The organism is Arcanobacterium phocae (assembly GCF_018913465.1).
GTDB lineage: Bacteria > Actinomycetota > Actinomycetes > Actinomycetales > Actinomycetaceae > Arcanobacterium > Arcanobacterium phocae_A.
Genome location: NZ_JABAPM010000001.1, coordinates 1 through 461,373, shown reverse-complemented (window position 1 = coordinate 461,373; position 461,373 = coordinate 1). Strand labels below are relative to the sequence as shown.

Genomic DNA, 461,373 nt, shown 5'->3' with positions numbered 1-461,373 from the left:
GCAAGGCAAGCTGAGTCAGCTCCTCAGCTGGAATTGCGTGTTGACGACGAACTTTAACTGAGTACCCGGCACGGCGCGGTGCGCTCAACGCACGGCGCACATCAGGAAGATCTTTGAGATGGAAATCTGCCACATCAATAATGGTTTCGTCGCCCAACGGGAAAGCGTTTAAACTGGCTACTTTATACGCTTTAGCACCGGCTTCAGACACAGAAACTGCAGCCACAACCCACGAATGTTTGCGGGCATAGTCACGCCAAGTTGTGACTGCTGCTTTCCATGATTGTGGATCACCGATAGGGTCGCCGGCAGCCAAACACACACCGTTTACTACACGGTAGGTTACGGCTGCTCGCCCGTCAGGCGAGAGTACCATATTCCGATCATAGCGGGTAGCGAAATAACCCAACGAGTCAGTTGATGGTGGGTCAAGTAGCAGTCGCCGAATCGTCATATGCTCTGTTGCACTAACAGATGGGACTTTCGCTGATTTCAAGAGCACCATGAGTCCAATAAATAGACCCATTGCCGAGATGACACCAGAGACAATTCGGATCGCATGCGGGATACGATAATGCGCTAGTTCTGCAGGATCATTTGGTGATATACCGAAAGCAATGTCAACTGCAGTAGAAAGTGGGCCCTCTGCGGTTGGAACATGCTGATAGGTCAACATAGCCCAGGCTATTAATGTGGATAGTGCAAGTCCAGTAACAAGAATGAGGAGCGAAAGTGCCCATCGCCCGCGAACTCGCATGGGGAATTCTTTGATTGACCAGATACCTATGCATATATATAGCAACGCAAAAAGCATATTAGTTGTTACTGCTACTATTGCAGCTGGCGATAACGAAAAAAGCTCATCCGAGAAGAAGAGATATTCTTCGATACCGCCAATGAGGTTTGGTAACTGGACGACAACAAGGTAGAACACCAAAGCCGCGCGTTGTCCACGAAGCATCCCTGAAGTCAAAATAACCATCAGCAAGGTAATAAAAAGACTTGGATAACCAGGCAATGCGACGAAGGAGAACGCGTAATCAACAAACCGCACAAACCCTGGCACTATATAGCGCAAAACGAGACCAGCTACCAGCCACAAGGCGCTGACCTGAGTTGTGATAAGAATTAGTGAAGAACGCGGAATGCGATAAGTTTCAGCCATGATCTCAATTTTAAACGAGAATCATGGCTGAAACTATTACAGATTAGGTGCGATATAGTCACAGTAAACACATTGCCGCGTATCTGGATACAACCGCAGGACTATGTCACGCTCAAAATGGGTAATGCACCGCGAGTTTGGGCATATTGTGGTTTCTGTCGGAATCGAGTGTACAAACTCTTCCCGTTGCTCGCGTTCTTGGTTAGTGTCAGCCGCTTGAAGCAGATGGTGGATGAGTGCCATCCGCATCATTTTTCCATTGTACGTTTGCTCAAAATATTTCGCTCTCGGATCGCTATCGACTTCGGGCGATATTTCACCGACTCGCGGCAATGGATGCATAACGATACAATCCGGCGACGCATTCTCCATCATGCTAGCAGTTAAAATGTAAGCTCCCTTGAGACGCTCATACTCGTCTCGGTTAGCAAAGCGTTCTTGCTGGACGCGCGTCATGTAGACAACGTCGGCCTGCGGCAATGCATCAGCCAACGATGTTGTTTCCCGGATGTCCACTCCTTGGCTACGCACATGAGCAAGGAAGTCAGCAGGAAGCTTTAGCTCAGGCGGGCTGACCATAATAAATGTATTGTTTGGGTAACGCATCATGGCATGGAGTAACGAATGAACCGTACGGCCGTAGAGCAAATCCCCCACTGCTACGATAGTTAATCCTTCTAATCGGCCAAAGGAGCGTTCGATCGTCAACAGGTCAGCTAATGTTTGCGTGGGATGGAAATGACCACCGTCGCCCGCATTGATCACGGGTCTGCTCGCTGCGTTCGACGCTACCAAAGCAGCTCCGTCATGCGGATGACGCATCGCAACAATATCTGCATAATTCGATATCACAGATAATGTATCTGAGATTGTTTCGCCCTTGGATGCTGAGGAATGGCTGGCGGAGGGAACAGAGAGCACATGTCCCCCTAAACCGTACATGGCTGCTTCAAAGCTGAGCCGGGTGCGCGTTGACGGCTCATAAAACAGTGTTGCAAGGATCTTCCCGGCTGCCGCATGAGCGTATGTTTGGGGATGTTCAATCATGTCATGGGCAGTGGCAAGTAGCTCGTCGATCTCAGAAACCGTCAGGTCATTTATGTCGATAACGCTTCGCATGATTTATTCTGCCTTCGTCAGCCACGAATCATCACGTGGGTTATCTCGAAAAGCTCGCAAGCGTGGCAGATCCGCACTGGAAATTAGTCCGGTTTTTTCGGCTAATTCAATCGCATTGTCGAAGTTTGTCAAGGTGGTCAGCTCGATATTGGCTTCCTGCATCGCTGCTTGTGCTACCTGCATTCCATAGCTAAAGATAGCGACGATCCCGAGCACATTCGCACCAGCGTCTTGTAACGCACGAACCGTTTCGATCACGGAACCGCCGGTTGAGATCAGATCTTCAACGACGACGACGTTGGCCCCCGGTTCTAATCGTCCTTCAATCCGGTTAGTGCGTCCATGGTCTTTTGCCGAAGAACGCACGTACCCCATCGGAATACCTAGCCGATCTGCCGCGAGCGCAGCATGCGCGATACCGGCGGTGGCGGTACCCATGAGGACTTCGGTATCGGGGAATGCTTCGCGGATTCGTTGTGCGAGCGCATCTTCTACGATGTTTCGTTGTTGTGGAGCGGTAAGAATCAATCGGTTATCGGTGTAGATAGGACTTTTAATTCCGGAAGCCCAAGTGAATGGATCATCTGGACGCAAGAAGACTGCTTGAATGTCAAGTAACGCTTGAGCGACGGTTTGGGCGGTATTCATCGAGTAAACTCCTTAACGCAACGGGTGTATGCAGCTACTGGGTCAGTAGCTTGGGTTATTGGGCGGCCAACAACAATCATGTCGGCTCCTAGTTCATAGGCTTGGTGTGGGGTGGTGATTCGCCGTTGGTCATCCGCGGCGCTGTCCGCAAACCGAATACCCGGGGTGACTGTGAGGAATGACTTCCCCAGTTTCTCGTGTACTGGCTGGGCTTCTAATGGTGAACATACGACGCCGTCGAGACCACTGTGTTGTGCGTTGGCTGCGTAGCTAGCAACAACGTCAGGCATAGGTTGCGAGATGAGGAGTTCATCTTCAAGCATCTCTTGGCTGGTCGATGTTAGTTGAGTTACGCCGATGAGGAGTGGACGGGTTCCATCTGATCGGGTGAGGCCCTCGATGGCTGCTTTCATCATGGTGCTTCCGCCAGCGCAATGGAGGTTTGTCATATCGACGTCGAGTTGGGACAGCACCCGCATTGTTTTGCGAACAGTTTGTGGAATGTCGTGCAGTTTGAGGTCGAGGAATATTTTATGTCCGCGTTTTTTCACTTCCCGAACGATCTCTGGTCCACCGGCATAGAACATCTCCATGCCAATTTTGACGAATGGTTTGTCATCTTCAAACAGGTCCAAGAACGTAGTGAGAGTGTGGGCGGAATCGAAGTCACAGGCTACGATAACGTCTCGTGTCATGTTATGAGTCCTTTCGGTGTGGGGTAAGGGAGGCTAAGGTTTGTATCCCGTATCGGTCCATTTCAGCTGGTAGCTGTTGAATAATTTCTAAGCAGGCGTAGGGATTGACGAGATTAGCGGTGCCTACTTGGACGGCAGTGGCACCAGCATGCATCATTTCGATGACGTCGCGAGCGCTGGTAATTCCACCGATTCCAATCACAGGGATATCGACGGCATGGGTCACGTCCCACACCATTCTTAAAGCCATCGGGAATACTCCCGGGCCTGATACCCCGCCGGTACGGTTAGCAAGAATAGGCTGTCCAGTGCGTAGGTTCAGCCGCATACCGACGAAGGTGTTAATCAAGCTGAGCGCATCAGCACCGGCATCCTGGCAGGCCTGAGCAGTATCGACTACTGCCCCGCTATTTGGCGATAGCTTCATAATGACAGGTTTTGTTGTTACCTCTTTGATTGCTTGACACACCTGAGCCGCCGATTCGGGCGAGTCCGCAAATGTCTTGCCACCATCGTGAACGTTAGGGCAGGAAATATTGACTTCTAACCAGCCAACGTTTTCTTGTGCATCCAGCGCCGCTGCGACCTGCTCGTATTCCGCGAGCGAAAATCCAGCGACGTTTGCCATCACTGGTTTATGGAAATACGTTCGCATCTGCGGCAGTTCATGGGAAATAACTGCATCCGCGCCAGGATTTGCTAGCCCGATAGCGTTGAGCATCCCGCCTGGTGCTTCCGCCACCCGCGGTTGAGCGTTTCCCGGGCGCGGCTGCGCCGTCGTCCCCTTAAACGAGAACGTCCCCAACTGGTTAATGTCCCACAGGCGAGCAAACTCGGCACCAAATCCGAACGTGCCCGAAGCACCAATGATGGGGTTGTCGATAGTAATTCCACATAAATCAACTGCGAGTCGATTCGTCATCGCACTACCTCCCCACCAAAAATCACGTCCGTACTGTCAAAGACTGGACCTTCCACGCATACGCGTTCCAACCCTCGGACGGTCTGTACAGTGCAGCCTAAGCAGGCACCAAAGCCGCATCCCATATGTGCTTCCAGACTGACCTGGACATCTCCACGCGAGCGCGCGACGACGGAACGTAACATCCCCTCTGGTCCGCAGGCTAAGACGTGCGACGCATCATCGGGCATAGCGGCAGTCACAAAACCTGCTACCCCATACGATCCGTCTTCAGTAGCTACCGAAACGTCACAGCCAAGTTCGCGAAAATCTTGTTCGGCATACACGTCATGTGCAGTACGGAACCCCAGCAGAACGTGCGGCCTGTATCCACGTGCAACTGCATACTTCGCGGCGAAATAGAGCGGCGGTATTCCAGATCCACCACCAACAAGAACCGGGGTTGGTCCCGCCCCGTCCACGTCAAAACCGTGTCCGAGCGGGCCGAGAACGTCGATCTTTGTGCCGGGTGTGACGCTGGCAAGTGTCTGAGTTCCAGCACCTACCTGGGCAACTATCAGCGTTAAGGTGGCGCCGCCGTCGTGCTCATATACCACGTCAGCAATGGCTAACGGTCGGCGCAAGAAGAATCCCGGAATTGTGACATTCACGAATTGTCCCGGCTGCGCAGGCGCGAACGACTCGCATCGCAGCCGCAACCGATAAATTGTTTCTGTCAGCGCAGTATTCTCAACCACGCATGCGTGAACCTTGATGTTTGTCATTAATCAGGCTCCTTGGCGGCGCGGTGCATCGATCGTCGAAACGTTCAAGGTAATTTCTTCGAGCACATCAAGCAACACATTCACCGTGTCGAGTGATGTCAATAAGGTAACCGAAAACTCGGATGCCTTCGCTCGAATCTGTGCCCCATCGGACTTTTGGGATGATTCTTCAACGCCTTGCGTATTAATAATGTAGGACAGATGCTGCGCTTCGATCGCATCGATGATCTCGGTTGAACCTTCCGAAATCTTACTCATCGCATGGGTACGAATACCGTTTTCTTTCAAGTATCGGGCAGTGCCCGCAGTAGCCGCAATATTGAAGCCGAGATTGTAGAATCTACGGATAAGACCGAGCGCACGCTCCTTATCTTTATCGTCAATAGTCGCCAGCACAGTTCCGTAGTTGAGAAGATTCATTCCAGCAGCTTGCAGGGCCTTATAGAGAGCACGGTTCAGATCGTCGTCGTACCCGATCGCTTCGCCGGTCGACTTCATTTCTGGGGAAAGGTAGGCATCCAAGCCTTTGATCTTGTTAAACGAGAAAACTGGAGCCTTGACGAAGAACCGATCGCGTTCTTCCGGATAGAGGTCGAAGATTCCTTGTTCTTTAAGTGATTCGTCCATAATCGCTCGAGTAGCGATAGCTGGCAATGCAAACCCGGTGACTTTCGACAAGAACGGGACGGTACGCGAGGAGCGTGGATTAACCTCAATAATGTAGACCTTTTCGTTTTCGTCCACGATGAATTGGACGTTGAACAATCCGGTGATCCCGATCGCCAATCCCAGTGCCTTCGTATACTTTAAGATCTGTCCTTTGACCTTGCCGGAGACCGAGAACGTTGGATAGACCGAGATTGAATCCCCCGAGTGGACACCGGTGTGCTCCACCAGCTCCATGATTCCGGCAACAAACACATCACGCCCATCACAAATCGCGTCGACTTCGAGTTCTTTTCCGGAGATATATTTATCAACCAGTACCGGTCGATCCACGTCGATATCCAATCCTTGTGATAGGTAGTGACGCAGTTGCTGGTCCGAGCCAACAATCCGCATCGCGCGCCCACCCAGGACGAACGACGGACGAACTAACACTGGGTAGCCAACCTGATGAGCCACTGCAAGACCATCGTCAACATTCGTCACAGCTTTGCCGGGTGCCTGCGGAATGTTTAGTTCCGACAGCAATCGTTCAAACTCATCGCGGTCCTCGGCCCGGTTAATAGCTGCCAAGGACGTACCCAACAGGTTTACTCCGCGCTCAGCCAACGGACCGGCGAGGTTAATCGCAGTTTGTCCACCCAAAGACGTAATCACGCCGATAGGCTGTTCAAACTCCACAATGTTCATCACGTCTTCTGGCGTTAGTGGTTCGAAGTAAAGCTTATCAGCCGTCGTGTAATCGGTAGAGACAGTTTCGGGATTGTCGTTGATGATGATCGCTTCGTATCCGGCTTCTCGAATCGTTTTAATCGCATGTACCGAGGAATAGTCAAATTCCACTCCTTGACCGATTCGGATTGGTCCAGCTCCCAGCACAATAACCTTTTTACGATCGGTCAGTTGCGATTCGTTGTGGCCTGAGAAGGATGAGTAGAAGTATGGCACATACGCGCCAGACTTCAGCGTATCAACCATGCGGAATGCCGGAACAATTCCCGCATCATGCCGGCGCGAGCTCACCTCATGCTCGGTGGTGTCCCACAGCCGAGCAATCACTGTGTCCGCAAATCCCATCTGTTTTGCTTCGCGCAAAACGTCGTCGTCTAACACGTGATCTAGTAGTTTGTTTTCCATCGCAACGATCGATGCGAATGATTCGAGGAACAGCGGGGTGACCATCGTGACCCGATGAAGCTCGTCAATACTTGCGCCGCGGCGCAGTAATTCAACGATCGCAAACATCGTATCGGAACGGAACTGCGTCACGTAGGCCCACAAGTCGTCGTCGGACATCTGGGCAAACGTTGGCATAAAGAAATGGTCGACGCCGATCTCTAAAGACCGTACCGACTTAAGCAAACATTCTTCTAGGTTCGAACCAATTCCCATCACCTCGCCAGTAGCTTTCATCTGTGTGCCTAAGAGGTTAGGTGCATCAGTGAACTTATCGAACGGGAAGCGCGGGAACTTTGCCACTAAATAATCGAGGACTGGATCTTTGCTAGCAAATGTTCCAGCCACCGGAATCTCGTCAAGAGTCAGACCGAGTGCGACTTTCGCTGTCACTCGCGCAATCGGATACCCCGAAGCCTTGGATGCCAAGGCGGACGATCGTGACACTCGTGGATTAACTTCAATGAGGAAGTATTCGCTCGAGGTCGGATTGACTGCGAATTGGACGTTGCAGCCACCTTCGATTTTCAAGGCACGAATCAGTTTGAACGCAGATTCTTTAAGCATCGTTAAATCGGCGTCGCTCAGGGAGAGCGCCGGGGCGACGACGACGGAATCCCCAGTATGCACGCCCACCGGATCAATATTTTCCATCGAGCAGATGCAGATTGTGTTATCCGCACAGTCACGCATCACTTCAAATTCGATTTCCTTATAGCCCAAGATAGACTTTTCGATCAGAACCTGGCGAACTGGGGAAAGCTGCAAGGCATTCTGCATCATATCGATCAGCTCAGGCTCATTATGAGCAAAACCGCCGCCGGTACCACCAAGGGTAAATGCTGGACGCAAAACGACCGGGTAACCGATGCGTTTAGCTGCGACCTTCGCTTCATCGATTGAATAAGCGATCTCGGAAGCAATCACCGGCTCACCGATGGATTCACACAGCTCTTTAAACTGCTCACGGTCTTCGGCACGTTCGATTGACTCAGATGGAGTTCCCAAAAGCTGAACTCCACATTCAGCCAGAATCCCCTTCTTTTCCAACTGCATGGCAAGGTTCAAACCAGTCTGGCCACCGATTCCTGGAACAATAGCATCTGGGCGTTCCTTGCGAATAATCTTGGCGACGTATTCGAGAGTTAACGGTTCCATGTACACACGATCCGCGATTTCCGAATCAGTCATGATTGTTGCTGGATTAGAATTAACCAGAATAACTCGGTAGCCTTCTTCTTTCAAAGCTAAGCAAGCTTGGGTTCCAGCATAATCAAATTCCGCAGCCTGACCGATCACAATCGGGCCAGATCCAATAATAAGTACAGTTTTGACGGTGTTGTTCTTTGGCATTGTTGTTCTCCGTTGTCGTTGTCGTTAATCGTTTTACAGCTCGTGGGTGGTGTAGACAATCGCGTTGTCATAGATAGTCGCTAGGCAGCGTCCCGAAACTTCCCAGCCCGTAAACGGCGTGGCCTTGCCGAGCGAAATAAAGTCGTGTGGGTCAATGGTGTAGGTTGCATCCAAATCCCAGATAGTGAAATCGCTGGAGCGCTGAGCAACATTGAAGCGCTCCCGGCCAGCCGAAGTGAATAGTTCGATAGCCCGTTCCAAGGTCACGTGGCCAGTTTTAACAAAGTGGCTATAAAAAAGCGGGAATGAAATCTCAATCCCGACAACCCCAAATGCTGAATGCGCCAAACCACGGCCTTTCTCTTCAGCCGAATGCGGCGCGTGATCTGTCGCAATCAGATCAACTGTGCCATCGGTTAACGCATCGATTAACGCGGCTCGATCGGCTGGCTGACGCAACGGTGGATTCATTTTGAACCGGCCATCGTCGATCAGCATTGATTCGTCTGCCAGCAGATAATGCATGGCAGTTTCGCAGGTAACATTCAAGCCTTCAGCTTTAGCTTGGCGGATCAAATCCGCTGATTCGCCGCACGAAATATGGCAAACATGGTAAGCCGGTAAGTAACCTTCTTCTTTTAGCTCGCGTAACATTTTAATATCTCGTGCAATTTGCAGATATTCCGCTGTTTTAGGAATGCCGATCAGATTATGCTCCGCAGCGTATGGGCCGTCGTTGATACAAGAATTCGCTGGCCGCAGTTCGCCATCTTCGGCATGAACAGCGACGATGCTGCCCGCTTGTGCTAACAAGCGCAACGCATCTTTCATAAGATCTGAATTGTCGACACCGTGACCGTCGTCGGAAAACCCAATTACGTGTGGTGCAAGATCACTTATGTCGGCTAACTCAGTGCCAGCTTCTCCCTTTGTGACTGACGCATAGGGAAGAGTTTCAATAACGGCGTCACGGTTAATGAGCTCCTGCTCAAGTGCTAATGTCGTCAAGCTATCTGGCACCGGATCAAGGTTTGGCATAGCACCAACGGTAGTAAAGCCGCCACGTGCCGATGCCCTAGTTCCGGTAGCAATTGTTTCTTTATAGCTTTGGCCGGGCTCTCGCAGATGGACATGAACATCGCAGAAGCCTGGGAACACTGCAACATTAGCGGAAATTTCGCCACTATCTTGTGCTCGATGAATTGCGTCAACGAGGCGAAGCAACTCGGGACAATTATTATCGCGTGCATACCGCTCAAATTGAGTAAGCGTCGCAATAGTGTTTGCCATAACTATGCCTTTCACTAGTTCCCTAGGGTAATAAAAAAGCCTTGGTAAAAAACCAAGGCTTCAATAGCAATAAATAACGAATAACGGGAAAAATAATTCCCGGTTTCCACGAAGAAGTTGGGATCCACGAAGAATCACATAACCAACAGAAAGAGCGACGTAGGCGGGTATTGCGTGCTGCCACTTCTCCTCCTTCCAGCGGTTCTTCTTTTTGGGCTGAGGTAACTGTAGCAAGCAGACATCCGCAGAGCAAAACTCATTCCCACACTGTGGTGCTCAATACACCACAATGTGAGATTAAAAGATGTGTGCCCGGTGGCTAGCACCGGGCACACATCTGAATGAGACTGCTCAGAAGCTCCGCATAATGAGCACATTCAAAATAAACGAGATGATCAACGCAGCGGTAGTCAGGCTGGCATATGGAACTGCCGGCGATTTAGCCATCCGGCCTTCACGGTTGATGCCAACGTAAAGCAACAGTTCACCAACGATAGAAGCGATAATAATCATGATCGCAACAACCAGGGTTAAGAATGCAGTAAAGCCGGATGCCGGCAGAAGAACAATAATGAACACGATTGGCAGGAACATCAACGCTGGAATGCATGCGACTGTGTAGAGCGTTAGTGCACGCATAAACTGGACAGTCAATCCGCGTACTTTCAGTGTCAGCATAATAGCAATGGCGCGCATGGAAATAGCCAAGACACTAGTTACTAAGAACAAGATCAATGCATAGAACCACTGACCGAAATTGAGTGAAAAGTAGCTATAGTGATGATCCAAGATACCCATCATTGTCCCGTAGTAATCACCTTCAGCGAACGGTCCAAAATTGGATCTTGCCAGCGAAGTAGCGCCCAAGATTCCAGCAGTAAGAATATAAATGCCGAAGGTCACTAGAGCGAATAAGCGCTGCTGGAAAATAGTTGCGAATGTATCGCTAGTCCGGCCGTGCCAGATGTGTCCAAAGACCCGAGGAATATCTTTGAGTGCAAGAATAACTGGGCTTGGCTGGGCTGGCTGTTGTGCATAGCCTTGCGGATAAGCCTGCGGCGGAACATATCCCTGCTGCGGAACAGCTGGTTGTCCCATGTTCGGCTGCGGCGGAACATATCCCTGCTGCGGAACAGCTGGTTGTCCCATGTTCGGCTGCGGGGCTGCCGGCTGCTCCGGCTCTTGCGGAGCTACCGGCCGATCCGGCTCTTGCGGAACTACCGGCCGATCCGGCTCGGTTGGGTTAAGATTCTCATTGTTCTCTGACATTAGAACTCTTCCTATATTCGATAAAACCTAGTAAGCAACTTTCACTATACCGGCAATTGCTACCTAGCATGCGGACTAAACGGTCGCTTTCTCAGTATCAAGTGGTAGATAAAGGCGAATACAGGTTACACATGCTGAAAGTACAAGCAATGTGACGAACAAACCGATAATACCTGAACCAGTAATAGCCAATCCAATGTAGCCGAGGAAAGCAGATATCGCCCCAAGCAATGCGTATGGTAGCTGTGTAGTTACATGCACAATATGGTTACAACCAGCACCGGTGGACGATAGGATCGTCGTATCTGAAATCGGTGAACAGTGATCCCCCCATACTGCACCAGCAAGTACCGCGCCAAAGGCTGCTAACAGTGCTCCAGAACCACCTGGAACTGAATTCAAAATATCACCGGCAATTGGTAGGAGAATACCGAATGATCCCCATGATGTTCCAGTCGCAAAAGCTATTGCTCCAGCTATAATGAAGATGATTGGAATCAGCCACAACGCTGGCAGGTGGACAGACTTAACTAAAGTCCCCAAATATTCGCCAGTGCCTAAAACCGAGATGACACCGCCCAACACCCATGCACAGAGCAATATTTCAATCGCTGGGAGCATTGATTTGGCGCCCTCCCCAACACCTGTTACGAAGGTGCGCGCAGTAAATTCGGCATCTCGATGCGTGTACCGAAAATAATAATAGATCGCAGCTACCAGGCCACTGAAACCGCCGATATTGAGGGATAAAGCTACGTTTGTATTGGCCAAGATACTGAGCAATCCCCACGAGCCACCTGCCAGATATCCGGTGTAGCCGATGCCTCCAAGCACACCCATAACAAGAAAAACAAATGGAACTATAAGAGCTCTACGTGCGCCAGGCTCGCACTGCGGAAGATTATCAGCTAGCTGCCCAGGAACTGGAGAAGCCGGATCGTACACTTCACCAGTGCTACGTGCACGGCGTTCTTCTTTTCGCATGGAACCAATGTTGAGGTCTAATCCGACGGTCAACCACAACAGTACTATCGCCGCGATTGCATAATAGTTCATTCCAGCAGAACGAATAAAGGCTCCCGCTTCCGACACATCAACGCCTACAGCTACAACGATAGGAGCCATAATTCCAATAATGGATGCTCCCCAGGAAGAAAAAGGTGCTAAGACTGCAACCGGTGCTGAGGACGAATCAATGAGGTATGCCAGCTTGGCACGCGAAATTCGGTGTTGATCGGTAACTGGCCGAGCAACTTGCCCAACTGCCAACGCGTTGAAATAGTCATCAACAAATATCGCGGTTCCCAATCCAGCAGCGAGAGTCTGAGCACCTCGCCCAGTCCGGATTCGTTGTGCCGTCCAGGTGGAAAAGGCATATGTGCCACCAGCCATCAAAACCAGAGAAGTAATGATACCAAGGACAATGAGGAAAAGGAGGATCAATAGGTAGTAGGCGTTTAGTTCGCCTCGATCGGCATTCCAAAAAAGGCCTGAAAAAGTTGACCACAATAGTCGGACAGTGGCAAGTGGCATACCGTCCGAAGCAAAGAATGCCGCCGTGATAATTCCAGCCAGTAAGGAGACGATAACTTTCTTCGTCCAGATCACCAGTATAATCGCAATAAGTGGCGGAACTAAGGTTAAAAACGGATATACCTCAATCATGGACGTCTCCTTTCGTGGTCAAGTTTTAACTAACGCTAAGTTTTGATTACATCACAGTACTAGAGTTCTGTGTTAATAACACCTGTCACATTCCATTAAATGAGACACTTATAATTGAGAAAGGTTATCGATAAGGGTAAAGTGTCATCGTTACAATCTTTAAGGAGGATTTCATGAAGAAGGGTATTCACCCCGATTATCACCCGGTAGTATTCCGCGATCGTTCTGCTAACTATACGTTCCTTACACGTTCTACGCTGACGTCAGAAAATACAATTGAGTGGGAAGACGGCAATACGTATCCAGTCATTGATATCGAAGTTTCTAACGCTTCGCATCCGTTCTACACCGGTCAACGTCGTATTCTTGACACCGCGGGCCAGGTTGAGAAGTTCAACCGTCGTTACGGTCGCAAGTAGTTTTTACTTCTCATGTGGCGTGTTGGCATTAAGCCAATGCGCCACATTTTTTATAACTTCATCTACCTGGGGAAGCATTCGTCCATACTGCATAAATTCGTGTTCTACTCCCGGAATTTCGTCGTAAACGACGTTGCCGGAAGTCCTATCAATCTTGTCAGCCAGAGCACGCGAATCGTCACGCAACGGATCAAATTCTGCCGCCACAAGATAGCTTGGTGGATAGCTTTGCGCTGGAATATCCAATAGGTTCAGGACGTTTCGATTGCCATCTTCAGAAAGTATCGCCTGCTCATAGCTACGCAAATCAGCACGAGACATCCCTTCCATACTCACAAACTGGCGCAAAGAAGCGGAATCTGTTAGTCCGTAGGCACCGTAGAATAGGGCTAGTCCAGCTATTTTAGACCTGCTTGCAAGGTTCGGTTCGAGATTATCGACGACGACGTCGCCGCTGAGCGCATGACATGTCTGCATCATCAGTGTTGCTCCACAGCTGTCCCCCATCAGGAAAATATGTGGCATGCACATTGCTACATGGTTTATGACCGCTGCGGTTTCTTGTATTTGCACTGGATATTTTGATTCTGGCGCAAGGGAGTAATTCACTGAATATATCGGACAGCGACATTCGTGGCTCAGGGCACGTAAGAGACGATCGTGACTTTGACTATGGCCGACTATCCAGCCACCGCCATGCGCATACACAATGGCGTGAGTTGACGAATAGTTAGCTCCATACAAACTGACGTCTACATCATCTGGCCCAACGTCTATGGATATCCGCGAAACGTGCGGTCCGCCGTTGTTCCACCACAAACGTTTTCGAAGGTAACCGTATCGTATTTCTTCAAGCGTGGTTTTCGGTAACGCAAGTTCCTCACGTATTTCTGATTTTCGCCGGCGAACCTGCTCCATTGCTTCATGCATCGAAACCACTATCGACGAGAAATTCGATACAACGCAATGGAACAGAACAATCCAATAACGAGGAATACTCCGCATGAGCCCATGGCTACTGCCTGACCAACGGTGTACCCATCGTGAAGCACAGATAGTAGCTGCGGGTTCCCATCAGACAAACCACTCATGGCTCCACCGACCGATGAGGCCGTTGCATCGGAGAACTTTACAGCTAGCTCATGCGGCAGACCAGCATCGACAAGCCGGGTCGGCATATCAGTGTTGATAGCGACTGCCAGAGCGGAGCCCGCTAGAGCCACTCCCGTTGCTGAACCAACCTGACGGAATGTCGATTGAATAGCTGATCCCATGCCAGAAATTTTCACTGGAACATGCGCGAGAACAACAGATGTAAGTTGCGCGGACGCTAACCCCATGCCACAACCGTACATAGCTAGCAAAGCTACTAGCATCCACATATGTATTGCTGGGTCAAGCAAAACGACGACGCCGACGATCCCTAACACTTCGAGGGCTAAACCTACGATAACGGTTCGTTCTGGGCCAATACGTTGCGAAATAAAACGTGCTAGACCACCAGAAATAATTCCACCACAGGCCAGCGCAGCGAGTACCCATCCGGTTTCCATCGTTGAGAGTCCACGGACGTTTACTAAGAACAGAGGTAGCCCAAATAGCACGCCGAATTCGCCGGCAGCTACTGCAGCCGCAGTGATATTACCTAGCGCAAACGACGGGATGGTAAATAGCCGCGGATCTACAAGGACATCTCGAGACTTTCGCACCTTGTAAAGTTCACGCCCAACGAAAGTAACAAGGAGCAGCATGCCAAAGATCAAGACAAGAGTGGAAACAGAAATAGGTGGATTCAGTTCCCAGCTTCCTAGTGAAAGTCCTTGCTTTGGAGTCCACCAACCGTAAGTAGTTCCTTCGATAAGACCAAAAACAATCGCCGCAAATGAAAGCGCGGACATGACGGTAGAAAGTAGTGGTAGGCGTTGCCGAGAAGGCTTATCGGCGCGGGGTAATATACGTAACGCAATTGGCACTGCGCATAGGACAAGAGGCACATTCACCAAGAAAACCCAAGGCCATGAAAATTCGGAGGTAATCCAGCCGCCCACGAGAGGCCCGAGGGCAGCCATTGTCGCCATAGCAGCTCCCCAAATTCCGAAGGCCGCTGCTCGATTATTCTTTCGGAATGTTTCATTAATGATAGACAAGGTCGCTGGCAGAACGAATGCGCCGCCAAGTCCTTGCAGAGCGCGTGCCATAAGCAGTACCGGTGCCCCGGTAGCGAATGACGCAATGGCGGAAGCTGCGCCGAAGATTGCTAAGCCGGAAATGAACATACGCCGATGACTATAACGATCACCCAACACACCAGACGGCAGTAAAAGCGCAGCAAAAACAACTGTGTACAGTGAGGACACCCATTGTGCCTGCGTCAAGGACAGTCCTAGATCTGAAATAATAACCGGAAGCGAAACGGCAACAATCGTACCGTCTAAAACTATAAGTGAGACGCCAAAGATAAGAATGGCGAGGATGAGTTTATGTGTTTTATCCACGGTGTCATGTCTCCTTCAGAGGCCGAAATTATTTGTTGCCATAAGCTCAAATGAGTGAGTGACCGCTTCTTGGGCGGCTTCGTGTGGATCCTTATTATCGTTTTCTCGCACCGCTACCAGAGCAAGCCGAAGTACTTGGTCACCAATTCCACTAAGCAATTCCACTGCAATCGGATCATCTTGGTTGAGCCGTTGTTGGAGATTCATCCGCAAGGCATTGCTGTGGGCTTCATAGGCAGACCGATGCGGAATATCTGCCGGCGCCGATGAAGAGTGAACCAATCGAGTAAGAATCCATTCGGAGCGCGCTACCAAATCAAGGTCATCGCAGTCCGCAATTGTCTTAGCTACTGCTTGAGCAACTGCTTGCCATGCAGTAATGCTCATCGACGCATTGAGGACATGAGCAATATAGCGCGAGCGGTAGACAAATAAGGGCTCGAGCAGCACTGTTATTTTCGTAGGAAAATGATTGAAGAATGTACGCCGCGATATACCTGCTTCTTGCGCGATATCGTCAATAGAAACCGAATCAATGGATTCAGCTTTAGTTACCAAAGCGATAGCAGATCGAACGATGTTATCTGCGGTTTCTTGGCGTTTTGATTCACGTCGGGTACATTCACTCATAACTGCACTCTAGTGCACAATTGCATTCGAGTGCAAAATTAACGGAACAGATTCCCTAAAAGTGTTCCTAAAAATACACCGCAAACACTTAAGACACACACGGTTGCCATGTATACGACCGCGTATCCTGCTCGCCTATCAAGCAGTAACCGCCCTGTTTCCACACTCGCGGTACTAAAAGTTGTAAATCCACCGCAAAATCCAGCACCGAGGACGGCTGATATCAGTGCTCCAAAGCCACCAGAAATAATCGCGCCAAGGAAAACCGCGCCAATAACATTGATCACTGCAGTTGACCACAACCCGCTAAACCCCATTCGCTTGAGCCAGGTATCAGTCCAGTAACGCGCTACTGCACCCAACCCACCAGCAATAGCAATAAGAACGATCATACGTGCCGCCTCCGGCTTCCCAGCCGCAGCCCAAGTAGCGCTAAGCCGGCACCTAGGAGCAACTGGCTACTAGCAAAAATAAGGCCGGCTATCGCGGCCGTTTCACCTATCTGGACAACGTCTACCGCAAATGTAGAATACGTCGTAAACCCACCTAGCAGGCCGGTACCAAAGAAAAGCCGACCTTCTGCCGTCGTCAACCACGCCCCGGTATGCTGCTCACTGTATCCGTAAAGACATCCAAGCAAAAAACTACCAAAGACGTTAATCAGATAGACAGCCCACGATCCTGGCATCGGAAAAACCTGAATAAGAGACCAGCGCAAGAACACCCCAGCCAAACCGCCGCAGAAAACTAAAGCCGAGGTACGAACAGCGGTCATTCTTGTACCCCTGGCACTAATCGAGCAAGCGTCACGGCACTAGGAATGTTCTTAATATCCACGGCGTCGCTTTCATAAATCAGCCCATCAATGTTCCACAGCAGGGACTCACCGTCGATCCGCTCCACATGCAGATCGACAATCTCATCCATATGTGCAACCGGGCTCTCGGTATGCGACCCATCCCGATATTTAGCTAAAAGACGCCCAATTCCAAGTAATGACAAACTGTCGGAATACAAGAAATCAGCGTGTGCATCGTCTAAAAGCGCATCTGGCAACGGCTGATAGCCACCCCCATACATGCGCCCGTTGCCTACCACAAAAACGGTACATGCTTGTTCGATTTGATGGTGTTCACCGGCTATATCATGGTACGAAAACGCCAATGGCACTGACTTTTCGCGCCACAACGTACGCGCTACGCCAAGCCCATATGCTGAGCTTCCTAAAGCCCGGAAACGTCGCTGCACACGCATCGCCTCACGAAGAACTTCGGTATCGTATCCGAGCGAAAACACGTTTGCACAGTACAGATCATTGACCTGCAACACGTCAATCGGGGAAAACTCCACGTTCTTCGTTGCCGAAATAAGAGACAATGCGTCACGATAACCAACATCTTCGCCGTACAAACTACGAGCAAAATCGTTTCCGGTCCCCATCGGGATCACACCGAACGCGCAATCTTTACCGGCCAGCGCCTGAACAACTTCGTTCACGGATCCATCGCCACCCGCTACGTAGCAAACTCCTTTGTCGCCCCAAAACTCGTTCCATTCGGCAGCAAGTCTTTGGACATGGTCCGGTCCGCGGGTCAACGAGATTGTCACCCTGCCAGCTTGGCGCCAATCCCCACCCAGTTCGGAGTGAGTTGCGTGCGGGTAGCACGAACGAATTTCTTGAGCCAAGGCATGCGCATTACCCTTCCCAGCCCCTCTGCTGAGAATAAAACGAATGTACGGACGCTGGCTCGCATCTTGCGTTGCAGATAACAAAAACGGTGAGTGATCCATAGAACTAAGTCTATCCGTCTATGAGCTCCATTTCCGCAGAACACAAAATCCGTGGAAATAAGATAGTCAAAAGACCTCGCACGAGACCACGATAGCGCCCGCTAAGACGTTATCGATCGCATACCGTCCATCCTTAATCACCACAATGCAGGAGTTCTTTTTCTTTGACAACACGGTAATAGACTCACCCACATAGCATCCCAGCCGGAGTAGAAAGCTATCCATCTCGGAATCTCCGGTATGTAGCTCCTGCACAGTGTAGGTACGCCCAACTTCAGCTTCTAACAGTGTATGCCCACACTGACCGGACGCAGCCTCGCTGTCGGGCCAGTGCTCGACAGTAGGTTGAGCTCGTTTACTACGAAATAACATTGTCCTCACTTCGTTGTCTGAGAAGAAACTGGGGCAATCGGCAAGTGTGTGCGTCCGCCGTCGTTAACATTCATCATCGGTGAGCATAGATCCTTTTTAGAACAGCTGCCAGTTACCGGGCAACCAATACACACTGTGCCTTTTCGCTTTTGCTTCACTACATAGCTAATAGCGCTGACCACGATTGCCAGCAAAACGAGGGTTGCAATTATTGACGGAAAGTCCATAATATTCCTTCCTGGTCTTGGTCCATCGTCGGTGAGGAAACCGATTTAACTGACAGTTGAAACGTCGACTTGAAGTGCGTACTGACGAGCAATAGTTGACCGAATGCGTATCCCAATAAGAATAACGATCCCAACCATGCCGCACACTGCGATAAGACCCGGCACAAAACCATGTCCTAACTGTCCGTCGATTATCAAAGAGCCAACCTGATAGGTCAGGAATGCAACGATGTAACCAGTGCACACTTGTAGGCCTACTGCGCTGAGTAGCCAACCTGTGTGGCGCATCTCCGAATTCATCGCGCCAATCGCAGCGAAGCACGGCGGAGTATAAAGATTAAAGAACAGATACGACAGCGCAGAAACTGACGTCAAGCCCATCACTGTTGCGACTTCGTTTGCGCCGCCAACCATCACGAGTTCATCGGTATCAATAAACGATGTCAGACTGAAAACGACGGCGATCGTACCAACCACATTCTCTTTGGCAATAAATCCGGTGACGGCTGCAGCAGCTAATTGCCATGTTCCAAAGCCCAGCGGAATAAAGAGGAATGCTACCGGCGAAGCAATAGACGCCAAAATAGATGTGTCTTGCATATCTTCTGCAACAACCTCAAAACTCCAATTGAAAGTCTGCATAACTTGGACAACTAAGTTGCACAGTAAAATAATGGTAGCCGCTTTAATAATGTAGGCTTTTGCTCGCTCAAACATGGAGATCGTTGCGTGTTTGACGCTTGGAACGCGGAAACGCGGAAACTCCATGATGAAGAATGAATGCCGATATTTAAAGCCAGTGACTGCTTTAACTACCAGCGCGCCGAAGAAAATCAAAAGTAAACCAAGGAAGTAACTCACCCAGCTCACCCACGCTGCACCGTTGAAGAATGCGCCAGCAAATAATGCAATGACAGGTATCTTTGCTCCACATGGGATGAATGAGGCAAGCATCGCAGTTGCCCGCCGCTCACGATCGTCACGGATAGTTCGTGCGCTCATAATCCCCGGTACTGCACATCCCGAGGAAATAACGATCGGAATCACCGATTTACCAGAAAGACCAACGTGTTTGAATATCGGATCTAGCACCGCACTGACCCGAGCCATATATCCAGATTCCTCAAGTAGCGCAATCAAGAAGTACATGACCATAACAAGTGGCAAGAAACCAATCACCGCACCAACGCCACCGATGATACCGTCAGCTAAAACGGTCGACAATAATGCCGGGCTATCTTCAAGTTGACCAGCAACCCACCCCTGGAGAGCTTCAATCCAACCTACTAGCCAATCGGCGATATACGGGCCGACATATGTTTGCGAAATCGAAAAAACACCAAACATCACGGCGGCGAATAATGAGATGCCAATAAACTTATTCGCCAATAACGCATCAACAGAATCTTGGAATGTACTTTCGGCGGAATGTACATGGCGCACTTCAACGTCTGCAACGACGTCGTTAACAAAAGCAAAACGCCGGTGATCCGCTGCATCTACTGCTTGTTTATCAGTTAAATCAATATCGCCCTGACGGTAGGGCGGAATCTGCTGGGCCCCGCGAAGGGACGCCACAGCAGCGATGACCTGTTCCAAACCGTTGTCTGCATGCTGGGTAGAAACAGTTTTAATCACTGGACAGCCAAGCCGTTGCGACAGTAACCCAGCGTCGATAGTAATATCTTCTTCCGCCGCAATATCCGATTTATTCAAGGCTACAACGACGGGAATACCGAGTTCTAACAGCTGAGTGGTAAAGAAAAGGCTACGCCCGATCGTGGTGGCATCAATAATGTTGATGATAACGTCAGACTGAGTGTTACGAATGTGCTCAGAAGTTACCGATTCTTCCGGCGAGAACGGGGACATAGAATATGCACCCGGCAAATCAACGATGGTCGCGCCGGATAAGGAAGCATACTGTCCTTTGAGAGGTGCTTTTCTTTCACCTACAGTTACTCCTCCCCAGTTACCAACTTTCGCTTTCTGACTAGTGAAAGCATTAAACATCGTTGTTTTTCCACTGTTGGGATTACCGGCTAAAAGAATCCTCATGGCACGCCCTTGCTTGTAGTGCTGTGAACTCTCTCAGCATACACTGATTAACTAAGGGGTTCCTATCCTAAGTAAAACTTGCTGTGCTATTTTTTGCAGACTTGACATGTTTGTTATATGAGCGCTACCGCCATACCGATTAGGACCGAAAAATTACCATTTACCCCGATCAGTATTAATGGTGGACCGAATTGCGTTTTAATATGACTAGATGAAAGCACTGTATAACTGCAGGAAACGAGAGGTCATGAAGTTTTCCCTCACTATTGATCGGAGTCTAGACGAAGGCTGTGTTGATGTCGCAACCCCAGTTATTGACGATACAGTACGAGCCATTAAGCACTTGGCAGCGAGTTCAGTTGCGCAGGGGCGCCATATCTTGGCGTGGGAGAACAATGAGGTGCACTTGCTCGATACTTCTGATTGTTTGGCGTTCTACACCAAAAATAAGGCGGTGTGGGTGCATACTCTCACCTCTGATTTCGTGGTGAAGATGCGTTTATATGAACTGGAGAATACCCTGCCAACAACTGAGTTTACTCGCATCTCTCACTCTGAAATCGTCAATATTTCAACCATCGCTAAACTCGATCTTTCATTGAACGGCACGCTGAGCGTTGTGTTGAAAGATGGTATGCGTTTATATGTTTCGCGCCGGCAGTTATCCGCTTTCAAACGAAAGATAGGTATGTGAAAATGTCCGTCAAAAATCAGGTGTCACATGTATTGATCGGCAGCCTTTGCGCGATAGGAATCGGCGCACTAGGTGAGCTTGGGTTCGCGTTGGTCTTCGGCCAGCCTTATACCCCTGGAGTTTCTAGCTTTTTACAACAATTTGACGACGACGTTACGGCGCTGCTCGTAGAACGATTCGGGTATGCCGGACTGGGCGCTATCGGTGTTGCCAGCTATCTGGCAGTAGCTAATCGGCCATGGTCCTTGCTACGTGTTACCGCGGTGCATGCGTTGATGATGATGGCTGCTGGCGCTATCGTTGGATGGATTTTGCACTGGTGGACAACGTGGTCTGCTGTGCTCGGTTTTCTGGTTCTGCTCGCTTCTGCCTACGTATTGGCGTGGATCGGGTATCTCATGGTGATGAACCTAAAGGTATCGCGAGCTAACACTCGTCTGAGTACGTTGTTCTCGCTTCCGCGTACGCTACTGTTTTTCGAACCGAACCATCCGATTATGTCGGCGACGGATTTCACGAATGAGCTCATTGCCTATAAGCAACGTGAACAACCAGATTTGTTTATCCTCAGTGGCGGTATGGAACCACTGGTTGAGTTTGGCGGCCAGCGTTATCGAGCTATGCTCGAACATCCGCAAATGGTTTCGACGACGTGGCCGATCTTCACAGCCTTAACGTTTATCACCTGGGGTTCCATTGGCGGATACAAATTCGTGTATTTCCACCCGGTTGACGATAGTAATTCGACGACGGTGTAGCTCACCCACAGCATAACTCGCCTGTGGCGTAACTTGTCCACGGCCTCATGGTCTTTTCCGATAGGGTTGACGTACGTCGTATATCAGAAGGGAACGACATCATGAAACTATCAACACTACTATCAGGTCCAACCACTCGACATAACAGCCCATGGGTAAGAAGATCGCAAACTGCAACGCGCATTGCCCTTGGCTCGTTCATGTCCTTCGCTGGAATCTCTCATATGACTTTTGCTCGGGAGGAATTTCAAGCTCAAGTACCGTCTTGGGTCCCCGTCGACGACGATCTCGTGGTTCTAGGCTCAGGCGTCGCAGAGATCGGACTCGGGTTGTCGCTCCTTCTCTTACCTAAGCATCGGCAAGTTACCGGAGTTGCGTTAGCAGCATTTTATGCAGCAATTTTCCCGGGAAATATTGGTCAGTACGTCGAAGGTGTCGACGCATTCGGGCTAGATACTGACGGCAAGCGGTTAGCACGGTTGTTCTTCCAACCAGCATTGATCGGTATGGCATTGTGGGGCGGCGAAATTTTGCCTAGAAAGAAGAAGTAGTCGCAGGATGCGGTTATTGACTAACCGATGTATTGCCTTCGTCAGGTGCATCAGCAATCGGTAGAAAAGAGAACGCTAGTGCGTGTTCATTGGTGAAAACCACGACCAAAAGAACAAACTAGCACATAGCATAAGCACAAGATACTCTGTCGAAAGTAGTTTGTTGGTTTTTCTCAGAAAGGACCGATACCATTATCCGGGCGTTTCTCACTCTCCCCATTGGTATGACTAACTAAAGAATTTTCACGATATCCGCCGCGCACAAACAGATTCACAGTGCCAATATCACTATCTTGCTAATTGAGTTTTTCAATATTTTTTTGGATAATGAAAGTGATTAAAGGCGTACGCAGTGGTCGTATCTTTCTCAGTGTTTCCACATTATTTTATGTAGCTTCGTCGCGCCTTGAAACACCCGTGTCATTCACTCCCAAAGGTCGTGATCTTTCGTTGCGTTTTTCTACCGTCATTCGACATTTACATTCTCTGCTACCTACGAAAGATGACTACCTCCACGCGAATATCAAACAAGATATTGTCGCCGGATTAACCGTTGGCATTGTTGCACTCCCTCTCGCCCTCGCATTCGGAGTTTCCTCTGGAGTAGGAGCAGCCGCCGGACTAGTCACCGCAATCGTCGCTGGTCTGATCGCTGCTATCTTCGGCGGCTCACATGTTCAAGTCTCTGGACCAACCGGCGCGATGGTTGTCATTTTGGCTCCAATCGTTGCCGAACATGGCGCAAATTCCATTATGCTTCTGTCACTTTTGGCTGGCGGGATAGTTTTAGCTCTGGGTGTATTAGGGCTCGGTCGCGCTATTTCACTGATTCCTTGGTCAGTGGTAGAGGGCTTCACCTTAGGCATTGCTACGCTTATCGCATTACAACAAGTACCTTTGGCGATGGGCACAAAAATTCCAGCTGGCGTCAAATCACTGCGTGGCGCTCTTCTCGCCGTCGTCGAGGCCGACTGGACAGTATCGTTGTTTACCCTCGGAATTGTTGGGATAACAATACTGATCATTATCGGTTCTTCGCGAATCTCTCCGACGTTCCCGGCCTCTTTAGTAGCAGTCATAGTCGTCTCTATGATTGTTTATATCGGACAATTTAACGTACCAACGATCGGCATCCTTCCTGATTCATTACCTGCACCGCAATTACCCCTGGTTCGTTTGGACCTATTAATAGAGCTTGCACCAGCCGCGTGTGCAGTTGCTCTATTGGCTGCAATTGAATCATTACTTTCGGCCCGTGTGGCTGCTGGAATGCCAGGTCAAGGTTCTTATGCTCCTGACCGCGAACTCGTGGGCCAAGGATTAGCCTCTATTGGATCTGGTATGTTTGGCGGTATGCCGGCAACCGGAGCCATTGCACGTACCGCTGTTAATGTGAAATCTGGAGCAACTAGCCGGTTATCTGCAATCACTCACTCAATTCTACTCACCGGAATTGTTTACTTCGCAGCTGGCTTAGTCAGCCATATCCCGTTATCTGCATTAGCTGGAGTGTTGTTTGTTACCGCAGTACGTATGGTATCTTTCTCAACGATTCGCCAAGTTACTGGTTCAACTCGAGGAGATCGGCTTGTTTTCTGGGCAACGGCATTCGTCACTATAGTTTTCGATCTCGTTGCGGCTATCGCGTTCGGCGTCGTGATCGCAATTCTGTGGGCGATGTACCAGCTATCGCGGTTATCGGGCGTTGTTCAATTGACGTTACCAGGTGAGAAAATGAAGAACGACGAACGAATCGTCTATTTCCGTCTTGATGGTTCGATGTTCTTTGGCGCTGCCGAGCGCATTGTCACTGAGTTATCTAAGGTTCCGCAATCTGTTGAGGTGGTTATTTTATCCATGTCTCACGTTGGTATTTTGGATGCTTCTGGCGCTAAGCACCTTGCCGAAGTACTTATCGAGCTTAACGAACGCGGTATCACAACGATGATCAAGGGCTTACGCCCTGAGCACGTCCGGGCTGCACAAAATGTGGGTGTGATTGCTTCGCTCACGTCTCCGGGCTATTTGTTTGACTCGATCGACGACGCGACGAACGCTGCACGCGAGCTTATCGCACAACACGTTGCTCAGGAACTAGGCAATGACTCTGAGACGTTTAATCTCAGCCCTCTTCCGCATTGCTAGAAGCCTGGTTTTGAAAAGAAATACCTCTGGACTATTAATTGCAGTAGCCGTCATTATTCTTGAACTGATCGGCGGGATGCAGGCTTACTTGAATCAGCTGATTTTGCCTATTATGGCTAAGGATCTTCATGCTCAATGCTTTTAATGGGCGCAACCGTATTTGTCATTCTTGGAACAATTACTAGCGCTCTTGCTCCGAATATCTTGTTTTGTATCAGCGGATCAATACTTCGTGGCCTAGCTGGTTCTATCCTTGCAATGACGTCGATTGACGCAGTAGCACTCGGGCTGTCCTCGGAGTACTTTGTGGGATGAAACCAGCAGTAGCTCAACGCGCTTATCGAGTAAGGTCAACTATTGGCCTTGGGCGACTCATTGCATCTTCGATGTCTATCGGTGTTTTGACTTTCAGCAACTGGCAACTTTCCCACCCCGCAATAGTCTTCATTGTTTTATGGTCAATTGCTGGTGTTAGCATGGGGCTAATCTACTTTGACCGCTCAATATTTTCTTTGAAGATCCAGCCGTCGCAGACGGCATCACATTTGAGGAGATGGCGAGCTCGTCAGTTAACCTCGGATCTTTATCGTGTGCAGCATTCTACTAATTTATGCGCGATTAATTGTGCTTGGCAGCTTATCCCAACTGCCTACAAATAGTTGACAGTCATACCCTCTAATTCTAAAGTCTGAATCGAGAAGTTATTGATAACGAAAGGACAAACGATGTCTAAATGGTTCAGTCAGGCACGAGAAATAGAACGCCTACGTCACGAAAACCAACGCCTTTTAGCACTCGTAGCCCAGTTGAAAAATCGTCTTGGCGATAACGCAAGCAGTGTTGATATTTTCGGCGTATCTGCTGAAGAGCGGCGCCTGGCTTTATCGGGACGCAAGATAGAAGCAATTAAAACATACCGTGAACGCACTGGGGCTGACCTCTTGACTGCGAAGAAAGCTATTGACTCTGTGTCTTGATACAATCCGAATTTTAGTTACGTTTTGTGTTCCGTCGCTCATGCCTAACAAATCGCACGAGATCTAAATCCCGCAAGCTGTCGCGGAAAACCCTTTATTCTCAGTGGCTCTCCAGCACTACTGCTCCTAGTCTAAGATCGGAAGAATGCGGTAACCCGGTGTATCCTAAACATGATTAAACCCCGTCTTTTAACAGCACCGGAAAGCTTACCTGACAGCATGAAGTCTTTTACGAAAATCCTGGGTTCCCATCGTTCAACGCTAGCTATCATCGCGGCGGTAATCGGCGCCGTCGTCGGCTTAGCCTCGGTAGTATTCCACTACTGTATCGAGGGCTGGACCTATCTCATGACCGGCTACTCAGACTATTCCGCACATGCGGGTGCTGGCCACGGCTATTTAGGTTGGGGTGCATGGTTCGTTATCCTCGCTCCCGTTATCTCCGGATTCATATATGGCCCGATGATCACGAAATGGGCTCCTTCAGCACGTGGCCATGGCATTCCTGAGGTCATGCTCGCGGTGAAACGCAAGGGCGGAAAAATTCCGGGCGTTGTTGCCGTAGTAAAAATTATTGCGTCGGCATTAACTTTAGGCGGCGGTGGCTCAGTTGGCCGTGAAGGCCCAATCGTCCAAGTCGGGGCTGCTTTGGGATCCTCGATCGCCAATAAGCTACATCTGACCACCCGCCAGGTTATCCTCTTCGTCGGTTGCGGGTCAGCCGCTGGTATTGCGGCAACATTCAACGCTCCCCTAGCCGGCGCAGTGTTTGCACTCGAACTCATTCTTATCAATTTCACTGCCGAGACATTCGGTATGTGCGTGATCTCAGCTGTTGCTTCCTCACTGGTCGGACACATTTTCTTAGAAGACGTACCAGTAGTAGCAATCCCCTACGTTTTGCGGGTAGGAAATAGCATCGACTTTATCTTGATTATTCTGGTCGGATTCATTGCCGCACTAGCTGGGCTAGGTTTTTCGAAAATTCTCTATGCGGTAGAAGACTTAATCGACGCGGTCTACCACCTACCAGAATGGGCTCGCCCCGGAATTGGCGGTATCGCAATCGGACTCATGCTCTATTTCTTGCCAGAAATGTATGGCTCAGGATACCCCATCCAACTAGACGCTCTCGAAGGCAAATACGCGATCGGATTCTTGCTACTATTAGCGCTCATGCGTGCAATATTTACTGCCACAACCATTGGCATCGGCGGTTCCGGCGGAGTCTTCGCGCCAACACTCTTCATTGGCGCGATGGTAGGTTCTGCATTCGGTCAGGCGATTGCGCCACTGACCAGCACATCACCATCCGTTTTCGGCGTGATCGGAATGGGAGCCGCGTTTGCTGGCGCTGCCCGCGCCCCCATGACCGGAGTGCTCATCATCATTGAAATGACCGGACAGTATTCGCTGATTATGCCGATGATGCTTGCGGTAGTAGTTGCTACTGCTACCAGCCGTTTCCTGACGCGCAAGACTATCTACACAACCAAACTTATCCGCCGCGGAGACATTCTCGACGATCCTGTTGACCATACTCTAGTCGGGCGCGTTCCGGCGGCAAAGCTCATGACACCCGTTCCAGCTACGGTGACGACGGATACCACAATCCGCGAAGCAAACCGCGTCTTAGTCCGTACCCACGGAACTCGCATACCAGTCACCGATGAGAACGGAAAATACGCAGGTTGTTTCACCTCGTTAATCTGGGCACAAGTCTCAACCGAGGGCGTTTTCCCAGATACTCCGCTTTCGGCGATCGATTTGGATCATACGTATATCACACCCGAGATGTTTCCGAGCCAAGTACTTTCATCGCTCTTAGATAACAACGCCTCAGCCGTTGTTGTGGTGAACGACGACGAAACACTTGCTGGGTGGGTTACCCAACGCGATTTAGTGCGCCTGATCCATAAGCAACAGCGTGCCGCGCTGTCCGCCGTCGAAAACGAATCATCGTTCGGGTCTCGCTGGTTGATGAAACATCCAGACGGATTACACCCGCGGCGGATTAAGCGTAATCGCCACTAGAGCTGGGAAATGACTTAGGCAGGCTGATGGTTGATCAGCCTACGTACGTATTCAGTGGCCCCGTGATTGGCTACCTGGTCCGGGGTGTCATACTGCTCGATAGCACCATCCTTGAGCACCAAGACTTTAGAACCGAGCTTGAGAGCCTCGCTGGTATCATGGGTGACGAATAAGCAGGTCAGGCCTTCTCGTTCGACGATGTCTACGATCTCGTCTTGCAATGACCGTCGCGTAATCTCATCCACTGCCCCAAACGGCTCATCCATCAGCAGAATTTGCGGGCATCCAGCAATCGACCGCGCAATCCCTACCCGCTGAGCTTGACCACCAGAAAGTTGGGCAGGCATTCGATCTAATAACTCTGGATCGAGACCAGCAATTTTAATGGCGCGCTCAACGGCAGCTTTAATCTCTTCTTTTGATGCCCCAGAAATTTTTGGCACGTATCCAATATTTTGAGCGACATTCAGATGCGGAAAGAGCACTGAGCCTTGGACTGCATATCCAATGCTCCGGCGCAATTTAACCAATTCGTGAGTAGACGGAGCCGGAGTTGCGACCTTGGTGCCAGCAACCGTAATAGTTCCGCTATCTGGGGTCACGAGTCCATTAATCATTTTCAAAAGAGTCGACTTACCGCTACCAGATTCACCCAAAATGGTGAGAAACTCTCCCTTTTCTACAGATAACGAAAGTGACTCGATGATGGTTTTATCCCCGTATGATTTCTTCACATTGTCAAAGTCAATCATGATTTCTCTACCTTCACTGGGCTGCTGAAACATCATTTTGTGGCCTCTTTCGTCTGGTCTAACGTGGCAAGGAAGTCGTGAGCTACCTCAGCTGGCGTAGCGCCATCGTTCTCAACTCGTGAGTTCATGGAAATCATGGTTTCTTCATCAATCGTTCCCGCTAGGGTTTCCAAGATCCCTTGTAGTTGTGGATACTGGCGTAAGATGTCGCCACGAACAACATTCATGCAGTCATAGGCCGGATAGAACCCGAGATTATCTTTCAGCACTGTTAGCCCGGAATTAGCCAATTCACCATCGGTCGTGAAGATTGGCATCGCCTGAATCTGCCCACCACGGATAGCTTCATATTTCAAGCTAACATCGATATCTTTGGTACCGGCAAATTTGATTCGATATGCCGCAGTCAGCCCTTTGTAGCCATCAAGCCTTTCAAAGAAATCAGGTTCCGCTCCAATAACTAACTGGTCTGCAATCGGGGCAAGATCGGAGATATTTTTTAGATTGTACTTTTTAGCTAGTTCATCAGGGACCGCTATACCGTAGGTATTTTGGAACCCGTATGCAGTAATCCACTCCATGTCATAATCGCTTTGGTACTGCTGGCTTAACTTCGGGAAATCAGTTTGTGCATAGTTACTATCATTCTTTAGCACGGCAGCCCATCCGGTTCCGGTGTATTCAGGGTAGATATCGAAATCTCCCTTTTCCATTCCTGGTTGAATATTGGACGTACCGCCGCCGACACCTTGGGTCAACTGTACCGTCAGATCACTGTCCGCTTCGATCTTCTGCTTCAGGATTTCACCAATGATGTACTGTTCAGTCATAGGTTTAGTAGCGATGTGAATAGTGGCCCCACTTGCTTGAGAAAACACGACCACGATTGGCACAAGAAGAGCAGCTACGAAAGCAGTTCCCAGTGCGGAAACAGCGACGCGGTTGCGTTGAGCACCGGGTTTAATAAGTTTTGCAAACAAACCAATCAAGGCATCTGAGACAAGCGCTAAAATTGCAATAAGTAAACTGCCCGCCACCGTCATCGCAGTATTATTCAACGTAATTCCACGGTAGATCGCAACACCAAGACCGCCAGCAGCGACGAATGATGCGATACCTGCGAGCGCGATTGTCATGACCACCATATTCCGTAAACCGGAGATGATCACTGGCAGGGCTAACGGCATCTTGATCTTCCACAGCAATTGCCGATCAGTAGACCCCATTCCACGGGCAGCTTCAATGAGCAACGGATCCACGTTCGTTAACCCGGTATAAGTTGACCGAACCATTGGGAGTAAACCATAGATAGTCAGTGCGATGATCGCAGTTGTATTGCCGATACCAGTGACTGGAATCAAGAAACCAAGCATCGAAATTGATGGAATCGTATAGACAAAATTCGCTGTGTTCATCACGACGCCGCGGGCTTGTTTGCGCTCTGTAGCAGCAATGCCAAGGCTGATTCCAATGACACAAGCCATCACAATCGCGATAGAACAAATCAGGAGATGCTGAAGAAATAGCTCAACGAAAAACGATTGCCTATCCCATAACAATTCAAAAATTTCACTCACGGAGTGACCGCACTTTCTACCGATAATACAAATGCTTCGTCCCCCATAAGGTTAAAACATGTTCGAAGAAAATACTACGTCCTACATCGGAAAATAGAGTTCGCTACTAGTAAAACCGACAATCCTTGAGCTTAGGAATCGCAAGATTCAACCCCTCCGTCACGCCAATAACCAACCGCAAAGCTATCTCCGACAAAACGGGGAAATGATTAATCTTAAGTGTGCTATCGAGTACTTCTTCGCATCTTCGCATGACTTCCCAGTGTTTACTCAAAACACCCAAAAATACACTGTAAAATCGGGATTTCTGCGGTAAACCGGTAGTTAGCAATAATAGCGCTACCTTAGGGAGGGGTTATCTGTTGAGCAACCAGATTCCACATCCGAAGATTGTGACCGCAATGAGCATGAACTCTGATCGTGCTCTGGGATCTGTCCTTGGTCTTGCCACTGGGGACGCTTTGGGTGTCGGTTATGAGTTCAGTAAGCCGCTCCCGACTGCTTTGCCGATTAGTATGATTGGACGACAGGAGTTTGAGCCAGGTGAATGGTCGGATGACACTGCAATGTCGATCCCGATCATAGATGCTGGGATCTCGAGTTGCGGCTACTTTGGCAACCAAGAGCTTGAACTGATTGCCGATGGCTGGTTTTCTTGGTTTGAGAACGAGGGCAAGGGAATTGGTCAGCAGATCTTTTCAGTCATTAATGCTTCTCGTTATGAACGCACAGCGGAGGCTTTAGCGAGGGCATCAGAACAACGTTACATACAGATGCCTAACCGTTCGGCTGGCAATGGTTCACTTATGCGTACAGCGCCTGTTGTCCTGCCAAATCTTGATCGAGAGGTGATTGCTGATGCCGCTACTCGGATTTCTTTGCTCACTCATGGCGATCCAGTTGCTTCCGAAGCTTGTGTGATCTGGTCTTTGGGGATTGCTCACGCTATCGAATATGGTTCTTTTGCTGGGATTTATGAAGGTCTTGAGCTACTTCCCTACCATAGACAATCTTTTTGGCATAAAGCTTTAAAAGAGGCACAACAGCGCACACCTGATTCTTTCCATCGAAATGGTTGGGTTGTGGAGGCTCTCCAGGGCGCATGGTCAGCAATTACTACCACCAAAATTCCTTCAGATGAACCGTCGCGTCACTTTCAGCTTGCGATAGAAACGGCAATCCGAGGAGGAGGAGACACTGACACGGTGGCAGCAATAGCTGGAAGCCTCCTCGGAGCTAGATGGGGCTTGTCCGCAATACCCACAAGCTGGATTGAGAAGGTTCACGGATACCCTGCGCTATCCGGTTATGGGCTGATCGAGCGGGTGCGATCCGGCTATGCTAGCAAGAGACTCCCCTACTAGTCAGCGACGAATAAGCACCAGATGTCTTTATTCACGTTGCCTAGGTTTGCTCCCACCCCTATTTTGCGTTACACGGTTGGTAATGAGACGCAACACGCGTCGTCGTCATTGTCAAAGAAGAAGCCGGCATACAGTAGATCAGCACTTTCTCCAATATCATCGTTAAGCAATCAACTATGCCTATCTCCCTCCTCAAATAAGAAAACCACGTACGGAGTATGTCCCCATGCTCTTGCTTTTGCTCTACGTCAGCCCTAAAAGGGTCCAGCCACTGCGCACTACATTAAAATAACGGATGATCAATATACATAATTAGGATTTAGGGAGGCGTAGGATGCTATGGAATGTTAGTAAGATGGATCAAAAAGATGCAATGGAAATTGCAAATTTATGGAAATATCCTGATCAATATTCCTTCTACGATATGACTGAGGATGTTGACGACTATAACGAAATTGTTGATCCTAAACAAAGAGAAAACTATTTTTCTATAAAGGAAAATGGCAGTTTAATAGGATACTTTGTGGTTGATTCAAATGACGACTCAGTTACATTAGGCTTAGGAATGAGACCAGAGTTAACCGGGCAAGGAAAAGGTGAATCGTTCCTCAATTATATAATCAGCTTTATAGTTAAAAAATATAAACCAACTAAAATCAAACTGTCAGTAGTAGATTTCAACAAAAGAGCAATGAAAGTCTACAAGAAGTGTGGATTCAAGGAAACCGGTACGAGCATGCTGCCATCTAATGGGAGTGTTTTTAATTTTGTCCATATGGAAAGAAAACTATAGATATTAGTTTGGAGCACTAACAATCCTCCAGAATATGAGGAAACTTGGTGAAAATAGATGGCGAGAAAGAATAAGGATTTGCCTAAACCGCTCGCTCTCGTCTTTACGATTACGGTCATTCTTGCTATCCCGTTACCTTTTGCACTATATCTTGGCGGCATCGACTGGATTATCAGCGGAAGTTCGGCAGGCTTGAAAGAGTTTGCCGTTTCCTGCCTCTTTGGACTTTTGACGCTATGCGGCGGCCTCGCCGTCGTCATCTATAAAGACCACCGAGCAAAAAGTAAAAGAAATCCCTCTAAACCTACAAAGAATGATGCGAGCTTATAAGTTTACATGCAAGGGTCTTCATCGAGCGCGCTCTGCCTCATGCAACCGATGCCGGGAAACATAGGCACCGCGTTTCTTTTTCCATCGCGCCCCATAATGCTTGTTAATTTTCGGTTCACTTTGGTAGCGCTGGTAACGCTTGTCCTCAGTCTTTACATGGGTGTCGCAGTAGCTCTTGTCAGATAATTTAAGACAAACCGGCTACGCTTAGCTCCAGGTGCAAGAGGTTTTGCAAACAACACAACCTAGGAAAAAGAAAAACCCCAGAAAGTCACGTATTTCCAAAGAAATACACAACCTTCAAGGGATCAATCCAGATTGGTTCTTTATACTCAACTTTTGATACAAAACTTTCGGTGGGTGCAAATGCCGAGGTAGGTGGGTGCAAATATCAAGTAGCTGGGTGCAAAATTTTGTCTCGTGAGAACGTGTTAATTTCCCATGAATTCGAAACAATATGCGAAGATGAAATAGTCTAAAGCCTATCTCGCTTAGGAGATGCCATGCTTAATGTCAACAGTACTCAACGTAGCGTACTCGAGTGGCTTAATACTGATCAAAGCACAGACCCGCCGTCGTCCGAATGGAAAACCTCAGCACGTGCACTCGAACGCCGTGGGCTCGCCAAAGTGACACGGCCCAAGGGGAAATTTACAGCTCGAATAACAAACGCTGGTATAGAATTCCTGAAAACCGAACCAGCACCTGTTTCCGAAGAAAAGGTTGATCACGCAACGATAACCGCTTCGATTGTCTCAACGATGTTGCCACCTATTCCCGACACCTTTAGCAAACTCCATCCGGCTGTACGTTCTTTGAAACGACACCCACGTGTCCTTCCGACTAATCCTGAAGCCCGCGAACGTGCGCTAACTGCAGCCCAATATTTAATTCTTGCTGCTAAATCATTAGGTATAGAAGTTGAAGGACACGAACAGCCAACAGAGCTATCTCGTTCCTTGAGCTATCCAAACGTAGGTACCCCCTTATTAACTCTGAAAATGGGCAACATTTCAGCTCTAGTGAGAATAGGTGAAAATACCTCACGAGTAAAGCATCAGTTAACGGAGGAAGAACAACGCGAAAAAGAACGCAATGGATACTATTGGGGCCGCTCATACGACTATATTGAATCGGGTAAGAATTTCTTTCGTATCAATGAGGATTTCAGCGAAAGTAAGAAGCTAGTGGAGACTGATCGTAAACCACTTATTGACTATGTTCCGAATGTTATTGCTTTTGTTTTACGTCAGTGCGAAAAAGAACGAATTCGTGCAGAAGAAGCAAAAATTGAGGCCGCCCAGCGAGCGGCTGCAGAAAAGGCTCGTCAATTGCTCCTCAACCGGCGTAGAGAATATAACCAGTGGGAAACAGCGTTGACAAAGGGCTATAAAGAATGGGACAGGCTCCAACGTCTGCGTGCCTTCGTCAACGCTCTAGCAGATCATGATGACTCTGACGAGGCGCACACTTTTATTCAATGGGCACGTGAGCATATTGATGCTCTCGACCCTATCGAGAACTTCACTCTCCCAACGGCTAACACGCCTGATCTATCCCATGAAGAACGGGTTGAATACGGAAAATTAGAAGAACCAAAAAACGTTTATAGATATGGTTGGTAATTAAACAGATGGTTCCATTGTTCTAGCCTTCAGATGCGATTACTTATTGTTCTTGGTCTTTAAACACGATGTGGATACTGCCGTGTTCGTCGACTACTGCATGGTTGACGAGTAGGTTCCATGCGTCGTCGGAGTATTCTAGGGGTGGTTGGGTGGCGTGGTAGTCGTGTATTGCTTTAGCTTGTGCGAGACGGTTTTGGCGGTTGGTGATTTCGTCAACGGTACGTGCGTATTCCTTGGTGGCTTTCTTACGTCGGGTTTCGAGCATATCGTATTGGGCATCGTAATCGCCTGCGTCCATTGCTACTTCCAATCAATCAAGGTTCAATTCCTCTACATCTTTTGTCACAGCATCCACGCCTCACTCTTCCATCATCACCCGTTTAGCGGCCTCTGCGGTACCTCGCCATGCTTCACGTATTTCTTCATCATTCATCCCCGGTTCCCAAACCCTCAGCAAGATGACAGATACCAGCTCCACAGCTATTGCGAGCACTACCATGATTCCTGCCGACGCCAGAGAGCTAATTAGCACGTACGACGCTGCGAAATAGGTAATTGCTAACAGAAAAAGCTTGACAAATATGGGTCGCCAACCACCTGGAGAATTATGTTTCTTTTTTCTTGCGTAAAACTGATCAAACATGGTCGATAGTGTTTCGCAAACAACCACGCTTAATCCCACAATAATTACCAATAGACGCACAGGCATCTTGTAGGGTATTAGCCAAAACACAATGCCAGAGACTATGAAAACACATAAACCAATAATAAATCCGGTGATTATATGCCCCCACCAGGCGTAAGAAAACGGGACAGGCTTCCACGAAGTATCCATATCACTTCTCCATTCTCACCCGAAGCAAGCGGAAATTACCCCATCAAATCCGAGGATCATCTCGAGAGCTTGAGCACCTTCCTCGCCAATCTCAGCAAAGGCTGCTCCGCTTTTAATGGCTCTCCAAATGCCGCTTACACCACCCCAAATTTTCCGTGCCTCTTTCAACCATTTGAGTACTTTGCCCACAGGAAGGCCATACTGAAAAATTATACTTGCTACCTCACCACCACACTGCCACCACGATGCTCGAGTAGCTATCCCTCCAACACTCATTCCGTTCAGCGTTCGAGAAAGCTGCCCCTCATAATTCGGCGTTGTCCTCGGGTTCGCATTCCTTAAGTTTTCTGGAACTCTTTCTAACGCCAGAATAAGACGGTCAAGTTCTGCGTCACTCAGCGAAGGCGAAGTCGAATTTAAGTTAACCGATGTCGAGACTACTGGAATCGAAATACCGCTCCCCTCACTCACGCTAGCAGCAGCTACACCGGTACCTGCCAATCCGAGTGCCAAACTTACAGAGGCCCCAATAACCATATTGCGGATTTTCATTTTTCGCCCCTTCATATTTATCTCATCTCGTTGTCGACATCATGTCGGCAACCTCTCTTCCGCAGTAAGCGCCAGTGCTCACTGCAGTGAAACAGTATTTGCGCAACAACTTTTGTTGCTTAAATACCGTTATTAATATAGTAATATATCTCACATTGTGCTGTCAACGGAAATTCTCCTTATCCTCACAAAACCAATAATCCGCGCTGATCGTAGATGCTGCCGTTTGTGGTTCCTTGGCCGCATCTGATTGCACGGTCCAGGGCCATGATGGTGGCAACGACACCGTCGATCTTCTCGGTGGATTTTTGTTTGTCGGGTTTGATGTTGCCTGCTGGGTCGGTTCGCACGTGAATATTGTCGACCATCCATGACAAGACTGGATGCCCACCGTGTGCGAGCTTGCCCTCCAACGCCAGTTTCATGAGTTCTTTCGATGGTGGGGACATGTCTTTGAACCCTTGCCCGAAAGGAACAACGGTAAAACCGAGCCCTTCGAGGTTTTGGCTCATTTGGACTGCTCCCCACCGGTCGAAGGCGATCTCCCTAATATCGAACCGTGTGCCCAGTTCTTCGATGAAGGCTTCGATCGCCCCGTAATGAACGACGTTACCCTCCGTGGTCTGTAAGAAGCCTTGCTGTTGCCACAGGTCGTAGGGAACATGGTCACGGGCAACACGGAGTTTGAGGTTGTCTTCGGGTATCCAAAACCATGGTGCAATCACATATGCTTCGTCACCTGTTTGGGGTGGGAAGACGAGCACGAACGCCGTAATATCCGTTGTCGAGGCAAGATCGAGCCCACCGTAGCAAACACGGCCTTCCAAATCAGACAGGTCAACAGGTGCACTGTTTTGGTTCCATACATGCATGGGCATCCACCGCACGGATTGTTTGACCCATTGGTTAAGTCGTAACTGTCTGAAGGTGTTTTCTTCGGCAGGGTTTTCCTTAGCAGAGTTACAAGCTGCTTGTACTTTTTCTACTGGGATAGTGACCCCAAGGCTCGGGTTAGCTTTATACCAAACTTCCTCATCAGTCCAGTCGTCTTCACGATCAGCACCGTAAACTACCGGGTAGAAGGTAGGATCATGCTTTTTACCTGCAAGAATATCTAGGGCTTTTTCATGCTGCTCGTAACAAATCGAGTGCGTGTCAGTTCCAGCAGTGGTGATCAGGAAGTACAACGGTTGGGTACGTGCATCTCCTGATCCTTTAGTCATCACATCAAATAAGGCCCGGTTGGGTTGAGCGTGTAGCTCGTCGAAGACGACACCAGAAATGTTAAACCCGTGTTTAGAATACGCCTCGGCACTAAGTACCTGGTAGAAGGAGTTGGTGCGCTTGTAGACGACGCGCTTTTGAGAGCGCAGGATTTTCACCCTTTTAGACAGGGCTGGTAACATGGCAACCATGTCTGCGGCCACCTGGAACACGATCGAGGCTTGCTGACGGTCAGCCGCACACCCGTAAACTTCGGCGCGTTCTTCACCATCAGCACATGTTAAGAGCAAAGCTATGGCCGCGGCGAGCTCGCTCTTTCCATTTTTTAGGGATCTCTACATACGCGGTTGTGAACTGGCGATACCCATCAGCCTTAACCGTGCCAAACAAATCCCGAATGATTTGTTCTTGCCAATCAATGAGCTTGAACGCTTTACCAGACCAGCGGCCCTTCGTATGTTTGAGCGCTTGAATAAAAGCTACCGCATAATCAGCTTTACGCTTGTCATAACAACAACCATCTGCCATGAATCTCGTTGGTGTGTAATCAGTTAATTGACGCATTGTCTCCCACCCCCTTTATTTTACAAACATAAGTCCTACACCCCTCTTGCGGGGATAGGACAAAAACACATCCTCAAGCATCATGCTTAGGTATCACATAACAGTCTTGGTCACTTGGCTTGTTGACCAAGGTTATAGGCATCTTCAAGCATTGCTTTTAAACCCCACACGCTAACTTCAATGAAATCTTCACTATCACTCATGCGTTGTTCTAAATCGCCTCGGTGAGCGATCTCAAAACTATGGTTTTTGCAATCTTGACAAGCTGTGCTGTTAGTACCTGATCCATAACTCGCTCTTTTCTATCCATACATTCATGCTTAGGATACTTATCCGCTCATGTACATATAGCCATAAGTATCAAGTTATATCCAGTCCATTTCCCGCCTATTTTCAACGAAAACCACGCATTATTCCTCAACGCGTTCAACATCTTTTACCAAATCTAAATACGAATACTGCTTGTCCTCACGCACACATGTAATACCAGCACTATCACCCGTATGCTCAGCATAACGACGTAAAATCACACTCGCATATTTCTCATCTAGCTCCATCGCGTAACAGATACGATCAGTTGCCTCGCACGCCATCAATGTCGAACCAGACCCTGCGAAGGTATCAAGCACGATCGCATTGCCCTGGGTCGAGTTCCCGATCGGATATGCGAGCAGATCCAACGGCTTCGATGTCGGATGATCACTGTTTTTGCGGGGTTTGGCAAAGTTCCAGATCGTGGTCTGTTTCCGGTCAGCATACCAACGGTGTTTACCCGTCTTGACCCACCCAAACAAAACCGGTTCATGCTGCCACTGATAAGGCGAACGTCCAAGAACAAGGGAATCTTTAACCCAAATGCAACACCCAGAGAGGTAAAACCCGGCATCGTTAAAAGCACGTCGGAAGTTCAGTCCTTCAGTGTCAGCATGGAAGACATACGCGCTCGCCCCCTTCTCACACGCGCTCGCCATGTTGGTAAACGCAGCAAGCAGAAACTCGTAGAAGGCATCTGCATCCATCTTGTCATTCTTAATCGACAAGCCGTCGGATGATTCGAAGGCGACGTTATATGGCGGATCGGTCAGAATCAGGTTAGCTTTCTTCTCCCCCATCAAGATCGCAACATCCTTGGCGTTGGTAGCATCCGCGCACACGAGCCGATGACGGCCCACCGTCCACACATCCCCACGCTTAACGAAGGCAGCAGCCTCGAGTGCTGCGGTCAGGTCGAAGTCATCATCTTCCACTTCGCCTTCGTCCAAGGAGCCGATGAGTTGGGCGATCTCGGCGTCGTCAAAACCAGTCAGTTCTGCATCGAAATCACTCGCTTCAAGGTCAGCAATAAGGAGCGCGAGTTTGTCGTTGTCCCATTCGCCGCTGATCTTGTTCAACGCGATATTAAGGGCTTTCTCCCGTGTCTCGTCATACTCGACAACAATCACGTCAACGTCCTTATGTCCAAGGTCTTCGAGGACCTTAAGACGTTGATGACCACCGACGACATGGCCAGTCGTCTGGTTCCAAATGACCGGTTCAACATAGCCGAACTCGGTCAAGGAACGCTTCAACTTGTCATATTCGGTATCGCCAGGTTGGAGGTCTTTACGCGGATTATAGTCAGCGGGTGTGAGTTCACTGATGGGCATTGATTTCATGAGCATGGGAAGTCACCGCCTTGCGCAACGCATCGACATAAGCAAACGAGTTCTCCCAACGCACACCAACATGACCAAAATGCCCATAAGTCGAATAACGCGTGTAACCGGGAGCTCGCAGACCTAGAGCATCAATAATCCCACCAGGACGTAGCGTGAACACCTCGGATGCAGCCTGAGTCAAAATCTCATCACAGTGCTCACCCGTGCCAAGCGTGTCGATCGTAAACGCCACCGGGTCAGCCTTCCCAATCGCATAACTGATCGCCACCTGGCACTCGCGTGCAAGTCGGGCATCAACAATGGTCTTAGCAATCAGGCGCGCCATATAAGCACCCGACCGGTCAACCTTAGACGCATCCTTACCACTAAACGCACCACCACCATGCGGGCCAAGACCACCATAGGTATCAACCATGAGCTTACGCCCCGTCAAACCAGTATCAGCCTTCGGACCACCCACGGTAAACATGCCCGACGGGTTAATAAGAATCTCGGTATCAGCACCGATCGGCAAATACGGCTTACACACCGGGGCAACAATCAAGCTTTTCACCTCAGCATCCAACTCATCCAGATCTTTCTTCGGATCGTGTTGGATAGAGACCACCACCGTCTCAACCTCTACTGGTCGCCCGGCCTGGTCATAACGAACCGTCACCTGAGCCTTACCATCGGACTTAATACCAGTAATAGTTCCCTGCTTGCGAGCATCATCAAGACGACCACAGATCTCATGTGAAAGCACGAGCGGCAACGGCAAACGCTGAAGCGTCTCAGCCGTGGCGTAACCGTAAACTGTGCCCTGATCGCCAGCGCCCTGCAAAGCAAAATCCGTGTCATCACCAAAGCGCGCCTCTAAAGACTTGGAGACTCCTGCGTTAATATCTGGAGACTGACGGCGCGTCCATACAAAAACTAAGAAGCGCCACGGTGAATACCCTGCCGTGATCAGTGCGTTGCGCACCGATTCACGAATACGCGGCCGCACCTTCGAAGTGATCTCACCAGTGACAATAATCCGACGCCCCGCAGCCATCACCTCCACAGCAACCCGCGCACTAGGATCATCATAAAGAATGTCATCCAAAATCGTGTCAGCAATCAAATCACACAACTTATCCGGATGACCAACACACACAGCCTCAGCAGTCTTGATAAACATACACACTCACTTTCCAAAGAATCAGGACACGAAAAAGTGCCCACCCATGCCGGGCAGGCACACAAAAATCAAAGATTATTAAGAGCGGGTCTTCAACAGCTTCTCCATCACATCATCCCCCGGAGTACCGCCCGAATAATCACTCGTGCACGTAGCACGCACAATCTCGTAAATCTCATACCAATACACGTTCGCTTGCTTTCCAAACGACTGAGACATAGCAACGAACGGAGAAGCGATCGCAGCACCCGTCGTCGGATGCTTACCGAGCAGACCAAACTTCGAAATCGCCTGCTCACACTGCACATACCTAGCGAAAGCCTGCGCATACGATTCAATCAACCTTGGTGCAACAAACTGTGAACACCCACGCGCGTCCAACCACTGCCACGTCTCCCGATACACCAAGTCAGCACCAAGCGGTTTGCCATCACGCTGAACCTCAGAGAGATAATCTGACGGTTCAGGCATCGGCTCACCCGCCAACACCGCACCATCACCAATATCTGATCCCTCAAAATCAAACGGCTCATTAAGCGGATCTTCCAGCCGAGTAGTTAAACGCCCAGCAGCAAGCTTCTCATTCAACGGATCAGGCTTCGCGCCAGCCCGCACGCGGCGGCCACCACGATTCGTACCGTCTTTAGCCATAATGTGCCTCCTTCCTTAAGCCATTGTGGCCTTGGATTGGAGGCCGAAAATACGCTTCGCAAACTCAAAAGAATATAACAGCGGTTAATACCCTGTTTGAATTGGGGACTTTGTGCGCGATTGGCCCCGCCCGCTGACCTCTGACCTGCGGTTAGAGATTCAAGACCCCCTAGGCTATATAGTTTGAGGGATAGGGCAAGTCGCAATGTCAAGGAATGTTCAAAGGTATTCAGATGCACGCAGAAATGGAGATGGGTTGGGAGAACAAATAAATGTTCTCCCAACCCATCGGAACATGTAGCTACTATATAGTAGCTATTTATTTAGCTTTCTCTATCCGACTCGGAACGCAACTTCTGAATCATCATTACAAGACTACCAAGGATAAAGGCTGGAATCGTGATAGATAGAACCAACTTTATTTCAAAAAATAGAGACGTTAGCACAGTAACAATGGTGATAACTGCTAAAAACGTAACGAAACCCGTCAGCAGTTCCCGCCAAGATATGTGATTTAACCAATCCACCAGTCCCACGCTTCCTTTCCTGCGCAACCTACTGCATATACTCCCAGCCAAGCTGCGAAGCCAGCTGGCGTGGACTTGATGATTTGCTTAAGGAGAACGCTACCAGCCTTCTTCTTAATCTCTTTCTTTGCATACTTTTGCAAAAGGTCAGCTACCTTATTCCAAGCTTTTTCTTTGATGTACTTACCGAGCAGGTTGTAATCGATTTGGAATGGTGAGAAGCCTAATACTCCGGTCACAACACACTTTCCAAAAGAACTCAAACTACGTTCAGTGTAGACATTGGCGTAACGGTTATTCGCCCCGTTATTTAATGAATCAACAAGCTCTTTGATCAAATCTGCCTCGTTAGAGAATCCCATGGCAGACAACACGTCGTCATTGCTCCTGAAACTACTTCCATCGTAGAAGATGCCATCTCGCATGAGAATAACAAACTTATCAGCAACTTCCTGAGAAAAGGCATCAATCTCAGCCTCAGTAATCACATTATCGACAACGGTAGTTTGCGGCTCAAGTGGCGCAGTCTCGGTTTCTTGAGCACTAGCGACACCCGCCGTTGAGAAGGCTAGTGCCAGTGAGATTCCAGTGGCGACCAGCGGTTTGGCGAAGGCTTTAGCTTTCATCACGAACTCCTTTGTTCGTTTTGTTAAATACTAGGTCAGTCTACCGCACAATTCGAAACGTTATCTACGCATTTTACCCAGATGTGACAAACGTGCGGGCTCGTCAATACGTGTAAACCCGCGGTGCTTGCCTCCAGCGGTCATCATCGAGCGCGCTCTGGCGTGAGTGGCAGGGCTTGCACAAGCTCCGGAGGTTATCGAAATTGTGGGTGCCGCCGTGTTCAAGCGGGAGTACGTGGTGTACTTCGGCCACTGGTGTATGACGCCCAGCTTCAAGGCAGTCCTCACAGAGCGGGTGTTGTGCGATGTAGGCGGCGCGGATTTTGCGCCAACGTGAGCCGTAGCGTCGGTTGATCTTCGGGTCACGCTGGTACTTGCGATAGCGTGCGTCTTCCGCCGTGGCATGGGCCTTGCAGAAGCGTTCATGTGTCAATTCAGGGCAACCCGGGTGGGAGCACGGGGACGCTGGTTTAACTGGCATCGCTTTTGCTCCTTTCCTAAGCATGGTGAAGCCCCAAGCTCCCGATGCTGGGTTCTTGGGGCTTGTCCTACTTTTCAACCACCTACATCGTCTCATAGGAAAAGGTGCATATGCATCCGCCGTTCCTGACACCTTTTAACGCACTGGGTGCACACCTATAGTCGTCCATACAGTGCGGTCGCAAGACGAGCCAAGGCGCGCGACTTCTTTTGGTAGGCGGTGGTGCGTTCGACGTAGAAACGGTTGCAGATCTGCTGAACCGCATCCTCTTGGGTTCCTTCGCCGAGGAAGAACGCTTCCAACACCAAACGGTCGTCCTCGGAGATGATTTCCCATGCTGGGAGGAACCAGTCCATGTATTGACGCCTCCACATATCGTGCCTTGTAGGTATCGATGCGTTCGATCGTGGCCATGATCCTGTTCTCGCTCGCGTGGAGGCCGCCTAAGGGTGGCGATGGCAGTTTTCTTCGTGTCGAGGTATTTGGCCATCATATGCATGCGAGTTCTTTTCGAGAAGACGTCGCAGTTGTACGAATTTCGTGTGTGACCGCATTGACTTAGACCCCCAGATCACTGACACCTCCAACGCCTCAGATGTCCCCAACCCCGTCCTTGCCGCCAAAACACACCGCAACCAAGAAGGCGACCTGGCCAGCCAGATGCGCGCAGCAATCCCGATCGCGTTCTAGCTAATCCCGAAGGAGACAGAGAAGTCCGCAGGTCCCGCGCGGCATCCTCTGGGCCCGCTCTGTACCCATCCAGAACACGAAAAGCCCTCGGGTTACGCGCCTGACTACATCAGACGCACGCCCCGAGGGCTTCTCAATGTACTCGCGCTTTTGTATCAAAAGTTGAGTACTAATGGTGGAGCATAGGGGATTCGAACCCCTGACCTTTTCATTGCGAACGAAACGCGCTACCAACTGCGCCAATGCCCCGCATCAAATATCGTAGCAGTTTTTCGCAGATAACTGCTAATCACTACTCCAGTGGATGGGTGTATCCCCTATCACGTCAGGATCACCGCACGACGACACCGAAACGATCCACACTTACCCATAGCGGCTAAGACTGCGCATCACTGCTATTATTCGCTTGCGGCAACAGGACGCTTTCCACACCTTCGAGGACACTAGCGATTGTCAAATCATAGTATTTCTGTGAGAGTTCCTCTTCGCGCTCCGGATCCGAAAGTGGACCGAGATAGTTAGCTACCAGCATGCTCAGCCCCACAGAATCTTTCATCATCGGTTTGAGACGTTCCAACATTGCATCTAGGTCATGGCGCTCCCCCGTCTGATGCACGGAACGCAGGTTGCGAGCCCCAATTGTGTGGATAACTGAGTTTGTAATGATCACATACGCCAGCTCGGCTTTATCGCCAAAACCGGCCTCAATGAGTTTTTCGTATGCGATGTCTATGACAGGTAAGAACAGTGTCGTGAACTTTCCGCGCGCAAACCGATCAGTAATGCCATAGTAACGCAACAGCACGGGGCGAATAACTTGGGCAACTGCTTTAAACCACGCCTTCCAATCAAGATCCTCAGCGGGAAGTTCAATATCGGCGCACACACGATCCACAACCGAATCACATAGCGCTTCCTTATGTGGATAGTAATGGTAGATAACCGAGGGCACCACATCTAACTCTCTAGCAATATCGCGTATTGACCAGCCTTCAATGCCTTTGGATTGTGATAAATCAATAGCTTTCTCAAGGATGATTTCCTTGTTTAGACCTACTCTGCGCGCGGTTGTTTTCCCCATATCTACACCGTACCTCACTATTGACAGCGTTACAGCCCGTCATTAAACTTGCCAATGTAGAACAGTGTTCTAGATGGAAGTGAGAAATATGAAAACCCCAAGCAAATCCCGTAATAAAACCGAGACTATTCCTTCCTCTGCACAAGCCAAACTGGTAACAACAACAGTATTCTTGGCATTTTTGGGGCAGATGTTACTCAATCCCATCATTGCACCACTGTCGCGCGAAATGGGCTTACAAGAATGGCACATTGGCCTAACTATCTCATTTGCAGCCATAGTTTTAGCCGTCATGAGTTCTTATTGGGGCCGCACCTCTCAACGCCTAGGTGTCAAACGAGTCATCGTGACTGGAATGTTGATCGCTATCACTTCATTGACAGTCTTCGGAATACTCTCTTATCTAGGCATGAACAAAATTCTTGCAGGGCCCGGCCTTGTTATCGGCGTCATGGTAACGCGTGGCTTAATATACGGCGCTGGAATTTCTGCCGTGTCCCCTACCGCCCAAACTCATCTTGTCACGCATACTGCCTCGGAAGCGGGACGAGTAAAAGCAACCGGAATGATTGGAGCAGCATACGGCATGGCTTCCATCGTTGGCGGTATCATGGGAGGCCTGTTAGCAGCAATTGGTGGCCTCATGCTCCCATTAGTTGTCATGCCGGTAGTTATGCTGAGCTCCGTCGTCGTATTGATTGTTAAATTCAAACCGCAAGCTGCGGCAAAGCTCATCGAAAAACCCAAACATATTCAATTTCGCGACCCTCGGGTACGCCCATGGCTCATTGGCGGGCTACTACTATTCATTGTATTTTCCTCAATAGCAACAATCTTCGGGTTCACAGTTCAAGATAGGTTCCTGCTTGCATCCGATACTACCGCAGCAGTCACCGCTGTCTATCTAACAATTATGGGCGTAACAATGATCGTTACCCAAGCTGTCATCGCTCCAAAAACACGATGGGGTGCCGCCAAACTATTTCGAACGGGATTGATAGTACTACTACTTGGAGTTGCATGCATGTGGCCTACCACCTCACACCTATTATTGGGGATAGCGTGCGTCTTGGTCGGTCTAGGAATGGGATTCGCGATGCCCGGATATAATACCGGCCCAACTTTGCAAACAAACACAAGCGAGCAAGGCGCTGTTGCGGGACTCATTAATGCAAATAATGGGATCGCTTATGCGATTGCCCCAGCAGTTTCCACCGCACTCTACGGTTGGAATCCACTCATACCTTTTATTATTTCGATCTCTATCGTTGTAATTATTGTAATTTACGCATATGTTCAGCCAACTTTGCGAAAATAACGATCTAGGACCTATCCGCACACCCCTCCCCTGGCACTGCTTTAACTGTGCGGTGTGCCCTATGCTGTGTTGATAGCACAATTGCTAAATGCTCGATATAGATTCTCCCTTGCCCACGAAAATTCTAACCGTAAGGTCTATCAGCTCACCACGGCCGGAGAGGAACGTTTGGCCGCATTCCACTACTCATGGACACTTCTTGTTCCATTAACCAACGAGTTACTTACTTAGTGAGCAGACGACGTCGAGAATCACTACCGTTGTGGAAAACCACCCCCTTGTGGATAAGAAAAAATCAGCTATCGTCAACTATGCAATTATAAAAATATGAACCGCCACCGCCTTGATAAAACCCTCTATGCCCTATCCGCTATTCTCTGCGCTTGGCTGACACTACCTGGTCTAGGACCAGACATAGCAGGTTTAGAACAGCGGTTCGGCTGGAAGATAGGACCAGACGATTGGCGCGGCCCACTGTCCACTCCGCCGTCGTACCCCATACCGAACCCGGAAAATCAGCAGCTCCTATCTTCCTTAACCATTCGAACTGAACACGCTTCAACTCCTGCATACCGCCGGAGCGAATTTGGCCAGCCGTGGGCAGATATTGACCATAACGGTTGCGATACTCGAAACGACATCTTAGCCCGCGACATCACAGATCCCATTTTTAAATCAGGCACCCACAACTGCGTCGTCGTCGAAGGGAAACTCGCTGAACCATATACCGGACACACGATAAATTTTATCCGCGGAAAAGAAACGTCAGCACTGGTCCAAATAGATCACGTCGTCGCGCTCGGCGATGCGTGGCGATCGGGAGCCTGGACCTGGCCGCCACACCAACGGGAACTCTTCGCCAACGATCCCACAAATCTCCTAGCTGTAGACGGGCAACAAAATCAAGATAAGGGCGCCGCAAACGCCGCACAGTGGCTACCAGCCGATACCAGCTTTCACTGCTCCTACATCCAGCAACAGCTACGGGTAAAAGCTAACTGGCATCTTTCTGTAACACCACAGGAATACCGCACTATGCAACGGATACTCAGCCAGTGCTATCCAGTGCCTAACGCACACTGAGGCCCTTCTGAACATCTCATCCAGAAGGGCCTCAGCAGCTATCGCCATAGAGCTCGGGGTTTACTCATGAACAATATTCTTGAACCATGGGTTCAATGTCGTGCCACGAAGAACAATCTCTCTATCCTTGACGATCGGAATATTCTTCTCGTCGATGATGGTCCACCATGGATCCCACGCTAAGCCAGTTGCTTCACCAGCAATGAGGTGGACGTTGCGGGCGTTTGGTGGAATTTGGATGCGCTCGCGGAATCCACGAGTGCGTGCCTTCCAAGTCCCATGCCACTTGAATGGCTTGACATGTTCTACGCCTTTATCGTCGTAGCTGATCTCATCCCAGGTCAGGTCAACTTTCGCGACATAGCCTCCCTTGTGACGCAAGGTAATGAAGCCAGAGTTGTAGGTGGTAGCGGTGGTTTCAATGTAGTCCCCCGTATTCTGCACTACTGCTCGCTGGTTATCCTTAAGGAAGTTCACCGTGTAAGAAACTGGAACTGCCGGAACGTTTGTGGAGTAGGTGCTTTCTTCCTTGATGATTCGCTTCAAATCATCGATGTTTCCAGTTGCTACTTCCACCCCGCTCTTGGCGCTACCGCCAAGGATGTAAACCGTTGCTCGAGTCTGATTCAAGATCTTCTTGTACTTTGCTTCAGCATCAGCTTTGCCGTTGCCGAAGCTTCCCTTGAACACTGCATTGAACGCTGCCTTGACTTCATTATCGGTCGAGTCAGTTTCCAGCTTGACAAAAATCTGCCGGCCGTAGCTGACATTCGATACGTAGCCAAGCGGATTCTTACCGTCAATTCCCCGATCAATAAGGTCCTGCTTGGTTACATCTTTGCCGAATAAATCGTGCGGATCGTTCGGCGTATCGGTAGAAACAGTAAAGAAGATTTGCTTGAACGAAGCGATAGCTGCTTGATGTTCATGCTTATGAATTGCTTCAAAATTGACATCGAGCTTATTCGCTACCTTTTCGAATCCTAGACCAAACTTTGCTTCCAGTTGCTCTTTCGAGTTCACCATGGATTCGTCGTAAGAAATTTTGGCTGCATGATTTGGATAGGTAGCATGTAGGTTTGTCCATCCCTGCAGTAATTCATTGACTCCTTGTTCAACAGTACTTTTGTTTGGCTGGTCGATTGTCTTTCGGTTCTTTCCGTCAACTAAGCCCGGAAGATCAACGCTGATGACCTGTGGTGCTCGTTCGATGCCGACGGCGGTTGGACTTCCCTTAGACAGATTCTCGTTGGCTTTAACCAACGCACCTGGATAAATCGCGGCATTGTTTGCTTCAATGACGGACAAGTCGCCACGAAGATTATTGAACGACTTCTTTTCATGCTTGAAAACTGTGTACGTTCCATTCTTGTAGGATTCGCTCGTCACCGGGACGTTTTCTACATGCTCTCCTTGAACGGCAAGCACTCCGACGGGATCATACTGCAGCGAACGAACATACTTATCGATCTCACGCGTGTTAGAAGCCTGAGTAGTCGCACCGTCAGTCTGCGTAGCCACTGACTTCTTTAACGGTGTTTCCTGCTTTGCTTTTTCTCCAGTTGCGTCTGTAGCTACTGGCGCTGGTGCATCTTTTTCGTTATTCACCGACGACGACGGTTTCGCGTCATCTACAGTCAGATTTGCGACGACTGGTGTTTTCAGCGACTCCGGTGTCGCTGGATTCTCTAGCCCAAAAGCCGAGATTGGCATAAGCGTACCCGCAAGTATTGCCGTGCCTGCCACTGTTGCAAGAATTCTCCGTGTCATGGTCTTGCCCCTGTCTTCATTGATCTATTACTTTATGACGTGACCCACATTTGCTGGCCACAAGAAGATTGTGCACCCAACGATTAGTTGACAAAAAATCGACTAGTGCCAAAATGGCAGTGTGAGACAGATCAAAATAACGATGTCGCCTTCTCAGGAAACAATTTAATAACAATAGAAATTAGACATTATCTATCTTTGCGTCACTTTTATCACAAAGGTTTTTAACATTTCACACTAACTTCACCTTAAACGCTTTACGGAGAATTCGGATAAATGATTATATAAAGTGTTCGAATGTCACAAGTTGACAACACTTTTCAGCACATAAATAAATGCCCGATATGTGAAATTTACGGTAACGCATAGGCGCGTTCCAGACCACATAAAAACCGGCCGAGAACTCCCGACCGGTTGATGGTGGAGCATAGGGGATTCGAACCCCTGACCTCTTCCATGCCATGGAAGCGCGCTACCAACTGCGCCAATGCCCCGTAAGACCTCATTAATATTACATATTTGAAGATGGAAAAGCAAAACAACAAAGCCTCAAAACCTAGTGAAACAACTCACTCCACTCGGTTATGTGCTGGTTTCAACAAGGAATCGATTCCAAGACTTTACCCGCCAAGGCGGAGTGGCACCATGTCTTGGTAGTAACTCTGCCCAATGGCAGTTATCTAAACCTTGAAGCATATTCCAAATAGATGGATCTTGCCCCATAAGTACCATAACGCCGTTGACCAACGCAGATCCGTGGCTAGTAAAAAGCAACGTGTGCTCATTCGGATCGTCAGCCAATGCCAAAATGTGATCGTTAATTGCCTGCGCCACTTGTTCACCGTTATCGCGCCGAGTTTGGACGCCAGCAACACCGGGCTCTTCACCAGCACGCCAGCGTTTCCAGTCAACCGGATAACTAGCTTGTATTTCTGCGGAAGTTCTCCCTTCCCAATCACCATACCCACGTTCGCGCAAACGGCTATCGACTTGGACAGGTAAACCTATACGCTTACCCACTGCCAACGCAGTGTCATAGGCGCGCTCAAGATCAGAAGCGATGATGCGCGTGATGCCAAGTTCTGACAACTGCTGTGCAACAGCCACTGCTTGCGCACGCCCAACAGAATTCAATGGCGTGTTTTGAGTACCTTGTATGCGAGCCTCAGAATTATTTTTAGTCTGTCCGTGCCGCAGAAGAATGATTCGTTTGACTGGCATGAATTCAACTATCAGTCAGATTCCGACGACGTAGCAATCACTCCAGTGGCGTTTTCAATACCGCCAGAGAAATAAGCAGCGAGTGTAGATTCTTGCGCTGCTTCAGAACCCTGAATATCATTTGGCAATTCGATGGCCGGGCAGTCTGCCCAGAGTTTTTCAAGCGCATAGAACTCGCGGTCTTCATCTTGCTGAACATGGACCATAATAATGCCGAAGTCCAGTAAGACCCAGTGAGCCTCACCTTCCATGCCTTCTCGGCGTTGGCGCTTACATCCAGCTTTATGCAGAGCTTCTTCTACAGAATCAACAATAGCGCGCACCTGACGTTCTGTTGACCCAGACACCACTAAAAAAGTATCTGTAAGTGCGAGACGATCAGCTACGTCAATAGCAGTAATGGAAGTCGCCTTAACATCAGCAGCAGCTCGAGCGGCTACGATCGTTAGGTCAATTGCTTCTTGTGTTGCGGTCACGAAAATCCTTTATAAATTGTTTGAACGAAATAAATTACAACAAGAACTGCTGTAGAAGGGTAGCCTCTTGCTCGAAAGCTGGAGAAGCACTGAAGAAGACCGAATTTATGACTAGTCCTACAAGAATTCCAACTAAAGTTGCAATCAATATAAGAAGGATGTAATTAAGAATGGTTCTTCTTGGACTAACACTATCGTCATCGTCCTCATAATAAGACATAGCTTCATCAGAATCTGAAACCAAATCTGAGCTATTCTTTTCCAAAGGCTCATCGTCGACTTTTTCCGGAGCAACAAGCTGACTGAGTTCGTCGTCGTCCAGGTCCGCCCCTTCAGGCATCACAGAAGTTCTCGAAATATCGCCATTTGCGACTTCTTGATTCTCCTCCGTGTGCTTACGACGAGTCATCGACAATAAACGTTCGCGCATCGTAGTTTCATCTGAGTCCTCGATCGAATCATCAGTATCAGATTCCAGATCCTCAGGCGCAACTTCCTCTAGCGATACTTCCGGCTTTTCTTCAGGTTCGACTGTCTCGTCACGAACTACTTTCGTAGTAGATTCAGCCTCATCTTGCTTAGCGACTTCGAACCTATCAAAAACCGATAGACGCTCTGGTTGAGAATTCTTTTCCTCAGCATCAGAAACTGCTGGGAGCATCCCCGTCTCACCTTTTCGAGCTTCACGAAGCTCTTTGCGGGAAGGTCGACGTAGACGGAGTTCAGTCGTTTCACTGACGTCAATTCCGTCAGCAGGGCGAACGGCTAACTTACCCTGCTCTCTCATTTGCCGGCGACTCATGCGCGGAGTATCACTCATGCCTATCCGCTCCTTCCCTACAGTAGCTTCGAGCCCCTGATCCATCTTGGCAATCCCCTGCAATCGAAGCAATGGAAATTGTCTGCGCTTCTTCTGGTCTATATAAATGATACTTGTAGATGTACTGAACTACCCCATCGGGAACCAAATACCACGCCGGTATGCCGGCTTTTACACGATTTCTGATGTCAGTTGACGATATTGCCATAGCAGGAATTTCAAGCAACGACACTCCATCTTCCGGCAGACCAGACATATCCAACTGATGTCCTGGTCGACTAACTCCTACAAAATGGGCCAGTTTCCATAGCTCATCGGAATCTTTCCACTGCAAAATTTGTGGCAGCACATCTGCCCCAGTAATGAAAAAGAGCTCATCGTGAGGATATGCCCGACGGATGTCACGCAACGTATCAATTGTGTATGTTTTCCCGCCGCGATCAATATCGACACGAGAAACCGAAAACCGAGGGTTAGACGCCGTGGCAATCACCGTCATTAGGTACCGATGTTCTCCCAGCGAAATATGCCGATCTGTTTTGAATGGATTATCTGCCGCCGGGACAAATACCACCTCGTCAAGATCAAAAACATGTTGAGCTTCTGAGGCAGCAACCAAGTGACCATGATGAATGGGATCAAACGTTCCACCCATAATGCCAATCCGGCGAGGTTGGTACGATGCTTGACCGCTCTGGCCGTTCCTCATCTGGGTATCAGTTCTCGTCATACCAATCATTTTATCGGAGATTGTTCTTATGAGATATCCACTAGAGCAACGTCACCATGAGACAAATCAGCTGAAAACGAAAAGACTCATGCCATGGAATAACTGGAAGCTATATGCGTTATTCTTGGTGTCAAACAATCAGGTTAGATAAACCGAAGAGAAAGGCCTCTAGATGGCTACCGTTGAAATTACTGCAGACAACTTTAAAGACCATGTGAATAGTGGAATTACCGTACTTGATTTCTGGGCAGAGTGGTGTGGACCATGCCGCATGTTCGGACCGACCTTCGAAGCTGTTTCTGAGCAACATCCTGAGATCACATTTGGAAAGGTCAATACCGAGGAACAAACTGAGCTTGCTCAAGCTTTCCAGGTTATGTCCATTCCAACCGTGATGGTTTTCCGCGATGGTATCCGCCTATATGAAGGCGCTGGTGCTCTGTCGCGCGATCAGCTTCAAGCGCTTCTCAAGCAAGCCGGGGAGCTTGACATGGACGAAGTTCGTGCGAAGATTAACGAGGCAACATCTGAAGAAGCTAAGTAAATTTCACATGGCATAAGTTAAGCGGACACGAAGTTTAATCTTTCGTGTCCGCTTAACTATAGGCCTTTAACAACTAGACCAAAGACTGTTGTTTCACTTCTACTCCTGCACGGCCGCTCAATAACGGAACTACTCCTCGAATAAGAGAAGCTAAGTCAGTAGGCAACGATGCCGGATGGACTACCACACCATCAGCTGCACCTAGCCCCACCCATCGTTCAATTGCGTCAGCTACATCGTAGACAGTCCCACATATCTTGGGAATATCACTAAAAAGTTCTTCACCGTTAATAGCTGAGACTAAGAGTGCTCGTTCATTTGCTGCGCTCGAGGTAGCCGATATTACTACCCCCAGATCCACAACTATGGGAACATCTCTGCCAACACTGTTAGCCATCGCGCGGATCTTGTACCGCAAACCACGCGCTACATGCGGATCTGGCACTTGAAGACGCACCATGTTCGCATACTTTGCAACCACTCGAACAATATCTGACGTTAAATCAGTTGACCTCACATTAACAACTAGCCCGATGCCGGCTAGCTCAATTTCGCGAAATGCCGCTATCAATTGCGCTGAATCAATTACAGGTGGAATGCGCACTGCAAGCGAGGCCCAGCCCGCTCCATCAACAGCAAAAGTATCGATAGCTTGACGAATGAGAGTAGGCTCGGCCAATACTTCAGCAATAATCCCAGCTCCTTCGACTCCCCGCAATTGGGCCGCTACATTCACTGCATCCAAAGTTGCATGCGGTCTCATGCCATCTGCACAAAACTCCGCCGAAAGAGCCACAAAATCAAGACCCCCATTAGCAGCAGCACGAGTGGCAGCCATCATTTTCGGATAGTGGAAAGGTTCTTTCTCGGGCACAAGTGGATTAACAAAACTCTGTACCCCTAGCATAGACAGATCTATACCCAGCCAAGCAGAGGTCATATGCTTACCATGCACCACATCGGAACTTCGGACAGACACGTGTTGAATAGCTTGTTGGCTCACGTCTATATCGATTGTCATGGCACGTCCTAGTAAAATCCACGCAGCTCCGCAGAGCTACTTATATCACATCAAGCGAACGTATAGTGTTCCCTCGGATATTGATTAGGAATTTACCCTTTATTGACTATCTAAGCAAGGGACTATGACGATAACCATTCAATACCTATATACCTTTGCCGGTCTCTAAGACACTAAACACTGATATTACAGCTAAAAATCAACAAGCTACGCCACCGCGTGAATTGACACACATAACATATGAGGGTGCCTTACTTAGTCAAGTGGCTTACAAAATCGTTCTCTATTCGTCAGCAACTGTTACGCTGTCTGGATCAGTCCACACCCCGGCCTGACGCTCCATCCACAACTCACGACGTGCAGCTTCTTTCGCGTCCATCATCTCATGGTACTGACTCTTACGTTCCCGGCGAGTTGGACGTGCCGACTCACCAAGACGGATATCTGTACCACGTGGACTAAGAAGTTCAGCGCCGGTCGCCATAGTTGGTTCCCAATCAAAGATCATTCCGTCTTCTTCCGAACCAATAACGACCATATCACCAGCCCGGGCGCCCTCTTTCATTAGTTGCTTTTCAACACCAAGGTTATTTAACCGGTCGGCAAGGTATCCAACAGCTTCGTCGTTAGAGAAATCAGTCTGACGCACCCATCGTTCGGGTTTGTTACCGCGAATCTGATAAAAGACTTGATCCCCACGTTTCCTAGGAGTGATCGTAAACGTCGAGTCTTCTTTCTTATCCAACGGACGAATAACTGGTCGAGTATCCTCCACTGTCGACTCTTGCGACCGCAAATGCTCGACAATCGTGCCCAGGGCAAACCCTAGTTCACGCAGTCCTAAACGAGTGGCTGCAGAAACCTGGAATACCGCAAAGCCCCTGCTCTTGAGCTCTTCAGTTACGAAATCTGCAAGCTCATAAGCATCTGGTACATCGATTTTGTTTAAAACGACGATACGAGGACGTTCCATCAATGGGACGCGCCCTTCAATAGGCGGAATAGAATCGGCATATGCAGAAAGTTCAGCTTCGATTGTTTCCAAGTCGCTGATTGGATCACGGCCAGGCTCAAGAGTTGCGCAATCTACAACGTGCACGATAGCAGCGCAGCGTTCGATATGGCGCAAAAATTCGTGTCCCAAGCCCTTGCCTTCAGACGCCCCTGGGATCAGGCCAGGAACATCTGCCATAGTGAAACGCATATCGCCAGCTTCGACTACTCCCAGATTAGGAACAAGTGTAGTGAAGGGGTAATCTGCGATCTTTGGCCGTGCAGCCGACATTGCTGCGATCAATGAAGATTTACCAGCAGATGGAAATCCTACCAGCGCTACATCCGCAACCGATTTTAACTCGAGAACAACGTCTCGCGCTTCACCTTCTTCGCCGAGGAGCGCAAAACCAGGAGCTTTACGTTTCGGAGACGCAAGCGCAGCATTTCCGAGCCCACCTTGTCCACCTTCTGCGATGATAACCTCGACATCAGCGCCAGTCATATCAGCTAAAATGTTGCCGTCTAAATCCTTAACGACTGTGCCGTTTGGAACCAGAACAACAAGGTCATCTCCCCGCTTACCATGCCGAAGATCCCCAGCACCAGGCTTTCCATTAGTCGCCTTCAAGTGCGGGGTGTGGTGAAGAGCTAACAGAGTGGTCTCTTGTGGATCAACTTTAAAAATAATGTCACCACCATGGCCGCCGTTCGCTCCGTCTGGCCCGCCAAGAGGCTTGAATTTTTCACGGCGTACAGATGCCGCACCGTTGCCGCCTTTACCGGCTTCCAGATGGAGGACGACTCGATCAATAAAGCTTGCCATGTGGTTTCCTTAGAATAATTGAAATAATGCACGAGAGGGTGGAGAGCTTACGCCCTCCACCCTCTCGAGTATGTCGTATAGGACTCGTGCCAATCAGGCCTGAGCCGCGACGATGTTCACGACCTTGCGATCACGGCGAGTACCAAACTCAACGTGACCAGTCTCAAGTGCGAACAGCGTGTCATCCTTACCGCGGCCAACGTTGGCACCCGGGTGGAAGTGAGTGCCGCGCTGACGCACGAGGATCTCGCCTGCGTTAACAAACTCGCCACCGAAACGCTTAACGCCGAGGCGCTTCGCGTTAGAGTCGCGACCGTTACTAGTAGAGCTAGCGCCCTTCTTATGTGCCATGTCTAGACCTTCTTCTTTATAACAGCTCGTTGGACGGTAAGTTAATCAATCACTTAATATCGGTGATCTTAACACGGGTAAGCTTTTGGCGATGGCCTTGACGCTTCCGGTAACCTGTCTTGTTCTTGTACTTGATGATTGAGATCTTTGGACCCTTCTCATCGCGAACAATTTCGGCGCTGACCTTGGCCTTGATGCCATCCGCTGCTGAGGTGATCTTGTCACCGTCGACGAGCATGATCGGCTCGAGCTCGACCTTGTCGCCAGCTTCGCCTGCAATCTTGTCCACAACGACGACGGAACCGACAGACACCTTTTCCTGGCGGCCGCCTACCTTGACAATCGCGTAAACCACGTTCTGCTCATCTCTGTCGAAACTGATGCATCCGGGATCGGATGCCCTGAAAATGTTTAGCGCAATAAAGTGCGCCAGCAATTAACAATACTGAACCACGCGGTTAGACACAAGTTTAACTCGAGCGATTCAGACCACAATTGCAATTTTTCTCCAGCTTATTTTTTCACTGGGAAACTCATGATAGCAGATGAACCACTACTATTTGGCGTTATTGTGCCTGATGAAGTGACACGCTTTTTCGCCTTTTTGACTTCAGCTTTCGCCTCAGCTTTGGGTTCAGTGGGTTGATCTACTGTTGCTATACTGCTGGTTCCAGCTTTTGCTGTATCGGCTTTTTTCTTACTCCGATTATTTGAGTTAGTCTTCTTAGACTTCTTACTATCCGCGTTCTTACGCGGACGTCCCCGTTTCACTGGTGACTGTTCCGAATCGCTTTCTCCGTTATCGGTTCCGTCATCCTCATGCTTCGTTGTTGCCGCTGCTGCAATTGTTGCCAGCGCCGCCTTTACTTCTTCGTGTTTCGGATCGGCTTCAACCGGCGCAGCGACGTCGTTCTTCTTTTCCTTCTTTCCAGGACGTTGCGAAACGTGAATTTCTTCATCTTTTTCGACCGGGTGGTCGTGGCTGATATATCCACGTCCCTCACAACACTCACAAGTAGTAGAGAATGCTTCAACCAAGCCCTGCCCGACACGCTTACGAGTCATCTGCACCAGACCTAACGAGGTCACTTTTGCCACCTGATGGCGTGTACGATCCCGTCCGAGACACTCAATTAAACGGCGTAGCACAAGGTCTCGATTTGCTTCCAAAACCATATCAATAAAATCAACCACGATAATGCCGCCGATATCACGCAGTCGCAATTGGCGAACTATTTCTTCAGCAGCCTCTAAATTATTGCGTGTGACGGTTTCTTCTAGCGAGCCACCTGTTCCAGTAAATTTGCCGGTGTTAACGTCAATAACCGTCATTGCCTCGGTACGATCAATAACGAGCGAACCGCCAGAAGGTAAAAATACTTTGCGATCAAATGCTTTCTGCAGCTGCTCATCAACGCGATTTTCTTGGAATATATCTTGGTCAGACTCCCACTTATCCAAACGATCAACGAGTTCCGGTGACAGCTCTTGCACATAATGGGAAATAGTCTCCCACGCGTTATCACCAGAAATCCGCAACGACCGGAAATCTTCGTTGAAGATATCTCGGACAACGCGAACAGCGAGTTCTGGCTCACCTTTCAGCAATGATGGAGCATTCTTTGACGACTTCGACCTAGCTTCGATATCTGCCCATGACTTCATGAGGCGTTCAACGTCTTGCTTAAGTTGTTCTTCTGTTGCGCCTTCGGCAGCGGTGCGCACGATAACGCCGTGTTCTTCAGGCACAACTTCTTTAAGAATCTTCTTAAGCCGTGTGCGCTCCCGTTCCGGCAGTTTCCGCGAAATACCAGTCATCGCTCCACCAGGAACCAAAACCAGGTGGCGGCCAGCCAAGGTGATCTGGGCAGTTAAACGTGCACCTTTATGCCCGATCGGATCTTTAGTGACCTGAACGAGTACTGGGTCACCAGATTTTAGAGCTTGCTCAATCTTGCGAGGCTTACCATCAAGCCCGGTAGCATCCCAATTAACTTCGCCAGCATAAAGCACCGCATTACGGCCTTTACCGATGTCAACGAAGGCAGCTTCCATGGACGGCAACACGTTTTGCACCCGACCAAGATATACGTTACCAACCATCGATGACTGGGTGTGGCGAGCGACATAATGCTCAACCAAAACGCCATCTTCAATAACCGCGATTTGGTTCAGTCCGTCACGTTCACGGATAAGCATTTCCCGATCGACAGATTCCCGGCGTGCCAGATACTCGGATTCAGTGATCGTTTGTCGACGACGTCCACCGTCACGACCTTCTTTACGGCGTTGACGTTTGGCTTCCAGACGAGTTGAACCTTTCGGCGCAGTAACTTCGTCAACTACCGTTTCAGTAGAACGGCGCCGACGCCGACGTCGAACAGTCGGTTCATCCGATCCGCTTACTTCTTCAGGCTCAACTGCTGGCTTACTCTTCTTAGTTTTCCGTTGCCCGGCACTTTCAGATCCAGACACGTTTTCCTCTGTTTCGGAAACAGACTTTTGACGTTCTTCATCACCATCGGCAGAGCGCCGACCACCCCTAGTACCACGGCGTCGCTTACGCGTCGATTCACTTAGAGTATTCTCATTCTCGTCTTCAGAAGACTGCGAATTCTCCGATACTTTTACGTCTATATCAGATGTCTCTGATTGCTCTTCTTTGCGCTTGCGACGAGCACGCACGGCTCGAGTCACATCTGGCTCTTGGAACAAAAGTGACGTCATCGGCGTCGAAACAACAATATCAGGAACAGTCACAGCTGACTCCGATTGTCCCGCAGAAAAAACAATCGACGTCGGATCAGCGACTTTTACCGCTTTTTTACGCGGTTTTTGCGATAACTCTGCAAGCGATTGAGCAACCGACTCATTGATCTCTTCTTTGTCGTGAGTCTTTTTTTCTGATGTTTTGCGCGCACGTGTGCGCTTAGTCTTTTTACCCTCAGGTACGACAACATCCATGGCTTCATCGGCCATCGGATACCCCCTATTTCACACTCGTGCATCGCGAGCATGCTTAGCATTGTTCACAGCTTCACCTGTGTAAGTCTCTATGGTCAGCTATCCCGGCAGCAACGCTTAAGCGGCGCACTTGAATAACTTCGGTTGCTAGATGCACAACAACCTAGGTACAGTCTACACGGTTCCTCCCATAGAAACACCCTCGATAACACGAACGGGACTTAAGTAAGGGTCCTATTGCCTAATTCTGTTGGCAAGTCCAACAAACCTGCACAGATGTGCAGTAGGACAGAATTCCTAAAATTACTCTACTAACTTTCCCAAATGAACTGGCATATTGTCGCCAAATGAGACATGATTACATTAAGGAACTGATGTGTCTCTATCACATTGCTGTCAGCTACAGTATGCACGGACATATCAGATTGGGCTTAAAGGCCTATCCGGAAAATATCAAAATCTAGGTCGCACGGAAGGTGAAAAAGGTGGATGTCCTCGACCTTGCGCGGTGGCAGTTCGGCATTACAACGGTATATCACTTCATACTGGTCCCGTTGACGATCGGCCTATCTCCACTAGTCGCATACTTACAAACTAAATGGCTTCGGTCAGGAGACACTAAGTGGCTCAAGCTGTCCGAATTCTTTGGAAAAATACTTCTAATTAACTTCGCACTAGGTGTCGCTACTGGTATCGTTCAAGAGTTCCAGTTCGGAATGACATGGTCTGAGTACTCTCGATATGTTGGCGATATCTTCGGTGCCCCACTAGCATTCGAAGCGCTCTTAGCGTTCTTCCTTGAGTCGGTATTCCTCGGAGTATGGATCTTTGGACGCGGACGAGTTTCCCCGAAGGCCCACACTGTCTCGATTTGGCTTGTTGCTTTGGGAACGAACATTTCTGCACTCTTCATCTTGGCAGCAAATTCGTTCATGCAGAATCCAGTTGGCGCAGTTGTCAATCCGGAGAGCGGTCGCGCTGAACTTGACGGTATCGGCGGATTCCTTGAAGTCGTCTTCTCAACTACTACTCTCTACGCGTTTGCTCACACTATCAGCGCATCTTTGATGGTTGCAGGTGCTTTGGTGACCGGCGTTTCCATCTGGTGGATGGTTCGTAACGTTAAGAACAAGAATGAGCAAGAAGCTATCGAACTGTGGAAGCCAGCTGCACGGTTCGGCCTGAAAGTCCTTGCTGTTGCAGGGATCCTCGCAGTAACGACTGGCCACTTTATGGGTCAGCATATTTACGAAGCACAGCCCACTAAGATGATTGCGGCTATGGGTATTGCTGAGAATGAGGAAAACGCACCACTAGCGTTGCTGATGACCGGCACTGAGCTTAAATCAGACAACATCGTCACCCTTCCCATTCCAGGTCTCGAATCATTCATGGTCACCAACCACTTCTCCGGCCCAGAGTCGCAACTAACTGGGGCCAAAGAAATCCAAGAACAGTTTGCCCAAGCATTCGGTAACGAATTCGGTGACGACGTGAACTATCTTCCAAACCCGTTTATTGCCTTTTATTCGTTCCGAATCATGATGGCACTTGGATTCGCTTCTATCTTATTGGCAGTTATTGGCCTTTGGATGTTACGTGGCGATCGGGTTATCCGTTCAGGTGGCGCAGCCAAACTCTTCCTCTGGACGATTCCGTTCCCATTCCTCGCATCTATCTTCGGATGGATTCTTACCGAAATGGGCCGCCAACCATGGGTTGTCTATCCAAACATGCAGCTCGCAGATCAGCTAGCACCAAGCGAAATGGTCAAGCAGCTCACTGACTTCGGCGTTTCTCAGAGCGTCGTACCAGCTGAAGTACTTATCTCATTGACCATCTTCACTCTGCTCTATGCTGCTCTTGGCGTTGTTTGGTACGTGTTGATCAAGCGCTACGTTCGTGAAGGTATCAATACAACTAAGAACATCGCACAACAATTCGATCACACTAATTCGGAAACCAAGCTCAGCTTCGGTTACTGAGGAAAGGACACATACTCATGGATCTTTCATTCCTACAAATTCTGTGGTTCATCCTCATCATCGTTTTGTGGATCGGCTACGTTACTCTCGAAGGCTTCGGATTCGGTACTGGTATGCTACTGCGCATTTTGCCACGCAACGAAAAAGAACGACGTCTTCAGCTCAATACTATTGGCCCACACTGGGACGGTAACGAGGTATTCCTACTCACTGCAGGCGGAGCTACCTTTGCGGCGTTCCCAGAATGGTATGCAACCATGTTCTCCGGCATGTACATTGCCCTCGTTTTGGTCTTGGTACTTCTTATCCTGCGTATTTCAGCTATTGAATGGCGCGGAAAGATTAACTCTGACGCATGGCGCACCGCATGGGACTACATCCACTTTGGCTCAGCGTGGCTAGTCGCCCTTGTTTGGGGAGTCGCTTTCGGTAACCTAGTCCAAGGTATGGCAATTCAAGTTGGTACCTACGGGGTTGCTGGCGACCCTTCCACTTTCGTACCAGCAGATCCAACCCAAATTGATGCGGCCCTAGCTCAAGGCAACCAGCACTTCTTGACTGGTGGTTTCTTCTCGCTATTCACGCCATTTACAATCGCAGCTGGCCTCGTGGTCGTCTCATTGTTCTTGACTCATGGCGCGCTTTGGTTAGCACTCAAGACTTCTGGTGATTTCTCTAATCGTGCGAAGGCATTGGCAAAGAAGACCTCACTGGTATCTACCGGTCTTACCGCAGTATGGGCATTGTGGGCATTCTTTGCGTACTCCACTACCGGGTACGCGATTATCCCACTAGTACTCGCTGCTGTTGGTTTGTTGGCCTCCACATTCTTCACCCTTAAAGGTCAAGAAAAAGCTGGATTCTTTGCCAACATGGCTGGAGTCGCATTCGCGGTTGTATTTATCTTCACCACGACTGTTCCATTCGCACTCAAGTCATATATTGACGATGCTTATGGGTTGACATTGGTTCAGGCTTCTGCCACGTCAGCTACCCAAACAGTCATGACCATCGCAGCAGCTATTTTCGTTCCCATTGTTGCCGTCTATACCATCTGGTCATATATTTCGTTCTCACGCCGCCTAAGCGTCGATTCGATTTCAGATGAGCCAGCAGGTCTACACCCGACGAAGATTCGCGAATTTGATTCTGCGATGTAATAATCGCGTCTCTTAACTAATTGCGGGGAACAGCAATATTGCTGTTCCCCGCAATTCTGTACCTAGCGCACGTACATCAGCTATTCCTTGGACACTGGCAACACAAAAACATAGCCTGGCAGAGCGAAGCCTACTAATAGGTAATAGCCGGCGACTGCGCCCCACTGTGTTGGCACAGCAAAAAGTAAAAGCACAGGTGCCAATGCAATCGCAACAGCAACGATACTCTTAGCTGGGCAGTGAGCAATCTTAATCAAAGCCTGCGTCAGCATATCGATTAGCCCAATTTTTTCATTAGCTGGCAATGGGAGCGAATATATACTCAACGTTAAGGAGCATAAAATAAGAACTCCGCATAAGAGCCCTGCTTTCATTATGAATAATACAGCTGCCGAAAGCTGATCAGATTGCAATAAAACGCCTTGCTCTAGCACAGACCATTCGTACGCGGATAGAACGATGGCAAATACCAAAATGATGCCCCACGTCGTCGTAACGTCCCAACGATGACGGAGCCGAGCAACAAAAGTACGTACGATCCGAGCATCACTGCCATTACTGATGTCAGCTATGCCCTGATAACCTGCACGTAACGCAAACCCAACGGTGATTAAAGGCAAACTGCAGATAATGATCAAAAGATTGATGATAATCAAATTTGCCAACGCATCCAGTACACGGTAGGTAGCAGAATTAGGGTTCACGTCTTTCTCCCCTTATACACAAAACGGCACTAGATACTAGTGTACCCAGTGCCGTTTAGGAGTGTCTGTTTAGCCTTTTACAGCTCCAGCAGCAACGCCCTCAATGATGTATTTCTGTGCGAACACATAGAAAATAACGATTGGGACAATAGCTAGAACGAGCATAGCCATCAATGCGCCCATATCTCGATTGCCATTAGACCCAACAAGGAACTGAACAACGATCGGAATGGTCCGGTATTCACTAGACGGGCCTAGAACTAGGGAAGGTAAAAGGAAGTCATTCCATACCCACATAGCATTGAGAATTGCAACTGTGATGGAGGTCGGCTTTAACATTGGAAGCACGATCTTGAAGTAGACCTGCAGCGGGTTACAGCCATCAATCGATGCAGCCTCCTCTATCTCCATCGGAATTGCTTTAATAAAGCCAACGAACATAAATACACTCAGCCCAGCACCAAATCCTAAGTACAGGACAACCATTCCTGCTGGATTAGCTAACGATAGCGAATCAGCAATTTTTACCGTCGGAAACATGACCATCTGAAATGGAATCACCATTGAAAAAACAAAGATGAAATACAGCGCGGTGGTCCACCATGCTTTAACTCGAACAATGTAGTAAGCAGTCATCGAAGAGAAGAAAACGATCACTGCCACAGACGAAATAGTGATAATAAAGGACCATAGTATCGCCGAAGCTGTGCCAGACAACGCAAGACCAGTTGAATAGTTAGCCAAGCCGACAAAGTCAGCTCCAGTAGGAATCGAGAACGGATCTCCAGAAATAGCAAACTTTGCTTTAAACGAGTTAATGACGATGAAGAGCAATGGGCCAATGAAGACAATCGTCAAGAAAATTAGAACAGCATATATGAGGATTTTCCCCAAAAGTGAGCTTCTCATGCCTCTACCTCCCGGCGACGAGTCGTCCGAAGTTGTGCCATAGCAAGTACGACGACAACTACAACAAAAATGACTGCTTTAGCTTGGGCAACGCCTTCTTCTCCAACACGGTAGAACATCGAATTAACGATGTTGAGCGCGACCATTTCAGTTTTGCTTTGTGGAGCACCTGCAGTTAATGCTAAGTTTTGGTCATACATTTTGAATGTATTAGCTAGGGTCAAGAACAAGCAGATAGTGATCGCAGGCATCACCATAGGGATAGTGACATGACGCAACGTAGCCCAACGCCCTGCTCCATCAAGCTCTGCTGATTCGATGAGTTCTGGCGGAACATTTTGTAGACCAGCGATATAGATGATCATCATGTATCCAATGAGCTGCCAGTTGAGCAAAATGATGAGACCCCAGTAGCCATACGTCCAATTCGTGACAATTGTTGTACCGTATTTAGCCAAAATAGAGTTGATTAGTACCTGCCAGGTGTATCCGAGAACAATACCGCCTATCAGATTAGGCATAAAAAACATTGTTCGGAAAAAATTGGTTCCGCGTAGCTTACGCGTCAGAAGCCATGCTACCCAGAAAGCTATGATATTGACCGTCAAGATAGACACCGCCGCAACCATGATAGTGAATATAAAGGCTGAGGTGAAACCACTTCGCTCGTCAAAAACATCTATATAGTTCTGTATTCCGTTAAATTCCCAATCAGTCAGCGTCGTGAAATCAGTGAACGACAAGCCGAATCCAAGGATAAAGGGAACAAAGAAAGCGATCGAAAAGGCGATTAAGGTTGGAAGAACAAATATTGGAAAATACTTTTTAAGTGAGCGCATCATATCCTCTCTTCCTTGTGGGAGGAACCAAAGTTCCTCCCACAAGCGCATAGATCAGTCAGCTATTACTTCTTTTCTGCCTTCCAGCCCTCAGTAAAGGTCTTAACTACGTCATCCCAGCTTTGATTACCTGTTGCGTATTGAGCCAACGCCTGACCGAAATCATCCTTGAACTTCTGCGATGGGTAAGTGGTGAATACCCATGGCACTGCGTACAGGTCTTCATTGGCGGTGTACTGTGCGATCTGCTTTGCTAGCGGATCATTTGGAACTTCAGTCTCGGTAAATGACGTGAATGGGGCATTGAATCCGAGATCTTCAACAACGAATTTCTTTCCGGTCTCCGATGTGAAGAGCCAGTTAACGAAATCAATCGTTGCTTTCTTATCTGCATCAGAAGCCTTCGCATTAATTGCCATAAATGCCTCAGTACCAACAGCAAGTCCTTGCTTGTCTTCACCTTCATGGCCGGTGTAGATAGGCAGGAACTTAATATTTTCTTCCTTTACCGTGTTGCCTGCTACGTCCTTGATCTGACTCCAAGCCCAGTTACCGTTTTGAACCATGGCAGCTTTACCCTCAGCGAACTCAGCCATGGAGTCTGTGACGGTCTTAGTAGGAGTTAGTTCCTTGTTCACAGTTGAGTTGTTAAGGTACAGGTCGAAGATGTTCTTAAATTCCTTGTTGAAAGTGAATTTAGCAGCGTCGGTATCGGTTGTCTTATCTTTCTGGTACTCGTAGAACATCGGGATGTTTGACAAATGCGTTTGCCAGCGCCAATCTTCGCCCTGTGCAAGAGACGTAGATGCGAAGACACCATCAATACCTAGTTCACCGCGGCGCGCTTGCATGTCTTCTACGACGTCCTTAAGAACAGCAAAATTCTTAATTTCATCCATGTTCATGGCTTTCGAATCACTCAATGCGAAATACTTATCCATGATTTCCTGGTTATAGATGATGCCGTAACCTTCAATGGCTAGCGGAACTCCATACGTCTTGCCGTCATCGCCTTTGAGTGCAAGGTTTTCATCCTTGAGCATCTTAGTGAACGGAGCATCCGAAATATCCTCGGTGTATTTCGACCACGTCTTGAGCCCAACAGGACCATTGACCTGGAACAATGTTGGCGCATCGGACTTGGTGATCTCAGTCTTTAAAGTTTGCTCGTAACCGCCAGAAGCCGAGGTTGCAACCTTGACCTTCACACCGGTTTCCTTCTCATACTCTTTGGCAATCTTTTGGTATGTCTGCTCCGCTTCCGGCTTCCAATTTAAGAAGTACACAGAGCCCTTTGCATCCGCGTCATCACTGCTTGACGAACAACTTGCCAAACTCGTAACAAGCAAAGCTCCAACTGTAACTGATGCAAATAACTTCTTCGTTTGCATAAATATCTCCTCATAAGCAAGAGTCACACATCGTCGTTATGACCTATTCCACAATACATGAATTATGAACGCTAAACACACTCAGCGAACATATCCGAGCTTTGGCACGGTAGACTAAAGTCATAGGTTATTCTCGTAGGATTAGGATATTGTGAAACCTTTTGATCCCCGCCTCATGCGTTATGCCCGGGCGACCCGAAGCTATCTTGTGTTACTCGTAGCCCTCGGCCTTGGCATGACCCTCCTTATTGGCGCTCAAACATACCTGATTGCAGCTATTATTTCGCCACTTTTTTACCACCAGGCAGGCCTTCCTGAATTATCCAAGCTAGTGATACTTCTTGCCATGGTATTTATAGCCCGGGCAATCGTTGTTTACGTCCAGGGAGCTATCGGCCATCGTTCAGCAGTACGTGTTATTAGCCAGCTGCGGTTACGAGTTTTACGCCACGCAGGAGATCTCGGTGACCGTTGGCTTGCCCGAGGAAATACTAACGAAGTCGTCACGCTGACAACTCGCGGTTTAGACGACTTAGAAGATTATTTTGTGCATTTCCTCCCAGAACTTTTTCTAACCGCCACTGCCACCCCGCTACTACTCGTCGTCGTTGCTTACGTGGATTTCCTCAGCGCACTGATGATCGTGCTATGCCTGCCCCTCATTCCGCTATTCATGATCCTCATCGGCAAGATGACAGCATCGTACTCGGCTAAACGACTCCGATCGATGGAGCGCCTAGGCAGTCAGCTTCTCGATCTACTGGGTGGCTTAGCTACCTTAAAAGGCGTGGGCCGGGAACAAGGTCCTACTAAGCGAGTCGACGATCTCGGGTTATCTTTTGCCCAGCGCACAATGAATACCTTGTATGTTGCATTTTTATCCGGAGCCGCACTCGAATTTATCACAACACTTACGACTGCGCTTGTTGCTGTCTCGGTTGGATTGCGTATGGTCACCGGAAATGTGTTGTTGTTCGAGGGACTCCTCGTCATTATGCTCACTCCAGAAGTCCTGCGTCCGTTACGCGAAGTTGGCACTCAATTCCACGCCTCTGCTAACGGCGTAGCAGCTGCCGAACGAGCTTTTAAAATCCTTGAAAATGAACCTTATACTCACCCTGGGCAACAGCCAGTACCGCCCATGTCCACTACTCCGATTCGTTTCGACGACGTTTCCGTCCTTGCTCCTAAACGCGCAACCGTTGCGCCGTCGTCGTTAACGGCTACTATCGAGCCGGGGACAGTCACCGTTATTCGAGGAGCGTCCGGATCTGGAAAGACGACGACGATCAACGTCCTCCTTGGCCTTATCCCTCCCTCATCTGGCCGCGTCCTTATAGGTGATATTCCGCTGTCTGATATTGACCGGCAACAATGGTGGTCTCACGTTACATGGGTTCCACAACGGCCAGCCTTAGTCCCTGGGACAATCGCCGATAACTTAGGAGCAGACCCCCAGCTACCAGCAGTGCAATATGCGGCAAGTAAGACCGGATTTCTCGACGTCATCAACGCTCTTCCCGCAGGCTGGAACACTCATATCGGCCAAGGCGGGACCGGTTTATCCGTCGGACAACGCCAACGACTAGCACTAACCAAGGCTCTGATATCAGCATCCCAGATAGTTATTCTCGATGAGCCATCGGCACATTTGGATGCTATCTCGGAAGAAAATGTTTCTGCTGTTATTCACGAGCTTCGCGACCGAGGCCATACCATCATTGTTATTGCCCATCGCGCTGCAATGAGCGAGTTAGCAGACAATCTGATCGACGTCACCTCACGTAGCCAGATCACTCGGGAGGCATTGTGATACATCCTTTTCCACGGCACGAACGTCAAGCTCTCAAACGCGCAATAGCGCTACTTGACGTTGACAAAAAGCGCTTCACGTGGTCCGTTTTAGCAGGCTCTGGCGCGATCGGCTCATCGGTTGGTTTGGGCGCAACTGCCGCCTGGATGATTGCCCGCGCTGCTCAGCTACCACCTGTTTTAGATTTGAGCGTCGCTTCGGTAGGCGTGCGCGCATTCGGAATCGGCAAAGCGATTTTCCGCTATTTGGAACGTATTGCCTCCCACTGGGTAGCTTTGCATGGCATGGCGAAACTACGTACCCATATTTACCGTCAACTAGCTAACTCCTCCACTGATGTTGTCACCTCGCTCAACCGCGGCGATCTACTCACCCGAACCAATGCTGACGTCGATGAAGTGGGCTTAGTAGTTGTGCAATCGTTGCTCCCTGTTGCAGTTGCTGGCCTCATCTCGCTATTGACGCTGGGGATTCTCGGTTTCCTCTCCCCACTGATCGCATTGATCGTTGCGATCGCACTATTTTTCAGCGGCTTCGTTGGTCCACTGTGTGCAATGATAGGCGCCAAAATAGCTGAACAAGCTAATATTGATACTCGCGCTAAGCTCAACGAACAAGCTCTTTTCTTGCTGGAAAATGCTTCAACATTGCGCGTATCTGGCATGCTCAACGCTACTGCGGCTAGCCAGCAAAGTATCGAAGAAAACATGTGGCGCAACCGCGATTCGGCGGCTCGCTTTACAGCCCTTGCCTCTGTCATAGACATGCTGGCTTTGGCAGTAGCAGTTCTTGGCGCATTACTTGTTGGCGGAATACAAATCAGCAATGGTACCTTGAGCGAGGTGAATGCCGTGGTTTGTGTTCTCACTCCGCTCTCCGCTTTTGAGGCAACTGCACGACTGCCGCGTGCCTTCATTCAGCTTACGCGATCGGGCGCAGCAGCTGAACGAATCATGGCGATCATTGATCGAGCTGATGAGTCTCCAGCAGCAACGCTCACACCAGAGTTATCTGCACACGCACCGCTAATCGCGACTGACTTGGTCGCTGGCTGGCCTGGCGGACCAGATGTAACTACTCCGATATCGTTGCGCATTTATCCTGGACAAACGCTGGCGATCGTTGGGCCATCCGGTATTGGTAAATCAACTTTGTTGTCTTCGCTAGCAGGCCTTATTGCCCCGCATAGCGGAAGTGTCACCTTAGATTCCTACGCAGTGTCCGATATTGCGCGCACGAGTTTATCGCAGCACATTAGCTTTACTGCCGAAGATGCACACATTTTCGATACGAGTATTGTGGAAAATCTACGTGTGTCTCGAGCTGATGTTTCCGCAGATGAGACACTGGAACTTCTAAAACGTGCCGGTCTAAGCTCGTGGCTGCAAGACCTGCCGGATGGAGTAGATACTGAGCTCGGTGCTAACGCGACAACCATTTCGGGCGGTGAACGCCGGCGTCTGTTATTGGCACGCGCGTTAGCTTCACCGGCATCGATTCTGTTGCTCGACGAGCCCGGAGAACACCTAGATCCGGCCACGGCAGACGCATTGATTCGAGATATTCTTTGCACCGCAGATAGCGAAAAGACAATTGTTTTAGTCACCCATCGTCTGTCCCCCTTGGACGCTGCCGACCATGTGATTATGTTGGACGACGACGGCGCTGGGCGGGCAACCATCGTTGATGAGGGAACACATGCCGAATTATTAGCTCGAAACCCACAGTATGCGTGGTCAGTTAGCCAAGAAGGATAAAAGATGGATTCAAATCGACTCACTGCTGTTGTCTCACACGCTTTACAGTTAACTGGTCAATTGGAGCGCGAGGCAGCTTATCAGCACTTCGTTGACTCAGCGCGTCAGCTAACCGGGGCCCACTATGCTGCCTTAGCTGTGTTGGACTCGCATGGCGAAACCATGGAATTTATCCAATCAGGAATGGATCCGCAAACTGCACAGCAGGTTGGTCGGCCACCGCGCGGACATGGCGTTTTTGCCGAAACCCCCGTCAAAGGATGGCTGATTGTTAACGATCTGGCATCTTATTTGCACCGCTACGGATATCCCGAGGGACACCCGGTGATGGAAAACTACTTGGGAGTCGCTGTTTCAGTTAAAGAACAGGTATGGGGACGGCTCTATTTGGCTGACAAGCCCGGCGGTTTTACCGACGACGACGGTGCGCAAATGGAGATTTTGGCACAAGCTGCCGCGATCGCAGCACAAAATTCTCAAATGTTTGCACGATCGCAAAACCGGGCACGTTGGCTTACTGCATCGCAAAATATTGTGGCTTCTTTGCTTGAAGGGTCTGGCGAAGATGAAGCTTTGCAGGTAATCGTGCATGAAATGCGAATAGCTGCTCAAGCTGATGCCGCTATCATGGTCCTGCCATCAATCCAGGACACCTGGGTATCCGAAATTGTTGATGGAGACGGAGCAGAAGAACTCCTCGGTATTGCTTTCCCGCCGGCAGGCCGGGCTATGACCGTTGTCAATGAGCAGGCTGGACTTGTCGTTGATTCGATGCAGCGCCTGCGGACAGTTCGTGTTTCACAATTGCGTAACTACGGTCCTGCTTTATATGCTCCGCTAGCCTCAAAATCCGCCGGAACTGGAGTTATTCTTCTGCTGCGCTCAGTTGGCGGAGTGGAGTTCAATCTTCATGATCTGGCTATGGCAGAAAATGCTGCCAAACAGGCTGCTATTGCACTGGAGCTCGCCGAAGCACGCCTCAATGAAGAACTCGCCTCAGAGCTTGACGAACGCTCCCGGATTGGTCGTGATCTCCACGATCTTGCCATTCAGCAACTTTTTGCATCCGGAATGCATATAACCGCAGTAAAAGAAGACCTCATAAGTAAAGGGTACGCCGACGAAGTAAGCACCGCGCTAGATCAGGCAATCTCCTCTATTGACGAATCAGTTCGGCAGATACGTGTTATCGTTCAATCCTTGCGCGATGATTCCGCCTCAGTAGCTTTAGTGGAGCGGCTACAACAAGAAACGAAGGCTGCCCTTCAGACTCTTGATTTTGCGCCTTCTCTTATTATCAGTTGGAATGGTGAGGTGACATCTGACGAGCACACGTTTACGTTGATTGACGATGCGGTGGGTTCAGATATTGCCGACGACGTCGTCGCCGTTGTACGCGAAGGCTTATCTAATGCTGCACGCCATGCACATGCATCATCCGTCACAGTGCAACTATCAGTCACTCCGCAACAGGTCCGAATCGAAGTAATTGACGACGGGCGTGGTGTCACCCAATCTTTAGGTCGACGTTCTGGTTTATCCAACCTTGCGGCCCGAGCTCGACGCCATCACGGCACCTTTACAATTTCTAATCGAGAGAGTGCTCTTGGCACTCATGTTGCTTGGGAAGCTCCCCTCGTCTAAAGCTTAAGTGGGCTAGCACAGATAGCTAGTGCTAGCCCACTCAATAAAAATTGTGGTCAGTTACTTGCGTTGCGCCACCCGGCTGCTCGCTGTCCGGCAACCCACGCAGCTACCTGGGTACGACGTTGCATTCCCATCTTCGACAGCAGTGATGTGATGTGGTTCTTGACAGTCTTTTCAGCAACACCGAGTTTCTCGCCAATTTCCCGGTTTGATAAGCCATCTCCGATTAATTGAAGGACCTTACGCTCTGACGGGGTCAGATCTGCAGTTGGGTCATCGTGATCTGCACGTCGCCGAGTCACGGTACGTTCATCTAGTAGCACGCGACCGTCAGCAACTGCTTTAATAACATCAGTAATTTCAGCTCCGCGCACTGACTTAAGCAAATAAGCTTTAGCACCTGCATCGAGGGCTTCAGCAAGAGCGTCGTCGTCATCAAATGACGTTAAAACAACGCATTTAACTTGCGGCACACGCTCACGCAATTCGCGGATAATATCAATCCCGGTACCGTCTGGCAGACGCAAATCAACCAACGCCACCTGTGGAATCATAAGTTCAGCACGGCGGATAGCTTCCGCTACGGAACCCGCCTCAGCAATAACCTGTAGACCGTTTGCCCGATCCACAACTTCGGCAATACCACGACGCACCACTTCGTGATCGTCGATAATCATGACACTAACTGGGGTATTTTCTTCACTCACGGTATCTAGTTTACCTTGAACGACGCTGACATGCCGGGCATAAATGCGAAGAACGGTTCATAAAAACGATGCGTTGGATACTCGTTCCGCACCGTCGGCACGGCACCCCTGTTTTTCCATACGCATTCAACGAACGATCGAAATATCCTGATTCGCCATTGACATTGACGTAAAGCGCATCAAATGATGTTCCACCAACGGCTAGTGCGCGTTCCATAACTTCACGGGCCCGAGCATAAACGTATTCGATATTTCGTTGCGTCATCGCCGATGTTTTCTTCTGCGGATGTGTTTTTGCTTCCCATAGGGCTTCATCGGCATAAATATTCCCAATACCCGAGGCAATGCTTTGGTTCAGGAGCGCACGTTTGATTTCAGTTCGTCCAGATTTAACGCGCTTAGCAACAGCCCTCAGATCGCATAAGGGATCTAAGAGATCTCGGGCAATGTGAGCTACACTCGCGGGAATCATCGCCAGCTTACTGCCGTGTCCGCCGGGACCGCCATCAGAAGTAGGCAGTAATGTATCTGGATACAGATGCCCGAATGTACGTTGATCGACAAAATCAATACTTGTCCCATCAGTAAAATCAAGTCTTGCCCGCACGTGCGGAGATGGACTATTGATCCGGAACTGACCCGACATTCCTAAGTGCGCAACCAGTGCCCCGTCTTCGGTATTAAGCCATAGGTACTTGCCGCGTCTGGCAACAGACACAAATGTTTGCCCTACTAACGGGTCTAGACCAACCGGAGACACCCGTGCCACTCGCGGGTGCAAAACATGAACTGACTTCACCGTTTTATCGATCACGTAAGGCAAGAGGCCTTGCCTTATTGTCTCAACCTCTGGTAGCTCTGGCATAGGTCACCTAATATGCAGTGTTAGCAACCAGACGGTGGTAGGCATCTTCACAGGCAACGAGTTTGGCGGCCTTTCGAGATGTTGCTTGACCGCGTCCCCATTCAGTATCAGCAATATAGGCTCTCGCAGTATAGACCTTTGCATGGTCAGGCCCTTCTCCTGTGATCTGGTAGGAAAGATCACCTACGAATCCCAGTTCACGTGCCTTTTCTTCCATCGCAGTACGCCAGTCCAATGCCGGGCCCATGCGAGTAGCCTGCAAAATTTTCTCTTTTAGATGTTGCCGAACTACCGGAATAACAACGTCTAGTCCGCACGCTTCATATGTAGCAGCGATCAGAGCTTCCACCGTGTCAGAAAGGATTGAATCCTTGTTGCGTCCACCGGATTGTTCTTCGCCTTTGCCGAGCCGAATATAAGCCCCGATGTTCAGCTCTCGAGCTATATCCGCGAGCGCACGTTCAGAGACAGCAGCTGATTTGATTTTAGACAGCTCTCCTTCGGACTTATCTGGGTAGTCATGGAAGATTTGTTCCGAAACGACGGCACCCAAAATAGAATCGCCAAGGAACTCGAGGCGTTCGTTATGGCCACTATCATGTTCATATGCCCAAGACCGATGTGTTAAAGCCAAGGTCAACAGATCTGAGGGAATCGATGCGCCCCACGACTCTATCAGGCGACTGCGATCGTGTTCATGCATCAGTTGTTCCTCATCTGCTCTGCTAACGCATCAAGGGCAGAAAATGCCGGGTTCAGGAATTCGTGACGGTGATCTGCTGGCAGGTCCTTCCATGGTTCGCCACACTCTTGGCACAGACCCTCGCAATCGGGAGCACATAGCGGCGTGAATGGGAGCGCAAGAACAATGGCGTCCCTAATTATTGGCTCTAGATCGATATGCATATCTTCAATTACTGGCATATCTTCGATTTCGTCATCGCCTTCACTGGCGAGCGCTTCGCGGCGTTCTGGCCAAAAAACGAGTTCAGCCATTGGCTCATTCATATGCTTGGTGAATTCGGTAGCACAGCGCGCGCAGTTACCGACCGCGGTAGCAGAAATCTGTCCTTGGACGAAAACACCCTCCGAAACAGACTGCATAGAGACTGTGACGTCGATGTCTGAGCCTGATGGTATTCCGATAAGCCCGACGCCGCACTCTTCCGGCACCGGCAAGCGTAGTTCTAGCTGTTTAGGTGATCCGGAAACCACATCGGACACTGAAACCACGTATGGGGACCGTAAATCTATCGAATTTTCTTTCTTTTTCACGTATTAACGCCTACTGTTCTTGAGCTCGACGCTGGGCTAAAACGCCCTGCCCCGCCGCAATCTGGTTTTGTAAATGGGCAAGCTGATTTGCTAACTCGCCCAAAGTCTGTTCGGAGTACTCATTAGCGCCTTGGATTAGTTGGCTTGCCTTTTGATGAGCCTCATCAACTATCCGGGTAGCTTGAGATTTAGCCGCGATGGTGATCTGATCCTGGGCGACTAAACGGGATGCTTGTTCCCGCGCCTCTGCCAAAATAGAATCAGCTTCTTCTTGGGCGTGACGCAACACAATATCCGCATCTTCTCGGGCTTGGTCAGAAACCCGACCAGCTTGAGACAGCACCGAATCTGCCTGCTTAATCTGATCCGGCACAATATCACGCGCAGTGTCGAGAAGATCAATAGCTTCAGCACGATTGATAAGAACTGAAGCAGAGAGCGGCATATTCTTTGCGTTGACGACGATATCGTAAAGCTCGTCTAAAATTTCGAGTAAGGACTCTCCCTGATCACTCATGATTCCACCTTTTCTTTTAATGCTTGAGCAACATTGGCCGGTACCAAATCTTCATATGGTCCACCATACCGTGCTAATTCTTTCACGAACGAGGACGCAATATGTGCAAGACTCGGCTCGCCCATAACAAAAACTGTTTCAACGCCAGATAAATGTCGATTCAGTAGGGACATCGGAAGTTCTGAATCGTAATCGGCTGACCCACGAACTCCTTTGACTATTGCGTTTGCATGGATCTTTTTCGCATAGTCGGCAATCAGACCATCAACTAGTTCAACACGAACATGCGGTATATGCTTGACTGCTTCTTGTGCAAGTTGCAGACGTTCCTCATCAGAAAACAAGTACGACTTAGCCGAATTTCGGGCAACCACTACCACAACCTCATCAAACATACGATGAGCTCTTTCGATGACATCGACATGTCCCCGAGTAATTGGGTCAAATGATCCTGGGCAAATTGCACAACTCATGATGCTACTCTACGTCCTCAACACCCATTTGCGCTGTCCATACTCGGGTATCGCCCCACGTTCGTTCGCGCTCAGCGTGCAACTGGGCCGGCCAGACTGGCTCATTATTACGTTTCGCACGTTCGACGACGACGAGACCGTCCGATTTCAGATGCCGCGGCAGTTCTTTAATGACGGCAGCTAACTGATCGTCGGAAAACGCATACGGCGGATCAAGGAAAATAACATCGAACGGACCGTCGGTTCCTGATTGGCTGACATACGTGAGCACATTGGATTTAATGGCTTGCAACGGCAATCCAGTATTTCGCGCATTAGTGTTCATTATCCGGATCGCTTCTTCTGAGTTATCGACTCCCAGCGCCCGGCAAGCGCCACGAGAGAGCGCTTCTAATGCCAGTGCCCCAGAACCTGCGAACAAGTCAAGCACATCACACTCGTTGATGAAATCACGATGCTCAAGATGGGAAAATAATGCTTCACGAACTAATGATGACGTAGGTCTAGTGCCAGACTTCGGCACTTTAAGGGCACGCCCGCCGGCACTGCCGGCAACAATTTTGCTCACGGTTCTTCTCCCTTAACTTTTTTCCAAGTATTCTCTGCTTCGTGCATTGATATCAGAGATTGCTACTGCTAGTGCTCGATGTTCTGCCAAAGATGAATCATTACTTATCACGTCACGCGCACCTTGCCTTGCTTGTTCGATAATCAGTTTATCCTTGACCACCGACACAAAACGAAGCGAACTACGTGAGCCTGATTGGCTCGCACCTAACACATCTCCAACTGAGCGCAACGCAACATCAGCCTCAGCCAGCTCGAACCCATCCGTCGTCGAAGCAAAGGCGTCAACCCGTGATGCAGCAAGAGAACCGTCCGCGGCCCCAGTAACTGCCAAACACAATCCGGGTTTATCACCACGCCCTACCCGGCCTCTGAGCTGATGAAGCTGAGATAGACCAAAACGATCGGCATCCATAATAATCATTAGCGTCGCATCGGCAACATCCACACCAACTTCGATAACAGTTGTCGAAACCAGCAATTGAATTCGTCCCGCAATAAAGTCATCCATAGCAGCTGTTTTCTCTGCTGGCGTCAGCTGACCATGTAACACACCTATGTTGACTTCACGTAGCGTAGGCAAAGCCCGAAGCCGTGCGCTCAAAGTTTCAACATCAGACATCGCTGGCCGTTCCATCATGTCGAGCTGCTGATCAACAAGGTCAGAGTCTTCTTCTGATTCGTTCGCGGAAATGCGAGGGCAAACCACGAAAACGCGTCCGCCTGCCGCGACTTCTTCGCCAGCGCGTTGCCACACGCGTGCCATCCAGCGGTCGTTATACGCCGGAACAACATTAGTAGTAACCGCATTGCGTTCCCGATTGGCTAGCACCATAACGTCAAGATCACCAAAAACCGTCATCGCGATAGTTCGCGGAATAGGTGTGGCAGTCATAACCAGCAGGTGTGCCCCATGCGCTAATCTATCACGCTGATCTACCCCAAAACGATGTTGCTCATCAACAACTACTAAACCACGACGCGGTATTTGCACGCTCTCACTCAATAATGCATGCGTCCCTACAATCACTCCGGGCTGGCCAGAAGCTAATCGAGCAAGAGTCCGACGTCGTTGCGCACTGCTTAACGATCCAGTCAAGATATCTACGGTAATAGCCTTATTAGCTGCTCCTAATTGGCCCGCAGTTCCTAGGTCTCCAAGCATGGACGTTATCGTGTCCCAATGCTGCTGAGCCAGCACCTCCGTAGGCGCAATCAGCACTGCTTGGTAGCCCGCATCAACGACCTGTAGCATCGCTCGCAACGCCACAATTGTTTTCCCGGAACCAACATCGCCCTGAAGAAGCCTGCGCATCGGGAGTGCAGATCCCAGCGCCTGACTGATTTCATGACCAACATCAACCTGCGAATCAGTAAGTGAAAACGGGAGCCGAGTATCGAACGCAGCTGCCACGCCGTCGTCACGCCATACGCATACTGGAGCGGACGTCTTGCCAACTTCTGCAGCGTGCTGTGCCAAAGCAGCCTGCAAAACAAACGCTTCTTCATGCGCTAGTCTGCGCTTTGCTTCGAGCCATTCGTCCACTGAATCCGGTTGGTGAATGGCTTTCAATGCGGCATAACGCGAAGATAACTTATGTTGCTCCCGATATTGACGAGGTAACGGATCAGGAATATCTTGCTCAGACAAGGTTCCAAAGATTGTGTCGACGGCGCGTTCAATCTGCCAAGAAGGAATTTTTGCAGCCGAATGATAAATCGGGATTGGGCGTGCCACTCGCTTTTCGTCAACGCCTTCTTCGTCGTCGACTATTTCGTACTCAGGATGCGCCAATTGCAACCGCCCGCGATAAGACGAAATAGTTCCGGAAAACGTTGCTAGCGTTCCCGGCAACAACCGGGACTTATGAAAAGCCAATGGGCGCTTGCTCTTTGCAAAGAACGTCAAATCGAGGTCGTGTTCGCCGTCGGAAATAGTGACGTTGAGAATAAAACCATGGCGGTTGTTCATTGGCCGCTCGGAAACCTCAGTAACTCGGGCAACAACCGTAACCGATTCACCTTCTGAAACTTGCTCAATCGGCAAAAGCTCACCGCGTTTAGCCACACGAAAAGGCACATAGTTCAAAAGGTCTTCAACCGTTTCAAGACCAAGCTTTTCCAACGCATGCGCACTGCGCGCACCGACGATACGGTTCAAAGGGCGCGATAAAGCTGTCCAGGCGTCAGCAGCTAGTGCAACCGCCCGGGGAGATTCACAATGTGACTGTGACCCAGTATCCACGTTTTATTCTCTTCCCTCGGCTCGATATCCTGCACTGCTACTCAAAAGTTTAGTAGAATTAGAAGAACTAAGTGAATCTGCACGTCAGCAGGGTTCAGTTACAGCACAAAGCGTGGCGAACAGCACGCTTAGCTCCGTGTTTACGACTTGGAATCTGCGCCGATAATTAGATATACTTTTGAAGTTGCCAATTTTGGTAGAGGCGCGAAAGCGTCTATTCGTCTTTTAATGAAGGAGAGAACCGTGGCGTCTGTATGTGAAGTCTGCGGCAAGGGCCCGAGCTTCGGTAAGAGTGTTTCGCACTCCCACGTGCGTACTTCCCGCCGTTGGAACCCGAACATTCAGCGTGTTCGTGCTCTCGTTAAGGGTGCCCCTAAGCGTCTGAACGTGTGCACCTCGTGCCTGAAGGCCGGCAAGGTCACTCGTAACGTGTGATCGAACCAAGCTTAAATATCCCTCGATTCGTCGAGGGATATTTTTATGCCATAAACCGTATATCGTGTAAGGCCAAAGGTTACTAGACTATGCAGAACGGAAATGGTCCCAGCCGATCCGATCCGGATCGAGCGAAACGTGATCGAGTGTCATTCGACCATGCTCATCAGGTCCGATAACCTGCCCAATAACGCTAAAGCCATCCGGAATAACAGCGGCTGAGTCGATAGTAGCGACAAAACCGTGGTCTTCTCCCCCGGCCAACGCCCACAAGCGTCGGTTAGCTCCAAGTTTCCCGGCAGCCCGCCCTAAGGGACCAAGAAGTTTATCAAGCTGTGCACCTTCAAGATTGATCCAGACCCGACTAGCCCGCGCCACCCGCCCGATGTCTTTTACCAGCCCGTCTGAAACATCTATCCCAGCGCATAAAGTATGAGTATTAACCGCTGTCATTGCTGCCTTGATCGGCGGCTTCGGCCGTAAAAAATCATCGATTAAGCTTGCCACATGCTCGTCTGAATCTGTGCGCGTGTAACCATGTTTGAGCAACTCATATCCAGCTGCAGCATGGCCAAGATTCCCGGTAAAGATAACTTTTTGACCAGGTAGCGCACTATCCCGGCGCAGTGGCTTGCGTCCTTGGAGATCACCAATAACGGTGACTCCGATAGTTATCTCCGACGCCGAAACAAGATCGCCACCGTCAACGCCTATTCCCCAAGGCTGGCAGGCTTGAGCAAAACCGCGAGCGAGGTCTTCGACCCAGGTCACCTCAGTGGTAGGTGGTATTCCAAGCCCAACAACAAGTGATACTGGCGTGGCTCCCATTGCAAGAGCATCGGCGATATTTTGTTGCGCCGCTCGATAACCTACATCAAATCCCGTGGACCAATCACACCGAAAATGTCTATTTTCTACGAGCATATCGGTGGAGACAGTTGTATCCCCGCCGATATGCAACACCGCAGAATCATCACCGTTGCCTACTACAGCGCAAGTCGCCCGTGGCAATAGCGGAACGAACCGAGCAAGCAGCTCATTTTCGTTGAGGTCTTTAACAAGCACGCTTGCCTTAACGGAGCCCTGTTGGGCGTTCCAATGCTAAGCCAATCAATTCATCAAGTAACTGAGAATATGGGAGCCCCGTGTGCTCCCATAGAACTGGATACATCGAGAACGGCGTGAAACCTGGAATCGTATTGATTTCGATGACGTAGGTTTTACCTTCAGGAGTTAAGAAGAAATCGACGCGAGACATTCCTTCACAGCCAAACGCATCGAAGGTTTTAACCGCCTGATCACGGATTTTATCTGAAATTTCTGGCGGGACTTGAGCCGGAATAGATAGCTTCAAATTGGCTGTCTCTAAGTATTTATGCTCAAAGTCGTAGAAGCCGTCGTCTGGAAGGTCCACCAGGACTTCACCAACAACGGAAGCGCGCGGGGTCGAATCATTACGTCCGCCTAGGACGGCACATTCGATCTCGCGTCCGTCAACGCCCTGCTCAATCAGTACCTTGGGGTCATGTATTTGGGCTTGCGCCACGGCTTCCGGAACTTCCTCAAGCGTGTTAACACGTGTAATACCCAGCGAAGATCCAGCTCGTGCGGGCTTGACATAGACCGGGAACTGTAATTGAGCAACCTTGGCAAGAACTGCCTCACGTTCATCACGCCACTGACGAGCTGTGGCAACAACGTAAGGTGCTACCGGGAGTCCGGCAGACTCCAAGACTACCTTCATGTAATGCTTGTCCATTCCGGCTGCAGATGCAAACACACCACATCCAACGTACGGAATACCAGCTAGTTCAAGGAGCCCCTGGATTGTTCCGTCTTCTCCAAAGGGACCGTGCAGTAGCGGAAAGACAACATCCACGTTGCCGAGAAGCTCAAGATTACTGGCGTGTTCACGATTGTAGGCAACTAGCGATTGTGCCCCGTCTCCGGCAGGAATCGCAACAGTTTCTGGAACTTTCTCAACTTCAAGGAGGCCCGCATCAAGCGTCAGCTTCGATGGATCAGTTGCCCCTGGAACCCACGTACCATCGCGGGTAATAGCTATCGGTAATACCTCATAACGTTCCGGATCTAAGGCCCGCATGACAGCGCCTGCAGTAGCAATAGAAATGGAATGCTCACCTGATGCGCCACCGTAGATGATTGCGACGCGGATCTTTGAATTCGACATGAGAATAATGTTACCTCAGGGCTTTGCTCAGATAGGAGTGCTTGTCAGCGTGCCGTTATTTTTCTCCACCTACTCCGACGACGATTTTTCCGTGCCTGACGCAAGGCCCGGTTAAGCTCATACTCATCGTTCAATGGGTCACCATCAACTCGACAATCCCAGCGTCGTTCGCGTGGCTCTACTGTGAAATCTAACGGGTTTGCTTGGCGCAATGGCACCAGCATATGCTCCAAATGATCAATTATTTTTCCAGTAACTGCCGTAAGTTCAGCGTAATCGGGATCTTCACTGACAGATAGGTTTAGTGCGGGACCGAAAACGACGTGGGTACGCGTATGCCGTCCCATATGTTTCCAGTTGATAGCATAATTCCACGGGTTCAATAGGCGTTCATTTCCCCAATGTGCACAAGGAATAATTGGAACGTCTGGATGCGTTGCCATTAACCTCGCAAGTCCCGTTTTTCCGCGCATTGGCCACAGCTGCGGATCGTGAGTAAGACCGCCTTCGGGAAAGAGCAGAACGATTCCACCGGCATCGAGAATATCTCGGATTCCATCAAGCGAATCTTTAGCGGCAGAAGTTCCTCGTGTTACCTTAATTGCGTTGACTCCGCGAAGTATGAAAGCCACTCCAGGAACTGCGAAAAAATCTGATCCAGCAACAAAATGCGGTGCTCTACCTGATTTAATGATTGCTTCACCGAGAATAAGCGAGTCTGCATGGACTGTATGATTTGCAATCACTATCGCGGGACCATCGTGCGGAATATGGTGCAGTCCAGTGATCGTCAGATTCTGCACGACGTTATTTAACTTGATGATGATAGGAGCGATAAAGCGCAAGAACGGTTGTGCTTCGGGAACTTTCACGGTGGTTTTGCCTATATGCTTTACGAAACTCGTTCTACGTTTGCGTGCAGGGTACGCAACTTGGTCATGAAGTGTTCGTAGCCTCGATTAATTAGGTCAATCCCTTGAACGTGCGAGGTTCCTTCAGCTGCTAAAGCTGCAATAAGATGGGAGAACCCACCGCGCAAATCAGGAACGGTGATGTCTGCAGCTGTCAACGGAGTTGGCCCCATGATCACAGCGGAATGGTAATAGTTTTCAGTACCAAACCGGCACTGTTTTCCACCCAGGCACTCTCGATAAACTTGGATATGAGCACCCATTTTGTTTAGTGCTTTCACAAAGCCAAATCGATTTTCATAAACGGTTTCGTGGACGATTGATACTCCGTTTGCCTGGGTCAGGGCGACGACGAGGGGCTGTTGCCAGTCAGTCATAAAACCTGGGTGGACATCTGTTTCAATAGGGATCGAGTTTAGTTCCCCGCCAGGGTGCCAAAAACGAATACCCTCATCGGTCACGTCGAATTGTCCACCAACTTTGCGGTATACGTTGAGGAAGCTCATCATCGGCTCTTGTTGTGCCCCGTTGATCATGATGTCCCCGCCGGTCGCTAGCGCAGCACAGGCCCAAGATCCAGCTTCGATTCGATCTGCGATAGCAAAATGGTTGTAGCCGTGGAGTTGGCGTACTCCTTCGATCACAATCGTACGGTCGGTCGAGACTGTGATGAGCGCACCCATCTTTTGTAATACGGAAATCAAGTCCATGATTTCTGGTTCGACGGCAGCACCACGCAACTCGGTGATTCCTTCGGCCCGCACGGCCGCTAACAACGTTTGTTCAGTAGCTCCGACTGACGGATACGGCAATGTCACTTTGCGGGCTTTAAGTCCACGAGGAGCTGTTAAGTGGAGACCAAACTCCTGTTCGTCACGAATTGCACCGAAGTCTTCTAATACTTGTAGGTGGAAATCAACTGGCCGGTCTCCAATATGACAGCCGCCGAGATCTGGAATGAATGCTTCACCAAGTGAATGTAGTAACGGTCCACAGAAAAGAATGGGGATGCGAGATGAGCCAGCTAGAAGGTCCATCTGCGCCGGGTCATCTGGCAAGTGGATCTTGCCCGGAGTAATGGTGACTATCCCAGCGTCTTGATCGTAATCAACATCGGCACCGTGTAACCGAAGAAGATCAGAAACAACATCAACGTCACGGATCAATGGAACGTTGCGCAGGACAGAGGTCTCTTCAGTAAGTAGAGCCGCCACCATCGCTTTAGAGACAAAGTTTTTTGCTCCGCGCACCGCAATAGTACCGTGAAGTGGCTGACCACCAGTGACTTTCAAAACGCCTGACATGTGTTCTCTTCTCCGGACGTGTTGTACGAGTTCGGTAATGTGGAGTGAAGTCTATTCATTGTTCCGACTAATCCACGAAACAAGAATACCCCGAATTGTCATTCTATTCGACTAGGCATACAAGGCACCGTATAAGATGTCTTTCTTCGTAGACCAAGAACCCCAGACAGGTTGCGTCTCACAATATGGAATGGCAAGATGAACTTATGGACAATTCTCAGGGTAGCGGGGTCGGCGTACTCGACAAAGCCGCATCAGTTCTTCAAGCGCTTGAACAAGGCCCACTCACACTCGCGCAACTAGTATCAGCAACGCATCTAGCACGCCCTACCGCACACCGGCTCGCAGTCGCTCTCGAATTCCATCGTTTCGTTGGTCGAGATACTCAGGGCCGGTTCATTCTAGGACCTCGGCTAGCTGAATTGTCCTCGCGCGCTGGCGATGATCGTCTGCTTACGGCCGCGAATCCGATATTAATTGCCTTACGCGACCACACCGGTGAATCAGCTCAGCTCTATCGTCGCCAAGGTGATCAAAACGTGTGTGTTGCTTCAGCGGAGCGTACTACTGGTCTTCGCGATTCCATTCCAGTAGGTTCAGCATTCTCTATGCAAGCAGGATCAGTCGCACAGGTACTATTGGCATGGGATGAACCTGACCGATTGCACCGTGGACTGTACGGTGCACAATTCACCGCTACTGTGTTATCCGCTGTCCGACGTCGTGGCTGGGCCCAATCGTTGGGGGAACACGAACCCGGTGTCGCCTCAATTTCGGCTCCAGTACGAGGTGCAAACGGACATGTCGTTGCGGCTATTTCTATCTCTGGCCCTGTCGAACGTATGGGACGTCAGCCAGGTCGCCACTATGCGGCCGCCGTCGTCGCGGCTGCTAATCGACTAACCGACCTTATCAAACGTTCCGAACCAACGACCTAGGGCGAAACGATGCGCAAAACACTTCTTGTCACCAACGATTTCCCACCACGAGCTGGTGGCATTCAAACGTTCCTTGAAGGTTTCGTTTCGCAACTTGATCCAGCTCAACTCGTTGTTTACGCCTCCACTCCGCCAACAGGGATGCAGTCCGCGCTGGACTACGACGAACAACAGCCTTACACAGTCGTGCGCTATCCTGGGACAACTATGCTTCCTTCGCCGGACGTTAGTCGTACCATGACTAGTCTTATCCACCAGTACGACGTTAAAAATGTTTGGTTTGGCGCAGCCGCTCCGCTCGGATTGCTTGCTAATGCAGCACATGCAGCCGGAGCTGACAAGGTTATTGCCACCACCCATGGGCATGAGATCGGCTGGTCTATGCTCCCTGGTTCACGTCACATGCTTCGGAAAGTTTTTGCAGATGCCGACGTTGTCACCTACCTGACTAACGCAACGCTACGCCGGCTAGCTCCATTCATCGGGGACACCGATATTATGCAACTTCATGGGGCTATCGATCCGGAGATGTTTGCCTTTGACCGGCAAGCCCGGGCAGATTTACGACGCCGCTATGGAATCGGCCAACATGCCCCCGTCGTCGTCTGTATTTCTCGGCTCGTACCACGAAAAGGACAAGACATTCTCATCAAGGGATGGCATCAGGTGACAAGCCGATTTCCAGGAACAAAGCTTGTGATCGTGGGTAAAGGACCTTACGAGAAAAAGTTACGGCAACTTGCCAGCCAATCGCCTGCACAAACTGACATCGTTTTCACTGGTGAAGTACCATACGCAGAACTTCCTGCTCATTATTCACTGGGAGATATTTTCGCTATGCCGTGCCGTACCCGCGGCGGTGGCCTAGATATCGAAGGACTCGGGATTGTCTATCTCGAAGCATATGCTGCTGGACTACCGGTAGTTGCCGGAGATTCCGGCGGCGCGCCCGAGGCAGTAATAGATAAAGAGACCGGCCTGGTAGTCAACGGTAATTCTGTCAATGCAGTTGTTTCGGCAGTTAGCTATTTCCTTGAGAACCCCGACGAAGCGCGCCGAATGGGTGATGCCGGTAGGGACTGGGTCGATCATAAGTGGCGATGGAGCGACGTTGCGAAGCCACTGATTAGTCTGCTCAGCTAGAGACCGTGGTTTACCGGTACGCGAAAGAGAACGCACTCTTTAACGCAAGCACGGTAAACTACAACTATGACAGAAAACCCATTACTCGAAAAATCATCATTACCATATCAATTGCCACGCTGGGCTGATATTAAGCCAGAGCACATCATGCCCGCCGTCGAACAGGTTATGGCACGCCAACGTGCGGCGTGGGAAAAGATCGCTACCGATCCAAACCCGCCAACGGTCGAAAACACGGTTGAAGCCATCGAGCATGCTGGCGAAGAATTTGATCGCGTTTTGTCCGTCGCCTTTACCTTGTTTTCTTCGCTAGGAACGGACGAACTCAACGATATTGAGGCACAGATCGGTCCAAAGCTTTCCGAACATGAGAACGCTTACTCACTGAATAAGCGGATTTATCAGCGTATTCAAGCGCTTGATGTATCCGATGCTGATGCCGAAACCCAATATTGGGTTGAAAAAGAGTTGAAGGCATTCCGTTCGGGTGGAATCGAACTTTCCGACGACGACGCCGATCGGTTACGCGCGATTGATGCGGAGCTTTCTGGGCTACAGATCGAATATGTCAAGCGTGCTACACGCGCGATGTCTGACGCGGCTTATATAACAGATGATCCTACTAAATTAGCGGGATTAAGCGAGGAAAAAATAGCTGGTCTGCGCACTGACGAAGGCTCTTATCGTATTGAGCTAGCGAATTTTTCAAACCAGCCGATTCAAACTGAGATACGTGTTCCCCAAACTCGTCGCGATATCCTCGCTGCGTCGCTGGCCCGAGGTTTTGGAGAGCATGCAGAATCGGATACTCGTGAGCTCGTATTAAAGATTGCGAAGCTACGCGCAGAACGGGCTGCATTGCTTGGCTTCGAGAGCCATGCACAAGTTGTTGCAGCGCGCGAAATGGCTGGAGATTCAGATGCGGTTCTCAACCTGTTAACATCCGTTGCACATAAGGCTGTCGCAGCAGTTGACCGTGACTACAAAAACCTGGTTGAGTTGGCTGAAAAAGATCCAGATGCAGATGGCGTTGAAGCCGGCGACTGGACTTTCTATGAAGAGCAGTTACGCGCTCAACAAGGCGTTGAAGAAGCCAAAATTATGCCGTATCTTGAGCTAACGAATGTGGTTGAAAACGGCATATTCTTCGCCGCAAACCGACTCTATGGTATCTCGTTTGAGCCTCGGCCAGACCTTGCCGGCTACGTTCCGTCAATGAAAACTTGGGAAGTAAAAGATGAGGACGGCACCACGCTTGGTCTTTTCCAGGCAGATTATTACCGTCGCCCAGGTAAAAAGGGCGGCGCATGGATGCACTCGGTGATTACCGGATGCGAGATTGATGGAACCAAACCTATCATTCTCAACAACTGCAATTTCCCGGAACCTGCCGAGGGCGAGTTATGTTTATTAACCTGGGACAACGTTGAAACTGTTTTCCACGAATTTGGCCACGCTCTTCATGGATTGCTCACGCATACCCGATACCGTTCCTCAGCAGGCACGAATGTTCCGCGTGATTTTGTGGAGTTTCCTTCGCAGTTGAATGAGATGTGGGCCTACCATCCAGAAGTCTTGGCTAACTATGCACGCCATCATAAGACTGGTGAAATCATGCCGTCCGAACTTGTGGAGGCATTGTCAGCTTCCAAGACGTTTGGTCAAGCTTTTGCAACTACTGAGTTCACAAAGGCAGCACTGGTAGATCAGGCTTGGCATTTGCTGCACGCCGATGAGGACCCATGTGATGTGGCAGCGTTTGAAGAATCAGCGTTAGAAAAGTTTGGTGTTTCTTGTCCATTAGTTCCTCCGCGGTATCGTTCAACCTACTTCACGCACACGTTTGGCGGCGGGTACGATGCCGGCTATTACTCATATATGTGGGCCGAGGTATTGGTCGCGGATATTGAACAATGGTTCCGGGAACAGGCCAATGGTGGTTTCACCCGCGAAGCTGGTATGGAGTTACGTGAGAAACTTTTGTCACGTGGTTCGTCTCGTCCACCAATGGAGTCATTTAAGGAAATCCGTGAGCGCGAGCCTCGTCCAGAAGCTCTCCTCGAACGACGCGGCTTAGCTGAGTAAACATCATGAGGGCTCCGGCAGATTTTCTGCCGGAGCCCTCATTTAATTTTAATTAATGCCTACCATGGACGGTCTGCATTAGTTGCCATGTGATGAGTAGCAGAGTGCTTATCTACCCAGTTCTTGATGGAATTAAAGGCGTTAATGGTATTCGGATGACGATAGAAGTACGTTGCCTTGAACCCGAATATTAAGCCGTCTACGTGAGCTGTACCGAGGAGTGCATCCACGTTCCAGTCCTGACCAGTAGCAATTGTCCAACCAAATGTCTTACCTAGTGCGCCACGAGCGCGGGCTTCGCTTGATTTCCGAAGCTGATCACACGTTGTATTGGCGTAAGATTCGCACGTACCAAATCCTTGGTTGATATTGTAGTATCCGTAATCCGCAATCTTTTGCTTAGTAAGGATCTTGTCTCCGGCTTTGGAGAAGTCACTCAGCACGTTGTCCGTTGGACCAGACAACGCAACAGCTTCACTATCGTGCAAGTCGTTGATGATTGTGTTCCAACCTACACCGCCTACAGTCTTGTAGAATCCATAAAGAGCGCGCACACCCGCAGGTTCAAGGTACTTCCGCGACAAGTCCCGTAATGCGGTAATTGAGCAGACGCTGCTTTGATTTGGGCAATGATCTGGATTCTTGATATCGAACCAGACGAATGAAATATTCGCGCCTTCTTTGCGCTTATCAGCGATGTGCTTCAAAATAGTTTCTGCACGGTCACCGGCACTTGTTGGTAGCCCGTCATGATCGGCCCACCAGCCTCGCCGCCACGCGGTGAAATCGATTTCCATAGCGTTGGCTCCAACAGCAATTGCATCATCTACACTTTGTGTAGTTAAAACTCGATGTGCAATAGCGTAAATAGCTCGACTATTCGATGGCGGCATATCTGGGGTACTAGGTGCCGCAATCGCGTTTGATACTGGTGTCAAAAAGCCAAGGAGAAGAACTAAGAATGCAATCATTTTCTTTTTCATCGTTCTACCTTTCCGTCCTAAGAGATACACGAAAGCACAGGCCTCAAGTGCATCAATGTGTCTATGAGTCTCTGGGCGGATCAGCGATTCTTCATACCTTCCGAATCTGTGACTCGCGCCATGACTCAATAATGACCCCAAAATGTTGACAACACAAGCTGTATTGTCAACATAAATAAAGTTGAAAATATTCAGGATCCTTTAAGGTTTAGCTCTTAGTATTAAATTTCTACGCCCAAATAGGGGAATGAATCGCCTTACAATCACTATTTACGACAAATCATACAGTTTATTATGGACATAACAAACTTATCGGCATATGAAAATCGTACGTTGAAAATTTTTATCCGCAGTTTCATGCAAGAAATGGCAAATACTCACTAGGCCAGAGCGAGGTGCCGAAATACAAAAAATCCGAGCAGCCACGCTGTTCGGATAGATAAATTGTACCCCGTACCGGATTTGAACCGGTGTTACCGCCGTGAGAGGGCGACGTCCTAGGCCGCTAGACGAACGGGGCCTACCTGATGTTTCCACCAGACGCTGCTAACCCACAGCACCACTGACAAAGACCAGTTGTACGTAAGTTATGGTACCCCGTACCGGATTTGAACCGGTGTTACCGCCGTGAGAGGGCGACGTCCTAGGCCGCTAGACGAACGGGGCAAGGACACATCAACGTGTTGATGTTTCGCTGGGGTACCAGGACTCGAACCTAGACTAAATGAACCAGAATCACTCGTGCTGCCAATTACACCATACCCCAAAGTTTGGTGTGCAACCTTTCGGTCTGCAACGAATATTTAGTTTACGCACCTGAGCTGAGATTCGCAAATTACGAAGTCGTGAGCGTTATCACGATCGAATAGGTGAAGCCCGTAGGAACGCACACAAGCGCGTTACCCACGGGCTTCATCCTACGAAACTCTGATATAAATCTCAGAATGTCGCGTAAAAACGACGCAAGCGAGCTAAGGTCTCGTCCTTACCAAGCAGAGCCATTGAGTCCACGACCGGCAATGACACGTTCGTACCAGTAATAGCTACGAACAGCGGCGCGAATGCAAATCGTGGCTTGATACCCATCTCTGCAACGATCTTTTCGTCGACTGCAGCTTTGACTGACTCAACAGTAAAAGAGTCAGCATCAATTGTGCTAAACGCCTCAATAGCCGCTTCAAGAACTGCTGGTGCAGTGTCACGCAACTTACCTACAGCTTTTTCGTTGTACTCGATTTCATCGGCACCACGGAACAAGAAGCCCATCAACGCAGCCGCTTCACCCAGCAGCTGGATACGGGTCTGAGCTAGTGGAGCTGCCCCATCGAGGAGGCGCTGAGTTTCAGCATCGGCATCCTCGAATCGTGCCACATCCAAAACTCCAGCCTTATGCAAGTAAGGAACCAACCGATTACGCAAATCCGCCGGGTCTAGGCGGCGAATATGTTCAGCGTTAATTGCTACACACTTCTTGTCATCAAAACGAGCTGGATTTGGATTGACATCTTCGATATCAAAGGCTTTAACCAATTCGTCCTTGGTAAATAAATCGTTATCTGGAGCAATTGACCAGCCGAGCAGACCGAGATAGTTCAACAGTCCTTCTGGGATCATGCCCCGCTCACGATGGAGCAACAAGTTCGATTCTGGATCGCGCTTAGACAGCTTCTTGTTCCCTTCGCCCATAACGTATGGCAAGTGTCCAAAAAGCGGAATATACTTCGCGATTCCAAGCTCTACAAGGGCCCGGTATAAAATAACCTGACGCGGAGTTGACGATAGCAGATCTTCACCGCGCAACACGTGCGTAATCTCCATCAGAGCATCGTCAACTGGATTAGTCAATGTGTACAGTGGTTGACCGTTGCCACGCATGATGACGTAATCCGGAACCGAACCTGCTTTAAACGTAATCTCACCACGGACCAGATCTGTAAACGTAATATCCTCATCTGGCATGCGGATACGCAATACTGGCTGCCGACCTTCTGCCCGATAAACGGCCTTCTGCTCTTCGGTCAGATCGCGATCGAAACCGTCATAGCCAAGCTTAGGATCTTCGCCCTTAGCCTTATGCCGTTCTTCTACTTCTTCTGGGGTAGAGAACGACTCATAGGCATATCCAGCTTCCAAAAGCTTCTTAGCAACATCGGCGTAGATATCCATACGCTGAGACTGACGATATGGCGGGTGCGGGCCACCAACTTCGATTCCCTCATCCCAGTCCAAACCAAGCCAGTTAAGAGAATCAAGAATCTGCTGATACGACTCTTCCGAGTCACGTGCCGCATCCGTATCTTCGATACGGAAAACGAATGTGCCACCAACATGACGCGCATAAGCCCAGTTAAACAGGCAAGTACGCACCATACCAACGTGTGGGGTGCCGGTGGGAGAAGGACAAAAACGTACGCGGATCTTTTCCGCAGGAATTGATGTAGTCATGATATGTAAAGTTTACCGCCGCTTAGCTCTAGTCCGCCACAACCGGGTTGCGTAGTGTTCCAATTCCCTCAACATAGGCTTCTACTTCTGAGCCTGGTCCGCCGGGGATTCCGGGAGCTACTGCACCGGTAAGGATAATGTCCCCGGGCAGTAACGTGAAACAAGATGAGACGTAGGAGACGATTTGTGGGATGGAGTATGCCATTTTTGCTGTTGTTCCTTCTTGAACAACCTTGCCATCAATCGTGAGCCGGATCGTGAGATCTGAGGTATCCAGATCAGTTACGATAACCGGTCCGATTGGACACGAGGTATCAAAGCCTTTCGCGCGCGCCCACTGTGGATCAGTTTTCGCGGTAGAAACATCAGTCACATCGTTAGCAACAGTGTAACCAAAGATAACTTCAGCGACGCGATCTTCTGGGACATCTTTACACAAGCGCGAAATAATGATGGCCAGTTCTGCCTCGTGGTGAAGGTCTGTCGCAAAGCTCGGTTCTGCAATAGGCACATTTGGTCCGACGACGGCGGTGTTGGGCTTCAAGAATGTTACCGGGGCCTTCGTAATATCTGGTTCGGGCTGGCCTTCTTGATAGTAGGTAGCACCCAAACCGACGACTTTCGATCGTGGGATAATTGGCGAAACGAGATTTGCCTCTTCCGCAGCAACGATTTCCCCGGTTGGCTCGATGCCCGAGTACATCGGGTCACCTGCGATAATTTGATAGTTGCCGGTTTCTTCATCGACGACGGCGAAACGTGGGCCTTGTGACATTGATAAACGTGCAATTTTCATACCTTAAGACTATGCCAAAATAGACCTATGCATGTTCTTTCTTCAGACATTTGGTGGCCCCGTGCGCTAGATCACTTTTATGCTGCTCAGAAGCGTTCTCAGGGACGTGTTCGGCGCCGCCAACTTGGTGAGAAAAATCCGTTAGAAGATTTCCTCTGGGAGTACTATCCGTTGCGTCCCGGACGCTTAGCAGTATGGCATCCAGGGTTCACCACAGATGGCGAACCCTATGGGCTTGCCAAGCCAGATGAAGACGTTGATTCGGTGCGTGCATGGAACCCAACCGATTCACAGGCGCCTAGCCCGCTATCGTGGTGGAAGCATCATGCTTCGTTACCGTGGCAGAAAAACGTGCATAGTGAAATGGGCGAGGCGATCGTCGTCGACGACGAATACCTACAACATCGCAGTCACGGGATACAGCATCTGACCGCACTTAATCGGATCCTCTCCACGCGCGAGGCGACATTTGGTTGTTTGGGCTGGCACGAATGGGCAATGGTCTACCAAGCTGACGAAACTCGACATCCTCTCCCCTTGCGTCTCGGCGTGGAACAAACAAATCATCTGGTCGAGCAAGCTCATATTCGATGCACACATTTCGATGCGTTTAGGTTCTTTATGCCGGAGGCAGTTGGCTTCAATCGAGTCCAGCCTACTTATGAGACGGTGTTCGAACATGAGCAACCAGGGTGTATCCATGTATCCATGGATCTCTTGCGCACATGCATCCAGCTCGGACCGATTATTCCGGGTGAATTAACGATCCAAGCGTTCGATCTAGCTATGGAAGCTCGCACCATCGATATGGCCGCCTCGCCATATGACTGTTCATCTTTAGGTCTGACAGCAATTCCGATAGAAACGGCCAATGGCAAGGCTGAATATATAGAACGCCAACGCGAATTGGCAACGAAGGCACGGCCACTACGCCAAGAACTGTTAGCAATCATCACGCCATTGCACGATAAACTACAAGCATCTGCCCAGTTCTAACGAAAGATCACCATGATTGTTGCATTTTCAGTGGCGCCATCTGGCACTGGTCGCTCAGACGGCTCAGTGCACGACGCAGTAGCCGCTGCGGTTAAAGTTGTCCGCGATTCGGGTTTACCCAATCACACCTCGAGCATGTTTACTGAGATCGAGGGCGAATGGGATGAGGTATTCGACGTCGTCAAACGAGCAACTGCAGCGGTCATGCCATTCGGTTCACGAGTTTCTCTAGTTATCAAAGCGGATATTCGGCCGGGATACTCGGACGAACTAACCGGAAAACTTGACCGGTTGGAAAAAGCACTCGACGAAGTCTGATAGTGAGTTTTACCTAGGCCGGTAGCGCGTTGCTGATTCTCGGTATACCAACGTACCGGGAACTGAAATCGTATGGCTGGGAGCGTCAGGCTCGCGCAATCGACGCAAAAGAGCTTTTACCGCTTCCCGCCCTGCCTGCGCAAAATTCTGGCGCATCGTGGTGATTCCGGGCTTCCAGATTTGGGCAAGCATATGGTCATCGAAGCCAACAACTGACACGTCTTCTGGCACGCGAACACCATGATCAGTAAGTCCCCGGATAACCCCCATGGCAATTTCATCGTTACCCGCAAAAATAGCAGAAACAGACTTGTCTGCCGCCAATTTTCCCCCGATAGCTCTTGCATCTTGTGGACGCCACGTCGTTTCTAGCATCTGTGGAACAGGAACTCCGCGTGCTTTGAGCGCTGCTTCCCAACCATCAGTACGACTATTACCTTCGGAACGAATCGGAATACGTAAATGATGGACTGTGGGATGGCCCAGGCCTAGCAAATATTCAGTGATTTCTCGGCCACCTTCATATTCGTTTAATGAGACTTGATCGATCATCGTTTCTGGTGTGCCACCGATAACAACAAGCGGAACATTTTCTGGAATAAGACGACGCGCGATCTCGGCTTTATCGTCGTACTTAAGTAAAACAATTCCGCTTGGGTTGAGGTCTAGAACCAAGTCTACAGAACGTTTCAAATCTTCCGGGGTATCGCCGTCGAGACGCGTGATCATCACAGAATAGTCTTGAGAACGTGCTTCGTCTTCAATACCTTCAATTGCCAATGCAGAGCCAAGCAACGTTGTGTTCGTCGATAAAATCGCAATCGTTTTTATTCGTGAATTAACCAACCCCCGCGCAATACTGCTGGGTCGGTATCCCAACAATTCTATTGCACGCGCAATCTTCTCCTTGCTCTCTTCACTCAGCCGTGGCGAATTGTTGAGAAAACGGGAGACGGTCGAGACCGACACTCCTGCGCAAGCAGCAACATCTTTAATAACAGGATGAGAATTTTTGCCAGCCACACCTGCCTCCTTCAATTACTTAACCGCGCCTCCGGTAATACCGGAAATGATCTTGCGTTGACCCACAATGAAAATAATCAACAGCGGAATGGACATTAGAATAATGTAGGCAAATATGTAATGCCAGTTATTCAGGTACAAACCTGCGCTCGCAACGTTGTACAGGTTAAGCGGTAGAGTGTCAAGCTTGCCAGAGAGAATGAACAGAGCGTAGAACACATCGTTCCAGATGTAGAGCACAACCAAAATTGTTGCTGACGCTAACGTAGGCATGAGCAATGGGAAGATAACTTTGAAGAAGATCTGCGTTGGTCCTGCCCCGTCGATTCGAGCAGCTTCCTCCAGCGAGTACGGGATAGTGCGGACAAAACCAGTGATAAAGAAAATCACTATGGATAGATAGATTCCGGTATAGACCCCGATCATACCGACCGCAGTACCTGCTAAACCTAGGATTTTAAGCAGTAGCATCATCGTCACTACCGACGGCGGCAATATCAGACCCGAAATGAATATCGTGTACAAGATAGCGTTTGCACGTGAAGTTTTACGAGCAAAAATCCAGGCGGCCATCGACCCAAATAATAATGCGATAACAACTGATGGAACCGTAACAATAACGGATCCGAGGAAAGCTTTGAGCATCTTTCCTTCAGTCATAACAGCTGCGAAATTTTCGAATAACTGCCAACTAGATGGTAAAGATAAATTCGGAGTAACTGCCTCTGCCTGGCTTTTTCCTGCAGTTACTAAAGCAACCCAAAATGGGATTGCTAGAAGGACAGCAATGACGACGAAAACAAGGACAGCATGTCGGATACGTTGCGCCCAGCTTCGCTTGTGAATGATTGACGACGTGTTCACAGTACCTTATCCTCTCGTTTACGCAAGTATGTAATAACCGGAATAGCAATCAGAGTAACTAAGACAAACAAAACGAAACTCATCGTAGTTGACTGTGCATAGAGACCTTTTCCGAATGTTCGCCAGATAAACAGGTTAAGAACTTCGGTAGAGCCACCGGGCCCACCGGCAGTCATTGCCTGGACAATATCGAACGAGTTCATTGATCCAAGAAGAGCTGTAGCAATATTGAAAGTTAAGGCCGGAGCAAGTAACGGGAACTTAATTTTCCAGAAAATTTGGGTGCGCGAGGCGCCGTCGATAGTAGCGGCCTCAATAACTTGAGAATCAATGGTTTTCAATCCGGCTAAGTAGGTGAGCATCGAAAAGCCCATCCATTTCCACGCGTGAACAGCAGCAACTAAAACGATTGTCCAGCGCGGAGATCCTAGCCACTGAATTGCGACGTCGTGTCCGAGGAAGAACGACAAAATCTGGTTAAACACACCATCTGTTTTCAATAGCGCCTGCCAAATGTATCCGGCAGCTAACGCAGACATAATCACTGGGATGAAGAACAAGGTACGGCCGAAGCGGTTGAGCCGGGTATCGTCTTCGAATAATACTGCCAGTCCAAGGCCAAAAATATTTTGGAAAATCGCAACAAGAACCGCGTAAACAATCGTTACGCGTATATCAGCAAGCAGGGTACCTGATGCAAAAAGCTCGTAAATATTATCAAGGCCGTTGAATTCAATTGTCTTGTTAAAAGCCGACCAATTAGTAAATGCGTATGCAAAATTCATTATCGTTGGCACGATAAAAAACATAGTCAGAATGATTCCGGCAGGAACCAGATAATACAGCGGGTAACTGCGTTTGTGCCGATTCATAGCAACCTCGATGTGGTCAATTAAAAGTATCTCTAAATTTAGTGCGGGGACAGCGCTAGGGCACTGTCCCCGCACATGGGTTTCCAATGGAGAGGAGAATTATTTATTAGAAGCCCTTAACTCCTTGAGCCTTAGCTAACTGAGCAAACTGATCCTGAGTTGCTTTAGCTGCTTCCTCGGCTGTTACAGTTCCATTGACCATGTTGGCCAAGTTGAGGTACAGATCCGGATTTGCAACTGCCAGCGACTGCATCGATCCTTGAGCATTCTCAAGGGACTTTGCCGAATCGATCAAAGCCTGTGGGACCGAATCTGGAGTCTCTACCGTGGAAAGTACTGAGACAATGTTTTGATCCTTGACAAAAGCCTCATATCCATCTGACATCCAGAAATTGAGGAATTGACGAGCTGCAGCTTCGCGCTTGTCATCTCCAGTCTTGAATGCAACCACGCCACCAGTTTGTTGCGGAATGGATGTACCCATGGTGCTTTCTTTGGAAATCGGGAAGAAACCGATCTTCTGATCTAGAGCCTGCTTATCATTACCTGCAAGGGCTTGGATTGCTCCAAAAGCACCGTTAGCTTGGATGATCATTGCGGTCTTGCCTTCCCACAAGGCCGATGTTTGCTCGTCAAACTTTGCCGATCCAGCATCCTTGTTGTACAAGCCATCGTCAAACATGCGTTGATATTCCTTGATAGCTCCGAGAATGTCAGGACCTTCGAACGAATCCTTGTTCTCATTGATCCGATCCCATAGACCGTCCTTAGCAGCATCAGCAAGTTGGACGTTTACCGCCCACTGAGTGCCCCACTGGTCACCAGCCATCTCAAACAATGGAGACTCGACTCCTGGAATGTTAGCATCGCGAATCTTTTCCGCATCAGCAATGAATTCTTTCCAGTTCTGTGGCATCTCAGTGATGCCAGCCTTTTCAAAGACTTCCTTGTTGTAGTAGATACCTTCTACGTCCGGCGAAGAGATGAGAACAGCATACCGCTTTCCATCGATTTCCCCGCCAGCTTCCGGAATCCCTTTATTATAGTTAGAAAGGAAAGGCGCATTGTCGAGTACCTGCAATTTATCTTGCGCAACAAATCCAGCCAAAGCTGACGATGTTGGCTGCCAGAGCAACAGATCCGGAGTGTCCCCTGTTGTTACTTTCGTTTGGACATTGGACTCGTAATTATCTGGGATAGTTTCAATCTTGACTTTGGCACCAGTGGCCTTTTCAAATTCTTCGGCTACTTTAGCCGGAATCTTGTTCGATGTTTGAGCAGCCCAGATAGTAAGTTCTGTCCCATCGAGCTTATTCGTTGCTGCTGGCCAGTAATCGGTAGCGGTTGTATCGGCCGCATCAGAACTAGTTGCTGTTGGATTATTTGCGCAACCTGCGAGAGATAACGCCGCAACCATAGCTACTACTGCGGTACTTTTCCACATCTTCTTGCGATTCATGCCTTCCTCCTTGAAGGGTATGATCTTAAACCTTATGGAACGGTACGAAGATTTCGCGTCCATAGAAACATGATACATGGTATCGGTTCCATAGCAAGTGGTTTTAATAGAATTACCGTTAAATCAGGGCTTATACCCAACTCTATTTATCCATTAATAAAAATGGTGGTAGCCTTTTCATATCTATCATACGTAACTTATGGTCCTGACGTGAGATGTGCATAAGTACTGCAGTCCTCCCCTCAGGCAACACGGCAATAGCTACTTGGAGTGATGACGATGAATGCCACTAGTAATGACATTGTGCTACACCAGCCACTGCCAACCGGAACCGAAGCGCCTATCGAGGCACCTCGCACCGCCGTCGTCATATCCCAAACTCCCACGTTGCCCACAATCACATACTGGGGACGCGACTTCGATGCACAAGCGCATTCATCCCTTTTCTTCTCGCAAGCCGCCCAACTGATTAACGCCGGCATCGATCAAGCAGAATATGCATCGCTGATGCCATTGCAGTCCCAAGGCTGGTCCGGCACCCCCATGCTTACCCTCACCCGAGACAGCAAAGTCCTCTTTCCTGACTTTCGAGTAACAAACCATGAGTCCACGGACTCCTCATACACTTTTACCGCAGAGGGCGACGACGTCGAACTAAGCGTCACGCTAAGCATTAATAGCAGTGGCCTTCTGGTTCAACAAGCAACAATCACCAACGTAGGAAACAGCACACTCGGAGTCAACCGCCTACGGCTGGCGTTCCCAGTTCCGCCCACAGCACGCGAACTATTAACTTTTACCGGACATCATCTACGTGAGCGTGCTCCGCAACGGCACAACTTCGAGCAAGGCTTTTTCTCGCAAGAATCCTGGATCGGCCGGCCAGGTTTCTCCTCCGGCTTCCTTTTCTGCGCCGGGGCTCCCGGATTCGATTTCACCCACGGCACTGTGTATGGCGTACATACTGCATGGAGCGGCAACACCGGACACTTTGCCGAACGAACCGCTTATACGCATGGGCTACTTGGTGGCGAAGAGCTACTTTATCCGGGAGAGATCAAGCTCAACCCTGGCGAAAGCTACACCTCTCCCCGGCTCATTGGTTCCTGGGGAGAAGGCTTAACTGAGCTATCATCACGATTTCATCACCACCTGCGCCGTGTTCACGCGAATTTTCGCACGGGCACCCGCCGGCCAATCACGCTAAACACCTGGGAAGCAGTTTATTTCCAGCAAAAGCCACAAACCCTAACTAACCTTGCCAGCATGGCAGCGGATATGGGGATAGAGCGCTTTGTTGTTGACGACGGCTGGTTCCGAGGCCGTCACGATGACTTTGCTGCCCTCGGCGATTGGGAAGTCGACTATGACGTGTGGCCAGATGGTCTTGCTCCGCTAGCGGATCACGTCCACGCTAACGGAATGGAATTTGGCCTCTGGTTTGAGCCGGAGATGATATCCCTCAATTCTGATCTAGCGCGCGCACACGCCGATTGGGTCCTCCGACCAAACAACGATCGTCTACCGTTGCCCGGACGCCACGAATACGTTCTCGATTTAGCTAATCCGCAAGCCTTCGCCTACATTCTTGATCATATTTCCGCGCTCATTGAGCAGGTGGGGATCGATTACATCAAATGGGATCACAATCGTTTCATTACAGAGGCTATTTCGCCTTACACTGGACGTCCAGCCGTCCATGATCAAACTTTGGCGTATTACCAGCTGGTTCGCCAGCTACATGAAAAGTTCCCTGAGCTAGCAATCGAAAATTGTGCTTCTGGCGGTGGTCGTGTTGACTTGCAGATTAGTGAACTCACGCATTCGGTGTGGACATCCGATTGTACGGATCCAATCGAACGCGCCGATATTCAACGTTACACATCGTTGCTCCTGCCACCGGAGATGCTGGGTGCTCATATCTCAGCCTCTCCATCACACCAAACTGGCCGGACAACAACGCTGACCACCCGTGCAGCCGTTGCTTTCCCCTACGGTTTTGGCTTTGAACTAGATTTAACTCAATTAAGTGATTTAGATCGGTGGCTCAGTGGCGAATGGGTTACGTTACACAAGGAAGCGATTACTGAGCCGATGCAGAGCGTCCACGGCGACGCACTAGATCCAGCCGTCCGCGTTGACGGCGTGGTATCTCAAGACAGAACCTTTGGCTTATTTACTATCTGCCAGCTTGCAAGCTCAGCAGACTACCCTATTCGCCCAGTAGTGTTACCTGGTTTGCGCTCAGATTTAATGTACCGCGTTCGACCATTTGGTGGCGCGGGGAGATACGGGGATTCCGACGTCACCGGTCGGCCAGCGCCACAGTGGTGGAACGACGAAGGCACGCTAGTTCCAGGACAAGTTTTAGCGACATGGGGAATACGGTCCAAGCATATTTTCCCGAACAATGCTGTCATGGTCGAAGTCACTGCAGTTAGCAACGACCAATAGTTTAGCGGCGGAAGATAGATGACGGTTTATCTTCCGCCGCTAAACATCAACTACTGCGGACAACGTCGTAGGACAACACCCACGACTGTTAAGACTCCCGTCACCATCGAAAGTAGAACGATACTCAAACCAGTCCGAGCAAGCCTAGTGGCTGGAGTTACTAGCTTGATTTGATTTTCTGGCACCATCCCATTTTTGTCTCTGACTATTGGGGCAGTCTCGGGAATCGCCCACTTTCTTGCTGACACAGCCCCCTCTTTATCCTCGACCACTGGCGCATTCTCGGGAATCGCCCACTTTCTTGCTGGCACAACCCCCTCTTTGTCCTCAACTACTGGCGCATTCTCTGGAATGGCCCAGTTTGCAGCAGCGGCTGGGCCAGCTAAGAAAGTTACCTTAGCTAACTGTATGTCTGTGGGAGCTATACCCGGTGCCTGAACATGCGGAAAATGGATCCTTACAAAACGAGTTCCCTTCGGCAAATTCAAACCGTCGAACGTAGTGCGGGCGTAACTTGGATTCGGCTCCACAAAATTCTCCACAACGCGTGGATGAATGGTCTGCCATTGCCTGCCGTCTAACGAACTTTCCATTATAAAATCAAGAGAACCATCTGTATAATTCTCACGAATAGAATGTCCATGCGGCGCTTGCCAGCCACCAATTGGAAGAACATCATTCGCATCTGCGAGTGTCCGATAATACGTCGTCAAATGTACGTCACGAATATCCGGTATTTGGTAAGTGAGCGATTGACTTTCGTTCTTTTCATCAGCGACTAAGCGACTAGTTTCATACCTAGGTTGTCCGCCGTAGAAAAAATTATTTTTATTCTCAAAATCGGCTTCGCCATCACTGAGAAAACGCATCCCGGATGTCACGGCCTGTGGTTGAACGAGGTATCCAGTACTACCACCATGTGTCATCTGTGTGTCATCTGATCGGGCCCACTCTAGATCGTCGAAACGAACTACGTTATGGCTAGGCTCTTGGTAGACACGAATCCAATCGATTAAAAACTCACTTTCCTGTTTCGTATTTTGTTTTTCTGAATCTACTGGTCCCACCCAGCCATCACCGACTTGGGTTTCCAGAATTGGAAACATTGGTCGCGAATGCATTCCGTCTAATGGTTCACCTCGTCCGCGGTCTGTCGAGAACGCGTAACTTCCATCGATGTACCAAACTATTTTTTCGGGGCTCCACTCCACTTCAAATACATGGAATGCTTGGCTCCAAGCCTCATAAGAAACGCTAGCATGGCCTATCTGATCTTTATTTTTCCCTAAAATTCCGAAGTGATTAGTTGTCCATGCTTCCCACGGATTCTGACCTAGGTACTCCAATACATCTATTTCATCGTGCCCAGTTTCATCCTGCGCCAGCATCCAAATCGCAGGCCAAATACCTTGTGAATCATTCGGCTTAGCACGTACAGCCATTCGACCATATTGGAACGAGTACTTATTCTTCGATTCCACCCGACCAGACGACCATGTCACTTTTGGTTCAAGATTCTGATCTGCACTATATTTATCCCAACCTACATCAGCAATGAGTGCTGCGGTATCAGGATAGTTCTTCGACGTTAGTGCAAGATACGATCCTTCACCGTCTTTCTTAATTGAAACAGCTTTGCGGTTATAGATCGCCGCATGGTTTGCCATGCCATCGATGATATTCCACTTGGTTTCATCCACGCTATCGTTATCAAATTCATCTGACCAAACTAACTCGGTATAGGGCGATTTTGGCGTTTGGTATTTAGGGCGGTTTTCATTAAAGTTCTTTCCGCCAGCCCAAATCTCTACTTCACGGTAGTTCACCGGTGATTTTTCATCTTTTTCAATAGTGAAACGTATCGTTCTGCCACTGACCGATGCGGATGGTGTTATTTCTAAAGGAGCATTTTCGACGTTCACATTGCTATGCCGATAAACACTGTGTCCGTGTTTATCGGAGGCATTTCCCAACACCTCAACATCAATAAATTTATAGTTCCCAGGAGCTAAATCCAGAACAATGCGAGAAATTGAATAGGTATTGCGGTACTCAAATTGGAGCCATCTACGGCCACGACTATTGTGGGTAGCATAGCCACTGTCTCTGGAACCGTCACTAATTTTCTCAATATTACTAGGAGCCAATCCGTAAACATACGGACTTTTATGTAGCGCGATATTGCGGACATCAGGAGTATCTGGACTACTGGGCTCTTCCCCCGGTTGGGCTGGTGAAAGTACCTCGATTTCCCTGAAACCTACTCCATTAGAAAAGCCGCTCCAGTTACCGTTAAAATTCTCAATATAATGCCCCTTCTGCCAGATTCGGATATACCGTCCTTTTGTCGTCTGCGATGGAACAAGGACTTGTGGCATATACTGGGTATCCTTGGTTTCCTGATAATCCCCATCTGTCAGCGTTATTGCATGTGTAAACTCGCGATTATCAGCTACTTCAACTTTGACGTTTTTGAAAGTAGATGAGGCCGCTGGATATCCGTTATGAAACAGTTTTACAGTACTAATATCGCGAACCTGTTCAAGATCGTAGACGAGATACACATCGTCCCAAGTATCAAAACCATTGTTATGGAAGCTACTATTTTCCTCGCCAGCAAGAATCTTCGTAACATTCGAATCATTAGGCTGAAAGCCACTGTCTCCATCTGTTGCACTTGCCGGGTTTAAAATCGCAACTTGCGGGATAGTGCTGTCTGCACTTGGATGCAACGTAGTTGCATTAGTTTCAATAGGCTGTTTGCCTAGAAGCGCATTAACAAGTACCGGGTCGTCTTTAGCGGGTAAAGCATTGACATATGATGTCCCAGTCAGCACCAGAGCCAAGGCACAAACACCACTAATTACACTGTTTTTCACCAAGTTCATAGAGAATCCTTCCGGATGTGGAAATGAGCGTCATTGCTAATTTCCTATAAAAGGAGATGTAAAACACACTTAAAGAGTGTATGGTAACGATACCACGAATCAACTGTTACAACATATAAACAGCTAAATTCATGACCAATCAGGAATGAAAACGCTTTCACGCTCGAAATTCTCCAGCGGGGCTGATATTTAGCCTTGCTATATATCTATTTGGGAACCGCTCAACCTAAGACCACAATGCCAGTTAGAAACAAAAAATATAATTTCTGTGTCCGTGGCTGAGTACTAGCGTTAAAATAAAAGTCGACTATCGTTGATACATCAACGTTTTAAAAGTGCGCGAGGAGGGACTTGAACCCTCACACCCGAAGGCACCAGAACCTAAATCTGGCGCGTCTGCCAATTCCGCCACTCGCGCGTGATGTAACCATAAAGATCGTTACCAGTCTAGCATACATAACTGAGGTGCTGGACTCAAAATTGTATCAGCAATGCTGACGTAGATCACATCACAGGTTTCTGACGTCACTCGTCAATTCCCAGTTCCCGGCGGACACGTGCAACGTGACCCGTTGCCTTCACATTGTAAAAAGCGTGTAAGACTGTACCGTCTTTGGCAACCACAACAGTAGAGCGAATTACACCGCGGAGAATACGGCCATAATTTTTCTTTTCGCCATAGGCTCCCCAAGCTTCGAGAACTTCCTTCGATGGATCTGAAGCTAACGGAAAATTCAAGTTCTTCTTAGTTGTGAACTTTTCTAGCGACTCAACTTTGTCTGGCGACACCCCGATCACCGAATAGCCTGCGCTCTTCAACGAGTTCTCTGAATCCCGGAAGTCACAAGCTTGGGTGGTACAACCGGGTGTCATAGCCCGCGGATAGAAGTAGACGATCACGCCTTTATCTGCCTTGGAGAGTTCTTCCGACAGTGATACTTTTCCACCGCCAAGTGTATCGAGAGTAAAATCTGGAGCCTTCTGCCCTACCTCTAAACGTGCCATGATGTTCTCCTTAAAACGTACCTAGCTTCACTTCTACCCTACTCGCCCGAGAACGTAGCAAGCAGGTCCAGTGAGACTATGAGCGTAAAAAGGATGAAGCCGAAGATCATTGGAATGAGGCCAAAGGGCGTAGGAAAAAGTAAACCAGCACCTAGCGCTGCGGTTGCACACAAGTTCATCGAATCGCGACGCCACCCCCAAGCGCCCACTCCGACCATAATCGAAGCTAAAGCTCCGATAAGAAGACCAGTGGTATTGCCGTGAGCAGCAATGATCGTGTACCACCCAAGAACTGCCATAACTCCGATAAAGGTTAATGACACAATCATCATGGGACGTTCAAACGCACGCATACATACCTCCAAAAGCAGAGCAACGCGGCACGTTCGCCGTCGTCGAAAAATCTCTGTTCCTTATCCTACCGTGTTCACCAGCGGCACAACATCAGCCACCGTCCGCTATCAAACTGGCACAATCGAAGTATGAGTGAAATTGCTTCTGAAGATATGGAACCATGGCTTTCGCCGGAAGAACTCGAGTTTGTCCGAAACAAAGTGCCGATGCTTTACGTAGACATTATTCCAGTACGCATCGATGACGCCGGACGTATCGAAGCAATCGGCCTACTTCTCTCTGCTAAAGACGTTGGCATCACTCGATCAATCATCTCTGGCAGGGTGTTGTTCCATGAGTCTATCCGGGACGCCATTATTCGTCATATTGACAAAGATCTTGGACTTATGGCGTTGCCACAGCTACCTGCATGCTTAACGCCGTTCACCATCGGTGAGTACTTCCCTACACCAGGCGAAGGCTGGCACGATCCACGCCAACACGCAGTTTCACTTGCGTATATCATTCCGATGGCTGGGGATTGTTCTGCCAGCGCCGACGCGTTGGAGATCACCTGGTTTCCGCCACGTGATCTCCTCACCACATCACTACAGTCAGAAATCGTCTCTACTCATTTGCCACTGATCAAACGAGCACTCGCCCATCTTGGAATCGAATAGGATTACTGAAAAACGTGATGTGCGATGATCGGGCCAAGCTCTGCGAATGCCCGGCCGCGATGCGAAATCGCGTTCTTTTCTTCGGGCGTTAGTTCAGCCGCGGTGACGTAATAGCCGTCTGGCTGGAAGATCGGATCGTATCCGAAACCGCCCGCACCTACAGCCTCATAGCGTAGCGTTCCGACCATGCGACCCTCGCGAACAAATTCTTGACCGTCTGGCATTACCAGCGCAGCAGCACACGCAAAATGAGCAGACCGATATTCGGGCAACACATCGCTTAACTGAGCGAGTAACAAATCCAAGTTGGCCTGATCGTTACCGTGTTGACCGCTCCAGCGTGCCGAGAAAATTCCTGGCGCACCGCCGAGAACGTCCACGCAGATTCCGGAATCGTCGGCGACTGCCGGGATGCCGGTTGCTTGGGCAATTTGCCGAGCTTTAATCAGCGCATTGCCAGCAAATGTTACAGCATCTTCTACCGGTTCGGGCACATCGAGATCAGCAGCGGAATGGATTGCAGTTAAATCGATCCCGGGTAAAAACGGCGCCAAAATTTCCCGCAATTCACCAACTTTATGGGCGTTTCGGGTAGCAAGGATTAGACGCGGTTGAGTTCCCATCGTCGTTATTTCTCCGCCAGAACCGCAGTTTGCTTGGCAGTGAGCTCCTGACAACCCTTTGTTGCTAAATCAAGCAAGACTCCCAGTTCAGTGCGATCAAATGGTTCACCCTCGGCAGTACCTTGGACTTCAACGAATTTTCCAGAGCCAGTCATCACAACGTTCATATCTGTCTCTGCACGTACGTCTTCTTCGTAAGGCAAGTCAAGACATGGCACGCCGTCGATAATGCCGACCGAAATTGCTGCCACCGAGTCCTTCAGCACCGGCTTACCGGCACGTGGCTTAATGTGCCCCTGTGCAATCCCCCAAGCAACTGCGTCTGCGAGTGCAACGTACGCGCCCGTAATAGATGCGGTACGGGTTCCGCCGTCGGCCTGCAGAACGTCACAGTCAAGCACGATCGTGTTCTCTCCCAGTGCACTCATATCGACGACGGCACGCAAGGCGCGTCCGACTAGGCGGGAAATTTCTTGAGTACGGCCCGAGACTTTACCTTTGACTGATTCACGCTGGTTACGGGTGGAGGTTGCACGAGGCAACATGGCATATTCTCCAGTTACCCAACCCTCTCCAGAATCTTTGCGCCACCGCGGAACACCTTCAGTAAAGGACGCAACACACAGCACTTTGGTGTTGCCAAATTCGACGAGGACAGAGCCTTCGCCAGCATCAAGGAAATTACGGGTAATTTTTACTGGGCGAAGTTCATCGGTTGAGCGACCGTCGGCGCGAGAAAAAGTAGTCATAGAATTAGTCTACCCGGGTACGTATCGGTCCGCAGACTACCGCAGGCCGAGCCGAGATATACCCTCGTCAGACAGCCTCATCGTGACGAGCCACTGAGACACCACTTCTACCCATCCTTCTTCTACAAGATGCTTAATGTGGCGGCTGATCGTAGGAGCCGATTTCTTTACGTGGCGTTCTAATTCTCGACGTTCCATCGCAGTCCCACCGGAAAACAATTCTGCTTGGGCAAGAACCCATAAAATCGTGGAACAATCATTATCCACCTCGATGAACTGTTTGCAGTACGGGGTCTCTTTGACCAATATGAGCAATAACTACGGCGATAACAGGTGCCCCAGACAAGTGCGTTAATTCCTGCAACATCGTTTCTAGACCTGCCATTATTTTCTGCTCCTATCGAAAACCCGTATGGATGACTTTCTGAGATATGGTCATCACTTGCACTAGTTGATCACAGAATAGCTTCCCATCTGGAACATCAGCTTTATCGTCTCCGTCTTCAGTTACCGCATAATAAAAAGCTCGGATGTCTGCCGGAGCTCGAAGTGCTAATTTTTCAGGATTATCAGCCAAACCCGCTGCCGCATATCAAAGTATTTCACATCCAATTCCACAAATCCGGCAATATTACCTAGTTGACTTTAAGGAAGTGTGATACATTTAGTGTGACTTACTTAACTTTATGGGATGAAAAATGAAGTCTATACATCGCGAAAAATCAAGCATTGTCCGTAGCAAAATTGTTGTAATTATCCTCTTAGGCTTGAGTACAAGCTTCTCATATCTCGCTACGATGGAAAAGTTCCATAGATATGCAGCTTCCTTCAGCATTATCGCACTGATCTTTATGATACTTGCCCTCACCTACGCTGTAGCGAAAATATCTCATAGTATGTCCCGCGCTAAAATCTATAGTATTGTCACCGCGGCCATCTTAGCTGGTATCTTAGCGTCCTATCTTATCTTCCCACTAACTAAAATCTGATAGTCCCTTACAAGCTCAAACGCGCAGTTTCACAACAAACATTCAAGAAGGAAGTTTAAGTATAAAAACTAGTGCAGTAACGCCTAAAACTAATATTAATGCTGAGAGCTCCAAGCTCATCGAAACGTTACCAATGGTGAATCTCGATAGTCCACTTTCTTCGATATCCGCAGGATATGAAGCAGTGTCGATAGCACCTGGCCTCCGCAGACTTCCAGAAGACGAATCATCCTCCCTCACAGTCCAGGCAAAATGTTAAACCACACGCCAAACTCCATAGAATCACTACTCTGGGATAGAGTGGACGCTTTTAGCTACAAGAACACTCGACTGATCTCAGTTCCATTAAATGGACCAGAAGAGCTTCTCGCGGTTAATCGTGTAGTTTTTTATTCCGAACAAGATGAGGTCCACACTACTGAAATATATACAGCAATCAAGGACGCCCATAATGCCAATGTGAAATCTTGGGCTGGCAACAAACTAATCCACGATAAAAATATCGAATTACCATCCGAACCTGAAGCTCAAAATACAACTGGGTTCACTTTAGATGACCTTGATCGGAATAAGCTGAATGACTGTTTGGGCAGGCTAAACATCGACAGGTGGGTAGCTGACATGATCGCTGTTGTATGGCAGTACAGCATGCGCCACCACACTTGGTGGAGGATGTGTATTTTGTTAATGGACTTGCAACCGGAATCCGGTCCGCAGATCTTGTCACATGTACCTCTCGCTCATGGACATAAAAACTACTCAAAAACTCGACATACGTTTCTGACGCTAGTGAGCCTAGCTTTACTGGCTAGGCGCTCACTAGCTACTCAACTACTTGGCTTACCTTAGGCTAGAGCGTGTAAACATCGCCAGCGCTAGCCACGTGAACATCGCCGTCGAAAACACTGCGCGCATCTGCCGCATTCTTCCGCGGATTAGTCCATGGTTGCAGATGCGTGAGTACCAAACGTTTTGCACCGGCTTCAGCTGCCATCTGTCCAGCTCGCACACCCGTTAGGTGCACTCCGCGAACCGTATCACGCCCTTCTTCAAACGCCGCTTCAGAAAGAACAAGATCGGCGTCGCGTTCGGCGTCGATAACGCTGTCGCAGGTATCGGTGTCTCCAGTAAAGGTGAGAACGGCCGGTCGGCCCAAGTCCGGGTCTTCAGAAGGTCCGGTAATCCGTAACGATAAGGCTGGTACCGTGTGATAGGCGGCGAAGAATTCAACGCTGAACGGACCAACATGAACAATATTTCCCGGCCCAACGGCGTGAAAATCGAATTCAGTTTCATAGGTTTCAGCCGGATCATCAGCTGACAGTCCCCGAACTCGCGCGGCCCCATCGCCAGGAGAATATACTGGTATCTGTGGCAATGCGCCCTCGGGATACCAGCGTCGGTATACCTGCATACCTACCATGTCTGCACAATGATCAGCATGAAGATGTGAAAAGAACATTGCATCTATCATCGCGGGATCAACATAGCGCAACAACCGTCCCATCGCTCCTGGCCCAAAATCAAGCACGATCGAGAACGTTCGTTGCAGTCCTGACTCATCTTTGCCTTCGGCTTGGAGTAAATACGACGACGCCGGCGAATCTTTACCAGACATCGAACCAGAGCAACCAATAATTGTGAGTTTCACTTAAAGCGTCTCCTCAAGAGGCGGGATTAGGGTGAGCAGATGGAACGTCAACATGCGAAACATGAGATACCTTTGGGCCTAAGAACCTGCGAGCCAAGACCCGGAATGAATCATCAGCACCTGTGACATTAAACTGATAAATCGGCTTTTCTGAACTTGGGGCACGTAACAGATCTGATTCAGTCAGTCCACGATAGACATCTTTCGCAGTCTCATCAGCAGATGAAACCAGCAGAACATCCTCGCCCATCACGTAACCGATAGCACCAGAGAGGAATGGATAGTGCGTACATCCAAGAACCAATGTGTCCACGCCGGCTACTTTGATTGGTGCTAAATAGTCTCTGGCCGTATTCATCAGATCAGCGCCGGTAGTTATACCTGCTTCTGCAAATTCTACGAATCGTGGGGCCACAGCGGAGGTTATCTGCAGATCAGGAACAGCCGCAAACGCATCCTCATAAGCCCCAGATCGGATCGTCGCTTGGGTAGCAATCACGCCAACTTTTCCATTACGGGTTGCGCGGACTGCTGCTCGTGCCGCGGGACGGATCACTTCAACAACTGGGATTCCCTGTTGAACGGTGTACCGTTCCCGGGCGTCATGCAAAACTGCTGACGATGCCGTATTACATGCAATCACCAGCATTTTTACGCCGGTTGCAACCAGATGATCCATCACATTCAACGCTAGTTCACGCACTTGCGCAATTGGGCGCGGTCCATACGGGCAATTAGCTGTATCACCAATATAGGTCACTGATTCGTTCGGGAGCTGATCAATAATGGCGCGCGCAACAGTCAGGCCCCCGACCCCGGAATCGAAGACCCCAATCGGGGCGTCATTGCGTGCACTATTCATACTGTCAATTTTACCCGCGAAGCGACTTATGGCGAACTGCGCTTATCAGTGACTCTTGCCACCAGGTCACCATGGCATAAAGCACAGCCATCATATCTTCTTGAGTTTCTATCGGCGGTAAGCCAGATGTGTCACGCGAACTCGTCCCGGTGAATATGCCAGCACGCTCATAGATACGTGCCGCATCGTCGTCGTCAGCGATCTCTAACCGCATAGACAACACCAACCGAATATCGTTCATTGCCGCCAACCACGCAGGTGCCGCATCATTCGTAATCGTGACGTCCATAATCCCTTCTGGAATCGTAGACAACGTCTCATACATTGACACTAGATGATCGATCTTCGTTGCAGCCACGCTTTCTTCGGTAATAGCCCGAAGCTCAGCGGCCAGTTCGGGGTCTTCGCTCATATCCGGCAGTAGCCGTTCTAACGCATCATCCATCGGCAAATCAGGAACCGTAAACAGGTTTTCATCGCCGTCGTCTTCTACCCGTTTTTCGATAGCTGTGAACTGATCTTCGAAAGCCGCAAATGGATCCTCGGCAATTCGTTGCCGGCGATCCAGTTCGCGATCAACGTGCGACCCAAGAATCACCACAACGTCTGATGCCAGCCCCATCATCATGGCGCGTTCTTCGTCATCTAGTTGGGCCTCGTATCCACCGCGTACCGCCAAAAATGCGCGCATCAGTCCTCCTGCTCTAAGGTTGCTCGCAGGCCATATCCGTGGAGCGCCTGAACATGGCGTTCCATCGATTCACGTCCGCCACTAGCAACCACTGCCCGTCCCTCTCGATGAATCGTTAGCATCCGAGCACGCGCTACAGTTGGTGTCATCCCAAAATAAGTTTCGAAAACCCACTGAACGTAGGTCATCAGGTTAACGGGATCATTATGGACAACAGTGCGCCACTGAGCTTCAGTCAAACCATGCTCAGCGGGTGCACTATGAGTTTCAGGAACAGAATTAGTCACGTTTCTAGTCTACGCGATTAGTCCAGAGGGCGAAAACACAGCTTGTTTGGTAGATTTTTTGTCCATTCCCGCCTACGGTTAAACCATGAAACATTCTTTGAGTACCGCTCTGCTAACGGATATGTACGAGCTGACAATGATCGAGTCAGCTTTCGAAACTGGGCGCGCTGAATTACCGTGCGTCTTCGAAGTCTTTGGCCGCCGTCTCCCCGGTTCACGGCGTTACGGTGTAGTCGCGGGCACGGGACGTATTTTAGAAGCTCTGCAAGATTTCACGTTTGACGACGACGAAATTGCCTACTTGCGTGATGCCCATGTTGTTGGCGAGCGCACCTTGGAGTTTTTGAAGAACTGGCGTTTTACTGGAGACATTTATGGGTATGCCGAGGGTGAATGTTACTTCCCGTACTCGCCGTTACTTACGGTAGTCGGCACTTTTGCAGAGTGCGTTGTACTGGAGACTCTCGTTTTGTCGATCTTGAATTATGATTCAGCGGTGGCGACGGCGGCCTCGCGAGTGACGATTGCGGCACACGATCGCCCATGCTTAGAGATGGGGGCACGCCGGACGCATGAATACAGCGCAGTTGCGGCAGCCCGTGCAGCGGTTATTGGTGGTTTTGTGGGAACTTCTGATCTGGAGGCCGGACGCCGGTACGGTATTTCGACGATTGGCACTGCAGCGCACTCGTTTACTCTACTTCATGGTTCTGAAGACGAAGCTTTTGCGGCTCAGATCCGCACTCTTGGTCCGAGCACTACATTGCTTGTGGACACGTACAACATTCACGACGGCGTAGAGAAGGCAGTTGCAGCAGCACGCGCGGCTGGCGGCGAGCTCGGCGCGGTTCGTATCGATTCTGGTGATTTGGTTGCTCAAGCGTTCCAAGTTCGTGCTCAACTAGACGAATTAGGTGCGACGACGACGAAGATTACCGTCACCTCAGATTTGGACGAGTACGCTATTGCGGCGTTGAACGCTGCTCCGGTGGACTCCTACGGCGTCGGCACAAAGCTTGTGACGGGGTCTGGTCATCCCACAGCGCAACTCGTGTATAAGTTAGTGGCGCGCAAGGATGAAGAAACCGATACCTGGGTTGGAGTCAGTAAGCGGTCTGAGTCTAAGGCCTCTCGTGGTGGACTAAAGGTTGCTGGCCGAAAGTACGATGTCACTGGCCGAGCCACTGCAGAATTAATCGTCACTGTCGATGATTTCGAAGACGGAATTGCTTACCTTAAGGAACAAGGTGCTCGCCCACTTCAAGTTATCTTGGTGTCTGGCGGCGAGATTCAAGATGAGTATATGAACGCTACTGCGTTGGGCCGAGCCGCCGAACGTCATCGTTCTTCTCGCGCTGCACTGCCATACAACGCATGGCGTCTGTCCGAAGGTGAGCCTGGTATTCCGACCGAATTCGTCGATATTCGATAATTTACACATACCAAATAATTGGGTGGGTAGTATCAGCTACCCACCCAATTATTTATTTACGCCCAACAAACCAGCGCTGCAACTGAGCGATACGTGCCTCGATCTGTTCCAGCGAGGCACGAGCTACTTCTGGCCCACCACACGCATTGCGCAGATCGGTGTGGATAAGAGCGTGTGCTCTCCCAGTTTTCGCCGAATATGCTGACACGATTTTTGATAATTCTTGCCGTTTTTCCCGACGACGACGCGAATTCATCACCGGAGCCGTACCAGAGGCGGGACGCTTAGCGGCTTTACTTTGTTGATCATGCTGATGTTGGCGCAACAAGGTGGCAACGTCGTCGGGCTCCAGCAACCCCGGAATGCCCAAGAAATCAGCTTCCTCATCCGAGCCGACTTCTGCCCACGAGCCGAAATCGTCGCCGTCAAAGACGACCTTATCGAAGGTAGCTGCCGCCGAAAGTGCCCGATACCCGGGGCCTTCCAAATCATCAGAAGCTTTCTCTTCACGGTTAGCTTCTGCCAAGGATTCGTCATCCCAGCCTTGTTGCTCTTCGTCAGATGACGGTTTATTCAGCGCATGGTCTCGTTGGGCTTCCAGCTCCCCGGCAAGCCCCAGTAGCCGAGGCACCGATGGTAAAAATACCGACGCTGTCTCGCCACGCTTGCGAGAACGCACGAAACGGCCAATTGCCTGGGCGAAAAAGAGTGGCGTCGAAGCAGACGTTGCATATACTCCTACGCACAAGCGTGGAACGTCCACTCCCTCAGATACCATGCGTACCGCCACCATCCATCGGCTGGTACCGGCAGAAAACTGGGCGATTTTATCTGAGGCAGTGTTGTCATCCGAGAGCACCACAGTAGTTTTTTCGCCAGTGATTTTATCTAGAAGTCCAGCGTATGCTTTCGCGGTTTTGTGATCGGTCGCGATTACTAGGCCACCAGCGTCGGGAACGCTTCGCCGAACGACGTTTAACCGTTCATCGGCTGCTTTAAGCACAGCTTGAATCCATTCACCGCTCGGGTCCAGAGCCGTGCGCCAAGCTTGTGCGATCAGATCCTTGGTAAGCGGTTCGCCAAGCGTTGCTTCCATCACTTCGCCATGCTTGGTTTGCCACTGCATATTGCCGGTATAAGACATAAACATGACTGGACGGACCACGAAATCACGTAAGGCTTCAGCATAGCCATAGGTGTAATCCGCCTTCGAACGATAAACGCCGTCACCATCAGGCTCATAGGTCACGAATGGGATAGCCGACGTATCCGAACGGAACGGTGTTCCAGTAAGGCTTAGCCGATGCTTCGCTACCGAAAATGCCACCCGGATAGCGTCACCCCATGAAAGATTATCGCCACCGTGGTGCACCTCGTCCAAAATAACTAGCGTTTTTCGCGAGGCAATACGCTGGCGATGGAACATCGGCGCACGGGCCACCTGTGCGTACGTCACGCAGGCACCGTTAAACGACGAACCTAAACCGATATTCGAGTTCGAAAAATCCGGGTCTAGCTGTAAACCTACTCGGGCGCCAGCTTCCGCCCACTGGTATTTCAAATGCTCAGTTGGTGCGACCACAACGATTTCATTGACCTCGCGGCGGGCCATCAGCTCCGTGGCAACGCGAAGAGCGAAGGTCGTTTTTCCAGCACCTGGAGTAGCCACGGCCAGAAAATCCTGTGGCATAGTTGCCATAAACTGCTCTAGCGCTGCCGCCTGCCAGGCACGCAGAGATCCGGCAGTACCCCACGCCGCACGACGCGGGAATACCGGAGGAAGATTTTCAGCTGCCGAAACAGACGCAGATTGTGGCGTATGTGCTGAGCCTTTCAGCTCAGAACTCATTGTTCACCTCCAGCGCCGTTGTCTGATCCTCCCTTACCTGGAACATTGGGTCCGAACGGCCAACTATTGCCCATATTCCCCATCTGCTCATAGATTGCTTTGCATGTAGGACACAGCGGGTACTTATCTGGGTTACGCACAGGTGTCCATACTTTTCCACACAAGGCCACCACTGGACCACCTTCAACAGCTGATTGCACAATACGATCTTTGCGAACGTAATGAGCGAACCGTTCATCATCGCCCGGTGCTTTTTGTTCCTCGGTATGTTCAAGAACAGCAGTAGTTGATGATGGATTCAAGCTTGGCGCTTGTGGCTGACCAGGCTCAGAAGGACGAGCATTCGGATCTGAAATAGACATACATCTAGTTTAACGTAGGCACCGGGTAACATTATTGGCCTAGCATGTGACGTCATACGCCGAGCATAAATTCAGGGCAGTATCAATTCGATACTGCCCTGAATTTACGTCTAGAACGACTAGATCACTTAGCAACAGCCTTCTTCAAGGTTGAACCAGCAGAGATCTTGACGCCGTAGCCGGCTGGGATCTTGATTTCTTCGCCGGTACGTGGGTTGCGGCCCTTGCGCTCTGCGCGCTCGGTACGCTCAACGGACATAAGACCGGTGATCTTCACCGCTTCGCCCTTAGCAAGGGAATCAACGAGAACGGACTGTAGTGCAGACATAGCCTTATCAGCGTCAGTCTTGGTGATGCCAGCTTCTTCAGCAATCTTGGCAATAAGCTCTGTACGGTTGAGGGACATAATTCTTCCTCCAAATCGAAGTTGTTCGAACGGGCTTTTTAGCCGCTACCTAGAAATCTAGCGGAAAATCAGCTAAAAACTCGAATTTCTAGGCGTGTTTCGCTAAAAACATAGACTAAGTCACTAACTTTTGACTCCAAATATCACATCTGTCACATCTGTCACGATAAATTGGCGCCCTCAGACCACAGTCAGAATAAGAGAATGAGCGAAACAAAAATAATCTTCGCAATCATTCCCAGTGCAAAAATCGCCGCATAGCCGCTTTCGATTCGTTCGTCATGAACCTTCGATGACGCGAACGCCAAAATAGCAGGCTGCCCGAGGATACCGGCCATAGCACCGGCGGTACGAGGTGCCGACAGCCCCAGCAATCGACCCGCAATGGCTGTCATCCCCACCACTACTATGGCAATACCAGCACCAAGCAAACCAGCTTTAACACCTTGAGCCGTAAATGCTGTATCCGCAAATGCCGGACCTGATGCGATTCCTACTGCTGCTAAGAAAAGTAGCAAACCGAGCTGACGTATCGTTAGATTAGCTGACAACGGCAACTGCCACACCAACGGGCCCGTCCGTTGCAAATTACCCAAGACCATACCGACCAACAATGGACCAGCGGCTGCACCCAAGCTGAACGTTGTTCCGCCCGGCAATGAAATGGCAACCATTCCAACCAGCAAACCAACAGCAAGACCAAGTCCCATTCCGATAGCGTCAACCTCGGAAATCTTACGTTGAGAATTACCAAAATACTTTTCGATAGCCTTTTCTTCCGAACGCGGATAAACAACAGCTATACGATCACCAAGTTCTAACCGCAGATCATCCGAAGCTAGCAATTCAACATCGCCGCGGTGCACTCGAGTGATCATTGCACCAAACTGAGCAGGCAAATTCAGCGAAGCAATTGATCGGCCAGCAAGCGCCTTATGCGAGACAACGAAACTACGGAATCCAACAATAGAGCGGTCATCAGCCAAATGTTCATCAACTACAGAGCCGATGACGCCAACGGCGCATTCGACGTCGTCAGGCAAACCAACGACAACTACACGATCCCCTGGTAATAAAACTTCGCCCGGACTAACAACTCGCTGATCGTCACCACGACGCAAGTAAGACATCCGGATACGCTCTTCTTGCCAACCCGGAACTCGACGAATTTCCAGTTTCTGTTCAACGTTCGCAGTGACAGCTGACAAATGTTTTCCTGCTAACGATTCAGTGTCGTTTTTACCGGTCCAGTTCCGTCCAACGATTAAAGCAACAAAAACAATTCCGAAAATAACGCCCATCGGATATGCCAACGAGTATCCAACTGCTGGTGCCTCAGTACCAGTAGCTGCTGAAGCCGCAGCAAGAGCAGGAGTATTCGTCGTCGCACCAGCAAAAATACCGACCGAGAAATCCGAGTCAAAGCCCAAAAGTATTCCACCAATCACGGTCACAGCAGCCCCCACGAGAAGTACTCCGATCGACGCAATCATCAGCTTAGACTGCCGTACAAGATCAGCGAAGAACGTTTGTCCTGCGCTCAAACCTACCGTGTACACAAAAAGTGCCAATCCGAGACTCTGAATCATCCCCATCGAATCAGCGATGTCCGGAACCGCATTTCCAATCGCCAGTCCGACGAAAAGCGCACCGGCTGCACCGAGACGTAACGGGCCAAACGGTATAGCCCCAACTATTGTGCCTAGGGCGACAACAACAAAAATGGTTAATAATGGGGATTCAAGCAACAGAGCAGTCACAGCTGGACCTTTCAAAAAGCGCTAAGCGCCACAGTAATTTTTGCGTGGTACTATTCAATTTTATCAATAAACTTTGAGATGATTCGACTATGGACTTTCTTGATCGCCTGGTGCTCATTGGCACAGTTCCAGCAATAATCATTTACGTTATGACAGTTTTATTTATTATTGCCGTGTGCCTTCTCACGCTCAAAAAGACGAGCAATGGCTCACGTTTAGGTGGATTAGTGGCACTTGTCGCGGGTCTAGTCATAGCTGGCGCAAGTTGGTTCTACTTTATCGTTTGGCCTGCTCCGTTCCCAGGGCTGGTACCGTGGGAAATATTTATTGCTCTTTTCGCTGCGGTCACGGCGTTGATCGGCATGTTCACGGTACGCGGACGCCGTTTCCTTTTAGCTATTATTACTATCCTCGCCAGCGCCAACACATACCTCGTCGCTAACTTAACCTACGAAGAATACGCCTCAATAGGGTCGTTTTTTCCGCGTAACATCACCGTAGAGATGTCGTATAAAGACTTCCTATCCCGCACCAAACCACCACAAAATCGCTTTCGAGATGTTGGAGCGCTAGTCACTATTCCGTTAAAAGGAACAGATTCAGGGCTTAATGCCCGTGACGCATGGGCATATATTCCCCCAGCCTACTGGACACATCCAGAGCTAGACCTTCCCGTCGTCGTCCTCCTCCATGGAAATCCCGGCTCGCCACAACGCTGGTTCGCAGTTGGAGACGCAGCTATTCCCGCCGATCATTATCAACGCGATCACGACGGCATTTCTCCTATTCTTGTTTCTGTTGATGCCACCGGGTCATGGTCAGGGGATCCAGCCTGCGTTGATGGACCCGAAATCAAAATGCAGACATACCTGGGCCACGATGTTCCACAGCTCATAAAAGAGCGACTACGAGTAGATCCAGATCAATCGCATTGGACTCTAGCTGGCCTCAGCTACGGCGGTACGTGTTCGCTCCAAGTCGTGGCCAATGCGCCTACATCATATGGAGCATTCATTAATCTCTCCGGCTACGAAGAGCCTATGCTCACCACGCATGAAGAAACCGTCAACACCCTTTTTCATGGCGATGAAGACGCCTTCCAAAAGATCAACCCTAAGGATATTTTTGAGCGTGCTATCGCAGACAACGACTCACGATTTTCCGGTATTACTGCTGTCTTTTTAAGCGGCGATGCCGACGTTCGGGCACGCACTGCCCAGCGTCTACTATCTGGTCTCGCCAAAAAAGTTGGGATGGACGTTGACTCACGTATCATTCCTGGTAACCACGGGTATGGTACGTGGCGCAGGGGATTTCAGCAAACCTTTGAGATAGCCGTCAATCAAGGAGGCTTGCCGAGGGAGAGCAATAGGGACGACGACGCTAGTCGTTAGCGCCGTCGTCCCCATTTATCTAGTCTTCACCAAAGCCAGATTCGATCAGCTCGGTGAGCGCAACTAGTGCCTCCGATGCTTGGCGACCACTGGCTTGAAGTTCAATAAAATCTCCTGCTTGTGTCCCTAATCCAGCTAATGCCATCGCAGATGTGGCTGCAGCGTGTTCACCTTGATAAATAACAGTTATCTCCGCATCATATTGGCTCGCAAGGTGAGCGACGCGAGCAGCTGGACGGGCGTGTAAGCCAGCCGCGTTGACAACCCGAAGCTGATGAAAAATAGTATCAGCGGAAGGCTGTTGGGGAGCGACGCCGATTTCACTGGCAGGTTCGCCGTCGATATGACGTCGTTTAGCGTCTAGCGCTGTTCGTGCTTGTTGAGCAACGTCAGCTAAAGCACCACCATTAGACGCCGTTATTGTTGCAGCAAGTGCGCCTTCTACAAACGGCGCGCCTACCATCACAACGTCATCTGGATAACCAAGGAATTCCAACGCCATATCTGCGGACAAAATTGCGGATCCCAAATCAGTTAACACAACAACGCCACTACCCGATTGTGCTTCTTCGATGGCGTTCATAATAGCCATTGCATCCGTGCCGAATCCGCCGTCAGCGCTACCGGCCGCAATAGCCACGGTTGCAGGCTTATCTGACTGCATTTGACCAATCAGCTCAACGGTCGCTTGCGCCAGTTGAACCGAGTGCGATACCAGAACTATGCCTACGCTCATCGGTGCTCCTCTACTGCCGAGGCAAGGGCATCAACGATCAGCGCTGCTGACGCTGCACCCGGATCCATATGCCCTATCGATCGCTCGCCTAGGTAAGATGCTCGCCCTTTCTTCGCTACCATATCCACAGTTTCGTCTCTGCCAGTAAATGCTGCCTGACGGGCAGCGCTGATCGCATCTTGCAATTGAGCGTCCGAATATGCTTCGAGGACGTCCGCTACTGGCATAAGAACATCGAGCATAGTTTTCTCGCCGGCCTCGGCTTTTCCGCGAGCGCGAACCCCGTCAACACCGGCCCGGAATGCAGCTGCTAACGTAGGCACATCAAGTTCTTCTATATCTACGGTTTCTTGCCCGAAACGGAGGAAGAATGTGCCATAAAGTGGACCAGAGGCTCCGCCCACGCTCGAGACCAATGACATCCCAACTGTCTTACCAATCTCTGTAAAAGAGTCAGGCTGAGATTTTTCAAGTGTCGCATATGCTTGCGTCATTCCGCGCGAAATATTTGCGCCATGGTCAGCGTCACCAATAGCCGCATCAAGTTCGGTGAGCTGCTCTTGGTTATCATCGATAATCTCGGCTGCGATGCCAATCCAGCGTTTCATCATCCCAATACTGATCCCGTTGCCAGATGCATGCTCGGCTTGACGAGCCTCATCCTTCACAAACACTTCCGGCTTATCCTTCATCGTTGACGGAGTCTTAGGACGCTCAAACGACGACGTTGCAGCAGTAGCTTCTCCACGTGTCAAAGCTGGAGTTGCCACGGGTGCATCCCAAAGGCGAAGCAGTTCGTCGTCGGCGCGAAGCAAAGTTAATGAGCATCCAGCCATGTCCAGTGACGTGATGTAATTGCCGACGAGGTTGCGAACTACCCGTACCCCACGTTCGGCCAGCAACCGCTCCACTTCCCCGTACACAACATAGAGTTCGATCAGCGGAGTAGCGCCCATGCCGTTGAGCATGGCTATCACTGGCGAATCCGTAAAATCAAGGTCCGCGAGGATTGCCTCAACTAGATCGGATGCGATCCCATGAGCGTCTTTCATTCCGATGCGGTGGCGTCCTGGTTCGCCATGGATGCCCACTCCCATTTCGATTTCGTCATCGGGTAGTTCAAAAGATGGTTTTCCTACGGCGGGTAGCGTAACTGATGACAGTGCAACTCCCATTGAGCGACCATTATCAATAACCTGCTGCGCTATCTGGGTAACCTGTTGCAGATCTTGTCCTTCTTCGGCAGCAGCTCCCGCGATCTTTTCGAGTAAAACGGTGAGGCCAACACCGCGTCGTCCTGCAGTAAAGGAAGAATCTTCTACTGCAACGTCATCGTTGACGACGACGCTCTCCACTTGCACTCCATCAGCCTAGGCAAGTTCCGCAGCCATCTGAAAATTCAGGACGTCTCCAGTGTAGTTTTTAATGATAAGCAGGACGCCTTGACCACCATCGACGCCCTCAATAGCCGCACTAACTTGGTCTGGGGTGGGAGATGTAAAAATCTCTCCCGCCACAGCAGCGTCTAGCATTCCCGTCCCGACAAACCCACCATGCAATGGCTCATGCCCGGAACCGCCACCAGATACTAGCGCGACTTTCTTCTGCGGCGCACTCGCACGAAATATGATGCGTTTATCATGATCTATGCGTAGCTGTGGATGAGCAGCCGACATTCCTTGTAAGGCATCTGCGACGACGTTCCGTGGGTCATTGATCAACTTTTTCATGGGGCACCTGCTTCATTGCTGATTTGTGATCTGCCTTTCATTCTCCTCTACTGTGAGGTGAAGAGCAAGTACCTGTGGTCTGTCCTAAAGTTTCATGCAGACATTCGCTATAGTCTTATTAGATGAGCGTTCGTATGTCAGCTCAGTATTTAGGAGTAGCTAATGAGGAAACGGACAGAAGCGCATTCTCAACCTCAACTGCCGGTAGAAAAGCAAACGTGGAGTACCATCGTTGGTCAGCCCGCTCCCCGCTCCTCCGGTATTCCACATTCATTGGTTAAATACGGTCTTGGGGCCTGGTCACTGATCGGAATCGGGCTCGTTATTGCCGCAGTTGTGTATCTGCTAGGAATGGTCTATCAAGTCTTCCTCGGCGTCTTTCTTGCTTGCGTTTTAACTGCTGTATTACTCCCAATCGTTAATTGGTTGGAAAAATTCATACCACGTGCACTGGCAACAGCAGTCGCGGTCATTAGCGGATTCGCAGTAATTGGTGGCCTAGTAACATATATTGTTTTTTCAGTCATCAATCAGTGGAACGCCCTCGCCCGGCAGTTCACAAATGGCGTCGATAATATCGTCACCATGCTCACCGATGGATCGCTACCATTCAAGGTTCATCGATCGCAACTGCTCGACGTCGTCTCTGATGCGCTTCAACAAGGCACGCGTTACGCGCAAGATCACGCTGGTTCGATCGCTCAAACTGTTTTGTCTAATGCTAGTCAGCTAGCAATTATTGTCACAGTGATCGCGCTAGCAATTTTTATTACGGTATTTCTGCTGGCATCAGGAGAATCCATGTGGCAGTGGTTCCTAGATTTAGTTCCGCAGCAAAAACGCGAGCGCATCAATAAAGGCGCCCTTGCCGGCTGGTCAGCGTTCTCTGGATATGCCGCTGGCACAGTGATTATTGCCGTCACTAACGGCGGTCTTTCGTTCATTTTCTTGTGGATATTAGATCTTCCGCTTGCTGCTCCGTTAGCAGTACTTGTCATGCTCGGAACCTTTATTCCACTCGTCGGAGCGCCTACCGCAATGCTGGTAGCAATGTTTGTTGGCTTAGCTACTGACGGTTTAACAATGTTCATCATTGTCGGTGTTGGTATCGCTGCTATTGGCCAAATTGAAGGTCACCTTTTGCAACCACTTATCATGGGAAAGAAGGTCTCTGTACACCCTGTTGGAGTAGCTATCGGCGTGGCAGCGGGCGGATTTGCTGGCGGGCTTATGGGCGCAGTTATCGCAATTCCACTAATCGCTATTATTTGGTCAGTTTATAAGACATTGCGCACCCCACAATTGGAGCACGCAATGTCTGAGCAATAGTCAAAAAAGAGAATTTAGTTCTCTCGCCACCATGTATCACTTGGCTGTACCGGCATAACTCGTTTGTGCTGAGCTCGCACCCAGCGTTGTTCAAGCTTGTCAGCGATCGGCGTCGGTATCTCTTTACCTTCGAGATAGTCGTCAATATGCTCGTAACTCATACCAAGTTCATCTTCATCAGTGCGTCCAGGATTACCATCAAGCAGATCTGCTGTTGGAGTTTTACGCCATAGGCACTCTGGTGCTCCCAGATACTGAGCAAGTGAGCGAACTTGCCGTTTGTTCAAACCAGCAAGTGGCAGAATATCTGCTGCGCCATCGCCGAATTTTGTAAAGAATCCAGTGATATTCTCAGCCGCGTGATCAGTGCCAATAACCAATAGGCGTTCGTCGCCAGCGATAGCGAATTGCGCAATCATCCGCATTCGAGCTTTAACATTGCCTTTATTAAAATCGGTAATTGTTGCAGTCATTCCATCGTTATAGGCAGCTACCATCGCGTCGGTAGCCGGTTGAACATTAATCGTGATGGCTTGGTCTGGATTGATCCATTCCACTGCACCGGTTGCGTCTTTTTCATCAGCCTGTACTCCGTACGGCAAACGTACCGCGATGAACCGAGCTTCATAACCTTCATCACGGAGCTTCTCCGCGGCTAGTTGAGCGAGTCGCCCGCCCAAAGTAGAGTCCACACCACCGGAGATTCCCAGAACGAATCCACTAGTATGTGTGGCTCGAACATAGTCACAAAGAAAATTGACTCGAGTTCGGACTTCCTCAGCAGGGTCGATCGTGGGTTTAACTCCCAAGGACGTGATAATTGTGCGCTGTAATTCTGTAGACATAACTGCCAGTCTACCGTGCATTGTGCAATACGCGATAACACATCTTAACTACTTGAGAATAGTTATCATTCCCAATAGAGTTGTAGTCGATAAGGCAGTATCTATAACTAGCACTATCCCATAGGTACTGTGTACACGCATTCGAGAAGAAAGCTACGAATGAAATTTCGAAAAATGAAGGCTCTGACGACGGCTGTCGTTGGTGCTTTGGCCTTGACCGCTCTGTCGCCAACGGCGTACGCCGATAGCGCGACCACCACTTTCCAAGATTATGCTACGTTAGCTCTCACTACCACAGAAGCTAACGGGGTTAAAGCAGAGATTAGAACCACAAACATCACGGCTGATCCTGATCAATCTGAGCTATTTATTTCACGGACAACCCACCCAGAAGACACCCGGGTGCCGAGCGAAACAATTGGCACCGAACTTGGGGAAACCGTTGAGCGGACAGACATTTGGAAGTCAACCGAGCTTGGTTGGTCGGTTAGTGACGAAACCGCAAAAGAAGATGACTCACACAGTGCAACTCTATTTTTCAAGCAAAAAGCTGGTGATGGGAAAGTTGCTCTGTTACTTGATGAGACAGAAGATGACAAGTACCTACCTGCGCTCAAAAATGAGGTAGGCGAAAGCCGGTTTACTCTAGACGATTCTTACGGTTTTACGTTCGAAGATTTGTCAGATACTATCTGGCTAACTACCAAACCAGGCACGTATAAAATCGACGTGACCGGTTATATTGGCGAAGTCAAAACTGAAAGCACAGCTATCAAGCCTTTCACGATCACACTACGTACAGGGACCCCAGCTCCTAAAGTAGACGAGCCAGAGGCAACCCCTGGTCAGGATAGTTCAGATAAGAACGATCAAGAGAACGAGGCCCTTCTTTTCAGGAACGGCCATCTTGACATGTTCTACGTCAACACCAATAAAGATGGATCTCTTAATCTTCAAATGAAAGAAGATATCACCGGACGTTCAGTTCTTCGACCCGCTGATTCAGCGATTTTAGTAATGGGGCGAGATTGGTTTACCGAAAAACTCAAGTGGACCAATTTACCCGCTGAGCTCAAGCATGGGTACATTTCTCCTAATACTGGAGCCCGGAAGATGCTCTACCCTGGTTGGGCCAGCAACGATTACTCTAAAGCCGGTTACTCAGATCTAGCTTTGCAATTTACTGATATTCAAGCTCCAGAAAATGGGAGTGTTGCTGCATTCCATTCTGCTATTGAGCCAGGAATCGCTACATCTGATCTTAAAGACGGATCATTCATCCTTCGTCCAGGCTCTGAAATTGAGCTTGAGCCACTCGGACACAAGCATTTCACTTGGCTTTTCACCGAGCCAGGGCAATATAAAATGATGGTCAAAGTTGTGGGGAAAAAGGATGGACAACCATTTGAATCACGTATTGCTACGTATACCTGGTATGCACAACGCGACGAAAATGACCAGCCAAAAGATAATGTCGCCCCAGCACCAGCTCCTGGCAACGATTCAGAATCTGCTGGCGAGACTTCACCAGATAACTCGAATGAGTCTGCCCCTTCTGAAGACGGTTTAGTGACCTTAGATCACGGTCACATTGACCTTTTCAATGTTTCAAACAAAGAGGGTTCATTAGTTCTAGAAGCCAAAGAAGACATCACAGGGTCTGGGATCTTACGTAAGGCAGAGAGCTTCGTCCTGCGTGTACAGGATCAAACACTCATGGACATTCCTACGAAACTCCAAGGATCACTTCCGAAGAATGGGTATTTCTTAGCTGAAAGTGGCGAAAACCAAAGTAAAGTTCTCTTTCCTGGTTGGGATACAATGGGTGTCGCGCCAGCATTTAACGATATCGATATCGAATTTGTTGACGTGCAAGGTCCCGGAAATGTTTTCCTATTCCGCAATGGAGAATTAGGTGGCGGCATCCAACCAGCACTCACCTCAAACGAACTCAAATTGACTGCCGGTTCTGTGATTCATCAACCATTCCCCGCACACACGCACGCCAACTGGTTATTTGAAAAGCCTGGCAAGTACACCATGACAGTGCGGGCTTCTGGCAAGCCAGAAACTGGTGGCGAAAAGGTTGTCTCTAACACTGCAACTTACACCTGGATCGTCGGAACGGAAGAAAAGAAACAAGAAGTTCCTAATAACACCGAATCGACAAAGACTGAAGATGATTCCAATGTCAGCAACAGTTCCGCTAATGGCGGTATCAATACACTTCAAGATCCTGCAGCAAATCGCGGAGCTATTAAGACCCCACCTGTCGCCAAATGTTTCCCTAAGGAAATCGGTGGCAATGGAGCTAAGACAGTATTGCCACGTGTTAAAGACGACCGCACAGCCCCAGCTACGTGGCTAGATCCGACGACAGTCCAATTCGCAATTGGCAACGCTGGAAAGTCGACTATTCCAGTGCAAGTTGGTAATGTGCCAGCCGGAAGCTCTGTGTGGATGATTTCTTCCTCTCAGATCCACGGGGTTCCGTGGCTTGGTCTTAACACCCAGCATCCTTCGCTCTCCGCGAATAAAGTCACGAAGACAACCTTCTCGCTCTCTTCATTCTCCGGTCCTGGTGCCATGGAAGTTTTCACTTCTGGTAACTTCGGCGCACTCGGTCAAAAGTGGTTCTCAGCTCAAGGCGGTAGCGGACATGGGACAGTAACACTGAACACTGGTACTCACGTTCATCCAAATTGGGTATTCACTCAGCCAGGACACTATACGGTTGGTTTAACCATGACCTCAACTACTGCAAGTGGGCAAACGTTTACCGGTAATACTACGCTGAATATCAATGTTGGCTCTGGCTCAGGCATTACTGATGGACACTTTGACCTCGGCCCAACCATTGGCGCTGCTGGCTCGAAAACAGTGTGGCTCGATGCCAATGGCAAGCCATGTACCCCAGATGCAAACGATTTGGCAGCAGCCGGCCTTGCAACCACAGGTACTGAAGGCACTCTGCCAGTCTCGTTGATTTCGCTGATGCTTGTTCTTAGCGGTATCGGTGCAGTGACGTACCGCCGCAAGTACTCTGCTCGCTAATCGTCCAGATTAAACCCGAGTAAGGATGTGGCCCCGGTTTTCCGGGGCCACATCCTTATCACTGCACGAATAATTCTCAGAAGGTTTTCATAACAACTTGTTGATCATCCACTGTGGCACCGCGCCACTTTAGGCCATCACCGTGCTTTGCGACCCAATGACGTACCATCGGGCACATCGCCACGATCGTTTTACCAGCCGCATCTGTTTCGTGGAGCGCAACATCAACTAAAGCTCCAGCTAAACCGCGTCCTTCGAGTTCTGGACGAACTTCGGTATGGACAAAGATCCGGTCATCATCGTTATCAACATATTGGGTAAAGCCCGCTACATCAGAATTGCCGTAACGAATCACGTAACGGTTATTTTCTTCCAGGATCTGTACCGGGGTTTCGTTTTTATCAGTTCGTTGTTCAGCCATTGAAGTTCCTTCCTGTAGTGTTCTTTTAGCCGTCGTTGCGTTAGCTTAAATTCTTGTGCTTGGACGCGCATATGGTTCCGGATTGATGCGCGGGCGAATCACGACATCCGGTAATACCGGTGCTGATATACGTACTGACCCGTTTGGATCATGCCCGATATAGCCCATTGTTTTTCCGAAGCGTTCGCTCTCGTTCTCCCAGGCTTGTCGCATTTCGCCTAGCTCGACTGAATCTCGCGCCAAAAAATTCCACCACATAACTACCTGCTCCATGAACGGCTCCCCACCAATGAGCAGCATCCGTCCCGGTGTATCTGCAGAGTTGCGGATATGCAAGCGAGAATTGCCAATTCCGGTATAAGCAAGTTCAGTACGTGCCACCGCAGTCCCGTCCAAGTCAATATCTCCACTATCAACCAGCAAACCATGCTCGAAAGCTGGATTAACGTCCAGGGTGAGTGTTGCATGAGGTTCGACTACAACCTCTGCCCCGACCAGCGGCGTAAACGTTGGAACTGGTGAATCAGAGCCCGCAAGTGCTCCTACGAAGACGCGAACTTGCCCGCCATAGAGTTTGACTACCGGTGGCACATAATGATCAAATCTGCGTTCACCGTGGCGTGCTTCTTCTGGTAGCGCCACCCATAATTGAACGCCGTGTAAAACAGTGGTGTCTTGAGTGGAAACTTCCGAGTGGCAGATACCGTAACCGGCGGTCATAAAGTTTGCTTCACCAGGCAAGATAACCGCATGATTTCCGCCAGAATCATGGTGAGTGATAGTGCCTTCAAACAACCATGACACTGTTTGTAATCCGGTATGCGGATGCGGCGCAACGTCCATACCGCCAGTATCTGTAACATTATCTGGCCCATACTGATCGATGAAACACCATGCCCCTATCAACGATCGTTGGCGTTGTGGCAATGTCCGATAAACAGTCATGGCACGTAGTCCGCCTAAAGGGACCTCTCGCGAAGTGATTATTTCTACTGCGACACCATTGTCGCTTGGATTATATGTTTGTGGCATGACGCCATTGTGCCACGTTTTATAATTTTATTTTAATTTTTTAGTATTTCGTTCAGTATCAGCGAACGCCCACGCATATGTGACGACGACGTTGCAGCGCTCACCAACACGCCAAGCTTGCTGTGTCCACACTACCAACGTGCCGATCTCAGTCTCGACCTGCACCACATAGTGCGAACGCGCAAACACACACCCAATAATCTGCCCGACTGAGTTCACCACATTCTTATCATTGGTGTCATCGAGAGCAATTTGCGTTGGTGCAACGGAAACAAAATCACCCTGTCCAGCAATAACATCTGCTGGTATTATTACGCCGGTTTGCTGCGCAGACAAAACATTGGCCACTCCCATAAGCCTTGCTACCTCACGGGTTTGTGGACGCAAGAATAACTCACCCGGAGTGCCTTGTTGAACTACCCGGCCTTCATCCAGCACTATGATCCGATCCGCGACCAAACATGCATCGGTAATATCATGGGTGACATACAGAAGCGATAACCCTAAGCGGTGAACTTGGCTTATAAGCTCACGATGGATATCTTCCCTAATAGCAGATTCGATATGAGCTAGCGGTTCATCGAGAAGCAAGACCCGTGGTCGACGCACCAGCGTACGAGCCAGGGCTACCCGCTGAGCTTGCCCACCCGAAAGTGTTTCCGGATGCCGCTGCGCCAGTCCAGAAATATTCAAAGATGACATCACGATAGACACCAAATCGTGGCGTTGTTTCTCACTCTGGTGCGCATCATCGAGTGCAAACTCAATATTTTGTTCAACCGTCATATCAAACAATGTTGGCCGCTCAAACATGACACCAGTAGAGCGTTGTTGAACCGGACGAGACGTGATGTCGTCGTCGTCAATGCGCACAGTTCCGCCACTGCTCGTAACAAAACCTGCAATCGTGTGGAGCAAAGTTGTTTTCCCAGAACCAGATGGGCCAATAATCGCGACGATTTCGCCGTCGGTAACTGAGAAAGACACCCGGTCTAAGGCTCCGGGAACAGTTAAACAATCAATGTCTAAGCTCATTGTTTTTCCTTATTTCTCGACGACGAGACGCAGTCAGTACCCAGCCACCGCTTATGATAAGTAGGGCGCCGATACCACCGGTCACTAACGATGTTGCAAACACTTCGCCGAGCTCTCCCCGCTCAGCCAAATTAACTAGATTTGTTGATGACACAACTAAATAAGCTGGCTGAACAAACGCTAGCGTTGCAGTTTGTGTCAACGTCAGGCCGAACACAATAACAACCAAGGCTACCAAGCGCCCCTTCAGCTGCCACAGGACTAACGCCAATATTCGCAACCGCACTGCTCCAATGTCACGGGCAATACGCGCGACCGCAGTCATGCGCTTTGTCATCATCACAGCGAAGAAATACGCTAGTGGAACCGCGAGTGCCAAATACGCAATCATCACTGCGATGGTTCCATTGCCGAACGAGTATCCTCCCACCAATGCCGGGAATACCGTAGCTCCATCAATGCGGAAAGAGCGCCGGAACAGCAATGTGAGGAGTAGTCCGATGGCTATCGGCGCGCTCAGCAAAAGACATACCAACAAGCCACGAACTAACGCTAAGTTTTTCCATTCGTGGATAGCTAATGCTACCCCGATTAACACGGCAACAAGGGTCACGGTAAAACTCATCCATAGTTTCATTCCAATACGAGACAAAACGTCTCCTGGAACAGTGGCAAAATCTGACGATAACAACATAACAATCACGATGTAGCACACGATGGCAAGCCAACCGGCACCTACCGGATATAGCCAGCGACGCTGGCTTCTAAAATAACGATCGACAAATGCACCAGCCCACTCCGAATACTCACCGCCATTTTGTCCACGTTCTACAGATTGATTCCGCTTGCCCACATACCAAGCTGCGATGCCACCGCTGATCGCAATGAGAAGGCATATCGCCAAGGTCGTATAAACATAAATGTTTGAACTCACCGCACCAAGTACCATGTCGATAAAGAGATGGTCGCGTCCTCCGTAAACTGCACCAGCAGAATTATCCGATATGAGCCACAAAGAAGTCGCCACAACGCTGATGCAACCGCCGATAACTAACCGCGGTAGATAAAGCGAGCGGAGAGTAGAACGAGGATCAGCACCAGTATTAGCTGCAGCCATAACATGCTCAGTGCCAAGATCTGAGGTAAAAACAACACACACAAGAAATGCTACCGGCGTGGCATACAAAGCAAATGTCAGTATCAAGATGAGCGATCCATATGGATCAATCGGCATCGGACCAACAGTTAATGCAGATGCAATCGCAAGAGAAGGAAACAAAATAGGTATGCTCACACCGGAAATAACCGCTAACCGGTATCGGCTACTTATGCGGTATAGCAAGGCAAGCAATGCTCCAACTATTGCGGCACACACTGAGCTAACGAGGCTTATCCATGTGGATCTGATAAGCGGACCAACAACGCCATGGGGATACATAACGTTTTCGGCAAAACTGCTCACTTGCGAGTGCCTGATATTAGCACTGTGCTCGAGATCTGTAGTAAACACCGGCACGTCGAGTTTTGCTAGTCGGGCATAAAGGTTATTATCCAGCTCAGCAGAGATCGGATTTTGTTGTTCTGAATGTACTAAAACTTTCTGCCCACGAACGGAAATAATGTAGCGCAGAAAATCCCGCCCGGCTGCGGTGCGTCCGTTTGCCAGCACAGCTCCAGCTCCTACCTCATATCCGGTTCCATCTGCTGGAATGATCAGTTGTGGAGCGTGCAGATTCCCTGGGTCTGCAGGACAGTAGGCTTCAAATGTTACCGCGACATCAGCGCGTCCCAGACCGACGAGGTGTGCCGGAAAAGTTCCGGAAGCAGTGTACGTCGTCGTCCTCGAATGCAACTGAGACAAATAGGTACTATCTGCCCCACGACCTTCTTGAACACTGAGCATAGTGGCTGCTGTGCCAGACGAAAACGGCAACGGCAAAGCGATACGGCCCGGAAAGTGCGCGAGCTCATCCCACGTGTGCGGAGCAATCACATTTGCTGCAGCGCAAAATGCGAGAACTCCCCCATACGTTCCTACCCAAGTATCAGTTGACATCGCTGGCGGGATCATACGGGTATCAAGCTGATGCGGTTCGAGCAAGCCATCCCGATCAGCCAAAATATAAGCTTCGGCAGGTCCTCCGATCCACACATCAAATTCTGACTTTTGGCCTCCCGAACGAACATATGCTAGGGCCTCAGACGTTGGCATCCGAACCATTTGCGCATCTAACCCGCTGGACTTGGCATAGTCGTTAACCAGATTCTCACAGGTTTTTTCATTATTCGAGCACAGTACCATTACGTCCGGATCGAAATTATGCACAAGAGTTATGCCGATGATCCCCATCACGAAAACAATGACCCCAGCGATGATCCGTGGCGTCATTCTTCTCATCCATAACGATCTCATAATAATCAGTATAAGAAACTAGGGGCCTGCGCGGATGGCAGACCCCTAGTTATTGAGAGAAAAGTGATCAGTTGTTTCGTGCGTCTTCACGAGCTTGATGTTCTGCCATCAAACGACGCTCGTCTTTACCGACGATCCACATAAGAATCAAGGACAATACGACAACACCTAGCAGTACTGCGAAAGTGACATCCCAACCAAAGTAGTGGATGAGGATACCAACACCAGATGAGGCAAGTGTTGCACCGAGAAGGTAACCAAAGAGCCCAGTGAATCCGGCGGCAGTTCCGGCCACATTACGTGGCGAAAGGTCAATTGCTTGCAGACCAATAAGCATGACCGGTCCATAGATCAAGCCACCGATAACACCGATGAGGATGTAGAAGATCCATAGCGGAGCAGTGTTTGGAATCAACCAGTAAAGAGCAATAGCAATGCCAACGCCGGCTAAGAACAATAAGCCTGCTCCGGCGCGCCAGCCCTTAAACACCTTGTCCGAAACCCAACCACACAAAACGGTTCCAATGATGCCAGCGCCCTCGTAGATGGCAAATCCGATGATGCCTTCCTTAATATTCACACCATGAATTTCTTGGGTTAAGTAAACTGGAATCCAGTTCAATACACCGTACCGTAGGGTGTAGACAAACACGTTTGTGATCGCAAGCAGGACAATAACGCGGTTGGTGAGAACATGCTTGAAGAGCATGTCTTTCCATGTCAGACCTTCGGTGTCAACGATCTCAACCTTGGCTGGATCGTCGCGGTATTCTTCAATGGTTGGCAAGCCAACTGCTTCTGGACGATCATAGATCAATACGAATGCGATTGCGGCAATGACTAGAGCAACAATTGCTGGCGCCCAGAATGCAGGTGTCCAGTCAGCCTTGGAAGATGCGAAATGCCCAAGGGCCCATGCTGCGATGAGACCTACGCCAGCGCCACCGACGTTGTGCGCACAGTTCCAGATCGAGGTCTTCCAGCCACGCTCTTTGGTGGAGAACCAGTGCACGAGAACGCGACCTGATGGAGGCCAGCCCATGCCTTGGAACCAGCCGTTAATAAACATAACTGTCGCAAACAGGGTGACTGAAGCGGATAGAACTGGCACGAAAGCAATCAAGAGATTCATGACTGCGGACAATGCTAGACCGAGTGGAAGGAAGTATTTCGCGTTCGACCGGTCCGATAGCATCGCCATGAAGAACTTTGATAGTCCATAGGAGAAGAGCACTGCGTTAGAAACAATTCCGATGCCAACGGTGTTCATCAGATCGTTTTCTTGCAGAATCGCAGCTACTAGCGAGACGTTGTTTCGAATGAGGTAAAAACCGGCGTAACCCAGGAAAATACCCATGAATACTTGTAGTCGCATCCGGGTATAAACGGATTTAACTTTTTCTGGTGGGAGAGGTTTTGCTTTAGGTGGCGCTGCTAAAAAGCTAAGCGGTCCCGATTGCATGGACATGGTTGACCTCCGAGGATCTTCATTGATGACTCTGATAAGCCCATCGTAGAGACAACGAAGTAACGCCGAGGGTCGCGAGGGTTACACATGGTAACACGCTGTTACCAATTAGATTGTGAGCGAATATCCTAGCCCACGATGACTACGGATGCAGCCGGGATCGATCCCCACTGCCTCGAGGTGTTTACGAAGCCGGTAAATAGTTGTTTTCACCATTTCTCGGCCCCCTGCCCCAGTGTTCGGACCCCACGTTGCTGTGACTAAATCCCGGGTGGTAACGACGTCGTTCGCATGTTTCGCCAACGCCCCTAAGAGCGCAACTTCAGCTTGGCTTTCCGTTACCAAAAAACCGTTAAACCACGCACGATTCGTGCGATTGTCAACACGAACTGGCCCATATAGTTGTTCATCATTGTCACTATGTTGTACCAGCCGGCGGACGATGGCTTGCGCACGCAAAGCCAGTTCGCGAGGGCTGAAGGGTTTCGTTACGTAGTCGTCTGCACCTGCTTCTAAGCCGGCAATACGGTCAGATTCTTGTCCGAGCGCAGTCAGTAAAATGATCGGAGTCATCATTCCAGCGGCGCGCATTCGCCGGGTAATATCGATTCCGGATCCTCGAGGCATCAGTACATCAAGTACGACTAGATCATAGTGATTGTGTTGTAATAGCTCCCAAGCCGCAACCGGCGTCGTCGCGCTGTCACAAACAAAATCCTGCGTTTCTAGCGCAAACGTTACGATTGAAACCATTTGCGTTTCATCGTCGACGACGAGCGCACGTGGTTTCATTGTTCCCCCTTAATCCCCGATGGCAGTATGACATGAATTGCGGTGCCATGCATCGATAGCGAATCCACCATGATCGTTCCATTATGAGCTTGAACGATATGTTGAGCTACCATCATACCGATTCCGGTACCAGGACGGCGGGAAGACCCGGTGCGGAATGCGTCAAACATATGTTCTTGATCTTCCACTGAGATTCCCTCGCCGTCGTCAGAAACAATCAGTAACGCTCCGCCACCCTCGGCGTTTCGGACCCGAACGGTAACGGTAGCATTCGGCCCGGCATGACGGGTGGCATTATTGACTAGATTCCACACGAGTTGCCGAATGAGCCCGGGATCTGCCCATATCGGAAGTAACCCACCAGCGGCATCCACGTGGATCGGAACGCTGGTGATTCGCCGCATGTGACGCGCTGTCTGTGCGACTATTGCACGCACGTCTACGTTTTCGCGCTCTAGTGGCAGTGCAGAGTTGAGCCGAGCATCGATGAGGAAATTCTCCGAAATATTGATAACCTGAGTCGTATTTTCGGTAATTGTGGTGACGAACGTTCGCTGCTGATCAGTTAATGGGCCAGCTAGGCCTTCAGCTAGCAGTTCTGCCGCCCCGTTAATCAGTGCCAGCGGCGTGCGAATTTCATGAGAAATAATTGCGGGACGTTCTTGGCGCGAAGTAATGTCAGCACGGAGCTGAGCATTCACCTGTTTGCATCGACGCCAGCTGATAGCTAAAAAAGTTATGACCGCGAGCGCAAGAAGCAATGCGAGTGCAAGGACGATCGTCAGCCGCGGGATATTCATAGGTTTCAGTGTAGGAGATTTTGCTCGACCGTGGCGTGGTAGACGCTAGCTAATATTTTTCCGCCAGCTTTCTCAGAATTTGGCGGCGGGATCAGAGTGAATTCCGTGCCGCCAGCATCGATATAGGTTTGCCGATTAAGCACGTCAATTTCGTCCAAAGTTTCAATACAGGAAGCAAAAAATCCAGGAGTAACAACAAGAATGCGGTGCATCCCTTCACTCGGCAACTGTGCCATACGATCAATAGTTGCTGGTTGTAGCCAGGCGCCTGGACCGAATTTCGATTGATAGGTTATTTCCCAATCCACCCCGGCTATGTGATTCATGATCGCTGCGGTGGTTTGTTCGCACTGTTGGCGGTATTGATCTGGCTCGTGAACAACGCGTTGTGGTACGCCATGATAGGAAAAGATAATCTTATCGAACGACTGATGCGAGTGCTGGATATGATGCTGGATTTGGCGTGCGTACCAGCGAATATATTCAGTATTGAGATTCCACGGATCAGCCCGAAGAATACGAGGCGCCCAGTCTTGCTGTTCGATGCGGTCAAGTTGGCGCCATATTTCGGCAACTGTTGACGGAGCATATTGCGGGTATAGGGGTATAACGACGAGTTCATCAACTGCGAGCGTCCGAATTGCGGTTTCAATATCTGGTGTCATATAAGTGGTCGCATACCCCACTTTGATGTCTGGTAGCTGTTGCACAGTATGACGAGCCTGGGCTTGAGTATGCACAATGAGGGGTGAGCCCTGTGGCATCCATACACTGCGATATACTGGCTCGATTTTTCTTGGACGTACCCGCAGCACAATATTGTTCAAGATTGGCTTCCACAGCCATCGTGGCATATCAACTACTGATGGATCAGATAAGAATCGGCGTAAAAACTCTTTAATATCTTCTGGATTCGGCGAAGCCGGCGTTCCAAGAGTGACGATGAGGCATCCACGATTCATAAAACTAACAATAGCGTCTCTATCTCCTACGCGCACGTTTATTGGCACAGCCATCTTTTCAAGACGTGAGAATACACGCAACCATCTACATGTCGCATAAATTTTACACTACCCGCCTTGTGGCAAATGATTGACACAAGATGAGTGATGAACATACAATTCTTGTATCAATCACATATAACAAGGAAGTGCTGCCACTATGAATGTTCCACACACTGGATCGGCCGTATCTCTGCTGCTGTTAGGCGCAATTGTGCAAGTCTGCCTGATAGCTATTCCGCTCATCACCCTTGGAGCATGGTACATTCATACTCCACATCGCAAGCTTTTTCTCAACCGTCTTCCCTATGCACCCAAGCTACAGGTAACAATCCGCGGACTTGCTATCGGACGCATCGCAGGTCTAGTTGTGGGCATTCCAGCAACCCTCATACTGCTACTCAACATGAGAAATGCATATCTATACTATGCAACGCCGTTCATTGTCTACGCTTGTATTTCCATACTCACGCTCATCATCCACGGATTTACTTTCAGAGCCGCTCACGTACCTGGACATAGCGGTCTCGAGCGCCGTACTCTCACCCAATACACGGGTCATCTTCCTAAAATACTGCTCGTGAGCGCTCCACTCATATTACTTATGCTCACTGTGCTTTACCCTTTTGTTCCAGTAGTGCCCGATAATCAAGGAACCGTGTACTACGCGCCGGTAGCGCCCGCTCTCGGCGTCGTCGTCGCACTGTTATTAGCGACTTCACTCACCGCAGCTATTATTTGGGTTGTTATTTTACGCCCACGCAATTCATCGGATGCCGAACTGGTTAGCCTCGATAACATTGTCCGCCGTCGTTCAATTAATGAACTCATTTTCGGATTAACCGCAGCTGCGTCAGCCTCGGCGCTTGGTTTATCAGTACGCGGAGCTCATTATGTGTTTGTTGCATTATTCCTACGCCCTACTGTCTTTATAAACACCAGTGCGCTACCCAGTTCAGCACTATTGATTATTTTGGCTGCTATTCACAGCGTCGCAACAATCGCTAATATCGTTATTCTTGTTATTGCCTTGGCTCGTCAGTTCAATCCGGGGATCGGCGTTGATCGATGAGCGTAGAGCTAACCATTGACCCAACACTCTCTATCCCGGCGCACGAGCAACTAACGAACCAAATTACCGGCGCGATACTCTCTGGAAGACTCTCCCCGGGTAGCCAATTACCTACTGTACGCGCTCTCGCCCGCGATCTCGGGATTGCCCCGGGCACTGTTATGCGTACCTACACTTCCCTATCTGACGCAGGATATATCACCACCGCACGAAGTAAAGGAACCGTCGTTAATGGAAGGAAAAGTAACGACGACGAGCTCGCCCATCACCTCACCCGTCTAACCCAACGCTACCTAGTTGAACTGCATGCCTTTGGCTTTACCGAGAATGACGCCATCGCCGAATTAGCCCGATTAAGCGACACTGAAGCATAATTTTCAGCACATAGCACAACAAATTGGTGCACACTCAGCACGGTTCTGGCAAAATACTTCACGGTACACCGCTTGGGGCAGCAAGCGAGTACGCGCCGTAGAGGTAGTGAGAGCGTCGATGTACTTCATTTTCCGTATCATTTTTAGCGTATAGGAATATTCATGACTGCCCAGAAAGCAAAATTCGCTCCAACCGGAACCGGACTCTACCCAATCTTTGTTGCCATCATGGCCGTTGTTCTCATCCTGTCTAACATTGGCGCTTCTAAGCCGGTTATCTTTGGCCCTATTCTTACCGACGGCGGATTCTTCCTGTTCCCATTTGCCTACATCATTGGCGACGTCGTTTCCGAAGTTTATGGCTGGAAAGCATCCCGCCGTGCCGTCATCATTACCTTCTCGCTCTCCATCTTTGCTGCTCTGTGCTACTGGATCATGATTGCGCTACCAGGAGCTGACTTCTACGACGGTCAAGAAGCATTGGTTCGCACCCTTGGACCGGTGTGGCAAATCGTTGTTGCTTCTCTTCTTGGCTTCCTCGCCGGTCAGCTTTCCAACGCATTCACAATGGTTCAGATGAAGAAACGCTCCGGTGAAAAGCTACTGTTTGGCCGAATGGCCGCTTCGACCGTCGTCGGCGAATTCGTCGATACACTCGTCTTCTGCTCTATCGCCGCGCAAGTCTTAGAAATCCCAGACGTTTCAACGTTCCTGAACTACCTCTTCGTCGGCTTCACGTACAAGACTGCCGTTGAGCTCATCTTCTCCCCCATCACAATGGCTGTGATGCGTCTGGTTAAGCGAGCAGAACCAGAATACGGTATTCAGAAGTAATTTACTTAGGCTCGATAAGAGTCACGGATGGGTGCGCCGCACGGAAGTCATTAACCGGCGCATCCGTCCCATATCCTAGGGCGAAACCGGTCACCAACGCGTAATCGGCTGGCACGTTGAAAACCTCGTTCGCTGGCCGGCGCCAACCGGCTAGAACTCCCAGCGGACACGAATCGACTCCATGGGCGCTGGCAGATAAAAACAGCGTTTGCAGCATGAGCCCGGCATCGAGCGCCGAATATGGCAAGAAATCACGGTGAATGAACACCAGCCCAACCACCGGCGCGCCGAAAGCTTCGAAGTTTCTCCGCATTTGAGCGTTTCGGCCAGCTCGATCCTCACGAGTGATCCCTAAGTGCTGATAGAGTCCTACCCCTACTTCAACTTGGCGAGTACGCAGTTCATCGGGATAACGGGCAAAGATATCATAATCCCCGTCGCAATCGGGAACAGTTTTTAACTTCTGCGCTGCAACCATTGCATCAAACTCGCGCAGATAAGCCGCAACTAGTTTTTCCCGCGTCTCGCCGGTTGCCAGCGCGATACGATACCCCCGAGTGTTTGACCAGCTTGGCGCATACCTCGCATCTTCGAGAATCTGTGTCACAGTCTCCTCCGGTAACGGAGCATCAGCGAAATCACGGACGGCATGACGGGCTTGGACCAGAGCAGAAAAATCATTCATAGTCACATCTTACAAGCCACTTTCTTCACAGGCTAGACTAAAAACATGACTCAGCCATCAACGTTACACATCCCTTCAGCTGTCCACCCCGGCGATAAGGTCGCACTGCTTTCGCCCGCGTGGGCAGCTCCCGCGTATTTTCCCGAAATCCACGAGCAAGCAAAGCGCCGGATAGAGGCTGAACTCGGATTAGTTCCTGTTGATTTTCCTACTACCACCATTATGGGTGCTTCTCTTGCCGAGCGCGCAGCTGACGTTAACACCGCTTTTACAGATCCAGATATTCGAGCGATTTTTACGACCGTCGGCGGGGATGATCAGATTCGGTTAACCTCGCTTCTTGACTCCGAGGTTGTTCGCCGCGATCCGAAACCATTTTTCGGCTATTCCGATAATACGAATATCTTGAATTGGTTATGGCGAAATGGAGTAGCTAGTTTCCACGGCGGCGCCACTCAAGTACATCTTGGCTCTGGGCCTGGTATCGATCCGATACACCTAATGACGTTGCGTGGAGCCTTGTTTGGCGACGACGTCGTTCTACCGACGGTCACCGAGTCTGAAGATTATGGACTGGACTGGTCTGATCCGCGGGCGCTCACAGATGGAGTGCTCCGAGAGCCTGCGATGCCAGTGGAGTTTATCGGCACTGACCAAATAGTCCGCGGGGCAACGTGGGGCGGTTGCTTTGAGGTACTCGATCAACTGGCTATGGCTGGACGGTTGCCTGCTGCGGGTGAGCTAGAAGGTAAAATCCTGTTGCTGGAAACATCGGAGATTATGCCGCCACCAGATTATGTTGGCCGCTGGATCCGGGCTTTTGGCGAACGCGGATATTTAAGTGCAGCTGCCGGATTAATGTTTGCCCAGCCCGTTGTTGATGACCGCGATGCTCCAGCACCGTATGAGGTACGAGAGTCGCGACGCTTAACCTATCTGGAATATGTGCTGTCACATGTGGGAGCATATCGTGACGATTTACTCGTAGTTTTTGGTGTTCCGTTTGGACATACTCGACCACAAGCTATTTTGCCGTATGGCGGCGAGGTTACCTTGGATCCGCAGGCCGGAACTATCACGGCGCATTTTACGCGGTCGCTACCAAGCTCCTCCTAACTTCCAACTGTCGCTAAGTTTCAACTACGATTAGCTACGTCAATATAAGCTAATCGCCATAAAAAGCGAACACCAAATGTGAAAGTGTCGCAAAAAATGAAACGAACGATAGTCATCTACTCCACTGTTACCGGATTCGCCCGCACCTACGCCCAGTGGATTGCTGAGGAATTAGATGCAGACCTTTACCAAATCGAAGAACTCATTCCGCTCATTAAGCGGGGTCGAATAAGACTAACTAAGTATGATCTCATTGTTTACGGAGCTGGTGTCCGGATGGGAGTTATTCGTAAATTCAGTGCATTCCGTAAACTTCTTAAACAAGCTGGATTAGCGACATCGAAGAAAATAATCGTGTGGGCAAATGGCGGAACACCGCAACACCCAGATCGCGATTATCGATCTGCGTCACGGACGTTTAGCCGAGTTGAGCTTGCCCGCGGCGACTATGCCTACTTCTATCTAGAAGGTGGGGTGCGATACGAAGGCTTAAACCCAATCGAAAAAGGGCTACTAAAGACCTTTGCTAAACGTATCCAAAAGTATCGTAGCCGAGGCGAGTGGGCAGTTGCAGTCGCCGACCATATCGCCGAGGGGTACGACCATACCGATCGAACAGCCATCGCTCCTCTCGTGGCACGTGGGCGCGAAATCCTTAACACTTCTCGATAGCAACTGACCACAAAACAAGGCGAGAGTCTCCCCGAATTGGAGACTCTCGCCTTACGTATGACAGCGTTACGTAGCGACTTACTTCTTATCGTCGCTCATCTTATCGTCTGACATCTTGTCGTCACTCATTTTGTCATCAGACATCTTCTCGCCATCAGACATCTTGTCATCCTTCATTTTGTCATCAGACATCTTCTCGCCATCAGACATCTTGCCGTCCTTCATTTTGTCATCAGACATCTTGTCGTCTTCCATCTTGGTTTCTGACATCTGCTTATCGTGCATCTTGCCATCATCCATTTTGTTGTCAGCATCAGAATTGCAGGCGGCAAGACCGGCAACAGACAGTAAACCAACAACAGCACCAGCGGTGATTCGACGAATATTCATAAAGTTCTCCTTTTAATACGAGGCAGGTGCCCCAGTGATCTTTCATAACTAGTTCGACGCCAGTGACCATACGGATTGGATTAGTTTAGGTGACCTGACCCACATAGGAAATCTGCAACGAAAACAATCCAAAATCATCCTGGCTGCGAACTATTCATAGAACTTGATGAAAGGACGAAACCACCATGTCTCTTATTTTAATTGGTCTTCTGGGCGGATTTATTACCGGAATATCACCCTGTATTTTGCCGGTGCTCCCCGTTATTTTCCTCTCGGGCGCCCAGGGGGCCCAAACAACCAAGCCGAACACGACGCCCGGATTATTGTCCGGAAATCTTATTTCCCTCGATAGCACTCCGGCTACTTCGAGCGTGACCACTAAGGCTATGAAGCCAGTCTCCAAGTGGCGGCCCTACGCCGTCGTCGGCGGATTGGTACTCAGTTTTACCACCTTCACCCTATTTGGCTCAGCTCTGCTCACGCTCTTAAATCTTCCGCAAGATTTTATCCGCTGGGCCGGCGTTGTTATGCTCCTGCTTATTGGTATCGCAATGCTGGTGCCGCGACTCATGGAACTGCTCGAAAAACCATTCTCACGCTTCGCTAAAACCGGAAACTCCACATCGTCAAATGGTTTCTGGCTCGGGGTTGTCCTTGGAGCCGCCTACGTTCCATGTGCTGGTCCAGTCTTAGCTGCTGTCTCAGTCGCCGGAACAACCGGAAAGATCGGTGCTGACACCGTTGCTCTCGCAGTGTCCTTCGGTATCGGAACCGCAATTCCGCTCCTCTTCTTTGCCCTGTCAGGACAAAAACTAACCGAACGCATTAGTGCCTTCCGCACTCGGCAACAACTTATCCGTAGCATCGCTGGTATTGCCATGATCGGTCTAGCCCTAGGCATTGTTTTTGATGTTCCGGCTAAGATTCAACGTGCACTACCAGACTGGACGTCGTCGTTACAAAAGAGCACCGAGTCGCTTTACCCCACCCAGCAAGCTGGTCCCTGCGTCGACGGCGCAACGGAACTCGCCAACTGTGGTCAACTGCCAGAGATTTCCGGCGCAGTCGCCTGGTATAACACTCCAGATAATCAGCCACTGACCGAAGCAGACCGCGCGAAGAAAGTTACCCTCGTCGATTTTTGGGCTTACTCGTGCATCAACTGTCAGCGTTCGATTCCTGGCATCGAAAAACTCTACGAAACCTATAAGGATTCCGGTCTGCAGGTCATTGGTGTTCATTCACCAGAGTACGCCTTCGAAAAAGTTCCAGAGAACGTTAAAGCTGGCGGAGATAAACTTGGTATCACCTACCCGATTGCCGTCGACTCAAATCTTGTGACCTGGCAAAACTTCGATAACCACTACTGGCCTGCGCACTATCTCGCAGACGCTACCGGTCAATTGCGTGCTATCAAGTACGGCGAAGGTGGCGAGGCAACCACTGAACGTCATATCCGTGACCTCTTGCACGAAGCGAACCCGAACGTCGTCCTTCCTGAACCGATTTTTTCCGACGCGAGCGACGACGCCTCGGCTCTAGCTCCACGCACACCGGAAACATATCTCGGTTCGGCCCGTGCGGACCGCTATGCTGGCGGATCATTATCGAACGGCACCGTCGAAGCCTCTTTTCCAGAGTCACTCAAGCCAGATACCTTTGCGCTGAACGGAACTTGGAAAGTTAGCCCGCAATCGATTACTCCAGTTAGTTCCGACGGTAAGTTGCGTCTTTCTTGGCGTGGCGCACACGTCTACTTGGTAGCTTCTGGAGAAGGAACTATCACATGGAATAACGATGGGAAAGAATCAACCATGAAGATTTCTGGTGTGCCTAACGCTCAAGAAATTGTCAGCACCACGCCGGGATCTTCAGGAACAGTAGAACTCACTGTCTCACCAGGTGTGGAATTGTACTCATTCACTTTCGGGTGAGACGCAGTGACAATCTTGGCTCAAACCCCGTACGATAAAGCCGTGATACCTGAACCATCAGATCTTGACGATGTCCTGCTCGGACGCATCGCGAACGGCGACCGCCAAGCTTTCGCGACTTTCTACGATCGTTGGAGTGGCAAGGTTTTGGCGCTGATCCGCCAGATTTTGCGTGACCACGCCCAATCGGAAGAAGTGTTACAGGAAGTGTTTTTAGAAGTGTGGCAAAAAGCGCCACAGTTCGCCAGCGCCCGCGGCACAGCCCGCGGGTGGCTGGTAACACTTACGCGCCGGCGGGCGATAGATCGAGTGCGGTCTTCTCAGGCCAGCCGCGAGCGCGACACTGCCTATGTGGCAACCGATATCGACTACGATCACACGCTCGAAAGCGTGGAACAACGCCTCGAATCGGAACAGGTTCGCCGGATGCTTGACTTCGTAGGTGAACCGCATTCTTCCACTATCAAACTTGCGTTTTTCACCGGATTAACACACCGTGAAATTGCCAGCCATCAACGTGTTCCACTTGGAACAGTAAAAACTCGGATCAGAGACGGATTAGCTAAAATGAAAAGATTTATGGAGCAGGAACGATGAATAGCGACGACGATCTCACCTTCCCCGACGATATTGCGGGGACACTAGGCACGAGTTTGACACCTGTTGCCCCTTCCCCTGCCGTGCGCGAGCATTTGTTGGAGACGATTGCCCGCCTGCCACAAGAATCACGATCACCGGAGCCGACAACGACCGATAGTAACGTCGTCGAACTCAAGCCACGAAAACTACGAGTTGTGCGTGCAGTTTCCCAGATGGCGGCGGCCGTGGTACTGGTAGCTGCCGGAGTTGGTGTCGGCCGTTGGAGCGTCATGGATTCGATGGAATACACCAGTCATTATGCGCAGCTCAATCAGGCCCAAGATGTGGTACGGATTGCTGACACAATGCCAGATGGTCACGTGGTGACTTTGACCTGGTCACACGATATGGAGATGGCCGCGGTAACGATGCCGGTAGAATTACAAGCTCCCGCAGGTCAGAGCTTAGCGGTGTGGGTACGCCACGCTGGTAGTATTCGCAAAGCTGGAATGTACGAACCGAACAAAACTGGCCCATTCTCGTTTATTGATGCCATGCCAGAAGATGGCGACGACGTCTTCGTTACGATTGAACCAGCCGACGGATCAGAGCAGCCAACTGGAAAACCGATTATCACGTGGAAGATTAGTATTCCTGATGATCCGGCCGATCGAGCGAGTACACAGCCAAGCTCAACAACCTAGATAAACGAATACGCGAGGGCTGGGCAAAACTAGACGTTACGCTCAGACCTCGCGGACCCTTCTAACCAAGCCAGTTTTGGACATACGCCATGAGCCCTACGACGGCGCCAATAGCAACTCCTATTGCCACCCACGCATTACTGACCGACGTGTTTTTATGAGAATGCTCTTCCCACTCTTGCGGTGAACGTTGCGAATTAGGTACTTTCTCCATAGATGTATCGTATGACATTGCACATGGCTTAGCAATCACTATGTTCCACCTCTACCTCTGAGATTGGTATCCTCATAGGTATGAAGAATATCATTTTTGACCAGGTACGCGGTGCACTTCTGGGATGCGCTACGGGGGATGCATTCGGCGTCCCCTTTGAGTTTCTCGCAGCCGACAAAGTATCGCAGTATCCACAGGATCGGATGTTAGGTGCCGACGTCGAACCTCGCATGTCGTCGCATTGGGGCGATCAAATTCCTGCAGGTTCGTGGAGCGACGATACCTCCATGGCATTAGCGACAATGGATTCCTTGGTCAAGACTGGCGGTAAGCTTGATCCAGATGATCTTATGGGACGTTTCCTGAACTGGATGGAACACGACGATTATTGCGCACTCGATAAGAATTTCGACATCGGGATAACAGTAGAATCCGCTTTAGAAAACTACCGCCGCGGTGCCTCCGCATTAACATCTGGCGGAACTGACAAGTATGATAACGGCAACGGTTCGCTCATGCGCATCTTCCCTATGGCGTTGCTTAACCATGCGCAAAAACCAGAACCGCAGGTGGCGGCACAACGTATTTTCAATGCGTCCTCATTAACTCACGGCCACAAAATCGCGCAACTATCTTGTCTCGTCTACTGCCACTTCTTAGAAGCGCTGTTGGATGGAGAGTCCTTAACGGATGCCTTCGAGCATATTCAGTATTTTCCTTACACAGAACACTACAAATTAGATGATTACGCGTGGGAAGATGCGTTTGCAGCTTTACTGCCAGTATTTTCGCCAGAATTTGCTTACTATACTCCAGCAGATCTTACGGCCACCGGTTACGTCGTCGATACTCTCGAGATCGTGTTTTACTCACTACTGAATTCCCGTTCATACGAAGAAACAATCCAGTATGCCGTAAGCTTCGGCTACGATACCGATACGTACGCAGCTATCGCCGGTGCTGCTGCCGGAATATACTACGGCATCCAAGAGATTCCGGAAGCATGGCTCACTGTGTTGCGCAAGCGTGACTACCTTGAGACCGTGGCAACGGATTTTGCAAGTATGCTGGGCTAGGAATCTTGTTGCCAAAGCTACGTACGCAGATCATGACTTCTCAACTAGAAAATACACGTTTGGCCGGCTCTGTCGATTACAACAAAGCCAGCCAAACTATGCTAATAGTTTAGTTACGGCGCAACTGCAACACAGCTACACCAGCGCCGAACAATGCCATAGCACATACAAGTAAGCCCAATATATTTGAGCCAGTATGCGATAGCTCTACGGCTCCCTGAGTCACCTCAGGTTGCAGCGTGCCAACAACATTGAGCTTCACAACAGACAGCGGTTGCTTGCCTTCAACAGTGGAAACAGCAACGACATAGTGCGCACCAAGCTCAGTCTTCTGATCAGTACGAACTAAGTAATTATTCGCTTTTCCATCAACATCAGCTTTCAGTCCCGGCAACATCGTAGGCGTCGAATAGAGGTAAACTTGAGCGTCCTTTTGCGGAGCTAATCCAACAAATTTTATGCTTGCGGTCTCACCTCGCCGAACCGTATATTCTCCACTCAATGTTAATTCACCCGTCTTCAACACTTTTTCAATAGCAGCTGAATCTACATACGGGGGTTTAGCACTGATGGTATCTGAATGTGGTGAATCAGAGTTCTCATCAGGGTTTTCCGGCGTCGGTTCTCCACCCGGTTCGGATGGATCCTGTGGATTCGTCACATGCAAAACGAAATACCGGCGGTTCTTCGGGGTAATTAGCTCAAACTCTTTCTTATCCCAATCCGACTTAGCTACAAACGTCAAGATCGCATCTTTACCTGCAACAACATCATTCTGTGCAACGAGTTCGTGTGCGTCTCCTACCCACAGGGTCGCTTGACCATCACGCGCGATTCCAGTGATATTGATTTTAACTTCCGAACCAGTCTCTGCTACCACAGTTGCTTTTTCAGCTTCCGGTTCAGTTAGCGTAACAATGTTATCGTCTTCACCAACAGTGGCAACGAAATCCTTCATATCGCCGCAATCGCCATCGATTCGGATTTCACCAGCACCACCAAATTCTCTACCGTTTTGTGCGTTACGGCCAACCAGCTTCACATAGTTAGCCGAAACCGCATCAAACGCAACATACTTTGGCGATGTAGATGCATCGAAGCTACCGGTTGCAACTGGTTTACCCCAGGCCCCGCCATCATTTGACACGTAAATTTCATAATCCTTCAAACGCGTATTCTCACTGTCCTGACGCGGCGTGTATTCCAATCCAGAAACTTCACACTTCTTATTCAGGTTTAGCGCAATAAAATGAGGGAAATGATCGGATCCAGCAGACCACTTTGTGTGCCAGAATGTATCTGCGTTTCCGTCAATTGCAGCCTTAGCAAATCCATTAGGCGCTTGCTCACCAGTAACTTCCTGGGAATCAAAACTGTGAACAGTTAATCCGGTTACCTCAGACTTGACATAACCACCCTGAATTGGCGGCGCCCAAATTGCGATCGTTGTTTCGGCTTCCCGGTTGCCATAGACAGCCCGCACTGGATAAGCTCCTGGTTCGGTTCCAGCAGGAATCAGAACATAATCTGTACGAGTGCCATCCGCATCCGGACGGACCTCACCAATCTTGGTTTCCCCTAGGAATAGTTCCACCAATGAATTTGGGGCGAAGTCTTTAACATTCAGTTCAACGCGGTCTAGCGGTTTGGCAACCGACTGTCCCAGTGAGACTGAAGCTTGACCGGTTGAGGCCCACGGAGTATACAACGGCGCAGTTGCCGAGCTATTTGCGTCAATGTTGACAATGGCCTTCGCAGATTGATCGCCAGCAGTCAAAGTAACTGTATGCTCTCCGGCAGTAGCGAACCTATGGTGCGCAGTGAGCACATACATACCGGATGCATTGTATTTAGAACGCTCCAGCGTAGATGTAATGGTTGCTGGTTGGACTACTGTGCCATCTCCCCAGTCCACCATGACCTGAAGACCTGAGTCGCCCACTAATGAATGCGACACGCCGTCGTCATCATTTACTGTATCGGTTTGTACACGGAGCCCATCGGCATCAACCTTTGTCCCCGGAGCAGAGAGATATCCTAGTTGGAATTCGTCTTCTGTGGAGACCGCCGACGAGCGTACACCCGCTACGTCATATCCCCACTCTCCGTCAGTGCCATCATAGAAATTCGATCCAGTAGCATTGAGATCAACACCGATTTGCGATATACGATCAGCAAAATCCTTTACATCACGCATATTTTGTGGCGTCCATCCAATTTCAGCATGCGATAGGACACGGTTAAATATCAGAAATTCTGCCTGATCAATACCACGCACTGTTTCTGACCACAGCGGGGTTTCAGTTCCAGTAATACTCTCGTCCGATTCGAGATTGATAAAACGCCGCGGATCCCAGTTGTAATATGTTCTGAAATCACAGTTTCCCCGACACGCCCAGTTAAGAGCTAGCGGAGTCTTAGACGTGTATTTCTGATCCAAGTACGAGCTAGATTCCTTGGAGAGAAGAACCTTCGCGCCATGATTTTGCACTGCGGCCCGTGTCGCGTCAGATCTACCAGTCCAGTAATGCATAACATCTCCAGCAGTAATGCTGTCAGCTTGCGCTATCTCGTTCCAACCGATTGGGGTCTTCCCGAGACCTCGGACGATGTTCATCACTTGGCCAAGGAAGTGGTTGTATACCTCATTATTATACTTAGCAGTTAATGCGTGCGGTTCATCACCACCAATATGTATGTACGGACCTGTTGTCATATCTGAAATCTGGCCTAAGACATGACTGATGAACGTCATCGTGATATCTGCCTGAGGATGAAGATACGAGTAACCAACGGCCCCTGTCCCATTAGCGGGTGCAGTTGGTTCTTGTTCGGTTCCTTCGTGTGAGGATCCCGGAATATTGAGTTGCGGTATCGCATGCAGAGCAGCATTTGTATGCCCTGGCAAATCAATTTCTGGAATGATCATGACATGACGTTGTGTGGCATACTCCTGTATTTCACGATAGTCAGCCTGAGTGAGGAAACCAGTGCGCCCCAATTCTTGTGATGCCTGCTGATTGTGTGGCAGCATCGCTGTCTTACCGGAAACTTCAGTCAGCTGGGTGTAATCAATCGGATCTCCATCCACTTTACCATCGTTGGTAATCTCGATTCTCCACCCTTGATCATCGGACAAGTGCAAATGCAGGGCAGAAACCTTGTATTGCGACAAAGTATTGATAAGTTTTTTGATATCATCTTTTGGCACGAAAGAACGTGCAATATCGAGCATCATGCCACGATAAGCATAGCGAGGCCAGTCACGCACTGTTACAGCAGGAACAACCCAATCTTTTACCACTGGGGTGTTCATATGCACGAATCCCGGTAACAGCTGTAGCAATGTCATAGAGCCGTTAAATACGCCATGTGCTCCAACGCCAGTAATCGTTATCCCTGACTTGGTGGAAACTAAGGAATACGCTTCATCGTCATCCGATCCTTCAACCGTACCTTTAGCTAACCGGATCAAGCCACTCGTAGCTTCAGATTTGCTTACTACTGGCACTTTATAACCAGTCGAGTTGCGTAAAGTCGTAGCTAAAAGATTCGCTTCATTTTCTAGGTCTGAGCTCGCAACGATCTGAACGTTGGGGGTAATTGTAAAACCAGTGTCTCCTTCAGAAACAGTCAAAGAAACTGGCTTTGGAACGAGCGAAGAACCAGCTTTGCCAGTTTGTGGTACTGACGGTTCTACCGGCTGCACTCCGTCAAAGGCTTCTAACTCCCATAGAGACGCACCGTACTTTACACCGTTAAACGGTGTACGTTCGCGCACTTGGAGTTTAATAGCACGGACACTGGTATTCTTTTGTGCCTCAGGAATTGTAATTACCTCTTTGAGGGGATCTGTACCTTCTGGACACTGCTGTGCGTCCGAACTTGCGATTTTGACAAATTCTTTGCCATCTTCCGAAACGGATAAATCCCACTTCTTAGGGCACGCAGCTTCCATCCACAAGTTAATATGATGTAGCTTATGCGGCTGAGTAAAAGATACTCTTGCCCATGCATTGTCGCTAGTATTCGATGACCATCGAGACTGCTCAGACTTATCCGCTGTAGGGTTTATAACCCCGTCGATGAGCTTGTCCCCTGTCCATTTGCCTGCGACTTCGGTTCCAGAAACCTCGACCGTGCCTCCATTCGCAGCTGCCGCCCAGTTAGTTACGGGCGCTTCTGGTTCATCAGCATGCGCGGCCGGAGTTATCGAGACCATTCCAGTAACTGTTAAAGCCCCCGCTCCGATCAACGCAGCGCTGCGCAAAAGACCAAGCGGAAGGATACTTCTACTAGAGATAGTATTCATAAATTCTCCACGTCATTGTTTAGAACAGTATGCTTTTGACACACCTCTATTAACAGTACCCCTACACGTAATCTTCCACAGCAAAATTCGCAATAATTCCAGATTGCGAACAAATATTCACTGCCTGTTTTCCACACTCTAGGACGATTGATCTTTCCAAGAGTAGACATAAGACTGCTAAACTTCGTATCTCTGAATAGCACGGGTAAAAATTCACTAAATTTTGCCCCTAATTAAATGTCAAATACACTTGACATATCTTTTCCTTCATATGTAAAGTTTATTTTACATATCGGAAAGGAATCAACTATGTCACAACCCCACACATCTACATGGGGATACACCAAACGTAAGCGACTACCTGCACTGGTCATTGCTCTGCCGCTAGGCCTGTTAGTGGGAACAGTTGTTGGGATAATCTCGGCCTATTTACGTTCCGACACGGACCATGTATGGCTATATGCCACCATATTCTCGGCAATGACCGGCTTTCTATTTGCCGGGCTTATCTGGGTTCTCATCGTCGATCGCACAACCATTGCTGGCGCCATCGCAAAACCAGAAGCGAGCATTGAAAACACCTGGCATGCTAGGGCCGTATCAGCTGGATTCTTCACCATGCTCATTGGTAGCAGCTGGGGCTCAGCAATCGCCGCTTTTTACCAACAAAACGCTATTAGCATCAGCTTTGTCATCATCTTCACCCTTGGCGTGTGCGCCTACGTAATCAGTTATGTCGTCAACCGCAAGCGAACACTACAATGAAGAATTCGCTCCCGAAGCTACGCAAAGAAAACGGCTGGTCCCAAGAATACCTAGCTCAACAACTTGGGGTCAGCCGACAAACAATCATTTCTATTGAGAAGGGACACTTCGACCCATCACTTCCGCTTGCTTTCGATATTGCTCGTGTATTCAATAAAAGGATCGAGGACATCTTCTCCCCTGGGACATAGGCTAATTTTCTAGGCTAACTTGTCTCAGATCCTTATGATGAATACAATGTATTCATCATAAGGATCTGAGGAGTACCTATGCCCACAATGACGCTACGTATGAATGACAGCGATGCCGAACTGATCCGGAAATTTGCCAAATTTGAAGGATTAACAATATCCGATTTTGCCCGCCAAGCAATTCTGGAAAAAATTGAAGATTCCTATGATCTCGACGAATTACATCATGCTCTTGCTCATGACACTGGCGAGCGCTTTACTATCGATGAGGTTTTAGAAGAACTCTCCTGAAGATGAGTACCTCGCCACATACGTATCGAGTATTTCTCACTACACGAGCACGTAAACAGCTTAAAAAGATGGATCGCTTCGATGTAAAAATACTCGCAACATGGATAAAGAACCACCTTGAAGGATGTAGCGATCCACGCGCTTTCGGCAAAGGGCTGACAGCTAATAGATCTGGAGAATGGCGCTATCGCGTCGGCTCGTACCGCATATTGGCATTCATTGAGGACACAACGATTACAATTGAAATCTTTTCGATAGGCCGACGTGATTCAATCTATTCAAGCTAAAATGCAATAGCTCTTTAGAGCATCCGAGCAAACGTATTGTAGATGCTCATATCGTCATCTAGCTCCGGATGGAAGGTCGCGCCGATTTGGTTGCGATAGGTAACCGCCACCGGAGTACCATCTGGCAATAGCGCCAGTACGTCAACACCGTCACCAAGCTCAGCAATATGCGGGGCTCGAATGAACGTCATCGGGATTTGCGCCGGGTCCTGGCCAGCAACATCAGGTTCTCCCCCATAAAACTGCCCGTCAGCGATATGGAAACTGCCGAGCTGGCGTCCATACGCATTGCGAACAACAGTTACTGGCATAGTAGAAAACCCGGCTACCGCAACGTGGGACGACGTCGGCGCCGCATGCTCTACCCCGGCAACTGGACCGTTGGCGACCTGCTGGGCTAAAAGAATTAGCCCAGCACAGGTACCAAACACTGGCAAACCATCGGCTAACTTCTGCATCAGCGGATCGAACATATCAAGCTCGCGCAAAAGTTTACTTTGTACTGTGCTCTCGCCACCTGGCAAGACCAGCCCGTCAAGATCTCGGCGAGCGTCCTCCCCATTGCGCAATTCCACAGCCGTTATTCCAAGCTGCTCTAAACGCCGGTGATGCTCAATAAATGCACCTTGGACAGCTAGTACACCAACAGTTTTTGCCATTATTTTCTAGATTCCTTAAATGTCACTTGCCGCGCTCAGCCATGAGCAGATCAATTTCAGATTCGTTGATGCCAACCATGGCCTCACCCAAATCTTCCGACAGCTCTGCAATCAGCTTGGCGTCTTCGAAATTGGTCACCGACTTAACGATCGCCTGCGCGCGCTTAGCCGGATCGCCCGACTTGAAGATGCCCGAACCGACGAACACGCCTTCGGCACCAAGCTGCATCATTAATGCCGCATCAGCCGGCGTCGCTACACCGCCAGCAGCAAAATTGACGACCGGCAACTTGCCATTCTCATGCACGTAACGCAAAAGCTCTACCGGGACTGCCAGTTGCTTAGCCTCTTCAAACAGTTCATCAGCGCGCAAGCTCTGGACCTTACGCATCTGGGACTGGATCAGGCGCATATGGGTTACTGCCTGAACCACATCACCGGTTCCCGGTTCGCCCTTGGTACGAATCATCGATGCGCCCTCCGCAATACGGCGTAGCGCTTCACCCAAATCCTTCGCACCGCACACGAACGGCACATCAAAATCAGTCTTGTTAATGTGGAAGACATTATCTGCCGGCGAAAGAACTTCAGACTCATCGATATAATCGATCTCCAGCGCCTGCAAAATCTGGGCCTCAACGAAATGTCCAATACGGACCTTTGCCATGACTGGAATCGAGACCGCATTCTGAATTTCTTTAATCAACCGCGGATCGCTCATTCGAGAAACACCACCAGCTGCACGAATATCCGCTGGAATCCGCTCCAGTGCCATGACCGCACAAGCGCCGGCTTCTTCCGCAATCCGAGCCTGCTCAGCATTCGTAACGTCCATAATAACGCCACCTTTAAGCATCTGTGCGAGCTGTTTATTCAATTCAAAGCGAGAGTTCTCAGTCATTGTGTTACCTTCAACATTTTGTGCTAGGACGGCCTGTAACCGCAACTATTCAACACATACTATACGCGAGCGCAGGCTGGTTACGAATAGTTGTCGCGCTCTGAGCTTAGCGATGAGTGAGACGCCATATTTCGTATGCTAAGACCGCCTGCAGTTTCAGTAGTTTACAGCGATAATTGTTTGTATGGACAACCTTGTTTTGCAGTCAGATTTCGGTCTCGACGACGGCGCAGTCAGTGCCATGTATGGCGTGGCCGTCGCTACCAGCCCAAACCTTCACATCTATAACCTCACCCACAATATTCCACCATACGATATTTGGGAAGGCTCATATCGCTTAGCCCAAACTATCGACTACTGGCCGACGGACACCGTGTTCGTTTCTGTGGTTGATCCGGGTGTCGGTTCGGACCGACTCTCCGTCGTCGCCAAAACCAAAACCGGCCACTATATTGTGACACCGAACAACGGAACCCTTACCCACGTCAACGCAATTTTCGGGATAACTGAGATTCGTACGATTGACGAGACAGTGAACCGCCGCGCCGGTTCCGAGGCCTCCTATACGTTCCATGGTCGCGATATTTATGCTTTTACCGGAGCGCGGTTAGCAGCCGGGATTATTTCGTTTGACGACGTCGGACCACGGGTTCCCCTCGATGCTCTCGTCGCCCTGGATTACGAAGAGCCCGTGTTTGCCGACGGCGAGATCCGCGGAATCATCGAAGCTCATGATGTCCGTTACGGCTCACTGTGGACATCCATTCCACGCACGCTCTTCCTCGATATGGCTGAGGGATTTGACCAGCGGTTCCGACTGCGGATATTCAACCAAGGACGCCAAGTTCATTCCAATCACATGCTGTACGTGCCGTCGTTCGCCTCGGTTGAAGTTGGCGACTCTCTCCTCTACGTCAACTCACTCGACCGGATGGCCATTGCCATCAACCGTGGGTCCTATGCTCACGCATTCAATATCGGTACCGGTACATCCTGGCAGGTATCACTAGCCCCTTATGATATATAAGGGACACGAAAGGATAAGTATGTCTAAGAAAATGTCTCCCGTCGTGCAGGTTGTTGCTATCGGTATCGGTGCAGCTCTGTTCTTCGTTCTGGGCCGCTTCGCGGCGATCCCAACCCCTATTCCTAACGTTGCTATCGCGTTGCAGTACGCAGTTCTCGCTGTTTTCGCGGTCTTGTTTGGGCCAGTCGCTGGCGCACTCATCGGCGGCATCGGCCATGTGCTGATCGACGCTACCGGTTATGGCATCTGGGCATCGTGGGAAATTTCCTCCGCCGTCGTCGGACTAATTATCGGAGCTATCATGCTCGGCAACACCGTCTACGAAGGCTCATTTCCTACCAAAACAATTGTTCGCTTCAATATCGGCGCAGTTATTGCCAACGCACTAGCCTGGGCATTGGTCGCTCCACTAGGCGATATTCTCATTTATGCTGAGCCAGCCAACAAGGTATTCCTGCAGGGTGCAACTGCGTTTGTCTCCAACTCGATAACCACCTGTGTTATCGGTACGCTCATCTTGATCGCTTATTCAAAGACCCGCACCCAGACTGGTTCTTTGAGCACCGAAGCATAAGAAAAGACAGACAATGACTTTCCTGATCCAGCCGCTTATTTCGTTGCGCAATGTATCCTTTCAATACCGCGCACAAAAAAAGCCCACGTTAGCTGATATATCACTCGATATTTTCCCAGGCGAAAAGATCGCGATCGTGGGAGCATCTGGATCAGGAAAGTCTACTCTTTTACGGTTGATGAACGGGCTCGTCCCGCACTATTTTTCTGGCACCGTCACTGGCGATATTTCCGTTGCTGGTTTAGATCCTCGCACGGTACCGCTGGTAGAAATTTCGCAACAAGTCGGTACTGTTTTACAAGATACCACCGGCCAGTTCGTTGGCTTGACAGTTGCCGACGATATCGCCTTCTCCCTTGAAAACCAAGAAATTCCGACCCATCAGATGCCCGCTCGAGTCCTGGAAACCGCTCGGATTGTGGGGATGGAAGATTTCCTCGAACATGCGCCACACGAATTGTCTGGCGGCCAAAAACAACGTGTGGCGATGGCTGGCGTTCTAGTTGACGACGTCGATATTCTGTTGTTCGATGAACCATTAGCCATGCTTGACCCGGCTTCGGGCCGCTCCAGTATCGATTTAATCGACGATCTCAACACGATACATGGCAAGACGATTGTGATTGTGGAACATCGCCTCGAAGATGTTCTGCATCGGCCAGTTGATCGGATTGTTTTAATGGACGGTGGCCGAATCGTCACCATCGCTACTCCAGATGAGCTTCTTTCTACATCTTTGCTGGAAGAACACGGGATACGGCCACCATTACATATTTCGGCATTGAAATATGCTGGGGTACAGTTACGTCCAGACAAGCATCCGGCGTCGTTAGGGACACTCAAACTCAGCGACGACGACGTCCACGCCGTCCGAGAATGGGCCACCCGCAACGCAACTGCGGCACCTCAGCCGGTCTGGGATGAAACACCAGCACTCGCGGTAGCAGACGTAACGGTGTCCTACCCGGGAGATGACTCCCCTAACCAGGTGTTGACACATATCTCAACTCAGATCCAGCGCGGATCGATGATGGCAATTGTCGGGTCCAACGGAGCTGGAAAATCCACTCTAGCCAAAGCCATCTGCGGATTCTTACCAGTTGATTCGGGGCGAGTTATGATAGCCGGTGCAGATAGCACCAGCTGGACGATCGCAGAACGTGGCCGGCATGTTGGCTTCGTTCTGCAAGAACCTGGCCATATGCTGTCACGGCCAACAATCATTGACGAAGTCGAATTGGGATTGCGTGCAGCCGGACTCGATGATGCCGAATGCGAAAAACGCCGCAACAACGTCTTAAAGATTTGTGGGTTGTGGCCATACCGCAACTGGCCTATTTCGGCTCTAAGCCATGGTCAAAAGAAGCGCGTGACAATTGCTGCAATTTTGGTCATGGATCCTGATGTTCTGATCTTAGACGAACCAACAGCAGGCCAGGATTTCGCTCATTACACCGAGTTCATGGATTTCTTGAGCGACTTAAATACCCGCGGCACAACCGTCATTCTTATTACCCACGATATGCATGTAGCGTTGGAATACACCTCGCGCGTTGTTGCAATGGCTGACGGTAAAATCATCGCCGACGACGCACCTGCTCATGTCCTCACTGATTCTGATATCGCTAGGAAAGCAGATATTGTTACCACCGGTCTTTATGGGCTATCACAGCTAGTTGGATATGACGATGCTAGCGCGCTGGCACAAGCATTCGTCAACGTTGACCGGATAGCTCGCCGGCGTATGCCGCATCCTCATGACACGGCAGAAACAGGAGGCACAGCGCGTGGCTAAAGCAGTTCTCGGATACATTGACCGCCCTAGCTGGCTACACCGACTCACCGGGACCGCAAAACTTGTGCTCGTTATTGCGCTGGTGGTTTCCGCTATGTTGACCTTTGATGCCCGGCTCCTCATCGGGCTATCACTCATGTCCATCGTGCTGTGGACAGTATCGCGGATTCGGTTAAGCGATCTGAAAGTTGTGCTCATTATTATTGGCACTTTTATGCTGCTCAATAATCTCCTGATTTTTGTGTTCGCGCCTCGATATGGCGTATCGCTGTTTGGCACTGAACATATTATTCTGGCTGGTTCTGGGCGATGGGTTTTGACCTGGGAGCAACTCTACTATCAAAGCCTTGTGACCTTGAAGTACTTTGCAGTGTTGCCCGGCGTTCTCTTGTTCATCACCACTACTCCACCGCCAGAATGTGCCGCTTCGCTCAACGCACTCGGTATTCCTTACCGGTTCGCTTATTCTATTTCACTCGCCTTGCGCTATATTCCAGATGTACAACGTGACTATGAAACAATATCTACCGCCCAGCAGGCCCGCGGTTTAGATGTCTCACACAAGGCTCCGATGCGGGTACGCGCAAAGAACCTGCTTGCAGTTCTTATGCCGCTGCTCTTTGGTTCGCTCGACCGAATCGAAACCACCTCAGCAGCAATGGAACTGCGCGGGTTCGGGAGCAGAAAAGGCCGAACATGGTGGGCACGCCGGCAGATGAAATCAGTAGACTGGCTCATCGTCATAGGAAGCGTTGCACTTGTGCTACTCACGATATGGCTGAACCAAGTTAACGGCGGCAGATTCTGGAACCCGTTCGTTTGATTTCCTACACGATTAAGGAAGATTATGTCTAACATTAACTGGGACGCTGTTCGTTCCAGTGTTGCCTATGTCTATCAACAAGACAGCTCCGGTCACGGCATGGATCACATTGACCGTGTTGTCAGCCTGTGCCAGCGCATCATCGCTGATACCGACGAGCCGGTTGATACCGATGTTATCCTGATGAGTGCATACGTTCATGACATGATCGATCCGAAAGTCGTTTCTGATCCGGCGCGCGCACGTCAGGACCTCACCGATTTTCTACATAGTCAACAGCTGAGCGATGGGCAAATTGCCGAGATATTCGAGATTATCGACCACATGTCATTCGCTAAAAATCTGACTGCTCACCAACCATTAAATATCAATGGCCAGATTGTCCAAGACGCAGATCGTCTCGATGCTATCGGCGCAATAGGAATCGCCCGCGCATTCTATTATGGCGGAAAATTCGGCGATCCGCTCTACGATCCAGCGCGTCCACCACGGGATCTCAATGACGAGTCTCAGTATCGTGTGCACAACACTGTTATCAACCACTTTTACGAAAAACTCTTCCGGCTCACTGACTCTCTTAATACTCCAGCGGCTCAACGCATCGGTGAGCTACGAAACGAACGCATGCGCTCGTTCGTCGTCGATTTTATTTCTGAATGGAACGGGAAGCCCTAAGATTGCCCACACGCCGCGTAATATCTAAACCGCGCGACGAGAAAATATAAACAATAGCAAAAACAATTCCATGAACCAGCACAACTGTTGCTCCTGAAGCCATGTTGTACCAGTATGAGGCGTAAATCCCTACTGTCACACTCAATGCAGACATTAATGGCGCGATCCATAACATTCGATTAAAAGACTCAGTCATAAGGAAGGCAATTGCTCCAGGGATAATCAACAAAGCCACAATCAAAATAGCGCCTACTGCCTGCATAGCCACCACAACTGTCATGGCAAGACACGTCAACAACAAGGCGGAGAGCCGTTTTGTTGATAGTCCGATAGCACTTGCGTGCACTGGGTCGAATGCGAATAGCGTTAGATCTTTGCGCTTGATAATCACGATCGCTGCTGCCAGCGGTGCAAGCACAACCACTTGGAGCAAGTCAGCGTGTGTTATTCCAAGCAAATCGCCAAAAATGACGTGCTGGAGGTTAATGTGGCTGGGGAATACGGAAATGAGAACAAGGCCGAGGGCAAGCATCGTCGTAAATACAACGCCCATCACCGTATCCTCTTTTAGACCCGAGCCGTTGCGAATTACTGCAATTAATGCCACGCAGATGAGGGCAGCAATGAATGCTCCAATGGAAAAAGGTGCACCCAGAATGTATGCCAAGACGATTCCGGGAACGACGGCGTGCGAAAGTGCATCGCCCATCAAAGACCATCCCACTAGGACTAGCCAACACGAGAGTAACGCACACACAGAAGCAGCTAGGAGCGTCACCGCAAATCCACGAACCATGAACGTGTGCGTCCACATTTCGATGAAGGTGTTATAAAACCATAGCCAACTCATTTCGTTGCCTCCTTCTCAGTGTAGTAGCCCGCCGGCGCAGTGAAGGCACGACGAAGATGATCGGTACGCAACGTTTCTTGTGGATCCCCACGGCCCACTATTTGCCGATTCAGAAGCGCAACTTCGTCAGCAAAGTCCGGAATTGTTGACAGGTCATGGGTAGAGACAAGCAACGTTGTACCGCGATCTGCTAACCGTTGAAGTAATTCAGTGATAACCGCTGCAGATGTGAAATCGACACCAGCAAATGGTTCATCGAGAAGCATCAGTTCGGCGCCTTGAGCCACAGCTCGAGCAACAAATGCACGTTTCCGCTGTCCACCCGATAACGCACCGATAGGGCGATTCTCTAGTCCGGCAAGGCCAACAACGTCAAGGGCGTTTGCGACCGCCGTCTTATCTGCCTCTAGAGGCTTGCGCCGCGGCCCCATAAGCCCGTAGCGGCCCATCATAACAACATCGTAGACAGAGAGGGGAAAGCGCGTATCAATCTCTTCATTTTGCGGAACGTATCCAACTTTGCCGGCTTTACGCGCAATAAGCGAGGAGGAATGAGCGATAGTGATAGTGCCCTGTTGATAATTCACCAGTCCCATAATTGATTTGAAAAACGTGGACTTTCCAGAACCATTCATCCCTACAATCGCGCAAATTTTTCCACTACCGATAGCGAAATCAACTCCGGTAAGCGCATGTACGTCCCCATATGACACGTGCAGATCACGGACGTCGAGCACCGATGACTGCGGATCTAATTCTGTCTTCATAACCAATTCCCTCCTCGACTTCTTGCCGACGACGCTTCCAAGTTTAGCGTACTCAAGGTTTAGGATTCCTTGTGGCAAAGCCGAACACTTTGCCTTGCCTAAGTTTGTTGAGTTTGCCTAGAATCACCAATAAAAATCAGTGGCCGGAACGCGAGATCTGGCACTCACGTTCCGGCCACTGAAATGTGGCTTTAGCGCTACGCCTTACTTCACCTTGCCAGTGAGGCCCTTGGTGATTGTTTCAGCGTCATAGCGAAGCAAATCGAGGTAGGTTGGAACGTCGCCATCTGCTTCAGAAAGGGAATCAACATAGAGAACTCCACCAAACGGTGTACCGGTTGCTTCCACAACTGGCTTCATCTTATTGTCAACAGTTGATTCACAGAAAATAGCTGGAACCTTGGAGTCCTTCACAAAGTTTTCGACATCGCTCATGCGCTGCGGCGTTAGTGCACCTTCTGCGTTCACACCCCACAGGTACTTTTCGGTCAGTTTCATATCGCGAGCAAGGTAGGAGAAAGCACCTTCACAAGTCACGAGAGCACGATGTTCGGTTGGAATCGACTTGAGTTCGGATTCCATCTTTTCCTTCACGCCAGCGATTTCTTTCTTGTACTTTTCACCATTGGCTTTGTAGAAATCCGCGTTTTCTTTATCGATCGAGGACACAGCCTTAACGATATTATCTACGTAAATCTGACCAGCGTCTGGAGACATCCAAGCGTGTGGATTTGGCTTGCCTTCGTATTCGCCTTCTTCAATGGCGATTGGCTCAACGCCTTCCGAGAGATCGAAGTGTGGTGCCTTGACATCAGCAACGAAGCGTTCAAACCAGCGTTCCAGGCCGAGGCCGTTATTCAAAATAACGTCAGCACCTTCTGCCTTCTTAATATCTGCAGGTGTTGGCTGGTAATCATGGATCTCAGCGTCTGGTTCGGTGATAGACAGAACGGTCATTTTGTCACCGACAACTTGGCTGGCCATATCCGCGATAACAGTGAAGGTGGTCAAAACAACCGGCTTATCGGATGTTGACTCTTCAGATGAGGAAGCCGTTGACTTGTCTTCAGCCGCTGGCTTTTCGGAGGATGAACACCCGGCTAGTGCGAGCGCGCAACTCGCCACGAGTGCTGGAATAATGCGCGTGAACTTCTTAATTGTCATACCCATTATTTTAGTTTCGGTTAGGCGAACCTTACAAGTTCGCTCCCTCAAACTTTCTGTACACCTCATCACGTAGATAACAAATACCGATTAATATGGAGACCACTTGTTACGAGAGGACACGCCGATGAATTCACCGCACCGCTACCCGATACCCACTACGGCCCCGGTCTATTCGTCACGCGATATTCAATCAAGCACTAGTACACAGCGGTCCGTTAGCCAAATACTTGGTGGCGTATTCTTTGTTTTCGCACTTTTATGTGCAGCTTGGCTCATCATCCTCATCGCATTTCGCATCCGTCAAGGTTCATGGTTGATTAACCTCATTGTCTTTTGGGCAGGACTTACTTACTTGGTTCTGCCGCGCCTTCACCAAATATTTACATACCTGTACGTTCCGGATTACTTCATCGGCCGCACCCGTACGAACGACGGCGTTTTGGGAGATCCTATTAACTTGGCTTTTAACGGCGATGTAGATGACCTCAAATCTGCGCTATCTCAAGCTGGTTGGGTTGAAGCCGATCCCCTCACGATTAGGTCTGGAATTCGCATGGTTATCTCTACTCTTCGGCGCCAGCCATATCCCTCTGCTCCAGTCTCAGACCTGAGACTATTTGGCAGAAAGCAGACTTTCGCTTTCCAACAAGAAGTTGGTGGCAACGCCGCCAAACGCCATCACATCCGCTTCTGGCACGTCCCAGAGGGTTGGCAGCTACCTGGCGGGCAGAAGGTGTCGTGGGTTGCTGCAGCAACCTATGACCGAGCAGTTGGAATAAATGTTTTCACCCTGCAAGTAACACACAAAATAGATGCCGACATAGACGCTGAGCGAGACTACGTCATTAACACGCTACGCTTTACAGATCCGGAAAACACTGTCGATGTCGTCGAGAATTTTTCCGCTGCCTACCAATCATGGAACGGTGGCGGCGATCTTGTAGAAACAGACGGCCACCTACCGATAGTCGATGTCTCGGGAGCTGCGCAACGCGCCCGATATACCCCAGCCCCGCAACTACCACATTCACATTCCATTCCGCCGGTCCCGCTCTGGTTCTCTACAGTGCTTGTCACACTATTATTCACAAACGCGGCACTAATGGCCTACGACAACAACTCAATCTCATGGAGCGAGATAGCCATTGCATGCGCTTTAATTCCCGTTCTCTTTTGCACATTCCGACGCAAACGTTGGGCGTGGCTGATTCTTATGGGATACTCGGCGACACTCAGCTTTTCTTTACTCTTTGTTGCCACTACTTCCCCAAGAATAGAAGGTGGCAGACTTGCAATGATTGCACTCGCAGTACTAGTCCTTGTCACTATTTCTGACGAGAAAGTGCATGCGTGGGTCACCAAACCTACTCATTAATACCACCTAAATAAAGGATAAAGATGAAAAAACATCGACTGATAACCTCATCCATCAGTGCATTAGCCTTGTCTCTTTCAGCGTCTCCAGCTAACGCTACCGAAGATGCGACACACAGCCTAAAAATTGCGACGTTCAATGCAAGTTTGAACCGCGATAGCGCAGGAGAACTACTGCAAGACCTCGCCACACCAGGTAATCAGCAAGCCAATAATGCTGCCGAAACTATACAACGCGTTAACCCGGACATCATTTTGATTAATGAATTTGACTATGACGCTGATCATCGCGCAGTGAATCTTTTTAGAGAGAATTACTTAGAAGTTTCGATAAATGGATCTATCCCGGTACAGTATCCATATGCATGGACTGGTCCAGTCAATACCGGCGTGTCAAGCGGTTACGATCTCAACCACAACGGCAAGACTGACGATCCTGACGATGGTTGGGGATATGGAAAGTTTCCTGGACAATACGGTCTAGTTGTGTACTCAAAGTACCCTATCAAGACCGAACAAGTTAGAACATTCCAGCACTTTTTGTGGAAAGACATGCCGCATGCACTTCTTCCAGAAAATGAGGACGGGACATCGTGGTACAGCGATGAGGTTTTATCGAAGTTCCCCTTATCGTCCAAAACGCACGCTGATATCCCAGTTGATGTTGATGGAACAACAATTCACGTTTTGGCCGATCACCCCACTCCACCGATAGACGGGAAAGGCCCCGAGCGCCGTAACTCTCGTCGCAATTTTGATGAAATTCGCATGTGGGCAGACTATGTTTCTGGAAAAGCAGATTACCTGTACGACGATAAGGGCGTGCATGGAGGCCTTGATTTAGATGCCAACTTTGTTATTCTTGGGGACCACAACTCCGATCCATATGATGGAAATTCGTGGCCGGGAGCTATCGCACAGCTTCTCAATAACCCACGAATTGTCGACACCCAACCAACTTCTGATGGCGGCGCGACTGAGTCAGCTCTCCAGGCTGGAGTGAACATATCCCACAGGAGCGATCCAAAATATGACACGGCAGATTTTAACGATAACGGTCATCCAGGAAATTTGCGCGTAGATTATGTTCTGCCAAATGCGGGAACAACCGTCGAAGAAGCGCATGTTTTTTGGCCAAAACGAGATGATGCGTTGTTCCGACTAACCGGCCTTTACCCATTCCCTACCAGTGATCATCGGCTCGTTTGGGCTCAGCTGCGTTTTCCAACAGCACCGCCTGCTACGCAACCACAACAACAGCCAAATCAGCAGCAATCGAACAACAAGCCGCAATCACATTCACACCATGATACATTATCGAGCGATAAGCAAGATAAACAGGCTGTGAGTAAGCGTTCTCCACAACAACTAGCTAAAACCGGTATCCCATTTAATCTATTAGTAGTTACCGGGCTGGCAGCAGCTCTAGTCAGCGCCGGAACACTTATCGTCAGGAAACGTCGGGCTTAGTAACGTACTCCATTCCGCTCCATAAAGCTCTAGCCCAGAATGCCCACACTTTCTGGGCTAGAGCTTTAGTGTACTAAGAGGTTGACACAGCTCCCGATACATGAGAATGTATTACTGTATTAATACAGCAATACAGAGAGGTGGCTATGTCAGTCGACGACTCCCGCCCCATCTGGATCCAGCTTGTTGAGACATTCAGTCGCAATATTGTGACTGGTGAATGGACTGCTGGATCCAAAATCCCTAGCGTGCGCGAACTTGCGCTCGCTACCGGGGTCAACCCGAATACCATCCAACGAGCACTCAGTCAGCTTGACGCATCTGGTCTCACGGTTGCCGAACGCACCCAAGGCCGATTCGTTACCACCGACCGAGCACTTATCAATGACACCCAGCAAGACCTAGCGTCTCAAGCAACAGACGCCCACATCGCCACCGTTAGCGCACTGGGCTTGTCGCTCGACGAAACAGTGACATTGATACGTGAGCGCTGGGCTAGCTCGTCGTCGTAACAGGAGGACACTATGGAGCATAGCAATCCGCTGATCCAGATATCCCACGTGACCAAAAAATTTGGCCGTAACCGCGCAATCAACGATCTATCGTTAGATCTGACTGGAGGCAAAATAACCGGTCTGATTGGAAACAACGGTTCTGGAAAAACAACTCTTTTTAAGATACTAGCAGGCGTCCTTTCTAACTGGGACGGAAGCGTAACAATCAACGGACACAAACCCGGAATACACACAAAGCCTCACGTTGCTTTTCTCCCAGCAACAGGCTTTCTCAACCAGACACTGACAATCCCCCAAGCCATCGATCTCTATCAGCGGTTCTTCGCTGATTTCGATGCAAACAAAGCTCACGACATGATGGAGTTCTTTCAGCTACCGTTCAATCGAACATTAAAAGAGATGTCTAAAGGCATGGGAGAAAAAGTCCAGATAGCGCTGGTTATGGCCCGTAAAGCTCACGTGTATTTACTCGACGAGCCCATCTCTGGCGTTGATCCAGCCACTCGCGCCACTATTCTAGAAGGAATTTTGCGCAACTTTGACGACGACGCTCTCCTCTTCATCTCAACACATCTCGTTGCCGACGTCGAACCGATTCTCGACGACGTCGTGATCCTCAACAACGGAAAGCTTGTCTGTTACGACCTGATCGACGACCTTCGCGAACAATACAACATGTCACTTGATCAGATCTGCCGGAAAGGAATCTTACTATGATGTCCAAACTTTTCTATCAAGAGCATCTAGATCAAAGCCGGAAGATCGCGTCTTTACTAGGAATCGTCCTGCTCAGTGCCCTCGTTTCACTAGGTATCACCGCTACCGGAATACCAGCCATCAGCACAGTTGCTCAACTCGTCATTTTTATTGGCGCCATCGCAGCCCCGATGCTGACTTTACTTATGGTTGCAATACATTACTGGACATCAATGTACACCGATACCGGGTACTTTACGCACCAAATACCAGCCACAGCCGCACAGCTATTTTGGGCAAAAGTTCTCTACGCCGTGTGCGCACTGGTCGTCTCTCTGATCGTGAGCGCAATCAGCATGTTGATCTATGTCATCGCAAGTGGTTGGCGGATCAAGATGTCTCTCAGAGATTCTCTGAACTCAGCATACGATCTTATTTCTGCAACGCCTTCGGCGTTGATAATCATCGGGCTTATTGCAATGTTGGTGAACTGCATCAGCGTCATCATCGGCGTAGCTGGAACAATAAGCTACTGCGCACAAGATAAATACATCCGGCACGGTTTTACTGCGCCAGCAATTGGCTTAGTCGTCTACTACATCCTCTATCAAGTAACAAGCTTGCCTGCCATGCTACTCATTCCAGGGAGTATCAAATTATCAGACGGAACATTTACCTGGCAGATAATGCTCACCGATTTTATCGATGCAGTTAACGCGGGAAGCCAACCATCGATCATTGGGATGGGAATCATCTTCTCCTCTACCGCCCTCGCAGCTCTTGCTGCTTGGCTCGGTATCCGATCGCTACGCAACCACCTTTCGCTACGATAGCTAGCAGTATGGGAGGTAGCGCATTCGCTACCTCCCATACATATAGCTAAATTCCACGATTAGGAATCGAACACGTGCCGGAACTGGACGATCCGTTCTTGCGTAGTTTCAAAAAACTCGTCCGCTGAGCCGTCAAATTCAATTGTCCCATCTGCTAGGAAAATAATTCGATCAGCGATATTGCGAGCGAACGCCAAATCATGAGTCACCATAATTAAGGCAGTATTGCCGCGAGCAACCTCGGCAAGTACCCGGCGGACTTCCGCAGCCAACTCCGGATCGAGTGCCGACGTCGGCTCATCACACAATAAGAACTCCGGTTCCATAGCCAATGCACGTGCAATGGCCACTCGCTGTTTTTGTCCGCCGGAAAGCTGGTAGGGATACGAATCCTCACGGCCAGCAAGGCCTACCTGTGCTAATAGTTTTCGTGCCCGGTCATGGGCCTGAGACTTGTCTAAGCCCAGCGCTTTTATTGGCCCTAGCGCAACATTATCGATGACTCGCAGATGAGAAAACAGTTGAAAGTCTTGGAATACCATTGCGGAATGACGGCGAATCGCACGCTTGTCTTCCGCCGTCACTGCCTTCGAAAAATCAACAGTGCGGTCACTAACCGTCAGTGTTCCAGCATCTGGCGTTTCTAGCACGTTCAAGGTACGTAACAACGTCGATTTACCAGAACCAGAGGGGCCTAAGATCACGGTTGTCTGCTGCGGATCAAAATCGACACTCACTGCGTTGAGCGCAACGACGTCGTCCCCATCTTTTGATACGAAACGTTTTGTTAACGAATCGACTCGCATCATCAGCGTGCCTCCACGTACTTAGATGTGCGCCGCTCAAGCCAATGCTGACCCGCAGTAAGCGCAGAATTAATAACGAGATAAATAAATGCCACTTCCACATACAACAGTAACGGCTCAAAGGTTACTGCAGCCAATTGCTGGCTTCGTAAGAAAACATCGACAAGGGTAATCGAAGAAACCAGAGATGTTCCCTTCACCAAGTCAATGAAATCTGAAGAAAGTGGCGGAATAGCAATTCGGAACGCCTGCGGTGCCACAATCGACCACAAGATTTGACGATGCGACAGATTTAACGACTGCCCAGCTTCCCACTGTCCATGCGGAACAGATTTTAGACCGGACCGCAACGCCTCAGCAGTATATGCACCAGCGTTCAGGCCTAGCGTCATGATGGCGACCGGCCACGCATCGAGGACAATTCCAGCACGTGGTAATCCGTAAAAGACAATAAAAAGTTGAACAAGCAACGGTGTGCCACGGAAAATCCACACATAAATGGCCCCTAATTGGGCTAGCACGACCACGCGTTCAAAACGTACAACTGCTACCATCGCTCCGAGCATGAGAGCAATAATAAATGATATAACAGCCAGCGGGATAGTGACCGTCACTGTAGCTGCAAATAGCGTCGGGAATGATTGAATCCATAAATCGATAGCGTTGCTCATTTTGCCTTCACCTGGGGGCGTGCTGAAATGTCTTCACCGACATATTTCTTGGTAATCTCAGCGATCGAGCCATCTTCAAGACGCTTCTCGATAGCATCATTCAAGGCAGTCACAAATGCGTCCTCACCCTTCTTAACCAGGATCGAGCAGCATCCTGGGGTTTCAACTTCACCATCTAACAGACGGATCGAAGCATCCGGATTACTCTCTTGATAGAGCTTAAATGTCACTAACGAATTGAGCGTTGTGTCAGCACGGCCGGCAGCGACGAGGTCTATTGCCTGGGCAAAACCATCAACAGGAAGAATGTCCAAATTGAACTTATCCCGCGCCAGCATTCCTAGGTTCGAGGTGGTACTTTGCGCCGCTTTGTGATGAGCGAGGTCAGTGATCGATACTAATGGGGAATCCTGCCGAACCGCAAAACGCCCCACATCACGAGTATAAGGTTGGGAGAAATCATATTTTGCCTGACGTTCCGATGATACCGCCAGATTATTAATGACAACCGGATACTTTCCTGCATCAACCCCGGCGATCAATCCATCCCACGGAGCCACCGTAAAATTAACTTCCGCCCCAAGATCGTGGGCAAGAAGTTTCATGATATCAATTTCGATACCAGTGAGATTCCCCTTCTCATCAGTATACGAATACGGACGGTATGTGCCTTCAGTGCCAACCATAATGGTTCGCGTCTCTCGCGTTTCTTCCAACAGTTTTCCAGAAGGAGCTGATGCCGATGTAGAACATGCAACAAGTGCTAAGGCAGCAACGATAAGGGAACTAGCTCGTTTTGTGATAGACATAGATCTCTTTCTTAACACAGGGACAACGTGAACACTTAAAACAGACGAAGAAAATAGAATGCGCTTATTAATTAGCCACAACAAATGACAGAAAACATACAGGTTTGCGCCCACAAGCTGGCGTTTGTTATAAAGAACCTGGAAATCTGCATGTTTTAATTTTCAAATGATTGGCGCGCTTCTGTCAACACTCACGCCTATAATGAGAGCCATGATACGTACTACAGACCTTCATATTGCAATTAACATTAACGGAACACACGTAGGAAGTGGACTGGGCAAAGCTCATACCATGGCAGTTGCTACGATTACTGACAACACTATCGTTTCCTGGGACGAGTACGAAGTTGGCTGGGATGCGCTTCACGGTCAGGGGCCAGAAGGAACCCATCACGCTCGAATCGTGCGCTTTATGCGAGAGCACAATATCGACGTCGTAATCACCGGACATATGGGAGCACCAATGCTCAACACCATCACGAAACTTGGCGTCAAACCAGTCATAGATATTATTGGTGATGCCCGTCAGGCAGCTCTCAACGTCGCTGCTACGCTCTAACAAATTTATCGTCGGGGTTGGCGCGGTTACTGTGCCCATTACGGTTGGCATAGTCCATGCCAACCCCGACAAACAAACCAACAAGTGCTGGCACTACCCACGCCATGTGCAATTGTCCCATAGGGAGAAGATTAAGCCACTCACGCACTGGCACAAACAGCGAAATCCCTGTTGTATAGAGAGCTTCAACTACTGCAAGTACTCCCGCAATCCAGGCTGATGCACGGTAGCTCCACAACAATCGGATCGGCACAACAAGATCTACTAGAGACACCACGATCAGACAAATGACCATGGGATACAACAACTGATTAAGTGGCGCGACTACCGCCAAGATACGTTCCAACCCCAAATTCGCCAATGCGAATGAGACCGAGACACATATGACTAGCCAAGCGTGCGCCGACACATTCGGCACCAGCTCATGGAAGTAATGCACAAAAGCTGCGATGAGACCCAACGTCGTCGTCAAACATGCCAGCACAACAATGGCGCCAAAAAGCATTTGGCCCGAGCGTCCAAAAATTTGATGAGCAACACCGGAAATCACTTCAGCACCGTTGGATCCAGAGCCTACTAGTCCAACGCGAATCAACCCAAGATAGACCACAGATAGCAGTAACCCCGCAGTAACCCCAGCTAGTGCTGTAGATTTTTGCAACTGCCGATCGGCGTGTCCTGCGGCTGCAAACGATGCCACAATAACTCCGCCGAAAACAAGTGCAGCTAATGCATCCATCGTGAAATAGCCCTGGATAAAACCACCGGCAACTGGCGATGATGAAAACTGCGCTGAGGCTTCTGTGTTGATCACCGGCACGGTAAATGATGCAATCACGAGGGCCGCTAGCAAAACGAGCAGGGTCGGGGTCAGCACCATCCCGATGTGGCGAACCATTTTCGCTGGCCGCCGAGCCAACGTATAAGCGACGGCGAAAAAGACAAAGAGATAAATCGCTAACGCCCACTGTGAATCATTCACCAATGGAGCCACCGCAAATTCGAAGCTGACGGCGCCTACTCGTGGAATACCGTAGATCATTCCGCAGGATAAGAAAATCGCAGTTGTTAACACCAGGCCTATCGGCGCTCCGAGCCGATCAGCTAACCGTTTCTCTTCCTTGCGTTTAGATGCTAACGCCACCATGGACATCGCCGGAAGCAGGACCCCAGAACAGATGAAACCGATCGCAGCTATCCACGAAAGATGTCCCGCGTCAACTCCAATCATCACCGGAATGATAAGATTTCCGGCGCCGAAGAACATGGCAAATAATGCCAAACTAGTGACGAGGATTAGCCGATTCGGCGTCATTATGTCTCCACTGTGCGGCGCGCCCGATCACCTGCAAGATCGTAAAGCAAGCCAATAATAATTGCTACTAATGTGGGAACAACCCACGCCATCTGCAGGTGCCCCATCGGGAATAGGTCTAGTACGGTACGAAGCGGTGCAAAAGCACGTATCCCAGTTGAGTTGAGAGCTTCGGGAATTGCCAGCACCACGGCGGTGTATGTTCCTAGCCGGTATGACCACACCAATGTACGAGACTTCGGCAGGGCCATGTCAAGCAAGGCAACCACGATGATGGAAATCGTGATTGGGTACAGAAGTTGGTTCAGTGGTGCAACCAGCGACAAAATTGTTTCCAGACCAAGATTAGACAGCGGAAAAACAACCGCCAAGTGAATTAATAACCATGTATGTTGCGAGATCTTCGGGAACAGTTTGTGGAAGTAGTCCGACGACGATGCCAGCAAGCCCAACGCCGTCGTCAAACATGCAAGGAAGATAATCAGTCCAAAAACAAGCTGCCCAGTACGCCCGAACAGTTCATGGGAAACCGACGTAACAACAACGGCACCGTTGGCACCATTGCCAACCGCTCCCAAGTGAACTAACCCGATGTAGCAAGCTGCCAATAATGATCCTGCGAGGATCGATGCCCCGGCCATTCCTCGGCGAAGTTTAGCTCCCGAAAAACCAGCTGCAGCTAAAGCTCCTACGATCACCGGGCCATACATGAGCGTCGCTAAGGAATCCATCGTGAAATAGCCTTCGATAAGTCCATTTGCGATGGGAGCATGTACATAACGCTCTATCGGTTCGTGGTTTAAGTCTGGCAAGGTATAGGAAGCTACAACGAGCGCAATCAACAATACGATGAGAACCGGAGTTAAGAATCCACCGATGCGCTCAATAATTTTTGCTGGCTGGCGCACCAAGACATAGCAGATTCCGAAGAAAACCACAGTATAGAAAAACAGCTGGAGATGACCGGAACCCACTATCGGCACTGCCGCCATTTCAAAGCTGACTGCGGCTACTCGCGGAGTTGGGTAGAGCATCGCAGTGGCAACGAACAATACTGTGGTAAAGATAAGGCCAAAACGCGGACCTACTCGGTCAGCTAGCCGGGTTTCTCCAGGATTAAGCGAACCGGCAGCTATCATTCCGGCCACAGTTAGCACTGCACCGGTAAGTACAAAACCAAAGACAGCTGGGTAGGCGTAACCACCTGCTTCTACCCCGATCATTGCCGGAAGGATCAGATTTCCAGCTCCGAAGAACATTGCAAATAGTGCAAAACCAGCAAATATGATTGATTTAGTTGAGTGAGAAAACATAATAAAGACCTAACAATTGACGTAATAACGACGACGCCAGATAAAAATATCTAGCTAACGGAGGCGGGGGCTAAACGCCCCTTGGTAAGTCGTCGCCAATCTAGGCCAATTCCGATAAGTAATGCAGCCGCCGCCGGAACCACCCATGCCATCTGCAGATGCCCGGCAGGGAACGAGTCGAGCAGATAGCGTAACGGCGCAAAAAACTTGGCCTCCGTTGTGTATAAAGCTTCTAACAGAGCTAAAACAGCAGTAGTCCACGCTGGAATACGATAAGCGAAATACAGCTGTGCAGGTACCAGCAAATCCACCAGTGACACGATCACCAGAACCATGACAAGTGGATATAGGAACTGATTCGCAGGTGCCACGATAGCAAGAATGCGCGTCAGCCCTAAATTGGTGAGAGAAAAGGAGACCACGGCAGCAATGAGTAGCCACTGCGAGCGAGTAATGGCCGGAACTAGCTCATGGAAATACTCAACTGATGCGTCCAACAAGCCGATAGCGGTAGTAAAACAAGCCAAAATAACGATTAGCCCGAACACCCCTTGTCCAACTGGACCAAACAATTCCCGAGTAACATGCGCAGTAAGTGTAGCTCCGTTCTCGCCTGTTCCTACCTGTCCAACTCGTACTAAACCAACATAAACAATGGTGAGAAATATGCCGGCTAGCAGTCCGGCTACCGCAGTTCCGCGATGTACCTGCTGTTTTGACAAACCTGCAGCTTTCAAGCTACCGATCACTACGCCACCAAACATTAATGCCGCGAGCGCATCCATTGTGAAATAGCCCTGGATAAAGCCTTCTGTTATAGGCGCATGTGCATAGTTCGGATCTGGTTTTATATCTACCACTGGAAGCGTCCATGCCCCGGCGATCACAACGAATAAGAGGATAAGAAGCGCCGGGGTCAGCCAGGCTCCCACCCCTTTCATAACCATGGCAGGCCGTAGCACTAAAAGGGATGCAACGGTAAAGAACAACGCTGAATAGACAAATAAAGCTATTGTGCTGGCCCATGGATTCGCCGTCGGTATGAAGGGACCGATAGCCATTTCGTAGCTGACCGCACCCACCCGCGGAATCGCGTACACCATACCGGTGAAAAGGAAAATCAAGGTAGTAATGACCAGACCGAGCCGAGCGCCGAGTCGATCAGCTAAGCGCTTTTCACGTGAACGCTTGGTTGACATCGCCACCATTGACAACACGGGTAATAGCACTCCGGTTGAGACGAATCCGAGAGCTGCGCTCCATGAGTTAACACCAGCATGTGCACCTATCATCACCGGGACGATGAGGTTTCCAGCGCCGAAAAACATGGCAAATAAAGCTAAGCTCGCGATCAATATAGTGCGCTTGTTCGCTGTCATCGCGCCCCCTCTCGTCTCAAAACTATGTTCCAGATATAGCTCAATAACTTTAAGAATAGGGATCTGACTAAAAGATGCCCAACTTGGCACCCTTCTTCGTGACATATCGTTCACATTGTGAGACATTCACATTGCTCTGAGTCACATCCACTCTCCTGCGGTTCATTCATTGGTAGTCGTAGTCGTCGATATATTAGACAACTTGCATCTAATGCTTTATCATTTCAAGAAGTATTGATTCAAAATAATTTGAGGTATTGATGGATACTAACATAACTGCAACCGAAATTGCCGAAGGAAGCGCGTTATTTGGTGCCCTTGCCGATCCGATTCGGCTCGACATTTTTCATCGTTTAAGTGCTGGTGGAGAATGCGTATGCAACCTCCAAACGACCCCTCCTATCCCAGACAACCTCTTGTCCTATCATCTTCGCATTCTGCGAGATGCCGGACTTGTTGTCAGTGAACGCCGGGGGCGCCGTGTCTTTTACCAGCTAGCTCCTGGCATCCTCGATCGTCTCCACAACTGCCTGCCCGTTTCTGCTCCGACCACTGACCAAAGCGTATGAATTCACCTATCTACGACGTCCTTACTTTCTTCCTTGTCGACACCATCAAAATATTTGCTCTTCTCATAGCAATCATTTTTGCGCTCAGCTTCCTGCGCGCAAGCACCGACATGGACAAAATCCGTGACTTCCTAGCAGCTCGTGGACTTTTCCTCGGCCTTTTCCTCGCCGCTGTCTTAGGCGCCGTTACCCCGTTCTGTTCGTGCTCTTCAATCCCGTTGTTCATCGGTTTCATCTCTGCTCGCGTCCCCATACCAATTGCCTTAACCTTCTTGGTTTCTTCACCCCTTATTAGCGAAACAGCAGCGGTGCTTATTGGTATCGAGTTTGGGTGGGACGTCGCGTTAGCCTACGTACTAACGGCGGTTCTTTTGTCTATGTTTCTTGGCTGGGTCGCGTCATTCTTGCCACTAGAAAAATGGGTGGAAGATTTTGTTTTGACGACGCCGGTGGGACTGTTGCGAATGGCAACGCAAACTCCTTCACTAGCGCAACGGCGCACGGCAGCATGGGGCGAAGTAAAAAGCATAGTTGGCAAAGTTTGGCCCTGGATTATTTTTGGCGTCGCCCTTGGCTCTGTCATCCATGGCTGGGTGCCAGCTCATTACTTCGCTGATTATGTTACGGCAGATAATCTCTTTGCAGTTCCTCTAGCAACTATCTTGGGTACCCCGCTGTATGCCAACGGTGGTGCAGTCGTCCCAATCGATCAAGCACTGTGGGCAAAGGGCATCCCACTGGGAACCGTCATGTCTTTTATGATGGGAGCAATAGCATTATCGGTTCCCGAAGCAATAATGCTTCGACGAGTGATGAAACCACGCCTTCTTGTTCTCTACTTTGTCACCGTCATGATTGGAATCATGGCGATCGGTTACTTGTTCAATATTGTTTATGTCTAGCCAGGAAGAAGAATCCATGTCCCACCCCGCCATTCTATTCGCATGCAAACAAAATGCTGGACGTTCGCAAATGGCTGCCGCAATAGCGAGTCAAGACCCACGCGTAACTGTGCTCTCAGCAGGAACTACCCCAGCTGATGAAGTCCACCCGCAAACGGTCACGGCGCTTGCAGAAATCGGTCTGAGTGTTCATCAAAAACCGGCACTGCTATCTAATGATGTCCTAGAACAGGCCGATTGGGTGATTACCATGGGGTGCGGTGAAACTTGTCCAATCTATCCCGGAAAACATTACGAAGACTGGGACGTATCAGACCCTGCTAATCAATCATTGGACCACGTCCGAATCATTCGAGATGATATTGCCGACCGGGTAACAGATTTGATCAATCGGATCATGTTAGCTCAGTGACTCCAATCTTCCTAACCTACATTAAAGGCACACTATAATGTGTAGATAGGAAGTAACCGCTCCGAGGAAAGCTGAAAACATGTGGAACGTACTAAGCGTAGAAGATTTTATGACCGGCGCAGTAAGCCTGCTAATCACCACCGTTTTATGTTTCCTTCTTGGCGTTGAACGCTACTATCACAATAAAGATGCCGGCGTGAAAACACATGTGCTCGTTGGCATGGGTGCCTGTCTATTTACCCTCGTATCAATTCACGGATTTTCTTCAACAACTGTTCCACTTGATCCTTCTCGTCTAGCTGCTCAAATCGTTTCCGGAGTTGGTTTCCTTGGCGCAGGCGTTATTTTTGTCAATAACGATACGGTTAAAGGTCTCACCACAGCCGCAACAATCTGGATCTCGGCGGCAATTGGCGTCGCCTGTGGTGCCGGCATGTCACTTCTTGCCGTCGCCACGCTTATTATCCACTACTTGCTTATCTTCGCTATTGGCCCACTAGCCAACAAAATTCCCAGCACCCACCACTTAGACCGCACCGTCGTCGAATATGAAGCTGGACTAGGAGTCATGCGTCGTATCCTCGTAGTAGCTACTAGCTTAGGATACAAAGTCATGGTGAATTCAACATCAGTGATCGAAACTGAAAATGGCACTGGCATGCGAGCCGTCATGAAATTCGACGGCCCCTACCCCCGTCATACTCTTCACGAACGGTTAGCCAGCCTCGAGGGCGTTAACGCAGTTGACGAAGTGACCCGGGCTGAATTAGATTAACAATGCACTGCGCGCTCGTACTATTCGTGGCGTGTTCAGAAGCGTACACATTCGTATGATGGAGACAACGATGTCAACACAACTCAACACAGCATGGTCCACAGATGACGGGACAGCCAAAGTTCGCCAACTCTTTCATGCTACGTTCGATACTGAGCCAACTGTTTTCGCTAGCGCTCCTGGTCGGGTCAATCTCATCGGCGAGCACACTGATTACAACAATGGTCTATGCCTGCCTATTGCGTTGCCACACCGCACTTTCATTGCGTTAACCCCGCGCAATGATTCGCAGGTACGCCTCATTTCAGATCAAGGGGCACTCTGGGAGGGAAACCTAGCTGATATCAAGCCAGGAATGCCCAACTCATGGGTGAACTATGCGGCTGGTCCGGCATGGGCACTAGGAATAGATCATGGATTCGATGCCGCTTTTGCATCATGTGTTCCGCTGGGTGCTGGCTTATCGTCCTCCGCAGCAATCGAATGCGCGAGCGCATTTGCGCTTTCCGAAACTGATAAGGACCGCATTGTTCAGGCCTGCATTCAGGCAGAAAATGAAGTTGCTCAAGCACCAACGGGCGGTATGGATCAGACTGTTTCCGTTTTCGGCGCAGACGGCAAAGCTGTTCTCATAGATTTTGATGCCAATACTAAGACGCTAATCGATGCAACGTTCAATGACGATGACCTCCACATCCTAGTCATTGATACCCGAGCAAAGCACTCTTTAGCTGACGGACAATATGGCAACCGACGCCTAGAATGTGATCAAGCTGCAGACCTTCTCGGGTTGAACTCCCTGCGGGAAGCCCGACTCGATCAGCTTGAATCATTACCGCCACTACTACAACAACGGGTACGCCATGTTGTCAGCGAGAACGAGCGAGTCACGCAAGCCGTTGCTGCTCTTGCTGAGCGCGACTACGTGAAGCTTGGCCAGCTTTTCTATGAATCGCACCGGTCGCTACGCGACGATTTCAATGTGTCGTGCCCCGAGCTCGACTGCGTCGTTGATACTGCTCTGGAATACGGAGCGCTCGGCGCTCGCATGACCGGTGGCGGTTTCGGCGGGTCAGCCATCGCGCTCATCGACTCAGCCAATATGACACAAGCGATCGAAGGCATCCGCGAAACCAGCATTGCTCGAGGATTCCCCGAACCAGCGTTCCTTATCGCGAATGCCAGCTCAGGAGCTAGCCGTCTCTAGCACAACAACCTAAAATGAGCACAACCGTATAGAAAAACTGCCGCACCGATTAGCTGGTGCGGCAGTTTTATTAGATTCAGCGGTAACCTTGCGGATTAGCCGTCTGCCAACGCATCGAGGATTCTGCCATATCTTCAATGGTATGAGTAGCTTCCCAATGCAATTCTCTGCGGGCCTTTGATGGATCTGCATAATTTGCAGCGACGTCACCAGCACGTCGTGGCACTACCTCATATGGGATTTCCTTACCTGCAGCACGCTCGTATGCCTTAATAACATCGAGCACCGAATACCCATGTCCCGTGCCCAAATTATAGACGTAAACGCCTGGCTCAGAAATATTGTCAGTAGCGGCCACGTGACCGCGTGCAAGATCCACAACGTGGATGTAGTCGCGAACACCCGTGCCGTCTGGGGTATCGTAATCGTCACCAAATACTCGTACCCGGTCCAATTCTCCAACTGCTACCTTCGCTACGTATGGCGTTAAGTTCGCTGGAATACCCTTGGGGTCTTCACCTATCAAACCACTTTCATGAGCGCCCACCGGGTTGAAGTAGCGCAAAATAACAACTGTCCATGACGGATCAGACTTGTATAGATCGCGCAAAATCTGCTCTTCGAAAACCTTAGTGTATCCGTATGGGTTAGTGGCAAGACCTGCCGGAGATTCTTCCGTCAATGGCAAATCAGTTGTCTCGCCATAGACGGTTGCGGAACTCGAAAAGACGAACTTCTTCACTCCGTGTTCGCGCATGGTCTGTAGCAAGCACAACGCACCGCCGATGTTGTTGTCATAGTATTCGAGCGGTTTTTCAACCGATTCGCCGACAGCCTTGAACCCAGCAAAATGAATGACCCAATCAATCTCGTTTTCGGTAAACACTTCGTTGAGCGCATTCGCATCGCGAACGTCAGCATCATAGAACCGCAGGCTCTTACCCGTTATCGCTTGAACTCGCTTAATCGCTTCTGGCGAAGAATTTGAAAAATTATCCACGCACACCACATCGTACCCTTTATTCAAGAGTTCAACCGTAGTGTGAGTGCCGATAAAACCAGCCCCACCGGCGACCAAAACCGTTGTCATATTAGCTCCTTAAAATTGTTATTCTGCCCGTTTAAAGCTTAACCATACCGAGATTTTCTAGGAACGATACCAGTCTCTGCTCTTCTTTGAACACAGCCGTGTTGGTCAAGATGCGTTCGCAGATACTACCCAGCTCTTCGCGAATCGCAGCATCGATAGCTGAGCGTTCTTGGCTACCTTGCAACGTAGCACGAACTTCCGAATCAACAAGCGAGAACTCTGCTATCTCCGCTGGAAGCTCATGCCCCTTTTCAATCGCGTCTGCCAGGATGCCAAGCTGTCGCTGTAATCGAGCAGGCAGGATAAAGAGGCCTTGAGCTTCGATAAGCCCAATAGATTCCTGTTTAATAGCGAAGAATTCTGGATGCGCATGGAACACGCCTGCCGGGAATTCTTCACTGGTGATGTTCGACCGGAAAATAATGCTCATCTCATAGCCACGGTCGGTCACACTACACGTTGGAGACACGCCAGAATGGATACCGTCTTGATCGCGCGGAATGATACCGATTTCTGGTTCCGAAAAGCTCTCCCAAGCATCAGATATCCGCGCGCTAACACGCGCCACTGCATCTCTGTCACGGCCCACAACGCGCACAACAGTTGAGAACCAATCGACGATTTCAACGACGACGTCGGGCTCATCCGCTAGCGTGAACGTAGCAGTTGCTGATGCCTTTTGCATCGGTAGTACTTCCCCACCACCCTGGTAGTGGTCGTGTCCCAGGACAGAGCCCCCGATGCGCGGCAACGTGGCGTTACAACCAATAAAGTACTGCGGGAATTGATCCACAAAATCCATCAGACGATAGAAAGTTCGGTGATCGATATGCATCGGGGTGTGCTCAGTATTCACTGCAATTCCGTGCTGATCAAAATACCCATAGGGAGAGAACTGCCAGAACCATTCTTGCCCGTCTAAGTGCAGTGGAACGGTACGCAAAGTCGCTTTTTGTCGTCCCGCAAACCCTTCATTCTCATGGCAGATGACACATTGCGGATAGCCACCGGCTACTGAGTTACCAGTTGCTGCTTTCTTCGGATCTCGAAATTCAGGTTTCGCTAAATTGATGGTGATAGTAAGTTTCCCGATGTCAAAACGCGGATTCTTATCTAAAACTGCGCGTTTGACGTAATGGTTTGCCACACAATAGTCATAGAACCAGCGCATCGCTGCCATTCCGCCGTGTTCCGCTGCCATGGCTTGGTAGCGGTCATCTATTTCAGCGGGACGCAGGGACAGGATTCCCATAACACGGTCTGCTAAGGCAACTTCCTCTTGCTCGGAGATTAAACCTGCTTCTACACATGCGTGTGTAAAATCTGCGATTACTTTATCAGGCTTATCATCGGTACATATTTCCCCGGTAGGACGGTAACCATCAAGGCTAAAGATCGCAAAAATAAGGTTACGAACATAATCCTCATTTCGAGGATCTAACGCTAGGTGTTTGCGTGAATAATCGATGAGTTGATCTACGGCTTTGTAGATTGATTCATTCATGTTGGCTCACTTTCGGATTCATTACAATCATAATGTACCCCTGATGTGTGCGCTCGTTCACCTATAAACCGCTTTTCCGTTATCTTTTTCGACGACGCACCTAATACTTCCTCACCAAATAACGAAAACGGACATTACCTGGAATCTATCTCTCCAAGTAATGTCCGTATAATGCTCGTGAGAACTACCGAATCCTCAGGAATTCTCCCAGCATTTTCGCTTAGCTATTGGCGTTATTATCGTCAAGCTGCTGACGGGATGCTTTTTCAGCAAGTTTCGCTAGTGGTTCTGGATCGACGTCACCCAAAATGAGATGTCCAGAAGCATGGTCTCCTAATGCTTTTAACGCAAGCCGCCCAACGAGTTGCTGGTTCGTCGTCGAACGCGCGGAACGAGCATTGGACAAATAGCTAATCGCCCACCGCATCAACGTCGAAAAACGTGTCTTGAATCCGGAAAGCGTCAAAATATGGAGGACGCACCAGGCTAGCCAGGCAATAAAACCATCGAATTCTAGTTTGCCAATTTTGACGACTGCTTTGGATTTGGCGATTGTGGCCATGGAACCTTTGTCGTTGTATTCGAATTTCTCTGCAGTAGGCTTTCCAGCAAGCCGGTCGATAATCGCTTGAGCAGCAAAGCGCCCTGGCTGGATTGCACCTTGGGCTACACCTGGAACGCCATCGAGTGACATCATGTCACCGACAACAAAAATCTCAGGATGGCCCGGAATCGTCAAGTCTGGATTGACCCGCACGCGCCCGGCACGATCAAGCTCAACTCCGGTGCGTTCTTGTAGCTTCTTACCCAACGGTGATCCTTGGACGCCAGCTGACCACACCTTGCAGATCGAATTGATTGTTTGTTCGTTACCTTCTCGATCACGCAACGTCACGGTACGATCCGTCATTCCGACAACCATCTGTCCCATCAGAACTTCAATGCCAAGCTTTTCGAGTGCTTTGCGTGTGCGCTTGCCAAGACTTTCGCCGAATGGCGGCAATGGATGATCCGCTCCGTCAACGAGGATCACGCGAGCATCACGCGGATCAAAGTTGCGGAATTCTTTTTTAAGGGTCTTGGAAGCAAGTTCGCGAATCTGTCCGGCAACTTCAACGCCGGTTGGTCCTGCGCCGACGACGACGAACGTCAGAATATCCTGGCGCTTTTGCGGATCATCTTCTAACTCTGCTATTTCGAAAGCGCCTAGAATACGGGCGCGAATTTCTAGCGCATCGTCAATCGTTTTCAAGCCTGGAGCATAGCGAGAAAACTGGTCATTGCCAAAATAAGACTGATCGGCTCCAGCAGCTACGATGAGCGAATCGTAGCCGGTGCGCACTTCACGGTTGTGGTAACGCCATACAACTTCTTGAGCATCAACGTCTATGTCTTCAACGAGACCCAAAAGCACCTGCGTATTACGCTGTTTGGAGAGGATTTCACGAGTAGTTGGAGCGATTTCACCTGGTGACAAAATACCGGTTGCTACTTGATACAGCAAGGGTTGGAACAAGTGGTGAGTCGTCCGAGAAATCATCGTGACGTCCACATTAGCCTTACGTAAGGCTTTGGTTGCAAATAAGCCGCCGAATCCTGATCCGATAACAACTACTCGATGTTGAGACACTCTTTCTCCCCTACTTAGGTATTCCAATCAATGCACTACTCTACTCGATTTACGCACAGTAATCGTTGCGTAAATTGTTATGGTTATAACTATTAAAATAAGCTAAGCCGCGCCGAAAGACTGTTCGGTGCGGCTTAGCTATTAAATTGGGCTTACTGTCAGTTCATTGACCGGCGATGTTTCGAACCGATAAGAACGCCACCAGCAAGCAACATCAGTGCTGCCAGTCCGGCTATCTGCGCACCTGCAAAACCAGTCTTTGCCAGCTTAGAAGTCTTCGACTCATCTGATCCGGGCTTCTTTCCATCCTTTTGATCCTGCGGAGTCTTTCCTGCCGTATCCGATTGCGCATTCTTACCGCAATCAACTTTGACTGTTAAACCAGCTTCCTTGGTCACAACAGTTCCGAAGTCGGTAGCGACTGTAACTGGCATGTCTACAACGCCGGTAGCTGCCTGGCAGATACCTGCAGTAGGCAATGTAGCAGAAGCTTGTCCGGCACCGTCAGTGGTGATTACCGATGTTTCTTTTTCAGCATTTGGCTCAAGAAGCGCATTATCAACGGCGACTGTTTGTGATGCCGTCCCGACAGTAACGGTTGCCTGCTTGGTCATTCCATTACCTTCAGTGAACGAAAGTCCCCGCAACGGAATGGTGATATCAGCACCTTCAGAGATAACTTCTGTTGGCAATGTGATACCAACTCCACGCTTAAGTGTGGCGGAGGTGAGCTTCGGTCCGGTGATCTTCTTCAAATACTTGTTGAAACCGTCGCGATCGAGTTCGCCGAATGTCTTTACAGTCAAGCCTTTCTCAAAATAGCCGTCGCCACCTTGCAAAACAAATGTCATGGAGCCAACGTTATACGTCTTGTCCATGTCCATTGGCTGTCCGTTAAGCAAAATCGACGTAATCCGCTCGCCGGCAGGCTTTGTTGCATCGTAGGTGTACGTGAGGTTTGACGACGTTCCCAACCGCAACATCGGACGGGAGTTTTGTGAATTCAAGTTAGTTTTCCACTGATTTTCAAGTGCCTGCTTGAATTGCTTACCCGTCATAGGCGCATAACCTAGTTCGTTTGAGAATGGCAGTGCCTTATATGTGTCAGCGTATGTGAGCACACCGTTGGTTGGGACAAGATCGGCCCGCAATCCGCCGGCATTAACGACGCCGAAATCAACGGGAGTTGTACCATCGATCGTAACCTGGTCAAGAATCGAATCTGCTACCAGATTCCCTAGAGTAGATTCAACACCGCGGTTCGACCCTGGCTCAGGCTGTTCTTTTCCGGGCTCTAAGAAAACGCCACGATTCCACTGTGTTTTTACGCCCGAAACAATCTCAACTTTGCCAGCTTCTTTAGCTGCATTTTGGGCAGCTTTAACAACTTTTGCTGCTGATGCATTTTCGAGGCAGTCGGGGTTACTCTTTTCTACGACTTCCTGCGCTGGAATTAAGATCGAATCTGCCTTAACTACTTTGTTGGCTTTTTTATCAAATTCCACACGGACCAATCCGAGGTTATCGGTATATGATCCGGAAGAGATTCCAGCAAGTAGCGGATTAACCGAATCGAGCTTAACTGCAGAATCAACCTTGTCGAATTCGTATGGAACGTGGGTATCTCCGCCCATCAATACGTCAATTTCGGCAGGCATCTTCGGATAGTTATTCTTAACGTCGTCGTCAAGCATTGCAACGACGATCTGAGCCTCTCCGCTGGCTTTAAGTTCCTTAGCGAGACGTCCCATCTCAGCGATCGGATCTTCGAAGGTCAATCCTTTAGTGGTGTCCGGACTGAGTTTAAAAGGCACATCTTGCGCAATAGCGCCAATGAATGCAACCTTAATTCCATCAAGATCGGCCAAAGCATAATCTTTCAAATACGGGATATCTTTATCGCCGACCTTGTATGTCCCCATTCCCTTAACGTTTGCACCAAGATACGGGAAGCCAACTTTAACAAATTCTTTCGTGTTACTTCCGTCTACGCGCTGTTTGAAAACCGGCTGACCAAGATCTAATTCGTGGTTGCCAATAGTCGATCCGATGACTGGCAATTGGTTTAAAGCTGCAATCGTTGGGTTATCTTTTTGGGAGCCAGAAGTATACGGTGACGCACCAATGTTGTCTCCCAAAAGTGTCAGAGTAGACTTCGGATTGGTCTTGTACGCATCTTGCAAATAGCATTGCACTGCTGGAATACCAGATTCGCTGACTTTTTCTTGCTTAGTCTTTTTATCAGTTTTGGCGACCTTTTCAATATGTCCGTGAATATCGGTTAGGTTATAAAGGTCTAGAGTGACAATGTCACTGCTATCTGCACTAGCAGTATTCGTTGTCTCGTCTGCCCAAGCTGACGTTGGCGCAAGGACTAGCGCTATCGCTAGACTTGCACCGCACAACGGGCGGGATAAATGTTTACGCATATCATATCTCCATCGATTAGATCTCAAAGCAAACAGTTCCAGACTAACAATTTGACAGCGTTGTGAACAATAGAGATCTGTTAAAAATGTTTAATTGATTTGTAAACTGATAGTCTGATGTTGACTTTTATTCCATATAATTCCTATTCTGGCTAAGGAGAGTGATAAAAATGGTCAAGCAAGCACGCAGTATGCAAACCCGCAAGTCGATTCTCGATGCTACGCATCGAGTCATTATTCGAGATGGTGCCTCAAAGATCACCGTGTCGGCTATCACCGCCGAGGCTGATATCACTCGGTCGCTTTTTTACCATTATTTCGCAACTAAGGAAGAAGTGGTAGAAGCGCTTCTTGACTACGTGATTGATGAATTCCTCGAAGAACTCGAGGAATGGAACAACGCTCGCGAGCCAGGAAATATTGAGAAAGCCTTAGACGAAGCCACCGTGCTGATGCGTAAAATTCTCCATGAGGACGGTCCTTTTGCCACGAGCCTAGCGCATGACGCAAATGCTCAGTTGTATCTTGTCTTCATTGACCGAGCGGCCCGCAGAATTGCACTCTATATTAGCGAAACAACAGTCCAAGACTACGAGAAGCGGCACTCTATCAGTATTTCCCATATCAATGAGACTCTCTACATTCTACTCACTGGCTTGGCTGCACTCATCCGGTCAAACCCCGAAATTTCCAACGAAAAGATCGCCCGAATCATCGCTGAGACTCTACACTTACACACTCATCTCATCTAAAAACGATGCCTCATTCTATGCGCCGCGCTAGTCGGTAACTACCGTTGATCTCCACCGCTAACTCTTGATCTGGATCGCTGCCCTGTATGTGTGACACTTCCCCATAATTCCACACATCACGCTCTTTGTCCGATTGTGTTCCCAGCCAGTCAATTTCAGCAAGCTGCTTTTTAGATAGTGGACGGGCACTCTCGACGTCGAACACAACGACATCGTCTATTCCACCGATCAGTTCTCCCAGTTGGCGGTCGCCGAGTTTTTCATTCGTGACCGTATAACGTTGCCCGTAAGCATAGAATACGTAAGCATTTTCCGGATCGAGGCGGAGGGATGCCTCATGGCTATCACTGGACGCGTCTTGCGCAAGAGGTTGCGGAGTATAGAGTTCACTCCCTGGATCAAGCTGACGTTCGTCAACTGCGCGGTAACGTTGATTTCCAATATCGACGAGTAGTGCCGTGGATTCGCCGTGTTCACGGTAGACGTTGAAAAATTGTATTGTATGGTTACCTGGTTGCTTTTGCTCGCCATCTACCACAACATCTGGGTCGTACATAATGGTTGCATCTTGGTAGGCCACTACCTTGCCAGTTTTATCGACAACAACGAGTTGACGGATGTATCCGATCCAGTCCCCGACTTGCTCGTCTTCTGCTCGCTCGGCAGTGATGGCATAGGCTATATCACCACACGAAAAATGTTGAATATCGGGATATGCCAGCTGACAGTGGATTTTGTCCCGTGCATAGTAGCGAGTGAGCGCCTCAAACGTTGAGCATCCTGAACATAACAACACTGTAGCTAACAGTAATGCAGGAATCCTTAGCCATTGTTGTATCCTCGACTTTTTATTCATAACTCGATTATGATGCATTCACACTCGAGTTGAAATAGCCCGGCTTCTACTTTTTTAGTAGAGCTACCTCTACCATCAGACTAAACCGCTAGCAGCTGATCGCTTGGCTGGCACTCCCCAATCGCTTGACGCACACTAGCCAAATAGTTATCGACTTGCTGCGGGCAGCGTCCAATAAACGCAGCCGGATCGAGCACTGCGTTCAATTCCTCTTCCGTCATATTGAACTCTGTATGCATAGCAAGTGCACCCAATAAATCAAACGGTTCGCCGGCCTTCATCAAGGCAGTTGCACGGTGAGATTCTTCGCGAATCAATTCGTGTAATTCTTGCCGATCGCCGCCACGCTTGACGGCTTCCATCAAAATATTTTCGGTAGCAATAAATGGCAAATAGTCACGCACCGACTTTGCGATGATCTGGTCGTTAACATGCAAATTAAACGTCACATTCATACACAGACGCAAGATCGCATCGGTAGCCAAGAAACCTTCCGGCATCGAAATACGGCGATTTGCCGAATCGTCGAGGGTACGTTCAAACCACTGAGTTGCCGCCGTCATCGTTGGATTAGCGACGTCGGACATGACGTAACGTGCCAAGGAACAAATGCGCTCGGTACGCATCGGGTTGCGCTTGTACGGCATCGCACTCGAACCGATTTGCTGGGCCTCGAACGGTTCTTCAACCTGGCGATCGTGTTGTAGCAAGCGAATATCTTGCGCCATACGATATGCACTCTGTGCAATCGACGACAAGCAATTCATGATCCGTGAATCGAATTTACGCGGATAGGTTTGGCCAGCAACATCGAAAAGTCGATCGAATCCGAAGTCTTGCGCAATCCGCGAGTTCATCTGATCGATACGTTCCTCATCGCCGTCGAACAGCTCCATGAAGCTTGCTTCCGTTCCAGTGGTTCCCCGGCAGCCAAGGAAACGAACAGACGAAATCACGAAGTCGAGTTCTTCAAGGTCTGCCATAAAATCTTGCATCCACAAGGTAGCGCGTTTGCCAACGGTCACTAGCTGAGCAGGTTGATAATGCGTGTATCCAAGCGTTGGCATAGCTCGATACTGTTGGGCAAACTGCGCCAAATTAGCAATGACAGTGCACAAGGAACGGCGCACGTGCAGTAACGCATCACGGTAAATGACTAGATCCCCGTTATCAGTCACATAGCAGCTGGTAGCACCCAGATGGATAATACCGGCAGCATCTGGCGCAACCTGGCCAAAAGCATAGACATGCGCCATCACGTCGTGGCGGACCTGCGCTTCGCGAGCGGCCACCACATCCCAATCGATATCCGCAACGTGATCGCGGAGTTGAGCAACTTGTTCGCTTGAAATCGGCAACCCCAGTTCGTGCTGTGCACGAGCTAACGACACCCACAGCTTTCGCCAGGTTTCGATACGAGTTCGTTGAGAGAACTGCTCGACCATGAAATCTGACGCATAGCGGGTTGTTAACGGATTGACATAGCGATTCTTGGCTGAATGATCCACGAAGACTGCTCTTTTCTGGGACAAGTAGTGCAACTAGAAATAATTATAGAGCTGGCCGTGGAAGCTCCACGACTGCCACAGCCAGCCGAAGGTTATCTATCGAACAATATAGGCTTCGCGCTGCGCGCCCACACTCACATACCGAATATGGCACCCAATGCGCTCTTCAATGAACTCTACGTAGGCACGTGCCTGTTCTGGGAGCTCATCCCATGTGCGGCATCCGCTAATATCACACTGCCATCCTGGCAACGTCTGTTCTACTGGACGTGCTTCCTCAAGATCGGCTGGGAATGGGAATTCGTCTGTTTGTGTTCCGTGCACATCATAACTGACGCATACCGGGATCTCTGCCATGTCAGAGAGAACATCCATCTTGGTCAGCGCGATCTCAGTGGCTCCTTGCATCTGGATTCCGTAACGGGTTGCAACTAGATCCAACGGACCAACACGACGTGGCCGTCCGGTGGTGGCGCCATACTCACCACCAGCATCCCGCAATTTATCAGCCTTTTCACCGAACCATTCACAAGTGAATGGACCGGCTCCAACACACGTGGAATACGCCTTGACCACAGCCGTCACTCGATCGAGCTGCAAACTCGGCAGTCCGGCACCAACTGGAGCATACGCTGCAACTGTATTTGACGACGTCGTAAACGGGTGGATTCCAAAGTCAATGTCACGCAGAGCGCCCAACTGAGCTTCGAACAAAATACGTTTACCGGCACTGCGCGCATCCGATAGCACCTTCGCCGTGTTAGCTAAGAATGGCACGAGGCGCATCGCCCACGTATCGATCCATTCCATGATGTCTTCCAGTTTCGCCTCTGGCGCCCCGTAAACCTTGGTAAGCGTGAGGTTCTTCCATTCAAGAAGGTCCGCAACATGTTGGCGGAGCCGTTCTGGATCACGCAATTCACCAGCGAGAATCGTCTTCTTTTGGAATTTATCGGAGTAGAACGGTGCAATACCTTGGCGAGTAGAACCGTACTGCTTATCAGCTAGTCGCATTTCCTCTAGCGTGTCTAGTTCCCGATGCCACGGTAAGAGTAGCGATGCGCGTTCCGAAACCACCAAGTTTTCTGGGCTCACCGATACACCTTGCTGGGCAATCGTATCGATTTCGGTAAACAGCTGTTCTGCGTTCAGAGCCACTCCGTTACCGAGGATGTTGAGCACGCCGTCGTTAAAGATACCTGACGGCAACAGGTGCAACGCGAACGTTCCGTAATCGTTGACGACGGTGTGTCCAGCGTTTCCGCCACCTTGGTAACGTACAACGACGTCGTAATCCGCAGCCAACAGGTCAACCATTCGGCCTTTGCCTTCGTCTCCCCAGTTGGCTCCGACGATAGCCGCACACGAACCAGAATTTTCTTTCTTGAACATAATAATTCTTTCTCTCAGACCACAGATTGTTACCACGACGTCGGTACTGGCGCGCCTTCGCGATAGCCCGACGATGACTGAATACCAACGATTGCACGCTGGGCAAACTCCGCAATATTTTGCGAACCAGCGTAGGTGAAGGAGGAACGAACACCAGAAATGATCTGGTCGATCAGGTCTTCAACTCCGGGACGTTCTGGATCGATGAACATGCGAGCAACCGAAATACCTTCTTCGAACAGCGCCTTACGTGCTCGATCGAAAGCTGATTCGCGGGCAGTGCGGTTACGCACCGCACGCTTAGATGCCATACCAAAAGACTCTTTATATGCTCGTCCGTTAGCGTCATAGTTGACGTCACCAGGCGATTCGTATGTTCCGGCAAACCAGGAACCCACCATAACGTTGGAAGCACCCGCCGCGAGCGCCAGAGCAACGTCACGCGGGTGACGAACTCCGCCGTCGGCCCACACATGTGCACCGAGTTTCTTCGCTTCTGCAGCACATTCGAGAACTGCAGAGAACTGCGGCCGTCCAACGCCGGTCTGCATACGGGTGGTGCACATCGCACCTGGCCCCACGCCCACTTTCACAATAGATGCCCCGGCCTCAACCAAGTCCCGAACGCCATCAGCAGCTACCACGTTGCCAGCAACAAGTGGGAATCCGGCAGGCAAAATGGCCCGGACTGCGCGCACGGTTTCGAGCATTTTGTCTTGGTGTCCGTGGGCAGTATCAACAACGAGGAGGTCTACCCCGCCTGCCACAAGCTGTTGCGCTTTGCCAACGGGATCGCCGTTCATTCCAATAGCAGCGCCGATGCGCAGGTGACCATTAGCGTCAACTGCTGGCTTATAAATGGTGGCACGCACTGCTCCGGCACGGGTGAGAACGCCGAGCAAAGCGCCGTCGTCGTCAACAACTGGCGCTAGTTGATGATGATGGGACTTGAGAATCTCGTATGCTTCGCGTGGATCGATACCAGCTGGCAGGGTGAAAAGTTCAGTGGACATGACATCACGAACTTGGGTGAACCGATCGACGCCGGTTAAGTCTTTTTCTACGACCAAGCCGACCGGTACGTTGGTTTCAGGATCAACGACGACGGCAGCCCCGTGCGCACGCTTCGGAATTAGTCCCAGCGCATATCCGCAGGTGTGGTGCGGCTTGACGACGACGGGGGTTTCATAAACCAGATGCCGAGACTTAACAGCAGCAATTGTGTCAACAACGATGCCAGTTGGGATATCTTGCGGAATGATGACTAGACCGCCCCGACGGGCAACTGTTTCTGCCATGCGTTTGCCGGCAATAGCCGTCATGTTTGCAACCACGAGCGGGATTGTGGTTCCCGACCCATCGCTGGTTGCTAGATTGACGTTGCTCCGGGATCCGACCGAGGAACGGGACGGAACCATGAAGACATCGTCGTAAGTGAGATCAAAAGTGGGCACAGTATTGTTTAAGAATTTCACTAAGAAACTCTATCGAGGTGAACAACCCAAATTCCACCACTTATCGCAATCTCTCACAATATGAAATGAGCCCGTTCCACATTATGAAACATAGTGACGGTAGATCGTTCAACCCACCAGCCTAGGAATGGGATCCATGCGCTAGTTTTTCGTGCCCGCTGTGTTCCTTCGGTTCAAACTGAAACGTACTATGAGCAATAGGAAGATCGAAATGTTCCTGAGCGCATTCTTCTAACCGATGCAAAAGCCTAGCCCGCTGTTCATCGCTAGTATCAGAGTCAATAGCAATATGCGCAGTCAACGAGACAACACCAGTTTGAATTGTGGAAATGTGCAAATCATGAACGTCGTACACGTTTTCCATTGCTAGAAAGTGGTTATGAATTGTATGTGCATCAAGTTCCTGCGGAGTTGCTTCCATCAAAATCCGTAGCGCTCGGCGAAGCAAAATAACCGCCCGCGGGGCCATCAAGATTGCCACGAACAGTGCAGCGACGCCGTCGGCGCGTTCCCAACCCCACAGGTAGTAAACGCACCCGGAGACAAGCACTGCAACTGAACCTAGTGTGTCATTAAAGACCTCCAAAAAAGCGGCTTTCATATTCAACGATTCATCTCGACCGCCAAACAGTACTGCCATCGATACAATATTTGCCACCAGGCCCACCGCAGCAGCCAGTAGCATTGGACCGACTTCGATGGCAACTGGGCTAACAAGACGCGAAATTGCATGGTACGCGACCCATAGACAAATAAGGAACAACATACCTGCCTGAACGGCGGCAGCAATGATTTCGATTCTTCCCCACCCCCACGTGTAAGTTGTATCGCGCGGGCGACGCAGTAGATGCGCAGCAACTAAGGCAACAACTAAACCCGAAGAATCCACAAACATGTGACCGGCATCAGCCAACAAACTAAGCGAACCTGAAACCAGCCCACCAATAATTTCAACGGCAAGAACAACGGTTGTCACTGCCAATGCAATACCCAGACGAGTACGTGAACTCGATTCTAAAACGCCATGTTCATGGCCGTGAGTATGATCGTGATTCATTATCTATATTCCTTATTGAGGGGCTGACACACTCAGGCTTTTAGTTTCACCGAAGCTTGCCACCCATGATTTGTTGAGCAACGGCAACAAGAGTTTCTTCGTTACGCGCTACCAGCTGAATCCCCACGGGGAAAGCTTTATCTACCTGCACTGGGATAGTCATCGCAGGATGCCCAGTAACGTTGAATAATGATGTAAAAGCAATGTACGGACGCGCAACCAACGCGGTACGAATCGCACCTTTGTTTCGAGTAACATCTGCACGTGGCGGCAACGCCGCCAATGTAGGTGTCAGGATGACTTCCGCACGATCGAGGAGTTGATCAACTTTCTGGGCCACGACCTCTCCCCTGGCTTCTGCCTTCTTACGCACATCGTCACTAACCCAAGCTCCCAAAGAGTTTACCTGCGCAGTACGTGACTCAAGCAGTTCCGGATGATCGACGGCCGCGTACTCAGTACGTATTCCAGCGAAAAACTGTGGTACAAATGCACGGGTAGCATCTGGTAGAAAACGAGGACCCGGAACTTTTTGATATCCGCACTTCGCTAGCTTTCTCTCAGTCTGAGCTAGTCCATCACGAATTGTCCGCGCTATTCCCATCGCAGGAGCATGACTCACAGTCATAAATTTAAGTGACGATGGCGGATTATCTAGTGCTTCTACCAGCGATCCCATCGGGTCGGCAGTATATAAATCTGTCGCTTCATTTCCTGAAATGACATCGTAAATTAACGCCGCATCACGCACTGATTTTGTTAAAACTCCCGTCACTCCGAGCGACCACCATAGGTGCGGTTCCGGCGCAGTCGAGACACGGCCACGGCGTGGTTTTAATCCAACTAGACCCGTCATAGCAGCAGGTATTCGGATCGAACCGCCACCATCGCCGCCAATACCCACTGGGATAAGACCACCGGCTATCGCCGCAGCTGTCCCGCCCGAAGAACCACCGGGACTTAGGCGCGTATCTAGCGGGTTGCGGGTAATACCACCATAGGTAGACTCTGTCACCGGCCATGCACCAAATTCTGGCATGCGAGTATGACCAATCATAATAGCACCGGCTGCTTCAAGAGCCCGCACGATATGCGAGGACTCTTTTGCTGGCTTGTCGTTTGCACGAGTACCAAAACCAGTAATGTATCCAGCAACGTGGACTTCATCTTTGACTCCGACTATCAGGCCATGTAACCGCCCACGTTGGCTAACCGGTAGCGCATCTAATTCTTTTGCACGGCGTAAAGCATCATCATCAAATGTTTCCACGAAGGCATTCAAATCACTTGATTGAATCCGCTTTAAGCTCTCAGTAACTACATGCTCAGCACTAGTCCGGTTAACATATTCTAGAAAATCTACCGCGTCCATTACCCCATTATACGCTGTGACAGAACAATAGGTTAATGCCGTCCAACCACACCATTTAGCGAAGCATAAACAGTTGTTCGTTGGCGTTTTCTATCTTTATTAACCAGATAGCAGCCTACGCGAGACTTCCTAAACCGTTGGCAGGCGGCCGTATCCCCGCTTGCAAAGCCGAAATAATAAATTCGATTTTTGGCTCAACCAAGTCCCGGTATGTGTCGGCGCTATAAAGCAGTGCAGACAGATCGGTACCCAATTGTTGATTGGATAACTCAAGGTTACGTCGAACAAGCGCTTGCCGTTCGGTGTCTTGAGGATCAACCCGATAGGCACTTACTCCCAAATGAATTGTAATAGCAGTATCACCAATGAAATCTAGTGCGAATAGAACTATGTCTTTAGACAGTCCAGCAGCGGTAAAATCCTCAACTATTGACGGCACTGATTTCATAAAATTGACTTGCGGAAATGGATATGTGTAAAGCGTAAGAGCAAATCCTGGGAACGCTTCGCACAGTTCCCAACAGTACCGAGACCACTCACGAAGCATATCTGGCCACGGTACTTGCGGCGAAACCCACGGCCGACGTCGAGCTATTTCTTCCAAACAGGCCGCGACCAGATCGTCACGAGAATTATAGAGGCGATAGAGACTAGGAGCGCCTACCCCAACTTCGTGTGCCGCCTGGGACATAGTGAACTTGTCTAAACCAATTCGTAGCACTGCATCGATCACTTGTTCTGCAGTGAACTTCGGTTTTGGACCAGTTTTATGTCCCAGGCGCATACGCATTATGTCAACGACCATCCTTTAGCTGCTTGACGAAGCTCCCAAAACTCCCGATACGTTCCGTCTTTTTCAAGAAGTTCTTGGTGCGTACCTTGTTGAGCAACTTGTCCGCGAGAATCTAAGACTACAATCTGATCTGCTGTTTGGATTGTAGATAACTTATGTGCAATAACGATAAGTGTAGCCCGCTCACGCAAATAATTCAGCGACTGAACGACATGATTCTCATTTGCCGGATCTAAAGCACTGGTCGCCTCGTCAAACAAAACAATCGGCGCGTCTTTGACGATAGCCCGAGCAATCGATACCCGTTGGCGCTCACCACCAGACAATGCGCGTCCACCTTCACCAACTTTTGTGTTCCAGCCATCAGGCAGACGTTTAACGATCTCTGTTACCCCGGCCAGATCCGCGGCATGGCGAATCTGTTCCTCAGTAGCGTCCGGATTGCCAACTCTAATATTTGCTTCAAGAGTGTCATCGTAGAGGTAAACATCTTGGAATACCCACGCGATTTGCTCCATAAGATCCGCTACACGTTGCTCTTTCACTGGAACGCCGCCAACTAGAACTGAGCCTTGTTCAACTTCATAGAATCGCGCAATGAGACGCGCTACTGTTGTTTTTCCACAACCAGAAGGGCCTACGATAGCAGTGAACGATTGAGGTGCAAACCGGATGCTGACACCATTGAGTACGGATGTCTCCGAAGTATAGCCAAAATGCACGTCTTGCAGCTCTACTGCTCCTGGACACTCAACTGGCTTTGGCGAAATTGGGTCAGTTAATACCGGCTCGTCAAGCAGCTCGTCAATCTGTGATAACAGCGGCCTAGATCCTTCTAACGCCATGCCTAACGAACCAATCTCGGACAACATGGTAGTGAAGCGAAGCATGATTCCAATAAACACAATAGTTGCAATCGGATCGCTAAAGCCAAAAGTAGCACTGACGGCAATGATCATCGCAAACACTGCAACGAACTGGGTTGCAGTACCAACAATGACATTTCCTAATACACCCCACCATAGGCCGCGGATACCGGCTTTTTCGGTTGCCTTTGTTGCTGAAATGAGCGGTTCGAACGAACTCGCCTGTCCACAAGCTCGCAAAATTGGTTGGTTTTGAGCAAATTCCACCAGCCGTGCCGATAGTTCTTGCGACGGCGGGGTGGTTAACTTGTCATCATGTTCTTTACACCGTTGGGACGCCCAAACTGCCAGTAACATGACCGGGACGCATATTGTTAAAAGCATGCCCATCGACGGCGACCAGATCCAGCATCCAGCTAGAAGCACAAGCATAGTAAACGTGTTCATGATCATCGGCGCTAAAAAGTGGGCGAATGATTCGCCAAGCATCAGCATCTGTTTCGATACTAACCTCGAGAACTTCCCTGCAGTTTCTGAGGTGAAATAGCCAAGTGGCAGCCGAGCCACTTGATCACCTATTTGCTTATGCAAACTCACCATGGAATCCAAAGCTACCGAATAGTTTGCCATCGCAAGTACATACTCTAAGATTGCCGAGGTTATTCCCAAACAGAGCAAAACACAGAGCCAACCGACGATAGACAAGCCCCACACATTCTCATTCTTTACCAGTGCAGTCGCTGCAGGTAAGAAAGCAGACAGAGCCAGACCACGAATGACGCCAGAAATAGCAGCAAGGATGAATACGGATCGGAGCTGTTTTTGTCCTTGCGAGCTTAACAACCGAAAAATCTGTTGGGTAATCCCTCGTGATACCGTTTTCATGCGTTCGTTCCTTCCCACAGAGCTGCATAGAGAGGATGTTCATTCACTTCATCTGGAGTGCCCACTGCGCTCAACCGTCCTTGTTCTAAAATTGCCACTTGATCTACTCCCTGTACTGATGCCGGACGATGGGCAATTGCAAGAACTGTTCTTCCACCTTTCCGAGCTTTTATAAGGCGAGTTAATGCTGTTTGAATAAGTGCTTCAGATTCCGGATCAGTAAATGCAGTTGCTTCATCCAAAATAAGAATTGGTGCATCAATCAACAGAGCGCGGGCGATAGACAAGCGTTGACATTGTCCACCGGAAAGATAGGTGTCAACTCCGTAAACAGTGTCCAAGCCACGGGGCAAAGCGGAAATCTCATCAGCAATCTGGGCATCCCGTAAGGCCTGCCAAATCGCTTCATCGTCCGCCTGCGGGCATCCCAACCGCACATTATCGCGAATCGACAGCCGAAGTATTTGCGGATCTTGTAAAACAAAACTGACGTATCGGTACAGTTGAGCATCGGGCCATTGCCTAATATCTATTCCACCGATAGTAATTGCTCCGCTGTCCGGGTCAGAGAACCGAGCTAACAGAGTTGCCAACGTCGATTTTCCGCCACCTGACGGACCAATAAGTGCGGTTATGCTTCCCGGTTTGAGCGTCAATGAGACATCATCAACGGCTAGATTATCACCATAGCTAAAAGATACATGGTCGAAAACGACTTCTTCTGGCACGGTTCTGTCATGATCGCCCACATGAAGATCAGATGATTGGGAGATCTGCGGGATATTTAATATATTTTGAATACGCAGCGCAGCCGCGCCCGCCATCTGAATCGACCACGTCATATTAGCTAAAACTTCGATGGACTGCGGAATCATCAATGCGATAATCGCTGTGGGGATGACGTCAGTAGCCCGAGCATAGCCATAATAAACAGCCAACGCTCCTAATCCGAGATTTGTTAGAAGCAAAACAGATGTTGAAATCGCCGAATATGCTAATGCTGACATCCGTAGTAGCGGCCCGCACCAAGCCAAATAAAAACGATGGAACTCTTCGGTAGCACAACGGTAACGCTCATGAGCTTTGCCGGTACGTCCAAAAGCTTTTACCACCGCAATGCCGGTAATAAACTCAACCATCGTTGCCGAAACATAGCCTAACCGAGTATCCATCTCAGCAGTTTTTTCGCCCATATCTCGCATCATGTATGCCATCGCACCAAAGTAGAACGGGATCGTGGCAATGGCGATGAAGCCCAATAACCAGTTGAGATAGAACGCATATACTAGCAGCGCAATGGGACTGACAATAGCCACTGTATTATCAACTGGAGCGTGTGCAACCACGGTGTGCACATCAGCAGTATCATCTTGGACAGCTTTACGCACTAAACCAGAGTTAGTTTTGGTAAACCACGATAATGGTGCTCGCGCGATGCGTTCGGCAACCTGATCTTGTAGGATTCGGCGCAGATGCATATCGGCAAAGTGCGTGACGGCTAACGCCAAGACATATAGGAAGAGTCTTGTTAAAAAGAGCCAGATGAGGAGCATCAGAGCATTTCTTACTTTATCTGGATCAGGGCTAGTGCCGCGTTGCCATGCTTCTAAAAGTGTGCCAGACAGCTGTACTAAAACAATGTATGGGCCAACCGAAAGTAGCGCTGAGGTCACGGCAAGTATCCGAGCCAGCAGGATGCGTCCAGAAATCGGTTTGAGGAGATCTTTAAATGCTACCCGTCCTGCTTTATCTTTTTCTTTATTGGTAATTTCGGGATTATCGTTCATAACATTCTTCCGTGTGGTTGAGTTTTGACGTAGTAGGGTGTGTGAGAGGGGCCAGATGAAGAATCCGATCGGCGCACGAGGTCAGTAGCTCTTTATCGTGCGTAATAACTACGATGATGTGCCCGCAATCAGCGAGCTGACGAAAGAGCGAACTGATGGCTTGCAACTGACGATAATCAACACCCGATGTTGGCTCATCGAAAATAACGAGCCGGCGTTGAGTAGCTAAAGCCGCCGCAATAACAAGACGCTGTTTTTGGCCACCAGACAGGCTTAAGGGGTGACGATGCTGAGAAGATAGTAGGCCGAGTTGTTCCAGTAATCTTTCCGCTTCGACGTCGGCATCCGCCCCTAAAGTAACTTCTTTGATGACGCTGTCAGCAAAGAGCTGCCGATGGACATCTTGCATAACAATGGAGCTAAGTGACGACAACGCTCGAGGCGAACGAGCTTTACCGTCGAGGTGAATAGTGCCAGATTCCTGCTTAAGCAGTCCACATAGTAACCGCGCTAACGTCGTCTTTCCGGCACCGTTAGGGCCAGTCAATGCGGTTATTTTGCCAGCAGGGAGATCAGCACTAAAATCATGCAAAACCTCATGGCCGGGATAGGAAAAGTTGAGATTGCGCAACGATAAGCCAGAAGTGATTGGTGGCTGATGGACTCGCTCACTAGTAGCTTCATCATAGGGAATCCCAGTACTTGTAGGCAGATCCAAAACACGCAATCCACGACGACGACGTTCGGCGTCGTCGAAAGCGAAAAACGTTACTCCATCAATAATTTCCGGATCGGAACCAGGGTAAAAATAGACCACTTGGTCCACGAGATCGCGCAGAAAATATAATCGGTGTTCAGCGATAATAATAGTTTTACCAGCCGCTTTTTGACGGCGGAGTACACTCGAAAAATTATCAATCGCCTCCGGGCTTAGGTTCGACGTCGGTTCGTCAAAAAGCAAAACCGGAACCATAGATGCTAGTCCACTTGCCTGCGCCACAGATTGAAGCTGCCCACCAGACAACGTATGCAAGCTTCGTTCCAACAAATGATATGTGCCGGTTTCTTGTGCAGCATCTATGCATCTATCCCACAGTTGTTCCGACGGCACACGGTAGTTTTCACCAGCATATGCAATTTCAGCCAAAACATGCCCCGTGAAAAACTGTGTCCGGGGATTTTGGAACACAGTGGCGCTTGTTTTTCCGATATCTGTCAGATCGACGTCGTCCACTTTATGTCCACTAACCGTCACGCTTCCCCCCATATGCCCTGGCTGGAGCTGTGGGATTAGACCGTTGACCATTTTCAACGCAGTGGATTTTCCGCTTCCCGACGGTCCGCAAAATAGCGTGCAACTTCCCGCCGGCATATGGAGATTCAAATGTTGGAAGACGAACGACGGTTGCTGCCCTTGCGGAGCTGGGTAGGCAAAACAAACGTCATCAAAATTAACTACCCCATTGTCGTGCTTAGTCATCGTATCAATCCTGGAATATGCGCAAAACCTAGTAGCTCTTCACCAGTTGGATTCCAGAACCGGATCAAAACATAGCTCATAGTTACGAATAAAATAAGTGCATCTGCTGGCCGGAATCGAGTTGCGTATAACGGCAGTGGCCGCTCGTTAGACCCTAAGCCTCGGATCACTGCCGAGGCAGTAAGATCGTCTGCAATACGAACAACTCCAGCTAACAACGGAACAATTAAATACTGCACCGTTTGTGTTGGGTGACGGATTACGTCTGCGCCGACAAGGTTTATTCCACGCAGTTTCATTGCTTCTTGGATAGCTTTGAACTCGGCAAGAATTGTTGGAATGAAACGTAGCATCACGAGGATCGCCGAAACAAAGCTTGCCGGCAAATATAGTGCGCGCAGTGCCGCCCCCAGTTCAGACGTGCTGATGGAATAGATAGCATAAATACCTATAGTTGCAGTCAAGATAAAACGAGACATCCAAAAGCTAATACCAATCAAGAAGGCAACAAATCCGTTAGTACCTACAGACGCACCATAGTAGGTGAACAGAAGAAATCCACTCTCTAAAGCCACGAACCTGGTAACGCCTTTAAGCGTCCCAACCGAAGCAAAAAGAATTCCGACTATGGCAGTTGCGATGAGTAAAACAGGAGCGCTAGCTCCACCAATGACGGTGATGTTTATGGCTAAAACGACTAGCAGAGTTGTGCGCGGATCATTTTTAAAATAGCGAATCGGTTTCCACGAGGTACACATCTGATCCGGTACGTTCACAGCGTTCAACGTCATCTCACTTTTTAGGCGATGCCGGCTTTAGCGAAATTCTTCCGCAGAATCTTTGTTCCTACCCAGCCGCCAATAAGGGCGACGAAGAAGTTCACGATGGTGAAGATGATAATGATATTTGGAGTGAAAATTGCCTGCATATGATCGGCATATTCTTGCCCCATTTGCACAGCGATGTCAGCAAAATAGGCATCTGCAGCGTAGAAAATTGGCAACCAGGCACCAATATACCACTGCTGGAGAATCGCATAAGCAAAGATGTTTTTCTTTTCATCAGTGTAATTGCCTGACTTGGCAACAAGATCCGCAAGGAAAGATGCAACAACGGTGAATACTAAGGTTGTCCACGCATGGCCAGTGAGCATCATTAATAAACCGACGATGATACCCAAGATAGTTAGAGCGCCGAATGACCGGATTTTATTCAACATCAAAACGATCACTGCACCTTCGATTAAAAGAGCTAGTGGTGTGCTCACGAACATGAATTGTGGGCCAAAGAACCCCAGCATGCCGATGGCGAAGAACACAACGAAATAGATAGCTGTGAACACGCCGGTGTAAACAATTTTTTGAGCATTTGTACCTGATGTGGAACGAGTGCGTAGTTCTGGCATTTCTTGGTTAGACATAACAAACCTTTCATACTGAATGACGTTCGGAATTAGGTTAGCACACCCTAATAGTGAATACTATTCTTTATTATTCAATCGGTTACCCTGCTACGCCAATACCACTTATGTTCCTTCTTCCCAATCAGGAACAGCTATGACCTATCCGATAATCCCTTAGTGGAATTTCGAAGCCGAGGAGCGGAAAATTACAACAGTGAATTCTCAACGCGAACTTATTATTCCTCCCATGGGGCCAGCATGGTTTTCATCAGTAATGGGAACCGCAATCCTCGCAAATCTCATCGGCCGAAAAGCCGACGATCATCCTTGGTTCCTCCCTCTCGCTACCGGCTTGCTATTAATCGGCACTATTTTGCTGGTCATGTTCACTGCGACGTACATTACTCGATGGGTATGGAAAACATTCCACGGAAATACCCACATCCGTCTGCTACCAGTGGTAGACCCTGCTTGGGGAAGCGTCTCGATGGGCTACCTAGCGATCGGCGCGGCCCTGTTAGCAATTGGCCCTCGTTGGGGATTGAGCACATTCGCAATTATCGGTGATACCTTTTTGTGGTGGATCGGCACATTCATTGGGCTCGTCACAAACTTTTCATTCCTAGCTCACGCACTTTTCCGCCACTTAGGCCAACCAACTCCGATTTGGGGATTAGCCGTAGTCGGTCCGATGGTTTCTGCAACTACTGGAGCAATACTCTTACGAGAGTACGAATCAGTTGGACTGCAGTTCTTCATGCTAACGCTCTCATTTTTGTGTTTTATCATCGCTCTAGTCCATGGGTTGATCATCTTTGCCCTCGCATACGGGTCAGTTAAGCGCTTCCAATCACTACCACTTAAAGATGCAATAAGCGCGTGGATTCCGTTGGGTATTGTTGGACAGTCAACTGCCGCCGCAGTAGCCATTTCAGGTTCATCCGGTCTATTCCTCAGAATCAGTATTCACCCATATGCCACAACAACCGCAATTATCTATGCGATTATCATGATGATCCTCGGCGTACCAATGCTCGCATTTGCTATCCATCAAACCTGGCGAGCAGTACGGAACACTATTCCGTTCTCACCCGGCTGGTGGGCACTGACCTTCCCAGTCGGCACTATGTCACTGGGCGAGACAACGCTCTCCGAGCTCCCTATCTTGCAAGGTTCTGTCCTAGCATCAATCGCAGGCGCCATCGGCACAAGCGCACTGATATTCTTGTGCTTTACTTGGACACTGTGTGCTTCATCAAGCGTCATAGCTACAGTTGCACATCAACGTCGTCGCCACTGAAACTATCCGAATCGACCCGAAACATAATCTTCGGTCTGTTCGTTTGCTGGGTTGGCAAAGATACGTTCGGTATCGTCATATTCAATCAAGTGCCCGGGCTTGCCCGTACCCTCAATATTGAAGAAACCCGTCTTTTGCGAAACCCGTGCTGCTTGTTGCATATTGTGAGTCACGATAACGATTGTGTAGTCTTTTTGGAGCTCTTGCATGAGGTCTTCGATAGCCAGCGTAGAAATCGGGTCAAGCGCAGAACACGGTTCATCCATTAACAACACTTTTGGCTCTACGGCGATAGCGCGTGCGATACACAACCGTTGTTGTTGCCCGCCAGATAACGACGATCCGGGCCGATCCAGTCGATCCTTCACTTCGTTCCACAGGTTTGCGCCACGCAGCGAGCGCTCTACTATTTCCGCGGCGTCATTTTTAGATAGTCGCCGATTGTTCAGTCGCAGCCCTGCCAACACGTTATCCTGGATAGACATTGTGGGGAACGGATTGGGACGCTGAAAAACCATACCTACGTGCTCACGCACGCGTACCGGATCTACCCCGGGCGCATAAATATCTGCCCCGTCGATTATGACAGATCCGTTCGTGTGTGCTCCGGGAATCACTTCATGCATCCGATTCAGGGACCGCAAAAACGTTGATTTTCCGCATCCAGACGGGCCAATCAAGGCGGTTATCGAACGCGCCTCTATCTCCACGTTGACGTTTTCGACAGCAAGGAAATCACCGTAAAAAATATTGAGGTCAGTTACTTTGATTCCATCATTCATGATGTGTCCCTTCATCTGTTTCCTGCGGGCGCAAAACGCCGCGCTATCCAGCGAGCAAAAAGATTTAATATGAGCACGATTCCGATCAAGATCAATGCTCCTGCCCACGCCGTCACGTGATGCCCTTTGGTGTATTCGTTGTAAACGTAGACCGGCAACGTCAGCATCTGACCAGTGAACAGATTGAGGTTGTAGGAATCAGTGGTTCCAGCAGTAATCAACAGCGGAGCCGATTCTCCAATGATCCGGGCAGTGGCAATGACGATTCCGGATACGATACCGGATACTCCTGTTCGCAAGACCACGCGAAGAATAGTTGCTGCTTTCGAAACACCCAGCGCATACGACGCTTCGCGTAGCTCGTTGGGAACTAGTTGCAGCATTTCTTGGGTATTGCGGACTACTAACGGCGTCATCAGCACAACAAGCGCGATTGCCCCCATGAAACCTGATTTAAATTCGGCATGCCCAAACACCTGTAGGTTGACTAACGGAATCAGTGCAGCAGCAAAAAGACCGGCGACGATTGACGGAATCCCGGTCATGACATCCACCAAGAACGTAATGATCTTGGCAAATACACCCCGGCCGTATTCCACCAGATAGATAGCGGTGAGCACACCAAAGGGTACCGAAATCGCTGCGGCAGTGGCCGTGATGAATAACGTACCAACTATTGCGTTCCCTGCCCCAACCACCGCATCAGCTTGAGAAGATCCAAACGTCGTCTGGGTGAAAAACCCGGCTTGAACCATCCGGCTCCAGCCGTGAATGATTACGGTGTAAAGTAGCGAAATCAGCGGAATGACAGCCATGACGAACGCACCCACGATCACATTGCTTGCCAACCGGTTCTTCCCATACCGGACGCCTTCGACGGCAAACCCGCATATCCCTGAAATAATCAAGAAGATGAGAGCGGATAGCAACCCACCTGCAACGATGTTCGGTTCTTTTTGACCAACGACGAATATCAATAGCCCAGCGGCTACTGCTACCCCACCAGCTAGATAGTTAAACCAGTGCGGGAGGTATCGTTGGGGGCGCGAGATGAAGGACGACGACGTCGGCGTAGATAAAATTTGGCTCATGCGTTAGCTCCAGAGAAGTCGGCATAACGGTTGACGATGGCTCGGGCAACGAAGTTCACCACGAATGTGATGACGAAGAGGATAAAACCCAACGCTACTAAGAAGTCCGAGGACAGTCCCGAAGATTCCGGGAACCGCAACGCAATCTGCGAAGCGATCGTCGAGTGTTGGCCGGGCTGGAAAATTTTGAAATTGATCATCAACCCAGGAGACAACACCATCAATAGCGCCATGGTTTCGCCCAATGCTCTGCCGAAACCAAGCATCGTGGCAGAAACGATACCGGAACGCCCGTGTGGCAACACCACCATTTTGATCATCTCGTAGCGGGTGGCACCTAAGGCCAAGGATGCCTCTTCGAGTAACCGCGGGGATTGTAGGAAAACCTCTCGGCACAGCGAGGTAATAATTGGCAAAATCATCACTGCCAAAATAACCCCGCCCATCATGATGTTTCGTGCGGGCGGAACAAAAACGAGCGCATCAGGCTGTAGGGGCCACCAGTCAAAATTCTGTGCAAGGGCAGAAAACCCCGGCAGTCCACCTTGCCACACAGTTTCGCCATCGATTGTTTCTTTCCTACCGGAGATGAACTCCAAAACCGGCGTCAACGCCGTCGCTATTGAGGTAAAAACCGGGCGAAGCAATGGCTCTAGCGTCCACATCCCCCACAAGCCGAATACGACAGATGGGATCGCAGCCAGCAAGTCGATAACTGATCCGAACAGCACCGCCAGTTTTCGGGGCGCGTAGTGCGAGATGAAAAGCGCAATGCACACCGCGAATGGAACGGCAATGATTAGCGCAATAATCGAAGCTAGCAACGTGCCAAACAGAGCACCCGCGGCAAACTGCCAGAAATTTTTCCCGCGGGTAAATTCGACGTTGTCGATAATTGTTTCGGCCGAAGCAAACAGCGCGTTTTTCGATGACAGCAGCAAAAAGATCGCTACTGCAGCAAGCAGCACAAGAATCATTGCGCCGGCACCGCTAGACATCCACCGAAAGACTGTATCTACCCGAGAACCGCGAGCGACCGGAGACCACACAGCATGTGGACGGCGATCATACTGGTCCGGAATCGTCGAACGAGTTATCAGTTTGTTTTCCACTCAGGTTCCGTTCTTTTTACGTAACACCAGCTGGCATTGGCAGACCGATTTAGTCGTTAATAAGCCCGATAGCTGCCATGACTTTTCCTCTCAGCTCATCCGAGATAGGAGCGTTTCCGCCATTCGAGGCTGCGGCAGTATCCTGTCCTTCTGCTGAAGCAACATAGGTTAAGAAATCTTTGACGTCCTGGCCGCTTTGAGCCTGCTCATAATCAGTACATGCCAGCAGGTATGAAACCATCACGATTGGATAAGCGCCAGCAATGGAGCCATCGCGCTTAAGATCAACGGTTATACGCCGTTCCGACGCATCAGCTGTTGGCGCGGACCCGTCAACAATTTTCGCTGCAGCTTGCGGTGAATAAGGTAAGAATTCACCGGCAACATCAACATTTGCCGTCCCTAGATCACCAATTTGAGACGCATCTGCATAGGTAATAGCACCCGGTGTTGAGGTTACAAGATTGACGACGCCGGACGTCTTTTCCGCAGATTGGGTGCCAGTACGTGGCCAAGTATCCGATGCTTCGTACGGCCAGTCCCCACCGGCAGATTCGATCAAATAGTGTTGGAAGTTTTCCGTTGTTCCCGAGTCATCGGCACGATTAACTGGAATAATAGCTAGGTCTGGCAGTGAGACGCCAGGATTTAACCGGGCGATGCGCGAGTCATTCCAGCTAGAGATTTTCCCATCGAAAATCTGGGCAATAGTGCTCGCTGTCAAATTGAGTGACTCAATGCCATCGAGGTTAAAAGCCACCGCAATCGGGGAAATATACAGTGGCAATTCCAGTGGTTCGCTACCGCAACGCGCAGTTGCCTTCGCTACTTCTTCTGCATCAAGAATCGAATCGGTTCCCGCATATGCAACCTGGCCGGCAATGAACTGTTTCCGGCCGGTTCCTGATCCGGTTGGATCGTAGTTCACTACTGTTCCCGACTTGGTTGTGAAATTATCACGCCAGGCTTGTTGCGCGTTAACTTGTGACGATGCGCCCGAACCGTTAATCGTGGTAGACGACGGCGAATCATTGCCCGTCGTCGAGCTGGTATCAGTAGTTGTACAAGCCGCTAAGCTAAGCACTCCAGCGCATGCAACGGCGACTAACTTCAATCGTTGAGATGTGTTCACGGTATGTGTCCTTTGATTGTCTTATGAGGACTGATCCCTCATCTACAATTCAATGTAGTGGGCGAATGTAACCACCCAACCGCTATTGGGTTAACACTTGGTGAACACTTAGTGAGTGTTATTTAGCCGCAAATTTGTAGCCCAAACCGCGTACAGTCACAAGCAATTGCGGCTCGGCTGGGACCTGCTCGATCTTGGATCGTAACCGTTTAATATGTACGTCAAGCGTCTTCGAATCCCCGATATAATCTGCGCCCCAAATCCGGTCAAAAATCTGGCTCCGGGTTAACACTCGCCCTGCATTTTCCATCAGGAATTCCAGCAGTTCGAATTCACGCAACGGCATTGCTACTTCGGAACCATTGACGCTAACCACATGGGAATGCGAATCTAACGTCACTGGACCGACGGTGAGGACGTGGGCTGCGCCGTCGTCGTCAATCGCTGGTACCACGCGCCGGAGCAAAGCACGCACCCGAGCCAATAACTCCCGGTACGAATACGGCTTCGTGATGTAATCATCGGCGCCGATTTCCAGCCCAACGACTTTATCTATTTCGGAGTCCTTGGCGCTGACCATGATAATCGGAACCGATGAGGTCTTGCGAATCTTTCGGCACACCTCGGTTCCGTTCACCTGCGGCAACATGACGTCAAGCAACACCAGATCGATAGCATGAGTAGCGAAGATATCTAACGCTTGTTGACCATCAGCAGCTTCAACGACGTCGAACTCTTCCCGTCGCAGATTGAACGCCAATGTTTCGCGTAACGTATGTTCATCATCAACAACCAGAATCGTTGTCATCGGTTTTCTCCTCCCGGTATGGCCATGCCCGCCGCGCTTACATCTGCCCGCGGCAACACGAGTGTGAACGTTGAGCCATGCCCTAATTCGCTCCAGAGTTTCACCTGTCCCCCGTGATCATTCACCACGTGTTTCACAATGCTCAGCCCCAAACCAGTTCCCCCGGTTTCGCGCGAGCGCGCCTCATCGCCGCGGTAAAAACGCTCAAACACCCGTGTTTTTGCTTCGTCTGAGATTCCCACTCCGGCGTCGATAACCGCAATGTGCACCTCAGTGTTCGTCCCTGAAACAACAACTGATACGCGGGAATGCGGGTTGGAATAGCGCACCGCATTATCGAGTAAGTTTCGTACCGCGGTGACGAGGAGAAGGAAATCCCCTACAACAGTGAGCCCCGGTTCTCCGCCGGATACCAGGTCAATCTGGCGTGCGTCAGCTTCTAGTTGGGTTCGTTTGAGAGCTTCGACGACGACGGCGTCGATACTCACAATCTGCGGATCGGTCAGCGCATCGGATTCTTGCAACCGCGAGAGCTGAATAATCTCTTGGACAAGCTGCGATAGTCGATCGGATTCGGTTTCTAACGCCTGCGCAAACCGACGCACTTGTTCGACGTCGTCACTGACGTTACTAATCGTTTCGGCGAGCAACTTGATACCGCCAATCGGAGTTTTTAGTTCATGCGAAACATTCGCAACGAAATCTCGCCGGGTGTTTTCTAGCCGAATTTTTTCGGTCTGATCTTCAAAAAGGACAACGACTTTGTCAGCTGACGCGCGAGCTACTCGCACCCAGATTCGTCGCGCAACCGCATGCCGTGATCGCCGGTTAGCCATATCAAATTCAGTATCGCGGGTCTGACCGCTAGCAAAAATATCACCGACTATGGCATCGAGTTCCGGACGCAAGAGTTGCCCGTGAACCAGTCCAAAAGCAGTAGCTAAGGCAGACGAACGCACAACTCGATGGTTACGATCTACCACAATATAGGACTGTGGTAACGTATCGAGAATAAGTCTGACCTGCTCGTGCATCGCCAGCTTGGCAGACTGCAACTCTTTGTCATCGCGATGGCGGCGAATACGACGCTCGGTCAACCAGATACCGCCAATGATGACAGCACCTAGAACAAGTCCGAGCCCGAACGATAAAGCCTCGTGCATATCTCCACCCTAACGGTAAGAGAACACGAAGTTCGAACCAAGCGATGTTTTGTCACCTGTTGTTAACCTTTGCGACGCTCAGAATTAACATGACTGTGCTTTACTGAGCGTAACGGCAGACGAAACGAGATCATCCTTGTTTACGGCTGTATTCTGCCTAAACGACTTCCAAGGAGCCCAGGTGCGCGAACTCTTCCATCAACAAATGAACCGTCTCAATGACACGATTGTGCTTGAAGCAAAAGCCGTAGCGAAGGCTATGAATCGCGCAAGTATCGCAATGCGTGATGCCAATCTTGCCAAAGCCGAAAAAGTTATCGACGCTGATCGGAAGATAGATTTGTTAGAGCGATCGATTGATGAGATGGGTGTGTCTATCCTGGCACGCCAAGCTCCGGTTGCCTCAGACTTGCGCGTGGTAGTTTCCGCGCTGCGACTATCAGCAATTTTAGAGCAAATGGGAGACCTAGCTCGGCATATTGCTTATGTTGCGCGCAGTCGCTATCCACATGTTGTACTACCAGATACGGCACTTGGCGTACTGGTGCAGATGACGGAACACGCTGGCACCATGAGCGAAAACATGGTGCGTCTCCTCGAAACACGCGATTTGCAGTTTGCCAATGCGATTGAAGAAGAAGACGACTATCTCGATGATCTGCACGAGAAGACGTTCGAGTATGTGCTCGATGACGAACTCGATCTAACGCGACAAGAAATTATCGACATTATTCTATTGGGCCGATATTTAGAACGATTCGGGGATCATGCTGTCTCAGTTGCCCAGCGTGTCCAGTTCATGGTCAACGGAATGCAGGATCCCAGCGACCCGTTTGCTGACGTAGACCTGACTGAGATTTAGTACTGATAACACTTGGCGCTGGTGTACCAGCGCCAAGTGTTATTATTGGTTGTGATCGTTTTGCCAACGTTAGTCGATGTAGACGGCGGTACCAGAAGCAGTAACCATCAGCATGTTGTTTCCGGCTCCAAGCACTTCGTAGTCAATATCTACACCGACGACCGCGTTTGCACCAAGTGCGGCGGCACGGTTTTCCATTTCTTGGATTGCGGCTTCTCGGCTGCGTAGGATTTCTTCTTCATATGAACCGGACCGGCCACCAAAGAAGTTTGTCAACCCGGCGCCGATATCCTTTATCGCGTTAACGCCTTGGATGACTTCACCAAAGACGATGCCATGGTAGCGAATAATGTTGTGCCCCTCGATCGAGGGTGTGGTTACTGAAATCATAGAAGCATCTCCAATGATGTATAAACTTTTTGTATTCTATCTAGTGCCGAACATTGATAGCGACATAGGCTTAAACGGTCTGCGAAAACTACTCATTCATATAGGTGGCTAGGCGATCTGGGTCAGCGTCCAACTTTTCTCGATCCCAACCGTCCAGGTCAGCAGCCAAAGCGTATGTGCTCTCCAAGAACTGGCGAACCATCTCTTCCGGATTGTCCGACTTACGGACCGCCTCATAAGGCAGAACATACTCATACAATTCTTCACTGTAATAAGCTTCAGCAGGTTCAATCTTTTGGCGAGCGTAGCCATCTGGAGCAGGATATGCGTAGGAATAGAACATGCCTTCGCCCTCCCCTCCAGGCCAGAAACCAGCGCTCGTTAGATGATGCGAATAGCCTTCCACCATCACCCAGTCAGCACAGTTTGGAACACCACCCGGATGCTGCGGAGCAGGCTCATCCACGAAACGAGTACAGGCCATATCGAATGATCCCCAGAAGAAATGCACCGGGCTTACCTTACCCAAGAACCCTGCACGGAAACTATCCAACGCAATATGGACCTTCGATAACTGCAACCAGAAACGGTGAACAGCGTCCTTGTCATAACTCTTATGAACAGTATCCTCCGGGAACGGAATTGCTGGGTCAACCTCATTAGGGATAACACTAATGTCCATAGGAACATCGATGTCTGCCATGGACTGTTGTACCTTTGTGTAAAAGTCAGCTACCGTCATCGGCTCTAGCGCAAACTTCGCTTGCAGTCCGTTGCTACGACGGAACCGAATTTCATGGCTAATAAAATCGAATTCGATATCGAACACGTCGCCGTGAAAAGGGATCGACGACGTCGTCAAACCAACCGGCGATACATACAACGTGACCTGCCACCAATGATTAACGAGCGGCGCATACTGCATACGAATCTTGCCAATAATCTGCGTCCACATGTGCAAGGTATCGCGGGTATCTTCCCAATCATCAATCCGAAGTTCCGGCCAGGAAGAAAGGGTATTTGGAGTGGTCATAATATTTTCTTCTCCGTTGAATCAGTGTTGCAGAATATAGCAAACATAGTACCAACCTGCGCCACCGCTATGATGGGAAACTAGCACGATGTAGCTTTGAGCAGAATTGACACCTGCAACTCATTCCAACATTGAAATGCATTAATTAACCATCTAAATCAGAGAGCTCATGGTAGTGAATGCCCATGTATTGCATGGCAATGAGGTCTTCGGGGTGGCGAACGCACAGGTAAATAACAGATAGAAAACCCCATTCCAAAGGCTTCATCAATACCCAAACAATATCTGCCACCCATTTTGTTCTTATGCGCTTAGCTAGATCAAAGCCATACCGGTCATAAAAATGGCGGAGCAATCGGTGCATACGAGGTAACCGGTCAGAGATTACCTGTTCAAAAGCATTGGCTACGAGCAATTGCCGATTCACTATTACTGGGTGTCCGTGCCGGATTCCTCCACGCATTGGTTTAACAAGTTTCTTGTGACCACCAGCTGCCACTGTACAAAGATAGTGCTCATCATAGAATACATTCGGTGGCGAAATTTGTTGCGATAAAGTCCATTCACTAGTGTCCGTAAAAGCCCTGATAAGTGCATGCGGGCCTTGTCCGAGCAACAGCAATATCACATAAACTACTCCCATCACGGGTAAGGCTATCAAGAACCCCAATACGGGCCAGGTTTTCGCTCGTGCAAAATAGCTGTTGAGCTTCGCGAGAATTGGATGGGTTTCAATCTTCACGGATCGATCTGCATCTAATTTATGTGTCCGCACAGTAATAGCTATTGTTCTGGATACAATCAGCACGAATACAACGACGGGAATAAGCATATATAGGTCGATTAAACTAGCGTATTCAAAAATCTGTATCGTCCACAGGACAACATAAACAATGATAATATAGAGCACCCCAATAGCCAGAACTGGGATGAGCGGCAGTAGCTTGTCAGCCGGTTTTAGACATAGCACGTAAACGCCACAAAACAAATCCCAAGAAGAACAACGAACCATAGATAGTAATTGGGAGAAATTGACGAATGCCACTGCGAATCCTGCAATTGCTCTTGCAAACCAGCTGAAACACCACGTCTTTATAGAAGACAAGGTATAAAACATCGCATACTAGAAGGAAACAGAGCACCCACGTTTCATATCCAGGAGGATTCGACTGCAGGGTCTTCCACCGTAAGGCTCGCGAAACCAAAATCAGCTGCCCCCCAGCAACACCACTGGATATACACACAGAAATGAAAACGCAACTAAAAATACAGATTGGAGGATAACGCATGCCTGTACCAGCTAGATCGTACCTCTTTTTTAGTTAGCAACTCGCAACCTCATACGAGCATCAGGAATCGCATGGCCGGTGGAATAAATTTGAGGGTTCAGATTAGTTATTCATTGTTCTTGTCATATCGTTGGCAACTTCTCTTCGTTGGAAATCACATCTGCCAAAAAGTAACAATATAGTTATTGCAACAGTTGTAGACTCGAAAAATTTTAGATTCACTTAGACCGATTTACGCTGATTGATCATAGCACGTTGTTCTTCCACAGAATTATCTTCCTCCTCGACATGGTTGTTCCAGTCGTAGACGGCATTCACATCTCTAACGATCTGGAGTGACATCATCCCAAGAGCTACGACTCCCGTGATAGCAACAACACTTACCAACCTTGCAATGAATGAATAAATCGAGGCTTCGACTATCATGGAAACTTGTAATTTAACTGCTGGCGCTATGACTCCAAATAGCATTAGCGCGAAAGCTAATGCCGATCCGATAAGGGAAAACTTGACTGCTCGGTCTACGACTATACGCCATCTATTCTCAATGTTTTGGTAACGAATTCGCCTTTTCGTGATGGAGCTACGCCACCCGTTCAAAACGCTAAATACGCCTAAAAGACCCGCCGAATAAAGTCCAAGTGCACTGGCGATAGTTCCAAAGTCTCTTGCTCTAGCATCTAAAATCCATAAAGTAATCGCACATATAACAAGAACGGTGATTGCAAACTTCAATGGAACTGTTGGCGCTCCTATTCGTTGTCCGTTTGTTGGCCTGTCATCCATGTTTCTTCCTCACCTTTCACCCATTCGACAAAGCAATCCTTATCGGGCGTTTTGAGAGCGACCTGAGCTGTTTGACTGAGTTGGGCTATCTTATCAAGGGTTGTTTGGTAGTACGGCTCGGTTTTCGGATGCCCCTTTGATTTAAACTTATAGTTGAATAAATCAGCTAGTTGTCCCGGAAGAAGTGTCTTGTTTCCATGGGGGCTTTGAACATACACCTTCATGCTATCTACCCCAAGATTAGCATCTTTTAAAGAGTCCGCATCCATGTCTAAGTCATTCAAAGTCTCCGTGATTATCACGTCTGGTGAAAGTTTGCTATTCCTAAAACGCTTTATGATTCCTTCGCGTACCTGCGTCGCCTTAACTTTAATCGTAAGTTTATAAGTACTCTCCTTGCCGTTGACATCCGTGCCAGTGAAAGTAGCATCCATAGACGTCATATCATCGACGATGGCTCGTAATAACTCTGGATCGGCAACGCGTTGAGCACGGATTCTAATGGCCAGTGGAACCCTACTTTTTAGCTTGCTCTTGCTAATCTTATTGCCGTCCGAATCAATTTGAGCATCGGCGTTGCTAATCTCATCTATCTGTTGCTTACGCCTTTCACGAGCGAGGAAATTAATCCATTTTATTAGTGATGGAATTGAGTCTTTAGCACCTACCATTTCGGCAACGATAAATCCTTTTTTTGAAGCAGTTGCAAAGAAAAAATCTACTCGCATTGGGGTTTCTGCACTACGATTTTGCACATTCAAACGATCAGTTCTGTCATTCGGGTTTGTCGCATAATCATGAAGCCCTCGCTCCCCCATTGCAACGCTGGCATGAATCGCATTCATCTCGCTATTATAATCAACACACCGTAGTGACAAAGTTGGGTCAGTTTCATCAAATTCAGCCTCCTCTATGTCATCGCTATCATCGTCAGAGAGAATTTGCTCTTGCGAGTGAGGCTTACCGACTCGCGTACATCGACCAACCAATTTGATAATTTCATGTAAACGTTCGCGATGGTCCTCAATTTCTTGCATCAGAACAGTACTTCTACCTTCGAGCATCTCAAAAGTATAGACTCGATAGCCCCAGTTAGCCATGATTCCTCCATTGTAACGTTAGAGCGAGGCTATACGTAACCGATAACCACACAAATTCATGTTATATTAGCCAATAAGGAAATAAAAACGCTAATCTCATATAAATTGCCTGAAGTGATATCGCTTTTCTTCTGTTTGAACAAACAGGAGAATTCGGATCATGTCTAAGTCACTCGATCAAGAAACAAAATGTCATATTGCGTGCCTAGCTGAAGACTAGATTCTCACTTAAGATCTTTCGATTAAGGCCACAAATGAGATTATAGACGTTAAGTTTGAGGTATAGTGACACGTTGCTAGGCGATGGTTTACGAAGCTCGCAAATCTGGGCGGGTTAATAGGGTTGAGAAGATCTCATTAACGAGAATTCTAGGCTTCGACGGGAGAATCAGAGTCTGTGCAACGTGAACGGGCGGCTCAGAGCCACCTCAGCTCTTTTCGCATCCGAATTCCAGCCTAAACGTCGAATAATTGTGATAATAGATAATCATAGTGAATGTTTCGGCATTGAGTTCGTACGTGTGACGTCTGACATCAGGTGTGCACGAGGGTTTTATTTCCTCTTGAGGCTATAGGGAAGCTAAGCGCCGTGGGCCTAGTGCTTGCCATGATAGAGAGTTGGAAGAACTGCTAAGACTTCTTCACGTATTGAATTATTAGTGTGCGGGGTGAGGAAGATATGACATACTCTGGCCCGTCAACTTGATGTGGGTGTGCGGACATAGACTTGTAGGTTAATGGGTCTTGCTGGAGTGTCGGCAAGGAAAGCTCAAGCGCCTGATAATATCCGGAAAAGAAAGCATGCTGATATACGTCCTGGCCTAGTGCAACCTGAGTTTAAGACTTGAGGTTCGAACCAGTTGCGGGTTGCCGATATTACATATGTAAAAATCTGTGCCAGGTTTGTCTATGCTACTTTCATTACTGATGTGTACTCCCGAAGGTTGCGGGATGTGCATTATCGGATTAAATGTTGGTTGAAGCCTTACCGTTATAGGCACTTAATGAAGTTCTCCGGGTTTTAGTCCTAGACGTGTGTCTTAATTTCCAATATTTCGTGTCCCATGTTGCCGGTCCAAAACTCATCTTCAACCTCAGCCGGTGTTACGGTACGGTAGCCCAGGCTCTGGGCAAGCCGCGACTCCGTTCAACCACGAGACCCATTCAAACGTCGCAATTTCAACACCCAACCACGTCCGCCCACAACCTCCTATGAATCAGCCCCGTCGTTTTCTTCGCGCATACAATCGCCTGATTGAGCACCTGCAGTGGCAACGCTTTAAGTACACATCGAATCAGATTGCACCCACCCGATAAATCCGTCCGGAGAGAACACATCGGTCACAAAAGCGTGTAGACCCCCTACGAGTACCGGCACAGGGGGGGGCGGGTTCTAGGGATTGTTGCAACACCTGACTTGCGAAAGGGATTATCGGGCGTTTGGGAATACCAAGGGGTGCAGTACCCGAGGCGTTCAGTGATGTGTATTGCGAGGTGTGAACATTGCATATGTCTACTGGATGAAGGAATGAATTTCACTCAGGCCGCGAAACCTGTGGGTGTTTCAAAATGTACTGGCAAAGTTTGGCCTAGCGGCAGGAGTCGTTCAACGGGCTGTAACGAAGCCGTACGTGTGGACTGGTAGTGTTTGACGTGGACAAGCCGAATTCTATTAGCAGTCGCTACTTTTCCCAAGATGAACGCATCATTATCGCTGACTGCTCAAACACAATGCGAGCATTCGGAAGATATCGCAACGCCTGGGTCGTGCTCCTTCTAGTATGAGCCGTGTAGTTCGAGCAAATACTCATCCTGATAACGAGAGCATGTGAACCTTATAGAGTTCACCAAATCTCACGTCAGTGTTTGAAACGGTCAAAGACACCGAAAATTTCTTGCCTACCCCGTGATGTTTGCGTTAGTTGAGAAGTATCTAAAGATGCATTGGAGTCCAGCTCAGATAAGTGGCAGACTGAAAAAGATGTATCCCCGTGATGAGTCGATGCACGTATGGAGCGAAACTATATATCAAGCTATCTATGTTCATGCCCGCGCTAGCCGACAACTCGATGTTGACCAAGTACTACGATCTGGCAGATCAAAACGCCGACCACGTCATCTGACCTTGCATAGAAAACCAGGCTTGGGTGATCCGATGGTGATGATCGCCAACCAGCCTGAAGAAATCGATACATGTGCGCTCACTTGGTCATTGGGAAGGTAACTTGATCACCGGGGGCTGAGAACAAGAGTGCTATCGGCACGCTCGTTGAACGCACGACACGTTTTACACGTCTTGCTCCACTTACCCGGCTAATCATGATGCAGGTAGTGTGCAAGAAGCAATAGTGAAGAAAATTGAGCGCACTTCCCAAGCTTTTACATAACTCCTTAACCTGGGATCAAGGCTCGCAAATGGCTCTACACGCGAAAATTTCAACCATGCTAAACATGGATGTATATTTATTGCGATCCACATTCACCCTGGCAACGCGGAACAAATGAAAACACACACGGGTTACTCCGCCAATACTTCCCAAAAGGAACCGATCTCAGCCAATACTCTAAAAGCCTATCTCGACCCAGTCAACGAAGAACTCAACGACCATCCCCACAAAACACTAGACCGGGACAAACCAACCGAACGAATAATCGAACTAATCAACAACGACTGTTGCAACCACTCCTAGAATCCGCCGGTATTGTCCAATAGATATGCGAAGCTCGCGTTCTCTTCATCAGAGACATGCACAGGAGAACGCAAGTTTGCTAACGAATGTCGTGAACCAAGTTCAACGAGAATCGCTGCTATGACGAAAAACACATCGCAAGAAAGAAGTATGTGATCCCTATGGACACCCGCTGAATGAGATAACAATGTGGCGTTTATGGTCCAACAACTAGAAAATCCAGCCTTCGCGCCCACCAGAAAAGCGTGGATTCTTGCTTGCACTGTCAGTCTATCAAACCCTTCTTTGAGCCCCCACTAGCATTTTCCGATTCACAAATGCAGTGTAACAGCCATAGGTTTTATATTAATGGAACTATTGCTCCCTTAACGCCATATCATCAGACGGAATGAATTGCTTTTGATCTTATGGATTGGTAGGAGCGTAAAGGCTAGAAGTGTATGCATAACGATGAGCAGCATGTCTCGAAGTTCTATGTCTTTTCAACCACCTACATCATCTCAATAGAAAAGGAACAAACACTTCCACAGCCATACCCCGATAGCACCTCCTACGCACGCAAGAACCAATCCACGTACTGATGCATCATGCTTACTGAAGATGGACCACACTCTCTGCCATGGTAGTCAGAGCAGCTTAGACCTCGGCGTCACGAAATCTAATATCGATTCGGACACTCGCGAAGACGGAGGTTTGCTGCTCTTGTGAGTGAAGTGCAGGTACGCGAGTGAGTGTCAGCGATCGATGAACTGCAACGTTCATAAATGAGCTCTCTTGGCAACTGCGGCTGAAATATCGAGCAACTCGTGCTTATAAAGGATTGGTCACTTCGACGTTTCCCTTTATAAGCGGGTAAAAGCCATCCTGTAAAAACATCTCAAAATCGGGGAAATATCGGATCGTCGTCATTGACGACCCCCGTGTCGAGTATGGATTCCAATGCCCTCTTTTTGGTCACAGCGCTTGTACGCGACCTGGCCGCCATCTGCGCTAACAATTTCGACTACCTCTAAGGCGACGAGTGCGGCGACTACATCAAGCAACTTTTCGTCCTTACCCCACAAATGCCTGCTTTCCCGAGAAACAAGCTACAACCGTCTCAAAAGTTACTCGACAGCTTCGCACTACCTCATCTAGAAACAGGACAATCAATCGCGAGCCACCCTCTGTACGAGGCCCAAGGCAGAGATTCCAAGCCAGACGGAGAACTACAGCCCCGTAGTTAACAGTTACGCTGCCATGTGGCCCGAATGCCGCGAAGCAACCAGCTCAGTATCGCTGATGAACGTCATGCGTAGAATCCTCGAGCACTACTTTCTTCAACTCTCTGGGTATGACGGAGTAGATCTACGCACCCGCATCCTGAAAGACAACCGAGACAAGTTTGTACGTACGAATGAGGACAGCTCCGAGGACTTTTCCTCGTACTACCAAGCATCAGCAATCGTCGCTTATGTCAGCCAAAGCTTGACAGGCATTAGCGACGACATCCACTTCGTCACCGACGCCCAAAACCCAGACCAGATGCGAAGCACTTCCAAACAGATCTTTGAGCTGATGGGACAAGGCCAGCACTACGCGATGATGTCAGATAAGCAACCGATGGGTTCGCCAAATAGCTGGGCATCCACTCTCCAACGCATAATGAAGATGTGCTCGCGCTCGCGTTCACCATCGAGTGATGCTTGAGTAAGCATCAGGTAATCCTCGGCCTGCTAATCATCCTGAACTACACCGATGTTACTCCAACCACCGACTTCGGCAGCATCGAATCCACAGAACTTGTCTTCGGTGATCATGACGAAGCAGACCGCTCCGGACTGTTGATCGACCTACGCTAACGCACGGAAGATATAGTTCTTGAAGGACAGCCACAGTTCCCTTTCTATGACTGATTGCGAGGATTGATACATAAGACCTCACCTCACAACCTTATCTCTTCACGCGTGAACTGCGATTTCGGTTGAGTCGCCGCCCCTGCATCGTCTCCGAAATCGTCTCAAAATCCTCTAGGGTACTCCGTGGAATTCGCAGTGATGCGACCAACACACGCTCATCAACTAGCCGACGAGCCTCATCTATCATGCTCCGCCGGAGAAGATCGTCAACTTCACCGATCAGGACTTCGTCAACGAGCTCTGGATCGGGAATGAAAAGGTTTACGCACTCAGAGGGCTCTAGTTCGAGAATTCCACCACCATAGGACCTTCCATACACCTCGGACAAAGCACAGGTGATCGTGTTTAGAGCAGCAGTTGCCAGTTGAGCCGCCGTCACCCGAGAGTTCTCTAGAAAGACTCTATGCACAGTGTCCGTGGAGGTTGCGCCGGTATCGTTCGCGAAGATTCTAGGAATCGTTGAAATCTGCCTGAGCATGAAACCATCTGGCACAGATATTGATGGAACGGACCACCACTTTTTGCGGATTCGAGTCTTATAACCTGTGTGGACTCCGGAGAGTTCTCCATCGTGAAGATAGGCACTGAGCGCGTCGTCTGACCAAACGTCAGTTTCGGAAGAAATCGCCAATAGGCGAGTATTGATATCCTCAGCCTCGTTCGCAACAAGGTCGTCACCTGTGAACGACACGCCCTCGAGATGTGCAGAACGTGCAACAAGAGGTATGACCCATTTTTCAATTCCCAGGTCAGCAGCTCTCTTCTTTGTCATGCAGAAAAAGGCATTTCTACCGGTAACGACCCCCACATTGACCTTTGCAAACTCCCCAATCTTTCGGAAGATTCCCGAATCGAGAAACTCGCGCAATGTCCGAACGTATCGGGCTTGAAGGTAGTAGTAAGTCCACTTCTCATCAAGATCCAGCGAGGCCCTCACTGCTTCTCCATCAATTTGAAGGTAATGGAGTTCAGCGGCGTCGTTAATCTCGGCTGTTCTAAAACGGGCAGGGCCTGAACCCACCTCCAATAGCAAGAGAACAACCTCCTGCAGAACCTCAGGAAAAACCAACTCCTTGAAGGAGATGATTGAAATTTCTGAACAGTTGCGAATCAGAAATTCGCGCAATTGCCCCGCATATCCGACCTGCAGAAGTTCTGCAGGTACAACCAGAGCAACCCGGCCCCCAGGCTTCGTACGGTTCACCGAAGCAACAACAAACGGAACCCACGCATTCGTGAGCTTGCTAGGAGCTAAACCGCTACGCACCATTAGCTGAAGAGCCCGTTCTCGTGACTCGACGTCCCAGTTCCCGAATCGAATATAGGGAGGATTCCCTACAACCGCGTCAAACTTTAATCCAGGATTTTGCTTTGCTTCCCACACGAAGAAGTCTTCGTTGACAACCTGTCCAATCCCAAGACCAGCTGCCTTCCGCGCTTCCTCTTCGAGGAGCTCTACACCTACTACATCCAGGTTCGTGCCTCTGAGCTCTCCTAGGATTGCGCCATCTCCGCATGACGGCTCAAGGACCTTCACAGGACCATAGCTACCCAAGGTTGGAGCGAGCGCCCATTCAACTATGGCAGCGGCAATCTGCTGCGGCGTATAGTAGCCGCCTCGCAGCTTGTCCGCCTCTGGCTGCGCTTTCGAACTGTACTTACTCATCGACTCCATTGTCGCATGATCTACGCCTAGGTCGTAGTCCTCGAGAGGCGCGTCGACCGGCTGTCGTGGGCGTGTGGCCAGCTACCGATGCTTCGCTGTCATATACTTAAAGATGACTGTGTCCCGGTACAGGGCGCATACGATGATCTAAGGAGAGTGTTTATGACTGGATTCACGAGGCCCAGCAAAGAGCACGCCCGCGAGTGCATGGCTAACCTGGTAGCGAGATACAGCCCACTTCACGCGAGTCTGACATCGCCGAAGTCCGATTTCACAGAAACGGAGACAAGAACCCAGTACATCGATGAGTTTCTGAAGATTCTCGGCTGGGACGTGTCAAACGAGTCAGGTGCCACCAGCCGCAAGGCAGACGTGGTGCAGGAACGCTCCCACACCACAGCAGACTCTGGTCGCGGCCGCCCCGATTACATTCTCAGAGTCGGTGGGAAAGACAAACTACCTGTTGAAGCTAAAAAGACCTCGTACTCATTTTTGGGCGATGTTGAAGCCCCTAACCAAGTACGCACCTACGGCTGGACGCTTAATACCCCGATCGGTGTTCTGACCAATTTCACAGAGACTCGGATCTATTCCGCCCTTTCAGAGCCTCGCAACGATCAGTCTTCAGATTTCGGCCTAGTACCTGGTGGTATCTGGCGTTTCGATGATTACGTCGAACGATTTGATGAACTGTGGGAACACCTATCGTTTGAATCCGTCTCCTCTAAGAAGTTTGAAGCTCTCTACGGAGCAACGCGTCAATTCAGAGGCGAATCCGAGTTCGACAGCTCTTTCCTGAACGCTTTTCGAAAATGGCGTCAAGAATTGGCTCAAGCGATTCATAACGCTAATCCCACACTCCCTGAAAATGAGGTTGGCAGAAGAACTCAGAAGGTTCTAAACGCCCTCCTTTTCATGCGCGTCTGCGAGGACAAAGACATCCTGTCCTACAAAGATCTCCTCAACTCTGCGACTTCGAGTAACATCGTTGCAACGTTCAGAAACCGTGACAGAGTTTTCAATGCAGGTATCTTCAAAGCTTTGGGAGGTATAAATCTGCCAGATGAGGCGCTACTTCCCGTTATCAAGCAAATGTACTGGCCCAATTCGAAATTTGCCTACGGTCTACTCCGTCCAGACACTCTCGCTTACGTCTACGAGCAGTATTTGAGTGAACATGTCGTATTTGACGACTCAGGAAAAGTACTCCTAGAAGAAAAGCCAGAGGTGCTCCACGCCGGAGGTATAGCACGGACCCCTGAGTACATCATGCAAAGGCTTACGATACCGTCGATTGACAAGCAACTAGCTGCAGGCATCACAACGCCGACGGTTCTGGATATGGCGGCTGGTTCTGGCGGCTTCCTTCTCGCAGCATTCGACCACCTAACCGACCTAAAAGAACGCCAGTTGGGGCGCCCGCTCAATATCACCGAACGAGCCAAAATTGCCCAGAACCAGCTTTTCGGAATCGACATTGACGGTGCAGCAGTCGAAGTCACACGCCTAAGCTTGCTCCTCGCAATCCTCGGCGACGCAGACATCGACACTACGACCGAAACTTCGGTACTCCCCGATCTCGAACGAAATGTAATCATGGGCAACTCCGTTGTTCGGCAGGACTTCGATCGCATCGTTTCTAGTTGGGCTGCAGATATTGATGCAAGGCTTTCAACGCTCCCGCTCGATATAGAGAAGGCACTGGGATCCCAGTCGCCAGCGAAGGGTTTCGATGTAATCATCGGCAACCCTCCGTATGTCCGGATTCAGGTTCTCTCTGAATTCTTTCCAGCGCAACTAGCATATTTCCAGTCTCCGAAATCCGGTTACAAATCTGCGTCCTCGGGAAGCTTTGATCTCTACATGATCTTCATTGAGCGAGCTCTCACTCTTCTAAAGCCTTCGGGAACGCTGGCTTGGATCCTCCCAAACCGTTTCTTCAGCACAGATCCTGCTGCAGCTGTTCGAAAAGAACTCTCTCAACGTATTCACAGACTCGTCGACTTCGGAGTTGAGCAGGTCTTTGATGGCAAGACCACGTACACCGCACTGATCTACGTCGGCGAGGAGACCAACGCACCTGTGCAAGTTGACTTGGTGTCCGACTTGAGTAAATGGATTATGGACGAGTCTGCCGTCACCAGCACCAGACTTGATCGAGCAATCTTGGGATCGAAACCCTGGAACATCTTGACACCCGCACAGTCTGCACTCTTCTCTCAAATGTTCAAAGAGTCCGATACTTCGCTGAGTGACCAGACCGAGGTTTTCGTTGGCGTCCAGACTTCGTCTGACGAACTGTTTATGATCAAAGACCCCAAGCCCATCGATCGTTGTCCTGGCCTTGTCACATTCCATGACATCAACGGTGACCCTCAGATAATTGAACAGTCCATCCTGAGACCAGCTATCAAGGACGTCCGAATCGACATTTTGGATAGCGAACCAACACCGGATCGATGGGCAATCTTTCCCTACTCGATTAAAGAGACGAATACAGGACGCCTTGTTAGCCGCGCATATTCACTTGAGGAGCTTCAAGAGCACTTTCCTCATGCGTTGAAATATTTCATCCACCACAAGGACGCTCTTGCGAAACGTAGTATCACACCCGATCCGAAAGGCAAGTACTGGTCCTACGGACGCAGCCAAAGTCTTACGAAGCTCGACGATCCAAAACTCATCGTTCGCGTTCTTTCGATTCGCCCCTCCTACGCTTTTGACTCGAAAGGGCTGGTGACACCAGGAGGCGGCGACGGCGGACCGTACTACTTGATTCGACCGCTGTCTGGCTCTGACTTTGATACGGAATTGCTGCAGGCAATCCTGAGCCATCCGGCGGTTGACCATTACGTGACTTCCATAGGTAAGAAGTACCGGGGAGAGTACGCCGTCCACAGGAAGGCATATCTGGTCAATGTTCCGTTGCCTAAACTCAAGGAACACGACGCACAGCAAATTAGAAATATGGTATTCGAGTGTCGCCAGCTATCGATGCAGATCCGCGATGAGGCAGACTCTCAACGACGCTCCGTAGCTAAAGATCGGAAGCAGTATCTTCACGCGGAAATCAACTCCCTGATCTCCGAGGCATACAAGATCACCGAAGAACTCCTCGAGGGCGCAGGATTACTAGAACTCTGATGACAAGTCGTGCTGCACTTTCTGATTCCTCGCAAGCATCTTTTGAAGCCTATCACACACCTTTTGACGGTGGCCTGCACTTAACGCCCTGGATATCCAAAACGGCAGGCCCCGTTGAGCACCCCCAAACGGGCCTCGAACAACCTTCACCAGACACTTCCCTCCCCACTTAGGACACAGAAAACCCCTCAAGTTACACGCTTATACTCAAACAAAATGCGTACCCCAAAGGGTTCTTTTCCTACCCACACTCTTGCATCCAAAAATGAGTACTAATGGTGCAGAGGTTTACCTACTCATGTAGCGAAGCTACCTATCGAGCAGGTTTCAGTCTCTGCATTAGCGTTGAAAACACTACCGCTCGCAAACCGTTACCACGGTTATATGATTGAAGGAGCCATCCAACGAGTAAGCTTGATCTGGGTACCCCTTCAATCTTTGCCACTTCATGGCATTGTGAGCAGAGCAGTGCTTCACTCAACTTTCGTCACTTAGACCTCATTTTGATACAAACAAGGTTTTGGGTGCAACAATCAAAAGCCACATAAGGTATCAACAGCATCTATACATGATAGGTGCTGTTGATGAGCGCAGCAATACTTTTACTTTCCTAGGAAAGAATCGAGTGACATCTTCCCCGCAGCAAGACATGGATAGGCCCCACCTATGAATCCCCCCAGATAATCGGTATTCAGTATGTAGCCGCTGCTCAAAGTGATATTGAGTGCCTTCCCCCGACCGAAATACTCAGCCTCAGGATCGTACGCCTCAAGCGGCACCAGGCAGAATCCCACGAAAGACCTATCAACCGGCACCCAAACGTGACCAATGGCGGGGATTAACGGGGATTCATTTTCACCTGGATTATCACAGCGAACAAGTAATTTCTCCACTGCACGCGCAGAAATACTCACTTGCGGAGTTTCAGCCTCACGCTGGTTCGAAAGTTGCCGTCCCCGATAATCGACTAGATACTCATCCCCGTACGACTTGTTCCGCTGATCAATAAGCCGCAAGTACGCGGGGCTGTCTAGAACTTCGAACGAGCCTGAGGCCGCGTATGAGACAAGCCCAGGCAACATCGATTTGAGCAATTGTGTTTTCATGGTCTTTATCCTTAAAATCATGCGGCAGCTTTATGTGAACCGCGTGATTCAAGCCTATCACACACGAGGTGATTTCGCACGGGTGCCTCTAAATCATTTCACTCCTATTGTGTATCTGCGACTTCTCCCACTTCGAAGATCCCCACACATCAATCGACGAAATGAAGCTCAACATGCCCCTCAGAGTTCACTAACAGTAATCTCACAAGGACGTTCCATGCTTGGTCGCTGTATTCGAGTGGTGGTTGGGTGGTGAAGTAGTCGTGAGCGGCGGCGGCTTGTGCTCGGCGTTTGGTGAGGTCGGTGATCTGCTCGCTGATAGTGTGGTGTTCTTGTTCTTGGTCTTGGTAGCGCTTCTCTAACTCTTGGTAGCGGCGGTCGTATTCGTCTGGGTCGTGCGCGGCGGTTGCATTCTCAGTGACGAGCTGGTTCATCAACGCTACGGTTTCTTCCATCCCTACAGCGATCTTGGTTAGCTGGTTTTCAAGTTCTGTCGTGTTATAGACAGTCTTATCGAGTAATTCCATTGCGTCATCGAGCACGGTGTCGCTATTTACTCGTTCGGTGAGGGCTTGAACGAAGGCGTCTTTGATTTGTTGCTCGGTAACATGTGGGGTTGTGCAGTGGTAGCCGGGCTTCTATTTGTTGTTACACCGCCAGAGGTAGTGGAGGTATTTACTTGTTGAGTGCCAGACTGTCCGGCCGAACCACCCACCACAATCAGCGCACTTAATCCGGTTAGCAAACGGGCGTGTAGAAGATGTTCCCTTGCCTGATCTACGGGCATCACTCAGCAGAATGGTATTGCCATCAAGACACTCTACTTGAGTATCGCTGAACACATGCATTTCCAGAAAACAGCGTTTAAAAAGGCCTGAATTACGCCTTTTCTTGCCAGGCAAAAATATTTCATTTTCATGTTTTTAGTTGCCTTTTATTATTCCATCTGATTTTGGCAATAAGAAAAACAGTAATCCAAGAATAAAAATGATCGTTGAAGTAGTTGAAATAGGACTAAACTGGTGAGTGGTTTTTCTCGACAGTCTCAAGATCAAGGTGAGCCATCGAACAATGCAACATTATCGCAAAACCGTTCTCAAGATCGTCTGGAATTTCCCCTGACCACGCCAGTACTTTAAGGGTATTATTTTCGTTAGCCATCATATTAAACTGTAATATATTCGGATCTACCCAACTGGGCTCTTCAGGAGGCATCTGGATATGATGCCAAACACAACCAAAATGGAATTATAAACTTTCAAGATTAGAGCGTAGTTGTTTCTGGAAATAGACCAGAAAGACAACTCCTAAAAGTAGTAAAACACTAAGACCGCCGATCAGACTCGCTGATGAGATAATTCCGTTGGAAACAATAAATCCACCTGTTACAGCCCCAACCGGAGAGGCGCTCCAAGATACGAGCCTAGCTGCTGCAGAGACACGCCCTAAATATTCTTCATCCACAATTTCCATTCTTAAAACCGTGGCATTGATGATGACTAGGCCATAGCCTGCCTGCCAAAGCATAAGCTCCAACAGTAACTATATAGTATGTGTGACCCACCTGCTAACAGAAGACTTGAAAAAACGGTTACAAGCAAAGACGCTCCAGCTACCACTAAAGGAGAAACACCCATCTTGCGCAAACGCGGCAGGAGTATGCTACCAATAATCCCTCCAACTACCATTACATACACCGCATACGCAGCCCGTATATCTCCAGCCCGGACTGAGTATTGAGTGTCTGCCAAATTCAAATACAGAACGTAAACCACACCTCCAGAAAAAGCGTTCAGCACTCCAACCAGAGTCAAAATTCTGATTATTTTATGCTTCCACAAGTAGCGAGCGCCTAGGCGAATATCTTTCCATAAGGGTCGCACAGCTGAGCTTCGCAAACTTGGTCGCTCCTCCTGACGAAGGAGACTCTCATTCCCCGGAATACGAATCAATGACAAGAGTCCAGCAGCACAGAAAAAAGTAATTGCATTCACTAAAAAAGAGGGCGCTCGCCGCAACGATCAAGAACATAAACAGCAATAGCTGGTGAAAAGAAATTAACAATTTGCATCGCGATCTGAATATAAGAGCGGGCTGATGCTATGTGCTCTCTCCACGATACGAGGAAACACCGCTGGAACAGCCGAAGAATAAAAGATGGCAGCGGATTCAGATATAGGATAACAAACAAGGGCCACGATAAGCGCAGGAATTGTTGCCACACCCACTACTGTGGTGACAATAAACGCTCCGGCCGATAACAAATTAGGGTAGATAAGAAACTTTCTCTTAGCCGGAGACCGATCGACACTCGCTCCAGCAATAAGGCTAAAAAGCAACTGTGGAGCCACTTGAGCTAAGACTGTCAGTCCAGTTATAAGCGCAGACTCCGTAAGCCAATAAGCAACAACGGGCCAGACCGCATCCACCAAAGAAGAACCAACGCTAGAGGTCAAAGTACCCGCGAAAAATAGGCGGTAATTTCGATTATTAACCATTCTTCTCCCATCTAGAGAATGATGACATGCACCCTTACCCGAACACACCTTCTCATCAAGCCCTATTGATCATTTATCTGCAACTCGTTTCCTTCAGGATCGACAACCCGAAGCAAACGCCCGAAATCTTCTTCCTGGATCGTACCGCCATCAAATCCTGCAGCAACCAGCTTCGCTTGAACTTCTTCCAACGGAAATTCAGAAATCATGCACACTTCAAATCCCTGCTTCGGATAATTAGCTACCTCTTTGCTATGAATCGCTAGCACCCCACCCGAAGCTTTCGTCTCCGTCCACACCAGATCGACTTCCTGCTCAAGGTCGAGCCCCAAGGCCTGATAAAAGCGAACGTTAGCCTCGACATCACCAACGTAATTAATTACCAAAAGTTTCATTCGTCCCCCAACAAAAGAATTCTCTATGATATTCCATCTAAAGTACCCAAGTCTAACCTTGCTTTAATATAACATCATGACCACACCAAAACGCCATCTAGCAAAGAGCAATTAAATGCCATCATTAATTTTCCCGCCCATCTCTTGCAGGACTATGCGAAACCTTATTCGCAATCGCTCGGGTACAAACAATCCGATCTTGTTTACCCTTAATAAAATATTTTAAGCGATCAATACAATCAGCCACTAACACTAACTAATAACGCTCTCTAAAGACACTTTTATGCATTTAACAGCCAGCTACAATTAAACCGACTAGTGGTGCAGAAACAGCTTCTAACGCTCTTATATTTAACAGTTAAGCAAAACGCATAGTAGGTGCGTGTTGCCTATTACCTTTCCCAGTTTCCATACTTTTTCGCGGCTAACGTTAGCCTGGTTCAGGAATTCCCCGTTTCTCAGTTTTCACAGCCTCAAGGGCATCAACTACAGCTACCTACACCGTGCCCGCAGAATAAGAGAACCCCTTGAAAGCCGCGTATTTCCAAAGAAAACACGACCCTCAAGGGGTTTATCCCGCGCCCAAATTTTTGTATCAAAATGAGCGTCTTAATGGTGGAGATGGGGAGAATTGAACTCCCGTCCGATAATGAGGAACCCAAGGCTTCTCCGGGTGCAGTCTGTTCATCGTTATTTTTGGCTCCAGCACTCTAACAGACATGTTGCTGACGAACCTAGCTACTTGGGAGTCGCCTAACAGTTAATAGCGAACCGTTAGTGCCAGTGGCTTTCAAAAGCGACGCCAGAGTTCTCACGCGAAAGCAACGTGAGTCTGACGGATTTCTTAGTTAATGCGCTCGCTCAGGCGGCGAGGGCGAAATCAGACTTCTGCTTGTTGGCAGTTATTTGTTTACACAGATCGTTAAAGAGATAACTGTGCATCCTCTACCCGCTTCCCTTCGGTAATCACTACCGTCGAAACCGATCATCCCCTATTCAGTTGTCACCTCACAGCTAGAATGCAAGTCTTCATACAACCTAGCTACGAAACATACTGTCTTGTCAGTGTAGCGCACGCAACCGACGTCGTCCAGCGGGAGCTGAATCACATCAAACCGCTAACTGCCCGTCACACTAGTTCTACAACATCCGCAATGGAATCGTGAACAAAATCCGGCCGGAACGGGAACTTCTCAATGTCGGACTTCTTCGTCGATCCAGTCAGCACCAAGTGCGTCTGCAAACCGGTTTCAACACCAGCCAACACGTCCGTGTCCATGCGGTCGCCCACAATTGCGGTTGTTTCTGAATGAGCACCGATCTTATTCAAGCCGTTACGCAACATGACTGGGTTTGGCTTGCCAACAAAGAAAGGCGACCGCCCAGTAGCTTTCTCAATCAAAGCCGCCACTGCGCCCGTTGCCGGAATATCGCCTTCAGCAGATGGGCCAGTATTATCTGGATTGGTGGCAATGAAACGCGCTCCACCTTGGATAAGACGGATCGCCTTCGTAATAGCATCGAACGAATACGTGCGCGTCTCTCCCAAAACCACGAATTCCGGTTTTGAATCAGTCATAATAAAACCCTGCTCATACAGCGCCGTGGTCAATCCAGCTTCGCCTACCACGTATGCGCGACGCGAATCCGACTGTTTCGCCAAGAAACCCGCTGTCGCCAATGCTGAGGTCCAAATATGGTCCTCAGAAACATCCAGTCCAGAGGTTTTCAGACGCTCCGCCAAATCACGCTCGGTGAAAATCGAGTTATTCGTCAAGATCAAATGCGGAATCTCTTGTTCCTGCAATTTTCCTAAAAACTCGGCTGCACCTGGCAACGCTTTTCCTTCGTGCACCAGCACGCCATCCATATCAATAAGCCATGATTTCATATACCTATGTTTACCATGTTTAGACGGTTAAGGATACAAGTTTCGCTTATGAAAAACAGAAACCAGCCAATACACGGCTAACTGTGTGCACAGAGTTTGCAAAAACGAACCCTAATACTAAAAAACAGATGACATGAGCATCATTTTGCACACTGTATGCACGCTTGGCTTCTTACCGACGTTGCTTACGGCGCGCCTCACTCATCGCGCGCTGTGCATCTCGCTCATCTTGACGACGACGCAGTGTCTCACGCATATCCCATTCTTGCTTACCATGAGCTAGAGCGATTTCTAGTTTTGCACGGCCTTGTAAAAAATAAAGTTCGAGCGGAACAATCGTTGTCCCCTTGGCTTTGACTTTAACGCCCAGCTCCCGCAACTCATGTGAGTGGAGAAGAAGCTTGCGCTTAGCGGTTGGTTGATGGTTAGTCCAAGATCCCATCGCATAGACCGGGATATTCATACCGACAACCCAAGCTTCGCCGCTACGGTCAATCTCAATCCATGCTTCGGATAACGATGCTCGTCCAAGGCGCAGTGCCTTCACTTCAGTCCCCGACAGCACAAGTCCTGCTTCGAAAACATCATCGATGAAATAATCATGACGTGCTTTCTTGTTCCGGGCAATAACCTGTTTTGCGTCCGCTGCGGCCTTCGCTTTTTCCGCCTGGCTAGACTTGCCGGAGTTTTTCGTAGCGCTATTTTTCTTCGCCATCATTATTCTCCTTTGTCTTAAAAACCTGGCAACGTCATCGGGTTAAGGGTAACGCCATTCTTCCATACTTCAAAGTGTGCGTGACATCCTGTGACACGACCAGTCGCACCCGTTAAACCTACAACCTGACCTTGGGAAACATGTTGTCCAACGGAAACACTAACCACTGACATGTGTAAATGTCGCGTTACCCAGGAAGCACCATCACGATAGCCATGATTCACATAAATCATATTGCCACCAAGCGGATGGTACACAATATTAGTGATCGTACCGTCTGCTGCAGCATACTGCGGGTTACCACATGCCGACGCCAAATCTACACCGTAATGCATCGCAGTGTAATTTCCCAATGGATACACACGCATTCCCCATGGCGAGGTAACAATAAGCGGATGCGGGATTGGCGGGTTCAACCAACCAGATCCAGTTGATGCTGGTGCAGGTGCTGGTGTATTGGCAGCAGCTGCCGCGGCTTGTTGCCGACGACGTTCTTCTTCAGCCCTGCGATTTTCTTCGTCAATAGCCGCGATTCTTGACGATGCAGCCTGTTGCTGACTCTCGATCTCAGCTAGCGAAGACTCGAAATCCTGTTTTCTTTTTTCCAGATCTTGTGTCTGCGCAGTAATCGATGTTTCCAGTTTCACCAGGTCCGTCTTACGATGTTCAGCATCATCACGAGCTTTGTCTCGAGTCACGACGATGGCATCGGATTCCGCTTTTAGCTCTGTTACCCGCTTTTCCACCGCTTGTTGGCGCGATTGCCGATTCTTTGACTGAGCCACCGACTGCGAGAGCTCAGTCAAGGCTGCACTCTGAGTACGAGTTACAGCAGCATTAACACGATAGGCATTGGTAAATTCTTCTGCCGATGCAGAACCGACGACGAGGTCAATCGCGCTCGGCATCGTTTCACCACGATATGTTGCTCGAGCTATCTCAGCTAATGTCTGTCTGGTTTTGCTAGCTTCATCGGAAGAGTCCGACAACTCTCCTGTAATTCCAGTCAGCTCATTTTGAGCAGACGAAAGTAAGGCAGCATTCGCTTGCGCCTGACGTTCAGCGGCTGCTAGCTCACTTTGGGCTGAAGCCAACTCAGCCTCGGCATCAGGTAGCTCTGCGCGCGTCTTCTCTAGCGCCAAAAAAGCATCTTGGAGGTCAACATCAATTCCTTCTAGCGACGAACGAATCTCTTTCATCTTGCCAGAATTTTGCTCTTGTTGATTGACTAAATCCTGTCGCTCATCTGCCCACGCAGGCAACGATACAGCGGCAAGAGAAATGCTTAGCGCAGAAATAACTGCGATAGACCGACGTTTGAAGTTCATGATCACACCTTGGTGTAACGACGTAGAGCGAAGAACGAAGCAATCGAGGATATTGCTATTGCAGCGAGCAACAACCACGGTGCCAGCATCAGGACATCATAGCCGGAGACCACTTTGAGCCAAGAATCTGCGAACCACTGCTGGACGAAGAATTGGACGGCAACATACAGCCCGCCAACTGCAAGAATCGCACCGATAAGGGAAGAAATAATACCCTCGATTATGAATGGAGCCTGGATAAACGCATTCGATGCTCCCACATAACGCATAATCTCAGTTTCGTTGCGCCTGAACATTGCGGAAAGGCGTATTGTCGCCGGAATCAGGAGTACCGATACGACGATCATGATAACTGCAAGAATCGTTGAGATGAGGGTGAATCGGTTGAGCATATTGAACAGTGGCTTGAGCTGCTGACGCTGGTCAATGACGGATTCAACGCCCGAACGTCCGGAAAGCATTTCAGAAACCACGGCGATATCATCTTCATTTGGATTCGACAGCTTCAACCGGAATGAGGATTGCATCAATTCAGCATCAATCGTGTCTGCCCACGTCGTACCTTTGAGTTGTTCTTTAAATGCCTTGTATGCGTCTTCTTTAGTTTCGAAGTAAATTTGTTCAATATGCTTAGAGACTTCCCCGTTCTCCAAGTAATCGCGCAACTCGTCGATTTGCGATTGACTAGCTTCGCCGCCAGCGCACGCAGCACTTGTTGACTGTGGTGGACACATAAAGACAGACACTTCAACTTTGTCATACCAGTCATTTTTTGCCGACTCGATTTGGGTTTGGAACAAAATCGCTGCCCCTACAAAAAGCAACGAAACGAACGTTACCAAAACAACCGACGCCATCATCGAGGTGTTTTTACGCAAGCCCTTCCAGACTTGGGAAAAAATAAAACCGATCCGCATCAGCGAGCACCTCCATATTGGCCGCGCTCTTGATCACGCGTCATCTGTCCGTCAACTAATTCCACAACGCGTTTGCGTAACTGATTAACGATCTCTTGGTCGTGAGTTGCCATCACAACGGTTGTTCCCTGTCGGTTAATCCGATCCAACAATCGCATAATTCCCAGCGCAGTATTGTGATCAAGATTTCCGGTTGGTTCGTCCGCTAACAAAATTTCTGGCCGATTGACCATAGCCCGGGCAATAGCTACCCGCTGTTTTTCACCGCCAGACAGTTCATGCATTCCACGTTTTTCTTTTCCATCAAGACCCACGAGTTCAAGAACCTGTGGGACTTCTTTCATGATGGCATGGCGAGGACGCCCAATAACTTTCATTGCCAAAGCAACGTTATCAAACACATTTTTGTCGGTAAGTAACCGGAAATCCTGGAAGACCGTGCCAATTTTTCGACGCAGCAACGGCACTCTACGAGAAGAGACACCAGACAAGTCTTTACCTAGCACATGAATTCTTCCCGATGTCGGACGTTCCTCAGCCAAAATCAGGCTGAGCATGGTTGATTTGCCGGAACCCGAGGCTCCAACAAGAAAGACAAAATCGCCACGCTCAATGTTGAGGCTGACTTGGTCCAATGCTGGAGCCGCCCCACGAGCGTAAATTTTCGTAACGTTTTCAAACGTAATCATGAACTAAGCACAATCTACTTCGGGTACATACTGACACTACCCTAATAATGATTTCGGCGCGTCACATATATGACGCGCCGAATCTGAAAGAAAACACTGTTGTTTACATCAAAAACAAGCGGTTCTCACTCGGTTGGGAACATTTGTCCGTGACGCCAACGAATACCGGCGTCGATAAAACCATCAATATCGCCATCGAAAACTGCTTCAGTATTTCCAACCTCATGGCCGGTTCGTAGATCCTTAACCATTTGATAAGGGTGAAGAACATAAGAGCGCATCTGGTCTCCCCACGCGCCTTTCACATCGCCAGCAAGTTCCTTCTTGATGGCAGCTTCTTCTTCGTGACGGCGAGCAAGCAATCGAGATTGCAACACACGCAACGCAGCTGCACGATTTTGGATCTGGGATTTCTCATCCTGCATCGACACAACAATTCCTGTTGGGATGTGAGTCATTCGGACTGCAGAATCAGTAGTATTCACCGACTGTCCACCCGGCCCGGAAGACCGGAAAACGTCAATCTTTAGTTCGCTTTCTGGAATATCAATATGGTCGGTTGTCTCAATTAGCGGAATAACTTCTACGGCCGCGAATGACGTTTGGCGACGGCCTTGATTATCAAATGGCGAAATGCGCACTAAACGATGCGTACCAGCTTCCACAGTGAGCGTACCAAAAGCATAAGGTGCGGAAACTTCGAACGTCGTCGATTTGATTCCAGCCTCTTCAGCATAGGAAGTATCAAGGACTTTTGTAGCGTAACCATGGCGTTCTGCCCAGCGCAAGTACATTCGCTGGAGCATCTGTGCCCAATCAGCCGCATCCACGCCACCGGCACCAGAACGGATCGTTACCACTGCGTCACGCTCATCATATTCGCCTGACAGCAATGTTTTAATTTCTAGCTCAGATAAATCAGAACGCACTCGTTCAAGCTCACCGTCAACTTCACTGAGCAATTCAGCGCCCATGTCCGGATCTGTTTCAGATTCTTCGAGGGCCATCTCATAGAGAGTCCCAAGATCCGCAATCCGTTCTCTCATTCTTGCCACTCGGTCAAGTTCAGATTGCGCGTGAGAAAGTTTCGACGTAACTGCTTGCGCCTGCTCCGGATCATCCCACAAATCTGGGGCACCCGATTTCTCAGTCAAATCTACGATCTGCGCCTCCAAGGCGCTCACGTCTGTCACCGCCTCGATCTGCGAAAAGGATCGGCGGAGTTCTTCAATTTCAGCTTGATAATCAATTGCCACGGATTAAGTCTACGCTATTGTTCCACTTCTATTCTCAGCCGAGCAGACGAAGTTGCACACATTTCCACGCTCTGGAACGCAGATAGGATCCGCGGCACGAATGGTACCTCCACGGTACGACACAAGGTAATGACGACGTTATCACCGGCAACTCCCGTTGGATGGGACAGTTTATCAACCGTCGATGCAACGCGCGCACGTGCTTGCGTGAGTATTTCTTGCTCGTCGTATGAAATAGCTTGTCCAGTGTAGTACTGACTATCTGATATCTCATTCACAAGTGCCAGTGCAGTAGCATCTGCATGGGCCAAAAGATCCTTACGCTCATTGTGCAGATGAACACCTGCCCCAATGATAAGGACAAGCATCATAATAAATACCCATATCGCGATTCCAAGAACGAGGAGGTTGCCGTCTTCTCGGTTATTCATGGGAACTCCGAAAAGAGTCTACTGTCATTGAATAGCTAGCACTAACTGGCACCTCGTAACCCATGCTAGGTATCTCTATTCGAGTACCGACGGTGATGCTAATGGTTGTTCCTGGCGAGTGACAAGGGAACGCCGAACATGAAACAACCACATCTATGTTTTCTTTGTGTCCACGGCTTTCCCATATAGCGCGCGCCTGGAGTTCTGCTTGTTCCTGACAGTCGTTGCCTGAACAGCGCACAAGTTCCCGCACAGAGTCACGCGCGGCAGCTTCAACACCAAATTGCGCTCCTAGAACGGCTCCCAATCCCATCAAGAGAATAAGCGCCGGACCGATTATTACAATGATGATGCCAACGAATTCGACTATGGCGTTCCCCGACTCTCTTTTTCGATTGACATCAGACAGCTGGCTTGGGGTTCTATTCAATCGGTGCACGGGCTTTTACCTCGATAGAAATGGGCAGAATCAAACCCAGAACTGGAGCCGATGCCCGAGCTGTGACCTCTACCCATTGAGAGCCATACCGAACTGAAATATCTTCTGCAAAGGAATCCGGCAACGTCGTCGTTATTAGTTCTGCCGTACGGTCACGCGCAACGGTTTCTGTAGCACCATCCAGCCCTGCAATTCGAGCACCAATAGCAACAGAATCGTTCATTACTTCGCGCGCATACCACGTCAGTCCTAAGCTCATCACAGTTACGGTGACAAGCATTAGTAAACCAACTGTTGCGGTAAAACCGACGACGGCGTTACCGGATTCCACCCGTCGCTCGGTCACGATATTTCGGTGACTCGGCTAATAGCGTTTTCAAAGAGCGAAGTCAAAGCCGGTCCTACTACTGACCATAGTAAAACCACCAGCGCCGCCGTCATGAGAGTTATCATCACCCAACCGGGAACATCGCCGCGTTCTCTCGCACGCCACTTTGTACCGGCGCAAACAATATGTTCTCGAATCTTAAATCTTGAGATGAACATTTATTAGTCCTTTCTTATCGTGTTATCCAAAATTCAGATGCTGCAGTGCAGGGAAAATCGTAAACAGAACAGTGATCGGCAAAATAAGGAAAACTACCGGTATCATCATTGAAATTTCAGCTTTTCCGCCTTCTTCAAGTAACTCTCGACGCGAGGCATCTCGGGCATCGCGAGCTTGATTGTGCAAAGTCTGTGCGAGTCCGCCGCCTTGTTCCATCGCAGTAATCAACGAGTCCGAGAAACGAGAAACATTACGATTATTGGTTCGGATTGCCAAATCAGTTAACGCTTGAGTCAACGACGCCCCAGCATGGACGTGAGACAATGTGATCCGCAAATGCTCGATTAATGGTCCTTGCCCTAATCTAACGACTCGTTCCAAAGCTGGTCTAACAGCTTCTCCAGCAGATACGGCAAGCGCAATGAGCTCGATAACGTCAGGGAGCTGGCGAGTGAGCATGCGGGAAGTTGATTGCGCAGTCGCTGTTAACCGAGAATCAGCCCACAAAGCGCCACAAACTGCTCCAAAAATCGCTAGTACTACAACCATCAACGGAGAAAATCCTCGGCTCACACTCAGTGCTCCAAGCGCCGCTCCGATCACTAACCCGACCCCTGCCCACTGAGCTTGAACAAGTCGGAAATCAGCAACTGTTTGTTCCCCGATGATTGCTAACCTGCGGGCTACAGACGCCCGCGAAGAGCCTAGCGATTCCACGCTATGAACGAGCAGCGGCACAATCCGCGCCGTCAAAGACACCCGTTTACGGTGCTGGTCACGAGTAGCAACGTGAGTCATGATTCGGGACGCTAGGGACCTACGCGGGGTAAAGAGTCCAATCATAATACTGAAACAGCCGGCACCGATCACCATTCCCAGTATTCCGTAACCGATCATGCTACCGGCACCCCTTTGAGATCTGAAGAAATGAAAATTCTTGTATCCGGAGATAGCTCGCCGAGCTTGAGCATTAAAACGTACGCCACAACCGTTGCAATAACGCCCACACACAGCACTGCTATCCCCGCTGGAGAACTGAAGGATTCTATGGTTCCTGGACGTGTGGCAAAGAGAGCCAGAAGAAGCCATGGTGCCACAGCAGCTAATCGAGCACCGTTAACGGTCCACGATTGACGAGCTAGTAATTCGCCGCGTGCCCGGTTATCTTCGCGCACAACACTCGCCAATTGACTAAGCAAAACGGCCAGATCTCTGCCGCCCAGTTCGTGCGATAGCCGCATTGCTTCGATGACTCGATCAGCCATCGGATCTTGAAATTCCTCTTTTAATTCGTCCAATGCTCCGCCTATCCGGCCGTGTGCTCTAAGATTACGAGCACACTGAGCAAAAGGCTCGCGCATAAGCTCTGGCCCCCGTTGACCTACCATAGCTAACGACTGCGAGACAGATAGACCCGCCCGGAGAGAAGAAACGACGTCGTCAAGAACATCGGGCCACGCTTCACGACGTAGCTTATCGAGCCTTCTGATGTGTGCTTGTTTCACCAAATATGGAACTGCAGCCCCTATTAATGCACAGCAAACGATGAGCGGAGCAACTGGGAAAATGACGATTCCCATTACGGTTCCTAAGACTGCCCCGCCACATGCCATCACGATTGACCGCGAAAAAGTAAGAGGATGCGGATTATTCCATGACTGGATAACAACAAAAAGACCGAGACCTATTACCGCGCCGACTATAAATCCCATGAGCGGACTCCTAGAAGCTTCATCACATCATAGTTAGCTACTGCAAAACGTTCTTGTCCTGGAATGTCTCCACCGGCGTAGTGAAGTCCCGATCCCTCGTCGATAAAAATTGGAGAAGTTTCTACAGTTGTGCCTTCTACCCGTCCAGTGACACCAAGAATTTCACGTACTTTACGAGCACCCTGCCGGTCGCGGGTGAGATGTACAACGAGATCAATGGATCTGGCAACCGTTGGTACGACAAAACTGCTTGTGACGTTATCGCCAGCCAGTAACGGCAGAGCACACATTTTGGCAACCGCTTCACGCGCGGAATTGGCATGAAGCGTGCACGCTCCCGGAATTCCTGAGTTCAGTGCGATCAACAAGTCAAATGCTTCAGCTTGGCGAACCTCACCAATAACGATGCGCTCTGGACGCATACGAAGAGCTTCCTTGACGAGCCTCCGCAACGTGATTTCACCACGATCTTCTATATTAGGCGGTCGAGTCTGCATCGCCACAACATCACGATGCGAAAGATTAAGTTCAAAGACTTCTTCGGCAGTAACTATCCGTTCGTTCGCGTTAATTCCACCTAAAAGGGCCCCGAGAAATGTCGTCTTGCCAGCTTGAGTTGCTCCTGAAACCAAAACGTTTAGTCCGATGTCAACTGCTGCATCGAGAAACTGCGCTGCCGAAGTTGTTAAAACACCCTGCCCCACCAGTTCATGTAATCTCCTCGGCCTAATCACATACTTGCGAATATTCACTGACCAATGGGCGCGAGTAATATCCGGGATAACTACATGAAGTCGTTCCCCTGTATGTAGTGCCGCATCCACAAATGGACTAGACAAATCCAACCGTCTACCTGAGGCTCGCAACATTCGTTCTACTAGGTCACGGACCTGCCCATCGGTAAGGACAATAGTTGTTAATTCACTTCTTCCTCCACGCGCCGCAAACACTTTACCGGGTTCATTAATCCAGATTTCTTCGACATTAGAATCGTCAATCAGCCGTTGGATGGGACCAAATCCTCCAATATCATCACGCAATTGCTGAATAATACGACGAGATTCGGTAAGCGGCGGTACAATCCCCTCAATAGCAAACGCTTCGTATTCGCTGCATGCTTGTTCAATAAGTTTGTCCAGCCCTCCCAAATCTTCTTGCGGATCGATACCAGTTGAACGGACAAGCTCGCGCACGCGTTCATCGAGCCACGTCTGCGACCGTAGCGATTCGTCCATACTTTCCCCTATCCCAGTTTTACTATTACTAATCTACCTAAATGTCTTTAATCGCTTTTGCGCGTTATCCACAGGTGTGGATAACTGAAACTCTGTTCGTGACTTTTGTGGTAAGAGGCGTGTGGGTTGGGAATAGTAGAAGAAAAATAGATACCGTGGAACTATGAAAATGTCGCCTTATCATTTAGCTGCCCTCGCCGTCGTCGCAGTAGACGGGTTGAACGCTGTATCTATTCGTGGACCGTACTCGTCTTCTCCAGATTTCATCTTCGGCGGGGTCCTGGATTCGCGCGGCAAGCACTGGATTGTCAAGGTTCCTCGCAATTCACATGCTTCCACTGTGATTGAAGCTGAGGCTGGACTGTCGCCTGTGTTAGTGGACCGTTTACGTCATGGCCAATTGCCGTTTGATGTTATGCGCCCTGCTGGCTTCGCTCCTCTCACCAACGGCAGAGCAATCGTTTACCCTCGACCTTTAGGGAAAACATTCGATTTCGATAGCCTAACAATTGACCAGGCTCACGAATTAGGGCGAACTCTTGCGACAGTTCATCAGCTCAACCCCGCAACCATTACCGATGCTGGGATGCCCGCATACAATTCCGAAACTGTTCGGAAGCGGTTGTTAACTGAGCTTACCGACGCAAACGCCACCGGTTCTGTTCCCGCAATATTGAACCGACGTTGGGAAAACGCCATCGAAAATACTGAGTTATGGTCTTTTACTCCCCGCGTTGTTCATGGCGATATTGCGCCGGATAACATCTTGTGGTCTGAGGGTCATGTCAGTTGTGTTCTTGGCTTTGGCGAGGCACACGTAGGAGACCCAGCGCATGACTTTGCCTCACTTATGTCCGGCATCGACGAATCATTGTTCGATGCAATTGTCGAGTCTTACCGCAATTCCCTTGCAGATGACCTAGACGAACACTTCTTTACACGAACAGTACTGTTGAGCGAAATCGCACTCGCCCGTTGGCTCATGTTTGGTGTCCGGAATTCCGATCGTGCCATTATTCACGAAGCGAAAGAAATGATGAATGAACTAGCGGAAGAGATATCAGCGGATCCGGATCTTGCGCCTGGCCCAGTATGGGAAGTAGACAGCGTAGATACTGATCTACCTATCGAGGATGCCTCTGAAGCTGGTTTCCATACTGGGGACGACGACGAAAGTGCAGCTATTCTATAGCACCCTGCCTCGCTATGAGTGCTTGCTCAATAGCCTGCTCGATATCTTTTTCGCTGAGTTCACCAGCATGGACCTCTCTGCGAGAAGGATCTTTTTCACCTAGGTAATAGAAACACGCATCAATATTAGCTAAGTCAATGTTGTGCGACTTTGCCCAAGCAAGTCGGTAGAGACCTAGCTGTAGCTCACGCGAATGAAGCTGTTCCAGTGCTGGACGTTTGCCAGTTTTCCAGTCAACGATAGTGACTGGTTTGGAATGCGAATCATCAGAGGTATCGAAAACTGCGTCTATTACACAGCGCACTGGAAAACCAGCCACATAAACTTCGAGTGCTTGCTCGATAGCTAGCGGCGACAGGCTCGCAAAACGCGATTTCTCGAAACGAGTACGGAACAATTCGACATCTATCTCTGACAGATCTGTATCTATATCAATTGGCATCTGACTGACATCTAATACAGAGTCAATATCTAGCGTTAATGGGGCGTTGAAATGTGCTGCGATGGAAGCGTGAACGCTGGTACCTGTCCTGCTAGCACGGGTTGAAGGTTGCGGAATTGGCCGGCGCTGATCACGATAGAATTGATCCGCATTGTCCATCAGAGACACGACGTCAGAGGCAGTGAGATAGTTTCTTTCCACGCGGTTACCTAGATCATCCTGCATGTATTCCTGACGAAGTCGTTCATACGTAGCTTTCCACATATCTAAGATGGGCTCGATCTCTATGTCAGCAAATGGATATCCTCCTGATCGTGCCTCGACGGATCGGTCCACGCTATCAGGCCATATGAATTCTGCTGATTCTTCTCCATGCGATAATGTGTCACTATCTTCGACAGAGAATCCCTGAGTTTGTCCCCAGTGACTTACTTCTTCAAGCGACACAAACGGTTCTTGATAATGTTCGTCCCGCTGAGTGCTACCTTCCAAATCTGAAATGAAGGTATTGGCAAAAAATATCGGTTCACTATCTAATTGATTACCTGGCTCGATACTTGTGTCAGTGCTGTCCTCAGCATCTTTCATGACAGACTGGTATTGTTTGAGCGCGTCTGCTGGATCTTTGAAATCATAGGTTAACAACATCAAAATCGTACGGGGTCGTGTGACAGCAACGTATGCGAGACGACGTTCTTCATCGCCAGCGTATGAACGAATACTTTCATCATAGAAGCCGTAATCTACTAAAGCTTGGCACTTGCGCATTTGCGCATCATCAATATCCAAATAATCCTGAACACTAAAATGTGGAATATGCTCCTTATCGGCACGTAGCGGAAAAGGAAACATACCGAGCTGTTTATGCCAGAACGGATACCGATTTTTCTGGTAATCAAATCGCTTGTTTACCAGTTCCGGAATAGCAACAATATCCCACTCTAGACCTTTAGCAGCATTAACCGTGAGGATTTGGACGACGCCAGCGCTAGGCTCAATCTCATATCCAACTGACGCATCAGCAGCAGTCGACAGTTCTCCACTGTGTTCATGGCTTTCTATCGCATCGATCCACGATAAGAACCCACCAATACGAGCCAACGGATTATTATTGGCGTAAGTTCCAGCTAGCTTCACGAAACTCGCTAGTGCTGCCTGTATACTCGCGGAACCTTTTACTCGCGTAGCAGCATAAATTGGTAAGTCTAATTTTTTAATGGCACTTGACACTAGATGTTCTATACCGCGCTGACGTTCTTGTTGTATAGAAACAACTAAGGAGCGTATATGCTCGATTCGTTGCTGAGCTTCAATGCTCATATTACTGATTTCATTACCCGCAAGAAGCTCAGACACTAAGCTCACGTTCGGTCTACCTAGTTGTTCACGCAGTGAGCGGGTATCTATATCTGCACTGGACTTGGCCGAAATATGGTTCAGCAGGAAATCTTGTTCTTGACGCGTATGCTCTACAGCATAATCAGAAAAGACTCGTATATCAGCTATTCCTATACCAAAGAAATTGAACAAATACATGAGCTGATCATTCCGTTGAGAATCCTCTGCAACGGTCAGCAAGGCACGAACAGCACGAATTTCTGGCCGAACAATGCTTGACTGTCCTACGATAACCTCGAACGGGACATCATATTCTTCGAGCGCGGCAATAACGTCATTTTCAAAGCTATGGTTCCGTACCAGCACCGCTGCGGTTGGAAAATGTCCATCGTGTTTTTTCTTTAGTTCAACAGCTAAACGTTGGGCTAGCGCCTTGTAGGTATCGCGAGCATAGTGGCGATGTATCCGCGTTACTTCACCTGCTGGAGCTCCGGACCGTGGCCGTAAACTCTTTATAGACAGCCCTTCATAAGAAAGCTTCCCCTGAGTTATACGATTTGCCGCATCCAGAATTGTGGTGGCATTACGAAAAGCTTGCGATAAGGATAAGCGAGCTGATTGTGGGACTTCATAATCACGGATGAAATCGGAAAAGGCGTTTGCAGATGCCCCACGCCATCCGTAAATTGCTTGGTTAGGATCTCCCACTGCAGTCACCGACTGCGCTTGTCCGAAAGCAGCGTGCAAGAAGCGCGCCTGATTCACCGACGTGTCTTGGTATTCATCTAATAATACGACGGAAAACTTCGTCGCAAGTGTTGCCCTTACTTCCGGGACATTTTCCAAAATGCGAGTAGCCCACGAAACCTGATCAGCAAATTCAATCAGCCCTAGGCTCTTTTTTTGTTCTTGATAAAGCCGCACACATTCTAGAAGATGTACTCGAGCTTCCAGACTTTTTACTATTGATTTACGAGTGAAGGCAGTTTTTGCTCGATCGTATTGGGCACGCTCCATAGACCCCTTATCTGGAGTCGACTTGGCTGATAGTCGCGGCGAGAGAACTTCGTCGACTGCTTGCGCTTCTTCTTCAAGGAATCGATGGGCCTCGTCAACAGTGACATCATTATCGATAAGTCCAGCAGCCAAGCTCAAAGCTGCATCGGTTAGGCTATCAATAGATTTGTCCGCAAGCGCATCATCTATCGCGCTATGTGCAACAATGTCAAACATCAGCTGATAACGCTCAGCTTCGTTCATCAATCGGGCACCTGGGTCTTCACCAATAAGCATCGCATAAGAAGTCGCAATATTTGATGCAAATGCATTATACGTGCTAATTGTTGGGCGTTCGAAGTAGGCGTGCGTGCGCGAAGCTTCACGGTTGATTGTCTCCCTCACGCGAGATTCAGCATCTGGGCCCACAGCTTCACTAGCCACGTCGTTTTCTGTTGGCTCATGCTTGAACAACCCTCGCGCCGATATTTCAGCAATCTTCCGATTTACACGGTCAGCTAATTCACCAGCAGCTTTCCGTGTAAAAGTAAGTCCAAGAATGTCTTGCGGCTGAGCTTGCCCGGAAGCTAACAGCCAAGCAATTCGATTCGCCATAGTCGCCGTTTTGCCTGATCCGGCTCCTGCAATCACCAAAGTCGCCCGATGAGTTGAAGTAATAACTGCCTTTTGTTCTTCAGTTGGTGGGAACTGATCCGTTTCAATAAATTGTTCGTAACTAGTCATGAAAAAATACGTTTCCCCTCCTGCGCCGGGCACATCGTTTTATAAGTACATATACGGCACTCTTGGCTTGGGAGGGCAGCAAGAGACTGTGAACGTTGTGTCTGGGCTACTTGTTCAATCATTTGTTCAATAGCGTTGCGCTGTTCATCATCTAATTCATTTTGTTCTGTCAGTCCATAATTCCTAGTTGGTGTACCAATATGAACTAGCTGGGCACCACGGCTTATTGTTGGAGTAGCTAATCCCTCAGGCATTACTAGACCACCTTGTTCTACCAGCCACTGGTATATAAGTAACTGCGGAACTTTGTCACCTTCATCTTTCGGAGGTTTAGTTTTACCAGTCTTGAAATCAACCACTCGAACTTCTTGCCCATCGGCGTCAAGGAACTCCAACCGATCGATCTTGCCCGATACGACCAGATCATCACGCTCTACTCTGGCATATAATTCGCATAAGGCTTTGCTCGGGTGCTGCACCAAATATGCATAGAGTTTATCCACCATAGTTAAGGCCCGCACATGTAGCTGTTGGGTTTCTAGCTCTGTTCCAAAGTCTTGTGATTCCCACAATTCTTCGAACCGTTCAGTCATGCTATCTTTATCCGGCGTCACGGTCTCTTCAGCGATTTGATGAATAAGCGTTCCGACTTGAGCTAATACCGAGTTAGCGAGATTTTGCCCGTGAGCTGAATCCAAAACACCACGGAGTGGGCATGACAGAATATTTTCTACTGCTGACGGGGAAATTCGTACTGTAGTGTCGCTGGATTCGAGGGAACTGTATTCGATTTCGTCAACCCAAATTCGGTTTGTCGTATGGTGGCCGAATAGGTCACTTAAGCGATCCAAGTATTCGTGAGCTTGATCCGCTAAATCTGGGTTATCACGCCGAACAGCCTGGCGGAGTTGACCAACAAAAGTCGCTTTGTCTAGCGCAATAGTAGCTTTCTCATGTCGCATCAACAACGGCGAGTTATCCGGGAAAAGCCAAGACATAAACCGAGACGGTAACGTATCCTCACCATTCACACAGGTTATTTCAATCCCGTCAGTTGCACGCGACACTGCATACAAAAGCATCCGTAACTCGTCGTCGACTACATCTTCTACCCGTTGTTTTGCAGGTACAGAGCGCCCCGCAAGCTCGCTACCAACGATTACTGAAACAAGCTCCGGCACTCGAGTCAATGGGTTTCGTAACCGAAGATTAGGCCATACTCCATCGTTGAGTTGTGAAATGAAAACATGATTCCATGTCCGCCCTATAGTTGCATTCGGAGTTGTCAGCATAATGCCTTCATACGAAGATGTCCGTGCAATTGAGTCTTCCGGCACTTCTTGTTCTTGTAACACCCGCAATAGATCTGTAATCCCAGCGTTAGCAGGATCTCGATCAGCTAATCGTTGTGCTATCCGAAAGAGCTGAATCACTGCATCAAGATAACGATTTGCTTGGTCAGCTCCTTCGGAACCGTTCAAAACGAGATCACGCCAGTATTCGGCTTTGCCGATGCTTTCCCATGCAACCCACAAGATTTCTTCTGCCGTATATGTATGACGTAGTGCTTCACGAATTTTGGCGATAGCTGAGCGCACTGAATCCAATTCAGGGATACGCGCGGCAGGAGAAATCGGATCAGAATCATACACTGATAGCAACAGTCGATCGCCCGTGCGATGACCACCAGCTGCTATCTCCCAGCCATGCATTTTTCCAAGGATGGAAGAAAGCTCAACAGAAGTCAGCCCAAAAAGTGGACCGGTTAGTAGCCGCCGAATGTCTTCTACCGAGAGATCAGTACTGCTCGCATCAATCACCTGTCCGATGAGCAAAAGCAAGTCAGCCACAACGGGATTAAAACGCAACGGTGTAGTTGTTGGTAGCGGTTGAACAGGAACACCGTAATCTAAAAATGCCTGCCGCAAACCGCTATGGCTAGACCGCGAGCGCGTGATAACAGCCATATGCGAATACGGTACTCCCTGATCGACATGCAAGTGTCGTATTTTGGTTGCAAGATACGCAATCTCGTCATGTTCGCTGAGAAAAATGTGACCAGTTATCTGACACGGAGTAGCCCACTCATAATCCGCTTTGCGTTGTGCCCCGGATCCGGAGACGTGAATAGCTCCAGTCAACTTTTTAGTTATCAGTGTAGTATCACCACCGCCACGATAATGGTGCTCCAATACGAACCGCTGCGCACCTAAACCGCGCTGCGCAGAGGATCGCTCGAGTAAAGTCTGGAGGGCAGGAATACCGCCTCTGTATCCCTGTACTCCAACGTCTGGATCACCAAATACCAAGATTCGTGTTCCGTATTCTTGTAAAACCCTTAGTAGGTGACGAAGCGCTAGGGTACAGTTCGAGATATCGTCAATAATCACCCAGTCCCATACCGGGCGCTTGCGCTGTATTATTCCGTCTGGATCCGTATCCCATTGTTGCAGCAGTGCTGCTGCTTGCGTGACTATCCGGGCGTGGTCAGTACGGTCTGGATTCCCGTGGCCACTACCGGCTTGGACAGCTAGCGCTTTCTCATACTCCTCCATCAGGTCTGCTCCGATGGCCCAGGAGATATTGTCGTTTTCTTGGCTAAGTTCACGCAGGTGTTGTGCTGTTATGCCTAGTTCTGCAGAGCGCGTCAGCAGATCTCGATATTCACGGCGAAAAGCTTCAAGCTTCGCGATCTCAGGCTGCACAGTTCCTAAGGGTCCATCATCTGTGTAATAACGAGTGGCTATGTCAATAACGTCTCGAATGACGGCGTCTTGATCCGGTCCCGATAGTAGCTCAGGCTCTTTGCGACCAATCGCTTGGGCGTATTCCGAAACAATAGAAAAAGCAAAAGCAGTTACCGAACGCACTCTGACGTTTTCAGTTAAGGCCGAAAATTGCTTCACAATATCGTTGCGTAGTTCGCCGGCGGCACGCCGATCAGGTGAAAGAACCGCTATTCGGGCATCAGGCTTTACGTCCAAGACCGCTCTTACACAGCGCTGAAGAACCGTTGTTTTCCCAGTTCCCGGAGCACCTAAAACAGAGAATGCTCGCCCAGCATGATGAGAGTTACAAGCATCTCGGCATGCGTTAATTACCGCATCATGCGAAGAATCAACTACTAAGCTCTGCATAAGTAACCTTCTCTACTGGAGTATCAAGAATTCGACCTTCTCTAATGTTATCTTTCACCTCCCACATATTTCGGAGTACACCGCACTAAGTCCGTCAAGACCTCCGCAACTTAGGGAGTTAATTAGGGTCGTTAACGCAGTAAAAGTACGCCCTACGCGATTCTCAAGTCAGCTTAGGTGAAAGTCCTTGACAGGAAAGGTAGGATATCATGTGGAAAGAAAGGACAAACCTTGGATATTACAATCGGAATCCGCGACGTTAGCGCTGCGGTGAACATTAGTGTAGATATGGCCACTGAGGAGCTCAATGCACTCGTGACTGATGTGTTAACAAACCACAAGCCACTAGTGCTGACAAGCTCAGATAATGAAACTGTGTTCGTACCAGCAGATGCCTTAGGTTACGTCCAGGTATCAGGAGCGCCACAACGGCGCGTCGGCTTCGGTTTTGCATAAAAACCAAACAGAAGCCGAATATAGAAAGCATAGGTATGACTCAAACGTCAGGAATCGCGGATACATCAAAAGCATCCGTTCCAACTAATACAGAACCAGCAGCAGATATCGAAGCAGCTGGAAAAGATCTTAACCTTGATCAAAAGACTTTTGCCGATTACGGAGTATCTGCTCCAATCGTTGAAGCTCTCGCAGAAAAAGGTATTACTCACCCTTTCCCTATTCAAGCTCTCACGCTTCCAGTAGCACTTAAGGGATCCGATATTATCGGCCAGGCGAAAACCGGAACTGGCAAGACTCTCGGCTTTGGCATTCCAATGATCCAGCGCTGTGTAGGCCCTAACGAAGAGGGGTTCGACTCACTCGAACATCCTGGAGCGCCACAAGGTCTCGTCGTCGTTCCTACTCGCGAGTTGGCTAAACAGGTGGCACAAGATCTGCGTGCAGCTGCTACCAAACGTTCAATACGGGTTGTTGAAGTCTATGGCGGTCGCGCATACGAGCCGCAAGTGAAAGAACTCGAAAAGGGCGCCGAAATCGTCGTCGGAACACCGGGACGATTAATCGATTTGATGAAACACAAGACCCTCAACCTCCACGCCGTCCGCACCGTCGTTCTCGACGAAGCAGACGAAATGCTGGATTTAGGGTTCCTTGAAGATGTTGAAAATATTTTAAGCACAACACCACCCAACCGGCATACGATGCTCTTCTCTGCAACGATGCCGGGACCAGTGGTAGCAATGGCACGTCGATACATGACGCATGCTACCCATGTCCGTGCTCAAGCTCACGACGACGATTCCACTACCGTTAAATCTGTACGCCAAGTCGTCTACCGCACCCATGCAATGAATAAGATTGAGGTTCTTTCCCGAATCCTGCAGGCACGCGGACGCGGTCTGACCATTATTTTCACCCGGACTAAGCGGGCTGCCTCACGAGTAACCGAAGATCTCGCTGCTCGAGGTTTTGCTACCGGGGCAATGCACGGCGATCTCGGACAAGGAGCTCGTGAACAAGCGTTGCGCGCCTTCCGTCATGGCAAGATTGATGTACTTGTTGCCACCGATGTCGCAGCACGCGGTATCGACGTCGATAACGTTACCCACGTGATCAACTACCAGACTCCGGAAGACGAAAAAACGTATATCCACCGGATCGGACGGACGGGTCGAGCAGGCCATTCGGGCACTGCAATCACATTCGTAGACTGGGAAGATACCCCAAAGTGGTCAGTCATCAACAAGATGCTCTCCCTAGGAATGCCAGAACCAGTAGAAACCTACCACACGTCAGACCATCTTTATACCGATCTTGACATTCCTACCGAAGTCACTGGTCGGTTACCAAAAGAGCAACGCGTCCGGGAAGGTCTAGCGGCTGAAAAGCTCGAAGACCTTGGCGAAACGGGTAAGAACGCTGGTCGTGGACGACGCCATAACGATTCGCGTGACCACCATGACAAGCACGGCTCACACAGCCGCCAACATTCGAAGCGCTCTTCTGATTCTCATGAAACACGCGAGCGCAAGCCACGCCAGCGTCGTCGTATCCGCAAATCTACAGACTGAGCACGTGACATACCATAAAAATGCATAGAAAAGCCGGCGAGAAATTCTCTCGCCGGCTTCTTTCATAAACGCGCTTAGTTCAACTCAAAAAATGCGTATTGACAATTGCCACGATGCCGTTAATCATCAGCTGCGCAGCGATAGCAGCCAAAAGCATGCCAGACAATCGCGTAAGCAGCATAATTCCGGATTCACCCAACAATTTAAGAATTGGGTTAGCAAAGCGCATTGTCAGCCACGAAATAGTCAAAACGGTGACCAAACCAAGAACTGTGGTAATGATACGAACCCAGTCATGCCCAGCGTCGTCAATAAGCAGCATGAACGCAACAATAGACCCAGGACCGGCCAACAGCGGCATACCTAATGGAACCATCGCCACGTGGAGATCGCCGTCGGACTCGCCGGGGTCCTCTTCTTGTCCCGTCAGAAGTTGGAGTGCGATAAGCAATAGCAATAGCCCACCTGATAGTTGCAATGCCGGCGCGGAAATACCCAGCGCATTGAACATCGCAAAACCAAAGAAGCCGAAGAGCAACAGCAAAATTCCAGCGATAAAATTAGACTGGAATGCGATCCGACGACGGTTACGCTCCGACGCTTTGGACGTTAAAGCCAAAAAAATCGGCAAGTTACCTGGAGGATCAATAATCACAATGAGTGTTGCGAATGCCGAGACAAACAACGACGTATCGAATGACACTAGATAACCTCCGCAAAAGTCCCGTCGATAAGCTGATAGTACACATCTTCAGATGTGGTGTTTTCTCCGAGCTTGTTTGGTTTTCCAGTACCGTGATAATCCGATGACCCGAATCGTGCAAGCCCACACCCCTTAACAATATCAGCCAACGCCGGCCGTGTATCGGCAGGATTGTCACGGTGATCTACTTCAACTCCGAAGAGACCTGCTTCAGCTAATTCTGCAAAAGCAGAATCTGGGGCAACCTTCCCGCGTGCTCGTGCCCATGGGTGCGCCCACACTGTTTTTCCGCCTGCTTGCTGGATAAATTGGACAACGTCAACTGCTTCTGGTGCATACTGACTAACATAGTAGGGCGAAGAAGAACTCAGAATCTGTTCAAACGCTTCTGACCGATTGGCAATGATGCCAAGTTTTACCAGTGCATCGGCAATGTGTGGCCGGCCAAGAACAGCATCTGGGGCTGCTTGAGCAAGAACGTCATCAAATGTGATTGGAAAGTCAACTGCCAACCGTTCAGTTATTTCTCGCGCTCGATTTTCACGTGAGGCTTGCACGGTATAAATATGGTTTCGCACAGCTTCGTTTTCCGGATCGAATAAGTAGCCGAGAATATGCACTCGTGCTCCATGGCATGTTGCCGTCAGCTCCATACCACGGACTAGCCGGACGCCAGTTTCGGTAGCTGCTGCCGCAGCACTGTTCCATCCGTCAACAGTATCGTGATCGGTGATTCCGACGACGGCGAGACCGGCCGCGCATGCTTGCAGTGCCAGTTGACTAGGCGAATCAGTTCCATCAGATGCAGTGGAGTGGGCGTGCAGATCTATCTTCATGCTTTCCATATTACTCATGGGCTCCACCGCGATATACTCACACCTCCAACTAGAGGTTAGAATCCCCTGCCATTAAGTGGGATAATGGGTTACATGAGTGAAGAAAAACAATCTTTAGAAGAGCGTGCGCATAACCGCACGCAACGTCCAAAAAGTGACGCGTTCCGTTCGTTCATCGGTGAAGACTGGGGTGCTCGCCCGGCAGGCCCGCAGCGTGCAGCTGCCGCCGATTATCTGCCAGCACGTCATTACAAGCTCGGCTCTCACTTTATCGGTGAGCGTCTAGTCTTCCCTGCCGGAGATCTGCAAGTACGCTCCAACGATACTGACTATCGTTTCCGAGCTCATTCTGCTTTCGCACACTTAACTGGTTTGGGTGGCGAAGACGAGCCAGGAGCAGTTCTTGTTCTGGAACCTCGCGCAGCAGAAAACTGCACGGATGAAGCTACCCACGATGCGACTCTGTATTTCCATCCCCGCGCATCACGCTCATCAGAAGAATTTTATGCTGATTCGCGTCATGGCGAGTTTTGGGTTGGTGCTCGTCTGTCTGCTGAAGAGATGTCCACGCTAACCGGTTTACGAGTGGCGCATATCGACTCATTGCGCGACGCCCTGGCAAAAGACCTTGGCGAGATTAGCATCCGAGTGATGCCAAGATCAGATGCCGGCATTGAGGCGATGGTTGAACAGTTACGTCAAGAGAACGGGCTTCTTTCTGATGCGACCGAAATGAATGAGCAACTAGCAGAAACCGCTTCGGAATTACGCCTTATTAAGGATGAATTCGAAATCAGCGAAATCCAAAAGGCTATCGATGTCACTCACTCTGGCTTCGATGACATCGTCGCATCCTTCCCACGGGCTCGCACGCATTGGCGTGGTGAGCGCGTGATTGAAGGCGCGTTCTTTGCTAAGGCACGCGAAGAAGGAAACGGCCTTGGATACGACACAATTGCTGCAGCCGCTAATCACGCGAATACCCTGCACTGGATCAAGAACGATGGCCCACTTGTTGACGGCACGCTTATGCTCATCGATGCTGGAGCCGAAGTTGATTCTCTCTACACTGCAGATATCACTCGAACCCTCCCGGTTTCTGGAAAGTTCTCGCCGACGCAGCGAAAGGTGTACGAAGCTGTGCTTGAAGCATGCAACTATGCCCTTGAAGTAGCTTCGCAACCTGGCGTTCGATTCCGTGATGTACATACCGCTGCTATGAGCGTCATTGCTCGTCACTTAGAAGAATGGGGTATTCTTCCAGTATCGGCTGAGGAATCACTCAAGCCAGAAAACCAGTATCATCGCCGCTGGATGCCGCACGGAACATCTCATCATCTTGGCCTTGATGTTCATGATTGCGCACAAGCAAAACGCGAGCTTTATCAAGATGCAGTTCTTGAAGAGGGCATGGTTTTCACAATCGAACCAGGCTTGTACTTCCGCGAAGACGACCTCAAGGTGCCAGAAGAATTCCGTGGCATCGGAGTTCGTATTGAAGACGACGTCGTCATCACTGCTAACGGAGCGGTACGCCTTTCTGAGCGTATTCCACGCACTGTTGAAGACGTCGAAGCATGGATGGCTCGGCTAACAAAGTAACTAGTCAAAGCTAGCATTTGACCATTAGAGCGGGTGCGCCCGCCACGACGAATAAAGGAGAGTGAAAAATGGGCACTCATGGTCCATCCCGTGTTTTTGTGGGACGCCTCGCTGGAGCTGACGTTTTCGATCCGATTGGGGATCGAGTAGGTAAGGTTAGTGACGTCGTCGTGGTTTTCCGATTACGGGGCGCCCCGCTCGCAGTGGGGCTAACTGTTGATGTTGCTGGAAAACGCCGAGTATTCGTGCCACTTACCCGAGTGACATCAATGGAAAACGGACAGGTCATTACTACCGGCCTAGTGAATATGCGACGTTTCACGCAGCGCCCGGTTGAAACGATGGCTGTTGGTGAACTTCTTGACAGGCAAGTTACCGTCATTGATTCTGGTGAACCAGCAGAAATTGAAGATCTTGCTATTGAACAAACGCGGGCACGTGAGTGGCGCGTAACCACTCTCTATGTTCGTATGGGACGCGGGGCGAAAGACGCCGGCAACACGCTATTGATCCCGACGTCCGCTGTTCGCGGTTTAGCTAGCAGAGTTTCTAGTCAAGGCGCCACTGCCCTGTTGGCGCAGATTTCCGGACTCAAGGCACCAGACGTTGCTGACATTTTGCGTGACCTGCCGGAGGACCGCTTATTGGCTGTGGCTCGCGAATTATCGGACGAACGTCTCGCTGACGTGCTGGAAGAATTAGGCGACGACGATCGCGTTGCGATCATGGAATCTCTCGACGTCGATCGTGCTGCTGACGTTCTTGAGGTTATGCAACCCGACGACGCCGCCGACTTGGTTAACGAACTTCCGGTCGCACAAGCCGAGGCGCTCCTCGAGCGTATGGAGCCAGAAGAAGCTCGCGATGTGCGTCGCCTGATGAGTTATTCTGAACGATCCGCTGGTGGTTTGATGACTACCGATCCGATTATTTTGCCACCAGACGCCTCGGTGGCGATGGCCCTTGCTCAGGCCCGTCGACCTGAATTAGCACCGGCCCTCGCCTCAGTCATGTTTGTGACCCGTCCACCTCACGAATCACCCACCGGGCGATATTTGGGTGTTGTTCATTTACAACGGGCGTTACGCGAACCGCCATCGAATATGATCGGTGGCATTATCGATCATATAGAGACGCTGTCCCCCGAGGACGGTATTGGAACGATCACACGTCTGTTAGCAACATACAACCTGACAGCACTGCCCGTCGTCGTCGACGATATGCTCGTTGGCGCAGTTTCTGTCGATGATGTGCTCGATCATCTGCTCCCAGATGATTGGCGAGAAGCAGATGAAGCCGAACTCGATGAGGCTGTTGATGCTCAACACAACCATGACGAAGAAGAGGAGGTAGACTAATGGCAAATTTTGATGAACCATCAGATAAGCGCTCGCGCCGAATTAAGAAAGCGCGCTGGGATTCAGATGCGGTAGGAGTTGTCTCGGAGCGTATCGCCCGTTTTTCTGGAACGCCGCAGTTCCTTGTCTACCTCACAATATTCGTTGCTATTTGGCTTATCTGGAATACCTGGGGGCCTGATTCATTACGCTTCGATTCAGCCGAACTTGGATTTACTGCTCTGACGCTGATGCTCTCGTTACAGGCGTCCTACGCGGCGCCCCTCATTTTGTTGGCGCAAAACCGCCAGGATGATCGTGACCGCGTCACAGCGCAACAAGACCGGTTTACCGCGGAACGAAATCTGGCAGACACGGAGTACATTACTCGCGAAATTGCCTCGCTTAGGTTGGCAATGAATGACATCGCCACCCGCGACTTCGTTCGTTCGGAAATCCGTGACCAACTTGAAATTTATCGTGAATCCAACGATGAATTACAAGCCGAATTGCAAGAAAAAAATACCAGAATTGCCCAGCTTGAAGCTCAACTTGCAGATTTTTTGGCAGCTGATGAATCCTCACAAAAGAAGGTAGACTAGAACCTATGACTATTTCTCGAGACTTAATCGATAAAGCACTGGCAACGGTGTATGATCCCGAAATCCGTCGCCCTATCACGGAGATAGGGATGGTCGGATCGGTGGACATTACCGACGACGGCCAGGTAACTGTTGGAATTAATCTTACGACGGCTGGATGTCCCCTGCGCGATAAGCTCACAATCGATGTGACTGAAGCAGTTTCTCGTGTTGAAGGCGTGACCGGCGTCAGCGTAACAATGGGCGTTATGACTGATGAGCAAAAAGCTCAACTACAGAAGACGCTGCGCGGTGGCGCACCCGAGCGTCACAACCCATTCAGCGAACCAGGATGCCTCACCCGTGTGTACGCCATTTCTTCTGGCAAAGGCGGCGTAGGCAAATCCTCAATGACGGTTAACTTGGCAACTGCTATGCAACGTCAAGGTTTGAAGGTCGGCGTCGTTGATGCAGATATTTACGGTTTTTCTATTCCACAGATGATGGGCGTTGATTCACCGCCACAGGTGGTGGACAAGATGATCATTCCGCCGATTGCGCATGATGTAAAGACCATCTCAATCGGTATGTTCATGGAAGAAAATATTCCAGTTGTGTGGCGTGGACCGATGCTTCACCGTGCACTAGAACAGTTCTTCTCCGACGTTTACTGGGGCGATCTCGATGTGCTTCTCATCGATCTGCCGCCGGGGACAGGCGACATCGCCTTGTCGGTAGCACAGTTGATTCCACAAGCTGAAATTGTTCTTGTTACAACGCCTCAAATTGCTGCGGCTGACGTTGCAGAACGCGCTGGCATGATGGCAAAGCAAACGGAACAGCGAGTAGTCGGCGTCATTGAAAACATGTCTTTCCTCGCGATGCCTGATGGTAGCAAGATGGATATCTTCGGCTCTGGCGGTGGCCAAAAAGTAGCGGATGAGCTGTCGTATATTCTCGGCTACAAAGTTCCGCTGTTGGGCCAGATTCCACTCGAGCAAACACTGCGTGAAGGTGGCGATGCCGGAGTACCACTAACAGCTCAAGATAAGGTTTCACCTGCTCGTGACGCCATCGATGCAATCGCGTCGACTCTTGGTCATCGTGCTCGTGGTCTGTCTGGAAAATCCCTCGGCGTATCCCCTGCATAGGAAGAAAGCAGATAAATGAGCATCGAAAAAGCCCAATCCTGGTTGTATGCCGAATCGTTTGCGACCGATGATGATTTTATTATCCAAGCACGTCATCAGTCTGCCGAACTAGGCATCGATCCAATAAGCCCAGCGACTGGTCAGTTTTTGTCCATGCTAGTATCCGTCAATGGTGTCAAAACAATTGCAGACATTGGTACCGGAACCGGCGTGAGTGGTTTATATTTTTTGGCCAGTTCGCAAGACTCGCAATTAACCAGTATTGATACTGATTCAGAGGCTCAGAATCTAGCGCGGCAGAACTTTGCTCATACTGGAATCAGATCTGGACGTTATCGTCTGATCAATGGCCGAAGCGCAGACATTCTTCCACGTCTAGCCCCAAACTCCTATGATCTCGTTCTAGTCGATGGCGATATCTTAGAAGCGGAAGGCGATGTGAGCGAAGCGCTACGAATGCTACGTGTAGGCGGCATCCTCGTCGTCGCTCATGCGCTCTATCACGACCGGGTTGCCGATCCTGCACGACGCGATGAGCAGACAGTAGCAATGCGTAACCTCGGCAAGACCATCCAAGAGTCTGCCGAACTGACTAGCTCGCTAATCCCGATTGGAGATGGCTTACTGGTGGCGGTTAAACGCTCATAACTCATATGTTTTGGGGCCTCTACTTAGTAGAGGCCCCAAAACATATTTCACAAAAATTTCTCAGGATATTTTCTTTAGCGATCTTGTTACCACTCGTTCTCGAATCCAAGAAACAAGAACTGCAAGTAAGTACAGAGCTAACAAGAATAATGCCTGAACGATCATCGGCCACGGACTTGGCAAGGGATTAGCGATTGCTGCAAAAACAAATGCTACAACGGTTGCCCAACGCCAACCTTTTATCATTGTTTTCGCAGACATAAGGCCTAAGAAATTCAGCACAACAAGCAATTCTGGCAATAAAAATGAGATACCAAATGCAATTACCAGCCGCATGTAAAAAGTGACATATGCATTTGCCTGCAGTAGCGAAACCGCCCCCTCAGGCACAAATGATTGTAAGATCTCTACTGCCCGCGGCGCCATCCACACTCCGCTGATCGCGCCACTGCTAAACAGAATTACTCCAACGACACCGAATAAAAGAACATAGAGCTTTTCTCTACGTTTCAAAGCAGGAGCAATAAAAAGACCCACCTGTGTTATCCACCACGGGCTTGTCAACAAGATACTAAGCCAGATAGCCACAGTTAACTTCAAGTCAAAAGCTGCCCCAATGGTCTGAAAGTTGAGTGCTAGCTCCGCATTTTGTGATTGCCTCACTGGTTCTTGAATAAACCGCATCACTGGCTCATACAAGTACCACCCGGGGACAGTCCCGATGACTATACCCAAAAGCGCTAAGACCAGCCGCTTTCGAAGCTCGCGGATATGTGCAAAAATCCCCATTCGCGCTTCTGGATTTTTAGCCACTTTATGCCTTACTTCTTATCAGTTTCCTTATGATCTGGCGTATCCGAGGACTCTGGTGGAACATCGTCTTGGAGTTCTTTCATTTCTTTTTTGAGGACTTTGGCGCTTTGCCCAATCGATTTTGCAATTGTTGGTAGTTTAGAAGCACCAAAAATAATAATCAAGACAATAATAACAACAAGAACGTGTGATGGTTTCACGGCTTCCTCCATTCGGAATTTGTCAGTTCACATATACTAACGTGTATAGATCGCAAACTTAAGTCCACTACTTCTACCCTACGTGTATTTCACATAGATAGACTAGTCTTAGCAAATAGTGACACATTGATACATACGATGCAACAACGCGTATAAATTTGCATTGGAGGACGGCCATGAGAAAAAGCAATATACTTGTCTGCTCTATTCTTGCAATCGGCATGACAGCATGCTCAGTTACACAATCGTATCCAGCCAAACCAGATGGCGTAACTGTTTTTGCCGCCGCATCCCTCCACAATGTTCTTCCCGAACTCATAAAAGAACTAGACCCAGACGCCACTGTCACTTTTAATTTTGACGGTTCTTCAGGTTTAGTTGATCAGCTTTCTAGCGGCGCCCCAGCTGATTTACTATTAACCGCAAATGAATCTAATATGAAGAAAGCTAGCGACAAAAAGCTTGTCTCGCATGCAACTATGTTCGCATCGAACACTCTGGTTCTTGTCGTACCGCGAGATAATCCGGGTAGCGTCACCGGTTTTTCTGATGGGTCACTTGACAGCAAACGACTTGTTATCTGCGCTCCGGAAGTTCCTTGCGGAGCTGCCACTCAAAAACTTGCAGAATTAAATGGCGTGGCTCTATCGCCATCGTCAGAAGAACAATCAGTGACAAGCGTTCTCGGAAAAGTGACCAGTGCAGAAGCTGATGCCGGAGTTGTTTACCGAACCGACGCAGAGGCTGCGCGCGATAAAATTCAAGTAATCGATATCGACAATGCCAATCAAGTGGTCAACAACTATATGGTGGGTTTGACCCGCAATAGCCATAATGTGGAAGCTGCTCGACATATTCTAGATCTTATTAAAAGCGAAGCTGGACAGCGAAAGCTTGGCGAGTACGGATTTTCGGTTACGGTCGGTATCCGTGAGTAACAAGCATCCAGATTTGTCGCAACGCTCCGCTTACGCTCCTTGGCTCCTAGTACCAGCACTATTAGCTCTTTGCTTTCTTTCTATTCCATTAATAGCAATATTCTGGCGAACACCTTGGGCAGTGTTCTTCGAGTTGATTGTGTCTCAAGAAGCAACAGATGCATTATGGCTATCCCTAAAAACATGCCTGGTCTCAACGGCGATTGCCACAATCCTGGGCGTGCCGCTTGCTGTTGTGCTGGCTCGGAGCAGGAATTGGTGGTCTAAACTACTGCGAGTAATAGTGCTATTACCCATGGTGTTGCCACCGGTTGTTGCGGGTCTTGCACTACTGTTGACGTGGGGACGCCAAGGACTCATAGGACGCTACCTTGAACTTGGTGGGATTTCAATCAGCTTCAGCACGTTGGCAGTTATTTTTGCGCAAGTATTTGTTTCTATGCCATTTTTGGTTATGTCATTCGAATCGGCAGTCCAAACTAACGGTAATGCCTATGAGGATACTGCACGCAGTCTAGGGGCAGACAGAAGCTATACATTTTTTCATGTCACTCTGCCGATCCTTAGCCCCTCGCTTGTTTCTTCTATCGCGCTCGCTTTTTCACGTGCGCTAGGAGAGTTTGGCGCGACAATAACGTTTGCGGGTTCCCTACAAGCAGTAACACGCACAATGCCCCTCCAAATATATTTACAACGAGAAATGGACACTGACCAGGCTCTTGCCTTAGCAGTAGTGCTGATCGGTTTAGCAACTTTAATGTTAGCAATTGCTGGTTTTTCCCATCGCCAGTGGCCTCTAGCTAGCTGGATTCGAGGTCACTTCCGCACATCTATTCCAGAGAAGGAATATACAAACAACGCTCTCCCGTCGTTGTCAGCCCCTTCAATCGCAGTCTCAGCGCATGTTGCTAGCCGAAACGTTTATATCAAAACACATTTTCCAGCGCATTCAGTGACAGCTGTTATGGGAGCTAATGGCTCTGGAAAATCTACCTTATTAGGTTTAATAGCCCGATCGTTACTACCATCATCTGGAACAGTTGTTTTCGATCCACCGCGTCCCCGCGTTGTTTCACTACAACAAACCCCACTGCTCTTTCCGCACCTGAGCGTCATTGCAAATGTAGAATTCGGTCTGCGATGTGCAGGGATGCCACGCGATAAAGCCCGGCAACGTGCTTTAACTGAATTAGCACTCGTTGATATGGCTGATTTCGCTCACCGTCGTTCAACGCAATTATCTGGCGGACAAGCTCAACGAATTGCATTAGCTCGAGCTATGGCCATCAATCCGGATGTTGTTCTCTTAGATGAGCCTTTTACTGCTCTTGATGAAACCACCACGGAGTCCTTACGACAGCAATTACGCGCTCGTCTTTCTGCAGCTCGGGTGACTACGATTATCGTGACTCATAATGTTCTCGATGCTGAATACATAGCTGATTCAATCGTTACTTTAAGCAAAGGGCGCGTGATTTCGGCTCGTAAGACTCGACGTGCTAATTAACTGTCTGTTCGTTTCCATTCGCCAGAACGCCCACCTGACTTGCGGACAATTTTGCAGTCTGCGATATAAGCGCTTCGGTCTACACCTTTGACCATATCGATGATGGATAGTGCGCCAACGGTGACAGCCGTGATCGCTTCCATCTCAACTCCAGTTCGATCCGCGGTCCGAACTGTTGCTGAAATAGCAACATGGTCCTCCTCCAAGCGGATATCGACGCTCACCCCATGAATGCCTATAACATGTGCCAGTGGGAGGAGGTCAGGGACTTTCTTTACTGACTGGATAGCACTAATACGCGCGACCGCCAGGACATCACCTTTCGGCACAGAGCCGTCTCGTAGTGCCTGCATGATACGTGGTGAACACAAAACTCTCCCGATTGCAGTAGCTTCGCGGACGGTCGGCTGCTTGCTAGTCACATCAACCATGTATGCATGACCGGCAGTATCGAGATGTGTGAAGGACATAGTCGAATCCATATGGTTCCTTTTTCAAATAAGAGTAAATGGCAAAACAGAGATTACATCGCCAACATTAATGCGTTCTACATTAGCTGGCGTGACGGCCAGAAATTGTGCTTTCGGCAACGAGCCAACAAGATGTGAACCTGAACCACCTTTAGCAGCAGGTTCAACTCCGTTTTCTCCCAAAATTGCCGGGAGGAACTGGTCGCGTCCAGTCTTGTGCTGCCAGGAAACTCCAGCTTGGCTGATAGTGAATAGATCCGCAAATCTTTTACCAGACTCGCCCTGCATAGTGCGAATAAGTGGCAAAACGAAAAGATGGAAAGAAACAAATACGCTCACCGGGTTCCCAGGAAGACATACTATTGGGATTCCATTAATAGTGCCCCATCCTTGAGGTTTGCCTGGTTGCATAGCAACTTTGGCAAAGGTGACACCGGTCGATGATAAAGCTGCTTTGACGACGTCGAATGCTCCAGCGCTGATTCCACCAGTTGTTATGATCAAATCACATTTTGTAGCAACCCGCTCTAATTGACTTATGAATTTCAGATGATCGTCAGAGTGCAACGAAACAGGTATAACAGTAGTGTTGGCATCTTGACAAAGACCAGCTACAAGGTATGAATTCGAGTCTGGGATTCGTCCCTGTTCTAGTGGCTGGCCCGGTGTGGTCAATTCTTGTCCGGTGGCAATAATACCTATTCGAAGACGGCGATGAACGCGCACTGTTCCATGTCCTAAAGCTGCGAGCGCAGCCACATGCGCCGGATTAATCCGCGTTCCTGAACGGAAAGCTACTGCCCCGCTAGCTATATCTTCACCTATGTGACGTACGTTCGCACCGGAAGCCACTTCAGAACAAGCAACAATCGATGACGGCAAAGTGGCTCGCATATTTGCCATTTGACCCTCGGTGTCTTCGACTTTCAGCACCGCATCCGCTCCGGCTGGTAGCGGAGCTCCTGTCATGATTCTGCTTGTGGTTCCTTCGGTTACCCTCAGGCGTGAAAAACCGCCTGCAGGAATATCGTCGACAACTCGAAGCACTGTCCCCGGACGAACATCCGCCGCTCTGACAGCAAATCCGTCCATCGCTGAATTAGTAAAAGGCGGAATAGCATTATGTGCCACCACATCTTCAGCCAATACTAGATGTTGTGCTTGTGCCAGTTCAACCGTCATATCTTCAACGGGAGCTCCCAGAGCAAGCACATCCCGGTAATGCTCTTCTACAGTTTTCACGTCAGTCCTTTACCGTTTCCATCGATCGCTTGATAATAGGTATCGTTCGCAGATCACTATTAAAAACATCAATAAGTGCAAGCTTTCCAGCCATAATGCTACCTACTCCAGCTACTATCTTCAGTGCTTCTGCGGCCATAAAAGACCCTACCATTCCGCACAACGGCCCAAATGTACCTTTTACTCCCGGAGAAGGCAGATCTTCGTATTTCTGCGACTGCGGATAAACATCTTGAAGTGTTGCACTCGTAGCTAAACCATCATGAAGGAACACACTAACTTGTCCATAATACGCGATCACCGCGCCCCATACATGCGGAATTTTTTGTTGCTCGCAGACACGATCGATAAGGTATCGTGTCTGAAAATTATCAGAACAGTCAATGACCAAATCGTAGGAGCTCGCAATCTGTGTTGCATTTTCAGATGTGATTCGGTAGGGATGCCGTTCAATGTGAACCCGCGGATTAAGAGCAGTTAATCTTTCTTCTGCACTTTGTGTCTTTAGGATTCCATCGTCTTCGGAGGTATGGAGAACTTGCCGTTGCAAATTTGAAATATCAACGACGTCGTCGTCGACAATTCCCAATGTTCCTACTCCCGCCGCAGCGAGGTATAACAGGACTGGCGAGCCCAATCCCCCGGCACCAATCACCAAAATTTTCGAATTCTCAACACGCTCTTGCGATCGCTCGCCGAATCCCGTTAGGCGAATATGCCTTGTATACCGCATCATTTTCCTTCCATTTGCAAGTACTCAGTTATCCTTTAGACTGATTTCATGAATCGAAACCAGATAAAATTTGCTGTCATCACTGTCTCTGATCGAGTCTCTTGTGGCGTTCGGGAGGACGAGTCTGGACCACTTGCACAAGACCTTCTCGCCCAAATTGGTGAAGTCACTTTCTACACTGTGGTACCCGATGGCATCGAACCCGTTCAAGGCGCTGTACACGATTCAATGGAAGCAGGGGCTAACATCATCCTCACCACAGGCGGAACTGGAATTACTCGTCGAGATCAAACGCCCCAAGCAATATCGTCAATCCTCACATATGATATTCCTGGAATTCCAGCTATGATCCGCGAGGGATCTAAAGTAGCTACATCTGCTTTGACCCGTTCAGTCGCTGGCGTTATTGACGATGGAAACCATCGTTCTGTTGTCATTAGTCTTCCTGGTTCTCCTAGCGGTGTCGCCGAAGGCATCTCAATAATTTCTCATCTTTTCGTTCACCTTGTCGATCAACTCAATGATGGCGACCACCCACATACACACTCCTCTCATTCCGAGCACTTTGCAAAGACTTACGCACTAGCACACGGAACTGAGGCTTCTACCGGCGCTGGCGATGTCATCATTGCTCGAGTTCAGAACACACCGATCTCGATGTCAGAACTCGAAGAGGCCGTTACAACGGATGCAGCCGGTGCAATCACAAGTTTCTGCGGCCGTGTCCGCAATCACGACCACAAAAAAGGCGTCATCAGAATCAATTATTCTGCCCACCCAAGCGCATCCGATATTGTGAAATCCATTGCCCACAAAGTTGCAACCGAACATGGGCTCCACAAAATCGCTGTTATTCACCGAGTTGGACAACTCGACGTAGGAGATGTAGCCCTCGGGGTGGCAGTTAGTTCCGACCACCGTAGGGAATCCTTCTCAGCTGTTGAAGATCTTGTAGAGCGTATCAAGCTCGATCTCCCCGTGTGGAAGAAACAAGAATTCACCGACGGCACTTCAGAGTGGTCAGGAATGGCCTAAACCTCACCCCCCAGCAAATGGGGGCAAGGCATCAATCTCGGCACCATCCAGTAGTGGGTCGTCGTCTTGCAACCGACGCCCGCTACTAATGAGAGCACATACTGCGAGATTAAGACGAAATTGCTCCCCGTGTAAGGCAGATAAGGTATTAGCTAAATCAGCAACTGTAGCATCGGGGCTCAACTCCACTGTTTCTTGACTTATCCCAGCAGTATCCGCAATGCCTGCAAAATATCTCATAAGAACAGTTTTCGACATATTTCTCCTTGTGTAAACCAGATGAATTTATCCGCCAATAGAACTCATAGTTCGTTCTGGCTGGACAAACCCATAGTCGTTTATTCCATGCCCCAAAGGCTTACCCCACATAGCTTGTTGCCAAGCGTGAACTACTTCGTCATCGTTAGCGCCTCCGCGTAGCAACGAACGTAAATCCGTTTCATCGTCACTGAATAGACAGGACCGTATGGCACCCTCTGCAGTGAGCCGAGTACGATCACACTCAGCACAGAACGGCCTCGAAACCGAACTAATGAACCCAACTTTGCCAGCTGGGAAACTATCACCATTAAATGAGCCGGCTGAAACATTCCACAACGAAGCTGGCGAACTTCCCCGTTTCGATTTCGGTTCTGGTTCTAAAACAAAATTCGCTCGCAAGATGTCGATCAATGCATCCGACGTGATCACTTCGCCTCGTTTCCATTCACCTTGAGGACCGATCGGCATGTATTCAATAAACCGAAGCGTAGCACCCAAACGCAAAGCTAGAGATAATAGTTGGCCTACTGAATGATCGTTGACTCCAGGCATGACTACCGCATTGATCTTTACTGGTGTAAAACCAACGTTAACCGCGGCTGTGATGCCCTCTAGAACATGTTCGAAACGATCACGTCTTGTCAGGGCAAGATATTCCTCACGCGATGCGGAGTCTAAGGAAATATTAACCCTATTCACGCCAGCTTTTCGCAATGCATCGGCCCGGTGCGAAAGTCCTAATCCGTTAGTCGTTAGCGAGATATCAGGTCGTCCACTATCATTAGCGAATTGGGCAGTGGCAGCAACGATGTCTTCTAGCCCTTTACGTAACAGTGGTTCACCGCCAGTAAAACGGACCTTTGTTATTCCTAGCCGCTCAACGCCTAAACGAATAAGACGAATAACTTCATCGTCGCTTAAAACCTGGGATAGCGGCAATAATGGGAGGCCCTCTTCCGGCATACAATACTGACAGCGAAGGTTACAACGGTCTGTCAGGGAAACTCGTAAATCAGTCGCGTTACGTCCAAACCGGTCAATTAAAGCTCCATCTCCTTTGCGTGAATCCTTAATATCTGCTAGACGTCCAACCACTCTCTTCTCCCTCACTTGAAATAATGACAATACTAGTGATCTGTCAATCTTTCAACTAATGGTTTCATCAGTTCAAGCGGAACTGACTCAAACGGATGTTCACGCCGATACGCACACAGCGCACATAAGTCACCCGCACTAGCTTCAACTACTACTCCGCATGAAGTACATTTCCGTATCAGCAATGTCGCCAAGGCATTTTCTTTCTGCGAAGCAGTATCAGCCCACGATGACGAACCATTGTCAGATAATGCGTCAACAGGACATAGACTTTCGCACCGGCGACATCCACGACACACTGACTCGTTATGCCATAACGTCTTTTCATTACCACTACCTCGGATAGCAAGTGCATCATGCGGACACGCCTTTACGCAAACTGCGCACATAATGCATCCTGTTGCTCGGAGTCTAATTCCCTTCGGAGACTGAACGGACTTCATTTCTGAAGCATCTATGCCGAGAAACCGAAGAGCCTGCATCGTGCGTTCTTGATCATCTGCTGCGCAATCGATCGGGGAATCAATACGCAAACCCAAGATCGCTCGACGCGGCACCGGAACATGTCCTAAATACAGTGTTTGGGCTTTACGAATCCCCAGGAATCTGCGCTTTTTCGCTGGATCAAAAAGCGAAACCTTTCCCGGAATAATTGAATTCCACACGTCCATACGTTGCGCTATCTGAGTAGTATGTGCCTGACATGGGTGAATAACTACATGGCTAGCACCAACTGTAACAAGTTGTGCGACGGTCCCAAGTGACATAGAAGCAACACATTCATCCCATACCACGACGACAGATCGCGCCCTGGCGCGCACTAAATCGACATCAGGGCATTGAAGAACAATCTCAGAAATAGGGTCTTGTGCAGCAACCCAACGCAATAGTGGAACAAGACGATCAAGCATGAGGCTCTAGAACCTGGGTCCACGATTCAATAGTTCCACGAGCTAAGGCACATATACCGCGCACCCAGGCAGTGGTGGCTGATGCTTCGGCATCCGCCAACATGTTTGGAGCCCACTGTATGATGTGCTCCTCTGTAAATACTTGTGCAAGCAGTAAAGCGGTTTGGTCTCCGTCCAACGCACCAAGGAGACACTGACCAATAAAATCTAGCTCCAACCCGATATGGTCGTCCGGCTCTGCATTATAACGGGGCGCCTGCAGTTGAAGTTTGGCATACTCTGATCGCACTTCGAGAGTCTGTTTATCGAATACCAGACGATCTTCACCACGATGGACAGATTCGTACGGCGCCACTTTAGCAGCTGCAGAAATGCCATAAAGCATATCTTGATCATTGATAATAGCTGAATCATCTTCCTCTAAATCCTGTGATGAACGAATTAGTTGGAGCCCGCGTACAGTATGGTCAGAAGACTCCACGGAGATCGGCCACTCATCAAGGAGAGCGAAAAAGTGAGCCCGAGTGTTGTGATTAGCCGGTTGGATATGCAGTCTTCCAAGAACTGTAAAAGCAGCAGCAAAAGAATCAAGTTCCATTGTTGAAAGCATGATGTTTCTCCTTAATATCAGTATCGTTACCAACGCTACCGTGCACTAAAGACATATGCACAGTCCGTTAAAGTTCCTATTTCAATAGCAATAAAAATGTGAGCTGAGAAAATCATCCCAGCTCACATTTCAGAATTCATAACGATCATCCAGAAAATGTTTGCCACGTGTTCAGGCCAGCACGCCACAACCCGTCGTAATGGATGGAACGCCCCATGAATTCGGATACTACAGCTAGAATAAACGCAATAACAATCACAGCAATCAGAATCTTGTTAGGAGTTGTAGCCAGCTTCGCTTGATTAAAGGCAAATACGCCAGCAATGACAACTGCTCCGCCTAAGAAAAGCAACCGCCACATCAGGAAGCTAGTAGAAATACCCGTAGCTACATGCTGCGTGACTTCACCGCCGTGTGCCAATATAAGCAAATACATAGGGTACGTAATGAAGATGACCACGCCAGCTGCAGTGGCCACTGCAGTCATCCCCTGCAACGAGGAACGCAACAAGGAAATAAGATCAGATCCGAACGATACACTTTGCTTGTTACGGATTTTCGCTAATGGATCGCGAGCCCACACGACAAGTAACGCTAAAGCCACAGCTAACGGTCCAGTCAGTAGCGTCGATGCAAAGAAAAATACCGGAACAGTGAAATTATTCCATGCTGGAATAGTACGAGCTGAATAATACACACCACTCATCGCAACAATAAGGAAAAGTCCAGATACAGCCGTTAGAATCGCAATGATCTCTCGCACGCCACGGCTAAACCAACCAAACCACTGTGAGACCGCAAAGGCCGCTCCAAAAGCACCAAATAACACACCTGCTAGGAGTTCACGACTCAGCCACGAAGACCCTAAATGATTCATTGTGAAGATAGCATGGAACGGATCATTCAAGTGGAAGAATGCGGCAAAGAAACCAGCAACTAGCAACGGACCAACAGCATACATTGCTGCATCTGTTATTCGGTCAATAGCTAGCACAGAGATTTTACGGTACCGTCCTACCAGCTGAATCGCGCCTAACGCCCAGAAAGCTCCTACCGACATTTGTGCTACTACGGTGAAGATAATCATGGGCAATTCATGAATATTCATCAGATCTCCTTTGGATTCGTAATCTGACCGGTGCCGGAATCCCATGCTTGAGCATCGCGATGCGGTGTAATAACAAGATGTGGCTTGGTTAAAGATGGGTCTGGCAATGGCGCCACCGAGTCCTTGTCGCCATACTTTTCACGTAATTCTTCGATTGGTCCCCAATCGAGAGCACGCGAGGGGCATGCAGAAACGCATGCAGGTTCCTTGCCCTCAGAACGGTAGTCATAACACAAATCACATTTTGTCATGTGTCCAGTTTCTGAGTTGAGTTGTGGCGCACCGTAAGGACAAGCCCACTGGCAGTACCGACAACCAACGCACTTAGATTCATCAACATACACGGTACCATCAGGGCGACGGCTCATCGCCGTGGTCGGGCATACTTCCATGCAAACTGCATTCTCGCAATGGTTACAAGAAACCGATGTATAATATGCGAATACATTAGGTTCAAAAGTGTTGCCATTAACCTGCCATGACCCACCAGAGTATTCAACAACACGTCGCCATGTTACTCCCACTGGAAGATCATGCTTATCCTTACATGCGATCTGGCAAGCTTTACAACCGTTGCACAGTGATTGGTCAAAATGGAAGCCGTACTGAGCGCCTTCTTCTGTAAAATTCTCAGTCATGCTCACTTCTCCTAGGCTTTCTTAATCTCAACAGCAATGGTGTGGACCGCATTACCACGAGCGAGTGGCGATGGGTGCAATGCTGAAAGCGTATTGGTATTGCCTCCGATATCCACAGGTAGCTCTTGGTTAGCGTCCGTTGGCGGAGCTACTTCAGACGCCGGTACTGGCTGATACCAAGCACCTTGTGGAAGTGAAGCAACTCCAGGAGCAATGCGTTCAGTTACCTTTGCTTCTATCTTTACAGTTCCACGCTCGTTATACGCAAAAACTTGGTCACCATTTTTTATGCCACGAGCAGCAGCGTCCATAGGGTTGATCCAAATTGTTTGAATATGAGCTTCGCGTAACCAATCAACATTTCCATAAGTTGAATGAGTACGTGCTTTAAAGTGATGCCCAATTAATTGGATCGGATACTTACTATCGCGTACATCAAGAGCACCTTCCCATGTAGGAACATACTCGGGCAACGGAACAAGCTTGTCGCCTTCCTTAGCCTCACGGAATTCGTCAAAGGTCCATTTTTGTGCCATTTGTTCTAGACGCTGAGAGTAAATCTCGATCTTCCCCGATGGCGTATCCAATGGATTCCTCTCAGGGTCTTCTCGGAAATCTTTCATCGACACAATTGGCCCTGCCATCTTCCGGAACAATCCCATATCTTTCCACTCTTCATAGGACGGAAGTTCCGGATCTTTCTCACGTGCTTTCACCACGGCTTCACGAAGCCATCCTTCACGATCTTTACCTTCAGTAAATTCATCTTTGACACCTAGCCGTTCAGCTAATTCACTGCAAATCGTATACACGTCTTTGCATTCGTATAGGGGCTTGATCGCCTGGGAGGACAAAATACCGTACGCCATTGGAGAACCGTTTTCGCCAGGATGAAGATCGAATTCTTCGGCGGCAGATGTCCCTGGCAACACATAATCGGCGTACCGACACGATACCGTCATTTGAATATCGCAGTCTACAATAAGCTCACACTTAGACTCGTCTTGCAAAATCTCAACGGATTTATTGTTATCCCCAGTCTGGTTAACGATCGAATTGCCGCTGTATTGCCAAACCATTTTGATGGGCACATCTAGTTTGACGTTACTCGGATTACCGTTCTCATCCACTGGTACTTTAAAGTCGCGCACACCTTCTTCTGGCTTTTCCATAACTCCAGAGTTAAAGGTATCCATCTTCGGCCCATGGTCAACTGCATCAAGCCAGCTGAATACAGGGATGATTTTCATCGACGGATTAGGCTTACTCGCAGTCAATAATTTTTTAATTGGTAGGCCGGGCGAAGATTCGCGCGCGCCGTTGCCTCCACCAGCAATACCAATATTGCCAGTGACACACGCAAGCAAAAAGATAGATCGTGCCGTATTTTCCCCATTTGCATGGCGTTGCGGTCCCCATCCTTGGGTAATAGCGCACGGCTTAGCCCCCGCAATATCCCGAGCAAGTCGACGAATAACAGCAGCCGGAACTCCCGTTATATCTGCCGCCCACTCAGGTGTCTTTTCGATCCCATCCTTCTTACCTTCAACGTAAGAACGGTACGAGGCGTTCGCCGGGGCCCCTTCAGGCATATGATCTTCATCAAAACCAACACAATATTTATCTAGGAATTCTTGATCATGCAAATTTTCTTCGAGCATGACCCAGATCATTCCAGCAATAAGCGCGGCATCAGTGCCCGGACGCAATGCTATCCATTCGTCCGCCAGATCAAGAGCGGTTTCAGAATAGCGTGGATCTATAACGATAGTTCGAACACCCGATTTTTTCCGAGTTTGCTGACTCACAAAAGTCAGACCACCGCCAGACATACGAGTCTCTAGTGGGTTATTTCCGAACATGACCTGCAGTTTTGCGTTTGCAGCGTCATCTAATGAATTTGATCCCTTCCAGCTTCCATAAAAATAAGGGTATGCAGAAGTAATTTCTGTCGTCGAATAGTCCGAGTAGTGGTCAAGATATCCACCCCAGCAATTTAGCAGCCGAGCAAACGCAGTAGCATCTGGCGGCCAAGACGTGGAGACCACAGCCCCAAGTGTTCCAGTACCGTAGTTAACGTAAAACGCTTCATTCCCATATTCGGATTTAATTTCTTTCATCTTGGCAGCGATTTCATCAAGCGCTTGCTCCCACGAAATCTCTTCCCACTGCCCTTCGCCACGTTTGGTACCTGGCTTGCGTTTAAGCGGTTTCTTTAATCGGTCAGGATTATAAATACGGTGACGGATAGAACGACCACGAACACATGCGCGAACTGATTGTCCGCCTAATTCATTTGTTCCGGTATCGTCTGGAAGGACCCGAAGGATAGTGCCATCTTTAACTTCGAGACGCACCGGACACCGGGACCCACAGTTCACTGTGCAAGCAGACCATACAAGCTTTGATTCATCCTTACTGGAACTTTCCGCTGCAGAACTCAATAAAGCTGAACCGCCCATTCCCACGAGAGTTGCACTTCCAGCAGCCACACCCGACCATTTCAGAAATGACCGACGTGAAATATCCAATACGCCGTCGTGATTCCCAGTTTGATCAACCAAGAGATCCTCCTCATTTTCTATCGACCCTAGGACACTACTCCCCTTGTTACTGCCGATAGTATGAGTAATGAACACGCGTTCAATAGGCTGAAGGTCCCTAATTAGACGGTTTAATATTTACGCAACAAAAATCAATCAAAATAAAACATTCATTGATTAAGCAACTCCCCCACAACGACCTTAGGCCTACCTAATTTTCAGCAAGAAAGATCTTGTTTCAACAGGTAATGGCGTATACTCTAGTTAAATTTACAAACATCCATACCATGAGGATTTTCAGTGACATCTTCATCGATTAAAAACACTGACCCACGGTTTATTCGCTCCCGCGGGCTACTCCGAGACGCACTATTATCACTCGCTTTAGATTTCCGACCCGAAGACATTAAAATCGCCGACCTGACTAGAGCTGCTGGAGTCTCACGTGGCACTTTCTACGCCCACGCATCCACTCCGTCCGAATTGTTGGCAGATTTCCTTATTGAAGAACTGTCCGATAATTTTTCACGCATATCAACTTTAGTCCACGACGAGACCAACCAATATTTACTCAGATGGCGTGACATCTATATTAAATTACTCCATCATGTCCAAAGCCACGCCCCCATTTACCGTCACATTTTCTTAGATAAACCCGAGTCTCTTGCACTGGGGTATCTCACAGCTTATTTCCGAAAAGAAATCACAAACTACGTACGCGGGTTCGTTCGATATAACGATGAGCCGCTCTCCGAACTGTGGATCACTATGGCGACCGAGCAACAAGTTCACAATACGATAGTTATTATTACATCTTGGCTCGAAACTAATATGGAATCCTCACCAGAACTTGCGATGAACACATTTATGAGTCTGGTTCCACCATGGCAATTGGCTAAGCTTAGTAGTGATGGACGTATTTCGCTCCGTCGAACTCGAGCGCTCCATGCTATGTTAAATACCCGAGCTGGACAGCCAATAGAAAGAGGCAACGATGTTTGGAATCAACGGCACTGAATTTGTTATTGTGCTTATCGTTGGCGTCATCGTGCTTGGTCCCTCTCGCGCAGCACAGGCAATCGTGTGGCTCCAACGGGGAATTGCGAAGTTACGCAAATGGTCCGCACAGATGCGGGAGTACACTGCTGAGCTTCGGTCAATGGAAACCAGTAGCGCTAACGACATTAACGATGCACTAAACGAATTAAATCCTAGCAAGCTCGACCCTAGGTTAATGATAAAGGAAGCTGTGGCCGAAGAAATGCAGCTGTGGTTAAAAGAAGCCAATATCAAACAAACTCATCCATCATCTCAACCCATGGAAGGTTCACATGACACGCAAAGATGACCCCGAAGTAATGGCCCGAATGGAATCATGGCTCGACAGCGTTAATAACGAATTAGAGCTTGACCCTCAGATTATTGCCCGTCACAAAGCATCACTGCTTCGGCTCATTTCCACAGTTGCCCACGGACCATCTCGTCCAGGCGCACCGTTAACCGCTTTCCTTGTCGGATATGCAGCCGCATCAACTGACATAAATCCGGATGAGCTCATTGCTCGGTTAGAACAACTAGCTGAAAAGTTCCCCAGTGTCGACTGATGCAACAATTAATGGAGTCCTCTTCTTAGGTGGTGGACGGGCTAAACGCCTCAATGGCGTTTCAAAACCCCATTTCACAATCAATGGAAAGACTCTTCTTGAGTATGGGCTGACATGCGTAAATCGCACAATCGGTTCAGTACCATGTATTGCAATAACAGCACCAGATGATCGCATACCTCGCGGTATGCAAAGCACACTAGAGGATCCCCCATTTGGCGGCCCCATCGCTGGATTAAGGGCCGGATTAGCCACGCTACAAAATTTGTCGACACCCGCTTCAGATGATTCGCTTGTTGCAGTTTTTCCCGCCGATTCACCGCTCGCCCCACTTCTCATACCTGAGCTCACGCTAGCTTCTCATCAGCACGACGGAGCAATTGTGTCATGGGGTAACCGGCTTAATTATTTGATCGGGGTATATCGATTCAATAAATTAAACTCAATTTTACCTAATCCAGCCCACGGATACTCGGCACACAGCGTACTCGATCAGCTCAATGTGGCAATCGTGGACGATGCCAGCCACCTCAGCGTTGATGTCGATTACTCGTCCGACGTCTCTCAAGTCCGCAGGCTTTTAGGCATACACAACTTACTAGAAGAACAGTCGTAATCGCTCATCGTTCGTTAGTAATGCCAAACGATGCCGAACATGAGCTACGTGTTCGACATCGATTGGTGATATTGACGTATTAGTCGCGTTCCGTTACTGCCTGTTGGACGACGGCGTAAAGCTCATGTAGTTCTTCATCATGAAGCTCAAGCACCATGCGTCCACCGCCCTCGAGTGGGATCCGTAAAATCGTTCCGTGATTTGAACGCTCTGTTTCTAAAGGACCATCACCTGTTCGGGGTTTCATCGCAGCCATGAGAACTCCTCTCGTAAGCCAGATCGGCTGTTACCTAACAGTCTAGTCTATTTTTTCCTTTTTCTAGCAAAAATGGTCCATCAATACTGTCAAGGAGTAAAGATCTTCACTGCGTCGTCGGCAGTATCCACTATCCTCAGCAATTTCAAACAGTCCGGAGAAATTAGCCCCTCGCTCAGCATCGAACCACGCAACCATTCGATAAGTCCGGCCCAATACGATGTACCTACCAAAACAATCGGATAATTCGTTATCTTATGATTTTGTTCAAGCGTTAAAATCTCAAACAACTCATCAAGAGTGCCAAACCCTCCTGGGAACACGACGAATCCGGTTACATGTTTGGTGCACATAACTTTCCGGGTGAAAAAATAGTGGAACGCCATGCCCCGATCAACATATTCATTCAAAGTTACCTCGTACGGTATCTCGATTCCTAGCCCGATAGAGGTTCCATTTGCTTCGTGAGCGCCGCGGTTTACTGCTTCCATGATTCCAGGCCCGCCACCTGTCACAACAGAAATGTCATGCTGAGCTAAGTTCCGTCCGAGCTCTCGCGCAACCTGATAGTAGGGGTTTTCCGAAGATAACCGGGCTGATCCGAACACTGCCACTGCCCTATCTGAGTTCTCGAATACAGTTTCACTTGAGTCAAAATCAGCGAGGATTTTTTGAACCATATCTGATCTACCCGCTTCTTTGTCGCGGAGTTCGGAGTGGTTAACAGTCATAAGAGATATATCCTTTTGGTCACAATCTTAACATCACAGCTCCCCATTTTATGTGACGACGGCGATGGTTACTACCCTAATGACTGCTGGTTTTTGGTAGTATTTACCTATGGAAAATACTGAAATTTCACCGCAAGACCTAGCCAATAAAGCAGCAAAAGTCATTGCGGAAAAGACCGGCGTATCGCACCATGATATTGCATTAACTCTCGGCTCTGGGTGGGGCGGCGCAGCCCAACTCATTGGAGATGTAGTCGCTGAGGTTGATGCTCAAGATATTCCTGGCTTCCACGCCGCTGCAGTTGCGGGACATGGCGGAAAGATCACGTCAATCAAACTCAAGTCAGGCCATCATGCCCTCGTGTTAGGGGCCCGTACTCACTATTACGAAGGAAAAGGCGTACGCGCAGTTGCACATGGTGTACGTACCGCTGCCGCCGCTGGAGTTAAAGTTTGTATCTTAACCAACGGCTGTGGCTCAACGGTTACCGAATGGGGAGCCGGAACTGCGGTGCTGATCAAGGATCACATCAATCTTACTGGCACTTCCCCAATTGAAGGGGCACACTTCGTTGATTTAACAGATGCCTACTCACAGCGCCTGCGCACTATTGCACACGAAGTTGATCCGAGTTTACCGGAAGGTGTCTACACTCAATTCCCTGGTCCCCATTACGAAACTCCCGCTGAAGTCAAGATGGCGCGGATTCTTGGCGGGGATCTCGTCGGAATGTCTACCGCGCTTGAAGCTATCGCAGCAGCTGAAGCCGACATCGAAGTTCTTGGCATTTCGTTAGTTACCAATCACGCTGCCGGATTTGCACCAACAAAGCTTAACCACAAAGAAGTGCTTGAAGCTGGCGCCGCAGCTGGTCCGCGTATTTCACGTTTACTAGCTGACATTATTGAACGCATTTCTACGACCGTGCTCTGACGCACGATTGACGAACATTTATTGAAGGAGAAACATGTCGTATAACGTTACCGAAGTAGAAGAATGGATTGCTCACGATCCTGATAAAAACACTGCCGCTGAAGTTGCTGAGCTACTGAGCAAAGCTCAAGGCGGCGATAAAGTAGCCGAGGCTGAGCTTACTGATCGTTTCCAAGGATTCCTGGAGTTCGGCACAGCTGGTTTGCGTGGCTGTATGGCGGGTGGACCGCACCGCATGAATCGCGCCGTCGTACGCCGTGCCGCTTACGGATTAACCGCATGGTTGAAAGAAAAGGTCGGCGATGATGCCCTCGTCGTCATCGGATACGATGCCCGATATAACTCTGCAGACTTCGCTGCTGATACCGCAGCAATCGTGACGGCTGCGGGCATGCGCGCAAAGATTATGCCACGCGCACTTCCTACTCCAGTTCTCGCATTCGCAGTGCGTCACTTCGATGCTGACGCTGGCGTTATGGTCACCGCATCGCACAACCCAGCACAAGATAACGGCTACAAAGTCTATACCGGCGGACGTGCAATCGACGAAAACGGTCGCGGCTCTCAAATTGTGCCGCCGGTTGATTCGGAAATTGCTGCATATATTAAGTCTGCTCCGGCTGCGGATGAAATTAAGCTAGCCGAATCAGGCTGGGGTGTCATTGATGAAGAGTTTATCGATACCTACGTTTCCACAACCGTTGCAACAATCTCCCCTGACACTCCACGTGATGTTAAGATCGTCTACACTGCAATGCACGGTGTAGGCGCGGAAGTTATGCGTCGTGTCCTAGCAGATGCCGGCTTCAAGGACGTCGTCGAAGTAGCCGAACAAAATACTCCAGATCCAGACTTCCCAACGGTTTCTTTCCCGAACCCAGAAGAACCTGGCGCACTTGACCTAGCTATCGCACTAGCCAAAAAAGAGAATGCAGATCTAGTTATCGCCTCTGACCCAGATGCTGACCGTGCTTCGGCAGCTGTGCCGATCAACGGTGAGTGGGCCCAGCTTTCCGGCGATGAAATCGGCTCTCTCCTGGGAGAACAGGTAGCTGCCCGCATCGCAGCAGAAGGTGGCAACGGTACCCTCGCTAACTCGATCGTATCTTCACAGCTTCTCGAACAGATTGCGCATCATCATGGACTCGATTATGAAGCGACGCTGACCGGATTTAAGTGGATTTCACGAGCACACAACATCAGCTTCGGTTACGAAGAAGCTATCGGTTTCTGTGTTGATCCAGAACACGTTAAAGATAAGGATGGCCTGTCTGCCGGTCTACTTATTGCGCAAACCGCTGCCACACTCAAGACTCAAAACAAGGGTTTGCGTGACGAACTCGATCGGATCGCTACCAATATTGGTGCACTATACCTCACTGCCCCAGTGACCATTCGCGTCGACGATTTGTCGATTATCCCAGCCACCATGGACAAGGTTCGCAGCAACCCGCCAAAGGTATTGCTGGGATCTGCTGTGTCCTCCGTCGTCGACCTATCCAACGGCACCGATCAGTTACCGCCAACGAATGCGATGGTTCTACGCACTGAAGACGGTGATCGGGCGATTGTGCGTCCATCGGGTACCGAGCCAAAGGTTAAGTGCTACCTCGAAGTTATCGTGCCACTCGAAGGCCGCGATATTAACGAGGTGCGCACTCTCGCTTCGGAGCGACTCACCCGATTCAAGGCTGAAATGGGCGACGTTCTCAAACTTGGCTGATTGTTTCGTATAACTTGGTGCGGGCTAGTCAGAAGAAACTCTGGCTAGCCCGCACAGTTATATGACACCGGTAATCACAACAAATGTAGAAATAGCGCAAATCCAGACTTCCGCCTGAGTTTGCGCTATTTCCGCTATACTATGAGGCTACTCTTGCTCACTCTGGGAGAGTATCGAGAACCTTCTGGGTGCCTGATAGACCGAGTCGAGTTGCGCCAGCCTTCATAAGCTCCAATGCGAATGCACCATCATGAATACCGCCAGACGCCTTAATCTCTAGTTCGTCGCCCACGGTCTTCTTCATGATCTCAATGGCATGAACTGAAGCTCCACCAGCTGGGTGGAAGCCGGTGGACGTCTTCACGAAATCTGCACCAGCGTTCATTGCAGCTTCACAGGTCTTTTCGATTTCTTCATCCGTCAATGCAGCCGATTCGATAATGACCTTGAGTACCGCATATGGGATAGCGTCACGAACGACGGCGATGTCGTATTCGAGCTCTTCCCAAGCGCCTTCCTTTGCTAAGCCAACGTTGATAACCATATCGACTTCGTCTGCGCCTGCTGCTACTGCACGGGCAGCTTCAGCGGCTTTGATTTCAGAGGCGACTGCGCCAGATGGGAAACCGCAGACGACGGCGAGTTTAACGTCACCCATCTCGATTTCTTCTGGAAGTGGAAGCATCGAAGGTGAGACGCAAACTGAGTATGTGCCCAGTTTCTTTGCATCCTCGATAAGCTTCTTAACGTCATCCATGGTTGCTTCTGGCTTCAGCAAAGTATGATCTACGATGCCTGCTACTTCTTCACGTGTTGCCACGATTTCTCCTTTTCTCTGCAAAGGCTATTGCCCTTGATCTTCTATTTTTAGCTATGAAATACGGTCTAAAACGACAGATTCTTGTGGCTGATATTCGCCACCGATAACGATTCCGCCGTCGAGAGAAGCCAGCGCACGCTCAATTCGCGACTCATCATCGGTGTGGAGAGTCATGAGCTTTTGCCCCTTCTTTACTGTGTCACCGGGCTTGGCGAATAGTTCAATTCCAGCTGCCAACTGGACTGGTTCTTCCTTAAATGCACGTCCTGCACCGAGACGCCACGATGCTACGCCAACAGAGAGTGCATCGAGAGTAGAAAGCACACCGTCAGCTTCTGCCACAACATCATGCGTATGCTTAGCGACCGGCATCGCCGCATCAGGATCTCCGCCTTGTGCTTGAATCATCTTGCGCCATACGTCCATCGCGCGACCATCCTTAAGCGCAGCTTCGATATCTGCATCGGGCTGGCCTGCTGCTGTCAGCATTTCGCGAGCCAACGCTAGGGTCAGTTCGACGACGTCGGAAGGGCCACCGCCTGCAAGAACTTCAACAGATTCTTCGACTTCAAGACCGTTACCAATCTTCATTCCAAGTGGTGTAGACATATCTGTCAGCAAGGCAGTGGTCTTCACTCCCGCATCAGTTCCCAGATCAACCATTGTCCGGGCTAGTTCTTGAGCCTTGGCAAGATCCTTCATGAATGCGCCAGAGCCAACCTTGACATCAAGGACTAGGGAATGCGTTCCTTCGGCGATCTTCTTCGACATAATCGATGAGGCGATGAGCGGAATACAATCAACGGTTGAGGTAATGTCTCGCAGTGCATACAGCTTCTTATCAGCTGGTGCTAGTCCGGATCCAGCCGCACAAATCACAGCGCCCGGGCCTTCCAGGCCAAGCTGATGCATAATTTCTTCATTGGACAAAGCAGCACGCCAGCCTGGAATTGCTTCGAGCTTATCTAGCGTACCTCCAGTATGTCCTAGACCGCGTCCCGACAGCTGCGGAACTGCAACGCCATAAACAGCTACTAGTGGAGCAAGTGGCAACGTGATCTTGTCGCCTACGCCTCCAGTTGAATGTTTATCGGCGGTGATACGTCCGAGACTGGAGAAGTCCATCCGTTCGCCAGACTCAATCATGGCGTGTGTCCATTGAGCAATTTCTTCCCGATCCATACCGTTAAGGAAAATTGCCATGGCCAATGCTGCCATCTGCTCATCACCAACGACGCCACGAGTGTAGGCATCAATGGTCCAATCGATTTCTTCTTTCGATAGCTTCGACTTATCCCGCTTTGCGCGAATGATATCAACTACATCAAATTTTTCTGCCATAACTGCTCCTGTATTTATTTCGTATCTTCGGATTCGCGTAACGCGTATGGGGTATCAATCTTGATCAGGCTCGACTCTACTTGGGCAAGATCCGCCGGTGTGAAGCCTTGTGGCAGTACCTCGTCCATCCGCATAATTCCGGTTGGCATTGTGACGAGCAGATTTGGCCCACCATGTTCGTAAAGTAGCTGACGGCAGCGCCCACACGGTACGATAACTTCTTCGTTACCGTTGACGCAGTAAAATGCGACTAGGCGGCCACCACCGGTGCGGTGAAGCATCGAGACCAGACCATTTTCTGCACATGTACCAAGCCCGGTTGATGCGTTTTCGACGTTGCAACCTGATACAAGACGACCATCATCTACCAAAGCTGCCGCGCCGACTGGATAGCCCGAGTATGGCGCGTACGCAGTCTTCATAGCTTCGATGGCAAGCTCTTTTAGTTCTTCCCAGTTGATTTCTGGCATTTCGACTTCTTTCATCTGAAACGAGCGGTGAGCCGGCAAAGCCGGCCCACCGATCCACAAATTGTTTACTTAATGTAAGGAATGTTTTCTGCTGCTGGCGGTCGTGACTTGCCGACGAAGCCGGCCACGGCGATAACGGTAATGATGTAAGGAATCATATTAACCAGCTGCGATGGAATTCCACCGTGCAAATTCGGCATCAACAGTGCAACAGCCTTTGCGAAGCCGAACATTCCCGCAGCTCCGAGCGCCCCGACAGGATGCCACTTTCCGAGGATCATTGCAGCCAACGCAATATATCCGTTTCCGGCCGACATATTATCGGTGAACGCCAATCCTTGGCCGATCGTGAAGAATGCTCCACCAAGGCCGGCAATTGCCGAACCGAAGATCGTATTCCGGATACGGGTACGATTGACGTTAATACCGACGGTATCGGCGGCGCGTGGATGCTCACCACATGCGCGCATCCGTAATCCCCAACGTGACCGGTAAAGGAACACGGTTAGCAACGCAACCGCGATGTACATAATATAGACCAAAATTGTCTGGTCAAAGAGCATCGGACCAATAATCGGAATCTCTGCTAAGAATGGGATGCGGATTGTTGGCAATGAATATTGGTTTGTGTTGAGAACTTCCGCATTATCTGACATGAGCGTTCCATAGAAGAACGTGGTCAAGCCGAGGCACAATACGTTGAGGACAACGCCGACAATGATTTGGTCTACACCGTACTTAACCGAGAACAAAGCCAGTAAGGAACCAACAAGGGCACCTGCAAGCGGCGCAGCTAGTAGACCCACGTAAGGAGTCTTGAAGAACGATGCTGCCATGACGCCAACGAATGCACCAACCAACAGCTGTCCTTCAATCGCGATGTTGACAACTCCCACATGCTCACAAACAACGCCAGAAAGGGCACCGAAGATAAGCGGAGTAGATATGGCGACGGTAATACCAAGCGTGGATGTGAGTGTAATAGCTCCAGCCGAACCAGCGCCAGCAAAGACGAGGAAGCCAAATACTGTCAGGACAGCGACAACAATAGTTGAGATAACGTCGAGAATTCGTCCAGTTTTTCCGTACTTTCCACGGCTGAGAGTGGACACTACCGACCATATAGTGGCAATTGTGATGAGTATAAAGAAGACCCATAGCGTTGCAACTGCCGGCACCATAATATCCGGGATATCGACAGAAGATGCACGGTCGTTTAGACGAAGCCGCGCGTTACCGCTAGCACTAAGTGCGAAAAAGAGTGCAAGTAGAGTTGCAAAGCCATATGTAATTGGGAACTTCCACGAGATTTTACCGATGACCTCATTGTTGAGCGCCTCTGGGATTTCTACTTGTGGAGCTGATAACTGTTGAGAACCACGGTTTTCCATTATTCTTGCGCCTCCTTTCCGTTAGCAGGCGAGTCATCTGAAGCAGAATCCTCCGGCGTCGAAACATTAATAGCAACAGCCTTGTGCTTCGGTCCAGAGTTACTCAACGATGCGGCATACTCGCGGATACCCTTTCCATCTGGCTTTGGTAGCCGGAACATCCAACGGATAAGTGCTGGTGCTGCAATAAACAAAACAATGACGGACTCAAGGATCAGTACCATGTCAATCGGCACACCCTGTGCCTGCATTGAATAGCCACCGGCTTTGAAAGCGCCAAACAAGAGACCAGAGAAAAATACTCCCATCGGCTTGTTACGCCCCAGCAAAGCAACCGTAATCGCATCGAAACCAACCGTTCCAGCAATTCCAGATGTAACGCCCTGGTTTGCCTGATACATGGTTCCAAGAGCTTCATTTGCACCAGCTAACCCGGTAAAAATTCCTGATGTCACCATCGTTAGCGTAGTGACTTTAGCGATTGACATACCCGCAGTGCGAGCTGCGTGTGGGTTAGCTCCTACGGCTCGCACTTCGAAGCCAAATGTTGAGCGCTCAAGCAACCACCAATATACGAACACCGCAACAATGGCGATAATCAATCCTAGGTGGATCTTCGAAGGGGAAGGCAGTAATCCCGGCAATGCTGCAGTTTTTGATGCTACTGGCGTCACTGGGTTATTTTGCCCCGGTTGGTGCCACGAATCCAAAGACAACACATACGTTAACGCAAGCCCGGCAATAGAGTTCAACATGATCGTCACGATGACTTCATTTGCACCAGTTTTAGCCTTTAAATATCCCGCGATACCAGCATAAAGACCGCCGGCAATCGCGGCTGCGATTAAAGCGACAAGAAGATGGAGACCGTATGGCAAGTTGAGGCTAAAAGACACCCAAATTGCTGCGAGCGCACCGAACACGATTTGTCCCGCACCACCAATGTTGAACAAACCAGCACGGAAACCGAATCCCAAGCCGAGTCCAGCCAAAATGAGTGGTGTTGCGAAGAACAACGAATCCATCGCAGGACGCAATGCATAGGAGAGGCCACGGTTAAGGGCCGACGCATTGAAGATTGAACCCTTGAACATCGCTACATAAGCGTCAAACACTGAAGCTCCGGTGATGAGAATAAGGAGAGCTCCAAGCGCAAAAGCAATGAGTACTGCGATAATTCCGACGAGCCAGCCTGATCGTGGCGCAACATGGAAAAATGCTTTTATCCATGCCCCCGAGGTAATAGAGGTAGTTTTTTTATTACTCATTATTTCGCACCTTCCTTTGCGGATGCTTTAGCAGCCGAAGCCAAAGCTTCCTCCTGTGGGACACCCGCCATCATCAAGCCGAGAGCATCACGTGACGTGTCAGCCGGCACGATACCGATAATTTTTCCGCGATACATAACTGCGATACGATCTGCCAGTGCAACAACTTCATCAAGTTCTGATGAAATAAGCAGGACCGGCGTACTTGCGTCTCGCGCTTCAATAATTCGGCGATGGATAAATTCGATTGATCCGACATCGACTCCGCGAGTTGGTTGGCTTGCTACCAATAGCCGAAGATCGCGCGAAAGCTCTCTCGCAACAACTACCTTTTGGGCGTTACCACCTGACAACGTAGAAATTGGATCGCTAATTCGGGTGATACGAATATCGAATTCCTCCACCTTTTCATTTGCATTTGTGGCCACCACATTCGGATGCAGTGCAACACCGCTGGCATACGGTTTGTTGAGATACTGATCGAGAATAAGGTTTTCAGCAATCGAAAACGACGCAATCATTCCGTCTTTGGAACGGTCTTCAGGAATGAACCCAATACCTGCATCAATGTTTGCGCGAACGCTATGTCCTTGAATTTCGCTACCATCAAGTGTGATAGTTCCTTGTGCTGGCTCATACAATCCTAGGACTGCCTCAGCTAACTCAGTTTGTCCATTCCCTTGAACACCAGCAACTGCTAATACTTCACCGCGACGTACTTCAAATGATACGTGGTCTAGCACATGGGAACCAGCGTCATTCAGTAGCGAAACATCCTTGAATGCCAAACCTACTTCACCGAGCTTAGGGGCTTCTTTTTCAAGTTGTAGCATAACTGGGCGGCCAACCATCTTCGTTGCCAGTTCAGCCTCTGACGACGTCGGGCTGGCAGTTCCTACAACAGCACCCCGTCGGATGACGGTAATGTCATCAGCTACTGCACGAACTTCACGAAGTTTATGCGTAATGAAAACAATCGATGTCCCAGCAGCAGCTAGCTGCTTCATAATAGCCATCAATTCGTCAGTCTCTTGCGGAGTCAGCACGGCAGTCGGCTCGTCCAGAATCAGAATCTTTGCATCACGCGACAGCGCCTTGACAATCTCGACTCGTTGTTGAGCACCGACTGGCAGATCCTCGATATAAGCATCTGGATCCAAATCAAAACCAAAGCGTTTCGAGACGTCAATAACTGTTTGGCGTGCTTTCTTAATATCAATGATGCCACCAGCACCAGTTGGCTCATAACCTAGAGCGACGGATTCAGCTACGGTAAACACCGGAATCAACATAAAGTGCTGATGCACCATACCGATACCAGCAGCAACCGCATCACCTGGACCATTAAACTTGACTTGTTCACCATCGAGCAGAATATCGCCCTCGTCTGGATCATATAAGCCATACAACACGTTCATTAGTGTTGATTTGCCTGCTCCATTTTCGCCAAGAAGAGCATGGATATGTCCTTCTTCGACTACAAGGTCAATATGATCATTCGCTACAAGAGGGCCAAACCTCTTTGTAATGCCCCTTAGCTCCAGCTTCACGCTGAACCCCTTTCGTTCCTCAGTATCTAGTAATTCTGAGTTTTGTGTATCAATAATCATACCCTGTTGTCAGTTCTTTTACTGACGCAAGGAAATTGAACTAGATTCGTCTAATTACATAAAGAGTGGGACCTTACTCTATAAAAGAATAAGGACCCACTCTCTATCTTTAGTTCGTCATACCAGCTGCGTTACTAAGAATCAGTTAGCTGCTGGGGACTCAATCTTAAGTTCGCCAGAAGCAATCTTAGCTTCAAGGTCCTTAACTTCGGACTTCAACTCGTCAGAGAGCTGGGAATCGAAGTCATGGAACGGAGCTAGGGAAACGCCCTTGTTCTTCAAGGTACCTACGTAAGGACTGGTCTCGTACTTGCCATCCTTTGCGCCGTCAATAGCAGCCTTGACAGATTCGCCAATGCCCTTCATAACCGACGTGATAACGATCTCCTTGTAGTCAGGTGTGGAGACGTACCAATCGGAGTCAACACCAATGATACGGATGTTGCCAGCTTCCTTTGCGGCTGCAGCTGCACCAAGACCAACTGGTCCGGCAACTGGCATGATGATGTCTGCACCCTGCTCAATGAACTGCTGTGCTTGCGACTTACCGAGTGACTGGTCATCGAAGGAGTTGGTGAAGGAACCGTTTTGAGCTTCCTTATCCCAACCAAGAACCTTGACCGAGGTACCCTTAGCTTCGTTGTAAGCCTTGACGCCATCCACGAAACCGTCCATGAAGATTGTCACGGAAGGAATCTGGAGACCACCGAAGGTTGCAACAGTGCCCGACTTGGTAGCTCCTGCAGCAACATAGCCAGCGAGGTATGCAGCTTCTTGGGTGTTGAAGAGAAGTGCGCGACCGTTTGCTAATTCGACTGGGTTACCGTCAGCATCAGCGAAGCCGGAGTCGATAAGACCGAAGTGGAGATCTGGATTTTCTTCGGCAGCCTTCATAATAGCTGGAGCAAGCATGAAGCCGACGCCGATAACGAGGGAGCAACCATCGTCAATCATGGTCTGGGTGTTTGGACCGAAGTCGGAATCACCCTTGGATTCTGCTGTGTTAACCGAAACACCAAATTCTTTCTCTGCTTCTTTCAAACCATCGTATGCGGATTCATTGAAAGACTTATCGTCCCAACCACCAGCATCGGATACCAAGCATGCCTTGAAACCGCTGGCGTCGTCTGCAGACTTCTTGGCTTCGGTGCCGGAACATGCTGAGAGCGCCAATGCAGATGCGGCGGCAACTGCAATAAAAGACTTGAATTTCTTCACTAGTTTCTCCTGATCTAGTTTTCAGTAAGGGTCCATCTATTGACCAAAACTGTTCACCTTCTAAGAATAGGCTCGAAAAGCTATATACGCCACCCATAAAGATGTTCTAGGTCACTTTCCAATAGTTTCGTAACCAAATCGTTACATAGAGCCGTTTTTACCGCACTCCTGCGTCACACAATTTGCACTGTGTGAACTAAACTACAATACTCTATATCAATTTATGAGACAGGCTATCTTACCTATCAAACCATTATCGGCAGAATCAAAGAAGACTAGTGAGCCCCTCGGCGCGAATCTGATCAACTACGTTCTTCACATCCTGAGCTCCGTGCGCCGACACAACAAGAACAGCGTCTGCAGTATCAACCACAACGACGTCATCAACACCAACCACAGCTATCGGACGGTCATGAGTAAAAATCGTTGCGCGTGATGCTTTAACAGCGAACACAGGCTGGACTTGCTCACCACTATCGGGGATTACTATCGACGACGACGCATCGTCCGCTCGCCGTCGTAAAACCTCACCGACAGCAGCAAAATCGCCCACGTCTGTCCAACCCATCTGAGCTGGAACAACCGCTACTCCCCCGTCGGCTGCTAGTGGTTCCGCAATGGCATGGTCGATAGCAATCTTAGTAAGCGATGGCCACACGTGATCTAGCACCTGGCTACGATTATTGGTATCCCAGGCTTGCGCTATCTCTTCGATACCGGCATGTAGCTCCGGCTGATACGTAGCTAAGGCACCGAGCAACACATCCGCTTGGGCAACGAACATACCCGCATTCCAAAAATACTGCCCACTAGCAACATACGCCTGCGCCGTGTCCACATCCGGTTTTTCTAAGAACTCACTAACGTCAAACGCCCCACGAACATCGGTAACCGGATTGGCAGCGCGAATATATCCAAAACCTGTTGCCGGGGAATCAGGAGTAATCCCAATTGTTACAACGTAACCGCGCGCCGCCGCATCCATAGCTGTCCAAACAGCTGTTTCGAATGCCTCCGGTTCAGCAATCAGATGGTCAGCAGCAAACGAACCCACGATCACATTTCCATGCCGTTGCCGAATAATCGCTGCCGCGAGACCAATAGCCGCCATCGAATCCCGGGGCGAAGGTTCTGCAATAAACTGCTCGTCAGCTAATTCTGGCAGTTGCCGTACCACCGCCGGCATATGGGCTCCGCCAGTGACAATCATGATGTTGCTACTCGCCAACGGCGATAACCTGGCTACAGTCTGTTGAAGCAGACTTTTTCCACTCCCAGTTAAATCTTTCAAAAACTTTGGCGAACGTGCTCGCGAAATCGGCCAGAGTCTAGTTCCAGCGCCACCAGCAGGAATAATCGCATGTAACTCATTCATCTTCTCACCACGTCTCAGTCTTCATCTATGCTCTGTGCCAGACGCTGTCCGACATCATCCGGATCGGCTTGCGCATGCTCGGCTGAAGTCGTCGGAACTGACTGCTTCTTATATGAACGCCATGCTGCCTTCACATAAGCTTCACGTTCTTCATCCAAGTGTGCCTGTGCAGTCACAACTTTTTCTTCGGCACGGGCAATACGTCGTTTCATCCATGCTGCTCGCATACCAGTCCACGGTGGCGCAACCTGTTCATCTGTTTCATCGACCGGACGCGGCGCAATCACGCCCGTCATCGGATCGTAATTCCAGTCCAAAGTTTTCTCGACGGTTTGTGTCACATAATTTGGGTACTCTTCTGCATGCTCAAGTTGCGACTTAGTTGGTTCACCGGGAGCGGGCGGATTAGCTACAAAAGCAGCTGCCACCAACGTCACCTGAGCCAATAAATTAACCCAGACGAGGAGCGTTACGATAGCCGCGAACGGCGCGAGCAATGCATTCTCGGAAACTGACGAGACCACCGTCGTTCCCAATAAACGTAATATCGACGACGCAAGCCCAGCCAGCAGCGATCCTTTAATAAGATCTTTCAACGGCGGATGAGCACCCGACATCACACTGAACAAAAACATGAAAATTACTGTGTCAACAAGCAACGCAATAACAAACGTTCCACCTTGGATAAGGTATGAACCAACCGATCCTGGTATTCCAAGCCAGTCGAGCACAGTAGTAGAGAACTGAGTAGATACCGTAACCAGTGCGACTGTTGCAAGCGCGCCGATCCCGATCATCAAGAAACCTGACAGATCAAGCAGTTTTGCTTTCACAAAGGGACGCGGCAAGTAGGTAATCCCAAACATTCCTAAAATAGCGATCCGCAATGCAGTCATTAACGAAGCTGCCGACCATAGCAACACCAGCAGCGAAATGACCGACGCCCAGTTGACTGGATTATCAATAATTAGATCTTCCGGATCTAACAGACCTGATCCGCTCCCATCCACATCCAAAATTCCTGGAAGCGACGCATTTACCGTATCAAAAAGGGTCTGTTGGAGTTGCTCATTACCACCCAGCGTATAAAAGAATACGGTAAACGCAATGGTCAAAGCACCAGCAATGGCGAATAAAGCCGCATAGGCAATCCCGCCGGACAACAAGTATCCGCGAGCCCAACTATAGCGGCCATAAGCGCGGACCACTCGTAGCTCGAATACCCATTCAATGGCCTTATTAAGCCGGTCCATAAGGCTTGGCTTTGGGCTAACTTCCGGAGTGCTCATGCGTTATTCACCTCGTAATCAATGAGCAACGGCGCGTGATCAGACCAACGCTGATCATACGACGACGCACGGTCAACTCGTACTGATTGCGCAACTGACGCTAGCTCGGGCGAGGCCAAATGATAATCAATACGCCAGCCGACATTATTATCAAATGCTTTGCCACGCTGCGACCACCAGGTATATTCGGCCTGCTCATCACCGATAAGAGAACGCTGCACATCAACATAGCCGAACTCATTCATCCACTTATCCAAATAGGCTATTTCCGGATCGAGCACGCCGGACGTTTTGTTATGATTCGATCGCCAATTTGTAATATCTAGTTCGGTATGAACAATATTAAAATCACCGGTTACTAAGACGTGAGGAACATCTGCTGGACGGTTCTGTTGAAGCTGAACAAGTCGTGTAGAAACCCGATCTAAATGGGAGTATTTAGCCGCCATCTTAGCTTCATCGGTTGCGGTGCCAGAATGCAAATATGCCGATACGAATGTGGTACCCAGTTGTGGAATATCGACCTCGACCCAGCGGCCAGTATCTACTCCAGGTTCTGCCGGGCGATCCCAGAATGTACGCGCGTCAGCTCCCGGATCTGATTCTGGCAGGTCAGCCCCCAAACCAATGCTCACTCGGCTAACCGCATAGTCATTTTTAACAGCGACTGCTACCCCAGCGCGTCCTTTAATATCGCACGCTTGTTGATACACGCGATAGTTTTCGCCAATGAGGCTCGGAACAAGTTCTTCGGGAGCTCGTACCTCCTGTAACAACAACACATCAGGCGCAGTTGTTGTGATCCACTCTTGTATTCCTTTACGCACCGCGGCACGAATGCCGTTGACGTTACAGGTTGCTATGAGCATGACTCCCCTTCCAATTAATCAGTCATGATTAATTTTACGGGGAAAGTCAGGAATTTTTCGCGCCTGCTTCCACAACGTTCGACAAGAGCATAGCGCGAGTCATCGGACCAACACCGCCCGGATTAGGAGAATACCAACCGGAATGCTCGAAAACTGCTGGATCGACGTCCCCCATCATCCGCGACTTTCCAGTTTCTGGATCCGTCACCCGCGATACACCGACGTCGAACACCGCCGCGCCTGGACGAACCATATCTGGGGTGATCATATGTGCTACCCCGGCTGCTGCAATGATTACGTCAGCACGCCGAGTATGTTCTGCCAGATCTTTGGTAGCCGAGTGGCAGGCATCTACAGTCGCGTTGATACTGCGTGATGTGAGCAAAATAGCCAGTGGCTTGCCCACAGTTGTACCACGTCCAACAATACAAACATTGGCACCGGACCATTCGACGCCATAGCGACGCCCCAGCTCCACAATTCCCATGGGTGTACAAGCGATAGGAGCTGGAATTCCATTCGCGAGGCGCCCAATATTGACTGGGTGTAATCCGTCAATGTCCTTAGTCGGCTCGATTGCTTCCAGTACTGCTTGGGTATCAATATGGCGCGGCAACGGAAGCTGAACGATAAATCCGCTACATGCTGGATCCTCATTCAGCTTCCGCACCTGTGCCAAAACTTCCGCAGTAGTTGACTCTTCCGGCATATCAATACGGATTGATTCGATACCCACTTCAGCGCAGTCACGATGCTTCATGTTCACGTACATCATCGACCCCGGATCCTGACCGACCAAAACAGTCGCTAATCCAGGAGCGCGATCCAGGTGTGCAATCTTTTCTTTCAGCTCCGTCTTGATCTGTGCAAGTGTCGCTCGACCATCCATTTTTACCGGAATTGTCATGTGGGTGTTCCTCTCAGTGAGTCTGATCCAAGTCTGGATACAACGGGAAACGATCAGTTAAAACACTGACCCGTTCCCGCAAACCAGCAACATCTGCGTTGCGTCCATCACGCAAGGCAACAGCAATAATATCGGCAACTTCAGCAAACTCTTCATCACCAAAACCACGGGTAGCCAACGCCGGGGTACCAATTCGTAAACCAGATGTAACAGCCGGTGGACGCGGATCGAATGGAATAGCATTACGGTTGACCGTAATACCAATCTCATGCAACAAATCTTCAGCTTCTTGCCCGTTGAGCTCATGGTTACGCAGATCTACCAGCACCAAATGGACATCAGTGCCACCAGTCAATACCGATACTCCCTTGGCAGTAACATCTGGCTGGATGAGCCGTTGCGCCAGAATCTTTGCACCACGCAACGTACGCTCTTGCCGATCTTTGAACTCTGTAGTTGCCGCAATCTTCAACGCAATCGCTTTTGCAGCAATTACGTGCATCAATGGACCGCCCTGTTGCCCAGGGAATACCGCCGAGTTAAGTTTCTTGCCTAGTGATTCGTCACGGGAAAGAATCATACCTGAGCGCGGCCCACCAATGGTCTTATGGATCGTCGTCGTCACCACGTCAGCGTACGGAACTGGGCTTGGATGCAATCCAGCCGCTACCAAACCGGCGAAATGCGCCATATCTACCCACAGGTATGCGCCAACCTCATCGGCAATCTCGCGGAATGCTGCGAAATCTACGTGACGCGGGTAAGCCGACCAACCAGCAATAATCATCTTCGGCTTGTGTTCACGGGCGAGCCGACGAACCTCATCCATATCAATGAGGTATGTTTCTGGATCTACACCATAAGAGACAACGTTGAAGTTCTTCCCAGAAAAGTTAATCTTCATACCATGAGTCAAGTGACCCCCGTGTGCCAATGACAATCCCATAATGGTATCGCCATGGTTCAACAACGCATGATAAATAGCTGCGTTGGCCTGCGCTCCGGCATGGGGTTGAACATTGACATAAGCCGCGCCGAACAAGGACTTAGCCCGCTCAATCGCCAGATTTTCCGCGACGTCGACAAACTCACAACCGCCGTAATAGCGACGACCGGGATAGCCTTCCGCATACTTATTCGTCAAAACTGAGCCTTGGGCTTGAAGTATAGCCCGCGGCACAAAATTCTCCGATGCAATCATTTCCAACGTGGCACGTTGGCGACCCAGCTCATCATCTAAAACCTGAGCAATCTCAGGATCTAATTCAGCAAGCGAAAGATTGAAAGAATCTGTCACTTCCAGCCTCCTTGGGGACTTTCAAAAACAATACGATTTCATTCTACGCTCACCCTCCCACACTTTTTGAAATCGTCTGCATTCTAGGACGCCCATTCCCACCTCGTGACCAAAACGATTAAAATGTTCTTATGGAAAATTCAACACTTACGTCTCATTCACTCGTATTCACATTGTCATGCCCAGATCAACCAGGCATCGTTTATGCAGTAACTGGTCTATTGACTCAAGTCGGCGCGAATGTCACACAGTCACAGCAATATCGAGACGCAAGCCAAAACCGTTTTTATATCCGTCTTCAAGCAGATGTTCCCGGTGGCCGTTCCACAATCGACGCTGCGTTCGCCGCATTAGCAGCCCGTTTTGATATGGACTACACCATATCTGACGCAAGCCCAATGCGAACCATCATTATGTGTTCTAAAGATCCACACTGCTTGAGTGATTTGCTCGCCAAACAACGAGAAGGCCGGATCCCGATCGACGTCGCCGCCGTCGTCTCCAATCACGAGACATTACGTCCTCTCGCTGAATTTTATGGAGTTCCATTCATACACATTCCCGTTACCAAAGGTACAAAAGCACAGGCAGAAGCTGAGTTACTCAAACTGGTTGACGATTACGACGCCGAACTTGTTGTACTGGCACGGTACATGCAAATTTTGTCCGATGATATCTGCCGCACCTTATCTGGCCGGATCATTAATATCCATCATTCGTTCTTGCCTTCGTTTAAGGGCGCTCGGCCATATGCCCAGGCACACGCTCGTGGCGTTAAGCTTATCGGCGCTACCGCGCACTATGTAACGGCAGACCTTGACGAAGGCCCAATTATTGAGCAAGACGTCGTACGCGTATCTCATGCCCACGATGTTCATGAATTGCAGGCTATGGGAGCCGAAGTGGAACGTCAGGTTCTGTCCCGAGCAGTACGCTGGCATGCCGAACATCGCGTGCTCCATCAGGGGCTACGCACAGTCGTATTTGGATAACGCGTTATGGCTGTTAATCGAGCAGATGTGACGGAATCACGTCACATGCACTGACGTCGGTTGGTAGTTCTTTCACTACGTGGGCGGGGCTACCAACCGCTACTGTGTTGGCCGGAATATCCCTAGTGACAACCGATCCAGCACCGATAACACTATTATCTCCGATACTGACGCCGGGAAGAACCATCACTCCAGCACCCAGCCAAACATTGTTTCCGACGACGATAGGGCTACCACCCTCCCAGCCTTCACTACGCAAGGTAGGTTCAAGTGGGTGCCACGCAGTTAGCAGCTGAACGCGTGGCGCGATCTGGCAGTTCTTGCCAATAGCAATCGGGGCGACATCGAGAAAAATACAGTCATAATTGACGAACGTACCATCACCAATCGTCACGTGTTTTCCATAGTCGACACGCAACGGCGCCCGCACAATAACTCCTTCACCGACACGGCCAAGCCAACGCTTCAGCACTTGATAATGGGCATCCCAATCGGCGGACGGTAACGAATTAAATTCGTCTTGGCATGACATCGCATGACTGTGGATCTCTTGAAATTGTGTACCCTCTGGCTTGTACAGTTCACCGTTAAGCATACGCTGGTACAGTTCTTCGTCGCGTGTCATAGCCAACAGTCTACTCGGTCAGCTTCCTGCAAAACACTGTTGCCTCAAACTTCAGGACATTTTTCTCTGGAAACCCAATAATAGTCCCAAACATCAGGAATGAAGAACCCCGGAAACCGCTTCGATTCAAAAGTCTCTAAATCTGGTAGGTGATAACGGATCCGCGTCGGGAAACCCGGAATACTAGGTTTAACTACTTCACTCGCTAGCGGGAAGAAACCTGTTGGATTACCAACTTGACGCACCCAACGTCTGTCTATGATGCCCCAATAACCATAGATGTGACGAGCTCGAGAAGAGACACCTGCTTGTCTGCGGTTAACCTGAGATTCGTGTGCACGGATGAGTGCCTCCCCTAAATAGTATGATCCTTTAGTTCCTCTTGCCGCAGGCGCCATTATGTACACATCAATGAGAACAGCTAGTAGCAAAATACTGTAACTCACGATTGCTATCAACCATGGGAGCCACGCTATTTCCGAACCAGAACTACTGTACGTAGCTAACGGCATCAGCGAAACCACTAGACCAAAAACCAATTGGTTGGAGACTATCAGAGGATAACGGAAAGCGTCCCCACCTCGTCGCTTTATTACAGGAATAAACGCATCAATGAAAATGAGATAAAAGAGCACACTGAGAAACACAACTGCCAGTAAAATCGACACAGCCATCTTAAAGCTAAAAACAGTCCCATATAGCGCCCCTTGAGTGAACGCAAACAAAATTCCTAGTAGCCTTTGCACTGTGCGCAGCCTTAGATATTTTCTTTTCGCTTGTTTGCTGTCATCGTCAATGCCGCTCGCCAGCTTTACGCTATTTTGTGCACGTATCCAATGCCGGGATTCAATTAGTGGCAATAATGACTGAACGTTGTATCTGTCGAGGGTCCAACTCTGGATGGATATGTAGAAATAGAAAAGCAGATCCACAGCTACCAAGACATATTGGGCTTTATTAAGCAGAATAATCAAGAGAAGCAAAAGGTACAGCCGAAAGACACATAGAAAGATTGACATGTGTTGGTAGTACATCAAATCGCGAAGAGTAGAATGCTTTTCTTGATAGCCACAGATATCCCTATTATTGCCCACCGTATCAATGTCGCCCAAGGAGTCGGGCGATTTTTTTAGCCTGATACTGGCATTCAATAATGACACTGTTGCCGCAATTCCTACCGCAGCCACAACCGCAAAAGCGGCATATACTTCAGCGTCTGAACAATAACTAACAGCTGTATGTAGCATCGAACGCTGCATCTCGAATAGGACAAAAGAATCTCGAGAATAATTCTCTTTTTGGAATGACATAATCGCGGAAAGAATTAATAATACCTCCACGATCGTTACTGCAAGAACAGTATCTCCTAATACAATTCGCCACCACGGCGAACTATCTTTGCTGTTAACCCAGCGTTCCCGGCGAATATTTTTAGTAGTGAACGCGAATCGTCCAGCACATTGTGAAGCTTGTTTAGTCGCACTTCTTGCGTTTCTCATACTATTCCTGTCTAGACTATTACGTTTCGCTCGCTCCTACATAATATTCTAATAAGTACGGAAAACACAGAAAGATATCCGCACATTGAAAGGCAGTGTTTCAGGTACGAAATTTTAACTGGATGTCTTATTCAATCCCCCGAGCCGCCGCCCATCGAGATAGTTCATAACGGTTTGACAGCTGAAGTTTGCGTAGCACTGCCGAGACGTGAGTTTCCACGGTTTTGATAGAGATGAATAATTCGGAAGCAGTCTCCCGATAGGTATAGCCGCGAGCGATTAACCGCATGACTTCTTGCTCACGTTGTGAAAGTCGATCTAATTCTTCGTCACGTTCGGCTACATCTGCTGCTTGCGCGCCAAAGGCATCGAGAACAAAACCTGCTAGCCGCGGGGAGAATGCAGCATCGCCAGCCGCTACTCGCGTTATTGCTTCCACGAGTTCTTCTGCACTGACGGCCTTCGTCACGTAGCCGCGAGCGCCAGCACGAATAACAGCCACAACGTCCTCCGCCGCGTCAGAAACCGACAACGCCAGAAACCGAGTAGCTACCCCAGCTTGCAAAACGCGCCGAGCGACCTCAGCTCCACCACCACCATGCCCGCCGGGCAGATGGACGTCCAACAACACGACGTCGGGAACGGACTCGCCTGCCATACCAGTTAATAGTATTACGGCACTATCAACCGAATCTGCTTCACCGACATATTCGATTTGGGAAAACTGTTCCAGTTGTGCCCGCACTCCGGCACGAACGAGGCCGTGATCATCAACAATAAAAACAGACAGACTCATGACTTATCCTCTTTGACAACCCGCATTCTTATTTCTGAACCTCCACTGGGTAACGGTGAACGGATCTCAACTTCTCCATTCACCTTAGCAATGCGTCCCCGAATCGAGTCTCTGATGCCTGCGCGATCCGCTGGAATAGAATCCACATCGAATCCCGGGCCACGATCACGCACGAACACCTCGCATACCTCTTCACTGAGCTGAGCAAACAGCGATATTTTTCCTGGCGCATGCTTGGCAGCATTTGTCAGCGCTTCCCTGCTGGCACCGAGCAATGCATGCGTGCGGGCACTAGGCACCGCATCTCCGGTAATAACCGCATCTATCTCGGTATGGAACCGCTGATCTATATCTGCCGCGATACGCGAGATGCCGTCGGCAACAGACGTTCCTGCATCAGCCCGATCAGAATACAAGTAGCGACGTAAATCTCGCTCCTGTGCTCGCGCCAGACTCGCAACCTCTTCTGGCGATTCTGCTCGAGAACGAATTAACGCCAGCGTTTGAAGTACTGAATCGTGCAGATGAGCCGCAATATCTGCACGTTCAGATTCCCGAATTCGCTGTACATATATATCTTGCAGCTGAGTTCGGTTATGCAACAAAACTGGAACTATCACCACGGCCAGAGCAATAAGAACAGCAAGTCCCATACCGAGACTCGCCACAGTTTCATAAAAACCGTACTGCGTACTGGTGAACGTCAAAGCTCCGCTCACCGCAATAAGCGCACCGGTAATTGTCCACCCAATCGGAGCAGAATCGCTACTTATCGGGTGTGACCATGCAATGCCCGCACCGGCCAAAACAATTAAAAACGGAATGAGATTACTACCATACCCGCTACTGACAAGCACGATGCCAATTGCGCTTGCTAACAAAATGAGAGCAGTAAGAATCAGTGGCTTACGCGCCGGGTTATCTATCTTCTGTTCTAACTCCAATTTCGGTGCAAGCCGGCGTTGATACCCGGATAAACCAGGGTCTTTTGGCATCAGCACTGCCAGGATCATGTACGCAAAGAGACCTGCGCCAAAGAATGGGATAGCCAAAACAAATGTCCACCGCCATGCGACGACAGATCCGCCCAAATGAACACTTAATCCACGCGCTACTCCGGCAACAACACGCGGCGAGCGACGAACTAGTGGCGGGCGCTCGATCACCCCTGGCGCCCGTAAGTGCGAATAGTTATTGTTCATCGTCATAGCATCTATCATTCCACACGCCTCCACCACATTTTTACCCTGAGGCCTAAAATCAGGGGCAAATCAGGGTGCCACCTGATAGCCGATGAACGTTTCATCTGTCACGATGAAAATATGAACATTTTCGAACGGTTAACCGCCCAACCGATACGGCGGACGGACGACGGATACCTCGCTGGTATCTGCGCCGGACTATCTCACCGCTGGGAGATCTCTCCCATCTTGCTTCGACTAGCAGCAATCATTCTGGCATTTTTCGCTGGCATTGGTATTATCGCTTACGGCCTTGCCTGGCTCCTTCTACCGCATGATCCAGACAACCGCATCGAGCTCGAAGAAGTCGTCGAGGGTCGGCTCTCCGGGGGATTCGCTGCTAGCCTCGCTATGCTCGTCATAGGAATATGGGTCTTCTTCGAAGAGCTGGCCCATCAGCACTGGCTGTTCTATTCTCGGTTCTCTGGATCTCTACTTATCGTGGCAGTCATTATGATGACGGTTGTCATCATTTTGCGGAAGAAACACGACACCCATCCAGCTACTGTCTCAGCACATTCTTTCGCCGCACATGACCAGGCTGATGACGCATCAGTCGCTGCGCCGTCGTCGTTAGAACAAAAAACAGAGCCACAACCACGCTCTCAACTACGCCCCCGCACTCCTGCAGTCTCTGGAGCGTTTATTCTCATTACACTCGCGTTATGCGCCAGCGCCGCAGCTGTCACTATGCTCGTCACTCCCCGAACCATCTCGTCAGCTTTACTTATCCTTGGCATTCCCCTCACAATCCTTGGAATCAGCATTATTTTGGCAGGAGTCCGTGGAAAGAGAAGCACCTGGCTCAGCTTCATCGCAATGCTCCTGGTTTTTCCAGTCGTTACACTTACCCCCATATCCTTCCTTATTCCCCAAGCCATCATGGACAATGACAATCTCAAGTTCTTCGCTGAAACGGATCGAACTGGTTCCGCCGGAGTTATAGATCACCACAAGCACAGCACCACTCACTTGGCTGATAAAAGTAGCATCAGCGCAGTGTTCACTGACTCGAAATATGTCTTAGATCGCAACGACCCAGTCATTCTTGACATCACTCTGACCGGGACTATCACAATGGACGACATGGGAGGATGGAAAGTACACGATCACAACGGAGAAACTTATATCACGCCAACACCAGAAATCCACTCAGAGCGCAATGGTGACAGATTTGGAGATCCACAACCCGACACCCCGATTGAGCCCGACGAATGGTACGTTATTCCCAACGAGACGATGATCAACAGTTCTCACGCACCAAAGTCTCATATAACAATTACGAGCCCGGCAGCTCAACAAGACCCCAAATCGGCCCGACGTATCACTATTACCTATGCAGTTGGTGATGTACGCCTGTCAGAAACACTCAACGGCCAAGATGCGGTGACATTCATTGCCCAACAGCGTGGAATCCCCATCGATTCTGATACGCCCGCGTTAGAGGCAGCCCCTGCCCAATCAGAGAACTAGGAGACTTCAATGAAAATCGGAACATTCTTGTGGGGAATTGTTATATCACTTTGCGGCATTATTGCTATCTTGCAAGGTATTAGCACGCAAATAGATATATCCACGCTGATCGTCGTTTTACTTCTTATATTTGCTGGCGCTTGTACTATTGCTGCACTGGTCCCAGCTCGGCGGCCGGCTGAGACAACCGATATGCCTGTGCACACCGTGCAGAGCGGTGAAGGCACCCATTATTCCAGCACTACTGAGGTTTACCAGACAACGCAAAATGTCGAGGCGTCACCCTCAGCTAGTCAGACTGAGTGGCTCGAGGTAGAGCCACCTACCGACCCGAACAACGAAAACTGATCGTTCGTGAAGAGTGCCTTGCTCTCCTGATGTCTCATCAACATACGATGCAATAAATTCAACCTGGTCGTTTATTGCTTCAATAACGTCCAAGCCCGTCCATCGGATTCCATCAGTGGAAACATCCGGTGGGCGGGTTTTTGGATGCCATGAGGTAAAAACAAAATCGTCCCGGCCAAGAGCGTACGCACTATACCGGGCACGCATCAATTCTTCGGGATTATCCGCTAAGCGCACACCGTCATGGAGTGGTTCGCAGCAAGTAGCATAGGTTTTGCCAGAATCACATGGGCATTTCATAGTTTCTCCTATTCGGGGTGTGCGCAAAACTGGGCAATAGCGCAAACCTCGGCAATATAGCTCTAGGCTTGCGTTATTGCCTAGATTAGCCGGCATCTTTTGGATGGTAACACAAAAGGCGGGGACATCGTCCCCGCCTTTTGCTGAAAGTTAAACTCAGATTAAGCCAAGTTCGCGAACTGCATCGGCTTCTTCTTGAAGAGCCTTAACATTGCGTGCGATACCAGCCTTGGTTGCTTCAGAAAGTTCAAGACCTTCAACAACCTTCCACTCGCCGCCTTCGGAGACTGCTGGGAAGCCGAAGATAAGACCTTCTGGAACACCGTAGTGCTTGCCATCTGACCAAATACCTGGGGTGACCCAATCGCCTTCTGGGGTGCCGTTGACCCAGTTGTAAACGTGGTCGATAGCTGCCGAAGCTGCCGAAGCTGCCGACGAAGCGCCACGGGCTTCGATAATTGCAGCGCCGCGCTTAGCAACGGTTGGTACGAAGTAATCGGAAAGCCATGCTTCATCAACGAGCTCGGTTGCTGGCTTACCAGCAACGGTTGCCCAGGAGACGTCTGGGTGCTGGTCTGCCGAGTGGTTGCCCCACACGGTCATCTTCTTGATATCAGAAACCTTTGCACCGGTCTTCTCTGCAAGCTGGGAGATTGCACGGTTGTGATCGAGGCGCATCATAGCGGTGAAGCGCTCGTTTGGCACGTCTGGTGCGTTGTGAGCAGCGATGAGTGCGTTGGTGTTTGCTGGATTACCAACAACGAGGATGCGGACATCGTCAGCTGCGTGATCGTTGATAGCTTTTCCTTGCGGACCGAAGATGCCGCCGTTTGCTGCGAGAAGATCAGCGCGCTCCATGCCCTTGGTGCGTGGACGTGCACCAACGAGGAGACCGACGTTGGTTCCGTCGAAAGCCTTGTTTGCATCATCGAAGATGTTCACGGACTCGAGCAATGGGAATGCGGAATCGTTCAATTCCATTGCGGTACCTTCAGCAGCCTTCATTCCTTGTGGGATCTCAAGAAGGTTCAAGCGAACTGGAACATCAGCGCCGAGTAGTGCACCTGATGCGATACGGAACAGCAATGCGTAACCGATATTTCCTGCAGCGCCAGTAACGGTGACGGTAACCGGAGTACGAAGCTCAGCCATGTAGTCAACTCCTATATTCTGAGGCGCTGTCCCTTTTTGTTTCCGGAACATGACGCCAGGTTGTCATTGAGCGAGATGAATTCTCACACCACCTCTAAGAGTACCTTGCCAACGAGTTATTCTGGGTGGCATTTAGTCCCGCACTTATTAAATGTGGCGAATATATTGATATATCTGGCAAATTTTTCACTCTTGAACTGGCCAGTTTTTGGTGATAAAATCAACATAATTAGGGCGAAGCTGGAGCAATTGAGGAGCGTCATGCAGATTGGGTGGCTACATATAATTGACATTCTGTGGATTATTACAGGATGTGCACTGGCTTACGCTGTTATAACTTTTCCCAAAATGACTGACCGCATGGAAACCCGGCGTAGCTCATTCACTCCACGCGGAGCTATTCCGCTACCAGCGCCAACCTCCGAGTTCATTGCACGGATCAATCGCAGAGAGAAAAGGATCCGGCCTCAGCTGAAAATAGCGATGATTTTTGTCGCCATTGTCCAACTAGCATTTTTAGGTTTGACGAACGTTTTCTCTCCCTCATCATTCATGCTTAGCCTAATTGCAGGCTACACAATCGTGCTTTGGCTTCGGTTCCGTGCAGATATCGCTGATTTTACTGGAAGACCATATCCAGGCACTAACGCTACCGTCTTACGGCATCTTTCATGCAATGTGCAGCCACGTTTGCTCGATTACGTCCCGGTATGGGCATTGATCGGATACATCACGTTCTCACTAATTCCTCAAACCGTGGGGCTCATCTATGTTTGGCCAGCGTTAGCACCAAAAACCCTTTTCATTATTCTCCTTGCTGTAACCAATATGGCTATTCCAGCAGGAATATACCTGGCTGCTCGTTATGCATCTATCCCGATTGCTGCTAGAGATGATGCTACTGCACGGTGGGAGGATGATTTTCGAGCAGAAATGCTCAACGCTGTGGTTATGGCGTCTACTATTGTGCCACTGCTGGTTGTTATCATGCCAAGTCAAACTATGGCATGGCAGACACCAGGCTGGTTCTTTGGCACCCTGCTAGCTTGCATTGTTGGTTGCGGAATCATTATTTATTGGGCAAGTCGCAGTTATGCGCGAGTTCTATGGAAGATTGAGCCAAATAGCTAAGCAATTGCGGTCGCGAATTATATAAGTGATGGGTGAGCCACTGGCTCACCCATCACTTATATAAGCTATTGCTCTAGTTACTTAGTGCGATGTGCACGATAGTATTCAATGAGCGCACGAGTGGATTGATCTTCAGCAGCAAGCGCGGCCTTGTCCCCACTAACTGCATTCGTGAGCGCCTTTGCCATCTGCTTGCCGAGCTCAACGCCCCACTGGTCAAAGGAGTCAATTCCCCAGACGATTCCTTGAACAAAGGTGATGTGCTCGTAAAGTGCAATGAGCTGCCCGAGGACGGACGGGGTCAGCTCCGGAGCCATAATTGAAGCAGTCGGCTTGTTTCCTTCGAACACGCGTGCAGACACGATTTCTTCTGGGGTGCCTTCTGCGCGAACTTCATCAGCAGTCTTGCCGAAAGCAAGTGCCTTCGTTTGACCAAAGAAGTTACCAAGGAATAGTTCATGCTGATCAGCATCGCCATCCTTGAAGGCATATGTTGGGTTAGCAAAGGCAATAAAATCAGCCGGGATAAGCTGTGTGCCCTGGTGAATCAACTGATAGAAGGCATGCTGACCGTTCGTTCCTGGTTCGCCCCAGAATACTTCACCGGTCTTGGAAGTGACTGGAGTACCATCCCAACGCACGCGCTTACCATTCGATTCCATGGTGAGCTGCTGCAAGTATGCCGGGAAGCGATGCAAGAACTGTGAATATGGGAGAACTGCGTGAGTAGCAGCATTCATAAAGTTAACATAGAAAACATTCATCATTCCCATGAGGACTGGAACGTTACGCGAGAATGGCGTGTTTTGGAAATGCTGATCCATCTTGTTGAAACCAGCTAAGAAATCAGCAAAGTTATCTGGACCGATCGCGATAGCTAAAGATGTTCCAACAGCGGAATCCACGGAGTAGCGTCCACCTACCCAGTTCCAGAAACCGAATGCGTTTTCTGGATCGATACCAAATTCAGCAACCTTATCAAGTGCGGTAGATACTGCTACGAAGTGCTTTGCTACTGCCCCATCTGTTGGTGCACCTTGTTCTTCAAGCGACCGTAGCAACCAAGCACGTGCGATACGCGCATTGGTCAACGTCTCCAAAGTTGTGAAGGTCTTAGAAGCAACAATAAATAGCGTTGTTTCTGGGTCAAGTCCGGAAAGCTTTTCGCCAGCATCGGTAGGATCGATGTTAGAGATAAAACGGCACTCGATGTTTTCTGCTTTAAACGGCTTGAGAGCTTCGTATGCCATGACAGGACCAAGATCAGATCCACCAATACCGATATTAACCACAGTCTTGATGGCTTTGCCGGTGATTCCCTTCCACTGACCCGAGCGGACCTTGTTAGCGAAAGCATAAACCCGCTCGAGGACGCCATGAACATCACCAACTACATCTTGGCATTCGACAGTGAGCGAATCCGTCTTCGGCCGGCGCAAGGCAGAGTGAAGAACCGAGCGATTTTCAGTAATGTTGATGCGCTCACCGCTAAACATTGCATCCCGGCGTTCGGCCAGGTTAACTTCCGTCGCTAGTTCTTCCAACGCGGTTTTCATCTCATCAGTCATAACCGACTTCGAAAGATCAACAAATAGATCTCCAGCGCTGAAACTAAACTTTTCAGTGCGCTCCGCATCCTGTTCGAACCATGCGCGGAAGTCCACGGTGAGATTGTTATGAATATCCGTGAGCTTATGCCACGCAGGGGTTTGGGTTGCATCTATTGGGCTTGGCATGGTTTCTCCTCCATTACATGTGTGTTGCCGATGTAGCAACACAGCAATCAACAAGTTCTTAGTCTAGCTTTTCTTCGTATATTCTTTGAATCCGATTTACGGCTCATTTTCCGGAAGTTGGTTCCGGACCACCCACTAGGTAGGTGAAAGATTCACCGCGACCACCATCAGTGATGGCACGATACTCCAGCAAAGTTCCATCTTTCATCCCCTGAAGATTGTGATAAATCTTTGGGTTAGGTCCGGCAACAGATCCCAATGGGAACCATTTTCCACTACCAACAATGCGATAGAAAAAAGTTGTGTTAGCGTACCGATGTTCTTGCGTATGAGCAGTTAGTTCGATGGCTGATTCTGCCGTTTTTACGCCAGTCAATCGCGTAATTCCACTTCCTCGTTCAAGTTTCTTTCCTGCTTTAAAGACCTTAATCCCTTGGCTCGGCACGTCCACTGTCAGTTCAGTAGTACCACCAGAACTAGAAGCAGTTGGAGTTGGCGTATTTGCTGGCGCCGAAACCGCCCCGTCTGCCACCTCCATTACAAGAGACCAGTCCGAAGTTGTTGTTAAAACTGGGATTTTCGCTTGAACTGGTTCTGAGGCAGAGTTCGCCACAACCACATATTCGACGCCTTCATCCGGATCAATACGTGAAAATGCGTAGGTATTGCCATCGTTAAGTAACTCAATTTGAGCACCATTCGATAACCCTGGATGTTCCTTGCGATATTTCGAAAGCTTCGCAATTGCCTTATAAAGCGGGTTGCCCTTATCCATATGAGCATTTTTACCGAACTCACTACCATCGAGCAACGGTTGTTCTTGGTAGCTCGGCACTTCAGTAGCAAACAACGGCTGACGCGCAGCTTTGTCGCCATCCTTACCGGCGAATTCTTGTTCATCACCATAATAAACAACTGGTTGACCACGCATGGTAAACATCAGTCCGTGCGCAAAAACAGAGGAAGCTACTTTATCGCCCTGTAGCATTGACCCGATCCGTCCCATGTCATGGTTTCCAAGGAAGGTCGGCAGATCTAACGCAGTTGCGCGCTCAGTGACATATCGCGAATCTTGTGCAAACATGTCTGCCAAGCCTTGGGCTTTACCACCATTAACATAGCCAACTATCGCTTTTTGAAATGGGAAGTCGAGAACAGCATCCATATCGGTTTCTCGCACGTACTGGGATAACGTTGGCACATCAGTGTCATAGACTTCGCCGAACATGAAGAAATTTTCATCAGTCTTGCGCTTAATAGCCTGAGTCCATTCCTTCCAAAAATCCATGTTCACGTGCTTAACCGTGTCAATACGGAACCCGTCAACACCGGTGGCTAACCATTTTTGATAGATATCTTCCATACCGCGCACAACTTCCGGATTCTCGGTCATCAAATCATCGAGGCCAAAGAAATCCCCCATGGTTATGGATTCGCCAGTAAAAGTTGAATCCCCACGGTTATGGTAAAGATTGACGTTATTTAACCAGCTAGGAACTTTCTTTTCCTTACCTGCTACCGGAGTATAGGGAAATGACTTCGGATCAATCGCAGGAAAATCTTCTTTGCCAGCAACCTCAAAAAGATTGATCGGTTTCCCTGCCTTGTCAAGATACGGCTTAACAGTGGTAGGTACGTATTTCTGGGAATCTTCCTTATACGAAATAACATCCGCAGTGTGGTTGGTAATAATGTCCATATAGACTTTCAGCCCACGATCATGGGCTTTATCAATCAGCTCAGTAAAGTCTTTCATGGTACCAAAGTGCGGATCGATCGCAGTAAAATCTGTTACCCAGTATCCGTGATATCCAGCTGATTCCTCACCTGGTTTACCTTGAACAGGCTTATTCTTCATCGGTGGCGAGATCCAGATAGCTGTGGTTCCGAGCCCCTTGATATAATCCAAATTGTCGATAATACCGCGTAGATCACCGCCAAGGTAAAAACCCTCATTCGTGGGATCATATCCAGAAACTAGACGATCGTCCCCTAGACCGCCATCATCATTAGAGGTATCTCCGTTAGCAAATCGATCGGTTAGTAAGAAATAAAACTGCTCATTGCCATCATGGGCTCGAAATATACCTTCACGGGAAGCATCCGACCCACGAACTGCTGCATCAACTCCAAGGTCCGAAGGAATGACTGACGAACCTTCGACTTTCAGATCTGCACGGCCCGGCAGCTCAAGGGGATACTCTACGCCGTTAATACGGATTTTATGGGAGCCAGCGTCATAGTGGGTATAGCCTTCCGGCTGACCGTTGGAACATCCCGAAATACCAACTCCTACAAGCGCCAGCAAAGCACTGACTGCAACCGCTACACCACGACGTCGAAACACACTTTCCTCCAAGCCTCGTACCTACTATTGTAGAACGTACCTCCCACATAAAACCGAATACATCCCAAAGTGTGGAAGATTCTTAACCTAAATGTGGCAAGATGGGATATGGACAACACATTCTTCCTGCGTTAAGGAGAAAATTATGCTGGAACCTGCAAAGATGCTCAGCAATGAAGAACGCGCACAGCGCCCAAAAATTGGAATCTTGACCTCTGGCGGCGACGCGCAAGGTATGAACGCCGTCGTACGTGCCGTCGTACGAACAGCCCTCCATGCTGGCGCTATCCCGTTCGCACTCCACGAAGGATGGAAAGGCGCCATTGAAGGTGGCGACTTCATCCAAGAGCTGTCATGGTCATCAGTGTCAAACATTCTTTCCAAAGGCGGAACAGCGATCGGCACCGCCCGCTCAGACGAATTCCGCGAGCGCTCAGGACTAAAGAAAGTCGTTCGTAACTTAGTACAGCGCGGAATCGACCGTCTCGTCGTCGTCGGCGGTGATGGAACTCTATCCGGAGCCGATGAACTACGCGAATTTTGGCCCGAACTCCTCAACGAACTCGTCGCCGAAGGCGAGGTGAGCCCCGAAGCCGGCGAAGAACACCGACACTTGCGTATCGCCGGAGTCGTTGGCTCAATTGACAATGACCTAGTTGGTACCGACATGACAATCGGCACCGATTCGGCGTTACACCGCATTATTGAAGCGATCGACGCCATCGCAGCTACAGCCGCCTCCCACCAACGCACATTCATTATTGAAGTGATGGGACGAGCCTGCGGATATTTGGCCCTCATGTCAGCTATTGCTGGCGGTTGCGACTACGTCTTTATCCCAGAACTTCCACCAGAAGACGGCTGGGAAGAAGAAATGACCACCAAGCTCCGTACGGGGCGTGAACGCGGTCGGCGCGACTCGCTCATTATCCTCGCTGAAGGAGCTCTCGATCGCGCCGGTAACCCGATCACCGCTACACAAGTCGCATCCGTCATCAAAGACCGTCTTGGCGAAGATGCACGAATTACATCCCTGGGGCACGTCCAGCGCGGCGGCCAACCATCCGCGTATGACCGCTGGATGCCTACCCTACTCGGCTATACAGCAGCACTCGACATGGTCAATGCTGGTCCAGATACCGAGCCAACGATTATTGGCACCAAGCGTAACCGAATTGTGCGCATGCCGATGATGGAAGCCGTTGCCAACACTCGAAAGGTGAAGGCCTACCTCAAAGAAGGGAACTGGGAGGCAGCTATTGACTCACGCGGGTCTGGATTCCGCGAGATGATCGACATTTTTGAAGCCATGTCCTCCCCAACATGCAAAACCTGCAATAGCTCTGCCAAATCACCACGTGTTGGCATTATTCACGCCGGCGGACTTGCACCAGGAATGAACCCGGCTGCTCGCGCTGCTGTCAAACTTGGAATTGACCGCGGATACACAATGATTGGCATCGAGGGCGGTTTCCCAGGTTTGCTCGAAGGTCATATCCGGAAGCTTGAATGGGGCGACGTTGAAGGCTGGGCTGAAGACGGAGGCGCCGGATTGGGCACCCGCCGCACGATCCCTGGGGTAGACCAGTACTACGCGCTCTCCCGAGCTATCGAAAACGCGGAGCTCGATGCGCTGATCGTTATCGGTGGCTTCGCAGGATACAAGATGGCTTTCGATATGGGACAAGAGAAAGACCGGTATCCTGGCTTCAACATTCCGATCGTGTGCGTGCCAGCATCGATCGACAATAATCTGCCAGGTTCCGAGCACTCAATCGGTGCAGATACCGCATTGAACACAAATGTGGAGATGCTCGACAAGATTCGAACCTCTGCATCGGCCTCGCAACGCTGTTTCGTTGCCGAGACGATGGGACGCAACACCGGATACTTGGCGTTGTTCTCCGCAATTTCTTCAGGTGCGGAGCAAGTCTATCTAGCAGAAACTGGCATCACGTTGCCACAACTCGCCCAAGATACTCAGCGCATGGTTTATGCGTTTGAGCAGGGTCGTCACTTGTATTTGGTCGTACGTAATGAAGATGCCTCGCAGTATTACACCACGGATTTCTTGAGCCGGATTTTTGAAGAAGAAGGTCACAACCTGTTTGATGTGCGTACTTCAGTCATTGGACACGCACAGCAGGGTGGTAATCCGTCCCCGTTTGATCGGACGATGGCCGCTCGTATCGTCAATACGGCGATCAATATTCTCGACGACGAGTTGCGTACGCACGCTAAGAACGCACGTTCGTTCCATATTGGTATGGTTGGCGGAGTTATCCAAGCAATGCCACTATCCCATATTGGAGATTTAATCGATCTCGAATCACGGACCCAGCTTGATCCGTGGTGGTTGCCACTCAAGCACGTTGTTTACGTAGTTTCGGATCCGACTTACGATGGACCGCTCGAAGATCTAGCGATTATTCAATAACGCTGTTTACTAACGAAATCGGTGCTCTGCGGAGCACCGATTTTGTATCTGACCACGGATCCGTAGCCAGCAAACTAGCTACACCACTGCCGGGGTGTCTCCCCAATTGGCGAAATATGCGAGCACGAGTGCCAGCGTGAGAAGCGTGACGACGTCGAACCAACGCGAACGTACCTGCGGGACCATGCCTGCAGGCAAGACAAGCCGTGCCATCGCCAGCACCGCTAAGCTTCCAGCGAAGGTGTACATTGCTGGTTGAACACCCCAGACGTATGACAGTATCACGACTGCCACGATCCATAATGCTAGGAGCACGAAGAAAAACACCGAGGGTACACGATGCTCAGTCATGCGACACCTCTCCTTTTTCTGCCGATGATTCAGCGGCTTCATCGGACAGCACCGGCTTTGTTGTGTCCCGACGAATATGTTTCTTAACAAAGCCTAGCGTTGTCGGATGAGAAAGACCAACGCCCAAAAGGAACGGCAAACCAATCGACATGAGTGTGAAGGCAGCCGTCAACGCCGGAACAGGGCCAGTTTCTGCCATCCGGCCTGGGCCGATAGCTCCCAGAGCCATAAAAGACATAATCGAAACAGCCAAAGCGCTCAGTACAACCGCTAACGTCGCATCCACCAGTTGAGTAGATAGCGTCGTCGTCGGAACCAACTTACGGGCCACGACTACCCCGTATACACATGCGAGAACGACTATGACGATGAATAGCCACAGCATCTTCTCGCCTGGTGCAGGTAACGCCCCAAAAACAGGGATGGCTGGCAACGGACCCGATTCGACGCCGAATATCGAAAAGTTCGTTCCCGTGCCGACTGCGAATCCCGCTCCAACTAGCCAAGAAAAGAACCACACCACGAGTGCCGGAAAATACACCAGCTGAAGTAGTATCAGCCCAATACTGCCGGCAACTCCGGTCAAATAATAACCGTGGATCTCGCTGATAGTTCCAATTCTTATCAGAATAAACAATAGGGTGACGCCGCATGCAACTCCCAATATGAAGAAGCTTAACCACCGAGCATATTTCCATGCGCGATCCACATACGACCACCATGGAAGGCAATACAGGAGTGTTTCGCGGGCGCTCCACATCGCCGTTAGTCCAGCTAAGATAAAGGAGCCGATTAGCGCAAACCACCAGTCCCCCGGCGCGCGACCAGCAAGTGACAGCACCGCAATTACAGCCGGCCAGCTCAATGCGGCAGCGAACACATCAAACCATGTTTCCAGATTTCGACCGCGCAAGCTCTGATACGAGGCATACATAACCACGCCGGTCAGGAGCAACGGCATGAGCGTTAACGATGCGCTGCCGACTGAAACAGCCCCACCGAAAATCGTGGTCCACCAGCCAGTGGCAAAAAATGCCGCGCTTTGCCAGACGATGTCTCCCATCATCTGGGCAGACGCATTGAGCGTATAGAACACCATGACGACAAGGAAAACGCCGAACCACGAGAAAAATGGCGCAGCAATACCACCACAGAAAATGTACCAGTAGCGCGAAAGATCAATGTGAGTATTCATTAGTTCCCATCGTTACGCGTATTGGTCTTGAAGGCACGGTATTGACATGGTGTGTTGCTTACGTTTTGCGCTCATTGGTCGCAGACGACAAACGCAAGGAAAACTGCAAACTTTCGGTTAGCCGTTCAAGATAGCCCGGGCTATCTTCGCTGTTTCAGTTGGGGTTTTGCCTACCTTGACACCTACAGCTTCAAGGGCTTCTTTCTTTGCCATCGCAGTTCCTGCCGAACCGGAAACGATAGCTCCGGCATGGCCCATTGTTTTGCCCTCGGGCGCAGTAAAGCCAGCTACGTATCCAACGACCGGCTTGGTTACGTTGTCTTTGATGTAGGCAGCCGCACGCTCTTCGGCGTCGCCACCAATTTCACCGATCATGACGATCAGCTCGGTTTCTGGGTCAGCTTCAAAGGCTTTAAGAGCATCAATGTGAGTGGTGCCGATGACCGGGTCTCCGCCGATACCTAGGCAGGTGGTGAAACCAATGTCCGCTAGTTCAAACATTAACTGGTAGGTTAAGGTTCCAGATTTTGACACCAGACCGATTTTGCCAGGGCCGGTAATATCTGGTGGTGTAATACCAACATTTGATTGACCTGGAGTGATGATACCAGGGCAGTTAGGTCCGATGAGGCGAACGCCCTTGTCTAGGGCATACTGTACAAATTCAGCACTGTCTTTAACCGGTACGCCTTCAGTGATGACGACGACGAGGTCCAATCCAGCATCGACAGCTTCAATAACTGCCGCTTTGGTGAAGGCCGGGGGTACGAAGATAACCGAGGTGTTTGCTCCGGTTGCTTCTTTAGCTTCTGCCACAGTGCCGTAAACTGGAATCGAGACGGTACCAGCTTGGCGCTTGTCTGCATCGATGCCAATCGGTTCGACATCAAATTCCACGCTGGTTCCAGCTTTACGAGGATTGGTTCCAGCCACAATTTTCGTGCCGGCGCTAAGCATCCGGCGAGTGTGTTTTTGTCCCTCTGAGCCGGTCATGCCCTGGACGATAACGGTGGATTCTTTATTGAGGAAGATAGCCATAATAAGTTCTCACTTTCCAGCGAGCTGAGCGGCCTTGGCTGCAGCTCCGTCCATTGTGTCTTCGAGGGTAACAAGCCGGTGGTTTGCCTGGGATAGAATCTGGCGACCTTCAGCTACTTTATTTCCGTCTAAGCGAACAACGATTGGTTTATTTGCGGCGTCACCGAGTGTTTCGAGTGCGCGCACAATGCCGTTTGCTACTTCATCACACGCGGTGATTCCGCCAAAGACGTTGACAAATACGGAACGGACATCAGGATCGTTAAGAATGACGTCCAGACCATGAGCCATGACTTCCGCATTTGCTCCGCCACCAATATCAAGGAAGTTAGCTGGGCCGACTCCGTATTGTTCTCCAGCGTAGGCAACCACATCAAGAGTGGACATGACTAGGCCAGCACCATTGCCGATAACACCAACCTGACCGCCGTCTAACTTAACGTAGTTCAGTCCGAGAGCTTTAGCTTTAGCTTCGAGCGGGTTTTCAGTTTTCTTGTCAATATAGCCGGCATGTTCGGGGTGACGGATCCGGGCGTTGTCGTCCAACGAAACTTTGCCGTCAAGAGCGATAATCTTCCCTTGTGGGGTTTTGACAAGCGGGTTGACTTCGACCAATGTTGCGTCTTCCTGGGTGAAGGTCTCCCAGAGTTTCAAGATCACCGGTATCAACGCATTGTGTTCAGCTGGTGTAAATCCCGCAGCGGCAACAATTTCACGTGCTTTTTCCACGGTTATACCCTCATTGGGGTCTACCGGGATTTTAGCGAGTGCTTCTGGGCGTTCCACGGCGAGTTGTTCGATATCCATTCCGCCTTCTTTGGAACACATAGCAAGATATCGGCGTTCGGAGCGGTCAAGCAATATCGAGAAATAGTATTCTTCAGCAATATCAGAACCGGCGGCGATGAAGACCTGATGAACTGTATAGCCCTTAATATCCATACCTAAAATAGCTCGAGCTTTTTCTTCAGCTTCTTGTGGTGTGCGAGCTAGCTTCACTCCACCGGCTTTGCCGCGCCCGCCAGTTTTCACCTGCGCTTTGACCACGAGAAGGTCAGTTTGTTCCAGCAAGGTGTGGGCAGCTTGTGGTGCTTCTTCAGGGGCAGATATCACGATTCCAGGTAGTACTGGAACGTCATGCTTGGCGAAGAGTTCGCGAGCTTGGTATTCGTATAGATCCACGGAGTATCCTTCCGTTGTGGTCGTCCTGTTACACCGGTGTCTCAACATCGAGACTTGTTATTCAGCCTACCTGTTTTCATCTCATTGTGGAAACTACTAACCGTTATTTATTTCTCGGTATCTTCGGATTGCGCGGATGGTTCGGCAGGCGGTTCAGTAGCCCAGCCAGCACCTGGTTCTACTCCCTGTATATTCGAGAACTCAGTAGCTCCAGCAGTAATGGCATCCTTGATGAGTTTGCCATATGCATTAGCGCCGTCGATTGACGTGTGGGTGTCATCTACTTGTAATAGGTCCGGCTCTTTCGACGCCAATCCGTGCCAATCTATTAGCTGAACATTTGGGTATTCATCCGCAATTTTCGCTAGAGTCTCATTTGATTCCGCTACGAATGTTGATGGGGAGTAAATGTTGACCAGGAAGACCATTCGCTTTTCGCCGAGTTGTTCTATCGCGTCTCGGACGAGGTCTGGCTGGCTTACGCCACCATTTGTCCCGAAATCGAGAACGACGACGCGGCCGAGCTGGCTGTTATCTTCTGCTGCTTGAATCATCTTGCTCGCGCCGGACCACTGCGTTGAGGGCTCACCAAAGGCAGTAACGCCCGGCATAGCGTGCAGAAGACCGGTACGGGAAGCTGACACCATCGAGTCACCAATGACCGTAACTTCGTAGGTGTTCGGAATCGTGGTATCAAGATCTTTTGAAAGCTCAGTGGGACGGTTAGGACGCGGCCCGTTGTCACCTGCTTGAGCGTCAGAATGCGAGCCACCGGTTTCTGCTGATTCAGCATCTGCTCCTTGACTACCCCGTTCAATCATAATCTGGGTGCTGGTTTTTTCTGGCGCAAAGAATGTTGCCGCAATAGTCGTGCCGGTTAGTAGCAAGACAATGAAAGCTAGCGCTGTGTAGACGCGGTTGTGAGGTAGCTTGGTTCGTAAAAATGCAATGATCTGACGGTAGCCAAGACGACGAACTGGTGTTTCAACGAAACGATATGAGGTTTCAACGATAAGCATAGTGATCGCGATAGCTACTGCGGATCGCGCTAGATGAGCTGAACTCCCTATCGCTACCGGGTAAGCAGCTGCAACGAGTACCAAAATAGGCCAGTGCCACAAATACAAGCCATAAGACCGCGTACCAAACCATCGTAGTACCGGTAACTCGCCGATTCGTGCGAGAAGGGATCGCGGGTAAAGCATCTCAGCGATTACTAGTGTGGTAGCTAGCGAAGCGAGAAGCATGCCGCCTCGATAGGCCCATGGGCCAGTTTCCGGCATAACAAAAACGCAAACACTCAGTATTGCTAGGCCACCCCATCCCAAGAGAGCGTGGAAGGACTTCCAATGTTTCGACTCAAAAATAGGCTGATCGCGATCTGCCCATAAAAATGCCAGTGTAATACCAGCGCAAAGCCCAAAAATATGCGTATCAGTGCCGTAATAGAGACGCGTGTAGTTGTCCCCCGTGTAGAGAAGCATCATGAGGAACGCAGAAAAAAGCATCACCGAACCGGATATCGCGATTCGGGTACGTAGCCTGCTCACCAAGGCCAAAATGACGAGCATAATAATTGGCCACAGCAAATAGAATTGTTCTTCGATAGCTAATGACCAGAAGTTCTTAAAAAGCAATGGCGCGGTCGCATCAAAGTAGCTCGATCCGTGAGCGATTTCGAGCCAATTGGTAGAAAAAGTTAGCGCACCTAATATTTGCCGGCCAATGCCGACTAACAGATCTGAATTGATGGCCCAGGCAGCTGGTACGACTGTAATGATTAACGTAATTAACGCGGGGATAAGACGACGAGCTCGCCGCACCCAAAATTTTCGCAGATTGATGTAGTTGTTTGCACGGTCTTCACGTAGCAGAAGCGTAGTGATCAAAAAACCGGAGATGACGAAGAATACGTCTACTCCTAGGAATCCACCTTGGACAACTCCAGGAAACACATGGTAAAGAATGACTGATAGCACAGCGAAAGCACGCAGACCATCTAGTCCAGCGATATATCCGCCCTGATCATTGGCCGCCTGCTGACCGCGGGGTTGCTCACGCCGCCCAGGACGCTGGGCAGAAGCCGCAGTGCGGACTGGACGTTGTGAGCGTAACGAATAAGGTGAATCAGTCATAGTTTCAGATCTTTTCTAACGGAGCGAAACGAAGCATGAGGCGTTTGACGGCCCCACTATCGAACCGAACTTTGGCTACTGTGGATTTTCCGCTTCCTTCAAACGAGATTACCTTGCCAGTACCAAATTTTGCGTGACGAACTTTGTCGCCAACGTTGATCCCTCCGCTAATGTCAGGATCTGGATTGGAGGACTGAACGGGTTCTGGCTCAGTTTCAAGAATTTTCCCGGGAGTGAACTTTCCGCTCCCACGCCCAATAACAGGAGCAAAATCGTCATCATTCACGCTGCTCCAGTTGTTACGCTTCGCACCCCAACTATCGCGAGCGCTCCCCCAAGAAGAACTGCGAACCGTGTCCATTGCAGACGCCGCACGCCGCCAATCGATCACCTCATCCGGAATCTCATCTAAGAATCTCGATGGCGGTAACTCTTGCGGAGCACCCCACTGGGAACGAGTGGCAGCCCTCGTGATATATAGGCGCTGCCGAGCACGAGTTAACGCCACATAAGCTAACCGGCGTTCTTCAGCTAGTTCCGTTGCAGATGCCAGAGCACGAATATGCGGGAATGTTCCATCTTCAAATCCAGTTGCAAAAACTACTGGGAATTCTAGCCCTTTCGCGGTGTGGATCGTCATGAGAACAACTTCGCCTTCGTTTTCGCTATCCTCATCTGGAATTTGATCCGAATCGGCCACTAACGAGATCTGGTCCAAGAAATCAGCAAGGGAGCCCTCTCCATTCCGTACACGGAAATCAGAGGCTACCGCGTGGAGTTCAGCAAGGTTTTCTACCCGTACTTCATCTTGCGGATCCTTCGATTTTTGAAGAGTGTCCAAATATCCAGAGGCGTCCATTAATGCATCTAAGATGTCAGCTGGAGCCTCACCGGCATCAGCTTGGGTCCGCGCGGTTTCCAGCATGCCAATAAATGCACTCATGGCATTACGGGCACGCGCCTGCAATCCTTCCACCGCACTGCGCCCAGCTTCAACAGCTTGTTCTGGATAGGCCACATCGTGGAGCGCCTGGCCAAACGATATCCGGTATTTTTCGGCATGCATGGCAACAGCCGATTCAGCTTTTGCTCCTAGCCCACGTTTCGGTTCGTTCAAGATTCGGCGAATTGAGACTGTATCATCCGGATTCGCTACCGCATGCAAATATGCTAACGCATCCTTAATCTCTTTACGCTCATAGAACCGAGTACCGCCAACAACCTTATACGGAATACCTGAACGCACAAACATTTCTTCAATGGCACGTGATTGCGCGTTCGCCCGGTAGAACACAGCAATATCACCATATTTATAGCCGTGCTTGGTGCGTACTTGGTCGATTTCTTCGACGACAAAGGCTGACTCGTCCGATTCTGCATCCGCTACATAGCCAACAAGCTTCGGGCCATCGCCTTCAGCAGTCCATAATTTCTTCGGTCGCCGCCCTTTATTGTTAGCAATGAGTGAATTAGCAGCCGTCAAAATATTTTGGGTGGAGCGATAATTCTGTTCCAGCACAACCGTTGTAGCGTTCGGAAAATCTTGCTCAAAATCCTCAATATTGCGAATCGTTGCGCCACGGAAAGCGTAAATGGACTGGTCCGCATCGCCAACAACAGTTAATTCGCCATGTGGCTGATCAGTTTCTTCACCAACGAGTTCACGCACCAACTGATACTGAGCTGTATTCGTATCCTGGTATTCGTCTACTAATACGTGCCGGAAACGCCGCCGATAGTGTTCTGCAATCGACGGGTTATCACGCAGTAAACCCACCGTCAGCATAATCAGATCGTCAAAGTCCACTGCGTTCGCCGCACGCAGCCGCCGCTGGTATCCGGCGTATGCGTCAGCAATCATTTGATCATCACGATCTGCAGCTTGTTCCTTCGCCTGCCCAACCGTAACCATCGCATTTTTCAGATCAGAGATTTTTCGGCTCAACGTTTTTGGCGGGAAAGCTTTAATATCAATGTTTTCCTCTTGCGCCACAATCTTCATCAGCCGAGCAGAATCTGCCGCATCATAAATCGTGAACGATGACCGCATCCCCAAAGCCTGATGCTCCGTGCGTAAAATCCGTACACATGCCGAATGAAACGTAGAAATCCACATGCGTTGCGCGGTGGATCCGAGCAACGATTCTAACCGTTCGCGCATTTCTTTAGCGGCCTTATTAGTAAAGGTAATCGCCAAAATTTCGTGTGGACGCACCCGACCAGTAGCAATCAGATAGGCAATACGAGTAGTCAACACTCGAGTTTTTCCAGAACCAGCCCCAGCAACCACCAGCAGATGTCCACCAGTATGAACAACCGCCTGATACTGCTGTGGATTAAGACCTGCTAAAAGTTCTTTCACGCGCGCATCATCGTGCCCGCGAGCGCCGTCGTCATCCATCCGAGATAATCTAGGCGCAACCGCTCCAACCGCCGACGACTCCTGAGTCGTAGCGATCTTCGACTTTAGCCGATCCATTGCTGAAACAAACGCATCATTAGTACTCATAACACTTCAAGCCTAAAGGACACCTCCCACACATTTTGCTGTACACACGGAACTACCCCAGTTTTGTGGGAAAAATCAGCACACGCTCCCGTTGGCTCCTCCCCAAAAGCCACACTTTAAGCTAGCGACATGAGCACATCACGCACTCCAGAACTATCCCAGAGAGCCTAGTACGCCTACACCTATCCTGTATCAACGCCCTATCTATCCTCGGCATCTCCTCGGTTCGCAAGTGACAACGTCGTCGTCAATCGCATATGAAGCAATCCCCAGATACTTTCGAACTATGCAAGGAAACGCAATCGTCAGCAGCTCAACTCCATGCAAGTGGAACAACGGCTCGGATAATCGTTCCACGATACTATACTCCAGTTGTAAAACGTTTCCCGTGCATAGAGTTTGCATATTCGCGCATGTAGTCGAAGAAACACGGGTTTTCTGACAGAAATGCAAACTGTATGCACGCCAATCTGGTCGTAGCAAGCACTGTGTCACCCAATCACACCGAGATAGACTAAAATAAGACGAACGTTATAGAGAAATGACATGCTCATGAGTGGTAAACGGTTCTGGGATAGAATTGCGAAGCTGTATGCTCCGTTGATGGAAAAAGATGCATCTTTTTATGAAGAAATTTGCGATAATATCCGCCCCTATCTGACAAAAGATATGGATGTGCTAGAACTTGCATGTGGTTCTGGGCAACTATCATTTCGTCTCTACCGTCACACGAAAAGCTGGATGGGCACAGATTTTTCGCACCAGATGATTGCCGAAGCAAAGAAGCGAGGCGATTACGACGGGCTTTCTTTCGCAGTCGCCGATGCCACCTCGCTGATATCCGACGCAGAGACCTTTGATTGCGTAGTTATCGCTAATGCGCTTCATATAATGCCTAATCCGGATGAAGCAATGCGGGAGATACATCGAGTACTCAAACCAAACGGGCTGTTATGCGCCCCTACTTTTTTATGGACCGAAGAGAAACCCAAAAAATATATGAAGACACTGATGTCTCTTGTCGGTTTCAAAATGTATAACGAATGGAATAAGGAACAATTCCGCGATTATGTTTCAGAATATGGGTTTTCGGTTGTGGAGATAACGCTAGTGAAAGGTGGTCTTGCACCGGTAGGTGTGCTGATTGCCAACAAAAACTAGACGGATGTCATCATCGGAGATCGCATGATGCTCTGTTACAGCGTATCCAACGAACGCCCGTTCGTTTCTTCGGCAAACATGTAGATGACCCCGCCAATAAAAAGCAAAATTGCGAAAACGATAAAAGCTGGAACAACTGCGTTGAGCGTGACTGTTGGCCGCACGGCGCTCCCGCCGATCAGCAATCCCATCAGCATCGGACCGATGATTTTAGCCGAGGCACCGATACCGTAGCCAAGACCTAGGCCGGTAGCACGTACTTCGTTCGGGAATTGCTCTGCCCCAAATGCGTTCAAGATTCCGAAAGCGCCGTCGCCGAATCCCATTGCGATGATGACTCCGCTGAAGAACAAGATCCACGAACCGGCAGTGCCAGCGAAGGCTGACCACGCCACGATTAATGAGCCGATCGCGCCCACAGTTCCACAAGACAGTAACGTCCAGCGCCGTCCGATTCGGTCTGCGACCCAGGCAGCCGCCAACCGCCCGAGCAAGTCGGCGAGGGATACCAGCATGAAGAGCGAGGCCACCGTCGTCGTCGATAATCCGTATCCGTCATGAAGCAACGTTTGGCCCCACGACTGAATCGTCGCCGAACCGAGAATGAAACTGAAGGTTCCGAGCGCCACAACCACGAGCGAGCGCCGATGCCGGCGGAAAACTTGGGCGTACGATGCGCGGTGAGGTTTCGACGACGGCGGTAGCGCACCCACGTGGGAAGCTGGAAGTTCCAGCGCCCACGCCAACGCCTGGGCGGCTTCAGCGGTTCTCTCCTGGGAGAGCAGATAACGCGGAGATTCTGGAACCTTGCGTAACCAGAAAGGAGAAAAATCGGTAGCGCACCTAAGGCGATGAGGGCACGCCAGTGGTCGTGAAAAATCTGTTGTGCTAGAGCGCCTAAAAATAGTCCCACCGGGATGAAGACCGATGCCAGACCAGCCAGTAAACCGCGCTGTTTTGCCGGAACGAACTCCTGCACGTACGGGATCGAGACGATGTTGAGACCGCCCACGCCCATGCCCACCAACACGCGCAGCACGGCGAGCATGATCCAGCCGCGCTCGGGAGTGAAAACCGAGGCCAGCGTGAACATTGTAAACATGAGAACGCACCAGAAGAAGGCACGTTTGCGACCGATTTTGTCTGCCAACCGACCCCATATGACTGCGCCGATCACGGTTCCTAGCCCGGAACAAGCCAGGATCGTGCCGGCTTCGAAACCGGTTAAATGCCACGGCCTGGTGAGGACAGAGACGACGAAACCGATGAGGAACATGTCGAAGAACTCCGAAATGTTGCCGGCAACTACCAAGGCAATCAACGACTTTTGATGGCGCGTAAGCGGGCGCGAATCAATCTGTTGCAGGGCGGTTTGCGAGGTAGTCATATCATTAGGGTATGTTTTTGGTGGCGGCGGGGTCTAGGCGGAGAGTTAGGACAAGGGCTTACAATTTTCACATTCTTATCAGCATTACCATTTAGCAAAACAATAAAACAGTTTACTCAGAAGGTCGAGAAAATAAACACGTAGAGTATCGTCTCAGCTAGGGTCGTATGCACTTACACGAACCCATCGTTTACACACTACTTCCATACTGAGATTCGGTTTCTACATCTTTATGATTGAAAGAAAACCTAGATAACGTGAGACTCAGAGAATATACATTTTTAATTTCGAATTTTGTGGACTTTTTCGCAGCAGGTCAAATATATACTCTCTGAATTTTCCTGCAGATTCTACCGCCATACGAGCGTCTTGGAGAGTGGGGCAATATCCAGCATGGACAATTCTATTCCGGACTTTATAAGTGCTGTAATACCAATCTCTCAGTGGAGAGTTTGTTCTATTAACATCCCACACCCCTCCAATAATTTTCGACATTTCCCTTTTCACAATACTCATAAAACTTGCACATTCGAGAGTCTTTTCCACACTATTTTCGCTTTCTCCCGAAGCAAGAAGAAATTCCCGAAATATTATCCTAATAATCATTTCGATATTAGTTTGCACACTTACGATAGCTTCATCATAAAATCCTTCACGCAGTTTCCTCGTAGCGGTAAGAAAATATAACTCGGCAAGGATGAAAGGATTCAGATTTTTATCGTAAATGCTGTATATTCTCAGGAAATTAGCAACAGTTTTCGAATCCAACTCCTCTTTTTTATGTGGCATATTGAGATGGGTCAAAAATATCGTTTTCGAACTACTGCACTCTTCAAGGTCTACTAAGTTCATCACTATAGCAGGCGATAGCATTTCTTTAGTAACACGAAAACATCCATCATCTTTTACGCAAGTCATGTATGCGATTATTTGCTTATTTAGCTCGCGCAAGGAACTATCAAATAAATAACTCATAATGTCTTCATGGAGCTCATCATTCTCATAAAGAACAGAGTTAAATCCTACGCCGATAATTACAGATGTAGAATATGCTGCTATCGGAAAGTACCCAGTTTCTGCAGAATCAGATTTAGACTCGTCTGCTTCATAGCGATAGTGCAGGACACATTTTTCCATTCTGAAGCTAAACATACTATTGTTCGGGATAGGAACTTGAAAAGGTAGAGATACTTTAAACTCTAGTAACCTATCAATTTTCAATTCACAACTACCATATAACGACAAAATCTGCTGTATAAAGTCGCTTTCCCCTTTAAAGAAATCAAATTTCATTTCGCTCGAAGAGAGCTTCTCCCAATTCACCATATCCCTCTTCTAACATTCTTCACGCTTTAACCACGCCGGATGTCCTGGTAGGAAAACTCTAAAAAGTCTCTAATTGAAATTTCCCTAGTTTACTTCCAGCGCGTTTAGTCTCGTTTCTATTTTCTCTATTATATTACCGAAACACTAGCAGTCGTTTTCAGTCTTGAACGGGCACGTTATCTTAGGACTTCGGCTGCTCGGTCGATATGGGTATTTTTAACCAAGGGTCCCTCAAAAGTAGCTATCGTTCTCTCAAGCATATCTCGCCAGTTATGGATGAGAATCGGCTCGTCTGCAACGAAGTATGATCGTAAGAATCACTCAACTGAAATGGTTCATATTTCCCCATCTACTCGAACAAAAGAAAACCTGGACCATTTCTCAAGCCTGGCTAAACCACCAAGGTCAGATAGTAGAGAATATCTCCTACTAATCATTGGGAACCAAACTAGGTTCGGGAACTCTAATGCCATTTAAGTTATAGGAATAAGGAGAAAATACAGGCTGGAGAGACCGTATCGACATCACCAATGTTTAGAAAATAGTTTTGTCTTAGCCACATCCAGCATCAACTCACGAAAAACAGGGATGCATACTTACTTGACCCCGTATGAGCCTTTAAATAGTGTTTCGCACGAGATCTGCGCGTAGACCCCGCCTAGACTATCTCGTGGCTATCTACCGTGAACCTGCTGATAGCCTAGTAGCTGTGGGCAGGCTCTTGTACCACACGCCCCATTTCCATGCCGCCACAAGGAATAGGATCCCGAAAACATAAAACGAGATGAGACCCAGCTGCCCACCGAAGTTAACAAGGATAAAAGTAAGTCCTGATATTCCGTACAGCACAACAGGAACAATACTCAACCAACGCACACCCCTCGAAGCTGCTTCTAAAGATGGCACTTGTTCACGGCGTAACTGATACCCATGAACCAAATAAGACACGAATGCTACGAAGAACCAACCCACATAGTTGTGGACAGGGACACCGAAGTACGAGCCTCCATCTAGCCATACCCACCATCCGTTTTCCACCGCAATTGGGTCGTAGTTTAAGTCAAAGGTGGTCACAACCAGTGCACCTACTACCGCTCGCAAAACAATCAGGCTAGGCGTATGCCTGGTAGGAATCGGGGAACCATCAATCAGCAAATTCGTGATTACCCATGCAATGTAAAGAAGCGTGACCCAACCGGAAAAAACAGCAATAGGAATGACATCCAGTTTCGGACCCATCAGCGCAGTGAAATAGTATCTGCCGAAAATAAGACCAGTATGCACACCTATCTCTTCCAAGACATAGGCTATAGCTAAACCACTACCGATCATGGCAAGTGCCGGCTTCCACCCCAGCATCTTCACTGCATGCCAAGCCATAAAAGCTAAAGTCACTACCGCCAACGGAGCCACCACAAGGGGCATAAGTTCCGGATCCATCTCAAACACCATACTCACTTCTGCCCTTCGTTAGATACACATCATCTAACCATAAACACAGATATCATGTGGTTTAGTAGATAATCTTTGAGAGCATAATATTTCCCGCAAACATCTCCAGTTAAAGCATGATTTACCTAGTTTTGTCTGAGTATCTATAAAACGAGGAGGAATCTAACTCGTCTATATCGGAAAAATGGTGGTTAGCACGCAAACTTATCCAGTTTAGAAAGACAGGTTTCAAGGTCTTTCTGAATTGCTTTCAAACTCTTCAGGGCTTTCTTATGATCATTGTTTTTATCAGCTTCGGCCTGCTCTATTAGCTGAGATATAGCCTCCAGCTTTTGCTTAGTTTGGTAACTGGCTGTGCGCGGCACGAAACTAAACTGATATTGCGCACTCATCGCAACCTCCGCTAACGCCAACACCTGACCGCAATAGTCCCTCGAGATCTCCACAGAGTCGTCCCCATGCAACGCTAAGAAAGACAGCACACCTGAACTAGCAAGGCCGAGGGTAGCAGCCCCACCAGCGATAACCGTGGTTCCTCCCGCCATTCCTAATCCCCCTGCGGCGAGGGCCCCACCACCAGCGGCAGCGAGGCTGGCACTGGTCAAGGCGGCACCACTAAGCCCTGCGAATGAGCTACCGAATAGAAGCACAGCAATCTTTGGCGCAAGTATTAATCCTGCTCCTCCAGTAGCCAGACCAGCCAGTCCGGTAAGCGCGATTCCACCTGCAATCTTTCCTATTGTCCCTGTCAACTTCCTTCGGTACGAAGAATACGAATCTTTCAAAAGCTTAATACTTACTTCGCTGATCTTTGTCTGACTGGTTAGGAATACTTCTTCAACATAGTCGGTTTCAAGTTTGAGTTTCTGATACTCTTTTTTACCCTCGGATCCCAGCGGAGCATAAGGGGTGAACGCCGTCAGCTTTTGCGCGATAAGCAGAGCCTGCAGGCAATCCTCTGCACTGTCAGATAGATTCTGTAGTTGCTGGTAAGCAACTTCCTCAGCTAGCGGGGCCCCGTCGTCGATCTGACCAACTTCTTGCATTGCCACTAGCCACGCTTGTTTCCATTGCTGTTTCACAGCGATCTCATCGAAAGAGTCGGAGGCCCAGCAGTCATGCTCAATGCTGGCAATTTCAAGGGCGGTAAGAATACGACGACTATCTCTATTAATCTCAATCACGCTGGGTTCAGTACTGGAGACGTCTTTCACGCGCAACACTCTGATTTCTTCGTCTTCAACGGTCTTGCGTTTGAAATGATTTTCCCAGAATTCACCAATATCCTCTTTAAGATAACCAAAGTCTTGACAAATAGCGACGCCCATCCTGGCTACCCCAACAAAATTGATCTGCAAAAAGAAGGCTCCAACGTTGACCGATTTACCACCAGTTTCTATCGCAGCCCGGATAGCAGATGTAGTCATATTGGCTCCCACAAAGGTGCTACTGGAAATGGTCAGCATCCGAGTGAGGGCTCGACTATCGTGGGGCATAAAGGCTTTAGGATCTAGTCGCTTGAGATCTGAGAGGCTGTGAACATTCTTGCGTTTGATCTCCGCTTTTAGCCTAGTGATCATGTAGAAGGTTCGAACTATAGCTTCATTGAGGGTGACAGCTTTCAATTGGCTGTTTAGCTGTGCAAATAGGCCCACTTCTGTACGAAAATCAAATCGGAGTGGGCGACCATCTGCAGTTTTACACATGGTGCCGTTAAAGAGCTTGGACACCCATTGTGAGAACGCGATTTTGTCGTCGCTATATTTCAGATTGATGTTTTTGAAAAATGGTAGCGAAGATATTTCCTTGAACACCGACAGGATGGGTCCTGGGATTCCCGTGCCCACCCCGGGCGTGGAACTAGAGCCAGCCATATCACTGATCAAATGCATCGCCCAATTAAAGGTACTGATCATTATTCTCTCGCCAAAGGTTTTTCCAAGGAGTGGAGAATCCGAGTCGAGAACTGCTGCAGGCATATCAAATACGGTGAAGTTTCCGGCGGTATCGGTCCCGTATCCTTTATTGGTAAATTGGGAAAGAATGGAGAAAACTAGGCCCACTAAGCTGGGATGATGCGTAAAATCTCGAAGGTGATGCTGCAGCCCTCCCCCAAATTCCGGGGTGAGTTTATCCGAAGCCATGGGGAATTTTTCTTCAAGATGTCTAATCGCCTGCTCAATAGTCTTAATAGGTTTATCTGCCCCAGCTAGCTTCGCATCCATCTGGGCCGTCTGGATTACAAAACTGTTAATCTTTTCTTCACCCCAGGTATGCGCAGCCTCGAGATCGAACTCTTTTTGCAGGAAGATATTCAGCAGTCCGGTGAGTACACCGCTGGAAGCCGCAATGAGATAATCAATTTTGTCAGCTTTCGTTACCGTCGGGTCGAAGGATGCTTCAATCTGTAAGAGATCTATTTCCGAGGGAGCCTCTGCAACCTCGAACTGGAAACGAGATCCGTTCCAAACGATCTCAGGCAGCCCAGCAGAAGGCTGCGGAAGATTAATCTGCTTCACTACAATATCTTTACCCACACTGGCCTCCATAAACTCGTCATTAAAAGCATAATACTGACGGACAATATTAAAAAGGCAAAAATCCTTAGATAAAGCACGCCGGGTATTCTTTCGTTTGAGTCGATCAAAAAATCTGGAAAGCCGCGTGAAATTTGCGAAGAGAATGAATACCCGTGTTGTCCGATTGGTAGAGAACCAGGTCCTTGGCTAGATAGGCTTCCAACTCAACAAGCGTGTCAGGTGTTCACACCCTAGCTTAGCTCCTAGTGGCACACTGCACAGCAATGGTTGCAACAAATATACAAGAAGGGCAGGTCGCACGCGATGAAGAATATCTGACTGCAAGGAACGCCAGTCCGCGTCAGGACAATCAGGAGCTACGGGATACGAACGAGCATAGATAAGCGGCCTCGGCTTTTCGCCTCCGTACTTGCCCCAGGGAGTTCGGAAATGAACGCATATCATTGATACGTATCGCAATCATTTCAGTGTCGAGTTCATGCGTAGGACGTTAAACGAGTAGTGCCAAGCAGGATTCATCACATCCCGTGGGTAGTGCAACACCACATACGGTATCCCAGCGCCAGGAACGTTCGGGATCTGGAGCTTGTCGGCAAGGTTTGCCAGATACATGCAACTGCGTGTGGGTCGGGCCAGGGCAGACCGCAAGGCTCATAGACCTGGCAAGAGTATCTGGGTAAGGGACTTTCCCCAATCACCACACGCAAAGACCACAGGAAAGATACCAACCAGATTTGGCGCATCGTGAGTTTCGTGCCCTGGGACCGAACCGATTGCGGGCCGCGGGCACCACGTATTTTCGTCCCCGTACAGGATTCGTCTACGCGGGGTTTGCCACGGACGCATTCTCGCGCATCATCGTGGGCTGGGCACTCTACAATTCGATACGTACCAAAAGCGTTGGCGTTGGGCACGTTGAATCAGGAGATCACAAGTGTAAAGGAAACTGTGGGGTTGGCTCATCATTCCAACCACGGATCGCCGTATGTATGGGATTTGTATACCGAGCGGCTGATCGATGTGGGGAGCACCGCGTCAACTGGAGCGGTTGGGGATTCCTACGATAACGCGCTGGTTAAGGGTATGCATAGCTCGTATAGGAACGAGTTGGTCCATACCCGCACCCGACGTGATGCGCTCCAGGTCGAGATCGCGATGTCCACGTAGGTACACTGGTAGAACACATCCTGCCTCCACCAGAACCTCAACTACCGTAGGCTGATCGTCGTTGGGAACGACTGCTGGCACATCTCGAATACATCAAAGAAAATGACAACCAAGGCAAACGACTAGCTAGCAAACAAACACGGGATACTTCACACTCAGCTCCCAAGCCGCATCAATTAGATGGCCAAGTATTCACAAACAAGCTAAAAGTATAACTCTTAGTTTAATTTCTATCTTCAGAACGAGCTCGTGATCTTAAATAGAAATCCACTCCAGCGTATTGGTAGCTTACGACCTCAAAATTCGAAAAGCACTTCCAGCGTTCGCAAATCTTTTCCCATACCGACGGCCAGTTAACCAGTCGGCCACGGCTCACACGATTCTCGGATAACGATTGCAAAACATTAGCGGATATCGCCTTAATATGATCACCATTACTTTCGTTCATAAATGTATTGAAATCCTTTAGCTCATGCCCGTCGAGAGCCAGTGGATCCGCAGTATCTTCGCGATTATCGGCATAACCTAGAACGAGGTTTAACACTCCGATTAGGCGTAATAAATCACCGGCTAGCTCTTGCGGTAATACTGGAGAATCTCCAAATTTCCACACGCTGAGACCCTGGTATGAGCTATCTTCCCGACAAATTTTTAAAAGGTCACTTAGTTTCACATTTAAAAATCTCGTTATTGGCTTCAAAATGTTTCCTACGTCAGTTATGATCGCGTTTACCTCACGCACTTCGCCAATCTCCCGGGATGTACCTTCTGCTTCACTAGTCCCAAGGTCGATTATTCGCGCCCGAACCGGCTCCAAATTTCCAGGAGCTAGGATGCTACGTAGATCTGCAGGATTATTGGTATTTACACTTTCTCCGGAAATAAGTATATTCCCAGGATGCAGATCTCCGTGAATAATTTCATGTTGATGGAGCACACCTATCGATATAAGCAACCCAACTGCAACGTCTAAAGAATTCGCCAAAGTACATGCATCGTCATAAGCGTTTGGAGTAAATTCGTGACACTCGCTACTATTGAGATATTTTTTTCTTTCCTTTAACCAATATTCTAACGTCACAGATTCTTCCTCTAATTCCATAACTGCAAATATTGTTTCGATAGGAGATTTTATTACCCCCGCATCATTAACCCGTGCAATCACATCCCCTGGTTTACGACTCGCATTTTTTTTGACTTCTAAGAGTGCCCTCTCAATTCCCCCGGAGACTTTCTCTGGCCGCCATAGTTTGACCGCTTGTCTAATATCTAAGAGTTTATGGGTTGCAGAAAAAATTACACCGTTAGCTCCATCCTCACTAAGTGGAGTAGAATCAAATACGAAACGGCTAAAAGGATAGAGGCCATATTCTTCACACTCTTGTAGAGGTTTTTCTCCATAAGTTAATTTATTGTTTACAACTGAAAAATTCATTTCTTTTCCACGGGTTAATTTGATCCAGTATTGATTTTTTCTCATTCTATACCCAAAAGTATTTTAGGAAGAAAAAGAAAAAGGTCTATAGCTCAACTTTATTTAGTCTTTTCGAACGTCTGTCCACTCACAGCCATTTCGCCACCACTTTTGTTAATGAATTCTACTGGATTGGTGTGTACTCAGATTTGAATGACATTTACGGCGCAGAATGAAGTGCGCTAGGTATTCTCTCTAGAGGTCTACCTTATTTTATTGCCGGTGACATTTCTTGTTTCGCCAGCATTTTCTCCCGTTCTCAGCCGGATAGAATACTTACTTGGCTGTGGTGCAGACATACATTACTCAAGCATTTTATTCCTTCGAATGATGCTGTTTCTCGCTCGAACACGTTCGCTCATTTGCAGGTACGTATCAGCTCGTTTTATATGAATTTTGGTACTTTCAGCCAAGACACTACCGTGTTCACCTCCAATACCTCCTTTAAAAGAGAAATCGTTGTACTCGCTAGTCGCCCGCTACACATGATTAACATAATACTTACCACACTGTTTGAGATGATAGATCTGCTCGTTTACACACTTAGGGCTAGGGATTACCTAATCCAACACCTGCAAAATTTATGTCCCTCGAGGCACATAGAATCGAAATTTCCCGCTCATTATCTTGCAGGAGAACATCAGTAATAAACGCCGTATACGCAAAACCTAGATCATCTTTTAGCATGTAGTAAATACATGCCGTACTCCACAACCTGTGAACTGCTCCTTGAAATTTGGGTTCGATAATTGAGGTAATTCTTTCAGAAAGTAACTTTATGTTGTCTTCGGCCAAGGCTAGTAGACCGGCGTTCGTAATTGGTTATTGTTTGAGGCTGATTTTGGAGTTTATGCTGCTAGCAGACGGTCTAAGTATTGGACTAAAACCTCAAAGAATCTATGGAGAAGATGGCTCATTCGCGGCAGACCTGTCCTCACGTAAAAATCTACTCGTTCACACTATTCCTTTGGCCCCAAAGTCCAAGCAGTTGAGCATTTCGCTCGCGAGCCAAGGCACAACTTATACTTTTTTCTGCTTTTCAAGAATTTTTGCTAATCGCTCGTACGGTTTTGAGACTTCCCAATGTTTCTGAGGTGTGGCACGGTGATAGCGTTCTAACACAGCAATCTCCTCATCGTATTGCTTTAACTTCCGATGAATAATTGCCGCTTGAATAGTATAAGCTGGGGGCAGATAATAATCCTCTCCCTGATTTTTCTTGGCAAGAGCTTCATTTTCAGTTGCTTCTATTGCTTGGTAACACAGTTCCAATGCTTCTTTCAAGTTTCCTTTGCGCTTAAGCTCTTTTATAGGCTCAATTAACTCCAGGTAATGTACGCCATTGATCATGCCTGTGTGCATTTCTGTTGCATGCTGTTCCCAGCTACCTAGACTTTTTCTAACAATTGCGGAAGACTGAGCATGCAATTCAGAAGCTCGCTCTTGTACAGTTACAGGAGGGCGTGAGTTCATTGAATAACGCCACTCTGGAGATTCATTTCCTGCCCATATCCAAGCATCAACACGAATACTTTCAGCAAGATTTGAAGTAAAAATCTGGACTTGAACTGGTATACGGGCACCTGAGGGAATCCGAAGCATCTTTGAAATCCCGTCAGAAAGTACACCTATAGGGCCTTTTTCACTAACAAAAACACGGCAGCTGTCAGGATATTCTAGATCTGATGAATCTATACTCAACCAACCAGCGGCTTCAGCATAACCAGGAGCACTACCTGCAAGTAGCAACCCATCTCTCGTGGCCTGTTTACGCATGAACGTTGTTGTTCCCGAAACTTGGATACAACCCCATTGATGTTGCGCATCAACGAGACGCTGCATTACAGAGCAAATTTCCTTATGAGAGTTTTGGTCAGTAGCATTTGCAACTGAACCAACTAATCGCGAAAATAGTCCCATATTTTCGTTCTAACACTCACCTTTCCATTTCACGATATCAAGTTAGCTAGTTAAGCAAGTACTAGTCCTGTCATCACTCCCACTCAATGGTGGCCGGCGGCTTCGAGGTACAATCGAGCATCACGCGGTTCACGTCAGCAACCTCGTTAGTAATCCGGTTAGAGATCTTAGCCAGCACGTCGTATGGCACGCGGGTCCAGTCCGCCGTCATCGCATCTTCAGACGATACCGGGCGCAACACAATCGGATGCCCGTAGGTACGGCCGTCGCCCTGCACGCCAACAGAACGAACATCAGCCAACAACACAACTGGGCACTGCCAGATCTCGCGATCCATACCGGCAGCGCTGAGCTCTTCGCGCACAATCGCATCCGCAGCCCGCAAAGTCTCCAAGCGATCAAACGTCACGTCGCCAACGATACGGATACCAAGGCCTGGCCCTGGGAACGGCTGACGCCACACCAGCTTTTCAGACAAGCCTAGCTCCAAGCCGATTGCCCGGACTTCGTCCTTGAACAAATCACGCAACGGCTCCACCAGTGAAAACTCGATGTCGTCTGGCAAACCGCCCACGTTGTGGTGCGACTTGATGTTCGCGGTGCCGTCTCCCCCGCCAGACTCAACAACGTCTGGATACAAGGTGCCCTGAACCAAGAACGCAAACTCCACGCCTTCAGGCGCTTCTTCCATCAGCTTGATCTGCGCAGCCTCGAATGACCGAATGAATTCCCGGCCAATAATCTTGCGCTTTTCTTCTGGATCGCGCACACCCGCGAGCGCAGTCAAGAACCGCTCGGATTCGTCCACAGCCATGATCTTCATGCCGCGAGCTTCAGCATAGTCTTCGATAACCTGCTCAGCTTCGCCCTTACGCAGCAAGCCGTGATCAACGAAAACACAGGTGAGCTGATCGCCGATTGCGCGGTGCACGAGCGCAGCCGCAACAGAGGAATCAACACCGCCGGAGAGCGCACAAATCGCATGCTTATCGCCAACTTGGGCGCGAATCTTTTCGATCTGATCTTCAATAATCGATCCGGAATCCCAGTTTGGTTCGAGGCCAGCGCCGTCGCGCAAGAAACGCACAAGCATGTCCTGGCCGTGCTCAGAATGCTTGACTTCTGGATGCCACTGCACACCAAACATCTTCGTCTCGCGGTTTTCGAAGGCAGCAACTGGCGCACCCGGCGTCGTCGCAGTCACGACGAAACCTTCCGGAGCTTGCGTAACCGCATCCCCGTGGCTCATCCACACGTTTTCGGTTGCGTTTTCGCCAAGGATAACGCCGTTGTCGACGACGGTCGCCTGCGTTGCGCCGTATTCGCGCAAGCCAGTTTTATCAACTTTTCCGCCCAATGCTTGGGCCATCTGCTGGAAGCCGTAGCAGATACCGAACACTGGCACGCCAGCTTCCAAGATTGCGGGATCCAGGCTCGGTGAGCCAGGCTCATAAACGCTCGATGGACCACCAGACAGCACGATAGCTGTAGGCTGCTTGGCAAGCAGGTCTGCGGTGGACATGGAGTGTGGCACAAGCTGGGAGAAGTATCCGGCTTCTCGCACACGTCGAGCGATGAGTTGAGCATATTGCGCGCCGTTGTCAACGACGATCACTGGGCGAAGATCAGTTGTATTCATACCCTATAGCCTAGCGAATCAAGCTCGCTCGATGCTAACTGTTCCCACATAGAGAACCTGTGATATCTCTCTTGGTGATACGCAAGATTCCAATAATCAGTGAACAAGCGCCTGAGCCAACCGCGCCGAACTAGTAAACACTCGTTCCACTCCGTCCACTGGGTCCACGAAGCTCAGTTCCCGAGCGTGAAGCTGCAGTGGATATGCCCGCGCGGCTTCCTCTTCTTTAGTGAACAGCCGCGGATACAGTGGATCGCCTAAAATCGGCGCACCCACATGCTCCAACGTGACCCGCAACTGATGGGTTTTCCCGGTGTGCGGAATGAGCTCCCACTGCGCCAGCCCGCCGCCGCGTGCCACGATTCGCATCTGGGTAACCGAGTTGGGTTCACCGGCAACGACGTCGGTAGCCAGCGGCCGATACCCGCGCTCGAGTCGCAATTCCACCGTTTCCCAGGTATCGAACCCCGGAATATCGCGGGTGATCGCGCAGTACTTCTTCCCCACTACCCGGCGTTCAAACAAGGTCTGGTATGGTTTGCGCCACTGCGGTTCGCGAGTGAGTAGCACCAACCCGGCCGTTTCCGCATCCAACCGATGGGCGCACACGAGGTCGTCGTCGTTAAACTGCCGGCGCGCTGCCACCGTCACCGTGTGTGCCACATGCGAACCACGCGGAATCGTCGCCATGCCGTGTGGCTTATCCACAACGATGAAACGTTCTTCGTCAGCGATCACATTCAGCTCAATTGGCGATTCCGGCTCATCGGGAACCGGGCGAAAAATCCATAACCGCATCCCCGGAACATAAGGTTCGGCGCGAGATATCTCACGTCCTCCGTCGGCAAAAACATCGCCCGCATCGAGCAAGACCAGTCCAAGGTCACCGAAGCGTGTCACAATCCATTCGCCGATAGTTCGCCACGAACCGGGCGCTAAGGTGACCGGCGTAGCGTTGATTCCGCCCCGCAAAGCTGGGCGCACTGCTACCCGATGGCGCGCGCGTCGAACAGAACGAGGGGTACGCAACTATGTTCTCCTTTACCCGAAAGTCCTAAAACCGTGACAAAATAAAGACGTTACACCAAAGACGTTGAAAGGACCCGACGTGACTCACAGTCTGTACTTCACCGCAGCCGAAGGAAATGTTGGAACTCAAGCACTCGTTCGTACGCTCGTTGCTGAGCTACAAAAAACATACTCGTCCGTAGGCGTATTCCGCGCTTTCACTAACGGCCCGGTAGAACAAGACATTCAGTTCCAAGAAGCCCTGAGCCTTCTTGGCCGCGAGAATGACCTTCAGCTTGCCTGGGGTGCTACCCGCCAAGCATACGTGGCTGACGAAGAAGCCGCAATGACCGACGTCGTCAAGCGCTACACCGATTACGCACAACAGTTCGATGCTGTTCTTATTCTTGGTTTGCTCGACGGCGATCCGCTCAACCCGGGTGTGCTTGCCCGCATTGGTCGCGCAGCAGCAAACTTGTCCACCACCATTATGTTTGCCGTTTCGGGCGCGCTGCGTTCGGCTGATCAGCTTGCCACAATCGTCTCGCTGTCCGCCAACGAATTCACCCACGAGCACGCCCCAATTTCGGGCATCGTTGTCACTAACGCTGATTCGGAAATCGTAGCTGAGGCTCACATCGACAACGCCATCACGTTTGCCGACGGCGAAGCAATCGAACTATCGGAAGCTGGCCGTAACGCTTTGATCGCTGCGATGGAGCAGGGTTCCGACGTCGTTACCCCACTATCCTTCCAGTCGTGGCTGATTTCCCGTGCCCGGGCTGACCGCAAGCGGATCGTGCTCCCCGAAGCTACCGACCCACGTATTTTGCGTGCCGCAGATGAACTCCTAGCTCGCGAAGTTGCTGACATTATTTTGGTTGGCGACGCCGAACAAATCCACGCACACGCTGCCGAGCTCGGCGTCGACGTATCCAAGGCGCACATCGTTTCGGTTGACGATCCAGAACTCAACGAAAAGTACGCCCAAGAGTTTGCTCGCCTGCGCGCCAAGAAGGGCGTGACGATCGAGCAGGCTCGCGAAAAGGTCAAGGATCTGTCCTACTTCGGCACCATGATGGTTCACATGGACGACGCCGACGGCATGGTCTCCGGTGCGGTTCACACCACCGCCCACACCATCGTGCCATCCTTCCAAATCATTAAGACCAAGCCAGGCGCTACCCTCGTTTCTTCCTGCTTCCTCATGCTCATGGAAGACCGCGTCTACGTTTACGGCGATTGCGCAGTCAACACCAACCCGAGCCCACAAGAGCTCGCCGGCATCGCGGTCTCGTCTGCGGAAACAGCGAAGGCATTCGGCGTCGATCCGCGCGTTGCTATGCTCTCCTACTCCACCGGTACTTCTGGCAAGGGTCCAGACGTGGACGCCGTCGTCGAAGCAACCGCTCTCGCACACGAGATGGCACCGGAGCTCGCGCTTGAAGGCCCGATCCAGTACGACGCCGCTGTTGATGCGCACGTAGCTCAAACCAAGCTTCCAGATTCGCCAGTTGCTGGTAAGGCAAACGTGTTCGTCTTCCCAACGCTCAACGCCGGAAACATCGGCTACAAGGCTGTCCAGCGTTCGGCCGGCGCAGTTGCCGTGGGCCCAGTTTTGCAGGGTCTGAATAAGCCAGTGAACGATCTGTCCCGCGGCGCACTCGTCGAAGACATCGTCAACACCGTTGCCATCACGGCAATCCAAGCTCAAAACTGACGCACGCATAACGTCGTCGGCAATCTACCAACACTCGTCACAGAAAGTAAGAAACGAACAATGACAGTTCTTGTTATTAACTCTGGTTCCTCGTCAATTAAATATCAGCTCGTCAACCCGGAAACCGGCGAATCCATCGCCTCTGGCCTTGTTGAGCGTATTGGCGAACCAGAAGGCCACATCGAGCACAACTACAACGGCACCACAACTGACATCAACGAGCCAGTACCAGACCACGGTGTTGGCCTGCGCGAAGTCATCCGGTTGTTCAACGAAGTTGGCCCGAACCTTGACGAAGCCGGAATCAAGGCAGTTGGCCACCGCGTCGTTCAAGGCGGAAAGCACTTCGATAAGGCTGCCGTCATTGATGATCGCGTGGAAGGTTTGATCGAAGAGCTCATTCCGCTTGGACCGCTCCACAACCCAGCCCACCTGAAGGGCATCAAGGTTGCCCGTGAGCTATTCGACGTACCAAACGTTGCCGTTTTCGATACTGCGTTCTTCCAACATTTGCCAGCTGCGTCAGCTACCTACGCGATCGACCGCGACATCGCTGAGAAGTACCAAATTCGCCGCTATGGTGCACACGGCACCTCCCACCAGTTCATTTCCCGCAAAGTGACGGAGATGCTGGGCCGCGATGATCTCAAGCAGATCGTCTTGCACATGGGCAACGGCGCCTCAGTTTCGGCTGTAGTAAACGGTGAAGCTGTAGACACCTCGATGGGTTTGACTCCGCTCGAAGGCCTAGTCATGGGTACTCGTACTGGTGACATTGACCCAGCTGCTGTGTTCCATCTTGCTCGCCAGGCTGGAATGTCCATCGACGAACTCGACACCCTGTTCAACAAGCAGTCTGGTCTGAAGGGCCTGACCGGTTCGAACGATATGCGCTCGGTTTGGGAGATGGCTCATGAGGGCAACGAGAACGCAATCGAAGCACTCGAAGTCTACATCCACCGGTTGCTGAAGTATGTTGGCTCTTACACCGCAGTGATGGGCGGCTTGGATGTGCTCACCTTTACTGCTGGCGTTGGCGAAAATTCGTGGGAGACCCGCAAGATGCTCCTTGATCGGCTCGCGCCATTCGGCGTCAAGTACGATGCTGATAAGAACATGGTTCGCTCGAAGGAGCCGCGCGTGATTTCGGCTCCGGATTCGGCAGTTACCGTGCTTATTATTCCAACAAACGAAGAGCTCTCGATTGCTCAGCAAGCTATGGAAGTGATCTGAGATGGCAGTAGATCTCGTTTCCGATGTCACTCCAGAGCTAGAAGCCGCTTTCAGCCGGTTGATCGGTCAGCTTTCACGATCCGCTAAGCCAATGAACGGCGAACAAATCGAGGGCTTTTTGGCCCAAGATTGCGTTGATTTGTTGGTTTTCCGAGACGACGACGGCGCTGGCGAAGCTGGCGAAGCACCGATCCTCGGTATGCTCACCTTGGTCACATTCGAGATTCCAACCGGCTGGCGGGCCTGGGTGGAAGACGTAGTTGTTGACGAAGCAGCACGCGGCAAGGGCGTTGGCGCATCGTTAGTTGCAGCTGCCATTGATTTGGCGAAGAAGCGGGGTGCGAAGACGGTTGATCTGACCTCTCGTCCATCGCGTGAAGCAGCTAACCGGTTGTACCAACGAGCCGGTTTTGAGCTACGCGAAACCAACGTGTATCGAGTGACCAACTAAATTTTTGGCATCTTTTCTCATCCCGACGGTCGGGGTTTTGACAGCTTTTACACTTGCTGTCAAAACCCCGACTATTTTTGTAAATTTATGCAACACTTCACTGAAAAATCTTGCAAAGTCCGATATTTCACCTGCACTATTCCGATATCCTTAACATTGACATATCAATCATTCGAGACTCTGCAACTATTTGCACTATCTCGTATTAGTTTCACGCATAGGAAGAATGATGATTATCAAACGAACCCAACGAGTTTGGGCATTTCTCACAGTTGCTGCGCTCGTCTTGATGACACTCGGAAGTGGTCTCTTCGCACCACTTCTTGCGCAAGCAGACAGCAGGCGACAGCCAGTCATTACTGTTAATTTTGATTTCGATTCACTGCCTAAGAAATCGCTCAATAAAGGCGACGATTCCTTCGATAAGCACGTGTGGATTCACCAATGGTTAGGAAAAGAAAAGTCAAAAGATATTCAGATCTCTAAAGAAACCAAATCTGTGACTTTGAGTCCATTGAATGGCGAAAAGAACATTGAATTCATTGTTTACATCGGCAAAAGCAATGGCACACATCCTGAAACGATTTGGCATCCTTGGGGACATCCTGATCAGTACGCACAAACGGCCAACATAAAAGCATATGTCGGGCGGACTATTAACGTTAACTATGGCAATTTGACGAATAAGGCAGCTGATCTTCCTGCAATTCCGGAAGATAAGAATATGTACATGCCAGAATTGCTAGAGTGCGATGGATCTATTCCGACTGTAGAGCAGATGACGATGGATTTTGTCATGCCAAGCACCATGTTCAAAATGGATGATGGTGAAATTCAATTTCCGCCAGCAAGTGGAAAGCCTACATTAAAGATCGTATCCTCACCTTTCCCAGCTGAGGTAACTAACAACGGCTACATCAAGTTCCCGTTAATTCCAAGCGATGCTCAACTAGGTAAACACGAGATTCAGGTTGAGTTTACTTATGCTGATGGAACCAAACAGTTCGTCGATGTACCTTTCATTGTCACCGAGAAGAAATCTCCTGAGCTGAAGTCTCAACTATGGAAGCTTTCCTACGCTGACACAACAGTCCAGCAGCTAAAGTCCGCTACCGTTGACCTTACTGCTACCCTATTCGGCAAGGAACGCGCCCTACCACGCGCAGTCACCTTCGCTAAAGGCGCAGACATGCTAAGCTGGGCCAACGTTGACGCCAAGACCGGCACCATCGCACTCAACCCAAACGAATTCGTCGCACCACAAGACTACGAATTCACAGTCGCTGTCACCCACCTCGACGGCAAAGTCACATCCGTCCCAGTCAAGGTCACTGTCACCAAAGCCGACAACGCCCCTGAGCTGAAGTCTCAACTATGGAAGCTTTCCTACACTGACACAACAGTCCAGCAGCTAAAGTCCGCTACCGTTGACCTTACTGCTACCCTATTCGGCAAGGAACGCGCCCTACCACGCGCAGTCACCTTCGCTAAAGGCGCAGACATGCCAAGCTGGGCCAACGTTGACGCCAAGACCGGCACCATCACACTCAACCCAGACGAATTCGTCGCACCACAAGACTACGAATTCACAGTCGCTGTCACCCACCTCGACGGCAAAGTCACATCCGTCCCAGTCAAGGTCACTGTCACCAAAGCCGACAACGCCCCTGAGCTGAAGTCTCAACTATGGAAGCTTTCCTACGCTGACACAACAGTCCAGCAACAAAAGTCTGCTTCCGTTGACCTTACTGCTACCCTATTCGGCAAGGAACGCGCCCTACCACGCGCAGTCACCTTCGCTAAAGGCGCAGACATGCCAAGCTGGGCCAACGTTGACACCAAGACCGGCACCATCACACTCAACCCAGACGAATACGTTGAGCTTAAAGACTATGTTTTCCATGTAGTCGTTACCCACCTTGACGGTAAGACCGAAAAAGTCGCCGTGAAGATCAAGGTAACGGAAGCCGATCCGGAGACGACCTATCCGTTAACACCACTCAAGCCTGGAAAACACACCATTCCAGCCCTCGAGCTCACACCAGCACAACCAATTGCTAAACCACATACACCAAAGCCAGTAGAAACTCCATCAACTGGTCTAGCAAAAACTGGTGTTGATCTTGCTGGTTTAGCTGGTTTGGCACTTATCTCAGCATTGGCTGGCACTACAGTTCTACGCCGTCGTCACGCTGAATAACAATTACACATAAAGAGATCTGTGGGGGTCACGTTCCAAGAACGTGACCCCCACAGATCATATTATAGACAATACTCACAAAATCAAAAACAAAACATAAACTTCGTTACCATTAAACATGAAAGATAGTGTCCATCGAACAATCCTTCAATTTATTTTTCTTCTCATTCCGTTTAGGAGTATTAATGGTACGAAGCACTGTAGAGCGTAGAGGAGCAGCTCTGATAGCCTTCTCTTTAGCATTCCTCGGTTTTGGCTTTAACTTCAGTCATTCTGCGACAGCCCAAGCAGAGGAGCCCACGATTCAAAGAGCGTCTTTAGAAATCGACTTCGATTTCAAAACACTGCCAACGGAACGCCCTTCCTTTAGAGATATGGTGAGGGTCTATCAATGGTCCAGTGACAAAACAATCAAAAAAGATCAGTCTATTTCCAAAGACACTCATAAAATTTCTCTTACCCCACTAGGAAATGACAACACGATTAATTTCTATGTTTATGTAGGGAAAGATCAAGGCTATGCTCCAGAAATTTTTACTCGTGATCTTTATAGTTTCTCCGGCACAAAAGCTAAAACTGCAGAATTATCTGATATTCATGTAGGGCGTACTCTTAACATTTCATTCGCAAACTTAATGGATAGTAAAGAAACATTGCCGACAGTACCGACTGACGCTTCATTGTACGAACCACTCTTCTTAGAAGATACAGCAAAGCCTGATTCATTTACTTCAGTAGAGCAAGGAGCTTCAGAGCTTGTGCTTCCGCGTGTGATGTTCAATGATCAAAATGCATTTCTTATGTCTACTCTACCCAGTGGAGATTTCACACTACGTTTAAGCTCAAATACTTTCCATGCGGAGGTCATAAATTCTGGGTACCTCCGTCTCGGACCAATTGATGTTGATGCTGAACTTGGAAAGCACAAAATTAAAGTACTAGTCAACTATGCAGATGGTAGTTTCGAATATACGTCGGCCTCTTTTAACATAACCGAGAAGAAATCTCCTGAACTGAAGTCTCAACTATGGAAGCTTTCCTACGCTGACACAACAGTCCAGCAGCTAAAGTCCGCTACCGTTGACCTTACTGCTACCCTATTCGGCAAGGAACGCGCCCTACCACGCGCAGTCACCTTCGCTAAAGGCGCAGACATGCCACGCTGGGCCAACGTTGACACCAAGACCGGCACCATCACACTCAACCCAGACGAATACGTTGAGCTTAAAGACTATGTTTTCCATGTAGTCGTTACCCACCTTGACGGTAAGACCGAAAAAGTCGCCGTGAAGATCAAGGTAACGGAAGCCGATCCGGAGACGACCTATCCGTTAACACCACTCAAGCCTGGAAAACACACCATTCCAGCCCTCGAGCTCACACCAGCACAACCAATTGCTAAACCACATACACCAAAGCCAGTAGAAACTCCATCAACTGGTCTAGCAAAAACTGGTGTTGATCTTGCTGGTTTAGCTGGTTTGGCACTTATCTCAGCATTGGCTGGCGCTACAGTTCTACGCCGTCGTCACGCTGAATAACAATTACACATAAAGAGATCTGTGGGGGTCACGTTCCAAGAACGTGACCCCCACAGCTTATGTAACGAGCTCCACTCTAATCAGACATATGATTCTTTCTTGCGCCCTAGGGCTATCCCTACACCTGTTAGACCGACACTAATAGCTAGCAGCCCAACAATTGAAACGCCAGTATGCGCTAGTGAACTCTGGTTATCGACTGTCTTTTTCTCTTGACGCGTATCAATTGGCTGAGGCACGGTTGGGATCAAAGTGCCACGGTCTTGGACTATGAACGCTATCGAGAGAGGCTCTACGTCTTCTGCACGCTTCACTTCGAAATGATGTGTACCCGGCTTAAAGTTTTTCGGAACACTCCATGTAAATGTAGCGGTACCATCTTTTCCAGCCTTGAGAGTACCTAGTTGAATCAGATCAGAACGAACTGTCACATTAACTACTTCGTCAGCCATTAAGCCCGTTATTCTTAGCGTTACTTCCTCTCCTTGCTTCACATTTGTATTATCCAATGTTAGCTGAGGAGCAGGCTCCGGCTGAGGCGCAGGCTCCGGCTGAGGAGCAGGCTCCTCGCTTATGCCTTCAACGAACTCAGTAATTGTTATGAGTTGGTCAGCCGTTGCTTTATATCCGGTAGCGGCAGATTCTTTGCTATCCCATGAGCGCTGTGGCGCTGTTGCTACCGATGTTCCAGCCATGGCCAACGCCAATCCACTATAGCGATTGATCAATCGCTTATAGCCTGCGTCCTTACCAGTATTTGGATCAGTCGTTGATACAACAAACCACTGCTGTCCAACGTTGTGCGGATCAGCATCGCTCAATGTCACCGGCGCATCCCAAGCACGTCCTGCATTATTAGACGAATCTACCCCGATAGCTTTCCCCGTCGAGGATAGAATCATATAAGAACCATCATCTAAGCTCTTAAACGTCCAGGCTCCAGTTTCTTTATCTGTATTTATTCCAGCCACAACCGAAGCCCCAGCCTGATCAACGGCGAGCATAGCTTTATTTTGGTTAGCAATCACGTACTGCTTTGCGGTATCAATCGGAGTAATAACTGGTTTCATATCAACAGTGAGGTTAATAAGATCTGCATACTTGCCGTCTTTACATCCAAATGAACAATACGCACGAAAGTTCTTGCCAACGATTGCACTGTTTGTCTTATTGGCAGGATCAAGGAACCAACGATACCACGATGCACTGTAGTAATCCTTGCCGGTATCGCCAATCTTTACCCACTTCTGGGTAGCAAGGTTATCTGTTGCGTAGTACTCCTGTGAAGCCCTACCAGACTGATCCTTATGTTGTGGCTGTCCAATGTACAAACCAAGGTAGGCATTGTAGGTGACATCCATGACGAAAAGCGGCGATGTACCAGGCATGAGGCCTTGTGCAACCTGCTCTTGTGCGGAACCTGGGTTCTTCGGGTTATATTCTTTGTCGATCGGCGTATAGCCAGTGGACTGTTCGTCAACAACGGGAACCATATTAGATTCTTTACCGCCGATTCCTGGTTCATCCCAGGTACCGTTGTACCACTTTTGCCATGTACCGGTGGCCATCTTTCCAGAAATAGGGGCTCGAGCTACATGCTCATGAAAAACAACCCAGCTACCGCCCTTGTTTACTATCCGCGATCCGTAGAACGCATAGAAATACCCGGAGGCGTAATCAACGTAAAGTCGCGGGTCGCCGTCGCCATAGTAGTAGGTACTTTCAGGGAACGCCTTGTTATCACCACGTATCGTGCTGTATGGGGACGTAATGGCATGATCTACTATCGTCCATGCTTTTCCTTGGTTATGCGACACGGCATAATCAATAGAATCAAAATGCAAACCATCACCAAATGGTTGTGGCGTAAACTCGTTATGCACCAAGCCGTACCAGTCTCCCGTATCTGGATCGACCCACACATTGATCAAGTCACAGAAATTCTTTTGTGAATATCGTGAGTTTCCAGGAGCCATCGATGATTCTTTTCCAGTTGGGCTGGTATTGCACAACACTGTGGTATCTGGATTAGTGCCTACAGAATTGAGTTTTACATCCGGGCGCATCGTGTCCATGTCAGGTCCAGTGAAGAACTGCCAGTGACGCGGCTGGTTGGCACCATAGAGAGCCGCCGCATGCAAATAACGGAACTGCCCGTCTTTATCGAGGAATGGCCATGCCGGAGTATCAGATGGATTATTCCATGTTTGATCGTCGTAGGAAACTACCTTGATATTAGTTGGCTTTGCTGGATCGGTTCCAGGATTCGGAGTATCAGGCTGCGGATGGCCCGAGCTCTTAACAGCTGTCGCAGCATTAAATTCAGCTAGCGTCGCTACATTTTCAGCTTTGCCGTTACCGCCCCATGACGAATTATAAGTAACTCGTACGCAGCGGGCTGGACGCGGATCGAAATTAACATCCAAATCTACAAGATTTGCCGAACTATATGGCTGACCAGCTTCCTGTTGGCCACTAGCAGCTTTCTTAAACTCAGCGCTCTCAACAGTAGCCTCGTCGCTACATTTAGGATCTACAGACGTTTCAATAACGTATTCTCCTACTCGTCCTGACCCATTTGAGGATTGGCGCGGTGTAAGCGTCAGTTGACCAAGATTAGAGACCTCTCGTCCTAGGTCTATAACAAAATAATGCGGTAACGGGTCTGCCGGCCCGTTACCGTATGCGGTGTGCCAATAAGTGTCTGCATCACCATCTAAGACAAGTTCTATTGGTCCGTTACTACCTTCATTAGTAGCCACTGAATCGGTTGTTACCGCTGTCATACGGGTTTGTTCGAGTGGCGTATATTCATACGTCACTTGTTCTTCAGCGAAAGCCGGGGTTAAGGTTCCGACGGAAACAAACGCTACTGTAAGTAGTGCACAGGTAGAACTCCACGTTGAACGGTGCTTCATATGTCACGCTCCCTTGCGGATAATAGTTCTTTGCACATCGCCATTGATGTGCAAGTATCAGCGCATATATCTTGTAAAACAACGACTATGCGCTCCTACAGCTGTTATTATTCCATTAAATAAAACCCGCAGTTCGTTTTTTGCGTTAATCACCCTAAACCTGCAAAAAGGTGAAATTTTTTCTTGTTTTTCTGACACTTTCTGCAATGAATGAAAAAATCGGGGCGCTCCTTACTCGGAGCGCCCCAGTTTTAGCTTGCGAAAATCTAGTCTTAGAAATCGCCCACCATAGTGGTGACGTCAAGAGCCTTGTTGAGGGTCTCTTCATCGATTTCACCGCGCTCAACGAAGCCAAGATCAATCACGGCTTCCTTGATCGTCATGTTGTTCTTAACCGAGTGCTTTGCGATCTTTGCAGCGTGCTCGTATCCGATGTGACGATTCAACGGGGTCACGATCGATGGTGAGGACTCAGCCAGTTGCAAGCAGCGGTCTTCGTTAGCAATGATGCCGTCAACGGTACGCTTAGCCAAGGTTTCTGCTACGTTGCCCAAAATTTCAATGGACTCGAGCAAATTCTGTGCCATAACTGGGAGCATCACGAGCAAATCGAAGTTGCCTTGTGCACCAGCAAAAGCGATTGTTGCGTCGTTACCAATAACCTGAGCAGCAACCTGAACTGTTGCTTCTGGAATAACTGGGTTAACCTTACCCGGCATGATCGACGAACCTGGCTGAAGATCTGGCAAGTGGATTTCGCCAAGACCGGTACGTGGACCAGAGCTCATCCAGCGCAGATCGTTCGCGATCTTCACGAAGGAGACTGCGATGGTGCGCAATGCGCCTGACGTTTCAACGAGAGAATCCTGAGCGGCCTGTGCTTCGAAGTGGTTGGTTGCCTCAACAAATGGCTGGCCGGTATGCTCGGAAATAAGCTCAATGACGCGGGCCGAGAAACCAGCTGGGGTGTTGATGCCAGTACCAACAGCGGTACCACCGAGTGGAAGCTCGGCTAGACGTGGCATAACAGCCTTGACACGCTCAATGCCGAGGCGCACTTGTGCGGCATAGCCGGAGAATTCTTGACCCAAGGTGATTGGGGTGGCATCCATCAAGTGGGTGCGGCCCGACTTGACGATCTTCTTGAACTCTACTGCCTTGCCTTCCAGCGAGGTGGCAAGAACGTCCAACTTTGGCAACAGGTGAGTGTTAATAGCCTGAACTGCAGCAATGTGGATTGACGATGGGAATACGTCATTAGAAGACTGCGAACAGTTGACGTGATCGTTTGGATGAATCTCGATACCCGAAGCCTTGGTTGCGATAGTAGACAACACTTCGTTCGTATTCATGTTCGACGACGTACCCGAACCGGTCTGGAACACGTCAATTGGGTACTGATCATCATGCTTTCCTGCAATGACTTCGTCAGCTGCAGCAACGATAGCGGCAGAACGCTGTTCGTCGAGTGTGCCAAGCTCTAGGTTAGCTAGCGCTGCGGCACGCTTAATTTCTGCTAATGCATGTACGTGTGCTGGTGTGAGAGTCTTACCCGAAATCGGGAAGTTCTCAACTGCACGCTGTGTCTGTGCACGGTACAAAGCATCAACCGGCACTCGCACTTCACCCATTGTGTCGTGTTCGATGCGGTATTCGGTCATGTCAACCTCCTTGTTTAGCGCCCTTGTTGGCGCGACATTTGACATTTTAACGCGGGAACTATTGCCCTATGTAGGGCATTCGTCCACCGTTATTTTTCTTACGCACGAGCAGTGATTTCTACTCGTTGGAATTCTTTGACATCTGAGTACCCGGTCATAGCCATTGAGTGACGTAGTGCACCAATAAGATTTGTGGTGCCTTTGGCATCCGTGGCCGGACCGAATAACAGTTTCTCAAGTGGCCCGGCGGTGCCGACGTGGACTCGTTCACCACGTGGCAACCGAGCATGGTAGGCTTCCCCACCCCAGTGGAATCCTTGTCCGGGGGCTTCGTCCGCGCGGGCAAGTGCGGTACCGAGCATAACGCCGTCGGCACCACACGCAATGGCTTTCACCAAGTCGCCAGAATGCGAAACCTGGCCATCGGCAATGACGTGAACATAGCGCCCACCAGTTTCGTCCATATATTCGCGACGAGCGGCTGCGACGTCGGCAACTGTTGACGCCATCGGGACTGTCGTTCCTGCGGTTCGAACGTTCGCGCTGGTTGCGCCGCCGCCAAACCCGGCCAAAACTCCGGCTGCTCCGGTGCGCATCAGGTGCAAAGCCGCGGTATATGACGCGACTCCACCGACGATCACTGGAACGTCGAGTTCGTAGATGAAACGTTTCAGATTCAATGGTTCCCGATTCGAGGAAACGTGTTCTGCGGAAACCACGGTTCCACGAATAATGAACAGATCTACCCCAGCGTCGACGACGGTACGCCAGTGCTCTTGGGTACGTTGTGGGGAGAGCGCTCCCGCGACGACGACGCCAGCACTGCGGATTTCATCAAGCCGCGCGCGGATCAGCTCTGGCTTAACTGGCTCGCGATAAATACGTTGCATCAGTTTAGTAACGTAATTCGGCTCAGCATTTGCGATTGCATCGAAATGCGGTTGCGGATCTTCGTAGCGTGTCCATAAACCTTCTAGGTCAAGAACACCTACGCCTCCAAGTTTTCCGAGCGCAATCGCGGTTTGCGGAGACGTTACCGAATCCATCGGAGCACTCATAATCGGGATGTCTAGAAGATTGGCATCTAGTTGCCAAGAAACCGATACATCATTCGCATCGCGAGTTCGCCGCGAAGGAACAATGGAAATATCGTCGAATGAATAACCTACTCGGGCGCGTTTTCCGCGGCCAATCTCAATTTCTGCCACGTCTATAAGACTACCAGCATCAGTGCTAATAGAACTCGTTACTAACTGACTTCAAAGTATGTCGGACCTAGTCAGTATGATAGGCAGTAACAACCTAAATATAAGATATGGAGAACACGATGTGGACGTCGCAACCAATGGTTGGATTTGATACTGAGACTACCGGTGTGGATCCTACCGTTGAACGGTTAGTCACTGCCTCGATAATTGTTGTCGATTCTAACGGTGTCACGCGGCACTACTGGCTAGCAGATCCAGGCGTTGAAATCCCGTTGCAGGCTCAAAATGTTCACGGCATTTCTACTGAACAGGCACGCCGTGAAGGCGAACCTGTTACAAAAGTTCTTAATGAGGTAGCAGATCTACTGTGCCATCATATGGCTGCTGGGCATCCTATTGTGGCGTTTAATGCTGCCTATGATCTGACACTGATGGAATGCGAACTCGAACGTCATGGCCTGACAACCATGGCAGAGCGATTGGGACACGAAGTTGGTCCAGTAATAGATCCGTACATCTTAGATCGGACAGTCGATCGTTACCGTCGTGGAAAGCGACGGCTAGAGAACTTAGCTGATCATTACGATGTTGCTGCGGATGACTCCTTCCACAACGCTGAGGCTGATGTCTTGGCAACATTACGTGTTCTCGGCGCAATGCTACGCCGTTATCCAGAACTAGCCGAAGATTCCCTCGCACACCTGATGACTCTACAACAGCAAACATATACCGAATTCCAGCAGTACATGGCTAGCCGTCATGGGCAACACATCACTGGCCCGCTGCCCTGGCCAGTAACAAAATAACGTCATGTACTTCCCTACTAGCTGAACTGGCCCGGCTACACGATGTAGCCGGGCTAGTAAACAGTCTAGATATTAGTGTCGGATCAAATAATCGAATGCACCCAACGACGCATTCGCACCCGCACCTAAAGCAATCAAGACTTGCTTATATGGAATATCGGTGACGTCTCCTGCAGCATACACACCTGGCATTGATGTGGCATTCTTGCCATCAATGACGACTGCTCCGCGGTTGAGATCGAGCGTTCCATCCAGCCATTCTGCGTTCGGAATCAGTCCGATCTGAACAAACATACCGTTCGCTTCGACTGCATGGGTTTCCCCAGCTGAATCACGGTATGTCACACCAGTCATATCAGTTCCGTCGCCTTCAACAGACTGCAGTGCTGCTGAAGTAACGACCGTGGTATTGGACAACGATGCGAGCTTATCCAGCAGAACTTCATCTGCCTTGAGCTCTGGCATCATTTCGATCACCGTTACATGGGTACAAATCCCGGCAAGATCAATAGCAGCTTCAATGGCAGAGTTTCCACCGCCAATAACCGCTACTGGCTTGTCCTTGAATAGCGGACCATCACAATGCGGGCAGAAGCTCACACCGTTGTTACGATATTCAGCTTCGCCTGGGACACCAGTGGTGCGGTACCGCGCACCAGTTGCTAGTACAACAGACTTAGCACGGAGCGTCACATCGCCGTCGAAATCAACTGCAAATAAAGAATTCTCGTCTTTGTCTTGCAACGCTACCGCGTTAAGACCTGACATGATTTCTACCCCGTAATGTGCCATCGACTGATTAAGTTCACTGCCTAGCTCAGTTCCGCCAATCTTATTCAGAACCGTCAAGTTCTCGATTGACGCGGTATCCAAAACTTGGCCGCCAACATTTGCCGTAGCGACACCAACACGCAATCCTTTGCGCGCTGCATAAACAGCCGCAGACGCACCAGCAGGTCCACCACCGACGATCAGCATGTCAAACGGGTCAATGCTATTGAGCTTCTCAGCCCGCTTAGCTCCAGAATTGGAATCCAGCTTAGCAACAATTTCAGACAGAGTCATTCGACCCTGGCCAAACAGCTCCCCATCCATATAAATCGTTGGAACCGCTTTAATACCATGTGCGTTTACTTCATCTTGGAAAGCACCGCCTTCAACAGCCGTGTGCTTAATCAGCGGATTAATAATCGACATAGCATTAAGTGCCTGAACAACCGTTGGGCAATTCTGACAGGTCAACGACATATAAGTAACGAACTCGTGTGGTTCAGTCAGCTCTTTAATAGACTGAATCAGGTCTTCATCTTCCCGAACGGGGTGTCCGCCAACCTGGACAAGAGCAAGCACAAAGCTTGAGAACTCCTCGCCCATAGGCAGACCCGCAATACGAACCGACACATCCGAATCAACTCGTGCGATAGCGAACGACGGCGTGCGCTCATTCGCGACTTCAGCAAACTCGATTAACGGCGATAGTTCAGCTACCTGATTGAGCATTTCTCGCATTTGCTCTGAACGCTTCGAATCATCAAGAGATGCTTCAAAGCGAATGGGGACCTTAATGTTCGTCACTAAGCCCTTGAGCTGTGCGATGACATTAGAATCGAGAAACATCAGAGCTTTCCTGCAAGATCAAACGATGGAGCTAACGTTTCTTCGCCTTCTTCCCACTTTGCTGGGCAGACTTCGCCTGGATGGTTGTAGACATACTGAGCAGCCTTGACCTTGCGGAGGAGTTCAGCAGCATTACGGCCCACGCCCTCAGAAGTGGTTTCAACGTACTGAATGATACCGTCTGGATCGATGACGATGGTGGAACGGTCAGCTGCGCCCTGGCCCGGACGTAGCGTATCGAATGCCTCAGCGATTTCGCAGGTTGGGTCACCGACCATTGGGAACTCAATCTTGCCAATACGCTCTGAGGACTCATGCCATGCCTTGTGCGAGAAGTGCTTATCGGTCGAGAAGGAGTAAACCTTCACGCCCATTTCTTGGAACTGAGCATAGTGCTCAGCCATATCTTCAAGCTCAGTTGGGCAGACAAAGGTGAAGTCAGCTGGGTAGAAAAATAGGATTGCCCACTGACCCTTGTGGTCCTCGCTTGACAGCTCAACGAAGCTACCATTGTGGTATGCGGAACCAGCCCATTCGGCGGCCTTGGTATTAATCAAAGACATCGTTTTCCTCTTTCTCAAAGGTTAAGTTATACAAAACAGCACTTAAGACTATAGTCCCTGATTCAAGGCAAAACTAGAGAATACACTCCCGGCTTAATCACACCAAACAGTATTGACAAAATCATTTATTAGTCAACTAAAAAGTGGGACGGCTGCCATTCACTGACAACCGCCCCACTCTTACGACAGTTATTTCACACTATAGTTCGGTGCTGCAGCAATATTCTGCACATCGTGTGGATGTGACTCGTGTAAACCAGCAGCAGTGATCTGAACAAAACGACCGCGTCGCATTTCTGAAATGTTGTGAGCTCCAATATAGAACATTGTTTGATGGAGGCCACCGATCAGCTGATAAGCCACAGAAGCAACGGGGCCTTTGGCCGGCACTGAGCCTTCGATGCCCTCTGGGACGATTTTCTCATCAGATTTCACATCGGCTTGGAAGTAGCGATCCTTAGAATAAGAAATACGACCGCGCGAGCTCATTGCACCTAGCGATCCCATTCCGCGATACGCCTTGAACCTACGACCATCAACCTGGACTACCTCGCCTGGCGATTCATCAGTTCCAGCAAACAGCGATCCGAGCATCACGGTAGATGCACCCGCAACAATCGCCTTACCGACATCACCGGAATACTGCAGACCACCATCAGCGATCAATGGTATGCCAGCGGGTCCACACGCCTGCGCCGCTAGCTGCACGGCAGTGAGCTGCGGTACGCCAACACCAGCAACAATACGAGTGGTACAGATCGAACCTGGACCAACACCAACTTTGACTGCGTCCACACCAGCGTCAATCAATGCTTGAGCGCCTTCAGTAGTAGCAATGTTTCCACCGATTATTTGAACATGAGCAAATTGCGGATCTGCTTTAATTCGGCGGATCTGTTCCAATGCAAGTTTTGCAGCACCATTCGCAGTATCGACAACCAAAATATCCACGCCCGCTTGTGCGAGTGCCACCGCGCGCTCCCACGCGTCACCCCAATATCCAATCGCAGCACCGACCCGAAGCCGGCCCTGTTCATCAATCGTTGCTTTCGAGGCGTCCTCATCCCAGTCAAGCATAACTGGGGCAGCCTTAACTTCTGCCACCTGAGCAGCTTGATCTTCAATAGATGAATTGCGGTGGAGGATGCCAAGACCCCCGAGTCGCGCCATAGCAATCGCCATGCGCGAACCAGTCACTGTATCCATAGCTGCTGAGATAAGTGGAACTCTCAGTTTAATATCCCGAGTCACATAGGAAGTAGTGTCAACCTCAGACGGAACTACATCCGTTTCCTCAGGGAGAAGAAGAACATCATCATACGTTAAGCCCATTAAGGCGAAAGGATTGTCAACCATCCTCTAAGTTTACGCGTTCTGCCTACTGCACGAAAACCCCGACCACATTGCGACGCATCACTATTTACTGATTCATTCCACGACAGCACTCTATTCTCATGTCAATGCAATCAACGCCACACTATACCCGGCACTAAATCGCATAAAACCCCTTGTTTTACATCCAGCCTCATTGGTAACGTAGATAAAGTTGAAAATTGCAAGAATGAACAGGACGTGACATTAGTGGTCGCCCGAATCAAGGATGTATCTGGAGCTCTCGTAGACTTCTGGGACTGGCAAGCACTCGGTAGCTGTAACAATATGGACCCCGAATTCTTCTTCCACCCCGAAGGAGAACGTGGCGGTCCGCGCCGTCGTCGTATCGAACGTGCCAAGCGAATCTGCCAAACCTGCCCAGTCATTGACGAATGCCGTGAATACGCATTAGTAAATCACGAACCATACGGTGTATGGGGCGGACTTTCGGAAGAAGAACGCAACCGAATTATTTCCGCCAAGCGCCACGGCCGTACCGCCTAAAAACTACGGTCGCACCGCCTAAAAACGTAGCCTAGTTCCGCTGACAACTAGATCTGACAACAACTAGTTCCGATAACAACAGGCATTAAAAATGTCCCGCGAGCATCACGCCCGCGGGACATTTTCAGTATCTTAATCAGTGGGTGACAACTGCTAAGACGTCACGCTGCGAAAGAATCAAGAACTCTTCAGCACCATACTTGACTTCGGTGCCACCATACTTGGAGTAAATGACAAGATCGCCAACCTTGACTTCCATGGCAACCCGGTTACCATTGTCGTCAACGCGACCTGGACCTACTGCAATAACTTCGCCCTCTTGTGGCTTTTCCTTGGCAGAATCTACCAGGACCAGACCAGAAGCGGTTGTTTCTTCTGCTTCAACCTGCTTGATGACGATACGATCGTCCAGCGGTTTGATGGAGACGGACATCCGGCTCCCCCTTCTTTTGCTCGAAAATACTAGCTTTCTGCCTGGTTTCGCCGTCGCGGTGTACGAAACCGAGCACTACGTGGATTTCCACGTCCATTAACAAGAGTAAAGCGCACACTAGCACTCGGTCAAAAGGAGTGCCAGTAAATCGCTATGCGCGAATGTGGCTGTCCATGAGACGATAGAGGCATGAGCATGATTCCACTACTTTTAACCCCAGATGGACAACGTCTTCTCACCGAACTTCCACCTTACGAAGCCCAAGACGTTTTCGCTCTCACAGCTCAATTGCGTAAAAACGGCCATAACGCAGACCTTGTTGCGGCCGCCCTCACCCAAAGCCGGCTCCGCGCAAAAGCCACCGCAAAATTCGGTTCGTTTGCACAAACAATGCTTTTTACCAACGACGGCGTGGAGCAAGCCACTCGACTTCCGGTGGCAGCGCATCATGCCCAACGTTTCCGCAACGCCCACATCCACCACGTAATCGATCTGGGGTGTGGCGTTGGAGCTGACTCGATGGCATTCGCTGGGCTCGGATTACGGGTAACGTCCGTGGAAAGCGATGCCGATACCGCGCAAGCAGCGACATTCAATCTTTCCGCATTCCCCGAAGCCCGCGTCATTCATGCAGATGGACGTGAACTGGATCTACAAAGTTTCAGTGCCGATGCGCTGTGGCTCGATCCGGCACGTCGTAGCAATGGTAAACGTATCGCAGACCCAGAACAGTGGGCTCCCCCATTGTCTACCGCGCTTCGCCTTGCCGAACAGTTCCCGGCAGCTGGCATTAAAGTTGCTCCCGGCATTGATTATGCCGCGCTACCTGACAACGCCTACGTGGAATGGACTAGCGTCGACGGCGATCTGCTCGAAGCAGTTATCTGGCTCGGTTCAGCGGCACCACAGCCGGGACGCAGCGCTCGCATCATCCGTGGCAGTCACACCGTAGTTTTTGATTCCGGTAGCGAGGCGACGTCGTCGGAATCCCCAACCGTCCTGCCAACGCCTCTTGGTGACTATATCTATGAGCCAGATCCCGCAGTTATTCGCTCCGGTGGCATCGCTCGGCTGTGTGAAGACCGCAATATTGCACCAGTTTCGCACAACATTGCATACCTTACTGGCGCCGACCTTATCGAGTCACCACTCGTCACAACATTTGTTATCCGCGACGTGTTGCCGTTGGATACCAAGAAAGTCCGAGCCTACCTTACCGCTCACGAGATCGGAATCGTAGAAATCAAGAAACGCGGAACGGATCTAGATCCAAGCACCTGGCGAAAGAAGCTGAAGCTAAACCCGCTTCACAGCGCGCAAGCAACACTTATCGCTACCCCAGTCGCCGGACAGCATCGAGTTATCGTCGCTGAACGCCACCAACCAGCGTCTGGAAAGTAACGAGCAGCAGCTCGACGTCGATCAGTGAATAATCGTCGTTTCGCGGGCTAGACCGCTGTCTACTGTGATGTTGAGTGGGGACGGTTCTACACCGTTACGGACCATCTCCCATCCCAAGGCAGCGATCATTGCGCCGTTGTCAGTGCAGTAACGGATCGGCGGGATTCGCACTGTGACGCCGTATTCTTCAGCTCGTTCCTGCGCTAGTTCGCGCAGACGTGAGTTCGCCGAAAAACCGCCACCAATAACGAGCGTGTCACAGTTGTTGCGTTTACATGCTTCGAACGCTTTGCGCGAGAGAACATCAGTGACTGCTTCGGAAAAACCAGCAGCGATATCTGCCTTCGGTACTTCCTCACCACGCGCTTCCAAGCCCTCGATATGCCGAGCAACCGCAGTCTTTAAGCCAGAGAACGAATAATCGTAGGCGTGCACATCCTTATCCTTGACCCGGCTCAGACCACGCGGGAAACGGATGGCGTTTCGATCACCTTGCTTGGACAACCGATCGATGTGCGGACCACCGGGGTACGGCAATCCCAACAGACGACCCACTTTGTCAAATGCTTCACCGGCAGCGTCGTCAAGTGTTCCACCTAGTTCGACGACGTCGGTGGCGATATTACGAATATCAAGAAGATGCGAATGTCCACCAGAAACAGCTAAACCAATGAAGCGCTCTGGGAACGGACCATGAACGAGCTGATCAACAGCGATATGCCCGATAATATGGTTCACCCCGTAGAACGGTTTGCCTAAAGCTAAAGCAAGCGATTTTGCAGCTGAAACACCGACCGTTAAAGAACCGACAAGCCCTGGACCAGCAGTCGCCGCGATAGCATCGACGTCCTCTAGAGCTACTCCGGCTTTCTCAAGTGCCGCATCCAAAGTAGGCACAAATTGTTCCAAATGGGCTCGGGAAGCAATTTCGGGGATGATGCCGCCGTAACGTGCATATTCATCCATTGACGTTGCCGTTACGTCTGCCAGGAGCTCCCCATCACGCACGAGCGCAATTCCGGTCTCATCACACGATGTTTCAATACCTAAAATCAGTTCATTCACAACGTCTAGTTTAGTTGATTCGGTAACGGTTGTTCAGGCGAGCTTTGTTATATTCGGGACATGTTGTGCCGACGACGACGGGAGGGTCGCAACTAGCGTTGCGACCCTCCCGTTGTAGCTAACTATCAGCGACCGTGTACCATTGACTTCATCAAGTCACGGTTGAGCATCGAAATAAGCTCAAGCGGCACTTCCTTCGGGCAGGCAGCTGCACATGCGCCAACGTTGGTGCATCCACCAAAACCTTCAGAATCGTGCTGAGCTAACATCTTCACAACACGATCAAGACGCTCTGGCTGTCCCTGTGGGAGCAGACCAAGGTGCATAACCTTTGCCGAGGTGAATAGCATTGCTGAACCGTTCGGGCAGGCTGCTACACACGCACCACATCCGATACAAGCAGCGGCTTCGAAAGCACGATCTGCATGGTCTTTAGGAACTGGTACTGCGTGAGCATCTGGGGCTGCACCGGTGTTAACGGAGATGTATCCACCAGCTTGCACAATGCGATCCAACGCAGAACGATCCACAACCAAGTCCTTGAGGACCGGGAACGCGGTAGAACGCCAAGGCTCAATAGTGATGGTGTCACCGTCTTTGAAAGAACGCATATGAAGCTGACAGGTGGTTGTCACCTTTGGGCCGTGCGGATCGCCGTTAATAACGATGCCGCATTGTCCACAGATGCCTTCACGACAGTCAGAATCGAATGCAACTGGCTCTTCGCCCTTGGCAAAGAGTTCTTCGTTTAGTTGATCAAGCATCTCCAAGAAAGATGCTGTCTCATCGACATCGGCGAGGGTATGGGTATCGAAATGACCCTGATCGCCACGGCCATCTTGCCGCCAAAATTCAAGATTGATTTTCACTTGTAGCTCCGCTGCTTCATCTCGACGAATTCGTACTTCAGATCTTCCTTGTGGAGAATTGGTGCTCCGTCTTCTCCACCCCACTCCCAGGCGGCGACATAAGCGAAGTTAACGTCATCACGAAGCGCTTCGCCTTCCTCGGTCTGGGATTCAGCGCGGAAGTGACCACCACAGGATTCCCGGCGATGGAGAGCATCGATACACATGAGCTCACCTAATTCGAAGAAGTCAGCGACACGGCCGGCCTTCTCCAAAGACTGGTTTAGCTCATCTGGATCGCCTGGAACGCGAACGTTCTGCCAGAAGTCCTTACGCAGCTCTCGGATCATACCGATAGCTTTCTTTAAGCCTTCCTCGCTGCGCTCCATACCACAGTACTCCCACATGATGTGGCCGAGTTCCTTGTGGAAGGAATCGACAGATCGGGTGCCCTTGTTATTAACAAAGAATTCGATCTGCTTTTCGACTTCCTGACGTACCTTAACAACTTCTGGATGGTCTTCGGTGATCTTCTCAAACGGACCATCAGCCAAGTAATCGTTAATGGTGTTTGGAAGTACAAAGTAACCGTCAGCAAGACCCTGCATGAGCGCGGACGCGCCCAACCGGTTTGCACCATGGTCAGAGAAGTTAGCCTCGCCCGTAACAAACAGACCTGGGATCGACGACTGCAGATCGTAATCTACCCACAAACCACCCATAGTGTAGTGGACTGCAGGATAAATGCGCATTGGCACTTCGTATGGATCATCACCAGTAATCTGCTTGTACATATCGAACAAGTTGCCGTACTTAGCAGAAACAACATCCTTGCCCATACGGTTAATGGCATCCGAGAAGTCGAGGTAAACACCACGTGCCACGCCGTCGATTTCTGGGCCAACGCCACGGCCTTCGTCACACATATTCTTTGCTTGACGAGAAGCAATGTCTCGAGGTACAAGGTTTCCAAACGCTGGGTAGATACGCTCGAGGTAGTAATCGCGATCTTCTTCTGGAATATCGCGTGGATCCTTCTTGCAATCCTCAGCCTTCTTCGGTACCCAAATACGGCCATCGTTACGCAGTGACTCAGACATCAAGGTGAGCTTAGACTGCGAAGAACCATGCTGTGGAATACAGGTTGGGTGAATCTGGGTGAAGCACGGGTTGCCGAAGTAGGCACCCTTGCGGTGTGCACGCCAAATAGCAGTTGCGTTACATCCCATCGCATTGGTGGACAAGAAGAATACGTTTCCATAACCACCAGTACCCAGCACAACAGCATCAGCCAAGTGGGTTTCGATTTCGCCAGTGACCATGTCACGAGCGACAATACCGCGAGCACGACCGTCAATGACGATCAATTCAACCATTTCATGGCGTGGGAAGGCCTCAACGGTACCTGCCTTGACCTGGCGCATCAACGCTTGGTACGCACCGATCAACAGCTGCTGACCTGTTTGGCCACGTGCGTAGAACGTACGTGAAACCTGTACGCCTCCGAACGAGCGGTTATCGAGCAAGCCACCGTATTCACGAGCAAATGGAACACCCTGTGCCACACACTGATCGATAATGTTGGCCGAAACTTCAGCCAGTCGATACACGTTGGTCTCACGGGAACGGTAGTCGCCGCCCTTGATGGTGTCGTAGAACAAACGATAGGTCGAATCGTTATCGTTCTTGTAGTTCTTCGCCGCGTTAATTCCACCCTGAGCAGCAATCGAGTGTGCTCGACGAGCTGAATCCTGGTAGAAGAACGCCTTAACGTTATATCCCATTTCACCGAGCGAAGCAGCGCCAGCACCACCGGCAAGACCGGTACCGACGACGATGATGTTCAGCTTGCGGCGGTTAGCTGGGTTAACGAGGCGTGCATTGAATTTACGCTGTTCCCACTTGTCCGAAATAGGGCCAGTTGGCGCTTTAGTATCCGCGATTGGTTCGCCTGCGCGGTACAGGCCTTCGATCAAAGTTTCAGTCATGATCTCATACCCCTTAAGCAGCGATGAAGCCAAGCAGGATGGCAGTTGGCGGCGTCATGAAACCGACCAAAATAGCCAAACCTACGACGATGGCGATGATTTTGAATGCATGCTGACGACGACGGGTGTTCAAACCCAACGTTGCGAGAGCTGACCACACGCCGTGCGAAACGTGGAAGGCAATCGAAGCAAGAGCAATGAAGTAAACCAGCCATACCCACCATACGGAGAAGCCGTAAATCATGTTGTGATACGGATCGTGCGCTGAGTATTCACCGCCAGGCTGGAGAGCAAGGACGGTGTACTGCAAGATATGGAAGATAACGAACAGCGCAATAATGACTCCACCAAAACGCATGGTAGCAGCAGTGTAGGAGTACTTTACGCCAACCTTGGAACCGGAATTCACCTTGTACTTTTCGCGTCCACGAGCTTGCGTACCACGCTTCCACAGCTTAATAGCTGCGTACATGTGAGCCACAATACAGAACAGCAAAGTTAAACGGAAGATCCACAAAGCCCATAACTTTGGCAGGATCGGGTAGAGCAGACCATGCTTGAGCCAGTCTGCGTAATGGTTGTACTCTTCTGCACCCAGGAACATCTTAAAGTTTCCGAATGCATGGAAGAGTAGGAAGAGAACAATAAACAAGCCGGTCACAGCCATGAGCACTTTAAGTGCCACTGTGGTCTTGCGACCTCTAATTTCTACAGATGTTGATTTAGCCACGTCTCGAAGATAGCAAAACAATCCGTCAAAAGTCGGGTCTTAAGTAGCAAAAATCCCAGATGAGGATACCAGCTACGCATACTATCTCCTACTGGCATCGAATTTTCCGCGAAATACCAACACAAAGGACTATCGGCACACAACCAAAAAGTGACGTAAATATATATGCAACTCTTTAAGCACGAAATTACGTTTCGCGAAGCATAACTACTGCATCATCATCCGAGTAGTAGTGCTTGCGCCTGCTAATCTCTTGGAAGCCGGCTTTCGCATACATTTTCTGCACGCCTTCGTCTTTGCTTCGCACTTCGAGAAACACCCGTTGGGCGCCGTGGCAAGCTGCGATATCTAGCAAGATTTCTAGCAACCGACTTCCGATGCCTTGCCGCTGATAGCGAGGAGAAACAGCAATAGTGAGGATCTCTGCATCATCAACATACGCCACTCCCCCAACGCCAACAATCGCCCCCAGCGACCGTAGCGGACCGGGAGGCTCAGATAGCACCAGATACGTTCGATAGCTAGCGGATAATTCGTCTTCCCAAACCGTACTTGGCCAGGCATCACGTGCAAAAGTCTGGTGATCAAAATCTGCTATCCGCCCCGCCCACGAAACTGGCGCACGACGCAAATCAAACCCAGCAATTGTTGAAGGGAATGCGTCATTGGGCTGAAAACAAGAATTCATTAATCAGTCACGCATAATCAGTTTGCACTGTAGGGATTGCCCTTGGCCGCTGGCTGGGCGTGTGCACCGCCATGCACATCTGGTCGGCGCAAATACTGTGGCTTAGTATCCAATGAGAGGGATTCTCCAGCTTCAATTCGTGCCATTCGCGAATGCAATAAGCGAACCATCACCGTTGGCTCAAAGCTAACACTTACTCGTTCGTTCCCAACATGGCTATAAAGCTCCGGCTCGGCGACTGCCACCATAGCTCGATTCTTCCCTAGCTCATCTACTAGCTCATCCGGCTTGCGAATATCTGGTGCAGTAAGTACTTCGACGTCGTCGCCACCCATAGCCCTAAATGACGCAACAAACACTTCTTTACGACGTGCATCAATCATGGACAAAATTTCTTGCGCGCCCTGATCCACGGCTGCTAACGCCATAATGTCTAACGAAGACAATCCGTACATTGGCACATTCCATGCTCGTGCAAGTACTCGCGCAGTAACCAGACCCGCACGCAAACCAGTAAACGCTCCCGGACCGGTGCCAACAATAATCGCGTCTGGCCGCTCAATCTGTGCGGTAGCCAAAACGGACCGTACCATCGGTGCTAGTAGTTCCGCATGATGGCGCTTCTCCGAAGACGATTCAAATGCCAACGGGCTCGCTACCCCCAGCTGCCAATCAGCAACACCAACATTGACGGTAGCACTCGTATCGATAGTAAGATATGTTGTCATTTTGTATCCTTCGTAAATATCGTATTGTCAGCAGATTGTTTTTGGGGATGGATAAGTAGTCGCGCTTTAGCGAATGGGTCCCACCGATTTTTACTCGGTTTATGCACCTGCTCTATCGCAGATTCAGGTTCCTTGCCGATCCCAGATTGTTTTCTATTTTGATCCCACCGCAACCATGCAACCGAAAATATTGCCAAACCACTAAGAATTGCGAAGACAATAATGATCTTGGCCGGAGTCATCTGTTCGTTTTCGGTGCTCGGGCTGAGATTTTTTGCGGGAATCGCCGTAGCCGGGGCATCAATATCGATAAGGTCCTTGCGATGTTCCATGAACTTGTCAAATGTGATACTTCCAAGCACGTAGCCCGAGCCAGCACTATCGCCAGGTTCAATCATGCCGTCGCGGAAAACAAACCAAGCCTTAAGCTGCGGATCGTAAACCAGAATACTAGTCGTATCGTTGGGCCATGCAGCTGCTTCGGTAGCCAACCGGGGATCTGCCACGATTCTCGTGTTTGCACGCCGAGCGGCTCCGTTGCCTTCAGTAATCAGCGCTCCCACAGCGTTGGCATCTTTATAGACTGGCGCCAACCACATATTCGATTCTACAAAGGCAGTTTCCGGCTTACGTACCAACTCTTTTTCTTGGCTGAACGCAAAGGCATGATGCGCAGTACCTAAGCTCAGTAGCTCCGGATCAGCACCGATATCTTCGCCGAATGTTTCGCTGGCTTTGGCTCGCATAAGGTCGGTACCGATAGTCGTAAACCACTCTTGTTCTTCCTCAGTTAGCTCACTGGGCGTACTGGGTGAGCTTGGTTCTGACGTTGCAGACGCCAAGCTCGGCAGTCCGCATATGTTTCCGACGACGAAAACAAAAACAGCGACCCATGAACCAAGGGTATGATAGGTTCTCATTACTCAGCCGAGTTTTCCCACGAGGCCTCTGGGATTTCATCAGCAAGACGCTGTTGCAGTGAAACACCGCGCTCTCCATAAGCTTGGATCTTGAGAACACGTGGTGCATCCGCGAACAGATCTTCCGGTTCTAATCCGGCGTCTGACCCTTGCGGCCGCTGGATAAACACCTCGATACGTTCGTCAGAAAGTACCTCTGCTTTGCCGGTTCCCCATTCGACCACTGTCAACGATTCTTCGAGCGAAGAATCAAGATCCAATGCATCTACTTCTTCAATAGAGTTCAATCGGTAAGCATCAACATGAACCAAATCTAACCGCTGCCCATGATAGACCTGAGCAATCGCGAAAGTTGGCGAGGAAACTGCCTCAGTAATGCCAAGACCGCGTGCGATGCCCTGCGTCATCGTTGTTTTGCCTGCTCCTAATGGACCAGTGAGCATAACTAGATCTCCAGGTTGCGCCTGCTGTGCAATCACCGCACCGATACGCTGAATATCGGCAACCGTTGGGGCGTTCATCGACAGAATCATAACCGTGTTCTCTCATTCAATTCAGGTATTAGTCAGATATACGTTAGTCCACTGGGATCCGTGGAATGCGCGGGCCCAGATTACAAAAGATTTCGTAGTTAATTGTATCGGTCTTTTCCGCCCAATCATCTGCAGTCAAATATCCATGCTTATGCGGGCCAAAAAGAACTGCGGTATCTCCTGCTTGAGCAGTTGGAGCTTCGACGACGAATTGGTCCATACATACCACGCCCCGGATAGGCGCTTGTTCGCCCTTCAACGTGACCGAAAGCTTGTTCGACGCATGCCGTGAAATACCGTCCGCATATCCCACCGGAACAACTGCCAATCGCGTGGGTTGCTCCGTAATATGCGTATGCCCATACGAGACTCCGACCCCACTTGGAACTTCCCTCGTCAAAATGACGTCAGCTTCCAACGTCATCAACGGTTCGAGGCCCAGATCGCTTGCCGTAGCGCATTGCGGATTAGGACTCAATCCATAAAGGACAATTCCTGGCCGAACCATATCGTAGTGGGTTTGGGGATGCCACAGAATGCCAGATGAAGCAGCTAAATGACACAAGGGGATCGTCACGCCCGCTTGACGGGCATATTCACGGGCTACTTCGAAACATTCAACTTGTTCGGTGGTAGCCGCATCCGAACGTGGATCATCGGCGCATGCCAAGTGGGACCACAAACCAATAATGTCAACAATACCCTCAGCAGCTAACGCCTTTACCCGAGCAAATACTGAAGGCAACTGATCAAGATCGAACCCACCACGGGTCATACCAGTATCGACTTTAATATGAATTCGCGCTGGCCGACCGCAAGCACGTGCTGCGGCGGCTATTTCATCAATCGCCCACGTCGCGCCCACAGAGAGATCAATATTTTGTTCAATAGCCCGTTGAAAATCAGAACCGGGAGCAAAAATCCACGCCAAAATGTGGCCATGGGTATGAGTCTGGCGCAACGCTAACGCTTCATTCAGCTGCGCCAACCCAAGCCAATCAATTCCGGCTTCCCACGCCCACTGTGCAATCAATTCAACGCCATGACCGTAGCCGTTAGCTTTTACGATAGCCATCAGCTTTGATGTCGTATGCTGGCGGACAACCCCAATATTTTGTTCAAATGCGCGACGCGATATTAAGGCACGTGCCGGAGCCTTGTTCGTCATAGTTTCACCTTACGAATTCAATACCTGCCAGATTATTTCACCTAGCGCATCACTAATGTTACTCGCCTTAATCGGGTAGCCAACTCCATCGTGGGCTCGGGCAGCGAGATTTGCGGCACGCCCGTGAAGATGCGCAGCTGCTGCCGCGATCCAGCCCGCACTCACACTGCTACGTCCAGTTGCTTCCCACAAAGCCAAAAGCGCGCCAACGATTCCGGCATAGACGTCACCGGCACCGGCAGTTCCGCGCCACGGGGTCGCACCTTCTTGAATATACACATACCCATCTGGCTGTGCGACCACATCTATAGCAGCCGTAGCTGCCACGACTGCTCCAGTTTCTTGAGCAGCAAGATGCGCGTAATCTACAAGATGGCGTTCGACGGCGGTGCGTGTCACATCGTGCCCGCGAGCGCGCAACAACTGTGCTAGCTCTCCTGGATGCGGTGTCAAAACTGTCACCGGCGATAGCTGACCTTGATAAGCCAGCGTGAGGGCTCCGGCGTCGAGAACAACAGGTAGACCGGATGCCAAGGCGTGGTGGACAAGTGAAAAATCACTCGAGTCCGGAACCATACCTGAGCCAGCTAACCAAGCTTGAACCTGCCCTGGTGCCGTAACTACCTCTGGGTAACGCGGCACAACGAGCGGGCTATCACCCAAATAGCGTACCATTCCCGGCCCGCATGCCAAGGCCGCGCCTACACCCAGTAAAGCCGCTCCAGGATACTGGCGTGAACCAGTAACCACACCTAAAACGCCACGGGTATATTTATGGCCAGCCGGGGCAGGAATCGGCCACCAAGCTTGAATATCGCGGTCCGTTACCGAGTATGTTTCCATAACTCACATGTTACTCAACGGTTACTGACTTAGCGAGGTTGCGTGGCTTGTCTACGTCGTGCCCCTTAACGGTGGCCAGTTCAGAGGCAAAGATCTGCAACGGGATAATCGTTACCAGCGGCATCATCAACGTTGGCGTCGAATGTGGGACTCTGATAACTGCTAGGGCGTGATCGTCAACTGCGGTGTCGTTTTCTTCCGCGATCACAATCGTGCGAGCACCCCGGGCGATGACCTCATGCAGATTCGAAATAACTTTCGAGTGCAGCAATGGACGACGCGGCGTCGGAGCAATAACAAAAACCGGCAAGTCTTCCTCAACCAGAGCGATCGGGCCGTGCTTAAGCTCCCCAGCAGCAAAACCTTCGGCGTGAATATACGCCAGCTCTTTGAGCTTCAACGCGCCTTCAAGCGCAATCGGATAGCCGACGTGCCGTCCTAGGAACAAAACCGATTCGACGTCGGCCATGGTACGGGCCAATTGCCGGATTTTATCTTCTTGCGCCAACACAAATTCCATTCGCTGCGGCATCAACGCCAACTCAGCTAGATAGCCAGCGACCTCATCGGTGAATTTGTTTCCGCGCAGTTGAGCCAAATACAGTCCCAGCAAATATGCTGCCGTGATCTGCGATGTAAAGGCCTTCGTTGAGGCGACTGCGATTTCCGGACCGGCATGAGTGTAAAGCACGGCATCAGATTCGCGGGCAATCGTCGAGCCATAGGTATTAACAATGGATAGCACGCGAGCACCCTGCTCCGATGCGTGGCGAATAGCCATGAGAGTATCCATCGTTTCACCTGACTGTGAGATAGCCACAATCAACGTCTTTGACGTCACGATCGGGTCCCGATACCGGAACTCGTGAGCTAGCTCAACTTCGACCGGAATACGACACCAATGCTCGATCGCATATTTCGCCACATGTCCGGCGTAAGCAGCTGTACCGCATGCAACCACAATAATTTTATCGATTGCGCGGAGCTCATATTCTTCAATCCGCAACTCATCGAGTTGCAAATTCCCATCAGGAGTAGTGCGTCCGCGAAGTGTTTCAGCCACCGCGGCTGGCTGTTCGTGAATCTCCTTGTCCATGAACGTGGCGTATCCATCATGCAACGCCATATCGAGGTTCCAGTCAACCTCGAAACTATCCACATCCACTGGAACGCCCGCAAAATCGGTGATCTCAGCACTATGCGCAGTGAGCGTCACGATCTGATCCTGCCCCACAGCTAACGCGCGGCGCGTATGACCAACGAAGGCAACGACGTCGGATCCAAAGAAGTTTTCGTCCTGCCCTAAACCAACAACGAGAGGCGAATTACGGCGCGCACCAACCAACCGGTCCGGCTGTCCAACATACGTTGCTACAACGGCGAACGAGCCTTCTAGTCGAGCGACGACCTCACGCATCGCGCGGGTTAAATCACCGTGCTGGCTCACTGCTTGACCTAGCAAGTGCGCAATAGTCTCCGAATCAGTATCGGAACGAAATTCGATACCAGCTGCGTGCAGTTCTTCACGCAGCTGTGGCGCATTTTCGATAATCCCGTTGTGAACTATCGCAACCTGGTTATCAGCTGATACGTGAGGATGAGAGTTACGGTCTGAGGGCACGCCATGGGTCGCCCACCGGGTGTGCCCGATTGCCGCTGTTCCCGGCTCTAACGGACGCTCTGCTAATTCGGCCCGGAGCTGGGCTACGCGACCGGCACGTTTGCGCACGGCGATGCGATCCGACGACGGGACCGCAATACCGGCCGAATCATATCCGCGATATTCCAACCGCTCTAAACCATTAAGGACAACTTCTTGCGACGTGAATGACGTGCGAGCGCCAATATATCCAACAATTCCACACATGTTGATTAACAATACAAGGTGATGTCCTCCTAAAGTCACTCAACCTGTCAGACAACCGTCCGTCAAGTTGGTGTTATCTGCCTATTATTGCCACAATTTAACCATGCACAGCACCGATTTTTCCGCGTTCGTCACATTTAATCGCCATGATTGGGCGGAACTTGCCCAGAGCGTCGAGTTACCATTAACACAACGCGACTTAGCCCAACTCGCGGCATTAGGCGACCCGATTACGGTTGACGAAGTCGATGCGATCTACCGTCCGTTAACAGCACTCATGCACATGTACGCACGTAATACTGGACGGCTTTTTCATGAATCGAAAAACTTCTTAGGATTCGAAGATTTGCGTGTTCCGTGGATCGTAGGAATCGCTGGATCTGTTTCAGCTGGAAAATCGACCGTTGCGCGGCTACTTCGCGAGTTGCTCAGTCGTTCGCCCGAGACCCCAAAAGTTAATCTCGTAACCACTGACGGGTTTTTGCTCCCGAACGCGGTGCTAGATGAACGGCGTATTCTCACCCGAAAAGGTTTTCCAGAGTCGTACGACCGGCGGGCACTGCTAGAATTTTTAGCTGCCGTTAAATCTGGCCGGCGCAATGTTAGCGCCCCCGTGTATAACCATGTCACCTACGATATCGTGCCAGGTGAGCGTATCGTCGTCGACCAGCCAGACATTCTTATCGTTGAAGGTCTCAATGTTCTCCAACCCGCCCCAGGCATAGCCGCACACGAGTTTTCGGCCGTCTCCGACTTCTTCGACTTCACCATATACGTTGATGCCCCGGAAGAAGCTCTCGAACGCTGGTACATCGACCGATTCTTGTCACTGCGATCAACCGCATTCACCAACGAAGCCTCTTACTTCCGTAACTATGCCAGCATGACCGATGCACAGGCTCGCGAAACTGCCCGGCAAATCTGGGGAGCTATCAACCTGCCTAACCTCCGGCACAATATTGCCCCCACCAAGAACCGCGCCACGGTCATTCTGACCAAAGGACCAGACCACGCAATAGAACAGATACAGATTCGAAAACTCTAACGTGGATCGCGGTAAGGTCGTGAATCGTAATAAGCAAGTGGGCCAGTACAGCGAGTACTGGCCCACAACGTTTTCTAGCTTTTACAATGCTAGGCGCTGCGCAACAACGTCAGCAAGACGCTGTGCAACCGAATCAGCTTGTTCCTGAGTTGGCGCTTCAACCATTACACGCACAAGTGGCTCTGTTCCAGAGGCACGCAACAATACGCGTCCAGTATCGCCAAGTTCCTTTTCCGCAACCGCAACCTCATCCATCACTTCGGATGTGCGCGCTTTATCAACATTCGGCACATTGATAAGAGTCTGCGGCAACCGGGTAATAAACGAAACTGCGTCAGCCAGAGTTCCACCACGACGAGCCATCTCTGAAGCAACCAAAATAGCCGTTAGCGTGCCGTCACCAGTGGTCGCATGATGCAAGTTAATGACGTGACCAGATTGTTCGCCACCAAGCATATATCCGTGGGCAAGCATCTCTTCAAGCACGTAGCGATCGCCCACCTTAGTTGCCACCAAATTAATATCGGCTTCGCGCATCGCCAAGGTCAAGCCCAGATTAGACATAACCGTAGCAACAAGTGTGTTACCAGCCAGCAAACCCTGCGCTTTCAAAGAAACCGCAAGCAGACCCATAATATGATCGCCGTCGACGATCTTTCCTTGCGCATTAACCGCTAGACAGCGATCCGCATCGCCGTCGAAAGCAAAACCGAAATCAGCTTCCGAAGCCACAACCATTGCTTGGAGTTGCTCCGGGTGAGTCGATCCCGCGTTACGGTTGATGTTCTTACCATCTGGAGAGGCGTTAATAACCGAAACGTCCGCGCCCAATTCTTGCAATGCCGCTGGCGCAACATTCGATGCCGCACCGTTTGCGCAATCCAAAATGATACGCAGACCGGACAGATCGGCACCACAACGAATCAAATGATCGATATAAACCTGGTCCGAGACAATCGCGTTCTCGCGCATATAACCGACGCCAGCGCCGATCGGACGATCCCATTCCTGACCAAGCACGGCTTCGATTTCATCCTCGATAGCGTCGTCAAGTTTGAACCCATCGCCCGAAATAAATTTAATACCGTTATCTGGCATCGCATTGTGCGAAGCAGAAATCATAACGCCCAAATCGTAATCACGAGCAGCGGTCAGATAGGCGATACCTGGAGTTGGAATCTCACGAACGTGTTCGACGTCGACACCTGCGGACGACAGTCCAGCGGCCACTGCATGACTCAGCATTCCCGATGACTGGCGCGTATCGCGACCCACAATCGCTTTTGGCCGATGACCCGTAACATTTTGTGCTAACACCCGCGCCGCTGCCTCACCAAGTTGAAGCGCGAACGGCGCGGTGATCTCTCGATTAGCTAACCCACGAACACCATCGGTTCCAAATAGACGTGCCATCATTTCTCCTCTAATTGCACTGATAACTACTTAAGCCTAGTACATTGCCCTCAGTACACGGGAGATATCAGCCAGTGTATTTCTGCCATTTCACATTACACAAAGCACTTGTACTACTGACAAGCGCCGCAACGTACAAGTATGGCCCCACCACAAAAGTGGCAGGACCATACTGGTTTTCCAATACTGAACGAATCAGCGCTTGGAGAACTGCGAAGCCTTACGTGCCTTCTTCAAACCAGCCTTCTTACGCTCGACTGCACGAGCGTCACGGGCTAGGAAGCCAGCCTTCTTCAAAGCTGGACGGTTAGCATCACGATCGATTTCGTTCAGCGCACGGGCAACACCGAGACGAAGCGCACCGGCTTGACCGGAGGTTCCGCCACCGTTGATGCGGGCGACAACATCGAAGCGACCTTCGATGTCAAGTAGAACGAATGGTGAATTGACAAGCTGCTGGTGCAACTTGTTTGGGAAGTAGTCCTCTAGGGTACGGCCGTTGATCTTCCACGTGCCGGTACCTGGGACGAGACGGACACGAGCAACTGCTTCCTTACGACGACCCAGGCCTGCGCCTGGTGCGGTCAGGGATGCGCCCTGGCCGGTCTTGGGAGCCTCGGTCTCAGAGGTGTATGAACTCGGGGTTTCCTCAAGTTCTACGGTTTCGGTGGTCTCAGCCACGGTTCTCCTTAAATTTTTTCCGGACAGGGGTTACTGTGCAACCTGCGTAAGCTCAAAGGCTTCCGGCTGCTGAGCAGCATGTGGGTGCTCTGCCCCACGGTAGACCTTGAGCTTGGAAAGCTGCTGACGTCCCAATGTGTTCTTTGGCAGCATGCCGGCAACAGCCTTCATGACGGCCTTCTCTGGGTTTTCAGCCAAGAGTTCGGTGTAGGACGTAGCGGTCAAGCCACCCGGCTGACCTGAGTGACGGTAAGCAATCTTCTGCTCGCGCTTTGAACCGGTCAGAGCGACCTTCTCAGCATTGATGATCACGACGAAATCGCCGGTATCAGCATTTGGAGCGAAGTTGGGCTTGTGCTTCCCACGGAGCAGGATGGCAACTTGAGATGCCAGACGGCCAAGGACAACGTCGGTGGCGTCAATGACATACCACTTCTTCTCGACGTCTCCGGGCTTCGGTGAATACGTGCGCACTTGCGTAGCCTTCGTTTCTTTAATCGCGGATAGCTCTATTAACTACTTGGGCAATGGCTTATGCCGAAAAGTAGCTAACCTATCCAATGGTCAAGTTAACGTTGCTGGCACTGTTATGAGACGAGTGGGATTGCATCTTCATACAACATGCACAGCATTAAGAAACTCTACTGTGATTTTCTACTCCGGTCAAAGGAAAAGCTCCTGCTGTGGTGCGATTCATCTCAACAGTTTGCACGGCCACGTGCCGTCGTCGGCATTTATCCCCGAAAACGGCGCGCTAAGGAAGCTTGGGGACCATACTCACCAGGCTCCGGATACCCAACAGATTCCAACGTTAACGGGTGCGGTGGCGCGACAATCACGTTACCGTCCCGAGACCGCTCCTCCAACCGCACTTGTGGCCAACGCTCTTCGCGAGCACCGCGCCCAACCTCAATCAGTGTCCCCATCAGAGTTCGCACCTGCGAATGACAAAACGCATCAGCACGCGCCCGTCCCACAACTAAATCGCCCTGCCGTAGGAAATCTAACTCAAACAACGTACGAACAGTTGAAGCTCCCTCCCGCGGCTTACAAAACGACAAAAAGTCATGTTCCCCAAGCAACCCCACTGCGGCCCGATTCATTGCTTCAATATCTAACCGATCCGTGAGCCACAAAACGTCCCGGCGTTGTGGGTCCCACGCCGCAACTCCATCTGCGATCCGATATGAATACTCTCGCCACAAAGCCGAGAACCTGGCATCAAACTCCGATGGCACCTCGGCAGCCTTGTGAATGACGACATCACTATAACCGCGCGGCGCCCACGGCAATATAGACCCAGCAACTCGCGCCAGCATCGAGTTAGCACGCATGATTAATGACTCTGCCGAGGTCCGCGAGGAGCGTCCGGGAAGGGTATCCCAAGCTACTCGGGAAACATCGCAGTGAACGACCTGGTGGCGGGCGTGCACACCTGCGTCTGTACGTCCTGCTACCGTAACCGTCACTGAGTGACGAAAAATCACCGACAACACTTTTTCCAGCTCGTTTTGTACTGTTCTTAGGCCCGGCTGAGCCGCCCAACCGTGAAAGTGGTTACCGTCGTAGCTTAGATCTATGCGTAAGCGCGCATTTTGCGATAGCGTCGAAGTCATGACTGCAGGATCCCATATTCAGCCCCGTGATCCCAACTCGGGAATTAACACGCTGAGTCTAGATTTTGGTGGCTCACGAGTTAAATCTGCCGTATTAGATCAACAGGGCAACCACCTCGGCACTTATTTTGTTGATGTTGTCGAGTACCCGTTCACCCCGCAACTAATGCTGGAGACCGTTATTGAGCATGCACAGCGGCATGCTGTCACATGCCATCGAATTACTATCGGCATGCCTGGAATCGTGCGCGACGGGATCGTCATACATACTCCACACTATATCCGTCCCGCCGGACCAGGCGGAAGCGTAGATGCTCAACTCCAAGAAGCATGGAAGAACACGGACATCCAAACACTCGTTGAGGACGCCTGCCACTTACCTACGCTCGTTGTCAACGACGCTATAGTTGCGGCCGCAGCAACGATGCAGGGACATGGTAGCGAGCTAATCCTTACCCTAGGCACTGGTCTTGGCATCGCCTTCGCCGTGAATGGCAGGCTCACGGAACACATAGAAGTTTCGCATGCCCCCAGCCCGATTGGGGGAACGTTCGACGACGTCGTCGGCGCCATCAATCTTCCAGATACCGACTCAGAGCAATGGTCACACCATATCGGCCAAGTAATTGACGCTCTGTGGCCTATGTACCGGTGGGATACGCTATACATCGGTGGCGGTAATGCGCTCAAACTTACTGACGAGGTACGGGCATCTCTTAGCGAGCGTGGGGCTACTTTCTTAGATTATGAAGCAGGCGCACGGGGCGGTAGCGCAACCTGGCAATATGTCCCTCATATCAAGCGCGGCGCTTGCGACTAATAGCGCAACAACGCCAGTAACTACCTCGCTATACTCCCTAAACTTTCAGAGCTACTAGAACTAAATAAGCTACTAGAACTAAATAAAAGGTTGTGGCGGATTGATAACTCAATCCGCCACAACCTTTAAGCAGTTAATCTGCTATTCCGACTTTGAGAACAGCCCGAAAGTCAGAATAACGTCATCACTTTTCTTCAGCAGCTTCGACTTCTTCAGCTTCAGCAACTGGGGCTTCGTCAGCAGCCTTTTCGGCAACCTTCTCAGCTTCCTTAACAACAGCCTGCTTTGGTGAAACTGGCTCGAGAACGAGCGAAATTTCGGCCATTGGAGCGTTGTCACCCTTGCGGTTTGGAAGCTTAACAATGCGAGTGTATCCACCCTCACGGTTCGCGAACTTTGGTGCAAGCTCTTCGAAAAGAATGTATGCAGTTTCGCGGGAGCCCAAAACCTTAAGTGCAAGACGACGATTATGAGTATCGCCCTTCTTAGCCTTGGTGATGAGCTTTTCGATATGTGGACGAACACGCTTGGCCTTAGCCTCGGTTGTTACGACCGATTCATTGTGAATGAGCGACTTGCAGAGGTTTGCAATGATGAGACGCTCGTGCGCTGGGCTACCACCCAAGCGTGGACCCTTAGCGGGACGTGGCATGATTTCTCCTAAAAATTATCTTGTTCCGCTGACCTTCAGGCCTGCGTTTCGTCACTGAAGTGCATTCCGTACGTTTCATCACCGAAGCCGGACATGAAACCAGCCGGTGAATCCTTTAGACGCAAGTCAAGCTTTGCCAGCTCATCCTTAACGTCTTCAATCGACTTCGCACCAAAGTTACGAATATCAAGCAGGTCAGCCTCAGAACGAAGCACCAGCTCACCGATTGTATGGATACCTTCACGCTGCAAGCAATTCTGCGAACGTGCCGGTAGGTTAAGAATGGTAATTGGGCGTTGCAAGTCAGAAGACTGCTGTTCAACAACAGGAGCTTCCTTCAACTCGAGGCCTTCGACTTCTTGGTTCAGCTCAGCCGTCAAACCGAACAGTTCAACGAGGGTCTTACCAGCAGAAGCAAAAGCATCGCGAGGCGCCATGGATGGCTTTGTCTCGACGTCAACGATTAGTTTGTCGAAGTCGGTACGCTGACCAACACGAGTAGCTTCCACCTTGTACGAAACCTTCACGACTGGTGAGTAGATCGAGTCAACTGGGATACGACCGATTTCGTAGTCTGGCGAGTTGTTCTGCTGTGCTGAAACATAGCCACGGCCACGTTCAACAGTCAGATCAATCTCGAGCTTGCCCTTTTCATTCAAGGTTGCGATAAGCAACTCTGGGTTATGAATTTCAACTCCAGCTGGTGGCGTAATATCTGCCGCAGTTACTTCCCCTGGACCAGCCTTCCGCAGATACATCTGCACTGGCTCATCATTTTCGGAAGTAACAACCAGATCTTTGAGGTTCAAAATGATCTGTGCGACGTCTTCTTTTACGCCCTCAATGGTTGAAAACTCATGAAGCACACCGTCGATATGAATCGACGTCACAGCGGCGCCCGGAATGGACGATAGCAGTGTACGACGAAGCGAGTTACCGAGCGTGTAGCCGAAACCTGGCTCAAGCGGGTTAAGCGTGAACCGCGAACGAGTCTCCGAAAGCTTGTCTTCGGTTAGCGTAGGACGCTGTTCAATGATCACTATAGTTTCCTTTCACCGGATGCCCACTATATGACATCCATCAGCCGGCACATGCCGGCAATTACATGTGACAGACCTGAGTAAGTATGTCACCGAGGAAAGGGGACGAACCCCTTACTGATCAAACGCGACGGCGCTTGGGAGGACGGCAACCGTTGTGTGCTTGAGGGGTTACATCAGAAATTGAGGTAACTTCAAGACCGGAAGCTGTCAAGGAACGAATAGCAGTTTCACGACCAGAGCCTGGACCCTTGACGAAAACATCAACCTTCTTCATACCTGCTTCCATTGCGCGACGTGCAGCATTTTCTGCAGCGAGCTGTGCAGCGTATGGAGTGGATTTACGCGAGCCCTTGAAGCCAACCATGCCAGAGGATGTCTGGGCAATAACTTCGCCATTAGGGTCGGTGATCGACACGATCGTGTTGTTAAACGTGGACTTAATATGCGCCTGGCCAGTTAATACGTTCTTTCGCATTGTGCGGCGCGGACGACGCTGAGTCTTTGGTGGCATTTGTTAAAATCTCCTGAAAATTATCGTCGATTCACACCCGAAGGTGGAACTACTTACTTCTTCTTACCTGCAACGGTACGCTTTGGACCCTTACGAGTACGAGCGTTCGTCTTGGTACGCTGACCGTGAACCGGAAGGCCTCGGCGGTGACGGAGACCTTGGTAAGAACCAATCTCAATCTTGCGACGAATGTCAGCCTGAATCTCACGACGGAGATCACCTTCGACCTTGTAGTTTTCGTCGATGTGGTTCTTCAGCTTGACGAGATCATCTTCAGTCAGATCCTTAACACGAGTATCCGGGTTAACGCCGGTAGCGGCGAGGGACTCTAGTGCACGGGTGTGACCAATGCCGAAAATGTAGGTAAGTGCAATCTCTACTCGCTTCTCACGAGGGAGATCGACACCAGATAGACGTGCCATGTGTGTGGCTCCTATATGTTCATTCCGAAGGTGTGGAGCATTGCCGTCCCGATCGGGTTTTGGCCTTCGGACCAAAAGATTGCGCTATGCGCTGACAATGCCTGTTCAATGCGTAGGACTTAGCCCTGACGCTGCTTATGGCGTGGGTTGTCACAGATAACCATGACTCGACCGTGCCGACGAATAACCTTGCAGTTATCGCAAATGCGCTTAACGCTTGGCTTGACCTTCATAGTCTCTAGCTTTCTTTGTCGGTTAACGCAACGTTTAAGCTACGTGTTATTAACGGGGTTACTTGTGGCGATATACGATACGACCACGTGTTAAGTCGTAGGGCGTAAGCTCAACAACCACGCGGTCCTCCGGAAGGATCTTGATGTAGTGCTGACGCATCTTCCCTGAGATGTGCCCGAGCACTACGTGCCCGTTATCTAGTTCGACGCGAAACATTGCATTTGGCAGTGCTTCAACGACAACACCTTCAATTTCAATGACGCCTTCTTTTTTCGCCATTACTCCCGCTAACTTCGATTCGATTCTACGATCACGGTTGCGACCGTAGTTTGATGTCTGATCCACCAACTGATAGATACAAGGCACCAACGCTCTATAATACGTGATTTATAGAGCTAAGCGATAGGGGTTTTAACGTGCATCTCGTCACGCCGAGACCACTGACGAGCCAAAATTGCAAATTAGGCCAACGGCGCAATCTTAATTCCGAATCGTTCTAGCTCAGCCGCTCCCCCATCAGGTTCTGTCAACACCCAGACACCGCCCTTGTGAAGGGCAATCATATGCTCCCAATGACAAGCGTCTTTTCCATCGTCGGTAACAACAGTCCACTCGTCTGCAAGCGTATGATTATCCTGATAGCCTGCGGTGAGCATCGGCTCAATGCACAGCACCATTCCTGGCTTTAGCTTAGGGGTACGTCCATCAATAGAATAGTTGAGAACTTCAGGCTCTTGATGCATCGCGTCGCCAATTCCATGGCCAGTGTAGTCAAGAACGATATCTGGATGCAGTTCACCTTCTAGAGACTCCACATAGTCATCGATCGCATCACCGATATCTCCTACTCGTTTACCTGTTGCCATTGCGGCAATTCCAACCCACATGGATTCCCGAGTGATAGCACTTAATTCTTCACGCGCTGCAGCAACATGCGGATCGCCGCCAGGGACAACAACGCTAATACATGCATCCGCGTGCCAACCGTCAACAACCGCACCGCAATCGAAAGAAACCAAGTCTCCTGGCGCAAGTACTCGCGAACCAGGAATACCATGCACGATTTCATCATTAACAGAAGTACAAATTTGGCCCGGATAATCGTAGTACCCAAAAAAGTTAGAACGCGCACCATTTTTATTCAAAACATCCAGTGCGACTCGGTCCATGTCCGCCGTCGTCACCCCTGGTTTAACAGCTGCACGCAATGCGGCATGAATTTGCGCAACGACCAGGCCCGCGGTACGCATCTTAACGATTTGTTCATCAGTTTTATATTGAATTTTATTTCCCACGACAGTTTCCTTCGATCTTGTAAAGCAGATATAAGTAAACTGCTAGCCACATTGTAGCTAGCAGTTTACTTAGAACAATCAGCTAAGGCCTAGACCTTCCTTAACACCGGCGACGATTCGTGAACGTACCTCTTCGATGGTACCTATACCATCAATAGTGACCAGTTTGCCACGCTTGCGATATGCTTCAATAATCGGTTCGGTAGCTTCGTGGTAAACGGCTACACGATGTGCAATTACCTCAGGCGTATCATCAGCGCGTCCCTCAATCTCCGCACGCTTAAGCAACCGACCTTCGACTTCTTCATCTGGAATAGCAATAACAATCATTGCATCCATGCTCTGATCGTTTTCTGCCAGCATAGAGTCGAGTGCTTCGATCTGCTCGAGAGTACGTGGATAACCGTCCAACAAGAAGCCATTAAGTGCATCCGGCTGCGCTAAGCGGCGGCGAACTATTTCATTAGTGACTGAATCCGGAACCAAATTTCCTTCGCTAATGTAGCGCTGTGCTTCCAGACCAATATCTGACTTGTTAGCGATTTCAGCACGGAAGATTTCACCAGTCGAAATAGCTGGAATACCGAGCGCTTCGGAAACTGCACCGGCTTGGGTCCCCTTGCCTGCTCCCGGAGCTCCAGTAAGAATCAAACGAAAACTCATCGTAGGAATCCTTCATAGTGACGTTGCTGGAGCTGGGCATCAATGTCTTTAACAGTCTGTAGTCCAACACCAACGAGAATGATGATTGACGTTCCACCGAAGCTAAACGTCGTCAACCCCATTTGGGTAAAGACGATCTGCGGAATGAGCGCAACAATCGCCAAATATAATGCACCAACCCAGGTAATACGGTTGATAACGTACCGAAGATAATCTGCAGTTGGCTGTCCAGCTCGGATGCCGGGCACGAAGCCGCCGTACCGTTTCATGTTGTCTGCTACTTCTTCAGGATCAAAAGTAATCGACGTGTAGAAGAACGCGAAGAACAGGATTAGGAAGAAGTAAACGACCAAGTACCAGAATGAATGCGGTGCAAAGTACGTACGCACCCAAGCAGCCCATCCCTCTTGTGCAGTTGAGAATTGTGCGAACATCGTTGGCATCGACAAAATCGATGACGCAAAGATGACTGGAATAACGTTTGCCATGTTGAGCTTGAGCGGAATATACGTCGACGTACCACCATAAGTACGACGGCCGACTACGCGCTTGGCATACTGAACCGGGACACGACGCTGAGACTGCTCTACGAAAACAACGACAACGGTAATTGCTAAGAACATACCCAGTACGATTAGTACCCCAAACCAGCCATGGTTAGACTGGCTGACGTTGCCTAGCATTGCCGGGAAGTTTGCGGCGATACCTGTGAAGATAAGCAAAGACATACCGTTTCCAACACCACGCTCGGTAATAAGCTCCGCCATCCACATAATTAAACCGGTTCCTGCGGTCATCGCGAGAATTGCAATGACTAACTTAACTGCAGAAGCCTCTGGGATCGGATCGACAGTACAATTCTGGAACAACGCACCGTTTGCTACGGATACGGTAACCGACGACTGTAAAATCGCAAGGAAAATGGTTAAATACCGCGTGTATTCGGTGAGCTTAGCTTGCCCAGTCTGTCCTTCTTTCGAAAGTTCTTCAAACCGAGGGATAACGACCTTCATCAACTGAACGATGATCGATGCCGTAATATACGGCATGATTCCGAGCGCAAACACAGCAAGCTTGAGCATAGCCCCGCCGGAGAACATGTTGATTAATGTAAGTAATCCTTCGCTACCAGCTTCATCAAGACATTGCGTTACGTTCTTATACGAAACAAATGGTGCTGGAATAAAAGTACCGAGACGGTAAATCACCATGATCATCACGGTGAAGAGGAGCTTAGCTCGCAAGTCTGGGGTACGGAAGGCTGAGATCAGTGCGTGTAGCAAGGAAGTTCCTCCGATGTTGGAACCGGCCGGAGCCGGGCGCGTGGGACCGACCGGAGCCGGTGTTATGTCATTGTGTAGCTAACGAAAGCTACTGTGCATGGCATATGTGCCAAACACACGTACTTTGACAACTATACCCGCAAATGCGTATTCAAATACAGCCTTAAACAAGTAATGTTTGAGACATTTTGCATGTAAAAGACGGGTTCATAACCACCAAAATGGTTATGAACCCGTCTTAAAAGAATGAGTTTAACTCATCGCTGTTCTAGTGAGCCACCAGCAGCTTCAATCTTTTCCTTTGCGGAAGCAGACCAAGCATCGACGGTAACGTTAACCTTAACGTTGATTTCACCAGTACCGAGAATCTTAACGAGCTTGTTGGCACGAACTGCGCCCTTAGCTACGAGATCGTCAACGGTAACGGTTCCGCCTTCTGGGAAAAGCGACTCAAGCTTGTTCAAGTTAACAACTTGGTATTCGATGCGAGCCGGGTTCTTGAAACCACGGAGCTTAGGCAGACGCATATGCATAGGCATCTGTCCACCTTCGAAACCAGCTTTAACCTGGTAACGTGCCTTAGTACCTTTGGTACCGCGGCCAGCAGTCTTACCCTTTGAACCTTCACCACGACCCACACGAGTGCGAGCTTTGTTGGCGCCGGCTGCTGGGCGAAGATCATGAATCTTTAGAACGTCAGCCATCAGGCAACCTCCTCCACAGTAACCAAGTGAGCTACCGTACGAATCATACCGCGGACAACCGGGGTATCTTCGCGAATAACTGACTGGTGGATCTTGTGCAAACCAAGCGAACGAACCGTATCTTTTTGGTTCTGCTTAGTTCCTACGAGACCTTTGGTCTGAGTAATCTTGAGTTTCATCATGCACCAACTCCTGCAGCGGCAGCTTCGTTCTCAGCACGTTGTGCTTCGAGCTCAGCGTCTTCGCGTTCCTTGGCTTCATGCTCAGTACGCTTGAGCAACATTGACTTAGGAGCAACAGCATCAAGTGGCAAGCCGCGGCGAGCCGCGACAGCCTCAGGCTGTTCAAGTTGCTTCAATGCTGCAATGGTTCCACGCACAATGTTGATAGCATTGGAAGATCCGAGTGACTTTGAAAGAACGTCATGGATTCCCGCGCACTCCATAATTGCACGAACTGGACCGCCTGCGATAACACCAGTACCAGCAGATGCTGGACGGAGCAACACGACGCCAGCAGCGTCACGGGCTTGGACCAAATGTGGAATAGTAGTGCCAATAAGCGGAACCTTGAAGAAGTTCTTCTTTGCTTCCTCAGTACCCTTAGCAATTGCAGCAGGTACTTCCTTTGCCTTGCCGTAGCCAACACCTACGGTGCCGTTGCCGTCTCCAACCACAACGAGTGCGGTGAAGGACATGCGACGTCCACCCTTAACGGTCTTAGCGACACGGTTAATCGTCACGACGCGCTCAATGTAAGCGTTTCGATCTTCGGCGCGACGATCGGTTCGACGATCGCCACGGCGATCATCACGACGGTTATTACGCTCGTTGCGCGAGCCGTCGTTCTCCGAGCCAGCGGCTCGTCCTCGCTGCTGTGCAGCCATAAGAATTTCCTCTCGTTTTGCCAATTTACAGGGTCAGACCAGCTTCACGGGCGCCTTCTGCAACTGCAGCGACACGACCATGATACTTGTTGCCACCGCGATCAAACACGACGGCGGAGATGCCGGCCTCAAGTGCACGCTTGCCGACGAGTTCGCCGACGACGTGTGCTTTTTGGACCTTGGAATCGGATGAGGCGCGCAAATCAACTTCAAGAGTGGACGCAGACACGAGTGTCTTGCCCACGGTATCGTCGATAACCTGCGCAACCATGTGACGATTTGACCGAGTAACAACCAAACGTGGACGTTCGGAAGTACCGGTAATACGCTTGCGTAGTCGGATATGACGGCGAGTACGTGAAACGAACTTGCCCTTGCCCTTTGGAGTAACAGCCATCACTTACCAGCCTTTCCGGCCTTACGGCGAACGTGTTCACCAGCATAGCGAATACCCTTGCCCTTGTAAGGCTCAGGCTTGCGAAGCTTGCGAATGCGAGCAGCCATCTCGCCGACTTGTTGCTTGTTGATACCGCTAATCGAGAACTTTGTTGGAGCTTCGACAGCAAAAGAGATACCTTCTGGAGCCTCAACAAAGATGGTGTGGGAGTAACCGAGCGAGAATTCGAGATCCTTGCCCTTAGCGACAACACGGTATCCAGTACCCACGATTTCGAGGGCCTTAGTAAAGCCTTCAGTAACACCAAGGATGTTGTTAGCGATCAGCGTCCGGGTGAGACCGTGGAGTGAACGAGATACCCGCTCGTCATTTGGGCGACGAACGACAACAGTGTTCTCCTCAATCTCAACGGTGATAGGAGCTGGAACGTTATGAACCAATTCTCCCTTTGGGCCCTTAACGGTGACGACATCGCCGTCAACCTTGACCTCGACGCCAGCAGGGATAGCAATTGGGAGCTTACCAATACGAGACATTGTATAACTCCTTCCTTACCAGATGTAGGCGAGGACTTCCCCACCTACGCCCTTATCTTTGGCCTCACGATCAGTTAGCAGACCTGACGACGTAGACAAAATAGCTACGCCAAGTCCACCGAGAACCTGAGGAAGATTTGTGGACTTCGCGTAAACGCGAAGACCCGGCTTTGAAATACGGCGCAAGCCGGCGAGCGAACGCTCACGGTTTGGACCAAACTTCAAGTTGAGGGTGAGCGTCTTGCCCACCTTGGCATCTTCGACAATAAAGTCGGCGATGTAACCCTCACGCTGAAGGATGTTGGCGATATTTGCCTTCATCTTCGAGTACGGCATCGAAACCGACTCGTGGAACGCCGAGTTGGCGTTGCGCAGACGCGTGAGCATATCTGCAATTGGGTCTGTCATAGACATCGGGCTTTTGCCCTTTCTCGTCGCGGTTTCCTATTAAGACCTGCGACGTAGATTCTTACCAGCTGGACTTCGTGACACCGGGCAGTTCGCCACGGTGAGCCATCTCGCGCAAGCAGATACGGCACAAGCCGAACTTGCGGTATACCGAGTGTGGACGGCCGCAGCGCTGACAACGTGTGTAAGCGCGGACGGCGAACTTAGGCTTGCGTGCAGCCTTTACCTTTAATGAGGTCTTTGCCATTCTTGTCAGTCCTCCTTGAACGGGAATCCAAGGTGACGCAACAATGCACGTCCCTCGTCGTCAGTCTTTGCGGTTGTAACAACGGTGATATCCATACCACGAACGCGATCGATCTTATCCTGATCAATCTCGTGGAATACGGACTGTTCAGTCAAACCGAATGTGTAGTTACCATGTCCATCGAACTGCTTTGACGAAAGGCCGCGGAAGTCGCGGATACGTGGCAATGCAGTTGCGAGAAGACGATCCAGGAACTCCCACATACGGTCGCCACGCATAGTTACATGGCAACCAATTGCCTGTCCTTCACGAAGCTTGAACTGAGCGATAGACTTACGAGCTCGGTTGATCTGTGGCTTCTGACCGGTAATAGCGGTGATATCAGCGATAGCGCCTTCCAATACCTTAGAGTCACGAGCCGCATCACCAACACCCATATTGACTACGATCTTCTCGAGTCCAGGAATTTGATGGATATTTGCATATTTGAACTCATCGTTCATCTTAGAACGAATTTCGTCAGCGTACTTAGTCTTCAAACGCGGAGTAATTTTCTCGCTCACAGTTCGATTTCCTTTCCACCGCGACGTCCAATACGTTCACGCATGATCTTCTTACGACCGTCACGCTCTACTTCAACCTCGCGGAAGCCAACGCGGATTGGCTTCTTATCTGGACCAACGAGGGCCACGTTCGAGATGTGAATAGGAGCTTCGACGGTTTCAATGCCACCAGTAGCAGCACCGCGGTCAGTACGACCAACCTTGGTGTGCTTCTTAACTCGGGCAACGCCTTCGACGATGACGCGGTCTTCAGCTGGGATAACAGAAAGAACTGTTCCCTGCATGCCCTTGTCACGTCCAGCGATTACCTGAACTAGGTCACCCTTCTTGATCTTCGCCATTTCTCAGATCACCTCCGGTGCCAATGAAACGATACGCATGAACTTCTTATCACGAAGCTCACGAGCAACGGGGCCGAAGATACGGGTACCACGTGGCTCGTTCTCGTTCTTCAGGATGACAGCTGCATTTTCGTCGAAACGAATATACGAGCCGTCAGCGCGACGAGTGCTCTTCTTTGCGCGGACGACGACCGCCTTGACGACGTCGCCCTTCTTTACATTTCCGCCAGGAATAGCATCCTTGACGGTGGCGACAATCGTGTCGCCAATTCCGGCGTAGCGCTTGCCAGAACCGCCAAGCACGCGGATGCATAGGATTTCCTTAGCACCGGTGTTGTCGGCGATCTTAAGCCGCGACTCCTGCTGGATCATTTACATTTCTCCTGTCGTCGTGCCGGTTCTCGTTTAACGAGCCTTGCCGAACGGATGGTTTGCTTTCCCGGGCGTTGCCGCCCGGGATACATCACTTTGCCTTCTCGATAATCTCGACCACGCGGAAGTGCTTGGTCGCAGACAACGGTCGGGTTTCCATGATACGTACGAGATCGCCAACCTGGACCTCGTTAGATTCATCATGGGCCTTGACGCGCTTGGTACGGGTCATGACCTTGCCGTAAAGCGGATGCTTACGACGGTCTTCAACCTCGACCACAACGGTCTTGTCCATCTTGTCAGATACTACATAACCACGGCGAACTTTGCGATGGTTTCGCACTGTGGTATCAGTCAACTTTTCCTGCTCGCTCATGTGGGACCTCACTTCTTAGCCGTCGGAGCGGTGCGAATTCCGAGCTCACGCTCGCGGGCAATTGTGTAAATGCGGGCAATATTGCGACGCACTTCCTTTAGACGACCGGAATCTTCCAGACGGTGGGTCACGGCTGAGAAACGAAGGTTGAAGAGTTCTTCCTTCGATTCCTTCAGACGCTCGGCGAGCTCAACTTCAGTGAGCTTGTCTAGCTCTTCAGTGCTGATGCCCTTAGCCATCATTCACCATCCTCACGGGTAACAAAACGGGTCTTCATTGGGAGCTTGTGCATTGCACGCTCCATTGCTTCGCGAGCTAGGTTCTCTGGCACGCCAGCAAGTTCGAACATGATGCGCCCTGGCTTCACGTTAGCAACCCAAGTCTCGACTGGGCCCTTACCGGAACCCATACGAAGACCAAGAGCCTTCTTGGTAAGCGGGCGATCTGGGAAGATATTAATCCATACCTTACCACCACGCTTAACGTGACGTGTCATAGCAATACGAGCTGCTTCAATCTGACGGTTGGTAACATATGCCGGCTCCAGTGCCTGGATACCGTATTCACCGAATGCAATCTGGTTTCCGCCCTTAGACATGCCCGAGCGAGTCGGACGATGCTGCTTGCGGTACTTTGTGCGGCGGGGAATGAGCATGAAACTCAGGCCTCCGTTTCCTGGGTCTTTGCCGGCTCAGTTGCCGGAGCTTCAGTTGCTGGAGCAGCTTTCTGCTCAGCAGACTGGTTCGAACGTGCACCACGGTTTGGACGATCGCCACGACGACCACGACGTTCGCCACCACGTCCACCACGACCACGTGGGGCTTCAGCAAGTGAACGGTAGTATTCGGCGTCGGTTACGTCACCGCGGTAGATCCATACCTTCACGCCAATGCGACCGAAGGTGGTGCGTGCCTCGTAGAAACCGTAGTCGATGTTAGCGCGCAAGGTGTGCAGTGGAACTCGACCTTCACGGTAGAATTCCGCACGCGACATTTCTGCGCCGCCAAGACGACCGGAGCACTGAACACGGATACCCTTAGCGCCAGCACGCTGTGCGGACTGAATGCCCTTACGCATAGCGCGGCGGAAAGAGACACGTGCTGCCAACTGCTCAGCAATACCCTGAGCAACGAGCTGTGCATCAGCTTCTGGGTTCTTAACTTCGAGAATATTGAGCTGAACAGCCTTGCCGGTCAGCTTCTCGAGGTCCTGGCGAAGACGATCAGCCTCTGCGCCACGGCGACCAATCACAATGCCCGGACGAGCAGTGTGAATGTCAATGACGACGCGCTCGGTACGACGCTCAATGTTCACGCGGGAAATTCCAGCGCGCTCGAGATCGTTTTCAACCTTGCGGCGAATCTTGATGTCTTCTTCAATGTAATCGCGGTAGCGCTGACCTTCCTTGGTGGAGTCAGCGAACCACTTTGACCGATGATCGGTGGTGATACCGAGACGGAAACCGGTCGGGTTTACTTTCTGTCCCACAATCAGGCTCCCTTCTTCTCGTCACCGACGATAACGGTGATGTGGCTTGTTCGCTTCAAAATACGGTTCGCACGGCCCTGAGCGCGTGGCTGAATGCGCTTCATCGTAGGACCTTCATCAACGTAAGCAGCGGTAACAATCAAATCAGCGTCGTCAAAACGCTCATTTGCTTGCTCAGCAGCATAACGTGCATTTGCCATTGCCGACTCAAGAATCTTCTTAACATCGGTAGCAATTGCTTGTGGTGCGAACTTTAGTAGGTCGACCGCTGCGAGTGCACGCATACCACGGATCTCGTTGATCACGCGACGTGCCTTCTGCGGCGTTACACGTACATAACGTGCCTGTGCCTTGGCTTCCATAATCCTGCCTAACTCTCTCGCGCTGCCTTACCGGCGGCGGCCCTTGCGGTCGTCCTTCTCGTGACTACGGAAAGTACGAGTTGGAGCGAATTCGCCGAGCTTGTGGCCGACCATGGATTCGGTGACGAACACCGGAACATGCTTGCGGCCGTCGTGGACTGCAAAGGTGTGACCTAGGAAGTCGGGGGTAATAACCGACCGACGGGACCAGGTCTTGATAACGTTCTTGGTACCCTTTTCGTTCTGATCGTCAACCTTTTTCATAAGGTGTTCGTCAACGAACGGGCCCTTTTTCAAACTACGCGGCATTGCTCATATCCTCCTGATTAGCGCTTCTTGCCAGTCTTGCGACGGCGCACAATGAGCTTGTCGCTGGGCTTGTTGGGGTGGCGTGTACGGCCTTCCTTCTTGCCCCATGGTGAGACTGGGTGACGACCACCAGAGGTCTTACCTTCACCACCACCATGTGGGTGGTCAACCGGGTTCATGACAACACCACGGACAGTTGGGCGAACGCCCTTCCACCGCATGCGGCCAGCTTTACCCCAATTGACATTGGACTGCTCAGCATTGCCAACTTCGCCAACAGTTGCACGGCAGCGCGCGTCGACGTTACGAATTTCGCCAGATGGCATACGTAGCTGGGCGTACTTGCCTTCCTTAGCAACGAGCTGAACCGATGCTCCAGCAGAGCGGGCAATCTTTGCTCCGCCGCCTGGACGCAACTCCACAGCGTGGATAACGGTACCAACTGGAATGTTACGAAGTGGCAGGTTATTGCCTGGCTTGATGTCAGCAGACGGACCGTTCTCAACCATCATGCCCTGCTTGAGATTGACCGGAGCCAAGATGTAACGCTTCTCGCCGTCTACGTAGTGTAGAAGAGCGATACGAGCGGTACGGTTCGGATCGTACTCAATATGAGCAACACGAGCTGGAATGCCGTCCTTGTCGTGACGACGGAAGTCAATCACGCGGTACTGGCGCTTATGTCCACCGCCCTTGTGGCGAGTGGTGATGCGGCCGGCATTGTTGCGGCCACCAGTCTTAGAGAGCGGGCGCAGGAGCGACTTCTCCGGCGTCGATCGGGTGATCTCAGCGAAGTCGGCGACGCTCGCACCGCGACGACCTGGTGTCGTCGGCTTGTACTTACGAATTCCCATGAGTTCTTATCCTCAATATCCTGCCGGCGTTAGCCGACGATCTCGCCGTAGATGTCGATCGTGCCCTCACGGAGGGTGACAATGGCTCGCTTGGTTGCCTTGCGACGGCCGATGCCGTTGCGAGTGCGGCGAGTCTTGCCTGCACGATTCTGAGTATTCACGGACTCAACCTTGACACCAAAGATTTTCTCGATGGCGATCTTGATTTCCGTCTTGTTCGCGGATGGGTGCACCAAGAAGGTGTACTTTCCTTCATCCTCGCCACGAGCTGACTTTTCAGTTGCTACTGGGGCAAGAATGACGTCACGCGGATCCTTGTTGTGGAACGCTGCGTACTGAGTCACTTCGTCTCCTCCTTGCTGTGTGCACCGGTGAAGGTGTCAAGAGCGGCTTGGGTGAAGATGACGTCGTCGGCAACGAGCACATCGTAGGCGTTGAGCTGATCAACGTAAATGGTGTGTGCTTCTGGAAGGTTACGTAGCGAGAGAACCGAAGTCTCATCGTTGCGCTCTAGCACAACGAGTGCGCTACGCTCTTCAACAACCTTGTTAACGAGGTTGAGAGCAGCCTTCGTTGATGGAGTTGCGGACTCGACGATGCCGGTAACGACGTGAATACGACCGTTACGTGCACGATCAGACAGAGCCTGACGGAGTGCAGCAGCAATCATCTTCTTTGGGGTGCGCTGCGAGTAATCGCGTGGCTGTGGGCCATGGACAGTACCACCGCCAGTGAAGTGAGGAGCACGAATCGAACCCTGACGAGCGCGACCAGTACCCTTCTGCTTGAATGGCTTCACGCCACCACCACGAACTTCGCCGCGGGTCTTGGTCTTATGTGTGCCCTGACGTGCAGCGGCAAGCTGAGCAACAACAACCTGGTGGATGAGTGGAATGTTAATCTCGAGATCGAATGACTCTGCTGGGAGAGTCACCGAACCGGCCTTAGCGCCTGTGGTGTCGAGGATGTCAACCTTGAGGTCTGCCATTTAGATCAGGCTCCCTTCACGGCAGTACGGATCACGACGACGCCACCCTTGTTACCCGGGATAGCGCCAGATACGAGAATCAAATCGTTCTCGGTATCAATGGCGTGAATGGTCAAATTTTGCACTGTGACGCGAGCGTTGCCCATGCGACCAGCCATACGCATACCACGGAAAACGCGGGATGGGGTGGAACATGCGCCGATCGAGCCTGGCTTACGGTGGTTACGGTGAGCACCGTGGGAAGCGGAAACACCGGCGAAGCCGTGACGCTTCATAACACCAGCGAAGCCCTTGCCCTTAGACTTACCGATAACATCGATTGTCTGGCCAGCTTCAAAAGTTTCCACGCCAATTTCTTGGCCCAAGGAATACTCTTGCGCATCAACAGTACGGATTTCTGCAACGTGACGACGTGGCTCAACGCCAGCCTTCTCAAAGTGTCCCTTGAGTGGCTTGGTCACGTTCTTAGCTTTCAACTCGCCAGAAGCAATCTGGACAGCCGAATAGCCATCGATTTCAGGTGTACGAACCTGAGTAACAACGTTCTTACCAACACGAACGACAGTCACTGGAATAAGGTTTGCATTCTCATCCCAGACCTGGGTCATGCCGAGCTTGGTGCCAAGCAGGGCCTTAACTGGCGCTACTTTGGCAGTAGTGATGTTCTTGGTCATTTTATGCGTTACCTCAGAGCTTGATCTCGACGCTTACGTCGGCTGGAAGATCCAGACGGCGGAGCGTGTCAATGGTCTTCAGAGTCGGATCGACAATGTCGATCAGTCGCTTATGCGTACGCATTTCGAAGTGTTCGCGACTGTCCTTGTACTTGTGGGGCGAGCGAATGACCGTGAAAACGTTCTTCTCGGTCGGCAACGGCACTGGGCCCACGACCGACGCTCCTGTACGGGTAACTTCGTCGACGAGCTTTTTCGCTGCGTTGTCGATGACCTCATGGTCATAAGACTTCAGACGGATGCGGATCTTTTGTCCCGCCATGGCGTCGTCTCCCTCTCTTCTACCGCGGAACACTGAAACCCGCACTCGGGCGTGTCGCAGTTAAGCATTCAACAACGTCAAGCCCTATGAGATTTTCAGTGAACCGGCCTTATGTACCGAAATACTTTTGTACCTCGGCCAAGTTCTACGTCTGGTTACAACCAGACAACTTGATAAGTATTGCAAATAAATGCACCACTCCTCAAGTTATGGCAACTGTTGGTGTCTCATTCCACATTGCCACGTAGATTTTAGATTGAATAGAAAAGTGGGGCCCTGCATTCGCAGAACCCCACTTCGGTAAGTATCTACCTAAGCGTCATCACTTGATGATCTTGGTGACTCGACCTGAACCAACGGTACGGCCACCCTCACGGATAGCGAAACCGAGGCCCTCTTCCATAGCGATTGGCTGGATGAGCTCAACCGTCATGTCGGTGTTGTCGCCTGGCATAACCATTTCGGTGCCCTCTGGAAGGGTGATCACGCCGGTAACATCAGTGGTACGGAAGTAGAACTGTGGACGGTAGTTGGAGAAGAATGGGTTGTGACGTCCACCTTCATCCTTGCCGAGCACGTAGACCTGAGCTTCGAAGTTGGTGTGTGGGGTGATGGTGCCTGGCTTGGCAACAACCTGTCCACGCTCAACTTCTTCACGCTTGGTACCACGGAGCAAGAGACCACAGTTCTCGCCAGCCTCAGCGTAGTCCATCTGCTTGTGGAACATTTCGATTCCGGTAACAGTGGTCTTCTGTGGGGCGCGGATACCGAGGATTTCGACTTCCTCGTTGAGCTTGAGAACGCCACGCTCTGCACGGCCGGTGACGACGGTTCCACGACCGGTAATCGTGAAGACGTCCTCGATTGGCATGAGGAATGGCTTGTCAAGGTCACGCACTGGATCGTCGAAGTAGGTATCGACTGCTTCCATGAGCTCTTCGATGGACTTGGACCACTCAGCGTCGCCTTCAAGAGCCTTGAGAGCCGAGATCTTGACGATTGGGAGATCGTCGCCCGGGTAATCCTGGGAGGAAAGAAGTTCGCGAACTTCCATTTCGACGAGCTCGAGGATTTCCTCATCGTCGACCATGTCAGCCTTGTTAAGGGCAACGATGATCTGTGGAACGCCAACCTGACGAGCAAGAAGAACGTGCTCACGGGTCTGTGCCATTGGGCCGTCGGTGGCGGCGACAACGAGAATTGCGCCGTCCATCTGTGCAGCACCGGTAATCATGTTCTTGATGTAATCGGCGTGGCCTGGAGCGTCAACGTGTGCGTAGTGACGCTTTTCGGTCTGGTATTCAACGTGGGAAACGTTGATGGTAATACCACGCTGACGCTCTTCTGGAGCATTGTCAACCTGGTCGAACGGGGTGAACTCGTTCAGTTCTGGGTACTTTTCCGCTAGAACTTTGGTAATCGCAGCGGTCGTCGTCGTCTTTCCGTGATCAACGTGACCGATGGTGCCGATGTTCATATGCGGCTTGGACTTGTCGTACTTGGCCTTTGCCACTTTCGCCCTCCTGGGACTCGATGTTATTTGGTCTTCAGTTTATAAGTTTTGTGCGCTAAGCACCAAACCGTGACTAAAGAGATCCTACTGGTCGATTGGATTAATTGAAAATCAGACCTGCTGGCTCACTCGCCACGGGTCTTCTGGATGATCTCGTCGGCAACAGCCTTCGGGACTTCCTGGTACTTCGCGAACTGCATGGAGTACACCGCGCGACCCTGCGTCTTTGAACGCAAGTCACCAATGTATCCGAACATTTCGGAAAGCGGGACGAGAGCGCGAACGATCTTGACACCAGTCGCGTCCTCCATCGAGGAGATCAGACCACGGCGAGAATTGAGATCGCCGATGACATCTCCCATGTACTCTTCTGGAGTACGAACCTCCACGTCCATCACTGGTTCGAGGATGACTGGCTTAGCGCGCTTAGCGCCTTCGCGGAACACCATCTGACCAGCAATCTTGAACGCCATTTCGGAGGAGTCGACGTCGTGGTACGCACCGTCTTCGAGCGTGGCCTTCACGTTCACCATTGGGAAGCCGGCGAGAACACCGTTTTCCATAGCGGCCTGAATACCAGCGTCAACAGACGGAATGTACTCGCGTGGCACGCGGCCACCGGTCACAGCGTCAACAAACTCGTAAGTCTTGCCCTCTTCGTTTTCCTCAAGAGGCTCGAAGGTAACAATGACCTTAGCGAACTGACCGGAACCACCGGTCTGCTTCTTGTGGGTGTAATCAATGGACTTTGCCGTAGCACGAATCGTCTCACGGTAAGCAACCATCGGCGCACCAACATTAGCCTCAACCTTGAACTCACGACGCATACGGTCGATGATGATGTCAAGGTGAAGTTCTCCCATACCACCGATAACGGTCTGGCCGGACTCTTCATCCAGGCGAACAGTGAAGGTTGGATCCTCTTCTGCAAGCTTCTGGATAGCGATACCAAGCTTTTCCTGATCCGCTTTCGACTTTGGCTCGACGGCGACGTGGATAACTGGCTCCGGGAACGTCATCGATTCAAGTGAAATTGGGTGGTTGAGATCTGTCAAGGAATCACCAGTGGTGGTGTCCTTAAGACCGATTACAGCGTAGATATGACCTGCGTGAGCAGTATCTACCGGGTTTTCCTTGTTGGAGTGCATCTGGAAGATCTTTCCGATGCGTTCCTTCTTGCCCTTGGTCGCATTCAGAACCTGCGAACCGGCATCCATCTTTCCAGAGTAGACGCGGACATAGGTGAGACGACCGAAGAATGGGTGAACTGCAATCTTGAATGCAAGAGCGGCGAATGGTTCCTTCTCATCTGGCTGACGAACAAGTTCAACTTCTTCGTCACGTGGGTCAACACCCTTAACCTCGCCCACGTCAAGTGGAGATGGAAGGAAGTCAACAACAGCGTCAAGAACTGGCTGGATGCCAATATTCTTGTAAGCCGAACCACAGTAAACTGGGAAACCTTCGCCAGCAATCGTCATGCGACGAATGACAACCTTGAGCTCGTCAATGGTTGGTTCTTCGCCACCGAGGTACTTGTCAAGAAGATCTTCGTCGTTCTCGGCAACCTGCTCGACAAGCGCAGAACGATATTCTTCAGCTTTCTCGAGGAGGTCTGCCGGAATCTCTTCTTCCACAACAAGGCTACCCATAGTAGCGTTGCCCTTATCGTCCTTCTCTGGGAAGCGCAATGCTTTCATGTTAAGAAGATCGACAACACCCGCGATATCAGACTCTGCACCAATCGGCAGTTCCATGATAATCGGGGTGGCGTGGAGACGATCCTTTAGAGTCTGGACGGAGAAGTAGAAATCCGCACCCATCTTATCCATCTTGTTGATGAAGCAGATACGTGGGACGTTGTACTTGTCAGCCTGACGCCAAACGGTTTCAGACTGAGGCTCAACACCTTCCTTACCGTCGAAGACAGCGACTGCACCGTCGAGAACACGGAGTGAACGCTCCACCTCAACGGTGAAGTCAACGTGTCCAGGGGTGTCAATGATGTTGATCTGATGGCCCTTCCAGAAGGAGGTAACAGCAGCGGAGGTAATTGTAATACCGCGCTCTTTTTCCTGCTCCATCCAGTCAGTTGTGGATGCGCCATCATGTGTTTCACCGAGCTTGTAGTTAATACCGGTGTAGAAGAGGATACGCTCAGTGACAGTGGTTTTACCCGCGTCAATGTGCGCCATAATTCCGATGTTACGGACCTTTTTAAGGTCGGTAAGCACTTCGTGTGCCATGGATCTCTTTCCTGATCATGCCGAGCAAATGCCCGACGTCGTTTTACCAGCGGTAATGCGCAAATGCGCGGTTCGCTTCGGCCATCTTGTGCATGTCCTCGCGACGCTTAACAGCAGCACCGAGGCCATTTGCGGCGTCCATAATTTCGTTCTGCAAACGCTCGAGCATGGTGTGCTCACGGCGTCCACGAGAGAAATCAACGAGCCAGCGAAGTGCAAGAGTATTAGCGCGGCCCGACTTAACCTCAACCGGCACCTGATATGTTGCGCCACCGACGCGGCGGGAACGCACTTCAAGCTGGGGACGAATATTGTCTAGAGCGCGCTTAAGAACAGCGAGTGGCTCTTGACCTGTCTTTTCTCCAACTGCTTCGAGTGCGCCATAAACGATACGCTCTGCAGTGGACTTTTTGCCGTCAAGAAGGACGCGGTTGATGAGCTGGGTAACGACGGTTGAGCCGTGAACCGGATCAGCAATGAGTGGGCGCTTGCGCGCTGGACCCTTACGTGGCATTACTTCTTCTCCTTCTTCGCACCGTACTTGGAACGACCCTGGTTACGGGACTTGACACCCTGGGTATCAAGCGCACCGCGAACGATGTGGTAACGCACACCTGGAAGGTCCTTTACACGACCACCGCGAACGAGCACGATTGAGTGCTCCTGGAGGTTGTGACCTTCGCCCGGAATGTAAGCGGTAACTTCGATACCGGATGATAGACGGACACGAGCAACCTTACGAAGAGCCGAGTTAGGCTTCTTTGGGGTTGTGGTGTACACACGGGTGCACACGCCACGACGCTGCGGGCTAGCCTTCAGCGCCGGCGTGTTGGATGAACTCGCCTTGCTGGAGCGGCCCTTACGGACCAGCTGCTGAATAGTTGGCACTATTTCTCCTGTTGATATGTCAATAGTCGAACTGCCCGCCTGCTCGCCTTTTTCGAACCTGCGGTCGGAAAGACACCGTTCTTTCCTAACGTCCATGCGCATGCACATTCAAAATACCGACCGTGTGGAGACGGGCTTTTACGTAAAAGCAAACGGTTTTCCGAACTGGCAACGTCATACGCGTGGAACGGGCACCGTTCTTAAGACTAACTAATCCGCACTGTAACAGTCAAAGACTGGAGCGAAATTTCTTAGTGGCAATAGGCACACAGCCCCCTAGAATCGGAATTTCTTACGAAATTTCCACATTTAAGTTAACAATCTCACACATATTGTCTAACAATGACTCCATCTGAGAATAATCTGCGTTCAGCTCATCTGTCTTTTCAAGACTTTCACCGAACTGCTCTAGCTTACGCAATGAGCTACCGGTACGTGCTTTAGCTCCTGCAACCGTAGCAGCAAGCTCAGATCCAAAGCTATCAGTCACCGTCATCGATGCCGTCGTTTCCCACAAGCTGAGTAGCTGCCGTGGAATTGCCACTGCTTCCGCTACTTGCCGCACGTAGTCACGGGCAGCATGCATATACGCCGTCGTCCGGCGCGTTTGTTCACGCAAGGTTACGATGTCCTCTTTAAGCACATCGCCTAACATAACAAGCGCACGGAACTGCTCATCATGGTTTGCAACGTCAGAATCTAGTATTTCCGCAACAAACTGACCGTACATAAAAATGTGTAAACGACTCAAAGCGATACGGAACTGGGTTCGCGAAACATTCTTCGTTAATTCAACCAATTTTTCGGACAGAGAATCCATGTAGCCCTTAACAATACCCTGCATCTGGACCCATACTGTCAACGGCATCGTCAACGAGGCAAGCTCTGGCCGATCTGCTCCATAGAATGTAAACTTTTGTCCTACTTCAGCCATGAAGGCCATATCTTCAGCCACGCGCGTCACCGTTTGGGCAATATTCTCCGCCATCTCAGACAGAACGACTTGCTTCGTCATCCACTCGCTAAACTGCTCGTAGACACTACACGCCTTTTCTAACACTGGAACGAGAACGTCATCCCCTTGCCGAGAAGGAAATCCCCCAGCCTGCGCTTCGCGTAATGAAACTTCTGACACTAATGCGGTATTTTGGAAATCTTCATAAGCGCTGATTCCAGCTCCTGCCAACGTTGCCACAAGCACGCCTACGCCCAGCTCAGCAGCAACACGTCGGCTCTTCCCCGTAGCCACTGCTTCGCGCTCTGCTTTACGCACGACAGCATAAATATCACTAGCAGTCGAATATAAAAGCTCATCGCATGGTTTAGACCGAACCGAGAGATAACCCCCAGAAGGAAGTGGCGTGATCGTAGCAAATACCCGATACTCCGATCCGTCGGCAGCCAAATTTCGAACGTAGGCCGCGAATGGCTCCCCTGCCTGCAACGTATCCCACATGACCTTAAACGCTGCACCGGGCATATCCGGATGTCGAATAATATTATGCGGAGCACCATTGAGCTGCTCTCGAGAATACCGCGACATCCGCGTAAAAACACTGTTCGACAGGTCAATTACACCCTTGTCATCAGTGGTTGAAAAGAATAATTCATCAACCGGAACAACGTGCAGTGCGCCAGTAGGTTCTACCATGCCAAAATTCCTCTGGTTAATAAAAGGGAAGCGGTGGTGTTTTACCACCGCTTCCCTATTATCTCATTGTTATCGGATAGATCAGAAATTAGAACCGTATCCGTAACCTGATGCATCGTAATCATCAAAAGAACCATAACTGTAGAAATCATCAAATGATTCCATTCCGGTTCCCATGAATGAATTGAGCTGCTCATATTCGGCGCGAGCCTCGTCGGTCGGCTCAACACGCAACTTACGTAGTGTCTCCAAGCCAGTACCCGCAGGAATGAGCTTACCGAGGATGACGTTTTCCTTCAGACCAGCAAGTGGATCAGACTTCGAATTGAGGGCAGCCTCAGTCAAAACCTTCGTCGTCTCCTGGAAGGAAGCAGCCGATAGCCATGAATCGGTAGCCAACGAAGCCTTTGTAATACCCATCAGTTCTGGACGACCAGATGCTGGGCGACCGCCTTCAGCCAAAACTGCTCGGTTGGCGCTCTCAAATACAGCGACGTCGACAAGCTCACCTGGAAGTAAGCGGGTATCACCAGAGTCGAGAACTGTAACGCGACGCAACATCTGGCGTACGATAACTTCGATGTGTTTATCGTGGATCTCAACACCCTGGGAACGGTAAACGTGCTGTACCTCAGAAACAAGGTGCAACTGAGTGGTACGACGTCCCGAGATTCGCAAAACCTTCTTTGGATCAATCAAGCCTTCAACAAGCTGCTGACCAACAGTTACATGTGTCCCTTCAGGAACAAGTAGCTTTGCACGCTTGCCAACGAGGTAAACCAAGTCTTCATCGCCATCGTCACGCTTGATGATCAACCGGCGAGAGCGCTCGAGATCTTCGATTTCCAGCTTTCCAGCGGCTTCTGCTAGCGGAGCTTCACCCTTTGGTGTACGTGCTTCGAACAGTTCCTGGACACGTGGCAAACCCTGTGTAATGTCTTCTGCCGAAGCAGCACCACCGGTGTGGAAGGTACGCATTGTCAGCTGGGTTCCTGGTTCGCCAATCGACTGAGCCGAAACGATACCAACAGCTTCGCCAATGTCGACCAACTTGCCGGTCGCAAGCGAACGGCCGTAGCACATTGCACACGTGCCGACGCGAGAGTTACAGGTAAGCACCGAGCGGACCGAAATCTGCTTGATACCGGCGTTAAGGAGTGTCTCCAGTGCGACGTCGCCCATATCTGTTCCAGCTGCAACAAGAACGTTTCCTGCTTCATCAAGAACATCCTTAGCTAAGGTACGAGCGTAAACCGAAGTATCGATTTCTTCGTTTGGAAGAATCTTACCGGACTCCCACTGTTCTTGAGATACTTCCTTTTCAGACACAGTTGTTGGCACGCCATTAACTACGACTTCGCGTAATTCATTGCCCTCTTTATCAACTGCGACGATGAACTTCGTCAAGCCGCGTGAAGTACCACAGTCTTGTTCGCGCACAATAACGTCCTGTGCCACGTCAACCAGACGACGAGTCAGGTATCCCGACTCAGCAGTACGCAACGCGGTATCTGCTAGACCCTTACGAGCACCGTGTGTTGCGGTGAAGTACTCAAGGGCGGATAGACCTTCACGGTAGTTAGACGTGATTGGACGAGGAATAATTTCGCCCTTTGGATCTGCCACGAGACCACGCATACCAGCAACCTGGCGAATCTGCATCCAGTTACCACGAGCACCCGAGGTAACCATGATGTTCACGTTGTTCCACTCATCGAAGTTCTTACGCATTTCCTCAGCAACCTGGTCGGTTACTTCGGTCCACAGCGCAACGAGGTCCTTACGGCGGTCTTCGTCACGAATGTTACCTTCTTGGAAATCCATTTCGATCTTAGCTGCCCGCTTTTCTGCAGCAGCCAAAATATCCTTCTTGGTTTGCGGCGGAATAACATCAGAAACCGCAATGGTGACACCAGAACGTCCACCCCAGTAGAAACCAGTTGACTTCAACGCATCAAGTGAAGCACCGACGTCGACCTTCGGGTAACGCTCAGCGAGCTCGTTAATGATCGCACCCAAAACCTTCTTGCCCACAACTTTATTGATGAACGGGAAGGTTGTTGGCAGAGCTTCATTGAAGATAGCACGACCAAGGGTGGTTTCAAGGATGATCGGATCGCCCTCTTCATAGTTAGCCGGAGCTTCCCAATCCCGAGGTGGAACGATGTCGTTTGCTGGGAACCGCAAATGGATCTTGGAGTTAAGATCCAACTGTCCCAAATCAAACGCCATTTGTGCTTCGGCTACCGAGGAGAAGTAACGACCTTCGCCGTCACCGCCATCCCGGACCACGGTCAAGTGGTAAAGGCCAATAATCATGTCCTGTGCCGGAACGGTCACTGGGCGACCATCAGACGGCTTGAGGATGTTATTAGCAGAGAGCATCAAGATGCGGGCTTCGGCCTGAGCTTCCACAGACAGCGGCAAGTGTACTGCCATCTGATCGCCGTCGAAGTCAGCGTTGAACGCAGAACACACGAGTGGGTGCAAGCGAATAGCTTTTCCTTCGATCAGTTGTGGTTCGAATGCCTGGATACCCAAACGGTGCAGAGTTGGTGCACGGTTAAGAAGTACCGGATGCTCACGAATAACCTCTTCGAGAACGTCGAAAACTTCGTCACGCTGACGCTCGATCAGTCGCTTTGCTGCCTTGATGTTCTTAGCTAGTTCGAGATCAACCAAGCGCTTCTGCACGAAAGGTTTGAAGAGCTCAAGTGCCATCGTCTTTGGCAAACCACACTGGTGAAGCTTGAGGGTTGGTCCGACGACGATAACGGAACGGCCAGAGTAGTCAACACGCTTACCGAGCAAGTTCTGACGGAAACGTCCCTGCTTTCCTTTGAGCATGTCCGAAATCGACTTCAATGGACGGTTGCCAGCGCCCTGAACTGGGCGACCACGACGACCGTTGTCGAACAACGCATCAACAGCTTCCTGAAGCATACGCTTTTCGTTATTGACCATAATCTCTGGAGCATTGAGATCAATCATGCGCTGCAAGCGGTTGTTACGATTGATCACACGACGGTAGAGATCGTTCAAATCTGAGGTAGCGAAACGGCCACCGTCGAGTTGAACCATTGGGCGCAGATCCGGTGGGATAACCGGAAGAGCGTCAAGCACCATAGCTTCTGGCTTTGTACCAGAATGCAAGAATGCGTTAACAACCTTAATGCGCTTCAGAGCACGGGTCTTACGCTGTGCAGTGCCAGTTTCAATCTGTTCGACCAGAGCTTCATGCTCGGCTTCCAAATCAAAATCGCGCAAGCGACGCTGAATTGCCTCAGCCCCACGGAATGCCTGGAAGTAGTCTCCCCAGCGCAAAACCATTTCGCGGTATGCGTCTTCGTCGCCTTCAAGGTCACCAACCTTAAGCTTGGTGAACTTGTCCCAGACGTCTTCAAGGCGGGTGATATCGTCGTCGTACTCACGGCGAACACGACGAGCATCACTCTCTGCATTACGCTTAATCTTTGCGCGTGCAGCTGCGTCCTCACCGTTCTTCTCAGCCTCAGCAAGTGCCTCCTCTTCAGCCTTGAGACGCTTCTCAACTGCAGCATCACGTTCCTTTTCAAGATTGGAACGCTCCAGTTCGTATTCAGCAGTCAGGGCTGGCAGGTCATTATGACGACGCTCAGCATCGACATCGGTGACCATATAGGCCGCAAAGTAGATGACTTTTTCGAGGTCCTTTGGAGCGATATCCAGCAAATAACCAAGACGTGATGGAACACCCTTGAAGTACCAGATGTGTGTCACTGGTGCGGCAAGCTCAATATGTCCCATCCGCTCGCGGCGGACCTTCGAACGAGTAACTTCAACACCGCATCGTTCACAAACGATGCCCTTGTAACGTGGGCGCTTGTATTTACCACAGGCGCATTCCCAGTCACGGGTTGGGCCGAAGATCTGTTCACCGAACAGACCATCCTTTTCCGGCTTTAACGTACGGTAATTAATGGTTTCTGGCTTAGTGACAGTACCATGGCTCCACTTGCGCACATCGTCTGACGTGGCCAGCGAAATGTGGAGCTGATCAAAAAGATTGACGTCGAGCAAGATTCCTACTTCCTCAAGTAAGTACGCCGATTTTAGGGCATTTGGCGAGGTGAGTAGCAGGCGCGAAAGCTACTCACCTCGCTGACGTTTTAGAGTTCCGAACCGGTTTGGATGTCTTCCAAACCAGTGGTGATGCCAGCACTTTGTGGAGCGCGGAAGGCATCTTCGTCGGAATCTTGGAGATTAATCGGGTTGCCGGCTGCATCGAGCGCTTCAACGTTCAAGCACAAGGAACGCATTTCCTGTACCAAAACCTTGAAGGACTCTGGGATACCTGGCTCAGGGACGTTATCGCCCTTAACGATTGCTTCGTAAACCTTGACACGTCCAACAGTGTCGTCAGACTTGATCGTCAGCATTTCTTGCAAGGTATGTGCGGCGCCGTATGCTTCCAGCGCCCAAACTTCCATTTCTCCGAAACGCTGACCACCGAACTGAGCCTTACCGCCCAATGGCTGTTGTGTAACCATCGAGTATGGGCCAGTTGAACGTGCGTGGATCTTATCGTCAACCAAGTGGTGCAACTTCAGCATGTACATGTAGCCAACAGACACTGGCTCTGGGAACGGATCTCCGGTACGACCGTCAAACAGCTGCGCCTTACCAGATGCGCCGATCAAACGATCACCATCACGGTTCGGGTTCGTGTTTTCCAATAGTCCACGAAGTTCGCCAGATTCAACGCCGTCGAATACCGGCGTAGCAACGCGGCCGTCACGCTTACCAACTACCGCGTGTTCTGGCAATCGAACTGCCCATGGCTCGCCTGCTTCGCGTGCCGCAGTTGCGTCCCATCCCTGAGAAGCAACCCAGCCGAGATGGAGTTCGAATACCTGGCCGAGGTTCATACGCGATGGCACACCGAGTGGGTTCAACACGATATCAACTGGGGTACCGTCTGCCATGAATGGCATGTCTTCCAGCGGAAGAATACGGGAGATAACACCCTTGTTGCCGTGTCGTCCTGCCATCTTGTCGCCAATGGTGATCTTACGACGCTGTGCGATATGGACGCGGACGGTCTGGCGAACATCAGCAGCCAGTTCGTCATGGTTTTCGGAAGAGAATTCCTTAACACCAATGACAATACCGGATTCACCGTGTGGCACCCGGAGCGACGTATCACGTACTTCCTTGGCCTTTTCGCCAAAGATAGCGCGTAGCAGACGCTCTTCTGAGGTCAACTCAGTTTCGCCCTTTGGCGTAATCTTACCCACGAGAATATCACCGGCAGAAACCTCGGCACCGATGCGGATAATGCCACGGTCATCAAGGTGAGCCAACATATCTTCACCGACATTCGGAATGTCGCGGGTGATTTCTTCAGGCCCAAGCTTGGTGTCGCGAGCGTCAACTTCGTGCTCTTCGATGTGAATCGAGGTCAACAAGTCCTCAGACTGGCAACGCTGCGAGACGATAATAGCGTCCTCGTAGTTGTAACCATTCCACGCCATAAATGCGACGAGGAGGTTTTGTCCAAGAGCAAGTTCACCACCGTCAGTTGCCGGACCATCAGCAATGAGCGAGCCCTTTTCGACGCGGTCCCCTTCGGAGACGCGAACGATTTGGTTCGTACAGTTGCCTGGGTTGGAACGCTCAAACTTCAACAGTTTGTATACGCGATGAGTACCGTCGTCTTCTTCTACGTGAACGACGTCTGCAGAAACCTCAGTAACGACACCAGCAGCTTTAGCGACGATCACTTCGCCAGCATCGACTGCGGCACGCGCTTCGATACCAGTGCCAACATATGGCGCTATTGGACGGATCAATGGAACTGCCTGGCGCTGCATGTTAGCACCCATGAGTGCTCGGTTGGCGTCGTCGTGCTCCAAGAATGGAATAGCTGCAGTACCAACGGAAACCATCTGGCGAGCGGAAACGTCCATATAGCCGACTTCGTCAGCTGGGACAAGTGCCGGCTCACCGCCTGGTAGTCGAACGAGAACTTCGTCTTCAAGGAAGTGACCGTTCTCATCCATTGGTGCCGAAGCCTGTGCAACGTTATAGCGATCTTCATCAGCGGCGTCTAGGTAATCAATTTGGTCGGTTACCTTGCCATCAACGACCTTACGGTACGGGGTTTCGATGAAACCGAAAGCATTAACGCGGCCATAGGTTGCCAACGAACCGATCAAACCAATATTTGGACCTTCTGGAGTTTCAATTGGGCACATACGGCCGTAGTGCGATGGGTGAACGTCTCGGACTTCCATCGAAGCACGGTCACGCGAAAGACCACCAGGACCAAGAGCTGAGAGACGACGCTTGTGTGTCAAACCAGCCAATGGGTTATTTTGATCCATGAACTGCGACAGCTGAGATGTTCCGAAGAACTCCTTGATAGCAGCAACGATCGGGCGAATGTTGATCAACGACGACGGCGTGATAGCTTCAGCTTCCTGCGTCGTCATACGTTCGCGGACCATACGATCTAGACGTGCTAGACCGGTACGGACCTGGTTCTGAATTAATTCACCGACGGCGCGAATGCGACGGTTACCGAAGTGATCAATATCGTCAGTTTCAACCGGAACTTCCTTGCCACCTTCAACGGTCGCAATGGATGTTTCGTTGGCGTGCAATGCAAGAAGGTAACGCAAGGTGGCAGTTACATCTTGGAGCTGAAGCTGACGCTGATCTGATTCAATCTCAGTTCCGAGCTTCTTGTTGACCTTATAACGGCCCACTTTCGCCATATCGTAGCGCTTCGGGTTGTGGTAGAAGTTATTGATCAACGCACGTCCAGCTTCTGCTGTCGGCGGTTCACCCGGACGCAACTTGCGGTAAAGATCTTGGAGAGCTTCTTCTTGAGTCTTCACCGTATCTTTATCCAAGGTGTCCAGGAGAATCGGGAAGTCCTTGAACTCTTCGCGAATCTCAGCTTCAGACATACCCAGAGCCTTGAGGAAGACGGTAGCTGACTGCTTACGCTTACGATCAACACGTACACCAACGGAATCGCGCTTATCAATTTCGAACTCAAGCCACGCACCGCGTGATGGGATGACTTTGGTTGAGTAAATATATTTATCCGAGGTCTTATCCGCTGTACGCTCAAAATACACGCCAGGGGAACGTACCAACTGGGAGACAACAACACGCTCGGTACCGTTAATAATGAAGGTACCTTGCGGTGTCATCAACGGAAAATCACCAATAAAGGTGGTCTGCGACTTGATTTCGCCGGTTTCATAATTCTGGAATTCAGCGGTTACGTAGAGAGCTGCAGAGTAGGTGAGATCCTTCTCTTTACACTCTGCGATTGAAGCTTTCTCCTCTTCGAGGTGCGGCTGCGACAGGACAAGTCCCATCGTGCCAGCAGTATTCTCAATTGGAGATACTTCGTCAAAAATTTCTTCAAGACCAGACTTCTCGCCTTCTGCAGCGTTTTCACGCCATTCATCAGAGCCAATAAGCCAGCCGTAGCTGGATGTCTGGAGGCCGAGTAGGTCTGGGACTGACAGCGGTTCGTAGATCTTTGCAAACGAAACACGGTCAGAAACTAATTTGCCATTCACAACTGTGGGCGTAGGGGTGCTATGCACAGCCAAAGGTGATCCTTCCCTGGGTTCTGGTAAGGGATATGCGCGATTCGTCTTCCAACTACCACCACTTTGCCGGGATTGCCAGTAAAGCGTGTTATTTTCAAGGAAAAATGGTAGCCAAAAGGCAAGCCACGCAAGTTTCTAATTTACCTTTGACACGTAAAAAAGTCTACCCCGAACCAGTGTGGAAGGGGTCACGACTCCTATAAACCAATGAACGATCCTCGAAAAACTGTGTGGCAGTCGCGCTCTACACAGACTCATCGATCGATCCAAAGGGCTGAGTAAAATTCTCAACGCGAAAACTCTCCCATACTTTTTATCCAGATGCAAGTAGACACGGGTAGCTGCTTCGGCCCCTCCTCGACCTCTCTCATCCCCTCCCAAATAAAGAGATCCCCCAAACGATATCGTTTGGGGGATCATCTCAACCGCTGGTGATTAACCAACAAGTTTTATAACGTGATTGCGGACTAAGCCGCGTGAATCACTTAAGGGTGACGGTTGCGCCAGCGCCTTCGAGCTGTTCCTTAGCCTTCTCAGCGGTCTCCTTGTTGACACCTTCGAGAACTGGCTTTGGAGCGCCATCGACGAGGTCCTTAGCTTCCTTCAGACCGAGGGAGGTAAGAGCGCGCACCTCCTTGATGACTGCAATCTTCTTGTCGCCAGCAGCTTCAAGAACGACGTCAAATTCGTCCTTCTCTTCAGCAGCTTCAGCGGCGCCACCTGCAGCTGGTGCTGCAGCAGCAACTGCAACTGGAGCAGCAGCTTCGACGTCGAATTCTTCTTCGAACTTCTTAACGAAGTCGTTGAGCTCAACAAGGGTGAGCTCCTTGAAAGCTTCGATGAGCTCTTCAGCGGTGAGCTTAGCCATGATTGGCCTACCTTCCTTTGCCTACGTGTGAGGCAGTTTAAATTAATTGAGTTACGCAGCTACCGTCAGGCAGCAGCTTCTTCTTGCTTCGCACGTAGTGCGTCGACAGTGCGTACCAGCTTGGTTGCCGGTGCGTTGAAAACAAATGCAGCCTTTTGCAGCGAAGCCTTGAGAGCTCCGGCGGCCTTGGCCAAAAGGACCTCGCGAGATTCGAGATCGGCGAGCTTCGAAACATCTTCAGCAGCGAGAAGAGCGCCTTCGAGAACGCCAGCCTTAACAATAAGTGCCGGGTTTTCTTTAGCAAAGTTCTTTACTGCTTTAGCTGCGGAAGCGATGTCACCGGTGACGAATGCCAGTGCAGTCGGGCCAGTAAGCGCGTCGTCGAGTCCTTCGACGCCGGCTGCCTTAGCCGCGATGCGAGCGAGGGTGTTCTTCGCAACAACGTATGTGGCTTCCTGGCCCATTGCACGACGAAGAGTCTTCATCTGTGCAACAGTCAGTCCACGGTACTCAGTTACGAGAACGGCCGTAGAACCTGAGAACAGCTCAGTAAGTTCTGCGATCGCTGCAGACTTGTCGGTCCGTGCCATGGGACCTCCTTCCGATTGAATGCCGCAGCCGGAAATTCAACATCGCGAAACCTTGTAGATACAAAAAATCCTCATGCGCAGGCATGAGGACGTGAGCAGAATACTGCTGTCTTTCTCACCTACGCGGGCTTCGCCGTGCGAACTTCGCCCTGAAAATTTCAGGCGACCTGCGGTCTTGGGCAATTAGTAGACTACGTTGATTAGCTAAATTTAGCAAGAGATAATTATATCAGTGAGCGGTCCAACATTTTAACCACCTGTATGCTCTGCCGCTACTAGAGTTCTTTCAGCTCCCCTTCGATGCGGTGCACCAACATATCAAGTGCCACAAGATTATGTCCACCTTCTGGCACGATGAGATCGGCCTGCCTCTTCGAAGGTTCGACAAATAATTCATGCATTGGCTTGACGGTTTCCAGGTACTGTGCCTCAACAGACTCGAGGGAACGTCCACGTTCGACGACGTCGCGCTTGATTCGGCGCAAAATACGCACATCAGCATCGGTATCTACAAAGATCTTCACGTCACACAAGTCGCATAGCCTTGGCTCTGCAAAGATGAGAATACCTTCGAGCAATAAAACAGGGGCCGGGTCAATATGTTGTGTCTGGGGTGCCCGGTTATGGTGAGCATAATCGTAAACCGGTGCTTCAATAGCATGACCTGCTAGCAAGGTCTCCATGTGTCGAACGAGAAGATCATTATCGAAAGAATCCGGATGATCGTAGTTAAGTTGTTCGCGTTCTGAAAAGCTCAGCTCATCATGCGCGTGATAATACGAATCATGGAAAATCACGGAGGCGTGCGGTGCAAACCGCGACTCAATAGCACGAGTCAGGGTAGTTTTTCCACTACCCGTACCACCGGCAATACCAATAACTAAGGACTTACCCACAGGATTCCCCTCTAGACGACCGTATTTCTGTTCCACATAGTACCGCGTATTTGCCATAAAAACGAGGTAAGTAGTCCCAAAAACAGCTGGTTAACCAAGCTCATGTCATAAAATAAGCGCGGAACCAAGTTCGGTTCCGCGCTTATTTAAACAGTCATGATACTACCGACTGTCAAGCTATCTGATAGATCAGGCTTCCGTTACTGCGCCCTTAGTAGCATCAATACGGATGCCAGGACCCATAGTGGTGGAAACAGTAGCCTTGAGCAAGTAGCGACCCTTTGCCGAAGCAGGCTTCAAACGCATGATCTCATCATGAGCAGCGTTGAAGTTCTCAAGGAGCTGCTCGCTGGTGAATGACGTGTTACCAACGATGAAGGCAAGGTTGCCGTGCTTATCAACACGGAACTCAATACGTCCACCCTTGATGTCATTAACAGCCTTAGCGGTGTCCATGGTTACGGTGCCAGTCTTAGGGTTCGGCATCAAACCACGTGGACCAAGGACGCGACCCAAACGGCCGACCTTGCCCATCATATCTGGTGTTGCAACAGCAGCATCGAAATCGGTCCAGCCACCTGCGACCTTTTCGATGAGCTCGTCGCCACCGACTTCGTCAGCACCGGCGTCAATAGCGGCCTGAGCCTTGTCACCAACAGCGAACACGATAACGCGAGCTGTCTTACCAGTTCCGTGAGGAAGGTTAACAGTGCCGCGAACCATCTGATCTGCTTTACGCGGATCAACACCGAGGCGGTACATAACCTCAACGGTAGATGGGAACTTGGTGACAGATGTCTTTTGTGCTAGCTCGATCGCTTCAGCGGGAGTGTAAACTTCTCCAGCCTGGATGAGCTCAGCAGCCTTACGGTAATTCTTTGAGCGCTTTGCCATTCTGCTTTTCTCCTTGTCAGCAGTTGTGGGGAACGAGCCCGCTCGGGCCCTACCACGATGCCATGAGTGGCATCATCAGTTGCTCGGATGAGCGGTTTGAGATTCTCAGATCTCGTCGGTTGTTACGCCCATCGAACGAGCAGTGCCGGCAATAATGCGTGCAGCGTTGTCGATATCGTTGGCGTTAAGGTCTGGTTCCTTGGTCTTAGCGATTTCACGCAACTGGTCTGCAGTCAAGTGTGCAACCTTGTTGGTGTGTGGAACTCCAGAACCCTTCTTAATACCGGCAGCTTTCTTAATAAGTTCAGCAGCTGGTGGAGTCTTGGTGATAAAGGTAAACGAACGATCTTCGTAAACCGTAATCTCAACTGGGACGATGTTTCCACGCATGGATTCAGTTGCAGCATTGTATGCCTTGGTGAATTCCACAATGTTAACGCCGTGCTGACCCAGAGCTGGGCCGATCGGCGGAGCCGGGGTGGCCATTCCAGCTTGAATCTGGAGCTTGATCAGACCGGCAACCTTCTTCTTCGGTGGCATTTTGATCCTTCTTTTCTATTTTCTTACCGCCGCCTGGCAACGACGACGGGTGCCTTCGTATCGGTTAATACGACCGTTGTGATGTGGAGATTAAGCCACACAACGCTGACTGGTAAGTAGTCAGTCCATCTTCTTAACTTGACCGAAGGACAAATCGACCGGGGTTTCCTGGCCGACAAGTGTCATGAGAACAGTCAATCTCTGGTTGACTGCATCAACTTCAGAAATTGTAGCTGGCATTCCAACCCAAGGCTCAGTGGTCAGTGTCACTGTCTCGCCAACAGAGTATTCAACCTCAAGGGTAAGACCCACAGTTCCGACTTGTGCACCAGCGGTTTCCGCAGCAACAGCAGCTTCCTTCTCCACAACTGGAGTGAGCATTTGCACAACTTCATCCGGCAATAATGCAACTGGGTTTCGTCCATTACCAACGAATCCAGTTACACCGTTAGTCTCTTGCACGACTCGCCACGAATCATCCGTCATCTTCATACGAATGAGTGCATAACCTGGGATCCGGACTCGCGAAATGAGCTTGCGCTGCCCCTTCTTAACCTCGAAAACTTCTTCCATTGGAACCTCAATCTGGAAGATGTAATCTTCCATGTCCAAGGAATGCATACGAGTTTCGATGTCACGCTTAACGCGCTTTTCATAGCCAGCATATGTATGAAGAACATACCAGCGACCCGGTAGTCCTTTGAGCTTGGCTCGAACCATTTCCTCAGTAACTACTGATTCTTCAGTTTCACCAGCTGGTTGGGCCGGTGCGGATTCTTCAATAACAGGCTGCTCCGCATCTGCCGAGATTTCTACCGCCGTTTCTTCAGCCACCGGCGATTCCGATACCTCATCTTCGGCAGGCAGAACGTTTTCCGATACCTGCTCTGGGGCGGCATCGGAAAAAACTGGATTACCAATTGTGTTGTCGAGCTTTTCCTCAGACATATTTCCTGCTTTCAAACAATCCGGAACTTAGCGTCAGCTGAAGATTAAGAGTACAAGTTGAGCAAACACTAGATCGATCACTCCTACGAACGCCATAACAACGGCGACGAAGAAAACGACCGTAAGGAAAAGCTTCCACAACTCTGAACGTGTAGGACGCTGAACTTTCTTCAGCTCCACAAACACTTCACGGAAGAACTGTACGATTCGAGCAAAGAAGCCGTGCGATTCTGATTTCGCTGGCTTATTGCCGTGACTAGACGCGGAAGCCTGGCTCACTTCTTGATCCTCTCGGTAAATGTGGAAAACGGCCCTTGTGGGCCGCCTTCTTAGCAGGGCAGGAGGGACTCGAACCCACAACCGCCGGTTTTGGAGACCGGTGCGCTACCAATTGCGCCACTACCCTATGGGGGAATGCCCGATTCGTTTACATGAAAATGCATGCTAACGCTCGTATGCGTTCCACAACTCCCCCTACTTTACTTGGCATTTGCGTTCTGCACAATATTCTGCATGTAATTAACAACACACTTATTACCTCAAGCTACCTTTTCCGCAGCTTCATTAGGTGACATTAAGCCGTATTCGTGCCACCATAGGACGTATGACACACACAACCACACGCAGTCGCGTTTCCGCTCGCCTAGGAGCACTTCAGCCATCCGCCACCCTCGCCGTCGACGCCAAGGCTAAGGCACTCAAAGCCGCTGGCAAACCCGTTATCGGCTTCGGCGCTGGTGAACCGAACTTCCCAACACCAGCCCACGTCGTCGATGCAGCTGTAGCTGCAGCCCAAGACCCGAAGAACCATAAATACACCCCAGCCGCAGGTCTACCGGAGTTACGCCAAGCTATTGCAGACCGTGCCAAAGCTGATTCCGGTATCACTGTTGATCCCGCAAACGTCATCGTCACAAACGGCGGTAAGCAAGCCGTATTCCAAGCCTTCGCTGCGCTGGTATCCGACGGCGATGAAGTCATTCTTCCAGCTCCTTACTGGACCACATACCCCGAAGCAATCAAGTTATGCGGAGGTACCGTCGTCGAGGTATTTGCTGGTCCGGACCAAAACTATAAGGTCACTACGGCACAACTCGATGCGGCGCTAACTGATCGCACCAAGGTACTACTTATGTGTTCGCCATCAAACCCAACTGGCGCCGTCTATACGGCTGATGAGTTACGAGAAATTGGTCAATGGGCGCTAGCTAACGGTATCTGGATCATCACCGATGAAATCTACGAAAAGCTCGTGTATGAAGGCGAGATGTCCTACATTCTCAAAGTCATGCCGGAGCTTGCTGATCAAACCATCGTGGTTAACGGCGTCGCAAAATCCTACGCCATGACCGGCTGGCGCGTGGGCTGGATGTACGGACCAAGCGATGTTATCAAGAAAGCCGCTAATTTCCAGTCGCATATCACGTCAAACGTATCAAATGTTTCCCAACGTGCGGCTATCGCGGCATTGACTGGCGATCAGAGCATTCTTGCGCCAATGAAGGAAGCCTTCGATCACCGTCGGCAGGCCCTGATCTCGATGCTTCGCGAAATCGATGGCTTTGTTGTCCCCCAGCCTACCGGCGCATTCTATGTGTTCCCTAACGTTGAAGCGTTACTTGGTAAGGAAATTCGCGGTCGGGTAGCAACGACGTCGGCCGAGCTCGCGGAACTGATCTTGGACGAAGCCGAGGTTGCGGTTGTTCCCGGCGAAGCCTTCGGTGCCCCCGGCTATCTGCGATTCTCTTATGCGCTTGCCGACGACGATCTCGTCGCCGGTGCCCGCAGATTGCAAGAACTCTTTGCGTAACGCATTGGCTTTGAGCCCGAAAATATAACGAGAAGTGCCGGGGTTATTCTCTGGCACTTCTCGTTTATGTGTTAACACCCCGTTGATGTGGGAACTATTCAGTTAATCGCAAGCCATTTTTCGGCAGCCTGAAGTCGGAACAGTGCCTCAGCCTGCCAGTTCTTCTTTTTGCGACGCACCCCAGCAATCAGCGATAACACCACCCCGGCGGCAGAAGCCCCCAACGCCTGCGGATCCACCCACCGTGCTACACGTTGCGTCCAATCAGCCAGTAGTGGGTCAATATGCTGATAGGTCTGAGGTGCTAACCCGGGAAGCACCGACATATGTCCCAGTAAGCATCCCCAATCATGGACTCGGTAGCCGGGACCTAAACTATCAACATCCAAAATCCCAGAAACGCACCCTGTGCCCGGATCAACAAAAATATTCGCCTCATAAAAATCGCCGTGAGTAGGCACGAGTGGGCCTAAATCTGCATGATCTAGTTCGTGGCGAATCTGGCGAGTAAGGTCCCGTATCCGTTGCTCCTCTTGTGGTAAAACGGTAACCGCAGCCTCGGCATAATGTTCACACCGGTCTGCCCACGCTGGCCGTGTCGGCAACCCGATGGCAACCATCGGTAACGAATCGAGAGTATCTGCCAGGGAATCAAGCACTCCCCGCATTGTTCCAATATGCTGAGGCTCGACCCGGGCGTAGACCTTGTTTAGTGCAAGTCCAGTCAGATCCGTGGTTACGATCAACCCACGCGGATCAACATCCTGCACAACCGGAGCAGGCGTTCCAGCACGTTCGAGCATCCTTAGGCGAGTCACAATCCCATCAATCTGATCGGGTCGCATCACCTTCGCCCAATGGACGGCGCCACCATCGACGTCGTCAATCCGCACCACGGCCCGGCGAGTAGGACGATACGCAATTAGTTCCGTGTCAGTTTCTCGACCTAACCAGTCATCGAGCTGATCTGGGTTACAAGCCAACTCGAGTGCAGGAAGTTCCGGATCGTAAGGATGTTCCCACACGTGCACTCGCACATTTCGGCACGTCACCGTCCGGCCATCTACCTCATCGAGCCGGTCTTCGTTAATTCGCCCGGACGTAGCCACCACGTAGGTATCAGTCCGTCTTACGCAACCGTCGTCGTTATGATCCAACACCACGCTGTAACCAACAGAAACGCCAGCTCCGGGACGATGATGAATGGCATGCACATTCCACGACCGCACTATCCCCCGATGAGCTAACGCAACTGACAGCATCTGTGCCGCGTCGCTACCAGTCAACAGGGCTAAAACGGTACGTTCATGAGCGGCGCGTTGCCGCCGATTCGAGACACGGGTAGACGGAATAGTCACGTAACCATTTATAGAGAAGCCACACCGCGAAGTCCAACTTTAAAACCCGGCCCGCACAGTTTCACACTCTGGCACATTGAAAGGACACCGGTACGCTGGCAGACTTGGCATATGCGAGACCTTAATGCCCTTCCTAAAGCACATCTTCATCTGCACTTCACCGGCTCTATGCGCGTATCAACATTAGCCGATATGGCCCGGGAACAAGGACTGCGCCTGCCAGAAAATCTGACGGACAACGTTTCGCTGCACGTGCCAGCTGATCAGCGGGGCTGGTTTCGGTTCCAGCGCTCCTACGATGCGGCGCGTAAAGTCGTGCGCAGTGAACCGGCTATGCGCCGGATTGTGCGCGAAGCTGCCGAAGATGATAAAGCTGAAGGCTCGCGCCGGTTGGAGATCCAGATTGACCCCACATCGTATGCTCCGTTTGTCGGTGGTATTACTCCAGCGTTAGAGATTGTGTTGGATGAGGCCGAGTCGGCCTCTCGCGACGTTGGTATCGAGGTTGGTGTTATTGTTGCTGCTTCGCGTATCCGTCACCCGTTAGAGGCACGTACGTTAGCTCGCCTGGCAGCAAAACATGCCGGCGATGGCCCCGGCCAAGTTGTCGGTTTCGGGTTGAGCAATGACGAACGCCGTGGAACGACGTCGGAATGGTCGGCCGCATTTAACATTGCCCGCCGCGCTGGGCTAGCCGCCGTCCCACATGGTGGCGAGCTACTTGGCCCCGATCATTTGCGAGAAGTCGTGGCACACCTACGTCCAGCTCGGTTAGGTCATGGCGTTCGCGCAGCAGAGGATCCGGAATTGTTGGCACGCATCGTTGATGCTGGAATTGCGTTCGAGGTGTGCCCCGCCTCAAATGTATCGCTGGGCGTTTACGGCCATAAGGATGATGTTCCGTTACGTACGCTTCTCGACGCCGGAGCCCAAGTAGCGTTGGGAGCTGACGATCCGTTGTTGTTCTTATCGCGCTTAACGGCTCAATATCAGATTGCACGCGATCTTGGGTTTGACGATTATGAGCTGGCATTATTAGCGCATTCGTCCATTAGCGCATCGCTGGCGAGCGAACAGGCCAAGAGCCAGTGGCATGACGACGTCGATGCCTGGCTGGCTATGCCTGATGGAGACACAGATGCGACTAAAGCCTGATCGGTTCAATAACTTCGTAACAGATAGTCCGCTGCCGGTTCCACAACGCGCGTTAGTGAAGATCGGCTCATCATTTGTTCGGGTTCACCGACTTGGCGCACCTGCTCCCGGACTCAATCGGATCGACGTAGATCGGCCGGGCGACCATCGAGTGACATTTGTTCTTGTTCACGGTATCGGGTTGTCAGCCACATATTTGTTACCGCTTGCTGAGGAACTGAGTCATTTTGGCGAAGTCCTCATGGTAGACCTGCCCGGTTTCGGAGACCTACCCGCTCCTGAGAAACCGCTAGCGATCGGTGATTTTGCGAAAATTATTGACGCCGTATTAGAGCTGAACGGTATTTCAGACCCAATTTTTGTTGGTCATTCGATGGGCGCACAGATCGTCGTCGAACTCCTTGCCAGTTGGCCAGAGAAATTCCGCCGAGCAGCACTGGTGGGTCCCCCAGTGAACGTCGTCGAACGTAATCCCGCCTGGGTGGTAGCGCGATATGCTCAATCATCAGTGTTCGAACGACCCTCGCTTGTCCATATCGCCGTATGGTCATATCTGCGGGCAGCCACGGTGTGGATGGCACGTATTATGCCACGCGTATTGGCCTACCCCATCGAGGAACGAATCACAGCGTCCAGTCCAGACGCGCGATTTGTTTTTATTCGCGGTGAGCACGATTATCTTGCGCCAAAACAGTGGCTGTCAAACCTGGCGAGCAGGGTTTCTCAGGCCAGTATTTACACGGTTCCAGGTGCGGCTCATTCCACGTTGTATAACGACCACCGAACAGTTAGCCACTATATTGCAACTCTCCTCAACGAGTGCGAACGATGAATATTTGCAAACGAATACGCGACTACGCTTGGTTTGTGCGGAGCGTAGCAATTCGTCGTCGTTATCGCACTGTCGCCCAGGCCCCGGTAACAGTTGTTTTAGTTCCGGGAATTTTTGAAGGGCAGTCGCAACTTGAGACGCTGGCCCAGGCGTTGAATGGGTTGGGCTACCGAATCGTGCATGTGCCAGAGCTGAAACTACAAACAGCACCTACCTTCGACCTAGCCCAGATGCTACTGCGGCGGGTCGCGGAAATTAACGGCCCGGTAGTCTTGTTAGCACATTCTAAAGGCGGTCTTATTGGACGCGAAGTTCTCACACATCGCAACGAACTTAACCAACTCGTTGGCATGGTTGCGATTGCTACACCGTGGCAAGGATCGTCATTGGCACGATTTTTCCCACATACCTCGGCGGTTCGCCGGCTAGCTCCGCAAGGCAGCGACATCGGGGTGACGCCACAGCCGTTGGATACTGATGAACGAATATATTCACTTATTCCTGCCTGGGACCCACACGTTCCTAATGGCTCTTATCTTCCTGGCGCTCACAATATTCGACTCTCAAGTGCAGGACATTTCTTGCCGCTAGGGACCCTCGAGACACAACGGTATGTTGCAGAATGTATTAAACGCCTGCTCAGAGCGCGCTAATCGAGGCTTAGACCGACGAATACCGGCTCCGGTACTAGTCTCACGCCGAATGCCTTTTGCACGCCGTCACGGACGGTTTTTGCTAGTTCGATGACGTCGGCTGCGCACGCCTGACCACGGTTAGTTAATGCCAATGAATGATCCGTCGATAACGATGCTCGATCAGACACCGCAAAACCTTTATCAAAACCGGCGTGTGAAATGAGCCAAGCTGCGGACGATTTTACATACCCCTCAATGACAGTCGGTCCACCACCAATTTGGTTAATCGTCGTGTGGTCAGTTACGGCGAACCGTGGCGCTTGTTCTGGTAACTGTTCCGCCTGCGTTGACGTCAAAATCGGATTAGTGAAGAACGATCCGGCCGAATAAGTATTGCGATTTGCGTCATCAAGCACCATTGACTTTGATCGACGCAGATCCAGAACTGCCTGGCGAACGTCAACCGCCGGGGCTCGCTCACCCAACTCAATACCGAGAGCTGCTGCGAGTTGACCGTATTTCACGGGTGCACCTAGGGTTGCACGGCGCATGTGGAAATTAACTGATAGCACAATCCACCGGGGGCTGGGACCCCATGGGCCAGACACCATCGATGATTTGAGTGAGGAATGCCGATAGCCAAAATCAAGATCAGAGAGGAATAATGTTGTTACTCGGCGCTCTTGGCGATCGTAAACTCGCAACGATGCAATCGTTTCAGCAACTTCTTGTCCGTACGCACCAATGTTTTGGACTGGAGCTGCCCCGGCAGATCCGGGTATGCCAGAGAGAGCTTCGAGCCCCATCCATTCTTGTTCAAGGGAGTAGACGACGACGTCGTCCCACGGAGTTCCTGCAGTCACGGTCATTTGGCCACCGCCACAGCCGTCATCCATTGTGGTTGTGATGTCATGGCGCATATCGCGAATAACGACACCTGCGAAATCATCATCAGCGGCGAGGATATTAGAGCCACCGCCGATTACGAGCACCGGGATCCCTTGTTGGTCAGCTGCCGAGACCGCTTCGACGATCTCCGTTTCAGTTCTAGCTTCAACCAGGTTAGCTATCGAGCCGCCAACGCCGAACGTAGTGAGCTGTGCGAGGGTCTGTGCCCCCAACTGGGCACGCGAAGAAGGAACAGCCGGTGGTACCGGACCATGACCAATCATTTCCGCAATAGAACACTCCATCGGTCTTCCTCCTTGTGACCTCTCAATCTTTCTACTCAACTATAAACCACTGCCGAATCTAAGTTCGCGAATGCCTCAGTGCGAAATCTCTACCTCGGTGCCAAAAGCTTTCCGTCGTACGGTCAGGAAACAAGATAGTAGATAAGCGAGGACCCCTCCAAATGGAGGGGTCCTCGCTTATCTAAAGACTTTATCGCGTCTCACGATGCGTCTGAGACTTCGAGCACTTTGGGCAGTACTTCTTGAGCTCAAGACGATCTGGCGAGTTACGACGATTCTTCTTGGTGATGTAGTTTCGCTCCTTGCAAACCTCGCAAGCGAGGGTGATCTTGGGGCGAACGTCTGCAGACTTGCTAGCCACTGTTGTTACCTCACGTTCGGCTTGTTGAGAAGCGGGTGCTTCAATTTCGTTTGTAGCGGGGGCGGGGTTTGAACCCGCGACCTCACGATTATGAGTCGTGCGCTCTGACCAACTGAGCTACCCCGCCTCAAATTCATTTCTGGTGAAATGAATGGAGCCCCGAAAGGGAATCGAACCCTTGACCTTCTCCTTACCATGGAGACGCTCTGCCGACTGAGCTATCGGGGCAACGTTGGAAAGCTTACCAAGTGGCTCGCTCGAAAACCAACTAATAACCAAAATTCTTTAGTGGTACGTATCACCAAGAATTTTTAGCTTGCCTGGACACTGTCCAAACCAGCTAGTGGCAGGTGAGGGATTTGAACCCCCGAAGGTTACCCGTCTGATTTACAGTCAGATGCATTTGGCCGCTCTGCAAACCTGCCGTACACGGTTGTTTTACAACCCCGTGCGGATAACGAGATTACCAGCTCCACCCCATACCGTGTCAAACTATAAACGTAAAAACTAATGCCGTGCGCGTCACATTTTTATTTGAGCGCACTCACAGACAGGAGAAATCATGGCAGATTCATCGTTCGACGTCGTCTCCGATTACGACTACCAGGAGGCGGATAACGCAGTAAATCAAACAGCAAAAGAGATAGCTCAGCGCTACGATTTCAAGAACGTTGGGGCTAGCATCAAGCTTTCTGGTGAAAGCATTACTATGACCGCCAACACACCAGAGCGCGTCTTGGCAATTTGGGACGTACTACAAACGAAACTTATTCGCCGCGGCCTGTCACTTAAGCAGGTTGATGTTGGCGACGGCGAACCAAAAGCATCCGGAAAGGAATATCACCTCGTCGGCACCCTCAAGAAGGGCATCGACCAGGCCAACGCAAAGAAGATCACCAAACTCATCCGCGATGAAGGCCCTAAGTCTGTTAAAGCCCAGATCCAGGGCGACGAAGTGCGGGTTTCATCAAAATCTCGTGATGATTTGCAGGCCACAATCGCTCTCCTCAAAGGAGCTCAGCTCGATGTCGCACTGCAGTTCGTCAACTACCGGTAAGCGATCCACGCTGAGCTACTGAGCAGAAAAATGACGTGTGCCCGAAACTTTAGTTCCGGGCACACGTCACGTCGAGGAATATCAGTAGAGCTTGCCGTCGTGCTCTTCACCGCGCGAAACAGCGGTCATCGTCTCGCGTTCGACAACCTTGATACGCTCGCGGCCAGCTTCGGCACCGAGCGCCTTTTCAAAGTCCTCCAGATGGTGCCAACCTTCCCAGTCGGTATAACGCACTCCGCGCGCATCTAGAACCACCTGTGCAGCTTCCCAGCCAACGTTTTCCGTCGACGCATGAAGCTTGCCAGCCTTATAGTCATCAATCAGGTTAGAAATAGTTTCTTGCGCGTCAGATTTGGTCGAACCAATCAGACCAACAGGACCGCGCTTAATCCATCCGGTAGCATACATTCCGGTAACTACAGCACCATCATTATCAACAACACGACCACCCTCATTTGGAACGATGCATCGCTTAGCGTCGAATGGCACTCCCGGGATAGGTGAGGACGCATATCCGATTGCACGATAAACAGCCTGAACTGGATAATCAATAAATTCCCCAGTTCCCTTGACCGACTGATCGCCTTGCAATTCCATGCGCTCCATCCGGATACCCTCAACATGCTCATCGCCAAGAATTTCTGCGGGCGCTTGTAGCATGTGAATATGGATGCGGCGTGATGCTGTTAGATCTTCAGCCTCTTGGAACGCATAATTCGTCAACTGATCGACAACCTGACGAGCCATCTTAGACTCATCCATGGCTTGCTCCGAACCGGCGTCGTAATCAAAATCGTCTGGATAAACCACGATGTCAACATCAGGTACATGCCCTAATTCACGCAATTCCATCGGCGTGAATTTCACCTGGGCTGGGCCACGACGGCCAAAGACATGAACATCAGTAATCGGCGACTTGCGCAACCCTTGCTCCACATTTTCTGGAATCTCAGTGCTCATGAGATCATCCGGGTGCTTGGCCAAAATTCTGGCAACATCCAATGCCACGTTTCCAACACCAAGTACCGCGACTTCTTTCGCTTCTAACGGCCAGGTGCGTGGAACATCTGGGTGCCCGTCATACCAGTACACGAAATCAGCAGCGCCATAGACTTCTGGAAGATCCGCACCTGGAATATCGAACGGACGGTCACGATCAGCACCAGTTGATAGGAGGACTGCGTCGTAATGTTCATGCAACTCGTCAAATGTGATGTCTTTGCCGATTTCAACATTCCCAACGAGCCGGATATCACCACGTTGCAGAACGTTATATAGCGCTGTAATAATCGCCTTGATTCGAGGATGATCTGGAGCTACTCCGTATCGAACTAGACCGTATGGCGCTGGCAGTTTTTCATATAGATCAATCTGCACATCTAAATCTGACTTCGACAAAATGTCAGAAGCATAGATTCCTGCTGGACCAGCACCAATGACCGCTACCTGAAGTGGACGTTGAGTCACGATTACCTCTTTCAGCCGTTCTCAACGGCCGTTGTCAGTTGTTGTAAGAAACCACAAGCAATACTAGCGGACTAAGCCCTTACATCTGAACAGGGCGTGACCATATCGACATCGGCTCGCCATACATGAGGGGCACACACCTTCCGGCGCATGCCCCTCATGTATGTCTTGACTATCTGCTATTACGCAACGTCACCTGGTCCATGTTCAACCGTCTTTGCATCCAAACGGATGACACCGTAGGTCCAACCGTGACGCCGGTAGGCCGCGCATGGTTGCGAAGTTTCTTCGTCAATGAATAAGAAGAATGGGTGTCCGACTAGTTCCATCTCATCAACCGCTTGCTCAACCGACATCGGCCGGGCTTCATAGAGCTTCTGGCGAACGATAACCGGCGAATCACCAACTTGGATTTCGATCTCTTCGCCGACGACGGTGGGGTGAGTTGGCATATCGGGCTCTGCTTGCGCCTCGGTATGAGCAGACTTCACCTCAGCTAACAACTCATCTACATTCAGTTCTTCGGCTGGCAGATCACGAACGGCATGGTGCTTGCGATCCTTCATCTTCTCACTCTTACGGCGCAGCCGCTCAAAGAGCTTCTGAGCCACCATATCTACCGCAGCATACCGATCAGATGTAGCCGCTTCAGCACGAACCACTGGCCCTTTATCACGGACAGTAATCTCAATACGCTCAGAAACTTCCGCCTGAGCCGGATTAGGCTCATGAGTTACTTCAACTTCTACCCGTTGCGCACGCGGAGCAAACTGTTCGATCTTTGCCAGCTTTTCTTCAACGAAAGCTCGGAAGTTGTCACTAACTTCGGCATTGCGGCCTTTAACTACGAATTCCACGATGACCTCCTTGGGTCGTGAGGGTAGCATCAGCATCGATGCTACGTTGAGGGACTATACTCGCGTGACGCGAGAAGAAAACACCAATCACCCGCCTTCACATCTGAGTAAACCCATAACCATCTATGGGTTCGCTCCCTTGCACGTACCTCTAGTATAGTGCCTCACGTCACAAAATGAAACTATTTAGTTAGCTGATGAACACTTTTCAGCGGATAGCATACAGATCCTTAATCCAGGTTTTCACCTACGGATGGTCAGTTACTGCCAACACAATAGCTCCTACCACCCGACCACCAGCACGAGTAACCGCTCTTTCAGCACCATTAAGCGTCGCCCCCGTCGTCAAAACATCATCAACGAGGATAACGTCTCTACCAGAAAAGTCTCGCACGGCGTACTGCTCGCGGCTCTTGACAGCGCGCTCGCGAGCGTTGTGCAACCGTAGCCGAACAGCACCTTTACGAAGCCCGTCAACAACTGCAACACCTAGTTGTTCCCCAACAACACGGGCAATAACACCAGTAACGAAACGGCCTTGGTGTTTGCGTACCCACGACGATGCAACCGGAACAATCACAACCCGATCCCAGCGGGCTGCTGGAAATGCATGACCGACGTTAAGCTCCTGAAGAGCGTCCGATATCAGCTGGGCAAACGCACAGTCTAAACGTCGATCAGCACGATTTTTCCATGCAACCACAGAGTCTGCTACTACGCCTCGATACCAAGCTTTCCCCCAAACGGGAAAAGCCGTGATATCTTCGCCCTCGCTATCGACCCGAAGCAGATACTGAGCGTTGCTCTCTGCCCGCCACCATGGACCTGACCACGCCGACATGCATCTATCACACAAACTCTCGTCGGCTACTGCACACCCGACGCACCAACGCGGAAAGACAATATCCACACATTGCATATAGAACCGGCGAATGGCTTTATATACAGACACTGATCTCACCCCGGATACGTAGGTGTTGTCACGTCCTCAAGAACCTTGCGCCAGCCGCCCGCATCATAGGCATAGACATCGTGATGAATCGTCTGAAGCAGAATCGATTCGTCATTACGACCCGCCGTCACATTCGTCATATCTTCAAGTGAGGACATCACCGAAATGTTTTCACCCAATGGCACCGAATATAAAGCGTTGATGGAAGCGGTTTGGCTCTTCCCGATCACCACGAGGCGAGTACCGGAAATCCAAGACAGATCGGTAACGTCCATAAGCCGCTGCCCTACCCGGATTGGTTCCGAAACGGACTGCGGGACACCGTTGCCGTCCCGAACAATACCGCCAATCAAAATCTGGGATGCCCCGTCGTGCTCTACAACTGCCGCAAGTCGCGCACCCTCACGCGAAACGGCTATTGCTCGAACTTTCAGCCCTTCTAGCCACGGTACGGCCACGTCTACTACTCGTCCTGAATCTAAGGCAACAGCAGTAACTGACCGCTCCGCCGATCGCTCTGCTGCCCAAACAAAACCATTACGATCAACAGAGGGAGTAACAAAAGCAGTACCCGATAGTAATGTATCAACCTGCCCAGTCATCGAAATTCGATACAACGTACGTCCACCATTTCCCACTGCTGCGAATTCTGTTAAGGACTCTCCATACGGTGTTGCCAACGAGACGAGATCGAGGTGTGCGAGAGTGTCAGCGTCACCGATCAGATGAATACCGTCATCCTTAACCAATGCGGGCTTCCCATCGGCAAGAACTAGTAGATCTGAACCGGAATATGGATAGGTAGAGATATCCGTTTGTTCATCGTTGCTAATCAACGCACCATTAGCCGAGATTTCTACGCCTGATATACCCGCTACTGCAGTGAGCGTTTTGGAAAACTGGGCATAAAGTATGCTCCGCGCTTGGGGTGACAGCTCAGCCACGTCGCTACTTAAATCAATCCTTGCAATACCACCTTCGACGCTGACTGCAGGCGAATTCAAACGTGTTCCCGATGGCAATAGTGTTGTTACCGAGCCAGCTAGCCACGCTGATGGACCGTCGACCAACCCCCGGCTCGCCGCAGACACAACCTGGGAGCGCGGATACCACCGCACGTCAGTAACGAGTGCTTTTTGATCCTGGGTAGGGAAATAAAGCGGGGTTCGGACGAAAAGCGTTTGGAATAATGACTCTGGCATGGTCACACCATCAGGTACGACTGCTATACGCCACTCACCCGACTTTTCTCTAACCAACGAAAACTCATTTGAAAGCGTGGCATCAGCGGTCGCTGCCGTATACCGTCCAGTGGAATCAAGACTGCCACCCGCGCCTACCGTAACCCGGTAGGCGCCGGAACGAGTCTGGCTCACTTGTTGGTTTTGCGAATCTGGATAGATACGAACCTGAGTAGTAGGGTTCCATGTCTTTGCTACGCTCGCAGTCAAATATTGCCGAGCAACGACGAAGTCATCCGAGAAACCAGCCGACGACGCACGCATAAAGCCCACCACGATATCCTCAGGGTCAGCGCCTTCAGCTGGTCCCTGTGGATCAAGCACGATTCCACCACTAGTTTGCTTTGGACGTTCAACCGCATGTGGACTACCCGACGTCGGAATATAGGCACAACCTGCCAGCATAAGAACGCACACAATAAGAGCTAGAATTTTCTTCATTCGCGTTCCCCTTCCGGTAGCAAAAACGGCTCCGGTACTTCCAGCGGAAGCGGACGGGTAAACTCTTCATTTGGAACTCGGGGAATAGTAAGCAGGAAGCTTGAACCAACGCCGAGTTCGCCGATTGCTTCTAATGTTCCACCGTGGATGAGTGCGTCTTCTTTCGCAATAGTTAAGCCGAGCCCAGTTCCGCCTGACTTACGCACTCGAGACGAATCCGCACGCCAAAAACGATCGAATACGTGTTCGGCTTGCTCCGGGCTAAGTCCTACACCGTTATCTAGGACGCGCACCGCAACCGCATCACGCCCACCAACGACAGAAACCCGAACTGGTTTACCTTCGGCATGTTCAAGAGCATTAACCACTAGGTTGCGAATCACCCGCTCGATACGACGAGGTTCGACCTCTGCATAGGTGTCACCTACGACATCCAGTCTCACAATGACACCGTTATCGGTAGCCAGCGGATCAGCCATCTCAATAACATTTTGCGCAATTGCTGAAATATCAGCCCGCTGTGCCGCTAACGCCATTCCGCCAGCATCATATCGAGAAATTTCCAGCAAATCGGACAACATAGCGTCTAGGTTTCGTAATTGTGTATGTTGCAGTTCAGCACTGCGCTTGAGCGCTGGAGGTAGATCCTCGCGCTTGTCATAAATCAGTTGACCAGCCATACGAATAGTTGTAACCGGTGAGCGTAGCTCATGCGAAACAGCAGAAACAAAGTTTGTCTGTACTGCAGACATTCGTTCCAGCTTGGTGAACTGTTCTTCCAGTGACGAAGCCATCGTATTAAACGACGTCCCCAACTGCGCTAGTTCGTCCGAACCATAGACCTTCATTCGCGAATCGAATTCGCCTTCAGTCAGCCGTTGCGCATTTGTGGCAGCCGCTCGAATTGGCCGCAAAATAAACCGGACCATGAGCCAGGCGACAATAACTAGCAAAGCAAGTAAGCTAACCATTCCAAGGGACAACGCACGCATCGTCGCATTTAACAAATCCTGCTGGTTTTTCAGCGAGAAAACTGCATACAGTTCATAATCTCCAGAACCTGGAATGCTAATCTGTTTGCCAACAATGACTCCAGGAATATCGTCTTTTTTACCGTTCGCAATCGAAACAGATTGCCAGCCCAAGTCTGCATCACTACGCACGATCTCTCGTAATTCGCGTGTTACTAGTGACCGCACACGCGTCGTCGTTGCTGTTTCTGGCTCCAAAATCGGAGTTCCACCAAATTCCTGGCTTGGCGAACGCAGCAAGACGCCACCCATCAACTCACGTGCTGGATCATAAAGCGATGCCACAAGTTCCAGAGCGACACGTTGGGACTGCGCCGTCGTCGGTGAAACCGCAACGGAAAAACGCTCTTGCGCCAACTGGGTATCCGTAGCAAAGCGCTCAATATCAACGGAAACAGTGCGATCGAAAACTGCATTTTTGACCTGATATGTGATGACCGTACCAGTTAAGGCAATACCAACAATCGAGGCACAAGCAATCAACGTAATAGTTCGGACAGCTAGCGATGACTGCCACCAGACGCGATACCGGGTCAGCCTGTTCTCTATGCGGTCAAAAATACTGCGTTTGCGAGGCTCATTCGCGCTCACGCGTACTACTCCTTAACGGAACCTGCCCGGTAGCCTACGCCACGAACAGTCAAAACAACATCAGGATTTTCTGGGTCACGTTCAACTTTTGCCCGCAACCGCTGAATATGGACGTTAACCAGCCGAGTATCCGCTGAATGCCGATAACCCCACACCTGCTCCAACAGCTCTTCCCGAGAAAAAACCTGATACGGCTTGCGAGCCAACACTGTCAGCAGATCAAACTCCAACGGGGTCAAGTGAACGAGCGAGTCACCACGGCGCACCTCATGCGCCTTCAGATCAATACTCAAATCAGCGACCCGCAGTACCTCAGCTTCATTTTCGGTACGACGCAACCGAACCTTAACTCGTGCCAGCAACACGGAATTCTCAAACGGCTTGGTGACATAATCGTCAGCGCCAGCTTCAAGTCCAGCAATCACGTCGACTGAATCAGTCTTCGCGCTCATCATAATAATCGGGACATCAGACTCTTCACGCAGTACGCGACATACAGACACGCCGTCCATCCCCGGTAACATGACGTCAAGAAGCACCAGATCCGGGTGCTCTGCTTTAAAAAGCGCAAGTACATTAGACCCATTAGCGCACACCGAAACTTCATATCCTTCCGACTCCAGAAGGATTGCTACCATTTCGGAAATACCTGGATCATCATCAACAACGAGGATTCGCATGAGGCTACCTTTCACTTAATTATCTGCGTCTAGTCTACCGGAAGGGTCCACCAAGTTTACTCGTCAGAAACTGGCGTCAAATCGCTTTGCCCGTCAGCGTCATCAACAGTGTCATTTCCACCATCCACAACAGTGAAATGTGGCCGCGGGCGTGGCCGCGGTGTTGCTGAGATATCCATTGAGGTTCGGCGAATTTCGCGCTGTGCTGGCTGCGGCGGTGGGACATCTTTGCGTGATGCTTCACGAATCGCATCCGCGAGCGCAGTGAGGTCATCAGTGGACGGTGGCACCGGTTCGAATTCGGTTTTTAGTCGAATCATCTGCCACCCTACGGGAACGGTAACCGTGTGGGCATGCTGAGAACACAGGTCAAACGCGCCAGGCAACGGCACCGGTGAAAGCGGCCCGAGTACGGCGGTTGCTTGTTTGTAGTCATAGGTCATCGTGGCGACTGCCGCATTTTTACAGACGCCTCGGCTACAGTGTCGGATTGGACTCACGCCTTCTAGTCTACATCGCTCGTCGTCTCCAGTCCCCGTGGCCTAAGATACTATCTGTGAGTATGCTACCGAAAAGAACCTGCGGCCGGCGCCGCGATCGTCATGGGCGCGGACTGCGTGGCCCGCTGGTTGATCGAACATCGCCAGCTTATCGAACCCGCGCCCAACAGTTCGACGATATTTTGTCGTGGGAACTAACGGCTTTTCGGGAACATATTGGGGAAAAACTGGACCGCTATGACGTGGCAGTACTCGATGTTCCAGCTACTGATCCGGCCCCTTGGGAAGACGGCGTTCCGCTAGCTCGTTTTCTTCCGTTCGAACGTCCTTCAAAAATTTTAGGAAGACTCGTCTTTTACCGGATGCCGTTGGAGATGGCTATCGAAGACGAGGACGATCCACGTCTATTTATCCACCAGGTGATGGTCGGGCAGATCGCTAGTGCCCTGGATATGGATCCCAACGACGTCGATTACGCGCGCTGACCTAAGGCTTGACCATAACTGCAACAGCTTGCGCATCAGCTCCACGGGCAGTCAATGCAGTAACGTTAACCCCCTGGCCCTTGTTGAGCTCTGCGGTAGAGTACACGGCTGCGTGTAGTGGCGATGATGCCGAAACCCAGACGTATCCGACCGTGTCCGGAAGCTCGAGCGTCTGCGTCCCATTCACAGATAGCTTTTTCTGAAACTTGGTAGCCCCTTGGAAGTCATACCCAGTAACGTCCACCGTTGTTACTTTCGATGCCGTCATTACTAGTTGTGCCGTTCCATATACTGCCGCCCCGCCGGCACGCAGCTGTGGTTGCGCACCTACCCAGGTTTGATCTTTCACGTCTCCGGCAGCCACCGTCATGTTGACACTCGCAGTTAGCGGTTGTTGACTGCTAACCTGCACCGCATATGCACCTGGCTCAATTCCGTCAAGAGTTAAATCAAGAACTGATTGTGCCGGCACCATGATTTTATCTGCCCCTGGAAGAGACTGTTCTTTCTTGCCAAGAAGTGCCACGCTCACTTGGTTTTCCGAGTTTTGCGGATTAACGATTCGCAAACTTGCTCCCGCACCGCTCTCCACATCGCCGTCTGACGTGCGCTCTGATGGAATAATGACTCCAGGAATCGTTACATTCTTACCAAAAGCGGCACCAGTGACGAACGATAAGCCTTGTGGATTAAAACCATCGAGAGCATTTGTTTGCAACGACGCCGAGAACTCACCAGAATCAGACGTCAAATGCAATGCCATATGCTCGGTCTGTGGAATCAAACCATCTAAGCTCGTCGAGATTTTAGTTTTAGGCGCAATTGTCATACGTTTGGCAGAGCCTAAATCCAGCGGACCATTTTCACCAAACGCCGCTATTGTCACTGCGATTGGGTTATCACCAGGGTTAAGGATCGCTAGCGTGTTGTAGGTTCCAACCTGCGAATCAGAGCCTACGAGCCACAGCGACTGTTTTGCCCATTGGCAGGGATTCACAGCCAGTCCCCGCATATCTCCGCCCCCAATAGTGATACTCGAAGCCCCCATGATATGACCATTTTCAGCGCTTGCTCCCCGGGCGTAGACAACTCCGGTTGCCTGAGTCACTCCTAAATCTGACGACGCTGTAGGGAGGATAGTTCGCGAATCAGCATCTGATTTGGTTGCAATATCGAACCAGTGGGCTCCGTCGACAAAAACAAAACCGCTGCCCGAGATAGCTTCTGATTCCTTTGTTACGCTAACGCCTTCAGTAACTGTTCGATTCGCTCCACCCGTACACGCCAAGGAAAAAGTTTGGTCCGTAGGAATATACTCAGGCGCAGAGACGGCGTCGACATGCTTTTGCGGGAGGATAAAAGCAGAGGCAACTACTGCCCCGGCCATAATTAGCACACCAGCGCCGGTAATGATTGGTTTTATTTTCATCGGCTCCATCCCTTCCGGAATGTTGGCAGTGCGGCGAAGATACTGAGAATCATTGCGCCTATCATCAGTCCAACGAGTCCCCGGTGTGTCCAATCATCGTTCGAGACGATCAATTGTCCGTGTTCTCCTGCTGGCAAAACGAAGGACTGTTGCCAGCCAGTTTTGTTTACCGATAGCAGTTTCCCATTCAGTCGGGCACGCCAGCTTGGCCCGTAGCGTTCTGCGAGAACGATTATTCGATCACGATCGGAAGGACGTATCTGCTGGGTTCTATCGGGATAGCCGACGACGACGTTACTGGCCGAGTTTGTCACCCGCCAAAAGTCTCCTGACTCATGTCCAGAGACATAATCGAGCCCCCGGCTAGCATTCAATGCTGCGACAAGTTCGGCACGCTGTGGTTCATCACTGCGCGGTACAACAATGAGCGATACTCCATGTTCGCTCAAATCATTAGCAACGGAAGCTGATCGGCCCATGATATTAGCTACCGTTTGACCTAAATGTTCCTTGGCTGCACCGTCTGCACCGCGTGCTTGCTCCACCATAGTCCATTCAGTCAATTCGATGCCGTAACCGCGCCACAGTTGAGCTTCGACACCATTCGAGGCAACCTGGAGATATAGCACCTTGTTTCCAGAACGTTGATCTTCCAAACCAATAGCTGGAATCAACGTAGCTGGTTGCGGATGGAGCTGCAGGATTTCATCATTGACTAGGATTAGATGCGCACTGGTTCCAACAAGTCCAATACCTAAAATTAAACTAACAACGCCTACGCTCAGGTGTTTAATTCCAAACGATGCAGCGCGTAGCCACGACCGTGCCCCTGCTAGGCCGCAAGCAATCGCCGTCGTCAACGATATCCATACCAGTTCTAGTCCAAAACCAGACCACAATGTGATGTCCTTGTGAACAAACTGAGTAGCTAATAATGCCCAGGCTAAACCTAAGATCGCAAATAGCCATGCCACCCGGATACGGCCGTAAAGAGTCGTGCGAGCCAACACAAAAACCGCAATGGCAGCCATGCTCAGTGGTAACGCATAAGCTAAGACATTCGGAAAGCTCAGAGTAAAAGACTGATATGGAACTAATGACAGTACCGCAACCGGATCAGCACCTGAATCATTTAGCGGCACTCCCGGAGTTACCAAAAGATACTGCCAACCGCCAAACCTGACGCCAGGTGCATGAACTGCAAGCGCCGGAAGAGAAATAGCAATCCACCGCCAACGCCCACGTTGTGCGATTGTTGCAACGATTCCAGCAAGCGCCAAGATGAGTCCGAAAATTGGTGAAGCTAGGGATGCCAGCATCCCGAAAAATGCCAGTAGTCCGGCATCACGAGCTGATCCGCGCCACACGTTTCCGAGAGTATAAGCGCAACCAGTGAGCCCAATATAGGCCACTATTCCCGATATTCTGCCAGCGCCCAACGCGTCAATAAACGGTGGCGATAATATCCAAACTAAAGCGAGAACTACCCGTGCCTGCCAGCTCACCACGATTCGTCCGATCGCAGCGTAAGCGAGTAAACCAACGAGCGGAATTGCAATATAAATCAGAACTGTGAGTAATTGCCCGAGCGTAATGTGCAACGGTTGGAGAACAGTCAATGGTAACGCCAGAAATACCCATAGCGGATCAATAGCACCAGGCATTCCGTCACCCGATGCGATCCAGCCAGAGAACGCCGAATGAATTATCTCCAAACCAGTCGCAGAGCTATGGGCTAAACCGCCACCAACTACGGTTCCATTAAATGCGATCGGCAGGAACAGTAGTCCAGCGATCGCGGCGCTAATAACTGCGACGACGATGCGACCGATCTTGCTTTGACGTTGGTACTGGGCACGCTCTTTTATCGTGAATTGATCTGGCGCCACCGCCATGTAGTGAGCGTCGGCGCGAGCCCGTCGAGAATGACGTTTCGCTTGCCGGATACTCCACGGCCGGGCTTCTAAGTCCTTGAGTGCACGTCGAGGAACTACTTTTACTCGACGAATTCGTTCACGGCCACGAATAATCGCATGGAGTCGAGTAACAAGGCTCCAGCCAGCAACTAATTCTGCTTTCGCATAGGCAACATCTTTAGATAAGAGTCGCAAGAACGCGCGAGGTATGCTCCCCAGAACGTAGCCACACCATAAGAACGGCACAAGAAATGCCGGCGCGGCTAGCAAAGCGTTATAAAGTTGATTGGTACGGCGCCGAGCAAAAGAGCCAACAAGCGGCCGTCCCAGCGACACTTGAGCGTGTCGGATCCGGGCGCGTGGTTCAACCACAACGCGGTAGCCAGCCGATCGCAAGCGCCGCGAAAATTCCAAGCCGTCACCGAATGGACCTAAAGCTGGATCTATCCCACCAGCATCATCCCACGCTTGAGAGCGGACGAGCATACCAGCAGTCCCGACAGCTAATACGTCTGTCCGGTAATCCAGTTGGCCCTGGTCTAGTTCTCCCATTTCGATTTCTGGAACCCGACGGGCCGAGCGTGTTGCGTTGATGCCGACTTCTAGTAGTTGACGCGGTTCGCTATCCCAGGACACCTGCTTCGGTCCGACTGCTCCAATCTGACGAGATGTCTCCGCCACCTGGATCATGTGCTCCAGCGCGTCCGCTTCCGGTGCCGAATCAGCATGGATCAGCCACAGCCAATCTCCACTGATATCAGCTTGAGCTAGCACTGCGTCTACCGCATGTCCGAAACTAGTCTGACGCCCAATAACATGAATGTGTGCGTGCGATAACGTCCGATGTAAGAATGGCAGTTCCGCGTCTTCTTCAAGCCCGATAAGAACTTGTTGCGGTTTCACGCTCTGTTCTGACAGTGCTACCAACGTTTGAGATAAATAAGGAAAATCACGGCTTTGAGAAATGACAATAGCCGTGATACTGACGTGGGGTGACTCTGACGCACTCACAACAAACCCTAACCGCGCGAGCCTTGGGCTGCCTTTCGTTCGCGTGCCATACGCTTACGATCATTGTCTGAGGTACCACCCCAAATGCCATGGCGAATATCGTTGGTGACTGCATATTCAAGACATTCAGCGCGCACCGAGCAACTAGCACATACCGATGTAGCTGGCGCAGTAGACCCACCTTTTTCCGGATAGAAAATATCTGGATCGGTTTGGGCACACAACGCTTCTTCCATCCAAGATAAATCTTCCGCAGTCTGGGTGCCGTAGCCAAGATTGAAGATACCCTGCATGAGGGTTTGGGCATTGCGGGCATCGGAATGCTTATCCGGCGCCGTTCCCATTACTTCCCACATACCACGATCCCTTCGAATTTATTGCACTATGTAAATTACACGCGTGTCGTACCCCAAAAGTCAAGGCGATAGGGCAAACTGCCCTCTAGCATTAGAAATAATCACACATCCCTACTCGACTTGCATTCATCCGGTTCTCCTTTTTTCACTATAATGTGCACAGCTGTCACATTCTTTTCCATGTAAGGACATTCATGACCAGCACGCATTCTCTCCTAATCTCACTGCAAAACCGTGGCACAGCTCCAGCCTTGACATGGTATGGAGCCAATGAGCGCATCGAACTTTCCGGAAAAGTTGTTGCGATGCATCTTTCTAAAATCGCTCAATATTTACGTGACGACCTCGGCGTCGATTCAGACAGCCGGCTCATAATCGATCTGCCGCCGCACTGGAAGTCTATTCTTTGGGTGCTCGCCGGGCATATCGCTGGTTGTCAGGTAGTAACGACGGCAGACGAGGCACATTGGAACGACGTCGTCGTCACAGCTACCCCACAAAGCCCAGTTCCCGAGGCGACAAATCTCGCCTTAGCCCTCCAATCATTAGCCTTTGCATGGCCTGGCGACCTACCCGATGGCTACGACGACGCTGCGGCCGCACCGATGCTCTATCCCGACGTCGTCGACTTGTCACTTATCTCTAATGTAGCGCTCGAAGTTAGCAAACCACCACAATCAGACTGCTTCTCCTATGCGGTTGGTATTGAGGACCCGCTAGAACTTGCGCGTAAATTTGCTGGCGCAATCATCAGCGATGCAGCACTCGTGATAATTACCCCAGAAAACGATATGAGCTCGATTATTGTCTCTGAAAATGCCTCGATGTGGGATAGAATTTAACCACCCACGGCTCCCCGGCCAGTGGCACATGGTTAGATAATTGTCAGAAGGAGTAGGAATAGCGTGGAAAAGTCGAACCAGAGCTCCGGACTCCCTCATCGCTCAGCAACTCATCAGCGCAAGCGTGGACCGTGGCGAAATCGCCTCCGAGTCCTCGGCCTGACCGTGCTCGCTCTTATTCTTGGTGGCGGTACAGCACTTGCCACGATGCTTCATGAGCTTCAGCAATCCATCGTCCAGCATGATCTTACTTCGCTGGTTAAGGAAGCTGACCGCCCTACCGAAAACCAGGCACCACTGGACCAAAAGGCTGGCAAGCCACTCAATATCTTGTTGTTGGGCGCAGACCGCGCGGACGGCGGGACGCAACGCTCCGATACCACTATGTTGATGCATATTGCTGCTGATCGTTCGCGTATCGACGTCGTCTCCATTCCACGCGACACTCTGGTCGATATTCCCTCATGCGTCATGGGTAATGGTGATGAGTCTTATCCTCAAAATGACACCATGTTTAACGCAGCTTTTTCCACCGGCGGAACATTTGGCGGCGACGTCGCTCAAGCGGCTGCGTGCACCTTGCGCACGGTGGAAAATCTTACTGGCGTCTATGTGGATGGCTTCGCGGTTCTCAATTTTGATTCGTTCCGCGACGTTGTGGACACTATTGGTGGCATCGATATGTGCTTCAATGAAGCAATCGATGATGCTTTTTCCGGTATCTCGCTAGAAGCCGGGTGCCACCATCTCGATGGCACCCAAGCACTCGGCATTGCCCGTGCCCGTTACTCGATCGGCGACGGCTCAGATATCGGGCGTATTTCACGTCAACATCAAGTTGTTACCGCCATCGCCAAGAAAACATTCGGGCTGAATGTCTTTACTGATATTCCAACTCTCTATGGCATCCTCAAAGACGTCACGAGCCACATGGATCTTTCTCAAGGCTTAGGCGATATTCAATGGCTCGGCGGGTTGGCGTATTCACTTCGAAATGTCGACCCAGATGAAATCAATTTTGCAACGATGCCGTATTACCCGGACGGCGCGCGAGTGCGTCCGTCACAGAATGCTCAGCTGGTCTGGGACGCGCTGGTCAATGATGTGCCGATTCCAGAACAAGCTTTAGCTACTGATTCTGGTCCGGAAATCGTCCGCAGTGTTACTCCGCAACAGCTCGAAGAATTTAAAACTAATATTGGCTCAGGTATTGCCGATTAACAGCGATTGGAAGCTTAGTGACTCAGCCACCGTCTTTTGAACCTCGAAAGCGTCGTCCCCGACCGCGCGCTCAAGGAGCGCGGAAAGTAGGACGTCCGATGCCGAAACCGGTAAGTCCGAAGCCTGAGCACAACGAGTCAGTACCTGTTAAACCCATGCGGTCCACACCCCGCGCATCAGCGCAACCACGCGGACCGCGCAGTCCGATTCGGCGTTCCGCTTTCAACAAGCCAGCATCTTCTCGCCAGCAGGCTATACCGGCCGAGCCAGCAGCGGCAAGCCAGCCACCGCGCTTCGAACCCCAGCAACCACCGGCCGCGCCAGCTCCGGTAGCACGACCATACCCAGCGAAAGCACACCCGCCTCAGCGAATGCAGCCGCCTGCACAACCACCTCGGACCCGATTTGTTGAGCCGGAACCGGTGGCGCCTGCGCGGTCGATGTCACAGCCTACGCCAGCACGTCCTAGACGTGTGCGTGGGCTAGGCTTCTACGCACGGTCTGCTGGCATCATTGTTTTATGCTGTGTCATCGCGGTGTGCGCCTGGGGATATCATCTATTTAACCTTGGCGATTCTCGTATCACGCGAATATCGGCTCTCACCGGTAGCCCGGATACTCCCGGAACAACCTATCTTATTGTCGGCTCCGATGAACGTGGTGGCGTAGTTTCAGATCCAACTGAGGGACATCGTGCCGATACCATTATGGTGTTGCAGGTTCCCGAATCCGGAACCACATCGTTGGTTTCCATCCCTCGTGACACACTAGTCGATTATCCCGATGGCAATTCCGGAAAGATTAATGCAGCACTCAACGTTGGTGGTCATCAGTCACTTGTTAAAACCGTCGAATCTCTAACCGGATTGACAGTTGACCACTATGTTCAAATCGGCATGGACGGGGTCAAGCAATTAACGGATGCAGTAGGCGGAGTCAATTTATGTCTCGACTACGATGTTGATGATCCGTATTCGACTCTAGTGTGGCAGGCTGGTTGCCACGACGTCGATGGCACCACAGCGCTGGCTTTTTCACGTATGCGTTATCAAGATCCGCTTGGGGATATCGGGCGTACTGCTCGGCAGCGTCAAGTGGTATCTAAAATTATTAGCAAAGCCGCCTCAACCTCAACTATCGTCAACCCGAGCAAACAGCGCGAACTTGTGACGGCCACTGCCGATGTTTTGACTGTCGATAACAATGATTCGCTATTTGACGTAGCATGGGCAGGCCTGGCACTCCGTTCGGCGATGGGCCCCGACGGCGCAATGGGCACGCCTCCGATTAGCTCTTTGAACTACGTTGGTGATGATGGTGCTTCCTATGTACTTCTCGATGCAGATGCGAGCCCTACGTTTTGGGCCGATGTACGTGACGGTAAAGTGACTAAGGAAGCCCTCGTACCGTCGTTCTAAAGTAGCCTTATCGTCGACGACGACGCGAGCGCAACGATATTATGGTGCCTGGTCCGGCCTCGCGCGCTGGATCGATATACTGCGGTACTGCAGCGAGCGTCAGGGTAAATTCTGCTGGCTTGCGAGAGGTCAACTCTAAACGTCCACCGTCCCCTGTTGCGAGTTCGCGTGCGACGGCCAGTCCAATACCGGTAGAGCCACCTGTCGATACGCCTTTAAGGAAAATAGTATCGCCAAGCCCGTCAGGAACACCTGGGCCTTCGTCACGGACTTTAATATTGACCATCCGGGCCGACTTTTCGACAGTAACGGTAGTTGTTCCGGCGCCGTACTTAAGCGAATTTTCGATCAGTGTGGCAAGTATTTGTGCCAACGAACCAGGCGTCGCCAAAACTGTACCGTAATCGCCTTCAGCAAAAACGAGCTCGCGGTTTTCCTTCGCATATACTGGCTGCCACTCATCAAATTGCTGGATACAGATGTCACGTAAGTTTACCGCTTCGGTTGTTCCGCTGGCGCCAGTTGAGGAGGTACGCATCAGCTCGGTGACCACTCCACTCAACCGGTCAATTTGTTCCAATGCCCGCTCAGCTTCTTCCGCTACTTCCGGGTTTTCGGCAAGTAGCTGGATCTCTTCGATACGCATAGATAGCGCAGTCAGCGGAGTACGTAATTGGTGTGCAGCATCAGCAGCGAACTGACGTTCTGCCGCGATACGACCAGCCATTCGAGATGCCGTTCTTTCAAGTTCTTGGTGTACTAAGTCAATTTCTTCAATGCCCGACGGTGGCATATGTGTACGAACTTGGCCGGCCCCTATTTGTTCAGCGGTGGCAGCAAGCAAAACGAGTGGGTCAGAAAGAATACGGGCACGCCGTCGGGCAACAATGGCGCCTACCCAGTACGAGACAGTCACTAATGCAACCGCTGCCCCGATAAGCTTGGCAATATTAATCAGCGCCGAATACTTCGGCGCTGAGATTGTAACTAGCGCGCCCTGTGGCGAAAACCTCCGCAGTTCAAACCTTAGTGGCGCTGCTGAGGTCATTGACTCTACTGTTTGCCCGTCTGGGTAGGTAACCGAAATATAGACACCAGAAAGACGTGAGGATTCGGCAAGTGAATCCAGTAAATTCGGCCATACCTTTGAATTATTGAGTTCAAGACGGCCAACAACTTCAACTACGGCTTGCGATCGGACCTCAACGGTAGACTGGGCATCACGCCAAATGAGAAGGCTTCCGAGTAGCATCCCCGGGATTGCGATAAAAAGCACGGCCACAGCGACGGCCATTCTGACCAGCTCGATTGCTCGTTGGCGCATGACGCACTTTCTCCCCTAGTTTCTAGCGGGTCTTATTTAATTTCAAATCGGAAGCCCATGCCACGAACGGTGGAAATATAATGCGGCTCAGTGACATCGTCACCTAGTTTGCGACGCAACCACGAAATATGCATATCCAATTTCTTGGTTGAAGTCTCCACTTCTTTGCCCCACATGGTGGTCATGAGTGTTTCGCGGGACACGACTTGACCTGCTGAACGCACTAGAATTGTGAGTAGTTCAAATTCTTTGCCAGTCAGTTGCAACTCTTCGTCTCCGATATAGGCACGATGTGCCGCAATATCGATGGTGACATCTTGGGCATGCAACGTACCTGTTGGTTCTTCAGCAACCGATGTGCGACGCAACAGAGCGCGTACACGTGCCAGTAGCTCAGCTAACCGGAATGGCTTAGTCACATAATCATCAGCACCGGCGTCTAGTCCGACCACCATATCTACTTCTTCTGCACGTGCAGTGAGAATAAGAATCGGACACGAGTGCCCAGCAGATCGGGTGGCGCGAGCTACGTCGAGGCCATCCATATCTGGTAGTCCAAGGTCGAGCACCATCAGATCAACTGACGGCGAAATCTGGTCGATTGCGGCTTGGCCGGTATCGACTGCGGTAACTTCGTACCCCTCGCGCATTAAGGCACGAACCAGTGGAGCAGAAATGGCCGAGTCATCTTCAACAATAAGTACATTCGTCATTTCAGTTTCCCTTAGATATCTAGATCGGCGACTTAACTTTAAACCGTTACTTCCTATAGTAAAGGAATATTCAGAATTTTGTGGATTAAGAAACTGTATTTTCGACGACGTGCAACTGCGCGGCATCGATATTTCCGATTCCTTGGAGATTAGGTGTCCCGAAGGGTTCGATGCGATAAGCATGTTCGTCAAGCCGCTTGAGAGCTTCAGCAGTAGGGCGGTCTACTAATATTCCACCCACTGGTGCGATCGAGCAAAGCCGTGAGGCGAGGTTTACTTTTGGCCCGAATACATCACCAAAGCGGGACACAAGACCACCCCACACTAGCGATGCTCGCACTTGTGGCATGCCTGGAGTTTCTCGCAAGGCGCGCACGATTTCAGAAACAACTGTTGCCCCAGTACGCAGATCATCTGCGATATACAGAACCGCGTCTCCAACTGTTTTAACAACTCGTGCGCCGTAAGCTGAAATCACATCACGGGAGGTGAATTCAAAGGTCTGAATGAAATCAACTAGCTGGTGCGGTGATAGCTCACCGGAGCGTTGGGTGAATGAGACAAGATCGACGAAGCCAACAGCTCGCATCAGTGGCATGGTGTTATCGCCACTATATGACATACCTTCCAGTTCCACTTCGGTGCGCCGCAAGAACGCAGTCAGATGCCGACGCCACGCATATTTTGTTTGATATATGAGGAACTGCTCGTAGTCTTGAATATGATCGAGCACCCAATAGCGTGCCGAGACTTCATCCAACCCGTATCGGTTTTCAGCTTCTTCAACTAAGGCTTCGTATTGCCACAAAACGATTCGATCAGAAAGTTGGGCCTGGGCACGGATCAGAGAATTTTGGGTATCCTCATCCATCTTTCCACGCTTAACAAAGTCTTGGTGCGCCCGCATTACATCGATATCGTATTCGGTGAAGAGAACACTATCGGGATTTTGAATATATGGGAACCCCATCGCTCGCCAAAACCGGCGCACAGAATCAACATCCATTCCAACCAAGTCTGCGGCCTGGTGGAGGGCATATTTCGGGGCGCCACCTAAGAGCCGACGGGCATGTTTTTCAACCGTCGTCACTTCGTCATCCACATTATAATCAGGTGTGTCTTGCATCACATCCACTACTCTAGCAAGTTTACTGTCACTTTTGAAGGCAAAAGCCATATTTCCTTAACTCACATTAGGGTACTACTATTTTCTTCAGTCCGTCTGCCGGTAAACTGACAGATATGACTAGACCACAAACACAAATTGATGAACTTGCAAACTCATATTCTCAAGGAATCCTTGACAGATCACCGGAAAGTGTCACCTCGCTTGGGCTCCCTGGGGCTGATGAATCAAAATTTTCTGATTATTCTCCAGCTGGATTAGCCGAGGTTGCCGACCTGCAACGCTCAACACTGCACGCTCTCGATAGTCTCGAGCCGGTGGACGACGTCGATCGCGTCACCATCGCGGCCATGCGGGAACGACTCGGCCTAGAACTCGAAAACTACGACGCCTGCGAGTTTGGGGAGATCAATAACATCGCCTCTCCACTACAAGGCATCACCGAAGTATTTGACCTAATGTCTACCGAGACCCAAGCGGACTGGGAATTAGTTAACCAACGTCTGCACAACATTCCGCAAGCGCTACGCGGATGGCAAGAGACTCTCATATTACGAGTCGCTCACGGACCTGCACATGCTAAGCGGCAAGTTGATCTCGCGATTACCGAGGCACGCGAGGTTGCCGGCGAAAAATCTGCCTTGAAGGCGCTCGCACAGCGCGGCGCACAATCCTTCCCACATCTAGCCGAAGCACTTAACGAAGCAGCTACTCAAGCGCGACAAGCCTACGGCGAACTATCCGAATTCTTAGCTGCTGAAGTAGCACCGCATGGATCCTCCCGGGATGCGTTTGGTCGCGAGCGTTATGATCGCCAGATCCGCCAATTTGTGGGAGCGCACCTGGATCTCGATGAAACATATGAATGGGGTGTTGCCGAACTCGAACGGATTGTCACCGAACAGCAGCGTATCGCTCACGAGTTGTATGGTCCGGGAGTCAGTGTGACTGAGGCGATGGATCGTCTGAACAATGATCCCGCCCGCCAGTTGCACGGCACTCAAGCGCTCCAGGAGTGGATGCAAGGAATCTCAGATCAGGCACTCAACAATTTAGCTGATACGCATTTTGACATCCCCCTTCCAATGAAGAAGATCGAATGCAAAATTGCGCCGTCGGGTACCGGAGCCATCTACTACACTGGTCCGTCAGACGATTTCTCTCGTCCCGGCCGCATGTGGTGGTCCGTTCCAGCTGGAACAGACACTTTCACAACATGGCAAGAAAAAACAACTGTATACCATGAAGGCGTACCAGGACACCATCTACAAATTGGCTACACAACCTATCTCAAGGACCAACTAAATATGTGGCGCCGAAACTTCTGCTGGGTGTCCGGACACGGCGAAGGCTGGGCGCTATACGCCGAAGGCCTTATGCGCGAACTGGGATATATGGATGAGCCAGGTGACTACATGGGCGTCCTCGACGCCGAACGGCTACGTGCTTCCCGCGTTGTTTTGGACATCGGGGTTCATCTGGAAAAACCAGCCCCTACGCAGTACCAGCACATTAGCCCTACCTGGAACCGGGACGTTGCTTGGCAGTTCTTGCAGGACAACGTAGCCATGGAACGTTCGTTCTTGCTCTTTGAACTCAACCGATACCTCGGCTGGGCGGGCCAAGCACCTGCCTATAAGATCGGTCATCGGATGTGGAAGCAGTTGCGTGCACAGGCACAGCAACGCGAAGGCGCCGCATTTGATCTCAAAGCATGGCACACTAAGGCACTGTCCCTTGGCTCAGTTGGACTTGACGTGCTGGGTGAGGCGTTGGCATGAAAACATTGCTTCTTGGTTCCGCATCACCGGCTCGGCGCCAAACCCTTATTAACGCGGGGATCACTCCACTCGTTCGGGTTGCTGATCTTGATGAGGATTCGCTAATCGAAGCTTTTGCTGCCGCTCACCCGGATTTAGATACGCGCACGCTCGCAACCAGTCAGGTGCAGCTTCTTGCTACTAGCAAAGCCAACGCTATTTACGACGTCGTACGCACTCAGCACGATCCGCAACCAACCGTCGTCGTCGGATGCGACTCTATGCTCGAAATGAACGGCGTTATCGTCGGCAAACCACACACGCCAGAGGTAGCCCGCGAGCGCCTCCGCGCCATGAGCGGACAGGTAGGTGCGCTTCATACTGGGCACTGCATTATCGATGTCGAGACCGGACAGCATGCCGAGGCTGTTTCAACTGCTTTGGTCTACATCTCTCAGCTAACCGATGCCGAGATCGACGCATACATTGCTACCGAAGAGCCACTGCATGTTGCCGGCTCCTTCACCGTTGATGGCTTTGGTGGCCCGTTTGTCGAGCGCATCGAGGGCGACTACCACGGCATTGTCGGTATCTCGCTACCGCTGGTGCGTAACCTATTACATGAGTTGGGTCATTCGATTACCGAATTCTGGAAACTCTAAGTGTCATGGGGGTGTGGACGAAAGGTTTGTCCACACCCCCATGATGTTCTGCCGTTACACTTGGTAATCAAGTGGTTCGCTGAAGCCCGAATACCGTTTTTGACGTTCCCCAAGTGGCACCCAGTCGCGCGCATCTGACCCAACATAAACTTGCCGTGGCCGACCAATCTTCTGGGCAGGATCATCGACTAGCTCATGATACTGGGCTATCCAGCCCGGCAACCGACCTAGTGCGAACAACGGCGTAAACATTTTCGTTGGGAAACCCATCGCCTTGTAGATCAGACCGGTATAAAAATCCACATTGGGATACAAGTTGCGTTCGATAAAGTAATCATCCTCTAACGCAACCTGTTCCAGCTCACGTGCCATATCAAAGAGCTCTTCATCGCCCGATAGTGCGCCGAGAACGTCGTCGGCAATATCTTTGACGATTGTTGCGCGTGGATCATAGTTCTTGTAGACGCGATGTCCAAAGCCCATCAGCTTTACATCGTTTTTCTTGTCTTTCACCTGCGAAACAAAATCTTTTATCGGAGTTCTGGTTTCACGCAGATGACCTAACATAGCAAGCACAGCTTCATTAGCACCACCATGAAGAGGACCGGACAACGCCCCTACCCCAGCAGCCACCGAAGCGTAGATATTGGCTTGGGCTGATCCCACCAGACGCACGGTCGACGTTGAACAGTTCTGTTCATGGTCTGCATGCAAAATAAAGAGTTTATCGAGAGCGTTAATGATCGTCGGGTCTACATCGTCGTTCTGATACGGCAATGCGAACGTCATTCGGATGAAGTCTTCGGTGTACGACTTTGCTGAGTCGGGATAAAGCAACGGCAATCCAGTTGCCCGTTTCGAAATATAGGCAATCATCGTTGGAAGTTTCGCCAGCAGAATAACGGTAGCCAAATTCCGTTGTTCAGTATCGGTTGGGTCCAACGTATCCTCATAGTATGTACCCAGGCCGGCTACTCCGGCTTGCAATATAGACATGGGGTGTCCCGATGACGGGAACGCAGTGAAGAATGAACGAAAATCTTCATGCAATAGTGTGTGTTTTTTAATCCGATGGGTGAAAGCTGCTAGTGATTCAACATCTGGAAGCTGCCCGTATATCAGTAAATATGCCACTTCTAGGAACGAGCAGTGTGCAGCTAGTTGCTCAATCGGATACCCTCGATAGCGTAAAATTCCAGCGTCACCGTCGATATAGGTGATTGCTGAGGTACACGAGGCAGTGTTGGTGAAGCCTGGATCCAAGGTTACTGCACCTGTGGTAGCCAGCATAGAGTTGATCTTGAAACCATCATTGCCAGATACGGCTGGGACGCGTTCCAGATCGAGATGGCGCCCATCAACAATTAGTTTCGCATGTTCTGCCATAGCCCGACTCCTTCGTCTTTTTTCGCCACTCACTACACAATGAGTACGATACACATCACACTACCGTAATTTTCAATATTTGTTTTGATGTTGAGATAAATACTGGGTAGAAAAATCCCTGATACCTCACTGCCAAATGCAACGAACTATCAGGGAAACAGATTAATCGTTGATACCTTGCGGGAGGTTAGCTATCAACGGATGGTCTTTAGCGATAGGACCGAGTTTAGTTGCCCCACCCGGCGAGCCAAGATCATCGAAAAACTCTACATTAGCTCGATGATATTCACTCCATTCTTCTGGAAGATCATCTTCATAGTAGATTGCTTCCGTTGGGCATACCGGCTCGCATGCACCGCAGTCCACGCATTCGTCCGGATGGATATAGAGAGTGCGTTCACCTTCATAGATACAATCGACGGGACATTCATCAACGCATGCCCGATCTTTAACATCTACACATGGCAATGCGATTACGTACGTCATGAGTTCCTCTTTCTATTTATGCGCTACTTCAATTATCGGCCTGTGCACGGCAGTTTGCTAGTAATCTTAGTCATACTTCGTGTTACGTATGCTAATCGCATGTCACGGCAGGCAACGGATCATAGTGAACAACGTTTCGGGAATCCTCAAGCTGTTCCCCATTAAGGCTTACTGTCCGGCCAACTTCTACTGAGAAACCATCCTTCTTATAGGTGGACGGCTTACAATCAGATGCCGGATTTCGTTTAGTTTGCGCCTTGACGAAATCATATGGCTTCCCTTGATGAAGCTGGACATCATAATACTTTGTTGACCACAACCGAGTAGTAATCTTTGACCCGTCTAAGAACGATTCGATAAGAACACCGTACGGGGTGGTATTCTTCCATTTCACAAAGATCTGGTCATACCAGATTGTTGACTCTAGCCCCATCGGGTAGCGATCGTAGTAGACGGTGTGTGGTTTGTGCGCAACGTCTTCTAACCCGGCTCGATATCCGACGTTGAACACATTCGTTGCGAGCTGTGACAATCCGCCGCCAATATCTGTGGCTGGGAAACCGTTAACAATTACGCCAGAACGCACGAAGCCACGCGACTCTTCCAGTGGCCCCAGCGCTGTTTGCAGATCAAAGGTTTCACCTGGACGTACCAAGGTATTTGTGACATAGCTTGACCCCACACGAAGGTTAGTCGAACGCACCGGGTCTTCATAGAACGGCGTGGATATTTCCGCAACAATCTCTTTGACGCCTAAGCCTTCAATATCTGCGGTACTCAGCTTGGGTTTCTCGACGTCGATTTGAACAGTGACTGTGCGATTCTTACTTTTAACTACGCCGACCATATCAGATACCAATGCTTCGGTATTGATAGCTTCGCCGTCAACAGCTGGCGTAATTTTTACCGCAGAGTTTTCAATTGCGATGCTCGCATCTTTCGGTGCAGTCAGCAATCCTGGTTGCACTTGTTCTACGACATCGCGAATCTTTTCACTATCTATTGAAAAGGCAAAACCGTCTTTGTATTCGATGGTCATCGCCGCAGCAATCTGAGCTGGAGACAGCTCTACCAGTTTTTCTTTTATAGTTAGAGAAAGCGGTTTTTCAAGTAGTGGCGTCAACAGGGTATCAACATACTCGGTAGCTGTTTCGGTTGTCACTTGGGCTTCAGTAACCGCTGCAGGCAGTACTATAGCATCAGTGTTGGTTAACCACGATTGTTCGATTACATCTGCTGCACGTTCTTTATCAAGCTTTACACCATCAACGGCTTTCTCAACTACCGGCTGAGCTTCTTCTAACCGAATCGTGGCATCGCGCGCAGCGCGATCGGTAGTTTCGCTAATCGCATCCAGCTGTGTAGCTAAACTTTCCGAATTTGTTCGAACAAACGCGGAAAAATTATCGCCGCCAAACATGTGCCGCCACAGCCTTAGCGGATTCAATGAAAAACCGGTGAGACGATCTAAGGTTCGTTCGGTATCAACCTGCAATTCCAGCCCTTCCGGGTCAAGGAAAACAGGATCGTGTTCAACGTTTGAAAGTTTGACCTCGCGCTGCTCATGTAGCATCGAATCGAGCTCATGCGCCAGTGTCTGCTGAGCCTGTTGCTTCGACAGACCTGACACATCAACACCAGAAACCTTAGTACCAGCTGGAATATGGTTTGCCAGCGCAACAGCAAGAGCGAGGTAGCCAATGACTATAACTATCGCCGAAATTCCAATAATGCCGTAACGCGAACGCAAAATTGAAAGCATACGTTGTTGTGTCATGGCATCTCGATCTCAGTTGACGTGTTTTCGGCTTGTTCTCGTGGTGTATCACGGTCGATTATTACCGGCAGAACTATACTAATCGCAACAAGGATTAGCCAAGCGTCTAATGCCCATGATTGGTCTGTGAACAAGATGTCATCGGTGGGTGGGAAAAAGACCATCCAGCCAGTCACAATGACGAGCGTAGCGCTATAAAAGCACCACCCCAGTCCGTGCGTTAACCGATAAACAAACCATGAGCCAGACATGACTAGTCCGCTGGCCATGATCAGCCCAATAACGGGCTGATCAAGCGGACCAGAGTACGCTACGAGCGACAAAACTGCCGCAATAACTCCAACAAGAGTTCCTGCAATCGCGCGAACCATACTCAGGTTACTTTCTGCCAGCACGCTTCCGGCGAGCTGCTTCACGCAGCCGCTCAGTCGTGCTGAGAATTACTTTTCGTACCCGAACTGTTTCTGGGGTTACTTCGATGCATTCGTCATCAGCAGCAAACTCAATACATTCTTCGAGTGTAAGCTTACGACGTGCTTGTAGTGTCTCGAATGCATCAGCGGTTGCCGAACGCATATTCGTCATTTCTTTAGCCTTGACGACGTTCACTTCCATATCCTCATTGCGTGGGTTCTCACCAACGATTTGGCCTTCGTAAGTTTCTTCACCTGGATCTACAAAGAAGCTTCCACGATCTTCAAGGCGTTGCAACGAGAACGCTGTTACTTGGCCGGAACGGTCCGAAACCAACGAACCAGTGTTACGTGATTCAATATCGCCAGCCCATGGCGCATAGCCTTCGGAAATTGATGCCGCAATACCAGTACCACGGGTCTGGGTAAGGAATTGAGTACGGAAACCGATCATACCGCGCGATGGAAGTAAGAATTCCATCCGAACCCAACCACTACCATGATTCGACATGGTAGTCATCTGGCCCTTGCGTGCCGCCATCAGCTGGGTAACTGCACCCAAATGCTCTTCTGGAACATCGATTGTGGCACGCTCCCATGGTTCATGAATAACGCCGTCAATAACACGCTTCACAACTTGTGGCTTACCGACGGTCAGTTCGAATCCTTCACGTCGCATAGTTTCAACCAAAATTGCTAGTGCTAATTCGCCACGGTCTTGAACTTCCCAGGCATCTGGACGATCTGTAGGAAGAACACGGATAGACACGTTACCTACCAGCTCTTGAGTGAGGCGGTCACGTACCTGACGAGCGGTCAGCTTGTGCCCCTTAACCTTACCTGCCAACGGCGAGGTGTTAACGCCAATGGTCATCGAAATCGCCGGATCATCAATGTGAATACGCGGCATTGGGCGCGGATCTTCGAGGTCTACCAGAGTCTCGCCAATCATAATATTCGGCATTCCAGCAACCGCAACAATATCGCCTGGTCCGGCACTGGTCCCAGGAACACGCTCTAGGCCTTGGGTACGGAGCAACTCGGTGATATGAACACGCTCGATTTCCGAATCTGGGCCGTTGGCCAGTCCAACCCATGCACCCTTCTTCAGCTCGCCTGAATAGACACGAATGAGTGCCAACCGGCCAAGGAATGGCGAAGCATCAAGATTTGTCACCTGACCAACCAACGGAGCATCTTCTTCGTAAGTTGGCGCTGGAATGTATTCAAGAATTGCTCGGAACAGCGGCTCTAGGTTTTCGTTTGCTGGTAGTTCACCGTCGGCTGGTTGAACTGTGTCAGCCCGTCCTGCTTTGGCAGCCGCAAAAATAACTGGGATATCGAGGATCTTATCCAGATCAAGATCTGGATTGTCGATGTCCGAGGCAAGATTCAGCAATAGATCTTGAGCTTCTTCGATAACCTCAGAAATACGTGCGTCCGGACGATCAACCTTGTTGATAACTGTAATAACCGGCTTATTGGCTTCCAAGGCTTTACGCAAAACGAAACGGGTTTGCGGCAGTGGGCCTTCCGAGGCATCCACCAGCAGTACCACACCATCTACCATGGACAGTCCACGTTCAACTTCACCCGAGAAATCGGCGTGCCCCGGGGTATCGATAACATTAATCGTTACTCCCTCCGGCGCGCCAAAGTCCTTAGCTGATGGACCGTGGTAGGTAATAGCCGTATTCTTAGCAAGAATCGTAATACCTTTTTCGCGTTCTAGATCACCAGAATCCATAACGCGCTCGCCCGTTTTTTCAACCGTTGCGCGGGCATCAAATGCGCCGCCTTGCCATAGCATGCCGTCTACCAGCGTAGTTTTACCGTGGTCAACGTGAGCAACAATGGCAACGTTTCGCAGATCGGCGCGTGTTTGAATCATAAAAGTCCCTTTAAATTAATGTCTTATTCAGATAATGCCAGTTTACGATGTAGCACCGACACAGTTCGCTTACATACAACGAAATGCGAGCGAACGAACAACCTGCGACAATTAACTTCATGAATGTGACATTGCGCGGTGAAAACAGCCACTTTTGGGCCTACCTCTTATGGGTTCTCTCGTTCGTTATTGTGGTTGCGTCTGGAATCAATGGCGGATTGAAGGAAATCCTCTTCTCGCTCCCCGTAGTAGCCTTCCTGTCTTTCATAGGCTGGGCAGGCTGGTGGAACCCGCGATTAATCGTTCTGCCACAAGGAATCCACGTTATTAATCTGGCGCGCGAATATTTCATTCCGTGGGCAGATGTTTCCGAAGCCCTAAACCGGTGGGGGTTATATATCTACACCAAATCTGGCAAGAAAATCCCAGTATGGGTGCTTCCCTCCAGGGTTGGGCTGCTATATAACTCGTGGCGTGAGCGCAAGCGCAGTCTGCCCGATCCAATAGACTGGAAGGATCCGCAACCGCGGGAGATTGTTGTTCCGCTACCATTTGCAGCCGATTCGCTCAATATTCGTACCCACGCGATCCGGTCCGATTCGGCGTTGCGCCGTCGGCTAGCGCTCACTGGCGAAAAGTGGGACGAAACGACGACGTCGCGTTTCCTTCCCCTACCCATTGCTGGAACGCTCGTGCTCTTGAGCAGTGCCGTGGCAACGCTCGTGTTGATCTAGTCTTGCTGCCACGTGTGCCACAAAGAGGCATATTCGCCACCGGCAGCCACCAGCTCATCGTGCGTTCCTAGTTCTGCAATTCTTCCATCTATCATCACGCATACCCGATCTGCGTCGTATGCGGTGTAAAGCCGGTGCGCAATGGATATCACGGTACGCCCCTGCAAGATCCGTGCCAACGCACGTTCTGTGGAGCGCGCCGCCGTCGGATCAAGAAGCGACGTGGCTTCATCAAGAATAACGACGTCCGGATCAAGCAACACGATTCGAGCTAACGCTAATTGCTGTGCTCGATCCGGAGCCAGCTCGCGTTCTCCCGAACCAACTTTCGTCGCTAACCCTTCGGGCATTGTTCGTGCCCACGTAGCATCGACGACGTCGAGCGCCTTCCACAATTCTGCATCGGACGCATCAGGTGCTGCAAATCGCAAGTTATCAGCAATGCTCCCAACGAAAATATGGTTTTCTTGAGTCACCAGCGCAACAGTTGAGTGCATACGCTTTTCTTCGATGCGCGTCACCTCAACTCCCCCAACGCGAATATGTCCTCGTGAAGGCGGATTAACACCTGCAATTAACCGTCCCAATGTTGATTTACCGGCCCCCGATGGGCCAACAATAGCGATTTTTTCGCCTGGATCAATCGCCATCGTAACGTTGTCAAGAACTGTAACACCCGGCCGATACTCGAATGACACATCTTCAATAGATACCGTTTGTCCATCAGGCATATCTGGCCCGATTATTCGATCAGGTGGCACATCGGCAACACCGAAAATACGCGCTAATGCAACTGCGGCGAATTGTAATTCGTCAACCCACCACGATAGTTCGTCTACCGGTCCGCGCAGTTGCTGGGCGTATAGCGCAACCGCTGTCACAGAACCGACGGTAGCGTATCCGAGCCCGATCAGCCATGCACCCCACACAACTGCCACAATAATCGGCGAAAAGAGCACGATCACCATTGAGAAAGAGAACAAGGCCCGCATTGCTGCTGTATAACGTTCGTTCTCCCACTGCTCAGTCAACAGCGACATTGTCCTCGAGATCCGATGATCTCGCATCGCGAACGCGTCCACCGTGGCAACGTGTTCCACGGTTTCCGTAATGTCGCCAGAGATTTCCGCGTTCAGTGCAGACGTTGCCAGATACGCTGCAATCGTGCGGCGCAAGTAGCGGCGAACCAGTAGTACAACTGGCACAAACGACAGTGCCACTACAATGCCGATACGCCAATCAACTAAGACGGCCGCAACCACGGTCACTACTACTTGCATCGAGAGCATGACGATGCGTGATATTCCTACCCGTACCACGAATTCGATCCGGTCTACGTCCGTCGTCGTGCGACCTAATAAATCACCAGTTCCAGCCGATTCCACCGTTGATAAAGGCAAATGAGTAACGGCTTGAACGAGGTCCACCCGCAGATCGTGAAAAATCTTCTGCCCTAGAACCCGAGAGGTGTATTCTCCGATTCCAGCGGTAATCGACTGAATAACGACTGCAATAATCAAAATAATAATGTTGGTCCGAATCACTGATCCGGGCGCACCGGCATTGACCGCGTCGAACGAACGGCCGATAATCCACGGAGACACAACAGTTGCCAGCGCAACTAACAGCTGCACGCCCAAAACAATCGCGAGATCGGTTTTGAATCGCGTAACCAAGGCACGCAGTTTCCGAACAATAGTCGCATTGTGGGCTATTGGTAACTTCACTAGTTCTCCTCCTGATCGTCTACTGCGGTGCGTTGTACTAAGGCGTGATAGAACGGATCCTGGCTCAGATCATCGTGGCTACCGCGCATATGTTCGGTACCGTCTGGGTTCAGGACGATAACCGTATCAGCTTGGTGCAACATAATTGGTGACATAGAAACGATCACCGTCGTTTTTCCGGCACGCTGGGCAGATAACGCACGCGCAATTCGCATCTCGGTATGAGAATCGACCGCCGACGTTGGTTCAATCGCAATCAGTACCGGCGGATCATGTAGTACGGCACGAGCTAAGGCTAACCGTTGGCGTTGCCCGCCCGACAGTGACCGTCCACGTTCCGCGATATAGCCATCGAGTCCGTTGGCAAGTCCGAGCACGACGTCGTTCGCATCAGCCACCGTTAACGCTGCGTGTAACTGTTGATCACTGGCGGCCTGCGGGTGTCCACGATGTTGGCGTGTTGCTTGCCCGGAGCCGTCCCCGGTATCCGCCATTTGCTCAGCGACCGTACGCGGAACCAGATCGTCGGCATATGGTCCGTTAATATTTGACCGGACCCGTCCTTGAAATAGCTGCGCAGTTGCCCCGGACAGCACGATCCCGTTTCGGACGTCCGCCAGCGGTAGCTGGGAAAGTTTGACGACGACGGACCTGTCAGATACCTCAATCTCAGATTCATCATCTATTCGCGCTAATCGTTGCGCACATTGTGCTGCCACGTCTGGGTGCGAGCAGACGATCATGGTTAGCTTCCCTGGCTCAATGCGCACTCCCGACGTCAGATCCGTGAGCGCAGCCTGATCCCAGTTAATTACTGGCGGTTGAGCCATGGTGCGAGCGTTCGACGTCGTCGGTTCAGTACTCAAAATCCTGCCGATACGGCGAGCGCCAACTTTCGCATCTGCTACCACCTGGAAAAACCTGGTAGCTGATGAAACTGGTACGGACAAGTACGCGGTGTACCCATAGAATGCCACCAGTTGACCATAGGTGAGCTGCCCCTGATAGACCTGCCAGATACCTAACGAAATGACGACGGCGGAAAACAATGCTGGGACAGCAGTGGTTAGACCGCCTAAGACAGCTTGGATAAACGCAGCCTTTATGCCAGTTTCCATTACGTGCGCAGACTGCTTTTCATAGCGCTCACTGTAGACGTCTTCTCCACCGACGCCACGTATCACGCGCAGGCCAACAACGGCGTCAGCTGCTAGTGTGGTTAGTTTTCCACGCTCTTCACGGTTTGCTGATAGCCGTGACTGCAGCGGCCGGATCAGGAGTGTCATCAGCGCAACCACGATCGGTAACCCAATCGTCACAACAAGCCCCAGCAAAAGATTCGAGCGCATCATCAGCACTGCGATCAAAATGAAAGCTACTGTTGCCGCGAATGTTTCGGTACTGGTAGCTATTAAGTTACCGATTTTCGGTGCATCAGAAGTTGCTGACGCGACGATCTCACCAGCCGATAGTGCCGACTTACGTGACATTCTTCGGCCCGAAACATGTGTCACAATATTGCGTTGCCAGGTAACCGTTCCCCGAAGCCAAGCTAAGAGAACCATCGGCGAACCAAGCGCACCGAACGCACGGATCAAAATGACTCCACATACAAGGAGACCACCCGGGAGCAGCGACGCAGTAAGCCCGCGTTCAATACCCGAATCCAAGAAGATTCCTAATGCCCATGGAACTAGTGCGGAACCAACGAAGAGGAGTAACGTCACCGTCGTCGTCACAATGAGCAGTTGCCAATTCTCGCGAAAAGAAGAGGAGATAACCCGCTCTTTATCCCCTCGTGGCATTGCAGAAAACTCGAAAAACCTAGGCCACGATCTGGGTTGCGGCCCAACGTCAAAGGGACGTGTAACCACCGACGAGGAATGTTTTTTCACCATAATTATTGCTTTCTTAACCTGCAGGCAGGATATACACGGTGTATATAGCAGGATGCTACGAAAATTAAATAGATCGTGGCGCTTGCACAGCGCATTGGCATATCTACACAAAAAGCATGCGGTAATTCATGAGCATGAGTTTATTACAATGCAGTAGTGGCAGGATAAGAAGTACTTATCCTGCCACTACTTGATAGTTATAACTGACAAGCAGTTACAAACTCATACGATTCACTCGGTGTAACCGATCTTCTCTGGGAGGAATGTTTCGAATGCCTTCGCACCATAGTTAGCCAAGTTAGCTGGAACAGCGGTTAGGGTTGCACGGTAGTAAACCGGGATGGTCATAACGTTGTCCCAAATGATCTTGTCGACTTCGTTGGTGAGCTTGACGCGCTTCTTGTGATCTGGCTCAGAAGAAATCTTTTCAACATACTCGTCGATCTTTGGATCTTCAACCTTGGAGAAGTTCGATGCCGAACCAGAGCCGTAGATCTGGCCAACATTCGCCATTGGGTACGGCGTTCCACGCCAGCCGAATGCGATGGATTCGAATTCGCCTGCTTCAAGAACGTTGGAGAACTCAGCCGGTGGGACGTCAGCAAAGACAACCTTGATACCGATGTTCTTCATGTGTTCCTTCAAAAGTGCAGCAGCAGACTCAGAGGTTGGGATACCAGTCAAACGAGTGAACTTGAAGGAAAGTTCCTTGCCGTCTTTCTCGAAGAACTTGGTAGTTTCGTTCATCTTGTAGCCAGCATCTTCAAGGTCCTTCTTAGCGCCTTCTGGATCAAACTTGACTGAGTGATCCTCGTAGCCTTCTTGGCCTGGCATGAAGAAGTGGTTTCCAAGGGAAAGATCGAGACCTTCAACTGGCAAACCAGCCATATCGGTGGTTAGGAAGTCCGCAGCGTCGATGCCCTTTTGAATTGCGCGACGAACGGCAACGTCCTTGAGTGCTTCAGCATTGGAGTTCAACGTGATGTGACGCCACTGAGTTGAAGCGGACTGCTTAATAGCAGCATTCTGGCGGCCCTTGACGAGTTCGTAGGTTGCTGCATCAACGATCTGATCGACAACATCGAGCTCGTTGTTAGCAAATGCGTTAGCTTGTGCCTTGTTATCGAGAACCGAGAAGGTGATGGTTTCAAGCTTTGGCTTCTCACCCCACCAGAGGTCATTGCGCTCTAGGGTAATACGCTTAGTTGCCTGATCAATGCTCTTGAACTTGAACGGACCAGAAATGAAGTTGTTGAGGACTGCTGGGTCTGGAGTCCAGCCTTCGTTGAAGACTGCTGGATCAGAGACACCCTTAGCCGGAAGTGCACCGGAGAGAACCGCTGACCAGTCCGGGTATTCACGATCAAATTTGGCGACAACTTCAAACTCATCTTTACCAGGTTCAATAGAGAGGATATTCTCCCAGCCGTCTGTTGCAGCGCAGTCGTAACCAGTATCAGGTGACTTACACGCGTTCCAGCTCGCCTGGTAATCAGCAACGTTAATCGGCGTGCCATCATTCCACTTAGCTTCTGGGTTGAGCTCAAGCTTGACGGTCATCTTAGCGTCGCCGTCTTCTTTATTTTCAACGTCATACGACTTCACGTAATCTTTATTGACATCCCATGAGCCATCGTCTGCATAAATAAAGTTACCCGCAGAAATCTTGGCATAGAGATCGTTAATTTCAACAGTGTTACCGTTAACGTGAAGTGGGTTGAAGTTGGTTGGCATCGCTTGGATAGCAACACGAAGATCGCCGCCATCCTTCAACTTAGCCGAGTCAACACGGTTAACATCCGAAGTTGGAAGTGCTCCAGCTTTTCCGCCGTCGGAAGAACCCGACGATGCTGGGCCAGAACAAGCGCTGAGCACCAGCGCCGAGGCAGCTACAAGAGCAAAGCCTGCTTTCTTAATTTTCATATGGTCCTCCTCTGGGACTAACTCCTACAAGTTCTTGGAGTGATACCCCCAAGCCTAGACTACATTTCAGTAAAAGGTAAATTATTTTCACGTATCTTTAAAGAAATGTGTATAAAAATACATCTGGGCTAGACAAATTATTGTCTAGCCCAGATGTCAATTAGCTTAGATTTTCAGCGTTCCAACCCTTAGAAAAGGGTGACAGTCCGCGGATAATAGCACGCCGCCTTATGGTCATCTCCGAGTACTTGGAAGTCTGGATGATGCGCCTCGCAGCGAGCTTGCTCACTTTCATTCAGTGTCTTATATAGTGGACATCTGGTAACGAAACGACAACCCTTTGGCGGATTTGCTGGAGACGGAAGATCACCTTCAAGCAAAATACGATCGCGACTACGTTCCTTGTGCGGATCCGGAATCGGGATTGCCGAGAGCAAAGCTTGCGTGTACGGATGCTGCGGAGCTTCGAAGACCGAGTTGACGTCTCCAACTTCGACGATCTTGCCGAGGTACATGACTGCCACGCGGTCCGCGATATGGCGAATAACCGATAGATCATGGGCAACGAACAGGTACGACAGCGACATCTTAGAACGCAGTTCGTCGAGCAAGTTGATGACACCTGCCTGAATGGACACGTCGAGCGCCGAAACTGGTTCGTCCAAAATGAGCAACTTGGGCTCCAGTGCAAGCGCACGTGCAATACCAATACGCTGACGCTGACCGCCGGAGAAGTTACGTGGGTAACGGTTGACGTGAGCTGGCTCCAGCCCAACCATCTTCATCAGTTCTTCAACACGGCCCGGAATATCTTCTTTCTTCCAGCCGCCGTAGCGCAATGGCTCAGCGATGATATCGAAGACCGGGAAACGCGGATCCAACGAAGCCATCGGATCCTGGAAAACGACCTGCAGATCTTGACGAATGCGTTTCCGATCAGCACGAGACAGTTCAGATGTATCTTCACCCATCACAACGATCTTGCCGTTTTGCGGCTTGACCAGGTCGAGCACCTGCATCAGCGTCGTCGTCTTACCAGAACCAGACTCGCCAACCAGACCAAGTGTTTCACCAGCGCGAATGTCAAGGTCAATACCATCTACCGCATGAACGGTACCAACTTGACGACGGAACACGGACCCCTTCATTAACGGGAAGTAACGAGTCATGCCTTCAACACGCAGGACTTCTTCACGCTGCTCACGTGGAACTGCGAATGGCGGCGGAACCGCCGCAGGAAGCGGGTAAATGTCGGTGTACTTGCGTGATTCATGGCGAATCTCTTCAGCACGCTTACACGCCACCCGATGTTGATAGTCATCGGCAGATTTGACTTCAGCCAGCGCCGGTTCTCCATCCAGACAGTGTGGTTGAGCTACCGGACAACGCGCCGCGAACGGACAACCGGTTGGCTCAAAGAGCATCGACGGCGGATTACCTTCAACAGCTGCCAACTGGTATTCCTTCTTAGAATCAAGACGTGGCAACGATCCGAGCAAACCAATTGTATATGGCATTGCAGAGTGGTAGAAGATTTCATCAACTGAACCGGACTCAACTACACGACCGGCATACATAACAGCGACTTTATCTGCTAAACCAGCTACCACACCCAGATCGTGGGTAATCATAATAACGGCTGCGCCCAGTTCATTTTGAGCCATTCGCAATACGTCAAGAATCTGTGCCTGAATCGTTACGTCCAGAGCGGTTGTTGGTTCGTCGGCGATAATAAGTTCTGGCTTATTGGCAATCGCCATAGCGATCATAGCTCGCTGACGCATACCGCCAGAGAATTCGTGCGGGAATGCCTTAACCCGGATTTCCGGATTAGGAATACCAACCATCGTCAAGAGCTCAATTGCACGCTCACGGTATTGTGAATCATTCATATTGGGATCGTGAACCTTCAAAGCTTCAACGATCTGATCACCGATTGTATACACCGGGGTCAACGCAGATAGCGGATCCTGGAACACCATTGCCACAGTCTTACCACGCACGTTAGACATGTAAGCATCAGAACGGCCCAGCACTTCGGTTCCGTGAAGTTTGACTGAACCCTCAACCTGTGCCGATTGGTCTAATAGACCCATAATCGCCATCGAGGTAACCGATTTACCAGAACCGGATTCGCCCACGATTCCGAGAACTTCACCGGAGTTAACCGAGAAATTCACGCCTCGAACTGCATGGACTACACCGTCTTCAGACGGAAAGCGAACATGCAAATCGGTGACATCAACGATAGGAACACCTGGTTGTGCTTGAGGAAGATCGCTTGAATCAAACGTCACCGCGTCTTTTTTCCTACTCATGCTTTTCCTCCAGACTTAGATGTTGGATCGATAGCGTCACGGAGACCGTCACCAATAAAATTCACTGATACCAGCATGAAAACCAGAACCAATGCCGGTGGAACGAAGAGCCACGAGTGCGTCAGTGCAGACGATTGGCCCGAACCGATCAAGCCACCGAGAGAAATCTGTGGGTCCTTAATTCCCAAACCGAAATAGGACAGTGTTGTCTCAGACAAAACTGCACCTGCGATTCCCAGTGTGAAATCAATAATCAGTAGCGAAGAAATATTCGGAATAATGTGGCGAACAATGACGACGAAAGGCGGAACTGACATGTACTGAGCGGCATGAACGTAATCCAGATTCTTCACCGACATGGTCATGGAACGAACCACGCGTGCCGTCAGCATCCAGCCAAATAGCGCTAGAAGGAAGATCAGTACTGGAACTGAACCAGACTGGCCGCCCAAACGCTGGTTAATAACAGCGATCAGCAAGAATGATGGGATAACGAGCATCAGATCGATGATCCACGATCCGGCCTTATCAACCCACTTGCCAAAGTATGCAATCGACGATCCGAAAAGCGCAGCCCAACCAGTTTGTAAGAATGCAACCGAGAAACCAATGACCAGCGAGGTACGCAAACCTTGAACAGTCAACGCGAATAGATCGCGACCACGATTATCTGTTCCGAACCAGTGGTTAGGAGACGGAGCTTGTAACGCAGCCGTACGATCACGGGTGAGATAGTCCCATGAGCTGAGGTAGGAACCGAATAGCGCAAAGAGGATCACGCCGACGAGCATGAAAACTCCGACTACCGCAGTCCAATTGCGCAAAAACCGACGACGAATCAATTGGCCACGCGTGTAGCGGTGGCTACTTTCTAGGCGAATCTGAGCGTCTTTTTCGAGTTGAGCTTGAACAGTATCAACATCAGCCTGGCTCACCATTGGGGAATGTTCAGTGGTCATCATCCCACCCTTACTCGTGGATCAACCATAGAAATGGCAACATCGGACAAGAAAGCACCGGTTAGCGTACATGTTCCAGCGAAGGCCACAACCGCCGCAGTACCGTTAATATCGGCGCCGGTAATCGTACCCACTGAGTAGATACCCATACCGTTCCAGCCGTAGACCTGCTCAGTAATCGCAGCGCCGAGGATCAGCGTTGCGATACCGAAAGCAAAGTAGGTCGCAATAGGAATGAGCGCGGTACGCAACGCGTGCTTACGGATTGCAGTTCCGAAACGGACGCCCTTTGCTCGGGCTGTGCGAACATAGTCTGCGCCGAGAGTATCAAGCATCAAGTTACGCTGAATACGGGAATAGGAAGCGATCGAGGACAGTGCCATCGAAATTGTTGGCAGTAACAAGTGCTGTAAGCGATCAAAGAGTTGGAGCCAGAAACCGTCCGGTGGAATGGCCGATGTTGGTCCAATGAAATTAAAGATCTGGTATCCTGCGGCTTGATTGGCGTATGTTGCACCGATCTGTAGGAATACCGCAATAACCATTGCCGGAGTAGAAATAATGACCATCGCCGCGATCGAAATGATGCGATCACGCTTGGAGTACTGGTGCACTGCAGCCCAAGCACCAAGCGCAACTCCGCCGAGAATTCCGATGAAGAAGCCTAAGAAGACAAGCTGAAGAGAAATTGGAACACGGTTAGCAATTTCTGCATTGATGCTGCTTCCCTGAGGCGAATATCCCCAGTCCCAGTGGCTAATCATGCCAACCCAGTTAACGAATCGATCCATGATTGGATCAGTTGGGTTAATGTTCCAGCCAGTCAGACGCTGATCAACTGTATGCACAACTTGTTCGTATGAAATGTTCTTACCAGAAGAAATCTCAGCTTCAATGAGCATCGAACGTGGGTCCAGCTGGGTGCCGGCGATAAAGTAGGCAAGGGTAACTGCTACTACCAGCAAAAGCAGATAGTTCAGCAGTCGCCGAAGAATGAACTTTAACATGCGAGGCTTTCTGTCCGGCGGTGTTCTCCGCCTCGCAGGGACGATAAAACACCGGTTTTCTTATTCTCTTATCAGTGGAGTGTATACCGAAAGAATACTTCGAATCACATTGTACCGTGACTTCGCGGAAGATATTCCACTCGTTAGCGTGATGTGACAACATAGTCATACTTATCCAACACCTTTTATATCTATTCAAACGAGCTATTTGTTTGGTTTACGCCACTCCAATTAACACATGACTAACGTCCCGGTCTAGGCTTGTAGTGTGCAGATCATAAATCTTCTTAACCACGGCCCATTGCCGTACATGCATATTGATGCTTTACAGCGATATATCCACGAAAGAGTGGCATCTCAGCAAGCTCCCGATACCTTCATCATTTGGGAATCAGAGCACACCTATACTGCAGGGCGACGAACTAAGCCACAGGACATTCCGGACGACGACGTTCCAGTTATCACGATGGACCGTGGCGGTTCAGTAACCTACCACGGCCCCGGCCAACTCGTGATCTATCCCATTGTGAAAGTCACTGCACCTAAGGACGTTGTCGCTTTTGTTCGCAGCACCGAAAACGCCCTTATCGATGCAGTCAGTACATTTGGGATTCAGGCCAAAGCGGTAGCGGGGAGATCTGGCGTATGGATTGATGCAGCGAACATGCCAACCCACCTAGAGTCAAAGCTTTGCGCTATCGGAATTAAGTTTGCCAACGACGCCACCATGCACGGGATGGCGTTTAACGTTACTACCGATTTAGAGCGATTTATGCGCGTCATCCCTTGCGGTATCACTGACGCTGGCGTAACCTCCTTGGCTCAATTAGGAGTAGCAACAACTTTAGAAAACACTGCACAGGCCCTTATCCCTCATCTCGTGCAGGCATATCAACAGTTTTTAGAACGGCCGGAATCCGCCGTCGTCGTTCACCCCAACCCAACTCAGCTATTAGAAGAAGCTCTCGTCCAGCAGACCACGCCGCCCCCGCAAACCGGCGTAGCATGGAAACGAGAATCTGTCGCTAAAACCCCTACTAAGGAGGCATCGTGGCCATCGCAGACCGAGTAAATCCCGAGCATCGCAAACTACTGCGGGTCGAGGAACGCAACCGCGAAACCCCCATCGAGAAAAAACCAAGCTGGATTAAGACCACAGCAACAGTGGGAACCGAATACACCGATATGCGGTCCCGCATGGAAGGGGCTTCGCTTCACACCGTCTGCGCCGAAGCGAACTGTCCAAACATTTATGAGTGCTGGGAAGACCGCGAAGCGTCGTTCCTGATCGGCGGCGATATCTGTACTCGCCGATGCGATTTCTGTTTTATTAAGACCGGACGTCCCACCGAATACGATCGTGACGAACCGCGGCGCGTTGCCCAGTCAGTGGTTGATATGCGTCTGAACTACGTCACCATCACCGGAGTTACGCGAGATGATCTCGACGACGGCGCCTCGTGGCTCTACGCCGAAACCTGCCGTCAAATCCACAGCATGTCCCCCACCACTGGTGTTGAGCTCTTGATTGACGACATGCGTGGCGGCGAAAAGTCACTCGTCCACGTCTTTGAATCCCGGCCGGAAGTTTTGGCACATAACCTCGAAACAGTGCCACGCATCTTCAAGAAAATCCGGCCAGCGTTCCGTTATGAGCGCTCTCTCGACCTCATCACTTTCGCTTCGGAATCAGGTCTGATCACCAAGTCCAACTTGATCCTCGGCATGGGCGAGACACGTGATGAGATCATCCAGGCAATGCAGGATCTCAAGGATGCGCAGTGCGACCTGCTGACCATCACGCAGTACTTACGCCCATCTCCGTTGCATCATCCGATTGACCGTTGGGTAAAGCCGCAAGAATTCGTCGAGCTCTCCAAGATCGGGTATGAGATGGGATTTGCTGGGATCATGGCCGGTCCATTGGTACGTTCCTCATATCGTTCTGGCTCGTTATGGGCACGCGCAATGGCCCATAAGGGCTGGGAGATTCCCGAGAACTTGAAAGCTATTGGGGCGTCCGCGGCGCAAGGACTCGGAGTTGGTGGCGGCCATGCCCGCCAAGAAGCAGCCACGCTCGTGGCTCGTGGGCACTAATTAAATACTCTGCTCAATCAGATCTTTAACTGCTGCCATATCGATTTTGCCGTTGGCGTTCGTCGGTAAGGCTGTCACTGCAACAGCTACCTGGGGAGCTTTATAGCGTGCAATATGTTGCGCCACAAATTCTCTGATCTCCCCTATTTCTGGTAGCTCAGCAGCTGGCTCTAGCACAACTGCCGCCGCCACTGCTTCGCCCCACACCGGATCGGGAATTCCCACGACGGCGACATCTCGCACATACGGAAGCTGCCGCAGAACATGAGATATCTCTTCGGGATTAACTTTTTCGCCACCGGTATTGATCTGCTGGCCAATTCTGCCGAGAACCCACACGTATCCGGCTTCGTCTCGACGCACCATATCTCCGGTATACAGCCAACCGTCCCGGCATGCCTCGGCGGTAAATCCAGAATCATGCCAGTATCCGTCAATCACATTCGGACCAGAAATAACAAGTTCACCAGTATCCGATTCGCAGCCACGCGAATCAACAATTTTTGCATGGACATGCGGAAACGGGATCCCGATGGCGCCGGGAGCTTCCTCAAGAAGATCTTGTGAGAGCATGAAGCCAGCTGCTGCAGCTTCCGTCATCCCCCACACATTTAACGGCCGTAAACCGTGCTGTGCCATTCGGCTGAGCAAATCTGGCGGACAGATAGCTCCACCGATAAGCGGCAACCGCAACGATGATAGGTCATGCTTCCCAAAATCAGGGTGTGCTAGAAGTGCCGCATAAATAGTAGGAACAGCGAACATCATGGCTACTCGATGTCGCTCAATCTCTGCCAGCACCAGGCCGGGATCAAACTCGCGAATAATCACGATTGTGCCGCCATGAGAAAACAGATCCAACGTTGTTCCGTTAAATCCACCAACATGCGTCAACGGTACCGTCACGAGTTCGACGTCGTAATTAGAGTACTCGAACCCTTCGCGAAAATTCTGCGAACCCCACCATAGTTGTTCGTGCGTAAGGTAGACTGCTTTCGGGCGCCCGGTCGAGCCGGAAGTTAACAGCATTGCCCCGCCCTGGGAATCATCGGTATCCCCTATGGAAATATTCGTTCCCTGGTACAACCGGTAGCTCGCTGATAAGGGAGCGAAACCTACCCGCAGATCGCTCGGGAGGGGCGCAAACTCGTCGTCGTCATCGATCACGAAGGTATCTGCTGGTATCCAACTGTCACACACCTGGGCTGTTTCCGGATCCACCACAACTACGACGGGCTGAACAAAGTCCAGCACATCACGAAGTTCGGGCTGCGCGAATCGATAGGAAACCGGAACAAAAATGGCACCAATCCGTGCACAGGCAACATGAAGCAGCATGTGATAAGGACAGTTGCGCGCTACTAACGCGACTCGATCTCCGGCTTCGACTCCGCGATCAGCTAAGAGCTGTGCCAACTGCCACGTGATATGCGCACAGTCGGATACGCTCAACGCTTTTTTGCCGTAATGGATCGCCGTTCGTCCACCGTGATTAGCAGCAGCGAGATCGAGCGCGTCAGCTGGATTGTATCGAGGCTTCATGCCCCCACCCAGTAGGCCTCAAGGATTTTCGCCATGTCAAGCAGGTCAGCCGGATTTGTAATTTCGCGAACCGAGTGCATGGAGAGCATCGCAACACCCACATCCACCGTGGTCATACCAAAACGGGTAGCGGTTAGTGGTCCGATCGTAGTGCCGCATGGCACGTCGTTATTCGAAACGAACTCTTGTGTTTGCACACCGGCTTGGTGAGCGGCACGCAACCACGCAGCAGAACCGATAGCGTCCGTAGCGTAGCGCTGCTGGGAATTGATTTTCAGTAGTGGGCCGCCGCCGAGAATCGGATGGTGTGCTGGATCGTGTTTTTCCACCTGATTTGGATTGATAGCATGGCCAGCATCGGCTGAAATACATGAGGATTGTGCAATGAACCGCCAGTAGCCTTCATCGCCGGCGAGTTCTGAGGAATCAACGATTCGGCGCAACGTACTTTCTAGAATTGGTCCGCTCGCGCCAGTTGGGGTTCCAGAACCGACTTCTTCGTGATCGAATGCTACAAAGATCAACACATCGTCATGTGTTTTTTCAGCCTGCGCAACAGCAAGAAATGCCTGGAGCGAGGCAAATACGGACGTGAGGTTGTCTTGACGTCCGGAACAGAAGAAAGCGTCTTTGTTCGGTCCTCCATAAATCCGGGACCCAGCGGTGTCATATGCGTAGAGGTCTGTGCCGGCTACGTGTTCCGCATCAATACCTGCGCTGGCACAGATGTATTCCATAACATCTGCTTCGTCGACTGCCCACACGGGATGATAATCGCGTTGCCGAGATAGTTTGAGGTCATCGTTTTGGGACCGATCCAAATGCGGTGCCAGTTGCGGGATCGTCATCAGGGCATCTGTTTTAACAAGATGGCGTTCCCCGTCAGTTGTCACGATCTGACCGGCAATTCCGAGGTCTCGATTGAGCCATGAGTTCAACAGTGGGCCGCCGTAAACTTCGACGTTTACTTGCGAGTATCCAGCAACCGTGGACGTTGCGACCGGCTTGATTTTGAACGACGGCGAATCTGTATGCGACCCGACGATCCGTGCTCCGGTGTGCGCAGTGAACTTCTCTGGAAGTTGCCAAGCTACCACAGCTCCGGCAATAACCATGACTCCGCGGGAAATGTGTGGCCAAGCCTCGGTTTGTTCGCAGCGATCAAAACCAGCGGCAACAAGTTGGTTAGCTACTTGCTCAGCAGCGTGATACGAGGTGGGGGACTCAGCGATGAATTCGCCGAATGCTTGGGCGTATGAACGAGAAGAAAAAGAATCGAGATTACTCATGTGTCTTATTCTAATCCTTCATGCGTCAGTCCGCCCGGAGCGCCCCTAGTAAGAAGAGCCAGGCATCGTGTCCAGGTCGAATAAGATCTGCATGGTTAGCACCCGGAACAATAGCAATCCTAATCGGACTGGCGGCATGTTCACGCACATGAGCCACTGGAATGATCAGATCATCTTCCCCGTGAATAACTTGGATATTAAGACCACCGTCTGCAAATCCAGCTTCGCCAAGTTTTTCTAACCGCGTCAGAGGATCCAGCTTCTCGTACATCTGCGACTTCTCGGCAGGCGTACCGCCGATCCATTCCGCAATACCTGCGGTTTCCGGATGACTGTTGTCAGTATCGATAAGCTGACAAAATGGCGCTAAACCTATCGCCTTTTTCGGAGGTAAACTCGGTTCGAGGACGACGTCGATCGCCAAGGTTCCGCCAAGAGAATGACCAATCCATGTCGCTTGTGCCAGATCTGGACGTAGCGCTAAAGTCTGGAGATCTTCCAATGTTACGTCCGGATTACTCTGTTCTTTTCGCACCTCAATGAGAGCTACTCGGTAGCCTTCTTCGCCGAGTGCTAACGCAGCTGGTCGCGCATGAGCGATGGAGAGGTGAGAACGATATCCTCCACCATGAACGAAAACTACTGGCTCACCGTCAGTTGGACCATACCATTCGATAACTTGCGAAGGATGTGTCCCGTAAGACTCGATTTCCTCGCTGGCAACGCTAAGGGCCGCCAACGTCTCAAGGACATGACGCTCTGGACTCGTGGGTGTCGCCGGATCAATAAACATGGGATAAGTATGGCGCAAATATGTTCAAAACTCACGCTAGCCAATACCATCAGCCGGTAGGTGAGTGAAATGCCACGGCCTAAAACGGTACAGATACCGCATCTTGGAAAGATCTAGTTAACGTCTGCACCCAAGTCCATAACGAATGCTCGCTGAGCTGGTGAGGCTACTGATTGCGGATTATATTCGCGTTGGACAAAGTCAATTGCGTCATGGGGATCCATCCCATCAAACACCGCAAGAATCGCGAGCGCAGTGCCAGTTCGCCCCACTCCCCCAGCACAGGTAATTTCAACCTTTTTATAGGCTGCGTCATTCCATGCATCGCGTAGAGTTTGAAGGGCCTGGGCTGGCCGGCGCGGAAGTCGGTAATCCGGCCAATCAATAGCGATTGTTTCGCCAGCTCGGGACATAATCGTTGGTGCTCCGAAGCGGTTTCCTACGGAGGTGGTAAGAACAATAGCTAGGTCAGCTTGTTCTTCAGTGGTTACTCGCCATGACCGTCCTCGAATACGACGTCCAGACGGTAGGGTAATGACGCCAGCGCCATCTTTCCAAGTTGCCACTGTCTGCCTCCTTTAATACCTCATGCACGCCTCATGATGTAGTTCAAAATTACCAATGCTTTGCTACTTTTCCCTAGTGGTATGGGCAAAATTTGAGTTTTGGCAAGCAAGCTCACATCGAGAATTTGATTCAGCACACATTTCTCTCCGTTCCTGATAATCTTTACATCAAGACATCCAATGAGTGGTGCACCGATCGACGTCAAAGGAGACCAGATATGACTCAGATTTTTTACACTCATACGGACGAATCTCCCATGCTTGCCTCCACTTCTTTATTGCCTATCGTTTCAGCATTCGCCAAGCACGCTCACATCAACATCATTCCCCAAGACATTTCATTAGCAGGCCGGATTATTTCGGCTTTTTCAGATCGACTTCCACCTTCTCAACAACGTCTGGACGCACTGGCACAGCTCAGCGCCCTTACCCGCACCCCCGCTGCAAATATCGTTAAGCTTCCCAATATTTCGGCCTCACTGCCCCAACTCGTAGCAGCTATCAATGAGCTACAAGAACACGGCATTGATATCCCACTGTATCCAGCACATCCCACTACTACTGCGGAACACGACGTCCGTAAACGATACGACTCAGTCCTTGGGTCGGCGGTAAACCCAGTGCTGCGTGAAGGCAACTCAGACCGTAGAGCGCCTCGGGCCGTCAAGAACTTTGCCCGCTCCCATCCGCATCGCATGGAACCTTGGCCAGCCAATTCACAAACTACCGTCACCACAATGAAAGCGGGGGATTTTAAGCATACGGAGAAGTCCGTCGTCGTCGAGCAAAAAACACGGGCGCGTATCGTTTTCACGTCTGTTGCAGGCCAGCAGCAGACGATGACTGACAACATTGAACTCGACGCCGGCGATATCCTTGATGCCTCAATTATGGAGGTCAGTAAGCTCCGCTCGTTCTTGTCTCACAGTATCGCCCAAGCGTCCTCATCAGATCTATTATTCTCACTTCATCTCAAAGCGACCATGATGAAGGTTTCGGATCCAGTTATTTTCGGACACGCCGTGCGCGCATTCTTTCCACAAACTTTTACCGATTTTGGACCACGATTGAATGAACTCGGCTTGCATGCCGACGACGGATTGACACGTATCTTCGCCGGATTAGACCAGGCCGACGACGGCGCCCGCATCCGACAATCGTTTAACTGCGAATTCCACTCTGGGGCACGGCTATCTATGGTTGATGCAGCCCGAGGTATCACAAACTTGCATGTGCCATCGGATGTGATTATCGATGCCTCAATGCCCGCAATGATCCGCAATGGCGGCAAGCTCTGGGGACCAGACGGTGAAAGGAGCGATACGATCGCGGTGATTCCAGATTCGTCATACGCCGATGTCTACCGTGTGGTTATCCAAGACTGCCAACGAAACGGCGCTTTCGACCCGTCTACGATGGGTAGCGTGTCAAACGTCGGCTTGATGGCTCAGCGGGCCGAAGAGTACGGGTCTCACGACAAGACATTTGTTGCCCCGGACGGTGGTCGGGTTGATATTGTGTCCGACGACGACACCGTGCTCGTCTCCCAGCCGGTGTATGCCGGGGATATTTTCCGTGGTTGCGTGACGAAAAAAGCCCCGATTAAGAATTGGGTGCAGCTGGCACTGTCACGGGCGCGCTACTCTGATACGCCGGTTATTTTCTGGTTAGATCCAGAGCGTGCCCACGATCGTCTTATGACCGCTTATGTCCACGAGTTTTTAGCTGATGGAGATACTGACACGCTCAATGTCAGTATCATGTCGATACCGGACGCTACAAAGAAAACTCTCGACCGCCTGCGGGCTGGGCTAGATACTATTTCTGCTACTGGAAACGTCCTGCGCGACTATCTTACGGATTTGTTCCCGATTATGGAACTAGGGACATCTGCGAAAATGTTATCGGTGGTCCCACTCATGGCTGGTGGCGGAATGTTTGAGACTGGAGCGGGCGGAACTGCTCCCAAGCTCACCCGGCAGTTACTAGCCGAAAATCATCTGCAGTGGGATTCCCTAGGGGAGTTTCTGGCAGTTTCTGAATCGTTACGCCATGTTGGACGAACTATGAACAATCGGCGGGCTGATATTCTTGCCGACACCTTGGACTATGCGACCGAGCAGGTCTTGGCTAATGGTTACTCACCTCAAGCAGCTGTGAGACAACTAGATAGTCGCGGTTCACATGCGTGGCTGGCAACTTATTGGGCGCAGGCTCTGGCACATCAACCAGATGATACCGAACTGGCTCGGACCTTCGCGAAGCCGGCTAGATTACTGGAGCACTACGCCGCCGATATTCAGCGTGAGCTGCTCAAAGTCCAAGGAAAGCCGGTAGATCTCGGGGGCTACTATGATCCCGATCCGGCTCGTGTGCAAGCAGTTATGCGCCCTTCGGCGCGCTTGAACTCCATTATTGACCACATCTGAGTTATGTCCTATTGCCACCAAACCCCGGATAAACGTTGACAGTGGTAATGTATCTTCTTGGTTTAATCGTTGATATTAATGGAAGAAGGAAAAATGACTCGCAAGAGTTTGGCACGTATTGGTGCGTGCCTTCCAATTGCTTTAATTGCTTTCACTGGATGCTCAGATTGCGCCGAAACAACTGGCGACGAAGCCTTGGCTCAAGCTGCAACTGAACTCAACCCAGCGTGGGAAGGTCTGCCAGCAGATTCAGCTGAAAACTGGGATTTAGCATCAGCAGATACAAGCACATATGACTCATGCAAGGCGCTATCGTGGATTGTTATCCCGACCGGAACCCCTAATTCGGACGAGCCATACGAAGTTGCGTTGTTCCACAACGGTGTTTTCGCCGGAACATCAGAAGCACGCCCATATCTTGGCGAACCGAAAGTTTCTCGTGTCTCTGATTCTGAAATCCAGATAGAGCGCACCTGGTACTTAGACGATGAAAAGACTATGCCAAAGCCTGCAGTAGCAACCTACGTCTGGGACGACGGTAAGTCACAGCCAACCCGTACCGGTAGCCTGCCACCAAATGAATTTGCTGGCGGTGGCGTTCACGAAACCGCTGACGCTGAATAAAACGTCGATATAAGTCAGTCGGGGAGTGTCATGGATTCATGACACTCCCCGACTGACTTAACCCTAACGAGGGTCTAACGAATGTTCTACAATCCGATAGTCTTCTGAGCAGCGGCTAACGCCTCAACAGAGGCATCGAAACGAGCTCGCTCCACGCTATCCATTGGGAATTCGATCGGACGTTCCACGCCATTAGCACCAACGATACATGGCACAGCAAGGGCTACATCTTCAACTCCGAATGAGCCGTTCAAAACGCTCGACACTGGCAGAATCGCGCGCTGGTTGTTAAGAACCGCTTCCACGATTCGAGCACCGGCAACACCGATTGCGTAGTTCGTTGCACCCTTGCCTTCGATGATCTTGTAAGCCGAATTGATGACTTCTTGCTCAAGTTCGTGCAGAACTTCATCGGAGAAGACCTTCTCGCCCTTGTCATTGCACCAATCGCGCAAGGAAACTTGACCGATCGTAGCTGATGACCACAGCGCAAATTCGCTATCACCGTGTTCGCCAACGATCAAGGAGTGGACCGAACGTGGCGAGACACCAATCTTACGGCCAACGAGCCACCGCAGACGCGAAGAATCGAGAACAGTTCCAGAACCGAACACGCGTCCAGCCGGAAGCCCTGAAAATTTCACTGCCGCAGCAGTAAGAACATCAACCGGGTTCGTTACCAGAACGAAGATAGCGTTTGGTGACAGCGGAACCAAATCTGACATGAGACTTTCGAGAATACGAGCATTCTTCTCTGCCAACTCCAGCCGTGTTTGCCCCGGATTTTGCTTAGCGCCAGCAGTGATCAGAACGATGTCAGAATTTGCGGTGACCGTAATATCAGAACCACCAATTAATTCCGAACCTGCCATGAACTGGGTACCGTGAGCCAAATCGAGAACTTCAGCGTCAACTTTTGTTTTATTAATATCAAACAGAGCAACAACGTTGGCAGAACCACGCAACATAGCTGCATAAGCAAGAGCGGTACCAACCGACCCTGCACCAATTACCGACATTTTCGTTTTAAATTGAGTAGTCATACTTCTATTATCCCGGTTTTTCACGTAAATGTCTGCAGAATGTTGATCACACTTTCTGGCCGGTAGCATTGGCCCCCTCAAAAGTGACACAATGAAACTAGAAGAACAATCGCGGCCGAGGCCATCGTCGTCGTCGGACTGCAAGGAAGGAACCGCCATGGATAGGTCACTTGCAACGGAAATCGCTCGTAAACTTAGCAAAGCTCAACATACCCGGGAACTACTGCCTCGCATTTCAGAGCAACTTCCGCATGCCACCATTGACGACGCATACGAGATCCAGGCCGCTTGGGTAGAAGAACAATTGGATGCCGGCCGCCGGCTCGTGGGCCGTAAAATCGGTCTGACTGCTCGTTCAGCACAAGATTCTCGTGGCATCACCGAACCAGCATTCGGCACGATCTTCCAAGACATGATCTATGAAAACTCAGCTTTGATTGACTTCGACATATTCAACAAGCCGCGCGTTGAGGTTGAGCTGGCATTCATTTTGAAAGACAAGCTAGAAGGCCCGCAAGTAACTATTTATGACGTATTGCGCGCCACGGAATTTGTTACCCCAGCAATAGAAATCCTGTCCTCGCGGGTGAGTGGCCCGGGCCGAACCGTGGTCGATTCAGTTGCCGATAATTCGTACTTCGGTGCCATGATTTTGGGCGGGCAACCTCTACGCCCAGAAGACATCGATATGCGCTGGATTTCTGCACTGCTGTACAAGAACGAAGTGATCGAAGAAACCGGCGTTGCGGCCGGAGTGATGAATCATCCAGCACACGGCGTCGCCTGGCTTGCTAATACGCTTGCGAACACCGATCAGTTCTTAGATGCTGGCGAAATTATCCTCGCGGGTTCGTTCACCCGTGCTATGCCAGTTGAACGTGGTGACGTGATCTTGAGCGATTATGGCCGGATGGGAACAATTTCGGCGCGGTTCGTTTAAGGATGTGACATGGAAACAACGTATCTTCAGGGTCTGCGGTTAGACGATCATACACTCACCGTTCCCCTTGTTCACGACGACGAATCCGATTCCCGATCGCTGTCAATCTTCGCCCGGGTGATCACGCCTGAAGGCGGCGAAAACCTTCCTTATCTGGTTTATCTTCAGGGTGGACCAGGCTTTGAAGCACCCCGGGTAGCTCACAATCCGGCTTCGCCTGGCTGGCTCGCGGCAGCGTTGAAACGCTACCGCGTTGTGATGCTCGATCAGCGTGGAACCGGGCGTTCTACACCGGTAACCCCAGATCTTCTGGGAATGGGTAACACGCAAACTGTTGCCGAATATTTAAGCCATTTCCGCGCCGATGCCATTGTGGAAGATGCTGAAGCTCTGCGAGCTCACCTCGGAGCCCGTCCCGAGCAGTGGAATCTTCTGGGGCAAAGTTTTGGTGGGTTTACTGCCGTCTGCTATCTCAGCCGGCACCCAGAATCTGTTCATCATGCTTTCTTTACGGGTGGTTTGCCGCCAGTAACTGGACATGTTGACGATTTTTACACCGCCACGTTTAACAAAATGCGCTGGTTATCGGAAAATTACTATGCGCATTTCCCCCAGGATCGGGAGCGGATGCGGACTCTCCTCCAACGTACCGAAGCCGGAGATGTTGTTTTGCCCGACGGTGAAATCGTCACCCCATCTCGGATTCGTTCCTTGGGAATGGACCTCGGACGTAATGAAGGCTGGCAAGCACTCCATCATCTATTGGAGTGGGATCCGACTTCGCTGCAACTAAGCTATGATCTGGCTGCAAACCTGCCGTTCAGTGGCCGAAACCCGATCTATTTCCTCTTACACGAAGCCTGCGGCGCAAATGGAGTCACTACGAATTGGTCTGCTGATCGGGTGATGCCGTCAGACTTCCGGGAAGACCCTACCTTGTTAACCGGTGAACATCTACATGAGGCTTGGTGTGACACGGTGCCAGCATGGCAACCATGGGCGGATGTGACCCGTACACTCGCATCCTGGCAGTGGCCAACGCTGTTTGATCCGCAGGTTTTGCGCGACAGCAATGCCCAAGGTGCCGCAACAATCTATGTTCGTGATGCTTTCGTACCGTTTGAGTTGTCGATGGCAACAGTTGATCTTATGCCAGGCATCAAACAAGTTATCACCAACGGGCACGAGCATAACGGTTTGCGTGCCATGGGCGGCGATATACTCGACCACATGTTTGATCTTGCTGACGGGCGACGCTACCGGTAACGAGATCCCAGATACGCCTTGAGAAGAACCCCTTCGCTTGAACCTAGAGGAAACAGATAATAAGGATATGGATAATACTTTTTATACTTCTGACGGACTCATTCTTGAGTCAGTGACCGACGACGAACGCACGTGGGCAAAGCTGGCGCACCTGTCTGCGCTTATCGCCATGCTGGTATCTGCAGCGTCGCTTTCTTTCCTCGGGCCGCTAGTTATTTGGGCACTCAAAAAGGATTCCAGTCGCTTCGTGCGTCAAGCTGCTGCCGATTCGTTCAACTTCAATATCGGTATGTGGCTGATGTATATCGTTGGCTGGATTATGATCTTTACTATTTTGCTCTCACCATTGGGAATCGTGCTGGTCCTCGCCAGCCTTGTGCTCACAATCTGGCACCATCTCAAAGCATTCTCGGCAGTAAATCAAGGCCGGCTCCACCACTACCCGTTCCAGTTCAAGATTCTTTCCTGAACTCGTTTCCTCAGTAGTGGGCGCGCTAGACCTTGCTGGTCTAGCGCGTCATTAATGTCCACACGGTACGGAACGACCGCTCGAATTCGGGCAGTGGCAAAAACTCGTGAGCTGAATGGAAATTAAATCCGCCAGTGAACATATTGGGCGTAGGAATACCTTGGGATGACAGATATGATCCATCGGTGCCGCCGCGCATGATAAGCGGTACCGGCTCACACCCGGTAGCTCGCACTGCTTGTCGCATGTCGTCAACAACCCACTGGGTTTGGGGGTCTAAAGCGTCCGCAATATTGCTGTAAACGTCAGTAATCTCGCAGGTAATGTGGGCTCGTGGATGTGCTGATTGAATATGCGCAACCGCGGCACGAATCTCGTCTTTACGCGATTCATAACGCGCCCGATCGTGATCGCGAATGTGGAGCAGAACTTGGGTTTGCGCTTGGTTACCGTCAATACTGTGAACCCAAATATAGCCTTCTCGTCCCGCAGTACATTCTGGAGTTTGGGACCGATCGAAGCAGCCAATCAGATCGTATGCAACAAGATTCGGATTAACCATAACGCCTTTTGCCGACATCGGGTGTGCACTAACTCCCGTAATATTAATTATGGCTTGACCAGCGTTAAACGTCTCATAGGCGATCGTTGCCTGACCTTCGCAGTCCACAGTGTAGGCCGCATCAACATCGAACCGCGCCAAATCCAGTGTTTTAATTCCGCGCAGCCCGATCTCTTCATCGGGGACAAAAGCAACCACTATTTCCGGATGCGGCGCAGCATCCAGATGTGCCAGAGCCGTCATGATAGACGCGAGCGCAGCTTTATCGTCAGAACCCAACACCGACGTTCCATCAGTGCAAATAATGTCATGGTTGAGATAGTCTTCAAGCACTGGATATTGCTCCGGGTCTAAAACATGACCAGCACCCAAAACGATAGGCTCGCCGGTATAGCGCACGATCTGTGGTTGAACGTGTGGCGACAACCCGACGTCGGCAGTGTCTAGATGTGCACAAAAGCCGATCGTTGGACCCGCCGTCGTCGCCGGAAACCGAGCCGTTAGGCAGGCATGATCGTCAAGGACGACGTCGTGCGCACCGAAGCCACGCAGCTCGTTCGCTAGTAGTTCAGCAAGTTCCGTCTGCCCTGGCGTAGTCGGCACGGAAGTTTGCCTCGCATCAGATTGGCTGGTGATAGCTGCGTAACGCATAAAACGTTCAACAAGCTCGGTTCGAATATCTGGTGTGGTCATCAATCAACCTATCTGGTAACGAATATGGAGGCAATTGTGTCAGATGCTTGACGTACTATTCTCCTATTCGTATGATGGAACTAATCTATAGAGGTTGCAACTTTTTAGGCAAGACTCAAGTCACGGTTAGCCGTGCCTTGGGTCTTTTTTATTTCCCGCAGAACAGAAGGACAAGGATGTCTACAAAAACTAGCGCCAACGGTATCATCGACGCCGTCGGCGGACCAGAAAACATACGTTCGCTAACCCACTGCGCCACACGCTTGCGGTTTGAGCTAAACGATTCCAGTGTCGTAAATGCTGACGAGCTCGAAAAGATCCCAGAGGTCTTGGGTGTCATGCCACAGTCTGGGGACCGCTACCAGGTGATCGTAGGCGGTGCAGTCGAATCGATGTACAGCGCGATTAACAGCTTGCCAGCGATGGCTGAACGCGCTAACGCTAAGTCTGACGACGACGTGAAGGCCGCTGCTCGAGCAAAAACCCGCGGTAAGTCGGCGTGGCTAGATACCTTCTTCGAGTATCTCTCCGATTCGTTCCGTCCCATCCTCGGCGTGCTTCTTGGCGCATCGCTGATTATTGCGTTCGCAGCCGTACTCGACGCCTTGCATGTGGTTGACTTCCGTGCCGCCGATAAAGCACCAGGCTGGGTATTCGTCGACGCCATGTGGCATTCGGTGTTCTACTTCCTGCCGATTATGGTGGCATTCAACGCCGCGAAGAAGCTGAAGATCGACCCGTGGCTGGGCGCAACCATTATGGCAGCGTTCCTCACGCCAGATTTCTTGAAGCTGTCAAACCCAGACGCTTTCTCTGCACTGCAATGCGTAGAAAACGAGGCGATCAAGCAGACGACCTGTTCGATTGACGTTTTTGGCTTGCCGCTGACTCTGCCTGACTACTCCGGCAATGTCTTCGTTCCATTGATGATGATCCCAGTGCTGGCATTGGTTTATCACAACCTTAAGAAGATCATCCCAAGCAACGTCCAAATGGTGTTCGTGCCATTCATTTCGATGCTCGTTGTTATCCCACTAACCGCATTCCTTATTGGCCCATTGGGTATCTGGATTGGTAACGGTCTTGGCTTCGGTTTGGCGTGGATGAACTCAGCTGCCCCATTCGTTTTCGCTATCGCTATTCCACTCATCTACCCATTCCTCGTCCCGCTCGGCTTGCACTGGCCGCTGAACGCCATGATGCTCGTCAACATCCAAACCCTGGGTTACGACTTCATCCAAGGCCCAATGGGCGCCTGGAACTTCGCATGTTTCGGTACTACTGCCGGTGTGCTCTTCTTGTCCATCCGTGACAAAGACACTGCCATGCGCCAGACTGCATCCGGTGCGTTAGCTGCTGGCCTCTTCGGCGGTATCTCAGAACCGTCACTTTACGGTATCCACTTGCGTTTCAAGATGATCTACTCGCGTCTCCTCGCCGGCTGTTTGGCTGGTGGCGTGACCATCGCGATTTTGAGCTTGCCATACGGCGGCGTCAAGACGGACGCCTTCGTCTTCACCTCGCTCCTGACCATTTCGGTCTTCGATCCGGCATGGGTCTACCTCATCGCAATCGCAGTAGCTTTCATTACCTCGATGCTTGCGGTTATCTTCTTGGATTACCGGCCACGTGAGGATCGCCCGTCGGCAAAGAAAACCCTCGTCGTCGATCTCCCAGAAAACGCGGTTGGGGTACCAATTGAAGGCAAAGTCATTTCGCTCGATGAAACCGGCGATAAGGTTTTCGCCTCCCGTGCCCTTGGCGAAGGATTCGGAGTTATTCCGGATATCGAAGCCATTGGTGAGACTGCCGTGGTAGCGCCGATTACTGGTACGGTTTCCAGCGTCGCTAAGTCTGGTCATGCGTTTGGGATTAAGTCCGACGACGGAACCGAAGTTCTCGTCCATGTTGGCGTTGATACCGTCAATATGAAGGGCGACGGATTTTCCGTCAAAGTTTCCAAAGGCGAGCATATTTCTGCCGGAATGCCACTTGTCACGGTAGACTTTAAGAAAGTCATTGCTGCCGGTTACGCGACGACGGTTATCGTTACGGTCACTAATACTCGCGCATTCGCAGCGGTCACACCACAGTTAGCTGACCACGCAACCGTACTAACGCCAGGTGTGACAACCGAACGTTAAGGACATCCATGAAGATTCTGCGGATCTTTAATAACAACGTCGTCTTGGCCCGTCAAGACTCTGGCCGTGAGGTCATCGTGACGGGCCGAGGCGTCGGCTTTAAAGCCGCAGCAGGACAATACGTTGATCCTGAACGGGTGGTACGGGTCTTTGTCCCGCTTGATGGACGGGACCCGGATCATCTTGGTGCACTCATTGCACAGTTGGGTAGCAAGGTACGAGATATCGTTTATCGAGCGATGGTAGCAGCTCAATTTACTGACGCTCAGCTTTCTAGCCCAACCCTTTTTATTAGCCTGTGTGATCACGTAGACCTCGCGCTCCGACGCCTTGAGACTGGGCAGCTCTTGCATTATCCGTTACAAGCCGAGGTCGAGCATCTCTATCATGCGGAATATGTGCAAGCAGGCAAGTTCTTGGCTGAGCTCAACCAGCTGCTAGAAGCACAAGGTCAGCCGGCTCTTCCCGAGCATGAAACCATTGCGGTAGCACTACATCTCGTCAATGCCGGTTTTGCTGCTGGTGACTTGTCGCAAACCTACACGATGACCGGTCTTATCCAACAAGTTATTGACCTCATCGGCGCCACCTTTAGCGTGGACTTGGATCAAACAAGTATTAACACTGCCCGCCTTATCACGCATATGCGTTATCTGTTTATTCGTATTATGCAAGGCAAACAGTTGGACAATGATATCTCCTCGATCGGTGCGACGATTCGCTCTACTCTGACCCAGGAATATGCATGTGCCGAAAATATTGCCCAGCTTGTTGCATTGCGTCTGGGCCATGAGCTTAACAGCAACGAAATCGCGTATCTAGCCTTACATATTTCACGTGTCACCTCAGCTCAATAGAGCCGGGGCTAGAGCTCAACAGAGCCGGGGCTAGCGAACTTAAGAGCGGGACGGGCAGGATAATTCCTGCCCGCCCCCTTGAGGTTAGTTAGCTGTTACATCAGATACTTCACGTCCGGATGGACGAGTGCTTCTACTGCTGCGCGTGCGTCCTTTGCGGTAAGCGCGTCGAGCGCAAAGGCTGCCATTTGTTGGCATGTGGACAGATCGTGGAGTCGCAACGACGCCCGAACTGCATCGACCTTTGATGGAGCCATCGAGAGCGATTGAACTCCTAGTCCGGTTAGGACCAGAGCTAGGAGCGGGTCGCCACCGGCTTCGCCACAAACGCCTACATACTTTCCCGTAGCCGTGCCGCCTTGGCAGGCCAGCTTGATCATACGTAGGATTGCCGGCTGCCATACATCGAGCAAGCCAGCAAGTTCGCCTTGCATACGGTCTGCAGCCATGGTGTATTGAGCTAAGTCGTTCGTTCCAATGGACGCGAAATCGACGATAGACAAAAGTGTCGAGGCATTGATTGCCGCGGCTGGAACCTCGATCATGATTCCCACTGATGACAGTCCGGCAGCGCGCGCTTTATCAGCAAACCACTGGGCTTCTTCCATGGTGGCAACCATTGGTGCCATGACGCGCACATCGGCAGCTGTTGCTTGTTGAGCTGCTGCAAGTGCTGCAAGTTGGTCATCAAGTAAATCTTCGCGAATCCGGGTTAATCGGATACCACGACGCCCAAGTGCTGGATTTTCTTCCTCACCAAGATCCGCAAACTTCAGTGGCTTATCAGCACCGGCATCGAGGGTACGCACTGTGACACGGCGGCGTCCAAATTCTTGGAAGACCTTGGTATAGACCTTGGTTTGTTCTTCCACGCTCGGCGCGCTTTCTCGCCCCAGGAACAGGAACTCGGTACGGAAGAGCCCCGAGCCTTCAACGTCATAAGCGGCTGCGCGTTCGGCGTCGTCTGCCGTACCAATATTGGCTAATAACGCGACTTTATGACCATCACGAGTCAGTCCCACACCATGCGACCCAGCCAAGGCTGCTTCGCGACGCTGGGAGCGTTCGGCTAGAAGATCGACGTCGCCCGACGTTGGCGCAATAATAACTTCGCCAACACCACCGTCAAGTGCCATCGTTGTTGCCTCAGCTTGGGCGCTGATGGCATAGTCAACGATATTACCTACCCGAACAACGGCAGGTATACCGAGTTGGGCAGCCAAAATAGCAGTATGGCTGGTGGGTCCGCCTTCTTCAATCGCAATTCCCAACGCTAGCTTCGGGTCAAGTGTTGCAGTTTCGACAGGCGCCAGATCGCGTGCAACAATAATTGATGGTTCTTTGAGCTCCGGGATACCCGGCATCGGCACATTTCGCACGACGGCGATCGCACGATCACGCACGTCATAGAGATCCGTCGCGCGTTCTGCCATGTAGCCACCGAGCTGGGTAAACATGTCAACATATTTTTGGATCGCGTCGGAGATAGCGCGAGTCAAACCTGATCCGCGTTTGAGCTCTTTAACAATCCCCTTCTTCAATCCACGATCACGAGCCATTTTGGCGGTCGCTTGCAGAATAGGTTGACCTTTTTCTGGAGCGCGCTCAGCACGATCAAGAAGCATAACAGCAACTTGTTCGAGCGCATCGCTGACGATCTCAGTTGCAGCTTCTACATCTGTGGTAGCCGGTTCATCGGGATCGATTCCCGGTGGTGGCGAGACAACAGCGATTGGGCCATAAGCAGTGCCCGCAGATACTCCGATGCCAAGAAGAACCCGGTGTTGCACGGTCATGGTCTCACGCATCCAGGTCGGTTGCGATCAGAGCAGCAAGCTTTTCGAGGGCTTCGGTGGCGGAATCGTCTTCGGTGGCAAGAACAACTTCATCGCCATTCTCTGCACCCAATGACATGACATCGAGCACGGAAGCCGCATCAGCTTCTTCGCCATCAAGTGTAAGGGTGAAATCAACTCCTGTTGCTTCAGCCGCTTCGGCAAAGATAGCAGCTGGACGAGCGTGCAAACCAACAGCGGATGCGACGGTGACAGTACGAGAGATCATAAGTGTTCCTTCCTCGTTGAAGGCGTGTAGATACGACTTCTGTGGACTATTTTGCGGTTGTAAAAATATAAAAGACCTGAGATATGCATAGCATTTCTCAGGTCTTGCCTTTTCAGTAACAACCCTGTGTGTGGATTAGCTCCACGTCCAGTTTATCGTATCAATAAGGTATGTGCTAGTAGTTGGTGAAGATTAGTTGTAGTTATCGATGAGCGAACATTAAACAAAAAGCGGGAGGGGCCTGGTCGTGGTGACCGGGTCCCTCCCGTTATCAGATGTGTGACGGCGGTGTCCTACTCTCCCACACTCCCTCGAGTGCAGTACCATCGGCGTTAGCAGGCTTAGCTACCGGGTTCGGTATGGGGACCGGGCGTTTCCCTGCCACTATGACCACCGTCAAAATGGTTGACGTAACACACACATGCTTTTATGTGTGGGAGTCAAGAATCGTATAGTAGACGCGAACACGCTTTAATAGAATGTTTTTTTATAAGTGGTTGGCCATTAGTACCAGTCAGCTCCAACAATTACTTGTTGTCCACGTCTGGCCTATCAACCCCATGGTC

Annotated in this window: 431 protein-coding genes, 10 tRNA genes, 1 rRNA gene, 1 other RNA gene and 4 pseudogenes (1 of these 447 only partly in view); 123 read left to right on the top strand and 324 right to left on the bottom strand. The window is 50.2% G+C overall.

What is annotated here, in order from left to right:
- The 10 genes from lysX to KSO86_RS02165 all read right to left on the bottom strand — a co-directional run.
- On the bottom strand, positions 1 to 1,165 hold the beginning of the coding sequence (gene lysX / locus KSO86_RS02210; protein ID WP_216378110.1) for a bifunctional lysylphosphatidylglycerol synthetase/lysine--tRNA ligase LysX. Its footprint begins 2,033 nt before the window's first position; 1,165 of the gene's 3,198 nt are visible here — the first part of the coding sequence; the start codon lies at positions 1,163 to 1,165; its stop codon lies off the left edge, out of view.
- 36 nt (positions 1,166 to 1,201) lie between these two features.
- On the bottom strand, positions 1,202 to 2,284 hold the full coding sequence (gene pyrB / locus KSO86_RS02205; protein WP_216378111.1) for an aspartate carbamoyltransferase: 1,083 nt from the start codon (positions 2,282 to 2,284) through the stop codon (positions 1,202 to 1,204).
- 3 nt (positions 2,285 to 2,287) lie between these two features.
- Positions 2,288 to 2,932: an orotate phosphoribosyltransferase gene (gene pyrE / locus KSO86_RS02200; RefSeq protein WP_216378112.1), complete on the bottom strand. Its 645-nt coding sequence runs from the start codon at positions 2,930 to 2,932 to the stop codon at positions 2,288 to 2,290.
- A complete protein-coding gene (gene pyrF, locus KSO86_RS02195; RefSeq protein WP_216378113.1) occupies positions 2,929 to 3,627 on the bottom strand; it encodes an orotidine-5'-phosphate decarboxylase in 699 nt (232 codons plus the stop codon). The genes pyrE and pyrF overlap by 4 nt, the downstream gene beginning before the upstream one ends.
- Before the next feature lies 1 nt (position 3,628).
- Positions 3,629 to 4,549, bottom strand: a complete 921-nt coding sequence (locus KSO86_RS02190; protein WP_216378114.1) for a dihydroorotate dehydrogenase — start codon at positions 4,547 to 4,549, stop codon at positions 3,629 to 3,631.
- Positions 4,546 to 5,313 (bottom strand): dihydroorotate dehydrogenase electron transfer subunit, encoded by a 768-nt coding sequence (locus KSO86_RS02185; protein WP_216378115.1) that lies wholly within the window; start codon positions 5,311 to 5,313, stop codon positions 4,546 to 4,548. Before KSO86_RS02185 ends, KSO86_RS02190 begins: the two co-directional genes overlap by 4 nt.
- A 3-nt stretch (positions 5,314 to 5,316) precedes the next feature.
- Positions 5,317 to 8,508, bottom strand: a complete 3,192-nt coding sequence (gene carB / locus KSO86_RS02180; protein WP_216378116.1) for a carbamoyl-phosphate synthase large subunit — start codon at positions 8,506 to 8,508, stop codon at positions 5,317 to 5,319.
- A 33-nt stretch (positions 8,509 to 8,541) separates the two neighbouring features.
- Positions 8,542 to 9,798 carry a dihydroorotase gene (locus KSO86_RS02175; protein ID WP_216378117.1) on the bottom strand — a complete coding sequence of 419 codons (1,257 nt, stop codon included), beginning with the start codon at positions 9,796 to 9,798 and terminating at the stop codon, positions 8,542 to 8,544.
- A gap of 351 nt (positions 9,799 to 10,149) precedes the next feature.
- A complete protein-coding gene (locus tag KSO86_RS02170) occupies positions 10,150 to 11,067 on the bottom strand; it encodes a hypothetical protein (protein ID WP_216378118.1) in 918 nt (305 codons plus the stop codon).
- Between the two features lie 75 nt (positions 11,068 to 11,142).
- The gene (locus KSO86_RS02165) at positions 11,143 to 12,732 is read right to left on the bottom strand and encodes a Na+/H+ antiporter NhaC family protein (RefSeq protein ID WP_216378119.1); all 1,590 of its coding nucleotides are present in this window, start codon (positions 12,730 to 12,732) and stop codon (positions 11,143 to 11,145) included.
- A 173-nt stretch (positions 12,733 to 12,905) separates the two neighbouring features.
- Between KSO86_RS02165 and KSO86_RS02160 the strand changes: the two genes are divergently transcribed.
- A complete protein-coding gene (locus KSO86_RS02160) occupies positions 12,906 to 13,151 on the top strand; it encodes a type B 50S ribosomal protein L31 (RefSeq protein ID WP_091281056.1) in 246 nt (81 codons plus the stop codon).
- 3 nt (positions 13,152 to 13,154) lie between these two features.
- On the opposite strand, the gene KSO86_RS02155 is transcribed toward KSO86_RS02160, so the two are convergent.
- The 9 genes from KSO86_RS02155 to feoB form a co-directional block, all read right to left on the bottom strand.
- Positions 13,155 to 14,081, bottom strand: a complete 927-nt coding sequence (locus KSO86_RS02155; RefSeq protein ID WP_216378120.1) for an alpha/beta hydrolase fold domain-containing protein — start codon at positions 14,079 to 14,081, stop codon at positions 13,155 to 13,157.
- 8 nt (positions 14,082 to 14,089) lie between these two features.
- Positions 14,090 to 15,646, bottom strand: a complete 1,557-nt coding sequence (locus KSO86_RS02150; RefSeq protein WP_216378121.1) for an MFS transporter — start codon at positions 15,644 to 15,646, stop codon at positions 14,090 to 14,092.
- 15 nt (positions 15,647 to 15,661) lie between these two features.
- Positions 15,662 to 16,276 carry a TetR/AcrR family transcriptional regulator gene (locus KSO86_RS02145; protein ID WP_216378122.1) on the bottom strand — a complete coding sequence of 205 codons (615 nt, stop codon included), beginning with the start codon at positions 16,274 to 16,276 and terminating at the stop codon, positions 15,662 to 15,664.
- Between the two features lie 38 nt (positions 16,277 to 16,314).
- On the bottom strand, positions 16,315 to 16,668 hold the full coding sequence (locus KSO86_RS02140) for a fluoride efflux transporter FluC (protein WP_216378123.1): 354 nt from the start codon (positions 16,666 to 16,668) through the stop codon (positions 16,315 to 16,317).
- Positions 16,665 to 17,051, bottom strand: coding sequence for a fluoride efflux transporter FluC (locus KSO86_RS02135; protein WP_216378124.1), 387 nt, complete (start codon positions 17,049 to 17,051; stop codon positions 16,665 to 16,667). The genes KSO86_RS02140 and KSO86_RS02135 overlap by 4 nt, the downstream gene beginning before the upstream one ends.
- A complete protein-coding gene (locus KSO86_RS02130; RefSeq protein ID WP_216378125.1) occupies positions 17,048 to 18,067 on the bottom strand; it encodes a diacylglycerol/lipid kinase family protein in 1,020 nt (339 codons plus the stop codon). The genes KSO86_RS02135 and KSO86_RS02130 overlap by 4 nt, the downstream gene beginning before the upstream one ends.
- Before the next feature lie 66 nt (positions 18,068 to 18,133).
- Positions 18,134 to 18,439 carry a FeoA family protein gene (locus KSO86_RS02125; protein WP_216378126.1) on the bottom strand — a complete coding sequence of 102 codons (306 nt, stop codon included), beginning with the start codon at positions 18,437 to 18,439 and terminating at the stop codon, positions 18,134 to 18,136.
- A 5-nt stretch (positions 18,440 to 18,444) separates the two neighbouring features.
- On the bottom strand, positions 18,445 to 18,666 hold the full coding sequence (locus tag KSO86_RS02120; protein ID WP_216378127.1) for a FeoB-associated Cys-rich membrane protein: 222 nt from the start codon (positions 18,664 to 18,666) through the stop codon (positions 18,445 to 18,447).
- A gap of 45 nt (positions 18,667 to 18,711) precedes the next feature.
- Positions 18,712 to 20,724 carry a ferrous iron transport protein B gene (gene feoB, locus KSO86_RS02115; RefSeq protein ID WP_216378128.1) on the bottom strand — a complete coding sequence of 671 codons (2,013 nt, stop codon included), beginning with the start codon at positions 20,722 to 20,724 and terminating at the stop codon, positions 18,712 to 18,714.
- Positions 20,725 to 20,971: 247 nt separating this feature from the next.
- Here feoB and KSO86_RS02110 point away from each other — a divergent pair, with 247 nt between their 5' ends.
- From KSO86_RS02110 to KSO86_RS02080, 8 genes are all read left to right on the top strand, one after another.
- Positions 20,972 to 21,418, top strand: a complete 447-nt coding sequence (locus KSO86_RS02110) for a LytTR family DNA-binding domain-containing protein (protein WP_216378129.1) — start codon at positions 20,972 to 20,974, stop codon at positions 21,416 to 21,418.
- A gap of 2 nt (positions 21,419 to 21,420) precedes the next feature.
- Positions 21,421 to 22,176 (top strand): DUF3021 family protein, encoded by a 756-nt coding sequence (locus KSO86_RS02105; protein WP_216378130.1) that lies wholly within the window; start codon positions 21,421 to 21,423, stop codon positions 22,174 to 22,176.
- 101 nt (positions 22,177 to 22,277) lie between these two features.
- Positions 22,278 to 22,727, top strand: a complete 450-nt coding sequence (locus KSO86_RS02100) for a DoxX family protein (protein WP_216378131.1) — start codon at positions 22,278 to 22,280, stop codon at positions 22,725 to 22,727.
- A 417-nt stretch (positions 22,728 to 23,144) separates the two neighbouring features.
- Entirely contained in the window at positions 23,145 to 24,872 is a 1,728-nt protein-coding gene (locus KSO86_RS02095) for a SulP family inorganic anion transporter (RefSeq protein WP_366493197.1), read from the top strand.
- 10 nt (positions 24,873 to 24,882) lie between these two features.
- Positions 24,883 to 25,017 carry a hypothetical protein gene (locus tag KSO86_RS08590; protein WP_301281024.1) on the top strand — a complete coding sequence of 45 codons (135 nt, stop codon included), beginning with the start codon at positions 24,883 to 24,885 and terminating at the stop codon, positions 25,015 to 25,017.
- On the top strand, positions 25,008 to 25,187 hold the full coding sequence (locus KSO86_RS02090; RefSeq protein ID WP_216378132.1) for a hypothetical protein: 180 nt from the start codon (positions 25,008 to 25,010) through the stop codon (positions 25,185 to 25,187). The genes KSO86_RS08590 and KSO86_RS02090 overlap by 10 nt, the downstream gene beginning before the upstream one ends.
- Before the next feature lie 410 nt (positions 25,188 to 25,597).
- A complete protein-coding gene (locus KSO86_RS02085; RefSeq protein ID WP_216378133.1) occupies positions 25,598 to 25,849 on the top strand; it encodes a hypothetical protein in 252 nt (83 codons plus the stop codon).
- Positions 25,850 to 26,068: 219 nt separating this feature from the next.
- Complete coding sequence (locus KSO86_RS02080; RefSeq protein ID WP_216378134.1) at positions 26,069 to 27,883, top strand: chloride channel protein; 1,815 nt, start codon at positions 26,069 to 26,071, stop codon at positions 27,881 to 27,883.
- Between the two features lie 14 nt (positions 27,884 to 27,897).
- Here the strand turns inward: KSO86_RS02080 and KSO86_RS02075 are convergent, their stop codons facing one another.
- Together KSO86_RS02075 and KSO86_RS02070 are read right to left on the bottom strand one after the other, a co-directional pair.
- Entirely contained in the window at positions 27,898 to 28,671 is a 774-nt protein-coding gene (locus KSO86_RS02075; protein WP_253280470.1) for an ATP-binding cassette domain-containing protein, read from the bottom strand.
- Positions 28,668 to 30,212, bottom strand: coding sequence for an ABC transporter permease/substrate-binding protein (locus tag KSO86_RS02070; protein ID WP_216431756.1), 1,545 nt, complete (start codon positions 30,210 to 30,212; stop codon positions 28,668 to 28,670). Before KSO86_RS02070 ends, KSO86_RS02075 begins: the two co-directional genes overlap by 4 nt.
- Positions 30,213 to 30,574: 362 nt before the next feature.
- Between KSO86_RS02070 and KSO86_RS02065 the strand changes: the two genes are divergently transcribed.
- The 4 genes from KSO86_RS02065 to KSO86_RS02050 all read left to right on the top strand — a co-directional run bounded on the left by KSO86_RS02065 (position 30,575) and on the right by KSO86_RS02050 (position 34,324).
- Positions 30,575 to 31,576: an ADP-ribosylglycohydrolase family protein gene (locus KSO86_RS02065; RefSeq protein ID WP_216378136.1), complete on the top strand. Its 1,002-nt coding sequence runs from the start codon at positions 30,575 to 30,577 to the stop codon at positions 31,574 to 31,576.
- A gap of 355 nt (positions 31,577 to 31,931) precedes the next feature.
- Positions 31,932 to 32,369 (top strand): GNAT family N-acetyltransferase, encoded by a 438-nt coding sequence (locus tag KSO86_RS02060; protein ID WP_216378137.1) that lies wholly within the window; start codon positions 31,932 to 31,934, stop codon positions 32,367 to 32,369.
- A gap of 57 nt (positions 32,370 to 32,426) precedes the next feature.
- Positions 32,427 to 32,699, top strand: coding sequence for a hypothetical protein (locus KSO86_RS02055; RefSeq protein ID WP_216378138.1), 273 nt, complete (start codon positions 32,427 to 32,429; stop codon positions 32,697 to 32,699).
- Positions 32,700 to 33,202: 503 nt separating this feature from the next.
- The gene (locus tag KSO86_RS02050) at positions 33,203 to 34,324 is read left to right on the top strand and encodes a hypothetical protein (protein ID WP_216378139.1); all 1,122 of its coding nucleotides are present in this window, start codon (positions 33,203 to 33,205) and stop codon (positions 34,322 to 34,324) included.
- Positions 34,325 to 34,367: 43 nt separating this feature from the next.
- Here the strand turns inward: KSO86_RS02050 and KSO86_RS02045 are convergent, their stop codons facing one another.
- The 13 genes and pseudogenes from KSO86_RS02045 to KSO86_RS01990 form a co-directional block, all read right to left on the bottom strand.
- Positions 34,368 to 34,625 (bottom strand): hypothetical protein, encoded by a 258-nt coding sequence (locus KSO86_RS02045; protein ID WP_216378140.1) that lies wholly within the window; start codon positions 34,623 to 34,625, stop codon positions 34,368 to 34,370.
- Positions 34,626 to 34,685: 60 nt separating this feature from the next.
- Positions 34,686 to 35,162: a hypothetical protein gene (locus KSO86_RS02040; protein ID WP_216378141.1), complete on the bottom strand. Its 477-nt coding sequence runs from the start codon at positions 35,160 to 35,162 to the stop codon at positions 34,686 to 34,688.
- Positions 35,163 to 35,177: 15 nt separating this feature from the next.
- Positions 35,178 to 35,714 (bottom strand): hypothetical protein, encoded by a 537-nt coding sequence (locus KSO86_RS02035; protein ID WP_216378142.1) that lies wholly within the window; start codon positions 35,712 to 35,714, stop codon positions 35,178 to 35,180.
- 185 nt (positions 35,715 to 35,899) lie between these two features.
- A pseudogene (locus KSO86_RS02030) lies at positions 35,900 to 37,502 on the bottom strand (terminase large subunit).
- Positions 37,503 to 37,612: 110 nt separating this feature from the next.
- Positions 37,613 to 37,705, bottom strand: coding sequence for a DUF6900 domain-containing protein (locus KSO86_RS08740; protein ID WP_436231477.1), 93 nt, complete (start codon positions 37,703 to 37,705; stop codon positions 37,613 to 37,615).
- 207 nt (positions 37,706 to 37,912) lie between these two features.
- Positions 37,913 to 39,163, bottom strand: coding sequence for a DNA methyltransferase (locus KSO86_RS02025; RefSeq protein ID WP_216378143.1), 1,251 nt, complete (start codon positions 39,161 to 39,163; stop codon positions 37,913 to 37,915).
- A complete protein-coding gene (metK, locus tag KSO86_RS02020) occupies positions 39,135 to 40,322 on the bottom strand; it encodes a methionine adenosyltransferase (protein WP_216431754.1) in 1,188 nt (395 codons plus the stop codon). Before metK ends, KSO86_RS02025 begins: the two co-directional genes overlap by 29 nt.
- Before the next feature lie 78 nt (positions 40,323 to 40,400).
- Positions 40,401 to 40,973: a P27 family phage terminase small subunit gene (locus tag KSO86_RS02015; RefSeq protein WP_216378145.1), complete on the bottom strand. Its 573-nt coding sequence runs from the start codon at positions 40,971 to 40,973 to the stop codon at positions 40,401 to 40,403.
- Positions 40,974 to 41,487: 514 nt separating this feature from the next.
- Complete coding sequence (locus KSO86_RS02010; protein ID WP_216431752.1) at positions 41,488 to 42,126, bottom strand: hypothetical protein; 639 nt, start codon at positions 42,124 to 42,126, stop codon at positions 41,488 to 41,490.
- A 103-nt stretch (positions 42,127 to 42,229) separates the two neighbouring features.
- Entirely contained in the window at positions 42,230 to 42,607 is a 378-nt protein-coding gene (locus tag KSO86_RS02005; protein WP_216378147.1) for an HNH endonuclease, read from the bottom strand.
- 155 nt (positions 42,608 to 42,762) lie between these two features.
- On the bottom strand, positions 42,763 to 42,963 hold the full coding sequence (locus tag KSO86_RS08475) for a hypothetical protein (protein WP_253280473.1): 201 nt from the start codon (positions 42,961 to 42,963) through the stop codon (positions 42,763 to 42,765).
- A 507-nt stretch (positions 42,964 to 43,470) separates the two neighbouring features.
- Positions 43,471 to 43,546: transfer RNA gene (locus tag KSO86_RS01995), tRNA-Ala, on the bottom strand.
- A gap of 127 nt (positions 43,547 to 43,673) precedes the next feature.
- Entirely contained in the window at positions 43,674 to 44,378 is a 705-nt protein-coding gene (locus KSO86_RS01990) for a TetR/AcrR family transcriptional regulator (RefSeq protein ID WP_216378148.1), read from the bottom strand.
- Positions 44,379 to 44,466: 88 nt separating this feature from the next.
- On the opposite strand from KSO86_RS01990, the gene KSO86_RS01985 reads away from it, so the two are divergent.
- Both KSO86_RS01985 and KSO86_RS01980 read left to right on the top strand, forming a co-directional pair.
- Positions 44,467 to 45,696, top strand: a complete 1,230-nt coding sequence (locus KSO86_RS01985) for an MFS transporter (protein ID WP_216378149.1) — start codon at positions 44,467 to 44,469, stop codon at positions 45,694 to 45,696.
- A 327-nt stretch (positions 45,697 to 46,023) separates the two neighbouring features.
- On the top strand, positions 46,024 to 46,779 hold the full coding sequence (locus KSO86_RS01980; RefSeq protein WP_216378150.1) for an HNH endonuclease family protein: 756 nt from the start codon (positions 46,024 to 46,026) through the stop codon (positions 46,777 to 46,779).
- A gap of 60 nt (positions 46,780 to 46,839) precedes the next feature.
- On the opposite strand, the gene KSO86_RS01975 is transcribed toward KSO86_RS01980, so the two are convergent.
- The 6 genes from KSO86_RS01975 to nadD form a co-directional block, all read right to left on the bottom strand.
- Positions 46,840 to 48,549, bottom strand: coding sequence for a thiol-activated cytolysin family protein (locus KSO86_RS01975; protein ID WP_301281025.1), 1,710 nt, complete (start codon positions 48,547 to 48,549; stop codon positions 46,840 to 46,842).
- A 418-nt stretch (positions 48,550 to 48,967) separates the two neighbouring features.
- A tRNA-Ala gene (locus tag KSO86_RS01970) sits at positions 48,968 to 49,043 on the bottom strand.
- Positions 49,044 to 49,131: 88 nt separating this feature from the next.
- Complete coding sequence (locus KSO86_RS01965; protein ID WP_216378151.1) at positions 49,132 to 49,770, bottom strand: histidine phosphatase family protein; 639 nt, start codon at positions 49,768 to 49,770, stop codon at positions 49,132 to 49,134.
- A gap of 11 nt (positions 49,771 to 49,781) precedes the next feature.
- Positions 49,782 to 50,246 carry a ribosome silencing factor gene (gene rsfS, locus KSO86_RS01960; protein WP_216378152.1) on the bottom strand — a complete coding sequence of 155 codons (465 nt, stop codon included), beginning with the start codon at positions 50,244 to 50,246 and terminating at the stop codon, positions 49,782 to 49,784.
- Positions 50,247 to 50,280: 34 nt separating this feature from the next.
- Positions 50,281 to 51,066, bottom strand: coding sequence for a hypothetical protein (locus KSO86_RS01955; protein WP_216378153.1), 786 nt, complete (start codon positions 51,064 to 51,066; stop codon positions 50,281 to 50,283).
- On the bottom strand, positions 51,059 to 51,796 hold the full coding sequence (nadD, locus tag KSO86_RS01950) for a nicotinate-nucleotide adenylyltransferase (RefSeq protein WP_253280474.1): 738 nt from the start codon (positions 51,794 to 51,796) through the stop codon (positions 51,059 to 51,061). Before nadD ends, KSO86_RS01955 begins: the two co-directional genes overlap by 8 nt.
- Before the next feature lie 172 nt (positions 51,797 to 51,968).
- On the opposite strand from nadD, the gene trxA reads away from it, so the two are divergent.
- A complete protein-coding gene (gene trxA / locus KSO86_RS01945; protein WP_216378154.1) occupies positions 51,969 to 52,340 on the top strand; it encodes a thioredoxin in 372 nt (123 codons plus the stop codon).
- Between the two features lie 73 nt (positions 52,341 to 52,413).
- Here trxA and KSO86_RS01940 read toward each other — a convergent pair whose 3' ends face one another.
- The 5 genes from KSO86_RS01940 to KSO86_RS01920 all read right to left on the bottom strand — a co-directional run bounded on the left by KSO86_RS01940 (position 52,414) and on the right by KSO86_RS01920 (position 58,510).
- The gene (locus tag KSO86_RS01940; RefSeq protein WP_216378155.1) at positions 52,414 to 53,361 is read right to left on the bottom strand and encodes an LLM class oxidoreductase; all 948 of its coding nucleotides are present in this window, start codon (positions 53,359 to 53,361) and stop codon (positions 52,414 to 52,416) included.
- A gap of 283 nt (positions 53,362 to 53,644) precedes the next feature.
- The gene (gene obgE / locus KSO86_RS01935) at positions 53,645 to 55,180 is read right to left on the bottom strand and encodes a GTPase ObgE (RefSeq protein WP_216378156.1); all 1,536 of its coding nucleotides are present in this window, start codon (positions 55,178 to 55,180) and stop codon (positions 53,645 to 53,647) included.
- 93 nt (positions 55,181 to 55,273) lie between these two features.
- Positions 55,274 to 55,531: a 50S ribosomal protein L27 gene (gene rpmA, locus KSO86_RS01930; RefSeq protein WP_013170278.1), complete on the bottom strand. Its 258-nt coding sequence runs from the start codon at positions 55,529 to 55,531 to the stop codon at positions 55,274 to 55,276.
- Between the two features lie 49 nt (positions 55,532 to 55,580).
- Positions 55,581 to 55,886 carry a 50S ribosomal protein L21 gene (rplU, locus tag KSO86_RS01925; protein WP_013170279.1) on the bottom strand — a complete coding sequence of 102 codons (306 nt, stop codon included), beginning with the start codon at positions 55,884 to 55,886 and terminating at the stop codon, positions 55,581 to 55,583.
- Between the two features lie 158 nt (positions 55,887 to 56,044).
- On the bottom strand, positions 56,045 to 58,510 hold the full coding sequence (locus KSO86_RS01920) for an Rne/Rng family ribonuclease (RefSeq protein WP_253281425.1): 2,466 nt from the start codon (positions 58,508 to 58,510) through the stop codon (positions 56,045 to 56,047).
- Between the two features lie 470 nt (positions 58,511 to 58,980).
- Here KSO86_RS01920 and KSO86_RS01915 point away from each other — a divergent pair, with 470 nt between their 5' ends.
- Together KSO86_RS01915 and cydB are read left to right on the top strand one after the other, a co-directional pair.
- Positions 58,981 to 60,480 (top strand): cytochrome ubiquinol oxidase subunit I, encoded by a 1,500-nt coding sequence (locus KSO86_RS01915; RefSeq protein WP_216378157.1) that lies wholly within the window; start codon positions 58,981 to 58,983, stop codon positions 60,478 to 60,480.
- A 17-nt stretch (positions 60,481 to 60,497) separates the two neighbouring features.
- A complete protein-coding gene (gene cydB / locus KSO86_RS01910) occupies positions 60,498 to 61,640 on the top strand; it encodes a cytochrome d ubiquinol oxidase subunit II (RefSeq protein ID WP_216378158.1) in 1,143 nt (380 codons plus the stop codon).
- 80 nt (positions 61,641 to 61,720) lie between these two features.
- Here the strand turns inward: cydB and KSO86_RS01905 are convergent, their stop codons facing one another.
- From KSO86_RS01905 to KSO86_RS01890, 4 genes are all read right to left on the bottom strand, one after another.
- The gene (locus tag KSO86_RS01905; RefSeq protein WP_216378159.1) at positions 61,721 to 62,344 is read right to left on the bottom strand and encodes a DUF624 domain-containing protein; all 624 of its coding nucleotides are present in this window, start codon (positions 62,342 to 62,344) and stop codon (positions 61,721 to 61,723) included.
- Between the two features lie 69 nt (positions 62,345 to 62,413).
- Positions 62,414 to 63,253 carry a carbohydrate ABC transporter permease gene (locus tag KSO86_RS01900; RefSeq protein WP_091280953.1) on the bottom strand — a complete coding sequence of 280 codons (840 nt, stop codon included), beginning with the start codon at positions 63,251 to 63,253 and terminating at the stop codon, positions 62,414 to 62,416.
- Positions 63,250 to 64,095: a carbohydrate ABC transporter permease gene (locus KSO86_RS01895; protein ID WP_216378160.1), complete on the bottom strand. Its 846-nt coding sequence runs from the start codon at positions 64,093 to 64,095 to the stop codon at positions 63,250 to 63,252. The genes KSO86_RS01900 and KSO86_RS01895 overlap by 4 nt, the downstream gene beginning before the upstream one ends.
- Positions 64,096 to 64,157: 62 nt before the next feature.
- A complete protein-coding gene (locus tag KSO86_RS01890) occupies positions 64,158 to 65,483 on the bottom strand; it encodes an ABC transporter substrate-binding protein (RefSeq protein WP_216378161.1) in 1,326 nt (441 codons plus the stop codon).
- Between the two features lie 151 nt (positions 65,484 to 65,634).
- Between KSO86_RS01890 and cydD the strand changes: the two genes are divergently transcribed.
- Genes cydD through KSO86_RS01875 form a run of 3 tightly spaced genes read left to right on the top strand, consistent with a single transcriptional unit; the run spans position 65,635 to position 70,697 of the window.
- Positions 65,635 to 67,296, top strand: coding sequence for a thiol reductant ABC exporter subunit CydD (gene cydD / locus KSO86_RS01885; protein ID WP_216378162.1), 1,662 nt, complete (start codon positions 65,635 to 65,637; stop codon positions 67,294 to 67,296).
- Positions 67,293 to 69,053 (top strand): thiol reductant ABC exporter subunit CydC, encoded by a 1,761-nt coding sequence (cydC, locus tag KSO86_RS01880; RefSeq protein ID WP_216378163.1) that lies wholly within the window; start codon positions 67,293 to 67,295, stop codon positions 69,051 to 69,053. The genes cydD and cydC overlap by 4 nt, the downstream gene beginning before the upstream one ends.
- 3 nt (positions 69,054 to 69,056) lie before the next feature.
- The gene (locus KSO86_RS01875; RefSeq protein ID WP_216378164.1) at positions 69,057 to 70,697 is read left to right on the top strand and encodes a GAF domain-containing sensor histidine kinase; all 1,641 of its coding nucleotides are present in this window, start codon (positions 69,057 to 69,059) and stop codon (positions 70,695 to 70,697) included.
- Between the two features lie 56 nt (positions 70,698 to 70,753).
- On the opposite strand, the gene KSO86_RS01870 is transcribed toward KSO86_RS01875, so the two are convergent.
- Genes KSO86_RS01870 through KSO86_RS01835 form a run of 8 tightly spaced genes read right to left on the bottom strand, consistent with a single transcriptional unit; the run spans position 70,754 to position 77,349 of the window.
- Positions 70,754 to 71,377: a response regulator gene (locus KSO86_RS01870; protein WP_091282621.1), complete on the bottom strand. Its 624-nt coding sequence runs from the start codon at positions 71,375 to 71,377 to the stop codon at positions 70,754 to 70,756.
- A 40-nt stretch (positions 71,378 to 71,417) separates the two neighbouring features.
- Positions 71,418 to 72,272: a bifunctional DNA-formamidopyrimidine glycosylase/DNA-(apurinic or apyrimidinic site) lyase gene (gene mutM, locus KSO86_RS01865; protein WP_216378165.1), complete on the bottom strand. Its 855-nt coding sequence runs from the start codon at positions 72,270 to 72,272 to the stop codon at positions 71,418 to 71,420.
- Positions 72,273 to 72,279: 7 nt separating this feature from the next.
- On the bottom strand, positions 72,280 to 72,975 hold the full coding sequence (rnc, locus tag KSO86_RS01860; protein ID WP_091280933.1) for a ribonuclease III: 696 nt from the start codon (positions 72,973 to 72,975) through the stop codon (positions 72,280 to 72,282).
- Positions 72,975 to 73,547, bottom strand: coding sequence for a YceD family protein (locus tag KSO86_RS01855; RefSeq protein ID WP_216378166.1), 573 nt, complete (start codon positions 73,545 to 73,547; stop codon positions 72,975 to 72,977). Before KSO86_RS01855 ends, rnc begins: the two co-directional genes overlap by 1 nt.
- 10 nt (positions 73,548 to 73,557) lie before the next feature.
- Positions 73,558 to 74,064 carry an ATP synthase subunit B family protein gene (locus KSO86_RS01850; protein WP_091280928.1) on the bottom strand — a complete coding sequence of 169 codons (507 nt, stop codon included), beginning with the start codon at positions 74,062 to 74,064 and terminating at the stop codon, positions 73,558 to 73,560.
- A complete protein-coding gene (gene coaD / locus KSO86_RS01845; protein ID WP_216378167.1) occupies positions 74,061 to 74,537 on the bottom strand; it encodes a pantetheine-phosphate adenylyltransferase in 477 nt (158 codons plus the stop codon). The genes KSO86_RS01850 and coaD overlap by 4 nt, the downstream gene beginning before the upstream one ends.
- Positions 74,538 to 74,541: 4 nt before the next feature.
- On the bottom strand, positions 74,542 to 75,105 hold the full coding sequence (gene rsmD, locus KSO86_RS01840) for a 16S rRNA (guanine(966)-N(2))-methyltransferase RsmD (RefSeq protein ID WP_216378168.1): 564 nt from the start codon (positions 75,103 to 75,105) through the stop codon (positions 74,542 to 74,544).
- 12 nt (positions 75,106 to 75,117) lie between these two features.
- Positions 75,118 to 77,349, bottom strand: a complete 2,232-nt coding sequence (locus KSO86_RS01835; RefSeq protein WP_366493213.1) for an ATP-dependent DNA helicase RecG — start codon at positions 77,347 to 77,349, stop codon at positions 75,118 to 75,120.
- 243 nt (positions 77,350 to 77,592) lie between these two features.
- On the opposite strand from KSO86_RS01835, the gene rpmB reads away from it, so the two are divergent.
- Entirely contained in the window at positions 77,593 to 77,784 is a 192-nt protein-coding gene (rpmB, locus tag KSO86_RS01830) for a 50S ribosomal protein L28 (protein WP_091280916.1), read from the top strand.
- An 87-nt stretch (positions 77,785 to 77,871) separates the two neighbouring features.
- Here the strand turns inward: rpmB and thiL are convergent, their stop codons facing one another.
- The 4 genes from thiL to murA are packed head-to-tail and all read right to left on the bottom strand — an operon-like array spanning position 77,872 to position 82,190.
- Positions 77,872 to 78,849, bottom strand: a complete 978-nt coding sequence (gene thiL / locus KSO86_RS01825) for a thiamine-phosphate kinase (protein ID WP_216378169.1) — start codon at positions 78,847 to 78,849, stop codon at positions 77,872 to 77,874.
- 7 nt (positions 78,850 to 78,856) lie between these two features.
- Positions 78,857 to 79,975 carry a D-alanine--D-alanine ligase family protein gene (locus KSO86_RS01820; protein WP_216378170.1) on the bottom strand — a complete coding sequence of 373 codons (1,119 nt, stop codon included), beginning with the start codon at positions 79,973 to 79,975 and terminating at the stop codon, positions 78,857 to 78,859.
- 44 nt (positions 79,976 to 80,019) lie between these two features.
- Positions 80,020 to 80,847, bottom strand: coding sequence for a lysophospholipid acyltransferase family protein (locus KSO86_RS01815; RefSeq protein WP_216378171.1), 828 nt, complete (start codon positions 80,845 to 80,847; stop codon positions 80,020 to 80,022).
- Between the two features lie 20 nt (positions 80,848 to 80,867).
- The gene (gene murA / locus KSO86_RS01810; protein WP_216431750.1) at positions 80,868 to 82,190 is read right to left on the bottom strand and encodes a UDP-N-acetylglucosamine 1-carboxyvinyltransferase; all 1,323 of its coding nucleotides are present in this window, start codon (positions 82,188 to 82,190) and stop codon (positions 80,868 to 80,870) included.
- A gap of 206 nt (positions 82,191 to 82,396) precedes the next feature.
- Between murA and KSO86_RS01805 the strand changes: the two genes are divergently transcribed.
- From KSO86_RS01805 to KSO86_RS01795, 3 genes are all read left to right on the top strand, one after another.
- Positions 82,397 to 83,128: an IclR family transcriptional regulator gene (locus tag KSO86_RS01805; protein ID WP_216378173.1), complete on the top strand. Its 732-nt coding sequence runs from the start codon at positions 82,397 to 82,399 to the stop codon at positions 83,126 to 83,128.
- Between the two features lie 9 nt (positions 83,129 to 83,137).
- Positions 83,138 to 84,271, top strand: a complete 1,134-nt coding sequence (locus KSO86_RS01800) for a glycosyltransferase family 4 protein (RefSeq protein ID WP_216378174.1) — start codon at positions 83,138 to 83,140, stop codon at positions 84,269 to 84,271.
- Between the two features lie 66 nt (positions 84,272 to 84,337).
- Complete coding sequence (locus tag KSO86_RS01795) at positions 84,338 to 86,356, top strand: M3 family metallopeptidase (protein ID WP_216378175.1); 2,019 nt, start codon at positions 84,338 to 84,340, stop codon at positions 86,354 to 86,356.
- 59 nt (positions 86,357 to 86,415) lie between these two features.
- Here KSO86_RS01795 and KSO86_RS01790 read toward each other — a convergent pair whose 3' ends face one another.
- The 6 genes from KSO86_RS01790 to KSO86_RS01765 all read right to left on the bottom strand — a co-directional run bounded on the left by KSO86_RS01790 (position 86,416) and on the right by KSO86_RS01765 (position 90,580).
- The gene (locus KSO86_RS01790) at positions 86,416 to 87,339 is read right to left on the bottom strand and encodes a glycerophosphodiester phosphodiesterase family protein (RefSeq protein ID WP_216378176.1); all 924 of its coding nucleotides are present in this window, start codon (positions 87,337 to 87,339) and stop codon (positions 86,416 to 86,418) included.
- Between the two features lie 447 nt (positions 87,340 to 87,786).
- Positions 87,787 to 87,859 (bottom strand) — tRNA-Glu (locus KSO86_RS01785).
- Positions 87,860 to 87,929: 70 nt separating this feature from the next.
- Positions 87,930 to 88,005: transfer RNA gene (locus KSO86_RS01780), tRNA-Glu, on the bottom strand.
- A gap of 28 nt (positions 88,006 to 88,033) precedes the next feature.
- Positions 88,034 to 88,105: transfer RNA gene (locus KSO86_RS01775), tRNA-Gln, on the bottom strand.
- A gap of 173 nt (positions 88,106 to 88,278) precedes the next feature.
- Complete coding sequence (gltX, locus tag KSO86_RS01770; protein WP_216431748.1) at positions 88,279 to 89,784, bottom strand: glutamate--tRNA ligase; 1,506 nt, start codon at positions 89,782 to 89,784, stop codon at positions 88,279 to 88,281.
- Positions 89,785 to 89,812: 28 nt separating this feature from the next.
- On the bottom strand, positions 89,813 to 90,580 hold the full coding sequence (locus tag KSO86_RS01765; protein WP_216378178.1) for a fumarylacetoacetate hydrolase family protein: 768 nt from the start codon (positions 90,578 to 90,580) through the stop codon (positions 89,813 to 89,815).
- 27 nt (positions 90,581 to 90,607) lie between these two features.
- Here KSO86_RS01765 and KSO86_RS01760 point away from each other — a divergent pair, with 27 nt between their 5' ends.
- Positions 90,608 to 91,576, top strand: a complete 969-nt coding sequence (locus tag KSO86_RS01760) for a hypothetical protein (protein ID WP_216378179.1) — start codon at positions 90,608 to 90,610, stop codon at positions 91,574 to 91,576.
- 12 nt (positions 91,577 to 91,588) lie between these two features.
- Complete coding sequence (locus KSO86_RS01755) at positions 91,589 to 91,894, top strand: thiamine-binding protein (protein WP_216378180.1); 306 nt, start codon at positions 91,589 to 91,591, stop codon at positions 91,892 to 91,894.
- A 9-nt stretch (positions 91,895 to 91,903) separates the two neighbouring features.
- Here KSO86_RS01755 and KSO86_RS01750 read toward each other — a convergent pair whose 3' ends face one another.
- The 4 genes from KSO86_RS01750 to KSO86_RS01735 all read right to left on the bottom strand — a co-directional run bounded on the left by KSO86_RS01750 (position 91,904) and on the right by KSO86_RS01735 (position 96,112).
- Complete coding sequence (locus KSO86_RS01750) at positions 91,904 to 92,917, bottom strand: LacI family DNA-binding transcriptional regulator (protein ID WP_216378181.1); 1,014 nt, start codon at positions 92,915 to 92,917, stop codon at positions 91,904 to 91,906.
- A gap of 15 nt (positions 92,918 to 92,932) precedes the next feature.
- A complete protein-coding gene (locus tag KSO86_RS01745; RefSeq protein ID WP_216378182.1) occupies positions 92,933 to 93,781 on the bottom strand; it encodes a carbohydrate ABC transporter permease in 849 nt (282 codons plus the stop codon).
- On the bottom strand, positions 93,778 to 94,653 hold the full coding sequence (locus KSO86_RS01740) for a carbohydrate ABC transporter permease (RefSeq protein ID WP_216378183.1): 876 nt from the start codon (positions 94,651 to 94,653) through the stop codon (positions 93,778 to 93,780). Before KSO86_RS01740 ends, KSO86_RS01745 begins: the two co-directional genes overlap by 4 nt.
- 106 nt (positions 94,654 to 94,759) lie before the next feature.
- Positions 94,760 to 96,112, bottom strand: a complete 1,353-nt coding sequence (locus KSO86_RS01735) for an ABC transporter substrate-binding protein (protein WP_216378184.1) — start codon at positions 96,110 to 96,112, stop codon at positions 94,760 to 94,762.
- A 279-nt stretch (positions 96,113 to 96,391) separates the two neighbouring features.
- Between KSO86_RS01735 and KSO86_RS01730 the strand changes: the two genes are divergently transcribed.
- Entirely contained in the window at positions 96,392 to 98,566 is a 2,175-nt protein-coding gene (locus KSO86_RS01730) for an alpha-galactosidase (protein ID WP_216378185.1), read from the top strand.
- Positions 98,567 to 98,616: 50 nt separating this feature from the next.
- On the opposite strand, the gene KSO86_RS01725 is transcribed toward KSO86_RS01730, so the two are convergent.
- The 4 genes from KSO86_RS01725 to KSO86_RS01710 all read right to left on the bottom strand — a co-directional run bounded on the left by KSO86_RS01725 (position 98,617) and on the right by KSO86_RS01710 (position 102,812).
- Positions 98,617 to 101,454 (bottom strand): glycoside hydrolase family 16 protein, encoded by a 2,838-nt coding sequence (locus KSO86_RS01725; RefSeq protein ID WP_216378186.1) that lies wholly within the window; start codon positions 101,452 to 101,454, stop codon positions 98,617 to 98,619.
- Positions 101,455 to 101,790: 336 nt separating this feature from the next.
- Positions 101,791 to 101,872, bottom strand: a tRNA-Leu gene (locus KSO86_RS01720).
- A gap of 107 nt (positions 101,873 to 101,979) precedes the next feature.
- A complete protein-coding gene (gene bcp / locus KSO86_RS01715) occupies positions 101,980 to 102,459 on the bottom strand; it encodes a thioredoxin-dependent thiol peroxidase (RefSeq protein ID WP_216378187.1) in 480 nt (159 codons plus the stop codon).
- A 38-nt stretch (positions 102,460 to 102,497) separates the two neighbouring features.
- Positions 102,498 to 102,812, bottom strand: a complete 315-nt coding sequence (locus KSO86_RS01710; RefSeq protein WP_216378188.1) for a hypothetical protein — start codon at positions 102,810 to 102,812, stop codon at positions 102,498 to 102,500.
- 129 nt (positions 102,813 to 102,941) lie between these two features.
- Here KSO86_RS01710 and KSO86_RS01705 point away from each other — a divergent pair, with 129 nt between their 5' ends.
- Positions 102,942 to 103,472 (top strand): NUDIX hydrolase family protein, encoded by a 531-nt coding sequence (locus tag KSO86_RS01705; protein WP_216378189.1) that lies wholly within the window; start codon positions 102,942 to 102,944, stop codon positions 103,470 to 103,472.
- Positions 103,473 to 103,474: 2 nt separating this feature from the next.
- Here the strand turns inward: KSO86_RS01705 and rdgB are convergent, their stop codons facing one another.
- The 9 genes from rdgB to clpS form a co-directional block, all read right to left on the bottom strand.
- Positions 103,475 to 104,095 carry an RdgB/HAM1 family non-canonical purine NTP pyrophosphatase gene (gene rdgB, locus KSO86_RS01700; RefSeq protein WP_216378190.1) on the bottom strand — a complete coding sequence of 207 codons (621 nt, stop codon included), beginning with the start codon at positions 104,093 to 104,095 and terminating at the stop codon, positions 103,475 to 103,477.
- Between the two features lie 5 nt (positions 104,096 to 104,100).
- A complete protein-coding gene (rph, locus tag KSO86_RS01695) occupies positions 104,101 to 104,844 on the bottom strand; it encodes a ribonuclease PH (RefSeq protein ID WP_216378191.1) in 744 nt (247 codons plus the stop codon).
- Between the two features lie 36 nt (positions 104,845 to 104,880).
- Complete coding sequence (locus KSO86_RS01690) at positions 104,881 to 105,111, bottom strand: ArsR family transcriptional regulator (protein ID WP_216378192.1); 231 nt, start codon at positions 105,109 to 105,111, stop codon at positions 104,881 to 104,883.
- Positions 105,104 to 105,229, bottom strand: coding sequence for a hypothetical protein (locus tag KSO86_RS08585; protein ID WP_301281026.1), 126 nt, complete (start codon positions 105,227 to 105,229; stop codon positions 105,104 to 105,106). Before KSO86_RS08585 ends, KSO86_RS01690 begins: the two co-directional genes overlap by 8 nt.
- A 12-nt stretch (positions 105,230 to 105,241) precedes the next feature.
- Positions 105,242 to 105,421 (bottom strand): hypothetical protein, encoded by a 180-nt coding sequence (locus KSO86_RS01685; protein ID WP_216378193.1) that lies wholly within the window; start codon positions 105,419 to 105,421, stop codon positions 105,242 to 105,244.
- 1,262 nt (positions 105,422 to 106,683) lie between these two features.
- Positions 106,684 to 107,484, bottom strand: a complete 801-nt coding sequence (locus tag KSO86_RS01680) for an MBL fold metallo-hydrolase (RefSeq protein ID WP_091280830.1) — start codon at positions 107,482 to 107,484, stop codon at positions 106,684 to 106,686.
- A gap of 13 nt (positions 107,485 to 107,497) precedes the next feature.
- Positions 107,498 to 108,346 (bottom strand): glutamate racemase, encoded by an 849-nt coding sequence (gene murI, locus KSO86_RS01675; protein ID WP_216378194.1) that lies wholly within the window; start codon positions 108,344 to 108,346, stop codon positions 107,498 to 107,500.
- Positions 108,347 to 108,356: 10 nt separating this feature from the next.
- On the bottom strand, positions 108,357 to 109,037 hold the full coding sequence (locus tag KSO86_RS01670; RefSeq protein WP_216378195.1) for a DUF2017 family protein: 681 nt from the start codon (positions 109,035 to 109,037) through the stop codon (positions 108,357 to 108,359).
- Positions 109,037 to 109,324, bottom strand: coding sequence for an ATP-dependent Clp protease adapter ClpS (gene clpS, locus KSO86_RS01665; RefSeq protein WP_366493224.1), 288 nt, complete (start codon positions 109,322 to 109,324; stop codon positions 109,037 to 109,039). The genes KSO86_RS01670 and clpS overlap by 1 nt, the downstream gene beginning before the upstream one ends.
- A gap of 85 nt (positions 109,325 to 109,409) precedes the next feature.
- Here clpS and KSO86_RS01660 point away from each other — a divergent pair, with 85 nt between their 5' ends.
- Complete coding sequence (locus KSO86_RS01660) at positions 109,410 to 110,756, top strand: nicotinate phosphoribosyltransferase (RefSeq protein WP_216378196.1); 1,347 nt, start codon at positions 109,410 to 109,412, stop codon at positions 110,754 to 110,756.
- Between the two features lie 52 nt (positions 110,757 to 110,808).
- On the opposite strand, the gene KSO86_RS01655 is transcribed toward KSO86_RS01660, so the two are convergent.
- From KSO86_RS01655 to KSO86_RS01640, 4 genes are all read right to left on the bottom strand, one after another.
- Complete coding sequence (locus KSO86_RS01655; protein ID WP_216378197.1) at positions 110,809 to 112,605, bottom strand: DEAD/DEAH box helicase; 1,797 nt, start codon at positions 112,603 to 112,605, stop codon at positions 110,809 to 110,811.
- Entirely contained in the window at positions 112,602 to 112,967 is a 366-nt protein-coding gene (locus KSO86_RS01650; RefSeq protein ID WP_216378198.1) for a DUF3039 domain-containing protein, read from the bottom strand. The genes KSO86_RS01655 and KSO86_RS01650 overlap by 4 nt, the downstream gene beginning before the upstream one ends.
- A gap of 124 nt (positions 112,968 to 113,091) precedes the next feature.
- Positions 113,092 to 113,373, bottom strand: a complete 282-nt coding sequence (locus KSO86_RS01645) for an HU family DNA-binding protein (RefSeq protein ID WP_091280817.1) — start codon at positions 113,371 to 113,373, stop codon at positions 113,092 to 113,094.
- Between the two features lie 191 nt (positions 113,374 to 113,564).
- Positions 113,565 to 115,133, bottom strand: a complete 1,569-nt coding sequence (locus KSO86_RS01640; protein ID WP_216378199.1) for an aspartate:alanine exchanger family transporter — start codon at positions 115,131 to 115,133, stop codon at positions 113,565 to 113,567.
- Positions 115,134 to 115,222: 89 nt separating this feature from the next.
- Between KSO86_RS01640 and KSO86_RS01635 the strand changes: the two genes are divergently transcribed.
- Positions 115,223 to 116,527 carry an alpha/beta hydrolase gene (locus KSO86_RS01635; protein WP_216378200.1) on the top strand — a complete coding sequence of 435 codons (1,305 nt, stop codon included), beginning with the start codon at positions 115,223 to 115,225 and terminating at the stop codon, positions 116,525 to 116,527.
- A gap of 19 nt (positions 116,528 to 116,546) precedes the next feature.
- On the opposite strand, the gene dhaM is transcribed toward KSO86_RS01635, so the two are convergent.
- From dhaM to dhaK, 3 genes and pseudogenes are all read right to left on the bottom strand, one after another.
- Positions 116,547 to 117,263, bottom strand: a complete 717-nt coding sequence (dhaM, locus tag KSO86_RS01630; protein WP_216378201.1) for a dihydroxyacetone kinase phosphoryl donor subunit DhaM — start codon at positions 117,261 to 117,263, stop codon at positions 116,547 to 116,549.
- Positions 117,260 to 117,871 (bottom strand): dihydroxyacetone kinase subunit DhaL, encoded by a 612-nt coding sequence (dhaL, locus tag KSO86_RS08470; protein WP_253281431.1) that lies wholly within the window; start codon positions 117,869 to 117,871, stop codon positions 117,260 to 117,262. The genes dhaM and dhaL overlap by 4 nt, the downstream gene beginning before the upstream one ends.
- Positions 117,872 to 118,006: 135 nt before the next feature.
- Positions 118,007 to 118,993, bottom strand: a pseudogene (gene dhaK, locus KSO86_RS08465) (dihydroxyacetone kinase subunit DhaK); the annotation flags it as partial.
- 162 nt (positions 118,994 to 119,155) lie between these two features.
- On the opposite strand from dhaK, the gene KSO86_RS01620 reads away from it, so the two are divergent.
- The gene (locus KSO86_RS01620; protein WP_216378203.1) at positions 119,156 to 120,322 is read left to right on the top strand and encodes an AI-2E family transporter; all 1,167 of its coding nucleotides are present in this window, start codon (positions 119,156 to 119,158) and stop codon (positions 120,320 to 120,322) included.
- Positions 120,323 to 120,336: 14 nt separating this feature from the next.
- On the opposite strand, the gene nadE is transcribed toward KSO86_RS01620, so the two are convergent.
- Complete coding sequence (gene nadE / locus KSO86_RS01615) at positions 120,337 to 121,167, bottom strand: NAD(+) synthase (RefSeq protein ID WP_216378204.1); 831 nt, start codon at positions 121,165 to 121,167, stop codon at positions 120,337 to 120,339.
- Between the two features lie 159 nt (positions 121,168 to 121,326).
- On the opposite strand from nadE, the gene KSO86_RS01610 reads away from it, so the two are divergent.
- Positions 121,327 to 124,221 carry a choice-of-anchor M domain-containing protein gene (locus KSO86_RS01610; protein WP_216378205.1) on the top strand — a complete coding sequence of 965 codons (2,895 nt, stop codon included), beginning with the start codon at positions 121,327 to 121,329 and terminating at the stop codon, positions 124,219 to 124,221.
- A gap of 76 nt (positions 124,222 to 124,297) precedes the next feature.
- On the opposite strand, the gene KSO86_RS01605 is transcribed toward KSO86_RS01610, so the two are convergent.
- The 8 genes from KSO86_RS01605 to hemH all read right to left on the bottom strand — a co-directional run bounded on the left by KSO86_RS01605 (position 124,298) and on the right by hemH (position 133,144).
- Entirely contained in the window at positions 124,298 to 124,642 is a 345-nt protein-coding gene (locus KSO86_RS01605; RefSeq protein ID WP_216378206.1) for a GNAT family N-acetyltransferase, read from the bottom strand.
- 45 nt (positions 124,643 to 124,687) lie between these two features.
- Positions 124,688 to 125,674, bottom strand: a complete 987-nt coding sequence (locus KSO86_RS01600; protein WP_216378207.1) for a pirin family protein — start codon at positions 125,672 to 125,674, stop codon at positions 124,688 to 124,690.
- Between the two features lie 27 nt (positions 125,675 to 125,701).
- A complete protein-coding gene (locus KSO86_RS01595) occupies positions 125,702 to 126,709 on the bottom strand; it encodes an ABC transporter ATP-binding protein (RefSeq protein WP_216431746.1) in 1,008 nt (335 codons plus the stop codon).
- Positions 126,693 to 129,098 carry a substrate-binding domain-containing protein gene (locus KSO86_RS01590; RefSeq protein WP_216378209.1) on the bottom strand — a complete coding sequence of 802 codons (2,406 nt, stop codon included), beginning with the start codon at positions 129,096 to 129,098 and terminating at the stop codon, positions 126,693 to 126,695. Before KSO86_RS01590 ends, KSO86_RS01595 begins: the two co-directional genes overlap by 17 nt.
- A 91-nt stretch (positions 129,099 to 129,189) precedes the next feature.
- On the bottom strand, positions 129,190 to 130,590 hold the full coding sequence (locus tag KSO86_RS01585; protein WP_216378210.1) for an MFS transporter: 1,401 nt from the start codon (positions 130,588 to 130,590) through the stop codon (positions 129,190 to 129,192).
- 108 nt (positions 130,591 to 130,698) lie between these two features.
- A complete protein-coding gene (locus KSO86_RS01580) occupies positions 130,699 to 131,382 on the bottom strand; it encodes a response regulator transcription factor (protein WP_216431744.1) in 684 nt (227 codons plus the stop codon).
- A complete protein-coding gene (locus KSO86_RS01575; protein ID WP_216378212.1) occupies positions 131,379 to 132,182 on the bottom strand; it encodes a sensor histidine kinase in 804 nt (267 codons plus the stop codon). The genes KSO86_RS01580 and KSO86_RS01575 overlap by 4 nt, the downstream gene beginning before the upstream one ends.
- Before the next feature lie 5 nt (positions 132,183 to 132,187).
- Positions 132,188 to 133,144: a ferrochelatase gene (gene hemH, locus KSO86_RS01570; protein WP_216378213.1), complete on the bottom strand. Its 957-nt coding sequence runs from the start codon at positions 133,142 to 133,144 to the stop codon at positions 132,188 to 132,190.
- Positions 133,145 to 133,343: 199 nt separating this feature from the next.
- Between hemH and KSO86_RS01565 the strand changes: the two genes are divergently transcribed.
- The 3 genes from KSO86_RS01565 to KSO86_RS01555 all read left to right on the top strand — a co-directional run bounded on the left by KSO86_RS01565 (position 133,344) and on the right by KSO86_RS01555 (position 135,463).
- The gene (locus tag KSO86_RS01565) at positions 133,344 to 134,255 is read left to right on the top strand and encodes a hypothetical protein (RefSeq protein WP_216378214.1); all 912 of its coding nucleotides are present in this window, start codon (positions 133,344 to 133,346) and stop codon (positions 134,253 to 134,255) included.
- Entirely contained in the window at positions 134,252 to 134,629 is a 378-nt protein-coding gene (locus tag KSO86_RS01560) for a GntR family transcriptional regulator (protein WP_216378215.1), read from the top strand. The genes KSO86_RS01565 and KSO86_RS01560 overlap by 4 nt, the downstream gene beginning before the upstream one ends.
- Before the next feature lie 162 nt (positions 134,630 to 134,791).
- Positions 134,792 to 135,463, top strand: coding sequence for a queuosine precursor transporter (locus KSO86_RS01555; protein ID WP_091280780.1), 672 nt, complete (start codon positions 134,792 to 134,794; stop codon positions 135,461 to 135,463).
- Between the two features lies 1 nt (position 135,464).
- Here KSO86_RS01555 and KSO86_RS01550 read toward each other — a convergent pair whose 3' ends face one another.
- On the bottom strand, positions 135,465 to 136,148 hold the full coding sequence (locus KSO86_RS01550; protein ID WP_216378216.1) for a nitroreductase: 684 nt from the start codon (positions 136,146 to 136,148) through the stop codon (positions 135,465 to 135,467).
- A 45-nt stretch (positions 136,149 to 136,193) separates the two neighbouring features.
- On the opposite strand from KSO86_RS01550, the gene KSO86_RS01545 reads away from it, so the two are divergent.
- Complete coding sequence (locus tag KSO86_RS01545; protein WP_216378217.1) at positions 136,194 to 137,264, top strand: S66 family peptidase; 1,071 nt, start codon at positions 136,194 to 136,196, stop codon at positions 137,262 to 137,264.
- 96 nt (positions 137,265 to 137,360) lie between these two features.
- Complete coding sequence (locus KSO86_RS01540) at positions 137,361 to 137,936, top strand: flavodoxin domain-containing protein (protein ID WP_216378218.1); 576 nt, start codon at positions 137,361 to 137,363, stop codon at positions 137,934 to 137,936.
- Positions 137,937 to 138,014: 78 nt separating this feature from the next.
- On the opposite strand, the gene KSO86_RS01535 is transcribed toward KSO86_RS01540, so the two are convergent.
- A complete protein-coding gene (locus KSO86_RS01535) occupies positions 138,015 to 138,326 on the bottom strand; it encodes a hypothetical protein (RefSeq protein WP_216378219.1) in 312 nt (103 codons plus the stop codon).
- Between the two features lie 185 nt (positions 138,327 to 138,511).
- Here KSO86_RS01535 and KSO86_RS01530 point away from each other — a divergent pair, with 185 nt between their 5' ends.
- Genes KSO86_RS01530 through KSO86_RS01520 form a run of 3 tightly spaced genes read left to right on the top strand, consistent with a single transcriptional unit; the run spans position 138,512 to position 141,543 of the window.
- Positions 138,512 to 140,260 (top strand): cytochrome c biogenesis protein CcdA, encoded by a 1,749-nt coding sequence (locus KSO86_RS01530; protein WP_216378220.1) that lies wholly within the window; start codon positions 138,512 to 138,514, stop codon positions 140,258 to 140,260.
- Between the two features lie 45 nt (positions 140,261 to 140,305).
- Positions 140,306 to 140,857: a sigma-70 family RNA polymerase sigma factor gene (locus KSO86_RS01525; RefSeq protein ID WP_436231415.1), complete on the top strand. Its 552-nt coding sequence runs from the start codon at positions 140,306 to 140,308 to the stop codon at positions 140,855 to 140,857.
- On the top strand, positions 140,854 to 141,543 hold the full coding sequence (locus KSO86_RS01520; RefSeq protein WP_216378222.1) for an anti-sigma factor: 690 nt from the start codon (positions 140,854 to 140,856) through the stop codon (positions 141,541 to 141,543). Before KSO86_RS01525 ends, KSO86_RS01520 begins: the two co-directional genes overlap by 4 nt.
- A 61-nt stretch (positions 141,544 to 141,604) precedes the next feature.
- Here KSO86_RS01520 and KSO86_RS01515 read toward each other — a convergent pair whose 3' ends face one another.
- Positions 141,605 to 141,757 carry a tektin family protein gene (locus KSO86_RS01515; RefSeq protein WP_216378223.1) on the bottom strand — a complete coding sequence of 51 codons (153 nt, stop codon included), beginning with the start codon at positions 141,755 to 141,757 and terminating at the stop codon, positions 141,605 to 141,607.
- An 80-nt stretch (positions 141,758 to 141,837) separates the two neighbouring features.
- Here KSO86_RS01515 and KSO86_RS01510 point away from each other — a divergent pair, with 80 nt between their 5' ends.
- Positions 141,838 to 142,833, top strand: coding sequence for an ADP-ribosylglycohydrolase family protein (locus tag KSO86_RS01510; protein WP_216378224.1), 996 nt, complete (start codon positions 141,838 to 141,840; stop codon positions 142,831 to 142,833).
- Between the two features lie 109 nt (positions 142,834 to 142,942).
- Here the strand turns inward: KSO86_RS01510 and KSO86_RS01505 are convergent, their stop codons facing one another.
- Positions 142,943 to 147,145: a family 20 glycosylhydrolase gene (locus KSO86_RS01505; protein ID WP_216378225.1), complete on the bottom strand. Its 4,203-nt coding sequence runs from the start codon at positions 147,143 to 147,145 to the stop codon at positions 142,943 to 142,945.
- A gap of 309 nt (positions 147,146 to 147,454) precedes the next feature.
- Here KSO86_RS01505 and KSO86_RS01500 point away from each other — a divergent pair, with 309 nt between their 5' ends.
- From KSO86_RS01500 to KSO86_RS01485, 4 genes are all read left to right on the top strand, one after another.
- Positions 147,455 to 147,910: a hypothetical protein gene (locus tag KSO86_RS01500; RefSeq protein WP_216378226.1), complete on the top strand. Its 456-nt coding sequence runs from the start codon at positions 147,455 to 147,457 to the stop codon at positions 147,908 to 147,910.
- Positions 147,907 to 148,101, top strand: a complete 195-nt coding sequence (locus KSO86_RS01495) for a helix-turn-helix transcriptional regulator (RefSeq protein ID WP_216378227.1) — start codon at positions 147,907 to 147,909, stop codon at positions 148,099 to 148,101. Before KSO86_RS01500 ends, KSO86_RS01495 begins: the two co-directional genes overlap by 4 nt.
- Positions 148,102 to 148,179: 78 nt before the next feature.
- Positions 148,180 to 148,392 carry a type II toxin-antitoxin system RelB family antitoxin gene (relB, locus tag KSO86_RS01490; RefSeq protein WP_216378228.1) on the top strand — a complete coding sequence of 71 codons (213 nt, stop codon included), beginning with the start codon at positions 148,180 to 148,182 and terminating at the stop codon, positions 148,390 to 148,392.
- A gap of 2 nt (positions 148,393 to 148,394) precedes the next feature.
- On the top strand, positions 148,395 to 148,679 hold the full coding sequence (locus KSO86_RS01485) for a type II toxin-antitoxin system RelE family toxin (protein ID WP_216378229.1): 285 nt from the start codon (positions 148,395 to 148,397) through the stop codon (positions 148,677 to 148,679).
- Positions 148,680 to 148,693: 14 nt separating this feature from the next.
- Here KSO86_RS01485 and pdxT read toward each other — a convergent pair whose 3' ends face one another.
- Positions 148,694 to 149,338 (bottom strand): pyridoxal 5'-phosphate synthase glutaminase subunit PdxT, encoded by a 645-nt coding sequence (gene pdxT / locus KSO86_RS01480; protein ID WP_216378230.1) that lies wholly within the window; start codon positions 149,336 to 149,338, stop codon positions 148,694 to 148,696.
- A 22-nt stretch (positions 149,339 to 149,360) separates the two neighbouring features.
- A complete protein-coding gene (pdxS, locus tag KSO86_RS01475) occupies positions 149,361 to 150,239 on the bottom strand; it encodes a pyridoxal 5'-phosphate synthase lyase subunit PdxS (protein WP_216378231.1) in 879 nt (292 codons plus the stop codon).
- A gap of 184 nt (positions 150,240 to 150,423) precedes the next feature.
- On the opposite strand from pdxS, the gene KSO86_RS01470 reads away from it, so the two are divergent.
- The 5 genes from KSO86_RS01470 to KSO86_RS01450 are packed head-to-tail and all read left to right on the top strand — an operon-like array spanning position 150,424 to position 155,133.
- On the top strand, positions 150,424 to 151,266 hold the full coding sequence (locus KSO86_RS01470; protein ID WP_216378232.1) for an SAM hydrolase/SAM-dependent halogenase family protein: 843 nt from the start codon (positions 150,424 to 150,426) through the stop codon (positions 151,264 to 151,266).
- Positions 151,267 to 151,285: 19 nt separating this feature from the next.
- The gene (locus tag KSO86_RS01465) at positions 151,286 to 151,840 is read left to right on the top strand and encodes an ECF-type riboflavin transporter substrate-binding protein (protein ID WP_253280478.1); all 555 of its coding nucleotides are present in this window, start codon (positions 151,286 to 151,288) and stop codon (positions 151,838 to 151,840) included.
- Positions 151,841 to 151,853: 13 nt separating this feature from the next.
- A complete protein-coding gene (locus KSO86_RS01460) occupies positions 151,854 to 153,635 on the top strand; it encodes an ABC transporter ATP-binding protein (RefSeq protein ID WP_216378233.1) in 1,782 nt (593 codons plus the stop codon).
- Positions 153,628 to 154,458 (top strand): energy-coupling factor transporter transmembrane component T family protein, encoded by an 831-nt coding sequence (locus tag KSO86_RS01455; protein WP_366493238.1) that lies wholly within the window; start codon positions 153,628 to 153,630, stop codon positions 154,456 to 154,458. Before KSO86_RS01460 ends, KSO86_RS01455 begins: the two co-directional genes overlap by 8 nt.
- Positions 154,459 to 154,482: 24 nt before the next feature.
- Positions 154,483 to 155,133 carry an HD domain-containing protein gene (locus KSO86_RS01450; RefSeq protein ID WP_216378235.1) on the top strand — a complete coding sequence of 217 codons (651 nt, stop codon included), beginning with the start codon at positions 154,483 to 154,485 and terminating at the stop codon, positions 155,131 to 155,133.
- Here the strand turns inward: KSO86_RS01450 and KSO86_RS01445 are convergent.
- The 3 genes from KSO86_RS01445 to KSO86_RS01435 all read right to left on the bottom strand — a co-directional run bounded on the left by KSO86_RS01445 (position 155,105) and on the right by KSO86_RS01435 (position 157,920).
- Positions 155,105 to 155,983, bottom strand: a complete 879-nt coding sequence (locus KSO86_RS01445; protein WP_216378236.1) for a metal ABC transporter permease — start codon at positions 155,981 to 155,983, stop codon at positions 155,105 to 155,107. The two genes, KSO86_RS01450 and KSO86_RS01445, sit on opposite strands and share 29 nt — an antisense overlap.
- Positions 155,980 to 156,750 carry a metal ABC transporter ATP-binding protein gene (locus KSO86_RS01440; protein ID WP_216378237.1) on the bottom strand — a complete coding sequence of 257 codons (771 nt, stop codon included), beginning with the start codon at positions 156,748 to 156,750 and terminating at the stop codon, positions 155,980 to 155,982. Before KSO86_RS01440 ends, KSO86_RS01445 begins: the two co-directional genes overlap by 4 nt.
- Before the next feature lie 204 nt (positions 156,751 to 156,954).
- Complete coding sequence (locus KSO86_RS01435; protein ID WP_216378238.1) at positions 156,955 to 157,920, bottom strand: metal ABC transporter substrate-binding protein; 966 nt, start codon at positions 157,918 to 157,920, stop codon at positions 156,955 to 156,957.
- A gap of 121 nt (positions 157,921 to 158,041) precedes the next feature.
- Here KSO86_RS01435 and KSO86_RS01430 point away from each other — a divergent pair, with 121 nt between their 5' ends.
- From KSO86_RS01430 to KSO86_RS01410, 5 genes are all read left to right on the top strand, one after another.
- Positions 158,042 to 159,292 carry an LssY C-terminal domain-containing protein gene (locus tag KSO86_RS01430; RefSeq protein ID WP_216378239.1) on the top strand — a complete coding sequence of 417 codons (1,251 nt, stop codon included), beginning with the start codon at positions 158,042 to 158,044 and terminating at the stop codon, positions 159,290 to 159,292.
- A 23-nt stretch (positions 159,293 to 159,315) separates the two neighbouring features.
- Entirely contained in the window at positions 159,316 to 160,761 is a 1,446-nt protein-coding gene (locus tag KSO86_RS01425) for an endonuclease/exonuclease/phosphatase family protein (protein ID WP_216378240.1), read from the top strand.
- A gap of 146 nt (positions 160,762 to 160,907) precedes the next feature.
- The gene (locus KSO86_RS01420; RefSeq protein ID WP_216378241.1) at positions 160,908 to 161,273 is read left to right on the top strand and encodes a GntR family transcriptional regulator; all 366 of its coding nucleotides are present in this window, start codon (positions 160,908 to 160,910) and stop codon (positions 161,271 to 161,273) included.
- Between the two features lie 12 nt (positions 161,274 to 161,285).
- Entirely contained in the window at positions 161,286 to 161,993 is a 708-nt protein-coding gene (locus tag KSO86_RS01415) for an ABC transporter ATP-binding protein (protein ID WP_216378242.1), read from the top strand.
- A complete protein-coding gene (locus KSO86_RS01410; RefSeq protein WP_216378243.1) occupies positions 161,990 to 162,805 on the top strand; it encodes a hypothetical protein in 816 nt (271 codons plus the stop codon). Before KSO86_RS01415 ends, KSO86_RS01410 begins: the two co-directional genes overlap by 4 nt.
- A 59-nt stretch (positions 162,806 to 162,864) precedes the next feature.
- Here KSO86_RS01410 and KSO86_RS01405 read toward each other — a convergent pair whose 3' ends face one another.
- From KSO86_RS01405 to KSO86_RS01395, 3 genes are read right to left on the bottom strand one after another with little or no spacing between them, the layout of a single operon-like run.
- Positions 162,865 to 163,614, bottom strand: a complete 750-nt coding sequence (locus KSO86_RS01405) for an amino acid ABC transporter ATP-binding protein (RefSeq protein WP_216378244.1) — start codon at positions 163,612 to 163,614, stop codon at positions 162,865 to 162,867.
- Positions 163,614 to 164,282, bottom strand: coding sequence for an amino acid ABC transporter permease (locus KSO86_RS01400; protein ID WP_091280699.1), 669 nt, complete (start codon positions 164,280 to 164,282; stop codon positions 163,614 to 163,616). Before KSO86_RS01400 ends, KSO86_RS01405 begins: the two co-directional genes overlap by 1 nt.
- Complete coding sequence (locus KSO86_RS01395) at positions 164,279 to 165,091, bottom strand: transporter substrate-binding domain-containing protein (protein ID WP_216378245.1); 813 nt, start codon at positions 165,089 to 165,091, stop codon at positions 164,279 to 164,281. The genes KSO86_RS01400 and KSO86_RS01395 overlap by 4 nt, the downstream gene beginning before the upstream one ends.
- A gap of 211 nt (positions 165,092 to 165,302) precedes the next feature.
- Between KSO86_RS01395 and KSO86_RS01390 the strand changes: the two genes are divergently transcribed.
- Positions 165,303 to 165,650, top strand: a complete 348-nt coding sequence (locus tag KSO86_RS01390; protein WP_253280479.1) for a NifB/NifX family molybdenum-iron cluster-binding protein — start codon at positions 165,303 to 165,305, stop codon at positions 165,648 to 165,650.
- Here the strand turns inward: KSO86_RS01390 and brnQ (KSO86_RS01385) are convergent.
- The 3 genes from brnQ (KSO86_RS01385) to brnQ (KSO86_RS01375) are packed head-to-tail and all read right to left on the bottom strand — an operon-like array spanning position 165,640 to position 169,657.
- The gene (gene brnQ, locus KSO86_RS01385) at positions 165,640 to 166,965 is read right to left on the bottom strand and encodes a branched-chain amino acid transport system II carrier protein (RefSeq protein WP_216378247.1); all 1,326 of its coding nucleotides are present in this window, start codon (positions 166,963 to 166,965) and stop codon (positions 165,640 to 165,642) included. The genes KSO86_RS01390 and brnQ (KSO86_RS01385) overlap by 11 nt on opposite strands.
- A complete protein-coding gene (gene brnQ / locus KSO86_RS01380) occupies positions 166,965 to 168,278 on the bottom strand; it encodes a branched-chain amino acid transport system II carrier protein (protein WP_216378248.1) in 1,314 nt (437 codons plus the stop codon). The genes brnQ (KSO86_RS01385) and brnQ (KSO86_RS01380) overlap by 1 nt, the downstream gene beginning before the upstream one ends.
- A gap of 50 nt (positions 168,279 to 168,328) precedes the next feature.
- A complete protein-coding gene (gene brnQ / locus KSO86_RS01375) occupies positions 168,329 to 169,657 on the bottom strand; it encodes a branched-chain amino acid transport system II carrier protein (RefSeq protein ID WP_216378249.1) in 1,329 nt (442 codons plus the stop codon).
- Between the two features lie 260 nt (positions 169,658 to 169,917).
- On the opposite strand from brnQ (KSO86_RS01375), the gene KSO86_RS01370 reads away from it, so the two are divergent.
- The 5 genes from KSO86_RS01370 (at position 169,918) to galK (ending at position 173,522) form a co-directional block, all read left to right on the top strand.
- Positions 169,918 to 170,226 (top strand): ArsR/SmtB family transcription factor, encoded by a 309-nt coding sequence (locus KSO86_RS01370; protein WP_216378250.1) that lies wholly within the window; start codon positions 169,918 to 169,920, stop codon positions 170,224 to 170,226.
- Positions 170,223 to 171,128 carry a permease gene (locus KSO86_RS01365; protein ID WP_216378251.1) on the top strand — a complete coding sequence of 302 codons (906 nt, stop codon included), beginning with the start codon at positions 170,223 to 170,225 and terminating at the stop codon, positions 171,126 to 171,128. Before KSO86_RS01370 ends, KSO86_RS01365 begins: the two co-directional genes overlap by 4 nt.
- Positions 171,121 to 171,540 (top strand): arsenate-mycothiol transferase ArsC, encoded by a 420-nt coding sequence (locus KSO86_RS01360; RefSeq protein ID WP_253281424.1) that lies wholly within the window; start codon positions 171,121 to 171,123, stop codon positions 171,538 to 171,540. The genes KSO86_RS01365 and KSO86_RS01360 overlap by 8 nt, the downstream gene beginning before the upstream one ends.
- A gap of 79 nt (positions 171,541 to 171,619) precedes the next feature.
- Positions 171,620 to 172,315, top strand: coding sequence for an MgtC/SapB family protein (locus KSO86_RS01355; protein ID WP_091280682.1), 696 nt, complete (start codon positions 171,620 to 171,622; stop codon positions 172,313 to 172,315).
- Positions 172,316 to 172,385: 70 nt separating this feature from the next.
- Positions 172,386 to 173,522 carry a galactokinase gene (gene galK / locus KSO86_RS01350; protein WP_216378253.1) on the top strand — a complete coding sequence of 379 codons (1,137 nt, stop codon included), beginning with the start codon at positions 172,386 to 172,388 and terminating at the stop codon, positions 173,520 to 173,522.
- Positions 173,523 to 173,598: 76 nt separating this feature from the next.
- On the opposite strand, the gene galE is transcribed toward galK, so the two are convergent.
- The 4 genes from galE to KSO86_RS01330 form a co-directional block, all read right to left on the bottom strand.
- The gene (galE, locus tag KSO86_RS01345; RefSeq protein WP_216378254.1) at positions 173,599 to 174,612 is read right to left on the bottom strand and encodes a UDP-glucose 4-epimerase GalE; all 1,014 of its coding nucleotides are present in this window, start codon (positions 174,610 to 174,612) and stop codon (positions 173,599 to 173,601) included.
- 31 nt (positions 174,613 to 174,643) lie between these two features.
- Entirely contained in the window at positions 174,644 to 176,116 is a 1,473-nt protein-coding gene (locus KSO86_RS01340; RefSeq protein WP_216378255.1) for a galactose-1-phosphate uridylyltransferase, read from the bottom strand.
- A 220-nt stretch (positions 176,117 to 176,336) separates the two neighbouring features.
- Positions 176,337 to 177,746, bottom strand: coding sequence for an NAD(P)/FAD-dependent oxidoreductase (locus KSO86_RS01335; protein WP_216378256.1), 1,410 nt, complete (start codon positions 177,744 to 177,746; stop codon positions 176,337 to 176,339).
- 158 nt (positions 177,747 to 177,904) lie between these two features.
- On the bottom strand, positions 177,905 to 180,175 hold the full coding sequence (locus KSO86_RS01330; RefSeq protein ID WP_216431742.1) for a bifunctional metallophosphatase/5'-nucleotidase: 2,271 nt from the start codon (positions 180,173 to 180,175) through the stop codon (positions 177,905 to 177,907).
- A gap of 170 nt (positions 180,176 to 180,345) precedes the next feature.
- Here KSO86_RS01330 and KSO86_RS01325 point away from each other — a divergent pair, with 170 nt between their 5' ends.
- Positions 180,346 to 180,927 (top strand): TetR/AcrR family transcriptional regulator, encoded by a 582-nt coding sequence (locus tag KSO86_RS01325; RefSeq protein ID WP_253281423.1) that lies wholly within the window; start codon positions 180,346 to 180,348, stop codon positions 180,925 to 180,927.
- A 10-nt stretch (positions 180,928 to 180,937) separates the two neighbouring features.
- Here the strand turns inward: KSO86_RS01325 and KSO86_RS01320 are convergent, their stop codons facing one another.
- The 12 genes from KSO86_RS01320 to KSO86_RS01265 all read right to left on the bottom strand — a co-directional run bounded on the left by KSO86_RS01320 (position 180,938) and on the right by KSO86_RS01265 (position 195,818).
- Positions 180,938 to 181,783 carry a NisI/SpaI family lantibiotic immunity lipoprotein gene (locus tag KSO86_RS01320; protein ID WP_216378257.1) on the bottom strand — a complete coding sequence of 282 codons (846 nt, stop codon included), beginning with the start codon at positions 181,781 to 181,783 and terminating at the stop codon, positions 180,938 to 180,940.
- Positions 181,784 to 181,863: 80 nt separating this feature from the next.
- On the bottom strand, positions 181,864 to 183,291 hold the full coding sequence (gene purB / locus KSO86_RS01315) for an adenylosuccinate lyase (protein WP_366493248.1): 1,428 nt from the start codon (positions 183,289 to 183,291) through the stop codon (positions 181,864 to 181,866).
- Positions 183,292 to 183,387: 96 nt separating this feature from the next.
- Complete coding sequence (locus KSO86_RS01310) at positions 183,388 to 184,683, bottom strand: adenylosuccinate synthase (protein WP_216378258.1); 1,296 nt, start codon at positions 184,681 to 184,683, stop codon at positions 183,388 to 183,390.
- A 29-nt stretch (positions 184,684 to 184,712) separates the two neighbouring features.
- Positions 184,713 to 186,158, bottom strand: a complete 1,446-nt coding sequence (locus KSO86_RS01305) for a GuaB1 family IMP dehydrogenase-related protein (RefSeq protein ID WP_216378259.1) — start codon at positions 186,156 to 186,158, stop codon at positions 184,713 to 184,715.
- A gap of 121 nt (positions 186,159 to 186,279) precedes the next feature.
- A complete protein-coding gene (locus tag KSO86_RS01300) occupies positions 186,280 to 187,215 on the bottom strand; it encodes a cation diffusion facilitator family transporter (protein WP_216378260.1) in 936 nt (311 codons plus the stop codon).
- A 46-nt stretch (positions 187,216 to 187,261) separates the two neighbouring features.
- Complete coding sequence (locus tag KSO86_RS01295; protein ID WP_216378261.1) at positions 187,262 to 188,587, bottom strand: amidase family protein; 1,326 nt, start codon at positions 188,585 to 188,587, stop codon at positions 187,262 to 187,264.
- Positions 188,588 to 188,702: 115 nt separating this feature from the next.
- On the bottom strand, positions 188,703 to 189,377 hold the full coding sequence (locus tag KSO86_RS01290) for a TetR/AcrR family transcriptional regulator (protein ID WP_216378262.1): 675 nt from the start codon (positions 189,375 to 189,377) through the stop codon (positions 188,703 to 188,705).
- Entirely contained in the window at positions 189,377 to 191,131 is a 1,755-nt protein-coding gene (locus KSO86_RS01285; protein WP_216378263.1) for an ABC transporter ATP-binding protein, read from the bottom strand. The genes KSO86_RS01290 and KSO86_RS01285 overlap by 1 nt, the downstream gene beginning before the upstream one ends.
- Positions 191,128 to 192,918 carry an ABC transporter ATP-binding protein gene (locus KSO86_RS01280; RefSeq protein ID WP_216378264.1) on the bottom strand — a complete coding sequence of 597 codons (1,791 nt, stop codon included), beginning with the start codon at positions 192,916 to 192,918 and terminating at the stop codon, positions 191,128 to 191,130. Before KSO86_RS01280 ends, KSO86_RS01285 begins: the two co-directional genes overlap by 4 nt.
- Positions 192,908 to 194,398 carry an ABC transporter ATP-binding protein gene (locus tag KSO86_RS01275; RefSeq protein WP_216378265.1) on the bottom strand — a complete coding sequence of 497 codons (1,491 nt, stop codon included), beginning with the start codon at positions 194,396 to 194,398 and terminating at the stop codon, positions 192,908 to 192,910. Before KSO86_RS01275 ends, KSO86_RS01280 begins: the two co-directional genes overlap by 11 nt.
- A complete protein-coding gene (locus tag KSO86_RS01270) occupies positions 194,395 to 195,189 on the bottom strand; it encodes an energy-coupling factor transporter transmembrane component T family protein (RefSeq protein ID WP_216378266.1) in 795 nt (264 codons plus the stop codon). Before KSO86_RS01270 ends, KSO86_RS01275 begins: the two co-directional genes overlap by 4 nt.
- Positions 195,190 to 195,197: 8 nt before the next feature.
- The gene (locus KSO86_RS01265) at positions 195,198 to 195,818 is read right to left on the bottom strand and encodes an MptD family putative ECF transporter S component (protein WP_216378267.1); all 621 of its coding nucleotides are present in this window, start codon (positions 195,816 to 195,818) and stop codon (positions 195,198 to 195,200) included.
- Between the two features lie 196 nt (positions 195,819 to 196,014).
- Here KSO86_RS01265 and KSO86_RS01260 point away from each other — a divergent pair, with 196 nt between their 5' ends.
- Positions 196,015 to 197,100, top strand: coding sequence for a TDT family transporter (locus KSO86_RS01260; RefSeq protein WP_216378268.1), 1,086 nt, complete (start codon positions 196,015 to 196,017; stop codon positions 197,098 to 197,100).
- Between the two features lie 2 nt (positions 197,101 to 197,102).
- Here KSO86_RS01260 and pstB read toward each other — a convergent pair whose 3' ends face one another.
- The 6 genes from pstB to KSO86_RS01230 form a co-directional block, all read right to left on the bottom strand.
- Complete coding sequence (gene pstB / locus KSO86_RS01255; RefSeq protein ID WP_216378269.1) at positions 197,103 to 197,882, bottom strand: phosphate ABC transporter ATP-binding protein PstB; 780 nt, start codon at positions 197,880 to 197,882, stop codon at positions 197,103 to 197,105.
- Positions 197,883 to 197,893: 11 nt separating this feature from the next.
- Positions 197,894 to 198,973: a phosphate ABC transporter permease PstA gene (pstA, locus tag KSO86_RS01250; protein WP_216378270.1), complete on the bottom strand. Its 1,080-nt coding sequence runs from the start codon at positions 198,971 to 198,973 to the stop codon at positions 197,894 to 197,896.
- Positions 198,970 to 200,085, bottom strand: coding sequence for a PstC family ABC transporter permease (locus KSO86_RS01245; RefSeq protein WP_231943902.1), 1,116 nt, complete (start codon positions 200,083 to 200,085; stop codon positions 198,970 to 198,972). The genes pstA and KSO86_RS01245 overlap by 4 nt, the downstream gene beginning before the upstream one ends.
- A 49-nt stretch (positions 200,086 to 200,134) precedes the next feature.
- The gene (pstS, locus tag KSO86_RS01240) at positions 200,135 to 201,217 is read right to left on the bottom strand and encodes a phosphate ABC transporter substrate-binding protein PstS (protein ID WP_216431739.1); all 1,083 of its coding nucleotides are present in this window, start codon (positions 201,215 to 201,217) and stop codon (positions 200,135 to 200,137) included.
- A 118-nt stretch (positions 201,218 to 201,335) separates the two neighbouring features.
- Positions 201,336 to 202,025, bottom strand: a complete 690-nt coding sequence (locus KSO86_RS01235) for a response regulator transcription factor (protein WP_216378272.1) — start codon at positions 202,023 to 202,025, stop codon at positions 201,336 to 201,338.
- Positions 202,022 to 203,188, bottom strand: a complete 1,167-nt coding sequence (locus tag KSO86_RS01230; protein WP_216378273.1) for a sensor histidine kinase — start codon at positions 203,186 to 203,188, stop codon at positions 202,022 to 202,024. The genes KSO86_RS01235 and KSO86_RS01230 overlap by 4 nt, the downstream gene beginning before the upstream one ends.
- A 181-nt stretch (positions 203,189 to 203,369) precedes the next feature.
- Here KSO86_RS01230 and phoU point away from each other — a divergent pair, with 181 nt between their 5' ends.
- A complete protein-coding gene (gene phoU / locus KSO86_RS01225) occupies positions 203,370 to 204,050 on the top strand; it encodes a phosphate signaling complex protein PhoU (RefSeq protein WP_216378274.1) in 681 nt (226 codons plus the stop codon).
- Positions 204,051 to 204,119: 69 nt separating this feature from the next.
- Here phoU and KSO86_RS01220 read toward each other — a convergent pair whose 3' ends face one another.
- From KSO86_RS01220 to KSO86_RS01200, 5 genes are all read right to left on the bottom strand, one after another.
- Positions 204,120 to 204,440, bottom strand: a complete 321-nt coding sequence (locus KSO86_RS01220) for a putative heavy metal-binding protein (RefSeq protein ID WP_216378275.1) — start codon at positions 204,438 to 204,440, stop codon at positions 204,120 to 204,122.
- Positions 204,441 to 204,528: 88 nt separating this feature from the next.
- Complete coding sequence (locus KSO86_RS01215) at positions 204,529 to 205,473, bottom strand: DUF5996 family protein (RefSeq protein ID WP_216378276.1); 945 nt, start codon at positions 205,471 to 205,473, stop codon at positions 204,529 to 204,531.
- A gap of 145 nt (positions 205,474 to 205,618) precedes the next feature.
- On the bottom strand, positions 205,619 to 206,443 hold the full coding sequence (locus KSO86_RS01210; protein ID WP_216378277.1) for a DUF6688 domain-containing protein: 825 nt from the start codon (positions 206,441 to 206,443) through the stop codon (positions 205,619 to 205,621).
- Positions 206,444 to 206,984: 541 nt separating this feature from the next.
- Positions 206,985 to 207,548, bottom strand: a complete 564-nt coding sequence (locus tag KSO86_RS01205) for a hypothetical protein (RefSeq protein WP_216378278.1) — start codon at positions 207,546 to 207,548, stop codon at positions 206,985 to 206,987.
- Positions 207,515 to 208,648, bottom strand: coding sequence for a hypothetical protein (locus KSO86_RS01200; protein WP_216378279.1), 1,134 nt, complete (start codon positions 208,646 to 208,648; stop codon positions 207,515 to 207,517). Before KSO86_RS01200 ends, KSO86_RS01205 begins: the two co-directional genes overlap by 34 nt.
- A 1,399-nt stretch (positions 208,649 to 210,047) precedes the next feature.
- On the opposite strand from KSO86_RS01200, the pseudogene KSO86_RS01195 reads away from it, so the two are divergent.
- A pseudogene (locus KSO86_RS01195) lies at positions 210,048 to 211,338 on the top strand (IS30 family transposase).
- On the opposite strand, the gene KSO86_RS01190 reads toward KSO86_RS01195, so the two are convergent.
- Entirely contained in the window at positions 211,335 to 211,472 is a 138-nt protein-coding gene (locus KSO86_RS01190) for a hypothetical protein (protein ID WP_216378280.1), read from the bottom strand. The pseudogene KSO86_RS01195 and the gene KSO86_RS01190 sit on opposite strands and share 4 nt — an antisense overlap.
- Before the next feature lie 1,105 nt (positions 211,473 to 212,577).
- On the opposite strand from KSO86_RS01190, the gene KSO86_RS01185 reads away from it, so the two are divergent.
- Together KSO86_RS01185 and KSO86_RS01180 are read left to right on the top strand one after the other, a co-directional pair.
- Positions 212,578 to 213,027: a hypothetical protein gene (locus tag KSO86_RS01185; RefSeq protein ID WP_216378281.1), complete on the top strand. Its 450-nt coding sequence runs from the start codon at positions 212,578 to 212,580 to the stop codon at positions 213,025 to 213,027.
- On the top strand, positions 213,024 to 213,179 hold the full coding sequence (locus tag KSO86_RS01180) for a hypothetical protein (RefSeq protein WP_216378282.1): 156 nt from the start codon (positions 213,024 to 213,026) through the stop codon (positions 213,177 to 213,179). The genes KSO86_RS01185 and KSO86_RS01180 overlap by 4 nt, the downstream gene beginning before the upstream one ends.
- A 91-nt stretch (positions 213,180 to 213,270) precedes the next feature.
- Here KSO86_RS01180 and KSO86_RS01175 read toward each other — a convergent pair whose 3' ends face one another.
- The gene (locus tag KSO86_RS01175; RefSeq protein ID WP_216378283.1) at positions 213,271 to 214,902 is read right to left on the bottom strand and encodes an Eco57I restriction-modification methylase domain-containing protein; all 1,632 of its coding nucleotides are present in this window, start codon (positions 214,900 to 214,902) and stop codon (positions 213,271 to 213,273) included.
- A gap of 162 nt (positions 214,903 to 215,064) precedes the next feature.
- On the opposite strand from KSO86_RS01175, the gene KSO86_RS01170 reads away from it, so the two are divergent.
- Entirely contained in the window at positions 215,065 to 218,046 is a 2,982-nt protein-coding gene (locus KSO86_RS01170; protein WP_216378284.1) for an Eco57I restriction-modification methylase domain-containing protein, read from the top strand.
- A gap of 602 nt (positions 218,047 to 218,648) precedes the next feature.
- Here KSO86_RS01170 and KSO86_RS01165 read toward each other — a convergent pair.
- From KSO86_RS01165 to KSO86_RS01075, 20 genes are all read right to left on the bottom strand, one after another.
- Complete coding sequence (locus KSO86_RS01165; protein WP_216378285.1) at positions 218,649 to 219,152, bottom strand: hypothetical protein; 504 nt, start codon at positions 219,150 to 219,152, stop codon at positions 218,649 to 218,651.
- Between the two features lie 149 nt (positions 219,153 to 219,301).
- Positions 219,302 to 219,694, bottom strand: coding sequence for a hypothetical protein (locus KSO86_RS01160; RefSeq protein ID WP_216378286.1), 393 nt, complete (start codon positions 219,692 to 219,694; stop codon positions 219,302 to 219,304).
- A 96-nt stretch (positions 219,695 to 219,790) separates the two neighbouring features.
- Positions 219,791 to 220,000 carry a recombinase zinc beta ribbon domain-containing protein gene (locus KSO86_RS08640; RefSeq protein WP_366493295.1) on the bottom strand — a complete coding sequence of 70 codons (210 nt, stop codon included), beginning with the start codon at positions 219,998 to 220,000 and terminating at the stop codon, positions 219,791 to 219,793.
- Positions 220,001 to 220,166: 166 nt separating this feature from the next.
- Entirely contained in the window at positions 220,167 to 220,313 is a 147-nt protein-coding gene (locus tag KSO86_RS01155) for a hypothetical protein (protein ID WP_216378287.1), read from the bottom strand.
- A gap of 87 nt (positions 220,314 to 220,400) precedes the next feature.
- The gene (locus KSO86_RS01150) at positions 220,401 to 220,679 is read right to left on the bottom strand and encodes a hypothetical protein (RefSeq protein ID WP_216378288.1); all 279 of its coding nucleotides are present in this window, start codon (positions 220,677 to 220,679) and stop codon (positions 220,401 to 220,403) included.
- Between the two features lie 530 nt (positions 220,680 to 221,209).
- Positions 221,210 to 221,650 carry an MFS transporter gene (locus tag KSO86_RS01145; protein WP_216431737.1) on the bottom strand — a complete coding sequence of 147 codons (441 nt, stop codon included), beginning with the start codon at positions 221,648 to 221,650 and terminating at the stop codon, positions 221,210 to 221,212.
- A gap of 62 nt (positions 221,651 to 221,712) precedes the next feature.
- A complete protein-coding gene (locus KSO86_RS01140) occupies positions 221,713 to 222,045 on the bottom strand; it encodes a VOC family protein (RefSeq protein ID WP_216378289.1) in 333 nt (110 codons plus the stop codon).
- Positions 222,046 to 222,658: 613 nt separating this feature from the next.
- Positions 222,659 to 223,038, bottom strand: a transfer-messenger RNA (tmRNA) gene (gene ssrA, locus KSO86_RS01135).
- A 136-nt stretch (positions 223,039 to 223,174) separates the two neighbouring features.
- Positions 223,175 to 223,936, bottom strand: coding sequence for an HAD-IIA family hydrolase (locus tag KSO86_RS01130; RefSeq protein WP_216378290.1), 762 nt, complete (start codon positions 223,934 to 223,936; stop codon positions 223,175 to 223,177).
- Between the two features lie 172 nt (positions 223,937 to 224,108).
- Positions 224,109 to 224,651 (bottom strand): SsrA-binding protein SmpB, encoded by a 543-nt coding sequence (gene smpB / locus KSO86_RS01125; protein ID WP_216431770.1) that lies wholly within the window; start codon positions 224,649 to 224,651, stop codon positions 224,109 to 224,111.
- A 17-nt stretch (positions 224,652 to 224,668) separates the two neighbouring features.
- Positions 224,669 to 225,979 carry a M23 family metallopeptidase gene (locus KSO86_RS01120; protein WP_216378291.1) on the bottom strand — a complete coding sequence of 437 codons (1,311 nt, stop codon included), beginning with the start codon at positions 225,977 to 225,979 and terminating at the stop codon, positions 224,669 to 224,671.
- 2 nt (positions 225,980 to 225,981) lie between these two features.
- A complete protein-coding gene (gene ftsX / locus KSO86_RS01115) occupies positions 225,982 to 226,896 on the bottom strand; it encodes a permease-like cell division protein FtsX (protein ID WP_216378292.1) in 915 nt (304 codons plus the stop codon).
- The gene (gene ftsE / locus KSO86_RS01110; RefSeq protein WP_216378293.1) at positions 226,896 to 227,585 is read right to left on the bottom strand and encodes a cell division ATP-binding protein FtsE; all 690 of its coding nucleotides are present in this window, start codon (positions 227,583 to 227,585) and stop codon (positions 226,896 to 226,898) included. Before ftsE ends, ftsX begins: the two co-directional genes overlap by 1 nt.
- A 125-nt stretch (positions 227,586 to 227,710) precedes the next feature.
- Positions 227,711 to 228,841 (bottom strand): peptide chain release factor 2, encoded by a 1,131-nt coding sequence (gene prfB, locus KSO86_RS01105; protein WP_216378294.1) that lies wholly within the window; start codon positions 228,839 to 228,841, stop codon positions 227,711 to 227,713.
- A gap of 14 nt (positions 228,842 to 228,855) precedes the next feature.
- Positions 228,856 to 229,272, bottom strand: a complete 417-nt coding sequence (locus KSO86_RS01100; RefSeq protein ID WP_216378295.1) for a hypothetical protein — start codon at positions 229,270 to 229,272, stop codon at positions 228,856 to 228,858.
- Between the two features lie 422 nt (positions 229,273 to 229,694).
- Positions 229,695 to 230,057, bottom strand: coding sequence for a hypothetical protein (locus KSO86_RS01095; RefSeq protein WP_216378296.1), 363 nt, complete (start codon positions 230,055 to 230,057; stop codon positions 229,695 to 229,697).
- Positions 230,054 to 230,257, bottom strand: coding sequence for a hypothetical protein (locus KSO86_RS01090; protein WP_253281422.1), 204 nt, complete (start codon positions 230,255 to 230,257; stop codon positions 230,054 to 230,056). Before KSO86_RS01090 ends, KSO86_RS01095 begins: the two co-directional genes overlap by 4 nt.
- A gap of 22 nt (positions 230,258 to 230,279) precedes the next feature.
- Positions 230,280 to 231,056: a type II secretion system F family protein gene (locus tag KSO86_RS01085; RefSeq protein WP_216378298.1), complete on the bottom strand. Its 777-nt coding sequence runs from the start codon at positions 231,054 to 231,056 to the stop codon at positions 230,280 to 230,282.
- A 95-nt stretch (positions 231,057 to 231,151) separates the two neighbouring features.
- Positions 231,152 to 231,970 (bottom strand): type II secretion system F family protein, encoded by an 819-nt coding sequence (locus tag KSO86_RS01080; protein WP_216431735.1) that lies wholly within the window; start codon positions 231,968 to 231,970, stop codon positions 231,152 to 231,154.
- Positions 231,958 to 233,205 carry a TadA family conjugal transfer-associated ATPase gene (locus tag KSO86_RS01075; protein WP_216378300.1) on the bottom strand — a complete coding sequence of 416 codons (1,248 nt, stop codon included), beginning with the start codon at positions 233,203 to 233,205 and terminating at the stop codon, positions 231,958 to 231,960. The genes KSO86_RS01080 and KSO86_RS01075 overlap by 13 nt, the downstream gene beginning before the upstream one ends.
- A gap of 163 nt (positions 233,206 to 233,368) precedes the next feature.
- Here KSO86_RS01075 and KSO86_RS01070 point away from each other — a divergent pair, with 163 nt between their 5' ends.
- Positions 233,369 to 234,397: a phosphotransferase gene (locus tag KSO86_RS01070; RefSeq protein ID WP_216378301.1), complete on the top strand. Its 1,029-nt coding sequence runs from the start codon at positions 233,369 to 233,371 to the stop codon at positions 234,395 to 234,397.
- Here KSO86_RS01070 and KSO86_RS01065 read toward each other — a convergent pair.
- Positions 234,387 to 237,917 carry an ATP-dependent helicase gene (locus tag KSO86_RS01065; protein WP_216431733.1) on the bottom strand — a complete coding sequence of 1,177 codons (3,531 nt, stop codon included), beginning with the start codon at positions 237,915 to 237,917 and terminating at the stop codon, positions 234,387 to 234,389. The two genes, KSO86_RS01070 and KSO86_RS01065, sit on opposite strands and share 11 nt — an antisense overlap.
- The gene (locus KSO86_RS01060) at positions 237,914 to 241,054 is read right to left on the bottom strand and encodes a UrvD/REP family ATP-dependent DNA helicase (RefSeq protein WP_216378303.1); all 3,141 of its coding nucleotides are present in this window, start codon (positions 241,052 to 241,054) and stop codon (positions 237,914 to 237,916) included. The genes KSO86_RS01065 and KSO86_RS01060 overlap by 4 nt, the downstream gene beginning before the upstream one ends.
- Positions 241,055 to 241,285: 231 nt before the next feature.
- Between KSO86_RS01060 and KSO86_RS01055 the strand changes: the two genes are divergently transcribed.
- Complete coding sequence (locus KSO86_RS01055) at positions 241,286 to 241,510, top strand: DUF3107 domain-containing protein (protein WP_216378304.1); 225 nt, start codon at positions 241,286 to 241,288, stop codon at positions 241,508 to 241,510.
- A gap of 35 nt (positions 241,511 to 241,545) precedes the next feature.
- Positions 241,546 to 243,084, top strand: coding sequence for a DEAD/DEAH box helicase (locus KSO86_RS01050; RefSeq protein ID WP_216378305.1), 1,539 nt, complete (start codon positions 241,546 to 241,548; stop codon positions 243,082 to 243,084).
- Between the two features lie 79 nt (positions 243,085 to 243,163).
- Here the strand turns inward: KSO86_RS01050 and KSO86_RS01045 are convergent, their stop codons facing one another.
- Together KSO86_RS01045 and KSO86_RS01040 are read right to left on the bottom strand one after the other, a co-directional pair.
- Positions 243,164 to 243,787 carry a MarC family protein gene (locus KSO86_RS01045; protein WP_216378306.1) on the bottom strand — a complete coding sequence of 208 codons (624 nt, stop codon included), beginning with the start codon at positions 243,785 to 243,787 and terminating at the stop codon, positions 243,164 to 243,166.
- Entirely contained in the window at positions 243,787 to 244,641 is an 855-nt protein-coding gene (locus tag KSO86_RS01040) for a PHP domain-containing protein (protein WP_253281421.1), read from the bottom strand. Before KSO86_RS01040 ends, KSO86_RS01045 begins: the two co-directional genes overlap by 1 nt.
- Before the next feature lie 75 nt (positions 244,642 to 244,716).
- Between KSO86_RS01040 and KSO86_RS01035 the strand changes: the two genes are divergently transcribed.
- The 5 genes from KSO86_RS01035 to KSO86_RS01015 all read left to right on the top strand — a co-directional run bounded on the left by KSO86_RS01035 (position 244,717) and on the right by KSO86_RS01015 (position 249,942).
- Positions 244,717 to 246,225 (top strand): aminopeptidase P family protein, encoded by a 1,509-nt coding sequence (locus KSO86_RS01035; RefSeq protein ID WP_216378308.1) that lies wholly within the window; start codon positions 244,717 to 244,719, stop codon positions 246,223 to 246,225.
- Positions 246,226 to 246,293: 68 nt separating this feature from the next.
- A complete protein-coding gene (locus KSO86_RS01030; protein WP_216378309.1) occupies positions 246,294 to 247,583 on the top strand; it encodes a magnesium transporter MgtE N-terminal domain-containing protein in 1,290 nt (429 codons plus the stop codon).
- Positions 247,583 to 248,164 carry a DUF1003 domain-containing protein gene (locus KSO86_RS01025; protein ID WP_216378310.1) on the top strand — a complete coding sequence of 194 codons (582 nt, stop codon included), beginning with the start codon at positions 247,583 to 247,585 and terminating at the stop codon, positions 248,162 to 248,164. Before KSO86_RS01030 ends, KSO86_RS01025 begins: the two co-directional genes overlap by 1 nt.
- A 5-nt stretch (positions 248,165 to 248,169) precedes the next feature.
- Entirely contained in the window at positions 248,170 to 249,294 is a 1,125-nt protein-coding gene (locus tag KSO86_RS01020; RefSeq protein WP_216431731.1) for an Mrp/NBP35 family ATP-binding protein, read from the top strand.
- Positions 249,295 to 249,309: 15 nt separating this feature from the next.
- The gene (locus KSO86_RS01015) at positions 249,310 to 249,942 is read left to right on the top strand and encodes an O-methyltransferase (protein ID WP_216378312.1); all 633 of its coding nucleotides are present in this window, start codon (positions 249,310 to 249,312) and stop codon (positions 249,940 to 249,942) included.
- A gap of 60 nt (positions 249,943 to 250,002) precedes the next feature.
- Here KSO86_RS01015 and tatC read toward each other — a convergent pair whose 3' ends face one another.
- Both tatC and KSO86_RS01005 read right to left on the bottom strand, forming a co-directional pair.
- Positions 250,003 to 250,755, bottom strand: coding sequence for a twin-arginine translocase subunit TatC (gene tatC / locus KSO86_RS01010; protein ID WP_436231414.1), 753 nt, complete (start codon positions 250,753 to 250,755; stop codon positions 250,003 to 250,005).
- An 8-nt stretch (positions 250,756 to 250,763) separates the two neighbouring features.
- Positions 250,764 to 250,955: a twin-arginine translocase TatA/TatE family subunit gene (locus KSO86_RS01005; protein ID WP_308165718.1), complete on the bottom strand. Its 192-nt coding sequence runs from the start codon at positions 250,953 to 250,955 to the stop codon at positions 250,764 to 250,766.
- 176 nt (positions 250,956 to 251,131) lie between these two features.
- On the opposite strand from KSO86_RS01005, the gene modA reads away from it, so the two are divergent.
- Positions 251,132 to 251,893, top strand: coding sequence for a molybdate ABC transporter substrate-binding protein (gene modA / locus KSO86_RS01000; RefSeq protein WP_216378314.1), 762 nt, complete (start codon positions 251,132 to 251,134; stop codon positions 251,891 to 251,893).
- A complete protein-coding gene (locus tag KSO86_RS00995) occupies positions 251,886 to 253,400 on the top strand; it encodes an ABC transporter permease (RefSeq protein ID WP_366493270.1) in 1,515 nt (504 codons plus the stop codon). The genes modA and KSO86_RS00995 overlap by 8 nt, the downstream gene beginning before the upstream one ends.
- Here the strand turns inward: KSO86_RS00995 and moaC are convergent.
- From moaC to KSO86_RS00980, 3 genes are read right to left on the bottom strand one after another with little or no spacing between them, the layout of a single operon-like run.
- On the bottom strand, positions 253,397 to 253,870 hold the full coding sequence (gene moaC, locus KSO86_RS00990; RefSeq protein ID WP_216378315.1) for a cyclic pyranopterin monophosphate synthase MoaC: 474 nt from the start codon (positions 253,868 to 253,870) through the stop codon (positions 253,397 to 253,399). The two genes, KSO86_RS00995 and moaC, sit on opposite strands and share 4 nt — an antisense overlap.
- A gap of 24 nt (positions 253,871 to 253,894) precedes the next feature.
- On the bottom strand, positions 253,895 to 255,112 hold the full coding sequence (locus KSO86_RS00985; protein WP_216378316.1) for a molybdopterin molybdotransferase MoeA: 1,218 nt from the start codon (positions 255,110 to 255,112) through the stop codon (positions 253,895 to 253,897).
- 1 nt (position 255,113) lies between these two features.
- On the bottom strand, positions 255,114 to 255,848 hold the full coding sequence (locus KSO86_RS00980) for a HesA/MoeB/ThiF family protein (RefSeq protein WP_253280482.1): 735 nt from the start codon (positions 255,846 to 255,848) through the stop codon (positions 255,114 to 255,116).
- 45 nt (positions 255,849 to 255,893) lie between these two features.
- On the opposite strand from KSO86_RS00980, the gene KSO86_RS00975 reads away from it, so the two are divergent.
- Positions 255,894 to 256,880, top strand: coding sequence for a molybdenum cofactor biosynthesis protein MoaE (locus tag KSO86_RS00975; protein ID WP_216378317.1), 987 nt, complete (start codon positions 255,894 to 255,896; stop codon positions 256,878 to 256,880).
- Positions 256,881 to 256,883: 3 nt separating this feature from the next.
- Here KSO86_RS00975 and KSO86_RS00970 read toward each other — a convergent pair whose 3' ends face one another.
- From KSO86_RS00970 to KSO86_RS00940, 7 genes are all read right to left on the bottom strand, one after another.
- Positions 256,884 to 257,138 (bottom strand): MoaD/ThiS family protein, encoded by a 255-nt coding sequence (locus KSO86_RS00970; RefSeq protein ID WP_216378318.1) that lies wholly within the window; start codon positions 257,136 to 257,138, stop codon positions 256,884 to 256,886.
- Between the two features lie 27 nt (positions 257,139 to 257,165).
- A complete protein-coding gene (gene moaA, locus KSO86_RS00965; RefSeq protein WP_366493273.1) occupies positions 257,166 to 258,236 on the bottom strand; it encodes a GTP 3',8-cyclase MoaA in 1,071 nt (356 codons plus the stop codon).
- 32 nt (positions 258,237 to 258,268) lie between these two features.
- A complete protein-coding gene (locus KSO86_RS00960) occupies positions 258,269 to 259,147 on the bottom strand; it encodes a 4Fe-4S dicluster domain-containing protein (RefSeq protein ID WP_216378319.1) in 879 nt (292 codons plus the stop codon).
- Positions 259,140 to 259,757, bottom strand: a complete 618-nt coding sequence (locus tag KSO86_RS00955; protein WP_216378320.1) for a TorD/DmsD family molecular chaperone — start codon at positions 259,755 to 259,757, stop codon at positions 259,140 to 259,142. Before KSO86_RS00955 ends, KSO86_RS00960 begins: the two co-directional genes overlap by 8 nt.
- A 145-nt stretch (positions 259,758 to 259,902) precedes the next feature.
- The gene (locus KSO86_RS00950) at positions 259,903 to 260,865 is read right to left on the bottom strand and encodes a dimethyl sulfoxide reductase anchor subunit family protein (protein WP_216431729.1); all 963 of its coding nucleotides are present in this window, start codon (positions 260,863 to 260,865) and stop codon (positions 259,903 to 259,905) included.
- On the bottom strand, positions 260,865 to 261,503 hold the full coding sequence (locus KSO86_RS00945) for a DMSO/selenate family reductase complex B subunit (RefSeq protein WP_216378322.1): 639 nt from the start codon (positions 261,501 to 261,503) through the stop codon (positions 260,865 to 260,867). The genes KSO86_RS00950 and KSO86_RS00945 overlap by 1 nt, the downstream gene beginning before the upstream one ends.
- Before the next feature lie 11 nt (positions 261,504 to 261,514).
- Positions 261,515 to 264,067: a DMSO/selenate family reductase complex A subunit gene (locus KSO86_RS00940; protein WP_216378323.1), complete on the bottom strand. Its 2,553-nt coding sequence runs from the start codon at positions 264,065 to 264,067 to the stop codon at positions 261,515 to 261,517.
- Between the two features lie 279 nt (positions 264,068 to 264,346).
- On the opposite strand from KSO86_RS00940, the gene KSO86_RS00935 reads away from it, so the two are divergent.
- From KSO86_RS00935 to mobA, 4 genes are read left to right on the top strand one after another with little or no spacing between them, the layout of a single operon-like run.
- Complete coding sequence (locus tag KSO86_RS00935) at positions 264,347 to 265,063, top strand: TetR/AcrR family transcriptional regulator (RefSeq protein ID WP_216378324.1); 717 nt, start codon at positions 264,347 to 264,349, stop codon at positions 265,061 to 265,063.
- Positions 265,041 to 265,394, top strand: a complete 354-nt coding sequence (locus KSO86_RS00930; RefSeq protein WP_216378325.1) for a twin-arginine translocase TatA/TatE family subunit — start codon at positions 265,041 to 265,043, stop codon at positions 265,392 to 265,394. The genes KSO86_RS00935 and KSO86_RS00930 overlap by 23 nt, the downstream gene beginning before the upstream one ends.
- Positions 265,378 to 265,650: a DUF6457 domain-containing protein gene (locus KSO86_RS00925; protein WP_216378326.1), complete on the top strand. Its 273-nt coding sequence runs from the start codon at positions 265,378 to 265,380 to the stop codon at positions 265,648 to 265,650. Before KSO86_RS00930 ends, KSO86_RS00925 begins: the two co-directional genes overlap by 17 nt.
- Positions 265,640 to 266,266: a molybdenum cofactor guanylyltransferase gene (gene mobA, locus KSO86_RS00920; RefSeq protein WP_216378327.1), complete on the top strand. Its 627-nt coding sequence runs from the start codon at positions 265,640 to 265,642 to the stop codon at positions 266,264 to 266,266. Before KSO86_RS00925 ends, mobA begins: the two co-directional genes overlap by 11 nt.
- Before the next feature lie 79 nt (positions 266,267 to 266,345).
- Here the strand turns inward: mobA and KSO86_RS00915 are convergent, their stop codons facing one another.
- Both KSO86_RS00915 and KSO86_RS00910 read right to left on the bottom strand, forming a co-directional pair.
- A complete protein-coding gene (locus KSO86_RS00915; RefSeq protein ID WP_216378328.1) occupies positions 266,346 to 266,522 on the bottom strand; it encodes a DUF3117 domain-containing protein in 177 nt (58 codons plus the stop codon).
- 89 nt (positions 266,523 to 266,611) lie between these two features.
- Complete coding sequence (locus KSO86_RS00910; protein WP_216378329.1) at positions 266,612 to 267,253, bottom strand: LOG family protein; 642 nt, start codon at positions 267,251 to 267,253, stop codon at positions 266,612 to 266,614.
- A 109-nt stretch (positions 267,254 to 267,362) separates the two neighbouring features.
- Here KSO86_RS00910 and KSO86_RS00905 point away from each other — a divergent pair, with 109 nt between their 5' ends.
- Both KSO86_RS00905 and KSO86_RS00900 read left to right on the top strand, forming a co-directional pair.
- Positions 267,363 to 268,187 (top strand): purine-nucleoside phosphorylase, encoded by an 825-nt coding sequence (locus tag KSO86_RS00905; protein ID WP_216378330.1) that lies wholly within the window; start codon positions 267,363 to 267,365, stop codon positions 268,185 to 268,187.
- 34 nt (positions 268,188 to 268,221) lie between these two features.
- The gene (locus tag KSO86_RS00900) at positions 268,222 to 269,910 is read left to right on the top strand and encodes a phospho-sugar mutase (protein ID WP_216378331.1); all 1,689 of its coding nucleotides are present in this window, start codon (positions 268,222 to 268,224) and stop codon (positions 269,908 to 269,910) included.
- Between the two features lie 157 nt (positions 269,911 to 270,067).
- Here KSO86_RS00900 and deoC read toward each other — a convergent pair whose 3' ends face one another.
- The 12 genes from deoC to glyA all read right to left on the bottom strand — a co-directional run bounded on the left by deoC (position 270,068) and on the right by glyA (position 283,765).
- Complete coding sequence (gene deoC, locus KSO86_RS00895) at positions 270,068 to 270,730, bottom strand: deoxyribose-phosphate aldolase (RefSeq protein ID WP_216378332.1); 663 nt, start codon at positions 270,728 to 270,730, stop codon at positions 270,068 to 270,070.
- 51 nt (positions 270,731 to 270,781) lie between these two features.
- Positions 270,782 to 272,071, bottom strand: coding sequence for a thymidine phosphorylase (locus KSO86_RS00890; protein WP_216378333.1), 1,290 nt, complete (start codon positions 272,069 to 272,071; stop codon positions 270,782 to 270,784).
- 14 nt (positions 272,072 to 272,085) lie between these two features.
- Positions 272,086 to 272,541: a cytidine deaminase gene (locus KSO86_RS00885; RefSeq protein WP_222831869.1), complete on the bottom strand. Its 456-nt coding sequence runs from the start codon at positions 272,539 to 272,541 to the stop codon at positions 272,086 to 272,088.
- Between the two features lie 65 nt (positions 272,542 to 272,606).
- Complete coding sequence (locus KSO86_RS00880) at positions 272,607 to 273,932, bottom strand: ABC transporter permease (protein WP_216378334.1); 1,326 nt, start codon at positions 273,930 to 273,932, stop codon at positions 272,607 to 272,609.
- Positions 273,932 to 275,200, bottom strand: a complete 1,269-nt coding sequence (locus KSO86_RS00875; protein ID WP_216378335.1) for an ABC transporter permease — start codon at positions 275,198 to 275,200, stop codon at positions 273,932 to 273,934. Before KSO86_RS00875 ends, KSO86_RS00880 begins: the two co-directional genes overlap by 1 nt.
- Complete coding sequence (locus tag KSO86_RS00870; RefSeq protein ID WP_216378395.1) at positions 275,200 to 276,750, bottom strand: ABC transporter ATP-binding protein; 1,551 nt, start codon at positions 276,748 to 276,750, stop codon at positions 275,200 to 275,202. The genes KSO86_RS00875 and KSO86_RS00870 overlap by 1 nt, the downstream gene beginning before the upstream one ends.
- A gap of 201 nt (positions 276,751 to 276,951) precedes the next feature.
- Positions 276,952 to 278,028 carry a BMP family lipoprotein gene (locus tag KSO86_RS00865; protein ID WP_216378336.1) on the bottom strand — a complete coding sequence of 359 codons (1,077 nt, stop codon included), beginning with the start codon at positions 278,026 to 278,028 and terminating at the stop codon, positions 276,952 to 276,954.
- A gap of 265 nt (positions 278,029 to 278,293) precedes the next feature.
- On the bottom strand, positions 278,294 to 279,403 hold the full coding sequence (locus KSO86_RS00860) for a mannose-1-phosphate guanylyltransferase (RefSeq protein WP_216378337.1): 1,110 nt from the start codon (positions 279,401 to 279,403) through the stop codon (positions 278,294 to 278,296).
- A 14-nt stretch (positions 279,404 to 279,417) separates the two neighbouring features.
- On the bottom strand, positions 279,418 to 280,692 hold the full coding sequence (locus tag KSO86_RS00855) for a YihY/virulence factor BrkB family protein (RefSeq protein WP_216378338.1): 1,275 nt from the start codon (positions 280,690 to 280,692) through the stop codon (positions 279,418 to 279,420).
- Entirely contained in the window at positions 280,689 to 281,561 is an 873-nt protein-coding gene (locus KSO86_RS00850) for an exodeoxyribonuclease III (protein ID WP_216378339.1), read from the bottom strand. The genes KSO86_RS00855 and KSO86_RS00850 overlap by 4 nt, the downstream gene beginning before the upstream one ends.
- A gap of 46 nt (positions 281,562 to 281,607) precedes the next feature.
- Positions 281,608 to 282,468 carry a bifunctional methylenetetrahydrofolate dehydrogenase/methenyltetrahydrofolate cyclohydrolase gene (locus KSO86_RS00845; RefSeq protein ID WP_216378340.1) on the bottom strand — a complete coding sequence of 287 codons (861 nt, stop codon included), beginning with the start codon at positions 282,466 to 282,468 and terminating at the stop codon, positions 281,608 to 281,610.
- A 13-nt stretch (positions 282,469 to 282,481) separates the two neighbouring features.
- Complete coding sequence (gene glyA, locus KSO86_RS00840) at positions 282,482 to 283,765, bottom strand: serine hydroxymethyltransferase (protein WP_216378341.1); 1,284 nt, start codon at positions 283,763 to 283,765, stop codon at positions 282,482 to 282,484.
- A gap of 131 nt (positions 283,766 to 283,896) precedes the next feature.
- Here glyA and purU point away from each other — a divergent pair, with 131 nt between their 5' ends.
- The gene (gene purU / locus KSO86_RS00835) at positions 283,897 to 284,757 is read left to right on the top strand and encodes a formyltetrahydrofolate deformylase (protein ID WP_216378342.1); all 861 of its coding nucleotides are present in this window, start codon (positions 283,897 to 283,899) and stop codon (positions 284,755 to 284,757) included.
- A gap of 13 nt (positions 284,758 to 284,770) precedes the next feature.
- Here purU and KSO86_RS00830 read toward each other — a convergent pair whose 3' ends face one another.
- The 4 genes from KSO86_RS00830 to KSO86_RS00815 all read right to left on the bottom strand — a co-directional run bounded on the left by KSO86_RS00830 (position 284,771) and on the right by KSO86_RS00815 (position 288,897).
- On the bottom strand, positions 284,771 to 285,382 hold the full coding sequence (locus KSO86_RS00830) for a sugar O-acetyltransferase (protein ID WP_216378343.1): 612 nt from the start codon (positions 285,380 to 285,382) through the stop codon (positions 284,771 to 284,773).
- Between the two features lie 44 nt (positions 285,383 to 285,426).
- Positions 285,427 to 286,881 (bottom strand): hypothetical protein, encoded by a 1,455-nt coding sequence (locus tag KSO86_RS00825; protein ID WP_216378344.1) that lies wholly within the window; start codon positions 286,879 to 286,881, stop codon positions 285,427 to 285,429.
- Between the two features lie 127 nt (positions 286,882 to 287,008).
- Positions 287,009 to 287,677 (bottom strand): response regulator, encoded by a 669-nt coding sequence (locus tag KSO86_RS00820; RefSeq protein WP_216378345.1) that lies wholly within the window; start codon positions 287,675 to 287,677, stop codon positions 287,009 to 287,011.
- A complete protein-coding gene (locus KSO86_RS00815) occupies positions 287,674 to 288,897 on the bottom strand; it encodes an ATP-binding protein (protein ID WP_216431727.1) in 1,224 nt (407 codons plus the stop codon). The genes KSO86_RS00820 and KSO86_RS00815 overlap by 4 nt, the downstream gene beginning before the upstream one ends.
- A gap of 102 nt (positions 288,898 to 288,999) precedes the next feature.
- On the opposite strand from KSO86_RS00815, the gene KSO86_RS00810 reads away from it, so the two are divergent.
- Together KSO86_RS00810 and KSO86_RS00805 are read left to right on the top strand one after the other, a co-directional pair.
- Positions 289,000 to 290,391 (top strand): PspC domain-containing protein, encoded by a 1,392-nt coding sequence (locus tag KSO86_RS00810; protein WP_216378347.1) that lies wholly within the window; start codon positions 289,000 to 289,002, stop codon positions 290,389 to 290,391.
- Between the two features lie 9 nt (positions 290,392 to 290,400).
- A complete protein-coding gene (locus tag KSO86_RS00805) occupies positions 290,401 to 290,739 on the top strand; it encodes a hypothetical protein (protein WP_216378348.1) in 339 nt (112 codons plus the stop codon).
- Here KSO86_RS00805 and KSO86_RS00800 read toward each other — a convergent pair.
- Both KSO86_RS00800 and KSO86_RS00795 read right to left on the bottom strand, forming a co-directional pair.
- Positions 290,677 to 291,039, bottom strand: coding sequence for a YchJ family protein (locus KSO86_RS00800; protein WP_253280485.1), 363 nt, complete (start codon positions 291,037 to 291,039; stop codon positions 290,677 to 290,679). The two genes, KSO86_RS00805 and KSO86_RS00800, sit on opposite strands and share 63 nt — an antisense overlap.
- 156 nt (positions 291,040 to 291,195) lie before the next feature.
- Positions 291,196 to 292,191, bottom strand: a complete 996-nt coding sequence (locus KSO86_RS00795) for a malate dehydrogenase (RefSeq protein ID WP_216378349.1) — start codon at positions 292,189 to 292,191, stop codon at positions 291,196 to 291,198.
- A gap of 348 nt (positions 292,192 to 292,539) precedes the next feature.
- Here KSO86_RS00795 and KSO86_RS00790 point away from each other — a divergent pair, with 348 nt between their 5' ends.
- Positions 292,540 to 293,322 carry a hypothetical protein gene (locus tag KSO86_RS00790; protein ID WP_216378350.1) on the top strand — a complete coding sequence of 261 codons (783 nt, stop codon included), beginning with the start codon at positions 292,540 to 292,542 and terminating at the stop codon, positions 293,320 to 293,322.
- 77 nt (positions 293,323 to 293,399) lie between these two features.
- On the opposite strand, the gene pgi is transcribed toward KSO86_RS00790, so the two are convergent.
- Complete coding sequence (gene pgi / locus KSO86_RS00785; protein WP_216378351.1) at positions 293,400 to 295,058, bottom strand: glucose-6-phosphate isomerase; 1,659 nt, start codon at positions 295,056 to 295,058, stop codon at positions 293,400 to 293,402.
- A gap of 103 nt (positions 295,059 to 295,161) precedes the next feature.
- Positions 295,162 to 297,405, bottom strand: a complete 2,244-nt coding sequence (locus KSO86_RS00780) for an alpha-amylase family glycosyl hydrolase (protein ID WP_216378352.1) — start codon at positions 297,403 to 297,405, stop codon at positions 295,162 to 295,164.
- Positions 297,406 to 297,550: 145 nt separating this feature from the next.
- Here KSO86_RS00780 and KSO86_RS00775 point away from each other — a divergent pair, with 145 nt between their 5' ends.
- Positions 297,551 to 299,842 carry a 6-phosphofructokinase gene (locus KSO86_RS00775; RefSeq protein ID WP_216378353.1) on the top strand — a complete coding sequence of 764 codons (2,292 nt, stop codon included), beginning with the start codon at positions 297,551 to 297,553 and terminating at the stop codon, positions 299,840 to 299,842.
- Between the two features lie 78 nt (positions 299,843 to 299,920).
- On the opposite strand, the gene KSO86_RS00770 is transcribed toward KSO86_RS00775, so the two are convergent.
- From KSO86_RS00770 to pcrA, 6 genes are all read right to left on the bottom strand, one after another.
- Positions 299,921 to 300,193, bottom strand: coding sequence for a DUF3017 domain-containing protein (locus tag KSO86_RS00770; RefSeq protein ID WP_216378354.1), 273 nt, complete (start codon positions 300,191 to 300,193; stop codon positions 299,921 to 299,923).
- Entirely contained in the window at positions 300,186 to 301,388 is a 1,203-nt protein-coding gene (locus KSO86_RS00765) for a cell division protein PerM (RefSeq protein WP_216431725.1), read from the bottom strand. Before KSO86_RS00765 ends, KSO86_RS00770 begins: the two co-directional genes overlap by 8 nt.
- A 117-nt stretch (positions 301,389 to 301,505) precedes the next feature.
- Positions 301,506 to 302,426, bottom strand: a complete 921-nt coding sequence (sucD, locus tag KSO86_RS00760) for a succinate--CoA ligase subunit alpha (RefSeq protein ID WP_216378356.1) — start codon at positions 302,424 to 302,426, stop codon at positions 301,506 to 301,508.
- Between the two features lie 9 nt (positions 302,427 to 302,435).
- On the bottom strand, positions 302,436 to 303,608 hold the full coding sequence (sucC, locus tag KSO86_RS00755; protein ID WP_216378357.1) for an ADP-forming succinate--CoA ligase subunit beta: 1,173 nt from the start codon (positions 303,606 to 303,608) through the stop codon (positions 302,436 to 302,438).
- Between the two features lie 107 nt (positions 303,609 to 303,715).
- On the bottom strand, positions 303,716 to 305,743 hold the full coding sequence (locus tag KSO86_RS00750) for an acyltransferase family protein (RefSeq protein WP_216378358.1): 2,028 nt from the start codon (positions 305,741 to 305,743) through the stop codon (positions 303,716 to 303,718).
- A 4-nt stretch (positions 305,744 to 305,747) separates the two neighbouring features.
- On the bottom strand, positions 305,748 to 308,252 hold the full coding sequence (pcrA, locus tag KSO86_RS00745) for a DNA helicase PcrA (RefSeq protein ID WP_216378359.1): 2,505 nt from the start codon (positions 308,250 to 308,252) through the stop codon (positions 305,748 to 305,750).
- A 552-nt stretch (positions 308,253 to 308,804) separates the two neighbouring features.
- On the opposite strand from pcrA, the gene KSO86_RS00740 reads away from it, so the two are divergent.
- Complete coding sequence (locus tag KSO86_RS00740) at positions 308,805 to 309,413, top strand: class I SAM-dependent methyltransferase (protein ID WP_216378360.1); 609 nt, start codon at positions 308,805 to 308,807, stop codon at positions 309,411 to 309,413.
- Positions 309,414 to 309,448: 35 nt separating this feature from the next.
- Here KSO86_RS00740 and KSO86_RS08635 read toward each other — a convergent pair whose 3' ends face one another.
- The 10 genes and pseudogenes from KSO86_RS08635 to KSO86_RS00695 all read right to left on the bottom strand — a co-directional run bounded on the left by KSO86_RS08635 (position 309,449) and on the right by KSO86_RS00695 (position 323,347).
- Positions 309,449 to 310,198: an MFS transporter gene (locus KSO86_RS08635; protein WP_366504490.1), complete on the bottom strand. Its 750-nt coding sequence runs from the start codon at positions 310,196 to 310,198 to the stop codon at positions 309,449 to 309,451.
- Positions 310,162 to 310,689, bottom strand: a pseudogene (locus KSO86_RS08630) (MFS transporter); the annotation flags it as partial. The pseudogene KSO86_RS08630 and the gene KSO86_RS08635, both read right to left, overlap by 37 nt.
- A 375-nt stretch (positions 310,690 to 311,064) precedes the next feature.
- On the bottom strand, positions 311,065 to 312,126 hold the full coding sequence (locus KSO86_RS00730; protein ID WP_216378361.1) for a hypothetical protein: 1,062 nt from the start codon (positions 312,124 to 312,126) through the stop codon (positions 311,065 to 311,067).
- Positions 312,127 to 312,804: 678 nt separating this feature from the next.
- Complete coding sequence (locus tag KSO86_RS00725) at positions 312,805 to 313,578, bottom strand: carotenoid biosynthesis protein (RefSeq protein ID WP_216378362.1); 774 nt, start codon at positions 313,576 to 313,578, stop codon at positions 312,805 to 312,807.
- 191 nt (positions 313,579 to 313,769) lie between these two features.
- Positions 313,770 to 316,115 (bottom strand): hypothetical protein, encoded by a 2,346-nt coding sequence (locus KSO86_RS00720; RefSeq protein ID WP_216378363.1) that lies wholly within the window; start codon positions 316,113 to 316,115, stop codon positions 313,770 to 313,772.
- A gap of 1,038 nt (positions 316,116 to 317,153) precedes the next feature.
- The gene (locus tag KSO86_RS00715; protein WP_216378364.1) at positions 317,154 to 317,366 is read right to left on the bottom strand and encodes a hypothetical protein; all 213 of its coding nucleotides are present in this window, start codon (positions 317,364 to 317,366) and stop codon (positions 317,154 to 317,156) included.
- 142 nt (positions 317,367 to 317,508) lie between these two features.
- Complete coding sequence (locus tag KSO86_RS00710) at positions 317,509 to 318,720, bottom strand: serine/threonine-protein kinase (protein WP_216431723.1); 1,212 nt, start codon at positions 318,718 to 318,720, stop codon at positions 317,509 to 317,511.
- Positions 318,721 to 319,779: 1,059 nt separating this feature from the next.
- The gene (locus KSO86_RS00705; RefSeq protein ID WP_216378367.1) at positions 319,780 to 320,679 is read right to left on the bottom strand and encodes a tetratricopeptide repeat protein; all 900 of its coding nucleotides are present in this window, start codon (positions 320,677 to 320,679) and stop codon (positions 319,780 to 319,782) included.
- A gap of 73 nt (positions 320,680 to 320,752) precedes the next feature.
- Positions 320,753 to 322,318 (bottom strand): glutamine-hydrolyzing GMP synthase, encoded by a 1,566-nt coding sequence (guaA, locus tag KSO86_RS00700; RefSeq protein WP_216378368.1) that lies wholly within the window; start codon positions 322,316 to 322,318, stop codon positions 320,753 to 320,755.
- Between the two features lie 96 nt (positions 322,319 to 322,414).
- Positions 322,415 to 323,347, bottom strand: coding sequence for a pseudouridine synthase (locus KSO86_RS00695; protein WP_216378369.1), 933 nt, complete (start codon positions 323,345 to 323,347; stop codon positions 322,415 to 322,417).
- Positions 323,348 to 323,426: 79 nt separating this feature from the next.
- On the opposite strand from KSO86_RS00695, the gene pta reads away from it, so the two are divergent.
- The 5 genes from pta to KSO86_RS00670 all read left to right on the top strand — a co-directional run bounded on the left by pta (position 323,427) and on the right by KSO86_RS00670 (position 330,471).
- A complete protein-coding gene (gene pta / locus KSO86_RS00690) occupies positions 323,427 to 325,046 on the top strand; it encodes a phosphate acetyltransferase (RefSeq protein WP_216378370.1) in 1,620 nt (539 codons plus the stop codon).
- A 60-nt stretch (positions 325,047 to 325,106) separates the two neighbouring features.
- Entirely contained in the window at positions 325,107 to 326,279 is a 1,173-nt protein-coding gene (locus KSO86_RS00685) for an acetate/propionate family kinase (RefSeq protein WP_216378371.1), read from the top strand.
- Position 326,280: 1 nt separating this feature from the next.
- Positions 326,281 to 326,730, top strand: coding sequence for a GNAT family N-acetyltransferase (locus KSO86_RS00680; protein WP_216378372.1), 450 nt, complete (start codon positions 326,281 to 326,283; stop codon positions 326,728 to 326,730).
- Positions 326,731 to 326,959: 229 nt separating this feature from the next.
- Positions 326,960 to 328,930, top strand: a complete 1,971-nt coding sequence (locus KSO86_RS00675; RefSeq protein ID WP_216431721.1) for a Rib/alpha-like domain-containing protein — start codon at positions 326,960 to 326,962, stop codon at positions 328,928 to 328,930.
- 185 nt (positions 328,931 to 329,115) lie between these two features.
- Positions 329,116 to 330,471, top strand: a complete 1,356-nt coding sequence (locus KSO86_RS00670; protein ID WP_216431719.1) for a Rib/alpha-like domain-containing protein — start codon at positions 329,116 to 329,118, stop codon at positions 330,469 to 330,471.
- An 80-nt stretch (positions 330,472 to 330,551) separates the two neighbouring features.
- Here the strand turns inward: KSO86_RS00670 and KSO86_RS00665 are convergent, their stop codons facing one another.
- The 3 genes from KSO86_RS00665 to KSO86_RS00655 form a co-directional block, all read right to left on the bottom strand.
- A complete protein-coding gene (locus tag KSO86_RS00665; RefSeq protein WP_216379488.1) occupies positions 330,552 to 333,389 on the bottom strand; it encodes a discoidin domain-containing protein in 2,838 nt (945 codons plus the stop codon).
- Between the two features lie 272 nt (positions 333,390 to 333,661).
- Positions 333,662 to 335,050 carry a class II fumarate hydratase gene (locus KSO86_RS00660; RefSeq protein WP_216379487.1) on the bottom strand — a complete coding sequence of 463 codons (1,389 nt, stop codon included), beginning with the start codon at positions 335,048 to 335,050 and terminating at the stop codon, positions 333,662 to 333,664.
- 98 nt (positions 335,051 to 335,148) lie between these two features.
- Complete coding sequence (locus tag KSO86_RS00655) at positions 335,149 to 336,258, bottom strand: GuaB3 family IMP dehydrogenase-related protein (RefSeq protein WP_216379486.1); 1,110 nt, start codon at positions 336,256 to 336,258, stop codon at positions 335,149 to 335,151.
- 107 nt (positions 336,259 to 336,365) lie between these two features.
- Here KSO86_RS00655 and KSO86_RS00650 point away from each other — a divergent pair, with 107 nt between their 5' ends.
- Entirely contained in the window at positions 336,366 to 337,064 is a 699-nt protein-coding gene (locus KSO86_RS00650; RefSeq protein ID WP_253280658.1) for an exonuclease domain-containing protein, read from the top strand.
- Positions 337,065 to 337,136: 72 nt separating this feature from the next.
- Here the strand turns inward: KSO86_RS00650 and ahpF are convergent, their stop codons facing one another.
- The 3 genes from ahpF to guaB form a co-directional block, all read right to left on the bottom strand.
- Complete coding sequence (ahpF, locus tag KSO86_RS00645; RefSeq protein ID WP_216379485.1) at positions 337,137 to 338,681, bottom strand: alkyl hydroperoxide reductase subunit F; 1,545 nt, start codon at positions 338,679 to 338,681, stop codon at positions 337,137 to 337,139.
- Positions 338,681 to 339,244: an alkyl hydroperoxide reductase subunit C gene (ahpC, locus tag KSO86_RS00640; RefSeq protein WP_216379484.1), complete on the bottom strand. Its 564-nt coding sequence runs from the start codon at positions 339,242 to 339,244 to the stop codon at positions 338,681 to 338,683. The genes ahpF and ahpC overlap by 1 nt, the downstream gene beginning before the upstream one ends.
- 189 nt (positions 339,245 to 339,433) lie before the next feature.
- Positions 339,434 to 340,600: an IMP dehydrogenase gene (guaB, locus tag KSO86_RS00635; protein WP_216379483.1), complete on the bottom strand. Its 1,167-nt coding sequence runs from the start codon at positions 340,598 to 340,600 to the stop codon at positions 339,434 to 339,436.
- 225 nt (positions 340,601 to 340,825) lie between these two features.
- On the opposite strand from guaB, the gene KSO86_RS00630 reads away from it, so the two are divergent.
- A complete protein-coding gene (locus KSO86_RS00630; RefSeq protein WP_091282568.1) occupies positions 340,826 to 341,122 on the top strand; it encodes a WhiB family transcriptional regulator in 297 nt (98 codons plus the stop codon).
- 136 nt (positions 341,123 to 341,258) lie between these two features.
- Here the strand turns inward: KSO86_RS00630 and groES are convergent, their stop codons facing one another.
- Positions 341,259 to 341,555: a co-chaperone GroES gene (groES, locus tag KSO86_RS00625; protein ID WP_091280346.1), complete on the bottom strand. Its 297-nt coding sequence runs from the start codon at positions 341,553 to 341,555 to the stop codon at positions 341,259 to 341,261.
- Between the two features lie 189 nt (positions 341,556 to 341,744).
- Between groES and KSO86_RS00620 the strand changes: the two genes are divergently transcribed.
- On the top strand, positions 341,745 to 342,956 hold the full coding sequence (locus KSO86_RS00620; protein WP_216379482.1) for a class I SAM-dependent methyltransferase: 1,212 nt from the start codon (positions 341,745 to 341,747) through the stop codon (positions 342,954 to 342,956).
- 21 nt (positions 342,957 to 342,977) lie between these two features.
- On the opposite strand, the gene tsaD is transcribed toward KSO86_RS00620, so the two are convergent.
- The 11 genes from tsaD to glmS form a co-directional block, all read right to left on the bottom strand.
- Complete coding sequence (gene tsaD, locus KSO86_RS00615) at positions 342,978 to 344,021, bottom strand: tRNA (adenosine(37)-N6)-threonylcarbamoyltransferase complex transferase subunit TsaD (protein WP_091280343.1); 1,044 nt, start codon at positions 344,019 to 344,021, stop codon at positions 342,978 to 342,980.
- A gap of 125 nt (positions 344,022 to 344,146) precedes the next feature.
- A complete protein-coding gene (locus KSO86_RS00610; protein ID WP_216379481.1) occupies positions 344,147 to 344,890 on the bottom strand; it encodes a succinate dehydrogenase/fumarate reductase iron-sulfur subunit in 744 nt (247 codons plus the stop codon).
- Complete coding sequence (locus tag KSO86_RS00605) at positions 344,887 to 346,857, bottom strand: fumarate reductase/succinate dehydrogenase flavoprotein subunit (protein ID WP_216379480.1); 1,971 nt, start codon at positions 346,855 to 346,857, stop codon at positions 344,887 to 344,889. Before KSO86_RS00605 ends, KSO86_RS00610 begins: the two co-directional genes overlap by 4 nt.
- A gap of 13 nt (positions 346,858 to 346,870) precedes the next feature.
- Positions 346,871 to 347,587, bottom strand: coding sequence for a succinate dehydrogenase cytochrome b subunit (locus KSO86_RS00600; RefSeq protein WP_216379479.1), 717 nt, complete (start codon positions 347,585 to 347,587; stop codon positions 346,871 to 346,873).
- A gap of 187 nt (positions 347,588 to 347,774) precedes the next feature.
- Positions 347,775 to 348,275 carry a ribosomal protein S18-alanine N-acetyltransferase gene (rimI, locus tag KSO86_RS00595; protein ID WP_216379478.1) on the bottom strand — a complete coding sequence of 167 codons (501 nt, stop codon included), beginning with the start codon at positions 348,273 to 348,275 and terminating at the stop codon, positions 347,775 to 347,777.
- Positions 348,276 to 348,292: 17 nt separating this feature from the next.
- Entirely contained in the window at positions 348,293 to 349,003 is a 711-nt protein-coding gene (gene tsaB, locus KSO86_RS00590) for a tRNA (adenosine(37)-N6)-threonylcarbamoyltransferase complex dimerization subunit type 1 TsaB (RefSeq protein WP_216379477.1), read from the bottom strand.
- Entirely contained in the window at positions 349,000 to 349,923 is a 924-nt protein-coding gene (locus tag KSO86_RS00585) for a hypothetical protein (RefSeq protein ID WP_216431717.1), read from the bottom strand. The genes tsaB and KSO86_RS00585 overlap by 4 nt, the downstream gene beginning before the upstream one ends.
- The gene (gene tsaE, locus KSO86_RS00580) at positions 349,923 to 350,444 is read right to left on the bottom strand and encodes a tRNA (adenosine(37)-N6)-threonylcarbamoyltransferase complex ATPase subunit type 1 TsaE (protein WP_231700038.1); all 522 of its coding nucleotides are present in this window, start codon (positions 350,442 to 350,444) and stop codon (positions 349,923 to 349,925) included. The genes KSO86_RS00585 and tsaE overlap by 1 nt, the downstream gene beginning before the upstream one ends.
- A 55-nt stretch (positions 350,445 to 350,499) precedes the next feature.
- Positions 350,500 to 351,624: an alanine racemase gene (gene alr, locus KSO86_RS00575; RefSeq protein WP_216379474.1), complete on the bottom strand. Its 1,125-nt coding sequence runs from the start codon at positions 351,622 to 351,624 to the stop codon at positions 350,500 to 350,502.
- A gap of 9 nt (positions 351,625 to 351,633) precedes the next feature.
- On the bottom strand, positions 351,634 to 352,467 hold the full coding sequence (locus KSO86_RS00570) for an ADP-dependent NAD(P)H-hydrate dehydratase (protein WP_216379473.1): 834 nt from the start codon (positions 352,465 to 352,467) through the stop codon (positions 351,634 to 351,636).
- 10 nt (positions 352,468 to 352,477) lie between these two features.
- Entirely contained in the window at positions 352,478 to 354,334 is a 1,857-nt protein-coding gene (gene glmS, locus KSO86_RS00565; protein ID WP_216379472.1) for a glutamine--fructose-6-phosphate transaminase (isomerizing), read from the bottom strand.
- Positions 354,335 to 354,437: 103 nt separating this feature from the next.
- On the opposite strand from glmS, the gene coaA reads away from it, so the two are divergent.
- A complete protein-coding gene (gene coaA, locus KSO86_RS00560; protein WP_216379471.1) occupies positions 354,438 to 355,379 on the top strand; it encodes a type I pantothenate kinase in 942 nt (313 codons plus the stop codon).
- 81 nt (positions 355,380 to 355,460) lie between these two features.
- Here coaA and glmM read toward each other — a convergent pair whose 3' ends face one another.
- The 4 genes from glmM to KSO86_RS00540 form a co-directional block, all read right to left on the bottom strand.
- A complete protein-coding gene (gene glmM, locus KSO86_RS00555) occupies positions 355,461 to 356,792 on the bottom strand; it encodes a phosphoglucosamine mutase (protein ID WP_216379470.1) in 1,332 nt (443 codons plus the stop codon).
- A gap of 195 nt (positions 356,793 to 356,987) precedes the next feature.
- Entirely contained in the window at positions 356,988 to 357,473 is a 486-nt protein-coding gene (rpsI, locus tag KSO86_RS00550) for a 30S ribosomal protein S9 (protein ID WP_216379469.1), read from the bottom strand.
- Positions 357,474 to 357,503: 30 nt separating this feature from the next.
- A complete protein-coding gene (rplM, locus tag KSO86_RS00545) occupies positions 357,504 to 357,947 on the bottom strand; it encodes a 50S ribosomal protein L13 (RefSeq protein ID WP_216379468.1) in 444 nt (147 codons plus the stop codon).
- Between the two features lie 260 nt (positions 357,948 to 358,207).
- Positions 358,208 to 359,089, bottom strand: a complete 882-nt coding sequence (locus KSO86_RS00540) for a tRNA pseudouridine synthase A (RefSeq protein ID WP_216379467.1) — start codon at positions 359,087 to 359,089, stop codon at positions 358,208 to 358,210.
- Here KSO86_RS00540 and KSO86_RS00535 point away from each other — a divergent pair.
- Positions 359,088 to 359,909, top strand: coding sequence for an ROK family protein (locus tag KSO86_RS00535; protein WP_216379466.1), 822 nt, complete (start codon positions 359,088 to 359,090; stop codon positions 359,907 to 359,909). The genes KSO86_RS00540 and KSO86_RS00535 overlap by 2 nt on opposite strands.
- A gap of 184 nt (positions 359,910 to 360,093) precedes the next feature.
- Here the strand turns inward: KSO86_RS00535 and rplQ are convergent, their stop codons facing one another.
- From rplQ to KSO86_RS00310, 45 genes are all read right to left on the bottom strand, one after another.
- A complete protein-coding gene (rplQ, locus tag KSO86_RS00530) occupies positions 360,094 to 360,561 on the bottom strand; it encodes a 50S ribosomal protein L17 (protein ID WP_216379465.1) in 468 nt (155 codons plus the stop codon).
- 35 nt (positions 360,562 to 360,596) lie between these two features.
- Positions 360,597 to 361,601 carry a DNA-directed RNA polymerase subunit alpha gene (locus KSO86_RS00525; protein ID WP_216379464.1) on the bottom strand — a complete coding sequence of 335 codons (1,005 nt, stop codon included), beginning with the start codon at positions 361,599 to 361,601 and terminating at the stop codon, positions 360,597 to 360,599.
- A 121-nt stretch (positions 361,602 to 361,722) separates the two neighbouring features.
- Positions 361,723 to 362,115: a 30S ribosomal protein S11 gene (gene rpsK / locus KSO86_RS00520; protein WP_091280297.1), complete on the bottom strand. Its 393-nt coding sequence runs from the start codon at positions 362,113 to 362,115 to the stop codon at positions 361,723 to 361,725.
- 53 nt (positions 362,116 to 362,168) lie between these two features.
- Complete coding sequence (gene rpsM, locus KSO86_RS00515) at positions 362,169 to 362,537, bottom strand: 30S ribosomal protein S13 (protein ID WP_091280295.1); 369 nt, start codon at positions 362,535 to 362,537, stop codon at positions 362,169 to 362,171.
- Positions 362,538 to 362,656: 119 nt separating this feature from the next.
- Positions 362,657 to 362,770, bottom strand: a complete 114-nt coding sequence (rpmJ, locus tag KSO86_RS00510; RefSeq protein WP_013170544.1) for a 50S ribosomal protein L36 — start codon at positions 362,768 to 362,770, stop codon at positions 362,657 to 362,659.
- Positions 362,771 to 362,828: 58 nt separating this feature from the next.
- Positions 362,829 to 363,050: a translation initiation factor IF-1 gene (infA, locus tag KSO86_RS00505; protein ID WP_013170545.1), complete on the bottom strand. Its 222-nt coding sequence runs from the start codon at positions 363,048 to 363,050 to the stop codon at positions 362,829 to 362,831.
- Between the two features lie 182 nt (positions 363,051 to 363,232).
- A complete protein-coding gene (map, locus tag KSO86_RS00500; RefSeq protein ID WP_216379463.1) occupies positions 363,233 to 364,066 on the bottom strand; it encodes a type I methionyl aminopeptidase in 834 nt (277 codons plus the stop codon).
- Between the two features lie 78 nt (positions 364,067 to 364,144).
- Positions 364,145 to 364,729, bottom strand: a complete 585-nt coding sequence (locus KSO86_RS00495; protein WP_216379462.1) for an adenylate kinase — start codon at positions 364,727 to 364,729, stop codon at positions 364,145 to 364,147.
- Entirely contained in the window at positions 364,726 to 366,012 is a 1,287-nt protein-coding gene (secY, locus tag KSO86_RS00490) for a preprotein translocase subunit SecY (protein ID WP_216379461.1), read from the bottom strand. The genes KSO86_RS00495 and secY overlap by 4 nt, the downstream gene beginning before the upstream one ends.
- A 257-nt stretch (positions 366,013 to 366,269) precedes the next feature.
- Positions 366,270 to 366,716, bottom strand: a complete 447-nt coding sequence (rplO, locus tag KSO86_RS00485) for a 50S ribosomal protein L15 (RefSeq protein ID WP_216379460.1) — start codon at positions 366,714 to 366,716, stop codon at positions 366,270 to 366,272.
- A complete protein-coding gene (gene rpmD / locus KSO86_RS00480) occupies positions 366,716 to 366,898 on the bottom strand; it encodes a 50S ribosomal protein L30 (protein ID WP_091280283.1) in 183 nt (60 codons plus the stop codon). The genes rplO and rpmD overlap by 1 nt, the downstream gene beginning before the upstream one ends.
- On the bottom strand, positions 366,895 to 367,602 hold the full coding sequence (rpsE, locus tag KSO86_RS00475; RefSeq protein ID WP_216379459.1) for a 30S ribosomal protein S5: 708 nt from the start codon (positions 367,600 to 367,602) through the stop codon (positions 366,895 to 366,897). The genes rpmD and rpsE overlap by 4 nt, the downstream gene beginning before the upstream one ends.
- 25 nt (positions 367,603 to 367,627) lie before the next feature.
- The gene (rplR, locus tag KSO86_RS00470) at positions 367,628 to 367,999 is read right to left on the bottom strand and encodes a 50S ribosomal protein L18 (RefSeq protein ID WP_216379496.1); all 372 of its coding nucleotides are present in this window, start codon (positions 367,997 to 367,999) and stop codon (positions 367,628 to 367,630) included.
- Positions 367,999 to 368,535, bottom strand: a complete 537-nt coding sequence (gene rplF, locus KSO86_RS00465) for a 50S ribosomal protein L6 (RefSeq protein ID WP_216379458.1) — start codon at positions 368,533 to 368,535, stop codon at positions 367,999 to 368,001. Before rplF ends, rplR begins: the two co-directional genes overlap by 1 nt.
- 15 nt (positions 368,536 to 368,550) lie before the next feature.
- Positions 368,551 to 368,949 (bottom strand): 30S ribosomal protein S8, encoded by a 399-nt coding sequence (rpsH, locus tag KSO86_RS00460; RefSeq protein WP_216379457.1) that lies wholly within the window; start codon positions 368,947 to 368,949, stop codon positions 368,551 to 368,553.
- Between the two features lie 55 nt (positions 368,950 to 369,004).
- Positions 369,005 to 369,190: a type Z 30S ribosomal protein S14 gene (locus KSO86_RS00455; protein ID WP_091280272.1), complete on the bottom strand. Its 186-nt coding sequence runs from the start codon at positions 369,188 to 369,190 to the stop codon at positions 369,005 to 369,007.
- 5 nt (positions 369,191 to 369,195) lie between these two features.
- A complete protein-coding gene (rplE, locus tag KSO86_RS00450; RefSeq protein ID WP_091282563.1) occupies positions 369,196 to 369,741 on the bottom strand; it encodes a 50S ribosomal protein L5 in 546 nt (181 codons plus the stop codon).
- A gap of 8 nt (positions 369,742 to 369,749) precedes the next feature.
- Positions 369,750 to 370,094: a 50S ribosomal protein L24 gene (rplX, locus tag KSO86_RS00445; RefSeq protein ID WP_091280270.1), complete on the bottom strand. Its 345-nt coding sequence runs from the start codon at positions 370,092 to 370,094 to the stop codon at positions 369,750 to 369,752.
- 3 nt (positions 370,095 to 370,097) lie between these two features.
- A complete protein-coding gene (rplN, locus tag KSO86_RS00440; protein ID WP_013170571.1) occupies positions 370,098 to 370,466 on the bottom strand; it encodes a 50S ribosomal protein L14 in 369 nt (122 codons plus the stop codon).
- 91 nt (positions 370,467 to 370,557) lie between these two features.
- Positions 370,558 to 370,842, bottom strand: coding sequence for a 30S ribosomal protein S17 (gene rpsQ / locus KSO86_RS00435; protein WP_091280268.1), 285 nt, complete (start codon positions 370,840 to 370,842; stop codon positions 370,558 to 370,560).
- A gap of 8 nt (positions 370,843 to 370,850) precedes the next feature.
- A complete protein-coding gene (gene rpmC, locus KSO86_RS00430) occupies positions 370,851 to 371,084 on the bottom strand; it encodes a 50S ribosomal protein L29 (RefSeq protein WP_366491117.1) in 234 nt (77 codons plus the stop codon).
- Positions 371,081 to 371,497 carry a 50S ribosomal protein L16 gene (gene rplP, locus KSO86_RS00425; protein WP_091280264.1) on the bottom strand — a complete coding sequence of 139 codons (417 nt, stop codon included), beginning with the start codon at positions 371,495 to 371,497 and terminating at the stop codon, positions 371,081 to 371,083. The genes rpmC and rplP overlap by 4 nt, the downstream gene beginning before the upstream one ends.
- A 5-nt stretch (positions 371,498 to 371,502) precedes the next feature.
- Positions 371,503 to 372,330, bottom strand: a complete 828-nt coding sequence (gene rpsC, locus KSO86_RS00420; RefSeq protein WP_216379456.1) for a 30S ribosomal protein S3 — start codon at positions 372,328 to 372,330, stop codon at positions 371,503 to 371,505.
- Between the two features lie 2 nt (positions 372,331 to 372,332).
- Positions 372,333 to 372,692, bottom strand: a complete 360-nt coding sequence (gene rplV, locus KSO86_RS00415; protein WP_216379455.1) for a 50S ribosomal protein L22 — start codon at positions 372,690 to 372,692, stop codon at positions 372,333 to 372,335.
- Positions 372,693 to 372,719: 27 nt separating this feature from the next.
- Positions 372,720 to 373,001: a 30S ribosomal protein S19 gene (rpsS, locus tag KSO86_RS00410; protein WP_091280258.1), complete on the bottom strand. Its 282-nt coding sequence runs from the start codon at positions 372,999 to 373,001 to the stop codon at positions 372,720 to 372,722.
- Between the two features lie 17 nt (positions 373,002 to 373,018).
- On the bottom strand, positions 373,019 to 373,855 hold the full coding sequence (rplB, locus tag KSO86_RS00405; protein ID WP_216379454.1) for a 50S ribosomal protein L2: 837 nt from the start codon (positions 373,853 to 373,855) through the stop codon (positions 373,019 to 373,021).
- Positions 373,856 to 373,884: 29 nt separating this feature from the next.
- The gene (gene rplW, locus KSO86_RS00400; RefSeq protein WP_091280255.1) at positions 373,885 to 374,199 is read right to left on the bottom strand and encodes a 50S ribosomal protein L23; all 315 of its coding nucleotides are present in this window, start codon (positions 374,197 to 374,199) and stop codon (positions 373,885 to 373,887) included.
- On the bottom strand, positions 374,196 to 374,843 hold the full coding sequence (rplD, locus tag KSO86_RS00395; RefSeq protein WP_216379453.1) for a 50S ribosomal protein L4: 648 nt from the start codon (positions 374,841 to 374,843) through the stop codon (positions 374,196 to 374,198). The genes rplW and rplD overlap by 4 nt, the downstream gene beginning before the upstream one ends.
- A gap of 5 nt (positions 374,844 to 374,848) precedes the next feature.
- On the bottom strand, positions 374,849 to 375,517 hold the full coding sequence (rplC, locus tag KSO86_RS00390; RefSeq protein ID WP_091280252.1) for a 50S ribosomal protein L3: 669 nt from the start codon (positions 375,515 to 375,517) through the stop codon (positions 374,849 to 374,851).
- Between the two features lie 13 nt (positions 375,518 to 375,530).
- Complete coding sequence (rpsJ, locus tag KSO86_RS00385; protein WP_013170582.1) at positions 375,531 to 375,839, bottom strand: 30S ribosomal protein S10; 309 nt, start codon at positions 375,837 to 375,839, stop codon at positions 375,531 to 375,533.
- Between the two features lie 322 nt (positions 375,840 to 376,161).
- Positions 376,162 to 377,352, bottom strand: coding sequence for an elongation factor Tu (gene tuf / locus KSO86_RS00380; RefSeq protein WP_216379452.1), 1,191 nt, complete (start codon positions 377,350 to 377,352; stop codon positions 376,162 to 376,164).
- 125 nt (positions 377,353 to 377,477) lie between these two features.
- The gene (gene fusA / locus KSO86_RS00375) at positions 377,478 to 379,598 is read right to left on the bottom strand and encodes an elongation factor G (protein WP_091280249.1); all 2,121 of its coding nucleotides are present in this window, start codon (positions 379,596 to 379,598) and stop codon (positions 377,478 to 377,480) included.
- Between the two features lie 43 nt (positions 379,599 to 379,641).
- On the bottom strand, positions 379,642 to 380,112 hold the full coding sequence (gene rpsG / locus KSO86_RS00370; RefSeq protein WP_216431715.1) for a 30S ribosomal protein S7: 471 nt from the start codon (positions 380,110 to 380,112) through the stop codon (positions 379,642 to 379,644).
- Positions 380,112 to 380,486 (bottom strand): 30S ribosomal protein S12, encoded by a 375-nt coding sequence (gene rpsL / locus KSO86_RS00365; RefSeq protein ID WP_013170586.1) that lies wholly within the window; start codon positions 380,484 to 380,486, stop codon positions 380,112 to 380,114. Before rpsL ends, rpsG begins: the two co-directional genes overlap by 1 nt.
- A 292-nt stretch (positions 380,487 to 380,778) precedes the next feature.
- A complete protein-coding gene (locus tag KSO86_RS00360; RefSeq protein WP_216379451.1) occupies positions 380,779 to 382,137 on the bottom strand; it encodes a PAS domain-containing protein in 1,359 nt (452 codons plus the stop codon).
- 81 nt (positions 382,138 to 382,218) lie between these two features.
- Entirely contained in the window at positions 382,219 to 386,196 is a 3,978-nt protein-coding gene (gene rpoC / locus KSO86_RS00355) for a DNA-directed RNA polymerase subunit beta' (protein WP_216379450.1), read from the bottom strand.
- Between the two features lie 89 nt (positions 386,197 to 386,285).
- Positions 386,286 to 389,750 (bottom strand): DNA-directed RNA polymerase subunit beta, encoded by a 3,465-nt coding sequence (gene rpoB, locus KSO86_RS00350; protein ID WP_216379449.1) that lies wholly within the window; start codon positions 389,748 to 389,750, stop codon positions 386,286 to 386,288.
- A gap of 481 nt (positions 389,751 to 390,231) precedes the next feature.
- Positions 390,232 to 390,618: a 50S ribosomal protein L7/L12 gene (gene rplL, locus KSO86_RS00345; protein ID WP_216379448.1), complete on the bottom strand. Its 387-nt coding sequence runs from the start codon at positions 390,616 to 390,618 to the stop codon at positions 390,232 to 390,234.
- 65 nt (positions 390,619 to 390,683) lie between these two features.
- Positions 390,684 to 391,208 carry a 50S ribosomal protein L10 gene (rplJ, locus tag KSO86_RS00340; protein WP_216379447.1) on the bottom strand — a complete coding sequence of 175 codons (525 nt, stop codon included), beginning with the start codon at positions 391,206 to 391,208 and terminating at the stop codon, positions 390,684 to 390,686.
- A 275-nt stretch (positions 391,209 to 391,483) separates the two neighbouring features.
- Positions 391,484 to 392,161, bottom strand: coding sequence for a uridine kinase (gene udk / locus KSO86_RS00335; RefSeq protein WP_253280657.1), 678 nt, complete (start codon positions 392,159 to 392,161; stop codon positions 391,484 to 391,486).
- A 132-nt stretch (positions 392,162 to 392,293) separates the two neighbouring features.
- Positions 392,294 to 392,998 carry a 50S ribosomal protein L1 gene (gene rplA, locus KSO86_RS00330; RefSeq protein WP_216379445.1) on the bottom strand — a complete coding sequence of 235 codons (705 nt, stop codon included), beginning with the start codon at positions 392,996 to 392,998 and terminating at the stop codon, positions 392,294 to 392,296.
- Between the two features lie 105 nt (positions 392,999 to 393,103).
- Positions 393,104 to 393,538 carry a 50S ribosomal protein L11 gene (gene rplK, locus KSO86_RS00325; RefSeq protein ID WP_091280234.1) on the bottom strand — a complete coding sequence of 145 codons (435 nt, stop codon included), beginning with the start codon at positions 393,536 to 393,538 and terminating at the stop codon, positions 393,104 to 393,106.
- Positions 393,539 to 393,658: 120 nt separating this feature from the next.
- Positions 393,659 to 394,486 (bottom strand): transcription termination/antitermination protein NusG, encoded by an 828-nt coding sequence (gene nusG, locus KSO86_RS00320; RefSeq protein WP_216379444.1) that lies wholly within the window; start codon positions 394,484 to 394,486, stop codon positions 393,659 to 393,661.
- Positions 394,487 to 394,519: 33 nt separating this feature from the next.
- Positions 394,520 to 394,765: a preprotein translocase subunit SecE gene (gene secE / locus KSO86_RS00315; protein WP_216379443.1), complete on the bottom strand. Its 246-nt coding sequence runs from the start codon at positions 394,763 to 394,765 to the stop codon at positions 394,520 to 394,522.
- 54 nt (positions 394,766 to 394,819) lie between these two features.
- Positions 394,820 to 394,892, bottom strand: a tRNA-Trp gene (locus KSO86_RS00310).
- A gap of 198 nt (positions 394,893 to 395,090) precedes the next feature.
- Between KSO86_RS00310 and KSO86_RS00305 the strand changes: the two genes are divergently transcribed.
- The gene (locus KSO86_RS00305) at positions 395,091 to 396,296 is read left to right on the top strand and encodes a pyridoxal phosphate-dependent aminotransferase (protein ID WP_216379442.1); all 1,206 of its coding nucleotides are present in this window, start codon (positions 395,091 to 395,093) and stop codon (positions 396,294 to 396,296) included.
- A 98-nt stretch (positions 396,297 to 396,394) separates the two neighbouring features.
- Here the strand turns inward: KSO86_RS00305 and KSO86_RS08575 are convergent, their stop codons facing one another.
- Entirely contained in the window at positions 396,395 to 397,654 is a 1,260-nt protein-coding gene (locus KSO86_RS08575) for a phosphotransferase family protein (protein ID WP_216379441.1), read from the bottom strand.
- Between the two features lie 111 nt (positions 397,655 to 397,765).
- On the opposite strand from KSO86_RS08575, the gene KSO86_RS00295 reads away from it, so the two are divergent.
- Genes KSO86_RS00295 through KSO86_RS00285 form a run of 3 tightly spaced genes read left to right on the top strand, consistent with a single transcriptional unit; the run spans position 397,766 to position 400,294 of the window.
- Positions 397,766 to 398,809, top strand: coding sequence for an adenosine deaminase (locus KSO86_RS00295; protein ID WP_216379440.1), 1,044 nt, complete (start codon positions 397,766 to 397,768; stop codon positions 398,807 to 398,809).
- Entirely contained in the window at positions 398,793 to 399,641 is an 849-nt protein-coding gene (locus KSO86_RS00290; protein ID WP_216379439.1) for an alpha/beta fold hydrolase, read from the top strand. The genes KSO86_RS00295 and KSO86_RS00290 overlap by 17 nt, the downstream gene beginning before the upstream one ends.
- A 35-nt stretch (positions 399,642 to 399,676) precedes the next feature.
- The gene (locus KSO86_RS00285) at positions 399,677 to 400,294 is read left to right on the top strand and encodes an esterase/lipase family protein (RefSeq protein ID WP_216379438.1); all 618 of its coding nucleotides are present in this window, start codon (positions 399,677 to 399,679) and stop codon (positions 400,292 to 400,294) included.
- Here the strand turns inward: KSO86_RS00285 and KSO86_RS00280 are convergent.
- From KSO86_RS00280 to KSO86_RS00260, 5 genes are all read right to left on the bottom strand, one after another.
- The gene (locus tag KSO86_RS00280) at positions 400,291 to 401,469 is read right to left on the bottom strand and encodes a UDP-N-acetylmuramate dehydrogenase (RefSeq protein WP_216379437.1); all 1,179 of its coding nucleotides are present in this window, start codon (positions 401,467 to 401,469) and stop codon (positions 400,291 to 400,293) included. The two genes, KSO86_RS00285 and KSO86_RS00280, sit on opposite strands and share 4 nt — an antisense overlap.
- 190 nt (positions 401,470 to 401,659) lie before the next feature.
- Entirely contained in the window at positions 401,660 to 401,830 is a 171-nt protein-coding gene (rpmG, locus tag KSO86_RS08455; RefSeq protein WP_157672893.1) for a 50S ribosomal protein L33, read from the bottom strand.
- Positions 401,831 to 401,883: 53 nt separating this feature from the next.
- Positions 401,884 to 401,957, bottom strand: a tRNA-Met gene (locus KSO86_RS00270).
- Positions 401,958 to 401,982: 25 nt separating this feature from the next.
- Positions 401,983 to 402,058, bottom strand: a tRNA-Thr gene (locus KSO86_RS00265).
- Between the two features lie 116 nt (positions 402,059 to 402,174).
- Positions 402,175 to 402,255, bottom strand: a tRNA-Tyr gene (locus KSO86_RS00260).
- A 137-nt stretch (positions 402,256 to 402,392) separates the two neighbouring features.
- Here KSO86_RS00260 and KSO86_RS00255 point away from each other — a divergent pair.
- A complete protein-coding gene (locus KSO86_RS00255; protein ID WP_216381282.1) occupies positions 402,393 to 402,887 on the top strand; it encodes a YajQ family cyclic di-GMP-binding protein in 495 nt (164 codons plus the stop codon).
- An 81-nt stretch (positions 402,888 to 402,968) separates the two neighbouring features.
- Here the strand turns inward: KSO86_RS00255 and KSO86_RS00250 are convergent, their stop codons facing one another.
- From KSO86_RS00250 to KSO86_RS00220, 7 genes are all read right to left on the bottom strand, one after another.
- Positions 402,969 to 404,354 carry an FAD-dependent oxidoreductase gene (locus KSO86_RS00250; RefSeq protein ID WP_216379436.1) on the bottom strand — a complete coding sequence of 462 codons (1,386 nt, stop codon included), beginning with the start codon at positions 404,352 to 404,354 and terminating at the stop codon, positions 402,969 to 402,971.
- 182 nt (positions 404,355 to 404,536) lie between these two features.
- Complete coding sequence (gene hpf, locus KSO86_RS00245) at positions 404,537 to 405,211, bottom strand: ribosome hibernation-promoting factor, HPF/YfiA family (RefSeq protein ID WP_366493637.1); 675 nt, start codon at positions 405,209 to 405,211, stop codon at positions 404,537 to 404,539.
- A gap of 247 nt (positions 405,212 to 405,458) precedes the next feature.
- Entirely contained in the window at positions 405,459 to 406,052 is a 594-nt protein-coding gene (locus KSO86_RS00240) for a ComF family protein (RefSeq protein WP_216379434.1), read from the bottom strand.
- Between the two features lie 116 nt (positions 406,053 to 406,168).
- Positions 406,169 to 407,845, bottom strand: a complete 1,677-nt coding sequence (locus tag KSO86_RS00235) for an LpqB family beta-propeller domain-containing protein (protein ID WP_216379433.1) — start codon at positions 407,843 to 407,845, stop codon at positions 406,169 to 406,171.
- Positions 407,842 to 409,467 carry an MtrAB system histidine kinase MtrB gene (gene mtrB / locus KSO86_RS00230; protein ID WP_216379432.1) on the bottom strand — a complete coding sequence of 542 codons (1,626 nt, stop codon included), beginning with the start codon at positions 409,465 to 409,467 and terminating at the stop codon, positions 407,842 to 407,844. The genes KSO86_RS00235 and mtrB overlap by 4 nt, the downstream gene beginning before the upstream one ends.
- Before the next feature lie 5 nt (positions 409,468 to 409,472).
- Positions 409,473 to 410,147, bottom strand: a complete 675-nt coding sequence (mtrA, locus tag KSO86_RS00225) for an MtrAB system response regulator MtrA (protein WP_216379431.1) — start codon at positions 410,145 to 410,147, stop codon at positions 409,473 to 409,475.
- A 56-nt stretch (positions 410,148 to 410,203) separates the two neighbouring features.
- Positions 410,204 to 410,647: a DUF3499 domain-containing protein gene (locus KSO86_RS00220; protein ID WP_216379430.1), complete on the bottom strand. Its 444-nt coding sequence runs from the start codon at positions 410,645 to 410,647 to the stop codon at positions 410,204 to 410,206.
- 62 nt (positions 410,648 to 410,709) lie between these two features.
- On the opposite strand from KSO86_RS00220, the gene KSO86_RS00215 reads away from it, so the two are divergent.
- Positions 410,710 to 411,132 (top strand): metallopeptidase family protein, encoded by a 423-nt coding sequence (locus KSO86_RS00215; protein ID WP_253280656.1) that lies wholly within the window; start codon positions 410,710 to 410,712, stop codon positions 411,130 to 411,132.
- Between the two features lies 1 nt (position 411,133).
- On the opposite strand, the gene KSO86_RS00210 is transcribed toward KSO86_RS00215, so the two are convergent.
- The 3 genes from KSO86_RS00210 to KSO86_RS00200 are packed head-to-tail and all read right to left on the bottom strand — an operon-like array spanning position 411,134 to position 415,844.
- Positions 411,134 to 412,561 (bottom strand): DUF5719 family protein, encoded by a 1,428-nt coding sequence (locus tag KSO86_RS00210; protein ID WP_216379428.1) that lies wholly within the window; start codon positions 412,559 to 412,561, stop codon positions 411,134 to 411,136.
- Positions 412,558 to 415,488, bottom strand: coding sequence for a glycosyltransferase (locus tag KSO86_RS00205; protein ID WP_216379427.1), 2,931 nt, complete (start codon positions 415,486 to 415,488; stop codon positions 412,558 to 412,560). Before KSO86_RS00205 ends, KSO86_RS00210 begins: the two co-directional genes overlap by 4 nt.
- A gap of 8 nt (positions 415,489 to 415,496) precedes the next feature.
- Positions 415,497 to 415,844 (bottom strand): WhiB family transcriptional regulator, encoded by a 348-nt coding sequence (locus tag KSO86_RS00200; RefSeq protein ID WP_436231423.1) that lies wholly within the window; start codon positions 415,842 to 415,844, stop codon positions 415,497 to 415,499.
- A 194-nt stretch (positions 415,845 to 416,038) separates the two neighbouring features.
- On the opposite strand from KSO86_RS00200, the gene KSO86_RS00190 reads away from it, so the two are divergent.
- From KSO86_RS00190 to KSO86_RS08450, 3 genes are all read left to right on the top strand, one after another.
- Positions 416,039 to 416,686, top strand: a complete 648-nt coding sequence (locus KSO86_RS00190) for a TIGR03089 family protein (protein WP_253280655.1) — start codon at positions 416,039 to 416,041, stop codon at positions 416,684 to 416,686.
- A 63-nt stretch (positions 416,687 to 416,749) separates the two neighbouring features.
- Positions 416,750 to 417,907 (top strand): LCP family protein, encoded by a 1,158-nt coding sequence (locus KSO86_RS00185; protein WP_216379424.1) that lies wholly within the window; start codon positions 416,750 to 416,752, stop codon positions 417,905 to 417,907.
- A gap of 17 nt (positions 417,908 to 417,924) precedes the next feature.
- Positions 417,925 to 419,325 carry an LCP family protein gene (locus tag KSO86_RS08450; protein ID WP_216379423.1) on the top strand — a complete coding sequence of 467 codons (1,401 nt, stop codon included), beginning with the start codon at positions 417,925 to 417,927 and terminating at the stop codon, positions 419,323 to 419,325.
- Positions 419,326 to 419,332: 7 nt separating this feature from the next.
- On the opposite strand, the gene KSO86_RS00175 is transcribed toward KSO86_RS08450, so the two are convergent.
- From KSO86_RS00175 to KSO86_RS00165, 3 genes are all read right to left on the bottom strand, one after another.
- Positions 419,333 to 420,649: a sensor histidine kinase gene (locus KSO86_RS00175; protein ID WP_216379422.1), complete on the bottom strand. Its 1,317-nt coding sequence runs from the start codon at positions 420,647 to 420,649 to the stop codon at positions 419,333 to 419,335.
- 32 nt (positions 420,650 to 420,681) lie between these two features.
- Positions 420,682 to 421,362, bottom strand: a complete 681-nt coding sequence (locus KSO86_RS00170) for a response regulator transcription factor (protein ID WP_216379421.1) — start codon at positions 421,360 to 421,362, stop codon at positions 420,682 to 420,684.
- A gap of 85 nt (positions 421,363 to 421,447) precedes the next feature.
- Complete coding sequence (locus KSO86_RS00165) at positions 421,448 to 422,488, bottom strand: adenylate/guanylate cyclase domain-containing protein (RefSeq protein ID WP_216379492.1); 1,041 nt, start codon at positions 422,486 to 422,488, stop codon at positions 421,448 to 421,450.
- Positions 422,489 to 422,604: 116 nt separating this feature from the next.
- Between KSO86_RS00165 and KSO86_RS00160 the strand changes: the two genes are divergently transcribed.
- Positions 422,605 to 424,269 (top strand): DUF885 domain-containing protein, encoded by a 1,665-nt coding sequence (locus KSO86_RS00160; RefSeq protein ID WP_216379420.1) that lies wholly within the window; start codon positions 422,605 to 422,607, stop codon positions 424,267 to 424,269.
- A complete protein-coding gene (locus tag KSO86_RS00155; RefSeq protein WP_216379419.1) occupies positions 424,266 to 424,910 on the top strand; it encodes a Maf family protein in 645 nt (214 codons plus the stop codon). The genes KSO86_RS00160 and KSO86_RS00155 overlap by 4 nt, the downstream gene beginning before the upstream one ends.
- Before the next feature lie 54 nt (positions 424,911 to 424,964).
- Here the strand turns inward: KSO86_RS00155 and KSO86_RS00150 are convergent, their stop codons facing one another.
- The 5 genes from KSO86_RS00150 to typA form a co-directional block, all read right to left on the bottom strand.
- Positions 424,965 to 426,296 carry a citrate synthase gene (locus tag KSO86_RS00150; protein ID WP_216379418.1) on the bottom strand — a complete coding sequence of 444 codons (1,332 nt, stop codon included), beginning with the start codon at positions 426,294 to 426,296 and terminating at the stop codon, positions 424,965 to 424,967.
- Positions 426,297 to 426,458: 162 nt separating this feature from the next.
- Entirely contained in the window at positions 426,459 to 426,782 is a 324-nt protein-coding gene (gene fdxA / locus KSO86_RS00145; RefSeq protein WP_216379417.1) for a ferredoxin, read from the bottom strand.
- Positions 426,783 to 426,873: 91 nt separating this feature from the next.
- Complete coding sequence (locus tag KSO86_RS00140; RefSeq protein ID WP_216379416.1) at positions 426,874 to 428,559, bottom strand: VanW family protein; 1,686 nt, start codon at positions 428,557 to 428,559, stop codon at positions 426,874 to 426,876.
- Entirely contained in the window at positions 428,556 to 428,930 is a 375-nt protein-coding gene (locus KSO86_RS00135; RefSeq protein ID WP_216379415.1) for a hypothetical protein, read from the bottom strand. The genes KSO86_RS00140 and KSO86_RS00135 overlap by 4 nt, the downstream gene beginning before the upstream one ends.
- Positions 428,931 to 428,937: 7 nt before the next feature.
- Complete coding sequence (gene typA / locus KSO86_RS00130) at positions 428,938 to 430,860, bottom strand: translational GTPase TypA (protein ID WP_216379491.1); 1,923 nt, start codon at positions 430,858 to 430,860, stop codon at positions 428,938 to 428,940.
- A gap of 86 nt (positions 430,861 to 430,946) precedes the next feature.
- Between typA and KSO86_RS00125 the strand changes: the two genes are divergently transcribed.
- Positions 430,947 to 431,597, top strand: a complete 651-nt coding sequence (locus KSO86_RS00125) for a hypothetical protein (RefSeq protein WP_216431713.1) — start codon at positions 430,947 to 430,949, stop codon at positions 431,595 to 431,597.
- Here KSO86_RS00125 and KSO86_RS00120 read toward each other — a convergent pair.
- From KSO86_RS00120 to KSO86_RS00095, 6 genes are all read right to left on the bottom strand, one after another.
- Complete coding sequence (locus KSO86_RS00120; RefSeq protein ID WP_216379413.1) at positions 431,594 to 433,324, bottom strand: ABC transporter ATP-binding protein; 1,731 nt, start codon at positions 433,322 to 433,324, stop codon at positions 431,594 to 431,596. The two genes, KSO86_RS00125 and KSO86_RS00120, sit on opposite strands and share 4 nt — an antisense overlap.
- Positions 433,324 to 435,129: an ABC transporter ATP-binding protein gene (locus KSO86_RS08570; RefSeq protein ID WP_216431711.1), complete on the bottom strand. Its 1,806-nt coding sequence runs from the start codon at positions 435,127 to 435,129 to the stop codon at positions 433,324 to 433,326. Before KSO86_RS08570 ends, KSO86_RS00120 begins: the two co-directional genes overlap by 1 nt.
- Before the next feature lie 324 nt (positions 435,130 to 435,453).
- Entirely contained in the window at positions 435,454 to 437,145 is a 1,692-nt protein-coding gene (locus tag KSO86_RS00110) for an ABC transporter family substrate-binding protein (protein ID WP_216431710.1), read from the bottom strand.
- 188 nt (positions 437,146 to 437,333) lie between these two features.
- Positions 437,334 to 439,463, bottom strand: coding sequence for a dipeptide ABC transporter ATP-binding protein (locus KSO86_RS00105; RefSeq protein WP_216431708.1), 2,130 nt, complete (start codon positions 439,461 to 439,463; stop codon positions 437,334 to 437,336).
- Complete coding sequence (locus KSO86_RS00100) at positions 439,460 to 440,422, bottom strand: ABC transporter permease (RefSeq protein ID WP_231700034.1); 963 nt, start codon at positions 440,420 to 440,422, stop codon at positions 439,460 to 439,462. The genes KSO86_RS00105 and KSO86_RS00100 overlap by 4 nt, the downstream gene beginning before the upstream one ends.
- Positions 440,422 to 441,429: an ABC transporter permease gene (locus KSO86_RS00095; protein WP_216402785.1), complete on the bottom strand. Its 1,008-nt coding sequence runs from the start codon at positions 441,427 to 441,429 to the stop codon at positions 440,422 to 440,424. Before KSO86_RS00095 ends, KSO86_RS00100 begins: the two co-directional genes overlap by 1 nt.
- A gap of 268 nt (positions 441,430 to 441,697) precedes the next feature.
- Between KSO86_RS00095 and lipB the strand changes: the two genes are divergently transcribed.
- Both lipB and KSO86_RS00085 read left to right on the top strand, forming a co-directional pair.
- Positions 441,698 to 442,501 (top strand): lipoyl(octanoyl) transferase LipB, encoded by an 804-nt coding sequence (gene lipB, locus KSO86_RS00090; RefSeq protein WP_216431705.1) that lies wholly within the window; start codon positions 441,698 to 441,700, stop codon positions 442,499 to 442,501.
- Positions 442,486 to 443,526, top strand: coding sequence for a lipoyl synthase (locus KSO86_RS00085; protein ID WP_366493654.1), 1,041 nt, complete (start codon positions 442,486 to 442,488; stop codon positions 443,524 to 443,526). Before lipB ends, KSO86_RS00085 begins: the two co-directional genes overlap by 16 nt.
- On the opposite strand, the gene KSO86_RS00080 is transcribed toward KSO86_RS00085, so the two are convergent.
- The 4 genes from KSO86_RS00080 to KSO86_RS00065 all read right to left on the bottom strand — a co-directional run bounded on the left by KSO86_RS00080 (position 443,527) and on the right by KSO86_RS00065 (position 447,716).
- On the bottom strand, positions 443,527 to 445,068 hold the full coding sequence (locus KSO86_RS00080; protein ID WP_216431703.1) for a class I adenylate-forming enzyme family protein: 1,542 nt from the start codon (positions 445,066 to 445,068) through the stop codon (positions 443,527 to 443,529). It lies immediately after the preceding gene.
- On the bottom strand, positions 445,065 to 446,357 hold the full coding sequence (locus tag KSO86_RS00075) for a M18 family aminopeptidase (protein ID WP_216379406.1): 1,293 nt from the start codon (positions 446,355 to 446,357) through the stop codon (positions 445,065 to 445,067). Before KSO86_RS00075 ends, KSO86_RS00080 begins: the two co-directional genes overlap by 4 nt.
- Positions 446,358 to 446,382: 25 nt before the next feature.
- Entirely contained in the window at positions 446,383 to 447,150 is a 768-nt protein-coding gene (locus KSO86_RS00070) for an alpha/beta hydrolase family protein (protein ID WP_216379405.1), read from the bottom strand.
- 113 nt (positions 447,151 to 447,263) lie between these two features.
- A complete protein-coding gene (locus tag KSO86_RS00065; protein WP_216379404.1) occupies positions 447,264 to 447,716 on the bottom strand; it encodes a protein-tyrosine phosphatase family protein in 453 nt (150 codons plus the stop codon).
- Positions 447,717 to 447,934: 218 nt separating this feature from the next.
- On the opposite strand from KSO86_RS00065, the gene KSO86_RS00060 reads away from it, so the two are divergent.
- Both KSO86_RS00060 and KSO86_RS00055 read left to right on the top strand, forming a co-directional pair.
- Complete coding sequence (locus tag KSO86_RS00060; RefSeq protein WP_216379403.1) at positions 447,935 to 450,145, top strand: NADP-dependent isocitrate dehydrogenase; 2,211 nt, start codon at positions 447,935 to 447,937, stop codon at positions 450,143 to 450,145.
- Positions 450,146 to 450,238: 93 nt separating this feature from the next.
- Positions 450,239 to 450,769 carry an LppP/LprE family lipoprotein gene (locus tag KSO86_RS00055; protein ID WP_216379402.1) on the top strand — a complete coding sequence of 177 codons (531 nt, stop codon included), beginning with the start codon at positions 450,239 to 450,241 and terminating at the stop codon, positions 450,767 to 450,769.
- Between the two features lie 86 nt (positions 450,770 to 450,855).
- Here the strand turns inward: KSO86_RS00055 and KSO86_RS00050 are convergent, their stop codons facing one another.
- Positions 450,856 to 451,812 (bottom strand): L-lactate dehydrogenase, encoded by a 957-nt coding sequence (locus tag KSO86_RS00050; protein WP_216379401.1) that lies wholly within the window; start codon positions 451,810 to 451,812, stop codon positions 450,856 to 450,858.
- A 91-nt stretch (positions 451,813 to 451,903) separates the two neighbouring features.
- Here KSO86_RS00050 and KSO86_RS00045 point away from each other — a divergent pair, with 91 nt between their 5' ends.
- The 3 genes from KSO86_RS00045 to KSO86_RS00035 all read left to right on the top strand — a co-directional run bounded on the left by KSO86_RS00045 (position 451,904) and on the right by KSO86_RS00035 (position 454,487).
- Complete coding sequence (locus KSO86_RS00045) at positions 451,904 to 452,752, top strand: FAA hydrolase family protein (RefSeq protein ID WP_253280653.1); 849 nt, start codon at positions 451,904 to 451,906, stop codon at positions 452,750 to 452,752.
- 9 nt (positions 452,753 to 452,761) lie between these two features.
- A complete protein-coding gene (locus tag KSO86_RS00040; protein WP_216379400.1) occupies positions 452,762 to 454,018 on the top strand; it encodes an alpha/beta fold hydrolase in 1,257 nt (418 codons plus the stop codon).
- A 67-nt stretch (positions 454,019 to 454,085) separates the two neighbouring features.
- The gene (locus KSO86_RS00035; protein WP_216379399.1) at positions 454,086 to 454,487 is read left to right on the top strand and encodes a DUF4870 domain-containing protein; all 402 of its coding nucleotides are present in this window, start codon (positions 454,086 to 454,088) and stop codon (positions 454,485 to 454,487) included.
- Between the two features lie 40 nt (positions 454,488 to 454,527).
- Here KSO86_RS00035 and pepT read toward each other — a convergent pair whose 3' ends face one another.
- The gene (pepT, locus tag KSO86_RS00030) at positions 454,528 to 455,742 is read right to left on the bottom strand and encodes a peptidase T (RefSeq protein WP_216379398.1); all 1,215 of its coding nucleotides are present in this window, start codon (positions 455,740 to 455,742) and stop codon (positions 454,528 to 454,530) included.
- Positions 455,743 to 455,918: 176 nt separating this feature from the next.
- On the opposite strand from pepT, the gene KSO86_RS00025 reads away from it, so the two are divergent.
- Positions 455,919 to 457,886, top strand: a complete 1,968-nt coding sequence (locus KSO86_RS00025) for a glucose PTS transporter subunit IIA (RefSeq protein ID WP_216379397.1) — start codon at positions 455,919 to 455,921, stop codon at positions 457,884 to 457,886.
- A gap of 8 nt (positions 457,887 to 457,894) precedes the next feature.
- Positions 457,895 to 458,743, top strand: a complete 849-nt coding sequence (locus KSO86_RS00020) for a PRD domain-containing protein (RefSeq protein WP_216379396.1) — start codon at positions 457,895 to 457,897, stop codon at positions 458,741 to 458,743.
- Between the two features lie 95 nt (positions 458,744 to 458,838).
- Here KSO86_RS00020 and ptsP read toward each other — a convergent pair whose 3' ends face one another.
- From ptsP to rrf, 3 genes are all read right to left on the bottom strand, one after another.
- Positions 458,839 to 460,539, bottom strand: a complete 1,701-nt coding sequence (ptsP, locus tag KSO86_RS00015) for a phosphoenolpyruvate--protein phosphotransferase (protein WP_216379395.1) — start codon at positions 460,537 to 460,539, stop codon at positions 458,839 to 458,841.
- Between the two features lie 4 nt (positions 460,540 to 460,543).
- On the bottom strand, positions 460,544 to 460,807 hold the full coding sequence (locus KSO86_RS00010) for an HPr family phosphocarrier protein (RefSeq protein WP_216379394.1): 264 nt from the start codon (positions 460,805 to 460,807) through the stop codon (positions 460,544 to 460,546).
- A 280-nt stretch (positions 460,808 to 461,087) separates the two neighbouring features.
- Positions 461,088 to 461,205, bottom strand: a 5S ribosomal RNA gene (gene rrf, locus KSO86_RS00005).
- Positions 461,206 to 461,373 lie beyond the last annotated feature (168 nt).

Excerpts from the sequence above, each read along its gene's own strand:
- pyrB (WP_216378111.1), bottom strand. The coding sequence starts at position 2,284 with ATGCGAAGCGTTATCGACATAAATGACCTGACGGTTTCTGAGATCGAC.
- pyrE (WP_216378112.1), bottom strand. The coding sequence starts at position 2,932 with ATGAATACCGCCCAAACCGTCGCTCAAGCGTTACTTGACATTCAAGCA.
- pyrF (WP_216378113.1), bottom strand. The coding sequence starts at position 3,627 with ATGACACGAGACGTTATCGTAGCCTGTGACTTCGATTCCGCCCACACT.
- KSO86_RS02190 (WP_216378114.1), bottom strand. The coding sequence starts at position 4,549 with ATGACGAATCGACTCGCAGTTGATTTATGTGGAATTACTATCGACAAC.
- KSO86_RS02185 (WP_216378115.1), bottom strand. The coding sequence starts at position 5,313 with ATGACAAACATCAAGGTTCACGCATGCGTGGTTGAGAATACTGCGCTG.
- carB (WP_216378116.1), bottom strand. The coding sequence starts at position 8,508 with ATGCCAAAGAACAACACCGTCAAAACTGTACTTATTATTGGATCTGGC.
- KSO86_RS02175 (WP_216378117.1), bottom strand. The coding sequence starts at position 9,798 with ATGGCAAACACTATTGCGACGCTTACTCAATTTGAGCGGTATGCACGC.
- KSO86_RS02170 (WP_216378118.1), bottom strand. The coding sequence starts at position 11,067 with ATGTCAGAGAACAATGAGAATCTTAACCCAACCGAGCCGGATCGGCCG.
- KSO86_RS02165 (WP_216378119.1), bottom strand. The coding sequence starts at position 12,732 with ATGATTGAGGTATATCCGTTTTTAACCTTAGTTCCGCCACTTATTGCG.
- KSO86_RS02160 (WP_091281056.1), top strand. The coding sequence starts at position 12,906 with ATGAAGAAGGGTATTCACCCCGATTATCACCCGGTAGTATTCCGCGAT.
- KSO86_RS02155 (WP_216378120.1), bottom strand. The coding sequence starts at position 14,081 with ATGCATGAAGCAATGGAGCAGGTTCGCCGGCGAAAATCAGAAATACGT.
- KSO86_RS02145 (WP_216378122.1), bottom strand. The coding sequence starts at position 16,276 with ATGAGTGAATGTACCCGACGTGAATCAAAACGCCAAGAAACCGCAGAT.
- KSO86_RS02140 (WP_216378123.1), bottom strand. The coding sequence starts at position 16,668 with ATGATCGTTCTTATTGCTATTGCTGGTGGGTTGGGTGCAGTAGCGCGT.
- KSO86_RS02135 (WP_216378124.1), bottom strand. The coding sequence starts at position 17,051 with ATGACCGCTGTTCGTACCTCGGCTTTAGTTTTCTGCGGCGGTTTGGCT.
- KSO86_RS02130 (WP_216378125.1), bottom strand. The coding sequence starts at position 18,067 with ATGGATCACTCACCGTTTTTGTTATCTGCAACGCAAGATGCGAGCCAG.
- KSO86_RS02125 (WP_216378126.1), bottom strand. The coding sequence starts at position 18,439 with ATGTTATTTCGTAGTAAACGAGCTCAACCTACTGTCGAGCACTGGCCC.
- KSO86_RS02120 (WP_216378127.1), bottom strand. The coding sequence starts at position 18,666 with ATGGACTTTCCGTCAATAATTGCAACCCTCGTTTTGCTGGCAATCGTG.
- feoB (WP_216378128.1), bottom strand. The coding sequence starts at position 20,724 with ATGAGGATTCTTTTAGCCGGTAATCCCAACAGTGGAAAAACAACGATG.
- KSO86_RS02110 (WP_216378129.1), top strand. The coding sequence starts at position 20,972 with ATGAAGTTTTCCCTCACTATTGATCGGAGTCTAGACGAAGGCTGTGTT.
- KSO86_RS02105 (WP_216378130.1), top strand. The coding sequence starts at position 21,421 with ATGTCCGTCAAAAATCAGGTGTCACATGTATTGATCGGCAGCCTTTGC.
- KSO86_RS02100 (WP_216378131.1), top strand. The coding sequence starts at position 22,278 with ATGAAACTATCAACACTACTATCAGGTCCAACCACTCGACATAACAGC.
- KSO86_RS02090 (WP_216378132.1), top strand. The coding sequence starts at position 25,008 with ATGCTTTTAATGGGCGCAACCGTATTTGTCATTCTTGGAACAATTACT.
- KSO86_RS02085 (WP_216378133.1), top strand. The coding sequence starts at position 25,598 with ATGTCTAAATGGTTCAGTCAGGCACGAGAAATAGAACGCCTACGTCAC.
- KSO86_RS02080 (WP_216378134.1), top strand. The coding sequence starts at position 26,069 with ATGAAGTCTTTTACGAAAATCCTGGGTTCCCATCGTTCAACGCTAGCT.
- KSO86_RS02075 (WP_253280470.1), bottom strand. The coding sequence starts at position 28,671 with ATGATGTTTCAGCAGCCCAGTGAAGGTAGAGAAATCATGATTGACTTT.
- KSO86_RS02060 (WP_216378137.1), top strand. The coding sequence starts at position 31,932 with ATGGATCAAAAAGATGCAATGGAAATTGCAAATTTATGGAAATATCCT.
- KSO86_RS02055 (WP_216378138.1), top strand. The coding sequence starts at position 32,427 with ATGGCGAGAAAGAATAAGGATTTGCCTAAACCGCTCGCTCTCGTCTTT.
- KSO86_RS02050 (WP_216378139.1), top strand. The coding sequence starts at position 33,203 with ATGCTTAATGTCAACAGTACTCAACGTAGCGTACTCGAGTGGCTTAAT.
- KSO86_RS02045 (WP_216378140.1), bottom strand. The coding sequence starts at position 34,625 with ATGGACGCAGGCGATTACGATGCCCAATACGATATGCTCGAAACCCGA.
- KSO86_RS02040 (WP_216378141.1), bottom strand. The coding sequence starts at position 35,162 with ATGGATACTTCGTGGAAGCCTGTCCCGTTTTCTTACGCCTGGTGGGGG.
- KSO86_RS02035 (WP_216378142.1), bottom strand. The coding sequence starts at position 35,714 with ATGAAAATCCGCAATATGGTTATTGGGGCCTCTGTAAGTTTGGCACTC.
- KSO86_RS08740 (WP_436231477.1), bottom strand. The coding sequence starts at position 37,705 with ATGAGTGATAGTGAAGATTTCATTGAAGTTAGCGTGTGGGGTTTAAAA.
- KSO86_RS02025 (WP_216378143.1), bottom strand. The coding sequence starts at position 39,163 with ATGCTCATGAAATCAATGCCCATCAGTGAACTCACACCCGCTGACTAT.
- metK (WP_216431754.1), bottom strand. The coding sequence starts at position 40,322 with ATGTTTATCAAGACTGCTGAGGCTGTGTGTGTTGGTCATCCGGATAAG.
- KSO86_RS02015 (WP_216378145.1), bottom strand. The coding sequence starts at position 40,973 with ATGGCTAAAGACGGTACGAATCGTGGTGGCCGCCGCGTGCGGGCTGGC.
- KSO86_RS02010 (WP_216431752.1), bottom strand. The coding sequence starts at position 42,126 with ATGAAAGCTAAAGCCTTCGCCAAACCGCTGGTCGCCACTGGAATCTCA.
- KSO86_RS02005 (WP_216378147.1), bottom strand. The coding sequence starts at position 42,607 with ATGCCAGTTAAACCAGCGTCCCCGTGCTCCCACCCGGGTTGCCCTGAA.
- KSO86_RS08475 (WP_253280473.1), bottom strand. The coding sequence starts at position 42,963 with ATGGACTGGTTCCTCCCAGCATGGGAAATCATCTCCGAGGACGACCGT.
- KSO86_RS01990 (WP_216378148.1), bottom strand. The coding sequence starts at position 44,378 with ATGGGGAAAACAACCGCGCGCAGAGTAGGTCTAAACAAGGAAATCATC.
- KSO86_RS01985 (WP_216378149.1), top strand. The coding sequence starts at position 44,467 with ATGAAAACCCCAAGCAAATCCCGTAATAAAACCGAGACTATTCCTTCC.
- KSO86_RS01980 (WP_216378150.1), top strand. The coding sequence starts at position 46,024 with ATGAACCGCCACCGCCTTGATAAAACCCTCTATGCCCTATCCGCTATT.
- KSO86_RS01975 (WP_301281025.1), bottom strand. The coding sequence starts at position 48,549 with ATGACACGGAGAATTCTTGCAACAGTGGCAGGCACGGCAATACTTGCG.
- KSO86_RS01965 (WP_216378151.1), bottom strand. The coding sequence starts at position 49,770 with ATGCCAGTCAAACGAATCATTCTTCTGCGGCACGGACAGACTAAAAAT.
- KSO86_RS01955 (WP_216378153.1), bottom strand. The coding sequence starts at position 51,066 with ATGAGTGATACTCCGCGCATGAGTCGCCGGCAAATGAGAGAGCAGGGT.
- nadD (WP_253280474.1), bottom strand. The coding sequence starts at position 51,796 with ATGACGAGAACTGATACCCAGATGAGGAACGGCCAGAGCGGTCAAGCA.
- trxA (WP_216378154.1), top strand. The coding sequence starts at position 51,969 with ATGGCTACCGTTGAAATTACTGCAGACAACTTTAAAGACCATGTGAAT.
- KSO86_RS01940 (WP_216378155.1), bottom strand. The coding sequence starts at position 53,361 with ATGACAATCGATATAGACGTGAGCCAACAAGCTATTCAACACGTGTCT.
- obgE (WP_216378156.1), bottom strand. The coding sequence starts at position 55,180 with ATGGCAAGCTTTATTGATCGAGTCGTCCTCCATCTGGAAGCCGGTAAA.
- rpmA (WP_013170278.1), bottom strand. The coding sequence starts at position 55,531 with ATGGCACATAAGAAGGGCGCTAGCTCTACTAGTAACGGTCGCGACTCT.
- KSO86_RS01920 (WP_253281425.1), bottom strand. The coding sequence starts at position 58,510 with ATGGCCGATGAAGCCATGGATGTTGTCGTACCTGAGGGTAAAAAGACT.
- cydB (WP_216378158.1), top strand. The coding sequence starts at position 60,498 with ATGGATCTTTCATTCCTACAAATTCTGTGGTTCATCCTCATCATCGTT.
- KSO86_RS01900 (WP_091280953.1), bottom strand. The coding sequence starts at position 63,253 with ATGAGAAGCTCACTTTTGGGGAAAATCCTCATATATGCTGTTCTAATT.
- KSO86_RS01895 (WP_216378160.1), bottom strand. The coding sequence starts at position 64,095 with ATGATGCGCTCACTTAAAAAGTATTTTCCAATATTTGTTCTTCCAACC.
- KSO86_RS01890 (WP_216378161.1), bottom strand. The coding sequence starts at position 65,483 with ATGCAAACGAAGAAGTTATTTGCATCAGTTACAGTTGGAGCTTTGCTT.
- KSO86_RS01875 (WP_216378164.1), top strand. The coding sequence starts at position 69,057 with ATGGATTCAAATCGACTCACTGCTGTTGTCTCACACGCTTTACAGTTA.
- KSO86_RS01870 (WP_091282621.1), bottom strand. The coding sequence starts at position 71,377 with ATGATTATCGACGATCACGAAGTGGTGCGTCGTGGTATTGCCGAAGTT.
- mutM (WP_216378165.1), bottom strand. The coding sequence starts at position 72,272 with ATGCCAGAGCTACCAGAGGTTGAGACAATAAGGCAAGGCCTCTTGCCT.
- rnc (WP_091280933.1), bottom strand. The coding sequence starts at position 72,975 with ATGCATGAACACGATCGCAGTCGCCTGATAGAGTCGTGGGGCGCATCG.
- KSO86_RS01850 (WP_091280928.1), bottom strand. The coding sequence starts at position 74,064 with ATGAGTGATCAGGGAGAGTCCTTACTCGAAATTTTAGACGAGCTTTAC.
- coaD (WP_216378167.1), bottom strand. The coding sequence starts at position 74,537 with ATGAGTTGTGCAATTTGCCCAGGATCATTTGACCCAATTACTCGGGGA.
- KSO86_RS01820 (WP_216378170.1), bottom strand. The coding sequence starts at position 79,975 with ATGTCGAATTCAAAGATCCGCGTCGCAATCATCTACGGTGGCGCATCA.
- murA (WP_216431750.1), bottom strand. The coding sequence starts at position 82,190 with ATGTCAGGCGTTTTGAAAGTCACTGGTGGTCAGCCACTTCACGGTACT.
- KSO86_RS01805 (WP_216378173.1), top strand. The coding sequence starts at position 82,397 with ATGGACAATTCTCAGGGTAGCGGGGTCGGCGTACTCGACAAAGCCGCA.
- KSO86_RS01800 (WP_216378174.1), top strand. The coding sequence starts at position 83,138 with ATGCGCAAAACACTTCTTGTCACCAACGATTTCCCACCACGAGCTGGT.
- KSO86_RS01795 (WP_216378175.1), top strand. The coding sequence starts at position 84,338 with ATGACAGAAAACCCATTACTCGAAAAATCATCATTACCATATCAATTG.
- KSO86_RS01790 (WP_216378176.1), bottom strand. The coding sequence starts at position 87,339 with ATGAAAAAGAAAATGATTGCATTCTTAGTTCTTCTCCTTGGCTTTTTG.
- gltX (WP_216431748.1), bottom strand. The coding sequence starts at position 89,784 with ATGACTACATCAATTCCTGCGGAAAAGATCCGCGTACGTTTTTGTCCT.
- KSO86_RS01765 (WP_216378178.1), bottom strand. The coding sequence starts at position 90,580 with ATGAAAATTGCACGTTTATCAATGTCACAAGGCCCACGTTTCGCCGTC.
- KSO86_RS01760 (WP_216378179.1), top strand. The coding sequence starts at position 90,608 with ATGCATGTTCTTTCTTCAGACATTTGGTGGCCCCGTGCGCTAGATCAC.
- KSO86_RS01755 (WP_216378180.1), top strand. The coding sequence starts at position 91,589 with ATGATTGTTGCATTTTCAGTGGCGCCATCTGGCACTGGTCGCTCAGAC.
- KSO86_RS01740 (WP_216378183.1), bottom strand. The coding sequence starts at position 94,653 with ATGAATCGGCACAAACGCAGTTACCCGCTGTATTATCTGGTTCCTGCC.
- KSO86_RS01735 (WP_216378184.1), bottom strand. The coding sequence starts at position 96,112 with ATGAATCGCAAGAAGATGTGGAAAAGTACCGCAGTAGTAGCTATGGTT.
- KSO86_RS01730 (WP_216378185.1), top strand. The coding sequence starts at position 96,392 with ATGAATGCCACTAGTAATGACATTGTGCTACACCAGCCACTGCCAACC.
- KSO86_RS01725 (WP_216378186.1), bottom strand. The coding sequence starts at position 101,454 with ATGAACTTGGTGAAAAACAGTGTAATTAGTGGTGTTTGTGCCTTGGCT.
- bcp (WP_216378187.1), bottom strand. The coding sequence starts at position 102,459 with ATGGCACGTTTAGAGGTAGGGCAGAAGGCTCCAGATTTTACTCTCGAT.
- KSO86_RS01710 (WP_216378188.1), bottom strand. The coding sequence starts at position 102,812 with ATGCGTGCGTTTGAACGTCCCATGATGATTGTGTCATTAACCTTTATC.
- KSO86_RS01705 (WP_216378189.1), top strand. The coding sequence starts at position 102,942 with ATGAGTGAAATTGCTTCTGAAGATATGGAACCATGGCTTTCGCCGGAA.
- rdgB (WP_216378190.1), bottom strand. The coding sequence starts at position 104,095 with ATGGGAACTCAACCGCGTCTAATCCTTGCTACCCGAAACGCCCATAAA.
- rph (WP_216378191.1), bottom strand. The coding sequence starts at position 104,844 with ATGACTACTTTTTCTCGCGCCGACGGTCGCTCAACCGATGAACTTCGC.
- KSO86_RS08585 (WP_301281026.1), bottom strand. The coding sequence starts at position 105,229 with ATGGCAGGTCTAGAAACGATGTTGCAGGAATTAACGCACTTGTCTGGG.
- murI (WP_216378194.1), bottom strand. The coding sequence starts at position 108,346 with ATGAATAGTGCACGCAATGACGCCCCGATTGGGGTCTTCGATTCCGGG.
- KSO86_RS01670 (WP_216378195.1), bottom strand. The coding sequence starts at position 109,037 with ATGCGCGCATTTTTGGCGGTACGCGGTGGATACGAGGCCCAACTAGAT.
- KSO86_RS01660 (WP_216378196.1), top strand. The coding sequence starts at position 109,410 with ATGAAACATTCTTTGAGTACCGCTCTGCTAACGGATATGTACGAGCTG.
- KSO86_RS01655 (WP_216378197.1), bottom strand. The coding sequence starts at position 112,605 with ATGAGTTCTGAGCTGAAAGGCTCAGCACATACGCCACAATCTGCGTCT.
- KSO86_RS01650 (WP_216378198.1), bottom strand. The coding sequence starts at position 112,967 with ATGTCTATTTCAGATCCGAATGCTCGTCCTTCTGAGCCTGGTCAGCCA.
- KSO86_RS01645 (WP_091280817.1), bottom strand. The coding sequence starts at position 113,373 with ATGTCCCTCAACCGTACAGAGCTTATTGCCAAGATTGCTGAAGAAGCT.
- KSO86_RS01635 (WP_216378200.1), top strand. The coding sequence starts at position 115,223 with ATGGACTTTCTTGATCGCCTGGTGCTCATTGGCACAGTTCCAGCAATA.
- dhaM (WP_216378201.1), bottom strand. The coding sequence starts at position 117,263 with ATGAGCGTAGGCATAGTTCTGGTATCGCACTCGGTTCAACTGGCGCAA.
- dhaL (WP_253281431.1), bottom strand. The coding sequence starts at position 117,871 with ATGAAACGCTGGATTGGCATCGCAGCCGAGATTATCGATGATAACCAA.
- KSO86_RS01620 (WP_216378203.1), top strand. The coding sequence starts at position 119,156 with ATGAGGAAACGGACAGAAGCGCATTCTCAACCTCAACTGCCGGTAGAA.
- nadE (WP_216378204.1), bottom strand. The coding sequence starts at position 121,167 with ATGTCTACAGAATTACAGCGCACAATTATCACGTCCTTGGGAGTTAAA.
- KSO86_RS01610 (WP_216378205.1), top strand. The coding sequence starts at position 121,327 with ATGAAATTTCGAAAAATGAAGGCTCTGACGACGGCTGTCGTTGGTGCT.
- KSO86_RS01605 (WP_216378206.1), bottom strand. The coding sequence starts at position 124,642 with ATGGCTGAACAACGAACTGATAAAAACGAAACCCCGGTACAGATCCTG.
- KSO86_RS01600 (WP_216378207.1), bottom strand. The coding sequence starts at position 125,674 with ATGCCACAAACATATAATCCAAGCGACAATGGTGTCGCAGTAGAAATA.
- KSO86_RS01595 (WP_216431746.1), bottom strand. The coding sequence starts at position 126,709 with ATGAGCTTAGACATTGATTGTTTAACTGTTCCCGGAGCCTTAGACCGG.
- KSO86_RS01590 (WP_216378209.1), bottom strand. The coding sequence starts at position 129,098 with ATGACGCCACGGATCATCGCTGGGGTCATTGTTTTCGTGATGGGGATC.
- KSO86_RS01585 (WP_216378210.1), bottom strand. The coding sequence starts at position 130,590 with ATGTCCATGCAATCGGGACCGCTTAGCTTTTTAGCAGCGCCACCTAAA.
- KSO86_RS01580 (WP_216431744.1), bottom strand. The coding sequence starts at position 131,382 with ATGAAACCACGTGCGCTCGTCGTCGACGATGAAACGCAAATGGTTTCA.
- KSO86_RS01575 (WP_216378212.1), bottom strand. The coding sequence starts at position 132,182 with ATGAATATCCCGCGGCTGACGATCGTCCTTGCACTCGCATTGCTTCTT.
- hemH (WP_216378213.1), bottom strand. The coding sequence starts at position 133,144 with ATGAATCGTGGATGCCTCATCGTCACTCTTGGAACGCCGGCTTCGCCG.
- KSO86_RS01565 (WP_216378214.1), top strand. The coding sequence starts at position 133,344 with ATGAATGTTCCACACACTGGATCGGCCGTATCTCTGCTGCTGTTAGGC.
- KSO86_RS01560 (WP_216378215.1), top strand. The coding sequence starts at position 134,252 with ATGAGCGTAGAGCTAACCATTGACCCAACACTCTCTATCCCGGCGCAC.
- KSO86_RS01555 (WP_091280780.1), top strand. The coding sequence starts at position 134,792 with ATGACTGCCCAGAAAGCAAAATTCGCTCCAACCGGAACCGGACTCTAC.
- KSO86_RS01550 (WP_216378216.1), bottom strand. The coding sequence starts at position 136,148 with ATGAATGATTTTTCTGCTCTGGTCCAAGCCCGTCATGCCGTCCGTGAT.
- KSO86_RS01545 (WP_216378217.1), top strand. The coding sequence starts at position 136,194 with ATGACTCAGCCATCAACGTTACACATCCCTTCAGCTGTCCACCCCGGC.
- KSO86_RS01540 (WP_216378218.1), top strand. The coding sequence starts at position 137,361 with ATGAAACGAACGATAGTCATCTACTCCACTGTTACCGGATTCGCCCGC.
- KSO86_RS01535 (WP_216378219.1), bottom strand. The coding sequence starts at position 138,326 with ATGAATATTCGTCGAATCACCGCTGGTGCTGTTGTTGGTTTACTGTCT.
- KSO86_RS01530 (WP_216378220.1), top strand. The coding sequence starts at position 138,512 with ATGTCTCTTATTTTAATTGGTCTTCTGGGCGGATTTATTACCGGAATA.
- KSO86_RS01520 (WP_216378222.1), top strand. The coding sequence starts at position 140,854 with ATGAATAGCGACGACGATCTCACCTTCCCCGACGATATTGCGGGGACA.
- KSO86_RS01515 (WP_216378223.1), bottom strand. The coding sequence starts at position 141,757 with ATGGAGAAAGTACCTAATTCGCAACGTTCACCGCAAGAGTGGGAAGAG.
- KSO86_RS01510 (WP_216378224.1), top strand. The coding sequence starts at position 141,838 with ATGAAGAATATCATTTTTGACCAGGTACGCGGTGCACTTCTGGGATGC.
- KSO86_RS01505 (WP_216378225.1), bottom strand. The coding sequence starts at position 147,145 with ATGAATACTATCTCTAGTAGAAGTATCCTTCCGCTTGGTCTTTTGCGC.
- KSO86_RS01500 (WP_216378226.1), top strand. The coding sequence starts at position 147,455 with ATGTCACAACCCCACACATCTACATGGGGATACACCAAACGTAAGCGA.
- KSO86_RS01495 (WP_216378227.1), top strand. The coding sequence starts at position 147,907 with ATGAAGAATTCGCTCCCGAAGCTACGCAAAGAAAACGGCTGGTCCCAA.
- relB (WP_216378228.1), top strand. The coding sequence starts at position 148,180 with ATGCCCACAATGACGCTACGTATGAATGACAGCGATGCCGAACTGATC.
- KSO86_RS01485 (WP_216378229.1), top strand. The coding sequence starts at position 148,395 with ATGAGTACCTCGCCACATACGTATCGAGTATTTCTCACTACACGAGCA.
- pdxT (WP_216378230.1), bottom strand. The coding sequence starts at position 149,338 with ATGGCAAAAACTGTTGGTGTACTAGCTGTCCAAGGTGCATTTATTGAG.
- pdxS (WP_216378231.1), bottom strand. The coding sequence starts at position 150,239 with ATGACTGAGAACTCTCGCTTTGAATTGAATAAACAGCTCGCACAGATG.
- KSO86_RS01470 (WP_216378232.1), top strand. The coding sequence starts at position 150,424 with ATGGACAACCTTGTTTTGCAGTCAGATTTCGGTCTCGACGACGGCGCA.
- KSO86_RS01465 (WP_253280478.1), top strand. The coding sequence starts at position 151,286 with ATGTCTAAGAAAATGTCTCCCGTCGTGCAGGTTGTTGCTATCGGTATC.
- KSO86_RS01460 (WP_216378233.1), top strand. The coding sequence starts at position 151,854 with ATGACTTTCCTGATCCAGCCGCTTATTTCGTTGCGCAATGTATCCTTT.
- KSO86_RS01450 (WP_216378235.1), top strand. The coding sequence starts at position 154,483 with ATGTCTAACATTAACTGGGACGCTGTTCGTTCCAGTGTTGCCTATGTC.
- KSO86_RS01445 (WP_216378236.1), bottom strand. The coding sequence starts at position 155,983 with ATGAGTTGGCTATGGTTTTATAACACCTTCATCGAAATGTGGACGCAC.
- KSO86_RS01440 (WP_216378237.1), bottom strand. The coding sequence starts at position 156,750 with ATGAAGACAGAATTAGATCCGCAGTCATCGGTGCTCGACGTCCGTGAT.
- KSO86_RS01435 (WP_216378238.1), bottom strand. The coding sequence starts at position 157,920 with ATGGGTATGACAATTAAGAAGTTCACGCGCATTATTCCAGCACTCGTG.
- KSO86_RS01430 (WP_216378239.1), top strand. The coding sequence starts at position 158,042 with ATGAATTCACCGCACCGCTACCCGATACCCACTACGGCCCCGGTCTAT.
- KSO86_RS01425 (WP_216378240.1), top strand. The coding sequence starts at position 159,316 with ATGAAAAAACATCGACTGATAACCTCATCCATCAGTGCATTAGCCTTG.
- KSO86_RS01420 (WP_216378241.1), top strand. The coding sequence starts at position 160,908 with ATGTCAGTCGACGACTCCCGCCCCATCTGGATCCAGCTTGTTGAGACA.
- KSO86_RS01415 (WP_216378242.1), top strand. The coding sequence starts at position 161,286 with ATGGAGCATAGCAATCCGCTGATCCAGATATCCCACGTGACCAAAAAA.
- KSO86_RS01410 (WP_216378243.1), top strand. The coding sequence starts at position 161,990 with ATGATGTCCAAACTTTTCTATCAAGAGCATCTAGATCAAAGCCGGAAG.
- KSO86_RS01405 (WP_216378244.1), bottom strand. The coding sequence starts at position 163,614 with ATGATGCGAGTCGATTCGTTAACAAAACGTTTCGTATCAAAAGATGGG.
- KSO86_RS01400 (WP_091280699.1), bottom strand. The coding sequence starts at position 164,282 with ATGAGCAACGCTATCGATTTATGGATTCAATCATTCCCGACGCTATTT.
- KSO86_RS01395 (WP_216378245.1), bottom strand. The coding sequence starts at position 165,091 with ATGTCTATCACAAAACGAGCTAGTTCCCTTATCGTTGCTGCCTTAGCA.
- KSO86_RS01390 (WP_253280479.1), top strand. The coding sequence starts at position 165,303 with ATGATACGTACTACAGACCTTCATATTGCAATTAACATTAACGGAACA.
- brnQ (WP_216378247.1), bottom strand. The coding sequence starts at position 166,965 with ATGACGCCGAATCGGCTAATCCTCGTCACTAGTTTGGCATTATTTGCC.
- brnQ (WP_216378248.1), bottom strand. The coding sequence starts at position 168,278 with ATGTTTTCTCACTCAACTAAATCAATCATATTTGCTGGTTTTGCACTA.
- brnQ (WP_216378249.1), bottom strand. The coding sequence starts at position 169,657 with ATGACAGCGAACAAGCGCACTATATTGATCGCGAGCTTAGCTTTATTT.
- KSO86_RS01370 (WP_216378250.1), top strand. The coding sequence starts at position 169,918 with ATGGATACTAACATAACTGCAACCGAAATTGCCGAAGGAAGCGCGTTA.
- KSO86_RS01365 (WP_216378251.1), top strand. The coding sequence starts at position 170,223 with ATGAATTCACCTATCTACGACGTCCTTACTTTCTTCCTTGTCGACACC.
- KSO86_RS01360 (WP_253281424.1), top strand. The coding sequence starts at position 171,121 with ATGTCTAGCCAGGAAGAAGAATCCATGTCCCACCCCGCCATTCTATTC.
- KSO86_RS01355 (WP_091280682.1), top strand. The coding sequence starts at position 171,620 with ATGTGGAACGTACTAAGCGTAGAAGATTTTATGACCGGCGCAGTAAGC.
- galK (WP_216378253.1), top strand. The coding sequence starts at position 172,386 with ATGTCAACACAACTCAACACAGCATGGTCCACAGATGACGGGACAGCC.
- galE (WP_216378254.1), bottom strand. The coding sequence starts at position 174,612 with ATGACAACGGTTTTGGTCGCCGGTGGGGCTGGTTTTATCGGCACTCAC.
- KSO86_RS01340 (WP_216378255.1), bottom strand. The coding sequence starts at position 176,116 with ATGAATGAATCAATCTACAAAGCCGTAGATCAACTCATCGATTATTCA.
- KSO86_RS01330 (WP_216431742.1), bottom strand. The coding sequence starts at position 180,175 with ATGCGTAAACATTTATCCCGCCCGTTGTGCGGTGCAAGTCTAGCGATA.
- KSO86_RS01325 (WP_253281423.1), top strand. The coding sequence starts at position 180,346 with ATGGTCAAGCAAGCACGCAGTATGCAAACCCGCAAGTCGATTCTCGAT.
- KSO86_RS01320 (WP_216378257.1), bottom strand. The coding sequence starts at position 181,783 with ATGAATAAAAAGTCGAGGATACAACAATGGCTAAGGATTCCTGCATTA.
- KSO86_RS01310 (WP_216378258.1), bottom strand. The coding sequence starts at position 184,683 with ATGTTCAAGAAAGAAAATTCTGGTTCGTGTGCGGCTATCGTCGGAGCC.
- KSO86_RS01300 (WP_216378260.1), bottom strand. The coding sequence starts at position 187,215 with ATGAATCACGATCATACTCACGGCCATGAACATGGCGTTTTAGAATCG.
- KSO86_RS01295 (WP_216378261.1), bottom strand. The coding sequence starts at position 188,587 with ATGGACGCGGTAGATTTTCTAGAATATGTTAACCGGACTAGTGCTGAG.
- KSO86_RS01290 (WP_216378262.1), bottom strand. The coding sequence starts at position 189,377 with ATGCGTATGCGCCTGGGACATAAAACTGGTCCAAAACCGAAGTTCACT.
- KSO86_RS01285 (WP_216378263.1), bottom strand. The coding sequence starts at position 191,131 with ATGAAAACGGTATCACGAGGGATTACCCAACAGATTTTTCGGTTGTTA.
- KSO86_RS01280 (WP_216378264.1), bottom strand. The coding sequence starts at position 192,918 with ATGAACGATAATCCCGAAATTACCAATAAAGAAAAAGATAAAGCAGGA.
- KSO86_RS01275 (WP_216378265.1), bottom strand. The coding sequence starts at position 194,398 with ATGACTAAGCACGACAATGGGGTAGTTAATTTTGATGACGTTTGTTTT.
- KSO86_RS01270 (WP_216378266.1), bottom strand. The coding sequence starts at position 195,189 with ATGACGTTGAACGCTGTGAACGTACCGGATCAGATGTGTACCTCGTGG.
- KSO86_RS01265 (WP_216378267.1), bottom strand. The coding sequence starts at position 195,818 with ATGTCTAACCAAGAAATGCCAGAACTACGCACTCGTTCCACATCAGGT.
- pstB (WP_216378269.1), bottom strand. The coding sequence starts at position 197,882 with ATGAATGATGGAATCAAAGTAACTGACCTCAATATTTTTTACGGTGAT.
- pstA (WP_216378270.1), bottom strand. The coding sequence starts at position 198,973 with ATGAGCCAAATTTTATCTACGCCGACGTCGTCGTCCTTCATCTCGCGC.
- KSO86_RS01235 (WP_216378272.1), bottom strand. The coding sequence starts at position 202,025 with ATGACAACGATTCTGGTTGTTGATGATGAACATACGTTACGCGAAACA.
- KSO86_RS01230 (WP_216378273.1), bottom strand. The coding sequence starts at position 203,188 with ATGCACGAGGCTTTATCGTTCGGGCTCGGACTTGTTCTAGGTGCTGTC.
- KSO86_RS01220 (WP_216378275.1), bottom strand. The coding sequence starts at position 204,440 with ATGATTTCAGTAACCACACCCTCGATCGAGGGGCACAACATTATTCGC.
- KSO86_RS01215 (WP_216378276.1), bottom strand. The coding sequence starts at position 205,473 with ATGACCACTCCAAATACCCTTTCTTCCTGGCCGGAACTTCGGATTGAT.
- KSO86_RS01205 (WP_216378278.1), bottom strand. The coding sequence starts at position 207,548 with ATGGATGACAGGCCAACAAACGGACAACGAATAGGAGCGCCAACAGTT.
- KSO86_RS01200 (WP_216378279.1), bottom strand. The coding sequence starts at position 208,648 with ATGGCTAACTGGGGCTATCGAGTCTATACTTTTGAGATGCTCGAAGGT.
- KSO86_RS01185 (WP_216378281.1), top strand. The coding sequence starts at position 212,578 with ATGTGGCCCGAATGCCGCGAAGCAACCAGCTCAGTATCGCTGATGAAC.
- KSO86_RS01175 (WP_216378283.1), bottom strand. The coding sequence starts at position 214,902 with ATGAGTAAGTACAGTTCGAAAGCGCAGCCAGAGGCGGACAAGCTGCGA.
- KSO86_RS01170 (WP_216378284.1), top strand. The coding sequence starts at position 215,065 with ATGACTGGATTCACGAGGCCCAGCAAAGAGCACGCCCGCGAGTGCATG.
- KSO86_RS01165 (WP_216378285.1), bottom strand. The coding sequence starts at position 219,152 with ATGAAAACACAATTGCTCAAATCGATGTTGCCTGGGCTTGTCTCATAC.
- KSO86_RS08640 (WP_366493295.1), bottom strand. The coding sequence starts at position 220,000 with ATGCATGTGTTCAGCGATACTCAAGTAGAGTGTCTTGATGGCAATACC.
- KSO86_RS01155 (WP_216378287.1), bottom strand. The coding sequence starts at position 220,313 with ATGGCTAACGAAAATAATACCCTTAAAGTACTGGCGTGGTCAGGGGAA.
- KSO86_RS01150 (WP_216378288.1), bottom strand. The coding sequence starts at position 220,679 with ATGCTTTGGCAGGCAGGCTATGGCCTAGTCATCATCAATGCCACGGTT.
- KSO86_RS01145 (WP_216431737.1), bottom strand. The coding sequence starts at position 221,650 with ATGGTTAATAATCGAAATTACCGCCTATTTTTCGCGGGTACTTTGACC.
- KSO86_RS01140 (WP_216378289.1), bottom strand. The coding sequence starts at position 222,045 with ATGAAACTTTTGGTAATTAATTACGTTGGTGATGTCGAGGCTAACGTT.
- KSO86_RS01130 (WP_216378290.1), bottom strand. The coding sequence starts at position 223,936 with ATGAAATCATGGCTTATTGATATGGATGGCGTGCTGGTGCACGAAGGA.
- smpB (WP_216431770.1), bottom strand. The coding sequence starts at position 224,651 with ATGGCGAAGAAAAATAGCGCTACGAAAAACTCCGGCAAGTCTAGCCAG.
- KSO86_RS01120 (WP_216378291.1), bottom strand. The coding sequence starts at position 225,979 with ATGAACTTCAAACGTCGGTCTATCGCAGTTATTTCTGCGCTAAGCATT.
- ftsX (WP_216378292.1), bottom strand. The coding sequence starts at position 226,896 with ATGCGGATCGGTTTTATTTTTTCCCAAGTCTGGAAGGGCTTGCGTAAA.
- ftsE (WP_216378293.1), bottom strand. The coding sequence starts at position 227,585 with ATGATTACGTTTGAAAACGTTACGAAAATTTACGCTCGTGGGGCGGCT.
- KSO86_RS01100 (WP_216378295.1), bottom strand. The coding sequence starts at position 229,272 with ATGAATAACCGAGAAGACGGCAACCTCCTCGTTCTTGGAATCGCGATA.
- KSO86_RS01090 (WP_253281422.1), bottom strand. The coding sequence starts at position 230,257 with ATGTTCATCTCAAGATTTAAGATTCGAGAACATATTGTTTGCGCCGGT.
- KSO86_RS01085 (WP_216378298.1), bottom strand. The coding sequence starts at position 231,056 with ATGACTCACGTTGCTACTCGTGACCAGCACCGTAAACGGGTGTCTTTG.
- KSO86_RS01080 (WP_216431735.1), bottom strand. The coding sequence starts at position 231,970 with ATGGGATTTATAGTCGGCGCGGTAATAGGTCTCGGTCTTTTTGTTGTT.
- KSO86_RS01075 (WP_216378300.1), bottom strand. The coding sequence starts at position 233,205 with ATGGACGAATCGCTACGGTCGCAGACGTGGCTCGATGAACGCGTGCGC.
- KSO86_RS01070 (WP_216378301.1), top strand. The coding sequence starts at position 233,369 with ATGAAAATGTCGCCTTATCATTTAGCTGCCCTCGCCGTCGTCGCAGTA.
- KSO86_RS01065 (WP_216431733.1), bottom strand. The coding sequence starts at position 237,917 with ATGACTAGTTACGAACAATTTATTGAAACGGATCAGTTCCCACCAACT.
- KSO86_RS01060 (WP_216378303.1), bottom strand. The coding sequence starts at position 241,054 with ATGCAGAGCTTAGTAGTTGATTCTTCGCATGATGCGGTAATTAACGCA.
- KSO86_RS01050 (WP_216378305.1), top strand. The coding sequence starts at position 241,546 with ATGACTCAAACGTCAGGAATCGCGGATACATCAAAAGCATCCGTTCCA.
- KSO86_RS01040 (WP_253281421.1), bottom strand. The coding sequence starts at position 244,641 with ATGAGTAATATGGAAAGCATGAAGATAGATCTGCACGCCCACTCCACT.
- KSO86_RS01035 (WP_216378308.1), top strand. The coding sequence starts at position 244,717 with ATGAGTGAAGAAAAACAATCTTTAGAAGAGCGTGCGCATAACCGCACG.
- KSO86_RS01030 (WP_216378309.1), top strand. The coding sequence starts at position 246,294 with ATGGGCACTCATGGTCCATCCCGTGTTTTTGTGGGACGCCTCGCTGGA.
- KSO86_RS01025 (WP_216378310.1), top strand. The coding sequence starts at position 247,583 with ATGGCAAATTTTGATGAACCATCAGATAAGCGCTCGCGCCGAATTAAG.
- KSO86_RS01020 (WP_216431731.1), top strand. The coding sequence starts at position 248,170 with ATGACTATTTCTCGAGACTTAATCGATAAAGCACTGGCAACGGTGTAT.
- KSO86_RS01015 (WP_216378312.1), top strand. The coding sequence starts at position 249,310 with ATGAGCATCGAAAAAGCCCAATCCTGGTTGTATGCCGAATCGTTTGCG.
- modA (WP_216378314.1), top strand. The coding sequence starts at position 251,132 with ATGAGAAAAAGCAATATACTTGTCTGCTCTATTCTTGCAATCGGCATG.
- moaC (WP_216378315.1), bottom strand. The coding sequence starts at position 253,870 with ATGTCCTTCACACATCTCGATACTGCCGGTCATGCATACATGGTTGAT.
- KSO86_RS00980 (WP_253280482.1), bottom strand. The coding sequence starts at position 255,848 with ATGATGCGGTATACAAGGCATATTCGCCTAACGGGATTCGGCGAGCGA.
- KSO86_RS00975 (WP_216378317.1), top strand. The coding sequence starts at position 255,894 with ATGAATCGAAACCAGATAAAATTTGCTGTCATCACTGTCTCTGATCGA.
- KSO86_RS00970 (WP_216378318.1), bottom strand. The coding sequence starts at position 257,138 with ATGTCGAAAACTGTTCTTATGAGATATTTTGCAGGCATTGCGGATACT.
- KSO86_RS00960 (WP_216378319.1), bottom strand. The coding sequence starts at position 259,147 with ATGCTTGATCGTCTTGTTCCACTATTGCGTTGGGTTGCTGCACAAGAC.
- KSO86_RS00955 (WP_216378320.1), bottom strand. The coding sequence starts at position 259,757 with ATGCTTTCAACAATGGAACTTGATTCTTTTGCTGCTGCTTTTACAGTT.
- KSO86_RS00950 (WP_216431729.1), bottom strand. The coding sequence starts at position 260,865 with ATGAATATTCATGAATTGCCCATGATTATCTTCACCGTAGTAGCACAA.
- KSO86_RS00945 (WP_216378322.1), bottom strand. The coding sequence starts at position 261,503 with ATGACTGAGAATTTTACAGAAGAAGGCGCTCAGTACGGCTTCCATTTT.
- KSO86_RS00930 (WP_216378325.1), top strand. The coding sequence starts at position 265,041 with ATGTTTGGAATCAACGGCACTGAATTTGTTATTGTGCTTATCGTTGGC.
- KSO86_RS00925 (WP_216378326.1), top strand. The coding sequence starts at position 265,378 with ATGACACGCAAAGATGACCCCGAAGTAATGGCCCGAATGGAATCATGG.
- KSO86_RS00915 (WP_216378328.1), bottom strand. The coding sequence starts at position 266,522 with ATGGCTGCGATGAAACCCCGAACAGGTGATGGTCCTTTAGAAACAGAG.
- KSO86_RS00910 (WP_216378329.1), bottom strand. The coding sequence starts at position 267,253 with ATGACTGTTAACCACTCCGAACTCCGCGACAAAGAAGCGGGTAGATCA.
- KSO86_RS00905 (WP_216378330.1), top strand. The coding sequence starts at position 267,363 with ATGGAAAATACTGAAATTTCACCGCAAGACCTAGCCAATAAAGCAGCA.
- KSO86_RS00900 (WP_216378331.1), top strand. The coding sequence starts at position 268,222 with ATGTCGTATAACGTTACCGAAGTAGAAGAATGGATTGCTCACGATCCT.
- KSO86_RS00890 (WP_216378333.1), bottom strand. The coding sequence starts at position 272,071 with ATGGCAGAAAAATTTGATGTAGTTGATATCATTCGCGCAAAGCGGGAT.
- KSO86_RS00885 (WP_222831869.1), bottom strand. The coding sequence starts at position 272,541 with ATGCCAGAAATCAACTGGGAAGAACTAAAAGAGCTTGCCATCGAAGCT.
- KSO86_RS00880 (WP_216378334.1), bottom strand. The coding sequence starts at position 273,932 with ATGGAAAACCGTGGTTCTCAACAGTTATCAGCTCCACAAGTAGAAATC.
- KSO86_RS00875 (WP_216378335.1), bottom strand. The coding sequence starts at position 275,200 with ATGAGTAATAAAAAAACTACCTCTATTACCTCGGGGGCATGGATAAAA.
- KSO86_RS00860 (WP_216378337.1), bottom strand. The coding sequence starts at position 279,403 with ATGAATGAGTTACATGCGATTATTCCTGCTGGTGGCGCTGGAACTAGA.
- KSO86_RS00855 (WP_216378338.1), bottom strand. The coding sequence starts at position 280,692 with ATGAGCACTCCGGAAGTTAGCCCAAAGCCAAGCCTTATGGACCGGCTT.
- KSO86_RS00850 (WP_216378339.1), bottom strand. The coding sequence starts at position 281,561 with ATGCTCATAGCAACCTGTAACGTCAACGGCATTCGTGCCGCGGTGCGT.
- KSO86_RS00845 (WP_216378340.1), bottom strand. The coding sequence starts at position 282,468 with ATGACAATTCCGGTAAAAATGGATGGTCGAGCGACACTTGCACAGATC.
- purU (WP_216378342.1), top strand. The coding sequence starts at position 283,897 with ATGGAAAATTCAACACTTACGTCTCATTCACTCGTATTCACATTGTCA.
- KSO86_RS00830 (WP_216378343.1), bottom strand. The coding sequence starts at position 285,382 with ATGACACGCGACGAAGAACTGTACCAGCGTATGCTTAACGGTGAACTG.
- KSO86_RS00825 (WP_216378344.1), bottom strand. The coding sequence starts at position 286,881 with ATGAGAAACGCAAGAAGTGCGACTAAACAAGCTTCACAATGTGCTGGA.
- KSO86_RS00820 (WP_216378345.1), bottom strand. The coding sequence starts at position 287,677 with ATGAGTCTGTCTGTTTTTATTGTTGATGATCACGGCCTCGTTCGTGCC.
- KSO86_RS00815 (WP_216431727.1), bottom strand. The coding sequence starts at position 288,897 with ATGATAGATGCTATGACGATGAACAATAACTATTCGCACTTACGGGCG.
- KSO86_RS00810 (WP_216378347.1), top strand. The coding sequence starts at position 289,000 with ATGAACATTTTCGAACGGTTAACCGCCCAACCGATACGGCGGACGGAC.
- KSO86_RS00805 (WP_216378348.1), top strand. The coding sequence starts at position 290,401 with ATGAAAATCGGAACATTCTTGTGGGGAATTGTTATATCACTTTGCGGC.
- KSO86_RS00800 (WP_253280485.1), bottom strand. The coding sequence starts at position 291,039 with ATGAAATGCCCATGTGATTCTGGCAAAACCTATGCTACTTGCTGCGAA.
- KSO86_RS00795 (WP_216378349.1), bottom strand. The coding sequence starts at position 292,191 with ATGGCTGAGCTTCGTACTCCGGTTACCGTCACCGTTACTGGCGCTGCA.
- KSO86_RS00790 (WP_216378350.1), top strand. The coding sequence starts at position 292,540 with ATGACTGACCGCATGGAAACCCGGCGTAGCTCATTCACTCCACGCGGA.
- pgi (WP_216378351.1), bottom strand. The coding sequence starts at position 295,058 with ATGCCAAGCCCAATAGATGCAACCCAAACCCCTGCGTGGCATAAGCTC.
- KSO86_RS00775 (WP_216378353.1), top strand. The coding sequence starts at position 297,551 with ATGCTGGAACCTGCAAAGATGCTCAGCAATGAAGAACGCGCACAGCGC.
- KSO86_RS00770 (WP_216378354.1), bottom strand. The coding sequence starts at position 300,193 with ATGACTGAGCATCGTGTACCCTCGGTGTTTTTCTTCGTGCTCCTAGCA.
- KSO86_RS00765 (WP_216431725.1), bottom strand. The coding sequence starts at position 301,388 with ATGAATACTCACATTGATCTTTCGCGCTACTGGTACATTTTCTGTGGT.
- sucD (WP_216378356.1), bottom strand. The coding sequence starts at position 302,426 with ATGGCTATCTTCCTCAATAAAGAATCCACCGTTATCGTCCAGGGCATG.
- KSO86_RS00750 (WP_216378358.1), bottom strand. The coding sequence starts at position 305,743 with ATGACTGATTCACCTTATTCGTTACGCTCACAACGTCCAGTCCGCACT.
- pcrA (WP_216378359.1), bottom strand. The coding sequence starts at position 308,252 with ATGAGTACTAATGATGCGTTTGTTTCAGCAATGGATCGGCTAAAGTCG.
- KSO86_RS00740 (WP_216378360.1), top strand. The coding sequence starts at position 308,805 with ATGAGTGGTAAACGGTTCTGGGATAGAATTGCGAAGCTGTATGCTCCG.
- KSO86_RS00730 (WP_216378361.1), bottom strand. The coding sequence starts at position 312,126 with ATGGTGAATTGGGAGAAGCTCTCTTCGAGCGAAATGAAATTTGATTTC.
- KSO86_RS00725 (WP_216378362.1), bottom strand. The coding sequence starts at position 313,578 with ATGGTGTTTGAGATGGATCCGGAACTTATGCCCCTTGTGGTGGCTCCG.
- KSO86_RS00710 (WP_216431723.1), bottom strand. The coding sequence starts at position 318,720 with ATGAATTTTTCAGTTGTAAACAATAAATTAACTTATGGAGAAAAACCT.
- KSO86_RS00705 (WP_216378367.1), bottom strand. The coding sequence starts at position 320,679 with ATGGGACTATTTTCGCGATTAGTTGGTTCAGTTGCAAATGCTACTGAC.
- guaA (WP_216378368.1), bottom strand. The coding sequence starts at position 322,318 with ATGAATACAACTGATCTTCGCCCAGTGATCGTCGTTGACAACGGCGCG.
- KSO86_RS00685 (WP_216378371.1), top strand. The coding sequence starts at position 325,107 with ATGACAGTTCTTGTTATTAACTCTGGTTCCTCGTCAATTAAATATCAG.
- KSO86_RS00680 (WP_216378372.1), top strand. The coding sequence starts at position 326,281 with ATGGCAGTAGATCTCGTTTCCGATGTCACTCCAGAGCTAGAAGCCGCT.
- KSO86_RS00675 (WP_216431721.1), top strand. The coding sequence starts at position 326,960 with ATGATTATCAAACGAACCCAACGAGTTTGGGCATTTCTCACAGTTGCT.
- KSO86_RS00670 (WP_216431719.1), top strand. The coding sequence starts at position 329,116 with ATGGTACGAAGCACTGTAGAGCGTAGAGGAGCAGCTCTGATAGCCTTC.
- KSO86_RS00665 (WP_216379488.1), bottom strand. The coding sequence starts at position 333,389 with ATGAAGCACCGTTCAACGTGGAGTTCTACCTGTGCACTACTTACAGTA.
- KSO86_RS00660 (WP_216379487.1), bottom strand. The coding sequence starts at position 335,050 with ATGACCGAATACCGCATCGAACACGACACAATGGGTGAAGTGCGAGTG.
- KSO86_RS00650 (WP_253280658.1), top strand. The coding sequence starts at position 336,366 with ATGGAGAACACGATGTGGACGTCGCAACCAATGGTTGGATTTGATACT.
- ahpF (WP_216379485.1), bottom strand. The coding sequence starts at position 338,681 with ATGTTTCTCGATTCTAATGTCATCGCACAGCTCAAGGGCTTAGTGACG.
- ahpC (WP_216379484.1), bottom strand. The coding sequence starts at position 339,244 with ATGTCTTTGATTAATACCAAGGCCGCCGAATGGGCTGGTTCCGCATAC.
- guaB (WP_216379483.1), bottom strand. The coding sequence starts at position 340,600 with ATGGTTGACAATCCTTTCGCCTTAATGGGCTTAACGTATGATGATGTT.
- groES (WP_091280346.1), bottom strand. The coding sequence starts at position 341,555 with ATGTCCGTCTCCATCAAACCGCTGGACGATCGTATCGTCATCAAGCAG.
- KSO86_RS00620 (WP_216379482.1), top strand. The coding sequence starts at position 341,745 with ATGAGCATGATTCCACTACTTTTAACCCCAGATGGACAACGTCTTCTC.
- KSO86_RS00605 (WP_216379480.1), bottom strand. The coding sequence starts at position 346,857 with ATGACTGAAACTTTGATCGAAGGCCTGTACCGCGCAGGCGAACCAATC.
- rimI (WP_216379478.1), bottom strand. The coding sequence starts at position 348,275 with ATGAATTCTTGTTTTCAGCCCAATGACGCATTCCCTTCAACAATTGCT.
- tsaB (WP_216379477.1), bottom strand. The coding sequence starts at position 349,003 with ATGACAACATATCTTACTATCGATACGAGTGCTACCGTCAATGTTGGT.
- KSO86_RS00585 (WP_216431717.1), bottom strand. The coding sequence starts at position 349,923 with ATGAGAACCTATCATACCCTTGGTTCATGGGTCGCTGTTTTTGTTTTC.
- tsaE (WP_231700038.1), bottom strand. The coding sequence starts at position 350,444 with ATGAACGCCCCAACGGTTGCCGATATTCAGCGTATCGGTGCGGTGATT.
- alr (WP_216379474.1), bottom strand. The coding sequence starts at position 351,624 with ATGACGAACAAGGCTCCGGCACGTGCCTTAATATCGCGTCGCGCATTT.
- KSO86_RS00570 (WP_216379473.1), bottom strand. The coding sequence starts at position 352,467 with ATGGAAACATACTCGGTAACGGACCGCGATATTCAAGCTTGGTGGCCG.
- glmS (WP_216379472.1), bottom strand. The coding sequence starts at position 354,334 with ATGTGTGGAATTGTTGGATATATTGGCGCTCGCACGTCATTCACGTCG.
- coaA (WP_216379471.1), top strand. The coding sequence starts at position 354,438 with ATGCACAGCACCGATTTTTCCGCGTTCGTCACATTTAATCGCCATGAT.
- glmM (WP_216379470.1), bottom strand. The coding sequence starts at position 356,792 with ATGGCACGTCTATTTGGAACCGATGGTGTTCGTGGGTTAGCTAATCGA.
- KSO86_RS00535 (WP_216379466.1), top strand. The coding sequence starts at position 359,088 with ATGACTGCAGGATCCCATATTCAGCCCCGTGATCCCAACTCGGGAATT.
- KSO86_RS00540 (WP_216379467.1), bottom strand. The coding sequence starts at position 359,089 with ATGACTTCGACGCTATCGCAAAATGCGCGCTTACGCATAGATCTAAGC.
- rplQ (WP_216379465.1), bottom strand. The coding sequence starts at position 360,561 with ATGCCACGTCCCGCTAAGGGTCCACGCTTGGGTGGTAGCCCAGCGCAC.
- rpsK (WP_091280297.1), bottom strand. The coding sequence starts at position 362,115 with ATGCCACCAAAGACTCAGCGTCGTCCGCGCCGCACAATGCGAAAGAAC.
- rpsM (WP_091280295.1), bottom strand. The coding sequence starts at position 362,537 with ATGGCACGTCTATCTGGTGTCGATCTCCCTCGTGAGAAGCGAGTAGAG.
- rpmJ (WP_013170544.1), bottom strand. The coding sequence starts at position 362,770 with ATGAAGGTCAAGCCAAGCGTTAAGCGCATTTGCGATAACTGCAAGGTT.
- infA (WP_013170545.1), bottom strand. The coding sequence starts at position 363,050 with ATGGCGAAAAAAGAAGGCGTCATTGAAATTGAAGGTGTTGTCGTTGAA.
- KSO86_RS00495 (WP_216379462.1), bottom strand. The coding sequence starts at position 364,729 with ATGAGTTTTCGTTTGATTCTTACTGGAGCTCCGGGAGCAGGCAAGGGG.
- rplO (WP_216379460.1), bottom strand. The coding sequence starts at position 366,716 with ATGGCTGACGTTCTAAAGATTCATGATCTTCGCCCAGCAGCCGGCGCC.
- rpmD (WP_091280283.1), bottom strand. The coding sequence starts at position 366,898 with ATGATGAAACTCAAGATTACTCAGACCAAAGGTCTCGTAGGAACTAAG.
- rpsE (WP_216379459.1), bottom strand. The coding sequence starts at position 367,602 with ATGGCTGCACAGCAGCGAGGACGAGCCGCTGGCTCGGAGAACGACGGC.
- rplR (WP_216379496.1), bottom strand. The coding sequence starts at position 367,999 with ATGGCTGTTACTCCAAAGGGCAAGGGCAAGTTCGTTTCACGTACTCGC.
- rplF (WP_216379458.1), bottom strand. The coding sequence starts at position 368,535 with ATGTCTCGTATTGGTAAGCTCCCAATTGCTATCCCTGCTGGCGTCGAG.
- rpsH (WP_216379457.1), bottom strand. The coding sequence starts at position 368,949 with ATGTCTATGACAGACCCAATTGCAGATATGCTCACGCGTCTGCGCAAC.
- KSO86_RS00455 (WP_091280272.1), bottom strand. The coding sequence starts at position 369,190 with ATGGCAAAGACCTCATTAAAGGTAAAGGCTGCACGCAAGCCTAAGTTC.
- rplX (WP_091280270.1), bottom strand. The coding sequence starts at position 370,094 with ATGGCGAAGATCAAGAAGGGTGACCTAGTTCAGGTAATCGCTGGACGT.
- rplN (WP_013170571.1), bottom strand. The coding sequence starts at position 370,466 with ATGATCCAGCAGGAGTCGCGGCTTAAGATCGCCGACAACACCGGTGCT.
- rpsQ (WP_091280268.1), bottom strand. The coding sequence starts at position 370,842 with ATGAGCGAGCAGGAAAAGTTGACTGATACCACAGTGCGAAACCATCGC.
- rpmC (WP_366491117.1), bottom strand. The coding sequence starts at position 371,084 with ATGATGGCTAAGGGCATCAGCACTGAAGAGCTAGACAAGCTCACTGAA.
- rplP (WP_091280264.1), bottom strand. The coding sequence starts at position 371,497 with ATGCTCATTCCCCGCCGCACAAAGTACCGCAAGCAGCATCGTCCGACT.
- rplV (WP_216379455.1), bottom strand. The coding sequence starts at position 372,692 with ATGGAAGCCAAGGCACAGGCACGTTATGTACGTGTAACGCCGCAGAAG.
- rpsS (WP_091280258.1), bottom strand. The coding sequence starts at position 373,001 with ATGCCGCGTAGTTTGAAAAAGGGCCCGTTCGTTGACGAACACCTTATG.
- rplB (WP_216379454.1), bottom strand. The coding sequence starts at position 373,855 with ATGGGAATTCGTAAGTACAAGCCGACGACACCAGGTCGTCGCGGTGCG.
- rplD (WP_216379453.1), bottom strand. The coding sequence starts at position 374,843 with ATGGCAGACCTCAAGGTTGACATCCTCGACACCACAGGCGCTAAGGCC.
- rplC (WP_091280252.1), bottom strand. The coding sequence starts at position 375,517 with ATGACCAAGAACATCACTACTGCCAAAGTAGCGCCAGTTAAGGCCCTG.
- rpsJ (WP_013170582.1), bottom strand. The coding sequence starts at position 375,839 with ATGGCGGGACAAAAGATCCGCATCCGTCTGAAGTCTTATGACCATGAG.
- fusA (WP_091280249.1), bottom strand. The coding sequence starts at position 379,598 with ATGGCACACGAAGTGCTTACCGACCTTAAAAAGGTCCGTAACATCGGA.
- rpsG (WP_216431715.1), bottom strand. The coding sequence starts at position 380,112 with ATGCCACGTAAGGGTCCAGCGCGCAAGCGCCCACTCATTGCTGATCCG.
- KSO86_RS00360 (WP_216379451.1), bottom strand. The coding sequence starts at position 382,137 with ATGGTAGAACCTACTGGCGCACTGCACGTTGTTCCGGTTGATGAATTA.
- rplL (WP_216379448.1), bottom strand. The coding sequence starts at position 390,618 with ATGGCTAAGCTCACCGCTGAAGAGCTCATCGAAGCTTTCAAGGAGCTC.
- rplJ (WP_216379447.1), bottom strand. The coding sequence starts at position 391,208 with ATGGCACGGACCGACAAGTCTGCAGCGATCGCAGAACTTACTGAGCTG.
- udk (WP_253280657.1), bottom strand. The coding sequence starts at position 392,161 with ATGGCAAATACGCGGTACTATGTGGAACAGAAATACGGTCGTCTAGAG.
- rplA (WP_216379445.1), bottom strand. The coding sequence starts at position 392,998 with ATGGCAAAGCGCTCAAAGAATTACCGTAAGGCTGCTGAGCTCATCCAG.
- rplK (WP_091280234.1), bottom strand. The coding sequence starts at position 393,538 with ATGCCACCGAAGAAGAAGGTTGCCGGTCTGATCAAGCTCCAGATTCAA.
- nusG (WP_216379444.1), bottom strand. The coding sequence starts at position 394,486 with ATGTCTGAGGAAAAGCTCGACAACACAATTGGTAATCCAGTTTTTTCC.
- KSO86_RS00305 (WP_216379442.1), top strand. The coding sequence starts at position 395,091 with ATGACACACACAACCACACGCAGTCGCGTTTCCGCTCGCCTAGGAGCA.
- KSO86_RS00295 (WP_216379440.1), top strand. The coding sequence starts at position 397,766 with ATGCGAGACCTTAATGCCCTTCCTAAAGCACATCTTCATCTGCACTTC.
- KSO86_RS00290 (WP_216379439.1), top strand. The coding sequence starts at position 398,793 with ATGCGACTAAAGCCTGATCGGTTCAATAACTTCGTAACAGATAGTCCG.
- KSO86_RS00280 (WP_216379437.1), bottom strand. The coding sequence starts at position 401,469 with ATGGAGTGTTCTATTGCGGAAATGATTGGTCATGGTCCGGTACCACCG.
- KSO86_RS00255 (WP_216381282.1), top strand. The coding sequence starts at position 402,393 with ATGGCAGATTCATCGTTCGACGTCGTCTCCGATTACGACTACCAGGAG.
- KSO86_RS00240 (WP_216379434.1), bottom strand. The coding sequence starts at position 406,052 with ATGTCGGCGTGGTCAGGTCCATGGTGGCGGGCAGAGAGCAACGCTCAG.
- KSO86_RS00235 (WP_216379433.1), bottom strand. The coding sequence starts at position 407,845 with ATGAAGAAAATTCTAGCTCTTATTGTGTGCGTTCTTATGCTGGCAGGT.
- mtrA (WP_216379431.1), bottom strand. The coding sequence starts at position 410,147 with ATGCGAATCCTCGTTGTTGATGATGATCCAGGTATTTCCGAAATGGTA.
- KSO86_RS00215 (WP_253280656.1), top strand. The coding sequence starts at position 410,710 with ATGCTACCGAAAAGAACCTGCGGCCGGCGCCGCGATCGTCATGGGCGC.
- KSO86_RS00210 (WP_216379428.1), bottom strand. The coding sequence starts at position 412,561 with ATGAAAATAAAACCAATCATTACCGGCGCTGGTGTGCTAATTATGGCC.
- KSO86_RS00200 (WP_436231423.1), bottom strand. The coding sequence starts at position 415,844 with ATGTGGGAAGTAATGGGAACGGCGCCGGATAAGCATTCCGATGCCCGC.
- KSO86_RS00190 (WP_253280655.1), top strand. The coding sequence starts at position 416,039 with ATGACCAGCACGCATTCTCTCCTAATCTCACTGCAAAACCGTGGCACA.
- KSO86_RS00175 (WP_216379422.1), bottom strand. The coding sequence starts at position 420,649 with ATGCGCCAACGAGCAATCGAGCTGGTCAGAATGGCCGTCGCTGTGGCC.
- KSO86_RS00170 (WP_216379421.1), bottom strand. The coding sequence starts at position 421,362 with ATGACGAATGTACTTATTGTTGAAGATGACTCGGCCATTTCTGCTCCA.
- KSO86_RS00165 (WP_216379492.1), bottom strand. The coding sequence starts at position 422,488 with ATGCAAGACACACCTGATTATAATGTGGATGACGAAGTGACGACGGTT.
- KSO86_RS00160 (WP_216379420.1), top strand. The coding sequence starts at position 422,605 with ATGACTAGACCACAAACACAAATTGATGAACTTGCAAACTCATATTCT.
- KSO86_RS00155 (WP_216379419.1), top strand. The coding sequence starts at position 424,266 with ATGAAAACATTGCTTCTTGGTTCCGCATCACCGGCTCGGCGCCAAACC.
- KSO86_RS00150 (WP_216379418.1), bottom strand. The coding sequence starts at position 426,296 with ATGGCAGAACATGCGAAACTAATTGTTGATGGGCGCCATCTCGATCTG.
- fdxA (WP_216379417.1), bottom strand. The coding sequence starts at position 426,782 with ATGACGTACGTAATCGCATTGCCATGTGTAGATGTTAAAGATCGGGCA.
- KSO86_RS00140 (WP_216379416.1), bottom strand. The coding sequence starts at position 428,559 with ATGACACAACAACGTATGCTTTCAATTTTGCGTTCGCGTTACGGCATT.
- KSO86_RS00135 (WP_216379415.1), bottom strand. The coding sequence starts at position 428,930 with ATGGTTCGCGCGATTGCAGGAACTCTTGTTGGAGTTATTGCGGCAGTT.
- KSO86_RS00125 (WP_216431713.1), top strand. The coding sequence starts at position 430,947 with ATGCGAGCGAACGAACAACCTGCGACAATTAACTTCATGAATGTGACA.
- KSO86_RS08570 (WP_216431711.1), bottom strand. The coding sequence starts at position 435,129 with ATGCCACGAGGGGATAAAGAGCGGGTTATCTCCTCTTCTTTTCGCGAG.
- KSO86_RS00110 (WP_216431710.1), bottom strand. The coding sequence starts at position 437,145 with ATGAAAATTAAGAAAGCAGGCTTTGCTCTTGTAGCTGCCTCGGCGCTG.
- KSO86_RS00105 (WP_216431708.1), bottom strand. The coding sequence starts at position 439,463 with ATGAGTAGGAAAAAAGACGCGGTGACGTTTGATTCAAGCGATCTTCCT.
- KSO86_RS00100 (WP_231700034.1), bottom strand. The coding sequence starts at position 440,422 with ATGACCACTGAACATTCCCCAATGGTGAGCCAGGCTGATGTTGATACT.
- KSO86_RS00095 (WP_216402785.1), bottom strand. The coding sequence starts at position 441,429 with ATGTTAAAGTTCATTCTTCGGCGACTGCTGAACTATCTGCTTTTGCTG.
- KSO86_RS00080 (WP_216431703.1), bottom strand. The coding sequence starts at position 445,068 with ATGAAGCCTCGATACAATCCAGCTGACGCGCTCGATCTCGCTGCTGCT.
- KSO86_RS00075 (WP_216379406.1), bottom strand. The coding sequence starts at position 446,357 with ATGAGTAATCTCGATTCTTTTTCTTCTCGTTCATACGCCCAAGCATTC.
- KSO86_RS00070 (WP_216379405.1), bottom strand. The coding sequence starts at position 447,150 with ATGTTTATTGATCCGGCGACACCCACGAGTCCAGAGCGTCATGTCCTT.
- KSO86_RS00060 (WP_216379403.1), top strand. The coding sequence starts at position 447,935 with ATGACTCAGATTTTTTACACTCATACGGACGAATCTCCCATGCTTGCC.
- KSO86_RS00055 (WP_216379402.1), top strand. The coding sequence starts at position 450,239 with ATGACTCGCAAGAGTTTGGCACGTATTGGTGCGTGCCTTCCAATTGCT.
- KSO86_RS00050 (WP_216379401.1), bottom strand. The coding sequence starts at position 451,812 with ATGACTACTCAATTTAAAACGAAAATGTCGGTAATTGGTGCAGGGTCG.
- KSO86_RS00045 (WP_253280653.1), top strand. The coding sequence starts at position 451,904 with ATGAAACTAGAAGAACAATCGCGGCCGAGGCCATCGTCGTCGTCGGAC.
- KSO86_RS00040 (WP_216379400.1), top strand. The coding sequence starts at position 452,762 with ATGGAAACAACGTATCTTCAGGGTCTGCGGTTAGACGATCATACACTC.
- KSO86_RS00035 (WP_216379399.1), top strand. The coding sequence starts at position 454,086 with ATGGATAATACTTTTTATACTTCTGACGGACTCATTCTTGAGTCAGTG.
- pepT (WP_216379398.1), bottom strand. The coding sequence starts at position 455,742 with ATGACCACACCAGATATTCGAACCGAGCTTGTTGAACGTTTTATGCGT.
- KSO86_RS00025 (WP_216379397.1), top strand. The coding sequence starts at position 455,919 with ATGTCTACAAAAACTAGCGCCAACGGTATCATCGACGCCGTCGGCGGA.
- KSO86_RS00020 (WP_216379396.1), top strand. The coding sequence starts at position 457,895 with ATGAAGATTCTGCGGATCTTTAATAACAACGTCGTCTTGGCCCGTCAA.
- ptsP (WP_216379395.1), bottom strand. The coding sequence starts at position 460,539 with ATGACCGTGCAACACCGGGTTCTTCTTGGCATCGGAGTATCTGCGGGC.
- KSO86_RS00010 (WP_216379394.1), bottom strand. The coding sequence starts at position 460,807 with ATGATCTCTCGTACTGTCACCGTCGCATCCGCTGTTGGTTTGCACGCT.